This is a genomic window from Bradyrhizobium sp. Ce-3, from assembly GCF_022835695.1.
Classification (GTDB): Bacteria; Pseudomonadota; Alphaproteobacteria; order Rhizobiales; family Xanthobacteraceae; genus Bradyrhizobium.
This window is the reverse complement of sequence record NZ_BQUV01000001.1, coordinates 616,641-1,030,162: the sequence shown is the minus strand read 5'-3', so window position 1 is coordinate 1,030,162 and position 413,522 is coordinate 616,641. Positions and strand designations below refer to the sequence as shown.

The window sequence follows — 413,522 nt, the reverse complement described above, 5'->3', positions numbered from 1 at the left end:
AGCGCAAGCTCGCGCAGGACATCGCCTCGCAAGCTGAGCTGGTCGCAAGCGAACTGGGTGAACCTTCAGGTGAGGTGAGTACATTGGCTGGGCTCTCTCCCCCCTTGCGGGGGAGAGTTGGAGAGAGGGGTGGCCACGAGCACCGCCCGAGCGGCTTACCCCTCTCTCCAACTCTCCCCCGCAAGGGGGGAGGGAACCCGTCCGCTCATGCGTCCCTTACGAATGCGGCAAGCAATGTTCTCCCCAGCGTCGTGGTGGCAAAGGACCACAACGCGATCCTGCTGCATGCCATCGACGAGGCCGCGGTGCGCGCGGGGCTGTCGATCGGGCTGCCGCTCGCCAATGCGCGGGCGATCTGTCCGGAACTCACCGTCTACGACGCCGATCCCGCCGCCGATCTGAAGACGCTGAACGACATCGCCGACTGGTGCGACCGCTTCACGCCGCTGGTCGCGCTCGACGCGCCTGACGGCCTGTTCCTCGACATCACCGGCTGCGCGCATCTGTTCGGCGGCGAGCGCGCGCTGCTGCAGATCGTCACCCATGCGCTGAGCCGCCGCGGCTTTGCCGTCAGTGCCGCGATTGCCGGCACCTCGATCGCGGCGCGCACGCTGACGCGTTATGCCTCGGGGCAGGTCATCGCCGATGGCGCGGAGGCGCGGGCGGTCGGCCCGCTGCCGGTGTCGGCGCTCGGCGCCGATCCTGCCGTCACCACCGGTCTGCGCCGTGCCGGGTTGAAGACCATCGGCGATGTCGCCGCGCGCGCGCCGCATGAAATCTCGGCGCGGTTCGGCGCGGCTTTCACTACTTTGCTCGGCCATGCGCTCGGGCGGGGCGATGCCCCGATCAGCCCGCGCAAGCCGCTGCCGGATTACATCGTCGAGAAGCGTTTCCCCGAACCGGTCGCGACCGACACCGTGATCGCGCTGACGCTCTCGAGCCTCGCCAAAATGCTGGTCGCGGCGATGGACAAGCAGGGCAAGGGCGCCCGGCAATTGGAAGCGAGCTTCTTCCGCACCGACGGCAAGGTCGCGGCGATCATGGTCGAGACCGGGCGGCCGGTGACGCGGCCCGAGATGATCGACCGCCTGTTCCGCGAGCGGCTCGATGCGCTGAGCGACCCGCTCGATCCCGGCTTCGGCTTCGATCTCATTCGTCTCGCCGCCGGCCGTACCGAGATCGTGGTGCAGCAGCAGCGCGACCTCGACGCGTCGGTGCACGACAATGACGAGGTCTCGGCGCTGATCGACCGCATCGCTGCCCGCATCGGGGGAAAGCGCGTCGTCGTGCACCTGCCGCTGGAGAGCCACGTCCCCGAACGATCGGCGCTGGCGCTGCCGGCGCAGCATCATCTGGCCGCGGCGAGCGCGGCCGCCTGGCCGGAGCGCGTCGCCGGCGAGCCGCCGCTGCGACCCTTGCGGCTGTTCGAGCGGCCCGAGCCGATCAAGGTGCCGTTCGCGAGTGTGCCCGACGGCCCGCCGCACCAGTTCACCTGGCGGCGCGCCTTGCACGCGGTGGTGCGGGTCGAGGGCCCCGAGCGGATCGCGATGGAATGGTGGAAGCAGGATGGCGCGGCGCTGACGCGCGATTACTTCCGCGTCGAGGACGCCGAGGGCCAGCGCTTCTGGATCTTCCGCGACGGCCTCTACGAGAGCGAGCTGCGCGACGAAGAGGGCAGGCCGGTCCCGGCCAACTGGTATGTGCACGGGCTGTTCGCATGAAACCACCCGTAACGGATTATGCCGAGATCGGCATCACCAGCAATTTCTCCTTCCTGCGCGGCGGCTCCGATCCGCGCGCCTATGTGCATCAGGCGAGCGAACTCGGGATTCCCGTGATCGGGCTTGCCGATCACAACACGCTGGCCGGCGTGGTGCGCGCCTGGAAGGAGCTCGACAGCGAGAAGGTCGCCCATCCGCCCAAGCTTCTGATCGGCACCCGCATCGTCTTCAGCGACGGCACGCCCGACATCCTGGTCTATCCGCGCGATCGCGCCGCCTATGGCCGGCTGTGCCAGCTGCTCACCCGCGGCAAGCGTGGCGACGACAGAGCGTTTTCCAGCGGAGTGGACGCCGGTTCGCGTGAAGAAAACGCGTCACAACAAGGATTCGTGCGGATCGAGAAGGGCGAGTGCCATCTGAAGCTCGCCGATCTCCTCGACTTCGCCGAAGGCCAGCTCCTGGTGCTGGCGCTGCCGCATCGTTTCGAGGAGGCAGGCACGCTCGATCTGCTTGCAAGGCTGAAGGCCAGCGCCACCGACGGCGTCTGGCTTGCCGCCAGCCTGCTCTATCGCGGCGACGACAGGCGCCGCCTCGCGCGGCTGCATGGTCTCGCCATTGACGCCGGTGTGCCGCTGCTCGCCACCAACGAGGTGCTCTATCACCATCCCGCACGCCGCCCGCTGCAGGACGTGCTGACCTGCATCCGCGAAAAGACCACGATCGAGGCGGTCGGCCGCAGGCTCGAGGCCAATGCCGAACGGCACCTCAAGCCGGCGCACGAGATGGTGCGGTTATTTCGTGACCTGCCGGACGCGATCGCGGAGACCATGCGCTTCGCTACGCGCATCTCCTTCTCGCTCGACCAGCTCAAATACCAGTATCCCGACGAGCCGGTGCCGCCGGGCAAGACCGCGCAGCAGCATCTGGAGGATTTGACCTGGGCCGGCGTCGACAAATATTTCGGCGGCGAGATCGACGACAAGCTGCGCGCCACCCTGAACAAGGAGCTCGCGCTGATCGCCGAGCTGAAATACGCGCATTATTTCCTCACCGTGCACGACATCGTGCGCTATGCGCGCAGCCAGAACATCCTGTGCCAGGGGCGGGGCTCGGCGGCGAATTCGGCGGTGTGCTACGTGCTCGGCGTCACCTCGGTCGACCCGACCAAGGTCGACCTGCTGTTCGAGCGCTTCATCTCCAAGGAGCGGCTGGAGCCGCCCGACATCGACGTCGATTTCGAGCACTCGCGGCGCGAGGAGGTGATGCAATATGTCTACCGCCGCTACGGCCGCCACCGCGCCGCGATCATCGCCACCGTGATCCATTATCGCCCGCGCAGCGCGATCCGCGATGTCGGCAAGGCGCTCGGGCTGACCGAGGACGTCACCGCGGCGCTGGCCGACACCGTGTGGGGCAGCTGGGGCAAGGGCCTCAACGACATGCAGGTGCGGCAGGCCGGGCTCGATCCAAAAAATGCGATGATCAACCTCGCGGTCGAGCTCGCCACCGAGCTGATCGAGTTTCCGCGCCATCTCTCGCAGCATGTCGGCGGCTATGTGCTGACCCAGGACCGGCTCGACAGCTACGTGCCGATCGGCAACGCCGCGATGGACGACCGCACCTTCATCGAATGGGACAAGGACGACGTCGACGCGCTTCACATGATGAAGGTCGACGTGCTGGCGCTGGGCATGCTGACCTGCATCCGCAAATGTTTTGACCTGATCGATGACCACAAGGGCAAGCGCTGGGAACTCGCCTCGGTCCCGCAGGACGAAAAGGAAGTCTACGACATGCTGTGCCGGGGCGAGTCGCTCGGTGTGTTCCAGGTCGAGAGCCGGGCGCAGATGAACATGCTGCCGCGCTTGAAGCCGCGCACCTTCTACGATCTCGTCATCGAGGTCGCGATCGTGCGTCCCGGCCCGATCCAGGGCGACATGGTGCATCCTTATCTGCGCCGGCGGAACGGCCAGGAAAAGGTCAGTTATCCATCGCCGGCGCCGGACCAGGGCGACAAGGACGAGCTCTACAATGTCCTGCACAAGACGCTCGGCGTCCCGCTGTTCCAGGAGCAGGCGATGCGGATCGCGATCGAGGCGGCGCATTTCACCTCGGAGGAGGCCAACGGCCTGCGCCGCTCGATGGCGACCTTCCGCAATCTCGGCACCATCGGCAGCTACGAGGAGAAGCTGGTCGGCAACATGGTGGCGCGCGGCTATGATCCGGACTTCGCCCGCAGCTGCTTCGACCAGATCAAGGGCTTTGGCTCCTACGGCTTCCCGGAAAGCCATGCCGCGAGCTTCGCCCAGCTCGTCTACATCTCCTCATGGCTGAAGCACCATCATCCCGACGCGTTCTGCTGCGGCCTGCTCAACTCGCAGCCGATGGGCTTTTATGCCCCGGCGCAGATCGTCGGCGACGCCCGCAACAACGGCGTCACGGTGCGCGAGGTCGATGTCTCCTTCAGCTTCGCACAGAACACGCTGGAGGAGAAGGTCGGCGATCACTGCGCGGTGCGGCTCGGCTTCCGCCAGATCGACGGGTTTCACTGGCTGGATGAGGATGAGGAGCGGTTGAAATCTCTCCAGCAGACGCTGCGTCGTGCAGGTGAGTCAGGGAGGCACGAATGGATGGGCTCTCTCCCCCCTTGCGGGGGACAGTTGGAGAGAGGGGTAAGCCACGACCACCGCCCGTGCGGCTTACCCCTCTCCCTAACCCTCCCCCGCAAGGGGGGAGGGAACCCGCCCACCTCCCGCGTGGCCTTGGACGGAGATGAGCTCGACTGGGCCGACCGCATCGTCGCCGCGCGCAACCGAAAACCCTTCACCTCGCTGGAAGACTTCGCCCGCGACACCGCGCTGCCCAAGCGCGCGCTGATCCTGCTTGCCGACGCCGATGCGTTCCGCTCGCTCGGGCTCGACCGCCGCGCGGCGCTGTGGGCGGTGCGGCGGCTGCCCGACGACGTGCCGCTGCCGCTGTTTCTGGCTGCCACCGCGCGCGAGCAGCCGGATGAAGGCGCCAAGCCGCTGCCGGAGATGCCGCGGCCCGAGCAGGTGGTCGCCGACTATCAGACCATCCGCCTGTCGCTGAAGGGCCATCCGATGGAATTTTTGCGCGAGATGTTCACCAAAGAGCGCGTCGTCGCCTGCCACACCATCAACCAGAGCAACGACCGCCGCCGCGTCCGGTGCGCCGGTGTGGTGCTGGTGCGGCAGCGGCCGGGCAGCGCCAAGGGCGTCGTGTTCATGACGCTGGAGGACGAGACTGGCATCGCCAACATCGTGGTGTGGCCGAAGGTGATGGAGCAGTACCGCAAGGAGGTGATGGGCGCGCGGCTGATCCTGGTCGAGGGCTATATCCAGAGCAGCCCCGAAGGGGTGACGCATCTGGTGGCGCAGCGCATGACCGACCGCTCGCACGATCTGATCGGCCTCGCCAATGAATCCCTGTCCCGCAAGCATCCGGTGCCGACGGGCCCGGCATTGATCGAGCCGCTCAACGACGACCGGCGCGACCACGGCGACAACTCGCCGCAAAAAATCCGCCACCCCCGCAACGTCCGCATCCTGCCGCCGTCACGGGATTTTCATTAAAAGGCTTTCAAGCCGATTGAATAAAACCGCCATATCCCCAACGTCGTCCTGGCGAAAGCCAGGACCCATAACCACCGAGCTTTGTTGTTGCAGGGATTGTGGCCCTGGCGTCATGCCGCATTTGGCAGCTGGGGTAATGGGTCCTGGCTTTCGCCAGGACGACATCAAATGAGCTGTGAACGTTTCGCTTCTCTAAAAATTCACCCGGTTCGAGATCGCGCCGTCGACGACAAGGTTCGAGCCTGTCGTGAACGAGGAGATCGGGCTCGCCAGAAACACCGCGGCGCTCGCGATCTCCTGCGGGGTCGCCATACGGCCGGTCGGATTGCGGGCCAGTGCGTCCTGGTACATCTTGGGCGCGTTCTGCTCGACCATGTTCCAGACGCCGCCCTTGAAATACACCGTGCCCGGCGACACCACGTTGACGCGGACCTTCTTCGCCGCGTATTGCCGCGCCAGTCCCTTCGCCATGTGCACCAGCGCCGCCTTGATCGGGCCGTAGGAGCCGGCGCGATCCGCCTGCGCCGCCGAGATCGACGAGATGATGACGAAGGCGGCGTCGCCGGTTTTCTCGCCGCTCGCCTCGAGGAACGGCCGCGCCGCCTCGAAGGCGTTTACCGCGCCGAGCACGTCGAGCCGGAAATTCTGCTCCCATGATGCCGGATCGCCGCCCTGGGCCATCGCGCCGGCATTGGAGAACAGCATGTCGATGCTGCCCAGCTCCGCCGCGACATCGCCAATCCACGATTTCAGAGCATCGCCGTCGGTGATATCGACAGCCTTGCCGGTGACGCGCACCCCGGCGGCCTTCAGCTCGGTGACGCTGGCTGCAACTTGCTCGGCATTGCGGGCGCAGACCGCCACGCCTGCGCCTTCGCCGGCCAGCGTCGCCGCGATCGCCCGCCCGATGCCGCGCGTGCCGCCGAGCACGACGGCGCTTCGCCCCTTCAAACCCAGATCCATTCGCGTGTCCTCTGCTGATGCGCGCGGACTGTAGCCTCCGTCGCAACGTTGCGCGACCTTGATTATTCCATCGCGTCACGCGATTTTCACTATAGCCACGCGAATATCGCGGTGCACCCAATCCGATCCCGCCTTGTGCGCCATGGACCAGTTGCTATCGTCCCGCCGCCCGGGCGATCGATCCGGGGCCTGCAACGACAACCATTCGGGAGCATTCCATGCGTTATCTCACTGCGCTCATCGGCGCGGCCTGCGTCGCGCTCGTCACGGCCACCGGTGCCTTTGCCCAGGTGCCTTCCAATCCCGACAATCCCAACGACGTCGTCCCCGATGCCCTCGCGCCGCCGCCCTATGGCGAGCCGATCAACCTCGAGACCGCCAAGAAGGTCGCTGCTGCGGCGGTCGCCGAGACCCAGAAGCGCAACTGGAATGCATTCTGCATCGCGATCGTCAATCCGGCCGGCGAGCTCGTCTATTTCGAGAAGCAGGACAACTGCCAATACGCCTCGATCGGCGTCTCCCAGCACAAGGCGCGCACCACGACGCGCTATCGCCGGCCCACGCTGACCTTCGAGAACCTGATCGGCAAGGGCGCTTACTTCAACTACCTCACGACGCTCGACGACGTGATCGCCTCGCGCGGCGGCAATCTCCTGATCGTCGACGGCAAGATCGTCGGCGCCATCGGCGTCAGCGGCGGCACCGGCTCGCAGGACAATGTGATCTCGCTCGCCGGCCAGGCCGGGCTGAAGTGAGGAAGCTTCGGAATCGCAGGGCGGGTTAGCGACGCGTAACCCGCCATCTTCACGCGGCAACAAGTTGGTAGATCATGTCTTCGGGTATTTCACCCTGTGGCGCCTGCCGGACTATCGCACGGCAGGCGCCTTGCCAATTCCATAGGATTTGAACCAACCTCCTAAACCGGCCGAAAGGAGCGGCACGCTATCGTCATCAGCGGACCACGCCGGCGACGCAGAGGGCATTTGCCGCAGCATTTGGGCAGGCAACACGATATGCGCGGATCGGCAGTCGCAAAACCGCCGATGCCGAAGCCGCCTCTCATCGATCGGCTGTTCATGCGCTTCTCCAGAAACCGGACCATCGACGGTCTGTGGGTCGGAACCAGCGAAAGCAAGCCGCATCCTGCCCTGCATCGCGTGCTGGAGGCGCTCGCCCTGATCAAGTGGCACAACGCGCTGCATTATTCCCGCGTCATCAGCAGGCTCGACCGGGTCTGGGTGCATCTGATACCGAGCGCGCAGGCGCATTACGATCAGCCGCTGAATGCCTGCGTGCTCGATGAGCGCTATGTGCTCGATGAGACGATGACGACAGCCCGGATCGCGTCCACCATCGTCCATGAAGCGACCCATGCGAGGCTCGAGGGCCGCGGCATCCTTTACCACGAGAAGGATCGATATCGCATCGAGGCGGTCTGCCTGCGGCGCGAACTGAACTTCCTCGCAGCATTGCCGGACGCCGAGCCTCTTCGCGAGCAGGTTGCCCGCTCAATCGAGTGGTGCGCCAGCGATCGGGAGTATCTGTCCGACTCCAGGTTCGAGCAGCGTGAGGAACAGGGCCAGATTGAAACCATGCGCCACCTGAATGTCCCGAACTGGTTGATCAGATTTGCCTTGTGGGTGGTCCGGAAACGGCGGTCACGCCGCTCGGCAGCCGGTCATGGCAACGATCCAGAGCCAGCTGCGATGGCCTCGCGCGGCGGCGATCTCCTGATCGTCGACGGCAAGATCGTCGGCGCCATCGGCGTCAGCGGCTCGCAGGACAATGTGATCTCGCTCGCCGGCCAGACCGGGCTGAAGTGAAGTCACGCCGTGATGCGTCTGCCGGGCTTCCGCCCGGCGGAAGCTGCCTCCGATGCTGTCAGCCGATCTTTTGCAGATAAATGGGTACGACTATTCCAAGCATCGGATAGTTTCCGCTCATGGAATTTCCGGAGAGTGTCAGATCCAGGCTGACGCGTCCAAGAAAGCTGCTGTCGAAGTCCACGTGGACTTGATCATTTTGAAGCGTGGCGCGTCCTTGACCGGAGGTTCCGATCGCCGACGTCTCCTCGAAACGATAGCCTTGTGCGTCCTTGATGAAACGCCATGTGCCGTTTGATGTCCTCCAGACCCCCTCGAGCAGATCAGTGTTCGGTGTTGCTGGAGCCGGCGCCGGCGTTCCTGCAGCTGGTGCCGGCGTGGCCGTTCCAAAGGGAGGCACGAATGGTGGCGTGGGGAATGTCGGCTGGTTGATCTGCGTCCACTTGTCGAGAATGTATTGGCCAGTAGAAGGAGGCAAACCCGTAACATTAGGAGGAAGCTTGGTCATGGAATGTCCTCGTTGTGCGTGGATAGGTTGCTGCAAAGAACCGGCTAGCCGAACAATTCTCCCGGTACGTATGGTGACAACCCGAAGCGCAAGGCGCTGCCATGCGGCCAAGGTGTCTTCGAGCCTTCAGGCTAGTTCGCAATCTTGCCGAACTTGGTGAGCAGGGGATCGATGACTTTCACGACCAGCTCGGGGCTGGCCGCACCCTTGCCGGCTTCCCATGCTATCTGACCGTTCACGTCCTTCTTGATCGACAGCGTCGTCGTTGCGACCACCAGGGTTAGATTGATGATCAAGCCCAGCGTAACGATGGGATTGATACTGAGGGTGTCAGCGTTGCGAACTTCCTCCCATGCTTCCAGCAGGAAGGGTTCAAGCTTGGGATCTGCGGCGTATGCGAGCAACAGCGGCCTGATGACGGCGTCATCCTCGGCGGAAATCCGTCGTTCTGACGATCCGGCGGCAAGCTTGATCAACGGCTGCACTTCCGAGACCGCGTCGGCGTTGGCTCGGATCGCATCGTGGGGAATGCGAGAATAGACCAGCTCGAAAAGAGCTTCGGCAACTCTCACGACTTCGACCGGTTTCAAGCCGTCGACGATTGCCTTTGGGTTGTTTCCATCCATGATCCTGCTCCTCGCGTCTACCTGAAATCGCCCGTCAGGCTGAAGGCGGTCCATTTGTTGAGAGAATTCGCCGCACGGTCATCGCCCAACAGTTCGAGCATGGCCGCCCGGTGGGCAACAGCGCGCGGCTGCTTCTGCCGAATCCACTTGTCATAAAACATCGTAAAATATGCGGCCGCCGCAGCCGCACTCACATTCCAATGGGTGGATATGAGACTGGAAGCGCCCGCTTGTATGAACGCCCAATCAAGGCCAAGCGCGTCACCCGCAATACCTTTCTTTGCAAGGCCGCTGACGCAGGCCATAACCGAGACGTGGCTGCCTGAAAGGTCTACGCCCGTAGCGACGATCGATTCCGGCGTGAGTTTGCCGTCGTAAGGTCCTGCTTCCGCCCGCAGACGACCTGGCAGGCCGGCCTCATCTGAAAGGTAGAGACCAGAGTTCGCAAAGGGGTTCGCGCCATCCTGCGGAAAGTAGCCGTGAGTCGAGAAGTGAACCAGCCGATGTTGCAGGGACTCTCGATTGACGCTCTGCGGAGTTGCTTGGGTGCCTTGCAGCGCGTTCCCTTTCCGGCAGTTCAAATTGAGCCATCGAAGCGGCGCTTCGATGCTTTCCATAAACTGAGCGTCTTGTTGCTCATCATCCAAGGGAACGGCAATCGCAACGTAGGTGTCTGGCGGCGGAGCCTTCGGTTTGCTCAGCACCAGATCGAGATGGAAGGCGGAATGCACCCGTGACAACGAAAAAGTGTCAATGAGCATTCTCTGCTGGAACCGAAGATAATGCAGAGGAATGTTGTGAAGCTGGTCATCCGGTGAATAGCAGATATGGTCGCCTTTGCGCAGCACGGATGTCTCGAGAAGCTCGCCCAGCCACGCCACAAGCGGAGAAAACATGGCTTGAAGGTTCGCGGAGATGCCACCGTTGACCTGCGGCTTGTTCCAGCGCCTGGGGTCCACGATTTCCTGCGTGTCTCGCAATGCCTCGCTGGATATCTCGATAGGTTTGGGCATGCAGATGTTGCCTTGCCTCGTAACCAAGATTGCGTACACGCGCGTGTCGTCGACAAAATAAGTGAGGTAGTGGAAGTTATCACGAGATGTGAGTTTCGGCAGCGATGTCACGCAGCTGTAAGTGGTGGCGTCGCTCACCACTGTGCCGGCTTTCTGTGTTAGCCGATCCGCAATCGCACGTCCCTTTGAAGCTTCGATTGCTACGAGAAGGTCGGCCGGCCGATTGGCACGTTCAAGGTATTCGCACGTGGCGCCGAACAGATGCGGATGGGCAGCAAAAACGCCGCCGCGCTTGCGTGGATCTTTGATGCCGTCCCGCATGCTCTCCAAATTCATGCGCAAGTTGATCAGCACATCGGCAGCTTCCGATATGTGATCGAGGCGGCTATGGCAAAGGTAAAGCCCCCACAGCGCTTCGTTTTCAAGCCCCGCCTGCTTGTTCTCTCTTGCCCACGAGAGGCAAGAGGTCAGAATTTCGAGCGACTTTCTGATTTCTTCCTTCGATGGGCGTCCAATGAAGATGGTGGATGCCTTTTGAATGCGATGCCGAACCACAATGTCCGAACTCAGCTCGGCGGACGCAATTCGCGGTAACACTTTATCGATAGTTTCAACCAAGCCTTTGGGATCGCCTACCTGCGGCACATTATTGCTGGTGCCCCTCACGGTCACCACGTCAACCTTGATCGCTGCGATCTGCTCCCTTAGACGGCGAGCTCCCATGTGCTCGTTCAATGATGCGTCCCGGAGAATGAGTTCCGCCTCATCGACCCGTTTCAGATTGAGAAGAGCATTTGCTCGCCTGACTTTGAGGCTTGGCAGATTGTCGCGATCGTTCAGTTGCGTGTAGAGGTCGATGTATCGTGCCGTGGCACGGAGGACTTCATCCGACCGACCCAGCAACTCCAGAGCCGTGCAATGACTGTCCGCGAGGCCCGACAATGTCGACAAGACCAGTTCGCGGTTTCCAGTTTCCCATAGCTCGAGTGCGTATTCGTGCGTTGCTGCCGCAAGTGCGGCTCCGTACTCGGGAGAACGACCGGCGCAATATTCGTAGATTGTCGTCTGGATCGCCGCGATCACTCGGCTGGGATTTGTTGATTTTGCCGTGACTCTGATCTGGTCGAAAAAACGACTGCTGGTCAGGGTGGCCAACAATTCGTCCCGCGCTTCGACGGCATCGGATCTCAGGAGGAATCTCAATCTCTCGATGGTGGGGATCAGTGTCATCTACGTCACCAACAAGCAGGAACGACGGCGAGACAGAGTAAGAGAGGATCGGATTACGCGGCTGGATTCGGTTTCGATCGACTTGATTCAGAACGGCAGCAATACGTCCTGGTCTCAGCAGTAAGAACGGTCGGCGGCGGTCAGTGCGGCTCGTCGAGATTGCTTCGATCTGCAGGAGTGCGCTTCTGATGCACGTTCGCGGAGGTGCTGGCGGCTTCTTGCGCAGAATGCCACACGGCCAGCTGAGGTTGTGTGAAGCCATTCACTTTTTGATAAGTTTGGCGCTTTGGCTTTATCGTTGGCTTGTAAAGAATGTCCATTTTTAGCGATGCGTGCTGATGGAGCGCGTCGGCGGCGGTCCATCAGTCTTTTCAATCTGACTGGGCAAATCTCTGCGGCTGCAAGCCTTGCAGCGCGTCGGCGGCTCGGGCCGGCGAAGACAATCGGCCACTCGATCTCATGGCGCGAGCCGTTGATCCGGGCGCAATGTTATTCGGATTTTCGTAATTTATCTTGACATCCGACCCAACTCAGATGTTCAATGCGTCCATCTCACCCGATCGAGGGGCGCTTCGCGGTCGTCACGAACGCGGGTCGGGATGCGGTGGACGCGAATTGCGCAACTGACGAGTGCGCATGACGCGGACGGTGAAGTCGTGTGGTCCTGACGCCCTGGTGGCAGGTGTCTTTTCCGATTGCGCAGGTCGCGCGTTGCGAAGACGGTGACAAGCAAGCCCAGTCTCGCCGGGGAGAGCACGAAGTAAGCCGTAGCCCATCGCGCAGGGAAAGCCGGATTGCTCCGGTTACACCTGTGGTCCTACCCCCGTGCTTTCTACCTTTTGCACGGGGCCCATGGGTGCGATCGGCACCCGGCTTTCCCTGCGCCCTCTGTTCAAAGGAGGGCGGCAAAACGAAGCAAACCTCGGACGGATCACGCCGCGAGAATGCTGACACGTGGCTTACACGTGAATGCTGACACGAAGCTGACAAGCGCTTCAAATTCGGTGTCGTCCCGGGCAAGCGAAGCGCGACCCGGACCATAACCACAAATGTTCATTGTCTCGAGACGCTGGGGCCACAGCGTCGTGTAACGATGACCATCCGTGGTTATGGGTTCCTGCTTTCGCAGGGACGGCGGTTGAACGCGGGCTTGCATTCGCAGGTGGATGAATTCTTCAGCAGCTGCACACTATTCCACCGCGGCACCCACCGGCGGTCCGCCCGGCGGCCGATGCAGGAAGGTGATCGATGCATAAGCGCCGACCCAGGAGCCCGCTGCGGCGAAGGCGACATACACCCAGTTTTCGGTGTAACTGATCACCGCGTAGGATGAGAGCAGATACCAGATGCTGCTCCAGGTCGCCGCCGGCACGCGCTTGCGTGACACGACCGCCGAGGTGAACATGACATAGACCGCGTCGGTGGCCGCGGTTGCGACGAAGACGGCACCGGCCGTGATGGGATCGATGGCAGCCATTGCAACTCCTGTGTGGGTCGGGCAGAAGGCATGAACCGGAAAACTGTGAAGCGGTCTTCCGAGAAGATCATGCCCAAACCAGAGATGGGCGGAGCCAGACATGACGCATGAGATCGGGCACCGCCTTCTTGTCATCATGCTCGGGCATAGAATAATCGCAAACGGGAATGCGCATGCAGGGCATCCGTGAAATCCTCTCCGATGTCTGGACCGGCGCCGGTGGCGCACCGGCCGCGCTCGACGCGGTCACGCTGACCGGCAGCGAGCCGCAATTGCCGTCGTCGTTTCGGGTCGCGGCGGCTGCGCAGGTGCCGATCGCGGCAGCCGGCCTTGCCGCGGCCGAGATCTGGAAAGCCCGCAGCGGCGAAGCGCAGGGCGTCGCGGTCGACATCCGCCATGCCGTCGCCGAATGCCGCAGCGAACGTTATTTGCGGGTCGACGACAAGCCGCCGCCGCCGGCCTGGGACAAGATCGCCGGCGTCTATCGCGTCCGCGACAACCGCTTCGTCCGCCTCCACACCAATTTCCCGCATCATCGCGATGCGGTCTGCAAGGTGCTCGGCTGCAACGCCGAGCGGGACGAGGTCCAGGCCGCGCTGCTGCAATGGGACGGCGAGGCGTTCGAGACCGCGGCCTATGCCGCCGGCGGCGTCGTCGCCTTGATGCGCTCGCATGACGAGTGGTCGGCGACGCCGCATGCCGAAGCACTGGCAAAGCTGCCGCTGATCTCGATCGAGAAGATCGGCGAGGCGGCGCCAAAGCCGTGGCCCGCCGGGGACCGGCCGCTGGCCGGCATCCGCGTGCTCGATTTGTCGCGCGTGATCGCCGGTCCCGTCGCCGGCCGCACGCTGGCGGCGCATGGCGCCGACGTGCTGCTGATCTCCGGTCCCGACCTGCCGGCGATCCCCTGGCTCACCATCGACACCGGCCGCGGCAAGCTGACGAGCTTCGTGGAACTGCGGAGCGAGCAGGGACGGCGCGTGATGCGGGGGCTGGTGGCGCAGGCCGATATCCTCTCGCAGGGCTATCGTCCGCAGGCGATCGCACAGCTCGGTTTCTCGCCGGAGGACGCGGCGCGCATCAATCCCGGGATCGTCTATGTGACGCTCTCGGCCTATGGCCATGCCGGACCGTGGGCGGGGCGTCGCGGCTTCGACTCGCTGGTGCAGACCACGACCGGCTTCAACCATGCCGAGGGGCAGGCGGCCGGCACCGACGGGCCGAAGGAATTGCCGGCCCAGATGCTCGACCATGCCACCGGATATTTCATGGCGTTCGGCGCCATGATGGCCAAGGCCCGTCAGGCGCGCGAGGGCGGCAGCTGGCACGTCCGGGTATCGCTGGCGCAGACCGGGCGCTGGCTGTGGAATCTCGGCCGTATCGGAGGCGGCCTTGCCACCGAGGATCTCAAGGCGGACGCCGTGCAGCCCTTCATCGAGCAGTTGCCGTCCGGCTTTGGCATGCTGAGCTCGGTCCGGCATGCGGCTGTCCTGTCACGGACCCCGGCCCATTGGTCCCGCCCGGCCATGCCCCTTGGCAGCGATCCCCCGGAGTTTCCCGGATGAGACATTCAGCTGCCATTCAGGCTATCCGAACTTTAACGACACGCACCGCCGAAGTGCGATTTTTATGTTGTTTGAAATGCCAATTCGGCACTATTAGCGCACCGCTGGGGCTGTCCCGCCGGAAGCTGCAACGATCGACCCTGCGGACCGCATGCTGAGAGAGTTTACCAAGAGAATGCAGAGCTTTAGCCGCCCGCGCCTGGTCGTGGCCGCGGCGCTGCTGGCGGTCGCCTGCGCCGGCGCCTACGGCTACACGCGTTTCGGCTCCGAAAACCAGACATCTTCGGAAGTCTCGAGCCAGTCGCGCAAGGGCGGCACGCGCTACACCCCATCGCCGGCCGAGTGGGCCAGCCTGACCTTGCAGGCCGTCGCCGAGCACACCTTCCGCTCCGAGCTGGTGACCGAGGGCAAGATCGGAATCGATGAAGACCGCTCCACGCCGGTTTACTCGCCCTATACCGGGCGCGTCACCCGCCTGCTGGTGCGGCCGGGCGATGCCGTGGTGAAGGGCCAGCCACTGTTCGTGATCGAGGCGGCCGACACCGTGCAGGCGCAGAACGACTACGTCGCCGCGATGACCGGCCTCAACAAGGCGCAGTCGGCGCTCGACCTGGCGCAGATCCAGGAGAAGCGTGCCAAGGACCTGTCCGAAGGCAAGGCGATCCCGCTGAAGGATTATCAGACTGCGCAGGCCGCGCTGGTGCAGGCGCAGAACGATGCGCGCTCGGCGCAGACGCTGCTGGAAGCGGCGCAGAACAAGCTGCACATCCTCGGCTTCGGCGACGACGCCATCACGACCTTGCAGCAGAAGGGCCGCCTCAATCCGGAGACGACGGTGTATGCGCCGCTCGCCGGCACGGTGGTCCAGCGCAAGGCCGGTCCCGGCCAGTATGTCTCGACCGGTGCCAGCGACCCGGTCTATGTGATCGGCGATCTCTCGACGGTCTGGCTGATCGCCTTCGTGCGGGAATCCGATTCGGACAGTGTCGCGGTCGGACAGGAGCTCAGCTTCAGCGTGATGGCGCTGCCGGGCAAGGTGCTGAACGCCCGGGTCAACTATGTCGCCGCCGCAATCGACGCGACGTCGCGCCGGCTCCTGGTCCGCGCCACCATCGACAACGCCGACATGCGGCTGAAGCCGGAGATGTTCGCCAACGTGACGCTGTATTCGAAGGGCGATCATCCGGCGGTCGGCGTGCCGAAGCAGGCGCTGATCTACGAGGGCGATCAGGTTCGCCTCTGGGTCGCGCGGCCCGACGACAAGACGATCGAGCTGCGCCAGATCAAGCCCGGCCTCATCAATGGCGATCTCGTCGAGGTCGCCGGCAACCTCAAGCCTGGCGAGCAGATCGTGACGAAGGGAAGTCTCTTCATCGACCGCGCCGCGTCCGGCACCTAAGACGCATGATCCGGAAGAAGGGAAACCGGCGTTCCGGATCGACCATGCTCAAGAAAAATCCTCACCGTTGAAAGTGCCGATCTGAATGGATCGCCTCGTCGCCCTTGCCGTCAATCGCCGCTACTTGATGGTGGCCATGTTCGTCGCCGTCATCATCGGCGGCCTGCTTGCGTTCAGGCAGCTCAACATCGAGGCCTATCCCGATCCGACCCCGCCGATGGTCGACATCGTGACCCAGAGCCCGGGCCTGTCGGCCGAGGAGATCGAGCGCTACATCACGATCCCGATCGAGACCCAGGTCGCCGGCATCAAGAACCTCAAGACCATCCGCACCATCTCGCTGTACGGCCTCTCCGACGTCAAGCTGCAGTTCTCCTTCGACTACACCTATGACGAGGCGCTGCAGCAGGTGCTCAATCGCCTGTCGCAGCTCGCGCCGCTGCCCGGCAACGTGCAGCCCGGCATCTCGCCGACCAGCCCGATCGGCGAGATCTTCCGCTACCGGCTGAAGGGCCCGCCGAACTACAGCGTGCTCGACCTCAAGACGCTGCAGGACTGGGTGCTGCAACGCCGCTTCCGCGCGGTGCCCGGCGTGATCGACGTCACCGGCTGGGGCGGCAAGACCAAGACTTACGAGATCCAGGTCGACTTCAACAAGCTGGTCGCCAACGGCCTGACGCTGCCGCAGGTGCTGCAGGCGGTGTCCAACGCCAACATCAATGTCGGCGGCAACACCGTCAACATCGGCTCGCAATCGGCCGTGGTGCGCGGCGTCGGCCTGATCCGCTCGATCGACGATCTCGCCAACACCATGATCTCGCAGTCCGGCGGCAATCCGGTGCTGGTCAGGGACGTCGGCACCGTCACGATCGGCGAGAAGCCGCGGCTCGGTATCGCCGGCATCGACAACGACGACGACATCGTGCAGGGCATCGTGCTGATGCGCCGCGGCGAGCAGAGCTCGCCGACGATTGCCCGCGTCGAGCAACTGGTCAACCAGATCAACAATTCCTCGATCCTGCCGCCGGGCGTCAAGATCGAGCGCATCTACGACCGCAAGGACCTGATCGAGCTCACCACCCACACCGTGCTGCACAACATGGTGGTCGGCATCCTCTTGATCGTGCTGCTGCAGTGGATATTCCTCGGCGACCTCCGCAGCGCGCTGATCGTCGGCGCGACGATTCCGTTCGCGCTGTTCTTCGCCGTGATCATCCTGGTGCTGCGCGGCGAATCCGCCAATCTGCTGTCGGTCGGCGCGATCGATTTCGGCCTGATCGTCGACGCCACCGTGATCATGGTGGAGGCGATCTTCCGCCGGCTGTCGCAGACCACGGCGCTGTCGGAAGACGAGCGGAGCCACATCTCCGAGGATACGGTGATGGGGATGAAGAGCCATGCGATCCTGTCGGCGGCAGCCGACGTCTCGCGCTCGATCTTCTTCGCCGCGACCATCATCGTCGCCGCGTTCCTGCCGCTGTTCACGCTGGGTGGCGTCGAGGGCAACATCTTCGGGCCGATGGCGCGAACCTATGCCTATGCGCTGGCGGGCGGCCTGCTGGCGACGTTCACGATCACGCCCGCGTTGAGCGCGATCATCCTGCCGGCGCATATCCACGAGACCGAAACCTGGATCGTCAAGAAGCTCGACGCGATCTACCTGCCGGTGCTGAACTGGGCGATCGGCAACCGCAAGGTCGTGATGGCCGGTGCGGCCGGCCTCGTGGTCATGACCATCATCTTCGTGCGCTTCCTCGGCCTCGAATTCCTGCCCAAGCTGGAAGAGGGCAACCTGTGGATCCGCGCTACGCTGCCGCCGACGATCTCGCTGCAGGAAGGCAACGCCTACGTCAACGAGATGCGCAGGGTGATCCGCGCTCGACCCGAGGTGGTGGCGGTGGTGTCGCAGCACGGCCGTCCTGATGACGGCACCGACGCCGCCGGCTTCTTCAATGCCGAATTCTTCGCGCCGCTGAAGCCGGCCAGCGAATGGCCGGGCACACATGACAAGGACGAGCTCACCGCGCAATTGCTGGCGCAGTTGCAGGAGAAATTCCCCGGCGTCGAATTCAACTTCTCGCAATACCTGCAGGACAACGTGTCGGAGGCGGTGTCCGGCGTGAAGGGCGAGAACTCGATCAAGCTCTACGGCAACGATCTGCAGGCGCTGACCGACACCGCCAACAAGATCAAGTCGGTGCTGGCCACGGTGCAGGGCGTGACCGACCTCGCGGTGTTCACCTCGCTCGGCCAGCCGACCGTCCAGATCGACGTCGACCGGGCGCGGGCGGCGCGCTACGGCCTGTCGCCCGGCGACATCAACGCCACGATCAAGGTCGCGGTCGGCGGCGACACCGCGGGCGATCTCTATGAACCCGGCAGCGACCGGCACTTCCCGATCATCGTCCGCCTGGCGCCGGAATATCGCAAGAGCGCGGAAGCGATCCAGAATCTGCGGATCGGGGCCACCAATCCCAATGGCGGGGTCACGCAGATCCCGCTCTCCGAAGTGGCCTCGATCAAGCTGATCTCCGGTGCGGCCTACATCTATCGCGAGCAGCAGGAGCGCTATCTGCCGATCAAGTTCTCGGTGCGCGACCGCGACCTCGGCAGCGCGATCCTGGAGGCGCAGCAGAAGGTCAACGATCAGGTCCAATTGCCGCCCGGCTCGCATCTCGAATGGGTGGGGGAGTTCGGCAATCTGCAGGACGCCATCAAGCGGCTGTCGATCGTGGTGCCGATCAGCCTGGTGCTGATCGCGGTGCTGTTGTTCTTCAATTTCGGCTCGATGGTCGACACCATGCTGGCGATGAGCGTGATCCCGATGGCGATCTTCGGCGGCGTGCTCGGGCTCTTGATCTCGGGCATTCCGTTCAGCGTGTCGGCGGCGATCGGCTTCATCGCGCTGTTCGGCATCGCCGTGATGGACGGCATCATCATCCTGTCGCAGTTCAACCAGCTGATCGACGAAGGCTATGACCGGATGCGCGCGGTGATCCGCACCGGCGAGTTGCAGCTTCGACCGGTGCTGATGACCTGCGTGGTGGCCGGCGTCGGCCTGCTGCCGGCGGCGATATCGGAGGGCATCGGCTCGCAGGTGCAGAAGCCGCTCGCCATCGTCGTCGTCACCGGCATGATGCTGGCGCCGCTGGTGATCCTGGTCACGCTGCCGGTGCTGATCTCCTACTTCTCGCGCCGGCCGAAAGACAGCGTCAGGTGAAGCCGTAGAGCCGCGCCGGGTTGTCGACCAGGATGGTCTTGCGCACCGCGGCGTCCGGCGCCCAGACCGGGAGCTGGTTGAGGAGGCGGCCGTCGTCGATCTGGTACAGCGGCGTCACCTCGGTGACCTTCTTGCCCGCCGGTGTCACCGAATCCGGGTGCGGCCAGTCGGTGCCCCAGACGATGCGCTCGGCATTGGCCGCGATCAGCGCCTGGGCCAGCGGCGTGGCGTCGGCATAGTCGGGCGCGAGCTTGGAGGCGCGGTAGGCGCCGGAAATCTTGACATAGGCCTTGCCCGACTTGACCAGCGCGAGCAGGTCGTCGAACCCCGGCTGGCCGGTGCCGAGCGCAGCCTCGGCGCCGCCGAAATGGTCGAACACGACCGGCACCGGAGCTGCGGCGACCAGGTCCTTGATCGCGGAGATCATGGCGAGGCTGGTGAACAGCTGCACATGCCAGCCGCGCGCCTTCATCCGCTCGATCGCGGCCGAGAAGCGCTGCCGGCCGACATTGGGATCGTTGACGCCGCCGGTCGCGAGGTTGAGGCGGATGCCGCGGAAGCCGGCCTTCTGCATGGCGTCGAGATCGCTCTCGCTGGTCTTGTCGTCGATCACGGCGACGCCGCGCGCGGTCGGCCCGCGCGCCGTCATGCCGAACAGGGTCGACGAATTGTCGGGGCCGTAGACGCTCGGCGTCACGATCACCACGCGCTCGACATGCAACGCCTTGTGCAGCGCGCTCATCTCCTCCGGCGAGGCCGGCTCCGGCGTGTAGACGCGGCCGGCGAAGAACGGGAACTTGTCGGGGTCGCCATGGATGTGGGTGTGGCAGTCGCACGCACCGGCAGGCACGTCGAAGTTCACCGCGGTCGATGGTTGCGCTGCCTTGGAAAATGCGTTGCTGCTGGTCATGGTCACTCCCGCTGCGATGGAAGCCAGCATCATACTGCGTCGCGTCAGCATTGGACGTCTCCCTGCGTGCTCGGCTGTTATGCGCGCACTCCGCGCACCGGCATTGTTGATGGCCGGCGGGGCGGAGGTTATCGGCGGAGAGAGCGGGCGGAAAGAGGCCGTTCGCCGCGAACGGTTCCACGAAGCCTATTGTCCCGATGGCGTGCGCAGGCCGTGCCAGGCGTCGCGGACCTGATGGTAGTGCACCTCGGGCAGGTAGTCCGGCGTCTTCAGATTGAGCGTCTTGACATCGAGACGCCCGGTCGCGCTGAGCAGCGTGTAGGAGGCGATCACGCGGTCGCGCTGCGCGCCGATCAGCCGGGCCCGCGCCGTGATCAGATCCTGCTGCGCGTTGAGCACGTCGACCGTGGTGCGCTGGCCGCCGGCGGCTTCCTTCTGCACGCCGGCGAGCGCAACCTCCGCGGCCTTCACCTCGGACTCGGAGGCCGACACCGCGACCTTGGCGCCCTCATTGGCGACCCAGGCGCTGACCACGGCGGTCTTGGCCTGATTGCGGACCTGGTCGAGCACGAGCCGGCTCTGCGCCGTGACTTCCTTGGCCTGCCGGGTCTGCGAGGCCGCGGTGCCGCCGTCGTAGATCGGCTGCGTGACCTGGCCGATCACCGAGGCCTGGTCGGTCCCGAAGGTGCCGAGCGTCTGGTCGCTGTCGCGGCTGCGGCTGACGCTGCCTTGCAGGGTGACATTCGGCATCAGGCTGCTCTCGGCGACGCGGATCGAGGTCGAGGCGACGTCGACGTCGAAGCCTGCCGCGGTCACGGCAGGATGCTCGCGCAGCGAGAGCGCGATGGCATCTTCGCGGCTGCGCGGCAGCAGCCGGTCGATGGTGTCAGCCGGCCGCAATTGCGACGGCGGGTTGCCGACCACCTGCGCATAGGTGGCCTGGCTGACCGCATAGTTGACCTCGGCGGCGTTGAGATCGGCGAGGCCGCGGTTGAGGCGCGCCTCGGCCTGGGCCGTATCGGTCGGCGTCACGTCGCCGGCATTGAGACGGCGCTGCGTGATCGCCTGGGTCTCCTTCAGGAAGGCGACGTTGGAGCGCTGCGCCTCGACCAGGGTCTGGTTGGCCAGCACGTTGGTATAGGCGGTGACGGCGTCGAGCAGCACACCCTGGCCGACATTGCGCAGCGCCTCGCGGCCGGACTGCACCTGCAGCTCGGCGACGCGGACGCTGTTGGCGGTCTTGAAGCCGTTGAACAGGGTCTGGGTCACGGTGACCCCGATCTGCCACGGCTTCAGCGTCGCGGTCTGGATGACGTTGCCGGGCAGCTGGTCGCGCACCGCCTGCAAGCCGAGCGAGAGGCCGGCGATGATCTGGGGGCGGTAGCCGGCCAGCGCTTGCGGCACGTTCTCGTCGGTCGCGCGCTGGCGCGCCCGTTCGGCATTGAGCTGCGGATTGGTCTGGTACGCCTTGACCAGGGCTTCGGGCAGGCTCTCGGCGCGGGCGGCCGGACAGCTCAGCAGCGCGCATGCCAAGGCGCCAAGGCCGATGCCCGACAAAAGCACGCGCCTCGCTACGTCGCCAACCCTTGCGGCACGCTCAACCATGTGATCCCGCACACCAAAACCCCGGCAGTCTGCCTCCGCCGACGCCATCGACACATCTACCTGTTTACGGGGCGGCACCGCCACAGGCAAACCGCCCGGCGACATCTGCACATGATTTCAGTTCTTGTCTGTTGCCGGTTCGTCACAGGCGAACGCAACTGTCATATGAAGTATAGGTTAGAATCGCCGGCCCCCGATTCCGCGACGCCGGTTTTCCACTGGCTGCCCGGGTTCATTGCAGATGCCTAAGTTTTTCTCCGATCCCGAGGCGGTCGCGGAGCACATCATTCGTGACGTCGGAACCGAGCTGGTGGTCGGGCTGCCGCTCGGCCTCGGCAAGGCCAACCATATCGTCAACGCGCTGTATGCGCGCGCGGTCGCCGACCGCTCCATCAATCTGACGCTGTTCTCGGCGCTGACGCTGGAAAAGCCGAAGCCGAACAGCCTGCTCGAACAGCGCTTCATCGCTCCGGTGATCGATCGGCTGTTCGGCGGCTACCCGGATCTTGCCTATGCGGATGCGCTGCATCGCGGCGCGCTTCCCTCCAACATCAAGGTGATCGAGTTCTTCTTCCTCGCCGGGCAGTGGCTGCATCAGCCGTTCGCCCAGCAGCACTACATTTCCGCCAACTACACCCATGCAGCGTCCTATTTGCTGGCGCGCGGATTGAACGTGGTCCCCCAGCTCGTCGCCAAGCGCGTGGTCGACGGCGTGCCGCGCTACAGCCTGAGCTGCAACACCGACACGACGCTCGACGTGCTGCGCGCCCGTGCGCAGGGGCGGGCGTCGTTCAAGCTGATCGGCCAGGTCAATTCCGAGCTGCCGTTCATGCCCGGACCCGGCGATCTGCCGGCGGATGAATTCGACGCGGTGCTCGACAGCCCCGATACCGATTTCCCGCTGTTCGCGCCGCCGTCGGAGCCGATCAGCGACACCAAATATGCCATCGGATTGCATGCGGCGCGACTGGTGCGGGACGGCGGCACACTGCAGATCGGGATCGGACAGGTCGGCGATGCGCTGGCGCAGGGGCTCGTGGTGCGTCACCGCGACAATGCGCAATTCCACGGCATCATGCAGCGTCTTGCGCCCGGGACCGCACAACTCGCGGCGACCGAGACCGGGCCGTTCGAGAAGGGTCTCTACGGCGTCAGCGAGATGCTGTTCGAGGCGTTCCTCGGCTTGATCGATGCAGGCATCCTCAAGCGCGACGTTGGCGGCGTGATCCTGCACGGCGCGTTCTTCCTCGGGCCGCAATCCTTCTATCGGGCGCTGCGCGAGATGGCGGGCGAGCAGCTGGCGCGCATCCAGATGATGCCGGTGTCATTCACCAACGAGATCTTCGGCGACGAGGCGGGCAAGCGCCGCGCCCGCGTCGATGCGCGCTTCGTGAACAACGCGATGATGGCGACATTGCTCGGTGCTGCGATCTCCGACGGGCTCGAGAACGGCCAGGTCGTGAGCGGCGTCGGCGGCCAGTACAATTTCGTGGCGCAGGCCTTCGCGCTCGACGGCGCACGCTCGGTGCTGGCGCTGGAGGCGACCCGGCAGTCCGGCAAACAGGCGCAATCGAACATCCGCTGGTCCTACGGTCACGAGACCATTCCGCGGCATCTGCGCGATATCTTCGTCACCGAATATGGCGTCGCCGACACCAGGGGGAAATCCGATGCCGACGTGATCGCCGCGATGCTGCAGGTGTCGGACTCGCGCTTCCAGGGCGAGTTGATGCGGCAGGCCAAGGATGCCGGCAAGCTGCCGCGCAGCCATGAGATCCCGGCCGCTCATCGCGAGAACTTTCCCGAGCGTATCCGCGATGCCTTGAAGCCTGCACGCGAGGCCGGTCTGTTGCCGTCATTCCCGTTCGGCAGCGACTTCACCGACGTCGAGCAGCGGCTGATTCCGGCCCTGCAGATCCTGCAGCAGGCGCAGCGCACGCCGCTGCAACTCGCCGGCCTGCTGTGGCAGGGGATGCGGCATCCGCCCGATGCCGCCGACCGCGAATGCCTGGCACGGCTCGGCCTCGACAAGCCGGCACACTTCGCCGAGCGCGCCTATCGCGCGCTCGTGACCGCGGCATTGCAACGAAGCCGCGTGAATTAGCGGTTCTTGTTGACCGGCTTGCGCTTCTCGATGAAGGCGGCCATGCCCTCGGAGCGATCCTCGAGCGCGAAGGTCGAGTGGAACAGATTGCGCTCGACATTCATGCCTTCCGCGAGCGGCGTTTCGAAGGCGCGGTTGACGGCTTCCTTGGCCATCGAGGCGGCGGGACGTGACATCGAGGCGATCTTCTCAGCTGCGGCGAGCGCCTCTTCCAGCAGCTTGTCGGCCGGAACGATCCGCGACACGAGGCCGGAGCGCTCGGCCTCTGCCACATCCATCATCCGTCCGGTGAGGCAGAGGTCCATCGCCTTCGACTTGCCGATCGCGCGGGTGAGGCGCTGGGTGCCGCCGATGCCGGGAATGGTGCCAAGCGTGATTTCCGGCTGGCCGAACTTGGCGGTGTCCGCGGCGATGATGATGTCGCACATCATCGCGAGCTCGCAGCCGCCGCCGAGCGCATAACCCGCGACCGCCGCGATGGTCGGCTTGCGGCAGCGCGCGACGCGGTCGCCGCCGATCGCGGTGAAGTCGCTGTTGAACATGTCGATGAACCCCTTGGGCTGCATCTCCTTGATGTCGGCGCCGGCGGCAAACGCCTTCTCGCTGCCGGTGATCAGGATGCAGCCGATCTTGTCATCGGCCTCGAGATCGTCGACCGCCGCGGCGATCTCGCGGAACACGCCGAACGACAGCGCATTCAGCATTTTCGGCCGGTTCAGCGTGATGATGCCGACCGGTCCCTTGCTTTCGACGATGATGAATTCGAACGTAGCCATGACGCAAACCCCGTGCCTGATTTGCCGGGCAATGTGCCCGCTGGCGGGATGCGCTTCAAGTGGCTGAAGCGAGGCTTTGGGCCGCGGCACGGGCGCATCCCGTGCCGCGAGTGCCTCGGCTAGGCCATGAACATGCGTGCCGCGGAGGCCACCGTGAGCAGGGCGCCGAAGCCGATGAAGATCTTCCCGATCAGCGAGGTCTGGTCCAGGCTCGCGCTGTCGCTGCTCGCCAGCACCTGCGCCGGCTTGGGGGCAGCCACCGCGGCGGCCGGCGGCGGCGGCGGGGGCGTCTCCTGCTGGGCGGTTTGCGGTTGAACCGGTTGCGGCTGTTCCGCCGGCGGCTCCTGCTGCAAGGCCCGGTCGACGTCGTTGAGTTGGTCGGACGCGACCACGTTGGTATCCGACTGGTCGGCAGGCTTGTCGGCCGCTGCAATCAAGGCATTGGCTTTGATTGGCGTCGCTGCCGCATTGTCGTCGCCGGAGGTCAGTTCGGCATTGGCGTTGGCGACCGTGGCGGGCATGCCGGCCGACGTCACGCTGCCCGCATTGCCGGTGGCCTTCTTGGCCTCGGATGTGTCCGCTGTCTTGTCGGCCGTTCTGGAAGAGCGGTGACGCGCATGGCGCCGGCCATGCCGCGAGCTCTGTTGTGCGGACGACGTGTCGGTCGCCGCAGTGTCGGATTTTGTCGCTGTCGCGTCCGAACCGGCCGCACGCGCCGGCAACGGAGCTGCGAGACACACGGCAAGCCCTGTCGCAACCATCAAGGCCAAGCGCCCGCTGGCTTTGATCCTCATTCTGATGATCTCCCCATTATTGCCCGCCCAACCGCGAAAAGAGACCCGGCTGCGTGTCCACAACGGGGCAAAAAAAGGGAATCTTCGGGCTTGAAGGGGCGAAAGCTGGGCAATTTCGTCCGAGTGGGCGAGCGGCGGCAGCAGCCCCGATGCTTGTCGGACCGATCGGTGTTATGAGCCGTGACGTCTGGAAACCCGCCGGAGCGATTCTTTGAGCCTGATCCTTGGACGTCCTTGGGCGCGGTCTTGCCGGAGGAGGCCGATCACGAATTCGTGATCTCTTGGCTTGCCGCGTAACGAACTGAAAGATCGGCCGAATTGCAATTCAGGAGCCTGCGTGCGCGAACGTGAGGATGAATGGACCGACCTGATGCGGTCGGCCATTTCAGGCGATGACGCGGCATATCATCGCCTGCTCAGGGCCATCACGCCGGTACTCCGTGCCGCGGCGCGGCGTGGCTTGGCGCGCGCGGGACAACCGGTCGATCAGTCCGAGGACATCGTGCAGGACATCTTGTTGGCGGTGCATTTGAAGCGACAGACCTGGGACGCGAACGCGCCGTTCGCGCCGTGGCTGTTTGCGATCGCGCGCAACAAGCTGATCGACGCGCTGCGCCGTCGCGGCCGGCGCATCTTCGTCAACATCGACGATTTCGCCGAGACGCTGCCGGGCGAAACACCGGAGCAGACGGCATCGCCCGGCGAGGTGACCGCTCAGTTGCAGACGTTGCCGGCGCGGCAGCGCGACGTGCTGCAGTCGATCGCGGTCGACAGCGCCTCGATCAAGGATACCGCGGCGAAATTCTCGATGACCGAGGGTGCGGTGCGGGTCGCGCTGCATCGCGGGCTTGCGAGTCTCACCGCGAAATTACGGGACCGATGAGCATGGACACCGATCAACTCATTCGAACCCTGGCCGCCGACAATGCCTATCGTGCGCGTCCGATCGGACTCGCGCTGATGCTGGCACTGCTGGCCGCGGCACCGATCTCGCTCTTGATCTTCTTCGCCGAGCTCGGCGTGCGGCCCGACGTGATGACGGCGATGCATAATCCGTTCTTCGACCTGAAGTTCGCGGTGACGCTGGCGCTCGCCGCCTCGGCGATCGCGGTCAGCCTGCATCTGTCGCGGCCGGAGGCCTCGCTGCGCGGCTTCGGCTGGTGGCTGCTGATTCCCGCCGGCATCCTGGTCGCCGCCATCAGCGGCGAGATGATGATGCCGCAGCGGACGCCGATGATGACGCGCCTGATCGGCAAGAATTCGATGGCGTGCATGACCGCGATCCCCGCGATGTCGCTGCCGCTCTTGGTCGGCGCGCTGTACGGCCTGCGGCAGGGCGCCCCGGCGCGGCCGGCGGTTGCCGGCGCGATTGCAGGCCTGCTCTCGGCGGGGTTGGCGGCGACCGTCTATGCGTCGCACTGCACCGATGACTCGCCGCTGTTCGTCGCCACCTGGTACACGCTGGCGACCGCGATCGTCGCGAGCGTCGGCGCCATGATGGGAGCGCGCGCGCTACGGTACTGACTGCTTGCTTGTAGCCCGGATGCAGCGAAGCGAAATCCGGGGCAGTTCCAACCGCGGATACAGGTCCCCGGATTACGCTGCGCTTCATCCGGGCTACGCAGATCAAGCCGCGGGCGCGGACTGCTGCATGCGATGGAAGCGCAGCACCTGCTGCGCGGTCGAGGGCCGCAGCCGCTCATAGGTGTCCTTGCAGGCCTGCAGATCGGTCGGCTCGCCGCCCGAAATGTCGTCGCGCAGATTGATGATGGCTCGCACCGTCGACCATGACAGGCCCGAGACCTTGGCCAGGATCATCACGCCCTCGGCGCGGGTTTCGATCATCATGTTCTCGGCGACGCTGACCGAGACGTTGGCGAGCGCCGCAAGCGAGGCGTTGGTCTCGTCGAACTTGCCGGCCTCGGCGAAGGCCGCGAGCTGGAATTCGTCGAGCCGGCCGTCCTGGTAGAGCGATTTGACCAGCGCATGCGCAATCGCGGTGTCCGGCGTCACGGCCGCAGGCGCCGAGCGCGCGCGCCGGGTCGCTTCCTTCACCGCGATCGGAATCTCCTTGGCCTGTTGCGGATTGGCCGCCTCGAGCCGCTGCCTGACGGTGTCGGAGGCTTTCGCCACCAGCTTGAGATAGAGATGCCGCGGAATGTTCGGGCGCAGGCCGACGCAGGTCGACAGGTTCTCGTCGCCTTCGGCGCGGCTGACCAGGCGGGTGAAGCCGCGCTCGGTGAATTCCGCGCCGGGATTGTTGACCGCGCTCTGGATCACCTCGTCATTGCCGCGCAGCACCAGCACGTCGGTGACGGCGCCGCTCAGCGTCTTGCGGTTGGAGATCGCGAGCAGATGCGCCTGGCTCTTGCTGCGGGCCGTCTCGATCAGGGTGTCGTCGTCGAGCCGCGGCGACAGCGTCAGCACGGGGCCTGCGACCTCGATCAGGTCGTCGAATGCCAGCGTGCGGATGGTCTGCGGCGGCGCGGTCTCGATCGGGGCGAGGCGGTTGGCGAGCAGCGCCTTGGCCGAGGTCTCGATGTGCTCGAGCAGGCATTGGAATACGTCGTCGAACAGCACGATCTGCTGGTCCGAATAATTCACCGAACCATTGATGAAAAGGTCGGTGACGCGGCGCAGCGTCTCGACACGGCGTGCGACGGTGCCGTGGGCGAGGGTTGTCTGCAATTCGTCGAGCAGACTTTCGGGGGCGGTCGCGGGCTTCGAACTCATGACTCTATCCTGGAGCGGTGGCGACGGATTCTCCGGCGCCGAATCGGGAAATGAAATGATGCTAGGCGCTGGCGATGCGGTTGCGTCCCCTGGCCTTGGCTGCGTAAAGCGCGCCATCGGCGCGGGCGAGCAATGTGTCGGAATTTTCGCGCGGCTTGAGCGTCGTGACGCCCGCGGAGATCGTCACCCGCATGCCCGGCGAGAACGCGCTCCAGTCGAGGTCGGCGATGATGGCGCGCAGCCGCTCGAGCGCACGCATCGCCTGATCCTGCGACAGGTCGGGCAGCACCAGCAGGAATTCCTCTCCGCCGTAACGGCCGAAGCGATCGATGCTGCGCAGATTGGCGAACATGCCGATCGCGAAGGTGCGCAGCGCCTCGTCGCCGATCGGATGGCCGTAGACGTCGTTGATGCGCTTGAAATGGTCGAGGTCGATCAGCGCGACCGCGCAGGAGCTGCCGTTGCGGGCGCAGCGCGCGATCTCCTCCTCGAGCACGCGCATGATGTTGCGGCGATTGGAGGCGCCGGTCAGTTCGTCGAGCTCGGCGAGCTCCTCGATGCGCCGGTAGGCCTCCTTCAGCTTCAGTCCGCTCTGATACAGCGATTGCTGCATCGAGCTCGAGAAGATGCCGAGGCACATGCAGCGCCCGATCGTCAGCGCGAACACCAGCATGGTGGCGAGCCGGTCGAGCCTGGTTGCGGTCGGCATCCCGATCGCCTTGTCGGTGCCGAGGAACAAGGCGGCCAGGCCCAGCACCATGATGGTCCAGACAACAGCGGTCTGCCGCGCCGAGGTACGCAGCGCGCCGAAGCCGAACACCACGAACAGGTTGCACAGGAACAGCACGCCGACTTCGGGCGCGATGTAGGTGAACACCAAGAGGTTCACCATGTTGATGGCCGACTGCGGCGCGACCAGATAGTGGTCGCGGAAACGCTCGTGAAAGCCGCGCTCCGAGAGCAGCACATAGACGGCGACCAGCGAGAGGCCGGTCAGCGCATAACCCGCCGCCACCGAAACCGACGTGGTGCCGGCACGTGCGTAGATCAGCAGCACGACGGCATCGAGCACGAAGCAGGCGGCGATCATCGATTGAATCTGGCGGCGCTGTTTGGCCCGGCGCGCCAGCCGCTCGAGCGTCAGCCTGGGACGGCCGCTTTCCGATGCACCCGCGATCGGGCTGGGAAGTGACGACGCAGCGCTGCCCATGGTCTCGCCATTGCTGAAATCCGGCGAAAATCTAAGTGGGAAAGCCTTTAGGTTTGGTATCTTTCGGAACCGAATCTGATCCGGTGAAACCCGGTCATCATCCTTGTTTCGTAAGGGGAATCCGTTCGCCTGGCTGGGGCGGGAGCGATCCGGCCGCAGGTCTCTGCCGGGGCTCGGTTCGCGACGGCGCTGGCTTGCTGGCGAAGCCTTGATATGGTCACGCCGGATAGTGCGTGGCCGTGAAAGTGTTGAAGTAATATGATACCGTCTACCGAGTCGCCGACGATTTTTCCTCATTGGGATCGTCGACTGTGTCATAGATCACACATGCGGTCCGCACATTGCCGTAATGTGAAGAATCTTGCCTCTCGCGTCGAACCACGCACCACCCCCCTCAGACCAACCTTGCGAGACGGCCATTGAGCGCGACACAGGCGGCTTCAGACGAGGTTCTGATCGCTCGGATCGCTCAAGGCGACCGGCTCGCCATGCAGGTGCTATACGGACGGCATCATGTCAGGGTGTACCGCTTCGGGCTTCGGCTCGTGCGGGACGAACAGGTGGCGGAGGATCTCATCAGCGAGGTCTTCCTGGACGTGTGGCGTCAGGCGGGCAAATTCGAGGGACGATCCGCCGTTTCAACCTGGCTTCTGGCGATTACCCGGTTCAAGGCGTTGTCTTCGCTGCGGCGAAGGAAGGACGCCGAACTGGACGATGAGGCCGCGAACGCGATCGAGGACACGTCCGACGATCCGGAAACGGTGGTGCAGAAGAAGGACACCGGTGACACGCTGCGAAGGTGCCTGACGGGACTATCGGCGGAACACCGGGAAATTGTCGATCTTGTCTACTATCACGAGAAATCCGTGGAAGACGTCGCAGAGATTGTCGGGATTCCGGAGAATACCGTGAAGACGCGCCTTTTTTACGCGCGCAAGAAACTTGCCGAGTTGCTGAAGGCAGCCGGTGTCGAGCGAGGTTGGCCATGATGGCTGCGAGCAACAAGAAAGTGCTGGGTCAAGAGCCAGACGATATCGAGATGCTGCTGCCCTGGCATGCGGCCGGCACGCTGAACGCGCGTGACGCGCGCCGCGTCGAGGACGCGCTGGCGAGCGACCCGGAGCTGGCCCGGCAATATTCCGTGATCCGCGAGGAATATGCCGAGACCATCGGCCTCAATGAGAGCCTCGGTGCGCCCTCGGCGCGCGCCATGCAGAAGCTGTTTGCCGCGATCGATGCCGAGCCCGAGCGCAAGCCGTCGGCGGCCGCGCGGATGTCGGCCGGCTTCTCGGAGTTCTTTTCGAAATTGTCGCCGCGGACGCTGGCCTGGTCGTCGAGCCTCGGTGCGCTCGTGGTGCTATTGCAGGCCGGCGTGATCGGCGCGGTGCTGATGCGCAGCCCGACGGCTTCGTTCCAGACCGCCTCGCTTGACGCCGCCGAACAACGCAGCGCGCCCGCGGCGCCGAGCGCGGCCGTTGCGCCCAGCGCGCCGATTACCCGCGACCTCGGTGCCAGCGTGGCGGCCGCCCCGACGCGGCTCTTGGTGCGCTTCACGCCGGATGCCAGGATATCCGACATCACCGCGCTGCTGGACAATTACCAGGGCGCGATCATCGACGGGAAGGGCGGCATGTTCCGGCTGCAGTTCCGCGCAATGGACAAGGATGGCGTCGCCGCGCTGATTGCCCGTTTGCAGAAAGAAAAGATCGTCAGCCTCGCGGTCGAGACGCCGTAAACGGCGGCCGACGGTTCTGCGCCGAGTCGAGGTCACGATGACCGCTAAAGGCGCCATGTGCTCATCGCCGCGGTCGCGGACAAACCGCCGCACCCCTCGCAGCCGCTGGACCGCAATAACACTTCCGTGAGCCGCGCGGCGAATGATACCGCGCCGTCGATCGCATCGGACGATTTCGCCACAAATCCCCGTGCTGCACGGTGATTTTCGGCGCCGAACGCCTGCAATGATGCGACGGAACCGGGCGCCGCGAAGGTTAAAAAAATCGCCGGGGATTTGAACGTCCGCCTTCCTGTCACGACTTATGTGTGTGGGAGCGGTTTATCCCTCCCCGGCTATATCAGGCGCGAGCGCCCATCCACCCCAAGCGCCCATATGGCTTTGACCCGTCCGGTTGTCCCCCCGGACGGGTCTTTCATTTTGGGGATCACCTCGCAGATCACCTCACATGTCCAGCTGATCGATCGGGGCCGACCGCGCCGACGCTCCGCCGCGCGACGGCGGCACGCGGGCGGCGGCGACGGTTTGCAGTGGATCATTCGGCTGTGTGCTGCGCGGAAGCGAGCGTATCGCCAGCATGCAAGTCGATGACTTGGCGATGGTTCGTGCAGGAAACTCCGTAGTCGAGCGGACTTCTTTCATCGCCCGTTCGCGATTAAGAATTTAGTTAGACTTTATTTACCTTTTCCACAGAATATCAATGTCACGTCCAGTTGATTCGGTTCGGTTGCGTCTGCGTCCGTTTCTTTCCCTGCGGGCAAGTTGAATGACACATCGGACCGACGTGGCCAGAGGCCAGGAGATTGTTGCGCGCTGGTGCAACCTCGCCGAGCAAAGGCTGGAACACCTCAACGAGCTGTTCGAAACCGGGCGCTGGCGCCGCTATCACAGCGAGCAGGCCTTTCTCGAGAACATCAGGGAAGCCCGGGCCGCGGTCGACATCTGGCGCGAATTGCTGACGCGCGAGGCCGCGCTCGACAATTCGCCGATCGACCTGTCCTGGCTCGGCCGCGGCACCTCGAAATTGCCCCCGCGCGAGATCTCGCCGTTGCCGGAGCGGCGGTCGGAGGCCGCGACGCTGGCTGAGGCCGCGATGAGCGCGGTCGCGGCCGCGCTGGAGACGGCGACGGAAGTTCTGGAGCAGCCGCTCACCGTGGCCGACGCGCCGCCGCTGGAGATGCCCCCTCCGGCCGTGCGGCCGCCAGTGCTCGATCTCGACACCATCCAGCGGCGCTACCCGCTGCTGCGCAACGCGCTCTAGGCGGACGAGGGCGCTTTCGCGCGAAGCGGCCCTCGGCTCGCGCGAAAAAGAAAACGTCAGAGCAGCAGTTTGCTAGCGCCGCACCGCGTTCGCGCCGACCATCAGCTGGGCATATTGCTGGGTGCCACCCACCGACAGATCTGACGTAACAGCGCGGGCGTGGTCGAGCCCGACCACCGCGCCGCCCGGGGTTTCCGAGATCATGTTGTTGTTGATAAGCGCGGAGCCCGCGCCCGGCACCACCGAGACGCCGATGCCGACGGACGCCCGGCGGACCACATTGCCCGTGATCGCGACATCGCGCAGATATTTGCCCCAGCCGGCGACGATGCCGAAGGTCGGCGCGTTCTCGATCACGTTGCCGGTCACAGCGCTGTCGGCCTCGACATAGATGCCGATCCCGGCGCCGTCGTTCGGGTCGGTGCCTGCGGGGCGCTTCGGCAGCAAATTGCGGATGATGTTGCCTTGGACCGCCGCGATGCGGCCGCCCTCGTTGAAATTGCACACGGAGACGCCGATCGCGGCGCCGTCGACGGTGTTGTTGGCGATCACCGCGGCCTCGAACGAGAACTCCGAGTACAGCGCGACCTCGCGGACATTGCTGACGCTGTTGTCTGATATGTGGATGTTGGAAGCCGAATTGCCGCGCACCGCCGAGAAGTCGCAATTCCTGATGCGGTTGCCGCGCACGATTACGTTGCCGGCGCGGAACGCGTTGATCGCGTTGCCGTACTGTCCGGAGCCGCCGGGGCCGGCCTTGATGTCCTCGATGCGGTTGTCGGCGACGATCGAGCCGTCGTCGCCGATCGCAGTGCGCAGGATCTCGATGCCGTTGTCGTTGGTGCCCTTGATGGTGTTGCGCGCGACCATCAGGCCGAGCGCGTCGAACGACACTAGCGCGGTGCTCGCGATATCGGTGAAGATGTTGTTGCTGACGTCGCCCGACATCTGCTCGAACCAGATGCCGGCGCCGCCGCTGCCGATGAACTGGCAGTCGGTGATGCGGATGTCGCGGCCGGACAGGCAATGCACGAGGCCGCGCCGCGCCGGCAGCGGGACGTTGCCGCCATCGAAGGACAGGCCCATCAGGACGACACCGCCGGCGCCTTCGCTCTCGAGCAGCGATGCGCCGCCGTTGAACGAGAGCCGGCTCGCGCCGCGCACGCCGATCAGCTGGCTGCCGGGGGCGAGCCGCAACAGGCCGGTGCGATAGACGCCGGGCGGGAATGCCAGCGGCACCTGCGCGCGCGCGGCGTCATCGATCGCGCGCTGCAGATTGCGGGTTTGATCGTCGGGGCTTCCGGGGCGGACGCCATATTGCGTGACGTCGCGGCCGAGCGAGCCGGCCGATTGCGCGGCAGCGCGCGCAGCGTCCGGCGACATCGCAAGCGTGCCGGCCGCGCCGGCGACCGAGGCTCCGATCAGATGGCGGCGGTTGACGTCCATGGGCATGGCCCTCGCACATATTCGCGAGCGGTGACGTTCGCGGGTCGAGTGGTAGCGCGAAATGCGGCGCGGCATGGTGAACACGCCGACGCAGCCGCGCGATTGTTGGCGGTAGGGTTAACTCCGGGTGCTTTCTCACACGATTTGGTCAACCGGCATCACTTACGCGCGCGCGGCCTGTCGGGTGAGTTTCACCAGCTCCAGCAGCATGGCCTCGCCGGCATCGACCAGCGCGTCCAGCGTGATCGACGATTTGCCAGGCGCGGCCGTGCCGTCATGGGCTAGCGCCGGAACATGGACGAATTGTGCGAGACGCAACGCGTTGTCGCCGCTGACGGCCTCGATCGCGCGCCAGCTCAGATAGTTGCAGAGATAGCTGCCGGCGTCGCGCGAGGCCCGCGCATCGATGCCGGTGGCCAGCGCGGCGCGCAGCAGCTTTTCGCTGTGCGGTCCGAACAGCTTCGCATCGGCACCTGCGGCGATCGATCCCTTGCGCGCATGCTGGCGGCCGGCGTCGGGGAAGCGCGTCGTCACCGCGTTGCGGGCGCGGCTTTCGATCCGCAGATAGCCGGTGCGGCCGGCGAGGCCGAACATCAACAGCGCCTGCGGGCGATGGTGTGCGATCAGCTCCGGCAATTCGCGGTCGACGGCAGCATAAGTGACGTCGAAGATGTGGCTCGACAGCACGACGTCGTCGAAGGCCGGCCGGCGCAGCGCGGTCAGCCGCTTCACCAGCGGCATGGTCGGGTTGAACGGCGCACCCGGGAACGGACCGAAGCCGGTGAGCAGGATGCGCAGCCCGCCGTTCAATGCAGCATCTCCGCGATCTGCTCGGCGGCAACCGCCGGCGAAATGCGGCCCGCGGCGACCTCGGCCTCCATCTTCTTGACCCTGGCGCGGATCGCAGCGTCCGAACGCAGCCGCGCCATCATCCGGCTCTCCAGCATCGACCACATCCACTTCACCTGCTGCTCCCTGCGGCGGCCCGCGAACTCGCCCGAGGCGTTCATCGCGGTGCGATGGTCGAGGATCTTCTGCCAGAGCCGGTCGAGCCCGGCGCCGGTCAGCGCCGAATAGGTCTCGACCGGCGGATGCCAGTGCTCGGAGCGCGGCGCCAGGATGTGCAGCGCGCTGCGATAGTCGGCGGCGGCGAGGTTGGCGCGCTTGATATTGTCGCCGTCGGCCTTGTTGATCGCGATCATGTCGGCGAGCTCGACGAGGCCCTTCTTGATGCCCTGCAACTCGTCGCCGGCGCCAGGCAGCATCAAGGCCAGGAAGGAGTCGGTCATGTCGCAGACCGCGGTCTCGGACTGGCCGATGCCGACGGTCTCGACCAGCACCACGTCGAAGCCGGCGGCCTCGCACAGCAGCATCGCCTCGCGGGTCTTCGCCGCGACGCCGCCGAGCGTGCCCGAGGAGGGCGAGGGGCGGATGAAGGCCTGGTCGGAAACGGCGAGCCGTGCCATCCGCGTCTTGTCGCCGAGGATCGAGCCGCCGGTGCGCGCTGAGGACGGATCGACCGCCAGCACCGCGACCTTGTGGCCGCGTTCGATCAGGAACATGCCGAGCGCATCGATGGTGGTCGACTTGCCGACGCCGGGCGAGCCGGTGATGCCGACCCGCACCGCCTTGCCGGTGTCGGGGAGCAGCGCCTGCACCAGCTCGCGCGCCGCCGCCTGGTGATCGCCGCGGCGGCTCTCGACCAGCGTGATCGCCCGCGCCAGCGCGGCGCGGTGGCCGGCGCGGAGGTCACGGGCGAGGGCGCTGATGTCGGGAACGGCGGGCTTCGAGGCGTTCATGGTCTTGGTTTACAACGGCTGGCTATTGCAGGCGAGGGGAACGCGGATCGGCGCCGGCGCGGCCTGTTGATGACGTCTGGAGACCGATAGCCGGATGTGATGGCTGCCGTCGCAGGGCGCGCTGCCAAAATATCGAAAACAACCCCATGCACAGTAACCCGTAGCCCGGGTGAGCCGACGGGTCGCGCGAACGCGTGCCCGATGACAGGCTCCGCGATACCCGGGAAAACCGGTCCCGCATATCGCTTCGCTCATGCGGGCTACGAACTATTGCTGATCGTCCACGTCGCCCTTCGGCCGTGCGCCGGCGAAGATTTTCGCGCCTTCCGGCGTCAGATACGGCTTCAGCGTCTCCCACGGCACGAACGCGACATACTGGCCTTCGACGTAGGGGCCGACGGCGTAGGGCGGGTAGTGGAAGGTGAGGCCGGAGCTCCTGCCTGATGCAGTCGACGGCGCCAGCGTGACGGCGCCGATCTTGAGCAAGGTCGGCTTCAGGTCGTCATGCCAGTTCGCCGCGAGCGGCTCATCTCCGGCTCGCTTCTTCTTTTCGATCGTCAGCGCCGCGATGACGGCCTTGAGCATGGCCTTCATGGTCGGGCCGTTGTCCGCTGTTTCGGTGAAAAAAGGACGGATGCTGATGCGCTTCTTCTCCGCCGTGTCCCACAGGATGGTGTTGACGTCGGAGTTCGGATGCGCACCCAGAGTGTTCATGTAATCGTCGCGCAGTACGCTGACATAGCGGTCGTCGACGACGGAGCGTACCGAATATTTGCGCTCGAACGAATAGCCGCCGCGATCCTTGAACAGCTCAGGCTCCTGCTTGCGGTCGGAGGCCGCCTCTGCCGCGTTCTTGTCGATCCATTTCTTGCCTTCGGCAAGGCAATCGGCCGCCAGCGCGGGATCAGCCTTGATCTTGTCGTCGAGATAGACGCTGGCCTCGATGCTCGCATTCTTGATCGTGGCGTCGGGCTTTGGATCGGCTTTGGGATCGGTGGCGCGCGCCGGAAGGCAAAGGCAAGCCAGCAGGCCGGCAAGACCCATGATGCGGACAGGCGTCATCAAGCGAGCGGCGCGCATGGAAGCTCCTGACGGGAGAGGGGATGCGGCAGCGTTACTCCGCCGCCGCGCTATGGCCGAGCCGGGCGTTGAGCTTGTGGATCAGCTCCTCGGCGGCCTCCGAGATCACGGTGCCCGGCGGGAAGATCGCCTCGGCGCCGGCAGCATAGAGAGCATCGTAATCCTGCGGCGGCACCACGCCGCCGATGATGATCATGATGTCCTCGCGGCCGTGCTTCTTCAGTGCGGCCTTCAGTTCCGGCACCGCGGTGAGATGGGCCGCCGCGAGCGAGGAGACGCCGAGGATGTGGACGTCGTTCTCGACCGCTTGGCGAGCGGCTTCGTCGGCGGTTGCGAACAGCGGCCCGATGTCGACGTCGAAGCCGACGTCGGCGAAGGCGGATGCGATCACCTTCTGGCCGCGGTCATGGCCGTCCTGGCCGATCTTCGCCACCAGGATGCGCGGGCGGCGGCCCTCCGCTTCCTCGAAGGCGTCGATCAGCGCCTGCACCTTTTCGACCTTGTTGGACATGGCCGCTGCCTCTCGTTTGTAGACGCCGGTGATGGACTTGATCTCAGCGCGATGGCGGCCGAACACCTTTTCCATCGCGTCTGAAATCTCGCCGACGGTGGCTTTTGCACGCGCGGCATCGATGGCGAGCGCCAGCAGATTGCCGTTGCCTTCGCCCGCCGAGCGGGTCAGCGCGGCCAGCGCCGCATCGACGTCGGTCTGGTTGCGCTCCGTCTTGAGCCGCGCCAGCTTGTCGATCTGCAGCCGCCGCACGGTGGAGTTCTCCACCTTTAGCACGTCGATCGGCCGCTCGTTCTCCGGCTTGAACTTGTTGACGCCGATCACCGCCTGGCGGCCGGCATCGATCCGCGCCTGGGTCTTGGCGGAGGCTTCCTCGATCCTGAGCTTCGGCACGCCGGCCTCGATCGCCTTGGCCATGCCGCCGAGCGCCTCGACCTCCTGGATGTGGCCCCAGGCCTTTTTCGCGAGATCCTGGGTCAGCCGCTCGACATAATAGGAGCCGCCCCAGGGATCGATGATGCGGTTGGTGCCGCTCTCCTGCTGCAGGAACAGCTGCGTGTTGCGGGCGATCCGCGCCGAGAAATCGGTCGGCAGCGCCAAGGCCTCGTCGAGCGCATTGGTGTGCAGCGACTGGGTGTGGCCTTGCGTCGCCGCCATCGCCTCGATCGTGGTGCGCATCACGTTGTTGAACACGTCCTGCGCGGTCAGCGACCAGCCCGAGGTCTGGCAGTGCGTGCGCAGGCTGAGCGAGCGCGGATCCTTCGGGTTGAACTGCTTGAGCAGCTTGGCCCACAGCAGCCGCGCCGCGCGCATCTTGGCGACTTCCATGAAGAAGTTCATGCCGATCGCCCAGAAGAAGGACAGGCGAGGGGCGAAACGATCGACGTCGAGGCCCGCGGCCAAGCCCGCACGCAGATATTCAACGCCGTCGGCCAGCGTATAGGCGAGCTCGAGGTCCTGCGTCGCGCCGGCTTCCTGCATGTGGTAGCCGGAAATAGAAATGGAATTGTATTTCGGCATCCGCTGCGAGGTGTAGGCGAAGATGTCGGAGATGATCCGCATCGAGGGCGTCGGCGGATAGATGTAGGTGTTGCGCACCATGAACTCTTTCAGAATATCGTTCTGAATGGTGCCCGACAGTTTCTCCGGCGGCACGCCCTGTTCCTCGGCGGCCGCGACGAACAGCGCGAGGATCGGCAGCACCGCGCCGTTCATGGTCATCGACACGCTCATCTGGTCGAGCGGGATGCCGGCGAACAGCGTGCGCATGTCGTAGATGGAATCGATCGCGACACCGGCCATGCCGACGTCGCCGGAGACGCGCGGATGATCACTGTCATAGCCGCGGTGGGTGGCGAGGTCGAACGCGACCGACAGGCCCTTCTGTCCGGCGGCAAGGTTGCGACGGTAGAAGGCGTTGGAATCCTCTGCCGTGGAGAAGCCGGCATATTGCCGGATGGTCCAGGGCTGGTTGACATACATGGTCGGGTAGGGGCCGCGCAGATAGGGCGCGATGCCCGGCCAGGTCTCGAGGAAGTCGATGCCTTCGAGATCGGCCTCGCCATAGACGGACTTCACCGGGATGCCTTCGGGCGTCAACCACGGTTCGGCGCTCGCCGCCGGCATTGCCGTCGCAACGGGCTGGAAGGCGACATCGGCGAAATTGGGAATGCGGGTCATTCCTTGGCTTCCTTAGTCATGGTCCGGATGCTGATGGCTGACGATGGCCGCCATCTTGTCCGGTCCGTAATTCTGCATCGTGGTCTGGCTCGGCAAATTGGCGATGCCGACCACCCAGCCATGGCGCGACTCGGTTCCGAATTGCTGCGTCGGGATCACCCGGTCGGGCCGGTCGAAGGCGCCGGTCATGATCTCGATACGGGGGCCGTCGATCCGCCGGAAGCTGAGCGGCGTGCCGCAGGCGGCGCAGAAGTCGCGCTCGGCGATCGAGGAGGATTTGAACGCCGCCGGCTTGCCCCGGGTCCAGGCGAAATCCTCTTTGTTGATGTCGGCGAAAGAGGCGAACGGCGCCCCGGAGGCCTTTTGGCACATCCGGCAGTGACAGATGCTGACGCGGTTCGGCGCCGCCGACACTGCAAAGCGTACGGCGCCGCATTGGCAGCCGCCGGTCAGAACGGGTTTCGCTGGTGCCTCTGCCGTCATGCCTGCTCCATCCGCCGATAGGCGTCGCGCAATGTCGCCAGCCCGTCACCGCCGGCGAAGACGAACTCACCGATGCCGGCCGCCCGCAGCGCCGCTTCCTGGTCGCCGGGCCGCCCTGCCAGATAGATATGCCTTGCTCCGGCGCCGTGAAGGGCCTTGGCGGCCTCGGCGGCGCTGGCGGCATAGACCTTGTCCGAGGAACAGATGCAGGCCAGCGCGGCACCGGAGGCCCTGAATGCCGCAGCCAGCGCCGCCACGTCGGCAAAGCCCTCGCTGTCGATGGCCTCGATGCCGCCGGTCTCGAAGAAGCTTTTTGCGAAGGTGGCGCGGGCGGTGAAATCCGCCGGCGTGCCGAGATTGGCGAGGAAGATCTTTGGTCGCGCGCCGCGCGCGTTCAGTGCGGCATCCGACTTGTCGCGCAGCGCCTCGAACGGTTCGGCCAGCCGCATCGGCGCAAGGGGATCGAACCTGACCTTGGCATTGGCGTTGGAGGTCGGCGCGGATGGTTTCACATCCAGGACCGCGAGGTCAGCCTCATGCAGGTTCGGGAATTCGCTGGCGCCGGTCAGCACATCGCGGCGCTTCGCGACATTGGCTTCGCGCTGCGCCCGCGTCGTGGCGACCTTGTTTTGCAGCAGGCCCTGTTCGAGCGCGGCGAAGACGCCGCCGGCCTTCTCGATCTCCTGGAACAGCGTCCACGCCGCGTCGCAGAGCTGTGAGGTCAAAGTCTCGATGCCGCCGGCGCCGGCCGCGGGATCGGAGACCTTGGCAAGATTGGATTCATCGAGCAGCACGAGCTGCGTGTTGCGCGCCACGCGGCGGGCGAAATCGTCCGGCAGGCCGAGCGCCAGCGTGTGCGGCAGCACGGTGATCGCATTGGCGCCGCCGAGCCCGGCGGCAAAGGTCGCGATCGTCGCGCGCAGCATGTTCACGTTGGGATCGCGCTGGGTCAGCATCCGCCAGGCGGTCTGCGCATTGACGAAGATCGGCTTCGGCGTGAGGCCGCAGGCCTGCTCGACCCGCGCCCACAGCAGCCGGAGCGCGCGGAATTTCGCCATGGTCAGGAACTGGTCGGCATCGGCGCTGAGCCGGAACGACACGGCTGCGCGCGCCGCGTCGAGATCGAGCCCCGAGGCTTCCAGCATGCGCAGATAGGCGAGCGCGGTCGCGAGCGTGAAGGCGAGTTCCTGCACCTCGGACCCGCCGGCATCATGCACCGGCCGGCCATCGGCCAGCACGAACGGTCCCTTGAAGCCGCGCTTGATCAGGCCGTTGACGACCTGGCCGAACGACTTCTCGTAATTGGGCCAGGCGATCGCCGCGGCGCCGCGCACGGCCATGGTGCTGAGCGCCTGGTAGTTGAAATGCAGGTCGAGCTTGGCCGGGTCGAGCTTGCGCGCCTCGACCATGTCGGCAAACGTCTCGCCGGCGTTCTCGCGTCCGATCACCGGGTTGAGCGCGATCATGATGCCGGCGTCGAGATGGACGCCGCCGCAGGCCCGCGCCAGCGTCTTCTTGCTGGCATCGGAAAGACCGAAGCCGCGCGCGCCGGGACCGCCGGCGAACTCGAATTCGAGGCCGGTCGCACCGTTCTCGAGATCCTGCAAGGCCTGCGCATTGGCCGCTGCGGCATCCGGATGGTCGACCCGCTGCAGGATCTGCCAGGGAGTGGCGGCGGCGCGGCCGGCAAGCGGGCCTGAATTGGTGGCGCGGCGGTAGATCGGATCGATCCGTAGGCCGTCATAGGTCTTGCCGACCAGCTTCTCGAACGGGGCGCCCCTCAGCACGCCGTCGACCAGCTTGCGCCAGTCGTCATAGGTCGCCGGTGCGAAATCCGAAGCCAGAGCCAAATCGTCAGTCGAGGTCGTCATCCGCCCAAATCGTCCTTCATCGGGCTCGCGACGAGCCGCTTGATTTGGCCGGAAATTGCCACGGGCGGGCGGCCAAGCCAAACTTTTGTTTGCGGTCGTTCCGGCTTTAATCGAGGTCCGCAAGACGGAAAATACCGTCGGTCGAGACCCCTGCCAGCGCGTCGGCGACGCGCCGGCCGGCGATGACGCGGTCGGGAACGATCTCGGCCAGCGGCACCAGCACGAAGGCGCGCTCGAACCAACGCGGGTGCGGCAGCGTCAGTTCCGGCTTGTTGAGTGTGACGTCGTCATAGGCGATCAGGTCGAGGTCGAGGGTGCGCGGACCCCAGCGTTGCTCGTTCTTGCGGTCGCGGCCGAACTTGGCTTCGATCTTGTGCAGCGTGAACAGCAGCGCGTGCGGATCGAGGCTGGTGTCGATCTCGATGCAGGCATTGACGAAGCTGTCCTGCTGCGCCTCGCCCCAGGGCGGCGTCGAATAGTCCGACGAGCGCGCCAGCAGCGCGGCCTGCGTCATGCCGCAGATATTGGCGATCGCCTTGCGAAACGTGGTGCGGACGTCGCCGACATTGCCGCCAAGTGCGATCAGGACGTCAGCCATCGGCTTAACCGTGCGGCGGCGGATGCCGCGAGCGGGTCAGCACCACGCCGACATCCTCGAAGATCGCTGCGATCGGCGCGTGCGGCTTGTGCACGGTGACCTTGACCGCCCGGACGCGCGGGAAGCTCGTGAGGATGTCCTCGGCCACCGCGCCGGCGGCGCGCTCCAATAGCTTGTAATTGGTGTTCTTGAACGCCGATGTCGCGGTCGCCACCACGTTGGAATAGGACACCGTGTCGGAGAGGCGATCCGTGCGCGAGGATTCCGAGAGGTCGGTATAAAGCTCGAGGTCGATGACGAAGCGCTGCCCGACTTCGGTCTCATGTTCCATCACGCCATGGCGGGCATGGATGACGATCCCGGTGATGAAGATCGTGTCGGTCATTGCTGTCCCTCGATTGCCGCGGCCACAAGCAGCGCCTGAACGGTTTCGGCGACGTCATGCGCGCGGATGATGCGGGCGCCATTCTGTGCGGCGATCAGATGCGCGGCGAGCGAGCCGCCGATCCGCTGTTGCGGCTCCGAAGCCACGACCGTGCTGATGAAGCGCTTGCGCGAGGCGCCGACCAGCACCGGCAGACGGAACGCATTGAGCTCGGCGAGCCGCGCCAGCGCGATCATGCTCTGCTCCGGCGTCTTGCCGAAGCCGATGCCGGGATCGAGCACGATCCGGTCGGGTGAAATTCCGGCGCCGGCCGCGATTGCGAGCGAGCGGGTGAAGAAGGCGGCGATGTCCTGCATGATGTCGATCGCCGGATCGGCATGCTCGCGGTTGTGCATGATGATCACGGGCACGCCGCGCGCCGCAATCAGCGGCGCCATCCCGGCATCGCGCTGCAGGCCCCAGACGTCGTTGGCGATGGCAGTGCCCTGGTCGAGCGCCCAGGCCACGACCTCGGATTTCATGCTGTCGATCGAGACCGGCACGCCGAGCGCGACGACCTCGGCCAGCACCGGCTTGAGCCGCGCAATTTCGGCCTCGGCGGAGACCGGCTGCGAGCCATAGGGGCGGGTGGATTCCGCACCGATATCGATGATGTCGGCGCCCTCGGTGACCAGCCTGCGCGCCTGCGCCAGCGCCTGTTCGGGCGTGATGAACTGGCCGCCGTCGGAGAACGAGTCCGGCGTCACGTTCAGGATGCCCATCACCGCCGGACAAGGCCGCGACAGCAGTGCCGGCAGCGCCGCTGATCCGGCCGGGCCGGTCGCCGCCGATGCTATGGGCCTGGTTGCCATCATGCGGTGGCTTTGCGCTGACCGCCGCGGCAAGTCAAGATGTCGCAGCGATGCGTACCGCCGGCGGCCGCAGGTGCGGTTAAGGCAGGCTAATAGGTGATCTCAGTAGGTGATCTTGGGAGGCAGCTTGCGTGCCTCTTCGATCAACAGCTCGACCGACTTCTCCGAGGGCATCACCCGGACGAGCTTACGCCGCACATTGGCGTCCTTCATGCTCTGCGCCAGCCGCGACGGGTTGCGGTGCGCGAGCTCACGCACGGTGGTGACGCCGGCGGCGCGGACCAGGCCGACCTTGGCCTTGCCCATCCCGGGAATCCGCATGTAGTCGGAGATGTTGGCCCATTCGAGCAGTTGTTGTTCGCTGATCCCGGTCTTGGCGGCGAGCGCCTTGCGTCCCTTGACGGTGCGGGCGGCTTCAAGCAGCGCGTCGGTCGTGCGGATACCCTGCGATTTCAGTTTGTTGGCGCAATAGGCGGACAGGCCTTCGATCTCGGAGAGGGGGTATGTCATGATACTCGTATGCAGGTAGAAGGGAGCGCACGTGCAAGGGCGTTGCGAGGAGTGCTTCAGGCAAACTGGCTGAGGCCCGGTGTCCCCGAGATGATCTCGCCCATTTGATCCGCTCCGATTTTGTCGCGACCGAACCTGAAAAGTTCACGCGCAACGTTCTGAATCTCACTCATGCTCAGTCCGAGTGCCATCAGCCGGGTGCCGACAGCCATCAGCCCGCCGCCCATCAACCGCGATAGGCCACCGCTGTTGTTGGAGGAAGCGATTGCCGCTTCGGCGCCGGGGATTTGGTCGATCAGAGCCTGGACCTTGTCGGAAGGTCCCTCGTTACGGAGGAAACCCAGAACGATGCCGATGGTTTTTTCAGCGACAGCGCTATCGATGCCGGCCTTCGCGGCCAGCTGTCCAACCAATTCGTCCATCTTGCCCCGCCTCAACCGGACTTTGCCGGATCTTCCTTGAGGATTTATCTTGAGCGCCTGTGCCACGAAATTCAAGCGATCCGCGCATTTCAGTTCGTATTCTTTTTCGATCGCGACGTGACTGTGGCCTCGCTGCAAGAGTGAGCGGCGGATTCACACCATCTTGTCGCAATGCGCAATGCCTTTCGTCACTTTGCCGGGAATAAAATTCGAGGAACTGTCGGCGCGACAATATACGTCGGCATCCGCTGACGGTTTCAATCGGCCCGCAAGATGCAATATGATGGCATCGGTTCGATGTTCGAACCGGGTGCGATGATCGAAACGATCCAAATCTGCGCGATAGAGGCGAAGCGATGGCGACCTCCGACAACAAGTTGGCCGATACCGACGAGAAGATCTTTATCGGCAAGGGCGAGGAGACAGCCTGGCTGACGCTGGCGCTGGCCAACCGGCACGGCCTTGTCACCGGCGCGACCGGGACCGGCAAGACCGTCACGCTGCAAGTGATGGCGGAAGGATTTGCCCGCGCCGGCGTTCCGGTCTTCGCAGCAGACATCAAGGGCGATCTCTCCGGTATCTCCGAAGTCGGCGAGGCCAAGGATTTTATCCTGAAGCGCGCCCAGGAAATGGGCTTGACCTTCCAGCCCGACCAGTTCTCGACCGTGTTCTGGGATGTGTTCGGCGAGCAGGGCCATCCGGTGCGTGCCACCGTCACCGAAATGGGACCGCTGCTGCTGTCGCGGATGCTCGATCTGAACGACGTGCAGGAGGGCGTGCTCAACGTCGCCTTCCGCGTCGCCGACGAGAACGGCCTCACGCTGATCGACATGAAGGATCTGCGCGCTTTGCTGGATGCGATCGCGCCCGACGGCAGCAAGAAGGGCGCCGACGACGGTGAGGATCCGCTGGCGCCGATCCGCAAGGCCGCGCAGAGCTATGGCAACGTGTCCAAGGCGACCGTCGGAACGATCCAGCGCCAGCTCCTTGTGCTCGAGAACCAGGGCGGTGCGAAGTTCTTCGGCGAGCCGGCGCTGACGCTGAAGGATTTCATGCGGACCGACCGCGACGGCCGCGGCATGGTTAATATCCTGGTCGCCGACAAGCTGATGCAGAGCCCGCGGCTTTACGCCACGTTCCTGCTCTGGATGCTCTCGGAATTATTCGAGGAGCTGCCGGAGGCCGGCGACCTGCCGAAGCCGAAGCTGGTGTTCTTCTTCGACGAGGCGCATCTGTTGTTCACCGATGCGCCGAAGGCGCTGATGGACAAGATCGAGCAGGTGGTGCGGCTGATCCGCTCCAAGGGCGTCGGCGTCTATTTCGTCACCCAGAATCCGATCGACGTGCCGGACAAGGTGCTGGCGCAGCTCGGCAACCGCGTGCAGCACGCGCTGCGCGCCTTCACGCCGCGCGACCAGAAGGCGGTCGCCGCCGCCGCGCAGACCTTCCGGCCCAACCCGAAGCTCGATACCGCGCGGGTGATCATGGAGCTCGGCAAGGGCGAGGCGCTGGTGTCGTTCCTCGAAGGCGCCGGCACGCCGTCGATGGTCGAGCGTATCATGGTGCGGCCGCCGTCGGCGCGGATCGGGCCGATCACGCCGGAGGAGCGCAAGGCGATCATGGATGCGAGCCCGGTGAAGGGCAAATACGACACCGCGATCGATGCGGAATCCGCCTACGAGATCATCCAGAAGCGCCTGTCAGGGGCGGCGGCTCCGGCGGACGGTGCGGGCGGCGGCGAAGGCGGCGGCATCCTCGGCCACATCGGCGCCATTGCCGCCACGATCTTCGGCACCAACGTCAAGCGCGGCCGGCTGTCGACCGGGCAGGTGATCGCGCGCAACGTCACGCGCTCGGTGACCGACAAGGTGATCGGCGGCGTGGCCGCGGATCTCGGCAAGTCGGTCGCTGGTTCGATGGGCGGCTCGATCGGCCGCGCGCTGGTGCGCGGCGCGCTCGGCGGAATTCTGCGCAGGTAGCATCGCGACGGTCTCTTCGGAATGGGCGACCGGCTTTGCCTCAGGCGGCCGGCGCGCTACAACGTCGGCAATGTCCAAACAAAAGGATATGAGCGATGTCCAACGCCAAGCTGCAGCCCGTCCTCGACCGCATCGATGCCGATTTCGACAACAGCCTCGAGCGGCTGTTCACGCTGCTGCGGATCAAGTCGATCTCGGCCGATCCGGCCTTTGCCGATGACTGCAAGGCGGCTGCCGATCATCTCGCCAAGGATATCGCAACCCTCGGCTTCAAGACCGAGGTGCGGCCGACCGCCGGACATCCGGCCGTGGTCGGCAAGCTGAACGGCTCGACCGACGGGCGCCCGCATGTGCTGTTCTATGGCCACTACGATGTGCAGCCGGTCGATCCCCTGAATCTCTGGCACCGTCCGCCGTTCGAGCCTGTGGTGACCGACCATGCCGACGGGCGCAAGATCATCGTCGCGCGCGGCGCCGAGGACGACAAGGGGCAGTTGATGACCTTCGTCGAGGCGTGCCGCGCCTGGAAGAATGTGACGGGATCACTGCCGGTCGACATCACCATCGTCATCGAAGGCGAGGAGGAGATCGGCTCGAAGAATTTCGTGCCGTTCCTTGAGGCCAACAAGGCCGAGCTCAAGGCCGACTTCGCATTGGTCTGCGATACCGGCATGTGGGACCCCAACACGCCGGCGATCACCACCTCGCTGCGCGGCCTGGTCTACGACGAGGTCAAGATCAAGGCCGCCAATCGCGACCTGCATTCCGGCGTGTTCGGCGGCGGCGCGCAGAACCCGATCCGCGTGCTGACGCGGATCCTCGGCGGCCTGCATGACGAGAACGGCCATATCACCATCCCCGGCTTCTATGACGGCGTGAAGGATCTGCCGCCGGACATCCTGGCGCAGTGGAAGCAGCTCAATCTGACGCCGGACAGCTTCCTCAAGCCGATCGGCCTCTCGGTCCCCGCCGGCGAGAAGGATCGGCTCCTGATCGAGCAGATCTCCTCGCGGCCCACCTGCGACATCAACGGCATCGTCGGCGGTTACACCGGCGAGGGCTCCAAGACGGTGATCGCGGCCGAGGCGTCGGCGAAGGTCTCGTTCCGTCTGGTCGAGGGACAGGATCCTGAGAAGATCCGCCAGGCGTTCCGCGATTACGTCAAGGCGCGCCTGCCGGCGGACTGCAAGGCCGAATTCACCGATCATTCCTCTGCGCCGGCGATCGCGCTCGACTGGAACATGAAGCCGCTCGCGGCCGCCCGCCGCGCGCTGACCGACGAATGGGGCAAGGAGGCGCTGTTGATCGGCTCCGGCGCCTCGATCCCGATCGTCGCCGACTTCAAGAACACGCTCGGCCTCGATTCAGTGCTGGTCGGCTTCGGGCTCGACGACGACAACATCCATTCGCCGAACGAGAAGTACGATCTCAAGAGCTACCACAAGGGCATCCGCTCCTGGGCCCGGATTTTGGCGGCATTTGCCGAAGCCAAGTAGGCCGCAAGTCCATGTAGCCCGGATGCAGCGAAGCGAAATCCGGGATAGTTGGTCCGCGGATGCACTGCCCCGGATTGCGCTGCGCTCCATCCGGGCTACGGAAGAGGATGTCGAACGTGAAAACGCCGCCCGTAATTGGGCGGCGTTTTGATTCAGGTCGTGCAGAGGGTGTTGGCGACTAGCTTACCCGAAGATTGTGAAATTTCAATCGCGGTAGCCGGGATTGACCCGGTCGAGCTTGCGCAGCAGCGGCGGCCAGACCAGCTGGGTCGAGCGCAGTTCGGCGCGATCGGGGTTGGAGAGCAGCTCGGTGTTCTTGTCGATCGCGAGCTGGTCGACCGGATAGGCGATCGGTCCGAGCGCGCGGGTCGCCACCTGCATCGAGCAGGCGCGCTCCAGATGGTACATCCGCTCGAAGGCGGAGGCGACCGAGCGGCCGACCGTCAGCGTGCCGTGATTGCGCAGCAGCATGTGGTTCTTGCTGCCGAGATCGCGCTGCAGGCGCGGACGCTCGTCGTGATCGAGCGCGATGCCCTCATAGTCGTGATAGGCGAGGTCGTGGGTGACGAGCTGCGCGGTCTGGTTCAGCGGCAGCAGCCCGTCGGGGCCGCTCGACACCGCGGTGCCGTCGACCGTATGCAGATGGAGCACGCAGCCGGCGTCCTCGCGCACCTCGTGGATCGCCGAGTGGATGGTGAAGCCGGCCGGGTTGATGCTGTAGTCGCTCTTCGAGAGCTGGTTGCCGTCGAGGTCGACCTTGACCAGGCTCGACGCGGTGATCTCGTCGAACATCAGCCCGTAGGGGTTGATCAGGAAGTGATGCTCCGGGCCCGGCACGCGGGCGGAGATGTGGGTATCCACCAGGTCGTCCCAGCCATAGAGCGCGACCAGCCGGTAGCAGGCGGCGAGATTGATCCGCTGCTCCCATTCCGCCGCGCTCATATCCGACGGCACTTCCTTCAGGCGCGCTTCCGCTGGCGACATGGCCGATGCTCCATTGATGTTGTTGCTTGATCCAAGCGTAGCGCCGCCGCCCGAGCGCAGCAAGGCAGTAACGGCGTGTCAGTCATGTCGGCATGCGGCCCACGATCCGAACCGCGGTTCTCGGTGGGCAGCCGCGCGATGCGCTACGGCGCCGGGATCGCCAGCAGGCTCGAGATGCTGCGGCCGCGGATGTCGTAGACGCGGGCGAACACGACGTCGTCGCGCTTGATCTCGACCATCACGGGCGCGGCCAGGCCCTTGCAGTAGAACTCGCCGAGCGTCATCGCGAAATCGGCAGCATTGCTGTCCCAGCCGATCGTGAAGTCGGGCCCGAGCGCGACCTGCGCGGGGCGCTGCGGTCCGCACACCGCGACCTTCCACTTGCGGTGCTGCGGCGGCACTTCCTGCCGCTCCGCCAGCTGCTCGCGCAGCCCGTCGGAGGCCTGCTTCAGCGCCAGGCCCCAATAGTCCAGCATGAAGAAGTTGTCGGCCGTCCGCACCGTGCCGGCGATGTGGTTGAAGTGCGTATATTGATACGGATGCAGGCGGATCATTTCGCTGAGCGGCAGCAGCAGGCCGAATGCGAACACGGCGAGCGCCGCGGGCTGCCAGGCACGGCGGTTCTCGCCGAGCCAGTCCATGAAGCGGGCGAACGCGACGCCGGCCAGCACCGCCATCGGCGGGATCACGAAGATGAAGTGGCGGATGCCGTTGTAGAGCGCCGGCCGCTTCACCATTGCGATCACCAGCGGCAGCGTCGCCGCCAGCGTCAGCATCAGCATGATCGACTTGCGCTTCGCGGGCACATCGTTGCGCGACAGCGACGTGAGAGTGGCGATGACGGCCGCGGTCAGCAGCACCAGCAACACTTCGGGAAGCTGCAACGCGAACAGGGTCGGCAGATAGGACCACGGCATGTCCGGCACCGACACCAGCGCGCCGTCGAACATCTCCTTCCACGGTTTCTCGAAGAAGTGCGAGAAATAGGTCACCGCTTCCAGCGGATGGCCGGGCTCCATGATCGACCACGGCCAGATCAGGCCCATCACGAGATAGCCGAGCACAAGCCCGGGCAGCAGCACATAGACGACATGGGCAAAGCGGTGGGTCGCCTCGCGCGGGCCCTGCATGCGGAATTCGTCGATGAAGAGCGGGAGAAAGCCGATCACTGCGTAGATTAGAGCGAGCCCGCCGAGCACCCGGCAGCCGATCGACAGGCCGGCCCCGAGGCCCACGATCAGGATCGTGCGCGGCGAGGGTGCCGGATATTCCTCGATCAGGCGGACGAGGCCGAGGATCAGCACCACCATCGCCACGGCGAACGGCGCATCCTTCGGATTCATGAACATGTGGCCGTAGAAGGTCGGGCAGAGCGCCAGCAGCAGCAGCGCCGCCAGCCCCGCCAACGGACCGCCGACGCGGCGCGCCAGGCGCCACGTCACGGCAAGGCCGATCACGCCGACGATCGCGCCGAGCAGGCGGCGCGTCTCGAACAATTCGAGCGGAATGACCTTGTGCAGCAACGCCGCGGCCATATCGAAGCCGCCGCCGTACATATAGAGGTTGGCGAATGACAGCGCGCCGGTGTCCTTGAACCCGGACTCGTACATGCGCAGCAGCAGGTCGGCGTATTCAGCGTGGGTGTAATCGTCCCAGCCGAGACCGTAATCGCGGAACGTGAGGCCGGCGACCACGGCGACCACGCCGAGGACGAGGAAAGCGAGATCGTCGCAGGTCTTCTCCACCGAGCGCCGCGCAGGCGCCTCGAGGGCAGACGTCGTAATCGATGACATAGCTAGTGATACCGGCGTGCCTTTGGGCCCAGATTGGCGCTTTAGGGCCTCATTCCCCGGCATCCATAGCGCAGTTCCGTTTCCGAGTAATTGGTAATTGTGGCGTAATTTCCCAGATGCGTTGCAATAAATTGGCAGCAATTCGTCGTCAGTAAATCTACGGGAGCGGTGCCGCGACGCGGCCGTTGGGATCGCAGTCTGGAGCGGGCCGCGCCGGTTAAGCGGGATTTTAGGGAACTCTGCCTACAATTGGCGGTTGGCGGTGTGGGCAATATGACGGTATCGTGGCGTTGGTGGCCTGCGCCGGTTTTCGGTTGGGTCTCCCGGGGGTTAGTTCGATGAAGGTTGGTCTGTTGGTCGTCGGCGCGGGCCTGGTTGTGATCGGCCTGGCGGCGGTCGTCCTGGGAATCCCCTACAAGGAATTCAGCGTCGGCAGCACGTTGATCTCGACTGGCGTGACCGGTGTGTGCACGGGTGCGATCGTGCTGGCGCTCGCTGCCGTGCTGCGGGAACTGCAGGTCATCGCCGCGCGGCTTGAACCCGCTGCCGCGGGGGGGCGGTCGGAACTCCCGCCACTGCCTGCAACTTTCCCGCGCAATGGCCCCGACGATCCGGTTTTCCCGCCGCCGCGCGAGCCCAAGGTCGCCGCGCCCCCGCCGGTGCCGCCATCGGCCCCCGCGGCGGCGCCGCCCTGGCACGACGAAATCGCCGCGCGGAGCACGCCAGGCGAGGTGCCGCCGCCCGTGCCCGGCGCGGCGCCCGCGGACGGTGCGGCGCCGCCGAAGCGCCGCAACCTGTTGTTCTCCTCCTCGCGGAAGGAGCGCGAGCGGACGCAGACCACCGAGCCGCTGACGCCGGACCTGTTGTCGCCGGAACTGCGTCCGAAGCCGGCGGACGAAGCGGGGCCCGCAACATTCGACGATGCCTGGCCGAAGGCCGACCGGCCGCGGTCGGTCGACGTCGCGCCGCGGCGCACGCCCCGGCCATCCACCTTCGGCGAGACCCAGCCGTCGGCTGGGTCGCCGTCATCAGGCCATCCGCCGTCACCCCAGGAGCAGCCCCCGGTGACCGTGCTCAAATCTGGCGTCGTGGACGGCATGGCCTATTCGCTCTATTCGGATGGATCGATCGAGGCGCAGATGCCCGAAGGCATGATGCGGTTTGCCTCGATCGACGAGCTCCGCTCGCATCTGGAGCAGCGGCCTTAGGATCCGCGGCTCCGCGCAAATACTTGCGAGCGGCGGGCTCGAGCCCGGAAACATAGCCGTTCTTGTCAGGTTTGCTGCAATCCGCTCATATTCGCGAAGTAGTACGCGATTCCATTTATGTATTGCTGCACGTGGATACTGCCTGGTGGGCGCCGGGCGGTCGAGAGCACGGGGAAGATTTCATGTCCGATACGTCAGGCAAAACGCCGGTCGAACTGACCGCCAACATCGTTTCGGCCTATCTCAGCAACAATCCGACGCCGGCTTCGGACATTCCGAATTTGATCAGCCAGGTTCATGCGGCCCTGCTGCGGGTGTCGAGCGGGCGCAATGATACGCCGAGCGAGCCGGCCAAGCCTGCGGTGTCGATGAAGAAGTCGATCACGCCGGAATACCTGGTGTGTCTCGAGGACGGCAAGCGCTTCAAGTCGCTCAAGCGCCATCTGCGTACCCAGTACAACATGACGCCGGAGCAATACCGCGACAAATGGGGCTTGCCGGCCGACTATCCGATGGTGGCGCCGAACTATGCTGTGGCCCGGTCGCAGCTCGCCAAGAAGATGGGACTTGGCCAGCAGGCGCGGAAGCGGAAGTGACAGAGCATTTTCGAGCGAAGTGGATACCGGTTCGCGTGAAGAAAATGCGTCAATCTAAAATCTAGAGCCCGTTCCGATCAAATCGGAATGGGCTCTACGCGGCGGACGCCAGCGCCTCGCGTGCATCGTTGCGGATGCGATCGACCATCGAGCGCAGCCCGTTGGAGCGCTGCGGGGTCAGGTGGTCGCGGAAGCCGAATTCATCGAACAGCGCCAGCGCATCGGTGTCGAGGATCTGCTTCGGCGTGTGCCCGGAAAACAGCGTCAGCACGATCGCCACCAGGCCGCGCACGATGTGGGCGTCGCTGTCGCCGATATAGATCAGCCGCGGTTCGCCGTTGGCATCGCGCTCGAGCCGCTTCGACAGCCAGACCTGGCTGACGCAGCCCTGCACCTTGTTCTCGGCCGAATGCTCCGCCTCGGACAACGGCTCGAGCGTGCGGCCTAGCTCGATGACGTAGCGGTAACGGTCGTCCCACTCGTCGAGCAGCGCAAAATTGTCCCGGATTTCGTCGATCGTCGTCATTCGTGGCCCGCGTCCTGTCCTTGACGGCTTATATAGGAAGGCGGACCGCGAAAGCGATGAAAATGGAACCGGTTCCCGGTTGTTTTGACGCGTTTCAACGCGAACCGGGATCACTGCGCTCGAAAACGCCCTGGTTTCCCCTCAGGGCATCGGCGGCAGGCGGAATTCGATGGCCTGGTCGTCCGCGGTCAGCGTGTCGCGGGATGTGTCGGCTGGATCGCTATCCGTGCCGATCGAGCCGGTGTGGTCGGGCGGCTTCTTGTCGGTGATGATCTTATAGAGCTTGCGAGCCCCGTCGGTCGCGCGCTGGCCGATCGCGGTCGCGGCCTGGCCACCGACTTCACAGGCGGAGGGCTGGCGCTTGCAGAACTGGCCCATGTCGTTGATCGTCGCGGTCGCGGCCGACACCGCATCCGATGCGCTGACCTGCGGCGCCTTGTCCGCTTCAGGTGTCTTGTCTCTCGGCAGCAGCACGAGCACCAGCCCGAGCCAGAATGCCATACGCAGCAGGAAGAACATGGCGCGATCCCGGTCGTCTATCTTGTCTTGCTTCTTGCGCGGTCGATGCCGCTATTGCCCTCAGGGTTAGCATCGGTCGATAAATCGGAAGTATCTGCATTGAAGTAAATCCGCCGAAAAATCGCGGAAAATCCGCCTGAATTGATTCGCCGTAAATTTTCGATTGATGGCCGTGCTGGCGCCGGATGCGCGCGGCCGCGGCGCGTCCACCATTTCGAAACCATAGATCGCCGCACCCGGAAACCAGCCGTTCACCATCCCCGACAAATGAGTGGTGAACAGCTGCGACAAACCCTCGTCAATGCATGGTGTTTGGCAGCAGGCCGCCCCGCCTTAGCGTTCGCTTAAGTTCGCTCTGACACGTTGGCCTGCAATCACGAAGGAGGCGTTCCGGCGCGTCTGTGTTGACGATTGAGCCGAAGCGCGAGTGCTGTGAGTAGTTTTAACCTGATCCGCGATTGCCTGGATGCGCTGCTGCATCCGTCGGCGCAATATGATGCGCTGACGCGTGCGCGCCACCGTGCCTTCATGGCGCCGCGGCTGCTCGGCAGCCTGGCGGCGCTGGCTTCGTTCCCGGCCTTTCTGGCGATGCGCGGCGCGCCGACGGCGATCGAGGTCGCGGCGTTCGCCTGGCTGATCGCGCCGATCCTTTTGTCCTGGTTCCTGTCGCGCACCGGCCGCTACGAGGGCGCCCATGTGCTGTCGTCGCTGGCGCTCGCCGGTCTCGTGATGATGATCGCGGCCTCGACCGGCGGCATCGCATCGTTCGCCGCCGTTTGGCTCATCGTCATTCCGATCGAGGCGGCGCTGTCGGCGTCGCGGCGCGTGGTCGCCTTTGCGTTCGCGCTGGCGATGATCTGCGCGGCGTTGCTCAGCATGCTCGGCCATTATCATGTGCTGCCGACCGTCGATCCCGCGGTTGCATCGAACAGCACGCTGGTCGGCTTCGGCGTGGTGTCGGCGATCTTCTATGCGGCCGGACTCGCCTTCGGTGCGGAATCGCTGGCACGGACCAGCGTGGCGCTGCTCTATGTCGAGGAAGAGCGCTACCGCCTGCTCGCCCACAACATGAGCGACGTGCTGTCGCGGCACAGCCGCAACGGCGCCGTGCGCTTCATTTCGCCCGCGGCCGAAATCATGCTCGGCGTCCCGGCACCGCGGCTGTTGGGCCACGGCCTGTTCGACCGCGTTCATGTCGCCGATCGTCCGGCCTATCTCACCGCGCTGTCGGACGCCGCGCGCGGCGAGTCCCGCAGCGTCGAGTTCCGGGTGCGCCGCGACGGCGCGCGGGGCGAGGCTGCCGCCGAATTCATCTGGGCCGAGATGCGCTGCCGCGCGCTCGATCAGGCCTCGGCCGATGCGGAGGTCGTCGCCGTGATCCGCGACGTGACCGATCGCAAGGTGCAGGAGCAGGCGCTCGAACAGGCGCGCAATGCGGCCGAGCAGGCCGATGCGTCGAAGACGCGCTTCCTCGCCACCATGAGCCACGAGCTGCGCACGCCGCTGAACGCCATCATCGGCTTCTCCGAGATGATCGCGCAGGAAGACGTGCTTGGGCTCGACGCCGCGCGCCGCAAGGAATACGCCCAGCTCATCAACGACTCCGGCCAGCATCTGCTGTCGGTCGTCAACGGCATCCTCGACATGTCGAAGATGGAGTCAGGCAATTTCGAGATTTCGCCGGAGCCGTTCGCGCCCCGGCCGGCGCTGCTCAATTGCTGCAATCTGGTGGCGTTGAAGGCGCGCGAGAACGGCGTCGACCTCGTCACCCGGGTGCCCGACGACCTGCCGATCGTCAACGGCGATCCGCGCGCGTTCAAGCAGATCGTCCTCAATCTCGTCTCCAACGCCATCAAGTTCACCGAGCGCGGCGGCAAGGTGACCGTGTCGGCCGGCGTCGACGGATCGCGGCTGCTGCTGCGGGTCTCGGACACCGGTGTCGGCATCGCCGCCGACGACCTGAAGCGGATCGGCGATCCGTTCTTCCAGGCCGGCAAGACCTATCAGCGCCGCCACGAGGGCACCGGCCTTGGCCTTTCCATCGTCAAGGGGCTGGTCGGCCTGCACAACGGCGAAATGAACGTGGAGAGCAAGGTGGGCGAGGGCACCATCGTGTCGGTCGCGCTGCCGTTCGCGTTCACCCCGCCGGCTGCCGCCGAGCCGTCGAGCAATGTTTCGACCCTGAAGCCTGCGCTGCGATCTGGTCTGCAAGAACAAACCCATCAGGTGAAGAAGAGTGCCTAGACAGACTTTGGATGACGACGAAACGCCGCGCCGTCGTCGCGGTGCCAAGGCGGTGGCCATCGCCGCCGAGGAAGAGCGCGGCCTCGTCCTGCGCCTGCTGCTGCATAGTCCAAAGGACCTGATCGCTGGCGTGCTGGCGACATCTGCCATCGTTGCGATCCTGATCAACGCGCTGTTCCTGCAGGCTGGCCGTCATCCGTCGCCGATGTTCGGCGGTTCGGTGGTGACGATGCCGCCGCCGGCTCCGGTTGCCGCCGCCGCGAACCCGATGCCGCGCCCGCGTCCGGCCGAGGCGGCTGCCCGATCGGTCGAGCCCGCCGCCATCGAGCCGACCAGGTCGGTCGACGTGAAGCCGGTGGAGACCAAGCCGGCCGAGACCAGATCCGTCGAAGCCAAACCCGAACCGAAGCCGGTTGAAGCCAAGCCGGTCGATCCGATGGCCAATCTGGTGCTGAAATCGACCGCCGCGCCGCCGGCCGCGGCACCATCCCCGGCCGCCGCGCCGTCGAGCGTCATGCGTCCGCCGGCGCCGATCCCGACACAGCATCTGAGCCCGGCCGGCAAGCGCATCGCCGCGGTCCAGCGCACTCTGACCGAATATGGCTATGGCCAGCTCAAGCCGACCGGCACGATCGGCGCCGACACCCAGCACGCGATCGCGAAGTTCGAGCGTGCCCGCAAATTGCCGGTGACCGGGCAGATGTCCGATCGCCTGGTGCGCGAGCTCGGCACGATGATCGGTCATTCGATCGAGTAGCGCTCTGCGGCGAGATTGAATCCACCTCCGTGATGGCCGGGCATGTCCCGGCCATTCGCGTTTTCGCTGTGGCTTTGTTCAGGTCGTCTCGCCCAGAAGCACGTCCCTGACCTCGTCGGAGAACAGCTTCCTGCGGCCGGCAATCAGCACCCATTCCGGATCGTCACGATCCGGAATGGCGCGCGGCATGCCGTGATCGAGCAGCGCCTGCGCGCAGCCCACCCAATCGCCGCCATCGACCGGTTCGTTGCAGGACGCCCATGACAGGCCGCCGGAGGCGTTGTCGCCAAAGCCGTGCTGCTCGGTCCAGTCGGCACCGTGCTCGAGCAGGAAGCGCGTCAGCGCGGCATTGCCGCGGAACACCGCATGATTGAGCGCGGACGCATCCCAGTCGCCGCCGCGCACCGTGATCGGCCAGCCGAGCCTGACCATCAGCCGCACCGCGTCGTCGCCGCCGGCCGCGGCAAGCTCCGGCAGCAGCCGCAATTGCTGTGCTGAAAGCGTGCCCGGCAGGTCGGGCCGGCCGGCCTGGATCCGCCGCGCTTCGCTCTCGTCACCGCTCGCGCACGCCGCGACGAACCGCTCGTCGTCGGCGAGCGTCTCGTCGCCGGTCCGTTCGCGCAGCAGCTCGGCGACATCGGTCAAGCCGAATTGCAGAGCGTAGCGATAGGCGCTGAGGCCATCCGATGTCGTGACGTGCGGGTCCGCGCCGGCGTCGAGCAGTGTCGCGATGCATTTCCCGGATCGTCGCCGCCGGATCGCCCACATCAGCGGCGAGCCGCAATCCGTCAGCGGTGCGTTGCCGGCGGGTTCATTGGGATTTCCGCCATGCCGCAGCAACAATTCGAGCGCCGGCACGTTTTCGTCGTCGAGCACCTTGTACATCGCGTTGGTGCCGGCCATCCGCGCCCCATGTTCGAGCAAGATGCCCGTCGTCACGGAACCTTCGAGCGAGTGGTACAGCGATTCATTGTCGTTCGGACTGGCGCCTGCTTCGAGCAACAGTTTTGTCAGCTCGAGATCGTGATTGCGGCCGGCGGCGCCATAGAGCGCGGATAGCGGATTGCTGTCGTCAGGCGCATCGAGCGATCCGGGCGGCCAGCGGTTGCCGATATGCTGGTTGGGATCGGCGCCGGCCTGCAGCAGCAAGCGCGCGCAGCGATGCAGCCGCGCCTGAAATTCCGGAATCTGCAGCAGGCTGGAATGCGTGACTGCAACGAGTGGCGGCAGTTCCAACGGACCGCCGGGACGGTTGACCCACGCGGCATCACTGGCCGCGGTGCGCCGTATCGTTTCCTCATCGCCGATGGCGCAGGCGAGATAGGGATCGTCGGCCGCAAGACCGGGATCCTCCGCGAGCATCCGCACTGCAACGCGCGGATGGGCGCGGTCGGAGGTGCCGGCGACATCAGCGGCATAGACCAGCTGCAGCCATCGCCGCACGCGGTCTGCCTTGCTTTTGCCTGGCGGCAGTTGCGCTTCGACATAGCGGCGCAGCTCCGGCCACGAGGCGAAGCCGAGATCGCGCGCGATGCAGGACTGCGCATCGTGGAGCCGCAGATCAAGGGCGGCGATCTGTGCGTCGCTGCGCCCGGCCGCAGCCGGAAGCGCCTGCCGGAAACGCGCGTAGGCCTCCGGGGCCTGTCGCCGGTAAAGGCGAATCAGCTCCTTGGCCTGCTTCTTCAGATGTTCGAGATTCAATCGCGCGGGCGATCGGTCCATGGAAACCTCCGTGCATCAGAGGCCGATGGTCCACAAAACCGGCTGCACAAAGGCTTGGCTGGCCGCATTGTCGGTGCAAGTGGGTTCAACCCTTCCCGTGGACCCGGGCGCGGCTTGCACCGCAAATGCAAGGATATGGGCGGTGGCCTGATCGGTCAACCCGCCGCTGCGTGTCGACATCTGTGACAATTGGACGTGGCCGCGTCGCTGGCCTATAGGTCGGCGCATGCGATTGAAAACCAGCATATGGGTCGCGGCCTATCTGCGCCGCTGCCAGACCGAAGGCGTGTTCGGCGCAGTCCGCAAGAAGGGCGCGGAGGAGGCCGGCGCGGTGTTCGTGAAGGTGGCGCTGATGGACGGCAACGCGATGCTGTATGCGCCTGCGCCGCAGACCGTCTATGACGACAGCCGTCCGGCCGAGCGGCTGTTCATAGCGACCGCGCCGCAGCCGGTGTCCGAGCCGTCGGTCGATGAGCGGTTGACCAAGGAGCTCCGCTTCGATCCCGACGCCTGGATCGTCGAGACCGAGGATCGCGCCGGGCGGCACTTTCTCGATCTGGCGAAGAGCTAGGGCGCAACCTCGGCTGCTTGCGAAGCAAGCGCATTTGATGCCGCTTGCTGCATAGCCGCCGCGCAAATCCCGACATTGAACGACTTCGCGATTGGGCCAGGTCCGGACACGACCGTCGATCCCCGAGACCGCGCGGCGTGGCCAGGCGAAGCTGCGGTCGGTCGGAGTGGTGCGCCGATGCACAGCCGTTGTCGAGCATTGCGCAGTCCCGTTCGGCAGTCCGTGACCCCAGGTACGCTGCCAAGGGCCGAGCCGGTGCGCGCATCCGACGACGGCTTGCATCAATGCACTCTGGTCAACTGTCTCTCGCGCCCCGGAACATCCCATGTCCAGTCTTGACGTCCTGTTCAGATCCTACCGCCTGAACGCCCTCGACTTGCCGAACCGCGTCGTAATGGCTCCGATGACGCGGTCCAGGTCTCCGGGCGGCGTACCTACCGCCGAGGTCGCGGGCTATTATCGCCGCCGCGCGGAGAGCGGCGTCGGTCTCATCATCACGGAGGCGACAGGGGTCGGTCGCCCGGCCGCACTCAACGAGCCCGATATGCCTCGCTTCCACGGCGAGGCGGCGCTCGCCGGCTGGAAGAAAGTGGTGGACGAGGTTCACGCGGCAGGTGGGCGCATCGCGCCGCAGCTGGTTCACGTGGGGCATAAGCTCTCGAGCGCAGCACCGGACTGGACACCGCCGGCGCCCTATGAAAGTCCCTCGGGACTTTCAGTGATAGGCGAGCGCGTCAATCAGCCGATGAGCGAGGCCGACGTGGCCGACATCATCGACGCGTTCGCGAAGGCAGCGATGGATGCCGAGCGGCTCGGCTTCGACGGCATAGAGCTGATGGGGGCTCACGGCTATCTCATCAATCAGTTCTTCTACGACCATCTCAACTTGCGCGACGACGAATACGGTGGCTCGACGCTCGTCGAGCGTTCTCGCTTCGTGGTCGAGATCCTGAACGCAATCCGGTCGGTGGTGACCTCGGGCTTCCCGGTGATTCTCCGCCTTTCACAATGGAAGCCGAAGGACTTCAGTGCACGGCTGGCCGCGACGCCGAAGGCGCTGGAACAATGGCTTTCCGTCCTTGTCGACGCTGGAGCGGATGCCTTCCACCTTTCGCAGCCAAAGTTCTGGCAGCCCGCTTTCCCTGAGATCGATCGGGAGCTGAACCTTGCCGGCTGGGCGAAGAAGCTCACGGGGGTCACCGCGATAACCGTTGGCGCTGTCGGCCTGTCTGGCGACGTCTATGCATCCTTGGCGGGCGAGAGCGCCCAATCCACGCCGCTGGATGGACTGCTCAGCCGGCTGGAACGCGACGAGTTCGACCTGGTCGCGGTCGGACGCGCGTTGCTGCAGGATGCCGCCTGGCTTGAGAAGGTACGGCAAGGTCGCGAGATCGCCGAGTTCACGCCGGCCGCGTTCGCCACCCTGAGTTAATCGGCGGGCGGTTGGCAGGGCGCCACCGAGTCCACGCATGGCCCGAACAAAGCTAAGACGCGATGGTCGCGCCTTAGCTTCCGGACTTCTGGTTGCGAATGGCGGGCGCGCTACCGGGCTGCACAGTGGAGCGCGTCTGCGTCGACGTCGCGCGGACGCGGTGGCGCTCATCATCATAGAGCGACGAGCGATACTTGTTGCGGGCGACTGCCATGGTCGAACCGCGCCACGCCGCCAGCATCACCAGCGCCGATCGTTCGCTGAGGCGATCGTAGAGCCGCGACAGCCGGTAGACATAATTGACCGACGAGCCGGCTTCCGGATTGAGGAACATCAGGATGCGCTGGAACGCGGCACTCGACACGTCGAGTGCCCGCATCGCGCAGGCGAGCGGCTCGCCGCCGGAATCGTTGACGACGTCGGCTGCGATCCGCGACGGCAAGATCAGCGCCTCGCCGAGCTCGCGCGTGAAGTTGTCGACGTCCTCGGCATACGCCGCCATCTCCAGGATATGGATCGCGCGGGCGGCGCGGGCGGCCGGAATCCGCGCCGCGGCCTTCAGCGGCGTCTCCTGCAGATTGTGCAGGATCTGCGCGCGCTCCTTGGCGCTGGCGGCAAAGAACATGTCGGAGAGTTCGGCGGCATCGTTCGGCCGCATCGCCAGGCTCGCGGCCATCCGCAGCTCGGCTTCGGTCGGGATCTTGGCCGGCGGCGCGGACGCGGCGGGCGCAGCAACGGGCGCGGCCGCCGGCATCGGCTGGTCGGGGCCTGTGCGGTGCAGCCCGAGCTTGTCCATGATCCGCCCCGGGGTTGCCGGATAGATCGCAAGCCGCGCACTGACCGCGGCGCGGGTCGCATCGTCGACCTCGTCGATCAGGCGCGACGTCAGCTCGACGAACTGGCGCTCTTCGTCGGCGGAATGCGCGCTCGCCTGTACATAGAGGTCGGTCAGGACGCGCAGCAGCGTCGGGCGGATGTCGACACCCTCGCGGCGGGAGAGCGTCATCAGCCCATCGAAACCAGGAAATAACGGAGCTGCGCTCATCTCGGGCGTACGCGACTTGCCAATAAGACTCAGGTCGAAAACCTTGTGGCAGCGAGCCTACGCAGGCTGTTTTAAGAGGCAGTTAAGGAAAACAAGCCGTGAAGGCCAACGCTCGAATTTGCGCGTGTCCATTAAGGCACAGCGCCATATCCGTAACCGTCCGTATCGGCGGCTTAAGATGTCGTTAACCATGCGCGTTCTTAACTCGGCAGGCGCGGGGCAAATCATGTCCGTGCGGGGCCAGAGAGAACGGAACATGGGCACCATCGTTGAGTTTCCGGCGGATGCGGCTGCACGGCGGCCGAGCACGGTCGGTGCTGCCGGCGAAGGCATGGGGACCGTGCTGATCCTTCCCGTCGTCCGGATCGAACGGACGACAGAGGAGACCGGCGGTGGTCGTGGACCGGAGCAGGGCACTGCGCAGGGCCGCCGTCGCCGACGCCGCTCCTGATCGCGGACATCGTGCAATGCCGGAGCCTGTGCAGCGGACCGTCGCCCGGCGGTCACTCCCGGCGCTGATCCTGCTGCTGGCAGGCGCAGCGCTCGCGGGCTGTAGCGGCGGCGATTTCGGCCGTACCCGCGCCGATTTCCGCAACGACGACATGCATCGCTGGATGGGTGCCGAGGCAACCGGCAGCGTCGGCAAGAACGCCTCGCAATTCCAGCTCACCGAGCACGAACGTCAACTGCGTGATCTCGGCTATCAGTTCATCGAGCCGCCGCTGTCGCGTCCGGCGTGGAAGAGCGTGTTCGGCGACTACCAGCCGCTGCCCGCGCCGTGGCGGCAGAAGGTGGTGTTCGACCGCACAGCCTATGGCCGCAATCTGATCGACGAGCCGCACCGCTCGTTCGCCTCGCGCTATTCGCTGCTGATCGACGAGGTGCGCGACGACATCACCCGGTTCGAGCCGTTCTTCGCCACCGCGATCCAGGTGATCGAGCTCGACCGCAAGCGCAACGCCAGCCTGCACATGATCGCCGACGTCTCGCCGAAGGAGCGGGCCGACGCGGTGGCGCGGATGGAGGAGAACTCACTGATCGTGCAATGGGTGCAGCAGGCCCTGGAGCGGCGGATCGCGTCCTATCGCTGGGCGCTGGAGCGGCTGGTGATTCAGGCCCCCGACGGCATGGCCGCCGACGCCGAACGCCAGATCAACGAACTCGCCCGGCTCACCGCCAATGCGCCGTTCATTGCCGCGCCGGTTACGGGCCAGGCCGTGGTGTCGAAGGGCTAGGCCCGCTTCGTCTTCCTCGTTGTTGCCTTAGCGCGGCGGCTGCTCTGCTGCCGCGGCAGGCTCGCAATCAACGCCTTCAGGGCGTCGGAGGGCGGGTGAGCCGAAGGGTAGGCGAGGCCAACCTGGCGCGTCACGTCGACATCGATCGCACGCATCGCGACATCGGGATTGCCGCGCGCCACGCCTTCGGGGACGATCGCAACTCCGACGCCGGCCGCGACCAGCGCCATCGCCCACTCCTCGGATTCTGCGATCGCCACCGGCTTGCGCGGCGGTGAGGTGCGCTTGAAGAACTCCTGCTGTTCGCAATGGCAGCGATCGATCATCGGAACGCCGGCGAAGTCGGTGGTCCGCAGCGTCTCCTTCAGCGTGAGGGGATGCGACGGCGGCAGTGCCGCGACGTAGCGTTCGCTCCACAGCGGAATGAAGTGCTCGCCGGCACCGATCATGCTCTTGGCAACGATCCGCGCGTCGGCCTTCTCGTTGCCGCCGACCAGCCGAAGCGCGAGATCGGCATTGCCGGTCAGCGGCTTCAGCAGCGCGATGGTCCGCGCCTGATCCAGCGTCCGCAACAGGCCGAGCGTCAGCGCCTGCCTGGTCGCCGGCTTGCGAAACAGGTTTCGCGCCGCATCCGCCTCGTCGATGATCCTGCGGGCGATGCCGTGAAACTGCGCTGCGGATTGCGTCGGCGCCATGCCCTTCTTGTGCCGGATGAACAGCGTGGTGCCGAGCTCGGCCTCGAGATTGGTGATCGCCGCCGAGATCGACGGCTGCGAGATGAAGCAGCGCTTCGCCGCGGCGGTCAAATTGCCCTCGCGGTAGACCGCGGCGAAGTAGCGGAGTTCGCGGATATCCATAGGCATATCCTATCGTATCGATAGAGAGACAATATTTTACCTATGAATCGACGAGTGGCAAGCCTGCGCCTGGTACAGCGGAGGACTTGTCATGCGCATTCATCATCTCAACACCGGCACCATGTGCCCGATCGGCAAGCGGCTCGTGAACGGCAGCGGCAGCATCTTCCAGCGGGCGCGGATGGTCTGTCACTGCCTGCTGGTCGAGAGCAATGACGGCCTCGTGCTGGTCGACACCGGGATCGGGCTCGACGACATCGGCGACCCGCCGCGGCTCGGGCGCAAATGGGTGCGGCAGACGACGCCGCGGCTCGATCCCGCCGAGACGGCGGTCCGGCAGGTGAAAGCGCTCGGCTTTTCAGTTGACGATGTACGTCATGTGCTGCTGACGCATCTCGATCGCGATCATGCCGGTGGCGTGCCGGACTTTCCGAAGGCCAAGGTGCATGTCCATCGCAACGAGTACGATATGGCGGTGACGCATCAGGTCGCGCCGCCGGTGGGGCGCTACATCACGGCGCAGTGGCAGCACGGGCCGGACTGGGCGTTCTATGGCACTGATGGCGAGGACTGGTTCGGCTTCAAGGGCGTGCGCGCGCTCGGCGACCGCGAGCCGGATATTCTGATGATCCCGCTGCCGGGGCATACACTGGGCCATTGCGGGATCGCGGTGCGCGACAAGGACAAATGGCTGCTGCACGCCGGCGACGCCTATTTCCACCACGCGCAGATCGATGCGAGACCGCGGATCCCGCTGGTGCTCGGCCTGTTCCAGCGCCGGGCCGACATGGATCGCGCGAGGCGCATCCAGAACCAGGAACGGCTGCGGCAATTGAAGGCGGCGCATGGCGACAGCGTCACCATCGTCAACAGCCACGATCCCGTCGATTACGAGACCTGTCGTTGCGGCCGGCACGTGCTCGCCGCGAGCTGGAGCTAGCGCTTGCGTGCCGCAGGCGGTGGGGCGGGCACGGGGAGCGGCGGCGGGGCTTCCTGCTTGGCCGCGACCGGCTCGGCCTGCACCTTGCAGGAGGAGGCCGCGAGCGAGGCCTGCGCCTGCGGCATCAGGCCGGGCTCCGGCGCCAGCGCCTTGAGCAGGATCAGGCCGGTCGAGGTCGGCGAGTCGATGATCAGCCGGTCGGCGGCGGTGACTTCCTCGTCCTCGGGCAGCTCGTTGTGCTGCGCTTCCGTCATCAGGTCGAGCTCGATCACCTTCTTGCCGGCGGAGCGGTCGTTGATCGCGTAATAGGCGACCTCGTTGCGGGTGTAGAACGACACCGACGTATAGGCCTGGCTGACCGGCACGGTGAGCTTGAGCGGCCCGGTGGAGAGATCGTAGCGGCAGATCGCCACCGCGAAGGCCGGATCCATCAGCGGCATCGGCGAGTGCGTCGGGTCGGCAAGCGGCAGCTGCGTCACCTCGTTGAGCTTGGTCATCGGGGTCAGCCGCGAATAGGCGTCCTGCGAGGCGATGCGCGGCAGCGCCAGCACGCTGACGAGATGCACCACGCCGCCGAGCAGCACGCCTGCGAGAATGGTGAACAGCACGCGGATCATGGGCAGCCCGTCGTTGCGATCGAGGGCATCGGCGCGTCGCGCTGGGTGCGGGTCGCGACCCCGACCGGCGTGTCGTAGAGCCGCAGCATCAGCGCGTAGCGCTCGATGCCGCCGGTCGGCAGCCAGTTGCCGGCGCGCGAGCGCGAGGCGATGTGGATCTCGAACGTGCCGTCGGAGGCGCGCATGATCTCCTGGCTGGTGAAGCCGTAGCGCTGCAGCGAATTGGCGACGAGGTGACCCTTGCGGTCGAACAGCGTCAGCGTCCAGAACCGCGCCGCCGGCGTCACGCCCGAGACCACGATGTCGCAGCGGCCGTCGAGCGGCTTGTTCTTGTCGTCTGATGTCGCCGAGAACGCGATGCCGTCGCCGGTGCCGATCGGCAGTTCGCCGCTGCGCGCGATGGTGGCGCGCGAATAGGGGTCGACGTCGGAGGTGCCGTTCTTCGGCCGCGCCGTCCAGGCGCCGATCTTCAACGTGCCGAGATCGGTGCCGCGGGTTGCCGTCGCATATGTCAGGCCGAGGCCAACAGCCGTGGCGATCACGAGAGCCAGCAGGGTGGTGAGGAGGAGGCGCACGTCAGTTCTTGCGTGGCACTGTAGGCGTCGCGCCGTCCGGCCCGGCCGCGGCAACGTAGTTTTCGGGGAACGCCAGCGCGCTCGAGGACTCCGTCTTGCCGGTCTTCGAGGGCTCGTTCAGCGTGGTCTTGCCGGCGGTCTTGGCCGCGTCGTCGAGCAGCTTCTCGACCCGCACTAGGATGTCAGCGCCGCGCTTGGTCAGAACCGGCGGCGGACCGGGCTTGGTCTCCAGCACGCGCGGTGCGGCGCTCGCCTGGGCATTGGCCTGCGCAGGCTGCGGCGGCAGCTTCTGGCCCATGCCGACGCCGACGAGTTCCTTCACTTCGACGCCCTGATGCGCGGCGACCATGATGTCGTGCCAGGTCTGCGCCGGCAGCGAGCCGCCGGTCATGCGGTTGGTCGGCGAATAGTCGTCATTGCCGTACCAGACCGCGCAGGTGAAGTTGCCGGTGTAGCCGACGAACCAGGCGTCACGATAGGCATTGGTGGTGCCGGTCTTGCCCGCGGTCGGAATGCCGTCGAGCGCGGCGCGGCGCGCGGTGCCTTCGCTGACCACGTGGCTCATCATGCCCGCCATGTCGGCGGCGATGTTCGGCGGTATAGCCTGCCGTGGCTTCGGACCGTCGCGGTCCCAGCGCCAGACCAGATCGCCGGCGCCGGTGCGCACCTCGAGCACCGAATGCGGCGTCACCGCCTTGCCGCGGTTCGGGAAAGTCGCATACGCCACCGCGTGCTCGATCACCGTGACCTCGTCGGAGCCGATCGGCAGCGACGGCGTGTCGGGCAGCGGCGCCTTGAGGCCGAAGCGGCGTGCGACCTCGACGATCTTGGCGCGGCCGGCCTTCGGGCCTTCCTTGCCGCCGAGCATGATCGAGAGCTTGACCGGCACCACGTTGATCGAGCGGGTGATCGCCTGCGTCAGCGTGACCTGACCCGAATAGGAATGGCCATAGTTCTGCGGGCACCAATTGCCGATGCAGACCGGGCCGTCGACGATCTTCGAGTTCGGCGTGAAGCCGTTCAGCAGCGCCGTCGTGTAGACATAGGGCTTGAACGACGAGCCGGGCTGCCGATAGGCGTCGGTGGCGCGGTTGAACTGGCTCGCACCGTAGTCGCGGCCGCCGACCATGGCGCGGATGCCGCCGTCGAGATCGGACACCACGGTCGCAGCCTGCGTCGCGTGATAGTCGCGCCCGAACTGGCGGAGCTGGTTCTCGATGGCTTCCTCGGCCGCCTTCTGCACGTTCATGTCGATCGCGGTGCGGACCACGAAGACGCGCTCGGTGTAGGATTTCGGGAAGGTGTCGACCAGCTTGCGCATCTCGTCGAAGGCGTAGTCGAGATAGTAGTTCGGCGAATTCTCGTCGCGCCGGTCGACCGCGACCGCCGGATTGCGGCGGGCGCCGAACACCTGGCCCTCGGTCATGAAGCCGGCATCGACGAGGTTGTCGAGCACGACGTTGGCGCGGGCTCGCGCCGCCGGCAGGTTGATGTGCGGAGCATATTTGGTCGGCGCCTTGAACAGGCCGGCGAGCATCGCGGCTTCCGCGAGGTTCACGTCGCGCACCGATTTGTTGAAGTAGAAATGCGCCGCGCCGTCGACGCCGAAGGTGCCGCCGCCCATATAGGCGCGGTCGAGATAGAGCTTCAGGATCTCGTTCTTGGTGAGCCGCGTCTCCAGCCAGATCGCAAGGAAGGCTTCCTTCACCTTGCGCTCGATGGTGCGCTCGTTGTTCAGGAACAGGTTCTTGGCGAGCTGCTGGGTGATCGACGAACCGCCCTGGCGGACGCCGCCGGCCTGCGCGTTGGTGACCAGCGCGCGCGCGAGGCCCGGCACGTCGATGCCGAAATGGTCGTAGAAGCGGCGGTCCTCGGTCGCGAGCGTCGCCTTGATCAGATTGTCCGGAAAGTCTTCCAGCGGGATCGAGTCATTATGCTTGATGCCGCGGCTGCCGATCGGATTGCCGTAGCGGTCGAGGAACGTCACCGCGAGATCGGATTTCTTCAGCCAGTCCTCGTCGGCGGTCTCGCGGAAGGCGGGGATCGCGAGCGTCAGCATCAGGATCATGCCGCCGAGCCCAAGGGTCGCGGCTTCCGACAGCGGCTCGATGAACACCCAGCGCTTCCAGCGGCCGACATAGAAGCGGTCCATGAAGGTGGAATAGCGCTCGTAGAGCTCGCGCAGGCCCTTGCCCGACGAGAACAGCGTCGAGTCGATACGCGCATCGAGGTCCAGGAAGAAATTCCGGACCTTCTGTTTCCAATGCGACGGCATGATCTGAAAGGACCGGACCCTTGATCAGTTCGACAGCGCTGCTTGTGCCCAAAACGGGGACCGGGCAGCGTCTTGCTTCGATGTTGCGGCAATCCCAAGGCGCTTTTGCGTCGTTGGGGACTCGTTCCTCGTTCTATCCGAGCGGCTGCGATAAACCAATGGCGCTGCTCGTGAATTTAATGAAAGCCCTAACGCTGCCCACCGGCTTTTTCGACCCCGCAATATCACCCCCTTGCGGAGGGAGCGCCGGCGCCCCAAGAAGAGCGGCACCGCCATTGCAGGGATATGATGACCGCACCGCCCAAGCGCCCGTCGGACCAGGAGGGATTCTTCTGGAAAACCAAGACGTTGGAAGAGATGTCCAACGCCGAATGGGAAAGCCTGTGTGACGGCTGCGCACGCTGCTGCCTGGAGAAGCTCGAGGACGAGGACACCGGCCAGATCTATTTCACCCATATCTCCTGCAAGCTGCTCGATTCCGGCCTGTGCACCTGCAAGGACTATGCGAACCGCTCCGACCAGGTCCCGGATTGCGTCCGCCTGACGCCGGACAACGTCCGGACCCTGAACTGGCTGCCGCCGAGCTGCGGCTACCGGCTCGTGGCCGAAGGGCGGGATCTCTACTGGTGGCATCCGCTGATCTCCGGCGATCCCAACACGGTTCATGAAGCCGGCGTCTCGGTGCGCGGGCGGGTCGAGGGCACCGAGCTCGACGTCAACGACGCCGATCTCGAGGATCACATTGTGCGCTGGCCGGGTCTGCTGCCGAAACGGGCGCAATTGAAGAAGCGGCCCAAGGTCTCCAAAACATAACGTCGACGTCGCGCGTGCCGGCGCTTCTCCGATCACGTCATCGCGAGAACTCTGCTGCGGGATGCACCCATGCGCTGGGGTGGCTGCCTCAGCAACGAATTGCTGCATAAATTGGAAGGCAGAGAATGATTCCATCGCGGGACGCGCCCGCGCAGCAGCATTACGCCCCAAATGAACAAGTATGAACGGCAGAGCCGTGTTCCTGCCGAGCAATCCACATTGCCTGACGACATTGCCGAAGAGCTGTCTCACCTCCCGAGCGAGGTGATCGAACTCAGCGACGCGCCGCCGCTGGCGCCGCCGGCACCGCTCAATCCGGATGAAGTCCGCACCATCGTCATCAGCCTGATGCTGACGATGTTCCTGGCTGCGCTCGACCAGACCATCGTCGCGACCGCGCTGCCGACGATCGGACGCCAGTTTCACGACGTCACCAACCTGTCCTGGGTGATCACGGCCTATCTGCTGGCCTCTACTGCGGTGGCGCCGGTATTCGGCACGCTGAGCGACATCTATGGCCGCCGCGTCATGATCATCACCTCGCTCAGCTTGTTCGTGGTCGGCTCGGTGCTGTGCGCGATCGCGCCCAGCATGACGATGCTGATCATCGCCCGCGGCCTGCAGGGGCTCGGCGGCGGCGGCATCATGCCCGTGGTCCAGACCGTGATCTCCGACGTGGTGACCCCGCGCGAGCGCGGCCGCTACCAGGCCTACTTCTCCAGCGTCTGGATGGCCGGCGGCATTCTCGGCCCGGTGGTCGGCGGCGTGTTCGCCGAACATCTGCACTGGTCGATGATCTTTTGGATCAATTTGCCGCTCGCAGCCGCGGCGCTGGCGCTGCTGTTGCCGAAGATGGCCAAGATCCCGGTGTTCCACCGCAAGCGCAAGGTCGATTGGCTCGGCGGCGTCTTGCTGATGGCCTCGGCCGTCGTGCTGATGCTGGTGCTGACCTGGGGCGGCACCAAGCTTTCCTGGCTGTCGCCGACCATCACGGCGATGATCGGCGCCTCGATTGCGCTCGCCGGCGCCTTCGTCTGGCATGCGCGCCGCGCCGACGAGCCGTTCCTGCCGCTGTCGCTGCTCGGCGGCTCGGTGGTGCCGTTCGCAATGGGCGCGGGCGGCTGCGCGCTCGGCGCTATGGTCGGGCTCACCGTGCACCTGCCGCTGTATTACGAGGTGGTCTATCACCTCACCGCCAGCGAGGCCGGCCTTGCGCTGATCCCGCTTGCGGCGATCTCGACCTTCGGTGCGGCGATCGCCGGCCGGACCATGGCGAAGGCCAGGCACTACAAGCGCGTCGCGATCGTCGGCACCTCGGTGGCTGCGATCTGTGCCGTCGGCATGGCCGTGACGACGCTGCCGCTGTGGGGTCTGCTGACGCTCATGAGCGTGTTCGCGCTCGGGCTCGGCACCACCTTCCCGATCAGCGTGGTGTCGCTGCAGAATGCGGTGGCGCGCCCGCAGGTCGGCACCGTCACCGGCGCGATGAACTTCTTCCGCGCGATGATGGCGTCCTTCACGGTCGCCGCCTTCACCACCATTCTGCTGATGACGCTCGGGACCGACATCTCGCTCGCCGGCGAGCATCATGCCGCGACGGCAGGCTCCGTCAGCGCGATCCCGATGGCCGACATGATCACGGCGTTCCGCTACGTGTTCGGCGCCGCCGCCGTGCTGTTGACCACCGCCTCGATCTGCATGATCACGATGGAAGAACGCCCGCTCGCCGGCCCCGCGTCGCGGCCGCCGGCGGAAATGGCGGAGTAGGGCGGCCCCGGCGTCGTCCTGGCGAAAGCCAGGACCCATAACCACCGTATCCAGTGATAAACGGGATCGTGGCCCCAGCATCGCGCAACAATAGAGATTTGGGGTAATGGGTCCTGGCCTTCGCCAGGACGACGGCGAGGATAACGACCCACCGTCATTGCAGACTTCATCTCCGTGTCATCGCCCGGTCCATCTGCGCAATTGCGCACAGGCCGGGCGATGACAGTTGAGGATGGGATACACCTCGCATTCTCGCGACATGATCTGCCCGGGCCTTGCTCGTTACGTCACCGCCCAACTCAGTGGCACGCGCGCGTGAGCGGCACCGCCATCTCTCGTCATTCCGGGGCTCGCGCAGCGAGAGCCCGGAATCCATTTCGCCGCTTGTTTTGTGGGTTCGATGGATTCCGGGCTCAGCCCTTCGGGCTGCCCCGGAATGACGAACTCAGAGAATTGCGCCCCACGCTTTTATTCCCGCGCTGCCTCATCTTTGTTCAGCCGCAAAGCAAGGACCCACTACTTTAGTCGCCGTCCGTGCATGGCGATCTGCGCGCAGTTTCACTTGCTGCGCATTTTGTCGCAGCTATAGTCCGGCCCCAAGAGCTCGAAGCAGCCGAACAAACACAAAAGAGGAGAGAAACAGGGTGACAAGAACATCGCGACTGCCATTTCATGCGATGCAGCAATTCGCCGGAGCAGCCGCTTTGGGCCTTGTGGCGCTCGCGCCCGGTGGAGCGCTGGCGGCTGACACCCTCAAGATCGGCGTGATCGCCGAGGCGCAGGCGATTGCCGGCGCGTCGATCCCGCAGGCCGCGCAACTGGCCGCCGACGAGATCAACGCCAAGGGCGGCATCGACGGCCGCAAGATCGAAATCGTCAGTTACGACAATCACTCATCCTCGGCGGATTCGGTGCGCGCGTTCCAGCGCGCGGTCAACGAAGACAAGGTCAACGTCGTCATCTCGAGCTACATCAGCGAAGTCGTGCTGGCGCTCGAGCCCTGGGCCTCGCGCCTGAAGACGCCCTTCGTGACGCCCGGTGCGGCCTCCAACGAGATCAGCAAGAGCGTCCACGCCGATTACGAGAAGAACAAGTACACCTTCCACGGCTACCTGACCTCGGCGGCGCTGGCGCTGTCGGTCTGCGACGCCGCCAAGGAGCTGCTGGTCGATCAGAAGCACATGAAGACCGCGGTCATCATGAGCGAGGACGCAGCCTGGACCAAGCCGCTCGACGTCGGCTACGAGGAATGCCTGCCCAAAATCGGGCTCAAGGTCGTCGACCATATCCGCTTCTCGCCCGACACAACCGACTTCACGCCGATCTTCAACAAGGTCGAGGCCGCCAAGCCCGACGTGATCATCACCGGCATCTCCCATGTCGGCGTGCAGCCGACGGTGCAGTGGAAGAACCAGCAGGTGCCGATCCCGATGTTCGGCATTTCCTCGCAGGCGACCAACGAGACCTTCGGCAAGGACACCAACGATGCGGCGGAAGGCGTGCTGTATCAGGGCGTGTCGGGGCCGAACGTCGCGGTGACGCCGAAGTCGGTGCCGTTCGCGGAGGACTTCAAGAAGCGCTACGGCAATTACCCGTCCTATGCCGGCTACACCGCCTATGACGAGGTCTACTACATCGCCGATGCGGTGAAGCGCGCCGGCTCGGTCGAGGCCGACAAGATGGTCGATGCGCTGGAGAAGACCGATTGGGAAGGCACCATCGGACGGGTCCAGTTCTACGGCAAGGACGATCCGTTCACCCATTCGATCAAGTACGGCAAGGGCCTGATCACCGGACTGATGCTGCAGTGGCAGGGCGGCAAGCAGGTCGCGGTCTGGCCGAAGGAGGTCGCCAAGAGTGACCTCAGGTTCCCGAGCTTCATCAAGCTCACCACCAACTGACCGATGATCATGCTCCCGGGCCGGTCCCGGGAGCATCCGTATTCAGTTCCGCATCCTCCACAACAGGCAGCCTCGCTGCCGCGGCCGATTTGAGATGCTTGCCTTACAAATCCTGATCGATGGCTTCGCCATCAGTGCGCTTTATGCGCTCGGCGCCACTGGCTTCACCTTGATCTTCGGTGTCTCCGGCGTTCTCAACCTCTCCCACGGTGCCATCATGGTGGCCGCAGCGGTCGCCGCCTGGGCTGCGGCCAGCGTGCTCCACCTGGACATCTACTCCGGCGCGCTGTTCGGTGTCGGCGTGGCGCTGATCATGGCGTTCGCGACCTATTTCGCGGTCGTGAAGCCGATCCAGAACTCGCGGCGGATCCCCAACGAGGAGAAGGAAATTTTCGTCCTCACCGGCACCCTGCTGTGGGGCATCATGATCCAGGAACTGATCGCCTATTTCTTCACCAACAACGCCAAGACGGTGCTGCCGATCGTCGAGGGCGTCGTCGACATCTTCGGCAACCGCACCCCGCGCAACAACATCTTCACCGCGCTGGTGTGCTGCCTCGTGATCGGCCTGCTGTGGCTCCTGGTGAACCGCACCAGGACCGGCAAGGCAGTGCTGGCGGCCTCGATGAACCCGCGCGGCGTCACTTTGCTCGGGCTCGAACTCACCCAGATCTACATCGTGGTCTGGGGCATCTACGGCATCCTCGCCGGCATCGCCGGCGTGCTGCTCGGCATGTTCCTCGGCGTCAGCTCCTACAGCGTCGGACCGCTGACCGCGAGCGCGTTCTCGATCGTGGTGCTAGGCGGCCTCGGCAGCGTCTCGGGCTCGCTGATCGCGGCCTTCGTCGTCGGCTATCTCGAGACCATCACGGCCTACATGATCTCGCCGGCCTACCGCACCATCCCGGCGCTGCTGCTGCTGGTGTTCGTGATGTATATCCGGCCCCAGGGCCTCTTGGGGAGGCGCTGAGATGGCCAACTTCTTCACCTCACGGCTGTTCTTCATTTCGCTGGTCTGCGTCGTGGTTGCCGCGACGCTGCCGCTCTACGTCTCCGGCTACATCCTCGGCCTGCTCACCGTTGCGTTCTATTTCGGCGTGTTCGCAATGGCCTGGGATCTGCTGTTCGGCTTCGCCGGGGAGGTCAATTTCGGGCCGACCTTCCTGATCGGCACCGGCGCCTACACGGCGGGCATCCTCAACAACCAGTTCGGCTGGTCGGTTTATGTCTGCATCCTGCTCGGCGCGCTGGCCTCGGTGGTCGCGGGCTTCGTGCTGGCGCTGCCGGCGCTGCGGGTGAGGGGACCGTATTTCGGCCTCACCACGCTGGTCGCCGTGCTGATGCTGCAGAATTTCGTCGTGGTGTTCGCCGACCTCACCGGTGGCGAGATCGGGCTCACCATTCCCGACGTCATCACCATCAATGCCGGCGCCAATTACTGGATCGCGCTCGGCTTCATGACCATCAGCGCGGCCATCCTGTATGGGTTGTCGCAATCGCCGGTCGGCCTCGTGCTGCAGGCGAGCGGGCAGGACCCGGTGCAGGCCGGCGCGCTCGGCTTCAACATCGTCAAGCACAAGCTCGCGGCGTTCATCGTCAGCGCGTTCTTCTCGGGATTGTCGGGGGCGCTCCTGGTGTTCTACTTCGGCACCGCCTCGGTCGGCACCGTGGTCGACGTCGCGGTCGGCGTCAACGTGATCGTCTCCGCCGTGCTGGGCGGCCGCCGCACGGTGCTCGGCGCTGCATTAGGTGCGATCTTCCTGATCGTGGCCGGCGAATTCCTGCGCCCGACCGGCGAGCTTGCCACCTTCATCGTCTCGGCGGTGGCGCTGCTCGTCGTGCTGTTCTTCCCTGGCGGTTTCCTCGGAGCGGCCCTGTCACGCGAGGCGCGCTCTTAAATGGATCAGACTGTGACCACTGCAACGCTCACCGTCCGTGGACTGACCAAGAGATTCGGCGGCTTGACCGCGGTGAAGAATCTGTCGTTCGACCTGCATCCCGGCGAGATCCTCGGCCTGATCGGGCCGAACGGCTCGGGCAAGTCGACCGCGATGAAAAGCGTGATGGGCATCGAGCGCCCGACCGCGGGCGAAGTGCTGTTCGAGGGTGAGAATGTCGCCGGCCTGCCGGCGCACAAGATCGCCCGCAAGGGTTTTGGCATGGTGTTCCAGCACTCGCGGCCGCTGAACCGGCAGACCGTGCTGGAGAACATCATGGTCGCGCTGCTGCCCGACAGCCTGTTCATGCTGTTCCCCGACAAGGCGCTGACCGAGCGCGCCAAGTGGATCGCCGAGCGCGTCGGCCTCGGGGCGGTGATGGACCGCCGCCCGCCGACGCTGCCGTTCGCCGATCTGCGCCGGCTGGAGCTTGCCAAGGCCATCGCGCGTGATCCGAAGGTGGTGCTGGTCGACGAGCCCTTCGCCGGCCTCACCAGCGCCGAGGTCGGCACGTTCTCCGCATTGATCCGCAGCTTCCGCGACGAGGGCCGCGCGGTGATGCTGGTCGACCACAACGTCAAGAGCGTCGCCGCGCTGGTCGACCGTGTGCTCGCGATGTATCTCGGCGAGGAGATCACGACCGGCCGCGCCGAGGACGTGATGAAGAACGAGACCGTGCGGCGGGTCTATCTCGGCGGCGCGATCGAGACCCATGCACGGCCCGAGACCTCGTTCAAGGACAAGGTGCCGCTGCTGCAGGTCGAGAATGTCAGCGTGCATTACGGCAAGGCGCAGGCGCTGGAGAACGTCTCGATCCACGTCCATGAGGGCGAGTTCGTCTCCGTCGTCGGCCTCAACGGCGCCGGCAAGACCACGCTGTTCAACACCATCTCGGGCTTCCTGCCCTATAGCGGCGAGATCCTGCGCGGCGGCGAGAAGCTGCGCGGCACCGGACCTGCGAAGATCGCCCGCTCCGGCCTCGTGCAATGCCCGGAATCGCGCGAATTGTTCGGCGAGATGACGGTGCGGGAAAATCTCGATCTCGGCGGCCAGCATCTCGATGACGCGGCGCGGGCCAAGCAACTGGCCTGGCTGTTCGAGCTGTTCCCGATCCTGAAGGAGCGGCAGGGCCAGATGGCGCAGACGCTGTCCGGCGGCGAGCAGCAGATGCTGGCGATCGGCCGCGCGCTGATGATGCAGCCGCAGATCCTGATCCTGGACGAGCCGACGCTGGGCCTGGCGCCGGTCATCCTCGAACTGCTGTCGAAGGCGCTGGAGAAGCTGCGCCAGACCACCAAGATCACGGTGCTGCTCGGCGAGCAGAACGTGACGTTTGCGCTTCCGCATGCCGACCGCGTCTATGTGCTGGAACACGCGCGGATCGTCTGGGAGGGCGATCCGGGCCGCTTCGCCGCGGAGGCCGGCAAGGACTTTCTCTGACGTTCGAAATTCCAAAACAACAAAACAAAGCAAGGGAGATCATGATGACAGCCTATTCAACCGCCCGCGTCAGCCTGTTGGCCTCGGCGCTCGCGCTGTGCCTTGCGGCGCCGGCCTATGCGCAGTCGAGCGATCCGATCAAGATCGGCGTCATCGCCGAAGTGCAGTCGATCGCCGGCGCGGCGACGCCGGGCGGCGCCCAGATCGCCGCCGACGAGATCAACGCCAAGGGCGGCGTGATGGGCCGCAAGATCGAGATCGTCACCTACGACAACAAGAGCTCGTCGGCCGATTCCGTGCGCGCGTTCCAGCGCGCGGTCAGCGAGGACAAGGTCTCGGCCGTGATCGCGAGCTACATCAGCGAGGTCGTGCTGGCGCTGGAGCCGTGGGCGTCGCGGCTGAAGATGCCGCTGATCACGCCTGGCGCCGCCTCGAACGAGATCACCAAGGCCATTCACAACGACTATGAGAAGAACAAGTATACCTTCCACGGCTACCTGACTTCGGCAGCCCAGGCCCAGCTGGTGTGCGACGCGGCCAAGGAACTCCTGGTCGACCAGCTCAAGTTCAAGTCGGTCGCGATCATGAGCGAGGACGCGGCCTGGACCAAGCCGCTCGACATTGGCTACGAGGCCTGCCTGCCCAAGGCCGGGTTGAAGGTCGTCGAGCACATCCGCTTCTCGCCCGACACCACCGACTTCACGCCGATCTTCAACAAGATGGAAGCCGCCAAGCCCGACGTGATCGTCACCGGCATCTCCCATGTCGGCGTGCAGCCGACGGTGCAGTGGAAGAACCAGCAGGTGCCGATCCCGATGTTCGGGATCAGCGCGCAGGCGCTGAGCCCGTCATTCTGGGGCGACACCAACGGCGCTGCCGAGGGCGTGCCATCGCTTGCGGTGGCAACGCCCGACGTCGCGGTGACGCCGAAGACCAAGCCGTTCGCGGCGGCCTTCAAGGCCAAGTTCGGCACGCCGCCGGCCTATACCGGCTACACCGCCTATGACGAGGTCTACATCATCGCGGAAGCGATCCAGCGCGCCGGCTCGACCGATCCGGACAAGATGGTTGCCGAGCTCGAGAAGACCGACTTCGAGGGCACGATCGGCAAGATCCAGTTCTACGGCAAGAACGACGAGTTCACCCACGGCATCAAGTCCGGCCCCGGCGCCGTCACCGGCCTCGTCTTCCAGTGGCAGGGCGGCAAGCAGATCACGGTCTGGCCGAAGGCGATCGCCGAAGGGAAGCTGAAGTTTCCGAATTTCGTGAAGCTGTCGCAGTAAACGCGGCGTAGACAGCACCGTCATTGCGAGGAGCGAAGCGACGAAGCAATCCATCCATCCGAGTGAATGGAGGGATGGATTGCTTCGCTTCGCTCGCAATGACGCCGGAGAGGCTGTCGCTCCCGAGGACGCTACTGTTTGCGTGTCGGCGGCGCCGCCTGGATCGTCGGCGCAGCCGCGGCCAGCAGCGCGGCGCGGTCGCCGTCGCGCGGTGGATAGATGCGCTGCTGGTTGATGAGCTGCTTGGTGAGCTTCGCGGCCGCGCCCGTGGTGTGCACCTGGCGGTCCCAGCCAGTGGTGTAGAGCGCGCCCCAGGCGCCGAGATCGAGCACCGTCACATACCAGTCGATATTGAGCGGCAGCAGCTTTTCGCCGAACAGGTCGGCCACCACATTGTGGCCGGCGAAGCGGCCCATCGGCCGCGCGAACTGGCACGACATCACGGTCGGATGCTCGCCGTCGATCAAGCAGGCGGCAACGTCGCCGGCCGCGAACACATCGGCCACGCCCTCGACGCGCATGCAATGATCGACCGGCAGGCGGCCAAGCGCGTCACGCTGCACCGGCAGCATGGCGGCAAGCGGGCTGGCGTGCATGCCGCCGCACCACACCACGGTTTTGGTCGGAATGATCTCGCCGCTGTCCAGCGTGATGCTGTCGGCGCCGACGGCGCTGACCCTGACATTGAGCCGCGTCTCGACGCCGAGCGCGGCCAGCGCCTCGTTGATGACGGGACGGCCATGCGCGCCGAACGTCGCGCCGACCACCGGATTGGGATCGATCAGGACGATGCGATGATCGCCGGTGATGCCGGCACGGGCGAGCTTGGCCGGCATCTCGGCCGCGACCTCGATTCCAGTGAACCCGGCGCCGACCACCGCCACCGTTGAACGTGCCGGCGACGGCGGCTCTTTGCCCAGTGCCGCCAGATGCGCGTCGAGCTGCATCGCCGCCTGGTAGGTGTCGACGTCGAAGCCATGCGCGGCGAGGCCTGATATTGCGGGGCGGACCAGTTCGCTGCCGGTTGTCAGCACCAGCCGGTCATAGCTCAGTGTCTCCGCGCCTGCGCTCGTCCTGACCACGACTTCGCGCTTCGCAGGATCGATCGCCGTGACATCGGCCACCATGTGCCTGATGCCGACCGGATCGAGCAGGTCCTTGAGCGGCAGCGCGACGTCACCGAGATCGACCTCGTAATTGCGCACCCGGATGTTGTGATAGGCGTTGCGATCGACGACCAGAATCTCGGTGTCGGCCGCGCGCGCGCCGATCTCGTCGCGCTTGCGCGCCGCACCGAGCGCGGCCCACAGCCCGGCAAAGCCGGCCCCCAGCACCAGGATGCGCGCCATCTCTCCCTCCGATCTCGTGTCGGAGGGAGCTTGCCTGCGCAGGCGAGGTCAAATCAAGTGGGCGCGGGCGTGTGAGGTGCCTCACGTCCCCGGTCGCGACACCTCGGTCTCCTTGCTGGTGATGAACTCCAGCAGCACCGGCACGCCTTCCTTGGTCTTCTGGATGCCGCGCTTGATCGCGGGAATGATGTCCTCGGGCTTGGTCACCCGCTCGCCGTAGCCGCCGAAGGCGCGGGCCATCGCCGCGTAATCGCCGGAGATGTCGGTCGAGCGATACTTCTCGGTCGAGATCGGCATCACCTTCAATTCGATCGCCATCGAGAAATTGTTCAGCAGGATCGACATGATCGGGATCCGCTCGCGCACCGCGGTCTCGAAATCCATGCCGGTGAAGCCGATCGCGGCATCGCCCCAGACGTTGATGCAGAGCTTGTCGGGTTTTGCCAATTTGGCGCCCATCGCAAGGCCGAGACCGTAGCCGAGCTGCGTGGTCTTGCCCCAGCCGATATAGGACAGCGGCTCGACCGACTTCCAGAACGGCGACAGCTGGTCACGCGGGCTGCCGGCGTCATGGGTGATGATGGTGTTGTGGATGTCGACGGTGTGCTGCAGGTCCCACAGTACGCGGTAGGGACTGAGTGGCGCATCGTTGTGCGTCAGCTTCGGCATCCATTTGGCGAGCCATTCCTTGTGCGAGGCGGCGATCTCTTCCGCCACCGCGCCGGCATTGCGGTCCGCGGTCACGGTCTTGCCGATCTCCTCCAGCAGCGCGTCGAGCACCAGGCCAGCGTCGCCGACCAGGCCGATCCTGGCCTCGACATCCTTGTTGATGTGGTTCGGATCGAGCGTCGAATGGATGATGGTCTTGCCCTTCGGCATCGCGATGCCGAACGAGGTCTCGGTGAAGGAGCAGCCGATGCCGAAGATCACGTCGGCATCAGTGAGGAATTTCGGCACCGCGCGCGGCACGGCCAGACCGCCGGAGCCGAGCGACAGCGGATGCGTTTCCGGGAATGACGACTTGCCGCCGAGGCTGGTGGTGACGGGGATGGCGAGCCGCTCGGCGAGCCGCTTCAGCTGCGGCCAGGCCTTCGCATAGTGCACGCCCTGGCCGGCATAGATCACCGGACGTCTTGCATTCACGAGCAGGGCGGCAGCCTCTTTCACATGCACGGGGTCGGCGCCGTAGCGGGTGCGCAGCACCGGCGTGTAGTTCAGGGGCTCCGGCACCTCCTCGTTCCACATGTCGGCGGGGATCTCGACGATCACGGGGCCGCCGCGGCCGTTCTTCAATTTGGTGAAGGCGCGGCGGAAAATGTTGCAGACTTCCGCGGCGATGTTGATCGGCTCCGAGGATTTCGAGAACGCCTTCATCGCCTGGCTGGAATTGAAGTTCGGGTCGATGTTGGCGAGCCGGCGCGCATAGCCCATCGGCAGCACCAGGACGGGGACGGATTCGCCATAGCATTGCGCGACGCCGCCCATCGCGTTCTCGGCGCCGGGGCCGTGCTGCATGCAGAACGCGCCGATCTTCTCGCCCGAGGTGACGCGGGAGATCGCGTCCGCCATATGCACGCCGATGCGCTCCTGGCGCACCATCACGGGGCGGATGTCGGCCGCGGCGGCGTATTCGATCAGATGGTTGACCGGGTAGCCCGTGAGGATCTCGATCCCCTCGCGCTTCATGATTTCCGCGATCGCGGTGCCGAGCTTCATGACGGTCACTCCCTTTGGATGCGGCCGGTTCGTTCCGGCCTCGTTGTCGTCCTGTCCGATAAAGGAACAGGATTCCGCTGCGGGGGTAAAGCGCCGCCGGGGCCGGATCAGGTAGTCCTGATATGCGTTTGCGCCCAATCGCGGCCTGTGGCCTCGCGCGGCGAGGCCGGGGTGCAGGCAAAACTGGCAGCGAGTTTCTCTGCAACCTTTAAGCGATCGTTCATCCTGTCCATCAATGGGCCGTCAACCAATGTGGCCTAGTTTTGCTGGATTATTGCTACGGCGCGGGAGAAATAGCCGCGGGCGTCGGACAGGAGCTTTTCATGCGCGCGTTGCTTGCAAGATTTCTGCGCGACGAGGTCGGCGCGACGGCGATCGAATACGCCATCATTGCCGGCGGCATCAGCATCGTGATCGTCGCTGGCGTCAAGGGTATCGGCACCAGCGTGAGCGGGCAGTTCAGTGCCGTCGGTGCAGCATTCAAGTAAGCGCTACCGGACAGCGCTTCACGCGTTCCAATTCAGTCGCTTCCACCGTCACCGTTCAGCGCGCGCAGCATCGCGATGCGCGCGAACATCAGCCAGCCGCCACCGGTTTCCGCCGCGTTGATCAGATGCTCGACCGCGACCTGCCAGCGCGTCTCCTGCTGGGTGTCTTCCGATAGCTTCATGATGTAGTCGGCAGCCTGCTGCAGCGTCACCAGCGCGCCGCTGCGCTGCAACGCGATCGGTTCGTCAAACGGCGTCGACCAGGGCATCACGGCGTCTCACGCGCGCGGCAGCGGAATCACCGCGCCTCGCCGTCAGCCTGCCTTCTTGCGCGCGGCGGTGCCTTGCGCGCGCGTGGCCTTCTCGGCCTTCTTCGGCTCCGGCCTGGCGGCCTCCTTGGGTTCGCGCTTGCCGCTGCCCGAGATCGGCAGCAGCATCTCGCGCTGGCCCTCGACGCGCTTCTTCGGCTTCTTGCCCTTCGCCGCCTTTGCCTCGGCCTTGGCGGGAGCGGCCTGCTTCTCGTTGGCGAGGCTCTTCTTCAGCGCGTCCATCAGGTTGATGACGTTGCCGCTGGTCTTCGCCGCGGGCTTGGCGATCTTGATGCCGTTGCGCTTCTGGTTGATCAGGTCGATCAGCGCCTGCTCGTAGCGGTCCTCGAACTCCTCCGGGTCGAACTCGGCGGACTTCTGCTCGACGATGTGCCTGGCGAGATCGAGCATGTCCTTGGTGATCTTCACATCCTGGATGTCGTCGAAATATTCCTTCTCGCTGCGCACCTCATAGGGGTAGCGCAGCAGCGTGCCCATCAGCCCGTTGTCGAGCGGCTCGAGCGCGATGATGTGCTCGCGGTTGGTCAGCACCACGCGGCCGATCGCGACCTTGTCCAGACTGCGGATGGTCTCGCGGATCACCGCGAAGGCGTCGTGGCCGACCTTGCCGTCGGGAACGAGGTAATAGGGGCGGATCAGATAGCGGCTATCGATCTCGCTGCGCGGCACGAATTCGTCGATCTCGATGGTGCGGGTCGAATCCAGCGCGATGTCGTCGAGTTCTTCCTTGGTGACCTCGATGTAGGTATCGGTGTCGACCTTGTAGCCCTTCATGATGTCTTCGGTGGAGACTTCCTCACCGGTCTCCGCATCGACCTTGGCGTATTTGATCCGGTGGCCGGTCTTGCGGTTGATCTGGTTGAAGGAGACCTTTTCGGTATCCGACGTCGCCGGGTACAGGGCAACCGGGCAAGTCACGAGCGAAAGGCGCAAAAAGCCCTTCCAGTTGGCGCGGGGGGCCATAGGCAAAACTCCGATTACGCAACCGACGGAACGGTCAAGGATAACACCGGGAACCCCGGTTTGAAACAACACGGCCCGGTGAATCTCGTAATGGCGTTAACCGTGACCTGCACCTGCGCCCGTTTGACGCGGCGCATGGATGGCCGCCGGGCCGCCGTCGAAGCGCTCGGAACATCACTCCGGATCACGCGTTGGCCTTGCGAAGAGGAGCGGCTATCGCCGGAATTACAGCTACTTAAGCCAAGAGGTCGCCATGGCAACGGAACGACACGGTCAGATCATCGAAACCCCGACCGAGGCGCGCCAGGCCGAACCCGGACCGTCGGTCCTCGCGCTGCTTACGGCTTCGACAGGCCTTGCTGTCCTGATCCTCGGCATTGTCTGGTTCGCCTTCTTCCGCATCTAGTTGCAGTCGCTCTGCCGCACGCGAGGCCTTGATTGTTAAATTGAGATGCGGAACGGAGCGCGTGCCAGGGGCGTGCGGTTGATCACGTTCGCCGCCGACGGCAGCGGCGCGGCATGCGGACCGCTCCGTCGAGTTGCATGATCGCCCGGCGTCGGTTCAATATGATGATCATGCAAGCGAAGAATTCCGCCACGCCCGCGGAAGCCAAATCCTTGATCGTCCAAGTCCCTGATCGTCCAAGTCCCTGATCATCCAAGTCCCTGATCATGTCGCGTAGAGCGGTCCTTTGCGAGGAATTCTCTTGAGCCGGCGATTCTCTTGAGGCATGGCTCGCGGCTCACGAGATTTTGCAATGATGATCTGTGATGCGCGCGGCGGATTGCTGCCGTGACGCGTCACGAGATCATCGAAATTGACTGCTAGCTGATTTGAATCAGATGCGTCTTGAGCTTGAGATGTTGTATCGGCAAGAAGAAAAAAGCTCGTTGTTGGTACGCCTCAAGGAGAAAAGCGTATCAAGTGTCTTCGTCGGGCTGACGGTGCTGGCGATGGCGGGGTGGATTTATCTTCTCAGCTCGATGTTCCTGAAATTCATGCTGTGGTGGTTCTCCTGAGATTGCTCCGGCGAGGACAACTCCGGAGCATGATCCGGAAAAGTGCGAAGCGGTCCTCCGAAAGCATCACCCTCAAAACAATGAACTGAAGCGCGATGATGACGTCTCATCGCGCTCTGGTTGGCGCCTGACCATTGTCGCGCCGTTCGATTGCACAAAGATTCCAGCGGCTGAACAATCTTTCGGCGCGCGCAATCATGATGTCGTCACAACTCCGAATGTTAATAACATTGGGGCGAATGTGGATGACTGTGATGCTTTCTCCTGTTCTCATTCTCGCGGCGGCCTTCGTCGCAGGCTTCTTCTCGGGGTTCGCCGCGCGCTCGTGGCGGTCGCACAAGCGCCGGGCGCAGTACCGGATCTATGCGCCGTATGTGGCGCCGTCGGCCGCCAAATCGTCGCGGCGGAACCAGCCGGTCAGCGCGTTCGGCCACATGCGCCGCGCGTTCTAGCGGGCTAGCTCGACGGAGGTAGCGCGACGTTGTGGTGCGATGGGGTTGGCGGGCGACATGCAATTGGTCATCTTTTCTTCGTTGCGGCAGCCGGGCAGGGTCGCGTGCCGGCCGGGTTTAGCCGTTGGCCAGCGCATCGTGAGGGAACTTGCACAACATGAGTGAGCTCAGGGGGCATTCGCCAAGGCGGTATGTCGTCGACGTCAGCGGCCAGCGCGTGCTGGTCGGTCTCACGCTTGAAGAGACGTCCGAGTTCGAGGGGCTGGATTCCTCACTGCCGGCGCTCGCGGAGCGGGCGGACCAGGATCCGGGGCTTGTGCCGTCGGCCGGCGAGGGACGGTGGCTCGAACTCTACGACAAGCACGACAAGGCCTGGATCAAGTGGAAGGCCGACCTGAGGGCCCCACCTGAGCGCAATTCACCCTTTTTTAACTAAGACTGGGCGACTTTTGACCTATCCTGCCTGAATGGGCGCGAACCGGATATTGACCGATGTTTCAGCTGTTTTTGCGGGCTCGCGCGCATGACCTGATCAGGTCGCGGCGCGGCGAGGAGGGTTTCAAGGCCCGCTCGGCCGAGCGCGATGCCGAGACCGACCGTGCCCGGATCGGATCGATCATGGCCGCGATCGAGGCCGCGTTGCAGGCGGCCGAAAGCGAGCAGTCCGGCCTTGGACGCCGTGTCGATGACGTTCTGGCCCGTGCCGCGGTAACGCTTGGCAACGGTACGGACGAATATCTGGAACGCGAGGCGCTTGACAATTATCATCAGGACCTGTTTGACGCCGAAATCTCCAACGGTCAGCGCCGGCTGAAGGAACTCGCGACCGAGATCGCGCACTTCAAGTTCATGAAGGCCGCGGTGCTGAGCCGCTTTCCGGACTACAAGCCGGTCGCCAGCAACTGACGGCGCTGCGGCCGGAACGCGAAGGCCGCTGTAAGGGCGTCTGACGGCGTATTCGGCCTGGTCCGGCACAAGGCGAAAGGCACAGGCAAACCTGATGATCGCAGGCAATCTACTCGTCACGGGCTGTGCCGGCTTTATCGGCTTCCATCTGGCGGAGCACTTGCTGCGGTCGGGGCAGCCGGTCATCGGCATCGACAATCTGAACAGCTATTACGACCCGGCGCTCAAGCAAGCGCGGCTCGACCTGCTCAAGCAGCACCGCGGCTTCACTTTCCTGGAGCTCGACCTCGCCGACCGGGCCGGGATGAAGGCGCTGTTCGAGCGTTATCGCTTCGAGGTCGTGGTGCATCTCGCGGCCCAGGCCGGCGTGCGCTATTCGCTGCAGAACCCGCATGCCTATGTGGATTCCAATCTCGAAGGCTTCCTCAACATCCTCGAGGGCTGCCGGCATACCGCGTGCCGGCACCTGCTGTTTGCGTCCTCATCGTCGGTCTACGGCGCCAATACCAAGCTGCCGTTTTCGGTCCACGACAATGTCGATCATCCGGTCAGCCTGTATGCCGCGACCAAGAAGGCCAACGAGCTGATCGCCCATTCCTATAGCCACCTCTATCGCGTCCCGACGACCGGGCTGCGGTTTTTCACCGTGTATGGCACGTGGTACCGGCCGGACATGGCGCTCTATGCGTTCGCCGACGCCATTACCCAGCGAAAGCCGATCCAGCTGTTCAACAACGGCAACATGCGGCGCGACTTCACCTATGTCGACGACGTGGTCGAGGCGATCGCGCGGTTGATCGGCCGTCCCCCTGAGGGCGATGTCAACTGGTCGGGAGCGCATCCCGATCCAGGGTCGAGCAGGGCACCCTGGCGGGTCTACAATATCGGCAACTCCAGGCCGGAAGACTTGATGCATGTGGTGGCGCTGCTCGAGCAGGGTTTCGGCCGGCAGGCGGAAAAGCAGTTGTTGCCGATGCAACCAGGGGATGTCCTGGAGACGGCGGCCGATGTCTCCGACCTCGAGCGCGAAATCGGCTTCCGGCCGCAGACGCGGATCGAGGACGGCATTGCCAGGTTTGTCGCCTGGTATCGCGCCTATCACGACGTCGACAAGTCCTGAACCGCGCCGAGAATCGGCGTTGCGCGTCAGCGCCGTGTTTGAGCATGATCTCCGTGCACGCGCATCACGTTTGTCGCGAGGTGGAAAACCGCTTCGCGCTTTCCGGATCATGCTCTGGTGCGCTCCTTGAGAATCCGGGCTCGAGAAAAAGCTGGTCCGCCGTGGAACGGAGTGTGGCAATGAGAGTTATCTCTGGTTTTGCGCTTGCTTCAGCAGCGATCATCATCTCCGGCGCGCTCGCTCCGGCGCACGCGATCGACGTGCAGGTGGCGCGCGCCTGCGATGCTTTGGTCGCAAAGGCATTTCCACCGCTTCAGCCCGGCAATCCCGCTTCCGGCAGCGCGCGGGGCGGCGCGAGGGCCCAGCGGGACTACTTCAACAAGTGCGTCGCCAATGGTGGCAAGATGGACGACGACAACCCTCCCAAATCGAAATAGCGCGCGATCGCGGCGCGTCGTGAATTAGGGATGCTTATGGCGATTGGCAGTGCGAGCTGCCCTCCGTCGCGAAGATCTTGTGCAACAGCAGGCGCGATTCCGTGCACGAAGCGCGCGGGCGTGCGCTCCTTTTGCCGCGGCCGAAGCGCGTCAGTGCCGCTCACCCTGGAATTAGAATAGCATTGTCGCGCTCGCGCATCGTCGAGGCAAATCTTGCGCACGGCATGCGCAGAGCGTTGCAGCCTTCCCCTGCGTCGCCAAAGCCACTGAGCTGCTCGTAATGGTTCGAAACACTTTGCGATCGATGCCGATCGCGGCATGCTCCGCGAGAGCCCATGCCGCTCGGTTCAACCTGTCATGCGCAAAAAAAATCTGATGGTTCGAGAGCAGCAGATTTAGTGTGTGCACGCCACGCTTGGTGGAATATCTGGTTTGAGGCGGAGCGCCTCTTCAAGGCGCGAGCCTTCGACGCGGCGAGATTGTGGTGGCGCACCGGCGCGCCTCCGGTTTCCGACGGCGATTGCTGCGGACAACGATCATCAAGCGATTTCATGCTCTTGGTGGAGCCCTACGGTTCGCGCGGGCTGTGCTGTTTCGCCGCGCGTCGCAGCACTGCCGCCGCCAATCACCGCGACGACACAATACGGCCATCGATTAAATCTTTCGCGATCAGGTTGTGGAACCCAATTGGAAAATTTTCATCCGGGGCGTGTTGGTCGCAAACCTGCCCCATTGACCGCCTTCCATGTGTGCGATCCAATTCTGTCATCGAAACTTCAATCACATCGCTCATACCCTTAACCGCAGAGCGAGGGCGCGCCATGAAGCAGCACAAAATTCAACACTTGCATCAGCCGATCGAAGAGGCGTTGCTCGCGACCAATCAATCGCTGCGCAACGAGGTCGTTGCGCTGATGCTCGACATCGCTGAGCTGCGTGAAATTCACGAGCGTCCGATTGCGTCTCGTTCGTTCGGCGTATCCCGTGAGCAGACCAGTCCGCGCGCCGCGTTGCGCCGGGTTCATCGCTGACATCAGTCCGCGAATTCCTCACCGAGCAATTGCCACCAGATCCGCGCCGGCCCGGCGAGGGCAGTGGCTTGTCCACGGTTGCAGATAGCTCAATCTAAAATTGAGAGGCGGATCGGCCCGAGCCATTGCGAGCTCGCGCCGCGGCGAGCCCAATTGCTTCGGGACAAGTTGTTTTGGGGATATGCAGCTCCGCATGCTGCCCGGCGGTTTCCTCGACAGGCCTTGCGTCTGAGAACAGGGTGAGGGCGGTCAGTGCTCTTGCGGCACGGATTTGTGTGCGCCGACATCGGACAGACGCTCCCGCAGGATCCAGGTCTGCAGGACCAACTCGACGGCGGTGTGCCGGAGTTCGAAATTTTCTGCGATGAGGCGTTCCAGGGCGTCGCTCGCCTCACTGGACGCGGATTGGTTGCCCTCGAAGACCTTGAGACGCGCCATAGTGTCGATCCTCGCAAAAATGTCGATCAGAGACGGGCTCTGACAAGCTTCAGCACAGAATAGTTCGCGGGTGGTCGGGCGGACGTGGTGCCGCCGGATGGCCTCGGGTGGGAAAGTGCTTAATTGATAATTCGTGGATCGAGCTATGAGTGTTAGGTTTCGTGAAAATAATCCTCAAATATGTTGAAACCCTCATGACACCTAACGCCTTAGTAACTACTGCTGGGCGTGCGCTGCCGCAAGCCGCCGGACGCTGGGCGCGCGGGTTTAATTTGTTATAATTTTGTGAAACTCTCACTTGACGGGTGGCGCCGATATCACAGAGAGGCATGGTGCACTCACAATCTGTCGAGGGACCGATTGGATATTTCTCATTTGTGAATGCAAACGGTGCGCCAGTTATCCCGATCAAATTCTCATACGCAGAAAGTCGTATAACTTTTTCTGCCGGGGGCATTCCAGGGAGGGAATATTGTCCATTTATTTCGGTAAGCACCTTGCAGCTTCGGCGTTTCTTCGCAGAATGTGGTGCTGCCGACGGCAAGTTCGAGGCTCCCGAAAGACCCCCGGGAAATCCTCAATTTGAATTTCCTGTTGCATTTACATAGCTTATAGGCCATGCGATGATTGCTAATCTAGGGGGCAACGAGATGACCAATGAGGCGTCATTCTACTGAGGAGATCACTTCCAAGGTCAAGCAGGCCGAGGAACTCATGTCGCGGGGGCAATCACAAGCCCAAGCGTGCAAGGTGCTGGGCGTTAGCGTGATGACATTTCATCGCTGGCGCAAGCAGGAGGCCGCGCGCGGCCACCAGGCGAATGGCACGGTTACCGAGTTCGCCGCTCACACCGAAGATCGAGATGGGATCCCCCCTGTCCGCAACCGTATTGACGAATTGCGGCTGGAAAATGAACGGCTGCGTCGGATCGTGACCGACCTGCTGCTCGAGAAAATGAAGATTGAGGAAAAGCTTGCGCTCAGATCCGGCGGCGGGAACGGTTTGCCCCGCCGTGGTGAAGTCCAGAGCTGAGCGAAGGCTGATCCGTTAATGAATACGTGACGGCCTGGGAGCCAGCAGCAGCTGGTCGCTCAGATGCGCTTTTTCCGATCTTGCGCGCAGCTCCTCGAGGATTGGACGCAGTCTGGCCTCTGCGAGGTCCAGACCTTTGGCAATGTCCTGATTCGGCATTTCGGCCGGAAAGCGGGCCGCTCGCAGCTTTGTTTCGACTGCCTTGATGAGCACCTCGACGTCGTCGCGATGTTGGCCTGCGACGAGTTCGGCGCCCATCAGGCGGATCAAGTGAAGGAGGGCCACCAGCGCGGCCTCGGTTTCGCCAGCGGATGTAGTTTTGGAAGTCATGGATGCTCTCTGTCCGATATTGCCGGCAGGCCTTGCGAGCTCACGACCTGCCTGATAATACACATATGAATTGTTAACACGAATGTTAATTCCCGATGACCGACCTTTCGGACGCTCGATTAGCGAAGGTACCGGTTAACTTCGGCGCCTTCTCGCTCGCTTTTGCCTCTCTCGAAGCGTTTGCTGTCGCCTTCGAGATGATCATCGTCGTGCTGTCCAGTATCATTGGCGGCGCGGCCTATCACCTGTTTTACTACCACACGGTTTATAGCAACAGCTTTGACGGTTTTCTAGGGATCGGGGTCCTCGCCGCCATCCTTCACATGTTCGTGGCGAAGTCGCAGGGCCTTTACAATCCGCAGGTGCTGGCCGGTCTCGACCGGCGCTGGAGCAGCCTGCTCGGCGGGTGGCTGCTGGTCGTCCTGCTGATGACACTGATCATCTTCCTCCTGAAGGTCGGTTCCGGCGTTTCGCGCGGATCGGTGCTGTCATTCGGTCTGATCGGCGGCGTCGGGCTGGTGGCCGGACGGATGCTGTTGCAGGCGCCGCTGCAGCGCGCGATCGATCGCGGCATGCTGGCGACGCGCCGCGCCGTCGTGGTCGGGATGGCGGACGAATTGTCCCGGGTGCGGCAATCGAGCCTGCTGCGCGATTTCGGCCTCAGCGAGGTGCGACGGATCCAGCTTTCCGGATTGTCTGACGACAAGGGCGATCGGGCGGCCGTCGCGCTCGCGATTCATGCGGCGCGCGAGTGCGGCGCCGACGAAATCGTCCTTGCGATGCCCTGGCAGCAGGAGCCGCGCATCCAGTTCGTGTGCGATCAGCTGCGGGCGTCGCCGTTGCCGGTGCGGCTGCTGCCGGATCGGACCGCGGAACGGTTCCTGGCGCTGCGGATGGTGGCGACCGGGCCGATCCCGACGCTGGAAATGCAGCGCTCGCCGCTGACCTCGCTGGAGCGTGCCGGCAAACGCCTGTTCGACATCGTGGCATCGAGCGGCCTGCTGGTGTTGTTCGCGCCGCTTCTGGTCGGCACCGCGATTGCGATCAAGCTCGACTCCAGGGGGCCGATCCTGTTCCGGCAGCGCCGCAACGGGTTCGACGGCAAGCAGTTCTATATCCTCAAATTCCGCTCGATGCATGTGCTCGAGGACGGCGATGTCATTACCCAGGCGCGCCAGAACGATCCGCGGCTGACCGGGATCGGCGCAACATTGCGCCGTCGCAGCATCGACGAGCTGCCGCAGCTCGTGAACGTGCTGCGCGGCGACATGTCGCTGGTCGGGCCGCGGCCACACGCGCTGGCGCATGACGACAAATATTCGAAGCTGATCGCGAGCTACGCGCAGCGCCAGCACGTCAAACCTGGTATCACCGGCCTCGCACAGGTGCAGGGGTTGCGCGGCGCGACGCCGGCGATCGAGGACATGCAGCTGCGCGTCGCGCACGACCTCATCTACATCAAGAGCTGGAGCTTCATGCTCGACCTGCGCATCCTGCTGCGCACGGTCGGTGCCGTGCTGCGGCACAAGGGCATCTGACGGGCGACGGCCGCCGGCGCGGAGGCGCGCGCTATTCCGGAATGCTCTGGCCGGCGTCCTTGAATTCCGCCTCGATGATGCGCCGGTTCGCGTCGGTCGCCACGCGATAGGCTTGGCCGAGCGCACCCTTCAGCTCCGGCGCACGGGTGAGGATCAGGCGGATCTGCCGCTGCAGCAGATCGACCAGCTCCACATCGCGCGTGGTGTCGACCTGCGCCAGCAGCATCAGGCGCGGCGCGATCAGGTCGCTGCGGTTGAAGCCGGTGTAGTAGGACATCTTCAGCGCCTTCGACGCGGTCGGGTTCAGCCAGTCGAACCGCCCGGTCGCCGAGGCGAGGCCGAACCAGGCGCCGGCGTCCATCGGCGAGAGCCGCAGCGCGCGCGTGAACGCGGCTTCGGCCGCTTCGGGCGAGGTCTGCAACTCGCTCCAGCCGTCGGCGAGCCACAATTCGCTCCTGACCACGCCGACATCGGCGGCGAGCCAGGGCTTGCCGCGCAAGGCATCGGCGGCCAGCCACCAGGCCGACAAGGCCAATGTCACCGCGCCGATCGCGGCCACGGCCGGCACGAAGGCCGGCGACAGCTGCCGCGCGTAGCGGTCGATGGCGTCAGTCATCGTATTAGCCATGGCGCGCGGCCCGGTTGCCGGTCATCAGCAGGGTTCGCCGCGCGCCCTCCAGCTTGACGCAGGTCAGCCGGCCGGTCGCATAGGCGCCGGTGTCGACATTGATGCGGTTGCGCAGCAGCTCGGCCTGATGCACCGGGGTGTGGCCGTGGACCACGACCTTGCCGAAATCATCTTCCGAGATCAGGAAGTCGTCGCGGATCCAGAGCAGGTCGTCCTTGCGCTGTTGCTTGAGCGCGATGCCGGGCCTGACGCCGGCATGCACAAAGAAATACCGGCCGTAGGAATAGGTGATCGGCAGCGAGCGCAGGAAGGCGAGATGGGCCGGCGGCATCTCGCGCACCAATGCCAGCGCCAGCGCGCGCCGTTCCGCGGCGTCGGGATTGGGCGAGGGCGTCAGTCCATAGGACATCAGCGTTTGCAGGCCGCCGAACTGCCGCCATTGCGCGAGCATGTCGGGATTGACGAGAAATTCCAGCAGGCAGGCTTCGTGATTGCCGAGCAGGCAGACCGTGCTGCGGGTTCGGCGACGTTGCTCGAGGATCGCGATCACATCGCGCGAATCCGGCCCGCGATCGATGTAGTCGCCGAGGAACACCTGGATCGGCCGCGCCGGCCGGAACTTGCGGATATCGGCATCGATGCGGGCGCAGATCTCGTGCAGCAGGTCGGCGTGTCCGTGGATATCGCCGACCGCGTAGATGCAGGTCTCGTCGGCCTCGCCATGTTCGAGGTCGCCGGTCTGGCCGACAATGCGCCGGAGCAGGCTGCGCATCTGTGGCCTAGCCCGCCCGCAACCGTGAACGGCTGATCCGCTGGGCCAGTCCTGTTCCGATCACGGCTCCCAACACGATCACTCCGGGCAGCGCCGGCAATTCCGGCAAGGTGAAGACGGCGAGCAGCAGCGTCAGCAACACGGCTGCGGCCGCCGCGGGATAGGACCAGTCGCGGCCGCGATTGCGCGCGCCGACCGTGAACGCGGCGATGCCCACGATCGTAACCGCGACTAGAGTCCAGAACATGGCGGAACCGAACTGCGCGATCAAGGCGGCGGCACTGGTTGCCACCACGGGCCGCGTGGTGGCGCCTTGCCAGTCCATATAGGTCGCTGCCAGCGTTGCCGTGGTGCCGGCACCGCTGCCGAGCGCGGGCAAATCGGCAAGCAGATTGTGGGTCGATTGCACGAGATCGGCCGGCGCGTCGACGAAGGCGATGGCCAGCGCGACGTCGGGATGACGGTTGGCGACCGCCGTCGCCAGTGCGATCAGCGCGATCGCGGCCGCCGCGGCGGCGCTGCTCCAGCGGTGCAGATGCAGCTTTCGCGCGGCGAAGGTCATCACGACAAGTGCGACGCCCGCAGCGATTGCGATCGCCGCGCCGCGACGTCCGTACCAGCAGGCGCTGACGGCGCAGAATAGCGCGCCGGCCGCGAGCAGCCCGCGCAGTCGCGCCAGTTGGGCCGCCGTGCGGCCGTCGGCATGCCCGCCGCCGTCGAGCGCGCGCGCCAGACTGAGCGGCACGCCGACGAGGACGACGACCAGAAATCCGTTTGCGGTCTCATCGCGCGCGGCGCCAAGCCAGGCTTTGACCGGAGCGCTTGATAGCAGCAGGATCACGGCCGCGGCCGCGGTGGTTGCTGCGATGCTGCGGGCCACCATGTCGGCGCGGCGGGCATCGATCGCGATCGCGGCGGCGGTGATCACCACCGATAGCAGCGACAGCCAGAGCAGCAGTGTGCCGAGGCTCGCACCGGTGTCGATCGTGATGCTGCCGCTGAGCGGCGCGCCCAGCGTTTCGCCGGCGAATTTCCACACCGGGTTCGCCCAGAACGAGAGCGGAAGCATCTGCAGGATGATCCAGAGCGCCGGCACCAGCGCCGCCGCAAGCGCGGGGCCGGCAACCGACCTCAGGAACGACAGTTCACCCGGGCGGAGCGCCGTCAGGCTTGCCAGCAGCCCAAGCGAGGCGGCGGCGCCGACGAGACCGGTCGCGAGCGATGCGTCGATGAGACCCACCGGAATCGACGCCCCGATCAGGATGCAGATGAAGGCCGTGACGTTCCACACGAGAGGGGCAAATCCTGAGACGGGATTCCTGCGGAAGATAACAACGCAAGCCAGCGGGATGCCCCGCGTTCGCCGCGAGGTCAACGGAAATCGGGCGCGCCGAATGCGGCAGCGTTGTGCCGCGCCGCAGTTTCGGTTCTGATCAAATCAGAATCGAAGCTCTGGATTCTTGTCTTGACGGGTTTTCTTGACGCGAGCCGGTGTCCACTTCGCTCGACAACGCGCTAGTGCGGGCGGCGCATGGCGATCAGTGGCGTCTGGCTGCGCGACCGGAGCAGCGGCGCAAAGGCGCTCGCGAGATAGCCGCCTTGCAGCGATCCGATCGCGGTGATCATCAGCAGCGCGGTTTCCGGCCATGAAAGGCGCATGCCGCCGATCACGGCGAGCAGCGCGAGTTCTGCAAGCATCACCGGCACCAGCACCAGGCAGTGCTGGCGCAGCCCGAGCACGGCGCCGCCGATCAAATTACCGAGGAAAACAAATAACATAACCAAACCCTGTGCCCGCATGCTAGCGGGTCGGGTCCTAAGCCGGGGTTAATCCGATCGTCCAAAACCGCCCGGCTGCTGCCGGGCGATGGTCGAACGGGCCAGTGGTTTTGTTAGCGGCTTAACATTCAGAACGGGCGCAGATCGCCATAACTATAGGCCGCCCAATAGTCGCGGCCGCCATACGGCCCGTAGGCGCCGTAGAGCGGGGCGCAGGAGTAGCGGTCCGGACAGCCGTGCCAGCAGACCCGTTTCCACTGGCAGACGTCGCCATGACAATATTGCAGCCGCTGGCAGTTGCCGCCGACCCGCTCGACGGTGCGCGGGGCTTTGTAGACTCCCAGTTCGGCGGCAAAAACGCCTGAGCCGCCAAGCGGGAAGGCGGCCGTTCCCAGGGCAATTCCCAAGGCAAGTCTTAAGGCAATCGTTAGGGACTTCATGTGGGCCATCGACCCCTCAATCGGTTAACGCAAACTATCTCATTCACAGATAATCGGAACATCACATAAAATCAAAGCCGGAGTGATGCCGCGCGGGGGCCTTGGCTCACGGCGCTGCGCCGGTGTCGCCGAATTGCCTCACCTTGCTAACATTCCTTATCAATTGCATTGCAATATATCGCGGAACCTTGTGATTGTGATAGTCGGCGTGTTACGGCACGACCGGAGTATTTGAATGTCGCGTGCGAATTTCATTCGAGTAATGTTATTGCTTGCGGCCGCCTGTTGGGTCAGCGGTTGCCATTACATGCCGACCAATGGTCCGACGAGCTCCGATGTCGTCGCCGGGCAGCGTGATCCGGAAAGCCTGCCCTATGCGCTGGTCAAGATCACGCCGCAGGTCGAGAACGTGCTGGCGTCGTTCGCGCCGCAACTCGCCGGCGGCATCCAGGGGCCGCCGCCGAAGGACATCCATTTCGGCATCGGCGACGTCGTCAGCGTCACGATCTTCGAGGCTGCAGCCGGCGGCCTGTTCATTCCGGTCGAGGCCGGCGTGCGTCCCGGCAATTACATCACGCTGCCGAACCAGAACGTCGATACCGACGGCAACATCTCGGTGCCCTATGCCGGCGCGATCCGCGCCAAGAACCGCACGCCGACCGAGGTGCAGCGCTCGATCGTCGATGCGTTGAAGAACCGCGCGATCGAGCCGCAGGCGGTGGTCGCCCTGATCGAGCAGCGCACCTCGCTGATCTCCGTGCTCGGCGAGGTCAATACGCCGAACCGCTTCCCGGCCAATGCCGCGGGCGAGCGCGTGCTCGACTCGATCACGCGCGCCGGCGGCCCGAAGGGGCAGGGCTTCGATACCTGGGTGATGCTGGAGCGTGACGGCAAGCGCACCACGGTGCCGTTCGGCCAGCTGGTCTATGAGCCCAAGAGCAACATCTACGCGCATCCGGGCGACACCATCTATGTCTACCGCGAGCCGCAGACCTTCGTCGCCTTCGGCGCCTCGGGCGCGCAGGGCCAGTTCAATTTCGAGGCCTGGCGCATCTCGCTCGCCGAGGCCGTCGCCAAGGCCGGCGGACTGAACGACTCCTCGGCCGATCCGGCTTCGGTGTTCGTCTATCGCGGTGAACTGCCGGAAGTCGCCGCCAAGCTCGGCGTCGACGTCAGCAAATATTCAGGGCCGATCATCCCGGTCGTCTACAACATCAATTTCCGCGATCCGGCGGGCTATTTCCTGGCCACGCGTTTCCAGTTGCGCAACAAGGACGTGCTCTATGCATCGAACGCAGCCTCCGTCGAGGACGCCAAGCTGATGCAGCAGATCCGCCTCGTGACCGCGACAGCGAACGATCCGATCGTGGCCGCCTACAACGCAACCTTACTTCGTAATTCGATCAAGCTTGCGCCCTGATACTCGGGCGTGAGCCGGCACGGCCGGCTTCATGACACGTTTGCGATCAGCTTCCGGCTCGACCGAGGCGACGGCTTTGCCGTTGCCCGTGCGCTGGTCGTCGTGGCTGTTCTGCGCCGTCGTCGCGCTGGCGCCGCTGCCGCTCGGCTCGGTCGGCGTCGTCGCGCCGGCGATCTGGTCGATCCTGCTCGGCGTCGCGCTGCTCGGTGTGCTGCCGATGCCGTTGCGCGGCAACCAGCTTGCGATCCTCGCGGTGACCGCGCTGTTGACGGCGCTTGCCATGCTGGTGCTGCACGAGCAATCGGCGGTGCGGCCCTGGCTCGGCGTGGCGCCGAATGGGCTGTGGGCGGAGGCCGGAAAATTGCTGCGCGCCGAGCTTCCGCCGGTGGTGACGATCGCAGCCAACCAGCCGTTCTATTCCGCAGGCGTCGGGATCGTCTGCCTGCTCAGCTTTGCGATCGGCGTCGTGCTCGGCGCCAACCGCATGTTGGCGCGCGGCTTGTTGCGGGCCGTCGCCGCGGCCGGTCTCGTCTATGCGATCACCGGCATCGTCACCTTCGCGATCGATCCCGCCCGGATCTATCTGCTGCACGAGAAGCAGGCGCATCTGGAGTGGTTGACCTCACCCTTCGTCAATCGCAACACGGCGGGCATCTATTATGGCTGCTGTGCGCTGATCTGGCTGTTGTTCGGCTGCGAATTGGTCGAGCGGCGTTGGCCGTCGCGGCGTCCCAGCCTGCTGCGCCTGCTGGCGCGGCTCGATAGGCCGGCGCGGCGCCGGCTCGCCGGGTACGCGTTCGGCTGGCTCACCTGCCTGCTGGCGATGTTTCTGACCGGGTCGCGCGGCGGGGTCGCGATCTCGCTGCTGGCTGCGGTCGTCGCGGCCGCGGTCTTCTTTCGCAAGCGGATGCCGCGCCGCTACGGCCTGATCGTCGCGCTCGGCGTCGGCAGCCTGGTCGCGCTGGCGTTGCTGCAACTTCTCGGCGGTGGCGTCGGCGCGCGCTTCAGCATGATGGGCCTGTCGGATGAGGGACGGTTCTCGACCTTTCGCGCGACGTTGCGGATGATCTGGGACCACCCCTGGCTCGGCGATGGCTTCGGCAGCTTCGAATGGGTCTATCCGGCGTATCGTACCGACGACATCTCGCTACGCGGGACCTGGAACCGGGCCCACAACAGCTGGCTCGAACTGGCGTCCGACGGTGGAATGTTAATGGCCGGCGCCGTCATGATCGCGCTGCTCGCAGCATTCGGCGTGCTCGCGCATGGCGTGCGGACCCGCCGCCGCGACGTGATCGTGCCGCTCGCGGCGCTCTGCGCGTCGGCCGCCGGCGCACTCCATTCGATGATCGATTTCTCGCTCCAGATCACCGGCTATGCCGTTGTTATCGCGGCCCTGCTCGGGGCGGGCCTGTCACAATCCTTCCGTTCAGCCCGGGGCCGCGGCGGCGCGCCCGGCGACAGTGACACCGGTGTTACGATCGGGGCGGCCGATTAACGTTGATTTCGCGCGTCGGGCGGGGCCATGCCCGGTCGAGGGTATTTAATTGGCGCGATAACTCTGACTATGCTAACCAACTGTTAGTATTCGTTAGGGAGATAGCTGTGTTCACATTTGAGCGATCCGGCGGTTTTTCCGCTCCGCGCCTCGCGGTATTGGCGATCCTGGCGGTCGTGGCGCCCGGCGGTGCTGCATTCGCCCAGACCCCCGGCGGGCTGATCCAGCTCCCGCAGGCGGTCGCCAGTTTCAAGGCCAATCCGGAGCAGTTGCTGACCCAGTTTCCGAACGCCGGCGTGGAGTTGACCTCGCGGGCACGCGACTTCGCCCTCAACGATCCGACCTCGCTCGATCCCTTGATTGCGCTGCTTGCCAAGGCAAGCAAGGACCAGAAGACTGCGATCGCCGCCGGTCTCGCCCAGGCCGCGCGCATCGTGGTGCGCAGCAACCAGCCCTATGCGACGCGGATCCAGCAGGCGATCGCCGACACCAAGGACCTCGACACCGTGATGGCGTTTGCCGCGGCGTCCGGCGACAGCGGCACGGCTGCGACCGGTGCCGGCGGCGCGGGCAGCGCCGGTGCATCCGGTGGCCAGACCGGTGCGCTCGGCGCCAACGGCGCGGGGGGCGGCACGCTCGAGGCCATTAACGGCAACAGCGTGAACACCGGGATCTTCAGCTTCACCTCGTCGGTGTCGAGCTCAGGCAACAACACGACCGGCACGACGACCGGCGCCACCACCACGCTGATTTCAACAGTTACTCCCTGAGCTGGCGTCCGATCGCGAATGGAGAACTCTCTGCAGCAACGCGCTTTGGTGTCGGCGGCGGGACGCTTCCCGGGATCATTGGAGGGCGCAAGGGCAGGATGCATCCTGCCGGCGCGGCGATAGGACGAGATGCTTCAGCGCAACCAGATTTCGCCGCCTGTCGACCTAAGAAATCGTCCGGCTGAACTGCCGTCGCTGGCGGAAACCTTCGACGCCTTCGTCACCTATCTGCTCCGGCAGTACTGGGTCATCCTCGGGACCGCCGGGCTCTGCCTGTTCGGCGGCATCTGCTACCTGATGACGGCGGCGCCGAGCTATACCGCGCTCGCCACGATGATCATCGACACGCGCAAATTCCAGGCCTTCCAGCAGCAATCGTCGGCGAACGAGCTTCCGGTCGATTCCTCTGCGGTCGAGAGCCAGGTCGAGATCCTGAAATCGGAGAACGTGGCGCTCGCGGTGATCCGCGACCTCAAGCTCAACGAGGATCCGGAGTTCATCGGCTCCAGGGCCGGTGCGGCAGGAGCCGTGCTCGATTTCGTGTCCGGCCTGCTCACCGGCAGCGCGCCGCCCACCGAGTTCGACCGAACCCGGCGCGCGGTCCGCGTTTTCCAGAAACAGCTCGACGTCCGCCGCCGCGGCATGACCTATGTGATCGAGGTCAGCTTCCGCTCGCTCGATCCGGAGCGCGCGGCGCGGATCGCCAACGCCGTCGCCGACGCCTATATCGTCGACCAGCTCGATTCCAAATATCAGGCGACGCGCCGCGCCAGCGTCTGGCTGCAGGACCGCATCCAGGAGCTGCGCACCCAGGCCTCCAATGCCGAGCGCGCGGTGCTCGACTACAAGAAGACCAACAATATCGTCACCTCGAGCGGCAAGTTGCTCAACGAGCAGCAGCTCGGCGAGCTCAACACCCAGCTGGTCCATGTCAAGTCGCAGGTCACCGACGCCAAGGCCAAGCTCGACCGCATCGAGGCGGTGGTGAAGAGCGGTGTCCCGGATGCGACGGTTGCCGATACCCTGAACAACCAGGTCATCACCAAGCTGCGCTCGCAATATCTCGAGCTTGCCAACCGCGAAGCCGACTGGTCGTCCCGCTATGGCTACAATCATCTGGCCGCGGTCAATCTGCGCAACCAGATGCGCGAGATCCAGTCGTCGATCATCGACGAGCTGAAGCGGCTGGCCGAAAGCTACAAGAGCGACTACGCGATCGCCCAGCAGCGCCAGAACGAGATCGAGCGCGCGGTGAACGACTCGGTGTCGCAGTCGCAGTCCACCAACCAGGCGCAGGTCACGCTGCGCGAGCTCGAGAGCTCGGCCCAGACCTATCGCTCGCTCTACGACAATTTCCTGCAGCGCTACATGGAGAATGTGCAGCAGCAGTCGTTCCCGGTCAGCGAGGCGCGGGTGATCACCCGTGCCTCGCGTCCGCTCAGCAAGAGCCACCCGCAGACCCTGGTCGTGCTGGCGCTCTCGGCACTCGGCGGCCTGATTGCCGGGCTCGGGCTCGGTGTGCTGCGCGACCTCTACGACCGGGTGTTCCGCACCGCTGAAATGGTCGAGACCATCCTCGACGCCGACTGCGTCGCCATTGTGCCCCGGGTCTCGCCGGGCCAGCTCAAGGCGCCGGCGGTCGGCCGCCCCCCTCTGCCGGTCGGTCCGCGCACGATCCAGCGCGGCGACGAGCCGGTGCTGTGGGCGGCGATCGACGCGCCATTCTCGCGGTTCTCGGAAGCGATCCGCTCGATCAAGGTCAATGCGGACCTCAATGTCACCAAGCCGTCGAAGATCCTTGGCCTGACCTCGGCGCTGCCCAACGAAGGCAAGTCGACGCTGGCCTTCGTGTTCGCGCAGCTGGTCGCCCAGAGCGGGGCGCGCGTGCTGCTGGTCGACTGCGACCTGCGCAATCCGTCGCTTAGCCGCAAGGTCGCGGCGAATGCCGAGCGCGGCATTCTCGACGTGCTGTCGAACAACGCGACATTGCAGGAGACGCTGTGGCGCGATCCCGAGACCGGCCTTGCCTTCCTGCCGGGCGCCACGCGGTCGCGCATCGCGCATTCGCACGAGGTGCTGGCGTCTGACCAGATGAAGGATTTCATCGACGGAGCGCGCAGCCAGTATGACTACGTGATCGTCGATTTCCCGCCGCTCACGCCGGTGGTCGATGTCCGCATCACCGCGCATTTCGTCGATTCGTTCGTCTTCATCGTGGAATGGGGCAAGACCCAGGTGCAGGTGGTCGAGCGTGCGCTGCGCAGCGCGCGGGCGGTCAACGAGAACCTGCTCGGCGTCGTGCTCAACAAGGCCGATATCGCCGCGATGAGCCGCTATAGCGGCTACGGCGGCAAGAACTACTATTACAACTCGCATTATGGGCGATATGGCTACACCGAGTGAAACGCGCGGTGAGATGCCCCGGCGCGCGGCCGCATGGCTTGCGCGCGGCTTCCTGGCCGCGCTCGCGTGCTCGTCGGTCGCCTGGGGCGCGACCAGCTTGCCGGTCTTCGTCGCCGAGACGCGACTCGATGGCGCGAGGGACCTGATCCTCCGCAACGTACCGGTCAGCGATGCCGAGCTCGATGACCTCGGTCCGCTATTGTCGCGCACCGCGGCGGAAACGGACTGCATGCCGGCCATCGATCGCAGCGTGGCGGTGATCCGGCTGCGGCTCGCCGAGAACGCGCTCGCGTCCGGCGATCGGGTGGACGACCGGATGGGCGAGCTCGACACGGCCGTCCGCAAATCGCTCGGCTGCGCGCCGGCAGATCCTTATCTCTGGCTGGTGCTGTTCTGGCTGCGCAACACAAGGCAGGGCTTGAGCGACGCCAATTTCGACCTGCTGCGGATGTCGTACCGGCTCGGACCCAACGAGGGCTGGATCGTCGTCAAGCGCAGCGCGATGGCGCTCGCGATGCTCGACGCCCTGCCGCCCGATTTGTCGGACGCCGTCGTTGCCGAGTTCGGGCGTCTCGTGAAGACCGAGCTCTATACCGAGGCGATCGATCTCCTGAAGGGACCGGGCTGGGCGCACCGGGACCGGTTGCTGGCGGGCCTTGCTTCCGTCCCGCAACGGAACGTCGATATCCTGACCCGCACGATGGCCGACATCGGATACGATCTCGATCGCCGCTCGCCGGCGGAACGGCGCAATTTGCAGCTCAAATCGGACGACCGCCTTGTTGCCCCAATGCTGCCGGAGGCGAGGGCTAGGCCATGACGATGGAATTTAGCGTCGGACGACACAACGCGCATTATGAGGGCGTCTATTCAGCGCAGGAGCGCGACTGGCGTCGGGTCTGTGCGGTCGACAAGGCGAATCATATCGCGGGCCTGCTCGGCGCCTGCGCCGCCAAAATCGGCAGCGTGCTCGAGGTCGGTTGCGGCACCGGCGCGGTGCTGGCGCGGCTGTCGGCGATCGGTGTCGGCCGCGATTTCACCGGCATCGACGTCATCGATCCTGCGACCAATCTGGAGATCGACGGCGCCGCCCAGGCACCGTTCCGCTGGTCGAGTTATGATGGTGCGACGATCCCGTTCGCCGATGGAGCGTTCGATCTCGTCTATGCCAGCCACGTGCTGGAACACGTGCCCGAACCGCGTGCATTGCTTCACGAGCTCGCCCGCGTCTCGCGAGACTTCATCTATGTCGAGGTGCCCTGCGAATTGCACGCGCGGACCAGTCGCGGGGCGCTGCAATCGACGCTCGACATCGGCCATATCAATTTCTACACGCCCGATACGTTTCGGCTGCTGCTGGAGACCGTGGGGCTCAAGGTCAAGGACTTCGGCACCTGGGACCACAGCCTGCCGGTGCATGCTTTTCATTCGTCGCGGATGAAGGGACTCGCGAAGAGCATCGTGCGGAAGTCGCTGTTGTCGGTCGGCCCAGGGTTCGCGACCCGGCTTGCGACGTATCATTGCGGGGCGATCTGCCGGCACGACGCGGCGCCGCCACGGGATCGCTGAGCCATGGCGCCGCGCGTGGTCGTCTTCAACAACATGATCACACCCTACACCAACCGGCTCTACAACGAGCTGGTTGATCGTGGGCTGGATCTCGCCGTGCTGTCCTGTATCGCGCAGGAGGCCGATCGGTTCTGGGCCGGTTCGTTCACGCCGCGCTACACCACGCGCACGGTGCCGGGTTTATCGATCCCGCTGTCGCGCTCGCGTCACACCCATCTCAATATCGGGATCGGACGCGCCCTGAACGCGCTCGCGCCCGATTTACTGTTCGTCAACGGTCTTTATCCGTCGATGCTGGCGGGTGCGGCCTGGGCCCGCGCCAACGGCAAGGCGCTTGCGCTGACCATCGACGGCTGGCGCGAGACGATGCCTGATACCGCCTATCACCGTCTGGCACGGCCCTGGCTGTTGCGCCAGTGCGAGGCGGTGGTGTGCTGCAGCGACAAGGGCAGGGCGTATTTCCGCGATCAGGGGGTTCGCGACGCCGATCTGTTCGTGGTGCCGCTGGTGCCGGCATGGGATCCGCCGGCGACCGTGCCCGATTTTCACGACCGCCCGTTTCACCTGCTCTGGTGCGCGCGCATCAACGACGACGCCAAGAATGCGATCTTCTTCGAAAATGTCGCGATTGCGCTCGGCCGGATCCTGCCCGGGCTGAAGGTCCGTGTGGTCGGGTCCGGCGCCGCCGAAGCGCGCATGCTGGCGCGGTTCGCCAGCGCCGGCATCGATGTCCGTCACGACAGCTATGTGCCGTGGCAGGCGATATCGGAGATCTACCTGCAATCACGGCTGCTGCTGCTGCCCTCGTTGCTGGAGCCGTGGGGACTGGTCTGCAACGAGGCCTTGCAGTGCGGAGTTCCCTGCCTGGTCTCGCCCCATGTCGGGGCGAGCGGCGAATTGGTGCGCGACCAAGATAACGGCTACGTTTGCGCGCTCGATGAGCAAACTTGGGTCGACGCAGCGCGCGGCCTGCTCGAACATCCCGCGCGCTGGGAGGCGATGTCGCTGCGTGCCCGGCAGAGCGTGCCAAGCGACGCGCTTGCGGACGCCGCTGCCCGCTTCACGACCGCGGTCGATCATCTCGCGCGGGCACCAGCCCGGCAGGAAGCCGTGCCATGATCGGCCGATGGTGGTTCCGAACCGACGTCTTCCTGCACGCCTATCTGGTGATGGTGCTCGGCTGCATCTACTTCCTGTTCAATTTCGTCGAGGGCATCTCGTTCGCAGAGCGGGCCGGGGAGTCCACCCTGTTCCGCGGCGCGTGGTTGCTGCTGTATATCCTGCTGATGCTGCACATCGCGGTCGATCGGAAACGGTTCGGCCTCTTGATGCTGCAATCGCATCTCTATCTGACGTTCATTGCCTTCGCGCTGGTGTCGCTGGCGCTGAGCGCCGACCCGGCGGGCTCGTCGGTCAAGTTCGCGATGTATGTGTTGACCACGATGTTCTCGGCGTGGGTGGTGATCAGCTGCCCGGTCGATCGTCTCGTCGACACTTTGTTCCGGATCGGAATCGTGGTCTTGATCGTCCACGTCGTGCTGTTTCCGGTGATCGGCTCGCAATGGGATTACGACCCGCTGCACCGGCCGACGGTGCTCGGGACCCAGGCCTATGCCGGCGTGTTCGGCCACAAGAATCTCGCGGGCGCCTTCTTCGGCCTGATGGTGCTGATCTGCTTCGTGCGGATGCTGGCGGGGCCGCGCAAGCAATTCGGCTGGTCGCTGTTGCTGATGGGCTGCCATCTGTTCGCGCTCGCCGCGGCCGGCGCCGCAGGACCGCTGGTCAGCATGTTGACCGCGCTGGCCGTCACCTTCGGGCTGTTGCTGGTGGTGCTCGGGCACAGGGGGGCCGCCGCGATCTACTGGCTTTGCCTCGCTTTCTTTGCGCTTGTCGTGTTCGCCCTGCCGAGCGACGAGCTGTATGGGCTGGTCGGCCGCAGCGGAAACCTGACCGGCCGCTCCTTCCTGTGGTCGGTCTGGCCCTACTTCTTCTGGCAGCATCCCTGGCTCGGCTACGGCTTCTCCGGGTTCTTCAACGAGCTGCCGAACTCGCCCGTCAACGAGCTGACCAGCATGGCGCCGTGGAACACCGAGTTCGGCTCGTTCGAGAATTCCTATCTCGATGCCTTCCTCCAGTTCGGCATGCTTGGCGGCGTGCTCTATCTGCTGCTGCTGGCACGCGCGTTGTGGAACACCATCGTCTTCACGTTCGAGCGGCGAGGGCTGTACTGGCTGGCGCCGTTTGCGATGCTGCTGTTCGTTCTGATCGCGTCGGCCAACGATTCGAGCCAGCTGCTGCACAATTATTTCGGCTGCGTCTTGGTGTTCTGGTGCTATTTCGGCCCGGAGGCCAGGCTGCAGATGGCGCCGCGGCGGGCGTTCACCAGACTGCGCGTGAGTGAGGCGTGAGTGCGTTGACCGACAGGTTGGACCGCGTGGCGGCCCAAACGGGGCTCGCCGGTGCCGTCAGCGGCTTGCTCCGCCGGCTGCGCCGCGCCGGGGGCAATGTCGCACTCGGCCTGATCGATCAGGCGCTGCTCAGCGGCTCGGCCTTCGTGCTGACGATCGTGCTCGCCAATGTGCTCGATATCAGTTCGTTCGGCCGCTTCAGCGTCGCCTGGTCGTTCTCGATCCTGATCGAGGCGGTGTTTCTGCGCGGCCTGTTCGACGACGGCTTGCCGGCAGCCGCACATCGCATCCCGAAGTCGCGGTGGCCGCAACTGCGGCTCGGCCTCTATCTGTCGTCGCTGCTGGTCTCCGCAGCACTTGGCCTGCTGCTGGTGATCGCGGGCCTCGTAATCGCTGCGGCCGGCGTGGCCACCGGCGGGCTCGTGATCGCAACCGGGCTCGCGATCCCGGCGGTGCGGTTGCAAAGCATGTTCCGCCGCATCTGCTATCTCGACGGGCGGCTGCCGCGCGCGGTGGCCTCGTCGCTGGCCTACTGCGTGGCGCTGGTCGCCTCCGCCGGGTTGATGATCGCCCTCAAGCTGGCCGGCGCCGCCGCGGCGATGGCGTGCATCGCGATCTCGGCGGCGCTCGCCGCGAGCCTGCTGCTGCTCCACACACGCGAGTTGGCCTGGCCCCAGGCGAGAATCTTCCGCGGCTCACTGCGGCGGCTGTTCAGGAACGGCCGCTGGTTCGTTGCAACCTCGCTCACCTACTGGATCGGCAGCATCGGGCTGATCCCGGTGTGCGGCTTGCTGATCGGGCTGGAGGCGAGCGCGTCGCTGCGGATCCTGCTCCTGGTGTTCGCACCGCTCAGCCAGTTCTGCGCGACGATGTTCTCGGTCCGCCTGCCGGAGATCGCGGCCGAATTGCGGGCCGGCCGGCGCGCCGCGGTTACCGCCGCCGCGCGCGAAAATGCCCTGCTGCTCGGCGCGATCGCGGCGGCCTATGGCGCGCTGGTGGTGCTGCTCGGCCAGCGCGTTCTTGCGCTGGTGATTCACGGACAGAGTTACGAGATCGGCACCGGCAGCCTCGCCTTGATGGGCGCTGCGATGGGGCTCGACGCCGTGTGGCTCGGCCTCGCGCTGCCACTATTTGCGACCGGCAAGCCGCAGCGCTTCATGCTGAGCCGGATCGCCGGCCTGGTCGCGCTGTGCTGTGTGCTGCCGTTCGCGGCAGAGGCCTGGCAGGTGATGGGTGCGGTTGCGGCGATGGTGGCCTCCAGCGCCGCGTCGGTGATCACAGTCGTGCTGACCAATTCGGAGCGGGAGCGAGCATGACCGACGACGCACCCGGCCGCGCGCTGCAGCGCCTGCATATCGGCGCCTTCAATTGCGGCATCGAGGGCTGGATCAATACCGACATCACGATGCATCTGTGGATCGCGCGCCTGCCGTTCGCGGCGAAAGCGCTGCATCTTGCCGGCCTGTTGAGCGATGCCCGCTATGCCGAGCACCGTCAGGGCAGGTTCGCCGGGCTCCGTCACATGGATTTGACCAAGCCGTTGCCGTTCGCCGATGCCAGCCTCTCGGCGGTGTTCAGTGCGCATGTCTTCGAGCATCTGTTTCCCGACGAGGTCGAGCGGCTGGCGCGCGAGATCGCCCGCGTGCTGGCGCCCGGCGGGGTGTGCCGGATCGTCGTGCCCGACATGGAGCGGATCGTCGCGCTGTATGATCCGGCGGCGCCGCAGGCCTTCCTCAGGGGCGTGTTCGAGATCGAGCGCCGCAAGGAGGCCGCGTTCGCGCATCACTGGGGCTTCACCCGCGCCTCGCTCGCCGCGCTGTTCCGCGACGCGGGGTGCTCGGAAACCCATACGAGGGCCTATCGCGAGGGTATCTGTCCCGACATCGACCGGCTCGACAACCGGCCGGACGAGTCGATCTTCTTCGAAGCGATCAAGTAGCAGGAGACTGATAGTGCTGGGCGCCATTCAGGCCCGATTTTCCAGTGCAGCGCGCCAGCGGCGCGGCGAGTTCCTCGTCCGCACCGTGAACCTGCCGCTCGATGCGAAGATCCTCGATCTCGGCGGCGGAACCGGGCGGCACATTCGCGCAATCCTGCCGCGCCATACCGACATCACGGTCTGCGACATCTCGGCCGACGATTTGAGGGCCGCGCGCGAGCGCTTCGGCTTCAAGACGGTACTGCTGCAGGAGACCGAGCGCCTGCCGTTCGACGACCAGGCGTTCGACTTCTGCTTTTGCTCGTCGGTGATCGAGCACGTCACCGGGCCGAAGCAGGACGTCGTGACGATCGAGAGCGACGCAACGTTCCTGAACATCGCGCGCGAGCACCAGAACCGCTTCGCCGGCGAGATCTCGCGGGTCGCAAAGTCGTTCTACGTGCAGACGCCGTACCGCTACTTTCCGATCGAGAGCCATACCTGGCTGCCCGGATTCATCGTGCTGCTGCCGCGGCGGCTCCAGATCGCGCTGATCGAGAGATTCAACCGCTTCTGGTTCAAGCGAACCGCGCCCGACTGGCACCTGTTCGATTGGCGCGAGATGACGGAGACGTTTCCGGACGCAAAGATCTATCGCGAACGTTATCTCGGCATGACCAAGTCGCTGATGGCGATCAAGGCCTGACGCCGGCATTCGCCTGCCTCGTTAATCGTCGCGCCGCGCGAGGATATTGATCAGCGTGCCGACGTCCGGCCGGCGGTCGAGCGCCGGCGGCAGCGGGGAGCCGGCAAAGCTGCTGCCCAGCATCGTGAAGCCATGCCGTTGCAGCAGGTCCTGCATCGCAGCCGGCGAGGCGTCGAATTTCGAGAAGGCGAGGTAGCGGAACAGCGGCCGCGCCGACACGCGCGAGGAGGCTGTGTGCGCGAGCTTGTAGCCCTGGCGCAGCAGCGAGCCGCGGTTCGGGATCGAGACCAGCAGCAGCCCGCCTGGCCTCAGCACGCGATGGATCTGGGCGAGGCACTGCGCCACGTCCGGGACATATTCCAGCACGCTGGCGCAGAGCACGCCGTCGAACGATCGATCGGCAAATGGCAGGTTTGCGATCGTCGGAATCTGCTGGAATCTGAGCCGTTCGGCCGGTGTGCCATCGGCGAGGCGGCCGCGCGCCGCCGCAATCATCTCCGACGAGGCGTCGACGCCGGTGACGTCGCAGCCGCGCGCGGCGAGCAGGCGGGACAGCGTTCCGGTGCCGCAACCGGCATCCAGCCAGCGCTGTCCCTTGAGGTCCGCATTGCCGAGCAGGCCGAACATCGCGGCGGTGCGCGCCTTGAAGGTGCGGCTCTGATGCAGCGTCTCCCATCCCGACGAAATCTCGTCGTGAAAGCGGATTTCGGGTCGGTCGCGGGTCTGGCCGATGCTGGCCATGGTCATCCCTACCAGTGGAAGCCGCTCACTCTCGCGCTGACTTCATCGGGCAATCCGATATCAGACAGTTCGAGCACGATTTGGTCGGGGCGGCTTGCCTTCAGTGCCGCAACGAAGCGCGGATCGGCCGTTGTCAGCACGATGATGTCGGCCCACTCGATGGTCGCCGCCACGTCGTCATGCAGCAGGCCGACCAGCTCCGGGTTGCGCATCATGAAGTCCCGGTTGGCGCCGATCAGTTGCGACAGCTGCACGTTGGGATCGTAGATCCGGATCTCGCGCTGCTCGCCACGCAGGCTTTTGACCAGCTCGACGAACGGGCTGTCGCGGACATCGTCGGTGCCGGCCTTGAAGCTGATGCCGAGGAAGGCGATGCGGCGGCCGTCATGCGACAGGATCCAGTCGGCGCCGCGCGACATGATCATGTCGTTGCTCGGCAGGATGCTTTCGAGCACCGGCGTCGACAGCCCGCGGCTGTGCGCCAGATGCTTCAGCGCCTTGACGTCCTTGGGCAGGCAGGAGCCGCCGAAGGCAAAGCCCGGCCGCAGGTAAGCCGGAGAGATGTTGAGCCTTGTGTCCTGCAGGAAGATGTTCATGACGTCGCGGCCGTCGATGCCGAGCGTCTTCGCGATCGTGCCGATTTCGTTGGCAAAGCTGACCTTCAGCGCGTGCCAGCTGTTGTCGACATATTTGGCGAGTTCCGCGGTCTCGACCGGCGGCGTGATCTTGGCGCCCGGCAGGTCCCTGTAGAGCGCCATCACGCGGTCGGCGGTTTCCTGGTTGAAGGCGCCAACCACGGTCTTCGACGGTGCGTTGAAATCCGCGATCGCTGAGCCTTCGCGCAGGAACTCCGGATTGAAGGCGAGGTCGAAATCGCGCCCGATCCTGTTGCCGGAGGCTTCCTCGATCAGCGGCCCGACGGTGCCGCGGGTGGTGCCAGGCAGCACGGTGGAGCGGATCGTCACCGTGTGCGGCGCGTTCTTGGCGCGCAATCCGCGGCCGATCTCGATCGCGACCTGACGGATCGCGGTGAGGTCGAGATTGCCGTTACCGGATGACGGCGTGCCAACACAGACCATCGAGATGTCGCTGTTGACGATCGCCTCGGTGGCATCGGTGGTCGCGGTCAATTGTCCGGTTGCAACCGCGCGCGCCACCTTGTCCGAGATGCCGGGCTCGATCACCGGCGAACGGCCTTCGCGGATCAGGTCGACCTTCGCGACGCTCTTGTCGACGCCGATGATCTGGTGCCCGAGTTCGGTGAAGCAGGCCGCGCAGACCGTTCCGACATAACCGAGGCCGAAAATGCTGACGTTCATGCTTCGACCTTCAATGACCTGGGGACGTGCGCGTGGCCGTGGCCGCATCGCGTTTGACGTGAGTGAGGCGGCGGGGCGTTCAACGCGATGCCCGCCCGGCAGCTGCATTGGCGTTGACGCCGGACGCTTGCGAAGTGGGCCGCTCCGCCGTCGCGCTCGCGCGCGGTGCGCGGCTCTGCCAGGGAGCTTTCCTGGCGAACAGCGCCTCGTAAGCGGCGAGCAGCTTCGGTTCCTCATGCGTCCAGGACAATGCGCGCTCGACGCGGTTGCGGCCGAACACGCCCATCGTCTGACGCAGCGCCGGATCGTCGATCAACGTGATGATCTTGCTGGCGAAATCCTGCGGATCATTCTTTGCCGCATAGAGCGAGGCGTCGAGCGCCGAGCGACGCCCTTCGCGGACGTCGAACTGAACGATCGGCCGTCCGAGCGCCATGTATTCCATGATCTTGTTCATGGTGGAGATGTCGTTCATCGGCGTGACGCGATCCGGATTGACGCAGACATCGACGGTCGAGAGCATCGTGAACAGCGCGTCGTCGGCGATGGCGCCGGTGAAGTTCACGTAATCGGAGAGCTGCAGCTCCGCGCAAAGCTTCACGACGGCATTCCACTCCGGCCCGGAGCCGGCGATGTTGAACTGGATGTCGGTGCGGCCGAGATCGTGCACGATGTGGCCGATCGACTGCAGCAGGAGATCGATGCCTTCGGACTGGCCGATCACGCCGACATAGCCGACGCTGTAGCGCCGGCCATTTCGCCAGGCCGGATCGGCCGGACGGGAGCGCACGCGATCGAGATTGGGGCCGGAGCGCACCACGAAGACGCGATCGGCCGGCATGCCGCCGCGCGTGATCGCGACGTCGCGATAGGATTCGTTGGTCGCGATCGAGATGCTCGCCGTCTTGAAGGTGAGATACTCGACCAGCCGCAGCAGCTGCCAGAAGATGTCGCGGCGGCCGAATTTCGCCTCGTAGAGCTCGGGATTGACGTCGTGATGATCGAACACGAAGCGCTTGCCGCCGAGCCTGAACAGCAGGCCGATCAGGAAGATCAAATCGGGCGGATTGCAGCCATGGATCACGTCGAAGCCGTGCTTCCACGCGACCTTGATCGCAAGCCAGGTTTCCCACAGCAGCGCGACCGGATATTCGATGAGATAGGCGGCGATCCCGCGTGCTTCCACCGGCATCGGATGGCGATAGATGTGAATGCCCTCGAGGCATTCGTAAGGCTCGTCATGACCGCGGCCCTTCGGGCAGATCACCGAAACCTCGTAGCCCGCCTTGCGCAGCGACGTTGCTTCGCACCACACCCTGCGATCGAAAGGAACCGGAAGGTTCTCGACGATGATCAGGATCCGCCGCGGTGATGGTTCAGTTCTCGACATCTGCAATGATCTATACCATTGACCTAACAACATCACAATCCGACTAACATCGGCATTAACATGCACGGCTTTCACAATGCAATCCCGGCACCGATGTGACGGCGACGAGACGAGGACATGGCAGGCAAAGTGAGGGATTGGGGTCAAAGGGCGTTGATTGCGCTTGTTTTGAGCGCGCTGCTGCCGCTGGCTCACAGATGGCCGCTGTCGTGGGCTGGTTCGACGTCAAACGATGCGCTCGTTACGAGCCGCGTGAATGCGGTGATCCCGCCGACGCTGTTCGGCATGACGATCAACGCGATCGGACAGTCGCAACCTTGGCCAGAGCTCAAATTCGACGGCGTCCGGCTGTGGGGCGCGATCTACTGGGCGCAGATCAATCCGGCGCCGGGCGTCTATAATTGGGCGCGCTTCGATGCCATTCTTGCGGCGGCGGAGCGCGAGCACGTCGAGATCGTGCTCAATCTCGCTTACACGCCGAGATGGGCCGCGTCGGTCAAGGATGCACCGCCGGCGTTCACGCCCGGTGCGAGCTCGCCGCCGGCCGATTTGGCGACATGGGATCAATGGGTGCGCGCGGCCGTGACGCGCGCCGCCGGCCGCATCAAATACTGGGAAATCTGGAACGAACCCGAGGATCCCAAATATTACTCGGGCGATATCGCGACCATGGTCCAGATGCAGAAGCGGGCCTACGAGATCATCAAGGCCAGCGATCCCGCGCTGACGGTGCTGACGCCGCCGTCCAATGGCACGCCGGACGGCTATCGCTGGCAACAGGCCTTCATGGCGCAAGGCGGCGGACAATATGCCGATGTGTTCGCCTTCCACGGTTACACCAGCGAGCCCGAAGCGGTGCTCGGCATCATTGCGCGCTTCAAGCGGATCCTCGCCGCGCACGATCTGTCGGCGAGGCCGATCTGGGACACCGAGGCCGGCTGGTCGTCCTACGAGGACAACCCGGATGGGTGTCTGGCCCGCGCCTACATCCTGAAATGGATCAGCGGTGTCGACCGGTTCTATTGGTACGAGTTTGCCGGCGGCGGCAGCGACTTCGGCAAACTCTGGGATCCGGCGCGCGGGCTGCTTCCGAGCGGAATTGCCTATCGCACGGTGCAATCATGGCTGGTCGGCGCAAGCGTGGTCGCTGCGGGGAAGACGTCGCCGACGAGCTGGCGCGTCGAGCTTCGCATGCCGGATGGCCGCGACGGGCTGATCCTCTGGACCACCAAGGACCGCTCGTTCGCCCGGGTCGATCCGCATTTCAGCCGTTACCAGGGCCTCGACGGCGGCGAAGGCGTCATCGCCAATGGTGAGGTCGAGATCTCGCCCAAACCGGTCCTGTTGCTGCAATGATAACGATGTTAAATCGTCGGCGATGAGCTAACTTTGATGATGTTCTTGCCTTCATTATGGGCGGCAAGCGCGATACAAGGTGCTGTTAACGTGAGGCGTTTGACCGACTGTGAAGCAGATCGCGCAGAACTATAAGAGCGGCGAGCTCAAGCTGATCGATGTGCCGGCGCCGCGCTGTCGCCCCGGCGGGGTCCTGGTGCGCACCGCGTTCTCGGCGGTGTCGACCGGCACCGAGATGATGAAGTTCACCGAAGGCCGCCTGTCGCTGCTCGGCAAGGCGCGTGCGCGCCCCGACCAGGTCGCCAAGGTGGTGCGTTCGGTCCGTCAGCAAGGCTTGCTTGCGACCTATCAGAAGGTGATGAACCGTCTCGATTCCTACACACCGCTCGGTTACTCGCTGTCCGGCACCGTCGTGGAAGTCGGCGAGGGCGTCGGCGGCTTCTCGATCGGACAGCGGGTCTGCTGCGGCGGCAATCAATATGCAACCCACGCTGAATATAATTGGGTGCCGGTGAACCTCTGCGTGCCGTTGCCGGACGGTGCTGCGCTCGACCAGGCCGCCTTCACCACCATCGCCTCGATCGCGCTGCAGGCGCTGCGCCAGTCGGAAATCCGTTTCGGCGAGACTGCCTGCGTAATCGGCCTCGGCCTGATCGGCCAGATCATGGTGCGGCTGCTGCGCAGCGCCGGCGTCGTGGTCACGGGGCTCGACAGGCTGGAGGCGCGCTGTCGTCAGGCCGAGTCTGCGGGTGCCGCGCTCTGTGCGGTCGCATCGGATGACGCCGCGGCCGAATTTCGTGCCCGGATCGATCAACTGACCGCGGGCAACGGTGTCGACTGTGTGTTCATCACGGCGGGCAGCGACGATCCCGATCTCGCCTCGCGTGCGGCCGCGTTGCTGCGCGATCGCGGCCGCATCGTCGACATCGGCAAGTGCACGTTGAACCTGCCGTGGAACGAATTCTACGACAAGGAGCTCGACGTTCGGTTCTCGCGCTCCTATGGCCCCGGCCGCTACGACCCGCTCTACGAGGAGGGCGGCATCGATTATCCGATCGGCCATGTGCGCTGGACCGAGAGGCGCAACATGGAAGCCATCGTCGCGCTGCTGGCCGACGGACGGCTGGATTTTTCGTCGCTGATCTCCGAAACCGTGCCGCTGGAGCAGGCGACGTCGGCGTTCGAGCGCATGAGCCGGGGCGAAGTCGGCCTCGGCATGGTGTTCACCTATCCGGACGCCGCTCCCCGCGCGATGCAGATGACCTATCGTCCGGCGGTTGCCCTGCGCAGCGGCAGGGTGCGGCTCGGCGTCATCGGCGCCGGCAATTATGCCTCCAGCATGTTGTTGCCGCAGCTTGCAAATCACGCGCGCGTCGATCTCGTTGAGGTCGTCACCAATACCGGCCTGAGCGGTGCGACCGCGGTGCGCAAGTTCGGCTTCGCCCGCGCCTCGACCGATGCGGCCTCGGTGCTCGCAGCCGACGACATCGATGCCGTGCTGATCGCGACGCGCCATGCTTCCCATGCCGACCTCGCCGCGCAAGCGCTGCGCGCCGGCAAAGCCGTGTTCGTCGAAAAGCCGCTGGCGATCGACACAGGCTCGCTGGATCAATTGGAGCAGACCATCCGCGAGACCGGCAACAACAGGCTGATGGTCGGCTTCAACCGCCGCTTTTCGCCGCTGCTGCAGGGCATGCGCGCGGCATTCGCGCCGGCGGGGCCGCAGACCCTGCAATATCGCGTCATCGCAGGCCCGCTGGAGAAATCATCCTGGTATCTGCAGGCGGAGAGCGAAGGCAGCCGCTTCGTCGGCGAAGGCGGCCATTTCATCGACGTGTTGTCCTGGTGGCTCGGCGCCGAGCCAGTGCGGATCTCCGCGAGCGCCGCGGGCAAGGATGTCGACAATCTCGTCGCCACCTTCGACTTCGCCGATGGTTCGGTCGCGAGCCTCAGCTATCTCACCGGCGGCGATCCGCGGGTGCCGAAGGAAGCGCTCGAAATATCGGCGGGCACCGGCTTTGCCGCCTTCGACAATTTCTCGGGCTTCGAGGTCTGGCACGCCGGACAGCGGACGGCGAAGACCGCGCGGCTCGACAAGGGGCAGCGGCCGATGCTGGATGCTTTCATCGCGGCGGTGGCATCGGGCGCCGCGATGCCGATCGCGCTCGACTCGCTGCTTGCGACCACCCGCGCGACGCTCGCGGTCCAGGAGAGTGCGGCCGCCGGGATGCCGGTCGATCTGACGCTCGTCACCGCAGAGCAGGGCGTCGCGCGCGCCGCGACTGCGTTGAGATGAATCCGGCCTGGTATCTGCGCAGGCTGCGGCGCATGGAGCCGTCCGAGCTTGCCGGACGGGTGAACGACCAGCTGCTGCGCCTGCTCTGGCGCATCACGCCGCCCGATATCGCACGACACGCTGCGGCCGGCCTCGCTCCAGGCCCGCGTCAGCCGCGCCTGAAGCCGCTGCGTTCGCCGGCCGACGCGCCTCGACAAGCCGCCGAGCGGGTGATCCGGAGCGCGGATCAGATCCTTGCCGGGCATTGGCGGATCTTTGCCGGAGATCATGGCGCCCTGGGCGAGCGGCCGGACTGGTTCGTCGATATCAGGAGCGGCAAGCGGGCGCCCGCCGATATCTACGCGTTTGCGGTGCCGTATCGCGACGAGGCCGCGGTCGGAAACATCAAATACATCTGGGAGCCGTCGCGTCACCACCATCTCACGGTGCTCGCGGCCGCGTACTACCTGACTTCGGACGAGCGCTACGCGAGGCGCGTGGCCGAGCACCTCACAAGCTGGTGGCGCGAAAATCCATTTCCGCGCGGCCCGCACTGGATCAGCGGCATTGAGCTCGGCGTCCGGCTGATTTCCTGGACCTGGATACGCCAGCTGATGCAGAACTGGCCCGGCGCGGCCGCGCTGTTCGAGGACAACGAGCTGTTCCTGACCCAGCTCTATGCGCATCAATACTGGCTGTCGCAGTTTCCGAGCCGTGGTTCGTCGGCCAACAACCACATCATCGCGGAGGCGGCCGGGCAGTTCGTCGCGGCCTGTGCGTTTCCCTTTTTCCGCGACAGCGCGCAATGGCGCCAGCAATCCGCCGGCACGCTCGCGCACGAAGCCGTTGCGCAGACGCTGGCCTGCGGCAGCAACGCCGAGCTCGCAACCGATTATCACGGCTTCGTCCTCGAGCTCCTGCTCGCGGCCGCGGTGCAGGGCGAGGCATCGGGGCATCCGCTTGACGATGCGGTCTGGACCACGATGTGCCGCATGAACGACGTCATTGCCGCGATGCTGGATGATCGCGCCCATCCGCCGCGGCAGGGCGATGGCGACGACGGCATCGGCCTGCTGCTCGACGATCACGCCGGCAATCGCTGGCTCGGGCTGCTCGCTACCGGCGCGCGGCTGTTCGGCGATTTGCCATGGTGGCCCACATTGCCGGAGCCGGATCTGCGTACGTTCGTTCTGACCGACGGCATCAAGGCGCGTGCGATTGCCGCGCGTCCGCAGCGGCGTCCGCATCTGCTTGACGAGGCCGGGCAGACCTTTCTCGTCGATGCCGGCAAGGCGGTGTGGTGCCGCTGCGATCATGGCCCGCACGGCTTCGGCCGCATTGCGGCGCATGCCCATGCGGATGCATTGTCGCTCGAATGCAGGATCGGCGGCGTCGATATCCTGGCTGACCCCGGCACCTATTGCTACCACGGCGATCCGCGATGGCGCGCCTATTTCCGTTCCACGCTGGCGCACAACACGCTCTGCCTGTTCGGGCGCGACCAGTCGACCTCGGGCGGGCCTTTCCTCTGGACGCGGCATGCGCCGAGCCGGCTGATCGCAGCGAGCGGTCTGGACGATCGTGAGGCGGACGCGAACTGGGTCGCGGAGCACGCGGGATATCAGGATGAAGCCGGTCTCGTGCATCGCCGCGCGGTGCAATTGCAACGCCAGGCGGCGCGGCTCGTCGTCACCGATATTGTGCTTGGAGGTGAAGGACTCGCGGCGCCGGCGCGCCTCAGCTGGCATCTCGGTCCCGATGTCGAATGCAAGCTCGAAGGGCACACCGCGCAGCTCGCATGGCCGGGCGGCCGCGGCGAGCTCGATCTGCCGGACGCGCTCGACTGGATGTCGTACCGCGGTGACGAGACCATGCCGGCCGGCTGGTATTCGCCGTCGTTCGATCTCAAGCTGCCGGCAACGACGCTGATCGGCTCCGGCACGCTCGCCGCCGGCCAAAGTCTGGTGACGGAGCTGCGCTGGTTCTCGGACCCGGCGCGCCGGTCATGAGGATTCTGGTCGCGCACAACCGCTATCAGGGACGCGGCGGCGAGGACGTCGTGTTCGAAGCCGAGGTCGACCTGCTGCGCGGCGCGGGACACTGCGTGGAAACTCTCACGGTCAGCAACGAGGCGATCAATTCGTTCGCCGCGCGGATCGCGACCACGCTGTCGATCGCCGACAATGCGGAGGGCAGGCGGGTCATGGCGGATGCGATCGACCGCTTTCGTCCCGATGTCGTGCACGTCCACAATTTCTTCCCGCTGCTGTCGCCCGCGGTGTTCGATCTGTGCCGCCAGAAGCGCGTGCCCGCGGTGGCGACGCTGCACAATTATCGCACCATCTGCACCGGCGGCATGCTGCTGCGCGACGGCCGCATCTGCCACCAGTGCCTGGACCGCGGCCATCTCTGGGGCGTCGTGCACCGCTGCTACCGCGGATCGCTTCCGGGCTCGATGGCCTCGGCCTACATGATCGCGCAGCACCAGCGCCGCGGCACCTGGACCCGTCCCGGTTTGCGCCTGATCGCGCTGACGCAATTTGCCAAGACCCTGTTCGCGCAGGCCGGCTTCGACGCAGGCCGGATCGACGTGAAGCCGAACTTCATGACCGATCCGGGGGCGCCCGATCCGGCGACGCCACGTGCCGGGCTGCTTTACGTCGGCCGGCTGAGCCGCGAGAAGGGCGTCGGCGTGCTGCTCGAGGCGGTTGCCGGGACCGGCATGCCGTTGCGGATCGCGGGCGAGGGGCCGGAGCGCGCCGCGCTCGAGGCCCGGGCGCCCGGCAATGTGACCTTCCTTGGCGCGCTCTCGCGCGCGGAGGTGCTGCGGGAAATGGCGAATGCCCGGGCGCTGGTCGTGCCGTCGCTCTGGTACGAGGGATTTCCGATGGTCGTGGTCGAAGCCTTCGCGCAGGCCACCCCGGTGATCGCGTCCCAGATCGGCGGACTTGCCGAGGTGGTGACCGCCGGCAAGACCGGGGCGCTGGTAGCACCGGGCGATGCGGCCGCGCTGCGAGACCGGATCGCCGAGGTTCTGGGGGCCGCAGACCTCGCCGCAGCGTGGGGACGGGCCGCACGGGCCGCTTATCTCGAACGCTATGCGCCGGATGAGAACCTCCGGCTGCTCGAGGCGGTCTACGCGCGGGCGGCTGGCGGATGATCACCGCGGAGCGACGCTTGCCTGTGATCGCGTTCCGTCCCGCGCTGCCGCAGCCTCGCCACTAACAAATCGCGGCAAATCTGATGTTAATTTGTTATATCGTCATCCGATCCGGCGCCAGGCCAGGCCGGCCGGGGGGCGGCCGGATTGACCTGATTCTGCGTTTGATTCCCCATTTTCGCGCGCCTGGGCCCCGTCCTCTGCAACCAGAACCTGTCATAACACCGGCCGGGCTGCCGGCCGGTTGCGAAGTTTGACGCTTTTTTGGAAAAGCGCCCTGACGGCACAGAAATATTTTCTCAGATCAGAAAATCGCGTCGAAGCGCGCGCAACCGCTGCGAAATTCGGCGCTCTGACGCGATCGGGGGACCCGGCGAAACCCCGTATAATCACTACCGTTTTTTGCGCCGCGGCTAACATTTGTGAATTGCCTGCGCTGAATGTTAGCCGGTATCCAAAATCCCGCTAAGTCTCACATAAATCACGTGGAACCAGACGTTAATGGCACATTGCTGATTGACACTTCGGCATTGCGCTCTTAACAATGGACTTAACAAGTTCGTAACGTGTGTCCACATTTGAGCTGCGTCGCAACAAACCAGTTGTGAATCAACAGTTTACGTGTGGGCGAGCGGCTTGAATCCTCGTATCCCAAGCAGGGGCTACATCGATGGCGACTTACAATCTAGACCAAACCGACCTCAAACACGCGATCAACGGAACGATCGATCACGCGACCCAGCAACAGATTCTTGACTATCTGATCAACGCAGGGGTCGGATACACTAGCCCGGATGACGGAACGGAGATTCCGGTGCAGGTGGGTGCCGGCATTTCCAACCCGGATCCGTCTGCCAATGTTCTCATCGAAACCAACGCCAATAACACTGTTAACACTGACGCCAACCTGAAGGCGATCATCGAAGCCACCAACAGCGACGTGACGCTGTCGGTCAACGGCAGCACCCCGGTGCTGGTCGCGACCGGCTCCGGCAACGATCAGGTCTTCATCAACAACACCGGTGATACGACGGTTCTCGCCGGCGCCGGCAATGACACGATCTTCGGTGGCGCGGGTCACGACTCGCTCAGCGGCGGTGCCGGCAACGACGTGCTGATCGACAACGCTTCCGGTCACAGCACGCTGGACGGCGGCACTGGCAACGATCTGCTGGTCGGCACTGGCGCCGACACGCTGCTCGGCGGCTCCGGCGACGACACGCTCTACGGCGGTACCTCGTCCGACCTGGTCGGCGGTAGCGGCAACGACGTGCTGGTTGGCGGTACGGGCAACAATCTGCTCAGCGGCGGCACCGGCAACGACGCGCTCTATTCGAACTCGGATGCGTCGCACGGCTCGGTCCTGAACGGTGGTGCCGGCAACGACTCGCTGTATGGCGGTGCGGGCGCCGATACGCTGAATGGCGGCAACGGCAACGACCTGCTGGTTGGCGGCACCGGCACTGTTGCGGAGTATGGCGGCAACGGCAACGACATCCTCTACTCGGGCAGCGATGCGTCGCACGCCACCGCGCTCTATGGCGGCAACGGCAACGACTCGCTCTACGGCGGCGCCGGCAACGACACGCTGTATGGCGGCTCTGGCAGCGACACGCTGGTCGCCGGCTCGGGCACGCAGACGCTGATCGGCGGCAACGGCAACGACTCGTTCGTCGGCTCTGCGACCGGTACGGCTTCGATGGTCGGCGGCAATGGTCAGGACTATTTCTACCTGAACAACGCCAACAGCAGCGACACCATCGACGGCGGCGCCGGCAACAAGGATTCGCTGACCTTCCTCGATCATGCCTCGACCGATGTGACGGGCATCAGCGCAGGCAAGGACGGTTCCCTGGACGTCAACTTCAGCAATGGCCAGGTGACGCAGATCAGCAACATCGAATACCTGATCTTCAACGATGGTCACTCGACCAAGCTGTAAGGCCCCAGGTCTGCACTAAGCTAGGTCTGCACTGAGCCAGGCCTGCACTAGACAAGGTCCGCACTAAGCGAAGGCGCCGCCTCAACCAGGTTGAGGCGGCGCTTTTTTACGATTACAGGTGGTGTTCTTGAATGCTGTCTGATAGTCTCGCAGCGTTGCAACCTGCTCCAATTGTGAATCATCGAGATCATTTGAATATTTGCTTGGCGATGATGTAGCGCATCGAAGCAGGGGCTCGATCGATGGTGACGCAAAGCCTGAACCAGACGCAGCTCATGGCTGCGCTCAGCGCCACGATCGATCAGGCAACCCGGCAACAGATTCTCGACTATCTGATCAGCGCGGGGATCGGCTACACCAGCCCGGACGACGGCGCGACAATCCCGGTCGAGGTGGGCGCCGCGATCAGCAGCCCGGATCCGGCCGCCAATGTTCTGATCGAGATCAACGCCAATAATACTGTTCACGTCGGCGCCAACCTGAAGGCGATCATCGAAGCCACCAACAGCGACGTGACGCTGAGCGTGATCGGCAGCGGCCCGGTGCTGGTCGCGACCGGCGCCGGAAACGACTATGTCTCGTTCGTCAGCAGCACGGGTACGGATTTCATCGGTGATACGACGGTTTTTGCCGGCGTTGGCAACGACACCGTGTTCGGTGGTGGCTCTTCCGAACTATGTGGCGGTAGCGGCGACGACGTGCTGGTGTCGGGCAGCACGTATGACAGCAAACGCAGCACGCTTGACGGCGGCACCGGAAACGACACCCTGATTGCTGGTTGGGGCGACGATAGTCTGTATGGCGGCGACGGTGACGACTGGTTGAGCGCGGGGCCGGGTTATAACCACGAGGTTCTCGACGGCGGCCCGGGGAATGACACCCTCGTCGGAGGCCAATACTTCCTCGGCGTCGGCGGTTTCGGCGAAGAGCTCTACGGCGGCGCCGGCGATGACGTGCTCTACGCGGGTGTGCAACTGCTTCCAGGCTTGATGATGCTGCTGTCGGGCGGCGACGGCAACGACACGCTGTATGGCGCTGCGAGTGCCGCTGCCAACACAATGGATGGCGGCGACGGCAACGACGTGCTGGTTGGCAGCTCCGGCACTGTTGCGGAGTACGGTGGCAGCGGGAACGACATTCTCTATTCAGGCTCGCGTGACGTGTTGGAGGTCGTGCTCGACGGCGGTGCGGGCGACGACACGCTGGTTGGTGGTGTCTTTGCTGGTACCGAAACGCTGTATGGCGACGCCGGCAACGACCTGCTGGTTGGCGGCGACGAGACCGTTGCCGAGTACGGCGGCAGCGACAACGACGTGCTCTACTCGGGCAGCGGTACGGGGCACGGCTCGATCCTCTCTGGCGATGACGGCAACGACTCGCTCTATGGCGGCGCCGGCAACGACACGCTGTATGGCGGCGCCGGCAACGATCTGCTGGTTGGCGGCGCTGGTAGCGATACATTGGACGGCGGCGCCGGCGACGACGTGCTCTACTCCGGCAGCGATGCGTTTCACGGGACCATGCTTGATGGCGGTGACGGCAACGACGTGCTCTATGGCTCGTCGCTCTCCGGCGGCCCCGGCCACTACAGCGACACGCTGATTGGCGGCACCGGCAACGACACGCTGATTGGCGGCACGGGGACCTATTCCGAGCAGGGCGGCAGCGGCGACGACGTGCTCTACGCGGGCAGCGATGCGTTGAGCGCGACCGTGCTTTCTGGCGATGACGGCAACGACGTGCTCTATGGCAGCGCCCGCAACGACTCGCTGTATGGCGGCGCCGGCAACGATACGCTGATCGCCGGTTCGGGCCACCAGTGGCTGGTCGCCGACGGCAATGACGGGACGACGTTCGTCGGCTCCGCCAAGGGTACGGCCACGATGGTTGGCGGCTCCGGTCAGGATTACTTCTACCTGTCCGATGCCATCAGCCGTGACAAGATCGACGGCCGTGGCGGCGACAAGGACTCGCTGACCTTCCTGGATCACGCCCTGGCCGACCTGACCGGCATCACCCCGGGCAAGGACAACGGCTCTCTGGACATCAACTTCAGCAATGGCCAGGTGACCCAGATCAGCAACATCGAATACCTGATCTTCAACGATGGTCAGTCGATCAGGCTGTAAGACCCCAAACCCGAACCAAGATCTCAGGTCTGCACTCAGAGGCGACATCGATGGTGACGCAAAACCTGAACCAGACGCAGCTCGAGGCGGCGCTCAGCTCCGCGTTCGATCACGCAACCCGGCAACAGATTCTCGACTATCTCATCGGCGCGGGGATCGGCTACACCAGCCCGGATGACGGCGCGACGATCCCGGTCGAGGTGGGTGCCGGGATCAGCAACCCGGATCCGAACGCCAATGTCCTGATCGAAACCAACGCCAACAATACCATCAAGCTTGATCCCAAGCTGAAGGCGATCATCGAGGCTACCAACAGCGATGTGACGCTGACCGTGAATGGTGCAGCCCCGGTGCTGATCGCGACCGGCGCCGGCAACGACGAAATCACCTTCAACAACAACCGCGGGACGATGGTTCTTGCCGGCGCCGGCAACGACACGGTGTACGGTGGCGGCGTGGGTCACGAAACGATGGACGGCGGCGCCGGCAACGACTGGCTTTGGGGCGGGACCACAGCGCAACTGTTTGGCGGCAGCGGCGACGACACGCTGCTGTCCGGCGGACCGGTGTTCGATACGAGCGTTTCCAGTGCGCTTTACGGCGGTAGCGGCAACGACGAGCTGCTCGGCGGCTGGGGCAATGATAGCCTGTATGGTGGAGACGGCGACGACTGGTTGAGCGCGGGTTTCGGCAACCAGATTCTCGACGGTGGCGCGGGCAATGACACGCTGGTGGCCGGCACATACAGCGATCAGATCTACGGCGGCGCCGGCGACGATTTGCTCTACGCGAATCTGTTTGCGTGGTACGCCTCGTTCCTGTCGGGCGGTGACGGCAACGACACGCTGGAGGGGGGTGCCAGTGGCGAAGCCGACACGCTGGATGGCGGCGCCGGTGACGACCTGATGCAGGGCGGCATCCGCACTGCTGCGGAGTACGGTGGCAGCGGCAACGACGTTCTCAAGTCAGGCGCCGGTTTTTCGTTCGGGACGTTACTCGATGGCGGCGCAGGCGACGACACGCTGGTTGCCGGTGCAGGGTATAATCCTGCCGATATCGGGGCCGACACGCTGGATGGCGGTACCGGCAACGACCTGCTGATCGGCGCGCCCGGGACCGTTGCGGAGTATGGCGGCAGCGGCAACGATGCGATCTACTCGCACTCGGATGCATCGCACGCCACGATCCTGGACGGCGGCACGGGCAACGACTCGCTGTACGGCAGTGCGGGTGCCGACACGATGGATGGTGGTGCCGGCAACGACCTTTTGGTCGGCGGTAGCGGGACAGTTGCGGAACACGGTGGCGGCGGCAACGACGCGCTCTACTCGTACTCGGATGCGTCGCACGCGACGATCCTTGACGGCGGCGCGGGCAACGACTCGCTGTATGGCGGGGCGGGTGCCGACACGCTGGACGGCGGCGCCGGCAACGACCTGCTGGTCGGCGGCACCGGGACTGTTGCCGAGTACGGCGGCAGCGGCAACGACATCCTCTACTCCGGCAGCGATGCGTCGCACGCGACCGCGCTTGACGGCGGGGACGGCAATGATTCGCTCTACGGCGGTGCGGGCAGCGACACGCTCTATGGCGGCTCCGGCAGCGACACGCTGGTCGCCGGTTCGGGCACGCAGACGCTGATCGGCGGCAACGGCACTGACTCGTTCGTCGGCTCCGCCACCGGAACGGCCTCGATGGTCGGCGGCTCCGGTCAGGACTACTTCTACCTGTCCAACGCCACCAGCCGCGACACCGTCGACGGCGGCGCGGGCAGCAAGGACTCCCTGACCTTCCTGGATCATGCCTCGACCGACGTGACCGACATCGCCGCGGGCAAGGACGGTTCTTTCGACGTCAATTTCAGCAACGGCCAGGTGACTGAGATCAGCAACATCGAATACCTGATCTTCAACGATGGTCACTCGACCAGATTGTAACGATCCCAGATCCCCACCAGGGAAGGCACCTCACCAGGCCGAGGCACCACCCAATCAGGGTTGAGGCGGTGCTTTTCATTGCATCCGGCCACGCTGACCGGAACCGCGTCGGCCGATCCGCCCCGGACGTGCCGACCTCCATCACAAGTTCCGCTTCAGACTTGTCAGCCGACGGATGTTAGAGGTTAGATCGTCACATTCGGACCACGTAGCTTTTGTAAAGCGTGGTGCTCGATTAACACAATGGGAACTGTGGCCGATCGCTTTCCGCGGCCGCAGCGCCTTTGATCAGGACGACGATCGCTGAAGAATTCAGCCGCTTAATGCGCGAACCCGCGGAGCTCTCGAATTGGCCAAGAAGAAAATGCTGAATGCCGGCGCTGGATCGACGGTGACGAAGCGCATCCAGCCGCTGATGACATCGCACGAATGGGAAGAGATTCGGCTCGATGTCGACGGCGGCGTGAGCCCGGACGTGGTCGGATCGATCACCGATCTCTCGCGCCTGTTCCCGCTGGCCTCGTTCGACGCGATCTGGTGCTCCCATGTCATGGAGCATCTCTTTGCCCATGAGGTTCACCCCACATTCGTTCAGTTCCGCGAGGTGCTCAGGCCGGACGGCTTCGCGCTGGTCATGTCGCCCGACCTCGAGGCGGTCGCCCAGCACATGCTGATTCACGGCCTCGGTGCCGTCGCCTATGTCTCGCCGGCCGGCCCGATCCGGCCATTGGACATGATCTACGGGCATTCCGGCGCGATCGAGCAGGGGCGCCACCACATGGCGCACAAGACCGGCTTTTCGAGCGAGCGGATGGGAAACCTGCTGCTCAGCGCCGGTTTCCCGACCGTCTCGGTCCGCAGCGAGAACTTCGAGGTCTGCGCACTGGCGCTGATGCCGGAGGCCAGGGAGGAGCGGATCCGGCCGCAACTGGAGGCCTGCGGCTTCGACTTCCGCGAGACGGTGACCGCCGACGCGTGACTGTCGATGTTAAACAATGTTATAAAGTTCCGTGTTAAATCGTCGGCGGACATGTTCGGAACCGGCTTCTCGGCTTGACGTCGCACATATCTTTTGGGGCGACGCACTGAAAATGCTGCGTTAGCGAACTAACAGTGATAAGTTATATGTCGCCAGAGACCGGATCTTGCGCAGTCGAAATTTCGAGGCATCCATGACCAAACACCTCTCGCTCGTCGGCGCACCTTCGGTGGAGGCGCTGCCACCCTCGGGTCTCGCCTGCCTCGTCATCGTGGCCCGGCAGCATGGTCTGCATCTGACCACCTCCCAGCTCATCCACGACAATCTCCTGGGCGACCAGGAGGTCACGCTGCCCGAGCTTTTGAAGTGCGCGAACTCCTCGGGCATGACGGCAAAGGTCGTCACGCTGGACTGGAAGGGGCTGAGCCATCTCAAGCGGGCGCTGCCGGCGATCGTTCGCCTGCGCGACGGCAGCCATATGGTGTTGCTGCGCCTCGAGGGCGACGAAAACAGCTCCCGGGTGGTCCTGCAGGATCCGAACGCCAGCGAGGATGCGCTCCTCATCATCGATCAGCCGCGCTTTGAGGACATCTGGTCGGGCGACGTCGTCATGGCCAAGCGCGACTACGAGATTTCCGACGAGACCCAGCCGTTCAGCTTCGGCTTCGTCACTGCCTTGCTGTTCCGCGAACGGCGCATCCTGCGCGACGTCGCGATCGCGGCGCTGATCCTGGGCTTCATGGGCCTGGCGCCGATCATGTTCTGGCGGCTGCTCTCGGACAAGGTCATTTTCTACAAGGCCTACAACACGTTCTACGTGCTGTGCATCGCCATGTTCGTGGTCATCATGTTCGAGGCGGCGTTCACCTTCCTGCGGCAATACCTGGTCCAGCGCCTCACGGCACGGCTTGACGTCAAATTGTCGACCTACGTGTTCGAGAAGGTGCTCAATCTGCCGATCGACTACTTCGAACAGAACGCCGTCGGCCTGATTTCGCGGGACATCCGCGAGGTGTTCCGAATTCGCGGCTTCCTGACCGGGCAGTTGTTCGGAACCGTTCTCGATTCGACGACGCTGTTCTTCTTCCTGCCGGTCATGTTCTTCTTCAGTCCGATCATGACGCTGATGGTCCTTGCCTTTGCCGGCGTGATCGTGACCTGGCTGATCCTGATGCTGCCGACCTACCGGAAGAAGTCCTCGGCCACCCTGGCGGCCGAAGGCGCCCAGGGCGCGTTCCTGATCCAGAGTCTGAACGGCATGAGGACGATCAAGTCGCTGGCGCTCGACACGCGGCAGCGCCACATGTGGGACGTGCTCGTGGCGCGCGTCGCCAAGGCGCGTCTTGCCGAAGGCCTGACCGGAACCGCGATCCAGACGGTGGTGCGTCCGCTGGAACGGCTTGCGGTGAGCGCGCCCTACGCGTTCGGCGTCTACCTCGCGGTGTCGAGCGGCGATCCGGTCTATGTCGGCGCGCTGTTTGCCTTCCTGATGCTGTCGCAGCGCGTGGCCGGACCGCTGATGCAGATGGCCCAGCTCATCAACCAGTATGACGAGGCGCGCACCGCGGTGACGATCGTCGGCAGGCTGGTCAATCAGCCGCCCGAGGAGGGGCGTTCCGGCCATGGCGTCAGGGTCCCGCTGAAGGGCCATATCGAATTCTCCGGCGTCACCTTCAAGTACAAGGGCGCGGTGACGCCGGCGCTGAACAATATCTCCTTCGAGATTCCGCTCGGCACGACGCTCGGCGTGATGGGCAAGAGCGGCTCGGGCAAGACCACGATCACGCGGCTGCTGCAGCGCCTGCACTCCGACTACGGCGGGTTGATCAAGGTCGACGGTATCGATGTTCGCGAATACGATGTCGACCATCTCCGCCGCAGCGTCGGCGTGGTGCTGCAGGAGAACTTCCTGTTCAGCGGCACGATCCGCGAGAATATTACCGCGGCAAAGCCCGATGCGACCTTCGACGACGTGGTCCGGGCGGCCCGGCTGGCCGGCGCCGAGGAATTCATCGACAAGCTGCCGCGCGGCTACGAGACCTATATCTACGAGGGATCCACCAATCTCTCCGGCGGTCAGCGGCAGCGTCTCGCGATCGCGCGGGCGCTGATCGTCAATCCGCCGATCCTGATCTTGGACGAGGCGACCAGTGCGCTCGACGCCGAGAGCGAGACCATCGTGAACGCGAACATTTCGCGGATCGCGCATGGTCGCACGCTGATCATCATCTCGCACCGCCTGTCGTCGCTGACCAAGGCCGATGCGATTCTCGTGCTCAACCGCGGCGTGGTCAACGATATCGGTCGCCACGACGAGCTGCTGGAACGGAACGACATCTACAGCTCGCTCTGGTACCAGCAGAATACGCACCTTGTGCCGGCCGGCCGCACCGAGAAGAACTTCAGGAGTCCGACCCTTGTCTCCTAATCAAGCTTCGCTCGCGACCGTTCGCCAGTTCCAGTCCGAAACCGATGCCATCCGCGAGGCGGCCGAGCCGTTGCTGGCCCGCGCGACGCTGTTCGTGCTGGCGGCATTCATGGTCTGTGTCGTGGCGATCATGTGCCTCACGCGCGTCGATCGCGTCATCACGAGCGTCGGCGGCAGGATCGTTCCCGTCGACCAGATCAACGTGCTGCAGGCGCTGGATGCCTCGATCATCAAGACGATCGATGTTCGGGAAGGCCAGCAGGTCGAGACCGGGCAGCTGCTCGCGACCCTCGACTCGACCTTCACCGCGGCCGATGTCACGCAGTACAAGCTGCAGATTGCGAGCCTTGAGGCGCAGGTCGCCCGCGACGAGGCCGAATTGTCCGGAAAGCCGTTGTCGTTCGGCCAATCCAACGATCAGGACGCGAGCAGGTACAACGCCCTGCAAAAGGCGCTCTACGACCAGCGCGTCGCGCAGTACCACGCGCAGGTGAACAGTTACGATTCCAAGATCAGTCAGACCGAGGCGACGATCCAGAAGTCGAAGAAGGACGACGAGCGCTACAGTCAGCGTGCCGAGATCGCCGGCAAGATCGAGGACATGCGCTCGACGCTCGCCGAAAGCGGCAGCGGATCCAAGCTGAACCTGTATCTGTCGCAGGATAACCGCCTGGAGCTGCTGCGTCAGATCGACAACACGCACAACACCCTGCTGGAAGCGCAACATCAGCTGGAGTCGCTGAAGGCGGATCGCAACGCCTTCACCGAGCAGTGGAACGCGCAGCTGAGCCAGGATCTGGTCACGACGCGCAACAGCCTGGATACGGCCCGCTCACAGTATGACAAGGCGATCAAGCATCAGGATCTCGTCCGCTGGACGGCTGCCGAGCCATCGGTCGTCCTGACCCTTGCCAAGCTCTCGGTCGGATCGGTGTTGAAGCCGGGCGATCCCTTCATCACGCTGATGCCGCTCAAGACGCGGCTCGAGGCCGAGATCCAGATCCTGTCGCGCGACGTCGGCTTCGTTCGGCCGAACGATCCGTGCACGATGAAGGTCGACGCCTTCAACGCGGCCGAGCACGGCACCGCGCAGGGCAAGATCCGCTGGATCAGCGAAGGCGCCTTCACCACCGACGATGATGGAAAGCCCGTTGACGCCTATTACAAGGCGCGCTGTTCGGTCGACCAGACCAACTTCAAGGATGTTCCGAACAACTTCCGCCTGATTCCCGGCATGACGCTGCAGGGCGACGTCAATGTCGGCACCCGATCGGTGGCGATGTATCTGCTCGGCGGCATGCTGCGCAGTGCAAAAGAAGCAATGCGTGAGCCATGACGGTATCGGCGCGTTCCCTTCTCGACTTGCTCCGACCCGGCTCGTCCCGTTCAGACTCGACGCAGTTTGAACGGGGACTGGAGGCATACGAGAACCGGCAATATCTCGAGGCGTTGCGGTTCTGGCGGCTCGCGTCGCACGCGGGCAATCCGGAGGCGGATTACCGCATCGGGCTGCTCTATGCGCGGAACGAGGGCGTCATCGGCAACATTCCGGATGCGGTCGCGTGGTATGAGCGCGCCGCCCTGAAGGGACATACCGACGCGCAATTCCAGATCGGCCTGATCTACCTCAACGGAGTCCAGGCCACGGTCGGACCGAACAGACCCGAGATGTGGCGGCAATCCACCGCGGCGCGGCTCGGCGACAAGGCGACCAATCTCCACGACCTGGTGTTCCCGAACGGAATCGGGGTGCCCAAGGATCTCGACGCCGCCTTCCTCTGGCTGTCGGTGGCGGCGGAAGCCGGCAAGGCGGAGGCGCAGGCGATCCTCGGCGACATGTACGCCAACGGAATGGGCTGCACGAAGGATCATGCCGCAGCCCTGCGCTGGTACCAGGCCGCGGCGGAGCAGAACGCGGCCTCCGGAGAATTCGCGCTCGGTGACGTGCATTATCAGGGACGCGGCGTTCCCGTCGATTTCGCGCAGGCCGCGATCTGGTATCAAAAGGCCGCGCAGCAGGGTCATGTACGCGCACAGGTTGCGCTTGCCTTCATGTGCCTCAAGGCCACCGGGCTTCCCGAGAATGTCGAGGAGGCGGCGCGGCTGTTCCAGAGTGCCGCCGCGCATGACGATACGATCGCGCTCTACAACATTGCGCTGTTGCGGCTCGCCGGCAAAGGCGTAGTCAAGGATCTCGACAAGGCCGAGACCGCGTTGCGCAAGGCGGCGCGGAAAGACTACTTGCCGGCGGTTCTGGCGCTGGCCGAGTTCTATGCGCTCGGCACCGCCGCCGAACCCGATCTGCGCGAGGCGGCGTATTGGTACGAGAAGGCGGCCGAGCGCGGCGACGCGCAGGCGCAGTTCTTCACCGGACGCTTCTATGCGACCGGCACCGGCGTTCCGCCCAGCATCCGCCAGGCCGCGAAATGGTTCGAACGCGCAGCCGCGAGCGGCCATGCCACGGCGGCGCATAACATCGCGGTGTTCTATCTCAACGGCAACGGCGTGACGCGCGATGTCGCGACCGCGATCAAGTGGTTCGAGCGGGCGTCGGAGGGCGGCATCAGCGCCGCGGGCGTGCAACTCGGCCGGCTCTATTCGGCGGGCAACGGCGTGCCGCGCGATCGGGCGCGTGCGGCGGAATGGCTCAGCAAGGCGGCGAACGGCGGCGACGCCGATGCGAAGACGGCCTATGCCCTGTTTCTGATCCAGGATGAGCCGTCCGAAGCGCGGCTCGCGCAGGCGCGCACGCTGCTCACCGACGCCGCTGAAGGTGGTCATTCCGCCGCGGCGTTTCAGCTCGGCGGGCTGCATATGGGAAGGTCCGGCGGCGCGGTCGATCTTCCGGCCGCAGCGCAATGGTTCAAGCGTGCGGCCAATGCCGGCCATGCCGAGGCCCAGCACTCCTTGGCGTTGCTGTACTCCGATCCGAAGAGCAGCCTCAAGGATCCGCAGGCCGCCGCCGGCTGGATCGTCAAGGCCGCCGATGGCGGCAACGCCGCGGCGCAGTTCAATCTCGCCGTTATGTATTGCACCGGGCAGGGCGTCGAGCAGGACCTTGCGCAAGGCGTGACATGGTACGAGGCCGCGGCACGCCAGGGCCATACCACCGCGCAATACAACCTCGCCGTGATGCTGGGGCGGGGGCAGGGCCGCGAGGCCGATCCGGCGAAAGCCGCCGAGTGGTTCGAGGCGGCTGCGAAGCAGGGCATGGTCGAAGCCCAGCTCGCGATCGGCGACGCGCTGCGCGCCGGCAACGGCGTCGCGCAGGATCGCGATCAGGCACTGCACTGGTATCGGCAAGCGGCGCAGAAGAACAACGAAGGCGCGCTGCGTCGTCTGCAAGCGATGGGCGAGAGCATCGGCTGATTGTCGAATGCGGACATCTCGTCGCGTGAACAGCAGAGATAGTGAACGGCTTGGTTTTTGAGCGCGAAGGCACGGAAGCGGGCACGCCCGCGTGACAATCTAGGCAGGACTAACAATGGCTTTCATATCGACGACAGAGAGATTGCGCTAATGTTGTGTTCACGGAATAAATGCTCATTGTACCTCTGGTTGTGTGAAGATGATCGATAAGAACCATGAGGTCACGATCTGGAACGTGTCAGGCAATGTGATCTCGGGATCGGACTTCCGTGTGACCGGGAAAGAAACTGGAGCCGGCGTTAAACGTTGGCAGGAGATTGAGTGGCAATGAACAAGATGGTCGAACGGAGCGTCAGGGATACGAAGGATATGTTGCCCGTTGCCAGTCCGGTTCAGCAGGAAGACCATCCGCAGAGCCTGTTCCTGGATCCCGATGTAAGCGATCTCCAGTCGGGATCGCGGCTGCGTGGTGCGATACTCGAGTATTCCGGGCGCGGGATTTCCGGCTGGATCGTCGATGCGCAGTCGCCGGCTGCGACCGTTTCGATCGCGCTCTTTGTCGCCTCCCACTGTGTCGAAGAGGGACGGACCGGCCGCACGATGCCGGCCCGCGTCGGTCCGCGCAGCGTGATCGGACGTCCCGGATTTCGTATCGACCTGTCCACGCCGGGAGTGCGCCGCCGTCTGGCGCGCGCGCTGAGAAACGCGCTTGTGGATCCCAAGCACGCGCAGGTCTATCTCCGCATCAGCCTGAGCGACGGCGAATACTACGAGATCCCGCTGTTCGAGAACTTTACGCCGAACGAGGTGGTCGTTGCGCTGGGCTTCTCGGCTGAAGATTACGATGACCTGCTGTTTCCCGCCAACGACAGGATCGTCGGCGGACTGGTGGACGCTTCCCCCAAGGAGGTGCGCTACATCTGCTTCTACCTGCCGCAATTCCATTCATTTGAAGAAAATGACAGGTGGTGGGGACCGGGGTTCACCGAGTGGACCAACGTCGCGCGGATGCGCGCCCAGTTTCCGGCCCATGAATCGCCATGGTTGCCGGCCGATCTGGGGTTCTATGACGTCCGGCTGCCGGAAACGCGCCGTCAGCAGGGCGAGCTCGCCCGCAAATACGGCATCGATGGATTCTGCTACTACGTCTATTGGTTCCAGGGGCGAAGGCTGCTGGAGAAGCCGCTGCAGCTGCTGCTCGAGGACGGCGAGCCGAATCTGCCGTTCTGCGTTTGCTGGGCGAACGAGAACTGGTCCCGCCGCTGGGACGGCTCGGATGCCGAGCTTCTGCTCGGACAAAATCACTCGCTGGAGGACGATGTCCGCTTCATCGACGACATGGCCGACCTGCTGCTCGATGAACGCTACATCACCGTCGACGGCCGAAAGGTCATCGTCATCTACCGGCCGTCATTGTTGCCGGACAAGCAGCGCCTGTTCGAGATCTGGCGCGAGCGCGCCCGCGAGCTCGGGATCGGCGAGCTTCTCATTTGCAATGCGATGACGTTCGGAGAGTTCGATCCGCGCGACGTCAATTGCGACGCGGCCATCGAGTTTCCGCCGCACACGGTCTCGACCCGGGAGGTGCCGCCGACCGAAGTCGATGCGCCGCCGACCTTCGCCGGAAAGGTCTACGACTATGTCGACGCCATGCGATCGTCGATCGGCAAGACCTACGATTTCCCGTTCTTCCCCGCGGTGATGCCGCGTTGGGATAACACGCCCCGCAAGGGGCCGCGCGGCCACATCTTTACCAGGTCCAGTCCGGAGGCGTTCGAGGTCTGGCTTCGCGATGCGACCTTGCGCGCCAAGGGCAACAGCTTTTCCGAGTCATTGGTGTTCATCAATTCCTGGAACGAGTGGGCGGAGGGGGCTCATCTCGAGCCGGATTCGCGCTATGGGCGCGCATTTCTCGAAGTCGTGCGCAGGGTCGCTTCGGCCGAGCCGATCTCGGCGCAGATTCGCAACAGCCCGGATCTCCTGGATTGCCTCAGCAGGCAGGAGCTCGAATGGGCGGTGAAGGAGGCCTCGACCCATGTCGAGGTGCTCGCGAACCTGCACCGGTCGGGCCTCACCCATTCGGGCGTGCAGCGCCTGAGAAGCGGCGCGCCGGTCGAGGCGGCGGGCGCGTCCGACAACCCGGCAGGCTCGTTGCTGGTCATCGAGAACATCAATTCGCAGACCGGCGAACGTGTGATCGTCGATCCGCGCTACGAGATCCTGGTGCGGGGCTGGATCTGCGCGAGCAGCGCGTTCGAGGCCAGCAGGCAAAGGACCGGCTTCCTGGTGCTGTCGGCGCTTGCTCCGGAGGGCGCGATCAACAGCGGGTACTGCCTGATCGTTGATTGGCACGAGCGCGTGGACGTCAAGGAATACATGAAGGCTGAGAGCAAGGAGTGCTATTTCGGCTTCCAGCTGTCGTTCTCGATCAGGGATTTGCCGGATGGTGAATATCAGCTCGCGGTGCTGGAGGTCGGCGACGGAGCCAGCGCGCTGGTGCGGTCCCGCCATTCGATCATCGTGAGACGTTGAGGTCGCCGATGCTCGCAAGTGTCGTCATCGCGTGCTACAAGCATGAGCAGTATCTCGAGGAGTGCCTCGAGACTGTCTATCAACAGACTTTTGCCGACATCGAGCTCGTCATCGTGGACGATCATTCGCCGGACAAGAGTTTCGAAATCGCGCAGCGCGTGATCAAGAAGAAGTCGTTCGGGAAACGCTTTGTTTCCTGCAAGCTGCTCAAGAACCCGCAAAACCTCGGTGCCCACTACACCTGGAACAGGGCGTTGTCGCTGACCAAGGGCGACATGATCTTCCTGTTGAACTCGGACGATGCCTTCTCAAGGGATCGCGTCCGGCTGTTCGCGGACAAGCATGGCGATGAGCGGCTGTTCTTCGGCTTCTCGGCGGTCGAGCCGATCGACGAGCATGGCAAGTCGATCAGCAACTACCAGTTTCCGACCCGGCTGCGCTATGCGATCGATCGGGCCCGGATCGCGGGGGCGCCGCTGTCATGGACATTCCTGGATTCGCAGATTGCGGCGTCGACCGGAAACTTCGTCTTCAGCCGTGAACTGCTGCGCCAGGTGGGGTGGCTTGCCGATCTCAAATACTGCCACGACTGGGATTTCGCGCTGCGCGCCGTGACCAAGGTCGAGCCGACCTATCTCGACGCCGACCGCTATCTGTACCGGCTTCACTCGACCAACAGTTTCCGAAGTCTGAGCAAGGTGGCGGAGAGCGAGACGAAGGCCTGCATGGTGTCGTATTGCCTGAACGCAATCACGTCGCGGCCGCAAAACAAGACCTGTCTCAGCCCGTCGAATTTCGGTGACTCATTCTATGACTTCGTGAAGCTGCACCCGAACTTCAATTATTGGGTCAAGCAGATCTACGCACCCTATCATACCGAACACCGGACGGTGGAATCGAACGATCGGACCAGGCCGATCCGTTGGCGCTGATCGCCTGGCTCGAGCCGGCGGCTCCGTTCCGAACCTATCGGAACGGAGCGCGAGGCGAACTAGCAGAGGTTTTTCGACGCCGCCCGTGCGGTCGCCTTGAGAACTTCGCGCAGCGCTTCCAGCCGATCGGTCTGGCAGGGCAGGGTCGGGACCAGCCAGCCGCCCTCATCGTTTTCGTTCCAGGCATAGATCAGCACCGCGGGCGCTCGGCGATCGGGTGCCTGGCTGTTCACCCAGCTGATCGATTGCGTGAGATGGCTCGAGAGCTCCTTCTTCGTCGGCGCCGTGTAGAAATTGGCGATGCCGTCGCCCGGACGCTGCGACGTTTCCCAGGGCACGGGATGTTCGATGCGCGGACGCCGGTCCCATCCCGTCATCACCGTGGGCACGACGGGCACCTGGCTGCCGGCCAGAGTGTTCCAGCCTTTTTCGGCATACTTGGCGAGGTCCGCAAAGCTTCCGCGGCCGTTACCGGTCGTGATCGCATATGATCCGACCGCGTCGGCGCCCAGATTTGTCGCCTCCTGGCTCAGGAATTTCGTGTCTCCTGCCAGCACGATATAGGGCTCGCCGTGACCGGCGGCGTTGGCATCGGATCTGAACTTGCTCAGTTGCGCGCGCAGGCCCTGCACGCCGCCCCAGCTTCTCTGCACGTCCGCGCCCTTGATGAAGCCAAGGAAGTAGAGCGGCCGATCGCCCTCGACCCTCAGATAGTTCTTGTCCGCCATCAGACCGATGTGCTCCTGGGGCAATGCAGACAGCTTGGCTGCCGATCCCCATCGACCGAGCTCGGTGAACATGCAGTACTTTAGTTCGGCTGCCTTCGGACGGGTTCGGAACGCGTACAGGGCTCTCGACATCGGATGGTTGGCGCCGTAGCCGGCAAAGGCCCAGTAATCCAGTCCGGCGAAGACCGCCTGTTCGATCTCCTTGTCCATCTCGGTGTCGATCGAGCTCGAGAAATCAAGCGCGTTGGGATCGCGGTTCATTTGCGCCCCGAAGAAGGGGGCCCGCCAACGATATTTCTGCGGACCGAGCGACTGCTTCATGGCTTCGGTGGGCTGCGAGCCGGGCGAGTACCATGCGTCCCATCGAATGGCTCCGACGAGCGGCCTGGAAGGTGCTGCGGCCGCAGCGGGATGGCCGGAACCGAGGAAGCTGAGCGCGCCGGGCAAGAGGCTTGCGGATAACGAGGTCAAAAACATCCGTCGCGTCAGCGCGAACGGCTGACGGGCTGCTTCGTTCCTGTGGTTCATTGGCGGTCTCCGATCGTTGCCGTCCGGTGCGGCGGTTTCATGCAAATGGCGCCGAGCCCTCGTCTCTATTGTATTGATTTTCCTCGAAATAACCTTACAACAGTTAAAATGTGAGCGCTGCCCGTTATAGCCTTATTCTTGTAGGATAAGTGCGCTAATAGGGAATTCGTGGTGCGAACCAATGGTAATTGCTTGTTGATCTCGTGGGGAGCGGCTCAGGTTGGACATGGAAATTCCAGCATTGTCTAGTTTCAGCTCAGGCGTGAATCTCGATACGCTTCCAGCAAGTGAGATCGAGACAAGGCTTAGAGATTTCTTTTCCGGGCGGATCGCAAATCCGAAACCCGACGATCTCATCCAGTCAGTCGAGCAGTTGGAGCAGCAATTCGGCGACTACAAGGAATTCCAGTTTGCAAAGGCGGCAGCGCTTGTGCAGGCATGTGATTTCGCCGGAGCGCGTGCAATTCTTCTCGGCCTCGTCAAGCACATGCCATCCGACTCGCGGGTGCTGCATCGCCTTGCAATCGCGGATCTCAACATGGGGTCCGCCCAGGAGGCGCAGGACGTCTATCTTTCCGCGCTTGCCGCGGCGCCGAAAAGCGAAAACCTGCGGCGCGAGTTCGCCGGCCTCCTGCGCGTGATGGAGGCGAAGAAGCTTTATGCCGGCGTTGATCGCAAGAAGCACGGCCTGGCCGTCGTGTGCGCCATCAAGAACGAGGGCGACGATCTCTTGGAATGGCTGCACTTTCACCGGCTGGTGGGTGTCGACCACTTCTACCTCTACGACAACGGCAGCACCGACAATACGCGCGCCGTCATCGAGTCGTTCCCGTGGCCCGAAATGATCACCTATCATTTCGTGGCGGGGGAATTCGGCCAGATGCGGGCCTTCTCGCACGCGATCGACAGCTATCGCAATTGCGCGGAATGGTGCGCCTTCATCGATGCCGACGAGTACCTGTTTCCGACCAAGGCCGGCAACATCAGGGATGTCCTGGCGGAGGTCGGGCCGGCGCCGGCGGTCGCGGTGCATTGGCTGAACTTCGGGTCGAATGGTCACGACGCGCGGCCGGCCGGCCTGTGCATCGAGTCCTTCACGCGCCGCGCGCCCGACGACTTCCCGGATCATTTCATCATGAAGTCGATCGTGCGGCCCGACACCATCGTGTCCTATTTGCATCCGCATCAATCGCTGGTGTTGGGGTGCTACGTCGCGGAAGACGGCACGCCGGTGTTCCCGATCGGCGGGCGCTGTACCGCTCCCAAGCGGGACAAGCTCGTGATCAATCACTACTACACCAAGTCACGCCAGCAATTGCTGAAGAAGCGTGAGCGCGGCCGGCCGTTGGCCGACGGCGATCCGGAAAAGATCCGCGCCATGGAGTTCTTCACGCTGCGGGACCGCAACGACGTGGAAGACGCGACGATCCAAAGGTTTCTTCCGGAGCTGAAGAAACTGGTTCAGGTCTGATCTGTGGAATAGCGATATCTTCGCTGGAGGAGGGCGCGCCGGTTGTCGCGCCCGGCCAGCGGTGGATGGCCCTGGAAGCGATTTGAGAGCGCAGCGACGGGCTGCGCTGCAATTCCAAAGCGCAGCGACGAGCTGCGCAGCGATCAGCTACAACGGCTCCAGCCGGTACTTCTCGAGCAGACCCTGTGCGGCGGCGCGATTGATCTCTGCCGGCCGCTGGAAGACCGACATGTTGTTGGCACGCGCGATTTCCCGCGCCACCGTCCGCACTGAATGGTAGTGCGGACGATTCTCGAAGTCGTGGATTGCGATGAAGGCGCCGGGTGCGGCGTGAAGCACGCACTGCACGAAGCAGGCTACCCGAAAGCGGCCGTCGACGAAGTACAGATCCGCGGTCTTGCTTTCCGGCCGCTCCCAGATGCGTTCGTGATAGGCGGGCCAGGAGCTCTCTTTCTCCTTCTCCACCGGATAGCCCCACTCGCGCAGCTTGCCGATGTCGACATGCAGCAGCTGCGGCTGGGTGCTCGCGCCACGCGTGGCGTCGCCGACATTGGCGAGCCATTCCGCGGAGGAATCGATCGATATGACCCACTCCTTCCGGGTCTGACAGGCGAGCCAGGTGCTGCCTCCCGACCCGAATTCCAGATAGCGCCTCGAGAGATCCACGAAGCTTTTGAACAGTGTCAGTTCCTGACCGTCCATTGCGATTTTCATGGCGGGCTCCCGTGGTTTCTCGATTTGCTGTGTGGCGGGTGGCTGCCAATCCACCGTCGGAAGGCGGTCGCGGCTGGTCAGGCCGCGATGAGATCCGGTTGGATCGTCATCGCGTTCGTCGGCTTCCTGTTGGCCATCCACGCCCGTGATTTGGAGAGATCGGCGGACTACTGGTTCAGCCCGACGCGCTCCACCTTGTAGCCGCGCTCCAGGATCGCGCGCCACCAGGGTTGCTCGTCGACATACCAGCGCACCGTCTTGGCGATGCCGGTCTCGAAATTCTCCTCGGCGCGCCAGCCGAGCTCGGTCTCGAGCTTGGTGGCGTCGATCGCGTAGCGGCGATCGTGGCCGGGCCGGTCGGCGACGAAGTTGATCAGCTGGCGCCGCGGGCCTGCCGCAGCCGGCGCGATCTCGTCGAGCAGGTCGCAGATGCTGTGCACGACGTGGAGGTTGGTGCGCTCGTTGCGGCCGCCGACATTGTAGGTCTCGCCGATCTTGCCGCGCTCCAGCACCAGGGTCAGCGCCTTGGCATGGTCCTCGACGAACAGCCAGTCGCGGATGTTCTGGCCGTCGCCATAGACCGGCAGCGGCTCGCCGGCGAGCCCCTTGATGATCATGTGCGGGATCAGCTTCTCCGGGAAGTGATAGGGGCCGTAATTGTTGGAGCAGTTGGTCACCAGGGTCGGCAGCTCGTAGGTCTCGCGCCAGGCGCGCACCAGATGATCCGACGACGCCTTGCTGGCCGAATAGGGCGAGTTCGGCGCATAGGCCGTGGTCTCGGTGAACAGGCCTTCATCGCCGAGCGAGCCGAACACCTCGTCGGTCGAGATGTGCAGGAAGCGGAACTGGTCGCGCTTCTCGGGCGAGAGCGTGCGCCAGTGCCGCAGCGTCTCCTGCAGGATGGTGAAGGTGCCGACGATGTTGGTCTGGATGAATTCGCCGGGACCGTCGATCGAGCGGTCGACATGGCTCTCCGCGGCAAGGTTCATCACCGCATCGGGCTGGTATTTCTCGAACAGCCGCCGCAGCACCTGCGCCTCGCAGATGCAGGCCTTTTCGAACGTGTAGTTCAGGCTCTCGGTCGAGCCGGGCAGCGAGGCCAGGTTCGCCGCATAGGTCAGCTTGTCGATGTTGACGACGCGGGCGTGGGTGTCCCGCAGCAGGTGACGGACCACGGCGGAGCCGATGAAGCCGGCGCCGCCGGTGACGAAGATCGTCGATCCCTTAAACCGCATGCTTGAGTACCTCCGCCGTGCGCGGCTGGCCCTGGAACGAGCGGTAGACCGACAGCAGATACTCGCCGTAGCTGCTCTTGGCGGTCTTCTGCGCCACCTTCGCGAAGGCTTCGAGCGAGATATAGCCCTGGCGCAGCGCGATTTCCTCGGGGCAGGCGATGCGCAGGCCTTGGCGCTGCTCCAGGATCTGGACGAAGTGGCTGGCCTCGACCAGCGACGAGTGCGTGCCGGTGTCGAGCCAGGCAAAGCCGCGGCCGAGCACCTCGACATAGAGGTCGCCGCGCTCGAGATAGGCCTTGTTGACGTCGGTGATCTCGATCTCGCCGCGCGGCGACGGCCTGATGCCGGCCGCGATCTCGACCACGTCATTGTCGTAGAAATAGAGGCCGGTGACGGCGACGTTGGACTTCGGCCGCTTCGGCTTCTCCTCGATCGACAGCGCCCGGCCGGTGCCGTCCAGCTCCACCACACCATATTGCTCCGGCGCGTTGACGACGTAGCCGAACACGGTGGCGCCCTTCTTGCGGACCGAGGCGGACGACAGCATGCTCGGCAGGCCGTGGCCGTAGAAAATGTTATCACCTAACACAAGGGCGACGGAGTCATCGCCGATGAAGTCGCGTCCGACGATGAAGGCGTCGGCGAGACCGCGCGGGGTCTCCTGCGTGGCGTAGGAGAACCTGATGCCGATCTCGTGGCCGTCGCCGAGCAGGCGCTGGAACAGCGGCTTGTCCTGCGGCGTGGAGATGATCAGGATATCGCGGATTCCGCCGAGCATCAGCGTCGACAGCGGATAATAGATCATCGGCTTGTCGAAGACGGGCAGCAGCTGCTTGGAGACGACAGTGGTCACGGGATAGAGACGCGAGCCGGTGCCACCGGCAAGGATAATGCCTTTCATGGTCCCTCACAATTTGACTATCAGAACATAACATATAGCGTGCGCTGCACAAGTTTGTTATGAGAGGGAAATTAACATTTCGGGCGCCTCAAACTGGAACAAATGTTAGATGAACGTCATCAAGACCGAGCTCCCTGAAGTCCTGATCGTCGAGCCGAAGCTGTTCGGCGACCAGCGCGGCTTCTTCCTCGAGACCTACCAGTCGCCCCGTTATGTCGAGCACGGCATCGCGCGCCCGTTCGTGCAGGACAACATGTCCCGCTCGGCCTATGGCGTGCTGCGCGGGCTGCATCTGCAGAACCCGCTCACCCAGGGCAAGCTCGTGACCGTGCTGCGCGGCAAGGTGCTGGACGTCGCCGTCGACGTGCGCGTCGGCAGCCCGAATTTCGGCAAGCATGTCGCGGTCGAATTGAGCGAGGACAATCGCCGGCAATTGTGGGTGCCGCGCGGCTTCGCCCACGGCTTCGTGGTGCTCTCCGAGACCGCCGACTTCTTCTACAAATGCGACGACTTCTACAGCCCCAAGGACGAGCTCTCGATCCGGTGGAATGATCCTGCGATCGGGATCAAATGGGGGGTCGATAAGCCGCAGCTGTCGGGCAAGGACGCGGACGCGCCGCTGCTCGCCGACGCCCGCAATCTTCCGACCTATGGACAAATCTGATGCGGATCCTGTTAACGGGTACACGCGGCCAGGTCGGCAGTGCGCTGAAGCCGCTGCTGGAAAGCCACGGCACCATCATCGCGCCGCCCACGGCGGAGTTCGATCTGTCGAAGCCGGAACTGCTGACGGGCCAGCTCGAAAGCCTGAAGCCCGATCTGATCATCAATCCGGCGGCCTATACCGCGGTCGATCGCGCCGAGGACGAGCGCGAGCTGGCGTTCCTGGTCAACGCGAAGGGACCGGAAGCGATCGCCAAATGGGCGGCTGCGAACCGCGTGCCGCTGGTGCATTTCTCCACCGACTACGTCTTCAATGGCTCGGGCGACCGGCTGTGGCGCGAGGACAGCCCGACCGAACCGTTGTCGGCCTACGGCGCCAGCAAGCTTGCCGGTGATCTTGCGATCCAGGCGGCGGGCGGGGCGCATCTGATCGTGCGCACCTCATGGGTCTATGCGGCCAAGGGCACCAATTTCCTGCGCACCATCGCGCGGCTCGCCGGCGAGCGGAAGGAGCTGCGCATCGTCGCCGATCAGATCGGTGCGCCGACCACGGCGCAGGCGATCGCCAGCGCGGTCGCGGGCATCGTTCTGCCCAACCTCACCACGCTGCACGACCAGCTCGCGCGCAGGGGCGGGGTCGTCAATCTCGTCTGTGCCGGCGAAACCAGCTGGCACGGCTTCGCCACGGCGATTGTCGGCGGGCTGCGCTCGCGTGGCGTCACGCTGGCGGTCGAGAACATCGTTCCGATCGCCACCGCCGATTTCCCGACCAAGGCGGTGCGTCCCGGCAATTCGCGGCTCGATCTGTCGCGGCTGAAGGCGCAGTTCGGTGTTGCGATGCCGACCTGGCAGGAAGCGCTGGCGCACGAGCTGGATGCGTACGTCCAGCTCGGCACGCCGGCGGCCGCCTAGAGCAAGAGATGTTCGCGTAAAGACAACGCCTCAAAAAATGAGAGCCTCGTTTCGATTTGATCGGAACGAGGCTCCAGGATCGGGCGGAAGATCGAGCTGAACGGCGGCTGTCGTCGCCGGTCAGGTGCGGCCGCTCAACGCGGCCGGCCGATGCTCTCGTAGGTGAAGCCGTGCGCGGCCATCTCGTCCGGACGGTAGATGTTGCGCAGATCGACGACGACAGGATGCTTCATCTCCTGCTTGATGCGCTTGAGGTCGAGCGCGCGGAACTGGCGCCACTCGGTCACGATGACCAGCGCATCCGCCTGGCGCGCGCATTCATAGGCGTCCTTGCAGTACTCGATCTCGGGCAATTCCTTGCGGGCCTGCTCCATGCCGATGGGATCGTAGGCCCGAACCTTGGCGCCGAAGTCGCTCAGGCCGTTGATCAGCGGGATCGAGGGCGCCTCGCGCATGTCGTCGGTATCGGGCTTGAAGGTCAGGCCGAGCACGCCGATCGTCTTGCCGCGCAGCTCGCCGCCGAGCACGTTGGCGACCTTGCGCGCCATCGCCCGCTTGCGGTTGTCGTTCGCGGTCAACGTCGCCTCGACGATCTTCAGCTGCACGTCGTGATCGAGCGCGGTCTTGAACAGCGCACGGGTATCCTTCGGGAAGCACGAGCCGCCATAGCCCGCGCCGGCATGCAGGAACTTGGTGCCGATCCGGTTGTCGAGCCCGATGCCGCGCGCAACTTCCTGCACGTTGGCCCCGACCTTCTCGGAGAGATCGGCGATCTCGTTGATGAAGGTGATCTTGGTGGCGAGGAAGGCATTTGCGGCGTATTTGATCAATTCCGCCGTGCGTCGCGCAGTATAGAGGATCGGCGCCTGGTTCAGATAGAGCGGGCGATAGACTTCGCCCATCACCCGCTTGGCGCGGTCGTCCTCGGTGCCGACGACGATGCGGTCGGGATGGCGGAAATCCTGGATCGCGGCGCCTTCGCGCAGGAATTCAGGGTTCGAGGCCACGGCGAAATCGGCGTCCGGACTGGTCTCGCGGATCAGGCGTTCGACCTCGTCGCCGGTGCCGACCGGCACGGTCGACTTCGTCACCACCACGGTGAATTTCTTGATCGCCGCGCCGATCTCCTTGGCGGCTGCATAGACGTAGCTCAGGTCGGCATGGCCGTCGCCGCGCCGCGAGGGAGTTCCCACCGCGATGAACACCGCGTCGGCATCCGCGACGGCCGGCGCGAGCTCGGTCGTGAAGGTCAGGCGTCCGGCGGCGGCGTTGGTCTCGACGAGCTTATCGAGGTCAGTTTCGTAGATCGGGATCTTGCCGCGCTTCAGGGCTTCGATCTTGCCGGCGTCCTTGTCGACGCAAACGACCTGATGGCCGAAGTCGGCAAAACACGCTCCGGACACGAGACCTACATATCCCGTTCCAACCATTGCAATCTTCATGAATCCGCTCGTCGATCAGTGTGGAGAGGAGGCGTTAGCACTAGCACAATTGGTGCCGATAACGCCAAGTTTTATAACGTATGGTTTGTGTTGGAGGTCGGCGGCTTTTTGTGCAAACGGTGATTGCCTCAGTGCAGGTGAGTGCTCGCTAGTCACCTCGGGCGCACCATGGACACATTCTCAACTTGAAATCGACTGACAATCGAACCGCCGTTCGAGGGGTGGACATGAGCACGATGACGATGGGCAAGCAGCGGTCCCCGGAAGCTGAATACGCGTCGCTACAAACGCAATTCTCCAGATACGATCGCACCACGTTTTCTGGATTTGTTTACGACCGCGCCGATCTCGGTCGCCGCTACACCGTCGAACTGCTGGTCGACGGCGAGCCATACATGTCATCATTGTGTGACGAGTTTGTAACAGAGCTCGCCGACGCCGGGATCGGCGACGGTCGATTTGGCTTTACCTTCAACGTGCAGGACGAGGTCGGCTCGAACGCCACAATCGTCGAGGCGCGGCTGGCCAATATCGGAAGCCCGGTCGGTGCTCCGATTCGCTGCGATGTCGCAGCAGCGCAGGCGCGGTGGCACCGCATCGGCGATATCGAATGGGTCGGGGGCTTGCGCTTCGAGGGCTGGCTTTCCAAGGACATCGACGAAGACATCGAAATCCTGATCGCGCAACGGCCGGTGATGACCGTGCGGCCGACCGGATGGACCAATGTCGCGCGCGGTGCCGAGTTCGGCGTCGGCCGCCGGATCGATTTTCATCTGCCCGAGCATTTTGCCGACGGCCGGATGCGCGGACTTTCCGCGCGCACGATTTCGGGACGCTACCTGGTCTCGGAGCCGATCGCGTTCGTCGCTTTCGATCGCGGACTGGAGCAGACGCTCGCCGATCTCGGGCGCTGGGACAGCGAGCGGCTTCGCGGACAGCTGTTCGACAGGGTGCTGCCGGCCACGATGCCATTGCACGCCTATCGCAGCTGGAAGGAGCGTTTCCCGCCGACCCCGGAGTCGGAGCATGCCGACATTGCATCGGAAGCCGCGGTCGTCCTGATCGGCGATGCAAGGGTGGACGAAAGCATCGAAAGCCTCGAAGCCCAATCGCACGCGGCCTGGTCGGCGGTGTGCCTGCCGGCGCGCGGGTTCAGCCAGTTCGAACCGCAAGCGGCGCGCGAGTTTGTCGACGGCGATGCCGCCAATAGCGCGTTCTTCGTTTTCTGCCTGAGCGGGACGATCCTCGCCGAAGACGCGTTGCGGCGCTTCGCCGATGTCTTCGCATCGGAGGCCGGCTGCGATCTCGTCTATGGCGACGTCGAGGTCTCGGCAGGCGGCGGCGCCGTCTGGCCGCTGGCGTTCTCGGCATTCGATCTCGAACGCGCGCTCGAGCAGGGTTATGGGGCGTATTGTTTTGCGGTGCGCCGGGAACGTGCCCTGCAGGCTTTGCGGTCGGCGACGTCGCTCTACGACATCTTCCTGTCCTGTGCGGACCCTGATCGAACCTATCACCTTCCGGGATCGGTTGCGGCATTGCCGCGGATCGATGCCTCGGCCGCAACCGCCGAACTGGCCGCGGCGAGCAAGGCCTGGTTTGCCAGAGCCGGTGCCGAGGCGAGTGTCGAGCCGCGAAAGGCAGGGCTTCTTCCGGCCGTGCAGGTCAAGCGCACCGTCGACTGGAACGAGCGCACCACCATCATCATCCCGACCAGAAATCGCGCCGAGCTGCTCAAGCGATGCATCGAGACGGTCACGCCGGCCGCGAACGAGACCAATGCCCGGATCCTCGTCGTCGACAACAATTCGACCGAGCCCGAAGCGCTGAACTATCTGGAGAGCCTGTCCGCGGAGGAAATCGACGTCATCTCGGTCGAGGGTCCTTTCAACTTCGCATTCATCAACAATGCCGCCGTCGATTGCGTCGACACCGACAACATCTGCTTTCTCAACAACGACGTCGCGGCGCTCGACGACAGCTGGCTGGCTGAAATGCTGTGGCGGCTCGCCGCTCCCGATGTCGGCGCCGTCGGCGCCAAGCTGCTGTGGCCGAGCAGCGTCGTGCAGCATGGCGGGGTGGTGCTGGGGGCGAATTTCTCGGCTGCGCACGCCTTCAACGACCGGATGGACGGCGATCCCGGCTACGGCGATCTGCTCCAGGTCGCGCACGAATGTTCGGCGGTCACGGCCGCGTGCCTCTTGATGCGCAAGTGCGACTTCCTGGCCGTCGGCCGCATGGACGAAATCCGCTTTCCGATCAGTTTCAACGATATCGACCTGTGCCTGAAGCTGCGCCAGCTCGGCAAGCGCATCGTCTTCACGCCGGACGCGAAACTCGTTCATCTGGAGTCGGCAAGCCGGGGCCGCGATTCCGAGCCGGATCGCAAGGCGCGCTTCAAGCGCGAGCTGTCGATGCTGCGGGCGAAATGGGGAGAGGTGCTGCTCGACGATCCCTATTACAGCCCGCTGTTGGGCCTGGACTCGACGCCGTTCTCCTCGCTGGCATGGCCGCCGCGCTCATGGAAGCCGCGCGCCAACCTGCCGCCGGTGCCGACCGCTCCGCCGATCGGGATGTAGCACTGCATCATCGGCCACCCAGCCAAGGATCGCTGCGATCATTGCATCGGCATCAAGGCCCGGCTGAAGCCTCAGGTCGCTGGTGCGGCTGCGTGCCGGTGCTGTCGGGCTCCACTGCGTCGCAGCGACCGGCAGGCCGGTTGCCAGCAGCGCGTCCACCAGCGGATGCCCAAACGCCGGTTCGCCGATGTCGAGAACCAGCTTGGTGAGGCCGTGCGCTTCGATCAGCGTGGCCATGTCGTCGGCGGCGATGTCGCCGCTGATCATGACGTTCGGCCGCTGCATCAGCTTGAGATCGTCGAGCGTGGTGCCGAGCACGACGATCTCGAGGCCGTCGTCGGCGTCGGCCATCTGATCGCTCAGCGCCCTGATGAAACGAAATTCCGCCGCGCCGGCGTGCAGGGCAAGCAGGCCGAGGCGCGGCGGGCCGTTCTCGGCGCGATGCAGCGCGCGTGGTGCGGGTGGATCGCCCAGCCTGGTCACCTGCAGGCCGAGAGCCGCTTCCGAAAACGCGGCGCCGTCTTCGCCGATCGCGGTCACGCGTGCCGCCCCGGCGATCAGGCTGATCCAGTCCGGATCAGCGCCCGATCCGGCCGAAGCGCGCGCCGCAAGCGCGGTGTCGGTGATCAGCAGGTCGTAGGCGAAACGCTGCGTGAGCTGCGCCAGACATGCGCCGGGGATGCGGTTCGGCTCCGTAATCTCGAGTGATCGAATTCCGAGATCGGCGAGCAGCGTCACGAGAGCCTCGCGCCCCTCCGGCGTCGCAACGTCGAGCGCGATCGACTGCGGAGCTGCGCCGTCCGGATCGAAGATGGCAGCCTGCTGGCGTTGTCCCTCCGCGCGGATCTGCACGACGAGGCCGCGCTGACCGTCCGCTGCGAGCTGCCCGCAGCGCCGGATGGCAATCTCCCGGCCGATCGAGGAGCCGCAGAGGATGATGTGCGGGCCGGCCGCGCGCGGCTCGCTGGCGAGCAGCCTGAGCTCGAGCGCCGCACGGCAATCCCGCAGCGGATCGGCCAGCAGGAACGCGGCGCACTCCGTCGCATAGCGCCGGTAGCGATGCTCGAGAACGCGGAGATTGCGCAGCACCAGCGAGCGCTTCTCGCCGAGAAACGAGCGCGAGCCCTCGTGTCCGACAAACACCGAGGGGATGCAGACGTTGCGGAAGCCGGCCTCGGCGGCGCGCAGGCAGAAATCGACATCCTCGAGATAGCCGCGATAGAAATCGTCGGAAAGCTCCCGCACGGCGTCGAGACATTCGCGGGTGATGTAGAGGCAGAACCCGATGCCGTTGGGGATGTCGATGGCGATCCCGGCATTGGCGCTGCCCGCAAGTTCGTCCAGCAACTCCAGTTCGCCGGGCGAGGGCAGGGGATTGGAGCGGTTCGGCACCGGGAAGCTGGTGTATTCGCCGTTGTTCGACAGCGGCGTCGCCGTGCCCACGCGCGGCGTCGATTGCACGGCGCTGCGCAGGCGTTGCAGCGCGTGCTTCGGTACGATCGTGTCGGAATTCAGCAGCACGATGTCGCCGGCCTCGGTCTCGCCGAGTGCCCGGTTGACCGCGCCGACAAAGCCGAGATTGTGTTCGTTGGTCAGGAGCCGGATGCGCGCCGCCGCCGCGAGCTCGCCGAGCAGGCGCTTGATGTCGCGCTCGGGCGACGCATCGTCCACGACGATGATGGTCGCGCCCGGGGTGCAGGTGACGGCGGTCAATGCGCTCTCGATGCAGTCGCGCGTTGCGGCCAGATCCCGATAGACCGGGATGATGATGGTGAGCGGGAGCGTTCCGCCGTCGTGCGTGCGCGCCGGGCGCCGTGGCGTGTTGCGGTGATCCGGAACGCGGTTGGCCGGGAGCTGAATGCTGGCGATGACCCGGTCCGTCTGCGTGATCTCGAGGCGCTGCGAGGTCGCAGACGCCGGCCGGATCAGGCGGAAGCTCGCGGCGCGCCGCCCATCCAGCGCGAATCTGTGCCGGGGATCGGATGGAAGCTGGATGGTGCTGGATTGATCGGCCTGCGCCAGTGACAGGTACGGGTCATCGGTCCCTCGCCACGTCACCCAGCCCTTCACCTCTTCGTCGAGGAAGTCGATGCGGGCGCAACAGTCCTGGCCGCTCTGTTCGAGCAGCAGCAATGCGCTTTTGACCGAATCCGCATCGTCGTCGCGTCGCGCGACGCTTCGTGCCGCTTCAATCTGCCGGAAGCCGTCGCCCCACGCCATCATCCGTCGTGCCGCGACCAGATCGTCCGGTTCGAGTTCGATCGCCCTGGCCACGCTGGCGACGGCTGCATCGCTGAGATCGAGATGAAACAGGGCTTCTGCGCGCAGCAGGTGGGCGCGCGCGCCCGGATGCGGCAGGATCCGGCAGCGGCGATCGGCGAGCGCGAACGCGCGCCGGAAATCCCGCGCCTCGAGCGCCGCGACCGCGGCCCGCTCGAGATCGACATGGTGCAGCGTCTTGGACGTAAAGGCGATCCTGCGCGCGTCGGCGGTCAAATGTCGCCCTTGTCTGCCTGGCCGTCAGCCCGCCGTCTTGACGGCGCTCTGCCGGCTCCGGAACACGCGCACCCGGCCCTCGAGGCGCGGTCCGTCCAGGCGCGGCGCGGGGTTGACGGGTACGGGTTCAGCGCGCCGCGGCTGCTGGGGCGCCAGCGGCGCTGCCTGCACCCGCCGTTCTTCGAGATTGAGCTTGAGGCCGACCAGCGGTTCCCGGCCTGAAGGGCCGGACACCACGATCCGGTTCCCGGTGACCCGCAGCGCGGGTGCGCCCAGGAAGATGGTCTCGGCCGAGATCGCATAACGGTCGGCGCTGGGGCCCGACGCTTCCAGCGAGAACCCGGTGATGGCCAGCGCGCGGCCACGGGTTCCGGTAAAGGTTCCAAGCGGAACGAACTGGTTGTCGCCGCGCTGCGGCCTGGCGAACTTGACCGCATATTGCAGGTTCAGATCGTGCGGCTTGTTCGGCCATTCCAGCGAAATGCCCTCGATCCGGGCCGGAGCGGACGGTCCGGCGATCCAGGTATTCGGGCCGACGGTCACATCACCCAAGCCGGCGACATGGGCCAGCAATTTGAGGTCGCTGTGCTCGCGCGGGCCGGCAGCGGGCTCGTATGTAGCGGGCTCGTACGTGTCGAACGGGTCGCTTGCCGGCTGGCTGATGGGCTGTCCCTGGGTCAGCGGCTCGAACTTGATATTGGCGGCGGTCGACCCGCCGGCGCGCCCCGCCGTGACCTCGACGATCACGCGGCTGGGCCGGGCGACCGACACCACCAGCGCGCTCTCGGGCGCGAACAGGGTTCCATTGACCGCATCGGGTCCGCTAATGATATTACAATTGTTAACACTGGCGCGATCCGCGTATACGCGCACCATCGGAGGTGACGTCTTATCGTCCGCGCCATTGTACCGAACCAGGAAAAGACCCCGTGCCAGATCAATGGTTTTCTGCTGAATCTGTTCGTTCATCGTCGCCTGCGAGCTTAACGGAATGGATTGATATGCCTCCCACACTGTGCCCCAAAAATCGGTGTGATAGAAGGGGGCTTAATGTTAATCCGGTAAGATAGTTTGACCCGTACCAGTCGATGACACGCCGCCGGTGATGATGCAGACCCTGACCCCAATCGAAGATCGCGCGGCCGGGGGGCGCGTTCGCCCGCCAATGAACGTCCTCTTCGTCCACAACAACTTTCCGGCCCAGTACCGCCACATCGCGCGCGCGCTGGCCGAGCAGCCCGGCAACAAGGTCGTTGCCGTCGGCTCATCGACCGCGAGCACCATCCCGGATATCCGGCTGCTCAAATATTCGACGACCAAGTCGGATTCCGCGGTGGTCCATCCGTTCGCCCGCCGCTTCGATGTCGAGGCGCGCCGCGCCGAAGAGGTGCTGTATGCGCTGTCGTCGCTGTCGGGGCAGGGCTTCGTGCCCGACCTGATCTTCGCGCATCCCGGCTGGGGCGAGACGCTGCCGTTGCGCACGATGTTTCCGAAGGCGCGGATCATCCTGTACTGCGAATTCTACTACGGCGCCGAAGGCCGGGACGTCGGCTTCGATCCCGAGTTTCCGATGACGGGGCTCGATGGCAACGTCGCGCTCCATCTGAAGAATGCGACCACGCTGCTGGCGCTCACCGAATGCGACTCCGGCGTCTCGCCGACGCCGTGGCAGCGGTCGACCTTTCCCCGCGAGTTCCAGAGCAAGATCGAGGTGATCCACGAGGGCATCGACACCGACGAGGTGAAGCCCAATCCGGTCGCGCGGTTTCAGCTTCCGAACGGCGCGACGCTGTCGGCCGACGACGAAGTGATCACCTACGTCTCGCGCAATCTGGAGCCGGTGCGCGGATTCCATATCTTCATGCGCGCGCTGCCGAAGATCATGGCGGCGCGGCCGAATGCGCAGGTCGTGATCGTCGGCGGCAGCGGGACATCCTATGGCGCCAATCCGCCCAAGGGCTCGAGCTGGCAGTCGATGTTCCTCGACGAGATCAGGTCGGACATCGACCTGCGCCGCGTGCATTTCCTCGGCCGGATTCCCCGGGAACCGTATCTCGAACTGCTGCAGATCTCCTCGGTGCACGTCTATCTGACCTATCCCTTCGTGCTGTCGTGGTCGCTGCTGGAGGCGATGAGCGCGGGATGCGCGGTGGTGGCGTCCGACACCGCCCCGCTGCGTGACATCATCTCTGATGGCAACGGCCTGCTGGTGCCGTTTTTTGATATTGATGCGCTGTCGGATCAGGTAATCTCGGTGCTGTCACGGCCCAAGGCCTTCAAGAAGATGCGAATGAAGGCGCGAAGCTTCGTGCGGGACAATTACGATGCAAAGCGGGTCTGTCTGCCACGGATGCTGACGCTCGTTGATGAAGGTGTCCTCCTGCGCACGCACGGGGGATAACGCCAGGAGCTTGCGATGCCGCTTGTCATCTCGGTTGCCCAGCGCAAAGGCGGGGTCGGAAAGACGACGCTTGCGGTCCTGCTGGCCGCAGAGCTGGACCGGCGCACGGGCGTGGTGGGACTGGTCGACGCCGACTCGCAGGCGTCCGCCTGTCATTGGGCCGAGCCCGGCAATCTGTCGTTCCCGGTCTACCAGCTTGATCCGGAAACCCGCCCCGTTGCCGAATGGGCCAAGCTGATGCGCCAGATTCCGCATCAGATCATCGTGGTGGATTCCGCGCCGAACGATCGGGTGCTGGGCGCGGTGCTCGCGGTCGCCAATATCGTGCTGATGCCGTGCACGCCGTCCGGCCTCGACATCGAGGCGACCGCGCGAACGCTCGACATCGTGCGGGAGGTGCGTGCCTCGCGGCGGACGGCGCTGCGCGCCATGATCGTGCCGAACCGTGTCGATCAGCGCACGCTCGAAGGCCAGCAGCTGATCGAGGAGCTCGATACGCTCGATGAGGAGATCGGGCCGATGATCGGAAGCCGCTCGGCCTATGTTCGCGCCGTCGCATTGGGGCAATCGGTGGCCGATTTCGCCAGCGGCACGCCCGCCGATATCGAGATCAAGACGCTCGCCGATCTCGTCATGCGCTGGTGCGGGATCGCGCCCCGGCAGCGCGTGATCAGCTAGTTAACAAAGCGCGCCGGCGGCTTCACGCCGGGCTAACCATGTCCGCATCGGAATAACGCGGTTCCGCATCGCCACACCGCCTGCATCTGACGGCGGCGTCGGCCGGAACCGCGGGAAAAGGCCTCCAAAAACCCGATAACGCTGCAATCGATTGGCCTGCCCGCGCGTTATCATTCGGCGGATGAGAGGCTTGCCGGCGCAGCAGCCCGGTTGGTTAACGGACTGCTCGCGCGGCTCGCGGCATTTGAGACAAATGCGGCCGCGCGGTTGAGCCTAAGCGCAAGACATTTCCCGTACATGCTTCCCGTCACGGTGGGGAGTGAAGAATGTACAACGTCAGGAAAGTGATGGCCTTGCTGCTGGCCATCGTCGCGCTCGGGAGCAGCGCGCAGGACACCCAGGCTGGAATGATCGGCTTCCCGCTGCCGCTGCGCGGCGTGATCGAGAAGATCCGCTTCAGCGAGCCGACCTTGGCGCCGATGGCCTACACCATGTTCTGCATGCGCTATGCCGACGAATGCAAGCCGAAAGCCCGCGCCCGCATCGTGTTCCGCGGCGGCGCCACGCGCCTCACCAAGCAGCGCATCGCCGACCTGATCGAGGTCAATGCCGCGGTCAATCGCCGCATCGTGCCCCAGCGCAACGAACGCGGCCTCGCCGGCGAGGAATGGCTGATCAATCCGGCGCGCGGCGACTGCAACGACTATGCGGTCAGCAAGCGCCATGAACTGCTGGCGCGCGGCTGGCCGATGCGCAATTTGCTGTTGAGCGAGGTGGTGACCTCGTGGGGCGAGCATCATCTCGTGCTGGTGGTCCGCGCCGAGGGCGGCGATGTCGTGCTCGACAATCTGAACGCGCAGATCCGCGGCTGGTCGCAGGCGCGCTATCGCTGGGTCCGGATGCAGACCCCGGCGAACCCCGATCACTGGGCCGCGGTTGCTCAGGTCGGCGCCTGAAATACAAGTAGGTCTTTCGAACGTGGCGCGGCGAGACATTTCGCCGCGCCATTTTCGTTTGATGCATGCGGCGGCGGCCATCCGGAACGATCGCCGGCTTGACCAGTTGACTCCGATTACCTCCATCGAGGCACTAACATGAAGCTGGCCGGCTTTGTCACAACAGCGGCGCTGCTCGTCGCCGCAGCCGCCCCCGTGCTTGCCCAGGGCACCGGGCAGACCGCGCAGGGCGGCACGCGCTATTCGATCGATGGACCGGGCGGCGGTGTCCCGACATCGCGGCCGCAGGCGACCCGGCCGGTGCCGCCGGCAACGCCGGTCTACCCCTATGGGAGAGCGTCGCGCCACGCGCCGCCGGTCGGGCAACAGACCAACGTGCCGCTGGGGTCGCGTTAACCGTCACGCCGGCGGCAAATCCGTTCGGTCTTAACGCTAATCGCATCGCCGTTTTGCTGCGCCGGACGGAATGTCGTACCCATGCGTTCACTGCGCCTGTTGGGGCGCAGGATTGGTCCGCGCAGGGACGACATTTTCCATGGCGAGCAGGGGTTCGATTCTGATCACGGGCGGCGCGGGATATATCGGATCCCATTGCGCCAAGGCTGTCGCCGAGGCCGGGTTTGTCCCGGTCGTCTATGACAATCTGTCGACCGGCCACCGCAACTTCGTGCAATGGGGACCGCTCGTGACCGGCGACGTCGCCGATCACGATCGGATCACCGCCACCATCCGCGAGCACGATGCGCTCGCCGTGACGCATTTCGCCGCGTTCAGCGCGGTCGGCGAGTCCGTCGCGGATCCGCAGAAATACTTCACCAACAACGTTGCCGGCACGCTCGGCCTGCTGCGCGGCATGCGGGCGGCGGGCTGCGACCGCCTGGTGTTCTCCTCGACCGGTGCCGTCTATGGCAATGCCGGGCGCGATCCGATTCCCGAGAGCGCCGCCGGGCCGACCGTCAATCCCTACGGCCGCTCCAAATTCATGATCGAGCAGATGCTGGCCGACTATCGTGACGCCTATCGGTTCAATTCGGTCTGCCTGCGCTACTTCAATGCCTGCGGCGCCGATGCCTCGACCACCATCGGCGAGCTCCGCGACCCCGAGACGCATCTGATTCCGCGCGCGCTGATGGCGCTGCTCGGGCACGTGCCGGATTTCGCGATCTTCGGCGAAGACTACGACACGCCTGACGGCACCGCGGTGCGCGACTACATCCATGTCGACGATCTCGCCAGCGCCCACATCGCGGCGCTCGAGCTGCTGTTGAAGGGCGACGCCGGCGGCGTGTTCAACCTCGGCACCGGCACCGGCTATTCGGTGCGCGAGGTGCTCGACGCGATCCGCGCCGAGACCGGTGAAGCCGTGCCGAGCGTGGTGCGCGAGCGCCGCGCCGGCGATCCGCCGATCCTGGTCGCCGATCCCTCGAAGTCCGAAAGCGGGCTCGGCTTCAAGGCCAGCCGGTCCGACCTCGGCTACATCATCCGCTCGGCCTGGGCGTGGCACCAGAAGGCGCATCCGCGCCGGCGCTGACCAAGCCGCTATAGCCTCAATCCAGCGTGATGTAGTGCTGCTCCGCGAGGCGAGCGAGGAACGGCATGTCGACAAAGCTCGTCACCAGGAAGACGGCGACCAGCGCCAGCACGATCAGCATCAGGCCGCGCTCGCCATAGAGCTTCTCGGGCTTCTGCGCCGACGATCCGGGTGACGTCGACATCGAGAAATAGCTGGTGAACAGCATCACCACCAGCGGCATCGCGAGGATGTACTCGATGCGGTACTTCACCAGGAAGACCGAGAGGAAGAACACCGAGAACAGCGAGTAGCTGAGGCAGGAGGCGGTCAGCGACACCTCGGTATAGTGCGCGAAGCTCGCGCGGTAGCGCGCCAGCAGTTCCCTGCCGTGGGATGCTGCGATCTCGCGATATTCGGACAGCCGCTTGGCGGCCATCAGGAACGCGCCGCCGAACCAGTAGCACAGGATCACCGAGCCCGGCGGCAGCGAGGTCGGGTCGATCATCGCCCAGCCGATCAACAGCCGCAGCGGATTGTTGACGGACTCCGAGATGACGTCGAAATAGGCCTTGTCCTTGCTGCGCAGCGGCGGAACGTTGTAGACGATGCCCTGCAAGGCAAAGATGCTTGTTGCGAAGAGCATCAACCGGCTGCTCGCCGCCGCGCAGGCGAGGCCGAGCGCGACCAGCAGCAGCCATTCCATCCCGATGATCTTGCCGTCCATGACGCTCTGCACCGCCGAGCGCTGCGACTTGGTCGGATGATGCCGGTCGAAGTCGCGGTCGAACCATTCATTGATCACGTAGTTGGCCGAGGCGATGCAGATCGCGGCCACGAGGCCAAGCACGATCTCGGCCACAACATGATCGCCGCGCGCGCCGCGCAGCAACCAGGCCAGGATGATGCCGGGAACGATGAAGATGTGCTTGGTGCTGTGATCCAGCCGCAGGATCGCGAGGTACTGCCGAATGCCCGCGGCAGGCGCCTTGCTGGCTTCGAGCTTGCTGTCGATCAGCGCCATTGCGCGGTTCCTTGTCCTGTTGTCCCCGGTCGCCTAGTTGAGCAGGTAGACGTCGAAGCTCTCGTCGGTTTTCGCTGGGCCGAAGCGGCGGATCATCGTGGTGGCGTCGCGGAAATCGCGGATCTCTGCGGCTGAGGCGCGGAACGTTCGCCAGTCCTTGCCCTCGTCATAGACATGGTCGGGTGTGATCGCATCGAGCCGATAGGCCAGCAGGATGATGACGGGCGCACCACGGCCGTCGCGGAGCTCGCGGGCCAGGCGCAGCGTCTCGCCGAGATCGCTGTCCATCCGGCCCTTGCGCGAGAAGATCACGACGCTGCCGAATTTGCGGTCGCGCGCGAGATAGAGCGGGTTCGTGACGTAGTAGGGCAATGCCTCGACCAGATATTCCGGCTCGCTGAGGATCACCGCGTTGGCGAGATCGGGGCGCGAGGCGATCAGGCGGCCGAGATCGGCGCTGCGGCTTGCGACCACGCCGCTCGCCGCGTTGCGCAGATCGTTGAGGCCTGCGGCGGTCTGGATCGCGAGCACCAGCAGCAGCGCCACCCGTCCGATCGCCGGCAACAATCCGTCGAGCCACGTTCGCGAGGCCGGCGCCGCGGCGACCTTGCTCCAGCCGATCCAGTAGAGCGTGATCAGGAAACACAGCCAGACCGCGGCGTGGCGATAGGCGCCGTTGGCCGCGACGGCGAAGAACAGCGACGTCAGCAACAGGGATGCGATGGCGGCGAGGAAGGCGGGGCGGCGCGGCAGCAGGGCGAGCGTCGCGGCGAACAATAGCACCGAGCCTGCGATCCCCGGCAGCAGATTGGCAAACAGCGCGCCCAGCGACGTCGCGCCGGGGTTGACCAGCGACAGCAGTGCAGCGGCGAGCGGGGAGGCGTGCGACCAGTCCCGCGCCGCCGCATCGTTGTAGGTCGGCAGCATCGTCACCGCGCAGATCGCGACGCCAATCGCCGCGATGATCGTGTTGATCGCGAAATTGGTCAGTGGCGGCGACCACCGCCAGCCGTGAACCTCGAGCAGGTCGAGCAGCCAGAACAGCAGGAAGCCTCCGGCCATGATCGCGCCGACGACATTGGTGTTGGCGAGCAGGAACAACAGCGCGCCGAGCAGGATGCCGCGGTCGCGGCGTGCCGGATAGCAGGCGGCGATCGCGAACAGCAACAGCGCCGAGATGCCGTAATTCCTGGCCATCACGGCATATTCGAACAGCAGCGCATGGCCGGTGATCAGCAGCACCACCAGCGGCCGCGGAAACGGCGATCGGACAATCAGCAGCGCGACCGTGCCGAGCCCGACCGCGAAGGCAACGCCAGGCAGCACCTCGACCCGGCCGAACACCGCATGTGCGCCGCGCAGCAGCAGGTACCACAGCGCAGGATGGCCCTCGCCATGCAGTCCGCGCAGCATGGCAATCACATCGTCGCCGTTCAGGGCGATGGTGAGCGCGCGGACCTCGTCGCGCCACATCACATGTCGGGCGATCTGGAAGCTGACCAGCGCGATCCATCCCGCAAGCAGCAGCAGGTCCGGCCAGGCACGGCGGTCCCGCTTCGGCGCGAACAACCAATTGTCCAGGGCTTGCAACGAACGGGTCAATGAATCCTGCTGCTGCTCGGTTCGATACGGTCGGACCGCGGCGTCATCTGCGGGCCTTTGTCATTTGTGTTAACAGTAAAGACCACCTACAATGTTGTAACATTATGGGCAAACCAGACTAACATTTATGACGTCGACGCCGGCCCAGAGGACGGTCAGGGACATCAGCCCTGCGCACCCGGAAATGGAGTTCGCGCTGGTGCTGGCGCGGACCATCGATTCCGTGAGCGCCGACCCGGAGCAGCTGCGCAGTGCGGTCTACGAGCTGGCGCGGCAGAAGCTGCAGCAGCTCGCGCACGAGGATCCGACCGAAAAGCAGCGCCTGATGCGGGCGCTGGAAGTGGCGATCGAGGGCGTCGAAGCCCACACCAGGGATCATCCGGTCGAGAGATTTGCGGTGCCGCCGGCGCGGGCGCTGCCGGCATTCCTCGAGGCGGCGGGCGCGGCGCGGCGGATCGAGCGGCTGCCCCCGATCGATGCCGAGGAGGCATTCGTCACGACGCTCGATCGCCCCGTGCTGCCGCGTGGTCCGCGATGGTCGTCGTCGGTGCCGCTGCGTTACGTGGCGATGCTGGCGCTGTTTGGACTGATCGCGGCGGTCGTCCTGCTGCAGCAGCGCGGTGTGTCATTGGCCGCGGCGCGCGCGATGATTGCGGGCGGGCCTGCACCGGCGCCGGCTCAAACCCAAAGGCCTGCGGTCGTCGCAGCCGTGCCCGCGCCGGCCATTGCCGCCGTTGCGCCGGCACCGAGACGGCCATTGCCGACCGCCTATGGCGTTTACGCCGAGAGCGGCGGCAAGCTCTACGAGCTGCAACTGATCCAGGGCCGCGCACCGGATCCGCGCGTGGCGATTTCGGCTGCGATCACCAGGCCGAGCGAGACCGCACTGCCTGACGGGCATCTCCGCTTCATCGTGTTCCGCCGCGAGGGCGCAAGCGGCGCCTCCGATCCGATCGACGTGCGGTTGATCGCGCATGTCGGCCAGCAGACCACGTTCGATGCCACCGGCAAGCCGGTGCTCTCGCACGGCGACGACACCTGGGTGATCCGCAACATCTCGATTCCGTTCCGCGCCGCGCCGCTCAGCGAGGATCCGCAGATGTTCGAGGTGCAGCCGCGCGACGACGCGCCGTTGTCGCCGGGCCGCTATGCGTTGATCCTGAAGGCGCAGGCCTACGATTTCACGATCGAGGGCCCGGTCACCGACAAGCGGCATTGCCTGCAGCGGCTGGCGGCCGCGAATGGCGTGTTCTACTCGGAATGCGAGAAGCCGTGAGCAGCATCACCGTCCGGTTCGGCGCCGTGCTGGCGCTGTTGCTGTCGTCGAGCGCCGCCATCGCAGCGCCCGATGCCGAGACGGCAAAGCGATGCCTGCGCGCGGCCTATATGGTCTATCCGTACAAGCGCCCGGGTGCCGCGCCGATGAATGGCGACCGGCTGCATTTCTTCCAGCAATGCGTGGCGCAAGAGGGCTCGAAGTCTGCGGAAGCCCCGAAGCGCGATTGAGCCGGAGAAGACGGGATCGCGCCGCTCGCTCAGCTCGCGGATTGTTCCGCCCGCGACCGCAGCCGGCCGAACTGGCTGCGCAGCACCAGCAGCATGAGGTGACCCGCGCCGACACCGGCGAGCCCTCCCGCGACCTTGACGACCGCGTCGATCAGCCGGCCGTGACGGTCCGGCGTCAGCAATTGCATCGCCTCGAGTGTGAATGCGCTGAAGACGACAAACAGCACGATCAGTGCGGTGCGCCGCGGATAGCCCAGCACGAACGCCAGCGCCATCACGGCGAATGCCGCGAAATGCTCGGCCTGCGGATGGAATAGCGAGGGGCGGTCCTGGATCGGGGACAGCGTCACGAAGGCGATGAAGGCAAGCGCAAGCCAGCCGGCAATCACTCCGAACTTCCGTATCTTTGAAACGAGCAACTAAGTCTTCCCGGTCCTGTGCCGCAGACGCCCCCGGTGCTTGAGTTAGCGCATCGCGCACATCAGCGATAATTAAATGCCCGCCGAAGGTTAACCTGCCGTCGGCCGGGCAATCGGTTGGCGTGCTGCCGGTGCCTTGGTCCGACGGACCGCGGGCCTTCGGGCGCAATTGCAAGCCGATAGGACAATGAGTCTGTCATTTCTATAACCTCAATGGGAGGCATAAGGGGAACGGATATGTACAGTCGCAATGGCGGGCCCTTGTTGAATGATGCGCCAGTGCCTATAAGTTCCTTGCACCCACAGGAGCGAAACATGGGATTGCGGGACATCACTGGCGACCTCGAACAACGCCTCGCAATGATCGGAGAGCAGCGAAAGGCTGAGCGCACCCATTATGAGAGTGAACGCAAGGCCTTGGAGGCGACGCACGAGGCCAAAATGGCTGAACTGAGGCTTGAATGGGACGGGATCAACCGCGCTCTGCAACTTGAACTGCGGCGACTGGGGCGCACTGCTGATTCGGCGCCAGCGGCGTCGGCACCTGCACCGGCGATGTCGTTGGACGATTTTTTCGTGGCGACAGTGGAAAAGCTCGGCGCTGCCAGCAAGAACAACCTTCGCGATGAGGCCGCCCACGCTGGCTACTTCCCTCAAGGCGAAGGAGGCCGCGCCACCCATGCCACCCTCATGAATATCGTGCGATCCGGTCGCATCCGGCAGGTCGACTCCGACGTATATGCGCCCGCCTTGAAGGCACACGAATTCCAACTGAACGGGGGCACGTCTGGATGAACACAGCCTCGTCGGGGGCGTGCGGTCGCGCCCCTGAGTGAGAAAGACCCCGCAGCGCGTCCTACCGCGCTACGGGGTCCTAGACCGCGCAAACCGTCCCCGACAAGGAGGAGGTCTAACTGTTGCGGCCCTCAAGTCGAAAGACTCGCACCTTTTGGGCTTTCCTTCAAGTCGGGGGCATCCGCCCCACACGCAGAAGGTTAAGCCAATGGCAAATCGGAAGCGGCACTGGGTTCGCGGCTACGTTCGGGTCCGTCATCGGCGCCCCGAACATGTCCGCGGGCACATCCGCCCCAAGAACTAAGACCCTGTTTTGGTCCCAGGCCTAAGCTTTGGGGTCTTGGCAATCGTTACAGCGCGGGAGCTTGTCTCCCGCGTTTTGCTTGATTGCCACGCAGTGATCTCCATTGGCCAACGATGTAATTACTATTCGCTACTCCTCAAGCGCCCCGCCGGAGGGCGAACGGGTTGTTCTGAATGGGCGTGCACTCGAGGCTCTGGAATAAGCGCACCTTGGAGATTTCCGACGCCAGCGCGTTTGGCCGACTCCGCAATGGTCAAATCCAGCCGGCCCGGCTGCCTTGCAGTGTTCCGGTAACATGGCTCAGCATTTCCTAGTTTCTGAGGTATCTGGATACTAACGCTGAAGCTCGATTCCCTTGACGCGCATCTCTCAGCGGGAACCTGCGGCGCTTGCGCGGGTTCCCGGGATGGTGCACCTGACGAAAAAATTAGCTTTGCCTTGCGGATCCATTCATAGGCCGTTCACGGCCGGCAGCCTCATTTGATGCCGGATATCGCAATGCTCACTCTCGGAGGCCAAAGTGCGTCTGCTCGTCGTTGAGGATGATCCGGATCTGAACCGCCAGCTCACCACCGCGCTGACGGACGCCGGCTATGTGGTCGATCGCGCGTTCGACGGCGAGGAAGGGCATTTCCTGGGCGATAGCGAGCCCTACGACGCCGTCGTGCTGGATATCGGCCTGCCGAAGATGGACGGTATCTCGGTGCTGGAGGCCTGGCGGCGGAACAAGCGGGTGATGCCGGTGCTGATCCTCACCGCGCGCGACCGCTGGAGCGACAAGGTTCAGGGCTTCGATGCCGGCGCCGACGATTATGTCGCAAAACCGTTCCATCTCGAGGAGGTGCTGGCGCGGATCCGCGCGCTGCTGCGCCGCGCAACCGGGCATGCCCAGGTCGAGCTGGTGTGCGGGCCGGTGGCGCTCAACACCCGCACCAAGCGGGTCACCGTCAACGGCAACCCGATCAAGCTGACCTCGCACGAGTACAATCTGCTCGATTATCTGATGCATCACACCGGCCGGGTGGTCTCGCGCACCGAACTGGTCGAACATCTCTACGATCAGGACTTCGACCGCGACTCCAACACCATCGAGGTGTTCGTCGGCCGCATCCGCAAGAAGCTGGAAGTCGATATCATCCAGACGGTTCGCGGCCTCGGCTACATGCTGTCGCCGCCGACCTAATTACAGTTGCGTTTCATTCGGTGTCATCGTCCGCGAAGGCGGACGATCCAGGATTCCAGAGACGCCGATGTTTTATCGAGGGGCCGCGGCGTACTGGATTCCCCGCATTCGCGGGGAATGACGATTGTATCGCTGGAACGTCTTCACATGAAGAATGCGTGGTCAGACAAAAAGTGCGGCCAAACAACAGGATGAGAGCATGTCCTATTCAATCGGATCATGCTCTTGAAGCGCTTGATCGGCGTCCACGGGCATTGGCATGATCCGCGCCGGGAGAACTGGATTCGCCAATGTTTGGATCCCTGACGTCTGTTGCGGCTGACACGCTCTTTGAGCCCGTGCTCTGATGGGCGGCAGCTCGCTTGCAACCCGCCTGTTCGTCTCGGCGACCGCCTGGGTGGTGGTGATCCTGGCGATAACCGGCGTCATCCTGTCGTCGGTCTATCGCGACGCCACCGAGCGCGCCTTCGACCGCAGGCTCAATCTCTATCTGCGCACCCTGATCGCCGAGGTGGCGACGCCGGACGAGCCGGCGGACCGCCAGTTCCAGTCGCTCGGCGAGCCGCTGTTCGACCTGCCGCTGTCGGGCTGGTACTGGCAGATCACCCGCACCGACACCGAGAAGGGCGAGACCCGGGCCTCGCGCTCGCTGTGGGACAAGAAGCTGCCCAAGCTCGAGGAGCACGGCGCCGAGCTGACCGCTGCCGGCGTCCGCCTCGGCTATGTCGATGGACCCGAGGGCCAGAGCCTGCGCGTGGTGGAGCGGCCGGTCGATCTCGGCGCCGACGGCAAGTTCCTGGTCAGCGTCGCCGGCGACGCCACCGAGATCTTCGACGAGACCCGCAGCTTCGATTACTACCTCGGCGGCACCTTCGCGGCGCTGGGCATCGTGCTGCTGCTGACCACGATCTTCCAGGTCCGCTATGGCCTGGCGCCGCTCAAGCGCATTTCCGACTCGATTGCCGATATCCGCTCCGGCCGGGCCGAGCGGCTGGAGGGCCGGTTCCCGGTCGAGATCGCGCCGCTGGCGCGCGAGACCAACGCGCTGATCGATGCCAACCGGGAGATCGTCGAGCGCTCGCGCACCCATGTCGGCAACCTCGCCCACGCGATCAAGACGCCGCTGTCGGTGATCGTGAACGAGGCGGGCGCGCACGCCGCCGATCCCTTCGCCAGCAAGGTGCTGGAGCAGGCCGATCTGATGCGGGACCAGGTCGCCCATCACCTGGAGCGGGCGCGGATCGCCGCCCGTGCCACCATCGTCAGCACCATCACCGACGTCGCACCCGCGATCGAGGCGCTGCGCCGGACCATGGAGAAGATCCATCGCGACCGCGACCTCTCGATCGAGGCGAAGGCCGATCCGGCGGCGCGGTTTCGCGGCGAGCGGCAGGACCTCGAGGAGATGGTCGGCAATCTCGTCGACAACGCCTGCAAATGGGCGTCCTCGCAGGTGTTCATCGAGGTCAGCGTGGTCCCGCCGGAGGCGTCGGGCGCGGGTCCCCGGCTGCGCATCGTGGTCGATGACGACGGACGCGGCCTGTCCGAGGCCGAGCGCGCCCAGGTGTCGCGGCGCGGCCAGCGGCTCGACGAATCCAAGCCCGGCTCGGGGCTCGGCCTGTCGATCGTGACCGATCTCGCCGGCCTCTATGGCGGCAAGCTCGCCCTGAACGACGCGCCGATCGGCGGCTTGCGGGCCGAACTCATGCTGCCGGCGGTGTAGGGCATGGGCATGATGGAATTCGGTTGAACGGCGGTCGCAAGGCCTGTCCGTATGTGACCCCGCGTGAAACGCCATCTGTTCTTGCCCATGATCTAGATCAAAGGATCTAGATCCAATCCCGGGGTTCTCCGTGGGAGCCGGAGTTGCAGAAGTCGTATCGTGCGGCTTGTTCCCCGTGCAATCATGCCCCCAATCTCGGGAGACTGCCCATGAAGGACATGCAGGCACATTTGGAGAAGCTTCGTGTCGAGGCGGAAGAGTGCGAGCTAATCAGCAAGCTGGCGACCAATAAGGCCAAGAAAGAACTGTTCGCCAAGTTGGCCGCACATCACCGAACGCTAGCCGATGAAGTCGAGCGGACCATGAAAGAAGCTCGATAGGAACTTTGCGTTTCCGTGCCGATTTACAGCCCTGTTCCCGTAAGGAACTCAGGGAGGAAAACGGTCACATGGGCCAAATTAGACGTCGGGTCAGGCACACCAATTCACTTGAAGCGCGCCTTGTTGAGAGAGCCAGAGAGCTACGCCAACAGGCCGCGGCGCTCGCCCCAGGTACCGAGAGAGAAGCGCTCCTGAAGCTGGCCCGGCAAGCTGAGGCTGGCGCCAGCATGACCGAATGGCTGCGTGCTGGGGCGCTTCAATCATCCACGACGTAGAAGCTCTTTGCCGACGTCATCGGAGCGGGCGGGGCGCGGTGAATAGTGGACGCGACGCAGAAGCGCTCTACGCGCCTCACCAACGGCTTTTCAAAGCAGCTGGATCACCACGCCGCTGCTGTGAGCGCATGCGGGGCTCACTGCAATCTCCGCCGCGTAGCGAGGGCCGCAGATAAAATAGGGGCCGCCTGCGTAAGCGACCCCCTGCCGGATAATCAAAAAAAATGATCTTTATGAAATAGCCCGGTGTGGGACACTAAACCTCTTTGCCCCCAAAGCAGATTCCGTAGAAGCACGGTGACAAGAAAACGGCCCCAGCGCGTTGGAACGAACGCTGAGGCCGCTCACCGCGCCGTGTTGTGAGGATTGCAGATTATGACAGGTCCGTCTCCCCGGTGTTTCACCGTCTGTCCTGGTTTGTCGGAGCGCGTGTCCGTATCAGGACAGCACCCGGCTTGGTGGAGTTCCAGTCAACTGTATAGGAACGCCTCCAGGGAGGCCCTGGTTGTCGACATATCACCGACAACTATACCGGGCGCCGGTGGCTGAGAGTTTCTATGCGCTCCCGCCTCTGACAGACGGGGGACCAACGATGATCCGCTATTTCTTCGACATCCGAGACGATGGATATTTTTACCCCGATGAAGAAGGACTGGAATTGACCAACCTGCGAGACGCCAAGGTGGAAGCGGCACATACAATGGCCGACATCGCACGAGACGCAGGCCGCTCTGGCGACGATCACGACGTGACAGTCGAAGTTCGAACCAATCAGGGGCTGCTGTTTCAAGCTGCCTTCGTGTTCCACGGAACGAAACAGTAAGGCCACCTCAGTCGACGGCCTCTTTCATTCCTTCGTGGTCTGCTGCGTGCATGAGGCGCTGTGGACCGCGCCAGCCGTCGCGCTTGGTGCTGCTGAGCGGCTTTGGACTATCGATGATTTGCTGGACGCCGTGCCGCTAGTTGCAACGGCAAATGCCGAACCTTTCTTCTTCGCGCCAAAGAAACGGCCCCAGCGCCCGGGGGAGCGCTGAGGCCGTGTCCAGGTGCTGTCCGTCTTGAGCACCGGGACCACGCGACAACGGAACGTCACCGGGGCTGTTCCTAACCGTGAAAAAGAGGCGGCCCCAGCGAGGGGGCACAAGCCGGGGCCGAGTTCGCATACGTCATCCGACGCACCCGGCGGGGACGCCGGACATAAAGCAACCGCCAGCCGACACGCCTCGTTCCTGTGGTGCGCAAGGAAACGGCCCCAGCAGCCTTGGAGGCAATGCCGGAGCCGTTCTTTATTCCCGTTGCCGCGCCGAACCGCCGCCTTTTGGGGCGCGACGCCGTCAATATTACTAAACGCCTTCTTAACGCGCCGGCCGCTATCATCGCGGGCGGACGGGCTGCGGCGTTTGCCGGGCACCAAGTTTTCGCGACCGGGCATGAGCCAGAAATCGACCGAGCGGCTGAGGGATTATCTCGCGCAGCTTCCGCCGCAATCGCAGGCGCTGCTGATGCGCGAGCTGGAGCGCGCCGTCGAACGTGGCCAGGACATCGCGGTCGCCAATCTGGTGCTGGAGCAGCTGCGCAAGATCGTGCGCGGCGCCGAGCAGGACGAGGCGATCCCGCCGCGCAGCGACGACCCGGCGCGGCTGCTGTTCCGGCCGCTCGAGCCGTTCCTTGCCGAGACCAATTTCCCGACCCGGCCGGGCCAGCTCCGGCGCGCCTCGCTGCTGCCGATCTGGCAGTGGCTGGCCCGCGAGGGCGCGCCCGAGGCGGCCCGCGAATTCGAGGCGGCGCTGGCGGTGGCCTCGGAGAGCGGCCCGATGGAGGTCGCCGCGCGAAAATTCCAGCTGGCGGCTGCGGAAGCCATTCTCAAGATCGCGGGGCCGAGCCAGGACGACCGGCAGCGCGCGCTGGCGCGCGTCGGCCCGCCGAGCGTGGTCGAGGATTTGCTGCCGATCGGCCTCGTGCTGCAGGCCCGCGAGGCGCTGGAGACCCTGGGCAGCCGGCTGCCGAGCCAGATCCGCGTGTTCGCCGATTCCCAGATCGCCTCGGCGATGGAGGCGCTGAAGCTGCCGTCGCTGCAGACGCCGCAACTGCTGCCGTTCGCGCTGTCATTGATCACGCAGCGGCTCGCCGCGCCATGGCAGATCATCCGCCTCGCGATCAAGATGGCGGCCTCCGACGACGAGCTGCGGGTTGCGGCAACGCCGTACGGCATCGCCGTCACCGTCGCGCTGCATGATCTGTCATTCGTCGCCGCCTGCCTGCGCACCGACATCAAGCGCGGGCATTTCGACTATGTCGGCGAACAGCTCAAGACCCTGCATGACGGCGTCCGCGGCCTGCGCACCGAGCTCGATCTGCGCAACGATTCGACCTGGGGCCGCCAGCTGACGTCGGTGCGGGCCGATACCTCCAACGCGCTGCAATCGGAGATCGACAGCGTGCCGGGCCGGGTCCGCCGCATCCTGCGTCAGCGCGCCGACAAGGACATCACGGCCGGCGCCAAGATCGATGCGTCCGAGGTCGAGGACGCCGCCGCCCTGATCGATTTCGTCGCGGTGTGCCGCACCTATGCCAGCGAGCTCGCCATCAACGAGGTGACGCTGCGCACCTTCTCCGACCTGCAACATTACGTCGAGCAGTCGACCGAGGGGCTGGTGCAATCATTGCGCGGTGGCGACGCCCGGGTCCGCGCCTTCCGCCAGCAGCAGGTCAAGGCCGCGATCCGCTTCTGCGAGGTGCTGTTCGGCCACGACTACGCCTCGCTGATGAACCGGGCGGCGGAGAATGCGGTCACCGGCGAGCGGAAGTCGTCGCGGGCGGGGTAGCGATACTAGGAAAAGTGGGGAAGCTTTGACGCGGCGCGGCACAGGCGGTCGCGCGGTCGTATCACGTCGTTAGGCCCCTGATGCGTACCAAAGGTGATAAGGTCGGCCGGAATTATGAGTTACGATCCATGTACCCGCGCTGGATGGAAATTGCTGGTTACTGCTCTCTCGCCGTTATCGGGATATTGACATTTCTTATCGCGATTTGGGTCGAAGGATTCTATCTCGCTATTGGCGACGTCGGCGGGTGGTTGTTAATCGGGTTCATCTGGACTCGGGTCGCGGCTTCACGACGGACTTGAATGCCCTGTCGGCCGCCTCCCGCGTCTTGTCCGCGCCAGAGAGCTCGCACCTCTTTTGGTGGAGACTAGGGTCTTCGGGATTACGGTGACAGTGCATTCAATTGCAAAGTCGCGCCCTTATCGGTCAAACAATTAAATGCACCGTAGTTCGCAAGCATGTTCGACGGCAAACCGACGACGCCGCCAAGGCCGGCCGACACGCATTCGCGCAATTTCGGAATAATGGAAGTGTGGCACTGAGTTGCCCGACGTGTCAACCGTCAATCGAGCGCCGGAGGCCGCCGGCTACTGTGCATGGGGTTGTTTTCGATATTTTGGTCGCAGACGCCTTCGCCCGGAGACGCCGTTGCAATACCGCCGGACCGGCACCGAAAGCCGCCTGATTTCGACCTTCGGTCGATCCAGCAATTGTCAATTGCCGGGCTCGCCACCGGTAGTGTAAAGCGATTCTAAGGCGGCTTGCCGGAAGCCGCCGTTCCATCCGGGAACCGCTTGATGACGCTGTGGTTTGTGTTCGCGCTGATGACGGTCGCGGCGATCTTTGCCGTGCTATGGCCGCTCAGCCGCCGCGGACGGGCGGACTCAGGCGGCAGCGAGGTCGTGGTCTACCGCGACCAGCTCGCCGAAATCGACCGCGACATGGCCTCGGGGATCATCGGCGCCGCCGAGGCCGATGCGGCGCGGATCGAGATCAGCCGCCGCCTGCTGGCCGCCGCCGACCAGAGCGGACGTGACGCCCCGGTGACAGGCAGCCTCACGCTGCGGCGTGCCGCCGCGATCGTGGCCCTGGTCGGGGTGCCGGTGATCGCTTCGGGCTTCTATCTCGCGCTCGGCTCGCCGCGGCTCGGCGACTTCCCGCTCGTCGAGCGCAGCCGGGTGGCCGATGCCAACCAGCCGCTCGCCAACCTGGTCGCACAGGTCGAGGCCCATCTGGAGAAGAACCCGACCGACGGCCGCGGCTGGACGGTGCTGGCGCCGGTGCTGTCGCGGCTCGGCCGCTACGATGATGCGGTGCGCGCCTATCGCAATGCGATCACCTATGCCGGCGAAACTGCCGATCGCCGCGCCGATCTCGGCGAGGCCTTGCTGGGGAGTGCCGGCGGCGTCGTCACCGCCGACGCAAAGACTGAGTTCGAGCGCGCGGTCGCGCTGAACGGCGACGACGCCAAGGCCAACTACTTCCTCGGCCTCGCCGCCGAGCAGGACGGCCGCAAGGCCGATGCCGCGGCGCTCTGGCAGAAGATGCTGGCGAAGGGGCCGTCGGACGCGCCGTGGCGGCCGCTGGTGCAGGCCGCGCTGGTTCGGGTCGGCGGCACCGTGCCCGCCGGCGTGAGTGCGCCGGCGCTGCCGGATGGTGCAATGGCCGCGGCCAAGGACATGAGCGAGGCCGACCGCGGCACCATGATCCAGGGTATGGTCGACCGGCTGGCGACGCGGCTGAAGACCAATGGCGACGACGTCGACGGCTGGCTGCGGCTGGTCCGCGCCTATCTCGTGATGGGCGAGCGCGACAAGGCGATCAGCGCGCAGGCGGATGCCCGTCAGGCGGTCGCCAACAATGCGGACCGGTTGCGTCAGCTCAATGAGGGGCTGAAGAATCTCGGGCTGGATGGATAAACCATGACCAGGAAGCAACGGCGTTTGACACTGATCGGCTGCGCGCTCGTCGTGCTCGCGATCGCCGCGGGCCTGGTGCTCAATGCGCTGCGCGATTCCATCGTGTTCTTCTCGACGCCCTCGATGGTCGCCGAAAAGCATCTCGGCGCGGGCAAGCGTTTCCGGCTCGGCGGGCTGGTCGAACAGGGCTCGCTGAAGCGCGGCGACAATCTCGCGGTGACCTTCACGGTTGGCGACGGCGGCGCCACGCTGCCGGTCGCCTACAAGGGCATCCTGCCGGACCTGTTCCGCGAAGGGCAGGGCGTGGTCGCCGAAGGCGCGCTCGACGCTGACGGCGTGTTCCGCGCCGACACCGTGCTCGCTAAGCATGACGAGACCTACATGCCGAAGGACGTCGCCGATGCCCTGAAGAAGCAGGGCCATTGGAAGGACGATTACGGCAAGCCGAACAACATGCCGAGCGCCTCCGCGGCGCCGACCCAGGGAGCCATGCGGTGATCGCCGAAAGCGGACATTATGCCCTGGTGCTGGCGCTCGCCCTTGCGCTGATCCAGTCGATCGTGCCGATCGTCGGCGCGCGCTGGCGCGATGCGGCGCTGATGAACGTCGCGCGCTCGACCGCGCTCGCACAATTGCTGTTCGTTGGCGCGTCGTTCGCGGCGCTGGTGACCTTGCACGTCACCTCGGATTTCTCGGTCGCCAATGTCTACGAGAATTCGCATTCGCTGAAGCCGCTGCTCTACAAGATCACCGGCGTGTGGGGCAATCATGAAGGCTCGATGCTGCTGTGGGTGTCGATCCTGGCGCTGTTCGGCGGCCTCGTCGCCGCCTTCGGCAACAATCTGCCGCTGTCGCTGCGCGCGCATGTGCTCGCGGTGCAGGCCTGGGTCGCCAGCGCCTTCTATCTGTTCATCCTGATCACCTCGAATCCGTTCCTGCGCCTTGCCAATCCGCCGCTCGAGGGCCGCGACCTCAATCCGGTGCTGCAGGACATCGGCCTCGCGGTGCATCCGCCGATGCTCTATCTCGGCTATGTCGGGTTCTCGATCTCGTTTTCGTTCGCCGTCGCCGCATTGCTCGAAGGCAAGATCGACGCCGCCTGGGCACGCTGGGTGCGGCCATGGACGCTGATGGCGTGGATATTCCTGACGCTCGGCATCGCGATGGGCTCCTACTGGGCCTATTACGAGCTCGGCTGGGGCGGCTGGTGGTTCTGGGATCCGGTCGAGAACGCCTCGCTGATGCCGTGGCTTGCCGGCACTGCGCTCTTGCATTCGGCGCTGGTGATGGAGAAGCGCAACGCGCTGAAGGTCTGGACCGTGCTGCTGTCGATCCTGACCTTCTCGCTGTCACTGCTCGGCACCTTCCTGGTGCGCTCCGGCGTCTTGACCTCGGTTCACGCCTTCGCGACCGATCCGACCCGCGGCGTGTTCATCCTGCTGATCCTGTTCGTGTTCATCGGCGGCAGCCTGTCGCTCTATGCCTGGCGCGCGCCGGCGCTGAAGCAGGGCGGGCTGTTCGCGCCGATCTCGCGCGAAGGCGCGCTGGTGCTGAACAATCTCTTGCTCACCACCGCCTGCGCGACGGTGTTCATCGGCACGCTGTATCCGCTGGCGCTCGAGGTCTTGACCGGCGAGAAGATCTCGGTCGGCGCTCCCTTCTTCAATTTCACCTTTGCGCCGCTGTTCGTGCCGCTGTTGCTCGCAGTGCCGTTCGGGCCGCTGCTGGCTTGGAAGCGCGGCGACCTGCTCGGCGCGGCGCAGCGGCTGATGGTCGCCGGTATCGCAGCGCTGGTTGCGATCGCGGTGGTGTTGGCATGGACCTATGGCGGCGCGACCCTGGCGCCGCTCGCGATCGGGCTTGCGGCCTTCGTCATCATGGGCGCGCTGTGCGACCTCGCCGAGCGTATCGCGCTGTTCCGGATTCCGCTGTCGCTGTCGCTGCGCCGTGCGCGCGGCCTGCCGCGGGCGACCTGGGGCACTGCCTTCGCGCATGCCGGCCTCGGCGTCGCATTGATCGGGATCGTCTGCGAGACCACCTGGAACAGCGAATATATCGGCTCGATGAAGCCGGACGACGTCGCCAAGGTCGCCGGCTACGAATTGCGGCTCGACGGCCTGAACCCGCGGCAGGGGCCGAATTTCCGCGAGATGGTCGCGCAATTCACCGTGACCCGTGATGGCGACAAGGTCAGCGTGATGACGCCGTCGAAGCGCAACTTCACCACCCGCGGCGCCTCGACCACCGAGGCCGCGCTGCTGACCCGCGGCGCCAGCCAGCTCTATATCTCGCTCGGCGATACCTCGGCCGACGGCGCCATCGCGGTGCGCATCTATCACAAGCCGCTGGTGCTGATGATCTGGTGGGGGCCGGTGCTGATGGCGTTCGGCGGCATGCTGTCGCTGTCCGACCGCCGCTTGCGGGTCGGTGCGCCGAAACCCGCCAAATCGGCGGCGCGCGCCTTGCAGGCGGCCGAGTGATGCGGTCGCGCGCCCTCGCAGCCGCCGTGCTTGCGGCCAGCCTGATGCTCGGCGCGATGCCGGCGCGGGCCGTGCTGCCCGACGAGATCATGACGGATTCGGCCATGGAGGCGCGGGCGCGCGAGCTCTCCAAGGAGCTGCGCTGCATGGTCTGCCAGAACCAGTCGATCGACGATTCGGAAGCGCCATTGGCGCGCGACCTCCGCCTCCTGGTGCGTGAACGCATCTCCGCTGGCGACAGCGACCGCCAGGTGATCGATTTCCTGGTCGCCCGCTACGGCGAATTCGTGCTGCTGAAGCCGCGCCTCAACGAGCATACGCTGGTGCTGTGGCTGACCCCGCCGCTGGCGCTGCTGCTGGGTGGTTTCGCGCTCTGGCGGCTCGGCCGGCGCAAGACAAATCTGGCCGCCGCCGGGGGCGATTCCGGCCCCGGATTGACGTCCGACGAGCGGGCGCGCCTGGAACGGCTGCTGGCGGCGGAATCCGCGCCCGACAAGCCGCTTTAGTTCCTTTCTAAGCCCTTTATTCCCCTGCGCTATTCTGCCGCAGCGTCGGTCGGCTCGATTACCAAAGTTTAATTCCGCAGCCAGCGCGCTGTAAGGCTGATGACCCCATGTTCAGGCGCATCAGGTGCTTGCCCCGGCACCGAATGATTCTGGCCCTGGAGATTTCAGCCAATGACCGAACGTCCCGACCTCTCGACCCTCCCGTCCTACAAGGCGCCGAAGCGCTCGCTGTTCTCTGCCCGCAAACTCGCGCTGATGGCGTCGGTCGTGGCCGGCCTCGGTGCCGCCACCTATGGCTTGAGCCCCACGCATAACCCCGCCGACCTGTTCACGACGCCCGCGCACGCGCAGGTCAACAACGAGGTCAAGAAGGTTCAGCAGCCGGTCGGGTTTGCCGACATCGTCGAGCGCGTGAAGCCGTCGGTGATCTCGGTCAAGGTCAACATTCGCGAGAAGGTCGCCAAGGACGACAGCGGCAATAACGAGGATTCGCCGTTCCAGCCGGGTTCGCCGATGGAGCGCTTCTTCCGCCGCTTTGGCGGTCCGGATGGCTTGCCCCCGGGTCTGCGCGGCGGACCGCGTGGCGGTGGCGTGGTGACGGGCCAGGGCTCGGGCTTCTTCATCTCGGCTGACGGCTTTGCCGTGACCAACAATCACGTCGTCGACGGCGCCGACAAGGTCGAAGTCACGACCGACGACGGCAAGACCTATTCCGCCAAGGTGATCGGCACCGATCCGCGCACCGACCTCGCGCTGATCAAGGTCGAGGGCGGCTCCAACTTCCAGTTCGCCAAGCTGTCCGACACCAAGCCGCGGATCGGCGACTGGGTGCTGGCGGTCGGCAATCCGTTCGGCCTCGGCGGCACCGTGACCGCGGGCATCGTCTCGGCCTCCGGCCGCGATATCGGCAACGGCCCGTATGACGATTTCATCCAGATCGATGCGCCCGTGAACAAGGGCAATTCGGGCGGCCCGGCGTTCGACGTCTCCGGTGAGGTGATGGGCGTCAACACCGCGATCTACTCGCCGTCCGGCGGCAGCGTCGGCATCGCGTTCTCGATCCCGGCCCAGACCGTCAAGAGCGTGGTTGCCCAGCTCAAGGATAAGGGCTCGGTCAGCCGCGGCTGGATCGGCGTTCAGATCCAGCCGGTGACCTCCGACATCGCCGACAGCCTCGGCATGAAGAAGGCCGAGGGCGCGCTGGTTGCCGAACCGCAGGCCAACGGCCCCGCGGCCAAGGCCGGCATCGAGTCCGGTGATGTCATCACCGCCGTCAATGGCGAGCCGGTGAAGGATGCGCGCGAACTCGCCCGCACCATCGGCGGCCTCGCGCCCGGCAACGCCGTGAAGCTGAACGTGCTGCACAAGGGGCAGGACAAGACCGTCAACCTGACGCTCGGCCAGTTGCCGAACAGCCTGGAAGCCAAGGCTGACACCGACAACAACAGCGACAAGGGCAATTCGTCCCGTGGCACCGACGTGCCGAAGCTGGGCCTCACCGTGGCGCCTGCCAACAGCGTGGCCGGCGCCGGCAAGGAAGGTGTGGTCGTGACCGAAGTCGATCCCAAGAGTGCTGCCGCCGAGCGGGGCTTCAAGGAAGGCGACGTGATCCTCGAGGTCGCCGGCAAGTCGGTCGGCACCGCCGGTGAGGTGCGTGATGCGATCACCGCGGCGCGCAATGACAGCAAGAACAGCGTTCTCATGCGCGTGAAGAGCGGCGGTTCGTCGCGCTTTGTGGCAGTGCCGCTGGCCAAGGGATAACTATCTATGAGTTGGAAAGCGTCGCCGGCATCAGTCGCCCCCGCCGACGGCGCTTTCCGGGGGGCGGGCCCCTTGCTCGCTCCCTATGTTGCCTTTCGATGGAATATGCCCCCCTCCGTCGGAAGGTCTCAGGGCGGTGGAGTCCCCCAGCTTCACCGCCCACTTTTCTCAAACAATTCGGAATATTCGCGGTCGTCTTGCATGTGCAGGCCGGCCGCGTCATGCTGACAGAGGGCCCATTCCCGTGACCGCAACCGCTCCGCAAATGCGCATCCTGATCATCGAAGACGACCGCGAGTCAGCCGACTATCTGGTCAAGGCGTTCCGTGAAGTCGGCTATATCGCCGATCTCGCCTCCGACGGTGAGGAGGGCCTGTCGATGGCGGAGACCGGCGACTACGACGTGCTGGTGGTGGATCGCATGCTGCCGAAGCGGGACGGCCTGTCGCTGATCGGCATGCTGCGCGACAAGGGCAACCGGACGCCGGTGCTGATCCTCTCGGCGCTCGGCCAGGTCGACGACCGCATCAAGGGCCTGCGCGCCGGCGGCGACGACTATCTGCCGAAACCCTATTCGTTCGCCGAGCTGCTGGCGCGCGTCGAGGTGCTGTCGCGGCGCAACGTCGGGCCGGCCGAGGAGACCACCTACAAGGTCGGCGACCTCGAGCTTGATCGGCTGTCGCATCGCGTCGCCCGCGGCAAGGATGAGCTGACCTTGCAGCCGCGCGAGTTCCGCCTGCTCGAATATCTGATGAAGCATGCAGGCCAGGTGGTGACGCGCACCATGCTGCTGGAGAACGTCTGGGACTATCATTTCGATCCGCAGACCAACGTGATCGACGTCCACATCTCGCGGCTGCGCTCCAAGATCGACAAGGGTTTTGAGCGGCCGCTGCTGCATACCATCCGCGGCGCGGGGTATATGATCCGTGACGGCATTCGGTAAACTGATCCGGACCACGGCGTTTCGGCTGACGCTGGTCTATCTGTTCCTGTTCGCGCTGTTTGCCGCCTCGTTGCTGGCTTACTTCGCCTGGAACACGCGGCGGCTGATCACCGAGCAGATCACCACGACCGTCAACGTCGAGATCAACGAGATCACCGCGATCTATAACCGCCGCGGCCTGCACGGCCTGCTGACCACGATGGGCAATCGTGCGCTGCGGCCGGGCGCCAACCTCTATCTCCTGACGGCGCCGAACGGGCAGGCGCTGGCCGGCAATGTCGGCTCGCTGGCGCCTGGGGTGATGAGCGTCCAGGGCTGGAGCGAGACCGCCTATCGCCGGTTCGACGATCAGGACAAGACCGACCACCGCGCGCTGGTCCGGGTCACCGAGATGGACAACGGTTTCCGCCTGCTGGTCGGGCGCGACCTCGAGGAGCGGCGGCGGCTGTTCGGCATCGTCGCCAAGGCGGCGCAATGGTCGATCCTCGTCGTCGTCGTGCTCGGCATCGGCGGCGGCATCTTCGTCGCGCGCCGCGTGCTGCGCCGGATCGACGCCATGACCGGCACCACCAAGCGCATCATGGCCGGCGATCTGTCCGGCCGGCTGCCGGTCGGCCGCAGCGGCGACGAGCTCGACCGTCTCGCGGAAAATCTCAACGCCATGCTGGAGCGGATCGAGGCGCTGATGACGGGGCTGAAGGAGGTCTCCGACAACATCGCCCACGACCTCAAGACCCCGCTGACGCGGCTGCGCAACCGCGCCGAGGAGGCCTTGGCGCGCTCCGGCAGCGAGGCCGACTACCGCGCGGCGCTGGAGCGGACCATCGAAGAGTCCGACGGCTTGATCCGCACCTTCAACGCGCTGTTGATGATCGCGCGTGCCGAGTCGGGCCAGGCGCGCGGCAACATGGACGATTTCGACGGCGCCGACGTCGCCAATGGCATCCACGAACTGTACGAGCCGCTGGCCGAGGACGACGGCATGACGCTGCAGGTCAAGACCGCGCCGGCGCCTGTTCACGGCAACCGCGAATTGATCAGCCAGGCGGTCGCCAACCTGGTCGAGAATGCCATCAAATATGGCAAGCCCGATGCGGCCGTGGAGCCGCTGAGGGCCGATGCGCGCGAGATCCTGATCGAGGCGCGGCGCGAGGGCGATCAGGTGCTGCTCAGCGTCACCGACCATGGTCCTGGTATCCCCGAGGGCGACCGCAAGCACGCGGTGGAACGCTTCGTCCGGCTCGAGGCGAGCCGCACCTTACCCGGTTCCGGTCTCGGCCTCAGCCTGGCCTCGGCGGTCGCCACGCTCCATGGCGGCGAACTCAGGCTCGGCGACGCCCATCCGGGGTTGGTGGCGACCTTGGTGCTGCCGGCGCGGGCCGGCGGCAGTGACAGGCTTGCGGCTCAAACGCAGGATGTGCCACAGAAGGCGGCATGAATGCCGCCGCGCCGGGAAACGCGGATCGACACCATCTGGCCGCGCGGTTCGCGGACGGACCGCGTGTCGCCGCTTCCATATCCGCCGATCAGCGCCTGACCGACTGGTTCGCCGAGCTCGAGCCGGCGCAATCGGCGACGCTCAATGCGTTGCTGGAGCATCCATACGCACGGGACATCCTGCGCGGCATCGCCGAGTTCTCGCCCTATCTGTTCGAGCTCGCGCGCGCCGACACTGCGCGGCTGATCCGGATCCTGTCATGCGACCCGGAACAGCATCTGGCCGGCCTGATCGAGACGACCTCGCGCGACGTGCTGGCCGCCGGCAGCGAGGCCGACGTGATGGTTCTGCTTCGCCGCATGAAGGCGGAGGCCGCGCTGATGATCGCGCTGTGCGACATCGGCGGTGTCTGGCCGGTGATGCGGGTGACCGCGGCACTGACCGACATCGCCGTGACCTCGGTGCAATCAGCGCTGCGCTTTCTGTTGCGGCAGGAAATCGCGCGCGGCCGGATGACCGCCGCCGACCCCGAACATCCCGAGATCGGCTCAGGCCTGATCGTGCTGGCGATGGGCAAGATGGGCGCGGGCGAGCTGAACTATTCCAGCGACATCGACCTGATCGTGTTCTTCGATCGCACGGCGACCTCGCTCGCCGAGGACATCGAGCCGCAGCCGTTCTTCGTCCGCGTCACCCAGGCGATGGCGCGGATGCTGCAGCAGCGCTCGGGCGACGGCTATGTGTTCCGGGTCGATCTCCGGCTGCGGCCGGACCCGGCCTCGACCCAGGTCGCGATCTCCACCGACGCGGCCTTGCATTATTACGAGCGCGAGGGACGCACCTGGGAGCGCGCCGCGATGATCAAGGCGCGGCCCTGCGCCGGCGATCCCAGGGCCGGCGAGGCGCTGATCGGCGAGCTCGCGCCGTTCGTCTGGCGCAAGCATCTGGACTTCGCCGCGCTTGCCGACGTCCACGACATGAAGCGGCAGATGCAGACCTACCGCGGCCAGAGCGAGATCTCGGTCGAGGGCCACAACGTCAAGGTCGGCCGCGGCGGCATCCGCGAGATCGAGTTCTTCGCCCAGACCCAGCAGCTGATCGCCGGCGGCCGCCATCCGGAATTGCGGGTGCGGCCGACGCTGGAGGCGCTCAACGTGCTTGCCGACAGCAACTGGATCACCTTTGAGGCGCGCGACGAGCTGACCACGGCCTACGAATTCCTGCGCCGGGTCGAGCACCGGCTGCAGATGATCGCCGACGAGCAGACCCATTCGCTGCCCGAAGCGCCCGAGGACGTCGAGCGCTTCGCGCATTTCTTCGGCTATGAGAATCGCGAGGCCTTCGCCAGGGATCTGCTCGGCCAGCTCAAGATCGTGCAGAACCATTACGGCAAGCTGTTCGAGGGCGACGATCCGACCGGCAGCGCGAAGCAGCCGGACGTCGACTACGGCGCCGGGCCCGAGGACGGCCGCCTGATCGAGCATCTCGCCAGCCTCGGCTTCAAGAAGCCGGTGATGGTCGCCGGCACCGTGCAGCAGTGGATCGAAGGCGATTATCGCGCGCTGCGCGTCGAGGCGACGCGGGCGGCGTTCCTCGAATTCATTCCCGGCCTGATCGACGGCCTCGCCGATGCCGAGGAGCCTGACGATGCGGTGGCGGCGTTCGACCGTTTCCTCGGCGCGCTGCAGCGGGGCGGGCGGCTGATCTCGCTGCTCAGCCAGAACCGCGATTTCGTCGCGCTGGTGGCGCTGATCCTCGGCGCCGCGCCGCGGCTCGGCGACATGCTGGCGCGGCAGCCGCAGATCATGGACGGCCTGGTCGACCCGCGCTTTTTCGGCGCCATGCCGGACAAGAAGGAGCTGTCGGAGCGGCTCGCCACCACGCTGCAGGATGCGTCGTCCTATGAGGACTTCCTCGATCGTCTGCGGCTGTTCGGCCAGGAGAGCCTGTTCCTGATCGGCACGCGGATCCTGTCCGGCACGGTGTCGGCGCAGCACGCCAGCACGGCGTTTGCCGATGTTGCCGAGGGCATCGTGCACACCGTGCACGGCCTCGTCACCGACCAGTTCGCCGCGCAATATGGCCGCATCAAGGGGCAGGAGACTGCGATCGTCGCGATGGGCCGGCTCGGCAGCCGCGAGATGACGGCGTCCTCCGACCTCGATCTGATCACGCTCTACGACTTCGACAGCGAGGCGCCGGATTCCGACGGCGAGCGCTCGCTGCACGGCGCGCAGTATTTCGCCCGCTTCACCCAGCGCCTGATCAGCGCCTTCACGACCCGGACCAATTACGGCGTGCTCTACGAGGTTGACATGCGGCTGCGTCCGTCCGGCCGTGCCGGTCCGGTCGCCTCGCGGATCGATTCATTTGCCGACTATCAGGAGCGCGAAGCCTGGACCTGGGAGCACATGGCGCTGACGCGCGCCCGCGTGATCTCGTCGTCGCCGGAGTTCCGCGCGAAGATCGAGGCGATCATCCGCAGCGTGCTGACCCGGCCGCGCGATGCGGCGTCGACCGCGGCCGACGTCGCCGACATGCGGCGCGCGATCGCGCTGGAGAAGGGCGAGGACGACGTTTGGGACCTCAAGCTCGCCGCCGGCGGGCTCGTCGACATCGATTTCATCGCGCAATATCTCCAGCTCGCGCACGCGTCAGTGAAGCCGGAGATCCTCAGCGTCTCCACGCTGCAGGTGCTCGACAATGCCGCCAAGCTCGGCCTGCTCGGCCAGTCCGAGGCCGAGATCCTGCGCTCGGCGGCGCGGCTCTATCACGATCTGACGCAGATCCTGCGGCTCTGCGTCACCGGCAAGTTCAATCCGGAGACCGCGGGCGAAGATCTGCTGCGCGTGATGGCGCGGGCCGGCGATACGCCGGACTTCTCCGCCCTCGAAGCCCGCCTGCGTGAGATCCAGAGCGAAGTGCGGCGGGTGTTCAACGCGATCGTGGGGTAGGGGAGTTGCGATGTTGGATCCGTCATCCCCGCGCAACGGCTTTGCCGCTGTCGCTGGAGGAGCGCGCAGCGCGTCTCGAAGGATGCACGGCCACCATCCGGGCCGTCGACCCTTCGAGACGCGCTATGCGCTCCTCAGGGTGACGGTGAGGGAGCTGGCCGGTCTGGCCGATAGCGGAATTCAACTCACCACTGATACCGCACGACGCCCTTGCCGGCGTAGGAACTGGTGACGTTGGAAAACTCGCCGTCGAAAGTCGCCGCCGCCGACCAGCCGTTCATCCACTTCATCTCGATTGATGCGGTGGTCAGTGCCGAGTCGGACGCCTGCGCTGCGCCGTTGACGACGAAGCTCGCACCCGGCAGCGCCTGGAAGGTTGCGGCGATCGCGCGATCCGGATTGTAATCGTGCGCCCAGGCCAGGCGGCCGCGCAGCGTCAGAATGCCGTTCGGCACGACGAAGGATTTGTCGGTGCGGATGCCGAGTTCGCTGCGGGTGTCCGTGACATCCTTGGCGCCATAGGTCAGCGCGAAATTGCTGGAGCCTGCGAGCGCGCTTTCGGCATAGGCCGGCAGATCGAAGGTCGTGACCTGCGCGGCCGCATAGGGCGTGAACCCCATCCACGGCGTGGCAAAGCGATAGCCGCTTTCGAGCCGTCCCGAGAACGCATTGGCGTTGAACCTTGCCTGCAATTGGTCGACGCCGGCCACCGTCACCGTGCGATTGGTGGTGATGTCCTGCCAGCCGTAGGCCAATGCGGCCGAGATGTAGGCCGGCCCGATTGCATGCCGGATGAACGCGCCGGCCTGGAACAGATCGGAGCGGCCGGAGCCGCTGTTGTCGACGCTGAAATTGGTGCCGCCGCCGGCGAGCGCAAAGCCTGCGACCGTCGTGGGCGAGATCCAGTAATCGGCGCCAACCGCCGTGCCGTAGACGCTGCTGGTGGTGTTGTTGGAGCCGAGCGCCGCATTGCCGTCGGTATGCTGCGAGCCGCCGAAGCCGGCCGCCCACACATTCCAGCGCTGCTCGAAGGGCGCGGCCGGAGGCGCCTTGGTGAACATGGCGTAGGCGTCGCGCGCGGCGCCGGTCGCCTGTGTGGAGGCATAGCCCGTCGGTGCGCTGCCGCCCGCCATTCCGGCATCGCCGCGACCGGCGGTGAACGGGTCGGTCATCACGCCCATGAACTGGTTCATGGCATCGAAGGTGGTCTGCTGCGTAGCGGTCGCCAGCTCGCCCGAGGCTTGCGTCAATCCTGCCGGCGTCAACATGCCGAAGGCGATCGGGATGGAGCCGTTGGCGTTGAAGAAATTGACGACGGCGGCGGCGACGTTGCGCTGGTTGGTGTTGATGCCGTTGTTGGTCGGCCCCGAAGGCGTCAGGTTCAGCGCGAGATTGAGGTAGGCGTGGGTTGCGTCGTAGCTGAGCGTCGAGGTGAAGCCCGCCGGCAGATTGGTGTTGGCCAGCGTGTTGAACGTGCCGCTGACCCCGCCGGTCGCGTTCAGGATGGTGTACTGCTTGGAGACGTAGCTGCCGGACGAGAACAGCGCCAGCACCGAGGCGCCGCCGAGCGTCGCGGTGCCCGACACATTGGCGAATGATGCGGTCGTCGGGTTGAGCCCGACCAGATAGAATGCACCCGACGCGAGGGCGAGGCTGCCGTTCACCGTTGCCGATGTGCCCGGCGTGCCGTTGCCCGGCGCGAAAGTGCCGCCATTCGTGATGTTCAGCGGCCCGGTCGAACCGGTGCCGAGCAGCGTGCCGCCCGAGACCGTGGTGGTGCCGCCGATCGTGCCGGTATTGTTGAAAGTGCCGGCGGTGTTGGTGAGGCCGCCGCTCAACGTGCCGGCGTTGCTGCCGGTGCCGCTGTTGGTGACGAGCCCGGACACTGTCGCACCCGCGCTGTTGATGAACGCGCCCGACGTGATGATGGTGCCGGTCCAGATCGAATTATTGGTGATGGTCCCGGTATTGCTGGCGACGTTGGCTATATAGGTGCCATTGTTGGTGACGGTGCCGGCGTTGGTGAGATCGTCGGTGATCGTGCCGCTGTTGGTGATCGTGCCGCCCGCGTTGTTGGTGACCGATCCGAAGGTGGCCGAACCACCGGCATCGACCTTGAAGTTGGCCGAGTTCGTCAGCGATGCGCTGTGCGTGATCGAACCGCCGCTGCCGATCTCCAGCGTGCCGGCATTGATGGTGGTGGCGCCGGTGAAGCTGTTGACGCCATTCAGCGTCAAGGTGGCGGCGCCGTCCTTGATCAGTCCACCCGTCCCGGAAATCACACCGCCAAGTGTCACGGCTTGCCCGCCGAGCAAATCCAGCGAGGCGCTCCCATTCAGCACGATATTGTTGGCGAGGTTGGTCAGGGGCACGACGCCATCCAGCGTCGCATTGCCGTTGACGGTCAGCGCACCTGTGCCGAGCGCGGTACTGGAGCCGAGCAGCAGACCGCCTGCATTCAGCACAACACCGCCGCTGAAGGTGTTGTTGCCGCTCAAGGTCTGCGTGCCGGAGCCGTTCTTGATCAGGCCGCCGGGTCCGGAGATCGAGCCGTCGAAGACGTGATCGCCGATACCGCCGAGCGTCAATGTATTGGTGCCGAGCGCGACCGTGGTGCCTGCGATGCCGCTCAACGAACCGATGGTCTGGCTGCTGCCTGCGGAGATATCGAAGCCGGCGCCGACGCCGGCAAGGTTCACCGCGCTGCTTGCCGCGAGGCTGCCACCCTCGCCCAAGGCAACTTTGCCGGCGTTGATCGTGAGGCCGCCGGAGAAGGTGTCGGCGCCCGTCAGGGTCAAGGTGGCGGCTCCATCCTTGATCAATCCACCCGTTCCCGAAATCACGCCGCCCAGTGTGACGGCTTGCCCGCCGAGCAAGGTCAGCGACGCGTTCAGGTTGATATTGTTAGCGAGGGTCACGGCGGCGGTGCCGTCCAACGTCGCATTGCCGTTCACGCTCAGCGCGCCTGTGCCGAGCGCAGTGTTGTTGCCGAGCAGCAGGCCGCCTGCATTGAGCGCAACACCGCCGGAGAAGTTGTTGGCGCCATTCAAGGTCAAGGTAGCGGCGCCATCCTTGACCAATCCTCCCGTCCCCGAGATCACACCGCCCAATGTAACGGCTTGTCCGCCGAGCAAGGTCAGCGCAGCGCCCAGGTTGATGTTGTTGCCGAGGCTCACTGACGTGGTGCCATCCAGCGACGTATTGCCGTTCACGTGCAGCACGCCCGTGCCGAGCGCAGTGTTGTTGCCGACCAGCAGGCCGCCGGCATTCAGGGCAACACCGCCGCCGAAACTGCTGGCGCCGCCCAGGGTCTGGATTCCCGAGCCGTTCTTGACCAGACCGCCGGTCCCGCTGATCGAGCCGGCGAAACTGGAATTGCTGTTGCCGCCCAGCGTCAACGTATTGGCGCCAAGGTTCACCGTGCTGCCTGCCACGCCGCTCAGCGAACCGATGGTCTGATTACTCCCTGCGGAGATATCGAAGCCGGCGCCGCTGCCGGCGAGGTTCACCGCGTTGCCTGCCCCGATCGCGCCGCCCGCGCCCAAGGCGAACGTGCCGGCGTTGATCGTGACGCCGCCGGTGAAGGCGTTGGCGCCGGTCAGGGTCTGCGTGCCGGTACCGTTCTTGACTAGGCCGCCGGTTCCGCTGATCGTGCCGCCGAAAATCGTGTTGCCGGCGCCGCCCAAGGTCAGCGTATTGGCGCCAAGCTGCACCGAGGTGCCTGCTCCGCCGGCCAACGTGCCGATGCGCTGATTGCCCGACGCGGCGGAGATATCCAGATCTGCGCCGGGGCCGGTGAGGTTCACCGCGCCGGTCGCCGCGAGGCTGCCGCCCGCGCCCAGGGCAACGGTGCCGGCGTTGATCGTGAGGCCGCCCGTGAAGGTGTTGGCGCCAGTCAGGATCTGCGTGCCGGCACCGTTCTTGACCAGGCCGCCGGTTCCGCCGATCGTGCCGCCGAAAGTCGTAATGGTGGCGCCGCCCAGCGTCAGCGTATTGGCGCCAAGCGCAACACTGCTGCCTGCCACGCCGCTCAACGAACCGATGGTCTGATTGCCTCCTGTGGAGATATCGAATCCGGCGCCCGCGGCGGTGAGGGCCACCGCGCCGGTCGCCGCGAGGCTGCCGCCCGCGCCCAAGGCAACGATGCCGGCGCTGACAGTGAGGCCGCCGGTGAAGCTGTTGACACCCGTCAGCGTCAGCGTGCCGGTGCCGCTGTTGATGACGCTGCCATTGCCGGTGATGGCATTGCTCAGCGTCTGGGCCGTCGTTTGATTGAAATTGATACTGCCGCCGCCATTGTTGCCGATATTGCCGCTGAGCGTGCCGCCGTTGAGCGTCAGCGTGTTGGAGCCACCCGAGAAGGTAATCGCGTTGGCCTGCGCGCCGCCGGGCGCAGAGCCGCCCGTCACCGTGGTATTGGCGTTCAGGACGATGCTGACCCCGGTTCCGAGCGCCTCGATGCCCGCGCCACCCTTGCCGTTCGCGCCGAAGGTGCCAGGGGAGCCGCCGCCGTTCCCGCCCGTCCCGCCGGTCACACTGGTCGCGTTCGGACCGCCGCCGAGGATGATGGACGTGCCGTTGCCTTGAATCGATATGCCGGCGGCGCCATCGCCGCCATTGCCGCCGGCGCCACTACCAGCGCCACCAGAGGCGCCCGCGCCGCCCGTACCGCCATTGCCGCCTTGAATGGTATTGGCGCCGGTCTGGCCCGTGATGGTGACGTTTATGGCGCCGCTTTGGAGGACGACGCCGGAGCCGCCGGCACCACCGCCACCGCCGCCGCCACCATCAGGAGCACCATCACCGCCCCCACCGCCGAAGCCGCCGGTGGCGTTCAATCCGCTTTGGCTCCCGTTGGCCGGTATCACCTGGCCGATCGAACCGCCGCCACCGCCGCCGCCACCGCTGAAGGGGCCTGTCGCGCTGCCACCGTTGCCGCCGTTGGCGGCGCCGGCGGCGCCGCCGCCACCGCCAGAGCTATCGCCGCCGCCGGCACCGCCCGCAGCCCCCGCACCACCGCCGCCACCGCCGGCACCGCTATTCCCGGGGTTGGTCCCCTGGGTGCCGTTGCCGCCCGGCGTTCCAAAGACACCGCCGGTTCCGCCGGCCTCGCCGGTGCTGCTGACCCCGCCTGTTCCACCCGCCGATTGCGCCAAAGCGGGGACCGAACCGGCCAGCAGCGCCAGCATCGAAGCCGACGCCAGGAGCAGGCGAAGCCTGCCGCTACCGGTGTGCCCCGGTGTGGCTGAAGCAGGTGAACCTCGGTGATGGAGCGCACGATCGCGCGCGCGAAGCGATGATGATGTGAAGCCGACCGTGCGAACGACACGCATTCCGAGTCCCCAAATTTCCGGCGCAAAAATCTGGTGAACTCGAAATATTGCAGTTCATTTCAAATACGGGCATGTCGGCGGCGTCGATTCCGCCGATCGCCGACAGAATGAGTCCGGCTGCTAAAGCAGCGAGCCGACTATTTCCCAAAGCTCCCCGGAATGGAATTGATCCAGGTTTTTACAATCGTGAATAATCCAGGACGTGGCCAATAGATCACACGTTGCCGATGGCCACATCGGTCCGGCGCGTCAAACTATTGTCACGTCGGCGCGTGCCGAATTTGCGTCGCTTGAGGACGTGCCTCGCTCGCTAAGCCTGCTGCTTCAGCTTCTGCAGGGCGTCGAGCACGTCAGCATCGAGGCCGGCGCCGCCGGCGTCGAGATGGGCGAAGATCTGCTTGCGCATCCGCGGATCCCAGAACTTCCAGATGTGCTCCGAAATGCCCTGCACGGCGCGGTCGTGGCCCTGGCTGTGGAAGAATTTTCCGATCTGGTTCGCCATATAGACCAGTTTGTCAGGCGACGACGACATAAGCGGACTCCTTGCCGGGCACCGCGCCTGTGACGCGTTCCGGATGCGTAAAGATTTCAAATCCATCGGCGCGCGCGATCGCGGCGAGCGTAATGCCGGCGGCATCCGCCATCCGCACCGCAAGCGCGGTCGGCGCCGACACCGCAGCAATCAGCGGCGCGCCGATCGCGGCGGTCTTCTGCACCATCTCGACCGAGACGCGGCTGGTCAGCAGCACCATGCCTTCGCTCGCGACCACCCTGTCGCGGGCGAGCGCGCCGGCGAGCTTGTCCAGCGCGTTGTGACGGCCGACGTCCTCGCGCAGCGCGACGATGCCGCGCGTGGCGGTCCAGAACGCTGCGGCGTGCACGGCGCGGGTCTGGTGGTTGATTTCCTGCAGCGGCGCCACCGCCGCCACCGCGGCCATGATCTCGCGCGGGGGGAACACGCGGCCCGCGTGCACCACCGCTGCCGGCCGCACCGCCTCGCTGATCGAATCGAGCCCGCACAGGCCGCAGCCGGTCGGGCCGGCGATGTTGCGCCGCCGTTCGGCGATCCGCTCCGCCCTGTCGGGCTTGAGCCACATCCGCAGCTCGATGCCGTCATCGAGCTCGACGATGTCCAGCGTCTCGATCTCGTCGGCCGATTGCACGATGCCTTCGCTCAGGCTGAAGCCGACCGCGAAGTCGCCGAGATCCTCGGGCGAGCCCATCATCACGGCGTAGGTGCCGCCATTATAGGTCAGCGCCAGCGGCGTCTCCTCCGGGATCAGGCGCGCGCCGTCGCTGAAGACGCCATCGCGCCAGACCTTCCGGATAGCCTTATGGACCGGCTCGCGCATCGTTACTCCGCGGCTTCCACCACCGGCGCGATGCGGCGCGAATGGCGGGCCTGTTCGTCATAGGCCTTCTGCCAGTCGGACGGACCGTTCGACGGCGAGATCTGTACGGCCGTCACCTTATACTCCGGACAGTTGGTCGCCCAGTCCGAGAAATCGGTGGTGATGACGTTGGCCTGGGTGTCCGGGTGGTGGAACGTGGTGTAGACCACGCCCGGCGCCACGCGGTCGGTGATCTCGGCGCGCAGCGTCGTCTCGCCGGCGCGGCTCTTGAGCCGCACCCAGTCGCCGTCGCGTACGCCGCGCAGCTCGGCGTCGTGCGGATGGATCTCGAGCCGGTCCTCGGCGTGCCAGACCACGTTCTCGGTGCGGCGGGTCTGCGCACCGACATTGTACTGGCTGAGGATGCGGCCGGTGGTGAGCAGCAGCGGGTAGCGCGGACCGGTGCGCTCGTCGGTCGCGACATATTCGGTGATGATGAACTTGCCCTTGCCGCGCACGAAGCCGCCGATATGCATGATCGGGGTGCCCTCGGGCGCCTTCTCGTTGCAGGGCCACTGCACCGAGCCGAGCTCTTCCAGCCTGGCGTAGGAGACGCCGGTGAAGGTCGGCGTCAGCGCTGCGATTTCGTCCATGATCTCGGACGGATGGCTGTAGTTCATCTCGAAGCCCATCGCCTTGGCGAGCAGGATCGTCACTTCCCAGTCGGCATAGCCGTTGCGCGGCGTCATCACCTTGCGGACGCGCTGGATGCGGCGCTCGGCATTGGTGAAGGTGCCGTCCTTTTCCAGGAAGGTCGAGCCGGGCAGGAAGACGTGGGCGTAGTTTGCGGTCTCGTTCAGGAAGAGATCGTGGACGATCACGCATTCCATCGCCGACAGCGCCGCCACCACATGCTTGGTGTTCGGATCGGATTGCAGGATGTCCTCACCCTGCACGTAGAGCCCCATGAAGGTGCCTTCGATCGCGGCATCGAACATGTTGGGGATGCGCAGGCCCGGTTCCTTGTTGAGCTTGACGTTCCACATCGCCTCGAACTGCTCGCGCACGGCGTCGCCCGAGATATGGCGATAGCCGGGCAGCTCGTGCGGGAACGAGCCCATGTCGCAGGAGCCCTGCACGTTGTTCTGGCCGCGCAGCGGGTTCACGCCGACGCCGGGCCGGCCGATATTGCCGGTGACCATCGCGAGATTGGCGATCGCGATCACCGTGGTCGAGCCCTGGCTGTGCTCGGTGACGCCGAGCCCGTAATAGATCGCGCCGTTGCCGCCGGTTGCGTAGATCCGCGCCGCCTCGCGCAGATCCTTCGGATCGACGCCGGTCATGATCGCGGTCGCTTCGGGGCTGTATTGCTCCTGGGCGACGAAGGCCGCCCATTCCTCGAACTCGCTCCAGTCGCAGCGCTCGCGCACGAAGCTCTCGTTGACGAGCCCTTCGGTGACGATGACATGCGCCAGCGCCGTGACCACCGCGACGTTGGTGCCGGGCATCAGCGGCAGATGCAGCGCCTTGACGTGCGGCGATTCCACCATCTCGGTGCGGCGCGGATCGAGCACGATCAGCCTGGCGCCCTGGCGCAGCCGCTTCTTCAGCCGCGAGGCGAACACCGGGTGAGCGGAGGCCGGGTTGGCGCCGATGATCATCACGACGTCGGTGTCTTCCACCGAGTCGAAATCCTGCGTGCCGGCCGAGGTGCCGAAGGTCTGCGACAGGCCGTAGCCGGTCGGCGAATGGCAGACGCGCGCGCAGGTATCGACGTTGTTGTTGCCGAAGCCGCCGCGGATCAGCTTCTGCACCAGATAGGTCTCTTCGTTGGTGCAGCGTGACGAGGTGATGCCGCCGACCGCGTCGCGGCCGTATTTCTGCTGGATGCCCTTGAACTTCGCGGCGGCGAAGTTGAACGCCTCGTCCCACGACACTTCCTGCCAGGGATCCTCGATCCGTTCACGGATCATCGGCTTCAGGATACGCTCCTTGTGGGTGGTGTAGCCCCAGGCGAAGCGGCCCTTGACGCAGGAATGGCCGCGATTGGCCTTGCCGTCCTTCCACGGCACCATGCGAACCACTTCCTCGCCGCGCATCTCGGCCTTGAAGGCGCAGCCGACGCCGCAATAGGCGCAGGTGGTGACCACCGAGTGTTCGGGCTGGCCGATCTCGATCACCGACTTCTCGGTCAGCGTCGCGGTCGGGCAGGCCTGCACGCAGGCGCCGCAGGACACGCATTCGGAGCCGAGGAAGCTCTCGTTCATGCCGGGCGAGACGCGGCTGTCGAAGCCGCGGCCGGAGATGGTCAGCGCGAAAGTGCCTTGCACTTCCTCGCAGGCGCGGACGCAGCGCGAGCAGACGATGCACTTCGAGGGATCGTAGGTGAAGTACGGATTGGATTCGTCCTTCGGCATCCAGTTATCGTTTTCGCAGCCGTGCGCCGTATTGTTAGGAGTCTTGGCGAAGACGTGGTTCTCGCCCTCATAGCCGTAGCGCACGTCGCGCAGGCCGACCGCGCCCGCCATGTCCTGCAATTCGCAGTCGCCGTTTGCCGCACAGGTCAGGCAGTCCAGCGGATGATCGGAGATGTAGAGCTCCATCACGCCCTTGCGCAGCTTCTTCAGCCGCTCGCTCTGGGTGTGCACGACGAGGCCGGGCATGACAGGCGTGGTGCAGGAGGCGGGCGTGCCGGCGCGGCCATCGATCTCGACGAGGCAGAGCCGGCAGGAGCCGAAGGCGTCCACCATGTCGGTCGCGCACAGTTTCGGGATCTGGGTGCCGGCCTCCATCGCCGCGCGCATGATCGAGGTGCCCTCGGGCACTGTGATCTGATTGCCGTCGATGGTCAGCGTGACCATCGTCTCGGACTTGGACTTGGGCGTGCCGAAATCGGTTTCCTGGATCAGCGACATCGTGATTTCCTTGCTATTCCGCGGCCTGCAGCCGGGCCGGTGCGGGACCGAAATCTTCCCGGAAGTGTTTCAGTGCGCTCATCACGGGGTAGGGCGTGAAGCCGCCGAGCGCGCACAGCGAGCCGAATTTCATGGTGTTGCAGAGGTCTTCGATCACGGCGAGGTTTTCCGCGACGCGCTCGCCGTTGATGATCTTGTTGATGGTCTCCACGCCGCGGGTCGAGCCGATCCGGCACGGCGTGCACTTGCCGCAGGATTCGACCGCGCAGAACTCCATCGCGAAGCGCGCCTGCTTGACCATGTCGACGGTGTCGTCGAACACCACGATGCCGCCATGGCCGATCAGGCCGTCGCGCGCGGCGAACGCCTCGTAGTCGAACGGCGTGTCGAACAGCGCGCGGGGGAAATACGCCCCGAGCGGGCCGCCGACCTGCACCGCGCGCACCTCGCGTCCGGTGAAGGTGCCGCCGCCGATCTCGTCGACGAGCTCGCCGAGCGTGACGCCGAATGCGGTCTCGAACAGCCCGCCATGTCTGATGTTGCCGGCAAGCTGGATCGGCATCGTGCCGCGCGAGCGTCCCATGCCGAAATCGGCATAGGCCTTGGCGCCGTTGTCGAGGATGAAGGGGATTGCCGCGAACGACAGTACGTTGTTGATCACGCTGGGGCGGCCGAACAGGCCTTTGTGCGCCGGCAGTGGCGGCTTGGCCCGCACGATGCCGCGGCGTCCCTCGAGACTCTCCAGCAGCGAGGTCTCTTCGCCGCAGACATAGGCGCCGGCGCCGACCCGTACCTCGATGTCGAATTCATGCGTAGAGCCGCCGATCCGCTTGCCGAGGAAGCCGGCGCGCCGGGCCGCCACGATCGCCGCGTTCATCGCCTCGACCGCATGCGGATATTCCGAGCGGATGTAGATGTAGCCCTTGGTGGCGCCGACCGTGATGCCCGCGATCGTCATGCCCTCGATCACGACGAAGGGGTCGCCTTCCATGATCATGCGGTCGGCGAAGGTGCCGCTGTCGCCTTCGTCGGCGTTGCAGACGATGTATTTGCGGTCGGCGCTGGCCTGCGCCACGGTCTTCCACTTGATGCCGGTCGGGAAGCCGGCGCCGCCGCGGCCGCGCAGGCCCGACGTGGTGACGTCGGCAAGTACCTGGTCGGAGCTCAGCGTCAGCGCGCGCTCCAGGCCTCGGTAGCCGCCATGGGCGCGGTAGTCGTCGACCGAGCGCGGATCGACCACGCCGCAGCGGACGAAGGTCAGCCGGGTCTGGCGCTTCAGCCAGGGAATCTCGTCTGTGACACCAAGCCGCAGCGCGTGCTCGCCGTTGCCGGCCATCGCATCGAGCAGTGACGGGACGTCGGCCGGCGTCACCGGGCCGAAAGCGATACGGCCTTGCCCGGTCGAAAGCTCGACCATCGGCTCCAGCCAGCACAGCCCGCGCGAGCCATTCCTGACGATCTCGATCGCCGCGCCACGCGCCGCCGCAGCCTGCGCGAAGGCGAGGGCGACATCGTCGGCGCCGACGGCGACGGCCGCGGCATCGCGGGGGACGTAGATTCGCATCGTCATCGCTGTGCCTCCGCAACCAGCGCATCGATCCGCGCCTCGTCGAGCCGGCCGACTACGCGGCCATCCAGCATCGCCGAGGGTGCGGTGGCGCACAGCCCGAGGCAGTAGATCGGCTCCAGCGTGACGCGCTCGTCTGCCGTGGTATTCCCCAGCGCAACGCCGAGCTTGGCCTCGGCGCGCGCCGCCAGCCGATCGCCGCCGGCGGCCTGGCAGGCCTCGGCGCGGCACAGCTTGAGGACGTGGCGTCCGGCCGGTTGCTTGCGGAAGTCATGATAGAAGGTGAACACCCCGTGCACCTCGGCGCGCGACAGATTGAGCGCCTCCGCCACCATCGGGATCGCGGGCTCCGGCACGTAGCCGAAGGCTTCCTGCAGCGCGTGCAGGATCACCAGCGTGGCGCCTTCAAGCCCGGCATGCTCGGCGATGATTTCAGCGCCGCGCGCCGTGTCCCAAGGTTCGTATCCCACCGTCATCCGCGCTTCTCACGATCCATTTTTTGCTTCGCACATCAGAGTTGGAATCGTTCGAAACATCAATAAAGCTGTCTCATGCGGCGATTGCGAAACGCGATTAATAGCGTTGCCAAATCGATCGATCCGGGATTGCAATAATGGTCTGGAATCACGCACTTCCGGGGCGCTTTGGATTTCGGGATCGCACCCTGATCGTGCTACCTATGGACGTATCGGGCTGCCGCTTGGGGGGCCGTTTTCGGAAGGGGTTTGAACCTTGATCGACAAGCTGGAACTTCTGCTGGCGCTGGCCAAGGAACGGCATTTCGGCCGTGCTGCGGAGGCCTGCGGGGTCACCCAGCCGACCATGTCGACCAGTCTCAAGCAGCTCGAGGAAATCCTCGGTGTCATGCTGGTGCAGCGCGGATCCCGCTTCCAGGGTTTCACGCCGGAGGGCGAACGGACGCTGGACTGGGCGCGGCGCATCGTCGGCGACGCGCGGGCGATGAAGCAGGAGATCAACAGCCTCAAGGACAAGCTGTCGGGCGAGATCCGGATCGCCGCGATCCCGACCGCGCTCGGCATGGTGGCCTCGCTCACCACGCCGTTCCGCGCGCGTCATCCCGATGTGCGCTTCCGCATCCAGTCGTGCACGTCGGCCGACGTGCTCGGCCTCCTGGAAAATCTCGAGGTCGATGCCGGGCTGACCTATATCGAGAACGAGCCGATCGGCAAGGTCCGCACCATCCCGCTCTACAATGAGAGCTACCGGCTGCTGACGGCGCCGGATGCGATGTTCGGCGACCGCAAGCAGGTGACGTGGAAGGAAGTCGGCACCGTGCCGCTCTGCCTGCTCACGCCCGACATGCAGAACCGCCGCATCATCGACCGCGCGCTGACCTCGGTCGGCGCCGAGGCGACACCGACGCTGACGTCGAACTCGCTGCTCGTGCTCTACACCCATGTGAAGACCGGACGCTGGGCCAGCGTGATGCCGGCCAAGCTCGCCGAGACGCTCGGCCTTGCCGATGCCGTGCGCAGCATTCCGATCGTCGATCCGGTGGTCGACTACAGCATCGGCCTCGTGATCCCGCAGCGCGATCCGATGACGCCGCTGATCGCAGCCCTGGTGCAGGTCGCGCGCGAGGTCGCGCCGAAGCTGGAGAGCGCGTAAGCGCGGCAATCGAGGCGCTTCTACGACGGTTCCCCTCCGGACGATCGCGGCGCCTCGGCGCGCGGCGAGGCAATCGTCCTGCGCTTCTCGCAATCGTGGAACTCAGCGGCGGCTGAGCGGTTTCATTGCGGCGTCCCGGTCAGCAAGCAGGAGCCGATTTGAATCGTCGCCAGTTACTCCACGGATCGGCCATGTTGCCGGCACTGATGCTCTTGCCGCAGCGGGAGGCCGCCGCGGCAGGGAACACGGCTGATGCACCCTTCAACCCCTCGATGGTGAGGGAGCTTGCCCGCAACCTCGCAGCCAAGTCGTTCGAGGCGCCGGACGAGAAGTTGCCGAATGGCCTGACCGACCTGACCTACGATCAGTACCGCTCGATCCGCTTCGCGTCGGAGCGCGCGCTGTGGCGCGGCGCGAAGCTGCCGTTCGAGGCGCAGTTCTTCCACCGCGGCTTCGCCTACAAGAACAAGGTCCAGATCTTCGAGGTCGCCGAGGGCAAGGTCAGCGAAGTCAAATACGGCAAGGACATGTTCTCGTTCGGCGAGACCGTGCCGGCGTTCACCGAGACCGATCTCGGCTTCGCCGGATTCCGCATCCACGCGCCGATCAACAAGCCGGACTATCACGACGAGGTCTGTGTCTTCCTCGGCGCGAGCTATTTCCGCGCCGTCGCCAAGGACGAGACCTACGGCCTGTCGGCGCGCGGCCTGTCGATCGATACCGGTGAGGCGAAAGGCGAGGAGTTTCCGTTCTTCAAGGCGTTCTGGCTCGAACGTCCGGTGCCCAACGCCACCTCGCTGGTGATTCATGCCTTGCTCGACAGCAAGAGCTGTGCGGCGAGCTACCGCTTCACGATCAGACCGGGGAAGACCACGGTGTTCGATGTCGAGGCATCGCTCTATCCGCGCGCCGATCTCGAGCACGCGGGTCTGGCGCCGATGACCAGCATGTTCTTCTTCGGGCCCAACGATCGCAACGAGGTCGATGACTTCCGGCCGTCGGTGCACGATTCCGACGGGCTCGCGATCTACAACGGCAAGGGCGAGAGCCTGTGGCGTCCGCTGAGCAATCCGCGCGACCTCCAGATCAGCACGTTCCAGGACATCAATCCGCACGGCTTCGGGCTGATGCAGCGGGAGAAGAATTTCTTCGCCTATCAGGACATCGAATCGAGCTTCGAGAAGCGTCCGAGCCTGTGGGTCGAGCCGATCGGCGACTGGGGTGAGGGCGCGGTGATCCTGATCGAGATTCCGACCAAGGAAGAGATCCACGACAACATCGCCGCGTTCTGGCGGCCGAAGGTGCCGCTCAAGGCCAAGAGCGAGACCAATCTCACCTATCGGCTGCATTGGGGACCTGACGCGCCGAAGCCGCATTCGCTCGCGCGCTTTACGCGCACCGGCATCGGCGCGCATGGCGAGAACGGCAAGCTGTTCGTGCTCGACCTGTTCGGCGACAATCTGAAGGGGATCGATCCCGGTAACATCAAGGGCGTGGTGACGGCCGAGAAGGCCGAGATCACCAACATCGTCACGCAGCCGAACCCCAATACCGGCGGATGGCGGCTCAGCTTCCAGTGCGCCGTCAAGAAGGACCCGATCGAGCTGCGCGCCCATCTGGCGCAGGACGACAAGCCGCTCTCGGAGATCTGGGTCTATCGATGGGCGCCATAGTCACGTCGCCTCGTCCCGACGTCGCGGCAGCGGCCGAAGGCTTCCTGCCGCGGGAGAGTCCGCTGGCCATGGCGGCGGCCGATCTCGGCCAGCCGCCGCGCGCGGTGCGCACGCCGGTGTCGGTTGGAGCCGGCATGTTGATGCGCCGCGCGTTCGTGCTGCTGCTGACGGTCGCGCTGACCGGCGCCGGCGCCTACGAGATGTACATGGTGGTGCAGGTCGGCGGCGTGACGATCATGGAAGGCATGGTGCTGGTGCTGTTCGTGGCGCTGCTCGCCTGGATCGCGTTCTCATTCGCCTCGGCGCTCGCCGGCTTCTTCGTCCTGCTTCGGCGCAAGGGCAACGCGCTGCCGATCCGCGACGATGGTCCGCTGCCGCAGCTTGCGAGCCGGACCGCGGTGCTGCTCCCGACCTATAACGAGAATCCACATCAACTGATGGCGCGCCTGCGCGCCATCCATGAGTCGATCGAAGCGACCGGGCAGGGCGGAAGCTTCGACTGGTTCGTGCTGAGCGACACCCGCGATCCCGACATCTGGATCGCGGAGGAGCAGGCGTTTCTCGCGCTCAGCGATGCCTGCGGCGGGCGGCTCTACTACCGGCATCGCGCCGACAACACCGCGCGGAAGTCCGGCAATGTCGGTGAATGGGTCACGCGGTTTGGCGGCGCCTACCAGTTCATGATCGTGCTCGACGCCGACAGCCTGATGTCGGGCGACACCATGGTGCGGATGGTGCATGCCATGGAGAGCAATCCGCAGGCGGCGCTGCTGCAGACGCTGCCGGTCATCGTCAACGCGCGCAGCCTGTTCAGCCGGCTGCAGCAATTTGCCGGCCGGCTGTACGGTCCGATGGTCGCCGCCGGCGTCGCGTGGTGGCACGGCTCCGAGGGCAATTACTGGGGCCACAATGCCATCATCAGGATCCAGGCATTCGCGGAGCAGGCCGGGCTGCCCGAGCTCACCGGCCGCAAGCCGTTCGGCGGACATATCTTGAGCCACGATTTCGTCGAGGCGGCGCTGATGCGGCGCGCCGGCTGGGGCATCTACATGGCGCCGGTGCTCGGCGGCAGTTTTGAGGAGGTGCCGCCGTCGCTGCTGGATTTTGCCGCGCGCGACCGGCGCTGGTGCCAGGGCAATCTGCAGCATCTCGCGGTGCTGACCACGCGCCGCCTGCACTGGATTTCGCGGCTGCATTTCATGACCGGGATCGGCTCTTACATCACCGCGCCGCTCTGGCTGTCGTTCCTGCTGCTCGGAATCCTGATCTCGTTGCAGGCGCGCTTCATTCGCCCCGAATATTTTCCGAAGGGTTTTTCGCTGTTCCCGAACTGGCCGGCGCAGGATCCCGTGCTCGCCGCCTGGGTGTTTGGCCTCACCATGGCGCTGCTGATCGTGCCGAAGCTGCTCGGCTTCATCCTGTTGCTGACGCGCTCGGACACGCGCCGGCAATTCGGCGGCGGATTCCGAACGTTCACAGGTGTCATCGCCGAGCTGCTGATCTCTGCGATGATCGCGCCGGTCATGATGGTGTTCCAGTCGATCGCCGTGGTCGAGATCCTGCTCGGCCGCGATGCCGGCTGGCAGACGCAGCGGCGCGACGACGGCGCGGTCGAGCGGCGCGAGCTCTATCGGAAGTACGGCGTCCCGACTGCCTGCGGCGTCGCGATGGCGATCAGCGCCTGGGCGGTGTCGTTGCCGCTGCTGCTGTGGATGTCGCCGGTGATATCAGGCCTGCTGTTCGCGATCCCGATCGGCGCCTGGACGGCGAGGCCCGCGATGCGCGCGCTGTTCGTGACGCCGGAGGAGAGCGGGCCGCCGAGCGTGCTGGTCCGCGCCAACGAACTGGCGGCGGCACCGGCTCGCGCGTCGGCGCCCGCGCTGGCGACGCTGCGGCAGGATTCCGGCTTGCTGCACCGTCATCTGTCGTCGCTTCCGCCGGCGCGGCGCGGCGGCCCGGGCGAGATCGATCTTCACCTCGCGGTGGCCCGCGCGCGGATCGAGGCCAGCGACAGTTTCGACGAGGCCGCCCGCCATCTCACGCCGCGCGAGACGCTGGCCGTTCTCGGCGATCCCGCGCTGCTGGAAGGGCTACTCGCGAAGTAGCGTGGGGCTCAGGCCGCTTCCGGCAGCCTGGTCTGCAGCGAGCGCGGATCGCGGGGCAGGGTGATGCGGACGACGGTGCCGACGCCGAGCTTGGAGCGCAGCTTCATCGAGCCGCCATGCAGATTGGTGAGCGAGCGCGCGATCGCAAGGCCAAGGCCCGAGCCCTGGTAGCTCTTGGTGAGCTGACTCTCGACCTGCTCGAACGGCTTGCCGAGCCGCCGCAGCGAGTCCGGCGCGATGCCGATGCCGCTGTCGGCGATCAAGAGCACGATCGAGTCATCGAGCATCTGGCCGCGCACCAGCACGCGGCCGTGATCCGGCGTGAACTTCACGGCGTTGGACAGCAGGTTGACGATGATCTGCTTGACCGCGCGGCGGTCGGCGACGACCGAGATCGTGCTTTCGATATCCGATTCCAGCGACAGCCCCTTGTGCTCGGCGCGGCCGGAGACCACCCGCAGGGATTCGCCCAGGATGCCGGACAGGTCGAGCGGCTCCATGTCGAACTTCATGCGGCCGGCCTCGATCTTCGACATGTCGAGAATGTCGTTGATGACCTCGAGCAGGTATTTCCCCGAGGTCAGGATGTCGTGGCAGTACTCCTCGTACTTGTCCGAGCCGAGCGTGCCGAACAGGCCGGAGCCCATGATCTCGGAGAAGCCGATGATGGCGTTGAGCGGCGTGCGCAGCTCGTGGCTCATATTGGCGAGGAATTTCGACTTCGCGGCGTTGGCGTCCTCGGCGCGGGTCTTCTCCTGCGAGTATTTTTCGGCGAGGTCGGCGAGCTCGACCGCCTGCCGCTCCAGCTCGGATTGCGAGCGCTGCAGGTCGATCACCGAGGCGCGCAGGCGCAGATCGTTGTCGACCAGCTTCTGCTCGTGCGCCTTGATGCGGGTGATGTCGGTGCCGACCGAGACGTAGCCGCCGTCCTTGGTGCGGCGCTCGCTGATGTGCAGCCAGCTGCCGTCGTCGAGCTGGGCCTCGAAGGTCCGCGCGCCCGGCGCCGGCACGCCGCTCTCATGCAGGCGGGTGCGCACTTCGGGCATGCTGCCGACCTCGATCACGGTCTCGTAGGAGGTGCCGGGGGCGACGGCGCTGTCGGGCAGCTTGTGCAGCCGCTGGAAGTGCGAGTTGCAGAGCACCAGGCGGTCATCGGCATCCCAGAGCACGAAGGCCTCCGGAATGGTCTCGATCGCGTCACGCAGCCGGAGATCGGCTTCCACCGACTTCTCGGCGAGGCTCTTCTGCTCGGTGACGTCGATGGCGATGCCGATCAGATGCAGGCCGCTGTCGGCCGCGGCGTGGCTGAGCTCGCAGCGCACGCGCAGCCAGATCCAATGGCCGCCGACATGGCGCATGCGGAAGCTCTGGTCGATGTGATCGATCTTGCCCGAGATCAGCTGTTCGGCGATGTCGAACAGGTTGATGTCGTCGGAATTCACCAGCGCGTTGACTTCGCCGAAGGTGAGCAGGTCGTTGCGGCTATCGAGGCCGAGCAGGGTGAACATCGATTGCGACCAGAAGATCCTGCCGCGCGACAGGTCCCAGTCCCACAATCCGCAGCGGCCGCGATTGAGCGCGGTGTCGATCCGGCCGCGCACGGCGTCGTTGATCAAGTCGCCCTCGCGGGCGCGGGTCGATTGCCAGTGGAACGCGAAGCCGAGGATCAGGACGACGAAGCTCGTCGTCGCCGACAGCGTCACCGAGAGCGCGGCGTCCGATCCCCAGATCGGCTCGTTCATCTCCTGGATGACGACGACCTGGCCGGGCAGCGACTTGACCAGCTGCGAGATCGCCAGCGCGCCGGTGCCGTTCGGCAGCGTCATGTCGCTGACCGTGCCCTGCTGGCCCGGCGCGATCAGGAGCTGGGCGGTGGAGACGATGTCGAGGATGCGGTCGTTCTCGCCGGCGCCATCGATCGGCACGCGCGCCAGCACGCGGTGATCGGCGCTGGTGATGATGATGTGGCGGCCGTAGGCTGCGCCCCAGGACGGGATCAGGTCCGGCAGCAGCTCCTGCATCCGCTCGATATTGCCGAGCCGGTCGCGCCGCACCGAGGTCAGGCGATCGAGACGCTCGGCCAGGATGTCGGAGAGCGCGGCGAGGTCACGCTTCATCGCGCCGCGCTTCTGCCGGTTCTGGTCGATCACCTGGACGAAGGCGCCGAGGCAGATCGTGATGAGGAAGGCGATGATCAGAGTAGGCACAGCGCGGCGCAGTGCAGGCTCGGCCGTCAAGAGCCTGTGATAGGCCGGTTTCGCGATCGACTGCGCCAATCCCTTGATCGAATCGGATTGGACGCACGCGTTCGCTGCATGCGCGCGCGCCATGCCTTAGACCCCCGCTCTAAGCTGATTTTTAACCGGATCGGATGCTCCCCACGATGCATCCGAATCATGATCATTTGAATCCAGATTTCCGGGACTGTCGAGAGTCAACGATTCGTTAATGCGAAATAATTCTTGTCAAAAACAGAATCGGGATGCGCAAACCGAGTCCGAAAGGAGAACGGCTCCGTAGAATTACGCGCGCGCCGGCTCTGCGTGACTGATCACACGCTTCACGGTGGGGAACGCGCGGCGCATCTTGCGTTCGATCTCGTCGACGCTTTCGTGCACCTTGATCACACTCATCGAAGGCGCGGCGCGGCAATGGAAGTTGACGATCTCGCCGGCGTCGGTGTTGCGCACCCGCACATTATGAATGTCGTGGATCGCGCCGCCATCGGCGAAGCCGGTCAGCGCGGTCTTGATGGCCTCGACGCGGCCGGGCGCGGCGTCGGTTCCCCACGGCAGCTCCGGCTCGAGCGGCTCGATATGGGTGTCGACCTCGACGTCTTCGCCAAAATCCTCGCGGATCGCGCGCTCGAGCTCGTGGGCGATGTCGTGCGCGGCGTCCAGCGCCATGTCGCTGTCGAGTTCGAGGTCGATGCTGACGATCAGCTTGCCGCCGATGTCGTGCACGGTGACGTGGTGGATGGCGAGGCCGGAATTGCGCGCGATCACCATGATGCGCTCGCGCACGCTCTCATTGTCGCGCGCCACCGGAACCGCGGTGAAGGTGAGGTCGGCGTCGCCGAAGGTCTTGGTCATCGCGGCCTGCGCCCGGCGCTTGATGTCCTCGACCCGGTCGATCGGATAGGTCCGGGGCACGGCGACGATGGCGTCGATGAAATGCGTGGCGCCGACCATGCGGACCCGCAGGCGATCGACCTCGACCACGCCAGGCACGGCCTTGATGGCCGCGGTGGCCTTTTCCAGCGCGCCTTCCGGCGCGCGGTCGAGCAGGGTCTCGACCGTCTCGCGCGCCATCCGCAGGCCGAGCAGGGCGATCATCACGGCAACCGCGATAGCGGCGGCCGCATCGCCCCACCAGAAGCCGAAGCCCGCCAGTACCAGGCCGACGATGACGGCACTCGAGCCCATCACGTCGGAAGCGAAATGCAGCGCGTCGGCGGCCAGCGCCTGGCTCTTGGTGTCGCGCGCGGCGCGATGCAGCGCGCGGGCGCGCCACAAATTGACGCCGATGTCGACGATCAGGACGATGAAGGGGACGGCCGAGATCGACGGCGGCGGCGCGCCCTCGCGCAGATGGCTGTAGGCCTGCACCAGGATGCCGCCGGCGAGCACATAGAGCAGGGCGATGATGAAGAGCGCCGACACGCTCTCGAACTTGCCGTGGCCGTAATGATGCTCGGCGTCGGCCGGCTGGTCCGACACCCGCACCACCGCCCAGGTGATGATGGTGGCGACCAGGTCGATCGTCGAGTGCAGTGCCTCCGAGATCAGCGCCAGCGAACCGATGGCGACGCCGACGACGAATTTTGCCAGCGCCATGCTGCCACTGGCAAGAATCGAGATCGCGGCGACGGATGTCTTGGTGTTGGGTGCGCTGGTGCTGGAAGAGCTCATGGGCGGCGGTGTAGCAGGCCATCCGTGAACATCAAGTGTCGTTCTTCACGCGCAATCGCCACTCACTTGCAATTGCATCATCGTATCAAGGTCACGCCGTCGTCCTGGCGAAAGCCAGGACCCATCACCACAGGGTTGTGTTGTAGAGGTGAGCTGTGGCCACTGCGTCGCGTCACCACCCGAATTCGGGGTAATGGGTCCTGGCTTTCGCCAGGACGACGCTGGATATGAGGTGTATCCAACGCAACGACGTCCGATCCACGTGTCATTCCGGGCGCGCCTCTTGGCGCGAGCCCGGAATCCATCGCGCCGCGAGACAAGTGGCGGAATGGATTCCGGGCTCTCGCTACGCGGGCCCCCCGGTGCGCAATTGCGCACCGGGGAATGACGAAGGGAGACCTGAAACGACACTTGCGATATATGAACCAATTGGTCTATATATCGGCGATGATCCGCCAGACCACCATGCGGTCGCCCCGTGGCCGCCCGCGAAGTTTCGATGTGGACACCGCTGTCGAACGCGCGATGAATGTGTTCTGGTCGCGCGGCTATCACGCCACGGCGCTGCCGGATCTGCTGCGCGCGACAAAACTCTCGCGCGGCAGCCTCTACGCCGCTTTCGGCGACAAGCACTCACTGTTCCTGCGCGCGCTCGATCGCTACATTGCCGATGCGCTGACGCGGATGGATGATGAACTCGACCCCCGCAGGGATCCGCTCGACGGCCTGCGGGCCTACCTTGCCGGTTACGTTGAGCGCACGTGCGGTGCCAACGGCCGGCGCGGCTGCCTGTTGGTGGCGACGGCGATGGAACTGGCCGGCCAGGATGCCGAGGTTGGCCGTCGCTTCACGAGCTTCTTCAAGATCATGGAGGCCAGGGTGGCCGACGCACTCTCTCGTGCGGAGACCGCAGGCAGATTGGCCGATGGCGTCGAGCCTTCGAGTGCCGCCCGAATTCTGATCTGTTTCCTTTGGGGGCTGCGCGTGGTCGCCAAAACGGCGCCGGCGCGCACCACGTCGCAAGCCACCGCTGACGCGCTGCTCGATCGCTTCGTCAAATAAGCAACTGTTGGAATGACCCTTGACGTCCTCCGGACGTCCGCGCGATCGGCGCGCCGATATATGGACCGATCGGTCTTGAAAGGAAAGATGCCATGTCTGCGATCCAGATCGTCTGCGCGGTGGCCGTTCCCTTGCTCTGGGGTTATCAGTTCGTGGTCATCAAGATCGGCGTCACCGAGTTTCCGCCGTTGTTCTTCCTCGGACTGCGCTTCCTGGCCATCGCGCTGCTGCTTGTTCCGTTCGTCAAAAGGCCGACACGCCAACAGCTCGGTCCTGTCGCGGCTATTTCGGTCTTCCTCGGTGGGCTGAACTTCGGGCTGTTCTATGTCGGCCTTGGGCTCGGCTCGGGAAGCCTGTCGGCCGTCGCCTATCAACTCGCCCCACCGTTCACCGTGCTGCTGGCCTGGCCGCTGCTCGCGGAACGGCCGTCGCTCGTCACGTCCGCCGGCGTGGTGCTGGCGTTCGTCGGCGTGGTCGTGCTGGCAGCGGGGCCGGGGCTGTCCGCGAACGCGCTTCCGCTGCTGCTCGTGGTTGCCGCCGCCTTCGCATTCGCGGTGTCCACCGTGCTGACGAAACGCTATGGCCCTTTCGATCCGCTGATGTTGATGGGATGGTCGTCGCTGCTCACCGTGCCGCAGGTGATGTTGATGTCGCTGCTGCTGGAATATGGACAGTTCGCGAGCCTTGGCACGGCGGATCAACGTGGCTGGCTGGCGCTCGCCTACACCATCTTCATCGGCGGCATTGTCGGGTTCGGCCTGTGGTTCTGGCTGATCGCGCGCTGCTCGATGGCCCGCGTCGCTCCGTTCGGGTTGCTGCTTCCGGTGTTCGCGTTCATCTCGAGCGTGATGTTCCTCGGCGACCAGGTGACGCCGAAGCTGATTGTCGGCGGGCTGCTCGCGATTTCCGGCGTCGCCATCACGCAGGTGAGGCCGAGCGCGTAAGGCGGATCGGTGTGTAGGATGGGTAGAGCGCAGCGAAACCCATCGTCAGGTGACGCCCGATGCCATTTCCGCGCTGTCGAGCAGGTTCCATCCAGTCATGCTGCTGACGCAATCTCTGTCTTAGTCGGCGAGAACTAAAACACTGTGTGGGACCACGTGGTTCCCACAATGGTTCCATCGCCGGAATTGGCAGGAATCCGCAAGGGAATGGCACGAGCGAACGCCTCCGCGTTGCCTCGACCATGTCGCGCGGAATCGGAACCGAACGATCGAGAAAAATCAGTCAAGGAGTTATGATGCTGTTCGGCTTGAGCGCCGCAACTTGCGGCGCCCTGGTTGCGCTTGCCGTGTCTGGCACCGCCGCTCGAAGTGAAAGCAATTCGGTTCATTCAAGTGCCGTCGTCAATGCCGCCTGTGGCGATGCGATCGTAGGCGCAGCCTCCATGTACGATCCGTTCAAGCCCGGCAAGGAGGAGGGCGGTCCCAGCACAGCCTCCGGCGAGCGCTATGATCGCTCGGTCTGGGCGGCTGCCATCAAGACGAATTTGCGTCAGAAGTTCGGTGGGGTCCAATTCGGCGCGAGGCCGAAATATGCCCTCGTCGAGGCTGTGGGCAAGAAGGTCATCGTCAAGATCAACGACGTGGGGCCGCTACGGCCTGGCCGCATCATTGACCTCAATGAGCGGACGATGCGCTATTTCGATCCAAGCCTGGAGCGCGGAGTCATTAGTGACGTAAAGGTCAGCCCGCTTGCGGGGGACTATTGGGTTCCCGGACCGGCCGGCTGAACGCTCGGATGCGCTTTCGTCATTGCGAGGAGCGAAGCGACGAAGCAATCCATATCTCGGTACGCGGTGGCATGGATTGCTCGCTTCGCTCGCAATGACGATGTCAATCGACGGAGTTCGCACCTACAGCGTCACCACGATCTTGCCGAGGTGCTTGTTGGCTTCCATGTGCTCGAACGCCTTGCCGATGTCGGCGAACTTGTAGACCTGGTCGATCGGCAGCTGCAGCTTGCGCGCCTCGACCGCGGGCCAGATGTCCTTGCGCACCTCGTCGAAGATCGCGCGGATCTCCTCGATCGTGCGGGTGCGGAAGGTGACGCCGATATACTGGATGCGGCGCGCGGCGTGCAGGTCGAAATTGAAGTCGCCATGGGTGCCGCCGAGCCGGCCGACATTGACGATGCGGCCCTTGACCTTGGTCGCCTTCAGGTTCTGGTTGGCGACCGGTCCTGAGATCTGATCGACGATCAGATCGACGCCTTCGCCGCCGGTTGCCTGCAACACCTGATCGACCCAGCCGGGATCCTTCGAATCCACCGCGAGATCGGCGCCGAATTCCGTCAAGCGGCCGCGGCGCATCGGATCGGTCGATGAACCGACGACGAGCTTGGCGCCCTTCAGCTTTGCAATTTGCATCGCCATCAGGCCGACGCCGGAGCTCGCGCCCTGGATCAGCACGGTCTGGCCCGACTGCAAGGCGCCATTGGTGACGACGGCATTGTGCATGGTGGCGAGCGCGACGGGCAGGGTGGCGGCCTCGTCGAAGTTCATGTTCGATGGCGCGCGGAACAGCCGGCCGTGATCGGCGAGCGTGTACTCGGCGAACGCCGCGCCGCCGGAGCCCATGATCTTGTCGCCGACCTTGACGCCCTTGGCGTCGGGGCCGAGCTCGGCGACCTCGCCCGCCCATTCCATGCCGAGCACGGTGCCGACGCCGCCGGCCGCGCCGTGGGCGTGGCCCTTGGTCATGCCGAGATCGGCGCGGTTCAGCCCGCAGGCATGCACCTTGACCAGCACCTGGGTGCCCTTCGGCACGGGTTTTGCGACGTCGGTGATTTCAGGGCCGTTGGCTCCGTAGACATACGCTTTCATGGGCTTGTTCTCGTTGCTGTCGTCGAATGCGAGATGACTCTGAATTCCGTCATCCCGAGGTGGCCGCTTGTTCGGCGGCCCTCGAAGGATGAACGGCCCGACTGGTGGCCGTCGACCCTTCGAGACGCGCTACGCGCTCCTCAGGGTGGCGGATAACACTCGTGCTCCGCTCGGGCTTACTCCGCCGCCTGGCGCTTGGCGCCGGACATCATCGCCTCCAGCCGCTCGCGGATGATCGCTTCGGCCTCGTGGACGATGCGCGACACCAGCTCGGCGCAGGACGGGATGTCGTGGATCAGGCCCTGCACCTGGCCGGCCGACCAGATGCCCTCGTCGGCATCGCCGGTCGCATAGACCATCTTGCCGCGGGCGCCGGCGACCAGTTCGCGGACGTCCTCGAACTTGGCGCCTTCCTTCTCCATCTGCACGACCTTGGTCGAGATCGCATTCTTGGCGACGCGCGAGGTGTTGCGCATGGTGCGGAAGATCAGCTCGGTCTCGCGCTCGTCATTGGCGACGATGCGCTCCTTCACCAGCTGATGGATCGGGCTCTCCTTGGTGCACATGAAGCGCGTGCCCATGTTGATGCCTTCGGCGCCGAGCGCGAGCGCTGCGACCAGGCCGCGGGCATCGCCGAAGCCGCCGGAGGCGATCATCGGGATCTTCACCTTGTCGGCAGCGGCGGGGATGAGGATCAGGCCGGGGGTGTCGTCCTCGCCGGGATGTCCGGCGCATTCAAAGCCGTCGATCGAGATCGCGTCGGCGCCCATCCGCTCGGCGGACAGCGCGTGGCGCACGCTGGTGCATTTGTGCAGCACCTTGATGCCGTGCTTCTTGAACTCGTCGACATGCTCCTGCGGCTTGTTGCCGGCGGTCTCGACGATCTTGATGCCGCTCTCGATGATGACCTGGCGATACTCGGCGTAGGGCGGCGGCTTGATCGCGGGCAGGATGGTGAGATTGACGCCGAACGGCTTGTCGGTGAGCTCGCGGCAGCGCGCGATCTCCTTGCGCAGATCGTCCGGCGTCGGCTGGGTCAGCGCGGTGATCATGCCGAGCGCGCCGGCATTGGCGACGGCGGCCACCAGCTCGGCGCGCCCGACCCATTGCATGCCGCCTTGCACGATCGGGTGGTCGACGCCGAACATTTCGGTGAAGCGTGTCTTGATCATTCTGCCCTCGTTTCCATCGGAATTTTCCGCGACGCGGACGGCCGCGCACGGTGCTGTTTTTGGATGTCGAAGGAAGGATGCAGTCCTGTCCGGCAAATGTCTACCGGCGACCTGCGGCGCGCCCATGCGGAAATGGCGGGGCCGGCGTTCAGGCGAGGGCGGGGCAGAAGTCTTTCACTTGTTCAGGCGCTGCCGATCGAACACGCAGCGCCTGGCTGAGAACACAACAACCGAGATGCTTGTTACGCCGGCACGGCGTCCTTCTTCGAAGCGGCGGTTTCCTCGTCGAACGCGGCCGCGATGTCGCGCATGCTGACGACGCCGATCAGGCTGTAATTGTCGATCACCGGCACGTGGCGAATGTGGTGCTTGGTCATGAGATGACGGATGTGCTCGAGCGTGTCGCTCGAGGTGCACGACACCAGCTGCTGCACCGAGACCAACTGCGAGACCTTCATGCCGGCGCCGGCCGCACCGTGCTCGGCGATCGCGCGCACCACGTCGCGCTCGGTGAACATGCCGACGGCGGTGTTGCCTTCGGTGCGAACGACATCCTTGACCACGAGCGCGCTGATATTGCTGGCGCGCATCAATTGCGCGGCGATCGCCACCGTCTCGTTCATGCGAACCGTGGCAACGCGAGGGGTCTTCTTGCGCAGGATATCTCCGACTTGCATGGCAACCTCCTTGGTTTATCGTTGACAGGATTCTGGTATACAAAATGCCAATTGTCAACGCGGCGCTACAGGAATCTACCACCCTGGAACAGCTTAAATAGGCAGGTTTGCTGACGTTTCGGACGATTGTGAGTCGCTGCGAGGGTCCAAGCCGGCGGACGACCTCTGGCATCTTGGCATCTGGTATCCCTGTTTCCCCAAAAGAAAAGGCGCACCGAAGTGCGCCTCCATCAGTCTCCGGGGAGGGATCGGGACCATGCGGTCCTGATCGGGTGGTCGTTGCAAGGCCGTCTTGTCAGGCCGTCTGTTAAGCCGTCTTGTCACGCCGTCTTGGCGTTCGCCGCGGTCTCGGCTTCGGCGGCAGCCTCGTTGCCGTTGATGAAGGCGCGGCGCATCGGCTTGATCACGAAGAGCGCCATCAGCGCCGCGGTGGCGTTGAGCGCGACCGCGATCACGAACACCGCCTGCCAGCCATAGCTGGCGGCAACGATGCTCGCGGCCGGCACCAGCAGCGCGGCGGTGCCCTTCGCGGTGTAGAGCATGCCGTTATTGGTGGTCGCGAACTTCGAGCCGAAGGTGTCGCCGCAGGTCGCCGGGAACAGCGAGTAGATTTCGCCGAACACGCCGAAATAGACCGCGGTCGCCAGCACGAACACCAGCGGGTTGTGGCCCCAGGTCGAGAGCGTGAGCAGCATCAGCGCGCCGGTGCCGAACGCGATGAACATGGTGTGCTCGCGGCCGATATTGTCGGAGACCCAGCCGAAGAACGGCCGACCGAAACCGTCGAAGATGCGGTCGAGCGAGATCGCAAAGGTCAGCGCGGCCATCTGGAAGCCGGCGAGCGAGACCGGCGTCGTCGCGATCTTGTAGTCGTGCGCGATCGGCGCGATCTGCGCCGCGGCCATCAGGCCGCCGGATGCGACCATCACGAACACCAGATACATCACCCAGAAGATCGGGCTGCGCAGCACCTGCGGCGGCGTGAAGTCGATCTTGGTCTGCGGCAGGTTGAGCTGCTTCTTCTTCGGCGGGATCGTGACTGAAGGCTTCTGGATGAAGAAGGCGAGCAGGAACACGATCACGCCTTGCCCGACGCCGAAATCGAAGAACGCAGTCTGGTAGCCGCTCGAGGCGATCATGTTGGCGATCGGCACCACGGTCAGCGCCGCGCCGGCGCCGAAGCCGGCCGCGGTCGCGCCGGCGGCAAGGCCGCGGCGATCGGGAAACCATTTCAGTGCATTGCCGACGCAGGTGCCGTACACCGAGCCGGCGCCGATCCCGCCGACCACCGCCGCGGCGTAGAGCAGGGTGAGTGAGTTAGCGTAGGAGTTCAGCACCCAGGACAGTGCGATCATGACGCCGCCGAACATGATGACGATCCGCGGGCCGTATTTGTCGACGAACCAGGCTTCGACCGGTACCAGCCAGGTCTCGGTCACCACGAAGATCGTGAAGGCGAACTGGATCGATGCGCGGCCCCAGTGATGCGCGCCGTCGATCGGATCGACAAACAGTGTCCAGCCATATTGCAGGTTCGCGATCATCGCCATGCACACGATGCCCATGACGAGCTGCAGCCAGCGGAAGCCGCTGGTCGAAGGTTGTGCTTGTGTTGCGGCCGTATTGCTGGAAACCATCAACTCCTCCCGAGAGCGCGCCTGGTCTTGTTGTGACCCAGTGTCGCAATTCTTGTGGCGTATCGTCGCAAGCGCGTCGCGGAGGTTGGTATACTATATTCCAGAAAGCAAGCCCATCTTTCTGCTGCGATGCAGCAAAACTGGCATACTTTGGGCTGATCCGCCTTCGCGTCGACGCCGCAAAAATGCAAAGCGCCCGGCGTTGGCCGGGCGCTTTCGTCAACCGAAGAGTGGCGTTGCTTAAGCCATCGCCGTCGATTTCTCAACCACGATTTTCCGCCACGGTTTGAGCACGGCGATCGCGAGCAGCGAGGCAAGGATGTTGGCGCCGGCCGCGATGATGAACACGTTGTCCCAATTGCCCGACGACTGCTGCATGTAGTTGGCGATCGGCACCAGCAGCGCCGCGGTGCCCTTCGCGGTGTAGAGCAGGCCGGCATTGGTCGTTGCGAATTTGGAGCCGAACGTGTCGGTGCAGGTCGAGGGGAACAGCGAGTAGATCTCGCCCCAGGCAAAGAACACGAAGCCCGAGAGCAGCACGAACCACACCGGATCGTGGCCCCACAAATAGAGCATCCAGATGCCGAAGCCTTCCATGCCGAAGGCGATGAACATGGTGTTCTCGCGGCCGATCATGTCGGAGATCCAGCCGAAGAACGGACGCGTCAGACCGTTGAGCACGCGGTCGATGGTGGCGGCGAAGGTCACCGCCGTCATCGTCACCGCCATCAGCGTGACCGGCACGCTGTCGACCTTCCAGTCGACCGCGATCGGCTTCAGGTTCGCCGTCACCATCAGGCCGCCGGCGCCGACGATCACGAACATGAAGTACATCAGCCAGAAGATCGGCTGGCGCAGCACTTCGGTTGGCTGGTAGTTGCGTCGGGTCTGGATGATGTTGGCATTCGCCACGACGGCCGGGACCTGACCGGCCTTCGGCGCGAGCAGGAAGAAGGCGAGCAGCACGATGATGATGCCCTGGCCGAGACCGAAATAGAGGAAGGTGGTCTGGAAGCCGGAGTCCTTGATCATGGCCTGGATCGGCGCCACCGTCAGCGCGGAGCCCGCGCCGAAACCGGCGGCGGTGATACCCGCGGCAAGTCCGCGCTTGTCGGGAAACCATTTCAGCGCATTGCCGACGCACGTGCCGTAGACGCCGCCGGCGCCGATGCCGGCGATGATCATGCCGAGATAGTAGCCGTTGAGCGAGGTGGCCTGCGCGTTGATCGCCCACCCGATCGCGCACAGGATGCCGCCGATCAGCACGACGAGGCGCGGACCGTATTTGTCGACGAACCAGCCCTCGACCGGCACCAGCCAGGTCTCGAACAGCACGAAGAGCGTGAAGGCCCACTGGATCGACGCGCGATCCCATCCGAATTTCTTCTGGATGTCGGGGACGAAGAACGTCCACCCGTATTGATAGTTTGCGATCATCACCATCGCGGCGACGCCGATCGCAAGTTGCGTCCAGCGATAGGTGTCGCTGACACGCGCGGCCGCAGGGGCCGCAGTTGCCTGAACCATGTCCGACATTGATCCTCCCAGTGCGCCCCTTGTCGTTGCTTATGAGCGCGCGATGGCCATCTTGGTATCCGATATGCCAAGGTTCAAGCTGTCGCAGTCACAGCGTGCGGATATGCCGCACAGGACTCAGGCGTGCATTGCAGAAGACTAATTCAGCGCGCAAAGAAATGGCCCCGAAAATCGGGGCCATTGGTCGAAGGTTCAATGTGAGGTCGCATCGCGTGCCGAAGCGGCTCCGGCGCGGAGCGAGCCGAATCCTCGCGGCTTAAAGGCCGAAGCGCGGCAGGTCGCCGTTGCGGTTGGAGATCTCCGCGCTCTTCATCAGCAGGCGGTCGATCGAGGCCAGCAGGCGGCTGATCAGGGTGGCGGAGGGCGCGTGCCCGAACGTGGTGGTCTTGGACATTGGTGTCCCCTTTCATTGGAGGCCAGCAATGGGCCGCCTCATCATCTGAGACCAAACTATGTATACCAGATGCCAGAAACAACGACTTTGTTTGCATAGCAGCATTCACGGCTGTGCAATGCAGCAAAACCGGCTGACTGGCATCCAAGGCTCGGGCGGCAAAGCTCTTGAACCCGGGCTGCGACGAGCCGTGACGCTCCGGTGGATTGCCGGCGTTTGCCAGGGGTGGAAATCCCGCGCTCAGCCTGTCGGAGTCGGCCGGGTGGGCAGGTCATGACCGTCATAAAGAAGGCCGCCCAAATGAGGCGGCCTCGAGTAAGCGGGTTTGCTTTTCTTCTTGGCCGATGAAGGGTCGGGGCCAAATCCCTTCACCGCATTCGCTTCACCGGGTCCAGTCTTCGCCTGCGCACAGCGTTCCCATGCAGCCGCGCACGTTCAGCGTGCCCGACGAGACCAGCGTCACCGAGCTCTCATAGGTCTTGCCGTCGTCGGCGTTGTAGATCCGGCCGGCCCATTTGTTCGGGCCCGCGGGCTGCATGTTGATGAACAGCGACATGCCCATCACTGTCCGGGTGCGCTGCGCGGGATCGGCATTCTTGTCGTCGAGCTGCGGCTTGCCGGTGGCCTTGTCCATCGGATCCTTCAGCCAGACGACGCGGCCGCAGAGCGCGCTGCCGCAGCGGTGGATCTTGATCCTGGCGTCGCCGGATTGGGTCAGCCAGACGCCGGCCGGATCGCTGGCCTTGTCGGTGGCTTTGGCGGCATCGGCGGCGCTGCCGAGCAGCGGGATGTGGAACGCGGCCACGATCAGGCGGCGGGTGAGGTGAGCGTGGATCAATTGCTTCAAGGCCTTGTGCAGGCCGTCATGGTCTGGGAATACCGTCATCATCCACCTTATTCATGAAATTTTTCATGATAAGCATGAAATAAATCACGTTTAAGGTTGAGTCAACAACATTGCCGGAGCATGATGCTTTCCGGCCGTAACGGCTTTTTGGGCAAAGATTTTTCGGATGGGTGCGATGAGGAAATTGGTTCGCGAGCAGCGCCAGCTTTGGTTTCGCCGGCTCGATCGGGCGTTCTGGGTGATCTGGGCCGCGCTGCCGGTGGTGCTGTGGCTGGCCTATTACCGCACCACGACTGCCCCGGACACGATTGCGGAAAGTCTGGGCGGCGAGCAGGCGAAATGCGCCAGTATCGTTGCGAACCCGCTCACCATGTCGACCATGGGCCAGCTGCTGTTCTGGTCGCTGTTCGCACTTGGGGTATCGTTTTACGCCGTGCTGATCGGCATGCTTCATCGCATGGTGAACCGATTCGCGAACGGCCGGATCTTCGTGTCCGAGACGCTGCAGGGTGTCTGGTGGATGGGGATCTTCCTGGTGGTCTGGCCGTTCGTCGACACGATCACGACCAACGCGGTGATCTATGTCCTGTACCGGATCGGCGACATCAAGTTCCTGCTGCTGAACTACAACCTCGATGTCGGCACCATCGCAGGCGGCGTATTCCTGATGGCACTGAAATTCGTGCTCGAGCACGCCATCCTGCTGCAGTCCGAAAACGATCTGACGATCTGAGGGTGATGCTTGTGCCCATCCTGGTGAACCTCGATGTCATGCTCGCCAAGCGCAAGCGCCGCCTTGGAGACCTCGCGGACGCGATCGGCATCTCGATCCAGAACCTGTCGATCCTGAAGACCGGCAAGGCCAAGGCGATGCGCTTCTCGACGCTGTCGGCAATCTGCCGCGAGCTGGACTGCCGGCCGGGGGATATTCTGGAATATGTGCCGGGGGAGGAGGGCGAGGCCGACGGAGGCTGAACGGGCGATCCATCGGAAGGCACGGCCAGGCCGTATCCGCTCAGCTTACAGCCGCGCCTGGCCGGATCAGCGCACGCATCAGCTCCTCGACGAGCGCCGTCGCCTTGGGCCATCGCAAGGTCGGCTTGTTGATCTGGAGCGAGATCACGCCGTGAGTGGCGGCCCAGAGCAGCAGCGACAGCCGTTCCGCATCTTCCGCCTCGCGGCCGGGCGTCGCGGCGAGGATGTCCTTGATCAGCGCCACCACGCGGATCTGAATCGCGCGCCCGAACGTTGCGGCCTTCGGATCGCTGAGGCCCGAAATCACGCGGCCTTCATACAGCATCTTGTAGTGGCCAGGCCGTTCCAGCCCGAACCGAACCGTCGCGAATGCGCCGGCACGCAGCCGCGCCCATGGATCGCTGCCGGCGGCGTCCTCCGCTTTGGTGCGCAGCTCGACCAGTTCATCGAACAGCCGTTGCAGCACCGCGAGCAGCAGCGCGTCGCGATCGGCGAAGTGCGGATAGACCGACGGCGCGGCAATGCCCGCCTGCTTGGCGACCGCGCGCAGCGACACGCCTTCGCACGAGCCGGCCTTTTCGATCAGGGCGATGGCGGCCGTGAGGATGTCCTCGCGCAATTGGCCGCCTTCACCTCTCGCATTGCGTTGACGCGGCTTCATCCCGATCCCTTGACCCTGGTCCCTTGATCCTGGTCCCGGCTGATGCCCGTAACCTTACATGCGTTCGGCTTGACCTGTAAACTTAACGACCGTAAGCTAACGTATGTAATGTTATGAGATCGGAGATCAGATGACGACCACCATATCCCCAGGCGGCGCCTTCACGCCGGCCGGCACCACCTTGAAGCTCAATCGCATGGGTTTTGGCGCAATGCAGTTGACCGGGCCGATGGCGTGGGGGCCGCCCAGCGACCATGCCGCCGCACTGGCCGTGCTGCGGGAGGCGGTCCGCTGCGGCGTCAACCACATCGACACCAGCGACTACTACGGCCCGCACATCGCCAATCGGATCATCGCCGAGGCGCTGCATCCGTATCCGGCCGGCCTCACCATCGTGACCAAGGTCGGCGCGCGCCGGGGACCGGACAAATCCTGGCCCCAGGCGATCTCCCGGCAGGAGCTGATCGATGCCGTCAACGACAATCTGCGCAATCTCCGTCGCGACGTGCTCGACGTCGTCAATCTGCGCCTCGGCGGCCCGTTCGGCCCCGACGACCGTTCGGTGGAAGCGCCGCTCTCGGTGCTCGCCGAGTTGCAGCAGCAGGGTTTGATCCGCCATATCGGGCTGAGCAACGTTTCCCGCGCGCAGTTCGAGGAGGGCAGCAGGATCGCCGCCATCGTCTGCGTGCAGAACCACTACAATCTGGCGCATCGCGGCGACGACGCCCTGATCGACGACCTCGCAGCCAGGCGAATTGCCTATGTGCCGTTTTTCCCGCTGGGCGGCTTCCGTCCGCTCAACGCGCCGATCCTGGACCGCGTCGCGCAGAGCCTCGGGGCAACGACCCGCCAGGTCGCGCTGGCATGGCTGCTGCAGCGCGCGCCGAACATCCTGGTGATCGCCGGCACCTCGTCGGTCGCGCATCTCCAGCAGAATTTTGCTGCCGGCGCCCTGCAGTTGCCGCCCGAGGCGATCGCGCAGCTCGACGGTATCGCAGCCGCCAGCCGGCAGGAGCAACGTTGACCATGAGCGACAGGACCTCCGCGCCCGAGCAGCTGGCGCACCACGCCATCGGCGCGCTGCTCGATGATATCAAGACCGCCTGGGCCGCCAGCGACGCGGACCGAATGGCGCAGGCCTTCGCCGAGGACGCGATTTTCGTCCCGTTCAACGGCGCACGCCTCGTCGGCCGCGCGGCGATCGCCGAGTTTCACGCGCGGCCCTTCGCGACGGCGCTGCAGGGATCGCGCCTGCTGGTCGATCTCGTCGACATCCGCCTGCTGGCGGAGACGCTCTATCTCGTCGCGACCAGCGGCGGACCGGCGCTGCGGGGCGAGAGCACCGCGCCTCAGGCCACGCAGAGCTACATTGTCCGGGACCTCGGCGACCGATGGACCATCCTGTTCTTTCAGAACACGCCGGTGCGCGCGCTTCCCGGCGCCAGCGGCTGATCTCGGGGTACCCCAAAATGAAAGACCGCCGAAAACCGGCGGCCTTTGCATTTTGCTTTGTCGGAAGGCCGGCTTACTCGGCCGCCTGCTTGCGCGGCGGATCGAGCGCGCCGGAATCGTGGATCTCGGCGACCTGGTGGTCAGAGAAGCCGAGCACCTCGCGCAGGATCTCGTCGGTGTGCTCGCCGAGCAGCGGCGAGCGGGCGACCTCGCTCGGCGAATCCGACAGCTTGATCGGGTTGCCGACCGAGATGTACTTGCCGCGGGTCGGGTGATCGACCTCGACCACGGTGCCGGTCGCGCGCAGCGACTGGTCTTCCGCGATCTCCTTCATCGACAGGATCGGACCGCAGGGGATGTCGTCCTTGTTGAGGATCTCCATCGCCTCGAATTTTGTCTTCGTCATCGTCCACTGTTCGATGCGAGCAAAAATCTCGTTGAGGCGCGGCAGGCGGGCCGGCGGCTTGGCGTAGTTCGGATCGGTCTTCCAGGTCGGCTCGCCGATCACGTCGCAGATCTTCTCCCAGACCGGAGCCTGGGTGATGAAGTAGATGTAGGCGTTCGGGTCGGTCTCCCAGCCCTTGCACTTCAGGATGCGGCCGGGCTGGCCGCCGCCGGAATCGTTGCCGGCGCGCGGCACGGCATCGCCGAACGGAATGCCTTCACCGAACTGGCTGTATTCCTTCAGCGGGCCATGGGCGAGGCGCTGCTGGTCGCGCAGCTTGACGCGGGCGAGGTTGAGCACGCCGTCCTGCATCGCCGCGGTGACGCGCTGGCCCTTGCCGGAATGGGTGCGGTGATAGAGCGCGGTGACGATGCCGAGCGCGAGATGCAAGCCGGTGCCGCTGTCGCCGATCTGCGCGCCGGTGACCAGCGGCAGGCCGTCGCGGAAGCCGGTGGTCGAGGCGGCGCCGCCGGTGCACTGCGCGACGTTCTCGTAGACCTTGCAATCCTCATACGGGCCGGGGCCGAAACCCTTGATCGAGGCGACGATCATCTTCGGGTTGATGGCCTGGATCTTCTCCCAGGGGAAGCCCATGCGGTCGAGCACGCCGGGGCCGAAATTCTCGACCAGCACGTCGCACTGCTTGATCAGCGCGGTCAGCACTTCCTTGCCCTTGGGGTTCTTGGTGTCGAGCGTGATCGAGCGCTTGTTGTGATTCAGCATGGTGAAATACAGGCTGTCCACGTTCGGGATGTCCTGCAGCTGGCCGCGCGTGATGTCGCCGACGCCGGGGCGCTCGACCTTGATCACGTCGGCGCCGAACCAGGCCAGCAATTGCGTGCAGGTCGGACCCGACTGGACGTGGGTGAAATCGAGAATGCGAACGCCCTTCAGCGCCTTGGTCATATCTTTTGCTCCGTACTCTGTCTGTCTGCCCCTGCACCCGCAGGGAGTGATTGGGTTGAGGGGGACTTACTTCTTCTTCTGCAGAACGCTCTGCGGATTGAGGTTGCCGATGCGGCCGCTCTCCGAGCCCGCCGCCGGATCGATCACCGCGTTGATCAGGGTCGGCTTGCCGGAATCCAGCGCCGCGTTGACCGCGCGCTTCAGCTCGTCCGGCGAGGTGGCGTTGACGCCGACGCCGCCGAAGGCTTCCATCATCTTGTCGTAGCGCGAGCCCTTGACGAACACGGTGGTCGCCGGATCTTCGCCCGCGACGTTGACGTCGGTGCCGCGATAGATGCCGTCATTGTTGAAGATCACGACGCAGATCGGCAGCCTGTAGCGGCAGATGGTCTCGACCTCCATGCCCGAGAAGCCGAACGCGCTGTCGCCTTCGACCGCGAGCACGGGCAGGCCGGTCTCGACCGCGGCCGCGATCGAATAGCCCATGCCGATGCCCATCACGCCCCAGGTGCCGACGTCGAGCCGCTTGCGCGGCTTGTGCATGTCGACGACGCCGCGGGCGAGGTCGAGCGTGTTGGCGCCTTCGTTGACGAAGATGGTGTCCGGGCGTTCCGCGATGATCGTGCGCAGCGCGCCGAGCGCACCGTGATAGTCCATCGGTGAGGCGTTGCTCATCAGCTTCGGCGCCATCTTGGCGACGTTGTCGTCCCGCTTCTTGGCGACGGTCGCAAGCCAGTCGCTCGGCGCGGCCGACCAGTTGGCGCCCATCGCGTCGAGGAATGCCGAGACGCAGGAGCCGATGTCACCGACCACGGGGGCGACGATCTCGACGTTGGAATCCATTTCCTTCGGCTCGATGTCGACCTGGATGAACTTCTTCGGAGCTTCGCCCCAGGTCTTGCCCTTGCCGTGCGAGAGCAGCCAGTTGAGCCGGGCGCCGATCAGCATCACGACGTCGGCTTCCTTCAGCACGGTCGAGCGCGCGGCACCGGCGCATTGCGGATGCAGGTCGGGCAACAGGCCCTTGGCCATGCTCATCGGCAGGAACGGCACGCCGCTCTTCTCGACGAAGGTCTTGATCGCCTCGTCGGCCTGTGCGTAGGCCGCGCCCTTGCCGAGGATGATCAGCGGGCGCTTTGCGTTCTTCAGCACGTCGAGCGCGCGCTTGACCGAAGACGGCGAGGGGATCTGCTCGGGCGCGGCGTCGATCACCTTGACCAGCGACTTCGCCCCGGCGTCGGCGTTCATCACCTGCGAGAACAGCTTTGCGGGCAGGTCGAGATAGACGCCGCCCGGGCGGCCCGACACCGCGGCGCGGATCGCGCGGGCGAGGCCGATGCCGATGTCCTGGGCGTGCAGCACGCGGAACGCCGCCTTGCACAGCGGCTTGGCGATCGCGAGCTGGTCCATCTCCTCATAGTCGCCCTGCTGCAGGTCGACGATCTCGCGCTCGGACGAGCCCGAGACCAGGATCATCGGGAAGCAGTTGGTGGTGGCATGCGCCAGCGCGGTGAGGCCGTTGAGGAAGCCGGGCGCCGACACCGTCAGGCAGACGCCGGGCTTCTTGGTGAGGAAGCCGGCGATCGAGGCCGCGTAACCGGCGTTCTGCTCGTGGCGGAACGAGAGCACGCGAATGCCCGCCGCCTGGGCCATGCGGCCCAGGTCCGTGATCGGGATACCCGGCACACCATAGACGGTGTCGATGCCGTTGAGCTTGAGCGCGTCGATGACGAGATGGAAGCCATCCGTCAGCTCTTGCTCGGTGCCCGGTGCCTCGGACTTGGTGGCGGTATTCAGCATCGGCATCGTCTCCCTTGGTCGTTCTTGTTCGGACGATCTGATTGTCGTCTGAAGCGGGGTGTGAACTCTAAAGCTTAGGTGAACAGTTCCTGGCCGTGCGCCTCGACATAGGCGGCTAGTCCAAGCGTGTGGTCGCGGGCGCGCTTCTCGGCGAGCTCGGTGTCGCGCGCTTCCAGTGCCTCGATGATCCCGAGATGCTCGGGCAGCGAGGTCGCGGTGCGGTCCTTGCGGCCGATCGTGAGCTGGCGATAGCCGCGCACGTGCAGCAGCAGGTCGTTGGTGAGGTCGACCAGCACAGGCGATTCCGACAGCGAGATCAGCGCCTGATGGAAGGCGATGTTGGCCTTGGAATATTCCTCGACGTGATCCTGCGGCAGGCGGTCGTCGCTGAAGTCCTTGAAGAAGTCGCGCAGCGCCGAGATGTCCTTTTTGCGCGCGGTGGTCGTGATCAGGCGCGCCGCCATGCTCTCCAGCGCCGCCCAGGCGCGGATCATGTCGACGATCTCCGCCTTGGTGCGGCGGACCACGACGATGCCGCGGCGCGGCACGGTCTTCACGAAGCCGTCCTGCTCGAGCATCGCGATCGCTTCGCGGATCGGCGTGCGACTGACGCCGAGACGCTCGGACAATGCGCGCTCGTCGAGCATCACCGGCTCCGGCGTCGCGTAGATGTCCATCTTCAGGATCGCTTCCTTCAAGGCCTCATAGGCCTTGTTCTTGAAGCTCGTCTCCGGGGCGATCCGGACGATGGCGATATCTGTGTCAGCCATGTTGGGCGACGCCTTGGTCTGTTTCGGTTCTGGCACGACTCGTCTCCTCCTCTTGGAGACGTCTTCTTAGCAGAAGAAATTACCTTAGATTTTTGGCATGCCAAATACCAGAATGTCAAGACGTGCATATTTTTCGGCATTTTTGGGTGGTGACGGACCTTGACAATTACGTTTTTGGCATACCAAATGCCACGAAATTGTCCCAGGAGGAAGCCGATGTCAAATTCTAAGGATGCGGTCCGCAAAGTTCTCGATGCGGTCAAGGCCGACAAGCGCACGAGCCTCACCGCGCCCGAGGGCAAGGTGGTGTGCGACGCCTACGGCATTCCGGTGCCGAAAGAGGGCGTCGCCAAGTCGGCGGCGGAGGCCGCCCGGATCGCCTCGGACATGGGCTTCCCGGTCGTGATGAAGATTGTCTCGCCCGACATCCTCCACAAGACCGAGGCAGGTGGCGTGATCGTCGGCGTCAAGAGCGCCGCGGACGCCGAGAAGAGCTACGAGACCATTCTCGCCAACGCCAGGAAGTACAAGGCCGATGCCAAGATCGAGGGCATCCAGGTCCAGCAGATGCTGGGCGGCGGCACCGAGGTGATCGTCGGTTCGATCACCGACGGCTCGTTCGGCAAGCTGGTCGCCTTCGGCCTCGGCGGCGTGCTGGTGGAAATCCTCAAGGACATCACCTTCCGCCTCGCGCCCGCGACCAAGGACGACGCGCTGTCGATGCTCGACGGCATCCAGGCGCATGAGATGCTGAAGGGCGTGCGCGGCGGCGAGCCGGTCAATCGCGAGGCGCTGGCGGACGTCATCGTCAAGGTGTCGCAGCTGGTCAGCGACTTCCCCGAGATCGTCGAGCTCGACCTCAATCCGGTGTTCGCGACAGCCAAGAACGCGATCGCCGCCGACGTCCGCATCGTCGTCGACTTCGACTACAAGCCGCGCCCGGCGCCGCGTCCGACCGAAGAGATCGTCGCCGCGATGAGCCGCATCATGCAGCCGAAGGGCGTTGCCGTGATCGGTGCCTCCGCCGAGGACGGCAAGATCGGCAACTCGGTGATGAAGAACCTGATCAACGGCGGCTACAAGGGCGAGATCTACCCGATCCACCCGAAGGCCGCGGAGATCCTCGGCTACAAGGCCTACAAGAGCGTCAAGGACGTGCCCGGCGTGATCGACACGGCGGTGTTCGCGATCCCGGCGAAATTCGTTGCCGGCGCGCTCGTCGAATGCGGCGAGAAGAAAATCCCCGGCGCGGTGCTGATTCCCTCGGGCTTTGCCGAAGCCGGCGCGCCCGAGTTGCAGGCCGAGATCGTCGAGGTCGGCAAGAAGTACAACATCCGCCTGATGGGGCCGAACATCTACGGGTTCTACTACACCCCGGCCAATCTCTGCGCCACGTTCTGCACCGCCTACGACGTCAAGGGCCACGCGGCGCTGTCGTCGCAGTCGGGCGGCATCGGCATGGCGATCATCGGCTTCTCGCGCTCGGCCAAGATGGGCGTCTCGGCGATCGTCGGTCTCGGCAACAAGTCGGACATCGACGAGGACGATCTGCTCGCCTTCTTCGAGCAGGACCCCAACACCAACCTGATCGCGCAGCACTGCGAGGACTTGAAAGACGGCCGTGCCTTTGCGGAAGCCGCCAAGCGCGTCTCCAAGAAGAAGCCGGTGGTCGTGCTCAAGGCCGGCCGCACCTCGGCCGGCGCCAAGGCGGCGTCGTCGCACACCGGCGCGCTCGCCGGCAACGACAAGATCTACGAGGACGTGTTCAAGCAGTCCGGCGTGATCCGCGCGCGCTCGCTCCGGCAACTCTTGGAATTCGCCCGCGGCGTGCCGGTGCTGCCGACGCCGAAGGGCGAGAACGTGCTGATCATCACCGGCGCCGGCGGCTCCGGCGTGCTGCTCTCGGACTCCGTGGTCGACAACGGCCTGTCGCTGATGCAGATGCCGCCGGATCTCGATGCTGCCTTCCGCAAGTTCATCCCGCCGTTCGGCGCGGCCGGAAATCCTGTGGATATCACCGGCGGCGAGCCGCCGATCACATACGTCAACACCGTGAAGCTCGGTCTGTCGGATGAGCGCATCCATGCGCTGATCCTCGGCTACTGGCACACCATCGTGACGCCGCCGATGGTGTTCGCGCGCAACATGGTCGAGGTGAAGAAGGAGATGGAGGCCAAGGGCTTCGTGAAGCCGATCGTCGCCTCGCTCGCCGGCGACGTCGAGGTCGAGGAAGCCGCCGAATATCTCTACCAGAACGGCATTCCGGCCTATGCCTATTCGACCGAACTGCCGGTCGAGGTGCTGGGCGCCAAGTACAAGTGGGCCCGGGGCGCCGGCCTGCTCTGATCATCTGATCTGTCGAAGACCAGCCGCCTCGGACATCGTCCGGGGCGGCTTTTTATTTGGGTCGCCGCATGAGCCTTGCCACCGACATGGCCGGGCAGGGGGCATCAGCCCGATCGTTCGATACCAGCCCCGGCTTTCCTGCTTCACCTCACGCGGGTTCCGCGCACCCTCCCATTTTTCTCGACCGCGTCCCTGCCCACCAACGCAGCTTGCCATTCGCGCCTGATGTGCTACTGATATGTCAGATGGACGTGCGATGGAGGATCCGCGATGGAGTTGGCTGCAACAGGGATGACCGACCGCCAGCGCAAGTATCGCGCGACCTACCGCGAGCGCGTCGTCGGCTGGTACAATGGCTGGCTGCACGTCGTGCTGATCTACACGATCGGCTTCACGGCGCTGTACGTCTATCTGGCCAATGTCCACGACGTGAGATGGTGGGAATACCTCACCATCCCGGCGGTCTTCCTGATTGCCAACTTCTTCGAATGGGCGGTGCATCGCTTCGTCATGCACCGGCCCTCGAACGTGCCGCTGCTGCGCGCGATCTACAGCCGCCACACGCTGATGCACCATCAGTTCTTCACCGAGGAGGAGATGCGCTTTGCCGATCATCACGACTGGCGCGTCACCTTCTTCCCGCCCTATGCGCTGGTGGTGTTCACGCTGATGTCGATCCCGCCGGCGATCGTCGCCGGTCTCGTGGTCTCGCCCAATACCGGCTGGCTTTTGATCACCACGACCACGTCGATGTACCTGATCTACGAATTCATGCATTTCTGTTGCCACGTCGAGGAAAACGCCTTCGTGCGCAACATGCCGTTCGTCAACACCATCCGCCGGCACCATACCGCTCATCACAACCAGTCGATCATGATGGAGCGCAACATGAACCTGACCTTCCCGGTGATGGACTACGTGTTCGGCACCTCCGACCTCAATCGCGGCCTGCTTGGACACATCTTCAACGGCTACAGCACGCGCTACGTGAAGACCGACATGCGGCGCACGGCGCGGACGCCGCGGGTCGTCGTCAAGGAGCAACCGGTGCCGCATGCCGCAGCTTGAACCCAATCTCGCCGGCCTTGCCTGGTTCGGCCTGCTGTGGAGCGTGTGCTGCATCGGCTTCCTGCAACTGGCCGGGATGTATCCGCTGCGCGGACGCGCTGTTTGGCCGGTGACGATGGCGACGGCAATATGGGTGGTGTTGCTCGCGGGCACGCTGGCGTTCGCCCTGGCCGAGCTGCGCTGGACCACGGTGGTCGTCGTGGGCGGCGTGCTGTTCCTGTTCCTGCCCGCCCTGTTCCAGGCGCTGCCGGAATGGTGGCGCGACGGGCGCGCGGGATTGCGGCTGTCCTGTTGCGCCATGATCGCGGCGCTGGCGCTGCTGGTTGGGATTGCCGCGCCGTCGTTCCACATGTGGACCTGAGGGGAGGTCTCGATGCCAAGCCACATCAAGCTCATGCTGTCGCTGGCGTGCCTCGCCACGGCGGCGTGCGGATATGTCTTCATGGTCTATCTCGGACAGCAGGGACCGAGCTACGCGGTCGCCTTCCTCGGCGTGTTCGCCACGGTCGCGATGTGGATCTTCCCCGAGGTCGTCAAGAAGGACCTCAAGATGCGTCCGCCGGGATCCTGACAAGGCACCTGATATGATGCTGCAGCACAGGGAGGATTCGATGGCGAGCTATACCGGGGACCGCACCATCGACGGCATTTCCGTGCTGGTCGATGGCGAGCCGCTGTCACCGCATTACGACCAACTTCGTCTCACCGAGCACGGCTTTGAATGGAGCTACGAGGGGCCCGAGCCGGCACAGCTGGCGTTCGCACTGCTCTATCATCATCTGCACGATGCCGATGCCGCGAAGGTGCTGCATGAGAGCTTCATGCGGCGCGTCGTCGCCAATTTCGACAATGAATGGGAGCTCACCTCGGCCGATCTCGACGATGCGGTCGCGGCGCTGCGGTCGGGACGCACGGTGTAACCCCACGCATATTTCTCCGGCAGAGAATCTTTTGAGATGACCCTGACCTGTCGCGCGGCGGTGCTGCATCGAAGCGGAACGCCGCTCTCCATCGAGCGTGTCTCGCTTGCACCGCCGACGCCGACCGACGTCGTCGTGAAGCTGCGTGCCGCGGGGCTCTGCCACACCGATCTGGAGGTGATCGACGGATCGCTGCGCTACCCCTTGCCGATGATCCTCGGGCACGAGGCGGCCGGCGTGGTCGAGGAGGCCGGCAGCGCTGTGCACGACATCAGCGCCGGCGATCACGTCATCCTGTCCTGGAATCCGCATTGCGGGCACTGCTTTCACTGCGACCGCGCACAACCCATCCTGTGCGAGACCTACCTCGCCAGGGGCGCGGAAGGCGTGCATTTCGACGGCGCATCGAAGGCGCAGCTTATGGACGGCGGCAGCCTGGCCCATCTGATGTTCCTCGGCGCGTTTTCGGAATACCTGGTGCTGCCGGCGCAGCAGGCGATCGTCGTGCCGAAGGACATCCCGTTCGATCGGGCCTGCCTGATCGGCTGTGGCGTCATGACCGGGGTTGGCGCCGCGCTGAACATAGCTTCCATCGGCCACGGCGATACCGTGATGGTCACCGGCTGCGGCGCAGTCGGGCTGGCAGCGGTGCAGGGCGCCCGGCTTGCCGGTGCGGGCGCTGTTATCGCGGTCGACCTCGACGATGCAAAGCTTGCGCTGGCAGAGCAACTCGGTGCCACGCACACGGTCAATGCGGCACGCGAGGACCCGGTTCAGTTCGCCAAGGAGGCGACGCGCGGGCGCGGCGCCGACGTCATCCTCGAGGCGGCGGGCCATCCCAAGGCATTCCGGCAGACCGCGGAGGCGGTGCGGCCGGGCGGCGAGGTGATCTGGCTCGGGAAGATCGACGTCACGCAAGACGTGAGTTTCCGCTGGGGCGCGTTGATGGGCGAGAAGCGGTTTCGCCGCTCGAGCTACGGCGGCGCGCGGCCACGGCGCGACTTTCCCTGGCTGGCGCAGGCCTATCTCGACGGCCGGCTCAAGCTCGACGAGCTGATCACCGGCCGCTGCAGCCTCGACGGTATCAATGACGGCTTCGAGGCATTGCGGCGCGGACGCTCGATCCGCACGGTCGTCGAGCTTTGAAGGGTTAGAGCGTCGAACGCGCAAAGCTTTCGATGTAGTCGATCAAGCTGTCAGAGGCCGCGCCTGCCGCGTCGACGCGGCGCTCGGCGACGGCTTCGGCGACGTCGGCATGCAGCCGTGCCGCGAGCGGCAGATCGGCCGCTTCCTTGTAATGCTGGTACCAGAACCGGCGCGACAGGCCGTGCATCAGGCCCATGGCGCGGGAAGCGAACTCGTTGCGCGAGGCCGCCGAGATCAGCGTGTTGAACTGGTGATCCAGCCGCATGAACAGCAGGTCGTCGGACTTTTCCGCGGCGCGCCGCATGCCGGCCGCGATCTCGGTGAACTGCGCGCGCTGCTCGCTGGTGGCGCGCTCGGCGGCACCGCGTGCCATCAGCCGTTCCAGCTCGCGCCGCACTTCGAGCAGGCGGAGTTGGGCCCGCAGGTCGATCTCCGAGACCAGCACGCCGCGACGGGCCAGGATGTTGACGAGGCCATCGCGCGACAGCCGCTGCAGCGCCTCGCGGATCGGGGTCCGGCCGATGTCGAGCCGCTTGGCGAGCACGAGCTCGGAGAGCGCGGTGCCGGGCGGCAGTTGCAGCGTCACGATCAGCTCTTCCAGCTCGGCATAGGCGCGATCGGTGAGGGTGACGTCGCCTTGCGGGAGCAGAGCCTGCGCGCGCGGCTTGCCGGCAGCGGTCGACGATTGCCGCGCCGGCCGGCGGTTTCCTGCTGCACGGGCGCGCATTGTGCTGGATCGTTTGCTCGAATCGGCCATCGGGCTCTTGCGTGCTGCTGTACAGCAGATATCTCACACGCCGCGATGGCACTGACAAGGCCGCTCGATCGGCGCTACACCGAATCCGGTCGCATGCAGCGAACACCGCGCATCATCAGTGCGAGATGCTCTCCAGCGTCCGGCCGCGGGTTTCCTCGCCGAGCAACAGCACCGCCAGCGCCGCCACCACGAACGCGCCGGCGCCCAGCGCGAACACGCCGCTCTGTCCCGCCGCGGGCAGGATGACGCCGATCACATAGGGCCCGATCAGTGAACCGATTCGGCCGACCGCGGAGGCAAAACCGGTTCCGGTGGCGCGGACATGGGTCGGGTACAGTTCAGGCGTATAGGCATAGAGCGCCGACCACATGCCGAACAGGAAGAACTGCATGCAGAGGCCGGCGATGATGAGCTGGGTCTGGTCCGCCGCCGAGCCATAGAAGTGGCAGGCGATCGCGCCGCACAGCAGGTTCATCACCAGCGTCGCCTTGCGGCCCCAGGATTCGACGAGCCATGCCGAGACCAGGAAGCCGGGGATGCCCGCGAGCGAGATCAGGATGGTGTAGAACACCGATTTGGTGATCGGGAATCCCTTGGCCTGCAACAGCGCGCCGAGCCACGTGGTCAGGCCGTAGAAGCCGAGCAGCGCGAAGAACCACAAGGTCCACAACATCGTGGTCCGCTTGGCGTAGATGCCCGAAAACAGCGTCCGCAGGCCGGTCACTTCCGACGCGGGAGCGGCGGCCTGGCGCACGACCGGCGGCAGCTCCTTGCCGCCCATGCGATCGCGGACCCTGCTCTCGATGTCGCGCACGGTCGCTTCGGCCCGCGCGGAATAGCCGTGGGAGGCAAGCCAGCGCGGCGATTCCGGCACATACCGCCGCACGATAAGCACGAACACGGCCGGGATCGCCTGCAGGATGAAGACCCAGCGCCAGTCGGCGACCTGCAGCACGAAGTAGGTCAAGAGGCCCGATGCGATGAAGCCGAGCGGCCAGAACCCTTCGAGGAACGCGATGTAGCGGCCGCGATTCTTGGCCGGCATGATCTCCGAGACCATCGACTGCGCGACCGGAAACTCCATTCCCATGCCGAAGCCGAGCAGCAGGCGCGATGCGCCGAGCGCGGTCGCCGTCGTCGAGAGGCCGCAGCAAAGGCTGCCCAAGCCCCAGAAGATCATGCTGACCTGGAAGACGCGGGCGCGGCCGAAACGGTCGGCCAGCAGGCCGGCCGACGCAGCGCCCACGAACATGCCGAGGAAGCTCATGCTGGACAGCAACCCGGCTTCCGCCGTCGACAGGCCGAAGGTCTGGCGGATCGAGCCGAGCACGAAGGTCAGCGCGGCGAGATCCATGCTGTCGAAGAACCATGCAGTTGCGATGATTCCGAAAATCCAGCGCTGATAGGAGGTCAGCGGCAGGCGCTCGAGCCGTGCCGCGATGTCGGCGACCTGCTGCGCTTGCGCGGTCCGCGCGACGGCGGCCGGCGCCCGGCTTGCGGCCGATGCGGTGACGTCGGAAATGGTCATTGCTGTCCTCCCCAGGTGGACGTTACCGGGCTCTTGGCGGCCCGTTCCATAAAATGTCACACGGATAGCAGTGATATGTCAATTGGTGATCAGTGGCGTGAGCCTGGCTGCGGCGCCGGATGAGGCCGCGGACAAAGCGGCGCGTGGGGCGGTCCCGGCGTGATCCGGTCGACGCACCTTGCCGCTCCAGGCATCCCGCGAAGCGGCATCAAGAGCCGGTTAACGGCATCGGAGAAATCGGGGGCTAACGGATAATCCGGCTTTAATGGGGAGCCGACTAAACGTCTCGTGGTTGCAACGTGCCGGATGCCCGATGGTATCCGATATTGCGTCGGGCGGAGGCGTTTTCCCCATATGTCAGTTCAGGCCGATTTGGATTTTGCGAGCGACGATCGTGCGAGGGCGCAGATCGGCGCGGCGGTGAGCTTTTTGCTCCGGGACGTGAGCGGCGTCGCGCGCGAGCACGCTGCCGAAGCCATCATCGAGATGGTGCGCAATATCGCAAGCCGGGTGCCGACGATCGAAACGGCATCGATCCAGCCGCTGATGAGCGGCGTCACCTATCGGGATTTCGTGATCGATGCCTACCGGCGCGATGTCGATCGCTGGCGTGCGACCATCCGCCGGTCCAACGGCAAGAAGATCCGGATCGCGTCGCCGCCGTCGGTGCGCGACGAGGCGACCACGACGGCGGATGCGATCACCGCCGAGAAGGCCATCGAATTCGCCAGGCGGGCGATCGATATGGGCGAGGTGCTCTGACCACACTGGCGCAGGCCTGCCATCGCCGCGAAAGTGCGGGCGATGCCGCAGAGCCTATGCTTGGGACGCGCGATGTGCTCCGATACGCCGGCTGCGCCGGTTCCGGTGCCCAGCGGAATCCTGATCCATCGTGTCCCAGCCGAGAAATGCCATGCCTTCCGAACTCCGTTCGCCGCGTCTCGCCGTCCTGATCGACGCCGACAATGCATCCGCAAAGATCGCCGATGGGCTGTTCGAGGAGATCGCCAAGATCGGCGAGGCCAGCGTGCGCCGGATCTACGGCGACTTCTCCACTCCGAGGTCCAAGGGCTGGGCCGACATCCTGTCGAAGCACGCCATCATCCCGCAGCAGCAATTTGCCTACACGACCGGGAAGAATGCATCCGACATCACCCTGGTGATCGACGCGATGGACCTGCTGCACAGCGGCCGGTTCGATGGCTTCTGCCTGGTGTCGTCGGACAGCGATTTCACCCGGCTTGCCGCCCGCATCCGCGAGCACGGCATCGACGTGTTCGGGTTCGGTGAGCAGAAGACGCCGGAGAGCTTTCGGCAGGCCTGCCGCAGGTTCGTCTATACCGAGAATTTGCGCGGCGGCGTGCCGAGCAGTCAGGATGCGGCCGTGCGTCCCCAGCCGTTGCAGCCGCCGGAGGCCGCCACGCCCATCATCAAGAAGGTGATCAGCCAGATGGCCAGCGAGGACGGCTGGGTGACGCTTGGCGAGGTCGGACGGCAGCTCGCCAATCTCGCGTCGGATTTCGATCAGAGAACTTACGGCTTCCGCACCCTGGGCGAGCTGGTGCGCAGGACCAACGCGTTCGAGATCGAGTCCAAGGGCGGGACGATGCGAATCCGCATCAAGCAGGCGGCTGCACCACCGCCGGGGCCGCGAGCCCCAAGACGGCGAGCCGCGCGCAAGCCGCCGCCGCAATGAGCGGCGCGCGGCGCAGGCCTGCTCCGAACTGTCCCTGAAGCCTGAACCCGGAATGAATGCCGCTTCGAATCCCGTCCGGAGCGGCGTTTTCATTTGCATGGGAACTGAAGCGAGTTGCGGCGGAACTTGGATTTGCGCGCAAGTTGCCGCGGCGGAACTGGAACGTCTCATTCACTGCGATGTTGACGGGGCGTCTGACAACTCGGAGGAGGACAACCATGAATAGGCGTTTTGCTGTTTCCCTTGTCGCCGCTGCGTCGCTGCTCGCGTCCGGTTCGGCCTTCGCGCAGTCGACGACTGCAGCGGGCGCTGCGAACGGTGCGCGGACCGGCGGCGAGATCGCAGGCCCGGTCGGCGAGATCGTCGGCGGCACGGTGGGTGCCGCGGTCGGCGCCGGCCTCGAAATTCCGAATGCGGTGATCACGGCGATCCCGCGCGACGAGCCGTCGGTCGTGGTGCGCGAGCGCGTCGTGGTCGGCGAGCCGCTGCCCGACACCGTCGTGCTGCGTCCGGTGCCGCGCTACACTGAATATCGCTATGCGGTCGTCAACGATCGCCGCGTGATCGTGGACGCGCGCTCGCACCGGATCGTCAGGATCATCGATTGATCGCGCCGATATTCTCACTGTGAGCATCCTCGCGGGCTGGTCGCCCGCGAGGATTTTCGCATGGCACAGGCCCGCTTTTTTCATGAGGCGGCCGGTTGGCCTGACGGCCCGATCCCCTAGACTGGCGGCAATCGGCGGATGCAGCCGGCGTCCGCCTCAGTCAAGAGCAGGGTGGAAACATGGGTCGGAAGATCGCGATCGTCGGCGCGGGTGCGGTCGGCGGCTATGCCGGTGCGCATATGGTGCAGGCGGGTGAGGACGTCACCTTCATCGATCCCTGGCCCGCGCATGTCGCGCACATGCGCGAGCACGGCCTGCGCGTCACCCATGCGATGGACGTTGCGGAATTCTCGGTGCCGGTGCGTGCGCTTGATATCACCGACGCGCAGCGGCTGGCCAAGGAGAAGCCGGTCGACATCGCCTTCGTCTGCATGAAGTCCTACGACACCGCCTGGGCCACGATGCTGATCCGGCAATATCTCGCGGCGGACGGTTATGTCGTGTCGCTGCAGAACTGCATGAACGAGGAGACCATCGCCGGCATCGTCGGCTGGGGCAAGACGCTCGGCTGCATCGCCAGCAGCATCACCGTCAACCTGCCGGAGCCCGGCCACATCCACCGCGGCGCCGGCAAGGGCGGAGCCAATCACACCGTGTTTCGTGCCGGCGAGGTGCACGGCCGCATCACCGCGCGGGCGGAGGAGGTGTGCCGGCTGGTCGGCTTCTCCGACAGCGCCAAGGTGACGGCCAATCTCTGGGGCGAGCGCTGGTCCAAGCTCGTCGCCAACGTGATGGGCAACGGGCTATCGGCCTGCACCGGTCTGCCGGGCGGCGAGGTGCTGCAAAGCGAGCCGCTGCGCCGCTTCTCGACCCGGCTCGGCAGTGAGGCGATCCGCGTTGGCCAGGCGCAGGGCTATCAGCTGGAAGAGATCCTGCATCTGCCGCCCGAGACGATCGCGCGCGCTGGCGAAGGCGACGAGGCCGCGACGCGCGCCTGCGACGAGCAGCGCTTCAAGGACGCCAAGCGCACCTCATCGGCGCAGCGCCCCTCGATGGGTCAGGACATGCAGAAGGGCAGGCGGACCGAGATCGAATTCCTCAACGGTCTCGTGGTGCGCGAGGGCGAGAAGCTCGGCATCGCCTGCAACGCCAACGCCGCGCTGACCGACATCGTCAAGCGCGTCGAACGCGGTGAGCTCAAGCCGGATCCGCAGCACATCACCGAGCTGCGGTTGAATTGAGCGGGCAGTTTCTCCCATTGCTTGGAATTAGTAAAATCAGATAGATAGTAGTGCTAGTTTAGAACATATAGTGAACATTTAGGATTGATTCACCATCCGATGTCAGGATATTTTTCACATAGGAGAGGCGCATGGCCGAGACCACAATCGAGTGGACTGATGCGACTTGGAATCCGGTCGCCGGATGCACGATCCTTTCACCGGGATGTACTAACTGCTACGCGATGCGAATGGCCGCTCGCCTCGAGGCTATGGGTGTCCAAAAGTACCGTGGTCTCACTCGAAAGACCGGCGGCCGGGCTAAGTGGACCGGTAAGCTGTACTTGGACCGGAAGTCTCTCGAAGTGCCGAGGGCTTGGCGAAAGCCGCGCCAAATCTTCGTCAACTCTATGTCGGACCTGTTCCACGCGGATGTCCCCGCAGCCTTCATAGCTGACGTTTGGTCGACAATGCAGGAGACGCCGCATCACACCTACCAAATCTTGACCAAACGGCCAGACCGGATGGCGGAATTGACTAAAGCGCTGCCGGTGCTGCGCAATGTTTGGCTCGGTACCAGTGTTGAAAGCGTCGACTATCTCGATCGCATTGTTGATCTGCGCCGCGTGCGTGCAGCAGTGAGGTTCATCTCGTTTGAACCGTTGATAGGCTCGGTTGCGGGTGCCGATCTTAGTGGCATTCACTGGGCAATCGTCGGCGGCGAGAGTGGGCCGGGTGCACGTCCAATGAAACCTGCATGGGTCGACGAGATCGAGGCCGCCTGTCGTAAGTACGGCACCGCCTTCTTCTTCAAGCAATGGGGAGGGAGAAATAAGAAGGCAGCAGGGCGCGAGTTGAATGGCACAACTTACGATGAAATGCCCGTCCTAGAGGAAGCTACGCTGTCCTGAACTGTTAGAGGCGGTCTTCCAGAATTTGTGCGCCAGATCGTGCTTGGCGACGAGAGTTAACCAGTATAGATGCTGACCACCTTCTCCCGTTATTAGTTGCATATCTGCCGAAGTAGAAATCCCGAGTTCGGCGACTTTTCGGCGCCAATATTCGAACACCTCGCGACGGATCGCGGGGTGGCGTTGATTTAGGTTGACAGCGGACCTCCAGCCCGGAGCGAAACTGTCAAAGGCTGACTGTTGAGCCTTGATGTTCATTCCAGTGTTACGCTGCAGATCCATCTTGCTGATGTGGACAAGCATATCAATGTATCGAAGGCCGGCGAACGCAGCCATCACTTCGAACTCGAAGGCGCCCAGATTGTAGGGATCAACGAACACGAAGTTGAGTCCACTCACGCTAAGCAAAGAGCGAGCTTCGCGAGCTGCTTGGACAGCAGTCCCGCCTAATTCAACGACGGGTGCCCCAGCTCTTTTCAAGCGTTCGACGGCGAGTGATCTTCGGTGCTCATCCGCGTCGCCAACGTAAATAGTGCTGAATGGTGCTCTGGATGCCAGGCTCGCCTTCCACGCGGCTACGCAACTACCATCAATGTATTCGTTCGTTCGCCTTACCTTGGACCGACCGGGGCCACAGAAAAGCTCGACGTAGGCCGCGCCACCTTTTCCTGGGCCTAACCATTTCTTACGGACTGCGCGCGAAATCTCGATGTAGCGACAAAGGGAAGCAATTTTGTCTTTCGCCCATCGCCCGACTTCCTCTACTTGGAAGCCGTCGTCTCCTTCGACGAGTTCACCCATGGTGCCAGCCGCCGTGACCGCCGTCAGCGAAGATCGGTATCCGACGCTGCGCCTTGCGTTCGGACTTTAATCAAAGCCGCCTCGGTGATGCCGCACAAAATGGTCGCAGCGAATGCCGCGTTGAACAATTTGATCATTGAAAGCTCCCAGCAATGCAATCAGATAATCGCAACTAGAGCGCGAGTGCAAGTATACTTTAGCGAGTTCAACAGTAAGGCGATTGCGTTGGCTCTGATCGCTGCATCGACCCTACAGCAACTGCCTGACCCCCATCCCATGCATAAACCGCTCGCGGATCTGCACGGGATCGCGCCTTGTCGTGCCGGTGCCGGGCTTGTCGTCGATGCGGACGCCGATCAGGGTCGGGCCTGCGGTCTGTTTCGACTGTTCGATCAGCCGCTCGAAATCGTCCTCGTCGGCGGCCCAGGAGCTGTTGACGATGCCGCTGGCGAGCGCGATCGCGACGAGGTCGGTATGGCCGGCCGCCGGGGTCGGCTGCGCGCCGGTGATCTGGTAGATGCCGTTGTCCATCACCACCATGGTGAGGTTCTTGGGCGCCAGCGTCGCGATGGTCGAGAGGCAACCGAGCTGCATCAGCAGCGAGCCGTCACCTTCGAGCGCGAACACGCGGCGTTGCGGCTGCGCCAGTGCGACGCCGAGTGCGATCGGAAACGCCAGTCCCATGCTGCCCAGCATGTAGAAATTCTGCGGACGATGGCCGGCGGCCCAGAGATCGAAATTGGTATTGCCGATGCCGCCGATCACGGCCTCGTCCTTCAGCCCGGCGACGAGGCGCTGGGTGAGCTCGAAGCGGTTCATCACCTTGGTGTTGCGCGCGTGGGTGCTGGTCATGGCTGATCTCACTTGTCGAAGGTCTTGCCGCCGGTCAACAGCGGCGACAGGATCAGCGCCACCGGCGCCTGGGTGGTGACGGCCTGCTTGATCGAGCGGTCGGCGATGAATTCGAGCTCGTCGAGTCTCGTGATGGTGTGATGTTCCACGGCAAGCGAATCCAGCACCGGGCGCATGGTTCGGCAGACCAGCGCCTGGCCGTAATTGAACTCGCCGAGCGTGCCGCGCTCGGAGACGAACATGATCAGCGGGATCTGGTAGGGCACCGCGAGCGAGGCCAGCACGTTGGCGAGCGTGGCGAAGCCAGAGGTCTGCATCAGCACGGCGCCGCGCGTGCCCGCCATCCAGGCGCCGGAGATGATGCCGACGGCCTCTTCCTCGCGCGCGGTCGGAAATGTCGTGAAATAGGGATCGGCGTGCAGGTCCTTGATCAGCGTGGTCAGCACCCGGTCGGGCACATAGGGCACCAGCTTGATCTCGTTCCGCTTCAGCGTCTGCAGCACGATGCCGTGCCAGGTGGTCGCCGATTTTTGCGACGAGGCTTGTTCCGCGGCCGCCATCCTGCCCTCCCTTGTCACGCGACGCTGATGATCGCTTGCGATCCGAAACTTGACGTGGTGCCTGTGATTGTCAACATGCCCCGGCCGCAACGCGATCTGCGCAATTCGGTCATCGCGGTGCCGAACCGGCGTGCGATACAGGCTGTAACGATCAAGGGACGGAACGGGACAGGAGGCGTCGATGGCCGGATGGGTCTGGCGGACCGCCATCGCGGCAGCGGCCATGGTGATGGCCGGCCTTGCGTCGGCGCAGCCGTACCCGGCAAAGGCCGTTCATATTCTCGTCCCATATCCGCCGGGCGGCGGCGTCGACGTGTTGACGCGGACGCTCGCCGAAGCCGTGTCGAAGACCTGGACGCAATCGATCGTGGTCGAGAACCGGCCCGGCGCCGGCGGGGTGATCGCCTCGCAGGCGATCGCGAGCTCCGCGCCTGACGGCTACAATCTGATCATGGTGGCGAGCGGCCACGCCACCAATCCGTTCCTTTATCCAAAACTGCCCTACGACACGTTCAAGGATTTCTCGCCGATCTCGCTGCTCGCGTCATCGCCGAACGTGCTGCTGGTGCGTGCGGACTCGCCGTTCAAGTCGGTCGGCGACGTGATCGCGGCGGCGAAGGCGAAGCCGGGCAGTCTGTCGTTCGCCCATGCCGGCAACGGCACCTCGACCCATCTGGCCGGCGAGTTGCTCAACAATCTCGCCAAGATCGAGATCAGTGCGATCCCCTACAAGGGCGGCGCGCCGGCGATCAACGATCTGCTCGGCGGACAGATTCCGATGTCGTTCAACAACGGGCCGGAATCAGTCGGCCAGCTGCAGGCCGGCACGGTGCGCGCGCTGGCGGTGACGACGGCATCGCGCGCGCCGTTCCTGCCCGACGTGCCCAGCATGTCGGAGACCGTGCCGGGCTACGACACCGAGGTGTGGTGGGGTCTGCTCGGACCGGGCAACATGCCGGCGGAGCTCGTTGCGAAGATCTCGCATGAGTTCGTCGCCGCCGTGAACACCGATGCCGTCAAGGAGCGTCTCGGCAAGCTCGGCGCGATCCCGATCGGCTTTTCGCCGGACAAGTTCGCGGCCAAGATCAAGGCCGACTACGACAAATGGGGGCCGATCATCAAGGCCGCCGGCATGAAGGCGGAGTAGGAAGATGGCTGCATCCGAGATTCCCGCCTGCCTGCCGCCGCGTCCGGTGACGCCGCCGCGGGACAGGCTGCCGCCAAAGGCGTGCGATACACATGCCCATGTGTTCGGCCCGGCGGATCACTTTCCCTATGCCGGAGATCGCAGCTACACGCCGCCCGACGCGCCGCTCGCGGCCTATCTCGGCATGCTCGATGCGCTCGGTTTCACCCGTGGCGTGCTGGTGCAGGGCAGCGCGCATGGCCGCGACAATTCGGCGATGCTCGACGCTCTGCAGCGTGAGCCGGCACGGCTCCGCGGCGTCGCGGTAGCCGATGCCGGTGTCGCGGCGGGCACGCTGCGGCAGTGGCATGTGCTCGGCGTCCGCGGCTTGCGCTTCAATCATTTCTTCCGCGGCGGTCAGCTGCACTATCGCGGCGGCATTCCGCTGGGCGTCGCCGAGACGCATGCCCCCGTGATGGCCGAGCTCGGCTGGCATCTGCAGCTCTGGATCGATGTGAAGGATCTGCCCGACACGATCCCGGCGCTGAAGGCGCTGGGCCTGCCGGTCGTGGTCGATCACATGGGCCGCACCGACGCTACCGCCGGCATCAATACCGCCGGCTTTCAGAGCCTGCTGCGTGCGGTGGACGAAGGCTGGTGCTGGGCCAAGCTGTCAGGCGCGCATCGGCTGAGCCAGCGCGCGCCCGACTATCCGGATGCACGGCCGTTCCACGAGGCGCTGGTCTCGGCCAATCCTGAGAGGCTGGTGTGGGGTGGCGACTGGCCGCATCCGCGGGTCGAAGGCGAGATGCCCGACGCCGGCCATCTGCTGACGCTGTTCCAGGAGTGGACGCCGGACGCCGCGACCCGCCACCGCATCCTCGTCGACAATCCCGCAAAACTCTATGGCTTCCCAAACTGAAAGCTGTCCGCAGATATGACCGTCAACAACAAGCGCGTGTTCTACGTCAAATACCTCGCCCACGAGATCTACGTCGACATCCTGAAGAAGCGGCCGGATGTCCGGCTCGACCGTCTGGAGAACGAGACGCCGGAAGCGCAGTTCGCGCCGGTTCTCGCCGACGCGCATGCCTATCAGATCGGCGCGGCGCGCGATGAGCTGGCACCGCATTTCCATGCCCATGCCGAGCTGTTGAAGCGGGCGCCGAACCTTCTGATCGTGTCGTCGAACGGCGCCGGCTTCGATCCCGTCGACGTCGATGCCTGCACCAAGGCGGGCGTGCTGGTCGTCAACCAGTCCGGCGGCAACGCCAACTCGGTCGCCGAGCACGCGCTCGGCATGATGCTGACGCTGTCCAAGCGCATCATCCAGTCCGACCGCCGGCTGCGGCGCGAGGCCAACGTCAACCGCAACGACCTGATCGGCAACGAGCTGAACGAGAAGACCGTTGGCATCGTCGGTCTCGGCAATGTCGGCCGCCGCATCGCCGAGCTGTGCCGTGGCCTGCTGCACATGAAGGTGATCGCCTACGATCCGTATCTCAGCGCGGATGAGATGGCGAAGCGGGGCGGGGAGAAGGTCGAGCTCGACGATCTCCTGCGCCGCGCTGATTTCGTCTCGATCTCTTGTCCGCTGGACAACAACAGCCGCGGCATGATCGGCGCACGCGAATTCGCGCTGATGCAGCCGCACGCCTATTTCGTCACCACCGCGCGCGGTTTCATCCATGACGAGAAGGCATTGGAAGAGGCATTGCGCGACAAACGCATCGCAGGTGCCGGCCTCGACGTCTGGGCCAAGGAACCGCCGCCGCCGGATCATCCGCTCTTGCAATTCGACAATGTGCTGGCAAGCCCGCACACCGCCGGCGTCACCCGCGAGGCGCGCATCAACATGGGCAAGATCGCCGCGGAACAAATCCTCGACGCGCTCGACGGCAAGCGGCCGCCGCGCATCATCAATCCCGAGGTCTGGCCGGTGTATGCGACGCGGTTCGAGAAGGCGTTCGGGTTCATGCCGGGATAACGGACGATGGTGCCGTCGCTTCCCGTCAGGTGAGCACATCGGCCAGGCTCCCTCTCCCGCATCCGCCTTCGCCAAGAGGCTTCGGCGGACAAGAGGGGAGAGGGAACCCGTCCACGGTTGCGTCCCTCACGCTCGATGATGTCGGGGAGAATCTCGTTCGTCTCAGCATAGTGATGGTTCCGTTAAACCCGGTGCCGGTCATACAGTTCGATGCAACTGGAACACATGAAGTGTGCTCGGCACGCGCTGCAACTTACTAAACCTCAAGCTGTGGTTTATTCGCAACGCGCGAAAAGCAAACAGCAAGAACAGGCGCAGTTCCATTGCCTGACGACGCAGTTCCGTTGCTAGACGAGCAGGACTCCTGCACGCTGCGCGCGTGGCGCTTCGCGGTCGCGGTGACTCCTGGTCAACGGCGCGGCGCAGGCCTCCGACTCCGCGCTGACCACAGCATCGATCGACGTGAAATGGCGCAACGGCTGGTCGGCGGCGGCCACCTTCGAAGGCGAGTTCTCCGACGTCACCTCGTCCTACGCCGGCAAAGGGGGGCGTTCGCTACGCGTGGTGAGTTTGCACTTGCGCGCGACAGGCTCTGACGTGGGCCTTGAGCGCGCCGCGTAATCCCGAACGCATCGCGTTCGCAAAGAAGGAAGTGGAGCGCATCCATGATCCGCTGGACACAGAGAACCGCACAGTGCGGGGCCGTGCGGTCGGCCCGTGGACTGATGATGGCTGTTCTGCTCGTGATGTGCTGGGCCGCAGGCTTCGGGCGTGAAGGCGTCGGGATTTCGTCGGCTTCGGCGCAGGTAAGCTGGGTCAATCCGGGAACCGGCGATTGGACCACTCCCACCAATTGGAGCACCGGCGTCGTCCCGACGGCGGGCCCCGCCGATATCAGCAATGGCGGCATGGCTCAGATCAGCGGTGTTGCCGTAAATGTGAATGGGCCAGGCCTTCTGACTGTCGCACAGGGGAACAACAGCACCGGCTCGCTGATGATCCAGAGCGGCGGGAGCCTGAGCTTTGGCGGCAACGGCGGGATCTTTATCGCACTCGGCTCGGGTTCGACCGGGACCGTCACTGTTGCCGGGCCGGGTTCGCAACTGATCGCCGGCCCGACAGCCATCAGCTCCGGCACAGGCCGCGGCACACTCAACGTATCGGCCGGCGGCAGCGCGAGCTTTTTTCTGCTCGCCATCGGGGCCAGCACTGGTGCGGCCGGGGCGGTCAATGTCGACGGGACCGGGTCCTCCGTGACGGCCACTACATTCCAGATCGGGAGCGGGTTCTTCAGCCGCGGCACCCTGACCCTCAGCAATGGCGGATTGGCCGTCTCCAGCAACACCGTTCAGCTCGGACTCCAAGGGAGCACGGGCACGATTAATATCGGAGCCGCTCCCGGTAGCGCGGCCGTGCTGCCAGGGTCCGTGACCGCACCTGCGGTCAATCTCGGCACCAGCACAAGCGTGATCAACTTCAACCATACCGCAACGAACTACAGCTTTGCGCCTGACATCACCGGAGCCGGCAGCGTCGCCGTCTACAGCGGCACCACCGCCCTGACTGGGACGAACGCCTACACCGGTCCGACCACTGTGAACGGCGGCACGCTCGCGGTAAACGGCTCGATCGCATCTTCGACCACGGTGAATGCCGGCGGCACGCTGGGCGGCAACGGCACGGTCGGCGACACCACCATCAACGCTGGCGGTACGCTGGCGCCGGGCAATTCGATCGGACTGCTGACGGTGCAGGGCAACCTCGTTTTTGCGGCGGCGGCAAGCTACCTGGTGGAGGTCTCGCCTGCCAATGCTGACCGCACCAATGTGACGGGGACCGCGACCCTTGGCGGCGCGACCGTGAATGCGAGCTTTGCGGCGGGCGCCTATGTCGCCAGGCAGTACACCATCGTGAACGCCGTCGGCGGCGTGAACGGCACGTTCAACGGACCGGTCAACACCAACCTGCCGGGCGGATTCAAGTCGAGCCTGAGCTACGACGCCAACAATGCCTTTCTGAATCTCGCGCTGGATTTCACGCCGCCGCCGTCAGGCCCCAACTTCGGCAGCGGCCTTAACGTCAACCAGCAGAACGTCGCCAACACGCTGGTCAACTATTTCAACACGACGGGCGGCATCCCGCTGGTCTATGGCACGTTGACGCCTGCGGGCCTGACGCAGGCCTCGGGCGAACTGGCGACCGCTTCGCAGCAGACCACCTTCGACGCCATGAACCTGTTCATGGGGCTGCTGACCGATCCCTTCACGAACCGCAACTGTGACGCAGGCTCGGAGCCGGGCGCTCGGCGCGATCCGGAGCAGCGCAATGCCAGCGGCTGCGCAGCCACAAGCAAGACGGGCGCGTATGCCATGTTCACCAAGGCGCCGCCGCTCGCGCCGGTGCCGTTCGTGCCGCGCTGGAGCGTGTGGGCGGCGGGCTATGGCGGCTCGCAATCGACCAGTGGCAACGCCGTGGTCGGATCGAACGACACCACCAGCAGCGTGTACGGCACCGCTGTCGGCGCCGACTATCTGCTCGCACCGAACACCATCGCGGGCTTCGCACTGGCCGGCGGCGGCACCAACTTCTCCATCGTCAACAGCGGCAGCGGCCGGTCCGACCTGTTCCAGGCCGGCGCTTACATCCGCCACACCGAAGGTGCGGCCTATGTCACCGCCGCGCTCGCCTATGGCTGGCAGGACATCACCACCAACCGCACCGTCACGGTCGCCGGCCTCGACCAGCTCCGCGCTGAGTTCAATGCCAACACCTATTCGGGTCGCCTCGAAGGCGGCTATCGCATCATTGCGCCATGGACCGGAGGTATCGGCATCACGCCCTATGCAGCGGGCCAGTTCACGACCTTCGATCTGCCGGGCTATGCCGAGCAGGCTGTCGTCGGCTCCAGCGCATTTGCGCTGGCCTATGCTGCGAAGAGCGTCACCGATGTCAGGAGCGAGCTCGGCGTTCGCACCGACAAGTCCTTCCTCGTGCAGGACGGCGTGCTCACGTTACGCACCCGATTTGCCTGGGCGCATGATTACGATCCGGACCGGTCGATCGCCGCGACCTTCCAGGCGTTGCCCGGTGCGGGCTTCGTGGTCAACGGCGCGGCGCAGGCCTCCGATTCGGTGCTGACCACGGCGTCGATCGACATGAAATGGCGCAACGGCTGGTCGGCCGCGGCCACCTTCGAAGGCGAGTTCTCCGACGTCACCTCGTCTTACGCCGGCAAGGGTGTGGTGCGGTACACTTGGTGAGCGCCGGTATCCGCGGCTGCGGCGTCTCAGAGGGGCGGAGAATATCTCCTTCGCCGTGACCTCACATGAAGCAATAAACCCACTGTCAAACTGCGGCCGGGCAACGCGTCCGTTGTTATTTTCCCTGAGATATCGACGGCTTAGCTCGATATCGCCATTTTCCCTGTGTGCCCGACATTCCGGGCGCGGAAGGAAGATGTGTCATGCGACAGGTCCAGTCATTGCTTCGCAACGCGCCGGCGAAAATCGGCCGCCGCATCGCACAGATCGTTGCGATCGCCGCCGCCAGCCTGCCGCAGGCCGGGGCGTAGTTTTCCACCGCTGCGAAGCGCCGCACCGGCGCGCGCCGAATTAACTCAACCCCATTTCGCATTAGTGCTAAAGCGGTACTCCCGGCTCTTCCGGTGCAGCAGGGAGGGTTCCATGTCACGTTTCGTCGTTCATTTCATGAAGGACGTGCTCGGCGGCAATGGCCGCGAGCGCGAGGTCTGCCAGGGCGCGCTCGAGATCGACGCCGTGAGTGAGGGCCAGGCCACCGAGATGGCCAAGGTCAAATTCTGCCAGGAACAATCGCTGTGCGACTGGTCTCTGCATGCCGACCGCATCCGGATCGAGGCGGCTGACCTGCAAATGAGCTGACGCTGGGTCGAGAGCAGCGGCATGCGCTCCCCTTCCGCTTGCGGGGAGGGCAATCGCATATGCGTCTTTGTCTTTGCCGAGCTTGCAGGCGGCTCTCTCCATTCGTCGTCCTGGCGAAAGCCAGGACCCATAACCACCGCACTTGATTGTGAAGGGGATCGCGGCCCCGGCATCGCGCAACAATGACCATTCGGGGGAATGGGTCCTGGCTTTCGTCAGGACGACGGCGAGGATGGTTCTCGTTTCAACCAGTCAAACGGCTTGCCCGGTGTCATCACCCGCATGCCCATGCGCGGGTGATCACACCTGTGAGCGGCGTGCGCACGATTTCGGAATAATGGAAAAATACCGCTGAGTTGCCCGACGTGTCAAGTTGCCCTGTCGAACGTCCGGCAGCCGGCTACTGTGCATGGGGTTGTTTTCGATATTTTGGCAGTGCGCCCCTGCGACGGCCTCCCCCGCAAGCGGGAGAGGTGCAGCTGGTCTGCCGCGAGACGGAGCCCGGACGCGGCCAGGATCGTCGTTTATCACTCCGGCAGGATGCGCACCGCACCCTTTGCCGCGCTGCTTGCGAACGCCGCATAGGCCTTCAGCGCGGTCGAGACGGCGCGCTTGCGCGGCGCCGCCGGCTTCCAGGCCGCGGTGCCCCTGGCATCCATCGCCGCACGGCGGCGCTTGAGCTCGGCATCGTCGACCTTGAGGTTGACTGTGCGGTTCGGGATGTCGAACTCGATGACATCGCCTTCCTCGACCAGACCGATCAGGCCGCCTTCGGCGGCTTCCGGCGAGACGTGGCCGATCGACAGGCCCGACGATCCGCCGGAGAAGCGGCCGTCGGTGATCAGCGCGCAGGCCTTGCCGAGGCCCTTCGACTTCAGATAGCTGGTCGGGTAGAGCATCTCCTGCATGCCCGGGCCGCCGCGCGGACCTTCATAGCGGATCAGCACGACATCGCCGGCCTTCACCTTGTTGGTGAGGATGGCGTCGACCGACGCGTCCTGGCTCTCGAAGATGCGGGCGGGACCGGAGAACTTCAGAATGCTCTGATCGACGCCGGCGGTCTTCACGATGCAGCCGTCCTCGGCAAGGTTGCCGAACAGCACGGCGAGGCCACCGTCCTTGGAATAGGCGTGCTCGGCGTTGCGGATGACGCCCTTTTCGCGGTCGAGATCGACCTCGTCGAAGCGGCGGTCCTGGCTGAAGGCCTCCTGGGTCGGCACGTTGCCCGGCGCGGCACAGTAGAAGTTGCGAACCTTGTCGCTGGTGGTGCGCACCACATCCCAGCGGTTCAATGCGTCGGTGAGCGTCTCAGCATGCACCATCGGTCCGTCGGTCGTGAGCAGCTTGGCGCGATCGAGCTCGCCCAGGATCGCCATGATGCCGCCGGCGTGATGTACATCCTCCATGTGGACGTCAGGCACGGAGGGCGCCACCTTGCATAGCACCGGCACCTTGCGCGACAGCCGGTCGATGTCGGCCATCGTGAACGGAACCTCGCCCTCGCGCGCGGCGGCGAGCAGATGCAGCACGGTGTTGGTCGAGCCGCCCATCGCGATGTCGAGCGTCATCGCGTTCTCGAACGACTTGAAGTTCGCGATGTTGCGCGGCAGCACCTTGACGTCGTCCTGCTCATAGTAGCGGCGGGCGAGATCGACGATCAGATGGCCGGCCTCGACGAACAGGCTCTTGCGGTCGGCGTGCGTCGCCAGCACCGAGCCGTTGCCGGGCAGCGCGAGGCCAAGCGCCTCGGTCAGGCAGTTCATCGAGTTCGCGGTGAACATGCCGGAGCAGGACCCGCAGGTCGGGCAGGCCGAGCGCTCGATCACCTCGACCTCTTCGTCGGAGACGTTGGAGTCGGCGGCCGCGACCATCGCGTCGATCAGGTCGACCGCGCGCTTCTTGCCCTTGAGCAAAATCTTGCCTGACTCCATCGGGCCGCCCGAGACGAACACGGTCGGGATGTTGAGGCGCAGCGTCGCCATCAGCATGCCGGGGGTGATCTTGTCGCAGTTGGAGATGCAGACCATCGCGTCGGCGCAATGCGCATTGACCATGTATTCGACGCTGTCGGCGATCAGCTCGCGCGAGGGCAGGCTGTACAGCATGCCGTCATGGCCCATCGCGATGCCGTCGTCGACCGCGATGGTGTTGAATTCCTTGGCGACGCCGCCGGCCTTCTCGATCTCGCGCGCGACCAGCTGGCCGAGATTCTGCAAATGGACGTGGCCGGGCACGAACTGGGTGAAGGAGTTGACCACCGCGATGATCGGCTTGCCGAAATCCTCGTTCTTCATGCCGGTGGCGCGCCAGAGGCCGCGAGCACCCGCCATGTTGCGGCCGTGGGTGGTGGTGCGGGAGCGATAGGCGGGCATCGTAAATCCTTCTCAAATCCTTGGGCTAAGGACATTTTTTAGGGGAGATTGGAGGTCCTTATGCCTGCCCGGGCACGCGGATTCAAGCGCGGAACCGCATGGCAGAACCCCGCAATCCGGGTCATCCCGGCCAGCCTGCTTGATCTCGGTCGGCGGGGTGCATTAGGTGGACGCGCCGGGAAGCCGGACCAAAGACAACGAACAAGAAACAAAGGGAGAGACACGCATGGCAAGGCTGCCCCTGATTGATCCGGAGACGACCAGCGGCGAGATCCGCGCCTCATTCGACCGCATGCCGGTCAAGCTCAACATCTTCCGCATGATGGCCCATGCCGAGGCCAACATGATCCCGGCGATGCGGCTCGCCAATTCGATCCTGCACAAGCAGAAGCTCTCCGCGGTCAACCGCGAGCTCTTGATCCTGCAGGCCGCGCAGCTCGAGGGCGGCGCCTATGAGTGGCGCCAGCATGTGCCGATCGCGCTCGGCGTCGGCGTCACGCAGGCGCAGATCGATGCCGTCGAGTGCGGCAAGTACGATGATGCCGCGCTCGACGCCGCCGAGCGCGCGCTGCTGGGCTTCGGCCGCGAGGTGGTCGAGAAGGTGCGCGTCAGTGACGCGGTCTTCGCTGCGATGCGCGGGCATTTCAGCGATCAGGAGATCGTCGAGGCGATCGTCGCGCTCGGCTTCTACATGATGATGGCGCGGCTGACCGAGGCGACCGAGACCGATCTCGATCCAGCCGCCGGCATGGCCGTGTTCGAAGGCGGCAAGAAGCGGGGTTGACGAGATGTCGGAGCCTTCGCAAGACCCCAAACCGGAGCGCTATGTCCGTCCGCTGAGCGCGGAATCCTCGGGCACGGCGCCAGGCAGGGGACGTCTCAACGGCCGCCGCATCCTGGTGGTCGGCGGCGGCCAGCGTGTGTTCGACGCCGCGACCGATCCGATCGGCAATGGCCGCGCCATGAGCCTGCTGTTCGCGCGCGAGGGCGCGCATGTCGCGGTCGCCGACCTCAACCCTGCCTCCGCGGAGGACACGGTTGCGCGCATCGCTGCCGACGGCGGCCGTGGTTTCGCGATCGCCGCCGACGTCACCAGGGAAGCCGACGTCATCAGGATGATTGATGAAGCTCATCACGCAATGGGTGGGCTCGACGGCATGGTGCTGAACATCGGCACCTTCGGCAAGACCGGGCTCGACAATGTCAGCGCGGAGGAATGGAACAGGATCTACGACGTCAATGTCCGCGGCCCGATGCTGTGCTGCCGCGCCGCGTTGCCGAAATTCGACGACGGCGGCTCGATCGTGTTCATCTCCTCGATCGCGGCGCTGAAGGCGGGATCGCAGATGGCGGTCTATGATTCCTCCAAGGCCGCGCTCGGCGGCTTGATGCGCAACATCGCGCACACCGGCGCGCGGCGCGGCATCCGCGCCAATCTGGTCTATCCCGGGCTGGTCGATACCCCGAACGGCCGCGAGGCCGGCGCCGGACGGCCGTCGCGCGGCAAGGGCCACGTTCCGTTCGGCCGCCAGGCGACGGCGTGGGAGATCGCCTATGCCGTGCTGTTCTTCATGTCGGATGAGAGCGTCTACGTCACCGCGCAGACGCTCGCGGTCGACAGCGGTCTGAGCGGCATGTGATCGGCGTGGAGCGCCGCTATTCCGCCGCGATGCTGGTCGGGATCGGGATTGTCACCTTGGGGCCGGTCTTTGCCGCCCGCCGGTTCTTCTTGCTGAAGCGGCTGCCCGCCAGCGACGCCGCGGCGGCGCGCAGCTGCTCGCGCAGCCATTGATTGGTGGTGTCGCCCTCGGCGGTGGCATGCCAGTAGAGGTAATTGACGTGCGGGCTGATCGGGAACGGGCAGGGGAAGCACTGCAACAGCCCGGGGTCCTCGAGAATGGAGGCCGCACTCTCCGACGCCGTCAGCAGCATGTTGCTGCGGCTCACGACGTGGCAGGCGGTCGCGAAATTCTGGCAGGTCAGGCGCACCGTGCGCGTCAGCCCGAGGCGCTGCAGCTGGAAATCCTCGAACGACACGCCGCTGCGCCGCGACGTCACGCAGACATGCTCCATGCGCAGGTAAGCCTTCTTGTCGAGCCGCGCGCCGAGCTCGGGATGGCCGCGGCGGGCGAACACCGCGATATGCTCGGTCAGGATCTGCTCGCGCCGCACCTCCGCCGAGAGCGGCAGCAGCGTATCGATGGCGACATCCAGCGTGCCGGCGGCAAGCTCGCGTTCGAGATTGTTGCGCTCGCTGCGCACGGTTGCGATCTCGACCAGCGGCGCCACCGCGCTGATGCGGTTGATCAGCGCGCTCAGCATCGGCGCCTCGAGATTGTTGCGCAGGCCGATCACGAACCGTTTCGGCGTCTTGGCAGGATCGAACCGGTTGGTGTGGGTCAGCGTCGTCTCGAGGCCGTTGAGCGCCTGGCGCACGGTGGTGATGATCTGGCGCGCCAGCGGCGTCGGCGTCATCACGTGATGGCGGCGCACGAACAGCGGATCGTTGAACATCGCGCGCAGCCGGCTCAGCGCATGGCTGACCGCGGGCTGGGTCAGATTGAGGCGGAAGCAGGCCCGGCTGACGCCGCCTTCCGTGTAAATCGCGTCGAACACGACGAACAGGTTCAGATCGATATCGCGTACATGCATGGAAATAATCAATCCGTATCCGTCGAATGCATTTGACGAATATGAGTTGGCACTCTTAAAGTCTCAAGCAAAATAATACCTGGAGGAAACGATGAGCGTGCAATCGCCATCGCGCGGCGTTGCTGTCCCTGCGGCATCATCTCGCTCGGGCGCAATGTTTGCAAAGCCGAGCCAGGAGCAGATCGTGCTCCTGATCACGATCGCGCTTTTGGTCGTATTCGGGCTGACCCTGAACGGCTTTGCCACCGTATCCAACCTCCTGAATCTGTTGCGCAGTATTTCCATCCTCGGCGTGCTCGGCCTCGGCATGGGGCTGATCGTGATCAGCCGCGGCATCGACCTCTCCGAGGTCGCGATCATGGCGGGTTCCTGGGCGATCGCGCTGATCTACATGCAGAACGGCATGCCCGTTTTCACGGCAGTGCTGCTGGCGCTGGCCATCGCGGTGCTGATCGGCGTAGTCAACGGCGTCATGGTCGCCTTCGTCGAGGCGCCGGCGCTGTTCGTGACGCTCGCCGCCGGCTTCGTGATCTATGGCCTTGCGTTCTGGATCGCGCCGGCCTGGGTGGTCTATGCGCCGAAGGACGCGCCGGGCCTGATGTATCTCGGCGCCGGACGGCTGTTCGGCGTCCCGGTTCCGATCCTGGTGTTCGCGGTCTGCGCGATCGCGATGCATCTGTTCCTGTCGCGCACCTCGATCGGCCGCTTCATCTATGCGCAGGGCGACAATCCGGAGGCCGCGCGGCTAACCGGCATTCCGCTGCGTCCGCTGATCGTGCTGGAGCACGTATTGGTTGCGCTGCTCGCCTGGATTGCAGGCCTGGTCTGGGTCGGCACCACCGGCAGCATGCAGATGGCGATCACCCAGGGCACCATGATCTTCGACGTCGTGCTGGTCGTCGTGATCGGCGGCATCAGCCTGATCGGCGGCCGCGGCAGCGTGTTCAGCGTCGTGGTCGGCTGCGTTCTGATCGGCACGCTGCTCAACGCCTTCACCATCATGGACGTCAACAGCGAGGTGCAGAACATCATCAAGGGCGTGGTGCTGCTGGCCGCCATCGTGCTCGACAACTGGCTGCATCCCCGCGACGAGGAGACCGCGCGGCAAGGGGACTGAAACAAGACGACTGAGCGCGCCGCGCCAATCAAAAAGAAATCCAATCAATCAAAAGAAATTTCTTGTGGAGGAGACGATGAAGACGACCAAGTTCTGGACGATCCTGCTCGCCGGCGTGACGCTCGCCGGGATGCCGTTCGCGGCATCGGCGCAGGAGGAAGGCACCAAGGCCGGGCGCGAGCTGCGCGCCGCCTACGACAAGTCACTGCAGGGCAAGACCATCGCCTACCTGCCGATCGCGCTCGGCGTGCCGCTGTCCGACGAATGGGGCCGCGTGGTGCAGGAAGAGGCCGAGTGGCGCGGCATGAAATATGTCGTGCGCGATCCCAATAACAATCCGTCCGCCATGCAGCAGGCGCTGACCGCGCTGGTCGACCAGAAGCCCGACGTCCTGATCGTGCAGAATCCGAGCGTGACCCTGCTGATGAAGGACCTCAAGCGCGCTGAGAGCCAGGGCACGCATGTGATCCAGGTCAACATGGCCTCGAACTACAAGTCGGGCGCCTTTGTCGGCGTGGACTGGCGCGAGATCGGCAGGATGCTCGCCAACGAGACCGTCAAGGCTTGCGGCACCGGCTCCGGCAAGTCCGGCAAGGTGCAGATCGTGCAGGGCGAACTGACCGCGGCCGCCAGCGTCGACCAGGTCGGCGCCATCATGGATGTGCTGAACAAGGATCCGAATATCAAGGTGGTGTCGAACCAGGCGGCGAACTGGGACGCCAACACCGCGCTCAATATCACCGCGACCGTGATCCAGCAGCATCCCGACCTCTGCGCCTCGATCGGATTCTGGGGCATCATGGAGTCGGGCGCCGCACAGGCGATCCGCAATGCCGGCAAGATCGACGACGTGAAGGTGTTCGCCTCGGGCGAGGGCTCGCAACTCGATTGCGACCAGGTCACCTCCGGCAACTTCGACAAATTCCTGAGCTACAAGGCGACCGAGCAGGGTCACGACCTGATGTTCGCGGCAGAGACGCTGCTGATGTCCGGCGACAAGCCCGGGGCGAAAAACCTGTCTTATTACACGCGACCGATCTGGCTCGATAAGTCGAACGCCTCCGGCGCCAACTGTTTCGCGCTACCGAAGAAGAACTAACAAGGCGCGGGGCAGCCGGCGCGGGGGGCATTCCCGCGCCGGCTGTATCAAGGATCAGAATCCGGAACTCTGAAAACCGGATCGAGGGAGTGCTTTGGCGATGTCGATGGCTGTCGATTCCTTTGCTGCATCGGTGCGGCGGTTCTCACCCCGGCTGCTGCTCTCGGAGCTGTTGCTGAAACAGTGGTTCGAGCCGGTCGTGCCCTTCACCGTGATGATCGGGCTGTGGGCCTATTTCGCGCTCACCATTCCCGACTATGCCTCGGTGCAGAACTCGGTGTCGCTGCTGCGGCTGTTCGCCGAATTCGGCTTCGTCGCGCTGGCGATGGGCTTCTGCCTCGTCACCGGCGGCATCGACCTGTCGGTCGGCGCGATCTTTGCGCTGTGCAACTTCGCCGCGCTGTATTTCCTGCTGGTGCGCGAATGGCCGGTCGGCCTTGCCGTGCCGGCGACGCTGCTGGTCGGGGCGCTGCTCGGCAGCATCAACGGCTTTCTGATCGGCTTCCTGAAGACGCGGCCGTTCCTGACTACGCTGGTGACGCTGATCATCCTGCGCGCCTCGGTCAATCTGCTCAACACCAGCTACGCGCAGGTGTTCGCCACCAATTCGGTCGAGAGCGACGCCTGGGATTTCATCGGCGGCGGCAGCGTGCTCGGGATCCCCGTCAATGCCGCGACGCTGTTCGTGGTGCTTTTGATCTGCCACATCTTCCTGTCGCGCTCGCGCTATGGCTGGCACCTCACCGCGATCGGCGCCAGCCGCAAGGCGGCGCGCCATGCCGGCATCCGCGTCCGCTTGATGCTGTTCATGACCTATGTGCTGTCGGGCACGCTGTGCGCGGCGAGCGGCATCTTCTATGCGGCACGTCAGGCCTCCACGGATTCCACCACCGGCGTGGGTTGGGAATTCCAGGCGCTGACCGCGGTGGTGCTCGGCGGTGTGTCGCTGGCCGGCGGCAAGGGCACGGTGTGGCGGGCGATGATCGGCGCGCTGATCATCTTCCTCCTGATCAACGGTCTCGTGCGGATGGGCATCCCGGGCTACGTCACCTCGGCGGTGACGGGCATGATCCTGCTCGCCGCCGTCGGCATCGACGTCAAATGGTCGAAGAACCGCGGCAAGGCGATCCAGAAGATCTACGTCAATCCGGCCTTCGTGCCGCTCGCCTCGGCGCCGGCGGTGCAGCCCGGCGCGGCCTCGCCCTACGCGCAGAACGACCGGCTGATCAAGGCGCAGGCGATCGGCGTTGACCAGGTCGAGGGCCCCGAGGACGTCATCCTCGATCGCCAGGGCCGGCTCTACGGCTCGACCCGCGACGGCAATGTGATCCGTTTCTCCGGACCTGACTTCAAAACCCGGGAGGTGTTCGCCCATATCGGTGGCCGGCCGCTCGGCATGCAGTTCGATCGCGACGAGAACCTGATCGTCGCGGTCGCCGGCATGGGCGTCTACGGCGTCGCGCCCGATGGCCGCATCTTCAAGGTCACCGACGAGACCAACCGTACCTGGTACAAGCTGAACGACGACAGCCGCCTGCGCATGGCCGACGACCTCGACATCGCGCCGGACGGCAAGATCTATTTCAGCGACTGCACCACGCGCTACGAGATGACCACCAACACCCTCGACATCCTCGAGGGCCGGCCGAACGGCCGCGTGGTCTGCTACGACCCGGCGACCAAGACCACGCGGACGGTGATCAACCACTTCTATTTCCCGAACGGGATCTGTGTCTCACATGACGGCAAGTCGATCCTGATTGCGTCGACCTCGCTGTGCAAGGTGTTCCGGCACTGGATCGACGGGCCGAGCAAGGGCAAGACCGAAGTGCTGATGGACGAGTTGCCGGGCAATCCCGACAACATCAACCGCGCCTCCGACGGCACCTACTGGCTGGCGCTGGTCGGCATCCGCACGCCGACCTTCGACCTTGCCGCGCGAAAACCCGGTTTCCGGCTACGCATGGTCAAGCAGGTGCCGACCGACGAGTGGCTGGCGCCGGCGCTCAACCATGGCTGCGTGCTGAAGTTCAACGAGAACGGCGAGGCGCTGGAATCCTGGTGGGACCCGACCGGCATCTCGCATTCGACCCTGACCTCGATGCGCGAGCACCAGGGCTATCTCTATCTCGGCGGGCTCGAGAACAACCGGATCGGGCGCATCAAGCTCGACGGCGTCGACGACAGCTGGACCGGCTACGACGCGTACTGGGGCTCCAAGAGCAGGGTGACGACGTAATGGGCTTCTTCGATCATCTGCTGCGCGACATCCGCAGCGTCATCGACCGCGACGGCGGCCAGAACGCGATCCCGCCGCTCGACGGCGCGCTGAGCCCGAACGACCGGCTCGATACAGCCGTGCCGATCGGCGAGCCGCTTCCCGGCGTCGACGATGTCATCGCCGCCGGCGACGGCGCGGTGTTCGTTTCCGCCGGCCGCCAGGTGCTGAGGCTCAGCGCTGCGGATTTCTCGACCCGCACGGTCGTCGCCGAGTTCGAGGACGATGCCGGCGGGCTCGCATTGCATCCGGACGGCCGCCTTCTGGTCTGCGTCGCGGGCCGGGGGCTTGCCGCGATCGATCCCGCAAAGCCCGCGCCGCGCTGGCTGGAGTCCGCCGGCGGCAGCGCGCTCACCGGGCTATTGTCGGTCACGGCGGCGCCCGATGGCCGCATCTATGCCGTGGAAGGCAGCGCCGGCCGCCGGCCGGGCGAGTGGCGGCACGATTTGATGGAGAAGCGCGCCTCCGGCCGCTTGATCGGCTGCGGTGGCGGCCTCGACAATCCGCAGGTGCTGTTGCGCGATCTGCCATATCCTTATGGCGTGATGGTTTCTGCTGACGGCAACAGCCTGTGGCTCACCGAAAGCTGGGCGCATCGCCTCAGCCGGTTTGCGCTCACCGGCAATGAGCTTGGTCCGCGCGAGACCATCGCCGCCAACATGGCGGGCTATCCGGCGCGGCTGCATCCGGACGGCCATGGCGGGCTGCTGCTCGCCATGTTCGCGCGCCGCACGCATCTGATCGAGTTCGTGCTCAAGGAAGACGACTTCCGCGAGGAGATGATGGCGACGATGCCGCCCGATTACTGGGTGGCGCCGGCGCTCACCGGCGGCAGCGATTGCCTGGAGCCGATGCAGATCGGCAGCGTCAAGGCACTCGGCATCCAGAAGCCATGGGCGCCGCCGCGCTCCTATGGCCTGCTGGTGCATCTCGATGCCGAGGGTGAGGCCAGCGACAGCCTGCACAGCCGCGCCGGCGGCCGCTTTCACGGCATCACCGCCGCCTGCGCTGTGCCATCGGGCATCGTGATCGCGGCGCGTGGCGCCGGACGGCTGCTGCGCTACACGGGAGAGCTGCGATGAACGACGGCGTGACGCAGGCAGCGGCCGCAACCCAGACCGCAAGCCGCGAACCGGTGCTGCGGATCAGCAACGGCTCGAAGATCTATGGCGGCGTCCACGCCATCGAGGGGGTCAATTTCGATCTCTATCCCGGTGAGGTGCATGCGCTGGTCGGCGAGAACGGCGCCGGCAAGTCGACGCTGTGCAAGGCGATCGCGGGTGCGATCAATCTCACCTCCGGCGACTATCTGCTCGACGGCAAGCCCGCCAATTTCGAGCAGCCGCGCGATGCGCTCGATGCCGGGATCTGCATGGTCTATCAGGAGACCAGCCTGGTGCCGACCATGACCGCGGCGCAGAACATCGAGCTCGGCAACGAGAAGCTCTTGACGCGGTTCCGCACCCTGAACATCCAGGCGCAGCAGCTGCTGCAGTCGCTGAACTTCCACGTCGATCCGGCTACGCCGGTGGCGCTGCTCGGCACCGCCAAGAAGCAAATGGTGGAGATCGCGCGCGCGATCTACAACAAGGCGCGCATCATCATCTTCGACGAGCCGACCGCGTCGCTGACGCCGGAGGAGATCGTCCACTTCTTCCATCTGGTGCGCGATTTGCGCGCCCGCGGCGTCTCGATCATCTACATCTCGCATGCGCTGGAGGAATCGCTGCAGATTGCCGACCGCATCACCGTGCTGCGCGACGGCAAGCTGGTGATCACGGCGCCCGCCAAGCAGCTCACGCGCGATGCGCTGGTGCAGCACATGGTCGGGCGCGAGGTGGCGCAGGCGGTCTATGGCGGCAAAGCGAAAACCCATCAGCGCCGCGAGAAGGTGCTGACGGTCGAAAACGTCACCATGGGCATGCAGGTCAAGAACATGTCGTTCTCGGTCTATGCCGGCGAGGTGGTCGGCATCGCCGGCCTGATCGGCTCCGGCCGCACCGAGATTGCCAAGATCGTCTACGGCGCGCTGAAGCGAAACCTGGTCAACGGCGGCACCATCCGGCTGCGCGGCAAGCCGATCCGCTATCGCGTGCCGCGGCAGGCGATCAATGACGGCATCGCCTACATCACCGAGGACCGCAAGGCCAACGGCTTCTTCGAGACCATGGTGGTCGACGACAACGTCTATATCGGCAGCCTCGCCACGCGGAAGGGCTGGAGCTTGCTGCTGTCGCGCGCGAAGCGCAGCAAGCTCGCCAGTTACTGGGTCGACCGGCTCAAGATCAGCGCCCTGCAACGCAAGGCGCGGATCGTCGAGCTGTCCGGCGGCAACCAGCAGAAGGTGGTGCTGGCCAAGACCCTGGTGCAGGAGCCGTCGATCATCTTCTTCGACGAGCCGACCCGCGGTGTCGACGTCGGCACCATCCCGCATATCCATGGCGAGATCCGCCGTCTCGCCGACGAGGGCAAGGCGGTGGTGGTGATCTCATCCTATCTGCCGGAGATCCTCGCCGTCTCCGATCGCATACTGGTCGCCCGCACCGGCCGCATCGTCGCCGAGTTCGATGCGGCGGATGCCACCCAGGACAAGATCCTGTACGCCGCGGTGCATTGAGGTCGCGCGGCGCGACGTCTTTCGCTGTCATTCCGGGGCTCGCGAAGCGAGAGCCCGGAATCCATTCTGCCGGCATGATGCGGCTTGATGGATTCCGGGCTCGACGCTCCGCGTCACCCCGGAATGACGAGTTGATGGGAGCGTGCCAGCCGCCTCACATTCGGTGTCGTCCCTGCGAAAGCAGGGACCCATAGCCACCAACTGCTGTTGGGTTACAGCGCTGGGGCCGCAGCTTATTTCAACAATAGGGGTCTGGGGTTATGGGGTCCCTGCTTTCGCAGGGACGACAGCTGTGGGCGCGGTCCCATTCGGCTCTTGCAATTATTTTAAGTATAAAATATTATCTCCTCATCGGCATCGATGGGAACACCGCTCCGTATCCAGCTCGCCGAAGCCAACGGGAGAACGCCATGCGCATCGTTTGCATTGGAGGCGGGCCGGCCGGGCTTTATTTCGGCATCCTGATGAAGATGCTGGATCCCGCGCACGTGATCTCCGTGGTCGAACGCAACCGGCCCTACGACACCTTCGGATTCGGCGTGGTGTTCTCGGATGCGACCATGGACAACATGCGCAAATGGGATCCGGTCACCGCAGACACGATCGAGCAGGCGTTCAACCACTGGGACGACATCGAGGTCCTGATCAAGGGCCGCCGCATGCGCACCACCGGCCACGGCTTCGTCGGCATCGGCCGCAAGCGGCTGCTCAATATCCTGCAGGCCCGGGCCGAGGAGCTCGGCGTCGAATTGATCTTCGAGCGCGAGGTGAATTCCGACCTGGAGTTTCCCGACGCCGACCTGATCGTGGCGTGCGACGGCGTCAACTCGAAGATCCGCGCCAAGTATGCCGAGGCCTTCCAGCCCGACATGCTGATGCGGCCGAACCGTTATATCTGGCTCGGCACCAACAGGCCGTTCGACGCTTTCACCTTCGACTTCCGGAAGACCGAGCACGGCTGGTTCCAGGCGCACATCTACAAGTTCGAGGAGGGCGCGGCGACCTTCATCGTCGAGACCACCGAGGAGGCGTATCTCGCCCACGGCCTCGACAAAATGGAGCAGGACGACTCCATCGCGTTCTGCGAGAATGTGTTCGCCGAGATCCTCGAAGGGCATCATCTGGTCTCCAACGCGCGGCATCTGCGCGGCTCGGCCTGGCTGTCGTTCCCACGGCTGATCTGCGGCAAGTGGACCGCGTTCAACGGTAACAGCCATGTCGTGCTGATGGGCGATGCCGCCCACACCGCGCATTTCGCGATCGGCTCGGGCACCAAGCTCGCGCTGGAAGACGCGATCGAGCTGACCAACCAGTTCAAGATCCACGGCGCGACCAGGGACAGCATTCCCGCCGTGCTGAAGGCTTACGAGGATCTGCGGCGGGTCGATGTGGCGCGGATCCAGAACGCCGCGCGCAACGCGATGGAATGGTTCGAGGTGGTCGGCTCGCGCTATGCCGACACGCTGGAGCCGGAGCAGTTCATGTATTCGCTGCTGACCCGCTCGCAGCGCATCAGCCACGAGAACTTGAGGCTGCGCGACAAGACCTGGCTCGAAGGCTATGAGCGCTGGTTCGCGGAGCGCAATGGCGTGCCCGCCACCAACGACCGGGTCACGCCGCCCATGCTGACGCCGTTCCACATCCGCGGCCTGTCGCTGCACAACCGGATCATCGTCTCGCCGATGGCGATGTATTCGGCGGAGGAGGGCGTTCCGAACGATTTCCATCTGGTGCATTTCGGCTCCCGCGCGCTCGGCGGCGCCGGTCTGCTGTTCACCGAGATGACTTGCGTCTCGCCGGAGGCGCGTATCACGCCGGGCTGCTGCGGCTTGTGGAACGACGCGCAGGCGGTGGCCTACAAGCGCATCGTCGACTTCGTGCACCAGAATTCGCAAGCCAGGATCGGCATCCAGCTCGGCCATGCCGGCCGCAAGGGCTCGACGCGCGTCGCCTGGGAAGGCATGGACGCACCGCTGCCCGAACAGAACTGGCCGCTGGTGTCGGCCTCGGCGGTGCCCTATCTGTCTGACGGCCAGATTCCGGAGCCGATGAGCCGCGCCGAGATGGATGAGGTGCGCGAGCAGTTCGTTGCCGCGGCCAGGCGCGCCGTCGGTGCCGGCTTCGATATTCTGGAGCTGCACTGCGCCCACGGCTATCTCCTGTCGAGCTTCCTCTCGCCGCTGACCAACCACCGCACCGACGACTACGGCGGATCGATCGAGAACCGCGCGCGTTATCCGCTAGAGGTGTTCCGCGCCATCCGCGCGGTGTGGCCGGAGGACAAGCCGATGTCGGTGCGCCTGTCCTGTCACGACTGGGCCGAGGGCGGCAACACGCCCGAGGACGCGCTCGCCTTCGCAAAGCTGTTCAAGGCAGCCGGCGCCGATTTGATCGATTGCTCCTCGGGCCAGGTCTGGGCCGACGATCACCCGATCTATGGCCGCCTGTATCAGACGCCCTTCGCCGACAAGATCCGCAATGAGGTCGGCATCGCCACCATTGCGGTCGGCGCGATCTCGGAGGCGGATCACGCCAACTCGATCATCGCCGCCGGCCGCGCCGATCTCTGCGCCATCGCGCGGCCGCATCTGGCCGATCCGGCCTGGACACTGCATGAGGCCGCCAAGATCGGCGTCAAGCAGATCGCCTGGCCGAAGCAGTATCTGTCGGGCAAGCCGCAATACGAAGCCAATCTCGAACGCGCCGCCGCCGGAGTGAAGGCATGACACGGTTCTGGCCCAACGCCCACGCATTGGTGACCGGTGCCGGTTCCGGCATCGGCGCCGCAACCGCGATCGCACTGGCGAAGGCCGGCGTGCGCGTCAGCATCGCCGGGCGCCGGATCGACGCGCTGAAGGCGACTGCGGCGTCGCTCGGCAAACAGGCGGGGACCGTTGTGTCGATCGACGTGACCGATGAGGCCGCGGTGACCAAAGGCGTTGCGCAGATCGAGGCAGAAGCAGGCCCGATCGACATCCTCGTCAACAATGCCGGCAAGGCCGGAAGCGCGCCGTTCGACAAGACGAATGCGGCGCTGTGGTCCGACATGCTGGCGAGCAATCTCTCCAGCGTGTTCCTGGTCACGCACGCCGTGTTGCCGGGCATGGCGCAGCGCAGCCGTGGCCGGGTGATCAACGTCGCCTCGACCGCCGGCCTCACCGGTTACGCCTATGTCTCGGCCTATGTCGCGGCCAAGCACGGCGTCATCGGCCTGACGCGCTCGCTGGCGCTGGAATATGCGCGGCGCGGCGTCACCGTGAATGCGGTCTGTCCGGGCTATACCGACACGCCGCTGGTGGCCGATGCCGCCGCCAATATCGTCGCCAAGACCGGACGCAGCGAGCAGGAGGCGCGCGCCACGCTTGCCAAGGTCAATCCGATGCAGCGGCTGGTGACGCCGGAGGAGGTCGCCGACAGCATCCTCTGGCTGGCCTCCGAAGGCGCATCGTCAATCAACGGACAAGCCGTCGCGATCGCCGGCGGTGAGGTCTTTACCGGGTGAAGGAAGAAATCATGTCCGAGATGAAAGCCAAGCTCCGTCCGTTCAGGGATTATCCCGCCAAGCACTTCCGCTGGCAGACCGATGCGAGCGGCCGCGTCGCCACCATCACGCTGAACCGGCCGGACAAGAAGAACCCGCTGACCTTCGAGTCCTACGAGGAGCTGCGCGATCTCTTCACCAACCTCAAATACGCCTCCGATGTCCGCGCCATCGTGCTGACCGGTGCCGAGGGCAATTTCTGCTCCGGTGGCGACGTGTTCGAGATCATCGAGCCCTTGACGCGGATGGCGATGCCGGACCTGCTCGCCTTCACCCGGATGACCGGCGAGGTGGTGCGCGCGATGCGCAAATGCCCGCAGATCATCGTCGCTGCGATTGACGGCATCTGCGCCGGGGCCGGTGCGATGCTGGCGCTGGCCTCCGATTTGCGACTGGCGACGCCGCAGGCCAAGACCGCGTTCCTGTTCACCCGCGTCGGCCTCGCCGGCGCTGACATGGGTGCGTGCGGATTGCTGCCGCGCGTGATCGGGCAGGGCCACGCCGCCGATCTGCTCTACACCGGACGGGCGATGAGTGCCGACGAAGGCTTTGCGTGGGGCTTCCACAACCGCCTGGTGCCGCCGGCGGAGCTCGCCGCTGCCGCGCATGACATGGCGCGCTCGCTTGCGGACGGACCATGGTTCGCGCATGGCGTGACCAAGACGATGTTCAACCAGGAATGGGCGATGGGCGTCGACGAGATGATCGAATCCGAAGCGCAGGCGCAGGCGATCTGCATGGTGACCGGCGATTTCCGCCGCGCCTTCGAGGCCTTCGCCGCCAAGCAGAAACCCGCCTTCGAGGGCAATTGAGATGATCGAGATCCTGCAACCGGATGGATGGGCGAAGCCGATCGGCTACGCCAACGGCATGGCCGCGCGCGGCAAACAGCTCTTCATCGCCGGCCAGATCGGCTGGAACGGGCAATGCGTGTTCGAGACCGACGATCTCGTGGCGCAGATCGGCCAGACCCTGCGCAACATCGTCGCGGTTGCCGCCGCCGGCGGGGCCGGGCCCGAGCACATCGTGTCGATGACCTGGTACCTGCTCGACCGCAAGGAATATTCCGCGCGGCTGAAGGAGATCGGCGTCGTCTACCGCGACGTCATCGGCCGGCGCTTTCCGGCGATGACTGCGATCCAGGTTGCGGGCCTGATCGAGGATCGCGCCAAGGTGGAAATCCAGGCCTTCGCGGTGGTGCCGGATTGATCGGGAATGAGCCGTTGCCAATCCCGTCATCTTGAGGTGCGAGCGCAACGAGCCTCGAAGGATGCACGGCCCGGCTGGTGGCCGTCGACCCTTCGAGACGCGCGTTCCGCGCTCCTCCAGCGACAAAGGCGGAGCCTTTGCGCGGGGGTGACGGGGCTAGATTGGGGTACGCTGAAGCAATGTTAAGCCTAAGCCAAAGCAGCGGGGCCCGACCGGAGTTTGACGCGACAAACCCGCTTGCGGCCGGACAACCGGGCATGCGACCCTAGGCGAAAGCGTAAAAACGTCCTGTTGTGAGTGGAGTAAGGGACGATGAAGGCGATTATCGTCGGAGGCGGCATCGGAGGCCTCACCACCGCGCTGATGCTGCGCTCGCGCGGCATCAGTTGCGAGCTGTACGAGCAATCGGAGACGATCCGCGAGCTCGGCGTCGGCATCAACACATTGCCGCATGCGATCCGCGAACTGGCGGGGCTTGGCTTGCTCGACAAGCTCGACGAGGTCGCGATCCGTACCCATGAGCTGTTCTATCTGACGCGGCATGGCCAGCAGGTCTGGCACGAGAAGCGCGGGCTCGATGCCGGCCACGACGTGCCGCAATTCTCCGTTCATCGCGGCCGCCTGCAAAGCGTGATCCATCAGGCCGTGATCGAGCGTCTCGGTGCGGATGCGATCCGCACCGGCTGCCGGCTCGGCTCCTTCACGCAGGACGAGGGCGGCGTGTCGGCCTATTTCTTCGATCGCAGCGGGGCCCATGTGCACACCGCGCGCGGCGACATCCTGATCGGCGCCGACGGCATCCACTCCAAAGTACGCGAGGCGCTGTTTCCGGATGAGGGCGGCCCGTGCTGGAACGGATTGATGCTGTGGCGCGGCGCGACCGATTGGCCGGCTTTCCTGACCGGACGTTCGATGATCATCGCCGGCGGGCTGAACGCCAAGGCCGTGATCTATCCGATCGCGCCAGGCTCGAGCCCGGCGAGCCGCCTCACCAATTGGGCCGTGCTGGTGCGGATCGGCGACGGCACCTCACCACCGCCGCGCCGCGAGGGCTGGTCCAATCTCGGCCGGCGCGACGAGATGATGCCCTACGTCACTGGTTTCACGATCCCGCAGGTCGACTTCGCCGGCCTGATCAACGCGACGCCGGAATTTTGGGAGTATCCGTGCTGCGACCGCGATCCGCTGCCGCATTGGTCGAGCGGCCGCGTCACATTGCTCGGCGATGCCGCGCATCCGATGTATCCGGTCGGCTCGAACGGCGCATCGCAAGCCATTCTCGATGCGCGCTGCCTTGCCGACATGCTGGCGCGAGCCGAGCATCCGCGTCAGGCGCTGGCGGCCTACGAGCGGCAGCGGCTGCCGATGACCGCCGACATCGTCGCCTCCAACCGCCGCGGCGGACCGGAAGGCGTGATCGACGCCGTCGAGCAACTCGCGCCGCAGGGCTTTACCGACGTCGACACCATCCTCAATTACGAAGCGCGCGAGGCGATCGTGCGCGGCTATGCCGCGAAGGCCGGCTTCGCCGCGCGCGTGGTGGCGCGGCAGTAGCGGGCAACGTCCGATCCGTCGACCCGTCACCCCCGCGCAAAGGCTTCGCCTTTGTCGCTGGAGGAGCGCGCATTTGCGCGCGTCTCGAAGGGTCGAGGGCCACGAGCCGGGCCGTGCATCCTTCGAGACGCCGCTTCGCGGCTCCTCAGGATGACGGAGAGAAGCCGGCGCGTAACTTACGCCGGAGGCGGCGGCAGGAAGTGGATGTTGTGCTCGGCGGCGAGCCGCACCACGTCCTCCGGGTTCTGCTCCTTCATGTTGTGGATCGCCCAGAACAGGTCGTAGAGCCGGCGGGTCGGCGACACCCAGAACAACGTCTTGGCCGGCTGCTGCGACTTGTTGAAGATGCCGTGCGGCTTGCCCGCCGGCAGGCGCACAAGATCGCCTGGCGTGGCTGACTCATCGGCCCCGTCGAGCATGAAGTCGAGCTTGCCCTCGAGGATGTAGAGATACTCGTCCTGGTCGGGATGGATGTGCGGCGGCACGAAGGTGCCCGGCGGGAAGGTGGCGTGCCAGGAGAACGAATGCTCGGAACGGCTCTTCGGCACGTAGGTCTGGCCGAGGATGCTCCAGGAAATGCCCTGGATGCCCTCATTGGCGCGGGTGATGCCGGCGATCTCGTCTTTCATCGTCATGTTTCCTCATCTTCATTTGACGCGTTTTCTTCACGCGAACCGGTGTCCACTTCGCTTGAAAACGCCATGAATGCTTACTTGGCCGCGCAGTCCTTGGCGTAGCGGTCGCCATAGTTCGAAAATACCTTTTCGACGATCTCGGTCTGGAATTTGCCGTCGGGCCGCTTCGCGACCTTGGTGAGGTAGAAATCCTGGATCGGATAGCCGTTGTTGTTGAACTTGAAGTTACCGCGCAGCGAGGTGAAGTCGGCCTTCTTCAGCGCCGCCGCGACCGCGTCCTTGTTGGAGAGATCACCCTTCACCGCCCTGACCGCGCTGTCGATCAGAAGCGCCGCGTCATAGGCCTGCATGGCGTAGGTGCCGGGCACGCCATTGTAGGCCGCCTCATAGGCCGCGACGAACTTCTTGCTCTGGGGATTGTCCAGGTTGGGCGCCCAATTGGCGCCGCCGAACATGCCGACCGCGGCGTCCTGCTGTGCGGGCAGGGTGGATTCGTCGACGGTGAAGGCGGACAGCACCGGCACGGTGGCGCCGGCCTGCTTGTACTGCTTCACCAGGTTCACGCCCATGCCGCCCGGCATGAAGGTGAACAGCGCGTCCGGCTTCTGCGCAGCGATCTTGGAGAGCTCGGGCTGGAAATCCAGCGTGTTCAGCGGCGTGTAGGATTCCTCTGATATTTCGCCCTTGTAGTCGAGCTTGAAGCCGGCGACGGAGTCGCGGCCGGCCTGATAGTTCGGCACCAGCAGGTAGACGCGCTTGTAGCCGCGGTCCTGCGCCACCTTGCCGAGGATCTCGTGCACCTGATCGTTCTGGTACGACGTCACATAGAAGAACGGGTTGCACTCCTTGCCGGCGTAGCTGGAGGGGCCGGCATTCGGGCTGATCAGGAAGGTCTTGCTCTCTGTGACCGGGCGGTGGATCGCGAGCAGGATGTTGGAGAAGATCGGGCCGACCACGAAATCGACCTTGTCGCGCTCGAGCAGGCCACGCACCTTGACCACGGCGGCGTCGGGCTTCAACTCGTCGTCGGCGTTGACGATCTCGACATCGCGGCCGGCCATCTTGCCGCCGAGGTCCTTGATCGCGAGCGCAAAGCCGTCGCGGACCTGCTGGCCAAGCGCAGCGGCCGGGCCCGAGGTCGTCACCAGCACGCCGATCTTGATCTTGTCTTGCGCATTCGCCGGAGTGACCGCGATACCCAGCAGCGCCGCCAATCCCGCAAGTTTCGTCAACTGCTTCATATCTCTCCCCCAACCTTGCTCTTGTGCTCAGGCTTCAGCCCGTTTGGCCTCAGCTTAGTCTGACGCGTGCAACCGCTGCAAGCGATGTGGCATCGCGTCAGGCGATCGTCGCGCACCATGCAGGCGCGGCACATGCAAGCGCCGCGCCAATTGCTTGAAGTTTAAAGAAATTGCAGTTTAACCCGGCGTATCGGGTCGGATTCGCAATTGTCCTTGCGGCGCGCCGCGAATTGTTTGAAGCTCAAAGTAATTGGTCCGACCGGAACCCGCCGCGGAGGCACGATCGCCGCATGAACCTCGATTCCGAAACCAAAGCCGTCGAACTGCCCGACGATCACGGCACCGAGCTCCGGCTGTGGCTGCGCCTCTTGACCTGCACCACCCTGATCGAAGGCGAGGTACGCAGCCAATTGCGTGAGAAGTTCGACGTCACGCTGCCGCGCTTCGACTTGATGGCTCAGCTCGACAAGGTGTCCGACGGCATGACGCTGTCGGACCTGTCGAAGCGGATGATGGTGTCGAATGGCAACGTCACCGGGCTGGTCGAGCGCCTGGTGGAGTCGGGCCATCTCGACCGTCGCACCTCGGAGACCGACCGCCGCGTGCAGTTCATCCGGCTGACCAAGCTCGGCCGCGCCGAATTCCGCAAGATGGCGGCCGAGCACGAGAAATGGATCGCCGATATCTTCGGCGACCTCTCGCCGAAGGATATCCGCGAACTGATGCGGCTGCTCGCCAAGGCCAAGGGCTCGGCGCAGCGCTCCGCCAAGGCGAGGACAGCTTAGGCCGTGAGCGAGATCGATTACGAGGTCGAATACAACAACCGCGCGCGGGTGCCGGAAAACCCGGCGCTGATGGCCGGCTGGGCGCGGGACTCCGCGGCCTATCGCGAGCAGCATCCGCCGCGGCGGCTGAGCTATGGTCCCGGCAGCCGCAACGTCATCGATCTGTTCGAGGGCGACCGCGGCGGGCCGCTCGTGGTCTTCATCCACGGCGGTTATTGGCAGGCGCTGGATGGTTCGTCGTCGAGCCATTGCGCGCGCGGGCTCAATGGACACGGTATCAGCGTCGCGGTGCCGAGCTACGATCTCTGCCCTCATGTCTCGATCAGCGACATCATCAGCGAGATGCGAGCGGCGTGCCGCGAGCTGGCAAAGCTGGGCCGGCCGCTGGTCGTGTCGGGACACTCCGCCGGCGGACATCTTGCCGCATGCATGCTCGCGACCGATTGGCCGGTCTATGATGCGGCGCTGCCGAACAATCTGGTCAGGGCTGCTTACGCGATCTCCGGCCTGTTCGAGCTCGAACCGCTGGTCGGCACCTCCATCAACAAGGCGCTTGGCCTCGATCGCGACGCAGCAAGGGCGGCGAGCCCGCTGCTCTGGAAAGCGCCCGCTGGCGCGACGCTCGATGCGGTGGTTGGCGGCGCCGAGAGCGCCGAATATCACCGGCAGAGCCGGACCATCGCCGATGTCTGGGGCAGCGCGGGCGTGGCGACGCGGTTCGGCACGGTGCCCGATGCCAATCATTTCACCGCGATCGCACCGCTCGCCGATCCGGAGTCGGCCATGGTCGCCCGGTTGAAGCAGCTCACACAGATCTGAGATTCCAGGGTCCGCAGCCATTCTCCACCCTTGCACCAAATTATTTTAAGTATAAAATGATTGGCGACTGGAACGCTGCCGGGCGTCCTTGTTCTTCTCGACGTTGGTCTTTTCGAAATTGGTCTTTTCGAAATTGGTCTTGGCCTTTCTGGATGGAAAGCGAGGGGCAATCGAATGTCAGGTGAATTTCTCGAGCTCGGCCCCTCTGGGCATATTGACGATTTCGCGCGGCGCAACCTGCCGCCGTCAGCGCAGTGGCCGCAGCTGCTGCTCGACCAGCCGGAGTTTCAATATCCGGATTATCTCAACGCCGCGGTCGAATTGACCGATCGCATCGTCGAGCGGGGGATGGGAGATCGGATCGCGCTGATCGGCAACGGTCGCCAGCGCACCTACAAGGAATTGACCGACTGGTCGAACCGTCTCGCGCATGCGCTGGTGGAGAATTACGGCGTCAAGCCCGGCAATCGCGTCCTGATCCGCTCCGGCAACAATCCGGCGCTGGTCGCGGCCTGGCTCGCGGCGACCAAGGCTGGCGCCGTCGTCGTCAACACGATGCCGATGCTGCGCGCCGGCGAACTGGCCAAGATCGTCGACAAGGCCGAGATTGCGCTGGCGCTGACCGACAGCCGCATCGCGGACGAACTGGTGGCCTGCGCCAAGACCAGCAAATTCCTCAAGCAGGTCGTCAATTTCGACGGCACGCAAAACCACGACGCCGAGCTCGACCGGATCGCGCTGAACAAGCCGGTCAAGTTCGATGCGGTGAAGACCGGCCGTGACGACGTCGCGCTGCTCGGCTTCACGTCGGGAACCACGGGCGAACCCAAGGCGACGATGCATTTCCATCGCGATCTCCTGATCGTCGCGGACGGCTACGCCAGGGAGGTGCTCAAGGTGACGCCGGACGACGTGTTCGTCGGCTCGCCGCCGCTCGCGTTCACGTTCGGCCTCGGGGGACTGGCGATCTTTCCGCTGCGCTTCGGCGCCACCGCGACGCTGCTCGAGAACGCGGCGCCGAGCGAGATGATCCGGATCATCGAGACCTACAAGGCGACGATCTGCTTCACCGCGCCGACCGCCTATCGCGCGATGATGGCGGCAATGGACAAGGGTGCCGATCTGTCGTCGCTGCGTCTCGCGGTCTCGGCCGGCGAGACGCTGCCGGCGCCGGTGTTCGAGAGCTGGACCAAAAAGACCGGCAAGCCGATCCTCGACGGCATCGGCAGCACGGAGCTGCTGCATATCTTCATCACCAACCGCGCCGGCAGCGCCGTCGCCGGCACCACCGGTACGCCCGTCTCGGGCTATCACGCCAAGATCGTCGACGAAGACATGAACGAGCTGCCGGCAGGCCAGGTCGGCAAGCTGGCGGTTCGCGGTCCGACCGGCTGCCGCTATCTCGCCGACGCCAGGCAGACCAAATATGTTCGCGATGGCTGGAACATCACCGGCGATGCCTTCGTCAGCGACGAGAACGGCCGGCTGTCGTTCGTGGCGCGCGCCGACGACATGATCATCTCGGCGGGCTACAACATCGCCGGTCCCGAAGTCGAGGCCGCGCTACTCGGGCATCCCGATGTCGCGGAGTGTGCGGTGATCGGCGCGCCCGATGAGGAGCGGGGACAGATCGTCTCCGCGTTCATCGTCCTGAAACAGGGCGCGCGCAGCGACGATGTCGAGGTCAAGCTGTTGCAGGATCACGTCAAGGCGACGATCGCGCCGTACAAATATCCTCGCGCGATCGCCTTTGTCGAGGCGTTGCCGAAGACCCAGACCGGAAAGATCCAGCGCTTCAAGCTGCGCGAGGCGAGCTAGGGGCAGGGCGGCAGCCGTGGCCGCCGCCCCCGCGTTCAATGCGCGCCGGCGCCGCCTGCCGCGCTCTTCGGCTTGCCGGTCAGAACGATCGCGATCGCGGCGAGCACCAGTACGACGCCGATCACCGCGAAGGCGTCACTAAAGCCGAGCACCAATGCCTGACGCTTCACGATGTTGCCGATCGCCACGATCGCCTGGCTGTGTGCGGTGGCGGGGTCCGAGATGCCGTGGCTGAGGAAGTAGTTGGTGACCTCGGCGATCCGGGTGCGTACCTCGTCGCGGCCGAGATGAACGGACTGGCCGATGATGTTGGAGTGGAACTGCTCGCGCTTGGTGACGATGGTCGAGAGCAGCGCGGTGCCGATCGCGCCGCCGAGATTGCGCATCATGTTGGAGATACCGGAGGCCGCCGGCGCATCCTGCGGCGCGACGCTGCCGAGGCTGATGGCGGACAGCGGCGCCAGCGTGATCGCCTGGCCGACAGCGCGAACGATGTTCGGATAGAAGAACTGGTCGCCGGAATAGTCGAGCGACATCTGGATGTTCATGAAGGACGAGACAGCGAACAGCGCCATGCCGGTGAACGCGATCAGGCGGGCATCGAAACGCTGCATCAGCTTCGGCACCAGCGGGATCAGGATCAGCTGCGGCAGACCGGTCCAGGCCAGCACCTGGCCGATCTGCTCGGCATTGTAGCGCTGCACCTGGCCGAGATAGGCGGGCAGCAGATAGACCGAGCCGAACAGGGCGAAGCCGACGAACACCGCCGAGATCGTGCCGAAGCCGAAGCTGCGCTGGGTCAGGAGCCGCAGCCGGAGCAGCGGCTTCTCGACGACAAGCTCGATCCAGATGAACAGGGTCAGGCTGACGGCTGCGATCACCGCGAGCTTGACGATGAAGGGCGAGCCGAACCAGTCGTCCTTGTTGCCTTCCTCCAGCACCGCCTGCAGCGACGACAGGCCGATCGCCATCGTGGCGATGCCGAGCCAATCACCCTCGCGCAGCAGATGGAGCTGCATCGGCTGGCGTTCCAGCGTGAAATAGAGGGTGGCGACCATGACAGCGGTCGGAATCACGTTGACGAAGAAGATGGTCTGCCAGCCGTAATTCTCGGTGAGGTAGCCGCCGATGGTCGGGCCGATCGCCGGCGCGAAGGTCACGGCAAGCGCGAACATCGCCAGCCCGATCGGCTGTTGCACCTTCGGCAGCTTGGTGAACACCAGTGTGAAGGCCATCGGGATCAGCACGCCGCCAAAGAAGCCCTGCAGGCCGCGCATCGCGATCATCGAGGGCAGATCGTGGGTGAAGGCACAGGCGACCGAGAAGGCAGCGAACAGCGTGGCGAAGGTGATGATGATCTTGCGGAACGAGAACACCCGGCTGAGGTAGTCGGTGAGCGGGATCACCACGATCTCGCCGATCAGATAGGACGTCGAGATCCAGGAGCCGTTGTCGACGCCGGTTCCGATGCCGCCCTCGATGTTGAGCAGCGAAGCATTGGTGATCTGGATGTTGAGGATCGCCATGAAGGCGCCGATCATGGCCGCCAGGATCGAGATCCAGACGGTCACACTGGCGCGATTGGGATCCACGGTGGCGGCGGGGGAAGCCGCGGCGGGGGAGGAGAGCGCGAGATCGGACATGACATCACCTATTTGAATGAGGCGACAGCAAGCTTGGGAGAGGTGCTGGAGCGCGGCGTTTCACCGGCAGGATGCGACAGCGTCGCGATGGAGGGGATCACCGACATGCCCGGCCGCAGGTCGACATTGGTTGCGTCGAGCACGATCTTGACCGGGATGCGCTGCACCACCTTGGTGAAGTTGCCGGTGGCGTTATCAGGCGGCAGCAGCGCGAATTCCTGGCCGCTCGCCGGCGCGAGGCTGTCGACATGGCCGCGTACGAGCTGACCGGGGAACATGTCGACCTCGATCTCGACCGGCTGGCCCTTGCGGACATTGGTGAGCTGCGTCTCCTTGAAGTTCGCGATCACATAGGCGCCGGTGGCCGGCACCAGCGACATCAACTGCGTGCCGGCCTGGACGTACTGGCCGGTGCGCAGCGTGCGGTTGCCGACAACGCCGTCGATTGGCGCGGTGATGGTGGTGTAGCTGAGATTGAGCTCGGCCTGGTGTTGCAGGGCAGTGGCCCGTCCCAACGCCGCAATCGCCTGGGCGATCTCGGCCTTGAGCAGTTCCACCTGGCGCTCGGCGGAGGCGAGGTTTGCGGTGTCGCGAACGATAGCGGCCTGCGCGCTGGCGTAGCGCGACTGCGCCTGCTGCGCGTTCTGCACGCTGCCAAAGCCGGTGCCGGCGAGGTCGGTGTAACGCTTGTTCTCCTGCTCGGCAAAAGTCTGCGTCGCAGTATCTACCGCAAGCGTCGCGCGCGCCGCCTCGATCACCGAGTGCTGCACATCGAGCTGGGCACGTTTGCTGGTGATCGCGGCTTCGGCGGCAGTGACGTCGGCCTTGGCCTGATCCAGCGCGACCTTGAAATCGCGCTCGTCGATCCGCGCCAGGATCTGGCCGGCGCGCACCTGCTCATTGTCGCCGACCAGCACCGCGCTGAGATAGCCCGAAACCTTCGGCGCAATGGTGGTGTTGTCGGCCTTGACGTAGGCGTCGTCGGTCGAGACCTGGAAGCGGCCGACCGTCCAGTAGTCCCAGCCGTACCAGGCCCCGCCCGCGAGGACGGCGAGGGCCGCGCCGGTCAGCAGCAGGCGGCGCAGCTTGCCCTTGGTGGCGGCCGGCTTGGCCGTTTCCGGGGTGGCGATCAATTGCTTGGCGGTCTCGGCCGGAACCTGGCTTTCGGCCTTGAAAGACGTTTCATGCTGGCTCATGGCAGATGCTCCTGATCCGTTTATCCGTTTATCCCTCTGGAAAAGCTTGCCAATTCCGGCTCGTCTCCGGGGATTAATTAGGAAACTTGATGTTTTCCAAAATAGAGCCCATATTGGGACCGTCAATAGAATGACAGTCATCATCTAAAAGCATGGCTCGCGGATGAACCGGAACGACAGAGACCAGACAGGGCAAAGCCCGCAGGCGCCGGAGCGGCGCGGCCGCGGACGGCCGCAGCTGCGTTCCGACGACGAGACGCGCGCGCTGATCTATGAGGCGGCGCGGCGTGAGTTCTCGGAGCGCGGCTTTGCGGCGGCCAGCATCGCCGATGTGGCCTGCCGCGCCGGCGTTTCCACCAAGACGCTCTATCGTCTGATCCCGACCAAGCTGGCACTGTTCGAAGGCATGGTGACCGACCGGGTCGAACGGTTCGTGTCGATCGTGAATCTCGGCGCCTGCGATGGCCGCAATGTCGCGGCCGCGCTGGAGGCTGCGCTGCTGACCTGCGCCGAACTGATTCTCGATCCCGAAGTCATTGCGCTGCAACGGATCATCCTGGCCGAGAGCGACAAATTCCCCGACATTGCCGAGACGTTCTACGAGAAGGCCATGCAGCGCTCGATCGCCGCGCTGACCAATTGGCTGGGCGTCCAGCAGCGGCGAGGGCGTATCGTGCTCGACGACACCGAAGTCGCAGCAGGCATGCTGCTCGGCATGCTCGTGTTCAAGCCGCAACGCGACGTCATGTTCGGGCACAAGCCCGCGCCACTGCACAGCGAGATGGAAGCGCGCGCCAGGGCCTGCGCGGCGCTGTTCCTGTCCGGATGCGCCGTGCCGGCCGGCCAGGCCGGCAACCAGAGTGGAGACGCGTGATGCCGGAGCCGGCCGCGACCTATAGCGTCGAAGCGCAGATCTCGCGCGACGATGCGGCCAAATGCCAGGATGTGCTGACGCACTGGATGGCGGCGCTCAATCGCCATGACGCGTCTGCGATGGACGAACTGATGCACTTCCCGCATGTCCGAATCGCCGGCGGCGCGGTCACGGTCTATCCGCAGAGCGGCAACAATCCGATGGACCTGTTCGAGCGGCTGCGCAAGCAGGACGGCTGGCATCACAGCGCCTGGAACGAAACGAAGCTCGTGCAGTCCTCGCCGGCGAAGGCGCACTATGCCGTCCGCTACACGCGCTACCGCGAGGACGGCTCGGTCATCGGGGTCTACGATTCGCTTTATGTGCTGAGCCTGCTCGGCGGCGCCTGGAAGATCCAGAGCCGCTCGAGCTTCGGTCCCTGAGCAAGGCGCGCTAGAAGCGCGTTACTTGGCGGCGGCCGTCATGGGAGGCTGGGTCAGCACCTGCCGGATCATCCGCGCGAGATCGGCCTTGCGGTAGGGCTTTGGCAGCAGTGTCACATCGGGGTCGAGACGGCCGTGATGGATGATCGCGTCCTCGGTATAGCCCGACGTGAAGAGCACGCGCACCGACGGCAGCTTGGCGATCACGGCATCGGCCACCTGCCGGCCATTCATGCCGCCGGACATGATGACGTCGGTGAACAGCACGTCGCAGACGAAACCCTTCTCGACCGCAGCCAAGGCTTCGGGTCCGTTGGCGGTGACCATGGTGTGGTAGCCAAGCTGCTCGAGCTGCGCGCTGACGTAATTGCGGACCAGCGGATCGTCCTCGACGACCAGGATGGATTCATGGCCGCCGCGCAGGTCGACCGGAGGCGGCGGCTCGACCTCGACCATGTCGCCCATGCTGCGCGGCAGATAGAGCTTGATCGAGGTGCCGTGGCCCTCTTCGGAATAGATCTTGAGATGCCCGTCGGACTGTTTGATGAAGCCGTACACCATGCTGAGCCCGAGGCCGGTGCCCTTGCCGGTGTCCTTGGTGGTGAAGAACGGCTCGAACACCTTGTCGCGGATCGCCGCCGGGATGCCGCCGCCGGTGTCGCTGACCGCGACCATCACATATTCACCCGCCCGCACATCGAGGTTGGCGGCGGCATAGACCTCGTCGAGGATGACGTTGCTGGTCTCCAGCATCAGCTTGCCGCCGTCGGGCATCGCATCGCGGGCATTGAGGGCGAGATTGAGCAGCGCGGTCGACATGTGGTTGGGGTCGATGAAGGCCGGCCACGCGTCGGCTTCGAGCGCGGTATCGATCTCGATCTGCTCGCCGAGCGAAGGGCGCAGCAGCCGCGCGGTGTCCTGCACCAGCGTGTTGAGGTTGGCTTCACGCGGTTGTAGCGGCTGCTGCCGCGAGAACGCCAGCAGATGCTTGGTCACTTCGGCACCGCGGAACGCGGCGTCGCTGATCATTTTCGTCACCGACGACAGTGCGGCGTCGTGCTCGACGGCCTCGGCGAGGATGTCGATCAGGCCGGTGATGACGGTCAGGATATTGTTGAAGTCGTGGGCGATGCCGCCGGTGAGGTGCCCGACGGCCTCCATCTTCTGCACCTGGCGCAGCTTCTGCTCGGCTTCGAGCTGCTCGCGGGCCGCTTCGACCTCGCGGGCGCGCATGAATATCTCGGCTTCCATCTGCTCGGTGCGCTCGCGCAGCCGGTCGGTCAGCTCGTCCTGCTCGGCGCCGCGCTGCTTCAGCTGAATGAAGCTGGTGACGTCCTCGACCCGATGGATGATGTAGGTGAACTGTCCGCTCGGCCCGAACACCGGCGTATTGCGCGGGCTCCAGTAGCGCTCCTCGAAGCCGCCGCCCTCCGACTCCGGCTTGCGGATGTCGTATTTCTGCACCGTCATGGTGTCGGGGCGGCGGAACTGGACCACGCGCTCGAGCGAGGCGCGCAGGTTCCGCACCCCGTCGGCGGCCGGATCGTCCGGATTGTCGGGAAACACCTCGAACAGCCCGCGTCCAAGGATCGCGGCGCGCTCGGTCTTGGTGGCACGCAGATAGGCGTCGCTCACTGCCACGATGCGGAAGTCGGGCTGGGTCAGCACCAGATAGAGGCCGGGCGCCGCCTCGAATAACGCCTTGAAGTCAGGCATCGGCGGGGACGGGTTTTGCAGTGCATCCTCCCTCGAAGGGATACGGTCCGCAAGCTGACCGCGATCAAGATGTGGCATGCGTTTGTCGGAACTGCAATGCTTAACATACGGTAGCCGCTTGATTTTTCGCGTCGCGGCGATGTGCCGCTAGTGCGGATTCGGCAGATAGCGCCAGCCTTCCTTGCCGAGGAAGTCCAGCATCGCCTGCGCCGGCGGCAGCAGGATCTTGTCGATCCGCCGGATCGCGTGCCACTGCCGGACGATCGGCAGGCCCTTCACCTTGAGCACCACCAGACGGCCGTCCTCGAGCTCATGGAACACGGTGTGCTGGGAGATGAAGGCGATGCCGAGTCCGGCCATCACCGCCTGCTTGATGGTCTCGTTGCTGTCCATCGCCATGCCGAGCTTCGGCTCCAGTCCGACCCGCTCGAAATATTGCTGCATCAGCATCCGCGTGCCTGATCCCTGCTCGCGGGTAATGAAGGTTTCATTGGCGAGCTCCGACGGCGAGACGTGACGCCGCCGTGCCAGCCGATGGTCGGGCGCGGCGATGATGAAGTGCGGATGCCGGCCGAGCGGCTTCATCTCGACCTCGACATCGGCCGGCGGCCGGCCCATCACCGCGATGTCGAGATCGTAGCCGCGCAGCGCATCGCGGATTTCCTCGCGGTTGCCGATCCGCAGCGTGACTTCGATCTTGGGAAACCGGCGCGAGAACGCCGCGATCGCAAACGGCACGAAGTATTTCGCGGTCGAGACCGCGCCCATCGCGACGCGGCCGCCGCTGCGGCCGGCGATCATGTCGAGCGATTGCTCGCAATCCTTCAGCGCAGCCTCGATCCGCTCGACCAGCGTCAGCACATGGGCGCCGGCATCGGTCAGCGCCATGCCGTCGCCGGTGCGCTGGATCAGCGGCAATCCCGCCAGCGCCTGCAGGTTGCGGAGCTGCAGCGTCACCGCCGGCTGCGTCAGGTTCAAGCGGTTGGCCGCCGAGGTGATCGAGCCGGCCTCGTGCAAGGTCGACAGCGCGCGCAGCTGGCGGATGGTGAGATCCCGCGAGAAGGTGCCGGCCATGACAAGCTCCATAAGAAATACTTTGCCCAGACCAAAGATAATAAAATTTCCCTAATTGGGCAATTCGCGCGTTGATACGGCCAGGGCGACTCCCTGAGGTCGCCTCTCGAAGCCTCGGGACAGTGGGCGCGATCATAGGGAGAGGCCGGTGGAGATTCGTCCTGCATTGCATGCCCATCTGGAGTGGCCGACGCAGCACAACCCGCTGCGCGCCGCGACGGTCGTGGTGATTGAAGCCCTTGCCGGTGCCGCGATCGAGCTGTCGCGCATCATCGCCGCCGGGCCGCTCGCCGGCATCGGCGGCGAGAGCGGCGGGGTCAATCCCGACGGCGATCGCCAGAAGACCATCGACATCGTCGCCGATACCCTGATGCGCGACGCACTGCGCACCGCGCCGGTTGCGGCAGTGTTGTCGGAGGAGGTCGAGCTGCCGGAGACGCTGAATGGCGATGCGCCGCTCTGCGTCGCGATCGATCCGCTCGACGGATCCGCCAATCTCGAGAACAACATCTCGATCGGCACGATCTTCTCGATCCGGCCGAAGGGCAACGACATCCTCTCGACCTTCTTCGAGCCCGGCACCGCGCAATGTGCCGCCGGCTGCTTCATCTACGGTCCGCAGACCGTGCTGGTGCTGGCGCTCGACCAGTGCGTCGACTGCTTCACGCTGGACCCGCGAACCGGTGAGTTCGTCCTGACCGCGCGCGAGTTGCGGGTGCCGCAGGACGCGTCCGAATTCGCCATCAACGCCTCGAACCGGCGGCACTGGAGCGGCCCGGTGCGCAACTACATCGATGAATGCCTTGCCGGGGTGAACGGCGAGCGCGGGCAGGACTTCAACATGCGCTGGATCGGCTCGCTGGTGGCGGAGGCCTACCGCATCCTGATGCGCGGCGGCGTGTTCCTGTATCCGGCGGATGCGCGCCAGGGTTACCGCGAAGGCCGGCTGCGCCTGCTGTATGAGGCGCATCCGATCGCGCTGATCATGGAGTGGGCGGGCGGTGCCGCGTCCAGCGGCCGGTCGCGCATCCTCGAACTCTCGGCACGCACGCCGCATCAGCGCGTGCCGCTGATCATGGGATCGGCGCGCGCCGTGCGCGACGTCGATGCGATCCACCTGACCGTCGAGCCGTTGTTCGAGAGCAGCGATGCCCCGCTGTTCGCGCGGCGCGGCCTGTTCCGCTGAAGGGGGAACGCATGTCTCGTCGACATCCCATCATCTCGATCACCGGCTCCTCCGGCGCCGGCACCACCTCGGTGAAGAAGACGTTCGAGAACATCTTCCGCCGCGAGAACGTGGTTGCAGCCTATATCGAGGGCGACGCCTTCCACCGCTACGACCGCGCCGACATGCGCAGCCTGATGGCGGAGCGAGCGGAGCGCGGCAACAAGCACTTCAGCCATTTCAGCCCCGAGACCAATCTGTTCGAGGAGCTGGAGAAGCTGTTCAGCGACTATGCCGAGACCGGCACCGGAACGACGCGGCACTACGTGCACGACGAGGAGGAGGCGCGGCTCTACGGCGCCAAGCCCGGCACCTTCACCGCCTGGGAGGCGCTGCCGGAGAGTTCCGACCTGTTGTTCTACGAGGGCCTGCACGGCGCCGTCGTCACCGACAAGGTGAACGTCGCGCAGCACGCCGACCTCAAGATCGGCGTCGTGCCGGTCATCAACCTCGAATGGATCCAGAAGCTGCATCGCGATCGCAGCCACCGCGGCTACTCCACCGAGGCGGTGACCGACACCATCCTGCGCCGCATGCCGGATTACGTGAATTACATCTGCCCGCAATTCACCGAGACCGACATCAACTTCCAGCGCGTGCCGACGGTCGACACCTCGAACCCGTTCATCGCGCGCTGGATCCCGACCCCCGATGAATCAATGGTCGTGATCCGGCTGAAGAACCCGCGCGGCATCGATTTTCCCTATCTGCTCTCGATGATCCCGAACAGCTTCATGTCGCGCGCCAACTCGATCGTGGTGCACGGCGCCAAGCTCGACCTCGCGATGCAGCTGATCCTGACCCCGCTGATCCTGCAACTGATCGAACGAAAGAGGCGAACGATATGACCGCACTTGCGTCCGTTGCCAGCCGCCCCGAAATCGGCCACGACGAGATGGCCAAAGCCATCCGCTTTCTCGCCGTCGACGCGGTGGAGCAGGCGAAGTCCGGCCATCCCGGCATGCCGATGGGCATGGCCGATGTCGCGACCGTGCTGTTCACCGACTTCCTGAAGTTCGACCCGGCCGATCCGGCCTGGCCCGACCGCGACCGCTTCGTGCTGTCGGCCGGTCACGGCTCGATGCTGCTCTATGCGCTGCTTTATCTCACCGGCTATGAGAGCATGACGCTCGATCAGCTCAAGGCGTTCCGGCAGTGGGGATCGAAGACCCCGGGCCATCCGGAATACGGGCATACGCCTGGAGTCGAGACCACGACCGGACCGCTCGGGCAGGGGATTGCGACCGCGGTCGGCATGGCGCTCGCCGAACGCTTGATGAACGCCCGCTTCGGCGATGACCTCGTCGACCACTACACCTATGTGATCGCCGGCGATGGCTGCCTGATGGAAGGCCTCAGCCACGAGGCGATCTCGCTCGCCGGCCATCTGCGGCTGAACCGGCTGATCGTGCTGTTCGACGACAACCAGATCTCGATCGACGGCGCCACCTCGCTGTCCTGTTCGGACGACCAGCCGGCGCGGTTTGCGGCCAGCGGCTGGAATGTGTGCCGCATCGACGGCCACGATCCGCAGGCAATCACAGCTGCGATCCGGCAGGCGCGGTCGAGCGATCGCCCGTCGCTGATCGCGTGCCGGACGGTGATCGGGTTCGGTGCGCCGAACCGGCAGGGCAGCGAGAAGGTGCATGGCGCGCCGCTCGGCGCCGACGAGGTAGCGAAAACCCGCAGCGCACTGCGCTGGCCATATCCGGCCTTCGAAATTCCCGATGCGGTGCTCGCTGAGTGGCGCGAGCTCGGCGGTCGCGGCCGTGACGCGCGGCGTGCCTGGATCGAGCGCTCGCGCGCCGCTTGCAAGAGCGACAAGGCGGGGCGGTCTCCGTTCCACGACGCGTTGAACCGGAAATTGCCCTGTGCCTATGCCGAGGCGATGGCGAAGCTGGTGGAGCGGTTTGCGAGCGAGCGGCCGCAGCTCGCGACGCGGCAGGCCTCGCAGCAGGTCATCGACGTGATCGCGGAGGCTTTGCCGAACCTGCTCGGCGGCTCGGCCGACCTCACGCATTCCAACCTCACGCTGGCGAAGTCGCAGGTGTCGGTGCGGCCGGAGACGCTCGACGGCAGCTACATCCATTATGGCATCCGCGAGCACGGCATGGCGGCGGCGATGAACGGTATCGCGCTGCATGGCGGGTTCATTCCCTATGGCGGCACCTTCCTCAGCTTCGCCGATTACAGCCGGCCGGCGATCCGGCTCGCGGCACTGATGGGGATCCGCGTTATCCATGTGATGACCCATGACTCGATCGGGCTCGGCGAGGACGGGCCGACGCATCAGCCGGTCGAGCATCTGGCCGCGCTGCGGGCGATCCCGAACGTGCTGGTGTTCCGCCCGGCCGACGCGGTCGAGACGGCGGAGGCGTGGGACTGCGCGCTGAAGGCGGAGAATTCGCCGTCGATCCTCTGCCTGTCGCGGCAAGCGCTGCCGACGGTTCGCGACGGCAGCAAGGACAACCAGGTCACGCTCGGCGCCTACGTTCTGGTCGAGCCGGCCTTCGCGCGCGACGTCACCCTGATTGCAACGGGTTCGGAGGTGGCGATCGCGCTCGAAGCCGCAAGGCTGCTGGCGGAAGACGGGGTACAGGCCGCGGTCGTCTCGGCCCCGTGCTTCGACCTGTTCCGCCAGCAGCCGAGCGACTACCGCGCCAAGGTGCTGGGCAGTGTCCCGCGCGTCGGCGTCGAGGCCGCGGTCGAGGGCGACTGGGCGCGCTGGCTCGGCGACGACGGTGCCTTCGTCGGCATGACCGGCTTTGGCGCCTCGGCGCCGGCCGACGTGCTGTACCGCGAATTCGGCATCACGCCCGTGGCGGTCGCCGCGGCGGCAAAACAGCTCATGCAACGAGCGAATTGAAAGGAGGACGCCACCATGGCGCGGATCACCCTGAGGCAATTGCTGGACCACGCCGCCGAACGCGGCTACGGCGTGCCGGCGTTCAACATCAACAACATGGAACAGGGCCTCGCCATCATGGAGGCGGCGGCCGCCTGCGACGCGCCTGTCATCATCCAGGCCTCGCGCGGCGCGCGGTCCTATGCCAACGACATCATGCTGGCGAAGATGATCGACGCGCTGGAGGAGATGTATCCGCAGATCCCGCTCTGCCTGCATCTTGATCACGGCAACGAGGAAGCGACCTGCGCGACCGCGATCCGCTACGGCTTCACCTCGGTCATGATGGACGGCTCGCTCAAGGCCGACGCCAAGACCGCGGCCGACTATGACTACAATGTCGATATCACCCGCCGGGTGGTGGATATGGCGCACTGGGTCGGCGCGTCGGTCGAAGGCGAGCTCGGCGTGCTCGGCTCGCTGGAGCATGGCGGCGGCGAGCAGGAGGACGGCCACGGCGTCGAAGGCACGGTGAGCCACGATCAGCTGCTCACCGATCCCGACCAGGCGGTCGATTTCGTCCGCGCCACCAAGGTCGACGCGCTCGCGATCGCGATGGGCACCTCGCACGGCGCCTACAAGTTCACCCGCCGCCCCGACGGCGAGATCCTGGCGATGCGTGTGGTCGAAGAGATCCACGCGCGGCTGCCGAACACGCACCTGGTGATGCACGGCTCGTCCTCGGTGCCGCAGCCGCTGCAGGACATGTTCAACCAGTTCGGCGGCGAGATGCCGCAGACCTGGGGCGTGCCGGTCGAGGAGATCGTGCGCGGCATCAAGCACGGCGTGCGCAAGGTCAATATCGACACCGATTGCCGCCTCGCGATGGCCGCCGCCTTCCGCAAGGTCGCCACGCAGTCGAAGAGCGAGTTCGATCCGCGCAAATTCCTCAAGCCGGCGATGGATGCGCTGCGCGAACTCTGCCGTGACCGCTTCGAGCAATTCGGCACGGCCGGCAATGCCGCCAGGATCAAGGTGGTGGCACTGCCTGAAATGGCCCGCCGCTATCGCGTCGGCGCGCTCGATCCGCAGATTGGAAAGATCACCCAGGCCGCCTGAGCAAATGGCGACGAACCACAGGAGATTTCGATGAATATTCAGCAATCGATCACGGTGCGCGGCAAGGATCGCTACAAGTCCGGCGTGATGGAATACAAGCGGATGGGCTATTGGGAGCCGAACTACGAGCCCAAGGACACCGACGTCATCGCGCTGTTCCGCGTCACGCCGCAGGACGGCGTCGATCCGACCGAGGCTTGTGCTGCGGTGGCCGGTGAATCCTCGACCGCGACCTGGACCGTGGTGTGGACCGACCGGCTGACCGCCGCGGAGAAATACCGGGCGAAGTGCTATCGCGTCGATCCGGTGCCGAACTCGCCCGGCAGCTATTTCGCCTATATCGCCTACGACCTCGATTTGTTCGAGCCGGGTTCGATCTCGAACCTGACGGCCTCGATCATCGGCAATGTGTTCGGCTTCAAGCCGCTGAAGGCGCTGCGGCTCGAGGACATGCGGCTTCCGGTCGCCTATGTGAAGACCTTCCAGGGGCCGGCGACCGGTATCGTCGTGGAACGCGAGCGGCTCGACAAGTTCGGCCGTCCGTTGCTCGGCGCCACCGTGAAGCCGAAGCTCGGCCTGTCCGGCCGCAACTACGGCCGCGTCGTCTACGAGGCGCTGAAAGGCGGACTCGACTTCTGCAAGGACGACGAGAATATCAACTCGCAGCCCTTCATGCATTGGCGCGACCGCTTCCTGTATTGCATGGAAGGCGTCAATCGCGCGCAGGCGGCTACCGGAGAGGTCAAAGGCACCTATCTCAACGTGACCGCGGGCACCATGGAAGACATGTACGAGCGCGCCGAGTTCGCCAAGCAGCTCGGCTCCGTCATCATCATGATCGACCTCGTGATCGGCTACACGGCGATCCAGTCGATGGCGAAATGGGCGCGCCGCAACGACATGATCCTGCATCTGCATCGTGCCGGCCACTCGACCTACACGCGCCAGCGTTTGCACGGCGTCTCGTTTCGCGTTATCGCCAAATGGATGCGGCTCGCCGGTGTCGATCACATCCATGCCGGCACCGTCGTCGGGAAGCTTGAAGGAGACCCGGCGACGACGCGCGGCTACTACGACATCTGCCGCGAGGACTTCAACCCGATGACGCTCGAGCATGGCGTGTTCTTCGATCAGCCTTGGGCAAGCCTCAACAAGATGATGCCGGTCGCTTCGGGCGGCATCCACGCCGGCCAGATGCACCAATTGCTCGATCATCTCGGCGAGGACGTCGTGCTGCAGTTCGGCGGCGGGACCATCGGCCATCCGAAGGGTATCCAGGCTGGCGCCACCGCCAACCGCGTTGCGCTCGAAGCCATGATTCTCGCCCGCAACGAGGGCCGCGACTACGTCCACGAAGGTCCGGAGATCCTCGCCAAGGCCGCCCAGACCTGCACGCCGCTGCGCGACGCGCTCGAGGTCTGGAAGGACGTGAGCTTCAACTACGAGTCGACTGACTCGCCGGACTTTGCCCCGACCGCGACCCCGGCAACGTGACGCAGCGAAAGGAGAATCGACATGAGAGTGACCCAAGGCTGCTTTTCTTTCCTGCCCGATCTCACCGATGAGCAGATCGCAGCGCAGGTGCAATACTGCCTCGACAAGGGCTGGGCGGTGAACATCGAGTTCACCGACGACCCGCATCCCCGCAATACTTATTGGGACATGTGGGGCCTGCCGATGTTCGACCTGCGCGACGCTGCCGGCATCATGAAGGAGCTCGCCGATTGCCGCCGTGTCTATGGAGACCGCTACATCCGCATGAGCGGGTTCGATTCTTCCCATGGCTGGGAGTCCGTGCGCATCTCTTTCATCGTCAACCGGCCAAAGAACGAGCCCGGCTTCCGCCTCGAGCGGCAAGAGGTCGGCGGCCGGAGCGTTAGCTATACGACCAGGGCTTACGCGCTGGATCGCCCCGAGGGCGAGCGCTACGCCGATCAGTGACCGCGTCCGGCTTGTAAGCCAGGCGGGTTGCTCCCTCGACCGTCTGGTCCGGATGCACTTCTCCGTCGTCGCCGCAGCGGCGACGGAGCTTTTCTGAAAGCGAGAGGATGATGACGCAACCACAAGAACAGATCCGCGAGACCCCGCCCGAGACCATCGATCTCCGGCATGAATTCGCCGACCTCGGCATTGGCGACGTGCTCGACCAGCTCGATTCCGAGTTGATCGGCCTCAAGCCGGTGAAGACCCGCATCCGCGAGATCGCCTCGCTGCTGCTGGTCGAACGCATCAGGCAGAAGATGGCGCTGGCGACCACGTTCCCGACCCTGCACATGTCGTTCACCGGCAATCCCGGCACCGGCAAGACCACGGTCGCACTGCGGATGGCCGGCATCCTGCACAAGCTCGGCTTCGTGCGCCGCGGCCACGTCATCAGCGTCACTCGCGACGATCTGGTCGGGCAATATATCGGCCACACCGCGCCCAAGACGAAAGAAATCTTGAAGAAGGCGATGGGCGGCGTGCTGTTCATCGACGAGGCCTATTACCTCTATCGCCCCGAAAACGAGCGCGACTACGGCCAGGAGGCGATCGAGATCCTGCTGCAGATCATGGAGCAGCAGCGCGAGGATCTGGTGGTGATCCTGGCCGGCTATGGCGACCGCATGGAGAAATTCTTCCAGAGCAATCCGGGATTCCGCTCCCGCATCGCCCATCACATCGACTTCCCGGACTATTCGGACGGCGAGCTGCTCTGGATCGCCGAGCTGATGCTGCAGCAGCAGAATTATCGTTTCTCCCCGGAAGCCCGTGAGGCCTTCACACGGTACATCGGCATCCGCAAGGAACAACCGCTGTTCTCCAATGCACGCTCGATCCGCAACGCACTGGATCGTATCCGGCTGCGCCAGGCCAACCGGATCGTGGCGAAGCTCGACCGCACGCTCACGGCCGACGACGTGATGTCGATCGAGGCCGGCGACGTGCTTGCCAGCCGCGTGTTCACCAAGGGGATCGGCCTGGCCGGCGAGGGATGATGAACCAGGCGCTCGCCATGATACGGACTGCCGGGATGCGGGCCGTCATTGCCAGCGCGCGCGCCCTGATCTTCGACGTCGACGGCACGCTCGCCGAAACCGAGGAGGTGCATCGCCGCGCCTTCAATGAAGCGTTTGCCGCAACCGGCCTCGATTGGTTCTGGGATCAGGTCACCTATGGGCGGCTGCTCCGGGTTGCCGGAGGCAAGGAGCGCATTCGTGCCTTCGACCAGCGCAATGCGGTTCCCTCGCTGACATTTGCCGACATCGCCGACCTGCACAGGATCAAGACCGCGCGGTACGCCGCATTGATTGCCGCAGGCGGCTGCCCGTTGCGGCCGGGTGTCAGAACGATGCTCTCGCATGCGCACGAGCGCGGCCAGCGCCTGGCGATCGCCACGACGACGTCGCATGGCAATATCGATGCGCTGCTGTCGGTTGCCTTGGGGCGTGACTGGGGCGATCTGTTCGAGGCTGTTGTCGCCGGGGACGACGTGCCGCGGAAGAAGCCGGCTCCGGACGTCTATGCCGAGGTCCTGGCGCGGCTCGGGCTCGGGCCGGCGGATTGCATCGCGGTCGAGGATTCCGGCAACGGCCTCGCTGCCGCCGCACAGGCCGGCATCCCGGTGGTCATCACCCGCAGCACCTATTTCAGTGACGACGATTTTGCCGAGGCGCTGCTTGTTGTCGACGATCTCTCCGACATCGACGCCTGAAGGCTGCCGCCGCCGACCAGCCACTCCAATCAATTTATTCGGATCGTGAAATAAATGGTGCTTGCATCCACAGCATAGTACGGGCAAAATCTCACAAAGGTTGCCAGAAGCAGTGCCTCATACCTCACCGACTGTGAGACCTGCCAACAATTCGGGGAGGCCGCGCCTCATGATCCTCCGCTCTCCGATTAATTTATTCGGATAGCTAAATAAATGGCTAGTCGGTACCCGCATCCATATAGTAGAGGCAACATCCACCAGAGGTTGCCAGAAGCAACAAGTGCCGCACCACCAGAGATTCTGGCGGACGCTGGCGCTCGACAACAATTCCGGGAGACAGACACCTGATGATCATCCACGTCATTCCTGCGCCTCGTTCGTCTCGCGACATGACTCGCGGACGAGCCCGGCATTGCGGGATCGATATGGCTGATCGTGCGGGGTGAGCATTGGCGTTGATGACGGGTCAATCGATAGTGCGCAATTTCGGTTCGGGACCGCCCCGGCGCCGATCCGACATCGCCGTAGATCTGCGGCCAGCCCACGCATGATAGCCGTCGATTGACGCTGTCCACGGCAACGATACCCAACTCAAAAAACCAAGGGAGCGAAGCATGTTCAAATTGAAGACCACCTTGTTCGCGCTTGCGCTGGCCGGCCTTGCCGCGACGGTGTCCGATCGCGACGCGATGGCCCAGGCTAAGCCAACCGTCGGGATCGCGATGCCGACCAAATCCTCGGCGCGCTGGATCGACGACGGCAACAACATCGTCAAGGTGCTGAAGGAACGCGGCTACGGCACTGACCTGCAATATGCCGACGACGACATTCCGAACCAGCTCTCTCAGGTCGAGAACATGGTGACCAAGGGCGCCAAGGTCCTGGTCATCGCGGCAATCGACGGCACGACGCTGTCCGATGCGCTGAAGCAGGCCAAGGCGCAGGGCATCACGGTGATCGCCTATGACCGCCTGATCCGCGACACACCGAACGTCGATTACTATGCGACCTTCGACAATTTCCAGGTCGGCGTGCTGCAGGCGAGCTCGATCGTGAATGCGCTCGGGCTGAAGGATGGCAAGGGTCCCTTCAACATCGAGCTGTTCGGCGGTTCGCCCGACGATAACAACGCCTATTTCTTTTACGACGGCGCGATGTCGGTGCTGAAGCCCTATATCGACAGCGGCAAACTCGTGGTCGCCAGCGGCCAGATGGGCATGGGCAAGGTCGCGACCTTGCGCTGGGACGGCGCCACCGCGCAGGCCCGGATGGACAATCTGCTCAGCGCCTTCTACGGCAAGAAGCGCGTCGATGCGGTGCTGTCGCCCTATGACGGCCTGTCGATCGGCATCATCTCTTCGCTGAAGGGTGTCGGCTACGGCAGCAAGGACCAGCCGATGCCATATATCAGCGGCCAGGACGCCGAGGTGCCCTCGATCAAGGCGATGCTGCGCGGCGAGCAATACTCGACCATCTTCAAGGACACCCGCGATCTCGCCAAGGTCACGGCCGACATGGTCGATGCCGTGCTGAGCAAGAAGGAGGTCAATGTCAACGACACCAAGACCTACAACAACGGGGTCAAGGTGGTTCCGTCCTATCTGCTCAAGCCGGTCGTGGTGGACAAGACAAATTGGGAGAAAGTCCTGATTGACAGCGGCTACTATAAGCGCTCGCAATTCGACTAGGGCGGGCGAGCGGGCCTGACAGCGCCGAGGATGCGTGACGTTGCGAGACCTGATCCGATGACGGCGATGCTTGAGATGCGCAACGTCAGCAAGAGCTTTGCCGGCGTGCAGGCGTTGCGCGACGTCAGCTTCACGGTGGAGGCCGGCCAGATCCATGCGCTGGTCGGCGAGAACGGTGCAGGCAAATCGACCCTGATGAAGGTGCTGAGCGGGGTCTACCCCGCCGGCAGCTATGAAGGGTCGATCCTGTTCGACGGCGAGGAACGCCGGTTCCGCGATATCAACGATTCCGAGGCGCTGGGGATCATCATCATCCACCAGGAGCTGGCGCTGATCCCGCTGATGTCGATCGCCGAGAACATCTTTCTGTCGCGCGCGCCGTCGCGGTTCGGGGTGGTCGACCGTGACGCGGTGTACCGGCGGACGGCGGAACTGCTGGCACAGGTCGGCCTGCGGGAATCGCCGGACACCCTGGTCACCGATCTCGGCGTCGGCAAGCAGCAGCTGGTCGAGATCGCCAAGGCGCTATCGAAGAAGGTACGGCTGCTGATCCTGGACGAGCCGACCGCGAGCCTCAACGAGTCCGACAGCGCCGCGTTGCTGGAGCGGCTGCTGGCCTTCCGCGAGCAGGGCATCGCCTCGATCCTGATCTCGCACAAGCTGAACGAGGTCGCGCGGGTCGCCGACCGCATCACGGTGCTGCGCGACGGCCGCACTGTCGACGGCATCGATTGCCGGACCGAGCAGGTCGACGAGGACCGGATCATCCGCAGCATGGTCAACCGCGATCTCGCGCATCGCTTCCCGGAGCGGAATGTTGCGATCGGCGATCCCGTGATGACGGTGCAGAACTGGTCGGTGTATCATCCGCTGCACACCACCCGGCAGGTGATCAAGAACGTCGATTTCGGGGTGCGCCGTGGCGAGGTGGTTGGCATTGCCGGCCTGATGGGCGCCGGCCGCACCGAGTTCGCCATGAGCCTGTTCGGCAGGGCCTGGGGCTATAACATCACGGGCAGGATCAGCCTTGACGGGCGCGAGGCGCACCTCGCCAGCGTGCCGGCTGCGATCCACGCCGGCCTCGCCTATGTCACCGAGGATCGCAAGCAGCTCGGATTGATCCTCGCCGACGACGTCCGCAAGAACGTGACGCTGGCGAGCCTTCGCCAGGTGGCTGACCGCGGCGTGATCGACGACGTCGTCGAACTGAAGGCCGCCAGCGACTACCGCAACCGGATGCGGATCCGCTGTTCCGATGTCTATCAGGAGGCCGGGCAGCTCTCGGGCGGCAACCAGCAGAAGGTGGTGCTGTCGAAATGGCTGATGACCGATCCGCAGGTGCTGCTGCTCGACGAGCCGACCCGGGGCATCGACGTCGGGGCAAAGTACGAGATTTACTGTATCATCAACGAGCTCGCGGAGGCCGGCAAGGGCGTCGTGGTGATCTCGTCGGAGATGCCGGAATTGCTCGGCATCTGCGACCGGATCTGCGTGATGAATGACGGCGCCTTCGTCGGCGAGTTCGCCAGGGGCGACGTGACGCAGGAGAAGATCATGCGCGCCATCATGCGCAATGTCAGGATGTCCGGAAGCGGCGCCCCTGCCGGTGAGGCTGAGGCAAGGGCGGGAGGTGGAGCACAATGACCGACAAGACGGTGTCACTTCCCGAGGCCCCCAAGCATTCCGGCTTCATCAAGAACAACCTGCGCAACTACGGCATGCTGCTGTCGCTGCTCGTGATCATGCTGTTCTTCGAGATCGTGACCGACGGCACGCTGCTGCAGCCGGTCAATCTCACCAATCTGGTGCTGCAGAACAGCTACATCGTGATCATGGCGCTCGGCATGCTGCTCGTGATCGTCACCGGGCATATCGACCTGTCGGTCGGCTCGGTCGCGGGTTTCGTCGGCGCGGTCGCTGCGGTGCTGATGGTGACCTATCACGTCGACTACCCGATCGCCTTCATCATCTGCCTCTTGATCGGTGCCGCGATCGGCGCGGCGCAGGGCTATTGGGTCGCCTATTTCAAGATTCCGTCCTTCATCGTGACACTGGCGGGCATGCTGGTGTTCAAGGGCCTTGCGCTCGCGGTGCTGCAGGGCCGCTCGGTCGGGCCGTTTCCGCCGACCTTCCAGAAGCTGTCGTCCGGCTTCATCCCCGAGCTGTTTCCGAGCGCCGGCACGCTCTATCCGACCTCACTCCTGATCGGCGTCGTGCTGGCGTTCGCGCTGGTGCTGGCGAGCGCCAAGAGCCGGGCACGCGAGCAGTCGCACGGCATCGAGGTCGAGCCCTACGCGTTCTTTGTGGCCAAGAGCGTCGCGCTGGCGGGCGCGGTGCTCTACTTCACCTATCTGATCGCCTCGCATCGCGGCCTGCCGAATGTGCTCGTCATCATGACGGTGCTGATCGCGCTCTACGGCTTCGTCACGCGGCGGACCGTGGTCGGCCGGCAGATCTATGCGGTCGGCGGCAACGCCAAGGCCGCGAAGCTCTCGGGCGTCAAGACCGAACGGCTGACCTTCTTCACCTTCGTCAACATGGGCGTGCTGGCGGCGCTCGCCGGGCTGGTGTTCGCGGCGCGGCTCAACACCGCGACTCCGAAGGCCGGCCTCGGCTTCGAGCTCGACGTGATCGCCGCCTGCTTCATCGGCGGCGCGTCGGCCTATGGCGGCGTCGGCCGGGTCGGCGGCGCGGTGGTCGGTGCCATGATCATGGGCGTGATGAACAACGGCATGTCGATCCTCGGTATCGGCATTGACTATCAGCAAGTGATCAAGGGCCTGGTGCTGCTCGGCGCCGTCTGCATCGACGTCTACAACCAGCGCCGGTGATCAGGCTCAGAACCGGTAGGTCAGGCTGCTCAGCACCGTGCGGCCGATGCCGTAGAAGCAGTCGCCGCGGGCGAGGCAGGTCGTGACATGACGCCGGTCGGCGAGGTTGGTGGCGTTGACCTGGAACCGCCAGGGACCGCTCTCGTAGCGGATCATAGCGTCGAACAGCGTGTAGTCGGGGGTGCGGATGATATCGGCCCCGTCCCATGACTGGCCGACATAGCGCACGCCGCCGCCGACGGTCACGCCGGGCAGGCCGAGCACGGTGAGGCGATACTTCGCCCACAGCGAGGCCTGGTGCTCCGGCACGGTCTCGACATGCTTGCCGGCCCTGTCGCCGCTCTCGACGCGGGCATCGACATAGGCGTAGGCACCGATCAGATCGAGCTCGGGCGTGACGCGCGTCAGCACTTCCAGCTCGGCGCCGCGGATCCGCACCTTGCCGGTCTGGATCGACAGCAGCGGATTGTCCGGATCGTTCGCCAGCCGGTTGCGCTCGATGGTGTCGTAGATCGCGCCGTTGATCGCGGTGCCGGGCGTCGGATTGTACTTGAAGCCGAGCTCGACCATCTCGCCACGCTGTGGCGCGCAGATGCCGCTGCTGCACACGCTGCTGCCGAAGATCGGAGTGAACGACTGCGCGTAGGTGACGTAGGGCGTGAGGCCGAACGGCAGCTCATACATCAGTCCGGCGCGGCCGGTGGTGGCCTGGATGTGCTGGACCGGCGAGCCCAGCGCGTCGTTGGTGACATAGTCATGGCGGACGCCGAGGACCGCAAGCCAGCGTCCGAGCCGGATCTGATCCTGCGCATAGAGGCCGAGCTGGCTCTGGCGCAGGTCCGGCTCGGCGGTCAGCGTTGGCGCAATGGCGCCGTTGTAGACCGGCGCATAAAGATCGAACGGCCTGTCGTCGTAGCCTTCGCCGGACGAGGCACGCTCTTTCTGGCCGCGATAATCGACGCCGAACAGGGCCTTGTGGGTCAACGGACCGGTGGCGAATTTCAGTTCGGCATTGCTGTCGGACGTGAAATTGTCCTTCACGGTGTCGCGGCCATAGGTGATGCGCGCCACCGTGCGTCGCTCCGCGTCAAGGAACGGGTTGGCCGGATCGGAATACACGTCCGGATACATCGTGCGGTAGACGCCCTCGATATGGCTGTAGCGCATGTTCTGCCGGATCGTCAGGGCGTCGTTGAAGCGGTGCTCGAACAGGCTCGAGACGGCGCCGATCTCGGTCTGGTAGCGGTCCCAGCCGGGCTGGCTGATGAAGCGCTGTACCGGAATGAGGCCGTTCGGGCCGGGATACAGCGTGCCCTCATGCGGCAGGAACGCCGTCGAGGAGCCCGTGCTGTCCTTCTGGTAGGTGCCGAGCACGGTCCAGCTCGTGTTGTTGGTTGGCCGCCAGGTCAGCGACGGTGCGAGAGCGATGCGGTCGTCCTTGACGTAGTCGGTCTGCGCGTTGCGGTCGCGCAGCACGCCGACGAAGCGGTACAGCCATTCGCCGTCTGTGGTCAGCTTGCCGGTCGAATCGAGTTGCAGCTGCTTGCGATCGAAGCTGCCATATTGCACGCCGATCTCGTTTGCGGCCTCCGCCTGCGGCCGCTTCGAGACCAGATTCACCAGCCCCGCCGTCGAGGTGTCGCCGTAGAGCACCGACGACGGCCCGCGCAGCACCTCGATGCGTGAGAGAGTGAAGGGATCAGGCCGCCATTCATTGAAGGTGAACGTGTTATTCACCCTGGTGCCGTCGAGATAGATGTTGGGGTCCTGGCCGCGGACCCGCGGGAAGTCGCCGCGCGAATCCGGGCCGTAGGCATCGGCGAATACGCCGGGCACGTAGCGCAACGTCTCCTGCACGGTGGTCGCGGCCTGATCGGTGACGCGATCGGCGGTGACCACGGTGATCGATTGCGGCGTTTCGCGCAGCGGCGTGTCGGTCTTGGTGCCGGTGCCGCTCTGTGTGGCGAGATAGCCGCGCACCGGTCCCGTCGCGGTCTCGGCGCGCCCGGACGAACCCGAAGCCGCCGCGGCGGCGTTCGATCGTGCGCTGGCGCGCTGCGCTGCGCGCCTTGCCGTGGCGGCCTCGGCCTGCCGCTTGCGCGCCGGACGCGAACGCGCGGTCTGTCGCTGCGCCTGCTCGACCACGATGGCCGGCAGCTCCTGCGGCGCCGGCTGCGCCTCCACCGGCGTGATCGTCATCATCGTCGCCAGCATCGGCAGCACGGCGGCGAACGGATTGGCGGTTCTTGGAATTGTTGTTGTCATTGACGGCCCCATGTCTTGCGAAGGGACCACTAACAAGCGTGACCTGTGCATTGAAGCGCGCGAGGCGCCGGAACGGCCAGTCAACCACCGCTTTGGAATTAGTATTTGTCTAGCCAAAATGTCGCAGCGGCTGTCGGGCAGGGAGTTCGCGTGCGCCGCGGATCGCCGTTCGCGCCGATGATTTGTCAACATGCGGTTGCGGAATCCGTTGTATGATTCGGATCCAACGCAGGAGAACGCCGCGTGAAACTGTCTCATGCCGATGCGCTGACCATCGGAAATATCCTCGCTGAAGTCGGCCGCACCGAGATCATGCCGCGGTTCCGCCGCGTGCGGGAGATCGAGGTTCGCACCAAGACATCGGCGTTCGACGTCGTCACCGAGGCCGATGAGCTTGCCGAGCAGGCAATATCGGCGGCACTGCTCCGGGCGTTTCCGAATGCCGCCGTGATCGGCGAGGAGGGTACCGCGCGCGATCCGGCCACACTAGATCAGGTCGGAACCGCGGACCTTGCCTTCATCATCGATCCGATCGACGGCACGCAGAACTTCACCTCCAGCCTGCCGCTGTTCGGCTCCATGGTGGCAGCGACGATGCGCGGCGAGATCGTGTTCGGCGCGATCCATGATCCCGTCAGCAACGACACCGCGTTCGCGCTGCGCGGCGAAGGCGCGTGGCTGGAGATGCCGGACGGCAGGCGGCATGATTTGAAGGTGGCCGCGGCCGTGCCGGTCAAGCAGATGGACGCGGTGGTCGGCGTCAACTTTTTGCCGGAGCCGCTGCGCGCGATCGTCGCCGGCAATCTGTCCAAGCTCGGCGCCAGCGCCTGGCTGCGATGCGCCGCGCATGAATATCGCATGGCGGCATCCGGACATTGCCACCTGCTGTTCTACAACAAGTTGATGCCGTGGGATCATGCCGCGGGCTGGCTGTTGCATCGCGAGGCCGGCGGCTACAGCGCGCATTTCGACGGATCGCCCTACAAGCCGGTCAATCTGACCGGCGGCTTACTCTGCGCGCCCGATGAGGCGAGCTGGCATGCGGCCCGGCAGGCGATCCTGACGCCGGCCGGGTAGAGGCGGACATGCGCGAGTTTTGATTCAGCTGTCAAACAGCCTGTTCGGTGTCGTCACCCGCGCATGCGGGTGATCCAGTATTCCAGAGACCGCGGTGCTTGAATCGAGAGGCCGCGGCGTACTGGATCACCCGGTCGAGGCCCGGCGATGACAGCGCGGGTACCACACACACCATCGTCGTTCCGGCGTCGCGCAACAACGGCTATTTGTGGCTATGGGTCCCTGCTTTCGCAGGGACGACATCGAGTTTGTTGCACGGTCTGTGAGACATACTCGCGCGCTCGCGACACGAATTGCCTCGGCTTTGCGTCTCGTCTCACGTCTCATTGAACAGTGGGCACAGCAGAGCAGCCCTATTCGCTGCCGACCTCGCCGGTGATGATGTTGCCGAACAACTTCCAGCTCTCGCCCTCGAACCGCATCAGCTGCGACTGCTCGATCGGGCGGAAGTCGTTCGGGCCGGTGTTGATCCGGATTCCCGGCAGGATCATCTTCGGCGCGAAGTCCTTCAGGCTGGCGGCCTGCTTCATGACGTTGTCGCGCGTGAGATCGTCGCCGCATTGCTTGAGCGCCTGGGCCAGCGTTTGCGCGGCGGCGTAGCCATAGACGTGGTTGCCGTTGGTCTTGTCGCCGTCGGGCATGTACTTGTCCATGAAGCTGCGCCATTCCCTGGTCTCGGCATCGTCGTTCCAGATCGTGTCGGTCGGGTCCTTCAGGTACGCGACCGAGATGATGCCCTGCGAATGCTCGATGCCGGCGGCGCGCATCACGGAGGCGACCGACGTCGCGGTCGAGGTCAGGAAGAAGGTCGGCTTCCAGCCGAGCTCGGCGATCTTCTTGATGGTCTGCGCCGCGCCCTTTGGTGCCGCCCAGGTGAACAGGATGTCGGCGCCAGAGGCGCGCAGCGCCACGATCTGCGAATCCAGCGTCGGATCGGTCAGCTCGTAGGATTTGTCGGCGACGATCATGCTGCTGGCCTTGTCGCCGAGGCCGTCGCGCAGCCCCTTGAGCGCATCCTTGCCGGCATCGTCGTTCTGCCAGAGCACCGCGATCTTGCCGTTCGGCAATTTGTCCAGGATGTACTTGGCGTAGATCCGGCCTTCGCTCTGGTAGTTCGGCTGCCAGCCCATCGTCCAAGGAAAGCCTTGTGGATCGCCGAACCGCGTCGCGCCCGATGCGATGAAGAGGTGAGGGACCTTCTTGCCGTTGAGATATTTCTGGATCGCGACATTGGGCGCGGTGCCGAGCGGCTGGAACACCAGCAGCACCTCGTCGCCCTCGACCAGCTTGCGCGCCTGCTCGACCGATTTCGGCGGCGAGAAGCCGTCGTCATAGCTGATGAAGTTGATCTTGCGCCCGTTGATGCCGCCCTGGTCGTTGATCATCCTGAAATAGGCCGCCTCGGTGCGGCCGATTGCGCCATAAGCCGACGCCGGGCCGCTATAGGGCATGATGTTGCCGATCTTGATCTCGGTATCCGAGACCCCCGGGCCGTAGTTCTTCTGCGCGAGCGCCGGCGACAGCGCGCCGATTGTTGTTGCGGCGATCGCCACACACGCGCGAAGGCAAAAACCGTTCAACATCCCTCACTCACTCCCTGATCCGCTGCTCGCCTTGTGACGCGCGTTGACGCCCGGCGACAATCATTGTATCCGCTTCCGTCTGGAAACGTTTCCAGACTAGCGCGCGTTGCCGCCGATGGCAATATTCCCGCGGCCGGAGAGATGTGACAAATGAGCAGACTGGAGCAGGCGAGCCCGGACCATGGCGCGAGGCCGCCGCTGGTCGCCGAATGCGATGCCGTCGTGGTCGGGGCCGGCTTCGGCGGGCTCTATGCGATCTATCGGTTGCGCGAGCTCGGGCTCAAGGTGATCGGTATCGAAGCCGCATCCGACGCCGGCGGCACCTGGTACTGGAATCGCTATCCCGGCGCGCGCTGCGACATACCGAGCCTGCTTTATTCCTACACCTGGTCGGAGGAGCTGCGGCAGGAATGGCGCTGGAGCGAGAAATATGCCGCGCAGGCGGAGATACTGCGCTATGCGCAGCACGTCGCCGACCGCTTCGAGCTGCGCTCGCTGATCCGGTTCGACACCCGCGTGACGGATGCCGACTGGGACGAGGCGAGCGAGAGCTGGACCGTGCGCACCGATCGCGGCGATTGCATCGTCGCATCCATTTGCGTGATGGCGACCGGCAACCTCTCGGTCCCCAACAAGCCGAAGCTGCCGGGCCTCGAACGCTTCCGCGGAGCGGTCTATCACACCGGGCAGTGGCCGCATCAGGAGGTCGACTTTTCCGGCTTGCGTGTCGCCGTGATCGGCACCGGCTCCTCGGGCGTGCAGACGATCCCGATGGTCGCAAAGGCTGCCAGCCGCCTGACCGTGTTCCAGCGCACGCCGAACTACTCGGTGCCGGCTCGCAATGCGCCGCTGTCCGATACGGACGTCGCAGCCGCCGAGCCCATGATCGCGAAGTACCGCGAGAGCCTCGAGACGCCGGAGTTCGGACGGGTTCCGGCGAATGCGTTCGACGCGCCGGTGCCGGCGCGCGAGGTGCAGTGGGCGCGCTACGAACAGCTTTGGGAGCAGGGCGGCGGCGGCATCTTGACCGCGTTCCCGAACATCCTGACCGATGAAGCCGTCAACGACGTCGCTTGCGACTTCGTGCGCGACAAGATCCGCGGTATCGTGCACGACGCGACCACGGCGGAGGCGCTGTCACCGAAGGACTATCCGCTCGGCGTCAAGCGCATCTGCATCGATACCGGTTATTTCGCGACCTACAATCTGCCGCATGTCGAACTGGTCGATTTGCGCGCGGAGCCGCTGACGACGGTCACCGTGACCGGCGTCGAGACCGCGACGCGGTCGTTCGCGCTCGACGCGCTGGTGCTGGCGACAGGCTATGACGCGATGACCGGGGCGCTGGCCGCGATGGAAATCCGCGGGCGCGACGGCGAGACCCTGAAGCAGGCCTGGGCCGATGGTCCACGCGCCTATCTCGGGTTGATGGTGTCGGGATTCCCGAATCTGTTTGTCGTGACCGGGCCGGGCAGCCCGTCCGTCATCGGCAATGTGATCCATGCCTGCGAGAACCATGTCGAATGGATCACGGCCTGTCTCGGCAGCATGCGCGCCAAAGGACAGAGGCGGATCGAGCCGGAGCGCGACGCCGAGCGTGCCTGGATGGCTCATGTCGCGGACGCCGCCAGCCGCACGCTCTATCCGAAAGCCAATTCCTGGTACCAGGGCGCCAACATCGCCGGCAAGCCGCGGGTGTTCATGCCCTATGTCGGCCAGGGTTACCGGCACCGGATCGCGCAGATCGCGCAGCGCGGTTACGAGGGCTTTGAGCTGCGCTGAAGGCGCCGTCTCTCTCCGTCGCTGCGAGCGAAGCGATCCATCGTTGCGCACGCTCGGCGGCGGTGGATTGCTTCGCTTTGCTCGCAATGACGTGGATGGAGCGATCCGATCCGACTGGAACCGTTTCCAGCCAACTACTTCCGTCCTCGCGCCGGTGTAGGCGGAGCAGCGCAGGAATGGCGCAGGATGAGGCGTGTCGGCAGGAATACCGGCTCGCTGCTACCCGGCTTGTCGCTGTCGCGGATCCGCTCCAGCAACAGCCGCGCGGCGGCGCGGCCGACCTCGTTCATGTCCCAGCTCAGCGCCGAGATCGCGGGCGTCGCGTGGCGGGCGAGATCGGTGTCGCCGCTGCACACGATCGATACGTCCTGCGGGTAGCGCAGGCCGTTGCTGGTGATTGCCTCCAGCACCTCGGCCAGCATGCTGGTGCCGAGCGAGATGATCGCGGTCGGCGGTTTGGGTGACTGCAGCAGCTGGCACACCGAGCTGAAGGCGGTGTTGGTGCCCTGCATGTGCGGGCGAATCAGGGTGGGGTCGACCGCGATCTTCGCCTCCTGATGCGCCTGCCGGTAACCCGCGAGCCGTTCCGAGCTCGGCAGCACCGCGGCGCTGCCGGTCAGCAGCGCGATCCGGCGATGGCCGAGGCCGATCAGATAGCGCGTCGCCTCCAGCGCGCCGCCGCGATGATCGACCCGAACCATGACGCTATCCGGCACCTCGCGGTCGACGGTGACGCAGGGCAGGTCGAGCGTCGCGAGCCCCTTCATGAAATCCTTGTGCGAATTGTCGCCGGCGAACAGCAGCAAACCGTCCATCTGGCGCCGCCGCACCGCCGACAGGAACGCCGCCTCGCGCGCCTCTTCATGCTTGGTCGCTGCCAGCATCAGGAGGAAGCCGGCACGCTGGAATTCCTCCTCCGCCGCGCTCACCATGCCGGTGTAGTGCGGATTAGAGAAATCGGCCACCATGCAGCCGATCGTGTTGGAGGCCCGCGAGCGCAGCGCCTGCGCCGCCTGGTCGGGCTCGAAGCCGAGACGCTTCACCGCGCGCATGATGCGGGCATGCAGTTCCGCGCTGGTATAGACGCCGCCATTGAGCGTGCGGCTGACGCTTGAGACGGACACGCCGGCCTCGGCCGCGACGTCACGAATCGTCGGTCGTGTCCGTCGCGCTTTGGTCATCGGTGTTCGGCCCTGTCGGTTCGGCATTGCCGTCGTCCGTTGCGCCAATCGCGGCGCGCGCCTGACGGCATCGGCGAACCTAATCAGGCTCCGCCGCGAATCTCAAATGATTCTTGTAAGGCTTGTGATTTGAGCCTTGTGATCCTTGGGCTATCGCCGTGAGGCGCTCAGGAACAGCGGCCGGAAGATATCCAGAAACCCGGTCGCGGCCGGTGTCAGCGGGCGGTTCTTCAACCGCAGGATCCCGATCTTGCGAACCAGCGGCGGCGACACCAGCCGTTTGACGATCACGCCGCGCGGGGCGCGCGGCGGCAACGCCGAGGCCGGCACGATCGAGATGCCGACATTGGCGCCGACGAAGTCGTAGAGCGTGCCGAACTGCTCGACGATGGTGCTGTGCTTGAGCACGATGCCGCTCGCGGTCGCGACGCTGTCGATCTGCTGCCGCAGGCCCGAGCCGGTCGGAAGCGAGACGAAGGCCTCGTTGCGCAATTCGCGCAGGCTCAGCGTGCTCTTGTCGCGCAAGGCATGGCGCGACGGCAGGATCGCGAAGCAGGACTCCTGCACCACGTCGTCGCTGACGACCTCCTGGCCGAGGGCGGTGACGTTGCCGACGCCGAAATCGGCAAAGCCGCTGCGGACGTCTTCATAGACCTGGCTGCCGAGGCCCTCGCGCAGGTGAATTTCGACGCCGGGATGCGCCTTCCGATATTTCAGCACGGCCTCCGGCACCACATGGTGGGTGAGTGACAACAGGCAGGAGATGATCAGGCGTCCCTTGATCTGTTCGCCCAGCGCACGGGCGTTGTCGACCTGGGCGCCGAGATCGGCCAGCAAACGCTGTGTCGACGCCGTGAATTCGCGGCCCGGCGCGGTCAGGATGACGTTGCGCGTCGATCTAAGGAACAGCGAGACGCCGAGCTGGCGTTCGAGCTGAAGCACCAGGCGGCTCACCGCCGACTGCGTCATGCCGAGGTCGGCGGCGGCCGCGGTGAAGCTGCCATACACTGCGACCGAGTTGGCGGCGCGAAGATGTTTGAGGCTGACCTCGAACCCGCGTGGGCGTCGCTGGCGCATCATTCATTCCATTCCTGCATCAATAATCCGGATCGGAAAATATTTGACCTATATGCCCGCGGCGTCAACGATGAAGACAACGACAGCGCAGCAAGCGGGAAGGAAATTGCGGATGACGGCGAGCCCGACGATGACAAGGCATGGCGCGCTGCACGGGGTCCGCGTTCTCGATCTCACGAGGTTTTATTCAGGTCCGTTCGCGACCTTGATGCTGGCGGGCTTCGGCGCGGAGGTCATTCGCATCGATACTCCGGAGCAGGGCGATCCCACCATGACCGGGCCGCCATTCCTCGGCAAGGACGGCGTCTCGCTCGACCGCAAGCACGACAGCGATCTCGGCCTCGCCTATCTGAAGCGCTGCCGCGACAAGAAATCGATCACGCTGAACATGCGGACGGCGGAGGGCATGGAGCTGTTCCATGCGCTGCTGAGCAAGTCGGACATCCTGGTGGAAAATCTGCGCCCCGGCGCGGCCGAGCGGCTCGGGATCGACTACGAGACGAACCGCCAGGTCAACCCCGCGATCGTGCATTGCGCGCTGACCGGCTACGGCTCGACCGGCGCCGACCGGCGTCTGAAGGCCTACGACTTGATGATCCAGGCCGCCTCAGGCCTGATGTCGATCACCGGTGCGCCGGATGCCGGTCCCAGCAAGGCCGGCACCGCGCTTGCCGATGGCATCACCGGCGCCTTTGCTGTCTCCGGCATCCTCGCCGCGTTGACCGAGCAGCGCATCTCGGGACAAGGCCAGTTCGTCGACGTCGCGATGGCCGACTGCCTGCTGTCGCTGGTGCTCGACGAGCCGCTGGATTGCTACCCGCAGATGGGGATGGCGCCACGGCAGGGCAATCGCATCATGCGGTTCTCGCCCTTCAACACCTATGCCACGCGCGACGGAGCGATCGCGCTCGGCGCCGCCACCAACGAGGACTGGCTGGCGCTGCTGGGGGTGATGGACCGGTTGGATCTCGCCGCGGACGCGAAGTTCATGAACACCGGCTGGCGCGTCGCCAACAACGCGATCATCGACGCCATCGTCAGCGAGTGGACGCTGGGCCGCACCACCGCGGAGGCGATCGAGGCGCTCAACCGCGGCGACGTCGCCGCGAGCCCGATCCGCGACATCGACGACATCCTTGCCTGGGAGCATCTCGGCGCACGCGACATGCTGCAGCCGCTTGTGCATCCGACCGAGCCGCTGGAGCAGCGCGTCATCGGTGCCGGGTTCCCGATCAAGATGGGACGGACGCCCAAGGGATACGCGGCGCCCGCGCCGACGCTCGGTCAGAACAATCAGGAAATCTATGGCGGCCTGCTCGGCCTCTCGGGGCCGCGGATCGACGATTTGAAGTCAAGGCGGATCATCTGAAGCAAAGAGGCCGGCACATGCATGCCGTCCCAAGCGGGAGCGTCGAGGACAGTCATGGCGAAGAAACGAACAATCACGGGTGCGGCGATCGCGTTGCTCGTCGGCGGCGTGATGCTGACGCCGCTTCAGGCGGAGGATGTGCGGCCGGTCAGGATCGGCGTGCTCACCGACATGTCCGGGATGTACCGCGACATCATGGGGCCGGGCTCGGTGCTTGCCGCGAAGATGGCGGTCGAGGATTTCGGCGGCAAGGTGCTGGACCGCCCCGTCGAGGTGGTGTCGGGCGATCATCAGGCGAAGCCCGACGTGGGCGCTGCGATCGCCCGCAACTGGTTCGACAATGGCGGTGCCGACGTCATTGTCGACGTCGCGCAATCCGCCGTGGCGCTCGCGGTTCAGGAATTGGCGCGGGCGCGCAACAAGATCGTGATCCACGGCGTCACCGGCAGTCCGGCAATCACGCAGCAGGCCTGCGCGCCGACCGCCTTTTCCTGGTCGCTCAACGCCTACGCCATTTCCGCGCCGTTGCCGAGGCCGCTGATCGAGCGCGGGCTCGACAGCTTCTTCTTCCTGTCGGCCGACTACTCCTTCGGCAAGGCGATGGAGGATGCCGCGGCGGGGGCGATCAAGGCGGCCGGGGGCAAGGTGCTGGGCTCGGTGCGTTTCCCACAGAACAATCCCGACTTCAGCTCGTTCCTGCTGCAGGCGGTGGCGTCGAAGGCCAAGGTCGTCTGGCTGATCTCGGCGGCCGAGGACACCACCAACGCATTGAAGCAGGCCAAGGAGTTCGGCATTGCCGAAGGCGGTCAGCACATCGTGGTGCCGCTGACCTACATCACCAACGTGCACGCCCTCGGGATCGCGAATGTGCAGGGTCTGACCTTTGCGACCCCGTTCTATTGGGACCGCACCGACAAGACCCGCGCCTGGTCGGAGCGCTTCTTCAAACAGCACCATGCGATGCCGACCATGGACCAGGCCGCGGTCTATTCCGGAACGCTGCACTATCTGCAGGCCGTCGCGGCCGCCAGGAGCCTGGATGGTCTCAAGGTTGCCGACGAGATCCGGAAGTTGCCGGTCAACGACATGTATGTCGAGAACGGCTCGGTGCGCGCCGACGGCTGGCTGATGCATCCGTTCTACATGGCGAGCATCAAGGCCCCCGGCGAGGTCAGGAAGCCCTGGGACTACTACACCATCGAGAAGGTCATTCCGGCATCCGAGGCAGCGCAGCCGCTGTCCGAAAGCCTGTGCCCGCTCGTCGCTCAATCGCAATGACATCGACAAAGGAGAGACCATGTCCCGTGAAGTTCTCAAGATGTATTCGGATTACAAGAGCCCCTACGCCTGGCTGGCATTCGATCCGGTGTTCGAGCTGGAGAAGAAGTTCGACATCAAGGTGCAATGGCGCCCGTTCCAGCTCCGGATCAAGGGCTCCGGCCAGCGCAGCGTCTATTCGGAATACAAGGTCAAGTATTCCTACATGGATGCGCGACGGAGCGCGAACGAGCGCGGCGACAAGAAGATCATCCGCGGCCCGCTGAAGATCTTCGACACCGCGCCGGCGCTGATCGGGGGGCTGTTCGCTGAGAAGCAGGGACGGCTGATCGAATACAGCCGCCTGGTCTACGAGCTGTTCTTCCGCCGCGAGCTCGCGGTCGACGAGGTCGACGCCGTCGAGCGCTTCATCTCGTCGCTCGGGATGTCCGGCGCCGACTTCCGCGCCTATTTCGAGGGCGACGGCCGCCGCGAATATGAGGAGGCGCAGCAAGAGAGCCAGGGCGATCACATCTTCGGCGTGCCGATCTGCGTGTTCCGCGGCGAGCAATTCTGGGGCAACGACCGGGTGCCGATGCTCGAGCGGCGGCTGCAGGAGGCCGGCCTCTCGCTGTCGCGCGAAAAGCAACTGGCCTGAACGGGATCGCGGAGGCTCCGATGATCGACCTTCATTTCGCGCCGACGCCGAACGGCTGGAAGATCTCGATCATGCTCGAGGAATGCGGGCTGCCGTACACCGTCGTGCCGGTCAACATCACGCGCGGCGACCAGTTCGAGCCCGAATTCCGCAAGCTCAATCCCAACGGGCGGATCCCTGTCATCGTCGACAGCGACCCGCCCGCCGGAGGCAGGCCGCTCACGATCTTCGAGTCGGGAGCGATCCTGCTTTACCTCGCGGAAAAGACCGGCAGGTTCCTGCCGCGCGATCTGCACGGCCGGTATTGCGTGCAGCAATGGCTGATGTGGCAGATGAGCGCGCTCGGACCGATGCTGGGCCAGAATGGGCACTTCGCGCTCTATGCGCCCGACAAGATTCCTTATGCGATCGAGCGCTACGGCAACGAGGCGCGCCGTCTTTACGGCGTGCTCAACGATCGGCTGGGCGAGAGCAGCCATGTCGCCGGCGACAACTATTCGATCGCCGACATCGCCTGCTTCCCCTGGGTGATGACCCACAAGGCGCAAGGCGTCACACTCGACGATTTCCCGCATGTCAGGCGCTGGTTCGCCGAGCTGCGCGGGCGGCCGCCGCTCCAGAAGGGGCTCGCGGTCGGCCGGCGCGCGGTGCGCAAGACCCTCGACGCGCAGGCGCGCAGCACTCTGTTTGGAACGAAGCCGGCGGGCGGAGACGCACCCGCCGGAGCTTTTCAATCACAACAACTGGATCATTGAGATGACCCTGCCTCCGAAAATGCTGACCGGCTATCGCGTGCTCGATATCACCCAGTTCGTCGCCGGCCCGACCTGCACGCGCCTGCTGGCCGAGGCCGGCGCCGACGTGATCAAGATCGAGCTCGCGCCGTTCGGCGACCGATCGCGTTTCCAGGGCCTGAAGCCGCGCGATCCCGCCTACAAGAACACCTCGCAGAGCACTTACTTCTTCCAGCAGAACCATTCGAAGCGCAGCCTTGCCCTCGACTTCAAGCATGAGAGGAGCCGCCAGATCCTGACCAGGCTTGCGGCCAAGGCCGACGTCCTGGTTGAGAATTTCACGCCGGGCGTGATGGCGCGCGCCGGACTTGGCTACGAGACGCTCAAGGCAATCAATCCGCGGCTGATCATGTGCTCGATCTCGTTCGCTGGACAGAGCGGGCCGCTGAGCGACAAGCCCGGCTTCGACTATATCGCGCAGGCCTTCGCCGGCATCACCGGCGTGATCGGCGATCCCGATGGGAAGCCGGCGCAGGTGCCGGTCGCGATCGGAGATGCCTCGACCGGTGTTGCCGCGGCGATGGCCATCGGCTTTGCGCTGCTTCACCGTGAACGTACAGGAGAAGGGCAGTTCATCGAGTCGACGCTGCTCGACACTTATTTCCATATGCATGAGGCCAACGTGCCGAAGGTGTCGCTACGCGGCGATACCTTCGTGCCGCAGCGGGAAGGCTCGCTGCATCCGAATGGCGGGCCGGTCGGAGTGTTCGATTGCGGCCGCGGAGAGTTTCTCGTGATCTGCGCACTGGCGCATCAATGGCCGCAGATGGTCCGCGCGCTGGGGCGGCCGGAGCTCGAGAAGGACCCACGGTTCGAATCCGCGCGCGGGCGTGCGGACAACAGGGTGCTGGTGGGGGAGATGGTCGAAGCCTGGCTCAAGACTTTTCCGTCGCGCGAGGCGGCGATTGCCGCGCTGGAGCAGGAACGGATTCCCTGCGCGCCGGTGCTGACCCTGAATGATGCGATGGCCCAGCCGCACTTGATCGAGCGCGGCACGGTCCGCCATGTCAGCGATCCCCGGATCGGAGAGTTTGCGATCCCGGGCGCTCCGATGCGGTTCTCGGAATGGCCGCAGCGCGCCGACCTCCGGGCGGACCTGCTCGGCGAGCATAATGAAGCGATTCTCGGCGAGCTCGGCCTGTCCGAACAGGAGATCGACCAGCTCTATGCGGAGAAGGTTTTGGTGCAGGACAGGGAGTTGCGGGCCAGAAAGCCGCTCAGGCAGGCGAGCTGAGCGGCCGCGTTCCCAGTGGCGCTATGCCGATGCGGGCCGATCGAAATAGGCGAACGCGGCGCTCGTCAGGCTGCCGAGCAGCGACCAGAACACCAGGCTGGTCAGCGTGACGGCGACCACGAACTGGTGCGACAATGACGACGGCACATTGGTTTCGACATGCTCGAGCTCGGGCGCGCCGATCAGATGCGGCAGCATGATCAGGACCACGCCGGCGATGGCGGCCGGTGCCGAACGCCGGAAAACGATCAGGCCGAGGCCGGCCGATGTCGCCAGCACCGTCGTCGTCCACCAGACCTGGCGCGAGAGCAGCGGAGCGGCGGGGACCCCCGGCAGTTCAGGCGGCAGCCCGAGGCCGGGCGCGATGGTAAAGATGGCGAAGCCCGCGAGGCCCCACATCAAGCCTTCGTGCCAGGAGATCGGCTCACCGGTCGCGCCGCTACGGACGGCGAGGAAGCCGCAGAGCAGCAGCCCAAAGCCGATCGCGGTGAGGATGTTTGCGCCCGCGGTATAGACATTGCGCTCCAGCCCGTCGCGCGGCTCCCACGCCTCGGCGCCATGATCATGATCGGCATGATCGTGCACCAGGGTCACCCGCGGTGGCGCGGCAGCCTCGTGCTTGTGCTCGGCCGCTTTCTCATAGACCTCGGCCTTGAGGATCAGCGGAACGGTGCCGAATTGCTGGACCGCCGTGACGATCAGGCCAACGATGAAGCCGGCAATGACCGACGAAAAGACGATCGAGCGAAACGTGCTCATGCCGAGGGTGTCAGTGACAGGGGAAAGCGTTGGAATGGCGCACGTCGTGCGCGGCGTTGTGGATCACGTCGATGTGGGAGAAACCGACGACGCCAACGATGAACAGGCCGAGCGTCATCGCCATCAGGGACTGGGCAAGCCGTCCGACCTGTCGGGTGGCAACCGGCAGATGCGTCACTTGGGTTTGAGCGACCTGAGGTGCGGCCTGGGATTGGCTCATCATCGTTCTCCACGTTCGATTTGGTCGGCTTCTAGCAGCTTTCGGCCGATGTCGCGACTGGTAAGATGCAGATTTGTTCCAAGGGGGATGCGCGTGCGCAGGATCTTGGCGTGGGCCGCGGCCCTGAACGCGTCTTCAAACCGCGCGAAATAGCCGATGCAGGCCTCCGGCACCGGCTCCGCGCCGAGCAGCGTCCGAAACGCGCCCCGATGCACCGCGCAGATGGCGCCGTGCTCCGGGACCGGAAAGACCAGCGAGGCGATGTCGTCGCGCCAGTGGGCGGCGTGGTTCGCGCCGCCGCCGGTCGGAGGTTGGTCAGCGTCGGATGGTGAACTCACCGGGACCTCGCCGCGATTCCCACTTGGCCTGCTCGAGCTCCGGACGGTCGCATTCCGCCTGGGGGTAACCGATGCAGAGGTAGCCGACAAATTTCCAGGCCGCCGGTATCTCCAGAATCTCGTGAACGCGCTCTGGATTGAGGATCGACACCCAGCCGAGCCCGATGCCTTCCGCCCGCGCGGCCAGCCACATCGAGCAGATCGCGGCCACCACCGAATATTCCGTTGTCTCCGGCATCGTCGCGCGGCCGAGGCCGGAGCCGATCTGGTCGCTCTTCTCGGCGAACACCGCGAGATGGCCGGGCGCTTCTTCGAGACCGGATAGCTTCAATGTCGCATATTTTGCGGCGCGCTCGGCGGAGTAGGATCGCAGGGCGTCGGCATTGCAGTTTTTGAAGTCCTCGATCACGGCGCGGCGCCGGGCCGCATCGTCGACAATGACGAACCGCCAGGGCTGGCTCAGGCCGACCGAAGGTGACAGGCAGGCAATCTCGATCAGCCGCTCGATCGTGCCATCCGGCAGCGGATCGGTCCGGAAGCGCCGCACGTCGCGCCGCCACACGAACAGCTCGTGCAGTTGGCGGCGAAACGCGTCGTCGAATGAGATCATCGCAGGGCCTGTGACAGGATCGGTCTCGGACGTCATTTGAGCTTCATCGGCAGGCCGGCAACGACGAACTCGACCTCGCTGGCCGCAGCAGCGATGGTCTGGTTCATGATGCCAGCGGCGTCGCGAAAAGTCCGCGCCAGCGCATTGTCGGGCACGATGCCGAGGCCAACCTCGTTGGTGACCATGATGACCGGGCTGTGCTGGCGCGCCAGCGTATCGGCCAGCCGCGTGACCTCCTGCGACCAGTCGCGCTCGGCATGCAGCAGGTTGGACAGCCACAGCGTCAGGCAATCGACCAGCCTTGCGCCGCCGCCGTCGGTCTCGGCCAGTGCCGCGACGAGATCGAGCGGTACCTCGCGTTCGATCCAGTCGTTGCCGCGGCGCGCGCGATGCTTCGCGATGCGCTCATCCATTTCCGCATCGAGCGCCTCGGCGGTTGCAACATAGACCGGCTGACCTGGAAAACTGCGCGCGCGCAATTCGGCGCGGCGGCTCTTTCCGGACCGGGCCCCGCCGGTGATCAGAATGACGGTCATATGGTCTCCCGTTGCGAACCGGTATCCGCTTCGCCTCGAAAACGCTCTAACCACCAATCGCGGTAAAAGACAAAGCCGAAATCCGCCCCGGAGGGCTTGCACTCGGCCGACGTCTTGCGCATCAGGAGGATCGCAGCGAGGAGAGGGTTGAGTGGGTTTTGCGGGTGCGATGGCGGTGGCGATGGCTGTGGACGCCTTGATCGGCTGGCCGCCCGCGCTGTTTACCCGCATCGGCCATCCCGTGACCTGGATCGGCCGGCTGATCCATCTCGTCGATACCGCCTGGAACCGGGCCTCCGATCCGCCGGCGTTGCGGCGCTTGGCCGGTGCAGCGGCTGCCGTCCTGGTGATCGCACTGGCGACGGCGCTCGGTTGGGCCGTGCAGTCTTTGCTCCCATCCGGATGGGTTCGCGTCGTCCTTGTCGGCGCGCTGGCGTGGCCGCTGGTGGCGCTGCGTTCGCTGCACGATCATGTCGCGGCGGTGGCGCATCCGCTCGTCTCCGGCGACCTCGCGGCCGCGCGTGCGGCGGTCGCGCAGATCGTCGGACGCGATCCGGCAACGCTCGACGATGCCGGCATCGCGCGCGCAACCATCGAGAGCCTTGCCGAGAATGCCTCCGACGGCATCGTGGCGCCGGTGTTCTGGGGCGCGCTGTTCGGCCTGCCGGGAATCCTCGGCTACAAGGCGATCAACACGCTGGACTCGATGATCGGACATCGCACCGAGCGGCACGAGGCGTTTGGCTGGGCCGCCGCCCGGATCGACGATCTCGCCAACCTCATTCCGGCGCGGCTGACCGGCCTGCTGTTCGTGCTGCTTGCCCCGCATCGCTCGCAGGCGTGGTCATGCATGCTGCGCGATGCGCATCGGCATCGCTCGCCGAATGCCGGCTGGCCGGAGGCGGCGATGGCCGGCGCGCTCGGCGTGCGGCTCAGCGGGCCCCGCATCTATCACGGTGACATCGCGGATGAGCCCTGGCTGAATGAGGCGGCGCGTGATCCGGCTGCCGCTGACATCCTCACCGGGCTGAAACTCTATCGTTACGCCATGATGCTGTTGGCCGCGGCGTTCGTCGCCCTGGCGCTGGCGTGAAGGAGCGGTGCATGCGCGAGCACGGCGGAAATCTCGATATTGCCCAGCAGCGCTTCGGCGGCGCCGCGGAAGACTGGATCGACCTGTCGACCGGCATCAATCGGGTACCTTATCCCGTGGTCGATGTCGAGCCGCGGCAATGGAGCGCGCTGCCGTCGCGATCCGATATTGAATCCCTCGACAGCGCCGCGCGGCAGGCTTACGGCACCGAAGCGCCGATCGTGGCGATCGGCGGCGCGCAGGCCGCCATTCAACTGCTGCCGCATCTGGCATCTCGCGGCCGGGCGCGCATTCTTGCGCCGACCTACAATGAATATGCCGCGGTGTTCTCGGCGGCCGGGTGGGACGTCGCCGAGGTGTCCGAGCTCGCAGCGCTGGCGGGAGCGGACATTGCCGTCGTCGTCAATCCGAACAATCCCGACGGCCGATGCCATGATCGGGACGAGCTGCTCGCGCTGCTGCCGCGCGTCGGCCGGCTCGTGATCGACGAGAGTTTTGCGGACGCAGTACCCGGCATCTCGCTTGCATCGGAAGCGGGACGCGCCGGACTGTTGATCCTGCGCTCATTCGGCAAATTCTACGGGCTTGCCGGCGTGCGGCTCGGTTTCGCGCTCGGCAGCGCGCCGGATATCGCCGCGCTCGCGGCGATGGCTGGTCCTTGGCCGGTCTCGGGCGCGGCGATTGCGATCGGGCGACGCGCGTTGCTCGATCACGACTGGGCGAAGGCAACGGCCAAACGGTTGGCCGACGACTGCATCCGGCTCGATGCGGAGGCGCGATCGCAGGGCTGGACCCTGCTCGGCGGCACGCCGCTGTTCCGGCTCTACCAGACCGGCGACGCGCTGGCTGCGCAGGAGAGGCTTGCGCGTGGGCTGATCTGGTCGCGGGTCTTCCGCCAGGAGCCGGGATGGCTGCGCCTCGGTCTGCCCGGCAGCGAGACCGAATGGTCGCGCCTTTCCGCCGTGCTGTCTTCGGTCTAGCGGCGAACTCGGCGTCACCTCGCGCACCGTGTGGTCACTTGCGGGGAGCCATCTTGCCAAAATATCGAAAACAACCCCATGCACAGTAGCCGGCAGTGGCCGGCGTTCGACCAGGCGACTTGGGGCAACTCACGGATATTCTTTCAATATTCTGAAATCAGGCAATTGTGCGCTGGTCCCAGAGCTTCGCTCGTCTCGACCCCCGTGACGAACGGGTAGAGGGAGCACAGCGCCGTTGCTGTTCGAGCTGATCTCATTGAGCCTTAACGCGCCAGCGCGAGCAGGCCTTCGACGTCGAGATGGGTCTCGATGTGCCCGGCCAGCACGTCGAGTGCGCTCTCGACCCTGGCGCCGTAGGGCTGGTCCGCGGCAGGGATATCGAGCTGCGCGAGGAAGGCCTTGCGGAACTCGTCTGATGTGAACAGGCCGTGCAGATAGCTGCCGTGAACGCGGCCATCGCCGGACATGGCGCCTTCCGGCGAGCCGTCAATCCTTGAGAAGGGCCGCGCGCGATCCGGGCCGTCGGTGCGCCCGATGTGGATCTCGTAGGCGCTGATCGGTTGATTGGTCGCGGCATGCATCGCGTTGACGCGGGTCAGCGTCTTCTGTTCGGTCATGGTGGTCGTGACATCGAGCAGCCCAAGCCCGCGCGTTTCCCCGGCAGGGCCTTCGATCCCATCAGGGTCGGCGACACCATGCCCAAGCATCTGGTATCCGCCGCACAGGCCAAGCACGTGGCCGCCGCGGCGATAATGCGCCAGGAGATCGATGTCCCAGCCTTGCGCGCGCAGGAAGGCGAGGTCGCCGCGGGTCGATTTCGAGCCGGGCAGGATGACCAGCCGTGCATCACCCGGGATGGCTTCGCCCGGGTGCACCATCACGAGATCGACGCCGGGTTCGAGCTTCAGCGGATCGAGATCGTCGAAATTGGCGATCCGCGACAGCGCCAGAAACGCGATCTTGCACTGGCCGGGCTTGCGCGCCTCGCCGAGCCCGAGCGCGTCTTCGGCGGGGAGTTCGCCGGCGCGCGTGAACCAGGGCAGCACGCCAAAGCCGCGCCAGGCGGTGCGGGCCTCGATCAGGCGGTAGCCGTCGTCGAACAGCGAGGGATCGCCGCGGAATTTGTTGATGACAAAACCCTGGATCATCGCGGCATCATCAGGGTCGATCACCGTCTTGATGCCGACGAGCTGTGCGATCACACCACCGCGGTCGATGTCTCCGACCAGCACCACGGGCACGTCAGCTTTGCGTGCAAAGCCCATATTGGCGATATCGGACTTGCGCAGATTGACCTCGGCGGGGCTGCCGGCGCCTTCGACCAGCACCAGATCGGCGCGCGCCTTCAGGCGGCCAAAACTCTCCAGCACCGCACCCATCAGCGACGGTTTCATGGCGGCATATTCGCGCGCGCGGGCGGTCGCGATCCGCTTGCCGTGCACGATGACCTGGGCGCCGACGTCGGTCTCCGGCTTCAGCAGCACCGGGTTCATGTCGGTGTGCGGCTCGACGCCGGCGGCGAGCGCCTGCAGGGCCTGCGCGCGTCCGATCTCGCCGCCGTCGACGGTGACCGCGGCGTTGTTCGACATGTTCTGCGGCTTGAACGGCAGCACGCGCAGGCCGCGCCGCCGAGCGGCACGCGCGAGGCCCGCGACGATGAGCGATTTGCCCACGTCGGAGCCGGCCCCCTGGATCATCAATGCGCGCGCCATGGCGATGTCTGTCAGAACTCGACGCCCGGCTGGGCCTTGATGCCGGAACGGAACGGGTGCTTCACCAGCGTCATCTCGGTGACGAGATCGGCAATCTCGATCAGCTCGTCCTTGGCGTTGCGCCCGGTGAGCACGACATGCATCATCGGCGGCTTCGAATTGGTCAGGAAGTCGACGACGTCGGCGATCGCGAGATAGTCGTAACGCAGCGCGATGTTGATCTCGTCGAGCACGACCATGCGCAGGCTCGGGTCTGCGATCAGCTGCTTGGCCTTTTCCCAGCCGGCCTGCGCCGCCGCGATGTCGCGGGCGCGGTCCTGCGTTTCCCAGGTAAAACCTTCGCCCATCGCGTGGAATTGGCAGAGATCGCCAAAATGCCCGGTCAGCAGGCGGCGCTCGCCGGTATCCCAGGCGCCCTTGATGAATTGCACCACGGCACAGGGAAAGCCGTGCGCCACACAGCGCATGACCATGCCGAAGGCGGAGGAGGATTTTCCTTTGCCGGCGCCGGTATGAACGATGATCAGGCCTTTTTCACCGCTCTTGGTCGCCATGATCTTGTCGCGGGCGACCTTCTTCTTCGCCATCTTGTCGGCATGGCGCGCATCCAGCGAAGAATCGGTGCCGACGGCGCCGCCGTCTGCGTCGTTTCCATCAGAAATCATCACGTTCCTTCGGCTTGACAAGTGCGAGGCTAGGACGAATGGTGCCCCCGCGTTGGTTCCTGTCCTACGACAGGCGAAGAGGGAATGCGATAGGGCTCGGACCGCAAGGTTTGCCCAAAGCGCAGCCGCCCCCGCGACCGTGACCGGAGAGATGTCCAAGCCACTGATTCCCTGATGGAGTCGGGAAGGTGGGCATCAAGGGAGAAATCCTGCTCCGCAAGCCGGGAGACCTGCCAACGCAGTGTGTTTGAGACCGGCGGACGGGGTGTTCCGCGACGGGGAACGAGCCTGTTCACGTCAGGTTCGTGTGCCTCATCGCTTCCCGCAGTCAATCCAGGAAGGGCGATGAGCGTTACACTTCATGTCTGTGTCACCTGCCGCGCCGGCCAGACCCTGGCCGAAGGTGAGCTCGCGCCCGGTGCGCGCCTGCATGCCGCACTCGTCGAGGCGGGCGTGCCCGACGACGTCAATCTGGTTCCCGTCGAATGCCTGTCGGCTTGCAGCCAGGGCTGCTCGGTCGCGCTCAGCGCGCCGGGGCGATGGTCCTATGTCTACGGCCGCCTGTCCGAAGCGAATGCCAAGGATGTGATCGCAGGCGCCGCCGCCTACGCCGCGGCATCTGACGGCATCGTGCCGTGGCGCAGCCGTCCTGAAATCTTCCGCAAGCAATCGCTTGCCCGTATTCCACCTCTTCCCGTCGTGCCGGAGGCCGCTGAATGACCACGCTCGCCAAGGTTCCGGTCACCGTCGTGACCGGCTTTCTCGGATCCGGCAAGACGACGCTGATCCAGCATCTGATCAAGAATGCCAACGGCAAGAAGCTCGCGGTGCTGGTCAACGAATTCGGCAGCGAAGGCGTCGACGGCGAGATCCTGAAGTCGTGCGCGGACGCCAATTGCCCGACCGAGAACATCGTCGAGCTCGCCAATGGCTGCATCTGCTGCACCGTCGCCGACGATTTCATCCCGGCGATGGAGCAATTGCTTGCACGCCCCGTGCGGCCCGATCACATCGTGATCGAGACATCCGGCCTCGCTTTGCCGAAGCCGCTGCTCAAGGCGTTCGACTGGCCGGAGATCCGCTCAAGGATCACGGTCGACGGCGTGATCGCGCTGGCTGACGCCGAGGCGGTTGCCGCCGGCCGCTTCGCGCCTGATGTGGCCGCGGTGGATGCGCAGCGCGCGGCCGATGACAATCTCGACCACGAGACGCCGCTGTCGGAAGTGTTCGAGGACCAGATCGCCTGTGCCGACATCGTGCTGCTGACCAAGGCCGATCTCGCCGGCGCGGAGGGGATCAAGGCGGCGAAAGAGGTGATCGCAGCGGAGATGCCGCGCGAGGTGCCGATGCTGCCCATCGTCGACGGCGCCATTGATGCCCGCGTGATCCTCGGCCTCGAGGCGGCAGCGGAGGATGATCTCGCATCGCGGCCCTCGCACCATGACGGCGAGGACGAACACGAGCACAACGATTTCAATTCGGTGGTGATCGATCTTCCGGAGGTCAGCGATGTCGATGCGCTGATCGCCTCGATCAAGGGACTGGCACGCGAGCAGAACGTGCTGCGCGCCAAGGGCTACATCGCGGTCGAGGGCAAGCCGATGCGGCTATTGGTGCAATCGGTCGGCGAACGGGTGCGGCATCAGTTCGACATGCCCTGGGGTGCGCGGCCGAGGCAATCAAAGCTCGTCGTGATCGGCGAACACGGCGATATCGATGTATCAGCCATCAGGACGCGACTAGGTATCTGATGCACGTCGTCTTCCGCGAGAGCCGCGGCCTTGAGGAGACCGCGACGCCAAGGGACCTCGGCCAGGATCCGGCCGATCTCGTGGTGTTGTCGTTTTCCGACAGCGATCTTGCGGCGTTTGCAGCCGGCTGGCGCCGCGGCCGCGCCGCGCTGCCGTCGCTGCGGCTTGCCAATCTCGCGGAGCTGCGCCATCCGCTGTCGGTCGATACCTATATCGAGCGGACATTGTCGCATGCGCGCGGCATCCTGGTGCGGCTGATCGGCGGTGAGCCCTATTGGTCATACGGGCTCGCTGCGGTGCATCGGCTGGCAAAGGAGCGCGGCATCGCTCTGGTCGTGCTGCCGGCGGACGGCCGCGACGATTTGCGGCTCGATGAATTCTCGACCTTGCCGGTGTCGACGCTGCGCCGTCTGAAGGTGCTGTGCGACAAGGGCGGGCCTGTCGCGGCGCAGGCCGTGATCGCGCAATTGGCGCTGGCGTCCGGACTCTATGCCGGACCTGTCGTCGGCGAGATCGACTTGCCCGAGATCGGCGTCTACGATTCCCGTCGCGGTGCCGTCGCGGCGCTGCCGCCTTCGGATGGCCGGCCGCGCGCGCTCGTGACCTTCTATCGTTCCTATCTGGCGGCCGGCGACACCGCGCCGGTCGATGCCTTGATCGATGCATTGCGCGCCAAAGGGTTTGATGCTCACGGCGTGTTCGTTACCTCGCTGAAGGCGGCGGGCGTCGCCGATTGGCTGCGCGACCAGTTCGCGCAATGCCCCCCGGCTGTGATCGTCAATGCGACCGCATTCTCCGCAGCCGGCGACGACGGCACCACGCCGTTCGATGCCGCCTCATGTCCGGTGTTTCAGGTCGCTTTGTCCACGGCGCGGCGCGAGGATTGGATCTCGTCGCTGCGCGGCCTGTCGCCCGGCGACCTCGCGATGCATGTGGTCTTGCCGGAGGTCGATGGCCGCCTGTTTACGGGCGTGGTGAGCTTCAAATCAGCGGGCGAGCGCGATCCCGATCTGCAGTTCGCGCATCTGGCGCACCGGCCGGATGCCGAGCGCGTTGCAGCGATTGCCGCGCGCGTGGCTGCCTGGCATCGGCTTGCCGGCAAGCCGGCAGAGGACAAGCAGCTTGTGCTCGTGCTCTCGAACTATCCGGGCCGCCCGCATCAGATCGCACATGCCGTGGGCCTCGATGCACTTGCCTCGGTCGAGGTGTTGCTGGCCGATCTCGCAGCTCGAGGATTTGCGCTCGAGCCGGTAGAGGCGCTTGGCGCTGTGCTCTTGCGTCAGAAACTGGCCTGGAGCGCCGGCGAATATCGTGCGGCGCTTGCGGGCCTTCCGCAGCAGCTCCAGGACGATCTTGCGGGTGCATGGGGCGCGCCGGAGGATGATCCCGAATGCCGCGACGGCGCGTTTCATTTCGCGGCCATCAAATGCGGCAAATCGATCATCGCCGTTCAGCCGGAGCGCGGCGAGATCGGTCAGCGCGATGCCGACTATCACGATCTGTCGCGCACGCCGCGCCATGCCTATGTCGCGTTCTATCTGTGGCTCAGGCAGCAGGGCATCGATGCCGTGGTCCACATCGGTGCGCATGGCACGCTGGAATGGCTGCCCGGCAAGTCGGTTGCGCTGTCATCGGCGTGCTGGCCGGAAGCGCTGATCGGCGATCTGCCTGTCGTCTATCCCTTCATCGTCAACGATCCCGGCGAGGCCGCGCAGGCCAAACGCCGGATCGGGGCCGTGACGATCGGCCATCTGCCGCCGCCGCTGGCGCCGGCGGCGCTGCCGGAAGGCTTGCGCGGTCTCGAACGCTTGCTTGACGAATATTCCACCGCCGACGGTCTCGATCCGGCACGGCGGCAACGCCTGATTGCGGCGATCCGCGAAGAAGCCCGCATCGCCGGACTGGAAGACGATCTCGATCTTGCCGCATCGGTCTCCGCGGCCGAGGCCATTCCGCAAATCGATCGCTTCGTCTGCGATCTGAAGGAAAGCCAGTTCGGTGACGGCCTGCATGTGTTCGGGCAGGGCGCGTGCGGCGAAGCGGAGCGGGCGGCGCTCCGTGATGCGCTCGCCGGCCGGCGTGTTGCGCCGGGGCCGTCGGGCTCGCCTTATCGCGGGCGCAGCGACGTGCTGCCGACTGGACGGAACTTGTTTGCGGTCGATCCGCGCGCGGTGCCGACGCCGTCGGCGCACGCGCAGGGCGTCAAGCTCGCCGAAGAGCTGTTGCGCCGTCATTTGCAGGACCACGGCGACTGGCCGAAAGGCCTCGTCGTCGATCTCTGGGGCTCCTCGACGATGCGCACCGCCGGCGAGGACTTTGCGATGGCGCTGTATCTCGCCGGCATCGCGCCGCGCTGGGACCACGGGTCGGGCCGGGTGACCGGCTACGACATCATCGCGCCTGCGGAGCTCGGCCGTCCCCGCATCGACGTGACGCTGCGCGTCTCGGGGCTGTTCCGCGACGTCTTTTCGGGACTTGCGCAGTTGTTCGAAGCGGCCAGCGAGGCGTTGTCCGAACGCAGCGATGAGGGCGACGAGAATCCCTATCGGCAGCGCATCGCGCGCGTGTTCGGTCCGCGCCCCGGACATTATGGCGCCGGCATCGCGGCTGTTCCTGACGTTTTCACTGAGGAGGCGCGTGAGGCCGCCGGCGAAGCCTGGCTGTCGGCATCGTCCTGGGCCGTGGCGTCAGACGGCGAGATGCGGCCCGATCGCGCCGGCATCGAGGCCAGGCTCGCTGCGGCCGACAGTTTTGTTCATACCCAGGACCTGCCGGAGACCGACCTGCTGCTGGCGGCGGACTATGCCGCGCATGAGGCCGGCATTGCGGCGGCGGCCCGGCGGCTTGGCGCAAAAGCCCCGTCGCTCTATCACCTCGATGCGACGCGGCCGGATCAGCCGCATGCCCGCTCGCTGACCGAGGAAATCTCGCGGGTGGTGCGGGCGCGCGCCGCCAACCCTGCCTGGATCGCCGGCATGATGCGCCACGGCTTCCGTGGCGCTGCCGAGATTTCGGCGACACTGGAGCATATGGCGGCGTTCGCGCATCTCGCCGGCGCGGTGCCGCCGCATCTGTTCGACCTCTATTACGACGCGACGCTCGGCAGCGACGAGGTGCGCGCGTTCATGGCGCGCGAGAATCCGGCGGCGCTGGCTGCGATCGAAACCTGCTTCACCCGGTTGCATGACGCATCGCTCTGGCAGACGCGGCGCAACTCGATTGCGGCCGCGCTGCAGGTGGCCTCATGAGCGCGGTCGCGATCAAGGGCTGGTGTCCCGGCGCACTGCGGCCGATGCAGTCGGGCGATGGTCTCGTGGTGCGCATCCGGCCGCGCGGCGGGCGGCTGGACGCGGCACAGGCGGCGGGCATCGCGCAGCTGGCCGATCGATATGGCAACGGCCTGATCGATCTCACCAGCCGCGCCAATCTCCAGATTCGCGGCGTCAGGGATGAAGGCCATCCACCGTTGATCGAGGGGCTGGCCGAACTCGAATTGCTGGATGCGGGCGCGGACATCGAGGCGCAGCGCAACATTCTGGTGACGCCGTTCTGGACCGCCGATGACGATACGCGCGCGCTCGCCGCCGAGCTTGAGCGAGCGCTTGCCGCTGCGGTGCTCGATCTTCCCACCAAGTTCGGCTTTGCGATCGATGATGGCAACGCGCGGGTGTTGGCCGGCGCGTCGGCGGATATCAGGATCGAGCGTGCGCGCAACGGAAAACTGCTGGTGCGTGCCGATGGCGCGCGATCGGGGCTTTCCGTCGCGTGGAGCGAGGCCGTGCAGGTCGCGCTGGCGCTGGCCGAATGGTTCGTCGCCTCCGGCGGCGCGAAGGGCGAGAAGCGGCGGATGGCGGCTCACCTTGCCGGCGGTGCGAGCTTGCCGCCGTCGCTTCGCGGCGATTCCGAGCCCGTGGCCCGATCTGCGGATCCCGTGCCCGGCCTGTATCCGACGGGTGCGATGGTTGGTGTGGCCTTCGGACAACTGACGCTGCAGACACTCAGTCATCTCGCCGGCTGTACGCAGGCTCTCCGCATGACGCCGTGGCGGATGGTGCTGGCGGAGGGGATGCCTGAGATGCCTCGTGGGGCGGACCTCGTCACTGATCCCAATGATCCGGCGCTCCGCGTACACGCTTGCAGCGGCGCTCCACGCTGTCGCGAGGCGTATGCCGATACACGCGCACTGGCGTCGGCGCTGGCAGCGTTTGTCCCGGCGGATGCCCGGCTTCACGTCTCCGGCTGCGCCAAGGGCTGTGCCCATTCCGGCTCTGCCGATATCACGCTCGTTGCGTCGAGCGATGGGTTTGACTTCATCCGACGCGGCACGACCCGGGATGCGCCCGAGATGCGTGGATTGATGAGCGCTGACCTCGTCGCCAATCCCTCCGTGCTGACGGGAGGCCGTTGATGCCGCACGTCTATGAGACCGATGGTGCGGCGATCTATCGGCAGTCCTTTGCGACGATTCGGTCGGAGGCCGATCTTGCACGCTTCACGTCCGACGAGGAGCCGGTGGTGGTGCGCATGATCCATGCGGCGGGCATGGTGGGCCTGGAAGCGCATGTCCGCTTCACGCCAGGCATGGCCGCGCGCGCACGGGCCGCATTGCAGGAGGGCGCGCCGATCCTCTGCGACGCGCGCATGGTATCCGAAGGAATTACGCGTGCCCGGCTGCCGGCCGGCAATGCCGTGATCTGCACGCTCGGCGATCCGGCGGTGCCCGGGCTCGCGCAATCGATGCGCAACACGCGCTCGGCCGCCGCGCTCGAACTGTGGCGGCCGCATTTGGCTGGTGCCATCGCCGCGATCGGCAACGCGCCGACGGCGCTGTTCCATCTGCTCAACATGCTGGAGGACGCCGATTGCCCGCGGCCGGCGGCGATCATCGGCTGTCCGGTCGGCTTCGTCGGTGCCGCCGAGTCCAAGGCGGCGTTGATGGCGGCGCCGCCGGTGCCGGCGCTGACCGTCGAGGGACGTCTCGGTGGCTCGGCGATCACGGTCGCCGCGGTCAACGCGCTGGCGAGCCGGAGCGAATAGCGATGGGACGCATCATCTGCTGTGGCCTCGGCCCTGGCGATCCCGACCTGATGAGCGTGCGCGCCGACCGCACGGTGCGGGCCGCCAAGCACGTCGCCTATTTTCGCAAGAAGGGGCAGCTCGGGCAGGCGCGCCGCATCGTCGAAGGATTGCTGGCCGCCGACGTCAGCGAATATCCGATGGAATATCCGGTCACCACGGAGATTGCTTTCGACAGCCCGGACTACGTGCGGCTGCTCGCGGGCTTCTATGACGAATGGGCCGAGCGTCTGGCGCGGCTTGCGCGCGCGATCGACGTCGTGGTGCTGTGCGAGGGCGATCCCTATTTCTACGGCTCGTTCATGCATCTGCATGCGCGCCTGCAGGGACGTGTCGAGATCGAGGTGATCGCCGGCATTCCCGGCATGGTCGGTTGCTGGAATGCGGTCGGCCAGCCGATCGCGCTTGCCGACGACGTCACCACCGTTCTGATGGGCACGCTGCCGGAAGCTGAACTCGCGCAACGGATGCGCAGCTCCGACGCGCTGGTCGTGATGAAGACCGGGCGCAATCTGGCGAAGATTCGCCGGGCACTCGCGGCTGCGGGCCGTCTCGATGACGCGTGGCTGGTCGAGCGTGGCACCATGCCGGATCAGCGGATCGCTCGCCTCGCGGATCTCGGCGAGGCCGACGCTCCGTATTTCGCGATCGTGCTGGTGCACGGGCAAGGGCGGCGCAGGGAGGCGGCGCCATGAGCGGCACGCTGACCATCGCGGGACTTGGGCCGGGCGACGAGGCGCTGATCACGCCGGAAGTCTCCGCTGCGCTCGCGGCGGCAACCGACATCGTCGGCTATGCGCCCTATGTGGCGCACGTGCCGCCGCGCGATGGGCTCACGCTGCATCCTTCGGACAATCGCGTGGAATTGCAGCGCGCTGCCGAGGCGCTGCGGCTTGCGGCCGAAGGTCGGCACGTCGTGGTAGTGTCGTCGGGCGATCCGGGCGTGTTTGCGATGGCCTCCGCCGTGTTCGAGGCGCTGGAGGACGTGCCGCAATGGCATGACCTCTCCGTTCGCGTGCTGCCCGGCGTGACGGCGATGCTGGCGGCGGCGGCGAGTGCCGGCGCGCCGCTCGGTCATGATTTCTGCGCGATCAACCTCTCCGACAATCTCAAGCCATGGCCGCTGATCGAGAAGCGCCTGCGGCTCGCGGCCGAAGCCGATTTCGCCATCGCGATGTACAATCCGCGCTCAGCGAGCCGGCCGGAAGGCTTTGGTCGCGTGCTCGAGATCTTGCGCGAGGCGGGCTGTGGCGAGCGCATCGTGATATTCGCGCGCGCCGTCAGTGCGCCCGAGCAGCGGATCGAGACGATCGAACTGCGCGACGCGCGACCCGAGATGGCCGACATGCGGACGCTGGTGATCGTCTGCAATTCGGCGACGCGGCGGGTCGGCCGCTGGGTCTATGCGCCGAGGCAGGTGCGATGACCGAGCCATTCCATCACGTCGCTCACGCGTTCCACCCGAGGTCTGTCGGGCAGATGTGGCCGCGTGATCATGATGACGGGAAGGCCAAGGGCGCGGGCGGCGTCGATCTTGGCGCGCGCGCCACCTCCGCCGGAATTGCGGGCGACGATCCATTCGATGGCGCGCGCGCGCATCATTGCGAGCTCGCCTTCGAGCGTGAAGGGTCCGCGCGAGACGATGATTTCGGCATCGGGCCATGGCAGCGCTTGCTCGGGCGGGTCGACGAACCGCAACGTGTAGGCATGCTGCGGCCGGGTGCCGAAGGGCGCGAGATGCTGGCGGCCGATCGCGAGGAACACGTTGGCGCTGGTCTCCGGCAATGCCGTGACCGCCGAGACGACATCCGCGACCTCGATCCAGCGATCGCCGGGTGTTTTCTCCCATGGCGCGCGTTCGAGCGCGAGCAGCGGCGTCGCGGTTTGCGCACAGGCCGCGATGGCGTTGCGGCTCATCTCGGCCGCGAAGGGATGCGTCGCATCGATCAGATGCGTGATGGCTTCGCGGCGCAGATAATCGGCAAGGCCGTTCACGCCGCCGAACCCGCCGATCCGCGTCGGCAGCGGTTGTTCGGCAGGCGTGGCGGTGCGTCCACCATAGGAATAGACCGCGTCGATGCCCGCGCGCGCGATTGCCGCGGCAAGCGAATTGGCGTCGGCCGTTCCGCCCAGGATCAGGGCGCGCATCATGGGTAATCCCTGGTTGACCATCATCGGCCTCGGCGAAGATGGCCTTGCCGGGCTCTCCGACGCAAGCCGAAAGGCGCTTGGTGAAGCGGAAGCCGTTTTCGGCGGCGAACGGCACCTCGCGCTGGCCGGCATCACCGATCGCGGCCGTGCCTGGCCGGTGCCATTCGATGCGGACATCGTGCTTCAATGCCGCGGTCGTCCGACCGTGGTGCTCGCCTCGGGCGATCCGTTCTGGCATGGCGCCGGCGGAAGCCTTGTCGGGAAGCTTGAGGCCGGCGAGTGGGTCGCGCATTCCGCGCCATCGACGTTCTCGCTGGTGGCGGCACGGCTGGGCTGGCGGCTCGAGCACGTCATCTGCCTCGGCCTGCATGCCGCCCCGTTCGAACGGCTGTTGCCGCATCTTTCGCGCGATGCCCGGATCATCTGCCTGCTGCGCGACGGCAAGGCGGCGTCCGATCTTGCGCGCTGGCTCACGGACCGTGGCTGGGGGGCGTCGGCGATGTGGACGCTGTCCGCACTTGGCGGGCCGCGCGAATTCGTCACGCAGCACCGCGCTGATGATCATGCCGGCGAGTCCGACGACAGCCTCGTCACGGTTGCGCTGGAGGCGAGAGGCGGGCACGGGATCGCGCGCAGCTCGGGTCTTCCCGACACGCTCTTCGCGCATGACGGGCAGTTGACAAAGCGGCCGGTGCGCGCGCTGGCGCTGTCGGCGCTTGCGCCGCGGCCCGGCGAGAGATTGTGGGATGTCGGCGCAGGCTCGGGTTCGATCTCGATCGAATGGGCGCTCTGCGGCGGGACGGCGATTGCGGTCGAGGCCCGCGGCGAACGCGTCGCCAACATCCGGAGCAATGCGGCGAGCTTCGGCTTGGAACACCGGATCGCGGTCATCGAGGGCGCTGCGCCCGCTGCGTTATCGGATCTTGCGGCGCCCGATGCGGTGTTCATCGGCGGCGGCCTCGATGCTGATATGTTCGACGCGATCTGGTCGCGCATAGCACCGGGAACCCGGCTGGTCGCGCACGCCGTCACGCTGGAGACCGAGGCGCTGCTGTCCGATCTGCATCAGCGCCGCGGTGGCGAACTGATGCGCGTGGAGATCGCGCACGGCGAGTCGCTGGGCCGGTATCGCTCCTGGAAAGCGGCGCGGCCGATCGTGCAATGGAGCGTGGTCCGATGAAGGTCGCGGGCCTCGGGTTCAGGAGCAACGCTTCTGTCGCGTCATTGCGCGACGCGCTCGACGCGGCCGGCGGGCCCAACGGCCTTGCGGCGGTTGCGACGGTGAGCGACAAGGCGGACGCGCTGGCATTGCAGGCGCTGGCAAGGGAATTGGGGTTGCCGATCCGGGGCATTTCCGCTGCAAGGCTGGCCGAGATGCAAACCGCGACACAATCCGAGTTCATCAAGGCCAGATTCGGGACGGGCTCGGTCGCCGAAGCCGCCGCAGTCGCAGCCGCCGGGCGCGGCGCGCGCCTGATTTCGGTCAGGGCGACGTCCCAGGATCGGATGGCCACTGCGGCGATCGCGGAAGGAGACGGCGAATGACGGTGCATTTCATCGGCGCAGGACCAGGCGCGGCCGATCTCCTGACCCTGCGCGGGCGCGATCTGATCGCCTCGTGCCCGGTCTGTCTCTATGCGGGATCGCTGGTGCCCGCGGGCGTGCTGGCGCATTGCCCGAAGGACGCGCGGATCGTGAATACGGCGCCGCTGTCGCTCGACGAGATCATCGCCGAGATCGCTGCGGCGCATGCCGAGGGCAAGGACGTCGCGCGGCTGCATTCGGGCGATCTATCGATCTGGTCGGCGATGGGGGAACAGCTGCGCCGGCTGCGCGCGTTGCAGATTCCATATTCGGTGACACCGGGCGTGCCGGCGTTTTCGGCGGCCGCGGCGGCGCTCGAGGCCGAGCTGACGTTGCCCGGCCTTGCGCAATCGGTGGTGCTGACGCGCACGCCGGGCCGCGCGAGCGCGATGCCTGATGGCGAGACGCTCGCGGCGTTTGCCGCGACCGGCGCGGTGCTCGCGATCCATCTTTCGATCCATCTGCTCGACAAGGTCATCGCCGAGCTGACGCCGCATTATGGGGCGGATTGTCCGGTGGCGATCGTCTGGCGCGCGAGCTGGCCGGATCAGCGCATCGTGCGCGCCACGCTTGCGACGCTCGACGCTGCGATCGGACCTGAGCTCGAGCGCACCGCGCTGATCCTGGTCGGCAAGACGCTCGGTGCCGGCGAATTCGCCGAAAGCCGCCTCTATGCGGCCGACTATGATCGCCGCTACCGTCCGGTGGGAGCGGAGCCGCGCTTTCCGGGATCATCGCCGGGATCATCGCAATGACCGCGGGGCTGGTGATCTCAGCGCCGGCATCCGGCGTCGGCAAGACGACGCTGACGCTGGCGTTGGCACGCGCCTATCGCAATCGCGGGCTCAAAGTGCAATGCCTGAAGAGCGGGCCGGACTACATCGATCCTGCCTTTCACGCAGTCGCAACGGGACGCGCATCCGTCAACGTCGATAGCTGGGCGATGGCATCAGATGCGATCGCGCATCTGGCGAGCCGTGGCGCGGACGCCGATCTGGTGCTGGCCGAAGGCTCGATGGGCTTGTTCGACGGCGTCGCCGCGCGCGGCGTCTCCGGCACCGGCGCCACCGCCGATCTTGCCGAGATGATGGGATGGCCGGTGCTGCTGGTGATCGATCCCTCCGGCCAGGCCCAGACCGCGGCGGCGGTCGCGGCGGGACTGCGCGATTTCCGGGCCGGCGTGCGACTTGCGGGCGTCGTGCTCAACCGCGTCGCCAGTCCGCGCCACGAAGCATTGGTGCGCGACGCCATGGCGGGCGCGGGTATCGCGGTGCTGGGTGCGCTGCCGCGCCATGCCGAGATCGCTTTGCCGAAACGGCATCTCGGCCTGGTGCAGGCCGAAGAGCAGGCCCAAATCGACGGTCTGATCAATGAGGCCGCGCGCTTCGTTGCCGAGCATGTCGATCTCGACGCCGTGCGGCAATCTGCACGCGCCTGGTCGCCGCAATCAGCCGTGCGCGCCCTCGACATCAGGCCGCCCGGCCAGCGCATCGCGCTCGCGCGCGATGCTGCATTCTCGTTCGTCTATCCGCACATGCTGGAAGCCTGGCGCGCGGCCGGCGCCGAGATCATGACGTTCTCGCCGCTCGCGGATGAGGGGCCCATCGCGGACGCCGATGTGTGCTGGCTGCCCGGCGGCTATCCGGAACTGCACGCCGGCCGGCTTGCCGCGAACAGGCGCTTCCTCGGCGGGTTGCGCACCTTCGCCGAGGCGAAGCCGGTGCATGGCGAGTGCGGCGGCTACATGGTGCTGGGGACAGCGCTGACCGATGCCGACGGTGTGCGCCATGCGATGGCGGGATTGCTCGGCCTCGAAACCAGCTATGCCAAGCGCCGCATGCATCTGGGCTATCGGCTCGCCGAGCTTGCCGCTGCGATGCCCGGGCACGGCCCCGGCGCGCGCCTGCGCGGCCACGAGTTTCACTATTCGACCATCATCGCCCAGCCGGACACGCCGCTCGCGGTGGTGCGCGATGCAACCGGCGCGATCGTCGCGGAGACCGGATCGCGGCGCGGCAATGCGACGGGTACATTCTTCCATCTGATTGCGGAGGATCGGTGAGCGGAATAGTCTCCTTCGTCTCGGCCGGCCCCGGCGATCCCGAGCTCCTGACCATGAAGGGCGCCGCGCGGCTGCGTGACGCCGACGTGGTGCTGTACGATGATCTTGCCTCCGGCGCGATCCTCGATCTGGCGCGCCCCGGCGCCAATCTTGTCGCGGTCGGCAAGCGCGCCGGCCGCCTCTCGGCGCGGCAGCATCATGTCAGCCGGCTGCTGGTCGATTATGCGGCAACCGGCGTGCGGGTGGTGCGCCTGAAATCCGGCGATGCCGGCATTTTTGGTCGGCTCGAAGAGGAGATCGAAGCGCTGCGCGCGGCCGGCATCGGCTACGAGATCATTCCCGGCGTGACCTCGGCGTCGGTCGCCGCGGCGCAGGCCGGCATTCCGCTGACGCGGCGGCTGACCTCGCGCCGGGTCCAGTTCGTCACCGGCGCCGACGTCACCGGCGAACTGCCCGCGGATCTGAATTGGGCGGCGCTGGCCGATCCCGAAGCGACCACCGTCGTCTATATGGGGCGCCGCACGTTTCCGGCCCTGGCCGCAGGGCTGATCGCGCATGGCCTCGCCCCCGACACGCCTGCATTGCTGGCGGAGTCGCTCGGCCATATCGACGAGCGGCTCGTTCGCACCACGATCGCAGAGCTCGCCGAACGGCTCACCGATGCCGGCGCGGCCACGGCGGCTGCGGTCATCCTGTTCGGTGCGCTGGCGCCGGAGCAAGGTTGACGCGGCCATGAAGCTTTCCCTGATCGGTATCGGTTGTGGTGATCCGCGGCAGCTCACGCTTGCGGCGATCGCCGCCATCAATGCCGCCGATTTGATCCTGATCCCGCGCAAGGGCACCGCGAAGTCGGACCTCGCCGAACTGCGCCGGACGATCTGCGCGCAAGCGCTGAGCCAAGACCGCACGCGCATCGCCGAGTTCGACCTGCCGGTGCGTGACGCCGGCGAGGAGGACTATCGCAAGGGCGTGGACGATTGGCATGATGCGATCGCCGCGACCTGGTCGCGAGAAATCGCGCGCCATCTCGGCGGGGAGGGGCGCGTCGCGCTGCTGATTTGGGGCGATCCCTCGCTCTACGATTCGAGCCTGCGGATCGCGCAACGGCTTGATCCGCAGCCATCGATCGAGGTGATCCCGGGCATCACGTCGATCCAGGCGCTGTGCGCGGCGCATGCGCTGCCGCTCAACGAGATCGGTGAGCCGTTCCTGGTCACGACAGGCCGGCGACTGCGCGAGGGCGGCTGGCCTTCCGGCGTGGATACCGTTGTCGTGATGCTCGACGGCGGCGCCGCCTTCCAGACGCTGGATCCTGCCGGGATTCAAATCTGGTGGGGCGCTTATCTCGGCATGCCCGATCAGATCATCATGGCGGGGGAGCTGGCCGAGGTCGGGCCCCGCATCGTCGCCGCGCGCCGCGATGCGCGCGAGCGGCACGGCTGGATCATGGACAGCTATGTCCTCAAGCGGTGATCGTGATCCAGCGATCGGCGATCCGCGCGGCAGGGGCTATCCGGTTTTCAAGCCGCGAATTGAAGGCTGGATGGTCAGGCGGTAGGCGACGAGCTTGTCACCACCGAACTGCTCGAGCGTCGTCTCGCAGACCGGGCAGCGATACTCGCCCTTGCTACCTGAGCCGGACGTCAACTCAAGGCGCCGGAACCCGGCCCCGCAGCGTGGGCACGTGACGTCGTCCTTCTTCATCAACTCACCCCAGAACAACACCGGCGTCACTTCTTAGCGCATCCCGTGCGGCGGAACCATGTTCATGGGCGGAGGGCTCTGGAGCATTCATGCATGGCAACGCCGCGCGACGTGACGCCGGAAGGCGCTGGGCTTGCTTGCACCGCAATATTGGCCGCCTTGTTCGTCTCCGATCGACGCGCGATCGCCGGCGAATATGAGGTTCGCCGGCGATCCGTCGCCTGCCGCGGATGCCATTTATTGCCTGATCAGGCGAACCACGTCCTGCCTCAGCAAGTAGAGCGAGACGGCAAGCAGGACGACGTCCTTCATCAGGAAAGGCACGTTGCCGGTCATTGCAGGGAAGCCGCCGGCGGCGACGTCCCAACCATCAGGCATGAACGGGATGATGGTGACTGTTGCGATGAAGGTACCGGTCGAGCCGAGGGCGCCGAGAACACCGAGCCGCTTGTCCCAGAACCCTGCCAGCAGCAGCGAGCCGAACGTCCACTCTGACGCGCCGAGGAAATAGCTGGCGCCGGCATGGCCGAAGGCGGGATAGAGCCACCAGATCAGTGGCCCGTTGCTGATGAACGGGACCAGCCGTTCGAATTCGTACGCAAACCATTTCTGGTAGCCGAAGAACAGGAACATGATCACCATCGCGGCCCGGACGACGTGGTAGTCGAGATCTTCCGCGAGCAGGCCGGACCGGTAGAGTGCGCGGACAAGTGGATTGTGAGCAGTGTTGCTAAGCGTCGTCATGGTCGTGATCCCTTGTGGGACATCGCGCCGTCGCTTCACGCGACTGCGGGGAAGTCGATGTCGGTGTCGTTGATGCGGTTGAAGACGTTGGTGAAGACGATGGTCGCGAACGCCAGGCTGATCTCGACCAGTTGCGCGTCGCTGTAGCCGGCGGCCTTGATCGCGGCGAAATCCTCGTCGCCGACGGTGCCGCTCGATTGCGCGAGCTTGCGAACGAAGCCGATCAGCGTGTCCTGCCTGGCATCGCCGGTGGGCGCGCCATCGCGGATCTGCCTCAAAGCGTCGGCCTTCACGCCGGCCAGCTTGGCGAGATGGGAGTGCGCGGCCACGCAATAGTCGCAGCCGCCGGCGGCGCTGATCACGAGCTTGATGATCTCCCGATCGCGCTTGGACAGGCTGCCACCGGCGAGCACGGCATCGGCGGCGAGCATCGACTTGAGCGCGGCCGGACCGTGCGCGGCGATCGCCGCATAGGCATTCGGGACACTGCCGGCGGCCTTCTTGATCTGCGCGTAGATCTGGCCTGACGGGCCGGTGTCGGCTTCGAGATTGGGGACTGAGAGACGTGACATGGTGGCACTCCTTGCTTGGGGTGATGAACGAGTACGGAGTGACAATAGGATCAGGGTGTGAGACACTGAATGTCTGTCTAGCTCGTAAATATGCTCATTCGTCTCAATTCGGTCGCTTTGGGGATTGCCATGGATTGGCTCAGCCGGCTGTTCGAGATGATGCCGGTGCGCGGGCGGCTCGATATTCGGTGCAGCTACAGCGTGCCCTGGCGCATCGACCAGGGACCGGGCGCGACCAACGAGATCCCCTATCATGCAGTGCTGGCCGGCTCGGCGATCCTGGACGATCCCGCGGGCGGGCGGCCGCTCTTGCTGAAGACCGGCGACATTCTTCTGCTGCCCGCCAACCCGCGACACGTGATGCATGACGGCAGCGGAGCGGCACCGCTGCCGGCGCGCAACCGGGCGGCGCAGAATTTCACGATCAGCGAGAACCTGGGTTCAGACGAGCGGCTGGACCTGCTGTGCGGACACTTCGCGATTGCACCTCCGCACGACCGTTTGTTGCGCAGCTATCTTCCGCCGCGTCTTGTCGTGAATGCCGGCGCGCGCACGGGAAAGGGGACGGCTGCTCAGCTCGCCGGGCTCGTGTCCCTGATGCGAAGCGAAACGGCCGACGATCATTTGGGCGGCCACGCCATGCTCAATGCACTGTCGACGGCAATGTTTGCGCTCGTGCTGCGGCTTGCAAGCGAGACCGATGCAACGTCACGGGGACTTCTCGCCCTGGTCGGTGATCCCCGGCTCGCGCCGGCGGTGGCCGCCATGTTCAACGCACCCGCGCGCGCGTGGTCGCTGCCGGAATTGGCGCGCCTCTGCAACATGTCGCGCGCCACGCTGGCGCGGCAGTTTCAGGACAAGCTCGGGCGCTCGGCCAGCGATCTGCTTACCGATATCAGGATGACGCTCGCGGCGAACGAGCTGAAGCGATCATCGCTGTCGACCGCTGCCGTCGCGGAGATGGTCGGATATCAATCGGAGGCCGCCTTTCAGCGCGCCTTCAAGAGCCACATCGGCGTGACGCCGGCGCAGTGGCGGAAGGCGCAGCGCTCCGGGGAGAATGTGTTGGCCGGGCCTAGTGCACCGGTCGATCCGCCGCGCGCCATGCAAGCTTGATCCAGCACGGACGAACGGCCGATGGTTCACTCGCCACCGGCCGCTGTGCGCGCTGTCATGCCTTCACGGTCGTCGCCTGCTGAAGCACCGGAATCATGTCTTCGGGCTCCGGGCGGCGGGTGTAGTCGGGGTTGACCTCGGAGTAGAGGATCACGCCGTCCTGTCCGACGACGTAGCGGGCCGGCATCGGCAGCGTCCAGCCCGGATCGTCGTTGAACGTCGGCAGATCGTTCTTCAGCTGCTTGTAGAGCTCGACCAGATAGTCAGGCAGACGGAAGCGCAGCCCGAACGCGTCGCCGACCTGACCCTTCACGTCGGACAGGATCGGAAAGGAGAGCTTGTTCTGGCGCACCGACTTGCGGCTGTTCGGCGCGGTCTGCGGCGAGATCGCGACCAGCGAGGCGCCGTGTTTGTCGAATTCCGGCTTGGCGGCCTCGAGCGCCTGCAGCTCCATGTTGCAATACGGGCACCAGACGCCGCGATAGAAGCTGAGCACCAGCGGGCCGCGCTTGAGCAGATCGGCCGAGTTGACGCTGTTGCCCTCGGGATCGCGGAGCGAGAAGGCGGGAGCAACATCGCCCGCCTTCTTGGCGTGCTGGGCGGCACCGGACGCGATCAGCTCCGCGGTGGCGCGGTGCATGATATCGATCACGGTTCGCGGAACGTTGTAGGGCGGCTTTCCGGCTTCGAAATCGGCCTTGAAAGCGTCGAGCTTGGCTTGCAGCGACATGACGGTTCTCCTTGGGCTTCCGTGTGAAGGACGGCCAGGCCGTCCGGTTCGTTGAATTCACACCCAGGAAGCTAAAGGAGACGGCAGCGCCGGGTAGCGCTGGCGTCGGACTAGCGCTTATTCCTGTTTGGAATGAGCATGAGCGGCTTCAACGCCGGATGAGGCGTCACGCATTGAAGTTGCGCTCGAAGAAGTCGGCGAATGCGCGGGCCTTGGCGGTCGCGGCCCGTCCGGTCGGCAGCACCGCCCATAGATCGAGCGTGGGGAGGCTCCATTCCGGCAAGACTGCGCGCACAGCGCCCGATTTGAGCTCGGGCGTGAACATCCATTCCGACGCGATCGCGAGCCCGGCATCGGCGAGCACCGCGGCGCGGACGCCTTCGGCCGCCGTCACCCGCAACCGGCTCCGCACCGTGACGGCGAGTTCGGTGCTCTCGCGTTGAAACGACCAGACGCCGCCCTCGCGAAGATAGACGACGGCCTGGTGCCGGCTCAATTCACCCGGCGTGGCCGGCGTGCCGGCGCGGTCGAAATAGGCCGGCGTGCCCAGCACGAGGCGCTTGCATCTTGCGACACGGCGTGCGGTCAGCGTCGAATCCGCCATCTTGCCCATCCGCAGCGCGACGTCGATGCCTTCCTGGACGAGATCGATCTGGCGGTCGTCGAGCACGACTTCGAGCTCCAGCTCCGGGTGCTGCGCGAGAAATTTCGGCAGCATCGGAATGAGATGAAGCCGGGCGAAGGTGACGGCTGCGCAGACCCGCAAGCGTCCCTTGAGGCCGGCGCCGGCGCCGCGCGCCGCGATCTCGGCCTCGGCAGCCTCTTCAAGCGCGCGTCTGGCGCGCTCGAGATAGCCGAGCCCCGCTTCGGTCGGGGTGAGCCCGTGGGTCGAGCGGATGAGCAGCTTGACCCCGAGAAATTCCTCGAGCTGCGCCACCGATTTCGAGACCGCCGGCTGGCCGACCCGGAGCTGCCGCGCCGCACCGGAGAACGAGCCGGTCTCGACCACCCGCACGAACGTCTCCATCGCCGCCAGACGATCCATGGCTATTCTCCGCAGGAATGAGCGATCTCGCCCATCCTGTCACGGTCCGGGGCGATTGGCCATTTCCGCGTTGGCGGAGGGAAAGGCTAGGACTTGCGATGCCTGGCGTTGACCGCGATCGCGGCGGCGGCGGTGCGGTTCTCGACGCCAAGCTTGGCGTAGATCTGCTCGAGGTGCTTGTCGACGGTGCGCGGGCTGAGGCCCAGGATCTGCGCGATGTCGCGGTTGGTCTTGCCCTTGGACAGCCAGGACAGCACCTCGCCCTCGCGGGTGGTCAGGCCTAGCTCGCTGGAGAACTCGGCCGGCATGTCGCCGCTGGTGTCCTTGGCGAGCCGCAGCAGGAATTCGTTGGGGCCGAGCTTGCCCATATATTGCAGCCGGAGCTGCTCGTTGCCCGGGAATGACGCCACGGTCGCGGTTTTCGGTCCCGGCTTGCCCTTCTGCGCCTGTTCGAGCCATTGCGGCATCGGATCGGGCAGAACGAAATTGTCGGCGGCGTCGGCGAGCGTGTCCGACAGCAGCCGCTGCGCCTGCGGCGTCGCCCACAGCAGCGCGCCTGCACTGTTGACCGCAAGCAGATAGCGGCCGGAGACGTCGAGCGCGGCGCGAGCGCTCTGCGTCATCCGCGCGTTGGCGAGATGGACCCGGATGCGCGCCAGCATCTCCTCGACCACGATCGGCTTCGTCACGTAGTCGACGCCGCCGGCCTCCAGCCCGCGCACGATGTGCTCGGTTTCGGCCAGCCCCGTCATGAAGATGATCGGCACGCCGTCGAGCCCGGCGTCGCGCTTCAGCCGCTTGCAGGTCTCAAAACCGTCCATGCCGGGCATCACCGCGTCGAGCAGCACGATGTCGGGGGTGATCTGGTCGACGATGCGCATCGCGGAGGCGCCGTCGAGCGCGACCATCACGGTCATGCCGGCGCCGTCGAGCGCGTCGGTCAGGAGGCGCAACGTCTCCGGCGAGTCGTCGACGACGAGCGCGACGTCGCGCTTTCTCTGTTCAATGGTCATAGCTGTGCAATGTCTTCAACGTCGCCATATATTGATCGAGATCGAACCGGTCGATCAGCGTGCGCATCTGGCCGACGAAATCGGCATGTTCGGGACATTCGTTGCCGATCTCGTCGAGCTTGAGCTGGATCGCCCTGATATAGCCAAGCTGGCCGAGGCTGATCAGCTCTTCGACATATTTCACCGGCGGGCGCGAGCCGCTGTCGGGCTTCCATTGCGGCAGCGGCGCCGGCTCGGCTTCATACTGCCACTCGATCTTGAGCAGCTGGCGAATGGTCTCGAGCAGCCGCGGGATGTCGATCGGCTTCATCAGATAGCCGTCGTGGAACGGTTGCGCCAGCGGCGCGCCGTGAGCTTCCAATGCGCTCGCGGAGATCATCAGGATGCGCGCCTGGTGATGGCCTTCGGAGCGCAAGGTCTCGGCCACCGTCCAGCCGTCCATGCCGGCCATCGAGATATCGAGCAGGAACATGTCGGGACGGCAATGCTGTGCAAGCGCAAGGCAACCCTGTCCGTCCGGTGCACTGAGCAGGATGAAGCCGAGCGGCGCCAGGATCTCGCGCAGCAGATCGCGGTGGGTCGGGTCGTCGTCGGTGATCAGGATGGTCTTGCGCGGGCCGTGATAGCCGTAGACGGGAGCGTCGACCGGCGCGTCGCGGCGCGGGTTTGTTACCTCGGAGAGCAGGAGTTTCACGCGGAACGTGCTGCCGGTGCCGACCGTGCTCAGCACCTTGATGTCGCCGCCCATCACTCCGGCGAGCAGGCGGCTGATGGTGAGGCCGAGCCCGGTGCCGGTCTGCGGCTGGGTGACGCCGAGCGCGCCGCGCTCGAATGGGGCGAAGATCCGTTCGAGGTCGTCGGGCTGGATGCCGGGGCCGGTATCGATCACCTCGAACTCGGCGACCGGGCTGCGGTAATGCACCACGAACTGCACCTGGCCGGTCTGGGTGAACTTGATCGCGTTCGAGAGCAGGTTGATCAGGATCTGGCGCAGCCGCTTCTCGTCGGCATAGACCACGACCGGCAGCACGGCCGGCCGGCGGAACACGAAGTCGATGCCTTTTGCGGCGGCTTGCAGGCGGAACATGCCGACCAGTTGCTCGAGGAAGTCGTTCAGCCGCACCTCGTCGCGCGACAGATAGAGCCGGCCGGCTTCGATCTTGGAGATATCGAGGATGCCGTCGATCAGACCCGAGAGATGATCGGCACTGCGGCGGACCACGCGGACCTGCTCGCGCGGCCGCACGTGCAGGCTGTCGTCCTGCTCCAATAGCTGCGCGTAGCCGGAGATCGCGTTGAGCGGCGAGCGGAGCTCGTGGCTGAGGCCGACGACATAGCGGCTCTTGGCGAGGTTGGCGGACTCGGCGACTTCCTTGGCGCGCTGCAGTTCGGCATCGGTGCGCTTGTGGGCGTCGATCTCCTGGATCAGCAGCGTGGTCTGGCGGCGGGTTTCGTCTTCGGCGGCGCGGCGGCTCTGCTGCGCCAGCACGAACAGCCAGGCGACGACGCCGATGATGAGCGTGAGCGCAAAGAACACCTTCCAGAGCACGTCGGCCAAGAGCTCGTTGGCATGCACGGCCGCCGTGGTCTGCAGATAGATCAGGCCGAGCACCAGCGCGACCAGACCGGCCGAGACCGCGAACACGCCGAGGTAATGGCCGAGCTGCGAGTTGATACGGGCGTAGATCGGCTGCGGCATCACCTTGCCCAACGCATCCGCGACCTGCGCGCCGATCCGCCCGTGCGGCTTGCAGAGGTCGTGACAGCGGGCGTCGAGCGAGCAGCACAAGGAGCAGATCGGCCCGGCATAGGCCGGGCAGGCGGCCATGTCCTCGGGCTCGAACGCATGCTCGCAGATACAGCACTGGATCGATTCAATGTTCTGCCAGCTCCGCTTCGGCTTGCGGGCGATGTAGTACTTGCCATCGGTTGCCCAGGCAATCAGGGGAGCGGTGATGAAGGCGACGGCGAGCGCGACGAAGGCGGACAGCGCCTTCGCGGTGGGGCCAAACAGGCCGTAGAACGCGCTGATCGACACCACGGTCGCGATCGTCATCGCGCCGACGCCGACCGGATTGATATCGCAGAGATGGGCGCGCTTGAACTCGATGTGCTGCGGCCGCAGACCGAGCGGCTTGTTGATGACGAGATCGGCGACCAGCGCGCCGACCCAGGCGATCGCGACGTTGGAATAGAGCGCCAGCGTCTGCTCCAGCGCCTTGTAGACGCCGATCTCCATCAGCAGCAGCGCGACGACGACGTTGAACACCAGCCACACCACGCGGCCGGGATGCGAGTGGGTGAGGCGGGAGAAGAAGTTCGACCAGGCGATCGAGCCGGCATAGGCGTTGGTGACGTTGATCTTGACCTGCGACAGGATCACGAACGTCCCGGTCAGCGCCATCGCCAGATCCGGCTGCGACAGCACGTAACGGAAGGCTTCGAGATACATGTTGGCCGGCTCGGCCGCGTGTTCGGCCGAGACGCCGTGGCTGAGCGCGAAGAAGGCCAGGAACGAACCGGCCAAGAGCTTCATCGCGCCGAGCACGATCCAGCCCGGGCCGGCCGAGAGCAGCGCGATCCACCAGGCCTTGCGCGAGGTGCGGCGGTCGCGCGGCAGGAAGCGCAGGAAGTCGACCTGCTCGCCGATCTGCGCCACCAGCGCGAACACGACGGAGGCCGCCGTGCCGAACAGCAGCAGATCGAGATTCCCTGAGGGATCGCCGTGCTCGCCGGCGAACTTGCGCCACTCGGTGAACGAATGCGGATTGGCCCAGGCGATCGCCGCGAACGGCATGATGTGCAGGATCACCCACAGCGGCTGGGTCCAGAGCTGGAAGCGGCTGATCAGCGTGATGCCGTAGACGACGAGCGGAATGATCACCACCGCGCTGATCAGATAGCCGATCGGCCGCGGGATGCCGAAGCACATGTCGAGCGCGCTGGCCAGGATCACGGCCTCGATCGCGAAGAAGATGAAGGTGAAGGAGGCGTAGATCAGCGAGGTGATGGTCGAGCCGATATAGCCGAAGCCGGCGCCGCGGGTCAGCAGGTCGATGTCGATGCCGCTTTTCGCGGCATGGTAGGCGATCGGCAGGCCGCACAGGAAGATGATGACGCTGACCACCAGGATCGCGGCCGAGGCGTTGATCGCGCCGTAGTTCAGCGTGATGGTGCCCCCGATCGCCTCCAGCGCCAGGAACGAGATCGCGCCGAGGGCGGTGTTGGCGACGCGGGCGGCAGACCAGCGCCGCGCGCTCTTGGCGGTGAAGCGCAGCGCGTAGTCTTCCAGCGTCTGGTTGGCGACCCATTGATTGTATTGGCGCCTGACGCGGTCTATCCGCTGCCGCCCTGCCACTCGCTCTTACTCCTGGTCCACGATGCGCTGATCGCGGGCAAATCCCGTACCAAAAACCTACGTCGCTATTTTGCGGTGCAGTATACGCGATCTCACGTATCAGTGCGCTGCACAAAAGTGAGCAATCCTCGCCTGATCAATAAGCGTTCTCGAACCGATGGGGTGCTCATGTCAGACGAAACCAAACCAGGCCTGAAGTCTCCGCTGCGGCGCAAGCTCTTGATGGGAATGGCCGCTTTGCCGGCCGTTTCGATGCTGGGGCGTCCCGCCTTTGCCGACGTTCCCGCAACCTCTGCGGTCAACACCACGGGTCTTGCAGTCACCGATAGCGAAGTCACGGTCGGCATCCTGCATTCGGTGACCGGCACCATGGCGATCTCCGAGACCGGGTCGGTCGAGGCCGAGAAGCTCGCGATCGAGCAGATCAACGCCGCCGGCGGCGTGCTCGGCCGCAAGATCAAGTTCATCCAGGAGGACGGCGCGAGCGACTGGCCGACCTTCGCGGAGAAGGCCAAGAAGCTGCTGGTCAACGACAAATGCGCCGCCGTGATGGGCTGCTGGACCTCGGCCTCGCGCAAGGCGGTGCTGCCGGTGTTCGAGCAGTACAACGGCATGCTGTACTACCCGACCTTCTATGAAGGCCTCGAGCAGTCCAAGAACGTGATCTACACCGGCCAGGAGGCGACCCAGCAGATCATCGCCGGCCTCGACTGGGTCAACAAGACCAAGGGCGCCAAGAGCTTCTATCTGCTCGGCTCGGACTACATCTGGCCGCGCACCTCGAACAAGATCGCGCGCAAGCACATCGAAGGCCATCTGCAAGGCTGCAAGGTGGTCGGCGAGGAATACTTCCCGCTCGGCTCGACCCAGTTCAACTCGGTCATCAACAAGATCAAGCTGACCAAGCCCGACGTGATCTACGCGATCATCGTCGGCGGCTCCAACGTCGCGTTCTACAAGCAGCTCAAGGCGGCCGGCATCGACCTGTCGAAGCAGACGCTGCTGACGATCTCGGTGACCGAGGACGAGATCGACGGCATCGGCGGCGAGAACATCGCGGGCGCCTATGCCTGCATGAAGTATTTCCAGTCGCTCGACAACGCCAACAACAAGGCGTTCGTGCCCGCGTTCAAGAAGATGTGGGGCGAGAAGACCGTGATCGGCGACGTCACCCAGGCTGCCTACCTCGGCCCGTGGCTGTGGAAATTGACGGTGGAGAAGGCGGGCTCCTTCGACATCGACAAGATCGCGGCGGCATCTCCCGGCGTCGAGTTCAAGGGCGCGCCGGAAGGTTACGTCCGGATCCACGAGAACCATCATCTCTGGTCGAAGACCCGCGTCGGACGCGCCAAGGCCGACGGCCAGTATGAGCTGATCTACGAGACCGCCGATCTCGTCGAGCCGGATCCGTTCCCCAAGGGCTACCAGTGAAGCCGCGCGCCTAAGGCGCAAGACCGCGACCTCAACGCATCGCGGCGTGGACGTCACCGCCCACGCCGCCGATCGGGCGCCGCTGCGTCGCGGCGCATGCCCCTGGACTGGAGGACGATAGATGTTCGGCGACTATTCGATCAGCGATCTCGGCGCCATCCTTGCGATGCAGGGATTTGCCGGGCTCATCCTGTTCTCCGTCTATGTGCTGATGGCGCTCGGGCTTGCCATCATCTTCGGCCAGATGGGCGTCATCAACATGGCCCATGGCGAGTTCATGATCCTGGGCGCCTACGTCACCTGGATGACGTCGAACGCCGTGCAGCACGTCGCGCCCTGGCTGTTCCCCGGTTACTTCTTCATTGCGATGATCCTGGCGTTCATCGCCTCCGGCGCGCTCGGCATGCTGGTCGAATGGGCGCTGATCCGCCATCTCTACAAGCGCCCGCTCGATACGCTGCTGGCGACCTGGGGCCTCAGCCTGATCCTGCAACAGGCCTATCGCTCGATCTTCGGCGCGCGCGAGGTCGGTGTCGAACTGCCGGAATGGATGATGGGCTCCTGGCAGGCGACCGACTCGATCCAGATCCCGATCAACGGCATGTTCGTGATGGCGCTGACCATCCTGATCACGATCGTCGTGTTCTACATCCTGTTCTGGTCGAGCTGGGGCAAGCAGGTGCGCGCGGTGGTGCAGAACCGCGTGATGGCCGGCGCCGTCGGCATCAACACCGAGAAGGTCGACCGCTACACCTTCGGTCTCGGCTGCGGCATCGCCGGGATCGCAGGCTCCGCCTTCACCATGATCGGCTCGACCGGACCGACCGCCGGCCAGCTCTACATCGTCGACACCTTCCTGGTCGTGGTGTTCGGCGGCGCCGCCTCGCTGTTCGGCACCATCGCCTCCGCCTTCTCGATCTCGCAGACCCAGTCGACGCTGGAGTTCTTCCTGTCGGGATCGATGGCCAAGGTGATCACGCTCTTGACCATCGTCGCGATCCTGATGGTGCGTCCGCAGGGGCTGTTCGCGCTCAAGGTCCGCAAATAAGAACAAGCAGGCAGGTCATGATCATCAACTCGCGCTTTTTCAATCGCTCCGAACTGCTCGGCTTCCTTGCGCTCGCGGTGCTGCTGCTTCTGATCCTGCCGCTGTCGCTCGATATCTTCCGCCTCAACCTGGTCGCAAAATACCTGACCTACGCCTTCGTCGGCATCGGCCTCGTGTTGTGCTGGGGCTATGGCGGCATCCTGAGCCTGGGGCAGGGCGTGTTCTTCGGCCTCGGCGGCTACTGCATGGCGATGTACCTCAAGCTCGAGGCGTCGTCGGTTGCCAACACCAAGATCCAGTCGACGCCGGGCATCCCGGATTTCATGGACTGGAACCAGCTCACGCAAATTCCGCTGTTCTGGAAGCCGTTTCACAGTTTTCCGGTCACGGTGCTGGCGATCCTGCTGGTTCCCGCCTTCTTCGCGCTGATCATTGGTGCCGCGATGTTCAAGCGCCGGGTCGGCGGCGTGTACTTTGCGATCATCACGCAGGCGATCGCCGCGATCCTCACTATCCTGATCGTGGGCCAGCAGGGTTACACCGGCGGCATCAACGGCATCACGGATCTGCGCACGCTGCACGGCTGGGACATCCGCACCGATCACGCCAAGTTCATTCTGTATTTCGTCGAGGTTGTGCTGCTGTTCGGTTGCATCGTTGCCGCGCAGTTCATCCGCCTGACAAAACTCGGGCGCATCCTGGTGGCGATGCGGGAGCAGGAGGACCGCGTGCGCTTCTCCGGTTACAGCGTCGCCAACTTCAAGATCTTCGCGTTCTGCGCCGCGGCGGTGTTCGCCGCGATCGGCGGCGCCATGTTCACGCTGGAAGTCGGCTTCATGTCGCCGTCCTTCGTCGGCATCGTGCCGTCGATCGAGATGGTGATCTACACCGCGGTCGGCGGCCGGATGTCGATCTTCGGCGCCGTGTGGGGCGCGCTGCTGGTGAATTTTGCCAAGACCAGCCTCTCGGAATCCTTCCCGCAGCTCTGGCTGTTCGGTCTCGGCGCGCTGTTCATCGCGGTCGTGCTGGCGTTCCCGAACGGGCTCTCCGGGATCTGGGCGGACCGTGTCCAGCCCCGCATCGATCGGCTGTTGGCATCACGCAAATCGAAATCGGCGCCCGGCCTGGTCGCCGACGGCGCACCGGCCGAGTGAGGAGGGACCATCATGCTCGTCGGCCATCAGCCCAAGGAATTCCTGCTCGCGGTCTCCGGTCTCACCGTGTCCTTTGACGGCTTCAAGGCCGTCAACGATCTCTCCTTCTATGTCGAGGAGAACGAGATCCGCGTCATCATCGGCCCGAACGGCGCCGGCAAGACCACGGTGCTCGACCTGATCTGTGGCAAGACCAGGGCCACATCCGGCTCGATCCAGTTCCGCGGCCAGGAGCTGACCAGATTGCGCGAGAACGAGATCGTGCAGGCCGGGGTGGGGCGCAAGTTCCAGACGCCGTCGGTGTTCGAGGATCTCACCGTGTTCGAGAACCTCGAGATTTCTTTCCCGCGCGGCCGCACCGTGTTCGGCTCGCTGGCCTTCCAGCGCGACGACACCGTCAAGCAGCGGGTCGAGGAGGTCGCCGAGATGATCTTCCTGAAGGACAAGCTGAACACCTATGCCGACCAGCTCAGCCATGGCCAGAAGCAGTGGCTCGAGATCGGCATGCTGCTGATCCAGGACCCGGACCTTTTGATGCTCGACGAGCCGGTCGCCGGCATGAGCGTGTCCGAGCGCGCCAAGACCGCCGAGCTGCTCAACCGCATCATCAAGGACCGCTCGGTGCTGGTGATCGAGCACGACATGAAGTTCGTCGAGGACATCGCCCACAAGGTCACCGTGCTGCACCAGGGCCAGATCCTGTCCGAGGGGACGATGGAGCACGTCAAGAACGATCCGAAAGTGATCGAAGTCTATCTGGGTCATTAAGGAGCGCGACGATGCTGGCAATCAATGATCTTCACGTCGCCTATGGCCAGAGCGAGGTGCTGCACGGCCTCAACGTCTCGGTCGCGCCCAACGAGATCGTCGCGATCATGGGCCGCAACGGCATGGGCAAGACCACGCTGATGAAGTCGTTGATGGGCATCCTGCCGGCCAAAAGCGGCAAGGTGACCATGGACGGCGCCGAGCTCGGCGCGATGAAGAGCTACGAGCGGGTGGCCAAGGGGCTCGCCTACGTGCCGCAGGGCCGCATGATCTTCTCCACCATGACGGTGCAGGAGAACATCGAGACCGGGCTCGTGGTGTCAGGCGGCTCCGAGGTGCCCGGCGACATCTATGAGCTGTTTCCGGTGCTGCTCGAAATGAAGGGCCGCCGCGGCGGCAACCTCTCGGGCGGGCAACAGCAACAATTGGCGATCGCCCGCGCGCTGGCAACCAAGCCGAAGGTGCTGCTGCTGGACGAACCGACCGAGGGCATCCAGCCGTCGATCATCAAGGACATGGCGCGCACCCTGAAGCGGATCCGCGACGAGCGCGGGCTGTCGATCGTGGTCTCCGAACAGGTGCTGAGCTTCGCGCTCGATATCGCCGACCGCGTGCTCGTGATCGAGAACGGCGAGATCGTCCGCGACGATCCGCGCGCCAGCGTCGATGCCGCGCAGATCTCGAAATATCTGTCTGTGTAACCACCACCAGTCAACGAAGGGGAGCAATGCGATGCCAGATACATTGATCAAGGTCGATCTCAGCAAGTCGGCCTATGAGAACGACAAGATCCACAACCGCTGGCATCCCGAGGTTCCGATCGTCGAGTGGGTCAGCCCCGGCGACGACTTCATCATCGAGACCGTGGACTGGACCGGCGGCTTCATCAAGAACAACGATTCCGCTGACGACGTGCGCGACATCGATCTGTCGATCGTGCACTTCCTGTCCGGCCCGATCGGCGTCAAGGGCGCCGAGCCCGGCGATCTCCTCGTCGTCGACCTGCTTGACGTCGGTCCGTTGAAGGAGAGCCTGTGGGGCTTCAACGGCTTCTTCTCCAAGCAGAACGGCGGCGGCTTCCTCACCGACCATTTCCCGCTGGCACAGAAGTCGATCTGGGACATCAAGGGTCTCTACACCTCGTCGCGCCACGTCCCGGGCGTGAACTTCGCCGGCCTGATCCATCCCGGCCTGATCGGCTGTCTGCCCGATGCCAAGATGCTGGCGGCCTGGAACAAGCGCGAGGCCGAGCTGATCGCAACCAACCCGACCCGCGTGCCGGGCCTCGCCAATCCGCCGTTCGCGCCGACCGCGCATGCCGGCCAGGCCAAGGGTGACACCAAGGCCAAGATCGGCCTCGAGGGCGCCCGTACCGTGCCGCCGCGCGAGCACGGCGGCAATTGCGACATCAAGGATCTGTCCCGCGGCTCCAAGATCTACTTCCCGGTCTATGTGCCGGGCGGCGGGCTCTCGATGGGCGATTTGCATTTCAGCCAGGGCGACGGCGAGATCACCTTCTGCGGCGCCATCGAGATGGCCGGCTGGCTGCACATCAAGGTCGATATCATCAAGGACGGCGTCTCGAAATACGGCATCAAGAATCCGGTGTTCAAGCCGTCGCCGATCACGCCGAACTACAAGGACTACCTGATCTTCGAGGGCATCTCGGTCGACGAGGCCGGCAAGCAGCACTATCTCGACGTCCACATCGCCTATCGCCAGGCCTGCCTGAACGCGATCGAATATCTGAAGAAGTTCGGCTACTCCGGCGCCCAGGCCTATTCGATCCTCGGCACCGCACCGTGCCAGGGCCACATCTCCGGCGTGGTCGACGTGCCCAACGCCTGCGCCACGCTGTGGCTGCCGACGGAGATCTTCGACTTCGACGTCATGCCGTCGTCGGCAGGGCCGATCAAGCATATCAAGGGCGACGTGCAGATGCCGATCTCGCCGGACAAGTGATCCTTTCAGTGATCCCTGCGCGAAGGGTGCGGGACGGCTTTCGTATTGGCCGCCCCGCATCCATCGCCGGACTTCACACGACTGCGCAAGGATTAAGGTAATGCCGATCTACGAATATCTCTGCAGCGATTGCGGTCCCTTCACCGACATGCGGCCGATGGCCGAATGCGACCTGCCGCAGGACTGCCCGCAATGCGAGGCTACGGCGCCGCGTGTGATCCTGACCGCGCCGGCGTTCTTCTGCATGCCCTCGGACAAGCGCAAGGCCCACGCCACCAACGAGCAGAGCCGGCACGCGCCGAAGACGCTCGATCAATACAAGGCCGCGCACGGCCCGGGCTGCGGCTGCTGCTCTTCCTCGGGAAAGAAGAAGCCGGCGCGACTGATGACCAAGACCAGGAGCGGCGCCAAGGGCTTTCCGACTGCGCGGCCCTGGATGATCAGCCACTGACAAGGTGGCTGAGTATCAGGCCTGTTCGGCGACCTTGAGGGCCTCGGTGCGGATCTCCTCGACCAGCCGCTCCTTCAGGGCGACGAATTCCGGCGTGGTCTTGATCTTGTAGGAGCGCGGATGCGGTAGATCGACCGCGATCTCCGCCTTGATGCGGCCGGGACGGGCGCTCATCACGATGACGCGGCTGCCGAGGAAGATCGCTTCCTCGATATCGTGGGTGACGAACAGCACCGTCTTCTGGTCGCGCTCCCAGATCCCGAGCAGCATCTCCTGCATCAAGGCCCGGGTCTGGTTGTCGAGCGCACCGAACGGCTCGTCGAGCAGCAGGATTTTTGGATCATTGGCAAGCGCGCGGGCGATCGCGGTGCGCTGCTGCATGCCGCCCGACAGCTGCTTCGGCCAGTGATTTTCGAAGCCGGATAGTCCGACCCGGCGGATGAAGGCGTCGGCGATGTCATGGCGTTCCGCCTGCGACGCGCCGCGCTCGCGCAGGCCGAAGGCGATGTTCTCGCGCACGGTCAGCCAGGGAAACAAAGTATAGGACTGAAACACCATGCCGCGGTCGGCGCCGGGGCCGGTGACCTCGCGCCCGTCGAGCGTGACGCGCCCGCTGGTCGGCCGGTCGAGCCCGGCGACGATCCGCAGCAGGGTGGACTTTCCGCAGCCGGAGGGGCCGAGGATGGTGACGAAGTCGTTGTCGCCGACATCGAGCGTGGTCGGTTCGAGTGCGCGGGTCGGCGCGCGGCCGGCGCGGGCGGGGAAGGTTCGGGAGACCTGATCGATCCTGAGCGCGGTCATGCGAGCTTCCACGGGAACAGCCAGGCGTTGAACGCCTTGAACAGGAAATCGGAGATCAGGCCGATCAGCCCGATCACGATGATGCCGAAGATGATCTGACCGGTGTTGAGCAGTGCCTGGCTGTCGGTGATCATGTGCCCGATGCCGGACGATGAGCCGATCAGCTCGGCCACGATCACATAGGTCCAGGCCCAGCCGAGCACCAGCCTCAGGATCTCGGCGATCTCGGGGGCCGCGGAAGGCAGCAGCACGCGGCGGATGATGCCGCTGTCGCGGGCGCCGAGCGTGTAGGCGGCTTCCACCAGATCGCGCCGCGTGGCGCCGACGGTGACGGCCACCATCAGGATGATCTGGAACACCGCGCCGATGAAGATCACCAGCAGCTTCTGCAACTCACCGATGCCGGCCCACAGGATCAGCAGCGGGATGAACGCGGAAGCCGGCAGATAGCGCGCAAAGGACACGAAGGGTTCGAGGAAGGCCTCGATTGGCTTATACGCGCCCATCAGCACGCCGATCGGCACCGCGATCACGCCGGCGAGCGCAAAGCCGCCGATGACGCGCCAGATCGTCATGCCGATATCGAACAGGAAGCCTTGCTTGGCGAGCAGCTCATAGCCCTCCTGCACCATGGTCAGCGGGTTGGCGAGGAAGGTCTTCGACACATGGCCGCCGAACGTCGCCCAGGACCAGAGGGCGACGAACAGCACGAAGAAGGCGAGGCCATAGGCCACGCGCTGCTTCGATGTGGTGGGCTCGAGGGGACGCATCAATTGATCCGGGCGTATCTCATGCGCCGGTCCCGCCCGGCATGTCGCGAGGCGGGACCGGGCTAAGTGGTCGTTGCGTTACTTGATGAAGCTTGCGTCGTAGATGTCCTCGACCTTCGGCGCGGCCTTGATGATGCCGACCTCGAGCAGGAGCTCCGCGGCGTCCTTGTTGAAGGTGAGGAAGTCGCCGGCGAAGAATTTCTGGTTGGCGGCCTTGTCCTGCCAGCGCAGGTACTTCGCCGAGTTGCCGAACTGTTCGCCGGACTGCTTCACGTCCGCGCCCATGATCTCATAGGCCTTGGACTGGTCCTTGGCGATCATGTCGAGCGCCTCGAAATAGCTGTCGGCCAGTGCCTGCGCCGCCTTCGGATTGTCGGTCAGGAATTTCGGGGTGCAGCCGAAGGTGTCCATCACGATCGGATAGTCGAGCGTGGTGGCGATGATCTTGCCCTTGTCGGGCGCGGCGCGCACCGTCGACAGATAGGGTTCGTAGGTCATCGCGGCATCGTTCTGGCCGGAGACGAAAGCCTGCGCCGCAGCGGCCGGCTCCAGGTTGACCACGGTGACGTCCTTCACCGTGAGGCCGTTCTTCTTCAGCATCCAGGCCAGCGCGAAATAGGGCGAGGTGCCGGGCGCCGATGCCGCGACGGTCTTGCCCCTCAGATCCTTGATCGCGGCGACGTCGTTGCGCACGGCCATGCCGTCGGCGCCATAGCTCTTGTCGAGCTGGAAGATCTGCTTGGTCGCGACGCCATTGGCGTTCCAGGAGATCCAGGTCTCGACCGTGGTCGCCGCGCACTGGATGTCGCCCGAGGCGATCGCGAGATGGCGGTCCTTCTGCGGGATCTTCTTCAATGTCACGTCGAGACCGTTCTTCTTGAAGATGCCGGCCTCCTTGGCGAGCGTCAGCGGCGCGAATCCGGTCCAGCCGGAGATGCCGACGCCGACCTTGACGTCGTCAGCGAATGCGGCGCTGGACGCGAGCAACACCGCGATGGCAGGCAATAGCTTGAAGGAACCCATGATTGTCGACCCCTTGAACGATGGATTGAACCCAGTTGATGTCGTCACGTCAGTCGCGGCGGATTGCCGCATGAAGCCTCTCGGCGGATGGCGGCTCATGATGCATTGCATGAAATATGCCGCGCAAGCCGTTCTCAGCCTCCCTTGAAGCGAGCCACCAGGCGGTGGGTGTCGCCTGGATAATGCAGCCGCACCGCGGTCACCGTGCGCGCGCTGCGCCAGGTATAGCGGTCGATCACGAGGCAAGGCGCACCGACCGCGATGTCGAGGGCCTTGGCCGTATGCTCGTCCGCGACCACGGCGCTGATCGTATGTTCGGCCTCGGTCCACGGCACATGATGCAGCAGCCATGATCCCGGCGGCTCGCGCGCAAAGTCCGCCGTTGCGGCTTCCGGAACCGTGGAGAGATCGATCAGCCTGTCCTCGACGGCGAATGGCACGTCGTCGGCGCTGTGCCGGCAGGCGATCGCGATCACCTTGCCGGCCGTGCTCACGCCGAGCCGGGCACGATCGGCCGCGGTCGCGGCGCGACGCCGGCAATCGATCAGCTGATAGCCATAGCTGCGGCCGAGCGCAGTGATCTCAGCACGGATGTCGGCGATCTTGAGCACCGCCGACATGTGCTGCGGCCGGCGCACGAATGTGCCGGCCCGCCGCCGCCGCTCGATCAGATCGGCTTGCGCAAGCTCGGACAGCGCCTTGTTCACCGTCATGCGCGAGCAACGATAGCGCGCCATCAACTGATGTTCGAACGGAATACGGTGGCCCGGCGGCCATTCGCCGGTCAGGATCCGGGTCTCGATATCGAGCCGGATCCGTTTATAGAGAGTCGGCTTTTCGGCCGCGCCCGGCTTGGCTCGATCGGAGGCGACGTTCATGCGACGAGCCTCCGGACGCTCGCATTGAATCGCTCGCGCGCCTTGCCGCGCAGCCGGTGTCGTCCGCCGGTGACAACCTTGTCGCCGCCGGCCCAGACGCAATCGATCGCGTCGCTTGCGGTCGCAAACAGCCAGCCGTCGAGAACGGCATCGCCCGACCGTCCCGCCAGCGACGGATGCGCGATGTCGAGGCTGACAATGTCAGCGCGCGCGCCTGGCATGAGCCCGACGTCGGGCTGCGCCAGGGCCTGCGCGCCGCCCGTGAGCGCGTGGTCGAACAGGGCACGGCCGATGGATGCGCCAGGACGTCCCGAGAGCACGTTGCGCTCGCGATGTTTCAGCCGCTGGCCGTATTCGAGCTGACGCAACTCGTCGGCGACGCCGACCAGCACATTGGAATCGGTCCCGATGCCGAACCGGCCGCCCGCGGCAAGGAATTCGCGCGCCGCAAAGATGCCATCGCCCAGGCTCGCTTCGGTGACCGGGCAGAGGCCGGCAACGGCGCCGCTGCCGGCGAGCGCGGCGACTTCCCGATCCGTCATGTGGGTTGCGTGAATGAGGCACCAGCGTCGATCAACCGGCACATGGTCGAGCAGCCATTCCACCGGCCGCTGTCCCGACCAGGCCAGGCAATCCTCCACCTCGCGCAGCTGTTCGGCGGCGTGGATGTGGATCGGGTCTGCGGCGGCCAGCGGAATGATTGCCGCGAGCTCGTCCGGCGCCACGGCGCGCAGGCTGTGCGGGGCGATGCCGATAGTGGCGCCGGGAAGTGTTCGGATCGCCTCGCGCGAGGCAGCCATCAGCGCGGCGAACTGGTCGACCGAGCAGATGAAGCGACGCTGACCGGCATGTGGTGCTGCACCGCCGAACGTGCCGTGGGCATAAAAGCTCGGCAGCAGCGTAAGCCCGATGCCGGAGGCCTCGGTCGCTTCCACAATGCGCACGGCCATCTCGGCGGGGTTGGCGTAGGGGGAACCGTCGCGGTCATGGTGCAGATAGTGAAATTCGCCGACCCGGGTAAAGCCCCGCTCGAGCATCTCGACATAGAGCAGGGTGGCAACAGCAGCGACGTCGTCCGGCGTCATGGTCAGCGCGAAGCGATACATCGTCTCGCGCCAGGTCCAGAACGTATCGGTGGTGTCGCCGCGCAGTTCGGCAAGGCCGGACATGCCGCGCTGGAAAGCGTGACTGTGCAGGCTCGCCAGTCCCGGTACCGCCAATCGATGACATTCGTCGCCGGAGGCGGGCGCCGCACCTGCCGTCACCGCGGCGATCGCACCGTCGGCGACCACGATTTGCACGTCATTGGCCCAGCCCGAAGGCAGCAGCGCGCATGCGAAATGCAGTCGTGTCATTTTTCCACGCCGGCTGGACAGAACCTCGACACGATTATATGTCTAGACATATAAGTCAAGCATCCCAGCTCGAGGGGACGATCGCATGGCACAGCGTTTCGACCGCATCTGGCACAACGCCCGGCTCGCCACGATGCGCGGCGATCGCGCCGATCTCGGCGAGGTTGAGCAGGGCCTGATCGCGGCGCGCGACGGCCGCATCGCCTATGCAGGCGCGCAGTCGGACTTTCCTGTGGATGCGGACGCGGCCGAACGGATCGATTGCGGCGACCGCTGGATCACGCCCGGCCTGGTCGATTGCCACACCCATCTCGTCTATGGCGGCAACCGCGCGCATGAATTCGAGCTTCGTCTCAAGGGCGCGAGCTACGAGGAGATCGCGCGCGCGGGCGGCGGCATCGTCTCGACTGTTGCCGCCACGCGCAGGGCGACCGAGGCCGAGCTCGTTGCCGGCGCGCTGCCGCGGCTCGATGCGCTGATCGGCGAAGGCGCGACCACAGTCGAGATCAAGTCCGGCTATGGCCTCGATGCCGAGACCGAGATGCGGCAGCTGGCGGCGGCACGCAGCCTCGGCCGCCTGCGCCAGGTTGCGATCCGCACGTCGTTTCTCGGTGCGCATGCGCTGCCGCCGGAAGCCGATGGCGACAAGGACCGCTACATCGATCTGGTTTGCAGCGAGATGCTGCCGGCGGTGGCCAAGGCCGGCCTTGCCGATGCCGTCGACGGCTTCATGGAGGGCATTGCGTTTTCAGCCGAGCAGACGGCGCTAGTGTTCGAGGCAGCGCGTGCGCTCGGATTGCCCGTCAAGCTGCACGCGGACCAACTGTCGAATCTCGGCGGTGCCGCGCTCGCCGCAAAGTTCTCCGCACTCTCGGCCGATCATCTGGAGCACACCGATGAAGCGGGTGCTATCGCGATGGCGAAGAGCGGGACGGTCGCCGTCCTGTTGCCCGGCGCGTTCTACTTCATTCGCGAAACCCAGAAGCCGCCTGTCGAGCTGTTCCGCAAGCACAGCGTGAACATGGCGCTGGCGACCGACTGCAATCCCGGCAGCTCGCCGCTGACCTCGCTGCTGCTTGCGATGAACATGGGTGCGACGCTGTTCCGGATGACGGTCGCCGAATGCCTCACGGGCGTGACGCGGGAAGGCGCGCGCGCGCTCGGCATGCTCGCCGAGACCGGCACGTTGGAGGCCGGCAAATATTGCGATCTGGCGATCTGGGGCATCGAGCGGCCGGCCGAACTGGTCTACCGCATCGGCTTCAATCCGCTGCATCGGCGGGTGTGGAGGGGGCAATGAGCGATCCGGTCGGACCGATCGTCGTGAAGCCCGGAACCGTCGGCCTCGACGTGTTGGCGCGCGTGCTGGACGGCGCGTCGATCACACTCGATCCATCGTTCTGGCCGCGCGTCGAGGCGGCCGCGGCAATCGTGGCGAAGGCCGCGCGGATCGACGTCCCCGTCTACGGCATCAATACCGGCTTCGGAAAGCTGGCATCGACGCGGATCGCTCCCGACCAGACCGCGCTGCTTCAGCGCAATCTGATCCTGTCGCATTGCTGCGGCGTAGGCCCGGCGACATCAGAGCCGATCGTGCGCCTGATGATGGCGTTGAAGGTGATCTCGCTCGGCCGCGGCGCGTCCGGCGTGCGGCGTGATGTGATCGAGCAGTTGCAGGGCATGCTGGCGCGCGGCGTCACTCCGCTGGTGCCGCAGCAGGGCTCGGTCGGCGCCTCCGGCGATCTGGCGCCGCTTGCGCATATGACGGCGGTGATGATCGGGGAGGGGCAGGCGTTTCTTGACGGCAAGATGGTGCCGGGCAGCGAGGCGCTTGCCGCTGCCGGTCTTGCGCCGTTGACGCTCGGTCCCAAGGAGGGGCTCGCGCTGATCAATGGCACGCAGTTTTCGACGGCCTATGCGATTTCCGGCCTGCTGCGCGCGCATCGCCTGGCCTGCACTGCGCTGGTGACCGGTGCGCTGTCGGTCGACGCGGCGATGGCCTCCACGGTGCCGTTTCGTCCCGAGATACAAGCGTTGCGCGGCCATGAGGGGCAGATCGCCGCGGCGGCGGCCTTGATCGCGCTGCTCGACGGTAGCGACATCAGGCAATCGCATCTCGAAGGCGACGAGCGCGTGCAGGATCCGTATTGCCTGCGCTGCCAACCGCAGGTCGCGGGCGCCGTGCTCGACCTGCTGGCGCAAGCCGCCCGTGCGTTGACCATTGAAGCCAATGCGGTGACGGACAATCCGTTGGTGTTGGTCGATACGGGCGAGATCGTCTCAGGCGGCAATTTTCACGCCGAGCCGGTGGCGTTTGCCGCCGATCAGATCGCGCTGGCGCTCGCGGAGATCGGCGCCACCAGCGAGCGCCGGATCGCGACCCTCGTCGATCCCGCCCTGAACTTCGGCTTGCCTCCATTCCTGACGCCGGAGCCCGGCATCAATTCCGGGTTCATGATCGCCGAGGTGACGGCGGCGGCGCTCTATGCCGAGAACAAGCAGCGCGCGATGCCGTGCTCGATCGACTCCACGCCGACCAGCGCCAATCAGGAAGACCACGTCTCGATGGCCGCGCACGCCGCGCGCCGGCTGTCCGACATGGCCGACAATCTCGCCGCCATCCTCGGCATCGAGCTGCTGGTCGCGGCACAGGGCATCACGCTGCGCGCCCCGCATGCGACCAGCGCGCCGCTCGCCGCGGTCATTGCCGCGCTGCGCGAGCACGTTCCGGCGCTCGCCGCCGACCGCTACATGGCCGGCGATCTCGCGCAGGCCGCGTCGCTGGTCGAAGCCGACGCGTTGCCCGCGGCTGTGCTCGCGGTCCTTCCGACCGATCCGTTTCCAAGACTTGCTTAGCCGACAGGGACATCCGTCATGAACAGCCGACTGGATAATGAACGCATCATCCGCGCCCCCCGCGGCACCGACATCAGCGCGAAGAGCTGGCTGACCGAAGCGCCGCTGCGCATGCTGATGAACAATCTGGATCCTGACGTCGCCGAGCGCCCGAGCGAGCTCGTGGTCTATGGCGGCATCGGCCGTGCGGCGCGCGACTGGGAGAGCTTCGACCGGATCGCCGCGTCCTTGCGCAAGCTCGAGGGTGACCAGACGCTGCTGGTGCAGTCCGGCAAGCCGGTCGGGATTTTCCGCACCCATGCCGATGCGCCGCGCGTCCTGATCGCGAATTCGAACCTGGTGCCGCATTGGGCCACGCTCGATCACTTCAACGAGCTCGACCGCCAGGGCCTGATGATGTTCGGCCAGATGACCGCGGGGTCGTGGATCTATATCGGCAGCCAGGGCATCGTGCAGGGGACGTATGAAACATTTGTCGAGGTCGGCCGCCGGCACTATGGCGGCAGTCTCGCCGGCAAGTGGATCCTGACGGCGGGCCTCGGCGGCATGGGCGGCGCCCAGCCGCTGGCCGCGACCATGGCCGGCGCCTCGATGCTTGCAGTCGAATGCCAGCCGAGCCGCATCGAGATGCGGCTGCGCACGGGCTACCTCGATCGCCAGGCTGCGACGCTCGACGAAGCACTCGCCATCATTGCCGACACGGCCAAGACGCAGAGGCCGGTGTCGGTCGGCCTGCTCGGCAATGCGGCCGAGATCTTTCCCGAGCTGGTGCGACGCGGCGTGCGGCCGGACATCGTCACCGACCAGACCAGCGCACATGACCCGATCAACGGCTATTTGCCCAAGGGATGGACGCTCGCCGAGTGGGAAGCGCGGCGCGCCGCCGATCCGAAGGCGGTCGAGACCGCGGCCAAGACCTCGATGGTCGATCACGTCCAAGCGATGCTGGATTTTCACGCGCAGGGCATCCCGACGCTCGACTACGGCAACAACATCCGCCAGATGGCCAAGGACATGGGCCTGAAGCAGGCGTTCGATTTTCCGGGTTTCGTGCCGGCCTATATCCGTCCGCTGTTTTGCCGCGGCGTGGGTCCGTTCCGCTGGGCGGCGCTGTCGGGCGATCCCGAGGACATCTTCAAGACCGACGCCAAGGTCAAGGAGCTGATGCCGAACGACGGCCACCTGCACAACTGGCTCGACATGGCGAAGGCGCGCATCAAGTTTCAGGGGCTGCCGGCGCGGATCTGCTGGGTCGGCCTCGGCGATCGCCATCGGCTCGGCCTTGCCTTCAACGAGATGGTGGCGCGCGGCGAGCTCAAGGCGCCGATCGTGATCGGCCGCGATCATCTCGACAGCGGCTCGGTGGCGAGCCCGAACCGCGAAACCGAGGCGATGCGCGACGGCTCCGACGCGGTGTCCGACTGGCCGTTGCTCAACGCGCTGCTCAACTGTGCGAGCGGCGCCACCTGGGTGTCGCTGCATCATGGCGGCGGCGTCGGCATCGGCTATTCGCAGCACGCTGGCATGGTGATCGTGGCGGACGGCACGCCGGAGGCGGCGCGCCGGCTCGAGCGCGTGCTGTGGAACGATCCCGCGACAGGGGTCATGCGCCATGCCGACGCCGGCTACGAGACGGCGATCGACTGCGCGCGCGCCAATGGCCTCGATCTGCCGAGCCTGCGCTGACGCCGGTCCGTGCGATTGAGACTCGCAAGTTAGCGATCAATATGTTTGCGGCTCTCAACCTTCCGGTTGATATACGCACGGCGGCCGGCCGGACATGTCTTGCGACGGGAAACCGGCGGTGCATCTACCGGAGATAGGTGGTCCGTGGAGCGCCGCATCTGTGATCCGTCGCTGATGACACATTAATCTGCCTGGTTTCGCGTCAACGTCGCTGACAGGATGAGCGGCCGGGGTCCTTGTCTCGCGGCGGACGGCATGCAATCTTGCGCCGCCGGCAAAGCAGTTCGAGAGCAACAAGAACAATAATCCCTCTCGTCCCTCCAACTCTGTCGAGGGCCTGATCATGTCGAACCTTACCCAGACGACATCCGCTCCGTGGCGGATAGGAGTGCTGTTCTCGCGTACCGGCTTCATGTCGGTGATCGAGGAGACCCAGTATCAGGGCACGCAACTCGCGATCGAGGAAGTGAATGAAGCCGGCGGCATTTGTGGCCGCGAGCTGGTTCCCGTCGCCTACGACCCCGGTTCGGATTCGGCGGCCTATGGCCATTACGCCAAGCGGCTGATGGTCGAGGATCAGGTCAGCACGATCTTCGGCTGCTACACCTCGTCGAGCCGCAAGGCGGTGCTGCCGGTGGTCGAACGGCTGAACGGACTGCTGTGGTACCCGACGCTCTACGAAGGGTTCGAGGCGTCGCCGAACGTCATCTACACCGGCTCCTCGCCGAACCAGAACAGCCTTGCGCTATGCCGTTATCTGATGGATACGTTCGGAACACGGTTCTATTTCGTGGGATCGGATTACATCTTTCCGCGCGAATCCAACCGGGTGATGCGCGAACTGCTGAAGTCCAATGGCGGCTCGGTCGTCGGCGAGCGCTACGTCAATGTCTTCGCGCGATGGCAGGACTTCGTGCCGATCATCCAGGACATCAAGCGGGTCCGGCCCGACGTGATCTTCTCGACCGTGGTCGGCGAGGGCACGGTCTTCCTCTATCAGGCCTACGCCAATGTCGGGCTCGATCCCAAGCAGGTGCCGATCGCCAGCCTGACCACGACGGAAGCCGAAATCGCCGCCATGGGCTTCGATGTCGGCGAAGGGCACGTGACGGCGGCATCGTATTTCCAGGGCGTCGAGGGCAGCGCCAACAACGCCTTCGTGCAGCGCTTCAAGAAGCGGTTCGGCGCCGACATCTCGACCAACATGTGCGCCGAGGCATCCTATTTCCAGCTGCATCTGTTCGCCAAGGCTCTCGAGCAGGTCAATTCGCTCGACACCGAAGTGCTGCGCTCGATGGTGTTCGGCACCAGCTTTGATGCGCCGCAAGGAGCGGTGACAGTCAACCCGATGTCGGGGCATACTGATCTGTGGACCCGGATCGGGCGTGCCAACCGCCAGGGGCAGTTCGATGTCGTCAGCCAGTCGAAGGAGCCGGTGCATGCGGATCCGTTCCTGATCGGATATGGTCGTGCAACGCAAACGGGAAGCGTCCAATGAACGAGATGTCGCGTAAGCCGCAGCTGAGCCGAGACGTCGGCGGACGCAAGACCATGGTGCAGGAACTTGCCGATCTGTCGGCCGTCGTGGTCGCGCCGGTCGACGATCAGGTCGGCATGTTGCTGCGGGAATTGCAGCGGTTCAGGATGCGGGTGCGTCAGGTCTGGCCGATGCCGGAGAGCGTGCCGGCCGATGCCGACGTGGTGTATTGCGAATATTCTCCTGACCTGGCGCGGCGCCTGCCATGGATTCCCGGCGACGCGCGTTCGGCGCTGGTCGTGATCCTGCCGGCGACGGAGACCGTGCACGCCGACGCGCTGTGTCATGCGACGCCGAACGCCGTTCTGCCAAGGCCGTTCACGCAGAATGCGGTGTTGTCGAGCCTCGTGCTGGCGCGCAGCCAGTTCAGTTACGAGCGGCGCCTGCGCAGCAAGATCGAGAAGCTCGACGACAATCTGCGCTCGATGCGCACGGTGGAACGCGCCAAAGCCATTCTGATGGCGACGCGGCAGATGCCGGAAACCGAAGCCTATGGCTTCATCAGACGACAGGCGATGGATCGTCGCGTGTCGGCAAGTGCAGTCGCCGCGGCGATTGTTGACTCGTTCGAACTGCTTGGCTACGATCATCAACAGTAAGCCCCAATAGCGGGGCCGGCGGCGACAGCGCCGCCTTCGACACAACCGGCAACAAAGCCCTCCCAATGCTCGCGTCAGCGCGCATCGGGAGGGCTTTTTGTTTTTTCAGTCCTGAAGGGAGCTTAGGGATGAGCATTTCACGGCGGACTTTGCTGAGGAATACCGCGGCGCTTGGCGCGTTTGCCGGCGCCGGACTGCCGCACATCTGGATCAAGAATGCCGACCTCGCTTACGCCGCCGGCGGCGAGATCAAGGTCGGCGTGTTGTTCTCGCTGACCGGAACGACCGCGATCATCGAGGAATCGCTCAACAAGGCGACGCTGCTCGCGATCGAGGAGATCAACGCCGCCGGCGGCATCAAGGGCAGCAAGATCGTGCCGATCGTCGAGGATCCCGCCTCCGACCCCGCGACGTTCTCGGAGAAGGCACGCAAGCTCGTCGTCGGCGACAAATGCGTCAGCGTGTTCGGTTCCTACACCTCGGCGAGCCGCAAGGCGGTGCTTCCGGTGTTCGAGCGGCAGAACAATCTCTATTGGTATCCGACGCTCTATGAAGGCCGCGAGTGTTCGAAGAACGTCATCTACACCGGCGCGGTGCCGAACCAGCAGCAGGACGAGTTCGTGCCCTGGCTGGTCAAGAAATTCGGCAAGAAGTTCTATCTGATCGGCTCCAACTACATCTATCCGAAGGAAGAGAACAACTACTGCAAGAAGCTGCTCGAGAAGCTCGGCGGCGAAGTCGTGGCGGAAGAATATGTGCCGCTCGGCCATTCCGAATTCTCGTCCGTCATCAACAAGATCCGCTCGACGCAGCCCAACGTGATCTTCTCCACCGTGGTCGGCGATTCCGTGGTCGCGCTGCATCGTCAGTACAAGGCGGCCGGCCTCGATCCCGAGAAGATGCCGATGGCGAGTCTGACGACCTCCGAGAACGAGGTCGCGGCGATGGGCGGCGAGGCCGCCGCCGGTCACTTCACTTCGGCGCCGTACTTCATGGTGCACAAGTCGCCTGAGAACGAGAAATTCGTCGAGGCCTACAAGAAGCGCTGGGGCGCCGACAAGGTGACGCATTTCGTCTCGGAGGCCTGCTACTTCCAGACCTATCTGTTCAAGCAGGCGGTCGAGAAGCTCGCGACCAGCGACCTGACGCCGCCGAACATCCGCGATGCGGTCAAGGGCGAGGCAATGATCGCGCCGCAGGGCAAGGTCCAGATCGAGCCGGAGAACCTGCACACCTGGCTATGGCCCAAGATCGCCCAGGCGAAGTCGAACGGCCAGTTCGAGATTCTGGTCGAGGCCAAGGAATGGCTGAAGCCGGTGCCTTACGCGGCCTATCCCGGGCAGTCCTGCACCGAGAAGGGCCTGGTCGAGAAGAGCTGACGACGGGGCCGACCGAGGCCGTCGGCGTGCGGCGCCGGCGGCCAGCTTCCGCAACGAATGCAGCTTCTCACATCACCAACGACCATTGAAGAGCGGATCCCGACGTGGACCAATTCATCGAACAAATCGTCACCGGCCTCAGCATCGGATCGATCCTGCTGCTGGTGGCGCTGGGCCTGTCGATCATCTACGGCTCGATGGGCATCATCAATCTCGCGCATGGCGAGTTCGTGATGCTCGGCGCTTACGCGGCCTGGGTGTTCCACACCTATCTCGGGCTCGGCCTGCTGGCGAGCCTGGTGCCGATCTTCCTGGTGGTTGCCGCGTTCGGCTGGGTCATCGAACGCTACGTCCTGAGCCTGCTCAACAACCGGCCGCTCGACACGATTCTCGCGACCTGGGGCGTCGGCATCATGCTGCAGCAGGCGGTGCGGCTGATGGTCGGCAGCGAGTTGCGCTACGTCCAGCTGCCGCCGGCGCTGTCCAACAGCATGGACGTGTTCGGCATCCCGGTGTCGTCGTATCGGGTGTTCCTGTTCGTGGTGTCGATCGCGCTGTTCGGGGCGACCTGGCTGCTGATGAACCGCACCACGGTCGGGATGAAGCTGCGCGCCATCATCCAGGATCGCTCGGTGGCCGCCTCGTTCGGCATCAACGCCAAGCGGGTCTACGCGCTGACCTTCGCCTATGGCGCGGGCCTCGCCGGACTTGCCGGCGCGCTGGTGTCGCCGCTCAAGAGCGTGTCGCCCGACATGGGCACCGGCTACGTGGTCGACGCCTTCATGGTGGTCGTGCTCGGCGGTGTGCAGAGCCTCGCCGGCACCGTGGCCAGCGCCTTCATCCTCGGCGAACTCTCCGGCGGCATCGCCTTCCTGCAGAACGACACGGTGGCCAAGGCGATCGTGCTGCTCGCCATCGTCGTCCTCATCCGTTTCCGCCCCGAAGGGCTTTTCACCGCACGCGTGCGGGCCTGAGATAGATCGCTCATTGATGCCGCCGAATGTTCCCAGCTCCAGCGGATTGCAGCGCCTGATCGCGCAGCTTGCACCGTTGCTGATCGTCTGTGCCGTGGTGTTCGCGCTTCCGGTGCTGCTCAACAATGACTTCCTGCTCAACAAGGTCGCGCGCTATCTGGTGCTCGGCATCCTCACGATATCGCTCGGGCTGTCCTGGGGATTCGGCGGCATCCTGAACCTTGGCCAGGCGATGAGCTTCGGGCTCGGCTCCTACGCCATGGCGATGGCGCTGAAGCTCAAGACCGTGCCGGTCCATACCGGCGCAAGCGGACTGCCGGACTTCATGGTCTGGAACAACGTCGCCCATCTGCCGTGGTTCTGGGAGCCGTTCCGCTCGCTGTCCTTTGCCATCGCGGCGGGCCTGATCGTCCCGGCGCTGGTCGCGGCCGCGCTCGGCTGGTTCATGTTCCGCGGCCGTGTCACCGGCGTCTATGTCTCGATCATCACGCTCGCCACCATGGTGGTGATCAATCTCGTGATCATCGACCAGCAGAGCTACACCGGCGGCTTCAACGGCATCACCGATCTCGCCCAGCTCGAGATCTTCGGCGTCGCGTTCGATGCCTATGGCCGCGCGACCTACTATCTCGTTGCCGGCTGTGTGCTGCTCAGCCTGCTGGTCGCTTTCGCCTTCACCAAATCCAAGGCCGGCCTGATCGTGCAGGCGATCCGCGACCATGAGAGCCGGGTGCGCTACTTCGGCTACGACGTCGCGCTCTACCAGATCTTCGTGTTCGCGCTGTCGGCCGCGATCGCGGGCCTTGCCGGCATGCTCTACACGGTGGTGATGGAATTTGCCTCGCCGACCTTCCTCGGCGTGCAGCTCTCGCTTTCAGTCGTGGTGTGGTGCGCGGTCGGCGGCCGGCAGAGCCTGGTCGGCGCGTTCCTCGGCGCCGTGCTGGTCGCGGGCATGCAGGGCGCGCTGTCGGAATCCGCGGCGTTCCTGGAAACCTGGACGCTGGTGATGGGCGCGCTGTTCGTGCTCGTCGTGCTGTTCCTGCCGAAGGGGCTCGCCGGCCTCGCGCAGGCCGCCTTGCGCTGGATCGTACAGCGGCGGCAAGCCCCTGGCCGCGGCGTCGCCCAGGGGGTCGGCCAGACGGAGGGCAGCACATGAGCTCGCATCTCGATCTCCGCGACGTCTCGGTGAGCTTCAATGGTTTCAAAGCGCTCAATTCGCTCAACATGAGCGTGCGCAAGGGCGAGCTGCGTTGCCTGATCGGGCCGAACGGCGCCGGCAAGACCACCGCGCTCGACATCATCTGCGGCAAGGTCAAACCGAGCGCCGGCACGGTCAGCTTCGACGGCACCGCGCTGCAGGACCTCGAGGAATACGAGATCGCCCGCGCCGGTGTCGGCCGCAAGTTCCAGGTGCCGAGCGTGTTCCGCGAACTGTCGGTCTCCGAGAATCTCGACGTGGCGCGGGCCCGTCGTACCTCGGTGCTCGGGAATCTGCGCTGGAATATCGGCAATTCCGGTCGCGAGGATGTCGAACGCCTTGCCGAACTGGTCGGGCTCACCGAGCAGCTCGATCGTCCCGCCGCCTATCTGTCGCATGGCCAGACCCAGTGGCTGGAGATCGGCATGCTGGTCGCGCAGGACGCCGAGCTGATCCTGATGGACGAACCAACTGCGGGCATGACCGCGCAGGAAACCCGCAAGACCGCCGAGCTGTTCGCGCGGCTGAAGGGCAGGCACACGCTGATCGTGGTCGAGCATGACATGGGTTTCGTCAAGGCGATCGGCGACGTCATTTCGGTGATGCATATGGGCCAGATGCTGGCCGAAGGCACCGCGGCGGAAGTCGAGGCGCACCCCGAGGTGCGCCGCGCCTATCTCGGATCGGGAGGCATCAGCCATGCTTGAGCTGACCGACGTCGACGCCTTCTACGGCAACAGCCGTGCCCTGCAGGGCATCAACCTGATGGTCGGCAATGGCGAGTTCCTCTCGGTGCTCGGACGCAACGGCGTCGGCAAGACGACGCTGATGCGCAGCATCCTTGGGCTGATGGATCGCTGCACCGGCCGTCTGTCGCTCGACGGCGCCGACATCTCACCATTGCGGACCTATCAGCGCGCCAAGGCCGGCATCGCCTATGTGCCGCAGGGCCGCGGCATCCTGCCGAAGTTCACCGTGCGCGAGAATCTGACGCTCGGGACCTTCGCCGCGAAATCGGCCAACGGCATCGAGGAGTGGGTGCTCGAGCTGTTTCCGGTACTCAGGGATTTCCTCAACCGCTACGGCGGCAATCTCTCGGGCGGCCAGCAGCAGCAGCTTGCGATCGCGCGGGCGCTGCTGGCTCAGCCGAAGGTCATCCTGCTGGACGAGCCGACCGAGGGCATCCAGCCGAACATCGTCGAGCAGATCGAGGACGTGATCGTCAGGCTCAATCGCGAGCGCGGCATCACGGTCGTGCTGGTCGAACAGAATGTCGCGTTCGCGCGGCGTGCGTCTCACCGCTTCGCGCTGCTCGAAAAGGGACGCGTCGTCGCCAAGGGCGCGATCGGTGAGCTCACCGATGATCTCATCCAGCTGCACATGGCCGTGTAGCGGGAATTTTCAAGAAAGGGAGTCGAGACATGTTGCATGGAGACATATCGAGCAGCAAGGACACGGTCGGCGTCGCCGTGGTCAACTACAAGATGCCGCGCCTGCACACCAAGGCCGAGGTGCTGGATAACGCGCGCAACATCGCCAAGATGGTCGAGGGCATGAAGCTCGGCCTGCCGGGCATGGATCTCGTGATCTTCCCGGAATACTCGACCCACGGCATCATGTACGACTCCAAGGAGATGTACGAGACGGCGTCGACGGTGCCGGGCGAGGAAACCCGCATCTTTGCCGACGCCTGCCGCAAGGCCAAGGTCTGGGGCGTGTTCTCGCTGACCGGCGAGCGCCATGAGGAGCATCCCAACAAGGCGCCGTACAACACCCTGATCCTGATGAACGACAAGGGCGAGATCGTCCAGAAGTATCGCAAGATCATGCCGTGGGTGCCGATCGAGGGCTGGTACCCCGGCGACTGCACCTATGTCTCGGACGGACCGAAGGGGCTGAAGATCAGCCTGATCATCTGCGACGACGGCAACTATCCGGAGATCTGGCGTGACTGCGCCATGCGCGGCGCCGAGCTGATCGTCCGCTGTCAAGGCTATATGTACCCGGCCAAGGAGCAGCAGATCCAGATCTCGAAGTCGATGGCCTGGGCCAACAACTGCTACGTCGCGGTCGCCAACGCTTCCGGCTTCGACGGCGTCTATTCCTACTTCGGCCACTCCGCGCTGATCGGCTTCGACGGCCGGACGCTCGGCGAGTGCGGCACCGAGGAGAACGGCATCCAATACGCCCAGCTCTCGGTGTCGCTGATCCGCGACGCCCGCCGCAACATGCAGTCGCAGAACCATCTCTTCAAGCTGATGCATCGCGGCTACACCGGCCTGATCAACTCCGGCGACGGCGATCGCGGCCACGCGGTCTGCCCGTACACCTTCTACAAGAACTGGATCACGGACCCCGAAGGTACGCGGGAGATGGTTGAAGCCATGACCCGTCCGACTGTCGGGACCGACGAATGTCCGATCGAGGGCATTCCGAACCAGAAGGTCGCACATCGTTGATTGGAGAAGTCGGGCAGTGCCGGCGCGATCAGTCGCGCCGGTGCGGTTCTGAATCTGTTGCAAGGGGAAACGGGGGTTACCATGAGCAGCCAAGCGAATAGCGGACTGGTCCATCAGACCGAAGGACAGATCGACGACCTTCTCGGTCACGAATTCGAGCACGAGCCGGTGCCGATGAGTGCCCGGCGCAGCGCCTTCTCGGTCACCATGGTGTGGCTGGGCTTTCCGATGATCATCACCGGCGCGATGACCGGATCGCTGCTGGTGCTCGGCATGGGCTTCAAGAATGCGCTGATTGCCATGATCATTGGCAATCTGATCATGTTCGCCTATGTCGGCGCGCTCGGCCTGATCGGCACCAGACGCGGCATGAATTTCGCGCTGATCGCGAGCATCGTGTTCGGAAAGAAGGGCTATGTGTTGGCATCAGGCCTGCTGTCGACCCTGCTGCTGGGCTGGTACGCGGTGCAGACCGGCATCACCGGCGCATTGATCTCATCGACCTATGGCCTGAACTATGTGGCGATGACCATCGTCGCGGGCGTGCTCTATATCGGGATCACCTTCGTCGGCGTGAAGGGATTGCACTATATCGGGCTCGCGTCGGTGCCGCTGTTTGTCGTGCTCGGCCTCTGGGTCGCGGCCGATGCCGCCTCGACCACGACGTCGGCGGCGATCTTCGGCTATGCCGGCAACAATGGCGTAGCCAGCATGTCGATGGGGGTAGGGCTCACCGTGGTGCTCGCGCTGTTCATCGACGCCGGCACGGTGACGGCGGACTTCAACCGCTGGGCGCCGAGCTCGCGGGCGTCGCTGTTCGCCACTTTCAGTGCGTTTCCGTTCGCCAATCTGGTGGCGATGCTGGTCGGCGGCGTGATGACGGCTGCGCTCGCGGTGCCGAACGCCAATCCGTTCGGCGTCGACAACATGTTCGGCTACATGAACGGCAAGCAGCTCACCTGGCTCAGTATTCTCGCCTTCATCTTCCTCTACGCCAATCTCGGCTCGGTCTGCTCGCATTGTCTTTACAATGCCGCCACCGGCTGGTCGCGCATTCTCGGCACCAATATGCGGCTGATGGCCGTGATTCTCGGTGCCATCGGGATCGTGGTCGCCGCTGGGAACGTCTGGGCGTTCTTCATCCAGTGGCTGTCGCTGCTCGGCATCCTCGTGCCGCCGATCGGCGCGATCATTCTGGTCGATCAGTATCTGCTGCGTGGCGGGACGCGGGCGGACGTGGACTGGCGGGCGAAGCCGTTCATCGCCTGGGGCATCGGGTCGCTGTGCGCCTTTGCGGTTGAAAATCTGATGCCGGGGCTGTCCACTGCGATCTCGGCCGCGCTGGTCGCCGGTATCGTGTACGGGGCGATCGCGCGGGAGGAGTCTCCGACCGAAAAGCTGGCGCGTCCCGCCTGAGCGACGATCTCGATCAAGCAAGAAGGGTACCTCAATGAGCGTCGACTATCAGATCTATGATCTCGGCAATCTGACCTTGCAGCGCGGCGCGACCCTCCGCGACTGCAAGCTCGCCTACAAGACGTTTGGCCAACTCAACGCGGCCAAGGACAATGTCATCGTCTACCCGACCTGGTATTCCGGCCAGCACTACGACAATGAATGGCTGATCGGCCCGGGCATGGCGCTCGATCCGGCAAAGTACTTCATCATCATCCCGAACATGCTGGGCAACGGCTTGTCGTCGTCGCCGAGCAACACGCCGGAGCCGTATAACGGGCCGCGCTTTCCCCAGGTGACCGCCTATGACAATGTGCGGGCCCAGCACCGGCTGGTGACCGAGCAATTCGGCATCAAGCACATCCGCCTGGTGGTCGGCTGGTCGATGGGCGCGTTGCAGACGTTCCATTGGGGGGCGCTCTATCCCGACATGATGGATCTGCTGGCGCCGTTCTGCGGTTCGGCCAAATGCTCGCGCCACAATTATGTGTTCCTCGAGGGCGTCAAGGCCGCGCTCACCGCGGACGCGGCCTGGAAGGAGGGCTGGTACACCGACAAGCCGGCCCGCGGCCTGCGCGCCGCGGCGCGCGTCTATGCCGGCTGGGGGTTCTCGCAGGCCTTCTATCGCGAGCAGCTCGACATCAAGACGATGGGCTATTCGTCGTTGGAGGATTTCCTGGTGGCGTTCTGGGAGGGCTTCTTCCTGCCGAAGGATCCGAACAATTTGCTCACCATGCTGTGGACCTGGCAGAACGGCGACATCAGCGCCAACGAGATCTACAACGGCGACTTCAAGGCCGCGCTGAAGGCGATCAAAGCCAAGGCCTATGTCATGCCGGGGCAGACCGATCTCTACTTCCCGCCCGAGGACAGCGAGAACGAGGTGGCGAACATGCCGAACGCCAAGTTCGTGCCGGTGCCATCGATCTGGGGCCACTTCGCAGGCGGGCCGGGAACCAATCCGGTCGATGTCGCCTTCATCGATGGCAAGCTGAAGGAATTGCTCGCGTCGTGATCTCGAATGCTTGCGAACGGCGGCCTGCGCGATCATGGGAGGCGTGAGCTTGTCCAATCCCGCCCTGCTGCTCGACCAGTACCGCATCCGCGAGGAGCCGTACTACCGGCCCCTCAAGGATGAGGTCGAACTGTTCGGCGCAGCCTATGCCAGCCGCATGCCGGTGATGCTGAAAGGCCCCACCGGCTGCGGCAAGACCCGCTTCATCGAATACATGGCCTGGCGGCTCGGACGTCCGCTGATCACGGTCGCCTGTCACGAGGACATGACGGCGGCGGACCTGGTGGGGCGCTGGCTGCTCGATGCTGAGGGCACGGTGTGGAGTGACGGGCCGCTGACGACGGCGGTGCGTCTCGGCGCGATCTGTTACCTCGACGAGATCGTCGAGGCGCGCCAGGACACGACGGTGGTGATCCATCCCCTGACCGACGATCGCCGGGTGCTGCCGCTGGAAAAGCGTGGCGAACTGATCCACGCCCATTCCGACTTCCAGCTCGTGATCTCCTACAATCCGGGCTACCAGAGCGCGATCAAGGACCTCAAGGAATCCACCAAGCAGCGCTTCGCGGCGCTGGACTTCGGTTACCCCGACCGGTCGGCGGAAACCGAGGTGGTGTCGCGCGAGGCCGGCATCGAGCCCAACCTCGCCGATCTCCTGGTGAAGATCGCGCAGCACAGCCGCAACCTGAAGGGCCAGGGGCTCGACGAAGGCGCGTCGACCCGGATGCTGGTCAATGCCGGCCGCTTGATCGGATGCGGCATCAGCCTCGAGAAGGCCTGCGAGACCACGATCGTGGTTCCCTTGACCGACGATGCGGACACCAGGAACACGTTGCGCGACGTGATCTCGGCCTGTGCGTGAACGGAAGGCTGGAGGTGGCAGTCGCGCAAATCAGTTCGCTCGATGGCTTCCGATCCGCCCGACGGCTTGCGGCACTGTTGCGCGGCCATGATGAGATAGGTTCGGCCGTGCAGGTGACGCGGGCCGCATTGCAACGGATCGCTCCGTTCGATCATCTCGCGGCCTGGGACGAGGCGGTGCACGACCTGTTCGCGGCCAACCTCGGTCATGCCGTGGTTTTGGGCTTTCTGCAGTTGTCGGAGCAATGGCCGGCGCAGCGATCGACCGACGATCTGATCGCGATCGGACGCACCGCCAGCAATATCGGCCGCAACGGCGGAAGCCGCGTCGCCCATACGTTGCTGGCCGAAATGCCCAAGTTATTGCCGCGGCTCGCGGGGGCTGGCGAACTCACCGCCGTCCTTGCTGCGCTCAGCCACCTCGCAGAGACGGGGCCGGAATCCGTCGGTCTTGCGATCGGCCGCTTGGGGCAGTTGCTGGCGAATGCCGGGGGCGAGGACTTTGCCGCCTGGGTGTCCGCCGGCCTGCGCGCAAGCGGCGGCCGCGCGGCGCGACGGCGTGCGTATTTCGCGCTCGACGATCCGCTGTCGGCGCGGCTGTTCGCCGTCGGCCGGACCGGCGATGATTTTGCGCGGCTGGAGAAGCGCCTCGCTGCGACCACGATTGCCCTGTGGAACAGAAAGCCGCGCTTCCGCAAGCTTGCCATCGCGCCAACGCCGGTGCCGCGGCGCGCCTCGCTCGCCGCCGGCCTGATCGGGCTTCCGGAGACCTTTGCTGGCTTCGAAGGCGAGGCAGCGGACGCCATCTATCTCGCGGCGGCTGCGCATGCGGGCGCGCATCTGGCACATTCCACCCACCGCTTGCCGGTTGGGCGCCTCAAGGCGCTGCAGATCGCGCTGGTCTCGCTGGTCGAAGATGCCAGGGTCGAGGCGCTGGCGCTCGGTGAGATGCCCGGCCTGCGCCGGCTCTGGCTGCCGTTTCACAGCACGGCGCCGTCGGGGCAGGCGACCGCCGCGGGGCTGATGATGCGATTGGCGCGGGCGCTGATCGACCCCGACTATCAGGATCCGGATGCGTGGGTGACCAAGGGGCGGACGCTGTTTGCCGATGCCGCCGGCCGCTGGACCGATCCGGCCATCAGCCGCGAGATCGGCGGACTGCTCGGCAACGACATCGGGCAGATGCGGCTGCAGTTTAATGCCAAGAGCTATGTCGTCGAGCCCGCGTACCGCGACGACAATCTGGCGCTGTGGGATTTTGGCGACCAGCCGGACAGTCCGACCGAGACGATCGAGCTTGCAGTCGATTCGGTGCGGATCGAACGCCGCGACGACCCCGATGGGCAGTCCGCCGACGACAACGCCAAGCCGGACGAGACGCTGCGCGCGAAAGCCAGTGCGGTCACGCTGCTGGACGGATTTCCGGTGGCGACCTATCCGGAGTGGGACTATGCCGCGCGCACCGAGCGGGCGGACTGGACCACGATCCTGGAGGCCGATGCTGCCGTTTCCGCGCAGCCCTTCGATCCCTCGACGGATGCCGAGGCGATGCGCTGGATCACCGAGTTGACCCGCGACGCCTCGATCGGCCGCCGTGTCAGACACAAGGGCCAGCGTGATGGCGACGCGCTCGATATCGACGCGACGATCGCGCTGACGATCGAGCGGCGTGCCGGCAGCATCAGCGAGCCCAGGGTCTACCAGCGCGATGCGCCGGGCCCGCGCGACCTCGCCATTCTCCTGCTGTTGGACCTGTCGCAATCGACCGCCGACCGGGATCGCCGTGGCCGGACGGTTCTCGATGTCGAGCGCAAGGCGGCGGCGATCATGGCCGCCGCGGTCGACGCCGCCAATGACGCGATCGCCGTGCACGGCTTCAGCTCCGACGGCCGCGAGCGGGTGCGCTATCTGCGTATCAAGGGCTTTGAGGAGCCGATGGACGCCGTCGTTCGTTCGCGCCTCGCTGGCCTTGGCAGCAGCCATTCCACCCGGCTCGGCGCGGCGTTGCGCCATGCCGGAGGCTATCTCGCGGAACGGCGTGCGTTCCGCAAGGTGCTGCTGGTCCTGACCGACGGCGAGCCGTCCGACGTCGATGTGCCCGATCCGCACTATCTCGTCGAGGACGCGCGCCGCGCCGCGCAGCAGTTGCGGCGGCGCGGCACCGATATTTTCGCCTTCGGCGTCGGTGAGCACAGATTTCCCCAGCTCGATCGGATTTTCGGCGAGCGCTATGCGCTCCGCGTGCCGCGCATCGAGGTGCTGCCGCAACGGGTGATGCAGCTCTATGCGGAACTGAAGAAGTAGCGGGGCTGTCGATCCGGAGCGCGCTCAGGTCCCGCTGGCCTACGTACCGCTGTCACACTTCGGCGCTAACGTTGCAGATTGGACACAGTGGCCCGCCCGGGAAACAATCGACGCGGATACGATGAGTATTGGATATTTTTCGAGGGGCCTGGCAGGGCGCCCCTCTGACGTTCCTCGTCGATTCTGCGTTCTGATCTGTCTTTGCGTGCTGGGCGCCGGCACCGAATTCGCGTCGGGACAAGAGAGCCCGATCGCTTCTGCACCGCGCATCAGTTTCGATATTCCGTCGCAGCCGCTGACATCCGCGCTGGAAAGCTACGGCGCCACGTCGAAGCGCGAGGTGCTTTACGATGCGCGGCTTGCGACCGGGCGGACCTCGGGCGAGGTGAGGGGCGTGTTCGCGCCGTCTGAAGCCTTGCAGGTCCTGCTTGACGGCACCGGCCTTGTCGGCCGTCTGACATCGGAGAGTGCAGTGGTAATTGTTCCCGTATCTCCGGCCGCCGGGCAGCCGGCGACGGCCGAGGTCGATGCGCGAAAGGGCGATCCGGTCATTCGCGCCCGTTACTACGCCGTGGTGCAGGAGCGCGTTCGCGACGCCTTCTGCAGGGAGACCGCGCTGCGGCCGGGCCGTTATCGCATCGCCGTGCAGTTCTGGATCGCTCCAACCGGATCGATCCAGCAGACCAGGCTTTTGAGCAAGACCGGCGATGCCCGCATCGACAGCGCGATCGAGACCACACTACACGGATTGCGAATGAAAGAGGTGCCTCCGCCGGGCATCTCGCAACCCCTGACGATGGTTGTCGCGCCGCGGCCTTCGGACCAGACCCAGGACTGCGCCGGCATCGACGCAATCCGGTCCAGCGGCGGAGCGAACTGAGCGTGCTGCGATGAGCGACGCAACCCGGACCATGCTGCGCAGCTTCCTGGCTGCCCGCTACGACGATCTCAAAGTGCGGCTCAGCCGTCGTCTGGGATCGGCAGAGCTCGCCAGCGATGCGTTGCAGGATACCTATGTGCGTCTCGGGCGGGCCGAGGTGGCGGAGGCGGTACAGAGCCCGGCCGCATATCTGTTCCGCATGGCCTTCAATGTCGCAATCGACCGGCAGCGGGCCGAGAAGCGCCGCCTGGCGAACAATGAGATTCAGGATCTGCTTCATATCGTGGACGACGCGCCAGGGCCTGGTCAGATCGCGGAGGCCCGCTTCGAGCTCGAGGCCCTGGAGAAGGCGATCGCCGAACTGACGCCGCGCAGACGGGTCATCCTGTTGGCGGCGCGCCTTCAGGGCATGCCGCAGCGGGAAATCGCCAACCGGCTCGGGGTCTCGTTGCGTCTGGTCGAGAAGGAGCTCCGCCTCGCCCAGGAGCATTGCGCGCTGAAGCTGGGAAAATAGTTGTGCGGTTCTTGGCTATGGCGAACGTCAAATGGACAGGCGGAGGCGGCAAATCGACGATGGAACTCGGCGCGATGGAGCGGGAGGCACATGCCTGGGTGAGGCGCTTGACGTCCGGAGACGCGACGGTCGCGGATGCCGATGCATTCCAGGCGTGGCGCCAGCAGAGCGCAGCCCATGCGATCGCCTTTGCGAAGGCCTGCAAGCTTTGGGACACGGTTGGCAACGCCGGTCAAAACCTCCGCTACGACCCGGCATCGCTTGGCGTTTTGCTTGATGGTGAAGCAAAGCGCGTGATGACCCGCAGGCTGGTTCTTCGCGGCGGGCTTGCGACCGCCGCCGTGGCTGCCGGGGCGGTGGCGCTGCGTCCTCCGCTCGAGCTTTGGCCGTCATGGTCCGAGCTTGCGGCGGACTATCGGACCGGGACGGGGGAGCAGCGCAAGGTTGCCTTGGGCGACAGCGTCTCGATCAACCTGGACACACGAACCAGTATCGCCCTGCGGCCGGACCATGGCGACAACAGCCGGATCGAGTTGATCTCGGGACAGGCATCGATCGCGACGACCGCGCAGGTCTCGAGACCCGTGACGGTGATCGCGTCCAGTGGTCAAACGGTTGCAACGCAAGCCTCGTTTGACGTGCGCTACCTCGGAGCCGAGGTGCGCGTCACCTGTCTCGGCGGCGAGGTCCGCGTCGAGCATCAGGGAAATGCCCGTACCGTTCGTGAGCGGCAGCAGATCGCCTATGACGCGAGACGCATGAGCGATATCGTCGCGATCGATCCGGCCGTCGAAGCGGCCTGGCAGGAAGGCTTGCTCATCTTCCGTTACACGCCCCTGCCCAAGGTGGTGGAAGAGGTGAACAGGTACCGATCGGGCCGGATCTTCGTCGTCAATGCCGCGCTGAACGCCCATCTGATCAATGGCCGCTTCCACATCGACCGGATCGACGAGGTGCTCCAGCAGCTCGAGCAAGCCTTCGGCGTGAAGGCGAAAACACTTCCCGGCGGCATCGTGCTGCTGAGCTGAGGAGGCGGCGAGCGGGCTTTCGAAAAAAGTTCGAGTCCGGCGTGCGGGTCGACCCAATGGGGATCGTCACAGCCGCGAGGGTCTCGGTGCCGGCGCCGGGACGAATATCCGGCTCTACGCTGCCCGCGCAAGAAGGCGATTCCATGGTTCCCCGCTTCTCCAGGTCCCTATCACGCGCAACCATTCGCGCTGCGTTGTTTGGCAGTGTCAGCGTCGCGGCGCTGGTTGCCAGTGCGCCGGTGGTCGCGCGCCCGTTTGGATCGGCCTGGACGGCGTCACCCTCGGCCGCAGCGATGGCAGCGTCGCAATCGGCCGCGCAGGACGCGGCGGCAGCCGCCAGGCAGGGCCAGGATGCAATGGCGCGGGCGACCCGCGCCATCCAGGCGATGCAGGCCTTGCAGAGCGCTGCGCGTAGCTCCGCGCAGGCCTCACAGCGTTCGGTGACGCTGCCGCAGGTCGTCGTCCCGAACGGTCTTGCGCCCGGCGGCTTGCAGGTGGCGCCGGGATGGCAGGGTGCGAATGCGCCGACGCAGGCGGTCGATGCCGCCGGCCAGACCCAGGTCGGCATCGCGCAGACCCGGGCGCAGGCGATCCTCAACTGGAATTCCTTCAACGTCGGCGCGCGCACCACGCTGACCTTCGACCAGCAGAGCAACGCCAACTGGGTGGCGCTCAACCGCGTGGTCGGCAGCACGGCGCCGAGCCAGATCCTCGGCAACATCAAAGCCGACGGCTCGGTCTATGTGATCAACCAGAGCGGCATCATCTTCGGTGGCGCCAGCCAGGTGAATGTCGGCTCGCTGATCGCCTCGACCGCCGCCATCACCGATACCCAGTTCCTCCGTAACGGCATCTACTCGCAGCAGGCGGGTGGCCAGTACGTGCCGAGCTTCACCGATGCGCGCGGGGCCGTGAAGGTCGAGCCCGGTGCGCTGATTGCGACCAACGCGCCGTCCTCGGTGACGCAGGGCGGCGGCTTCGTCCTGCTGATGGGAACCGAGGTCAGCAATGCCGGCTCGATCACCGCGCCGCGCGGCCAGGTGCAACTCGCCGCCGGCAACGACTTTCTGCTGCGGCCGGGTTACAGCACCGACGCCAACCAGGCCTCGACCACGCGCGGCAACGAAATCTCGCCGATCGTTCGCGATGCGATCGCGGCGGTCGGCAATTCCGGCCTGATCTTCGCCCAGCAAGGCGACATCACGCTTGCGGGCCGCAGCATCAGCCAGGACGGCGTGCTGGTCGCCACGACCTCGGTCAATACCCGAGGCACGATCCATCTCCTCAATGCCGCGTCGGATACGGCGGGCAGCATCACACTGTCCGGCGGCAGTCTGACGACGATCCTGCCCGAGCTCGACAGCAGCGAGACCGCGCTCGACAGCCAACGCAGCCAGTTGGTCGCCGATTCCAGCGCCTTTGCCCACGTGCCGGTCGCCAACGCCCAGTTCGACAACCTTTCGCGGCTCTCCGATCGGCTCGATCAGGGGCGCATCGAGGTCGTCAGCGGCGGCAACGTCGTCTTCAAGGACGGCTCGGTCACGCAGGCGCAGGGCGGGCAAGTCTCGGTCAGCGCCGGCCGCCGCGTCTTTGCCGAGAGCGGATCGATCATCGACGTCTCGGGTGTGCGCGGCGTGCTGCTGCCGATGTCGGCCAACAATCTGCTGATCAACGTGCAGGGCAATGAGCTGCGCGACTCGCCGGCCAATCGTGATCAGGACAATCTGAAGAACGCGGATGTCTGGATCGACGCGCGCGACCTGGTGTTGGTGCCGGCGGGGACCGGAGGCTATGCCACCGACCGCTATTACACGCCCGGCGGGCTGCTCGAGGTCTCCGGCTATCTCGCCAACACCGCCCACCGGATCGGCGAATGGGCCGCGGTCGGCGGCACCGTCACGCTGTCGGCGCAGGAAGTCGTCGCGCAAGCCGGCGCGGTGTTCGACGTCTCCGGCGGCTCAGTCAGCTATCAGGGCGGCTATATCCGGACCTCCAATCTGCTCGGGGCCGACGGCCGTCTCTACAGTGTCGGGCAGGCGCGCGCCGACATGCAGTTCTACGGCCTTGGCGTCGGTTTCATTCGCGAGCACAAGCTCGGCGGCAAGGTTGCGCCGAACCTGACCGAAGTCTGGACCAGCCCGTTCGGCAAGGGCCGGGTGACGACCCGCTGGGAGGACGGCTACACCATCGGCCGCGACGCCGGCTCGCTCATCCTGTCGACGCCGACGTCGGTCTTCGAGGCTGACATCGTCGCCGATGTCGTCACCGGCTCGCGCCAGACGACGGCGCGGCCGGACGGCATCGCCGACGGCTACAAGCTGTCGCAGAATGTCGCGCCGCTGCAGGGCAAGCTGGCGCTCGGCGGCTATTCGGGGCTTGGTCTCACCGATGCATCCGCGGCGCGGGTCGTGTTCGGCCGAACCCCGGAGATCACCGCTGGGCTGAACGTCGCGTCGATCCTGCCCGACGATCGCGTTGGGACTGCATTGTTCAATTCCGACGCGCTCAATGCCGCGAGGCTTGGCGGTCTCAACGTTGCGAGCAGCAAGGACATCCTGGTCGAGGCGCCGCTCGAGCTTGCTCCTGGTGCGCAGGTGGCCCTTGCGGCGCCGCATGTCGAACTCGGCGCCAATGTCACGGCGCATGGTGGCAGCGTGATGCTGACCAACCTCATGCATGCCGTGCTCGGCCAGGGCCAGAACGAGCAATGGTGGGCGCTGCGCGACGCCGACGGAAAGTCGCAGGTGACGGTCGGCGAGAACGTCACCGTCGATCTCGGCGGATTGTGGAGCAACGCGCTGACCGGAGCCGACGTATCCGGTCAGGCGCATGTCGATGGCGGCAACTTCACCGTTTCGACGACCGGCGGCGTCACGCTCGCGAGCGGGTCGCTGATCGATGCGTCCTCGGGTGGCGCCATCCTGGTGACCGGCAAGACGAAAGGCGGCAAGGGCGGCAATGTCAGCCTCGTGGCCAATGACTATTCGCATCTGGCCTGGACGCAGTTCTTCACCAACCCGCTCATCCTCGACGGCACGATCCGCGCCTATGGCTTCACCGGCGGCGGAACACTGACGCTCAACGCGGGCCAAGAGATCGCGATCGGCAGGGCCGCGGCCGATGCGCTGGTGCTCGATCCGGCGCTCTTCCAGTCCGGCTTCACCGCCTACAACATCAGCAGCAACACCGGCATCGCGATCGGCGAGGGCACGCGCGTGGACGCCGCGGTGCCGGTCTATCGCTTCACGCAAGGCAGCTTCTCCGCGCCCAGCGGGAGCCTCGTTGCCGATGCCGCCGAGCTGTGGACGCCACCGCGCTTTGCCGTCAATTCGTTCACCCATAGCACCACGCAGCGCGCTGGCGCCGATGTGACGTTCTGGAGTCTGCATGATTTCACGCTGGCCAAGGGCGCGTCGATCAACGTCGATCCCGGGCGTTCGGTCTCGATCTTCGCCAACCGCCAGACGGTGATCGACGGTGCGATCACGGCACCGGCCGGCAATATCCTGATCACGAGCCTGCAGGATGCGCCCGGCGACACCCGCTACAATCTGGGCTACGGCGAGTTCGGCCTGACGCGTTCGTTCTGGATCGGCGATGACGCGGTGCTGGATGTCTCGGCACGCGACGCCGTCGGGCGTGACGATCGCGGGGTCTCCTATTCTGCCGTGCCGGACGGCGGTACGATCCGGATCGGCGGCACCGGCGCGCTGGACCCCAAATATCCCGTCGTCAGCGATGCCTTCGTGATCGTTCGCCCGGGTGCGCTGATCGACGCGTCGGGCACCTCGGCGGTGGTCGATGTCCAAAGCGGCAACAGCTATGTCCCGACGCTTGCAGCGAGCGATGGCGGGACGATCTCGCTCTATTCCAGCTTCGGCATGGCGCTCGACGGCACCTTGCGCGCGGCATCAGGCGGCAGCGGCGCGTCCGGCGGCGCGCTGAACCTGACCATGTCATGGCGCGGCTACATCGTCGGCCAGCCCGACTCCAGCTCGCCCTATGCCAGCAGCGAACTACCTCCGGAATTCCAGAGGTCGCGCGATATCACGCTCGTGCAGGACGCTACGGGCAGTGGCCTGAGCGCCAGTCTGTCGCCCGGCCAGGCCGATCCGGCGCTGCAATTCGGGCGGACGGTGATTGGTGTCAACCAGGTCGAGAAGGGTGGCTTCGGCTCGCTCGCGCTCTACACGCGCGATCTTCTCGTGTTTGACGGCAATGTGGATCTCAGCCTGTCGCGTAGCCTTCGGCTGTCGAGCGGCGTCATCGCATCGGCGCCGGAGACGCCAAACAGCACGATCCGTCTGTCGGCGCCCTATGTCCGGCTTGATGGCGTCTACAACAGCGAAGATGCACAGACCGCGGTCGGCTATTCGCCCGGGATCAACAATCTTCGCGTCCGGAATCCGGCGGCGGGCGGCAGTTTCACGGTCGCAGGCGACCTGATCGATGTGTACGGGCCGGTCCAGTTCGGAGCCACCGGCGATCAGGGCAGCGGCGCCGTGGATCTTGGATCCGGTCGTCCGATCAGCCTTCCATTCGACGCTCGTGGCTTTCATCAGGTCGCGCTGCAGAGCAGCGGCGACATCCGGTTCGGCACCGGCGGGCTCGATGTCGAGAATCTGGCGCTGACTGCGGACCAGATCTATCCGCTGAGCGGCGCGGTCGCCGTCATCAAGGTTGGGCTGCGTCCGAGCGGGACTTTTGCCGCCTATGATCCCGATGCGGATCTCATCATTCGTCGCAACGACGACGCAACGCCGGCGGTTCCTGCTTCCGTGTTCGGCGATCTGGTTTTAATTGCAGCCAATATCGATCAGGGCGGCGTCGTGCGTGCGCCGCTGGGGCGCATCTGGTTCAATAATTATACTGGTATCGTTGTCAACAACGCGCCGTCCAACGCGCGCGTCACCTTCCGCAGCGGCAGCATCACCTCCGCGAGCGCGGCTGGCCTTGTTATTCCTTTTGGCGGGACCGCGGACGGCATCGCCTATCAGGGCGCGGACGGGACGCTGCGCAATCTGGCGGCCGCGTCCTATGACGATCACGCGAGCAACGTCTTGATCGCAGCCGGCATCTCGATCAACGCCGCATCAGTCATTGGTGAGGCCGGAGCCGTGCTCGATCTCACAGGCGGCGGCACACTCACCGGCGCGGGCTTCATCTCCGGCCGTGGCGGCTCGGTCGATGTGCTGAAGACGGCGCTCGTCAATGCCAATCCGGTCAACAGCTACAGCGCTGCCGGCAACAAGGTCTATGCGATCGTACCGGGTTCTGCCGTCGACTATGCGCCGGTGATCGCAACCAATGGCGCCGGCGATCCCGTGATCGGCCAGCAGATCACGCTGCCCTCCGGCGTGCCGGGAGTGCCGCCGGGCACCTACACGCTGCTGCCGTCAAGCTACGCGCTGGTGCCAGGCGGCTATCGCGTCGAGCTCGGCGCGACCGGAACGACGGTGGCGCCTCCCACGACTGCCGGCAATGGCTCCGTCGTTGCATCAGGCTTTCTCGGCATCGCCAATACCGGAATCAAGGATACGCTGCCGACGCGCGTCATCCTGACCGCCGGCCAGACCGCGCGGCTTTATTCGCAATACAACGAGACCAGCTATGCCGATTTCGAGCGCGCGCAGGCGGCCACGTTCGGCGGCTTCCGGCCCCGTTTGCCGGAGGACGGCAAGGTGCTTCAAATCAGTCTTCTGCCGCCGGTCGACGGCGGCAGCTCGCTGTCCTTTGCTGGCACCGCATTGTTCGATGGCGCCAAAGGCGGCATGGACGGCACGCTGATCATCAAGCCGTCGGTCTCCCCGTTGGGCGCTGCCGTGCTCGACATCGCAGCGCCAGGGGCTATGCCGATCGCCGGGCACACGACGGTTTCGAGCGACGACATCAATGCCTTCAAGGCACCGACGCTCATGCTGGGCGGCACGAGTACTTTCTTTTCGGAAGGTCCCGGAGACGGCGCCAAGATCTATTTCAGCGGGGTCTCAACCGAAGCCGTCAACCTGCTCGATGGCGCTACCATCCGCGCGGGCCAGGTGTTCCTGGTCGGCAAGGCCGTCAACGTGGCGGGCGGCGCGACCATCGATACGCGTGGGCTGAACACCAACGCCGTGGATTCGACGCTCGGTTATGTCTATTCCAACATCGCGCCCTATTCGACGGCCACGCCCGACGGCAGTCCGGCCGTGCTCGCGGTCGCCAATGGCTGGTTTCAGTTCCTGAACGCGGTTGGACCGGGCAAGATCGACATCGCGAGCGGTGGCTCGCTGCTCACCGACGGCAGCATCGTGCTGGCCGGGCCGGGCGGCCTCACCATGGGCGACGTCAATTTCGCCGCGCGCTATCTCAATGTGACGCAGGAGCAGGTCAATGTCGGCACCGAGGCCGCGCTTGCTGCAGCGCGGGCCGCAGGCCAGTTGCCGTCCGGATGGAACCTGACTCAGACGGTGCTCGACAAGCTGCTCCGGCCGTCGACCAGCGCAGGGAGCCCGGCGCTCGAACAACTCGTCATCACGGCGAGTGGCTCGTTCAATCTGATCGGCAACGTCGACCTGGATGCCACGCGCCAGGGCAGCTCCTCCACCGATCCTCTCAAATTCGTTCTCAACACGCCTGCCGTCTATGGCCTTGGCTCGAGCAGCGAGACCGCGAGCATCACCGCCGATACGCTGATCTTGAACGGTATCCGCAGCGGCAGCGGCTCCACGTCGAGCCCCTATGGCAGTCAGGCGCCTGCCGCCGTGCTGCCCGGCGGGCCCGGCACGGGGTCGGGGCATCTCGCCATCACCGCCAATGAGATCCTGTTCGGCTACGATGCTGCGCAGAGCAGGCCGACCGATGGTGCAACGCTGAACCGTGTGATCCTCGGCTTCTCGGACGTCACGTTGACGGCGGCGAAACGCGTCACCGCGAACAGCGATGGCACGCTGAAGGTCGGACTGAGTCAGGACGGCAGCGGCGCTTTGCAGGGTGGCGCGCTCATCATCGTGACCCCGCTAATCACGGCAAGCGATGGGGCCAGGCTCGACGTCAGCGCGGGCGCGGCCCTGCGGCTGGTCACGCCGGCCGGGAGCGCTCCCGCCGATACGCGTGGCGTGACAGACCTTGGCGGCACACTCTCTTTCACCGGCGACAGCGTGTTGGTCGACACCGCGTTCGTGCTGCCGTCCGGCAAGCTGACGCTGAATGCGACGCATGATGTCGTGCTCGGCGCAAATGCGATGATCGACCTGTCGGGCCGCGGCATCGCCTTCTTCGACGTCACCAAGTTCAGCTGGGGCGGCGATCTCATCCTGAGTTCCTCGAACGGCAATATCGTTCAGAGCACTGGTTCGGTGATCGATGTCTCCGCCGCGAACAACGCGGCGGGCTCGATCTCGGCCAAGGCGATCGACGCTGCGCACGGCCAGGTCGCGTTCGACGGCACGCTCAAGGGATCTTCGACGGGTGATTACGACAGCGGCCAGTTCACGGTCGCGGCGCAGAATTTCGGCGATTTCGCTGCGCTGAATGCCAGGCTCAACGATGCAGGTTTCTTCAGCGCCCGCAGCTTCGATCTCCGGCAGGGCAGCCTTGTCGTCGGGGACGGCATCAAGGCGCGCACTGTGACGATTTCGGTCGACCAGGGCAGCCTTACGGTCGACGGCAGGATCGACGCGAGCGGGGCGAAGCCCGGCACCGTGCGCCTGTCGGCGCGTGACGATCTCACGCTCACGGCGAATGCCGTGCTCGATGTCCATGGCAATGTGCTGCAGACCGACAGCTACGGCGCGCCGATCGAGGCCAACAACACCGCGCATGTCGAGCTTACCACCACGCACGGTACCATGACGCTGGCCGCGGGCGCGACCATCGACATGACATCGCCGGACGGTGTGGCCCGCGGCAAGCTCGAGCTCAACGCGCCGCGCCGCGGCGGCACCGGCGGGGACGGCGCGGGCGCCAACGATATCGCGATCGATGCGCGCGGCTCGCTCGACATCCGCGGCGCGAGCAGTATCGCGTTGAACGGCTTCCGCACCTACGACCTGCCGGGCGGCAGCATCATCGATCAGGCCTATCTCGACGGCCTGCACGGCGACAGCACGGCGTTCATCAACGCGGCGCTGCAGAACAGCGATTTGCAGCATCGTCTTGCCGGTCTCGCCGCCTACGGCTCGGCCTTCCACTTGCGGCCGGGTGTTGCGATCACGTCGAGCGGTGATCTCTCGACCAAGGGCGATCTGGATTTCTCCGGCTATCGCTACGGGCCGAATGCTAATCCGGCCGTGCTGGGATCGGGCGAGCCGGGCGCGCTCGTCGTCCGGGCCGCCAACGACCTCAAGATCAACGGCAGCATCAACGACGGCTTTGCGCCGCCGCCGGCGTCACCCGATGCCGTGACCGTGCTCGTCTCCGGCACCTTGTCGGACGCCTACACGGTCAAAACGGGCGGTGTGGTCCTCGGTGCCGGCTCGACGATTTCGAGCAATGGCACCATCAACATGGAGCTCAACCTCGTCGGCGGAAGTGTCGAGCGAAGCCCGGACGCCGCTAATCCGCTTCCCGTCGCGATCAAATTGGCGGAGGACTTCACGGTGAGGGGACCCCCCACGCCAGCAAGGAAGGTGAATGGCGGGCGTATCATCACGCCCGACCAGATCTACAACCCGGGTGATACTATTCCCGTTGGAACGGTGTTTCCGGCCGGCACTGTGTTCGAAAAGGGTCTCTATTTCACCGGAAGGGTCTTCATCAATGCATTGATCAGTCTGGTGCTTGAGCCGGTTACGCTGCCGGCGGGGACCAGCCTTACGCTTTTTGGAGGTTACACGTTCACGGCCGATACGCCGCTTCCCAAGGGCACGGTGCTGCCGGCCGGCATGACGAACGTCAATCTGCTCGGACCGGGCGATCGCCAGATCTGGGCGACTTCGCCGATGCTCGATCCGGGAACGCAATCCTGGTCGATGCGGCTCGTTGGCGGCGCCGATCTCGCCAGCGCCGACAGCCGCGCACTGCAGACGGTCGATACGCTCGCCGGTTCGGGCAACGTGGTGTTGAACGATCCATACAGCGTCACGATCAACAAGCCGTCCACGCCGGGCGTCAGTGTCGTGCGTACCGGTACGGGCAATCTCGAAATTCTCGCCGGCGGCAACTACGATCAGCAGTCGCCGTTCGGCGTCTATACCGCAGGCACCGCGATCAGGGCGACCGGGACCGCGGAGAATGATCCTTACAATGTCGACCGGGGCACTCTGGCCGACGGCACGGTGCTCGGATCGGCCAATGCCGGCTACGAAGCGACGCTCGGCGCGCAGCGAATGTATTACCCCGAACATGGCGGCGATTTCCTGCTGGTGGCGCAGGGCGACATCAGCGGCACGCTGACGAAGGGAGCGACCCAGATCGGATCCTGGCTGTGGCGCCAGGGTGGTTCGGAGATCGGTCAGCGGACCGCCTGGGGCATCAACTTCGGCAGCTATACGCTCGATCAGGTCCGTGACCCGAGCATGTTGTCTTTGGGACTATCGGCGTTCTCCGGCCTCGGCGCGCTCGGCGGCGGCAACGTCACGTTGCAGGCCGGCGGCACGATCGGCGACGCGGGCCGGGGTCTGGTCATAGCCGTCGGCGGCAGCGGTCGCGTGATGGCCGATGGCTCCCTGGTGCAGACCGGCGGCGGCACAATGTCGGTGACGGCCGGCGCTGTCGGCACCGGCGGCAATCAGTTCGTCAATCTGCGCGGGGCGATGGATGTCGCGACAGGAGATTTCGGCAGCCTCGTCGCAACCAACGACCGCAACGCCAGTGGGGTGGATCCGCGGCCGATCAATCCGTTGACCTCCTATTCGATGATCCAGCTCGCCGGCGGAGATTTCGCTCCGGGCGACAGCGTGATCAACATTCGCGCCCGCGGCGACCTGGCCGTGGGAACCATCCTCGATCCGGGCCGTGTCGGCCTCACCAACCTGACGGCCGCCGACAACGGCAGCGCGAGCGGCGGGGGCGCGAGCTGGTTCACGCTGTGGACGGGGACGACCGCCGTCAACGAGTTCGCCGCGGGCGGTTCGCTCGTGCCGGGAGCCGCTTCCGCGTATTTCCGGTTCCTGCCTTCGACCATGCGCGCGGTCGCCGCCAACGGCAGCATCTACAATCCGGGCGACGGGACATTGCTGCCGTCAGAGGACGGCGTGCTCGAGGTGCTGGCGCAAGGATCGATCTTTGGCGACACGATCTTGATGGGTCCGTCAATGGCGCCGCCATCGACGCTCGCCACGCCGTTCCGGCCCGGCTGGGCAATCCTGAACGGTCCAATCGGACTGACTGTCGCGGCTTCCAATTATTGGGGCGGCACCGCCGTGAGCGATAGCCCCAGCGGACAGCCTGTCTACGGCTACGACACGGGTGGGTATCCCTTCGCCTTTGATGCAAACACGGTCAAGGACAGGACTGTATCGTACGACGGCAATCTGTCGCGGATCTATGCGGTGAACGGCGATATCACCGGAATCACCTATGGGCAGATTACGACGGTGCGCCAGACGATCGGCGGCGTCGCCGTCAGCAATGCCTATTATCAGGCGGGAGGGCCGCTGCGGATGCTTGCGGGTGGTGACATCGTCAACACCAAGGGCTTCATCCTGCACAACGATCCCAACGATGTGTCGACCATTGCGGCTGGCGGCAGCGTCATCTACGCCGGCTGGCCCGGGGTCGACTTCAACGCGAACCGGGGCTGGGCGATCGCCGGGCCGGGCACGTTCGAAATCACGGCCGCAAAGAACATCTACCAGGGATCGACCGCGACGGTCGAAAGCATCGGCGCGCTGGTCGCCGGCGACAGCCGGCCGGGCGCAAGTGTCGTCATGCAGGCCGGCGTCGGCGCAGGTGAAGTCGGTGTCGGGCAGGTCGACTGGACCGGCTTTGCCCGGCTCTATCTTGATCCGGACAATCTCGCCGCCGCCGGACCGCTCGCCGACCAGCACGGCAAGGTGGCGAAGACCTACGGGGATGAGCTCTATGATTGGCTGACGGAGCGCTTCGGCTATCGCGGGGCGAAGGCTGATGCGCTCGGCTACTTCCTCGCGCTGCCGGGCGAGCAGCAGCGCATCTTCCTGCGGCAGGTCTACTATGCCGAGCTGACCGCGGGCGGGCGCGAATACAACGAGGTCGGCGGCCCGCGCGCCGGCTCCTATCTGCGCGGGCGCGAGGCGATCGCGGCGCTGTTCCCGAACAAGTCCGCCTATCGCGGCGACATCACGATCTTCACCGCGGCGTCCGGCACGCCCGGCGCGGCGAACTACGCGATCACGAGCGGCTTCGTTCACACCGATTTCGGCGGCGACATCCAGTTCCTGACGCCGGGCGGCGGCGTCACGATCGGGACCGAGGGACTGCTGCCGGGCGCCGATGCGGGCCTGATCACGCAGGGCGCGGGCAACATCCAGATCTATTCGCAGAACAGCGTGCTGATGGGTCTGTCGCGCATCATGACGACGTTCGGCGGCAATATCGTGATCTGGTCGGCGGAGGGCGACATCAACGCCGGCCGCGGCGCCAAGACCACCGTGATCTACACGCCGCCGAAGCGCGCCTACGACAACTACGGCGACATCACGATATCGCCCGTGACGCCCTCCAGCGGCGCCGGCATCGCGACGCTGCAGCCGATTCCGGAGGTTGCGCGCGGCACGGTCGACCTGATCGCGCCGCTCGGCACCGTCGATGCCGGCGAGGCGGGTATCCGCGCGTCGAGCTTCGTCAACATCGCCGCGCTGCATATCGTCAACGCCGCCAACATCCAGGCGCAGGGGGGCGTGATCGGCGTGCCGCAAATCCAGGCGCCGAACATGGGCGCGCTGAGCGAGGCCTCGAACACGGCGGGCGCCGCCGCCAAGCAGGCCGCCGTGCCGCCGCCGAACACCAACGAGCAGCCCTCCGTCATCATCGTCGAAGTGCTCGGCTATGGCGGCGGCGACGGTGGCGACGAACCAAAACGCCGAGGCAACGACAAGCAGAGCCAGTACGACCCGAACAGCGCCTTTCAGCTGATCGGCGACGGCCAATTGACTGCGGAGCAGATGAAGAAGCTGACGCCGGAGGAGCGGCGTCAGGTGGTCAACTAAGCGCCCGTTGCGCAGGCAGCGAGCCCTTGGCCGTGATCTCGGCCGAGAGTTCCTCGATGGTCTTGCGCTGTTCCATGGCAGCCCGCCGGATCAGCGCAAAGGCGGCCGGCTCGGCCAGCGCATGCGTGTGCATGACCTGAAGCACCGCGGCGAGCACGACGCGGCGCGATCGGAGACGCTGTTCGAGCTTCACCACCTGCTGTTTGAGCTCGCTGGTTCGTTCGCTGCGTTCGAAGGCCAGCACGAGCGCGGCATAGATGCCGGCCGAGCGCAGCGGCTTGACCAGGAACGAGGCCGGATCGAGCTCGAGCACCAGCTTCAGGCGGCTCGGCGTCTCGGTGCCGAGCAGGGCGATCACCGGGCTTCGTCCGAGCACGGCGCGCTGCACAGGCGAGGTGAGCGGCAGGAAGTCGTCGTCGATCAGTGTCACGTCCGGCCGGCAGTCGATCTTGGCGCCGGGCTCCCATGCGACGATGTCGATCCCGAGACGCTCGAACTGGCGCCTGACGATGGTGGCGTCACGCTCGTCCTTGATGGCGACCAGCGCCTTGCGTCCGCGCAGAGAAAATGAAGACGGCTTGCTCATTTCACAACCCGCAAATGCGGCGCATTCGGCAACGTTCCATCCCGTGCCGGGCTGGCGGCGATGTCGAGCTGCGTCAGATAAGGATCCGGTCGAACCGGCGCTTCAGCTTCCCAGAAGATGTCGAACTGTCCTTCGGCATTGGAGACGGCGAGCCGCGGCGTCAGGACGCAGTGGTTGTTGCTGCCGTCGATCCAGACCGGACCTTGCGGCGAATTGTAGCGGTGGCCGGCCGCCGCGCGCCGCACCTCGCCGATATCGGACGTGCCGGCGCGCTGCAGCGCGCGGGCCAGCAGATAGACCGCGACATAGGCCGATTGCCCGTCCACGGACGGGCTGCTGTGCTCGCCGTGACGTGCCTTCCAGCGCGCGACGAAGGCCCGGTTCTCGGGCAGCTGAATGCTTTCGAAATAGGCCGACGAGGTGATGCATCCGGCCGATGCGGGGCCTGCGATCTTGAGCTCGGGTTCGCACAGGCTGCAGCTCAGCATCGGGATGTCGAGCCCCGCCGCGCTGGTCGCTGCGTGAAAGGCGCGGATGAAGTCGTAGCTCGAACTGCCGACCAGCGTGTTGAACACGACCGGCGGTCGGCGCCGCACGATCTCGTCGACGATGTGCCCGACCGCGCTCTCACCGAGCTCGAGCAGGCGCTCGGCGAGAATCTTCCCCCGCGCCGCCGTCACCAACTCGCGGGTGACGCGGTTGGTTTCCCAGGTCCAGACATAGTTGGAGCCGACGCAGAAGATCTCGCGCGACAGATTGTCGAGCACGTAACGCACCAGCGGCAGCACGTTGTGATTGGGCGAGGCGCCGACATAAATGACGTTGTCGGAGCATTCGAACCCCTCGTAGCGCGCCGGATACCACAGCAGGCGGTCGGTGCGCTCGACGATCGGCAGCACCTGCTTGCGCGAGGCCGAGGTGTAGCAGCCGATGATGTGCTCGACCCCGACATTGCGAATGAGGTCGTCGCAGACCGTATGATACTCGGAAATGATTCCGCGGGGATCGCGGACATGCGCTGATATCGCGAAGTCGAACTCGTCCTGCTCGTTGATTTCGTCGACCGCCATCATGGCGCTCTTGAGGATCTCGCGCCCCATGGCCTGATAAGGCCCGTGCTGCGAGCAGATGATGCCAACGGGAATGGACGGCTTTGTCATCGACGACTTTCAGTGCAACGCGCGAAGGAAATCATCATCGCAGAGGTCGGTGCAAGAGGTCATGCCGATTTGCTGCGCATGCACCTTGCGAAATTTGTGCAGCCAGCCTCGTTGACAACGCGCTGCACACCTCCTTAGAATTTTCTCCTACAGGGCTTCCTGTCGAACCTTGCGTGCGTCGATTTGGCCGATGACGTCCCGATCGCCGCGCAGAGTGCTCTGTTCGACCCCGGACCCTAGCGACAGTTCATAGCCGCGGCATTTGGGCCATTCGTCACCTTCGTTTGGAGGGGCGGGTGGCTTTTTGCTTTTGCCGCCAGACAAATTGGCGACACGTCCGTGTCGCCAAGCCGGAGGCGCATGCGCGGTGATGGGCAGTGCCTGCGCTTGCGTCGTGCCAAGTGCGGGGATGAGAAACGATGCCGACGACGGAACTTCACTATCTCGGACTGATCGAGATCGGGCAGCAAATCCAGTCCAGGAAACTCTCGCCGGTCGAGGTGACCAGGACGATGCTCGGACGGATTGAGCAGCTCGACGGCAAGCTCAAGAGCTACGCCTATGTGAAGGGTGATGCGGCGCTCGCCGAAGCCGCGGCAGCCGAGAAGGAGATCGCCTCCGGCAAGATCAAGGGTCCGCTGCACGGCGTGCCGATCGCCGTCAAGGATCTGTGCTGGGCCAAGGGTGCGCCGGCCGCGCACGGCATGACCATTCATCGCGAGTTCCGTCCTGATGAGGACGCCACCGTGGTCGCTCGGCTGAAGGATGCCGGCGCGATCATTCTCGGCAAGCTGCAGCAGACCGAGGGCGCCTATGCCGATCATCACCCGAAGATCGATCCGCCGAAGAATCCATGGAATGCCGATCTGTGGTCGGGGGCGTCATCGAGCGGTTCGGGCGTCGCGACCGCCGCGGGGCTGTGCTTCGGATCGCTTGGAACCGATACCGGCGGCTCGATCCGGTTTCCCTCGGCGGCCAACGGCATCACCGGGCTGAAACCGACCTGGGGCCGCGTCAGCCGTTACGGCGCGTTCGAACTCGCGGCGACGCTGGACCATATCGGGCCGATGGCGCGCAGCGCGGCCGATTGCGGCGCAATCCTCGCCGTGATCGCGGGCCAGGATCCCAAGGACACCACGTCCGTGCCGCTGGCGGTGCCGGACTATCTTGCGGGCCTGACTGGAGATTTGCGCGGCCTGACGATCGGGGTCGATCGGCGCTGGACCAGCGAGGGCACCGACGAGGCTGCCGGCAAGGTGCTCAGCGAAGGCCTGCGGGTTGCCGCCGACCTCGGCGCGAAGATCAAGGACATCACGTTCCCCGATCCGAAGGCGGTGATCGAGGACTGGTTCCCGCTGTGCGGCATCGAGGTGGCGGTTGCGCACGAGGCGACCTATCCCGCGCGCAAGGACGAGTACGGCCCGGCGCTCGCCGGCCTGCTCGATCTCGGCCGGGCGCAATCCGGCATGGACTATCAGAAGATCGTGTTGCGGCGCGAAGCGTTTCGTGGCGCCGTGCGGCTGCTGTTCGAGACGGTCGATCTGATCGCGGTTCCAGCGCAGGCGTTCGCCGCGCCGACCTTGGCCAGGATGGCCGCACTCGGTGAGGACCCGTCGCTGATCACCGGGCTACTGCGCTTTACCTGTCCGTTCGACATGACCGGCAGCCCGACCGTGACGCTTCCCGGCGGCTTCGCCCCGAACGGCGGTCCGGTCGCCTTCCAGTTCGTCGGCCGGCATTTCGACGAAGCAAGCCTGGTTCGCGCGGGCGATGCCTTCCAGCGCGTCACCGACTGGCACAAGCGCCATCCCGCGATCTGAGTAGGAGCCGTTCGCATGTCCGAAGATTGGTTGAAGAGTTCCATCATGGCCCGGCGGGCCGTTGCCAAGGGCGCGACCGGCACGACCCATAGTCTGACGATCGAGCAGCAGGGCGGCTTCCATTACGTCTATGGGCCCTATGCCAAGCCGACGCTCTCGATCGACCCGGGCGGGGTGGTCGTGGTCGAGACCGAAGATGCGTTCGGCGGCGTGCTGACAAGCGAAAGCGACAGCCCGACCGCGAAGCTGAACTTTCCTTTCCTGAACCCGCAGTGCGGGCCGATCGCGGTCAAGGGCGCCAAGAAGGGCGATTGCCTCGCGGTCCATATCCGCGATGTCGAGACTCGCGGCGCGCAGCCGGCCGGCACCACCTGCATCATCCCGGAATTCGGCGGCCTGGTCGGGACCGCATCGACGGCACTGCTCAATCCGCCGCTGCCGGAGCGCGTCAAGAAGCTGCATGTCGACCGCAACGGCGTGCGCTGGAACGACAAGATCACGCTGCCCTACGAGCCGTTCATCGGCACCATCGGCGTGTCGCCCGAGATCGAAGCGATCTCCTCGCTGCAGCCCGACTATCACGGCGGCAACATGGACCTGCCGGATGTCGCCCCCGGCGCGATCATCTATTTTCCGGTGCACACCGAAGGCGGGCTGCTCTATGTCGGGGACTGCCACGCCACGCAGGGTGATGGCGAACTTTCCGGCGTCGCGCTGGAGCAACGCGCGACCGTGACGCTGCAGATCGACCTGATCAAGAACTGGAGCTTCGCCTGGCCGCGACTCGAGACCCGCGACTTCATCATGACGATCGGCAGTGCCCGCCCGCTCGAAGACGCGGCGCGGATCGCCTATCGCGAGCTGGTGCGGTGGATGAGCGCCGATTACGGCTTCGACGAGATCGACGCCTACATGCTGCTCAGCCAGGCCGGCCGCATGCGGCTCGGCAACATGGTCGATCCCAAATACACGATGGGGGCGTCGATCCTGAAGAATTACCTCAAGGCGTGACTGCAAAACATCCTTCAACGACAGAGGACATCGCGATGTATTCGGGGCGACTAGTCGGAATGGCTTTGCTAGGTGCAATGCTCGGGACCGCAGCAATTGGCGCTGCTCAGGCGGCGGAGCCGCCGCTGAAGGTCGGCCTGCTGGAGGACGTCTCCGGCGACCTCGCCTTCATGGGCATGCCCAAGCTGCACGGCTCGCAGCTCGCGGTCGAGGAGATCAACAAGAGCGGCGGCATTCTCGGACGGCAGATCGAGCTGATCCACCTCGACCCGCAGGGTGACAATGCCCGTTACCAGGAGTTCGGCCGGCGGCTGCTCAACCGCGACAAGGTCGATGTACTGATCGGCGGCATTACTTCCGCCTCGCGCGAGGCATTGCGCCCGATCGTCGATCGCACCACCACGCCGTATTTCTATACGAACCAGTATGAGGGCGGCGTCTGCGACGCCAGCATGATCAGCATGGGCGCGGTGCCGGAACAGCAGTTCTCGACCCTGATCCCCTGGATGGTCCAGAAATTCGGCAAGAAGGTTTACGTCATCGCCGCCGACTACAATTTCGGCCAGATCTCCGCGGAGTGGAACCGCAAGATCATGAAGGACCTCGGCGGCGAGGTCGTTGGCGAGGAGTTCATCCCGCTCGGCGTGTCGCAGTTCGCGCAGACGATCCAGAATATCCAGAAGGCGAAGCCGGACTGGCTGCTGACGATCAATGTCGGCGCCGCGCAGGACTCGTTCTTCGAGCAGGCGGCCGCGGCCAACCTCAATCTGCCGATGGGGTCCTCGATCAAGATCATGCTTGGTTTCGAGCACAAGCGGTTCAAGCCGCCGGCGCTCAACAACATGCATGCGACCGCGAACTGGTTCGAGGAGATCGATACGCCCGAAGCCAACGACTTCAAGAAGCGCTGGCACGCCAAGTTCCCGGACGAGCTCTACATCAACGACATGGGCTATAATGCCTATAACGCGCTCTACATGTACAAGGCGTTGGTCGAAAAGGCGAAGTCGACCAAGCTCGAGGACATGCGCAAGGTGATCGCGACCGGCGATGCCTGCATCGATGCCCCCGAGGGCAAGGTCTGCATCGATCCGAAGAGCCAGCACACCTCGCACCGCATGCGCCTGATCTCGGTCGGGCCCAAGCATGAGGTGACCGTTGAGAAGGACTACGGCACGATCCAGCCCTACTGGCTCGGCGAGATCGGCTGCGACCTCACCAAGAAGAACGACAAGGATCAGTACACCCCGAGTCATCTTCCCAGCAAATCGTGATGTGCGCGGGCACGATTCTTGCTCGTGTTTTGTATCTCGAACTTGAAGCGAACCGGCGCCGCAATGATGCGGCGCCGTGATCACGGAGAGCGGAATGTCGGCTGAACTCTTCTCGGTATTCTATCAGTTCGCCGACGTCTTCGCGTTCCTGATCCTGTCCGCGGCCGGCCTTGCCATCGTGTTCGGCATGATGGGCGTCATCAACATGGCGCATGGCGAATTCATCATGTGCGGGGCCTACGTGACCGTGGGTCTTGTGAATCTCGGCGTGCCGCTGCCGATCGCCCAGATTCTCGCGGCGCTGACCGCGGGGATCATCGGTATGATCGTCGAGTACCTCGTCGTGCGGCGCTTCTACAAGCGTCCGCTCGATTCACTGCTTGCCACCTGGGGTCTCAGCCTGATCGTGACGCAGTCGATGCTGCTGATCGTCGGCTCCGCGGTGCGCGGCATCGGTACGCCGGAAGGCAGCTTTGCGATCGGCGGATACACGTTCTCTACCTACCGCCTCGTGCTGTTCGGTTGCGCGGTCGCGGTGCTGGCCGGGCTCTACATCATCTTCATGAAGACGCGCTTCGGCGTGATCGCGCGGGCGACGATGCAGAACGCGGCCATGGCGAAGGCGCTGGGCGCGCGCACCGGGCGGATCTATTCCATCAGCTTCGGGATCGGCACGGCGCTTGCGGGACTCTGCGGCGCGCTCTACGCGCCGACCATGACGTTGATCCCGACCATGGGCGCGACCTTCGTGGTCGAGAGCTTCGTCACCGTGGTGATCGGCGGCGCCAATGTGCTGCTCGGAACTGCGCCGGCCGCGGTGTTCCTGGCGATGATCAGGATGGCACTGAATGCGAGCTACGGGCAGATCATCGGCCAGATCGGCATGCTGTTTGCAGTCATTCTGATCATACGTGTGCTGCCTGAAGGACTATCCAGCGTATTGGTTCGTCGTGGGCGCTAGGCGGGAATTTCTGATGTTCAAGCTGCTCGACGGTCCACAGACGCTCGGACGCGGAAAGATTTTCTGGTCCTGCTTCCTTGCCGTGCTGGCATGCGCGCTGATCTATCCGATATTTGCCGATTCCTATGACGTCGGCAATTTCGCCTACTTCCTGATCTGGATCTTCATGGCGCTCGGGCTCTGCCTGATGTGGGGCTATGGCGGCATGCTGTCGTTCGGCCAGACCTTCTTCTTCGGCATCGCCGGTTACGGCTATGGCGTGCTGGCCATCAATATGGGCGGCGGAACGGCGACCATCGCGGCACTGGTGCTCTCGGTCGTCATCGCGATGATCGCAGCGGGAGTCCTCGGCTACTTCATGATCTGGGGTGGCATCAGCGGAATCTTCTTCGGAATCGTGACTCTGTCGGCGACGCTGGTGCTGGCCTTCTTCCTGGGACAGACCGCCGGACCGGAATGGCATATCGGCCCGGCGCGGCTGAACGGCTTCAACGGCATGAAGGGGATGGACCCGCTCACCGTCGGCAGCTTCGATATCGAGGGCTCGGCGCTCTATTACGTCATGATTGCGCTGATCGTGATCGTCTACATCGCGCTGCGGATGCTGGTGAACTCGAGCGTCGGCAATGTGATCGTGGCGACGCGGGAAAACCCGCAACGCGCCGAGATGCTCGGCTACGACGTCCGCAAGTATCAGCTGTTGACCTTTGTGATCGGCAGCGGCCTCGCAGGCCTCTCTGGCGCGCTCTACACGTCCTGGGGGCAGTTCATCACGCCGTCCAGCATCGGGCTTCCGGCGGCGGCGATGCCGATCGTGTGGGTCGCGTTTTCGGGACGCAACGACCTGACTGCGACCCTGGTCGGATCGTTCCTGCTGCTGTTCGGCTTCCAGACCATCACGGTGTACAGCCAGCAGGCCGCGCTGGTGCTGATGGGCGTGCTCTTGCTGGCCACCGTGATGCTGGCGCCGCAGGGCTTTGTGCTCGGCATCGGTAAGCTCGCCGTCGACTGGTGGACCCGGCGCCGTCGGCGCGACGAAACTCCCGCGCTGGCCGATGCCGGCCGTCTGCAATCGGATGAGACCTGAGCCATGGCGCTGGTTGATGTAAAAGGTGTCTCGAAGCGCTTCGGCGGATTGACCGCCGTCTCCGATGTCGACCTGACGGTCAACGCCGGTGAGGTCCATTGCCTGATCGGGCCCAATGGGGCCGGCAAGAGCACGCTGTTCAAGCTGATCGTCGGCCTCTATCCGCCGACTACCGGCAGCATCTTCTTCGACTCCATCGATATCACCGCCGAGCGGCCCTACGCACGGGTGCAGCGCGGCATGAGCATCAAGATGCAGGCGCCAAGCGTGTTCAAGGAACTGCCGGTACGGCAGAACGTCCAGGTCGCGCTGCAGGAGCGTCTGTCGGGCGCGGAATGCCGCATTGAAGAGGAGCGGCTGCTGGCGCTGCTCAATCTGGCCGATGACGGCGGCAAGCTCGCCGGTGCGCTGTCGCACGGCCAGCAGCAATGGCTGGAGATCGGCATGGCGCTGGCCTTGCAGCCGCAACTATTGCTGCTGGACGAGCCGACCGCGGGCATGTCGCCGGAAGAGACCTACAAGACCGGCGAGCTGATCAAGTCGTTCAACGCCGAGGGCATGACGGTCTTGGTCGTCGAGCACGACATGGCGTTCGTCCGTCAGGTCGCCCAGCGCGTCACCGTTCTGCATCTTGGCAAGATCTTCGCGCGCGGCAATCTGGAAGCCATCCTTGAAGACGAGAAGGTCGCCGAAATCTATCTGGGCAAGACCCATGCCCACTGATCGCATTCTGGATGTGTCGGGACTCTGGGCAGGTTACGGCGCGACGCCGATCCTGCAGGGCGTCAGCATGCAGGTCGCGCGCGGCGAGATCGTCGGCGTGATCGGCCGCAACGGCGTCGGCAAGTCGACCCTGATGCGCTGCCTGATCGGCCTGCTGCAAGGCTGGCGCGGCACCATCACCTTCATGGATCAGGATGTCACGCAGCTCGAGGCCGATGCGCGGGCGCGCGCCGGCTTCGGCTACATCCCGCAGGGCCGCGACGTGTTTCCGCAGATGAGCGTCGAGGAGAATTTGCAGGTCGGCGAGCTGATCGGCGGGCCGGAGGGAAAGAAGCTGCCGCAACTCGTCTACGAGTATTTCCCGCGCCTGAGGGAGCGGCGGCGGCAGATCGCCGGCACCATGTCGGGCGGCGAGCAGCAGCAGCTTGCGATCGGCCGGGCGCTGATCGGCAACCCGGCGCTGATGATCCTCGATGAGCCGTCCGAAGGCATCCAGCCGTCGATCGTGCAGCACATTTGCGAGGCGCTGAAATCGTTCCGCACCGAACTTGGTACGACGATCGTGTTCGTCGAGCAGAACCTCGACACCATCCTGGAGATCGCGCAGCGCTGCTACATCATGGAGAAGGGCAAGATCACCCGGTCGCTGGCCGGCGAGGAGGTCAATGCCGACAACGTCCGCGCGCAGCTGTTGCTTTGACCGGCCCGCCGCGCCGCGAGGAATTGCGTTCGACAATCGATAATAAACGGAGGGAATCAAGATGGATCTGGGACTCAAGGGAGCGAAAGTTCTCGTCACCGGCAGCACCAAGGGGATCGGCAGGGCGATCGCCGACACCTTCGCGGCCGAGGGCGCCAATGTCGGCATCTGCGCGCGCAACCAGGCCGATGTCGACGCTGCGGTCACCGCGATCAAGGCCAAGGGCGTCGCGGCGTTCGGCAGCGCGGTCGACGTCTCGAACGGGCCGGCGCTGAAGGCCTGGGTCGCCGACATGGCTGGAAAGCTCGGCGGCATCGATGTCGTGGTCGCCAATGTCAGCGCGCTCTCGATCGGGCAGGACGAGGAGAGCTGGGAGAAGGAATTCTCCACCGACATGATGGGCACCGTGCGCCTCGTCAACGCGGCGATGCCCTATCTCGAGAAGAGCGCAGCGGCGGCAATCGTGACCATCTCCAGCGTGTCGGGGCGCGAGGTCGATTTCGCCAGCGGTCCCTACGGGACGTTCAAGGCCGCGATCATCCATTACACGCAGGGCCTCGCCTACCAGCTTGCGGCCAAAGGCATCCGCGCCAATTCGGTGTCGCCGGGCAACACCTATTTCGAAGGCGGCGTCTGGAACATGATCAAGGACGGCAATCCCGAACTGTACAAGACCGCGCTGGCGCTCAACCCGACCGGCCGCATGGGCACGCCGCAGGAGATGGCCAATGCCGCCGTGTTCCTTGCCAGCAAGGCGGCGAGCTTCATCACGGGGACCAACCTCGTCGTCGACGGCGCGTTGACGCGCGGCGTCCAGTTCTAGCCGGGGCCGCAGCGACATGTCAGCCGATCCATTGCACTACAAGTCGATCGCCGAGATCTCCGGGCTGATTCGCCGCGGCGAGGCGAAGTCCTCGGAGATCACGGAGGCGATCCTGGGTAGGATCGCCAAACTGGACGGACAGTTTCATGGCTATGCGCACGTCCTTGCCGAGCGCGCCATGGCGCAGGCGAAGCAGCACGACGCCGAGATCGCCAAGGGCATCTGGCGTGGCCCGCTGCATGGCGTTCCGATCGGGCTGAAGGATCTCTGCTACACGACGTTCGCGCCGACCGCGGGCGGCACCACGATCCACGCCAAATTCGTGCCGTCCTTCAACGCCACGATCGTGGATCGGCTCGAAGTCGCCGGCGCGGTGACGCTCGGCAAGCTCAAGATGACGGAAGGTGCCTATACCAGCCACCATCCGTCCGTTCAGGCGCCGCTCAATCCGTGGAATGTGGATTATTGGGTCGGCTCGTCGTCGAGCGGATCGGGTGTCGCGACCTCGGCAGGCCTCTGCTACGGCTCGATCGGCAGCGACACCGGCGGCTCGATCAGGTTTCCGTCGGCGACCTGCGGCTTGACCGGCATCAAGCCGACCTGGGGCCGCGTCAGCCGGCACGGCGTCTTTCCATTGGCGGACTCGCTCGATCATGTCGGGCCGATGTGCCGCAGCGCCGTCGATGCCGGGGCGATGCTCGGCGTCATCGCGGGCGCCGATGTCAACGACCCGACCGCGCTGCGGGCGCCGGTGCCGAACTATCTGGCCGGGGCAGGCGATGGCATCCGTGGCTTAAGGATCGGCGTCGATCGCCGGTACACCCAGGAGGGAATCGATCGGCAGGTCGTGACTGCCTTGGTGCAGGCCGAGCGCACGCTGGCCGATCTCGGCGCCGAGATCCGCGAGATGCATTTCCCGTCCTATCAGAAGCTCGTCAGCCAGTGGATTGCGATGTGCTCGGTGGAGACGGCGGAGGCGCACCTGGACACCTACCCGTCGCGCAAGTCGGAATATGGACCGGACCTCGCGCAGCTGATCGAGCAGGGCAGGGCGACCAGCGGCGTCGATATCGCCGCGATCCATCACGAGCGCCTGAAGTTCAGCGGCAGCCTCGCCGCGATGTTCGAGGATATCGATCTATTGCTGATCCCGACCATGCCGGTGCCGATCCCGACGCTGACGAAGATGAGTGAGTATGGCGCCGACCCCGGCGTCCTCCTGAGCATTCTGCGCTTCACGGCGGTATTCGACTTCTCGGGCAGTCCGACCATCACGCTGCCGATGGGCATGGCCTCGGATCAGATGCCGCTCAGCATGCAGCTGGTCGGGCCGCATCTCGCCGAGGACGTGCTGGTCCGTGCCGGCGCCGCGTTCCAGTCGGTAACCGACTGGCACACGCGGCGGCCGCCGATCGAATAGCGCATGATCCGGAAAAGTGCGAAGCGGTTTTCTTAAAAGATCATGCTTGGACAACAAGCCAAAGCGCGATGACGATTCAACCGAATTTCATCGCGCTTTAGCGCATCTTCAGCCGGTCTTGTCGATGTTCCAGAACAGCGGCACCGGTGCGCGGACGATGTCTTTCAGCGCCTTTCGCGTCGCGGCCGGCTGGTTGTACTGCCCGGTCGGGACGTGGGTGACCACCTCATAGGCGCGCGCTTGGATATTGTCGGCCAGCGCCTTCTGGTCCGGCGGCGCCGCGGCGCGCGCAAAGCCGTCGCGCAGCCGCTCGAGCTCGGCATCCTCGACCCAGCCGAAGAAGCCGCCGTTCTTGCCCTTGCCGTTGACGCAGGCATTGCCGATCGGGTTGACGAGGTCGGCACTGGCCCAGGTCGAGTGGTAGAGCGACCAGCCGCCCTCGGCCGGCATCGACTGCTTGGCACGTCGCGCCACCACCGAGCCCCAGTCCATCGCGAGCAAATTGACGTTCATGCCGATGCCGCGCAGCGCTTCGGCGGTGACGGTGCCGAGCGCAGTGATGATCGGGGCGTCGGTCGCGTGCAGGATCGTGATCGGCTCGCCCTTGTAGCCACCCTGCTTGAGCAGCTCCTTGGCTTTCGCGGTGTCCGCGTTGGTCGACCAGCCGACACTGCTTTCGAACGGCGTGCCGGCGATGAAGATCGCGGGCGTGATCTTGTAATAGTCGGGGTTGCCGATCTGGGTGTCGAGCCAGTCCTTCTGGTTGACGGCATGCAGCACCGCCTGGCGGATCTCGGGCCGGTCGAACGGCGGCACCAGCCAGTTCATCCGGCACATGCCGGAGAAACCGAGCGTGTTGTAGTCGGTCAGCTCGACATTCGACGCGCGCGCGAGCAACGGATGATGATCGTGCGGCGGCACTTCGAAATAGTCGATCTCGTCATTCAGCAGCGCGTTGGTCGCGATCTGGAAGTCGGGCACGCTGATCCATTCGTAGCGGCCGATCTTCACGACCTTGCCGCCGCCGGTGCCGTCGGACGGTTCGTCGCGCGACACGTAGTCCGGATTCCTCTCGTAGGCGGCCTTGACGCCGGGCTGGAATTCCGAGGTCACGAAACGAAACGGCCCGGAGCCGACATGATCGGTGATGGCCTGGTCGGCGGGCGTCGCGGCAATCCGCGCCGGCACGATGAAGGGCACGTTGGCGGTCGGCTTGCCGAGCGCCGCCAGCACGAAGCCGCACGGCTCCCTCAGCACCATGCGGAAGGTCCGTTCGTCGACCGCCTTCAACTCGGCGACGAATTCGAACAGTTTCTGGCCCATCGTGTCGCGCCTGGCCCAGCGCTGCAGCGAGGGGATTACGTCGGCCGACGTCACCCCGCTGCCGTCGTGGAATTTGAGGCCGGGCCGCAGGCGGAAAGTGTAGGTCAGGCTGTCGGCGGAGGCCTCCCAGGCCTCGACCATCTGCGGCTTGATCTCGAATTTCGAGTTGGTCGAGAACAGCGTGTCGTAGATCATGTAGCCGTGGTTGCGCGCGGTCCAAGCCGTCGTCATGATCGGGTCGGTGGCGCGCAGCGGCGCGTGCATCACCGCGGTGATCGTCTTCGTGCTGGCCCGCGCAATCCGCGGCATCGCGACGCCGAGGCTCGCGCCTGCGCCGAGTTGCAGCAGACGGCGGCGGTTGATCGATGATTGCATGATGTTCCCCGTCAGGCCTTGCCGGCAAGTCTGGCCGCGATCGCGCGATAGCCGCGCATCCACATGTGGTCGAGATCGAGGTCCATCGGCAGCGGCTGCGAGGAGACGCGCGCGATCACGGTCTCATTGGCCGGATCGATGTAGACCCACTGGCCGTGAATGCCGACCGCGGCAAACGGCGCTTCGTGGCGGTCGAGCGTGTACCACTTGTTCCGGTAATTGCCGTTCGGAAACACTTTGGTCAGGTCGCCGCGCGACCAGGCCTCGGCGTTGCCGTTCTGCCTGATGTCGTCGACCCACCAGGTGGGCACGACCTGCCGTCCGTTGCTGATGCCGTGGTTGCGCATCATCTCGCCGAACCGGGCAAGATCGCGCAGTGTCGCGCAGATGCCGCCGGCAACGCGCGCCGCGCCGCGCGAATCGACGGTGATGTAGGCGTCGTGCTCGGCGCCCATCGGCTGCCACAGATAGTGCGAGAGGATCTTTGCGTAGGACGTGCGGCAGGCGCGCTCATAGACCCAGCCGAGCACGTCGGTGTTGGTCGAGACATAGTGGAAGGTCTCGCCATGCGGCGCGCCGTTTGGCCGCAGCGTGCGCAGATAGTCGCGCAGATTGCTCGGCGGAATGGCTGGATCCGGCAGTTCCCAGCCGGTCGAACGCCGGTAGTTCATGACGTCGCCGTCGCGCGCCATGTAGTCCTCGTCGAAGCGAATGCCGACGCTCATGTCGAGCAGATGCCGCACCGTGCAGCTGCCGCCATAGACCGATCCTTCCATCTCCGGGATGTAGCGTGTCACCGGCGCGTCGGGATCGAGCTTGCCATGATCGGCCAGGATGCCGCCGAGCGTTCCGGCGACCGACTTGCTGACGGAGAAGATCAGGTGCGGCGTATCCGGCGTCAGGCCGTGGGCATACCACTCGAACGCGATCTGTCCGCGATGCGACACCACGATGCCGTCGGTGTGGCTGGCGCGCAGGGCCGCGCCGACACCCACCGTCTCGCCGCGCGGGTCGGCGAAGCTGACGTCGTCGAGGTGGCGCGGCGCAAAGCACAGCGGCGCCGGCGTCGAGGCCCGTGCGATGTTCGCGGTGGGCAACAATTCGCGGACGTTGCGGAACGCCCACTCGCTGAAGGGATGCTGACGCCAGTTGGCGAGCGTGACCTGATCGTCGGCCGCCGATGGGAAGGCGGCCATGATGCGACGTGAATTCATTCTTGATCCAGCAATGATGTCGGAAGACCTGTGAAAAGTTCCGCATGCGCCGCGTTGCTCGCAATCAACCGGATGGTGGAGGGGGCCACCGGGTTACTTCGGCGTAACCGTTTCCGGATGTGCGCTTGGCCCGCAATTTGCTTGACTATGCCCTGCGGCTGCCCCAGCGTGACGACCATGCGACGCGCAGACGTTCGCCATTCGGGAAACACATCGGGAGGTAGGTCATGATCGCGCTTTTGGGCCGACCGGATCCGGCGACCACGCAGGCCATTCAATTCGCGCGCGGGATTCTAGAGGGCTCGGCGACGGCGTTCTACGAGGTCGACGGCAATCTGACCCTCAACCGTTTTGTGCTGAGCAGCAACGTGCCGCCAAGTTTCCACGACCAGTATCTCGCCGGCATGAACCGGCTCGATCCGTTGCATCCGCGCTCCGCGAGCAACCGGCCGATTGCCCGGCTGAGCGTGGCGCTCAATCAATGCGCGACCCAGGAGGCCGCGACCTACCGCGCCTTCGCCGGCCAATGCGGCGTCGCCGACATGATCGAGTTCTTCTTCCGACGCAACGACCGAATCGTCGCCGGAATGAGCGTGCTCTGGGCGCCCGGCTGCGCGATCCCCGACGGCAGCATGCACATTGCCGAGAAGATCCACGACTATCTCGAGTTCAACCTGACCAGCCGCCTGTCGTCGAATGCCGACGAACCGGCGCGCTACGGGCTGACCTCGCGCGAGATGGAAGTGGTCGAGCTATTGTGCTGCGGCCGCACCAACCGCGAGATCGGCGAGTGCCTGAATATCGGCCTGGCAACCGTGAAGACGCACCTGATCCATATCTTCGAGAAGCTCGGCGTCGAGACCCGCTCCGCCGTCGTGGCACTGATGTCGCGGCCGCATTAGGGCCCGGCTCTTTCCTGCCGTCGTCCCGGCGAAGGCTGCGACCCATACTCCGCGGCGGATGTCGTCGGTGGGACTCGTCGTCCAGCGTCGCGCAACAATTGCTTTCGGTGGCAATGGGTCGCGGCCTTCGCCGGGACGACACCGAGTTTGCTGCACGGCCTGTGGGTCAAGCATCCGCGCTCTCGCGACGTGACCCATCCGAGCCTTGCTGTCCGTTTCCCTCTCCTCGCGTCCGCCCGATCCACCGTTAGGTGGATTGCCGCTTACCGCGCCGCCGACCGAGAATCCCGCACAGACCGGTGTCGTATCCGACAATGTTGGCGAGCGGCTGCCGCTCACGAACATCAGAGGATCCGACATGCGTGATTTCATGGCCATCGGCCGCTCGGTGGCGGTTGCCGAGCGCGGCATGGCCGCAACCTCGCATCCGCAGGCGACGCTTGCCGCGGTCGAGATGCTGAAGGCCGGCGGCAATGCCGTCGATGCCGCGGTGGCGGCGGTCGCGGTGCAGGGCGTGGTCGAGCCGCAGATGACCGGGATCGGCGGTGACTGCTTTGCGCTGGTTTCGCCGAAGGGCGGCGAGCCGATCGCGCTGAACGGCTCGGGCCGCACACCGGCCGGCACCGACGTGGAGAAGTTTGCAGGAAGCGGCGCGCGCGACATTCCGCCGACCGCGCCCGAGGCGGTGACCGTACCCGGCGCGATCGACGCGTGGTGCAGACTGGTCGCCGATCATGGCAGCAAGGCGCTGGAGGAGATCTTTCGGCCGGCGATCGCGGCCGCCGAGCTGGGCTTTTGCGTGACGCCGCGCGTCGCGGAGGACTGGCGCCGCTTCCGGGCCCGGATCGAGATCGACGGCAATGCGGCGGCGCAGTTCCTTCCCGGCGGCAAGGCACCTGAGGTCGGCGACATCCGCACGCAGCCCGCGCTGGGGCGGACCCTGCGCCGGATCGCGCAGCATGGGCGCGACGCGTTCTACGCGGGCGAGGCCGCCGACGAGATGGTGCGCATCTTGCGTGGGCTCGGCGGCGCCCACGGCATCGAGGATTTTGCAGTCCAGACCTCGGATTACGTGCAACCGATCTCGGCGCGCTACCACGATCACGACGTGGTCGAATGTCCGCCGAACGGGCAGGGCCTGGCCGCGCTGATGATCCTGCGCACGCTCGCCGGCTTCGATGTCGCGGATCTCGCGCAGGCCGATCGCATCCATCTGCTGGCCGAAGCGACCAAGGCCGCTTACCGCGCACGCGACGCCTTCTTCTGCGATCCGTCGACCGGCAAGGTCGATCCGGCCGCATTCCTTGCCGAAGATTACATCGGGCGGATCCGCGGCAAGATCGACATGAACCGCGCGTCCGCGCCTGCGGCGTGGAAGGATATTGAGCACCGCGACACCGTCTATGTCACGGTGGTCGACCGCGACCTCAATGCCGTCTCGCTGATCAACTCGCTGTTCTATCCGTTCGGCAGCGGCATCTATGCGCCGAAGTCGGGCGTCCTCTTGCATAACCGCGGCTGGAGCTTTCGCGCCAGGCCCGGACACCCCAATTCGCTCGGGCCGCGCAAGCGCCCGATGCACACCATCATTCCTGGCCTGCTGCGCAAGGACGGCAAGACCGTGATGTCGTTCGGGGTGATGGGCGGGCACTACCAGGCTGCCGGCCATGCCAATCTGCTGTCGAATATCTTCGACCTGAAGTTGGATATCCAGGCCGCGGCCGAGGCGCCGCGCTCCTTCGCGTTCGACGGCGCGCTGTCGCTGGAGACGACGATATCACCTGGCATCCGCGACGAGCTGCGCGCCCGCGGCCACGATGCACGGTTCTCGGAGGAGCCGATCGGCGGCTGCCAGGCGATCCGCATCGACCACGCGCGCGGCGTGCTGTTCGGCGCCTCCGACCATCGCAAGGACGGTCTGGCGCTGGGATTCTAAGGGATCCGCCGCCCGCATTGCAGCAGGCGGCGGAGCATCCACCGGACGGTGGATTGTTCCAGATGCCGACATGTCGAACGTTTGGCAGATCATGCCGGCGCCATGCGCGGTTTCGCTGCTGTGCACCGCGAAAGGCTGACCGCTGCAGGCTTTCCCAATCGAGAAGTTGATCCGTATGACCAGGACATTCGCCGACACGGTCTTCCGCAACGGCCGGATCTACACGTCGAACCGCAACCAGCCCTGGGCGACATGCGTGGCCGTGAGGGCCGGCCGGTTCATCGCGGTAGGCGAGGAGCGCGACGTCGCGCCGCTGGCCGGCGAGGGGACCGCGACCGTTGATCTCGGCGGACGGATGGCGATGCCTGGGATCATCGACATCCACAATCACATCATGATGGGTGGGCAAGCCGATCTCTACGAGCTGCGCTTCTCCAACGCCGACAGCATTCCAAGGATCGCCGAGACCCTGCACAAGGCGGCGTCGGCGGCGGCGCCGGGCGCCTGGATCGTCGGCGGGCAGTTCGGCAACAATCTGCTGAACGAGATGAACACCGTGGAGTCCTGTGCGCTGCTGGATGCAGCCTGCCTCGGGCATCCGGTCGTGCTGCGCGACGACACCTATCACAATCGGTGGGCGAGCTCGGCGGCGTTGCGGCTCGCCGGCGTGCAGGCCAACACTCCCGATCCGACCGATGGCGAGATCGGCCGCGACCTCAAGACCGGGACGCTGACCGGGATCATGATCGAGGCCGCCTCGGGCCTGGTCGAACGCGCGCTGGCGGCCTCCGGTCACTACACGGCCGAGATGGACCGCGCGGCGGTGGCGCGCTCGATCTCGGTGCTCAATGCCTACGGCGTCACCGCCTTCATCGACGCCGCCAGCATGCAGCCGATCATGGCGGCGCTGAAGGGGCTCGACGACCGCGGCGAGCTCACGGCTTGGGCGGTGTGCGCCATGCCTGTGGTCGAGCCGGGCTTCATGTTCGGCAAGGCGGGCGAAGAGCTGTTTGCGCTGCGCGAGGAGTACCGCGGCGCCCATGTGAAGCCGGACTACGTGAAAGTGTTCCTCGACGGCGTGCCGGGCGCCAAGACCGCGGCGTTCCATGAGCCTTACGTGGCCGATCCCGTGCGCGGCTGCTGCTTCCGCGGCGCCACCATGCTGACCGTGCCCGACCTGATCCGCTGGCTCGGGCGCTGCGAGAAGCTCGGGCTTGCCGCCAAGATTCATTGCGCCGGCGATGCCGCGGTGACGCAGGCGCTCGACGCCATCGACGTCGTGCGCAGCTTCAACGGGCCGACCCATCTGGTGCATCAGATCGCGCATGCGAGCTACATCGCGCCCGACGACATCAAGCGCTTCGCCGAGCTCGGCGTCGCCGCCGATCTGTCGCCGATCATCTGGTATCCGACCGTCTTCCTCGAGGCGCACAAGGCCGCGATGGGCGAGGAGCGCGCGCAGCGGTTCTGGCCGAACAAGGATTTGAAGGAGGCCGGCGCGCTGATGGCCGGCGGCTCGGACTGGCCGGTGATTCCGATCCCCGATCCCTGGCAGGGCATCGAAGGCATGGTGACAAGGCAAAATCCCACCGGAGATTTTCCCGGCAAGTCGCTGTGGGCCGAGCAGGCGCTCGACCTCGCCACCGTGATCGACATCTACACCGTCGATGCCGCGCGCGCGGCCGGGCTCGGCCAGTCGATCGGCTCGATCGAGGTCGGCAAGTCGGCCGATTTGATCGTGCTCGACCAGATGATCTTCGACATCCCTCCGGACCAATTGGCCGACACGCGGGTCGAGATGACCTTCTTCGAGGGCCGCAAGGTCTACCAGCGGGGCGCATGATGGCGATGGCGGATCAGATCCCGGTCACGGTGCTGACCGGCTTCCTCGGCAGCGGCAAAACCACGGTGCTGAACCATCTGCTGCGCCGGCCGCAGCTCAACGGCGTCGTTGCCATCATCAATGAGTTCGGCGAGGTGGCGCTGGATCATCTGCTGGTCGAGAGCAGCGAGGATCGTCTCGCGCTGCTCGACAATGGCTGCATCTGCTGCTCGGTGCGTGAAGATCTGATCGAGACGCTGGCGGACCTGGCGTCACGTCGGGCTGCCGGCACCATCCCGCCGTTCCACCGCGTGCTGGTGGAGACCACCGGGCTCGCCGATCCGGTGCCGGTGCTGCACACGCTGATGACCGCGCCCGATGTGGTCGGCCGTTACCGGATCGACGGCGTGGTTGCGACCGTCGATGCGGTCAATGGAGCGCACACGCTCGAGACGCACGGCGAGGCCGTCAGGCAGATCGCGGTCGCCGACCGGCTGCTCGTCACCAAAACCGACCTTGCCGCCGAGGAGGCGCTGGCGCGGTTCGACGCGCGGCTCGCAGCGATCAACCCGGTCGCGACGCGGGCTCACGTGCGGAACGGGATGGTCGATCCGGCCAAGGTTCTCGATGCCGGGCTGTTCGACCCCGCAGCCCGTTCCGCCGATGTCGTGCGCTGGTTCGATCTGGCAGCGCAGGCGGCGAACGCGCCGCATCATCACGCCGAGCACGATTGCGACGGCGCAGATTGCGGTCATCACAGCCATCATGCGCACGACGCCGGCGTATCCTCCTACAGCCTGATCATCGACGAGCCGATCCAGCGCGAGGCATTTGCGCGCTGGCTCGACTATGTCGCTGCGCTCAAGGGCGAGGACCTGCTGCGCTTCAAGGCCATCGTGCACGTCGCCGAGCAGCCGGATGCGCCCATGGTGGTGCATGGCGTGCAGCACGTGTTCCATCCGCCGATCACGCTTGCCGGCTGGCCGTCGGCGGACCGGCACTCGCGGATGGTCTTCATCGTGCGCGGCATTCCGCGCCAGATCATCGAAAACACCTTGTGCAAATTTGCCGCGGTGAGCCGTGAGGCGATCCAGCGATCGGCGGCGTGAACCCGCGGTCGAGCATTTTCATCATTGGTTGTGGAGGGAGAGGGACATGACTGAGACAAAGAACGACAAGCTGGCTGGCGCGTTCAACCGGCGCACACTGCTGAAGGCGGCCGGCGCCACCGGCCTCGCATCGGCGATGAACCTGCCGCTGGCCAACGTCGCCCGCGCCGCCGGCAACACCATCAAGATCGGCTGGGTCGGCTGCCTCTCGGGTGTCCGGGCGCCGTTTGCCGAGCCCGACACCTGGATCCACGAACGCATCAAGGCGCGGCTGAAGGACGGCCTGAAGATCGGTGGCAAGACCTGGCAGGTCGAGTTTGTCTTCAAGGACAATCAATCCGACCCGAACCGCTCGTCCGTGGTCGCGAGCGAACTGGTGCTGCGGGAAAAATGCGACCTGATCCTGATCGAGGACGGCGACGCACAGGCCCCGGTGCAGGAACTCGCCGATGCCCGCGGCATTCCGTCGATTTCGACGATGGTGCCGTGGCAGGGCTGGATGTTCCCGCGCAAGTCGACACCCGACAAGGGCTTCCCCTACAGCTACCACTTCTTCTGGGGCGCCGATGACGTCGTGAAGAATTTCCTGGGCATGTGGCAGTCGGTCGAGACCAAGAAGAAGGTCGGCACGCTCTATATCGACAATCCCGCCGGCCAGGCGTTCTCCGACCCGAAGGTCGGTCTGCCCGGCGGCATCACGGCGGCGGGCTATCAGGAATTCTCCGCCGGCAAATTCCAGATCGCGACCGACGACTTCACCAATCAGGTGTCGTCGTTCAAGAACAACGGCGTCGATATCGTGTCCGGCTTCACCTACGGCAATCACTGGGTGACGCTGTGGAACCAGGCGGCGCAGGCCGGGTTCAAGCCGCAGATCTGCACGGTGGCGGCGGCCTTCCTGTTCCCGAGCGCGGTGAACGCGCTCGGTGATCGCGGCGACGGCATGTCGACCGAGGTGTGGTGGACGCCGGCCTATCCGTTCAAGTCGTCGCTGACCGGGCAGAGTGCTGCCGAACTCGCCGCGGAATGGGAGAAGACGACGGGCAAGCAATGGACCCAGCCGATCGGTTACGCGCATGCGCTCTGGGAGGTTGCTATCGCTGCACTGCAGAACAGCGACCCGAAGGACAAGAACTCGTTGCGCGACGCGATCGCGGGCCTCGACATGGAGACGGTGGTCGGACCGGTGAAGTTCAAGGGGACACCGATCAAGAACGTCGCGGTGACCTCGCTGTCGGGCGGGCAGTGGCGCAAGACCAAGGGCGGCAAGTCGAAATACGAGCTCCTGATCGTGCACAACGGCACCGCGCCGTTCATCCCGAAGCAGGCCGATCTCCAGCTGCTCTCCAAGCTGGCCTGAGATGGCACCGCTTCTGCGCGTCAGCGGCCTCTCGAAGCGGTTCGGCGAGATCGTGGTCGCCGACGCCGTCAGCTTCGAGCTGGCGCGCGGCGAATGCCTCGGCGTGATCGGCCCGAACGGCGCCGGCAAGAGCTCGCTCTTGAACCTGATCGTCGGCCTGCTGACGGCCGACGGCGGGTCGATCAGGCTCGACGACGCTGAGATATCAGGGCTGCCGCCGCACCGCCGGGCGCGGATGGGGCTCGGGCGGGCATTCCAGATCCCGCAGCCGTTTCCGCATCTGTCGGTCTACGAGAACGCGCTGGTCGCGGCGTCCTATGGCGCGGGCCTCACCGGCGAGGCGGCATCGGACTGGACCATGCAGGTCTTGCAGCGTACCGGGCTCGACGGCAAGGCTGACAAGCTCGCCGGTGCGTTGCCGTTGATCGACCGCAAGCGGCTGGAATTCGCCAAGGCGCTGGCCTCGAAACCCAAGCTGATCCTGCTCGACGAGATCGCGGCCGGGCTGACCGAGCCCGAGGTCGAGCGCCTGGTTGCCATCATCCAGGGCGTGAAGGCCGACCACGCCATGATCTGGATCGAGCACATTCCACACGCCTTGCGCGCGGTGTCGGACCGCATCCTGGTGCTCGATTTCGGCCGCAAGGTGCTGGAAGGACCGCCGGCGGACGTCATGGACAGCGCCGTGGTGCGCGAGATCTACATGGGATTGAAGGCCGATGGCGTTGCTTGATGTGAGCGGCCTGCAGATCTTCTACGGCGATCTCCAGGCCGTGTTCGACATGAACTTCACCGTCGCGGACGGCGAGGCGGTGGCGCTGGTCGGCGCCAACGGCGCCGGCAAGTCGACGTTCCTCAAGGCGCTGGTCGGGCTCAATGAGGAGCGCAAAGGGGCGGTGCGGTTCGACGGCATCGACATCTCGCAGATGCCGGCCGAACAGGTATCGCGGCTCGGCCTGATCATGGTGCCCGAGGGGCGCCTGCTGTTCGATTCGCTGACGATCGAGGAGAACCTGCTGATGGGGAGCGTCAACCGGCGCAAGGGCAGCTGGACCCTGCGGCGGGTGTTCGACCTGTTCCCGATCCTCGAGGAGCGGCGGCGGATGTTTCCCGGCCAGCTCTCCGGCGGCCAGCAGCAGATGGCGGCGATCGGCCGCGCGCTGATGTCGAACCCGCGGCTCTTGCTGTGCGACGAGATCTCGCTCGGGCTCGCGCCTGTGGTGGTCGAGCAGATCTACCGTTCGTTTGCCGATATCCGCCGTGAGGGTACCGCCGTCGTGCTGGTCGAGCAGGACGTCAAGCGCGCGCTCGCGACCTCTGAACGAATCTATTGCCTGTTGAAGGGGCGAGTGTCGCTGACCGGCCCGGCGCAGGGGTTGCAGCCGGAGCAGCTGACACACGCCTATTTCGGTAACTAGCCAGGATTAGCAACGAACATGATCTGGGTTGAGACATTGATCAACGGAGCCCTGCTGGGCGGGCTTTACGCGCTGCTCGGCATCGGGCTCGCTCTGGTGTTCGGCGTGATGCGCGTCGTCAACATCGCGCACGGCGAATTCATGGTGCTGAGCGCGTTCTGCGCCGTGCTGCTGTCCAACCTGTTTCCGCAGGTATCGCCGCTGTTGATGCTGATCCCGGTGATCGCGCTGTCCTTTGGAGTGGGCTGGCTGTACCAGGCGCTGATCGTCAACCGGGTGGTGACGTCGCCCGATCCGCTGTCGCCATTGCTGCTGACCTTCGGCGTCTCGGTGATCCTGCGCAACGTCATGGTCGAAATCTTCGGCGCCGACGTCCGCAGCCTCCAGGTCGGCGAACTGTCACGTGCCAGCCTGGAGATCGCCGGCCTCAACATCGGCATCATGCCGTTGCTGACACTGGTGCTCGCCGCACTGCTGTTCATGGCCTTGCAGCTTGTGCTGCGCCATACCGAGTTCGGCCGGATCGTGCGCGCCACCGCCGACCGCCGCGACATCGTCCAGCTGTCCGGGGTCAAGCCCGACCGGGTCTATAACTACGTGATGGGCCTGTCGCTGGCGCTCGGCGCGATCGGCGGCGTGCTGCTCGCGGTGCGGTCGAGCTTCACGCCGTTCTCGGGCGCCGAACGGCTGCTGATCGCCTTCGAGGTGGTGGTGCTCGGCGGGCTCGGCTCGTTCTGGGGCGCGCTGCTCGGCGGCATCGCGCTCGGCATGGCGCAATTGATCGGGCTGAAGATCGATCCGAATGCAGGGTTGCTCTACGCGCATCTCTTGTTCTTCATCATGCTGCTGATCCGCCCGTCGGGTCTCGTGTCGAGCCGGGTGTGACGCCGATGCCGACACGGACCATTCTCCTGGCCAGCGCCGCCATTCTGATCGCGGTCATCGCCGGCGCGCCCTTTGTGCTGAACGAGGGTTTCCTGCGGCTCGCGACCGAATGCCTGTTGCTGCTGACAATGGCGCAGATGTGGAACCTGCTGGCGGGCTATGCCGGGCTGGTGTCGCTCGGCCATCAGGTCTTCATCGCCTTCGGCGCCTATGCGCTATTTCTGACCTCCGGCTGGCTCGAGGTCACGCCGATCTGGGTGCTGCCGGTGGCGCCGCTGGTGGCAGCGGCTGTCGCGGCGATCATCGCCTTTCCGTTGTTCCGGCTGCGCGACGCCTATTTCTCGATCGCGATGTGGGTGTTCGCCGAGATCATCGGCGCCTTCACGATGAAATCGCAGGAGGTCGGCGGTACCTCGGGCATGCCGCTCGCCACCAGCAAGCTGATCGATTTCGACTGGTTCGAGCCGACCATGTTCTGGCTCGCCGGCGGCCTGACGCTGGTCACCATCGCGGCACTGTACAGGATGATGACCTCGAGCTTTGGGCTCGGGCTGATGAGCGTGCGCGACAATGATCTCGCCGCGATGAGCGTCGGCGTCGACGTCCGGCGCAATCGCTTCATCGCCTTCGTGCTGTCGGCTGCGGGCTGCGGGCTTGCCGGTGCGCTCAGCTTCATGGGCAATTTGTTCATCGCGCCGCTGGCGGCGTTCGACGTCAACTGGTCGGTCTACATGATGTTCATCGTGATCATCGGCGGTATCGGGACGCTGGAAGGCCCGATCCTCGGCGTCGTCATCTTCTTCGGCCTGCGCGAATTGATGACCGGGCCGCTCGGCCTGTCCGGCGGCTGGTATCTGGTCGGGCTCGGCATCATCGCCGTCGTGGTGATGATCGTGGCGCCGCGCGGGATCTGGCCGGCCCTGCGCGATCGCCTCGGCGTGCGGCTGCTCGACGTCCACCGTGCCGCGCCTCGGCCAGCTGCGGCGATCGTCCTGCCGGCAACGTCGGAACGGGTTACCGGATGACGCAGGCCTTCACGCCGTCACCATTGCTTGTATTCTGACCGTTCCGGCTTTGAGTGGAGGGCGTGATGGCTCTGGTATTTCGGCATGGCGGATGGGCATTGGCTGGCCTGGTCGCGGCGACACTGGCAGTGCCGCCGGCGCAGGCCGAGCGCAGGATGTGGCCGCAGGCGGCCGCGATGCACCCGATGGACGGTCTGACGACGGACGAGATCCGTTCGGTCTCCGATATTCTCCGTGGCGCCGGCAAGCTCGACGATGCGGCGCGGGTCGTCTCGATGACGGTCGACGAGGATCCCAAGGACGAGGTGCGGGCGTGGAGGCCCGGACAACCGTTCACGCGACGGGCGAACGCGACGCTCTTGAGCGGCGGGCACCTCTATGAGGCGCATATCGATCTCGCCGCGCGCAGTCTCGTCGGCTGGGACGAGATCAGGGATCACGAGGCCGCGCTGACCATCGACGAACTGATGTCGGCCGGCGATCTGCCGAAGCAGGACCCGCGCTGGATTGCGGCGATGGCCAAGCGCGGCATCACCGATTTCAAGAACGTGCTGTGCCTGCCGCTGACGGTCGGTCCGGTGACCGATCCTGCGATGAAAGGGCGCCGCCTGCTGAACGTGCCCTGCGTCGACACCACGGGCGCCGCCAACAATCTCTGGGGCAAGCCGATCGAGAACCTGTTCGCCCAGGTCGATCTCAAGAGCAAGACGGTGCTGTCGGTGACCGATCTCGGCGTGGTGCCGCCGCCGCCGCAGACCCCTTCGCACGCCTACGCCGATTCCGGACAATACCGCAAGCCGCCGAAGCCGATTGAAATCACCGCACCGGAAGGCAGCAACGTCAAGGTGGAGGGCGGCCAGGTGCGCTGGGACAATTGGTCGTTCCACGTCCGGCTCGAACCGCGCGTCGGCGCGGTGCTGTCGCTGATCCGCTACGACGACCATGGCACGTTGCGCGATATCGCCTATCAGATATCGGCGAGCGAGATGTTCGTGCCCTATATGGACCCTTCGCCGACCTGGTCGTTTCGCGCCTATATGGATATCGGCGAATACGGCTTCGGCGTGCTGTCCAGCGAATTGCAGCGTGGCGTGGATTGTCCCGAAGGCGCGCATTATCTCGATCTGACGATCTCCGATACCAAGGGAAATCCAGTCGTCTCCAAGGGCGCGGTCTGCATCTTCGAGCGCCCGACCGGCGATCCGATCTGGCGCCACAGCGAACTGCTCAACAACACCGCCGAGGTGCGGCCGAACAATGAGCTGGTGGTGCGGATGGCGCCGGTGGTCGGCAATTACGACTATCTGGTCGACTACGTGTTCGACCGGGCCGGCGACATCGATGTGCGGCTCGGCGCCTACGGCATCGACGCCACCAAGGGCGTCGCGAGCAAGACCCTGAGCGACCCGACGGCGGCGCAGGACACGGCTTATGGAACGCTGGTCGACGAACGGCTGCTTGCGGTCAATCACGATCACTACATGACGTTCCGGATCGACATGGATGTCGACGGCACAGGCAACCGGCTGGTCGAGGACCGCTTCAATGTCCGCCGGCTGGAGCAGGGCCAGCGCAAGAGCCTCTGGCAGGTCGAGACAAAGCCGGTCGCCACCGAAGGGCCGATCACGACGCCGTTGAATGCGGCGCAGTTCAGGGTCGAGAGTAACGGCAAGACTAATAAGCAGGGCTACCGCACCAGCTATCAGGTGATGCCTGGACACTCAGACGTCTCGCTGCTCGCCACGGACGATCCGATCCAGCTGCGTGCCGGCTTCAGCGCCTACACGCTGTGGAGCTCGGCCTACGCCAGGGACGAGAGATATGCCGCCGGCATGTATCCGAATGGAAACGCCGAGGTCGATGGCTTGCCGAAATGGACCGCGGCGAAGCGGCCGATCGAGGATCGCGACCTCGTGCTGTGGTACACGGTCGGCTTCCGCCACGTGCCGCGCGCCGAGGACTGGCCGGTCATGCCCGGCCTGTGGCATGGCTTCCGGCTGCGCCCGTTCAACTTCTTCGATCGCAATCCCGCGCTCGACGTGCCGCCGATGGTGAACGCCAGGGACACCAAATGAGGACCGGCGCACATCGCGTTGGGGCAGTTGCCGGTGCGCTGATGGCCTTGCTGGCGACAGCGCCGGCCGCGCTCTGCGCTGCGGCCGAAAGCCGCGCGGACGATGCGTCCTTGCTCTATCTGAGCAGCAGTGACTGGGAGCGCCAGTCCGCGCCGCGTAAGGTCGCGCTCGCGGCCGACTTCATGCGGATCTTCTGCACGGTCCAGACCATGTCGGCGGCATCACTGGCCGATTGCCTCGACCGCGACCAGGCCGATGGCGCGGTGTTCGAGCGCGCCATGGCCTGCGTGAGTGCGCTGTCAGGCAGCCGCTGAGAGCCCGGCGTCGATCCCTTCGGCAATCGCCTTCACGTCCAGTGAGGTGAGGATCAGCGGCGGCGACAGGATCAGATTGTTGCCGGAGACGCGCAGCATCACGCCGGCCTCGTAGGCGGCATCCGCGACCTTCGCCATCGTCTTCTTGTCCGCGGGCTTCTTGCTGTCGCGGTCGGCGACCAGCTCGAGTGCGGCCATCAGGCCCTTGCCCCTGACGTCGCCGACCAGCGGATGCTTCGCCATGAGCGCGGCCAACGCCTGCGCGAGGTCCTTGCCGCGCGCGGCGGCATTCTCATCGAGCTTGAGGCGGCGGGTCTCGGCGAGCGCGGCAAGGCCCGCGGCGCAGCCGACCGGATGGCCCGAATAGGTGTAGCCATGGCCGATCGAGCCGAACGTGGTGGTGTCAGCCTCGAAGGCTTCGGCGACCTGCTCGCCGATCAGCGTCGCGCCGAGCGGGAAATAGCCCGAGGTGATCGCTTTCGCTATCGTCATCATGTCGGGCTTCACGCCCCACAGCCGCGAGCCCGACCAGGCGCCGGTGCGTCCGAAGCCGGTGACGACCTCGTCCGCGATCATCAGGATGCCGTGCCGATCGCAGATCTCGCGCACGAGCTTCATGAAGCTGTCCGGCGGCACGATCACGCCACCGGCACCTAGCACCGGCTCCATGATGAAGGCGGCGATGGTGTCGGCGCCCTGGAACGCGATCTCTTCCTCCATCGCCGCCGCGCAGAGCTGCGCGAGCTTTGCGGGATCGGTTTCGTTGAAGGGGTTGCGATAGGTCGACGGCGCCGGGATGTGGAACACGCCCGGCAGCATCGGCTCATAGTTGCGGCGGAAATTGGCGTTGCCGTTGACGGAGGCGCCGCCGAAATGGGTGCCGTGATAGCCCTTCTTCAGCGCCAGGAACTTGGTACGGTCCGCCTGGCCCTTGATCTTCCAGTATTGCCGCGCCAGCCGCAGCGCGGTCTCGACCGAATCCGATCCGCCCGAGGTGAAGAAGGCGCGCACCATGCCCTCCGGCTTGAACCATTCGGTGAGCTCATAGGCGAGCTCGATCGAGGGACCGTTCGAGGTGCCGCGGAAACCTGAATAATACGGCAGGGCTCTGAGCTGGTCTGATATCGCCTGCTTGATCGGATCGCAGCTGTAGCCGAGGTTGACGTTCCACAGCCCGCCGACCGCATCGATCACGGTCTTGCCGTCGATGTCGGTGACGTGGACGCCTTCGCCCTTCATCACGATCCGCGGCGGCTGCGCCCGCATCTCGGCGGGATGCGCCATTGGGTGCCAGATCGGCTTGGCGTTGTTCTCAACCAGGAAGTTTCTGTCGCGCATGATCGCTCTCCGGCTGGAGCCTTTACGTTCCAATGAAATCGGAACGGAACTCCGGATTCTAGTTTTAACGCGTTTTCTTCACGCGAACCGGTACCCACTTCGCTCGAAAACGCTTTAGTCGAATTGCAGCCCGAAATGCCGCAGCGCCTCGCCGTAGGACGCGGCCGGGCTGCGCACGTCGAACAGCACGGTGCGCATGTTGCACGCGGCGGCGCCTGCGATGTTGCGGCGCTGGTCGTCGACGAAGACGCAATCCTCTGCCTCCAATGCCAGTTCGTCCAGCACGCTTTGATAGGCGCGAGGATCAGGTTTCAGGATCCCGGTATGGGTGGCGTCGACGATGGTCTCGAAGCGCTTCAGGATGGCAAGGCGGGTGCGGAAATCTTCGCCGTAGAATAGGTCGAGCTCGTTCGAGAGGACCGCAAGCCGGAACCCGGCATCGGCGGCGAGGGTGATCGCGCGGACGGCCTCGGGACGGATCACGGTGTCGGGGTCGGCGCCGCGCGCGCGTTTCACGAAGGTCTCCATGTCGTGCCAGTCCTCGCCGACCATGCGCCCGACCTCGCGGCTGCGGGTCAGCCAGTAGTCGCGTTCGGAAATCTCGCCGCGTTGCATCGACGTCCACAGCGGATCGCTGTCGGGCGCGAACGGCCCGAGCCATTTCAGCGTACAAGGTGCGAGCCCAAGCGCGCGCTCGGTCAAGTCATGGGTCTCGAACAGCGTCTTCGAGATCACGCCGCCGAAGTCGAGCACCAGTGCCTTGGCGCGCGGCCGTGTCATGCGGCAGCCGTCGTGCGGCCGGGGCGAACGATGCCGGCCGCGACCCAGCGGTCGAAGATGCCGAGCACCGTCTCATTGAATGCCGCGCTGTTGATATGATCCTTGATCTCGTGCAGCTCGACCGGTGGCTGGATCGCCGACCGCATCGCGTCGACGAAGGCGGCGAGGGCATCGGGATCGTGCAGGGCTTCGCCTTCGCGGTCCCATTGCTGGATGCCGCCGGCAGGCAGCACGAAAGCCACCGGTGCGCTGGCGCCGGCCAGCTTCTCCGCAATCGCACGCGCGATGCGGCGGCGATCGTCGGAGCCTGATGTGGCTGACGCGAGCAATCGGTTGTGGGCGTGGAACGGCCGATCCGACAGTTCCTTCGGAACCCCGAGCCAGGCCGGGAAGTCGACCATGTCGATCGCGCCCGGGGCGACGATCTGCGGAATACCCGCTCTGCCGGCATTCTCCAGCCGGTCGGCGCCGGAATTGACCACCGAGCCGGTGAGCTGATTGGCGACCTCCTGCAAGGAGAGATCGAGCACCGCGGCAAAGCCGCCTTGCGCCGCGATCGATTCCATCGCACGGCCGCCCATGCCGGTGGTGTGGAACACAACGACCTCGTAGCCGCGCCGCTCGAGCTGCGGCTTCAGCTCCACCATGTAGCGCAGGCAGCTCTTGCCGAGCGAGGTGATCGCAACGACCGGCCGGTCCTGGCTCGGCCTGATGGCGCTCCTCGCCGCGCCGACGATCGCGCCGCAGGCTTGCGACAGCACGGCGGTGCAGGTGCCGTTGAGGCCGTACAGGCCGCCGGCCCACAGGATCATCATCAGATCGGCGGCGACGCGCTCGGGCGGGATCAGGTGTGAAAACGCGACGGTCGAGACGATCAGTTTCGGCAGGCCGAGCGGCAGCGCCTGCGCGACGTCGAGCGCAAGGTCGGTTCCCATGGTGCCGCCGATCGCGATCACGCCGTCGATGGCATCGCGCGCCGCAAGCTCGCGCGCCAGATTTGCGGCGCCGATTGCCATCAGCGACATCGCGGAATTCTCGTCGCCGCTCGATGCAATCGCTTCGATCGTGGTGTACGCGGCGGCCGCCACCGCGTGCTTGTCGTGCGCCACCTGGTATGGTGGCTCGCCGAGCACGCTGATGTCCATCATGATGGTGCTACCGCCGGCGCGCGCGATGCACGCGCTCATGAACAGCAGTTCGTCGGCCTTGGTGTCTCCAGTGCCAATCAGAAGAATGCGGGGCTGCGTGATTTCAGGCATGACCTTCGGCTCGCCGGCAGGCGTAAGGGATGGTGACAACCGGTTTGCGTAGCGCAGGCGGAGCGCTCGGCCATCGTGCGGATCACGCTATGGGCGTGCTGGCCGCGGTGACATCCACCTATCGGTTGATTGCTGCCAAGGCCTTGATTTGGCGAGGATTGCGTCATGCTGGCATTCCCGCTCGGGAGCCACTTTGTCACCGTCATCAAGATCTCGCATGCAGCAAGCCCAGATCGATCTGTACCGCTCGGCCGCAGTTCCGGCCCAGCAGCTCTTCATCGGCGGCCGGCTGGCACAAGCCGTCAGCGAGGCGCGGCTCGATGTCGAGTCGCCGATCGACGGCACGCTGTTGACCACCATCGCCGACGGTGATGCTGCCGATATCGACCTCGCGGTGAAACAGGCGCGGCAGGCCTTCGAGCGGGGCAGCTGGTCGCGCGCGGCGCCGGCGCAGCGCAAGAAGGTGCTGCTGCGGTTCGCCGACCTGATCGAGCAGCGCGCGCTCGAGATCGCGGTGCTCGGCGTCCGCGACAACGGCACCGAGATCGGCATGGCCTACAAGGCCGAACCGCTGTCGGCGGCCGCTACCATCCGCTACTACGCCGAGGCGATCGACAAGGTGTATGGCGAGATTGCGCCGACCTCGGCTGACGTGCTCGGGCTGGTGCATCGCGAGCCGCTCGGCGTCGTCGGCGTGATCGTGCCGTGGAATTTTCCGCTGATGATCGGGGCGTGGAAGATCGGTCCGGCGCTTGCCGCCGGGAACTCGGTCGTGGTCAAGCCGCCGGAGCTGGCGTCGCTGACGTTGCTGCGGCTGGCCGAGCTTGCGACCGAGGCAGGCCTTCCGGACGGCGTGCTCAACGTCGTCACCGGCCGCGGCGCATCGGCCGGCGAGGCGCTTGCGCTGCATATGGACGTCGATGTGCTGGCCTTCACCGGCTCGGGTGCGGTTGGCCGGCGGCTGCTGGAAGGCTCGGCGCGGTCGAACCTGAAGCGCGTGCATCTCGAGCTGGGCGGCAAGTCGCCCAACATCGTGTTCGCCAATGTGCCCGACATCAAACATGCGGCCAAGGTCTCGGCCAACGGCATCTTCCGGAATTCGGGCCAGGTCTGCGTGGCCGGCTCGCGGCTGTTGGTGCAGTCGAAGGTCTACGATCGCTTCATGGCCGAGCTGCTTGAGGCCACCGCCAGGCTCCGTGTCGGCGATCCCCTCGACCTGACCTCGGATATCGGCGCCATATCGAGCAAGGCGCAGCTGCGCAAGAACCTGGATGCCGTTGCCCGCGCCGAAGCGCAGGGCGCGACGCGGCTGGTCGGCGGCGAGCAGATCCGGGTCGAGAGCGGCGGCAACTTCATGGCGCCGGCGATCCTCGCCGAGGTGACGCCAGAGATGGAAGTCTGGCGCGAGGAGGTGTTCGGCCCGGTGCTGTCGGTCAAGCGGTTCGACGGCGAGGACGATGCCGTCACGCTTGCCAACGCGACGCCCTATGGACTTGCGTCCGCAGTGTGGACCGGAAGCCTCTCGACGGCGCATCGCATGGTGCGCGCCATCAGGGCCGGGGTCGTGCACGTCAACGCCTATGGCGGCGCCGACATCACGGTGCCGCTCGGCGGCTTCAAGCAATCCGGTTTCGGACGCGACAAGTCGCTGCACGCGCTCGACGCCTATACCGACCTCAAGACCGCCTGGATCGCGCTATGACGACTGCAACCGCCCAACGCTCCGGCATTCTGAACCGATTGCTCGACGCCGAGCAGGAACGCTTCCAGGTATTGCACCCCCGCTCGGCGGCGGCCTGGCAGGAGGGCCGGCAGCACTATCTCTATGGCGGCCCGTCGCACTGGATGCGGCGCTGGGCCGGCGGCTTCCCGGTTTATGTCGAGGAGGCTCAGGGCGCGCATATCAGGGATATCGACGGCCGCGACTACATCGATTTCTGCCTCGGCGACACCGGCGGCATGTGCGGTCACGCGCCCGAAGCGGTGACGGAGGCCGCGCTGGCGCAGCTTAAGCGTGGCGCGACCATGATGCTGCCGACCGAAGACAGCCTCTGGGTCGGCGCTGAGCTATCGCGCCGCTTCGGTCCGAAATACTGGACGCTGACGACGTCGGCGACCGACGCCAACCGCGCCGCGATCCGGATCTCGCGCATGATCACCGGCCGCCGCAAGGTGCTGGTGTTCTCCGGCTGTTACCATGGCGGCGTCGAGGAGGCGCATGTCGAGATCCGCGACGGTCGCGTCGGCCTGCGCAACATGATCCATCCCAACGGCATCGATCATGACGCGGTGAGCCGGGTGGTCGAGTTCAACGATGTCGCGACGCTCGAGGCGGCGCTGGTGCAGGGCGACGTCGCATGCGTGCTGACAGAGCCGCTGATGACCAATTTCGGCATGATCCCGGTCGATCCGGGTTTTCACCAAGCGCTCCGCGAACTGACCCGCCGCACCGGCACGGTGCTCATCATCGACGAGACGCATACGCTGTCGTGCGGACCGGGCGGTTACACCGAGAGCCACGGGCTTGAGCCCGACATCTTCGTTGCCGGCAAGGCGATCGCGGGCGGTATTCCCACCGGCCTGTTCGGCCTCAGCGAGGAGATCGCCGAACGGCTCTGGAAGCTCGTGCCTCACGTCAATCCGCGACAGCGGCAGTCCGCGCATCTCGGCTTCGGCGGCACGCTGGCCGGCAATGCGCTGACGGTCGCGACCATGCGCGCCGTGCTGGAGAAGGTTCTGACCTCTGCCAATTACGAGCGGATGATCGGAACGGCGACCTGGCTTGCGCAGGAGGCCCGCCGGCTGATCGCGGCGGCCGGTCTGCCCTGGCACGTCACCCAGATCGGCGCGCGCGCCGAGATCATGTTCATGCCACACCCGCCGCGGAGCGGCGCCGACGTCATCGCGGGACGGCAACCCGATCTCGAGACCTTGCTGCATGCGTTCTACATGAACGAGGGCATCCTGGTGACCCCATTCCACACCATGCTGCTGATGTGTCCGGCGACCTCGGCGCGCGACGTCGACAGGCACACCGCGGTGTTCGCGCTGTTCATCGATCTGCTGCGCGGCGCGGGAGTAGTCTGATGCAACCGCGTCCGTTCAATCTCGACGGCAGGGTTGCCATCGTCACCGGCGGGGGCAGGGGGATCGGTGCCGCCATCGTGACGCGCCTCGCGCAAGCCGGCGCGACCGTGGTGATTGCCAACCGGACGCTCGACTTGGCCGAGGCGCTGGCGCGCGAACTGGCAGCCGATGGCCGGACGGCGCACTGCGTTCCGTTCGACAGGCTGGACCGTAGCAGCTTGCGTGCAATGGTCGACGGTGTCGCCGTTCAACATGGCCGACTCGATATCGTCGTGCACAATGCCGGCGGATGTCCGTGGGCGTCGCTCGAAGAGCTCGATGAAGCCAGGCTCGACGACACGCTGGCGCTGAATCTCAATGCCAGCATCTGGCTTGCGCAAGCCGCGATTCCGCACATGCGTGCCGCCAGCTTCGGGCGCATCCTCGTGACATCGTCGGTGTCGGCGCGCGTCGCGATGGGCGGCGGCGCGCATTACTCGGCGGCGAAGGCCGGCGTCAACGCGTTCATCCGCGGCGCCGCATTCGAGCTGGCGCGCGACGGCATCACGGTCAATGGCGTCGAGGCCGGCTTCATCGAGAAGCCGGGTCGCGGCACCATGAGCGCGCCGGAGAACAAGGCCAAGCTCGAACGCTTCATTCCGATGGGGCACATGGGGAGCGCCGACGACATCGCCTGCGCGATGCTCTATCTCGCTTCGACCGAGGCCAAATACGTCACCGGGCAGACCATCGTCGTCGACGGCGGCTCGACCTTGCCGGAGACTGGATTTGCCGTCGAACGGCAGTGGGGAGCCTAGCATGATCGTTTCGGAAAACCGGTTTCCACTTTTCCGGATCATGCCCTGATGCCGCGGCTGGACGGCAAGACGGCGCTGGTGACCGGCGCTGCCACCGGGATCGGCCGGGCCACGGCGGCGTTGCTCGCATTGAGCGGCGCGCGCGTCGTGCTGTTCGGCCTCGGTGACGCCGAGCTTCACGCCGCAGCGGCGGCGTGCGGCGGTCAGGCGGTCCATGGCGATGTCACCCGTCCGGACGACATCGCCAAGGCCGTCACCGCCTGCGGCGCGTGGCTCGACATCGTCGTCAACGCCGCCGGCCTGATCGTGCCGGATCAGCCCGCCAGCATCTCCGACGAGGTCTGGGCCAGGACGCTCGATGTCAATCTCACGGGGACCATGCGGGTCTGCCGCGCGGCGCTGCCGCTGCTGCGGCAGCGCGGCGGCGCGATCGTCAACGTCGCCTCCGTTGCCGCCTTCAATGCCAGCCCGGACAGCGCAAGTTACGCCGCCAGCAAGGCGGCCGTGGTCGCCTATACGCGCTCGCTGGCCTATGCGCACGGTGCTGACGGGATTCGCGCCAACGCCGTCGCGCCCGGCTGGGTGCGGACGCCGATGAGCGCCTATGAAATGCAATTGCTCGCGGACCAGAATGGCACCACGCCCGACACCGAGTTTCGCAGCGTCGAACGACGGATCGCCTTGGGACGGATGGCCGAACCCGCCGAGATCGCGGCGTGCTGCCTATTCCTGGCCTCCGACGAGGCGTCGTTCGTGACGGGGGCTGTGCTGGTTGCCGATGGCGGCGGCCGTTCGCCGACGCAGAATCGCGCCGTCTAGAATGGTCGCTGCCCACGCGGTGCGGGCGGACGGCACCTTGATAAGGGCCGGCGGATTTGGCACTCTTGCGCCATCACGTCATTCGATCGAGGGGCGTTATGAGCAAGTCATTTTCCGTGATCATTGCCGCGGCCGCTTCAATCGTCGTTCTGTCGTCAACGGCAGCACGATGCGGCGACTATCCGTTTGGCGATCCGCCATACCGGTTGGATTACGTGCAGGAGCCTCAGATAGAGTCCGGCTGCTGGAAATGGAATTGGCAGCTGTACCAGTGGCAGGACCACTGCCCGGTCTACGTCTATCCGAAGGCCTATATGTTCTCGCGCTCGTCGCGCGTCGTGCTCCGCACCAAGGGGTGATGAGCAACTTCGCGGCTTGAAGTGCGCTGCGTCACTCCAATCGGAGCGCTCGCAGCGCACGCGTACCTTAGGAGTGCGCGATGGTGCAGGCGACCTGCTGGTGCTTGCCGAAGTTGAGCAGCGCGTTTTCCCGGAATCCATCGAGCCAGACGCCGCGGCCGGCATAGCGATAGCCGACGCCCATTGGAACGTGCCGCACGTGGATGCCGCCATGGCCGGTGAGCAGCGAGGCCGTGACCACTTCGCCCTCGACCGACACGGCGCGCGGGCACAGCGGATAGTGATGGCCATTCTCGCAGGTGAAGACGATCTCGGTGCAGGTGCCGACCGGTGCCTTGGTGATCAAGCCGAGATCCGCGGCCGCCGCCGGAGCGGAATTGCCCGACAGCGTTGCGCCCAAAGCCAGAATGCCCGCGACCATGTAGCCAATTCGAATACGCATCAGTGCCCCCTCGTCCAGCGATAGGCTAAGTAATTGAGAAGAAATATCTCACGCTAAATGAGCAAAAAAAGCCTCCAACGTCAAACCTGCGACGGAGGTCGGCACAGGGTTCGGGCGCTGGGTGTTGCAGGTTTGCTGCAGTGGAACGGAATTGAGCGGAAGACTGTCCGGCTGCGACAACGTGCCTTTACTGGCCACAATTGGCCTGCAAGTGGTGGGAGGTAATTGAGTCGTTTTCAAAGAGACTGCTTCAGCGCCTGACCGGATCGCATCCCGAACGGAGATTGCGCGAACATCGGGGGTGGGAATGAACTTCCGTGGTGCAATCGCCGGTTCGCTACTGACCATCACGATGGTCTCGACGTTGGCGCTGACGGCTCAGGCGCAGACGCCATCTCCTCAATCGCCGAACGGCCGGACCGCGGCTCAAACCGCGCAGGGCGATCAATCGTTCTCTGGTCCGAGCTTCCGCAAGGGCTTGTGGCGCTTCATCCGAACGCTCGACGTCGTCAAGACCGCGAACAAGAATTTCAAGTACCGGGTGATGAATGCCGAGACGACGCGCTGCGTCGACCCGACATTCGCGATGAAGGCGACCTTCTCGCCCGATCCGGTCGGAGGCTGCGTCTCGGACAAGCCGGAAAAAATCGGCAATCAGTACACTTTCGGGCACCGCTGCGATTACATGGGCACGGTCAGTACCGTGATCACCGTGCGCAGCGACGAGGCCTATACCGAGCTGAACGAGGTCAGCACCGGCGAGCATCCGCGGACTGACATGGTCGTCGCAACGAGGATCGGCGATTGCGACGATGGCGCGGCGGCCAGTCCTGAAAGGTCGGCGGCGGCGCGCTTTCAGCACTAGCTGAAATCGGAGGGACCTGGGCCCGGGATCGGCGTGCCGAGGCCGTGCCTTGGCGGCCGCTGCTTCGCCTTTTGGTTCGCCTTGGTTCGCCTTGGGGCGTCTTCGACCGTTGAGAGTCGCAACCAAAAGGCCGAGTTTTTACCTGACCTTAACGCGAAGTGTTCTGAAATGACGTCAGGTGGGCGCGCTTCAAGCGAAGTCACGCGAAGCGCATCGTGCGGCCGATAGGGATTCAAGACATGGTATCGCGTGAGGACTTCGGGCAGTCGAAGCTCTGCGCCTGCGTGCTTGGCGCCGCGATCGCGCTTTCCGTGTCCTTGCTTGCGTCGCAGCGCGCCGCGGCGGAGGAGAGCTTCAGCGGGCCGACCTTCCGGAAGGGCATGTGGCGTTTCGTGCGGACGCTGGAGTTGGTGTCGCCCTCGAACGGGCGGCAGAAGCTGCTTGAGCGCGAGATGACGCGCTGCGTCGACCCGACCCAGGCGATGAAGGCGACATTCTCATCGCCTTCGATCGGAAACTGCCATTCTTCACGGCCGGAGAAGATCAGCAACAGATACGTCTTCTCCAACCGGTGCGACTATATGGGGCCGGTCAGCACCGTCATTACGGTGCTGAGCGACGAGGCCTATACCGAGGTCAACGAAGTCCACGGCCAGGCGCCGAGAATGGATCGGGTGGTCGCCCGCCGCATCAGCGATTGCCATGAGGACAGGGCTGCGCTCGGCCAGCCGGCTGCCGCGCCGACGGAGGTCTCGCGTGACGTGGACCAGGAAACCGCCGACGGCGAGCCGCTCTGAGGCGGCGTTCGGCCCTGCGCGCCGTCAGATCTTCTGCGCGCCGCCGGGCCCGCTGACCTTGACCGTGATCTTCTGAATTTCGGTGCGGCCGCCCTGGTACTTGACCTCGATGGTCAGGGCGTCGTCGCCGAGAAATTCGGGCGGTGCCTTGTAGAAAGCGACATAGGCCGGCACCTCGAGCGCGAGGCACGCCTTGTAATTGGTTGCCTTGGCCTTCGCAGATTTCACCACGACCTTGCCGGCGGCCGGCGCGGTGACCAGCCTTATGGTCGGCAAGGGTCCCGACGTGCAGTCGGGTAACACATTGAGATAAATGCCGATTTGAGTGTCGCGGTTGGCCAGGGCGCGAACCTGGCGTTCGACCGTGGTCTGCTGCGGGACCGGCGTTGGCGTTGGTGCCTGTGCGGATGCCGCGGCGATCGAGCTCAAGAACAAGGCCGCGGCGTATCCCTGACGAATCACCCGCATCGAGCACTCCAAATCATCGGCAATATGAAATTGGACCGGGCGGCCAGACCGCCGCATGGCCAAGCCAATCCGGCTAAGCCGTTGTTCTTGCAGCTGCGACCTGTTCGATCTTTACCACACTCGCAGCGAAAGCATTGATTAACCAAATACATTTCTTGACCGTGGGGAGGGTTAACAATAGCCTAAAACTAAATTTTTCTACAATTTTTCCTCTAAACGCATTTTTGCGGAGTCGATAATGCAGGGAACGTTTCAGGTCGCGCAGGCGACCGGTACCGGAAATTCCACCAACTCGGCCCCCGTACGAATTTACAAGCTGACCAAGCCGCTGACCGATCAGGCGGTGGTCGTCAATCTTGGATACGACCAGAAGGTGAAGGTCGACTTTTCGTCGATCGCCAATGAAAAGATCACGCTGGTTCATATCGGCGAAAAGCTGATCATCCTGTTCGACAACCAGTCGACCGTCACGGTTGAGCCGTTCTTCGACTCCCGCGCGGATGGGCAGAGCAACATCACGATCGAGATGGCGCCCGGCCGCGACGTCTCGGTCCAGGAATTCGCAAGCCTGTTCCCGATCAGCACCGATGGCTCGGTGTTGCCCGCGGCCGACAATGGCGGCAACTCGAACGGCAATGCGCAGGCGAGCGGTGCGAATTTCAGTCCGTTTGCGGTGGATGATCTCGGTCCCGTCGGCTCCAACGCTTTGGCCGGACAAGAAGAGCTGCCGGGTTTCCAGATCCAGCTGCCGACCGGCTTCGTGCTGACGCAAGATGTTCCGAAGCCCACGATCTCACTGGGCGCCGCTCCGGATCTGGCGGTGGACGAGAGCTTCCTGACCGTAGCGACCAACGGCATCGCGGGTTCGGGACTCGGACCCGCAGGTTCGACCGTGGCGACGGGGCTGATCCCGTTCTCGATCAATGCGGCCGGAGGCGAGAAGTCGCTGACCTTCGCGTTGTCGATCAGCGCGCCAGGCGTTGATACCGGTCTGATCGACTCGCAGACCGGCAATCACGTGTTCCTGTTCGTGGAGAACGGGCAAATCGTCGGCCGGGAAGGCGGCCAGAACGGCCTCGCTGACTTCACGATCTCCGTGGACGCGACCGGCCACATCACGCTCACCGATCTGCGTTCGATGCATGAGGGCACCGGCGAGGCGGGCGGCGACATCAACGAAGGCGTGCACCTGCCTGCCGGAATGGTGACGCTGACGGCGACGGTGACTGACAACAGCAACCAGACCGGTACCGCGACCGCCGATGTCGGACCGCATCTGACGTTCCTCGACGACGGCCCCGCGATCTCGCTGAGCGGGACGACGAGCTCGCTGAACAGCTTCGAGGCGTATCTCTCGGCCGCGACCAATGCCGGCATCAACGGCTCGACCCCGGATGCGTCGCCGGCGCAGGGTCATGCGCTGGACAAGGAAAACTTCGCCGGCGCATTCACCGTCGTGACCGGCGCCGACGGCGCAACCACGGCTTATGCGCTGAGCATCGCGGGCAACGGCACCGCGACCAATCTGATCGACAGCGCCTCGGGCCTCGGCGTCGTGCTCGACCAGACCGGCAACACGATCTCCGGCTATGTGACCGGCCATGAGGGCCAGGCGGCCTGGCTGGTGTTCACACTGACGGTCAATACCGCTACCGGCGACGTGACGCTGACGCAGGACCGCGCGGTGCACGAGAATACCGCGTCGAGCCCGGACACCCATGAGGGCATCAGCCTGACCGGTGGCCTGGTGACGCTGACTGCGACCGTCACCGACAATGACGGTGACAGCGCCAGCCAGAACCTCGACCTCAGCACGCATGTCACGTTCCACGACGATGGTCCCTCGATCTCGCTGAGCGGGACGGTCGGTTCGCTGAACACCTTTGAGGCGTATCTGTCGGCCGCAACCAACGCGGGCATCAACGGCTCCACGCCGGATGCCGTGCCGACGCAGGGCCACACGCTCGATACCGAGAGCTTTGCCGGTGCGTTCACGGTGGTGAGCGGTGCTGACGGTCAGCAGTCGTTGAGCTATGCGCTGAGCATCGCAGCCAATGGCACCGCGACCAATCTGATCGACAGTGCCTCTGGTCTCGGCGTCGTGCTCGACCAGAGCGGCAACACGATCTCCGGTTATGTGACCGGCCATGAGAACCAGGCAGCGTGGCTGGTGTTCACGCTGACGGTCGACCCGGCAACGGGCAATGTGACCTTGACGCAGGATCGCGCGGTGCACGAGCTCACCGCCTCCAGCCCGGACACCGGCGAAGGCATCAGCCTGACCGGCGGCCTGGTGACGCTGACGGCAACGGTGACCGACAAGGATGGTGACAGCGCCAGCCAGAACCTCGACCTCAGCAGCCATGTGACGTTCCATGACGACGGCCCGTCGATCACGCTGACCGGCAAATTTGGCTCGCTCAACACCTACGAGGCCTACCTTTCGGCCGCGACCAACGCGGGCGTCGACGGCTCGACGCCGGACGCCGTGCCGACCCAGGGCCATACGCTGGATACCGAGAGCTTTGCCGGCGCGTTCACGGTCGTGACCGGTGCCGACAATGCGACGACCGCCTATGCGCTCAGCATCGCAGCCAATGGCACCGCAACCAATCTGATCGACAGCGCCTCCGGCCTCGGCGTCGTGCTCGACCAGAGCGGCAACACCATCTCCGGCTACGTGACCGGCCATGAGAATGACGCGGCGTGGCTGGTGTTCACGCTGACGGTCAACACCGCGACCGGCGATGTGACTCTGACGCAAGATCGCGCGGTGCACGAGCTCACCCCCTCGAGCCCGGACACCGGCGAGGGCATCAGCCTGACCGGCGGCCTGGTGACGCTGACCGCAACCGTCACCGACAAGGACGGCGACAGTGCCGCCCAGAACCTCGACCTCAGCTCGCATGTCACGTTCCACGACGACGGTCCGTCGATCTCGCTGAGCGGGAACGTCAACTCGCTGAACACCTACGAGGCCTATCTGTCGGCCGCGACCAATGCGGGGGTCGACGGCTCGACGCCGGATGCCGTGCCGACGCAAGGCCATGCGCTCGACACCGAGAGCTTTGCCGGTGCGTTCACGGTCGTGACCGGTGCCGACAATGCAACGACAGCCTACACGCTGAGCATCGCAGCCAATGGCACCGCAACCAATCTGATCGACAGCGCCTCCGGCCTCGGCGTCGTGCTCGACCAGAGCGGCAACACCATCTCCGGCTACGTGACCGGCCATGAGAATGACGCGGCGTGGCTGGTGTTCACGCTGACGGTCAACACCGCGACCGGCGATGTGACTCTGACGCAAGATCGCGCGGTGCACGAGCTCACCCCCTCGAGCCCGGACACCGGCGAGGGCATCAGCCTGACCGGCGGCCTGGTGACGCTGACCGCAACCGTGACCGACAAGGACGGCGACAGTGCCGCCCAGAATCTCGATCTCAGCACGCATGTCACCTTCCACGATGATGGCCCCTCGATCACGCTGAGCGGGAACGTCAACTCGCTGAACACCTATGAAGCCTACCTCTCGGCCGCGACCAATGCGGGCGTCGACGGCTCCACGCCGGATGCCGTGCCGACCCAGGGTCACACGCTCGACACCGAGAGCTTCGCCGGTGCGTTCACGGTCGTGACCGGTGCCGACAATGCAACGACCGCCTATGCGCTGAGCATCGCGGCCAATGGCACCGCGACCAATTTGATCGACAGCGCCTCCGGTCTCGGTGTCGTGCTCGACCAGAGCGGCAACACGGTCTCCGGTTATGTCACCGGCCATGAGAATGACGCGGCGTGGCTGGTGTTCACGCTGACCGTTGACCCGGCAACGGGCAATGTGACCCTGACGCAGGATCGCGCAGTCCACGAGCTTACCGCCTCCAGCCCGGATACCGGTGAGGGCATCAGCCTGACCGGCGGCCTGGTGACGCTGACGGCGACGGTGACCGACAAGGACGGCGACAGCGCCGCCCAGAACCTCGACCTCAGCACGCACGTCACCTTCCATGACGACGGTCCGTCGATCTCGCTGAGCGGGAACGTCAACTCGCTGAACACCTACGAGGCCTATCTCTCGGCCGCGACCAATGCGGGCGTCGACGGCTCCACGCCGGATGCCGTGCCGACCCAGGGTCACACGCTCGATACCGAGAGCTTCGCCGGTGCGTTCACGGTCGTGACCGGTGCCGACAATGCAACGACGGCATATGCGCTGAGCATCGCAGCCAACGGCACCGCGACCAATCTGATCGACAGCGCCTCCGGTCTCGGCGTCGTGCTCGACCAGAGCGGCAACACGGTGTCCGGCCATGTGACCGGCCATGAGAATGACGCGGCGTGGCTGGTGTTCACGCTGACCGTCGACCCGGCGACGGGCAATGTGACCCTGACGCAGGATCGCGCAGTCCACGAGCTTACCGCCTCCAGCCCGGATACCGGTGAGGGCATCAGCCTGACCGGCGGCCTGGTGACGCTGACGGCGACGGTGACCGACAAGGACGGCGACAGCGCCAGCCAGAACCTCGACCTCAGCACGCACGTCACGTTCCATGACGACGGCCCCTCGATCGCGTTGAGCGGACGGGTTGGTTCGCTGAACACGTATGAGGCGTACCTCTCGGCCGCGACCAATGCGGGTGTCGACGGCTCGACGCCGGACGCGGTGCCGACCCAGGGGCATGCGCTCGATACCGAAAGCTTTGCCGGCGCGTTCACGGTTGTGACCGGTGCGGACAATGCGACGACCGCCTATGCGCTCAGCATCGCAGCCAATGGCACCGCCACCAACCTGATCGACAGTGCCTCCGGTCTCGGCGTCGTGCTCGACCAGAGCGGCAACACGGTCTCCGGCTATGTGACCGGCCATGAGAATGATGCGGCCTGGCTGGTGTTCACGCTGACGGTCAATACCGCGACCGGCGATGTGACTCTGACGCAAGACCGCGCAGTGCACGAGCTCACCCCCTCGAGCCCGGACACCGGTGAAGGCATCAGCCTGACCGGCGGCCTGGTGACGCTGACGGCAACGGTGACCGACAAGGACGGCGACAGTGCCGCCCAGAATCTCGATCTCAGCACGCACGTTACGTTCCACGACGACGGTCCGTCGATCTCGCTCAGCGGGAACGTCAACTCGCTGAACACCTACGAGGCTTATCTGTCGGCCGCGACCAATGCGGGCATCAACGGCTCGACGCCGGATCTGGTGCCGACCCAGGGTCACACGCTCGACACCGAGAGCTTTGCCGGCGCGTTCACCGTCGTGACCGGTGCCGACAACGCGACGACCGCCTATGCGCTCAGCATCGCAGCCAATGGCACCGCGACCAATTTGATCGACAGCGCCTCCGGTCTCGGCGTGGTGCTGGACCAGACCGGCAACACCATCTCCGGCTATGTGACTGGTCATGAGAATCAGGCCGCATGGCTGGTGTTCACGCTGACGGTCAACACTGCGACCGGCGATGTGACGTTGACGCAGGACCGTGCGGTGCATGAGAACACCGCGTCGAGCCCGGACACCGGTGAGGGCATCAGCCTGACCGGCGGTCTGGTGACGCTGACCGCAACCGTGACCGACAAGGACGGCGACAGTGCTGCCCAGAACCTCGATCTCAGCAGCCACGTGACGTTCCATGATGATGGTCCGTCGATTGGGCTGAGCGGGAACGTCAACTCGCTGAACACCTATGAGGCGTACCTTTCAGCCGCGACCAATGCCGGCATCAACGGCTCCACGCCGGATGCCGTGCCGACGCAAGGCCACACGCTCGATACCGAGAGCTTTGCCGGTGCGTTCACCGTTGTGACCGGTGCCGACAATGCGACCACAGCCTATGCGCTGAGCATCGCGGCCAATGGCACCGCGACCAACCTGATCGACAGCGCCTCCGGTCTCGGTGTCGTGCTCGACCAGAGCGGCAACACCATCTCCGGTTATGTGACCAGCCATGAGAACCAGGCCGCGTGGCTGGTGTTCACGCTGACGGTCGACCCGGCGACGGGCAGTGTCACGCTGACGCAAGACCGCGCGGTACATGAGCTCACCGCCTCCAGCCCGGACACCGGCGAGGGCATCAGCCTGACCGGCGGCCTGGTGACGCTGACCGCGACGGTGACGGACAAGGACGGCGACAGCGCCGCCCAGAACCTCGACCTCAGCTCGCATGTCACGTTCCATGACGACGGCCCCTCGATCTCGCTGAGCGGACGAGTTGGCTCGCTGAACACCTACGAGGCGTATCTGTCGGCCTCGACCAATGCCGGCATCAACGGCTCGACGCCGGATGCGGTGCCGACGCAGGGCCACACGCTCGATACCGAGAGCTTTGCCGGCGCGTTCACCGTGGTGACTGGCGCAGACAATGCGACCACGGCCTATGCGCTGAGCATCGCGGCCAATGGCACCGCGACCAACCTGATCGACAGTGCGTCCGGTCTCGGCGTGGTGCTCGACCAGACCGGCAACACGGTCTCCGGTTATGTCACCGGCCATGAGAATGACGCGGCCTGGCTGGTGTTCACGCTGACGGTCGACCCGGCGACGGGCAATGTGACCTTGACGCAGGACCGTGCGGTGCACGAGCTCACCGCCTCCAGCCCGGACACCGGCGAAGGCATCAGCCTGACCGGCGGTCTGGTGACATTGACGGCGACCGTGACCGACAAGGATGGCGACAGTGCCGCCCAGAACCTCGACCTCAGCTCGCATGTCACGTTCCACGACGACGGTCCGTCGATCACGCTGAGCGGACGAGTTGGCTCGCTGAACACCTACGAGGCCTATTTGTCGGCTTCGACCAATGCCGGCATCAACGGCTCGACGCCGGATGCGGTGCCGACGCAGGGCCATGCGCTCGATACCGAGGGCTTTGCCGGCGCGTTCACGGTCGTGACCGGTGCGGACAATGCGACGACCGCCTATGCGCTGAGCATCGCGGCCAACGGCACTGCGACCAATCTGATCGACAGTGCCTCCGGTCTCGGCGTGGTGCTCGACCAGACCGGCAACACGGTCTCCGGCTATGTCACCGGCCATGAGAACCAGGCCGCGTGGCTGGTGTTCACGCTGACGGTCGACCCGGCAACGGGCAATGTGACGCTGACGCAGGACCGTGCGGTGCACGAGCTCACCGCGTCGAGCCCGGACACCGGCGAGGGCATCAGCCTGACCGGCGGTCTGGTGACGCTGACGGCAACCGTCACCGACAAGGACGGCGACAGCGCTGCCCAGAACCTCGACCTCAGCAGCCACGTCACCTTCCACGACGACGGTCCGTCGATCTCGCTCAGCGGGAACGTCAACTCGCTGAACACCTACGAGGCGTATCTGTCGGCCTCGACCAATGCCGGCATCAACGGCTCCACGCCGGATCTGGTGCCGACCCAGGGGCATGCGCTCGATACCGAAAGCTTTGCCGGCGCGTTCACCGTCGTAACCGGTGCCGACAATGCGACGACGGCCTATGCGCTCAGCATCGCGGCCAATGGCACCGCGACCAATCTGATCGACAGTGCCTCCGGTCTTGGCGTCGTGCTCGACCAGAGCGGCAACACCATCTCCGGCTATGTGACCGGTCATGAGAACCAGGCCGCGTGGCTGGTGTTTACGCTGACGGTCAACACGGCAACGGGCAGTGTGACGCTGACGCAGGACCGCGCGGTGCATGAGAACACCGCCTCCAGCCCGGACACCGGTGAGGGCATCAGCCTGACCGGCGGTCTGGTGACGCTGACGGCGACCGTCACCGACAAGGACGGCGACAGCGCCGCCCAGAACCTCGACCTCAGCAGCCACGTCACCTTCCACGACGACGGTCCGTCGATCTCGCTCAGCGGGAACGTCAACTCGCTGAACACCTACGAGGCGTATC

The 413,522-nt window shown here is 65.1% G+C and carries 345 protein-coding genes, 1 pseudogene and 1 riboswitch; of the genes and pseudogenes, 223 read left to right on the top strand and 123 right to left on the bottom strand.

The annotated features are described in order from the left end of the window. The first annotated feature begins 251 nt into the window (after positions 1-251). A complete protein-coding gene (locus tag BRSPCE3_RS04710; RefSeq protein WP_244064518.1) occupies positions 252-1,721 on the top strand; it encodes a DNA polymerase Y family protein in 1,470 nt (489 codons plus the stop codon). After that, complete coding sequence (locus BRSPCE3_RS04705) at positions 1,718-5,314, top strand: error-prone DNA polymerase (RefSeq protein WP_244064516.1); 3,597 nt, start codon at positions 1,718-1,720, stop codon at positions 5,312-5,314. Before BRSPCE3_RS04710 ends, BRSPCE3_RS04705 begins: the two co-directional genes overlap by 4 nt. Before the next feature lie 192 nt (positions 5,315-5,506). On the opposite strand, the gene BRSPCE3_RS04700 is transcribed toward BRSPCE3_RS04705, so the two are convergent. Then, entirely contained in the window at positions 5,507-6,277 is a 771-nt protein-coding gene (locus tag BRSPCE3_RS04700; RefSeq protein WP_244064515.1) for an SDR family NAD(P)-dependent oxidoreductase, read from the bottom strand. Positions 6,278-6,495: 218 nt separating this feature from the next. Here BRSPCE3_RS04700 and BRSPCE3_RS04695 point away from each other — a divergent pair, with 218 nt between their 5' ends. Both BRSPCE3_RS04695 and BRSPCE3_RS04690 read left to right on the top strand, forming a co-directional pair. Continuing rightward, complete coding sequence (locus BRSPCE3_RS04695; protein ID WP_244064514.1) at positions 6,496-7,032, top strand: heme-binding protein; 537 nt, start codon at positions 6,496-6,498, stop codon at positions 7,030-7,032. Positions 7,033-7,290: 258 nt separating this feature from the next. After that, positions 7,291-8,100 carry a heme-binding protein gene (locus BRSPCE3_RS04690; RefSeq protein WP_244064513.1) on the top strand — a complete coding sequence of 270 codons (810 nt, stop codon included), beginning with the start codon at positions 7,291-7,293 and terminating at the stop codon, positions 8,098-8,100. A gap of 58 nt (positions 8,101-8,158) precedes the next feature. On the opposite strand, the gene BRSPCE3_RS04685 is transcribed toward BRSPCE3_RS04690, so the two are convergent. The 4 genes from BRSPCE3_RS04685 to BRSPCE3_RS04670 form a co-directional block, all read right to left on the bottom strand. Continuing rightward, positions 8,159-8,608, bottom strand: a complete 450-nt coding sequence (locus tag BRSPCE3_RS04685; RefSeq protein WP_244064512.1) for a hypothetical protein — start codon at positions 8,606-8,608, stop codon at positions 8,159-8,161. Between the two features lie 131 nt (positions 8,609-8,739). Beyond that, on the bottom strand, positions 8,740-9,234 hold the full coding sequence (locus BRSPCE3_RS04680; protein WP_244064511.1) for a hypothetical protein: 495 nt from the start codon (positions 9,232-9,234) through the stop codon (positions 8,740-8,742). Between the two features lie 17 nt (positions 9,235-9,251). Continuing rightward, positions 9,252-11,477 carry a CHAT domain-containing protein gene (locus BRSPCE3_RS04675; protein WP_244064510.1) on the bottom strand — a complete coding sequence of 742 codons (2,226 nt, stop codon included), beginning with the start codon at positions 11,475-11,477 and terminating at the stop codon, positions 9,252-9,254. Positions 11,478-12,666: 1,189 nt separating this feature from the next. Beyond that, positions 12,667-12,954: a hypothetical protein gene (locus BRSPCE3_RS04670; protein WP_244064509.1), complete on the bottom strand. Its 288-nt coding sequence runs from the start codon at positions 12,952-12,954 to the stop codon at positions 12,667-12,669. Positions 12,955-13,127: 173 nt separating this feature from the next. Between BRSPCE3_RS04670 and BRSPCE3_RS04665 the strand changes: the two genes are divergently transcribed. The 3 genes from BRSPCE3_RS04665 (at position 13,128) to BRSPCE3_RS04655 (ending at position 19,138) form a co-directional block, all read left to right on the top strand. Next, positions 13,128-14,519, top strand: coding sequence for a CoA transferase (locus tag BRSPCE3_RS04665; RefSeq protein WP_244064508.1), 1,392 nt, complete (start codon positions 13,128-13,130; stop codon positions 14,517-14,519). A 151-nt stretch (positions 14,520-14,670) separates the two neighbouring features. Then, positions 14,671-15,918: an efflux RND transporter periplasmic adaptor subunit gene (locus tag BRSPCE3_RS04660; protein WP_244064506.1), complete on the top strand. Its 1,248-nt coding sequence runs from the start codon at positions 14,671-14,673 to the stop codon at positions 15,916-15,918. 85 nt (positions 15,919-16,003) lie between these two features. After that, positions 16,004-19,138 (top strand): efflux RND transporter permease subunit, encoded by a 3,135-nt coding sequence (locus BRSPCE3_RS04655; protein ID WP_244064505.1) that lies wholly within the window; start codon positions 16,004-16,006, stop codon positions 19,136-19,138. Here the strand turns inward: BRSPCE3_RS04655 and BRSPCE3_RS04650 are convergent. Both BRSPCE3_RS04650 and BRSPCE3_RS04645 read right to left on the bottom strand, forming a co-directional pair. Continuing rightward, positions 19,131-20,099 carry an amidohydrolase family protein gene (locus BRSPCE3_RS04650; RefSeq protein WP_244064504.1) on the bottom strand — a complete coding sequence of 323 codons (969 nt, stop codon included), beginning with the start codon at positions 20,097-20,099 and terminating at the stop codon, positions 19,131-19,133. The two genes, BRSPCE3_RS04655 and BRSPCE3_RS04650, sit on opposite strands and share 8 nt — an antisense overlap. A 135-nt stretch (positions 20,100-20,234) precedes the next feature. After that, positions 20,235-21,653 carry a TolC family outer membrane protein gene (locus tag BRSPCE3_RS04645; RefSeq protein WP_244064503.1) on the bottom strand — a complete coding sequence of 473 codons (1,419 nt, stop codon included), beginning with the start codon at positions 21,651-21,653 and terminating at the stop codon, positions 20,235-20,237. A gap of 241 nt (positions 21,654-21,894) precedes the next feature. Here BRSPCE3_RS04645 and BRSPCE3_RS04640 point away from each other — a divergent pair, with 241 nt between their 5' ends. Then, entirely contained in the window at positions 21,895-23,757 is a 1,863-nt protein-coding gene (locus BRSPCE3_RS04640) for an acetyl-CoA hydrolase/transferase C-terminal domain-containing protein (RefSeq protein WP_244064502.1), read from the top strand. On the opposite strand, the gene BRSPCE3_RS04635 is transcribed toward BRSPCE3_RS04640, so the two are convergent. Beyond that, positions 23,754-24,533 (bottom strand): enoyl-CoA hydratase, encoded by a 780-nt coding sequence (locus BRSPCE3_RS04635; protein WP_244064501.1) that lies wholly within the window; start codon positions 24,531-24,533, stop codon positions 23,754-23,756. The two genes, BRSPCE3_RS04640 and BRSPCE3_RS04635, sit on opposite strands and share 4 nt — an antisense overlap. A gap of 119 nt (positions 24,534-24,652) precedes the next feature. Further along, the gene (locus BRSPCE3_RS04630) at positions 24,653-25,255 is read right to left on the bottom strand and encodes a hypothetical protein (protein WP_244064500.1); all 603 of its coding nucleotides are present in this window, start codon (positions 25,253-25,255) and stop codon (positions 24,653-24,655) included. Positions 25,256-25,664: 409 nt separating this feature from the next. Between BRSPCE3_RS04630 and BRSPCE3_RS04625 the strand changes: the two genes are divergently transcribed. Beyond that, positions 25,665-26,210 (top strand): sigma-70 family RNA polymerase sigma factor, encoded by a 546-nt coding sequence (locus BRSPCE3_RS04625; RefSeq protein WP_244064499.1) that lies wholly within the window; start codon positions 25,665-25,667, stop codon positions 26,208-26,210. A gap of 2 nt (positions 26,211-26,212) precedes the next feature. After that, positions 26,213-26,851, top strand: coding sequence for an NrsF family protein (locus BRSPCE3_RS04620; protein ID WP_244064498.1), 639 nt, complete (start codon positions 26,213-26,215; stop codon positions 26,849-26,851). Between the two features lie 102 nt (positions 26,852-26,953). Here BRSPCE3_RS04620 and BRSPCE3_RS04615 read toward each other — a convergent pair whose 3' ends face one another. Together BRSPCE3_RS04615 and BRSPCE3_RS04610 are read right to left on the bottom strand one after the other, a co-directional pair. Next, a complete protein-coding gene (locus tag BRSPCE3_RS04615) occupies positions 26,954-28,060 on the bottom strand; it encodes a DUF2336 domain-containing protein (protein WP_244064497.1) in 1,107 nt (368 codons plus the stop codon). Between the two features lie 61 nt (positions 28,061-28,121). Beyond that, positions 28,122-29,270 carry a GGDEF domain-containing protein gene (locus BRSPCE3_RS04610; RefSeq protein WP_244064496.1) on the bottom strand — a complete coding sequence of 383 codons (1,149 nt, stop codon included), beginning with the start codon at positions 29,268-29,270 and terminating at the stop codon, positions 28,122-28,124. A gap of 419 nt (positions 29,271-29,689) precedes the next feature. Between BRSPCE3_RS04610 and BRSPCE3_RS04605 the strand changes: the two genes are divergently transcribed. The 3 genes from BRSPCE3_RS04605 to BRSPCE3_RS04595 all read left to right on the top strand — a co-directional run bounded on the left by BRSPCE3_RS04605 (position 29,690) and on the right by BRSPCE3_RS04595 (position 32,266). Next, on the top strand, positions 29,690-30,259 hold the full coding sequence (locus BRSPCE3_RS04605) for a sigma-70 family RNA polymerase sigma factor (RefSeq protein WP_244064495.1): 570 nt from the start codon (positions 29,690-29,692) through the stop codon (positions 30,257-30,259). Then, a complete protein-coding gene (locus BRSPCE3_RS04600; protein WP_244064959.1) occupies positions 30,259-31,005 on the top strand; it encodes a hypothetical protein in 747 nt (248 codons plus the stop codon). Before BRSPCE3_RS04605 ends, BRSPCE3_RS04600 begins: the two co-directional genes overlap by 1 nt. A gap of 766 nt (positions 31,006-31,771) precedes the next feature. Next, the gene (locus tag BRSPCE3_RS04595; RefSeq protein ID WP_244064494.1) at positions 31,772-32,266 is read left to right on the top strand and encodes a TIGR03809 family protein; all 495 of its coding nucleotides are present in this window, start codon (positions 31,772-31,774) and stop codon (positions 32,264-32,266) included. Between the two features lie 72 nt (positions 32,267-32,338). Here the strand turns inward: BRSPCE3_RS04595 and BRSPCE3_RS04590 are convergent, their stop codons facing one another. From BRSPCE3_RS04590 to BRSPCE3_RS04535, 12 genes are all read right to left on the bottom strand, one after another. Further along, positions 32,339-33,712: a TIGR03808 family TAT-translocated repetitive protein gene (locus BRSPCE3_RS04590; protein ID WP_244064958.1), complete on the bottom strand. Its 1,374-nt coding sequence runs from the start codon at positions 33,710-33,712 to the stop codon at positions 32,339-32,341. 162 nt (positions 33,713-33,874) lie between these two features. Beyond that, positions 33,875-34,522: a pyroglutamyl-peptidase I gene (locus BRSPCE3_RS04585; RefSeq protein ID WP_244064493.1), complete on the bottom strand. Its 648-nt coding sequence runs from the start codon at positions 34,520-34,522 to the stop codon at positions 33,875-33,877. After that, a complete protein-coding gene (gene meaB / locus BRSPCE3_RS04580; protein WP_244064492.1) occupies positions 34,519-35,511 on the bottom strand; it encodes a methylmalonyl Co-A mutase-associated GTPase MeaB in 993 nt (330 codons plus the stop codon). The genes BRSPCE3_RS04585 and meaB overlap by 4 nt, the downstream gene beginning before the upstream one ends. A gap of 267 nt (positions 35,512-35,778) precedes the next feature. Continuing rightward, complete coding sequence (locus BRSPCE3_RS04575; RefSeq protein ID WP_375709858.1) at positions 35,779-36,591, bottom strand: DUF3298 and DUF4163 domain-containing protein; 813 nt, start codon at positions 36,589-36,591, stop codon at positions 35,779-35,781. Between the two features lie 34 nt (positions 36,592-36,625). Then, positions 36,626-38,782 carry a methylmalonyl-CoA mutase gene (gene scpA / locus BRSPCE3_RS04570; RefSeq protein ID WP_244064491.1) on the bottom strand — a complete coding sequence of 719 codons (2,157 nt, stop codon included), beginning with the start codon at positions 38,780-38,782 and terminating at the stop codon, positions 36,626-36,628. A gap of 12 nt (positions 38,783-38,794) precedes the next feature. Next, positions 38,795-39,265: a GFA family protein gene (locus BRSPCE3_RS04565; RefSeq protein ID WP_244064490.1), complete on the bottom strand. Its 471-nt coding sequence runs from the start codon at positions 39,263-39,265 to the stop codon at positions 38,795-38,797. Continuing rightward, positions 39,262-41,136, bottom strand: a complete 1,875-nt coding sequence (locus BRSPCE3_RS04560) for a methylmalonyl-CoA mutase family protein (protein WP_244064489.1) — start codon at positions 41,134-41,136, stop codon at positions 39,262-39,264. Before BRSPCE3_RS04560 ends, BRSPCE3_RS04565 begins: the two co-directional genes overlap by 4 nt. A 106-nt stretch (positions 41,137-41,242) precedes the next feature. Beyond that, positions 41,243-41,734, bottom strand: coding sequence for a 2-amino-4-hydroxy-6-hydroxymethyldihydropteridine diphosphokinase (gene folK, locus BRSPCE3_RS04555; RefSeq protein ID WP_244064488.1), 492 nt, complete (start codon positions 41,732-41,734; stop codon positions 41,243-41,245). 4 nt (positions 41,735-41,738) lie between these two features. Further along, the gene (gene folB / locus BRSPCE3_RS04550) at positions 41,739-42,119 is read right to left on the bottom strand and encodes a dihydroneopterin aldolase (RefSeq protein ID WP_244064486.1); all 381 of its coding nucleotides are present in this window, start codon (positions 42,117-42,119) and stop codon (positions 41,739-41,741) included. Next, positions 42,116-42,973, bottom strand: a complete 858-nt coding sequence (gene folP, locus BRSPCE3_RS04545; RefSeq protein WP_375709857.1) for a dihydropteroate synthase — start codon at positions 42,971-42,973, stop codon at positions 42,116-42,118. Before folP ends, folB begins: the two co-directional genes overlap by 4 nt. A 99-nt stretch (positions 42,974-43,072) precedes the next feature. Next, entirely contained in the window at positions 43,073-43,480 is a 408-nt protein-coding gene (locus BRSPCE3_RS04540) for a DUF4332 domain-containing protein (RefSeq protein WP_244064485.1), read from the bottom strand. Positions 43,481-43,536: 56 nt separating this feature from the next. Next, positions 43,537-43,902 (bottom strand): DUF2267 domain-containing protein, encoded by a 366-nt coding sequence (locus BRSPCE3_RS04535; RefSeq protein ID WP_244064483.1) that lies wholly within the window; start codon positions 43,900-43,902, stop codon positions 43,537-43,539. Between the two features lie 356 nt (positions 43,903-44,258). Between BRSPCE3_RS04535 and BRSPCE3_RS04530 the strand changes: the two genes are divergently transcribed. Then, a complete protein-coding gene (locus BRSPCE3_RS04530) occupies positions 44,259-45,881 on the top strand; it encodes a helicase HerA-like domain-containing protein (protein ID WP_244064482.1) in 1,623 nt (540 codons plus the stop codon). A gap of 95 nt (positions 45,882-45,976) precedes the next feature. Then, the gene (locus tag BRSPCE3_RS04525; RefSeq protein ID WP_244064480.1) at positions 45,977-47,377 is read left to right on the top strand and encodes a M20/M25/M40 family metallo-hydrolase; all 1,401 of its coding nucleotides are present in this window, start codon (positions 45,977-45,979) and stop codon (positions 47,375-47,377) included. 204 nt (positions 47,378-47,581) lie between these two features. On the opposite strand, the gene BRSPCE3_RS04520 is transcribed toward BRSPCE3_RS04525, so the two are convergent. Both BRSPCE3_RS04520 and BRSPCE3_RS04515 read right to left on the bottom strand, forming a co-directional pair. Next, positions 47,582-48,361, bottom strand: coding sequence for a class II aldolase/adducin family protein (locus tag BRSPCE3_RS04520; RefSeq protein ID WP_244064479.1), 780 nt, complete (start codon positions 48,359-48,361; stop codon positions 47,582-47,584). 143 nt (positions 48,362-48,504) lie between these two features. Then, on the bottom strand, positions 48,505-50,154 hold the full coding sequence (locus tag BRSPCE3_RS04515) for a glycosyltransferase family 39 protein (protein ID WP_244064478.1): 1,650 nt from the start codon (positions 50,152-50,154) through the stop codon (positions 48,505-48,507). 338 nt (positions 50,155-50,492) lie between these two features. On the opposite strand from BRSPCE3_RS04515, the gene BRSPCE3_RS04510 reads away from it, so the two are divergent. Continuing rightward, positions 50,493-51,362, top strand: coding sequence for a DUF308 domain-containing protein (locus tag BRSPCE3_RS04510; RefSeq protein WP_244064476.1), 870 nt, complete (start codon positions 50,493-50,495; stop codon positions 51,360-51,362). Positions 51,363-51,544: 182 nt separating this feature from the next. Then, positions 51,545-51,958, top strand: coding sequence for a MucR family transcriptional regulator (locus BRSPCE3_RS04505; RefSeq protein ID WP_244064475.1), 414 nt, complete (start codon positions 51,545-51,547; stop codon positions 51,956-51,958). A gap of 94 nt (positions 51,959-52,052) precedes the next feature. Here the strand turns inward: BRSPCE3_RS04505 and BRSPCE3_RS04500 are convergent, their stop codons facing one another. The 3 genes from BRSPCE3_RS04500 to BRSPCE3_RS04490 all read right to left on the bottom strand — a co-directional run bounded on the left by BRSPCE3_RS04500 (position 52,053) and on the right by BRSPCE3_RS04490 (position 53,294). Then, positions 52,053-52,484, bottom strand: coding sequence for a SufE family protein (locus tag BRSPCE3_RS04500; protein WP_244064474.1), 432 nt, complete (start codon positions 52,482-52,484; stop codon positions 52,053-52,055). A 141-nt stretch (positions 52,485-52,625) separates the two neighbouring features. Then, positions 52,626-53,003, bottom strand: coding sequence for a DUF5330 domain-containing protein (locus tag BRSPCE3_RS04495; protein ID WP_244064473.1), 378 nt, complete (start codon positions 53,001-53,003; stop codon positions 52,626-52,628). 66 nt (positions 53,004-53,069) lie between these two features. Then, entirely contained in the window at positions 53,070-53,294 is a 225-nt protein-coding gene (locus BRSPCE3_RS04490) for a hypothetical protein (RefSeq protein WP_244064472.1), read from the bottom strand. Between the two features lie 141 nt (positions 53,295-53,435). On the opposite strand from BRSPCE3_RS04490, the gene BRSPCE3_RS04485 reads away from it, so the two are divergent. Together BRSPCE3_RS04485 and BRSPCE3_RS04480 are read left to right on the top strand one after the other, a co-directional pair. Beyond that, positions 53,436-55,247 (top strand): ATP-binding protein, encoded by a 1,812-nt coding sequence (locus BRSPCE3_RS04485; protein WP_244064471.1) that lies wholly within the window; start codon positions 53,436-53,438, stop codon positions 55,245-55,247. After that, positions 55,240-56,004, top strand: coding sequence for a peptidoglycan-binding domain-containing protein (locus BRSPCE3_RS04480; RefSeq protein WP_244064470.1), 765 nt, complete (start codon positions 55,240-55,242; stop codon positions 56,002-56,004). Before BRSPCE3_RS04485 ends, BRSPCE3_RS04480 begins: the two co-directional genes overlap by 8 nt. 78 nt (positions 56,005-56,082) lie before the next feature. On the opposite strand, the gene BRSPCE3_RS04475 is transcribed toward BRSPCE3_RS04480, so the two are convergent. Continuing rightward, positions 56,083-57,726, bottom strand: a complete 1,644-nt coding sequence (locus tag BRSPCE3_RS04475) for an ankyrin repeat domain-containing protein (RefSeq protein ID WP_244064469.1) — start codon at positions 57,724-57,726, stop codon at positions 56,083-56,085. 226 nt (positions 57,727-57,952) lie between these two features. Here BRSPCE3_RS04475 and BRSPCE3_RS04470 point away from each other — a divergent pair, with 226 nt between their 5' ends. After that, positions 57,953-58,297 (top strand): DUF1491 family protein, encoded by a 345-nt coding sequence (locus BRSPCE3_RS04470; RefSeq protein ID WP_244064468.1) that lies wholly within the window; start codon positions 57,953-57,955, stop codon positions 58,295-58,297. Positions 58,298-58,622: 325 nt separating this feature from the next. After that, positions 58,623-59,729 carry an NADH:flavin oxidoreductase gene (locus tag BRSPCE3_RS04465; RefSeq protein WP_244064467.1) on the top strand — a complete coding sequence of 369 codons (1,107 nt, stop codon included), beginning with the start codon at positions 58,623-58,625 and terminating at the stop codon, positions 59,727-59,729. Positions 59,730-59,802: 73 nt separating this feature from the next. On the opposite strand, the gene BRSPCE3_RS04460 is transcribed toward BRSPCE3_RS04465, so the two are convergent. Next, positions 59,803-60,735, bottom strand: a complete 933-nt coding sequence (locus BRSPCE3_RS04460) for a DUF2336 domain-containing protein (protein WP_244064466.1) — start codon at positions 60,733-60,735, stop codon at positions 59,803-59,805. Positions 60,736-61,030: 295 nt separating this feature from the next. On the opposite strand from BRSPCE3_RS04460, the gene BRSPCE3_RS04455 reads away from it, so the two are divergent. Next, positions 61,031-61,225: a hypothetical protein gene (locus tag BRSPCE3_RS04455; RefSeq protein WP_050403343.1), complete on the top strand. Its 195-nt coding sequence runs from the start codon at positions 61,031-61,033 to the stop codon at positions 61,223-61,225. A gap of 16 nt (positions 61,226-61,241) precedes the next feature. Then, positions 61,242-62,009, top strand: a complete 768-nt coding sequence (locus BRSPCE3_RS04450) for a hypothetical protein (RefSeq protein WP_244064465.1) — start codon at positions 61,242-61,244, stop codon at positions 62,007-62,009. Here the strand turns inward: BRSPCE3_RS04450 and BRSPCE3_RS04445 are convergent. Further along, complete coding sequence (locus BRSPCE3_RS04445) at positions 62,006-62,866, bottom strand: LysR family transcriptional regulator (RefSeq protein ID WP_244064464.1); 861 nt, start codon at positions 62,864-62,866, stop codon at positions 62,006-62,008. The two genes, BRSPCE3_RS04450 and BRSPCE3_RS04445, sit on opposite strands and share 4 nt — an antisense overlap. 91 nt (positions 62,867-62,957) lie before the next feature. On the opposite strand from BRSPCE3_RS04445, the gene BRSPCE3_RS04440 reads away from it, so the two are divergent. Beyond that, positions 62,958-63,806 carry an MBL fold metallo-hydrolase gene (locus BRSPCE3_RS04440; RefSeq protein WP_244064463.1) on the top strand — a complete coding sequence of 283 codons (849 nt, stop codon included), beginning with the start codon at positions 62,958-62,960 and terminating at the stop codon, positions 63,804-63,806. Here the strand turns inward: BRSPCE3_RS04440 and BRSPCE3_RS04435 are convergent. The 3 genes from BRSPCE3_RS04435 to BRSPCE3_RS04425 are packed head-to-tail and all read right to left on the bottom strand — an operon-like array spanning position 63,803 to position 67,273. Continuing rightward, positions 63,803-64,423, bottom strand: coding sequence for a DUF1254 domain-containing protein (locus BRSPCE3_RS04435; RefSeq protein WP_244064462.1), 621 nt, complete (start codon positions 64,421-64,423; stop codon positions 63,803-63,805). The genes BRSPCE3_RS04440 and BRSPCE3_RS04435 overlap by 4 nt on opposite strands. Beyond that, complete coding sequence (locus BRSPCE3_RS04430; RefSeq protein WP_029082050.1) at positions 64,420-64,998, bottom strand: DUF1214 domain-containing protein; 579 nt, start codon at positions 64,996-64,998, stop codon at positions 64,420-64,422. Before BRSPCE3_RS04430 ends, BRSPCE3_RS04435 begins: the two co-directional genes overlap by 4 nt. A gap of 1 nt (position 64,999) precedes the next feature. Next, positions 65,000-67,273, bottom strand: coding sequence for a transglycosylase domain-containing protein (locus tag BRSPCE3_RS04425; RefSeq protein ID WP_244064461.1), 2,274 nt, complete (start codon positions 67,271-67,273; stop codon positions 65,000-65,002). 288 nt (positions 67,274-67,561) lie between these two features. Between BRSPCE3_RS04425 and BRSPCE3_RS04420 the strand changes: the two genes are divergently transcribed. The 7 genes from BRSPCE3_RS04420 (at position 67,562) to BRSPCE3_RS04390 (ending at position 76,414) form a co-directional block, all read left to right on the top strand. Further along, positions 67,562-68,086 carry a YcgN family cysteine cluster protein gene (locus tag BRSPCE3_RS04420; RefSeq protein ID WP_244064460.1) on the top strand — a complete coding sequence of 175 codons (525 nt, stop codon included), beginning with the start codon at positions 67,562-67,564 and terminating at the stop codon, positions 68,084-68,086. Between the two features lie 171 nt (positions 68,087-68,257). Next, positions 68,258-69,853 carry an MDR family MFS transporter gene (locus BRSPCE3_RS04415; protein WP_244064459.1) on the top strand — a complete coding sequence of 532 codons (1,596 nt, stop codon included), beginning with the start codon at positions 68,258-68,260 and terminating at the stop codon, positions 69,851-69,853. Positions 69,854-70,530: 677 nt separating this feature from the next. Next, entirely contained in the window at positions 70,531-71,754 is a 1,224-nt protein-coding gene (locus tag BRSPCE3_RS04410) for an ABC transporter substrate-binding protein (protein WP_244064955.1), read from the top strand. A 94-nt stretch (positions 71,755-71,848) separates the two neighbouring features. Continuing rightward, the gene (locus tag BRSPCE3_RS04405) at positions 71,849-72,724 is read left to right on the top strand and encodes a branched-chain amino acid ABC transporter permease (protein ID WP_092125194.1); all 876 of its coding nucleotides are present in this window, start codon (positions 71,849-71,851) and stop codon (positions 72,722-72,724) included. Position 72,725: 1 nt separating this feature from the next. Continuing rightward, the gene (locus BRSPCE3_RS04400) at positions 72,726-73,652 is read left to right on the top strand and encodes a branched-chain amino acid ABC transporter permease (protein ID WP_050424319.1); all 927 of its coding nucleotides are present in this window, start codon (positions 72,726-72,728) and stop codon (positions 73,650-73,652) included. Then, positions 73,653-75,131, top strand: a complete 1,479-nt coding sequence (locus tag BRSPCE3_RS04395) for an ATP-binding cassette domain-containing protein (RefSeq protein WP_244064458.1) — start codon at positions 73,653-73,655, stop codon at positions 75,129-75,131. A gap of 41 nt (positions 75,132-75,172) precedes the next feature. Next, on the top strand, positions 75,173-76,414 hold the full coding sequence (locus tag BRSPCE3_RS04390; protein ID WP_244064457.1) for an ABC transporter substrate-binding protein: 1,242 nt from the start codon (positions 75,173-75,175) through the stop codon (positions 76,412-76,414). A gap of 131 nt (positions 76,415-76,545) precedes the next feature. On the opposite strand, the gene BRSPCE3_RS04385 is transcribed toward BRSPCE3_RS04390, so the two are convergent. Then, positions 76,546-77,763 (bottom strand): NAD(P)/FAD-dependent oxidoreductase, encoded by a 1,218-nt coding sequence (locus tag BRSPCE3_RS04385; protein WP_244064455.1) that lies wholly within the window; start codon positions 77,761-77,763, stop codon positions 76,546-76,548. Positions 77,764-77,844: 81 nt separating this feature from the next. Further along, a complete protein-coding gene (locus tag BRSPCE3_RS04380; RefSeq protein WP_244064453.1) occupies positions 77,845-79,479 on the bottom strand; it encodes a thiamine pyrophosphate-requiring protein in 1,635 nt (544 codons plus the stop codon). Positions 79,480-79,802: 323 nt separating this feature from the next. Between BRSPCE3_RS04380 and BRSPCE3_RS04375 the strand changes: the two genes are divergently transcribed. Beyond that, entirely contained in the window at positions 79,803-79,967 is a 165-nt protein-coding gene (locus BRSPCE3_RS04375; RefSeq protein WP_244064452.1) for a Flp family type IVb pilin, read from the top strand. Positions 79,968-79,999: 32 nt separating this feature from the next. On the opposite strand, the gene BRSPCE3_RS04370 is transcribed toward BRSPCE3_RS04375, so the two are convergent. Next, the gene (locus tag BRSPCE3_RS04370) at positions 80,000-80,236 is read right to left on the bottom strand and encodes a hypothetical protein (RefSeq protein WP_244064451.1); all 237 of its coding nucleotides are present in this window, start codon (positions 80,234-80,236) and stop codon (positions 80,000-80,002) included. Positions 80,237-80,281: 45 nt separating this feature from the next. Next, entirely contained in the window at positions 80,282-81,259 is a 978-nt protein-coding gene (locus tag BRSPCE3_RS04365; protein WP_244064450.1) for a Ku protein, read from the bottom strand. Between the two features lie 253 nt (positions 81,260-81,512). Between BRSPCE3_RS04365 and BRSPCE3_RS04360 the strand changes: the two genes are divergently transcribed. The 8 genes from BRSPCE3_RS04360 (at position 81,513) to BRSPCE3_RS04325 (ending at position 86,225) form a co-directional block, all read left to right on the top strand. After that, positions 81,513-81,665 (top strand): hypothetical protein, encoded by a 153-nt coding sequence (locus tag BRSPCE3_RS04360; RefSeq protein ID WP_244064449.1) that lies wholly within the window; start codon positions 81,513-81,515, stop codon positions 81,663-81,665. A gap of 437 nt (positions 81,666-82,102) precedes the next feature. Then, positions 82,103-82,279, top strand: a complete 177-nt coding sequence (locus BRSPCE3_RS04355; protein ID WP_244064448.1) for a hypothetical protein — start codon at positions 82,103-82,105, stop codon at positions 82,277-82,279. 254 nt (positions 82,280-82,533) lie between these two features. Then, positions 82,534-82,731, top strand: a complete 198-nt coding sequence (locus BRSPCE3_RS04350; protein ID WP_244064447.1) for a hypothetical protein — start codon at positions 82,534-82,536, stop codon at positions 82,729-82,731. Positions 82,732-82,888: 157 nt separating this feature from the next. After that, positions 82,889-83,167: a hypothetical protein gene (locus BRSPCE3_RS04345; RefSeq protein WP_244064446.1), complete on the top strand. Its 279-nt coding sequence runs from the start codon at positions 82,889-82,891 to the stop codon at positions 83,165-83,167. 56 nt (positions 83,168-83,223) lie between these two features. Continuing rightward, positions 83,224-83,637, top strand: a complete 414-nt coding sequence (locus tag BRSPCE3_RS04340; protein WP_244064445.1) for a hypothetical protein — start codon at positions 83,224-83,226, stop codon at positions 83,635-83,637. A gap of 94 nt (positions 83,638-83,731) precedes the next feature. Continuing rightward, positions 83,732-84,757 carry an NAD-dependent epimerase gene (locus BRSPCE3_RS04335; protein ID WP_244064444.1) on the top strand — a complete coding sequence of 342 codons (1,026 nt, stop codon included), beginning with the start codon at positions 83,732-83,734 and terminating at the stop codon, positions 84,755-84,757. A 44-nt stretch (positions 84,758-84,801) separates the two neighbouring features. Continuing rightward, the gene (locus BRSPCE3_RS04330) at positions 84,802-85,194 is read left to right on the top strand and encodes a hypothetical protein (protein WP_244064443.1); all 393 of its coding nucleotides are present in this window, start codon (positions 84,802-84,804) and stop codon (positions 85,192-85,194) included. An 821-nt stretch (positions 85,195-86,015) separates the two neighbouring features. Beyond that, positions 86,016-86,225, top strand: a complete 210-nt coding sequence (locus BRSPCE3_RS04325; protein WP_244064442.1) for a hypothetical protein — start codon at positions 86,016-86,018, stop codon at positions 86,223-86,225. A 249-nt stretch (positions 86,226-86,474) separates the two neighbouring features. Here the strand turns inward: BRSPCE3_RS04325 and BRSPCE3_RS04320 are convergent, their stop codons facing one another. After that, positions 86,475-86,663, bottom strand: coding sequence for a hypothetical protein (locus BRSPCE3_RS04320; protein ID WP_244064441.1), 189 nt, complete (start codon positions 86,661-86,663; stop codon positions 86,475-86,477). A gap of 657 nt (positions 86,664-87,320) precedes the next feature. Here BRSPCE3_RS04320 and BRSPCE3_RS04315 point away from each other — a divergent pair. Continuing rightward, on the top strand, positions 87,321-87,695 hold the full coding sequence (locus tag BRSPCE3_RS04315) for a helix-turn-helix domain-containing protein (protein ID WP_244064440.1): 375 nt from the start codon (positions 87,321-87,323) through the stop codon (positions 87,693-87,695). 15 nt (positions 87,696-87,710) lie between these two features. Here BRSPCE3_RS04315 and BRSPCE3_RS04310 read toward each other — a convergent pair whose 3' ends face one another. Beyond that, positions 87,711-88,025: a hypothetical protein gene (locus tag BRSPCE3_RS04310; protein ID WP_244064439.1), complete on the bottom strand. Its 315-nt coding sequence runs from the start codon at positions 88,023-88,025 to the stop codon at positions 87,711-87,713. A 95-nt stretch (positions 88,026-88,120) separates the two neighbouring features. On the opposite strand from BRSPCE3_RS04310, the gene BRSPCE3_RS04305 reads away from it, so the two are divergent. Further along, the gene (locus BRSPCE3_RS04305) at positions 88,121-89,563 is read left to right on the top strand and encodes an undecaprenyl-phosphate glucose phosphotransferase (protein WP_244064437.1); all 1,443 of its coding nucleotides are present in this window, start codon (positions 88,121-88,123) and stop codon (positions 89,561-89,563) included. Positions 89,564-89,594: 31 nt separating this feature from the next. Here BRSPCE3_RS04305 and BRSPCE3_RS04300 read toward each other — a convergent pair whose 3' ends face one another. From BRSPCE3_RS04300 to BRSPCE3_RS04280, 5 genes are all read right to left on the bottom strand, one after another. Then, positions 89,595-90,179, bottom strand: coding sequence for a hypothetical protein (locus BRSPCE3_RS04300; RefSeq protein ID WP_244064436.1), 585 nt, complete (start codon positions 90,177-90,179; stop codon positions 89,595-89,597). Positions 90,180-90,183: 4 nt separating this feature from the next. Then, positions 90,184-90,963, bottom strand: a complete 780-nt coding sequence (locus tag BRSPCE3_RS04295; protein WP_244064434.1) for a metallophosphoesterase family protein — start codon at positions 90,961-90,963, stop codon at positions 90,184-90,186. Between the two features lie 7 nt (positions 90,964-90,970). Further along, positions 90,971-92,254 carry a hypothetical protein gene (locus tag BRSPCE3_RS04290; RefSeq protein ID WP_244064432.1) on the bottom strand — a complete coding sequence of 428 codons (1,284 nt, stop codon included), beginning with the start codon at positions 92,252-92,254 and terminating at the stop codon, positions 90,971-90,973. Positions 92,255-92,478: 224 nt separating this feature from the next. Further along, positions 92,479-92,763 (bottom strand): hypothetical protein, encoded by a 285-nt coding sequence (locus BRSPCE3_RS04285; RefSeq protein ID WP_244064429.1) that lies wholly within the window; start codon positions 92,761-92,763, stop codon positions 92,479-92,481. A 107-nt stretch (positions 92,764-92,870) separates the two neighbouring features. Then, a complete protein-coding gene (locus BRSPCE3_RS04280) occupies positions 92,871-93,149 on the bottom strand; it encodes a hypothetical protein (protein ID WP_244064427.1) in 279 nt (92 codons plus the stop codon). Between the two features lie 340 nt (positions 93,150-93,489). Between BRSPCE3_RS04280 and BRSPCE3_RS04275 the strand changes: the two genes are divergently transcribed. The 11 genes from BRSPCE3_RS04275 to BRSPCE3_RS04225 all read left to right on the top strand — a co-directional run bounded on the left by BRSPCE3_RS04275 (position 93,490) and on the right by BRSPCE3_RS04225 (position 105,874). Beyond that, on the top strand, positions 93,490-94,602 hold the full coding sequence (locus BRSPCE3_RS04275) for a polysaccharide biosynthesis/export family protein (RefSeq protein ID WP_244064425.1): 1,113 nt from the start codon (positions 93,490-93,492) through the stop codon (positions 94,600-94,602). Positions 94,603-94,633: 31 nt separating this feature from the next. Continuing rightward, complete coding sequence (locus tag BRSPCE3_RS04270) at positions 94,634-96,100, top strand: O-antigen ligase (protein ID WP_244064424.1); 1,467 nt, start codon at positions 94,634-94,636, stop codon at positions 96,098-96,100. 107 nt (positions 96,101-96,207) lie between these two features. Then, positions 96,208-96,870 (top strand): hypothetical protein, encoded by a 663-nt coding sequence (locus BRSPCE3_RS04265; RefSeq protein WP_244064422.1) that lies wholly within the window; start codon positions 96,208-96,210, stop codon positions 96,868-96,870. A 129-nt stretch (positions 96,871-96,999) separates the two neighbouring features. Then, a complete protein-coding gene (locus BRSPCE3_RS04260; RefSeq protein ID WP_244064420.1) occupies positions 97,000-99,273 on the top strand; it encodes a polysaccharide biosynthesis tyrosine autokinase in 2,274 nt (757 codons plus the stop codon). Between the two features lie 13 nt (positions 99,274-99,286). Beyond that, complete coding sequence (locus tag BRSPCE3_RS04255; protein WP_244064418.1) at positions 99,287-100,093, top strand: hypothetical protein; 807 nt, start codon at positions 99,287-99,289, stop codon at positions 100,091-100,093. Further along, positions 100,090-100,842 (top strand): bifunctional 2-polyprenyl-6-hydroxyphenol methylase/3-demethylubiquinol 3-O-methyltransferase UbiG, encoded by a 753-nt coding sequence (locus tag BRSPCE3_RS04250; protein WP_244064416.1) that lies wholly within the window; start codon positions 100,090-100,092, stop codon positions 100,840-100,842. The genes BRSPCE3_RS04255 and BRSPCE3_RS04250 overlap by 4 nt, the downstream gene beginning before the upstream one ends. Positions 100,843-100,845: 3 nt before the next feature. Further along, a complete protein-coding gene (locus BRSPCE3_RS04245; protein WP_244064414.1) occupies positions 100,846-101,961 on the top strand; it encodes a glycosyltransferase family 4 protein in 1,116 nt (371 codons plus the stop codon). Next, positions 101,958-103,250 (top strand): O-antigen ligase family protein, encoded by a 1,293-nt coding sequence (locus BRSPCE3_RS04240; protein WP_244064413.1) that lies wholly within the window; start codon positions 101,958-101,960, stop codon positions 103,248-103,250. Before BRSPCE3_RS04245 ends, BRSPCE3_RS04240 begins: the two co-directional genes overlap by 4 nt. A gap of 26 nt (positions 103,251-103,276) precedes the next feature. Further along, positions 103,277-104,566: a polysaccharide transporter gene (locus BRSPCE3_RS04235; protein ID WP_244064411.1), complete on the top strand. Its 1,290-nt coding sequence runs from the start codon at positions 103,277-103,279 to the stop codon at positions 104,564-104,566. Continuing rightward, complete coding sequence (locus tag BRSPCE3_RS04230; RefSeq protein WP_244064409.1) at positions 104,563-105,189, top strand: class I SAM-dependent methyltransferase; 627 nt, start codon at positions 104,563-104,565, stop codon at positions 105,187-105,189. The genes BRSPCE3_RS04235 and BRSPCE3_RS04230 overlap by 4 nt, the downstream gene beginning before the upstream one ends. A 13-nt stretch (positions 105,190-105,202) precedes the next feature. Beyond that, positions 105,203-105,874, top strand: coding sequence for a class I SAM-dependent methyltransferase (locus BRSPCE3_RS04225; RefSeq protein WP_244064407.1), 672 nt, complete (start codon positions 105,203-105,205; stop codon positions 105,872-105,874). Between the two features lie 21 nt (positions 105,875-105,895). Here BRSPCE3_RS04225 and BRSPCE3_RS04220 read toward each other — a convergent pair whose 3' ends face one another. From BRSPCE3_RS04220 to BRSPCE3_RS04210, 3 genes are all read right to left on the bottom strand, one after another. Further along, positions 105,896-106,615: a bifunctional 2-polyprenyl-6-hydroxyphenol methylase/3-demethylubiquinol 3-O-methyltransferase UbiG gene (locus BRSPCE3_RS04220; RefSeq protein WP_244064405.1), complete on the bottom strand. Its 720-nt coding sequence runs from the start codon at positions 106,613-106,615 to the stop codon at positions 105,896-105,898. Positions 106,616-106,623: 8 nt separating this feature from the next. Further along, positions 106,624-107,934 (bottom strand): nucleotide sugar dehydrogenase, encoded by a 1,311-nt coding sequence (locus BRSPCE3_RS04215; protein WP_244064403.1) that lies wholly within the window; start codon positions 107,932-107,934, stop codon positions 106,624-106,626. A gap of 79 nt (positions 107,935-108,013) precedes the next feature. Continuing rightward, positions 108,014-109,324: a glycosyltransferase family 4 protein gene (locus BRSPCE3_RS04210; protein WP_244064401.1), complete on the bottom strand. Its 1,311-nt coding sequence runs from the start codon at positions 109,322-109,324 to the stop codon at positions 108,014-108,016. Between the two features lie 252 nt (positions 109,325-109,576). On the opposite strand from BRSPCE3_RS04210, the gene BRSPCE3_RS04205 reads away from it, so the two are divergent. The 13 genes from BRSPCE3_RS04205 to BRSPCE3_RS04145 all read left to right on the top strand — a co-directional run bounded on the left by BRSPCE3_RS04205 (position 109,577) and on the right by BRSPCE3_RS04145 (position 132,363). Beyond that, positions 109,577-110,680: a glycosyl hydrolase gene (locus BRSPCE3_RS04205; RefSeq protein WP_244064399.1), complete on the top strand. Its 1,104-nt coding sequence runs from the start codon at positions 109,577-109,579 to the stop codon at positions 110,678-110,680. A gap of 109 nt (positions 110,681-110,789) precedes the next feature. Continuing rightward, positions 110,790-112,976 carry a bi-domain-containing oxidoreductase gene (locus tag BRSPCE3_RS04200; protein ID WP_244064397.1) on the top strand — a complete coding sequence of 729 codons (2,187 nt, stop codon included), beginning with the start codon at positions 110,790-110,792 and terminating at the stop codon, positions 112,974-112,976. Further along, positions 112,973-114,964 carry an alginate lyase family protein gene (locus tag BRSPCE3_RS04195; protein WP_244064396.1) on the top strand — a complete coding sequence of 664 codons (1,992 nt, stop codon included), beginning with the start codon at positions 112,973-112,975 and terminating at the stop codon, positions 114,962-114,964. Before BRSPCE3_RS04200 ends, BRSPCE3_RS04195 begins: the two co-directional genes overlap by 4 nt. Beyond that, positions 114,961-116,115 carry a glycosyltransferase gene (locus BRSPCE3_RS04190; RefSeq protein WP_244064395.1) on the top strand — a complete coding sequence of 385 codons (1,155 nt, stop codon included), beginning with the start codon at positions 114,961-114,963 and terminating at the stop codon, positions 116,113-116,115. The genes BRSPCE3_RS04195 and BRSPCE3_RS04190 overlap by 4 nt, the downstream gene beginning before the upstream one ends. A gap of 814 nt (positions 116,116-116,929) precedes the next feature. Next, positions 116,930-118,057 carry a calcium-binding protein gene (locus tag BRSPCE3_RS04185; protein ID WP_244064394.1) on the top strand — a complete coding sequence of 376 codons (1,128 nt, stop codon included), beginning with the start codon at positions 116,930-116,932 and terminating at the stop codon, positions 118,055-118,057. A gap of 242 nt (positions 118,058-118,299) precedes the next feature. Beyond that, on the top strand, positions 118,300-120,186 hold the full coding sequence (locus BRSPCE3_RS04180; RefSeq protein ID WP_244064393.1) for a calcium-binding protein: 1,887 nt from the start codon (positions 118,300-118,302) through the stop codon (positions 120,184-120,186). Positions 120,187-120,236: 50 nt separating this feature from the next. Then, positions 120,237-122,123 carry a calcium-binding protein gene (locus BRSPCE3_RS04175; protein ID WP_244064392.1) on the top strand — a complete coding sequence of 629 codons (1,887 nt, stop codon included), beginning with the start codon at positions 120,237-120,239 and terminating at the stop codon, positions 122,121-122,123. A 364-nt stretch (positions 122,124-122,487) separates the two neighbouring features. Further along, positions 122,488-123,102 carry a class I SAM-dependent methyltransferase gene (locus tag BRSPCE3_RS04170; RefSeq protein WP_244064954.1) on the top strand — a complete coding sequence of 205 codons (615 nt, stop codon included), beginning with the start codon at positions 122,488-122,490 and terminating at the stop codon, positions 123,100-123,102. 193 nt (positions 123,103-123,295) lie between these two features. Then, on the top strand, positions 123,296-125,530 hold the full coding sequence (locus BRSPCE3_RS04165; RefSeq protein WP_244064391.1) for a peptidase domain-containing ABC transporter: 2,235 nt from the start codon (positions 123,296-123,298) through the stop codon (positions 125,528-125,530). After that, positions 125,520-126,866 carry an HlyD family type I secretion periplasmic adaptor subunit gene (locus BRSPCE3_RS04160; RefSeq protein WP_244064389.1) on the top strand — a complete coding sequence of 449 codons (1,347 nt, stop codon included), beginning with the start codon at positions 125,520-125,522 and terminating at the stop codon, positions 126,864-126,866. Before BRSPCE3_RS04165 ends, BRSPCE3_RS04160 begins: the two co-directional genes overlap by 11 nt. After that, a complete protein-coding gene (locus BRSPCE3_RS04155; RefSeq protein WP_244064388.1) occupies positions 126,863-128,899 on the top strand; it encodes an SEL1-like repeat protein in 2,037 nt (678 codons plus the stop codon). Before BRSPCE3_RS04160 ends, BRSPCE3_RS04155 begins: the two co-directional genes overlap by 4 nt. Before the next feature lie 327 nt (positions 128,900-129,226). Beyond that, positions 129,227-131,431 (top strand): glycoside hydrolase family 99-like domain-containing protein, encoded by a 2,205-nt coding sequence (locus BRSPCE3_RS04150; RefSeq protein ID WP_244064387.1) that lies wholly within the window; start codon positions 129,227-129,229, stop codon positions 131,429-131,431. An 8-nt stretch (positions 131,432-131,439) separates the two neighbouring features. Beyond that, entirely contained in the window at positions 131,440-132,363 is a 924-nt protein-coding gene (locus BRSPCE3_RS04145; RefSeq protein ID WP_244064386.1) for a glycosyltransferase family 2 protein, read from the top strand. Positions 132,364-132,422: 59 nt separating this feature from the next. Here BRSPCE3_RS04145 and BRSPCE3_RS04140 read toward each other — a convergent pair whose 3' ends face one another. Beyond that, the gene (locus BRSPCE3_RS04140) at positions 132,423-133,664 is read right to left on the bottom strand and encodes a hypothetical protein (RefSeq protein ID WP_244064385.1); all 1,242 of its coding nucleotides are present in this window, start codon (positions 133,662-133,664) and stop codon (positions 132,423-132,425) included. Positions 133,665-133,845: 181 nt separating this feature from the next. On the opposite strand from BRSPCE3_RS04140, the gene BRSPCE3_RS04135 reads away from it, so the two are divergent. Next, positions 133,846-135,090 (top strand): glycosyltransferase family 92 protein, encoded by a 1,245-nt coding sequence (locus BRSPCE3_RS04135; RefSeq protein ID WP_244064953.1) that lies wholly within the window; start codon positions 133,846-133,848, stop codon positions 135,088-135,090. Between the two features lie 147 nt (positions 135,091-135,237). On the opposite strand, the gene BRSPCE3_RS04130 is transcribed toward BRSPCE3_RS04135, so the two are convergent. From BRSPCE3_RS04130 to rfbA, 3 genes are read right to left on the bottom strand one after another with little or no spacing between them, the layout of a single operon-like run. Then, complete coding sequence (locus tag BRSPCE3_RS04130) at positions 135,238-135,945, bottom strand: hypothetical protein (protein ID WP_244064384.1); 708 nt, start codon at positions 135,943-135,945, stop codon at positions 135,238-135,240. A 26-nt stretch (positions 135,946-135,971) separates the two neighbouring features. Further along, complete coding sequence (gene rfbB, locus BRSPCE3_RS04125) at positions 135,972-137,039, bottom strand: dTDP-glucose 4,6-dehydratase (RefSeq protein WP_244064383.1); 1,068 nt, start codon at positions 137,037-137,039, stop codon at positions 135,972-135,974. Continuing rightward, positions 137,029-137,940 (bottom strand): glucose-1-phosphate thymidylyltransferase RfbA, encoded by a 912-nt coding sequence (gene rfbA, locus BRSPCE3_RS04120; protein ID WP_244064382.1) that lies wholly within the window; start codon positions 137,938-137,940, stop codon positions 137,029-137,031. Before rfbA ends, rfbB begins: the two co-directional genes overlap by 11 nt. A gap of 109 nt (positions 137,941-138,049) precedes the next feature. On the opposite strand from rfbA, the gene rfbC reads away from it, so the two are divergent. Both rfbC and rfbD read left to right on the top strand, forming a co-directional pair. Next, positions 138,050-138,604, top strand: a complete 555-nt coding sequence (rfbC, locus tag BRSPCE3_RS04115) for a dTDP-4-dehydrorhamnose 3,5-epimerase (protein WP_244064381.1) — start codon at positions 138,050-138,052, stop codon at positions 138,602-138,604. After that, positions 138,604-139,515 (top strand): dTDP-4-dehydrorhamnose reductase, encoded by a 912-nt coding sequence (gene rfbD, locus BRSPCE3_RS04110; protein WP_244064380.1) that lies wholly within the window; start codon positions 138,604-138,606, stop codon positions 139,513-139,515. Before rfbC ends, rfbD begins: the two co-directional genes overlap by 1 nt. Positions 139,516-139,649: 134 nt before the next feature. Here the strand turns inward: rfbD and BRSPCE3_RS04105 are convergent, their stop codons facing one another. Beyond that, positions 139,650-140,957 carry a UDP-glucose/GDP-mannose dehydrogenase family protein gene (locus BRSPCE3_RS04105; RefSeq protein ID WP_244064378.1) on the bottom strand — a complete coding sequence of 436 codons (1,308 nt, stop codon included), beginning with the start codon at positions 140,955-140,957 and terminating at the stop codon, positions 139,650-139,652. Positions 140,958-141,184: 227 nt separating this feature from the next. Here BRSPCE3_RS04105 and BRSPCE3_RS04100 point away from each other — a divergent pair, with 227 nt between their 5' ends. Further along, entirely contained in the window at positions 141,185-143,533 is a 2,349-nt protein-coding gene (locus BRSPCE3_RS04100) for a glycosyltransferase family 2 protein (protein WP_244064377.1), read from the top strand. On the opposite strand, the gene BRSPCE3_RS04095 is transcribed toward BRSPCE3_RS04100, so the two are convergent. Together BRSPCE3_RS04095 and BRSPCE3_RS04090 are read right to left on the bottom strand one after the other, a co-directional pair. Continuing rightward, a complete protein-coding gene (locus tag BRSPCE3_RS04095) occupies positions 143,474-146,029 on the bottom strand; it encodes a glycosyltransferase family 2 protein (protein WP_244064376.1) in 2,556 nt (851 codons plus the stop codon). The genes BRSPCE3_RS04100 and BRSPCE3_RS04095 overlap by 60 nt on opposite strands. A 24-nt stretch (positions 146,030-146,053) precedes the next feature. Next, positions 146,054-146,998: a hypothetical protein gene (locus tag BRSPCE3_RS04090; protein WP_244064375.1), complete on the bottom strand. Its 945-nt coding sequence runs from the start codon at positions 146,996-146,998 to the stop codon at positions 146,054-146,056. Between the two features lie 196 nt (positions 146,999-147,194). Between BRSPCE3_RS04090 and BRSPCE3_RS04085 the strand changes: the two genes are divergently transcribed. The 5 genes from BRSPCE3_RS04085 (at position 147,195) to galE (ending at position 151,595) form a co-directional block, all read left to right on the top strand. After that, positions 147,195-148,430 (top strand): glycosyltransferase family 4 protein, encoded by a 1,236-nt coding sequence (locus tag BRSPCE3_RS04085; RefSeq protein WP_244064374.1) that lies wholly within the window; start codon positions 147,195-147,197, stop codon positions 148,428-148,430. A 15-nt stretch (positions 148,431-148,445) separates the two neighbouring features. Then, on the top strand, positions 148,446-149,108 hold the full coding sequence (locus BRSPCE3_RS04080; protein ID WP_244064372.1) for a ParA family protein: 663 nt from the start codon (positions 148,446-148,448) through the stop codon (positions 149,106-149,108). A 326-nt stretch (positions 149,109-149,434) separates the two neighbouring features. Next, on the top strand, positions 149,435-150,064 hold the full coding sequence (locus BRSPCE3_RS04075) for a transglutaminase-like cysteine peptidase (protein WP_244064371.1): 630 nt from the start codon (positions 149,435-149,437) through the stop codon (positions 150,062-150,064). A gap of 138 nt (positions 150,065-150,202) precedes the next feature. Further along, complete coding sequence (locus BRSPCE3_RS04070; protein ID WP_244064370.1) at positions 150,203-150,460, top strand: hypothetical protein; 258 nt, start codon at positions 150,203-150,205, stop codon at positions 150,458-150,460. A gap of 139 nt (positions 150,461-150,599) precedes the next feature. Beyond that, positions 150,600-151,595: a UDP-glucose 4-epimerase GalE gene (gene galE, locus BRSPCE3_RS04065; protein WP_244064369.1), complete on the top strand. Its 996-nt coding sequence runs from the start codon at positions 150,600-150,602 to the stop codon at positions 151,593-151,595. A gap of 16 nt (positions 151,596-151,611) precedes the next feature. Here the strand turns inward: galE and BRSPCE3_RS04060 are convergent, their stop codons facing one another. Both BRSPCE3_RS04060 and BRSPCE3_RS04055 read right to left on the bottom strand, forming a co-directional pair. Then, positions 151,612-152,598 (bottom strand): UbiA family prenyltransferase, encoded by a 987-nt coding sequence (locus BRSPCE3_RS04060; RefSeq protein ID WP_244064368.1) that lies wholly within the window; start codon positions 152,596-152,598, stop codon positions 151,612-151,614. Between the two features lie 33 nt (positions 152,599-152,631). Further along, complete coding sequence (locus BRSPCE3_RS04055) at positions 152,632-154,167, bottom strand: hypothetical protein (RefSeq protein WP_244064367.1); 1,536 nt, start codon at positions 154,165-154,167, stop codon at positions 152,632-152,634. A gap of 160 nt (positions 154,168-154,327) precedes the next feature. Between BRSPCE3_RS04055 and BRSPCE3_RS04050 the strand changes: the two genes are divergently transcribed. Both BRSPCE3_RS04050 and BRSPCE3_RS04045 read left to right on the top strand, forming a co-directional pair. Next, the gene (locus BRSPCE3_RS04050) at positions 154,328-155,476 is read left to right on the top strand and encodes a hypothetical protein (RefSeq protein WP_244064366.1); all 1,149 of its coding nucleotides are present in this window, start codon (positions 154,328-154,330) and stop codon (positions 155,474-155,476) included. Beyond that, entirely contained in the window at positions 155,473-155,706 is a 234-nt protein-coding gene (locus BRSPCE3_RS04045) for a hypothetical protein (RefSeq protein WP_244064365.1), read from the top strand. Before BRSPCE3_RS04050 ends, BRSPCE3_RS04045 begins: the two co-directional genes overlap by 4 nt. A 29-nt stretch (positions 155,707-155,735) precedes the next feature. Here BRSPCE3_RS04045 and BRSPCE3_RS04040 read toward each other — a convergent pair whose 3' ends face one another. After that, positions 155,736-156,095, bottom strand: a complete 360-nt coding sequence (locus tag BRSPCE3_RS04040; protein WP_244064364.1) for a VanZ family protein — start codon at positions 156,093-156,095, stop codon at positions 155,736-155,738. Positions 156,096-156,440: 345 nt separating this feature from the next. Here BRSPCE3_RS04040 and BRSPCE3_RS04035 point away from each other — a divergent pair, with 345 nt between their 5' ends. The 14 genes from BRSPCE3_RS04035 (at position 156,441) to BRSPCE3_RS03965 (ending at position 175,614) form a co-directional block, all read left to right on the top strand. After that, positions 156,441-156,920: a hypothetical protein gene (locus tag BRSPCE3_RS04035; protein WP_244064363.1), complete on the top strand. Its 480-nt coding sequence runs from the start codon at positions 156,441-156,443 to the stop codon at positions 156,918-156,920. A gap of 824 nt (positions 156,921-157,744) precedes the next feature. Next, complete coding sequence (locus tag BRSPCE3_RS04030) at positions 157,745-158,407, top strand: response regulator transcription factor (protein ID WP_163154879.1); 663 nt, start codon at positions 157,745-157,747, stop codon at positions 158,405-158,407. A 346-nt stretch (positions 158,408-158,753) separates the two neighbouring features. Beyond that, positions 158,754-160,130, top strand: a complete 1,377-nt coding sequence (locus BRSPCE3_RS04025; RefSeq protein WP_244064362.1) for a sensor histidine kinase — start codon at positions 158,754-158,756, stop codon at positions 160,128-160,130. Between the two features lie 209 nt (positions 160,131-160,339). Beyond that, a complete protein-coding gene (locus tag BRSPCE3_RS04020) occupies positions 160,340-160,510 on the top strand; it encodes a hypothetical protein (protein ID WP_229167062.1) in 171 nt (56 codons plus the stop codon). Between the two features lie 867 nt (positions 160,511-161,377). Continuing rightward, positions 161,378-161,608: a DUF6894 family protein gene (locus BRSPCE3_RS04010; RefSeq protein ID WP_244064361.1), complete on the top strand. Its 231-nt coding sequence runs from the start codon at positions 161,378-161,380 to the stop codon at positions 161,606-161,608. 607 nt (positions 161,609-162,215) lie between these two features. Continuing rightward, complete coding sequence (locus tag BRSPCE3_RS04005; protein WP_244064360.1) at positions 162,216-163,610, top strand: hypothetical protein; 1,395 nt, start codon at positions 162,216-162,218, stop codon at positions 163,608-163,610. Positions 163,611-164,407: 797 nt separating this feature from the next. Further along, positions 164,408-165,529, top strand: coding sequence for a c-type cytochrome biogenesis protein CcmI (ccmI, locus tag BRSPCE3_RS04000; protein ID WP_244064359.1), 1,122 nt, complete (start codon positions 164,408-164,410; stop codon positions 165,527-165,529). A 3-nt stretch (positions 165,530-165,532) separates the two neighbouring features. Then, complete coding sequence (gene ccmE, locus BRSPCE3_RS03995; protein ID WP_244064358.1) at positions 165,533-166,027, top strand: cytochrome c maturation protein CcmE; 495 nt, start codon at positions 165,533-165,535, stop codon at positions 166,025-166,027. Continuing rightward, positions 166,024-168,009: a heme lyase CcmF/NrfE family subunit gene (locus BRSPCE3_RS03990; RefSeq protein ID WP_244064357.1), complete on the top strand. Its 1,986-nt coding sequence runs from the start codon at positions 166,024-166,026 to the stop codon at positions 168,007-168,009. The genes ccmE and BRSPCE3_RS03990 overlap by 4 nt, the downstream gene beginning before the upstream one ends. Next, positions 168,009-168,515: a cytochrome c-type biogenesis protein gene (locus BRSPCE3_RS03985; RefSeq protein ID WP_244064356.1), complete on the top strand. Its 507-nt coding sequence runs from the start codon at positions 168,009-168,011 to the stop codon at positions 168,513-168,515. The genes BRSPCE3_RS03990 and BRSPCE3_RS03985 overlap by 1 nt, the downstream gene beginning before the upstream one ends. A 171-nt stretch (positions 168,516-168,686) precedes the next feature. After that, entirely contained in the window at positions 168,687-170,276 is a 1,590-nt protein-coding gene (locus tag BRSPCE3_RS03980; protein WP_244064355.1) for a Do family serine endopeptidase, read from the top strand. A gap of 265 nt (positions 170,277-170,541) precedes the next feature. Then, positions 170,542-171,222, top strand: a complete 681-nt coding sequence (locus BRSPCE3_RS03975) for a response regulator transcription factor (RefSeq protein ID WP_244064951.1) — start codon at positions 170,542-170,544, stop codon at positions 171,220-171,222. Then, entirely contained in the window at positions 171,206-172,660 is a 1,455-nt protein-coding gene (locus BRSPCE3_RS03970; protein WP_244064354.1) for a HAMP domain-containing sensor histidine kinase, read from the top strand. The genes BRSPCE3_RS03975 and BRSPCE3_RS03970 overlap by 17 nt, the downstream gene beginning before the upstream one ends. Then, positions 172,657-175,614 carry a bifunctional [glutamine synthetase] adenylyltransferase/[glutamine synthetase]-adenylyl-L-tyrosine phosphorylase gene (locus BRSPCE3_RS03965; protein ID WP_244064353.1) on the top strand — a complete coding sequence of 986 codons (2,958 nt, stop codon included), beginning with the start codon at positions 172,657-172,659 and terminating at the stop codon, positions 175,612-175,614. Before BRSPCE3_RS03970 ends, BRSPCE3_RS03965 begins: the two co-directional genes overlap by 4 nt. Positions 175,615-175,799: 185 nt before the next feature. Here BRSPCE3_RS03965 and BRSPCE3_RS03960 read toward each other — a convergent pair whose 3' ends face one another. The 6 genes from BRSPCE3_RS03960 to BRSPCE3_RS03935 form a co-directional block, all read right to left on the bottom strand. Next, positions 175,800-180,803 carry an autotransporter domain-containing protein gene (locus tag BRSPCE3_RS03960; RefSeq protein ID WP_244064352.1) on the bottom strand — a complete coding sequence of 1,668 codons (5,004 nt, stop codon included), beginning with the start codon at positions 180,801-180,803 and terminating at the stop codon, positions 175,800-175,802. Positions 180,804-181,257: 454 nt separating this feature from the next. Then, positions 181,258-181,479, bottom strand: coding sequence for a formate dehydrogenase subunit delta (locus tag BRSPCE3_RS03955; RefSeq protein ID WP_244064351.1), 222 nt, complete (start codon positions 181,477-181,479; stop codon positions 181,258-181,260). Next, positions 181,463-182,299, bottom strand: coding sequence for a formate dehydrogenase accessory sulfurtransferase FdhD (gene fdhD / locus BRSPCE3_RS03950; RefSeq protein WP_244064350.1), 837 nt, complete (start codon positions 182,297-182,299; stop codon positions 181,463-181,465). The genes BRSPCE3_RS03955 and fdhD overlap by 17 nt, the downstream gene beginning before the upstream one ends. A gap of 2 nt (positions 182,300-182,301) precedes the next feature. Beyond that, positions 182,302-185,193: a formate dehydrogenase subunit alpha gene (gene fdhF, locus BRSPCE3_RS03945; RefSeq protein ID WP_244064349.1), complete on the bottom strand. Its 2,892-nt coding sequence runs from the start codon at positions 185,191-185,193 to the stop codon at positions 182,302-182,304. A gap of 13 nt (positions 185,194-185,206) precedes the next feature. After that, positions 185,207-186,763 carry an NADH-ubiquinone oxidoreductase-F iron-sulfur binding region domain-containing protein gene (locus BRSPCE3_RS03940; protein ID WP_244064348.1) on the bottom strand — a complete coding sequence of 519 codons (1,557 nt, stop codon included), beginning with the start codon at positions 186,761-186,763 and terminating at the stop codon, positions 185,207-185,209. Continuing rightward, entirely contained in the window at positions 186,760-187,236 is a 477-nt protein-coding gene (locus BRSPCE3_RS03935; RefSeq protein WP_244064347.1) for a formate dehydrogenase subunit gamma, read from the bottom strand. The genes BRSPCE3_RS03940 and BRSPCE3_RS03935 overlap by 4 nt, the downstream gene beginning before the upstream one ends. Positions 187,237-187,492: 256 nt before the next feature. Here BRSPCE3_RS03935 and BRSPCE3_RS03930 point away from each other — a divergent pair, with 256 nt between their 5' ends. The 3 genes from BRSPCE3_RS03930 (at position 187,493) to mdoH (ending at position 192,167) form a co-directional block, all read left to right on the top strand. Continuing rightward, positions 187,493-188,389: a LysR family transcriptional regulator gene (locus BRSPCE3_RS03930; protein WP_021082045.1), complete on the top strand. Its 897-nt coding sequence runs from the start codon at positions 187,493-187,495 to the stop codon at positions 188,387-188,389. A gap of 191 nt (positions 188,390-188,580) precedes the next feature. Continuing rightward, positions 188,581-190,062, top strand: a complete 1,482-nt coding sequence (locus tag BRSPCE3_RS03925; RefSeq protein ID WP_375709856.1) for a glucan biosynthesis protein G — start codon at positions 188,581-188,583, stop codon at positions 190,060-190,062. Further along, positions 190,050-192,167 carry a glucans biosynthesis glucosyltransferase MdoH gene (gene mdoH, locus BRSPCE3_RS03920; RefSeq protein ID WP_244064346.1) on the top strand — a complete coding sequence of 706 codons (2,118 nt, stop codon included), beginning with the start codon at positions 190,050-190,052 and terminating at the stop codon, positions 192,165-192,167. The genes BRSPCE3_RS03925 and mdoH overlap by 13 nt, the downstream gene beginning before the upstream one ends. An 8-nt stretch (positions 192,168-192,175) precedes the next feature. On the opposite strand, the gene BRSPCE3_RS03915 is transcribed toward mdoH, so the two are convergent. Together BRSPCE3_RS03915 and BRSPCE3_RS03910 are read right to left on the bottom strand one after the other, a co-directional pair. Continuing rightward, on the bottom strand, positions 192,176-194,497 hold the full coding sequence (locus BRSPCE3_RS03915; RefSeq protein ID WP_244064345.1) for a PAS domain-containing sensor histidine kinase: 2,322 nt from the start codon (positions 194,495-194,497) through the stop codon (positions 192,176-192,178). A gap of 192 nt (positions 194,498-194,689) precedes the next feature. After that, a complete protein-coding gene (locus BRSPCE3_RS03910; RefSeq protein WP_244064344.1) occupies positions 194,690-196,078 on the bottom strand; it encodes a cation-efflux pump in 1,389 nt (462 codons plus the stop codon). 465 nt (positions 196,079-196,543) lie between these two features. Here BRSPCE3_RS03910 and BRSPCE3_RS03905 point away from each other — a divergent pair, with 465 nt between their 5' ends. The 3 genes from BRSPCE3_RS03905 (at position 196,544) to BRSPCE3_RS03895 (ending at position 198,872) form a co-directional block, all read left to right on the top strand. After that, a complete protein-coding gene (locus tag BRSPCE3_RS03905; RefSeq protein WP_244064949.1) occupies positions 196,544-197,140 on the top strand; it encodes a TetR/AcrR family transcriptional regulator in 597 nt (198 codons plus the stop codon). Positions 197,141-197,232: 92 nt separating this feature from the next. Further along, entirely contained in the window at positions 197,233-198,084 is an 852-nt protein-coding gene (locus BRSPCE3_RS03900; RefSeq protein ID WP_244064343.1) for a DMT family transporter, read from the top strand. Between the two features lie 293 nt (positions 198,085-198,377). Beyond that, complete coding sequence (locus BRSPCE3_RS03895) at positions 198,378-198,872, top strand: septal ring lytic transglycosylase RlpA family protein (protein ID WP_309296290.1); 495 nt, start codon at positions 198,378-198,380, stop codon at positions 198,870-198,872. A gap of 123 nt (positions 198,873-198,995) precedes the next feature. Here the strand turns inward: BRSPCE3_RS03895 and BRSPCE3_RS03890 are convergent, their stop codons facing one another. From BRSPCE3_RS03890 to BRSPCE3_RS03860, 7 genes are all read right to left on the bottom strand, one after another. Next, positions 198,996-199,964 carry a zinc-binding dehydrogenase gene (locus BRSPCE3_RS03890; RefSeq protein WP_244064341.1) on the bottom strand — a complete coding sequence of 323 codons (969 nt, stop codon included), beginning with the start codon at positions 199,962-199,964 and terminating at the stop codon, positions 198,996-198,998. 176 nt (positions 199,965-200,140) lie between these two features. Next, positions 200,141-201,136, bottom strand: a complete 996-nt coding sequence (locus BRSPCE3_RS03885) for a nitronate monooxygenase family protein (protein ID WP_244064340.1) — start codon at positions 201,134-201,136, stop codon at positions 200,141-200,143. Between the two features lie 242 nt (positions 201,137-201,378). Further along, positions 201,379-201,813: a CBS domain-containing protein gene (locus BRSPCE3_RS03880; protein ID WP_021082056.1), complete on the bottom strand. Its 435-nt coding sequence runs from the start codon at positions 201,811-201,813 to the stop codon at positions 201,379-201,381. Between the two features lie 320 nt (positions 201,814-202,133). Next, positions 202,134-203,450 carry an oxalate/formate MFS antiporter gene (gene oxlT, locus BRSPCE3_RS03875; protein WP_244064339.1) on the bottom strand — a complete coding sequence of 439 codons (1,317 nt, stop codon included), beginning with the start codon at positions 203,448-203,450 and terminating at the stop codon, positions 202,134-202,136. A gap of 240 nt (positions 203,451-203,690) precedes the next feature. After that, positions 203,691-204,986 carry an oxalate/formate MFS antiporter gene (gene oxlT, locus BRSPCE3_RS03870; RefSeq protein WP_244064338.1) on the bottom strand — a complete coding sequence of 432 codons (1,296 nt, stop codon included), beginning with the start codon at positions 204,984-204,986 and terminating at the stop codon, positions 203,691-203,693. Between the two features lie 256 nt (positions 204,987-205,242). After that, positions 205,243-205,380 carry a hypothetical protein gene (locus BRSPCE3_RS03865; protein WP_244064337.1) on the bottom strand — a complete coding sequence of 46 codons (138 nt, stop codon included), beginning with the start codon at positions 205,378-205,380 and terminating at the stop codon, positions 205,243-205,245. A gap of 382 nt (positions 205,381-205,762) precedes the next feature. Continuing rightward, entirely contained in the window at positions 205,763-206,269 is a 507-nt protein-coding gene (locus BRSPCE3_RS03860) for a DUF2147 domain-containing protein (RefSeq protein WP_244064336.1), read from the bottom strand. Positions 206,270-206,402: 133 nt separating this feature from the next. Between BRSPCE3_RS03860 and BRSPCE3_RS03855 the strand changes: the two genes are divergently transcribed. Next, the gene (locus BRSPCE3_RS03855) at positions 206,403-206,960 is read left to right on the top strand and encodes a DUF2975 domain-containing protein (RefSeq protein ID WP_244064335.1); all 558 of its coding nucleotides are present in this window, start codon (positions 206,403-206,405) and stop codon (positions 206,958-206,960) included. Between the two features lie 5 nt (positions 206,961-206,965). Beyond that, positions 206,966-207,202, top strand: a complete 237-nt coding sequence (locus tag BRSPCE3_RS03850; RefSeq protein ID WP_375709855.1) for a helix-turn-helix domain-containing protein — start codon at positions 206,966-206,968, stop codon at positions 207,200-207,202. Positions 207,203-207,242: 40 nt separating this feature from the next. On the opposite strand, the gene BRSPCE3_RS03845 is transcribed toward BRSPCE3_RS03850, so the two are convergent. Continuing rightward, a complete protein-coding gene (locus tag BRSPCE3_RS03845; protein WP_244064334.1) occupies positions 207,243-207,863 on the bottom strand; it encodes a TetR/AcrR family transcriptional regulator in 621 nt (206 codons plus the stop codon). A gap of 130 nt (positions 207,864-207,993) precedes the next feature. Between BRSPCE3_RS03845 and BRSPCE3_RS03840 the strand changes: the two genes are divergently transcribed. Further along, positions 207,994-208,887, top strand: a complete 894-nt coding sequence (locus BRSPCE3_RS03840; protein WP_244064333.1) for an oxidoreductase — start codon at positions 207,994-207,996, stop codon at positions 208,885-208,887. Between the two features lie 2 nt (positions 208,888-208,889). Then, positions 208,890-209,315 carry an SgcJ/EcaC family oxidoreductase gene (locus BRSPCE3_RS03835; protein ID WP_244064332.1) on the top strand — a complete coding sequence of 142 codons (426 nt, stop codon included), beginning with the start codon at positions 208,890-208,892 and terminating at the stop codon, positions 209,313-209,315. A 73-nt stretch (positions 209,316-209,388) separates the two neighbouring features. Here BRSPCE3_RS03835 and frc read toward each other — a convergent pair whose 3' ends face one another. From frc to BRSPCE3_RS03820, 3 genes are all read right to left on the bottom strand, one after another. Further along, on the bottom strand, positions 209,389-210,666 hold the full coding sequence (frc, locus tag BRSPCE3_RS03830; protein ID WP_092125280.1) for a formyl-CoA transferase: 1,278 nt from the start codon (positions 210,664-210,666) through the stop codon (positions 209,389-209,391). Between the two features lie 66 nt (positions 210,667-210,732). Further along, positions 210,733-212,466, bottom strand: a complete 1,734-nt coding sequence (gene oxc, locus BRSPCE3_RS03825) for an oxalyl-CoA decarboxylase (protein ID WP_244064331.1) — start codon at positions 212,464-212,466, stop codon at positions 210,733-210,735. A gap of 74 nt (positions 212,467-212,540) precedes the next feature. Continuing rightward, positions 212,541-213,236: a GntR family transcriptional regulator gene (locus BRSPCE3_RS03820; protein ID WP_050387017.1), complete on the bottom strand. Its 696-nt coding sequence runs from the start codon at positions 213,234-213,236 to the stop codon at positions 212,541-212,543. Between the two features lie 216 nt (positions 213,237-213,452). Between BRSPCE3_RS03820 and BRSPCE3_RS03815 the strand changes: the two genes are divergently transcribed. The 6 genes from BRSPCE3_RS03815 to BRSPCE3_RS03790 all read left to right on the top strand — a co-directional run bounded on the left by BRSPCE3_RS03815 (position 213,453) and on the right by BRSPCE3_RS03790 (position 218,716). Then, entirely contained in the window at positions 213,453-215,582 is a 2,130-nt protein-coding gene (locus BRSPCE3_RS03815) for an acetate--CoA ligase family protein (RefSeq protein WP_244064330.1), read from the top strand. A 270-nt stretch (positions 215,583-215,852) separates the two neighbouring features. Further along, on the top strand, positions 215,853-216,650 hold the full coding sequence (locus tag BRSPCE3_RS03810) for a sterol desaturase family protein (protein ID WP_244064329.1): 798 nt from the start codon (positions 215,853-215,855) through the stop codon (positions 216,648-216,650). Then, positions 216,637-217,011 carry a hypothetical protein gene (locus BRSPCE3_RS03805; protein ID WP_244064328.1) on the top strand — a complete coding sequence of 125 codons (375 nt, stop codon included), beginning with the start codon at positions 216,637-216,639 and terminating at the stop codon, positions 217,009-217,011. Before BRSPCE3_RS03810 ends, BRSPCE3_RS03805 begins: the two co-directional genes overlap by 14 nt. 12 nt (positions 217,012-217,023) lie before the next feature. Then, positions 217,024-217,221 carry a hypothetical protein gene (locus BRSPCE3_RS03800; RefSeq protein WP_244064327.1) on the top strand — a complete coding sequence of 66 codons (198 nt, stop codon included), beginning with the start codon at positions 217,024-217,026 and terminating at the stop codon, positions 217,219-217,221. A 40-nt stretch (positions 217,222-217,261) separates the two neighbouring features. Continuing rightward, positions 217,262-217,570, top strand: coding sequence for a DUF6166 domain-containing protein (locus BRSPCE3_RS03795; RefSeq protein WP_244064326.1), 309 nt, complete (start codon positions 217,262-217,264; stop codon positions 217,568-217,570). A 36-nt stretch (positions 217,571-217,606) separates the two neighbouring features. After that, complete coding sequence (locus BRSPCE3_RS03790) at positions 217,607-218,716, top strand: Zn-dependent alcohol dehydrogenase (protein WP_244064325.1); 1,110 nt, start codon at positions 217,607-217,609, stop codon at positions 218,714-218,716. A 4-nt stretch (positions 218,717-218,720) separates the two neighbouring features. Here the strand turns inward: BRSPCE3_RS03790 and BRSPCE3_RS03785 are convergent, their stop codons facing one another. Both BRSPCE3_RS03785 and BRSPCE3_RS03780 read right to left on the bottom strand, forming a co-directional pair. Then, positions 218,721-219,443, bottom strand: a complete 723-nt coding sequence (locus tag BRSPCE3_RS03785; RefSeq protein ID WP_244064324.1) for a GntR family transcriptional regulator — start codon at positions 219,441-219,443, stop codon at positions 218,721-218,723. A gap of 145 nt (positions 219,444-219,588) precedes the next feature. After that, complete coding sequence (locus tag BRSPCE3_RS03780) at positions 219,589-221,001, bottom strand: MFS transporter (protein ID WP_244064323.1); 1,413 nt, start codon at positions 220,999-221,001, stop codon at positions 219,589-219,591. 354 nt (positions 221,002-221,355) lie between these two features. Here BRSPCE3_RS03780 and BRSPCE3_RS03775 point away from each other — a divergent pair, with 354 nt between their 5' ends. The 5 genes from BRSPCE3_RS03775 to BRSPCE3_RS03755 all read left to right on the top strand — a co-directional run bounded on the left by BRSPCE3_RS03775 (position 221,356) and on the right by BRSPCE3_RS03755 (position 225,436). Further along, entirely contained in the window at positions 221,356-221,763 is a 408-nt protein-coding gene (locus BRSPCE3_RS03775) for a hypothetical protein (RefSeq protein ID WP_244064322.1), read from the top strand. A gap of 151 nt (positions 221,764-221,914) precedes the next feature. After that, complete coding sequence (locus BRSPCE3_RS03770) at positions 221,915-222,697, top strand: NYN domain-containing protein (protein ID WP_244064321.1); 783 nt, start codon at positions 221,915-221,917, stop codon at positions 222,695-222,697. 218 nt (positions 222,698-222,915) lie between these two features. Continuing rightward, positions 222,916-223,305, top strand: coding sequence for a DUF1236 domain-containing protein (locus tag BRSPCE3_RS03765; protein WP_244064320.1), 390 nt, complete (start codon positions 222,916-222,918; stop codon positions 223,303-223,305). Positions 223,306-223,484: 179 nt separating this feature from the next. After that, positions 223,485-224,546 carry a ketopantoate reductase family protein gene (locus BRSPCE3_RS03760; protein WP_244064319.1) on the top strand — a complete coding sequence of 354 codons (1,062 nt, stop codon included), beginning with the start codon at positions 223,485-223,487 and terminating at the stop codon, positions 224,544-224,546. 131 nt (positions 224,547-224,677) lie between these two features. Next, positions 224,678-225,436 (top strand): DUF5131 family protein, encoded by a 759-nt coding sequence (locus BRSPCE3_RS03755; RefSeq protein ID WP_244064318.1) that lies wholly within the window; start codon positions 224,678-224,680, stop codon positions 225,434-225,436. Here BRSPCE3_RS03755 and BRSPCE3_RS03750 read toward each other — a convergent pair. The 3 genes from BRSPCE3_RS03750 to BRSPCE3_RS03740 form a co-directional block, all read right to left on the bottom strand. Further along, positions 225,413-226,237, bottom strand: coding sequence for a three-Cys-motif partner protein TcmP (locus BRSPCE3_RS03750; RefSeq protein ID WP_244064317.1), 825 nt, complete (start codon positions 226,235-226,237; stop codon positions 225,413-225,415). The two genes, BRSPCE3_RS03755 and BRSPCE3_RS03750, sit on opposite strands and share 24 nt — an antisense overlap. 249 nt (positions 226,238-226,486) lie before the next feature. Beyond that, complete coding sequence (locus BRSPCE3_RS03745; RefSeq protein WP_244064316.1) at positions 226,487-227,089, bottom strand: thiamine pyrophosphate-dependent enzyme; 603 nt, start codon at positions 227,087-227,089, stop codon at positions 226,487-226,489. Positions 227,090-227,097: 8 nt separating this feature from the next. Then, a complete protein-coding gene (locus BRSPCE3_RS03740; RefSeq protein WP_244064315.1) occupies positions 227,098-227,649 on the bottom strand; it encodes a thiamine pyrophosphate-binding protein in 552 nt (183 codons plus the stop codon). 181 nt (positions 227,650-227,830) lie between these two features. Here BRSPCE3_RS03740 and BRSPCE3_RS03735 point away from each other — a divergent pair, with 181 nt between their 5' ends. The 6 genes and pseudogenes from BRSPCE3_RS03735 (at position 227,831) to BRSPCE3_RS03715 (ending at position 234,661) form a co-directional block, all read left to right on the top strand. Then, positions 227,831-228,796: a tripartite tricarboxylate transporter substrate binding protein gene (locus BRSPCE3_RS03735; protein WP_244064314.1), complete on the top strand. Its 966-nt coding sequence runs from the start codon at positions 227,831-227,833 to the stop codon at positions 228,794-228,796. A gap of 4 nt (positions 228,797-228,800) precedes the next feature. Continuing rightward, the gene (locus tag BRSPCE3_RS03730) at positions 228,801-229,697 is read left to right on the top strand and encodes an amidohydrolase (protein ID WP_244064313.1); all 897 of its coding nucleotides are present in this window, start codon (positions 228,801-228,803) and stop codon (positions 229,695-229,697) included. A 15-nt stretch (positions 229,698-229,712) separates the two neighbouring features. Further along, positions 229,713-230,762 (top strand): hydroxyacid dehydrogenase, encoded by a 1,050-nt coding sequence (locus BRSPCE3_RS03725; protein ID WP_244064312.1) that lies wholly within the window; start codon positions 229,713-229,715, stop codon positions 230,760-230,762. A 405-nt stretch (positions 230,763-231,167) separates the two neighbouring features. Continuing rightward, positions 231,168-231,330, top strand: a pseudogene (locus BRSPCE3_RS36130) (autotransporter outer membrane beta-barrel domain-containing protein); the annotation flags it as partial. Between the two features lie 160 nt (positions 231,331-231,490). Continuing rightward, positions 231,491-234,022, top strand: coding sequence for an autotransporter domain-containing protein (locus BRSPCE3_RS03720; RefSeq protein WP_244064311.1), 2,532 nt, complete (start codon positions 231,491-231,493; stop codon positions 234,020-234,022). Positions 234,023-234,445: 423 nt separating this feature from the next. Next, positions 234,446-234,661 (top strand): hypothetical protein, encoded by a 216-nt coding sequence (locus tag BRSPCE3_RS03715; RefSeq protein WP_244064310.1) that lies wholly within the window; start codon positions 234,446-234,448, stop codon positions 234,659-234,661. A 527-nt stretch (positions 234,662-235,188) separates the two neighbouring features. Here the strand turns inward: BRSPCE3_RS03715 and ilvD are convergent. Next, positions 235,189-237,033: a dihydroxy-acid dehydratase gene (gene ilvD, locus BRSPCE3_RS03710; protein WP_244064309.1), complete on the bottom strand. Its 1,845-nt coding sequence runs from the start codon at positions 237,031-237,033 to the stop codon at positions 235,189-235,191. Between the two features lie 226 nt (positions 237,034-237,259). Between ilvD and BRSPCE3_RS03705 the strand changes: the two genes are divergently transcribed. Next, positions 237,260-237,817, top strand: a complete 558-nt coding sequence (locus BRSPCE3_RS03705) for a carboxymuconolactone decarboxylase family protein (protein ID WP_244064308.1) — start codon at positions 237,260-237,262, stop codon at positions 237,815-237,817. Positions 237,818-237,821: 4 nt separating this feature from the next. Continuing rightward, positions 237,822-238,673 carry an SDR family NAD(P)-dependent oxidoreductase gene (locus tag BRSPCE3_RS03700; RefSeq protein ID WP_244064307.1) on the top strand — a complete coding sequence of 284 codons (852 nt, stop codon included), beginning with the start codon at positions 237,822-237,824 and terminating at the stop codon, positions 238,671-238,673. A 16-nt stretch (positions 238,674-238,689) separates the two neighbouring features. Here the strand turns inward: BRSPCE3_RS03700 and BRSPCE3_RS03695 are convergent, their stop codons facing one another. Further along, the gene (locus tag BRSPCE3_RS03695) at positions 238,690-239,685 is read right to left on the bottom strand and encodes a LysR family transcriptional regulator (protein ID WP_244064306.1); all 996 of its coding nucleotides are present in this window, start codon (positions 239,683-239,685) and stop codon (positions 238,690-238,692) included. 184 nt (positions 239,686-239,869) lie between these two features. Between BRSPCE3_RS03695 and BRSPCE3_RS03690 the strand changes: the two genes are divergently transcribed. From BRSPCE3_RS03690 to BRSPCE3_RS03645, 10 genes are all read left to right on the top strand, one after another. After that, the gene (locus tag BRSPCE3_RS03690) at positions 239,870-240,802 is read left to right on the top strand and encodes an ABC transporter permease (RefSeq protein WP_244064305.1); all 933 of its coding nucleotides are present in this window, start codon (positions 239,870-239,872) and stop codon (positions 240,800-240,802) included. A 76-nt stretch (positions 240,803-240,878) separates the two neighbouring features. Then, positions 240,879-241,901: a sugar ABC transporter substrate-binding protein gene (locus BRSPCE3_RS03685; protein WP_244064304.1), complete on the top strand. Its 1,023-nt coding sequence runs from the start codon at positions 240,879-240,881 to the stop codon at positions 241,899-241,901. Between the two features lie 106 nt (positions 241,902-242,007). After that, positions 242,008-244,140: an SMP-30/gluconolactonase/LRE family protein gene (locus BRSPCE3_RS03680; RefSeq protein WP_309296288.1), complete on the top strand. Its 2,133-nt coding sequence runs from the start codon at positions 242,008-242,010 to the stop codon at positions 244,138-244,140. Further along, complete coding sequence (locus BRSPCE3_RS03675) at positions 244,140-245,261, top strand: SMP-30/gluconolactonase/LRE family protein (protein WP_244064302.1); 1,122 nt, start codon at positions 244,140-244,142, stop codon at positions 245,259-245,261. Before BRSPCE3_RS03680 ends, BRSPCE3_RS03675 begins: the two co-directional genes overlap by 1 nt. Then, the gene (locus BRSPCE3_RS03670; protein WP_244064301.1) at positions 245,258-246,796 is read left to right on the top strand and encodes a sugar ABC transporter ATP-binding protein; all 1,539 of its coding nucleotides are present in this window, start codon (positions 245,258-245,260) and stop codon (positions 246,794-246,796) included. Before BRSPCE3_RS03675 ends, BRSPCE3_RS03670 begins: the two co-directional genes overlap by 4 nt. 410 nt (positions 246,797-247,206) lie before the next feature. Beyond that, positions 247,207-249,522 carry a bifunctional salicylyl-CoA 5-hydroxylase/oxidoreductase gene (locus BRSPCE3_RS03665; RefSeq protein WP_244064300.1) on the top strand — a complete coding sequence of 772 codons (2,316 nt, stop codon included), beginning with the start codon at positions 247,207-247,209 and terminating at the stop codon, positions 249,520-249,522. Beyond that, the gene (locus BRSPCE3_RS03660) at positions 249,519-250,298 is read left to right on the top strand and encodes an SDR family NAD(P)-dependent oxidoreductase (RefSeq protein WP_244064299.1); all 780 of its coding nucleotides are present in this window, start codon (positions 249,519-249,521) and stop codon (positions 250,296-250,298) included. Before BRSPCE3_RS03665 ends, BRSPCE3_RS03660 begins: the two co-directional genes overlap by 4 nt. Positions 250,299-250,309: 11 nt before the next feature. Further along, a complete protein-coding gene (locus tag BRSPCE3_RS03655) occupies positions 250,310-251,149 on the top strand; it encodes an enoyl-CoA hydratase family protein (protein ID WP_244064298.1) in 840 nt (279 codons plus the stop codon). A gap of 1 nt (position 251,150) precedes the next feature. Then, positions 251,151-251,546: a RidA family protein gene (locus BRSPCE3_RS03650; RefSeq protein ID WP_244064297.1), complete on the top strand. Its 396-nt coding sequence runs from the start codon at positions 251,151-251,153 to the stop codon at positions 251,544-251,546. A gap of 312 nt (positions 251,547-251,858) precedes the next feature. After that, complete coding sequence (locus tag BRSPCE3_RS03645; RefSeq protein WP_244064296.1) at positions 251,859-253,100, top strand: flavin-dependent oxidoreductase; 1,242 nt, start codon at positions 251,859-251,861, stop codon at positions 253,098-253,100. Between the two features lie 176 nt (positions 253,101-253,276). Here BRSPCE3_RS03645 and BRSPCE3_RS03640 read toward each other — a convergent pair whose 3' ends face one another. Further along, on the bottom strand, positions 253,277-253,729 hold the full coding sequence (locus BRSPCE3_RS03640) for a cupin domain-containing protein (protein ID WP_244064947.1): 453 nt from the start codon (positions 253,727-253,729) through the stop codon (positions 253,277-253,279). 80 nt (positions 253,730-253,809) lie between these two features. Next, entirely contained in the window at positions 253,810-254,976 is a 1,167-nt protein-coding gene (locus BRSPCE3_RS03635) for an ABC transporter substrate-binding protein (RefSeq protein ID WP_244064295.1), read from the bottom strand. A 290-nt stretch (positions 254,977-255,266) separates the two neighbouring features. Between BRSPCE3_RS03635 and BRSPCE3_RS03630 the strand changes: the two genes are divergently transcribed. The 3 genes from BRSPCE3_RS03630 (at position 255,267) to BRSPCE3_RS03620 (ending at position 258,398) form a co-directional block, all read left to right on the top strand. Next, the gene (locus BRSPCE3_RS03630; protein ID WP_097670770.1) at positions 255,267-255,761 is read left to right on the top strand and encodes a MarR family winged helix-turn-helix transcriptional regulator; all 495 of its coding nucleotides are present in this window, start codon (positions 255,267-255,269) and stop codon (positions 255,759-255,761) included. 3 nt (positions 255,762-255,764) lie between these two features. After that, positions 255,765-256,580, top strand: coding sequence for an alpha/beta hydrolase (locus tag BRSPCE3_RS03625; RefSeq protein ID WP_244064294.1), 816 nt, complete (start codon positions 255,765-255,767; stop codon positions 256,578-256,580). 174 nt (positions 256,581-256,754) lie between these two features. Continuing rightward, positions 256,755-258,398 (top strand): benzoate-CoA ligase family protein, encoded by a 1,644-nt coding sequence (locus BRSPCE3_RS03620; protein ID WP_244064293.1) that lies wholly within the window; start codon positions 256,755-256,757, stop codon positions 258,396-258,398. A gap of 35 nt (positions 258,399-258,433) precedes the next feature. Here the strand turns inward: BRSPCE3_RS03620 and BRSPCE3_RS03615 are convergent, their stop codons facing one another. Together BRSPCE3_RS03615 and BRSPCE3_RS03610 are read right to left on the bottom strand one after the other, a co-directional pair. Beyond that, a complete protein-coding gene (locus tag BRSPCE3_RS03615) occupies positions 258,434-260,041 on the bottom strand; it encodes a DHA2 family efflux MFS transporter permease subunit (protein ID WP_375709854.1) in 1,608 nt (535 codons plus the stop codon). 8 nt (positions 260,042-260,049) lie between these two features. Further along, positions 260,050-261,237 (bottom strand): HlyD family secretion protein, encoded by a 1,188-nt coding sequence (locus tag BRSPCE3_RS03610; protein ID WP_244064292.1) that lies wholly within the window; start codon positions 261,235-261,237, stop codon positions 260,050-260,052. 163 nt (positions 261,238-261,400) lie between these two features. Between BRSPCE3_RS03610 and BRSPCE3_RS03605 the strand changes: the two genes are divergently transcribed. Together BRSPCE3_RS03605 and BRSPCE3_RS03600 are read left to right on the top strand one after the other, a co-directional pair. Next, the gene (locus BRSPCE3_RS03605; protein WP_244064291.1) at positions 261,401-262,111 is read left to right on the top strand and encodes a TetR/AcrR family transcriptional regulator; all 711 of its coding nucleotides are present in this window, start codon (positions 261,401-261,403) and stop codon (positions 262,109-262,111) included. Further along, positions 262,111-262,533, top strand: coding sequence for a hypothetical protein (locus tag BRSPCE3_RS03600; RefSeq protein ID WP_244064290.1), 423 nt, complete (start codon positions 262,111-262,113; stop codon positions 262,531-262,533). Before BRSPCE3_RS03605 ends, BRSPCE3_RS03600 begins: the two co-directional genes overlap by 1 nt. 21 nt (positions 262,534-262,554) lie before the next feature. Here the strand turns inward: BRSPCE3_RS03600 and BRSPCE3_RS03595 are convergent, their stop codons facing one another. Then, positions 262,555-264,249 (bottom strand): ATP-binding protein, encoded by a 1,695-nt coding sequence (locus BRSPCE3_RS03595; protein WP_244064289.1) that lies wholly within the window; start codon positions 264,247-264,249, stop codon positions 262,555-262,557. A gap of 147 nt (positions 264,250-264,396) precedes the next feature. Then, complete coding sequence (locus tag BRSPCE3_RS03590) at positions 264,397-265,323, bottom strand: LysR family transcriptional regulator (protein WP_244064288.1); 927 nt, start codon at positions 265,321-265,323, stop codon at positions 264,397-264,399. 166 nt (positions 265,324-265,489) lie between these two features. Between BRSPCE3_RS03590 and BRSPCE3_RS03585 the strand changes: the two genes are divergently transcribed. The 11 genes from BRSPCE3_RS03585 (at position 265,490) to mmsB (ending at position 278,725) form a co-directional block, all read left to right on the top strand. Further along, on the top strand, positions 265,490-266,509 hold the full coding sequence (locus tag BRSPCE3_RS03585) for a class 1 fructose-bisphosphatase (protein ID WP_244064945.1): 1,020 nt from the start codon (positions 265,490-265,492) through the stop codon (positions 266,507-266,509). Positions 266,510-266,520: 11 nt separating this feature from the next. After that, a complete protein-coding gene (locus BRSPCE3_RS03580) occupies positions 266,521-267,396 on the top strand; it encodes a phosphoribulokinase (protein ID WP_244064287.1) in 876 nt (291 codons plus the stop codon). Beyond that, positions 267,393-269,414, top strand: coding sequence for a transketolase (gene tkt, locus BRSPCE3_RS03575; protein ID WP_244064286.1), 2,022 nt, complete (start codon positions 267,393-267,395; stop codon positions 269,412-269,414). The genes BRSPCE3_RS03580 and tkt overlap by 4 nt, the downstream gene beginning before the upstream one ends. Before the next feature lie 15 nt (positions 269,415-269,429). Further along, positions 269,430-270,512 carry a class II fructose-bisphosphate aldolase gene (gene fba, locus BRSPCE3_RS03570; RefSeq protein WP_244064285.1) on the top strand — a complete coding sequence of 361 codons (1,083 nt, stop codon included), beginning with the start codon at positions 269,430-269,432 and terminating at the stop codon, positions 270,510-270,512. Between the two features lie 30 nt (positions 270,513-270,542). Then, positions 270,543-272,006 (top strand): form I ribulose bisphosphate carboxylase large subunit, encoded by a 1,464-nt coding sequence (locus BRSPCE3_RS03565; protein ID WP_244064284.1) that lies wholly within the window; start codon positions 270,543-270,545, stop codon positions 272,004-272,006. A gap of 21 nt (positions 272,007-272,027) precedes the next feature. After that, on the top strand, positions 272,028-272,453 hold the full coding sequence (locus BRSPCE3_RS03560; RefSeq protein ID WP_244064283.1) for a ribulose bisphosphate carboxylase small subunit: 426 nt from the start codon (positions 272,028-272,030) through the stop codon (positions 272,451-272,453). 110 nt (positions 272,454-272,563) lie between these two features. Next, positions 272,564-273,490: a CbbX protein gene (gene cbbX / locus BRSPCE3_RS03555; protein ID WP_244064282.1), complete on the top strand. Its 927-nt coding sequence runs from the start codon at positions 272,564-272,566 to the stop codon at positions 273,488-273,490. A gap of 35 nt (positions 273,491-273,525) precedes the next feature. Continuing rightward, complete coding sequence (locus BRSPCE3_RS03550; protein WP_375709853.1) at positions 273,526-274,206, top strand: HAD family hydrolase; 681 nt, start codon at positions 273,526-273,528, stop codon at positions 274,204-274,206. Positions 274,207-274,820: 614 nt separating this feature from the next. Then, on the top strand, positions 274,821-275,894 hold the full coding sequence (chvE, locus tag BRSPCE3_RS03545; protein ID WP_244064280.1) for a multiple monosaccharide ABC transporter substrate-binding protein: 1,074 nt from the start codon (positions 274,821-274,823) through the stop codon (positions 275,892-275,894). Between the two features lie 57 nt (positions 275,895-275,951). Continuing rightward, complete coding sequence (gene mmsA, locus BRSPCE3_RS03540) at positions 275,952-277,538, top strand: multiple monosaccharide ABC transporter ATP-binding protein (protein WP_244064279.1); 1,587 nt, start codon at positions 275,952-275,954, stop codon at positions 277,536-277,538. Next, entirely contained in the window at positions 277,535-278,725 is a 1,191-nt protein-coding gene (gene mmsB / locus BRSPCE3_RS03535; RefSeq protein ID WP_244064278.1) for a multiple monosaccharide ABC transporter permease, read from the top strand. Before mmsA ends, mmsB begins: the two co-directional genes overlap by 4 nt. Before the next feature lie 6 nt (positions 278,726-278,731). Here the strand turns inward: mmsB and BRSPCE3_RS03530 are convergent, their stop codons facing one another. Next, positions 278,732-280,990 (bottom strand): TonB-dependent siderophore receptor, encoded by a 2,259-nt coding sequence (locus BRSPCE3_RS03530; RefSeq protein WP_244064277.1) that lies wholly within the window; start codon positions 280,988-280,990, stop codon positions 278,732-278,734. 243 nt (positions 280,991-281,233) lie between these two features. Between BRSPCE3_RS03530 and BRSPCE3_RS03525 the strand changes: the two genes are divergently transcribed. After that, entirely contained in the window at positions 281,234-282,067 is an 834-nt protein-coding gene (locus tag BRSPCE3_RS03525; RefSeq protein ID WP_244064276.1) for an inositol monophosphatase, read from the top strand. A 353-nt stretch (positions 282,068-282,420) separates the two neighbouring features. On the opposite strand, the gene BRSPCE3_RS03520 is transcribed toward BRSPCE3_RS03525, so the two are convergent. After that, complete coding sequence (locus BRSPCE3_RS03520; RefSeq protein ID WP_244064275.1) at positions 282,421-283,650, bottom strand: ABC transporter substrate-binding protein; 1,230 nt, start codon at positions 283,648-283,650, stop codon at positions 282,421-282,423. Between the two features lie 150 nt (positions 283,651-283,800). On the opposite strand from BRSPCE3_RS03520, the gene BRSPCE3_RS03515 reads away from it, so the two are divergent. Continuing rightward, positions 283,801-285,432: an NAD(P)/FAD-dependent oxidoreductase gene (locus BRSPCE3_RS03515; protein WP_244064274.1), complete on the top strand. Its 1,632-nt coding sequence runs from the start codon at positions 283,801-283,803 to the stop codon at positions 285,430-285,432. A gap of 134 nt (positions 285,433-285,566) precedes the next feature. Here BRSPCE3_RS03515 and BRSPCE3_RS03510 read toward each other — a convergent pair whose 3' ends face one another. Both BRSPCE3_RS03510 and BRSPCE3_RS03505 read right to left on the bottom strand, forming a co-directional pair. Continuing rightward, positions 285,567-286,613: a LacI family DNA-binding transcriptional regulator gene (locus BRSPCE3_RS03510; RefSeq protein WP_283843075.1), complete on the bottom strand. Its 1,047-nt coding sequence runs from the start codon at positions 286,611-286,613 to the stop codon at positions 285,567-285,569. Between the two features lie 150 nt (positions 286,614-286,763). Next, entirely contained in the window at positions 286,764-287,690 is a 927-nt protein-coding gene (locus BRSPCE3_RS03505; protein ID WP_244064272.1) for a LysR family transcriptional regulator, read from the bottom strand. 130 nt (positions 287,691-287,820) lie between these two features. On the opposite strand from BRSPCE3_RS03505, the gene BRSPCE3_RS03500 reads away from it, so the two are divergent. Genes BRSPCE3_RS03500 through BRSPCE3_RS03480 form a run of 5 tightly spaced genes read left to right on the top strand, consistent with a single transcriptional unit; the run spans position 287,821 to position 293,002 of the window. Beyond that, positions 287,821-289,059: a CaiB/BaiF CoA-transferase family protein gene (locus BRSPCE3_RS03500; RefSeq protein WP_244064271.1), complete on the top strand. Its 1,239-nt coding sequence runs from the start codon at positions 287,821-287,823 to the stop codon at positions 289,057-289,059. A 54-nt stretch (positions 289,060-289,113) separates the two neighbouring features. After that, positions 289,114-290,337: an ABC transporter substrate-binding protein gene (locus tag BRSPCE3_RS03495; protein WP_244064270.1), complete on the top strand. Its 1,224-nt coding sequence runs from the start codon at positions 289,114-289,116 to the stop codon at positions 290,335-290,337. A gap of 19 nt (positions 290,338-290,356) precedes the next feature. Beyond that, entirely contained in the window at positions 290,357-290,974 is a 618-nt protein-coding gene (locus BRSPCE3_RS03490) for a DsbA family protein (RefSeq protein WP_244064269.1), read from the top strand. A gap of 20 nt (positions 290,975-290,994) precedes the next feature. Then, positions 290,995-291,729: a glutathione S-transferase N-terminal domain-containing protein gene (locus BRSPCE3_RS03485; protein ID WP_244064268.1), complete on the top strand. Its 735-nt coding sequence runs from the start codon at positions 290,995-290,997 to the stop codon at positions 291,727-291,729. 1 nt (position 291,730) lies between these two features. Beyond that, on the top strand, positions 291,731-293,002 hold the full coding sequence (locus BRSPCE3_RS03480) for a CaiB/BaiF CoA-transferase family protein (RefSeq protein WP_244064267.1): 1,272 nt from the start codon (positions 291,731-291,733) through the stop codon (positions 293,000-293,002). A gap of 21 nt (positions 293,003-293,023) precedes the next feature. Here the strand turns inward: BRSPCE3_RS03480 and BRSPCE3_RS03475 are convergent, their stop codons facing one another. The 5 genes from BRSPCE3_RS03475 to cobU are packed head-to-tail and all read right to left on the bottom strand — an operon-like array spanning position 293,024 to position 295,465. Next, complete coding sequence (locus tag BRSPCE3_RS03475) at positions 293,024-293,761, bottom strand: CbtA family protein (RefSeq protein ID WP_244064266.1); 738 nt, start codon at positions 293,759-293,761, stop codon at positions 293,024-293,026. 10 nt (positions 293,762-293,771) lie between these two features. Then, positions 293,772-293,981 carry a CbtB-domain containing protein gene (locus tag BRSPCE3_RS03470; protein ID WP_244064265.1) on the bottom strand — a complete coding sequence of 70 codons (210 nt, stop codon included), beginning with the start codon at positions 293,979-293,981 and terminating at the stop codon, positions 293,772-293,774. Beyond that, positions 293,981-294,319, bottom strand: coding sequence for a hypothetical protein (locus BRSPCE3_RS03465; protein ID WP_244064264.1), 339 nt, complete (start codon positions 294,317-294,319; stop codon positions 293,981-293,983). The genes BRSPCE3_RS03470 and BRSPCE3_RS03465 overlap by 1 nt, the downstream gene beginning before the upstream one ends. After that, positions 294,297-294,929 (bottom strand): 5,6-dimethylbenzimidazole synthase, encoded by a 633-nt coding sequence (gene bluB / locus BRSPCE3_RS03460; RefSeq protein ID WP_244064944.1) that lies wholly within the window; start codon positions 294,927-294,929, stop codon positions 294,297-294,299. Before bluB ends, BRSPCE3_RS03465 begins: the two co-directional genes overlap by 23 nt. Positions 294,930-294,961: 32 nt before the next feature. Then, on the bottom strand, positions 294,962-295,465 hold the full coding sequence (gene cobU / locus BRSPCE3_RS03455) for a bifunctional adenosylcobinamide kinase/adenosylcobinamide-phosphate guanylyltransferase (protein ID WP_244064263.1): 504 nt from the start codon (positions 295,463-295,465) through the stop codon (positions 294,962-294,964). Between the two features lie 169 nt (positions 295,466-295,634). Between cobU and cbiB the strand changes: the two genes are divergently transcribed. Then, positions 295,635-296,558, top strand: coding sequence for an adenosylcobinamide-phosphate synthase CbiB (gene cbiB, locus BRSPCE3_RS03450; RefSeq protein ID WP_375709866.1), 924 nt, complete (start codon positions 295,635-295,637; stop codon positions 296,556-296,558). 11 nt (positions 296,559-296,569) lie between these two features. Then, positions 296,570-297,538 (top strand): threonine-phosphate decarboxylase CobD, encoded by a 969-nt coding sequence (gene cobD, locus BRSPCE3_RS03445; protein WP_244064261.1) that lies wholly within the window; start codon positions 296,570-296,572, stop codon positions 297,536-297,538. A gap of 263 nt (positions 297,539-297,801) precedes the next feature. Here the strand turns inward: cobD and BRSPCE3_RS03440 are convergent, their stop codons facing one another. Beyond that, on the bottom strand, positions 297,802-299,250 hold the full coding sequence (locus tag BRSPCE3_RS03440; RefSeq protein WP_244064260.1) for a cobyric acid synthase: 1,449 nt from the start codon (positions 299,248-299,250) through the stop codon (positions 297,802-297,804). A gap of 11 nt (positions 299,251-299,261) precedes the next feature. Then, positions 299,262-299,915 (bottom strand): cob(I)yrinic acid a,c-diamide adenosyltransferase, encoded by a 654-nt coding sequence (gene cobO / locus BRSPCE3_RS03435; protein ID WP_244064259.1) that lies wholly within the window; start codon positions 299,913-299,915, stop codon positions 299,262-299,264. Positions 299,916-299,951: 36 nt separating this feature from the next. After that, positions 299,952-300,168, top strand: a riboswitch (cobalamin riboswitch). 92 nt (positions 300,169-300,260) lie between these two features. On the opposite strand from cobO, the gene BRSPCE3_RS03430 reads away from it, so the two are divergent. From BRSPCE3_RS03430 to cobJ, 7 genes are read left to right on the top strand one after another with little or no spacing between them, the layout of a single operon-like run. Further along, positions 300,261-300,635, top strand: a complete 375-nt coding sequence (locus BRSPCE3_RS03430) for a DUF1636 domain-containing protein (protein WP_244064258.1) — start codon at positions 300,261-300,263, stop codon at positions 300,633-300,635. Next, positions 300,632-301,666 carry a cobalamin biosynthesis protein CobW gene (cobW, locus tag BRSPCE3_RS03425; protein WP_244064257.1) on the top strand — a complete coding sequence of 345 codons (1,035 nt, stop codon included), beginning with the start codon at positions 300,632-300,634 and terminating at the stop codon, positions 301,664-301,666. The genes BRSPCE3_RS03430 and cobW overlap by 4 nt, the downstream gene beginning before the upstream one ends. Then, a complete protein-coding gene (gene cobN, locus BRSPCE3_RS03420) occupies positions 301,666-304,914 on the top strand; it encodes a cobaltochelatase subunit CobN (protein WP_244064256.1) in 3,249 nt (1,082 codons plus the stop codon). Before cobW ends, cobN begins: the two co-directional genes overlap by 1 nt. Further along, entirely contained in the window at positions 304,911-306,074 is a 1,164-nt protein-coding gene (cobG, locus tag BRSPCE3_RS03415; RefSeq protein WP_244064255.1) for a precorrin-3B synthase, read from the top strand. Before cobN ends, cobG begins: the two co-directional genes overlap by 4 nt. Next, a complete protein-coding gene (locus BRSPCE3_RS03410) occupies positions 306,074-306,703 on the top strand; it encodes a precorrin-8X methylmutase (RefSeq protein WP_244064254.1) in 630 nt (209 codons plus the stop codon). Before cobG ends, BRSPCE3_RS03410 begins: the two co-directional genes overlap by 1 nt. 2 nt (positions 306,704-306,705) lie before the next feature. Further along, a complete protein-coding gene (locus BRSPCE3_RS03405) occupies positions 306,706-307,437 on the top strand; it encodes a precorrin-2 C(20)-methyltransferase (RefSeq protein WP_244064253.1) in 732 nt (243 codons plus the stop codon). Beyond that, positions 307,434-308,168 (top strand): precorrin-3B C(17)-methyltransferase, encoded by a 735-nt coding sequence (gene cobJ / locus BRSPCE3_RS03400; protein WP_244064252.1) that lies wholly within the window; start codon positions 307,434-307,436, stop codon positions 308,166-308,168. The genes BRSPCE3_RS03405 and cobJ overlap by 4 nt, the downstream gene beginning before the upstream one ends. On the opposite strand, the gene BRSPCE3_RS03395 is transcribed toward cobJ, so the two are convergent. Continuing rightward, on the bottom strand, positions 308,144-308,893 hold the full coding sequence (locus BRSPCE3_RS03395; RefSeq protein WP_244064251.1) for a cobalt-precorrin-6A reductase: 750 nt from the start codon (positions 308,891-308,893) through the stop codon (positions 308,144-308,146). The two genes, cobJ and BRSPCE3_RS03395, sit on opposite strands and share 25 nt — an antisense overlap. Here BRSPCE3_RS03395 and cbiE point away from each other — a divergent pair. The 6 genes from cbiE to cobF are packed head-to-tail and all read left to right on the top strand — an operon-like array spanning position 308,892 to position 314,012. After that, positions 308,892-310,073, top strand: coding sequence for a precorrin-6y C5,15-methyltransferase (decarboxylating) subunit CbiE (cbiE, locus tag BRSPCE3_RS03390; protein ID WP_244064250.1), 1,182 nt, complete (start codon positions 308,892-308,894; stop codon positions 310,071-310,073). The two genes, BRSPCE3_RS03395 and cbiE, sit on opposite strands and share 2 nt — an antisense overlap. After that, positions 310,070-310,438 (top strand): cobalamin biosynthesis protein, encoded by a 369-nt coding sequence (locus tag BRSPCE3_RS03385; RefSeq protein ID WP_244064249.1) that lies wholly within the window; start codon positions 310,070-310,072, stop codon positions 310,436-310,438. The genes cbiE and BRSPCE3_RS03385 overlap by 4 nt, the downstream gene beginning before the upstream one ends. Next, entirely contained in the window at positions 310,435-311,232 is a 798-nt protein-coding gene (cobM, locus tag BRSPCE3_RS03380) for a precorrin-4 C(11)-methyltransferase (protein ID WP_244064248.1), read from the top strand. Before BRSPCE3_RS03385 ends, cobM begins: the two co-directional genes overlap by 4 nt. Beyond that, the gene (locus BRSPCE3_RS03375) at positions 311,229-312,539 is read left to right on the top strand and encodes a cobyrinate a,c-diamide synthase (RefSeq protein WP_244064247.1); all 1,311 of its coding nucleotides are present in this window, start codon (positions 311,229-311,231) and stop codon (positions 312,537-312,539) included. The genes cobM and BRSPCE3_RS03375 overlap by 4 nt, the downstream gene beginning before the upstream one ends. Beyond that, a complete protein-coding gene (gene cobA / locus BRSPCE3_RS03370) occupies positions 312,536-313,264 on the top strand; it encodes a uroporphyrinogen-III C-methyltransferase (protein ID WP_244064246.1) in 729 nt (242 codons plus the stop codon). Before BRSPCE3_RS03375 ends, cobA begins: the two co-directional genes overlap by 4 nt. Positions 313,265-313,271: 7 nt before the next feature. Next, positions 313,272-314,012 (top strand): precorrin-6A synthase (deacetylating), encoded by a 741-nt coding sequence (gene cobF / locus BRSPCE3_RS03365; protein WP_244064943.1) that lies wholly within the window; start codon positions 313,272-313,274, stop codon positions 314,010-314,012. 36 nt (positions 314,013-314,048) lie between these two features. On the opposite strand, the gene BRSPCE3_RS03360 is transcribed toward cobF, so the two are convergent. From BRSPCE3_RS03360 to BRSPCE3_RS03350, 3 genes are all read right to left on the bottom strand, one after another. Next, positions 314,049-314,243, bottom strand: coding sequence for a hypothetical protein (locus BRSPCE3_RS03360; protein ID WP_244064245.1), 195 nt, complete (start codon positions 314,241-314,243; stop codon positions 314,049-314,051). A gap of 237 nt (positions 314,244-314,480) precedes the next feature. Continuing rightward, a complete protein-coding gene (locus BRSPCE3_RS03355; protein ID WP_244064244.1) occupies positions 314,481-314,987 on the bottom strand; it encodes a YkgB family protein in 507 nt (168 codons plus the stop codon). A 35-nt stretch (positions 314,988-315,022) separates the two neighbouring features. Continuing rightward, on the bottom strand, positions 315,023-315,559 hold the full coding sequence (locus tag BRSPCE3_RS03350; RefSeq protein WP_244064243.1) for a carboxymuconolactone decarboxylase family protein: 537 nt from the start codon (positions 315,557-315,559) through the stop codon (positions 315,023-315,025). Between the two features lie 129 nt (positions 315,560-315,688). On the opposite strand from BRSPCE3_RS03350, the gene BRSPCE3_RS03345 reads away from it, so the two are divergent. Further along, entirely contained in the window at positions 315,689-316,675 is a 987-nt protein-coding gene (locus BRSPCE3_RS03345; protein WP_244064242.1) for an AraC family transcriptional regulator, read from the top strand. A 55-nt stretch (positions 316,676-316,730) separates the two neighbouring features. Here the strand turns inward: BRSPCE3_RS03345 and BRSPCE3_RS03340 are convergent, their stop codons facing one another. The 4 genes from BRSPCE3_RS03340 to BRSPCE3_RS03325 all read right to left on the bottom strand — a co-directional run bounded on the left by BRSPCE3_RS03340 (position 316,731) and on the right by BRSPCE3_RS03325 (position 322,821). Further along, positions 316,731-317,405, bottom strand: coding sequence for a peroxiredoxin-like family protein (locus BRSPCE3_RS03340; protein WP_244064241.1), 675 nt, complete (start codon positions 317,403-317,405; stop codon positions 316,731-316,733). Between the two features lie 166 nt (positions 317,406-317,571). Beyond that, the gene (locus BRSPCE3_RS03335) at positions 317,572-318,450 is read right to left on the bottom strand and encodes a LysR family transcriptional regulator (RefSeq protein ID WP_244064240.1); all 879 of its coding nucleotides are present in this window, start codon (positions 318,448-318,450) and stop codon (positions 317,572-317,574) included. 86 nt (positions 318,451-318,536) lie between these two features. Then, positions 318,537-319,463: a response regulator gene (locus BRSPCE3_RS03330; protein WP_244064239.1), complete on the bottom strand. Its 927-nt coding sequence runs from the start codon at positions 319,461-319,463 to the stop codon at positions 318,537-318,539. After that, a complete protein-coding gene (locus BRSPCE3_RS03325; RefSeq protein ID WP_244064238.1) occupies positions 319,453-322,821 on the bottom strand; it encodes an ATP-binding protein in 3,369 nt (1,122 codons plus the stop codon). The genes BRSPCE3_RS03330 and BRSPCE3_RS03325 overlap by 11 nt, the downstream gene beginning before the upstream one ends. Positions 322,822-322,989: 168 nt before the next feature. Here BRSPCE3_RS03325 and urtA point away from each other — a divergent pair, with 168 nt between their 5' ends. From urtA to BRSPCE3_RS03290, 7 genes are all read left to right on the top strand, one after another. Further along, positions 322,990-324,252 carry an urea ABC transporter substrate-binding protein gene (gene urtA, locus BRSPCE3_RS03320; RefSeq protein ID WP_244064237.1) on the top strand — a complete coding sequence of 421 codons (1,263 nt, stop codon included), beginning with the start codon at positions 322,990-322,992 and terminating at the stop codon, positions 324,250-324,252. Positions 324,253-324,373: 121 nt separating this feature from the next. Then, positions 324,374-325,300: an urea ABC transporter permease subunit UrtB gene (gene urtB / locus BRSPCE3_RS03315; protein ID WP_244064236.1), complete on the top strand. Its 927-nt coding sequence runs from the start codon at positions 324,374-324,376 to the stop codon at positions 325,298-325,300. 17 nt (positions 325,301-325,317) lie between these two features. Next, positions 325,318-326,454: an urea ABC transporter permease subunit UrtC gene (gene urtC, locus BRSPCE3_RS03310; RefSeq protein ID WP_244064235.1), complete on the top strand. Its 1,137-nt coding sequence runs from the start codon at positions 325,318-325,320 to the stop codon at positions 326,452-326,454. A gap of 12 nt (positions 326,455-326,466) precedes the next feature. After that, positions 326,467-327,222 carry an urea ABC transporter ATP-binding protein UrtD gene (gene urtD / locus BRSPCE3_RS03305; RefSeq protein WP_244064234.1) on the top strand — a complete coding sequence of 252 codons (756 nt, stop codon included), beginning with the start codon at positions 326,467-326,469 and terminating at the stop codon, positions 327,220-327,222. Positions 327,223-327,233: 11 nt separating this feature from the next. Next, on the top strand, positions 327,234-327,923 hold the full coding sequence (gene urtE, locus BRSPCE3_RS03300; RefSeq protein WP_244064233.1) for an urea ABC transporter ATP-binding subunit UrtE: 690 nt from the start codon (positions 327,234-327,236) through the stop codon (positions 327,921-327,923). A 31-nt stretch (positions 327,924-327,954) separates the two neighbouring features. Then, entirely contained in the window at positions 327,955-329,184 is a 1,230-nt protein-coding gene (fmdA, locus tag BRSPCE3_RS03295) for a formamidase (RefSeq protein WP_212023055.1), read from the top strand. A 100-nt stretch (positions 329,185-329,284) separates the two neighbouring features. Further along, positions 329,285-329,635, top strand: coding sequence for a zinc ribbon domain-containing protein (locus BRSPCE3_RS03290; protein WP_244064232.1), 351 nt, complete (start codon positions 329,285-329,287; stop codon positions 329,633-329,635). 15 nt (positions 329,636-329,650) lie between these two features. Here the strand turns inward: BRSPCE3_RS03290 and BRSPCE3_RS03285 are convergent, their stop codons facing one another. From BRSPCE3_RS03285 to BRSPCE3_RS03265, 5 genes are all read right to left on the bottom strand, one after another. Beyond that, positions 329,651-330,436, bottom strand: coding sequence for an ABC transporter ATP-binding protein (locus BRSPCE3_RS03285; protein WP_244064231.1), 786 nt, complete (start codon positions 330,434-330,436; stop codon positions 329,651-329,653). Next, the gene (locus tag BRSPCE3_RS03280) at positions 330,433-331,206 is read right to left on the bottom strand and encodes an ABC transporter permease (protein ID WP_244064230.1); all 774 of its coding nucleotides are present in this window, start codon (positions 331,204-331,206) and stop codon (positions 330,433-330,435) included. The genes BRSPCE3_RS03285 and BRSPCE3_RS03280 overlap by 4 nt, the downstream gene beginning before the upstream one ends. Before the next feature lie 78 nt (positions 331,207-331,284). Further along, entirely contained in the window at positions 331,285-332,229 is a 945-nt protein-coding gene (locus tag BRSPCE3_RS03275) for an ABC transporter substrate-binding protein (protein ID WP_244064229.1), read from the bottom strand. A 134-nt stretch (positions 332,230-332,363) separates the two neighbouring features. Further along, a complete protein-coding gene (gene hutC, locus BRSPCE3_RS03270; RefSeq protein WP_244064228.1) occupies positions 332,364-333,107 on the bottom strand; it encodes a histidine utilization repressor in 744 nt (247 codons plus the stop codon). Then, on the bottom strand, positions 333,104-334,462 hold the full coding sequence (locus tag BRSPCE3_RS03265; protein ID WP_244064227.1) for a formimidoylglutamate deiminase: 1,359 nt from the start codon (positions 334,460-334,462) through the stop codon (positions 333,104-333,106). The genes hutC and BRSPCE3_RS03265 overlap by 4 nt, the downstream gene beginning before the upstream one ends. An 85-nt stretch (positions 334,463-334,547) precedes the next feature. Here BRSPCE3_RS03265 and hutI point away from each other — a divergent pair, with 85 nt between their 5' ends. From hutI to BRSPCE3_RS03170, 19 genes are all read left to right on the top strand, one after another. Beyond that, the gene (hutI, locus tag BRSPCE3_RS03260; protein ID WP_244064226.1) at positions 334,548-335,762 is read left to right on the top strand and encodes an imidazolonepropionase; all 1,215 of its coding nucleotides are present in this window, start codon (positions 334,548-334,550) and stop codon (positions 335,760-335,762) included. Then, entirely contained in the window at positions 335,759-337,318 is a 1,560-nt protein-coding gene (gene hutH, locus BRSPCE3_RS03255; protein WP_244064225.1) for a histidine ammonia-lyase, read from the top strand. Before hutI ends, hutH begins: the two co-directional genes overlap by 4 nt. A gap of 18 nt (positions 337,319-337,336) precedes the next feature. Further along, on the top strand, positions 337,337-339,004 hold the full coding sequence (gene hutU / locus BRSPCE3_RS03250; RefSeq protein WP_244064224.1) for a urocanate hydratase: 1,668 nt from the start codon (positions 337,337-337,339) through the stop codon (positions 339,002-339,004). 343 nt (positions 339,005-339,347) lie between these two features. Next, entirely contained in the window at positions 339,348-340,502 is a 1,155-nt protein-coding gene (locus BRSPCE3_RS03245; protein WP_244064223.1) for a transporter substrate-binding domain-containing protein, read from the top strand. Beyond that, on the top strand, positions 340,499-341,140 hold the full coding sequence (locus BRSPCE3_RS03240; protein ID WP_244064222.1) for an ANTAR domain-containing response regulator: 642 nt from the start codon (positions 340,499-340,501) through the stop codon (positions 341,138-341,140). Before BRSPCE3_RS03245 ends, BRSPCE3_RS03240 begins: the two co-directional genes overlap by 4 nt. Positions 341,141-341,268: 128 nt before the next feature. Then, a complete protein-coding gene (locus tag BRSPCE3_RS03235) occupies positions 341,269-342,519 on the top strand; it encodes a transporter substrate-binding domain-containing protein (protein ID WP_244064221.1) in 1,251 nt (416 codons plus the stop codon). Between the two features lie 104 nt (positions 342,520-342,623). After that, positions 342,624-343,493: an urea ABC transporter permease subunit UrtB gene (gene urtB, locus BRSPCE3_RS03230; protein WP_244064220.1), complete on the top strand. Its 870-nt coding sequence runs from the start codon at positions 342,624-342,626 to the stop codon at positions 343,491-343,493. Between the two features lie 16 nt (positions 343,494-343,509). After that, entirely contained in the window at positions 343,510-344,649 is a 1,140-nt protein-coding gene (gene urtC / locus BRSPCE3_RS03225) for an urea ABC transporter permease subunit UrtC (protein WP_244064219.1), read from the top strand. Continuing rightward, a complete protein-coding gene (urtD, locus tag BRSPCE3_RS03220; RefSeq protein ID WP_244064218.1) occupies positions 344,646-345,398 on the top strand; it encodes an urea ABC transporter ATP-binding protein UrtD in 753 nt (250 codons plus the stop codon). The genes urtC (BRSPCE3_RS03225) and urtD (BRSPCE3_RS03220) overlap by 4 nt, the downstream gene beginning before the upstream one ends. Next, on the top strand, positions 345,391-346,083 hold the full coding sequence (urtE, locus tag BRSPCE3_RS03215; RefSeq protein WP_244064217.1) for an urea ABC transporter ATP-binding subunit UrtE: 693 nt from the start codon (positions 345,391-345,393) through the stop codon (positions 346,081-346,083). The genes urtD (BRSPCE3_RS03220) and urtE (BRSPCE3_RS03215) overlap by 8 nt, the downstream gene beginning before the upstream one ends. Positions 346,084-346,112: 29 nt before the next feature. Continuing rightward, a complete protein-coding gene (locus tag BRSPCE3_RS03210; protein ID WP_244064216.1) occupies positions 346,113-347,150 on the top strand; it encodes an aliphatic amidase in 1,038 nt (345 codons plus the stop codon). Between the two features lie 81 nt (positions 347,151-347,231). Then, the gene (locus BRSPCE3_RS03205) at positions 347,232-348,566 is read left to right on the top strand and encodes a cytosine permease (RefSeq protein WP_244064215.1); all 1,335 of its coding nucleotides are present in this window, start codon (positions 347,232-347,234) and stop codon (positions 348,564-348,566) included. A gap of 34 nt (positions 348,567-348,600) precedes the next feature. Next, entirely contained in the window at positions 348,601-349,620 is a 1,020-nt protein-coding gene (locus BRSPCE3_RS03200) for an alpha/beta fold hydrolase (protein WP_244064214.1), read from the top strand. Between the two features lie 49 nt (positions 349,621-349,669). Beyond that, complete coding sequence (locus BRSPCE3_RS03195) at positions 349,670-350,482, top strand: CbbQ/NirQ/NorQ/GpvN family protein (RefSeq protein WP_283843073.1); 813 nt, start codon at positions 349,670-349,672, stop codon at positions 350,480-350,482. 14 nt (positions 350,483-350,496) lie between these two features. Next, the gene (locus tag BRSPCE3_RS03190; protein WP_244064213.1) at positions 350,497-352,785 is read left to right on the top strand and encodes a nitric oxide reductase activation protein NorD; all 2,289 of its coding nucleotides are present in this window, start codon (positions 350,497-350,499) and stop codon (positions 352,783-352,785) included. A gap of 205 nt (positions 352,786-352,990) precedes the next feature. Continuing rightward, positions 352,991-353,665, top strand: coding sequence for a TonB C-terminal domain-containing protein (locus BRSPCE3_RS03185; RefSeq protein ID WP_244064212.1), 675 nt, complete (start codon positions 352,991-352,993; stop codon positions 353,663-353,665). A 10-nt stretch (positions 353,666-353,675) separates the two neighbouring features. Then, a complete protein-coding gene (locus BRSPCE3_RS03180) occupies positions 353,676-354,179 on the top strand; it encodes an RNA polymerase sigma factor (protein ID WP_244064211.1) in 504 nt (167 codons plus the stop codon). A gap of 17 nt (positions 354,180-354,196) precedes the next feature. After that, positions 354,197-355,207 (top strand): FecR domain-containing protein, encoded by a 1,011-nt coding sequence (locus BRSPCE3_RS03175; protein WP_244064210.1) that lies wholly within the window; start codon positions 354,197-354,199, stop codon positions 355,205-355,207. Between the two features lie 293 nt (positions 355,208-355,500). Continuing rightward, positions 355,501-367,317 (top strand): filamentous haemagglutinin family protein, encoded by an 11,817-nt coding sequence (locus BRSPCE3_RS03170; protein ID WP_244064209.1) that lies wholly within the window; start codon positions 355,501-355,503, stop codon positions 367,315-367,317. On the opposite strand, the gene BRSPCE3_RS03165 is transcribed toward BRSPCE3_RS03170, so the two are convergent. Both BRSPCE3_RS03165 and BRSPCE3_RS03160 read right to left on the bottom strand, forming a co-directional pair. Further along, positions 367,310-367,903: an ANTAR domain-containing response regulator gene (locus BRSPCE3_RS03165; protein ID WP_244064208.1), complete on the bottom strand. Its 594-nt coding sequence runs from the start codon at positions 367,901-367,903 to the stop codon at positions 367,310-367,312. The two genes, BRSPCE3_RS03170 and BRSPCE3_RS03165, sit on opposite strands and share 8 nt — an antisense overlap. Continuing rightward, positions 367,900-369,063: a transporter substrate-binding domain-containing protein gene (locus BRSPCE3_RS03160; RefSeq protein ID WP_244064207.1), complete on the bottom strand. Its 1,164-nt coding sequence runs from the start codon at positions 369,061-369,063 to the stop codon at positions 367,900-367,902. The genes BRSPCE3_RS03165 and BRSPCE3_RS03160 overlap by 4 nt, the downstream gene beginning before the upstream one ends. A 419-nt stretch (positions 369,064-369,482) precedes the next feature. On the opposite strand from BRSPCE3_RS03160, the gene BRSPCE3_RS03155 reads away from it, so the two are divergent. The 9 genes from BRSPCE3_RS03155 to BRSPCE3_RS03115 all read left to right on the top strand — a co-directional run bounded on the left by BRSPCE3_RS03155 (position 369,483) and on the right by BRSPCE3_RS03115 (position 378,882). Continuing rightward, positions 369,483-370,883, top strand: coding sequence for an amidase (locus BRSPCE3_RS03155; protein WP_244064206.1), 1,401 nt, complete (start codon positions 369,483-369,485; stop codon positions 370,881-370,883). Positions 370,884-370,898: 15 nt separating this feature from the next. Then, on the top strand, positions 370,899-371,894 hold the full coding sequence (locus tag BRSPCE3_RS03150; protein ID WP_244064205.1) for an acetamidase/formamidase family protein: 996 nt from the start codon (positions 370,899-370,901) through the stop codon (positions 371,892-371,894). Positions 371,895-371,971: 77 nt separating this feature from the next. Next, positions 371,972-373,168, top strand: coding sequence for an urea ABC transporter substrate-binding protein (locus BRSPCE3_RS03145; protein ID WP_244064204.1), 1,197 nt, complete (start codon positions 371,972-371,974; stop codon positions 373,166-373,168). Positions 373,169-373,262: 94 nt separating this feature from the next. Continuing rightward, positions 373,263-374,129, top strand: coding sequence for a branched-chain amino acid ABC transporter permease (locus tag BRSPCE3_RS03140; RefSeq protein WP_018270848.1), 867 nt, complete (start codon positions 373,263-373,265; stop codon positions 374,127-374,129). Between the two features lie 13 nt (positions 374,130-374,142). Further along, positions 374,143-375,216, top strand: coding sequence for a branched-chain amino acid ABC transporter permease (locus BRSPCE3_RS03135; protein ID WP_244064203.1), 1,074 nt, complete (start codon positions 374,143-374,145; stop codon positions 375,214-375,216). 3 nt (positions 375,217-375,219) lie between these two features. After that, complete coding sequence (locus tag BRSPCE3_RS03130; protein WP_244064202.1) at positions 375,220-375,939, top strand: ABC transporter ATP-binding protein; 720 nt, start codon at positions 375,220-375,222, stop codon at positions 375,937-375,939. Then, complete coding sequence (locus BRSPCE3_RS03125; RefSeq protein WP_244064201.1) at positions 375,929-376,639, top strand: ABC transporter ATP-binding protein; 711 nt, start codon at positions 375,929-375,931, stop codon at positions 376,637-376,639. The genes BRSPCE3_RS03130 and BRSPCE3_RS03125 overlap by 11 nt, the downstream gene beginning before the upstream one ends. Positions 376,640-376,700: 61 nt before the next feature. Next, the gene (locus BRSPCE3_RS03120) at positions 376,701-377,462 is read left to right on the top strand and encodes an SDR family NAD(P)-dependent oxidoreductase (protein ID WP_244064200.1); all 762 of its coding nucleotides are present in this window, start codon (positions 376,701-376,703) and stop codon (positions 377,460-377,462) included. A 16-nt stretch (positions 377,463-377,478) separates the two neighbouring features. Then, positions 377,479-378,882, top strand: a complete 1,404-nt coding sequence (locus BRSPCE3_RS03115; RefSeq protein WP_244064199.1) for an amidase — start codon at positions 377,479-377,481, stop codon at positions 378,880-378,882. 108 nt (positions 378,883-378,990) lie between these two features. Here BRSPCE3_RS03115 and BRSPCE3_RS03110 read toward each other — a convergent pair whose 3' ends face one another. Both BRSPCE3_RS03110 and BRSPCE3_RS03105 read right to left on the bottom strand, forming a co-directional pair. Then, a complete protein-coding gene (locus BRSPCE3_RS03110; RefSeq protein WP_244064198.1) occupies positions 378,991-380,580 on the bottom strand; it encodes an ABC transporter substrate-binding protein in 1,590 nt (529 codons plus the stop codon). An 11-nt stretch (positions 380,581-380,591) separates the two neighbouring features. After that, on the bottom strand, positions 380,592-381,794 hold the full coding sequence (locus tag BRSPCE3_RS03105) for a serine hydrolase (protein WP_244064197.1): 1,203 nt from the start codon (positions 381,792-381,794) through the stop codon (positions 380,592-380,594). A 227-nt stretch (positions 381,795-382,021) separates the two neighbouring features. On the opposite strand from BRSPCE3_RS03105, the gene BRSPCE3_RS03100 reads away from it, so the two are divergent. From BRSPCE3_RS03100 to BRSPCE3_RS03050, 11 genes are all read left to right on the top strand, one after another. Then, positions 382,022-382,696 (top strand): LuxR C-terminal-related transcriptional regulator, encoded by a 675-nt coding sequence (locus BRSPCE3_RS03100; protein WP_244064196.1) that lies wholly within the window; start codon positions 382,022-382,024, stop codon positions 382,694-382,696. A 358-nt stretch (positions 382,697-383,054) separates the two neighbouring features. Then, on the top strand, positions 383,055-384,632 hold the full coding sequence (locus tag BRSPCE3_RS03095) for a gamma-glutamyltransferase family protein (RefSeq protein WP_244064195.1): 1,578 nt from the start codon (positions 383,055-383,057) through the stop codon (positions 384,630-384,632). Between the two features lie 175 nt (positions 384,633-384,807). Next, complete coding sequence (locus BRSPCE3_RS03090) at positions 384,808-386,475, top strand: amidohydrolase (RefSeq protein WP_244064194.1); 1,668 nt, start codon at positions 384,808-384,810, stop codon at positions 386,473-386,475. Between the two features lie 5 nt (positions 386,476-386,480). Continuing rightward, a complete protein-coding gene (locus BRSPCE3_RS03085; protein ID WP_244064193.1) occupies positions 386,481-387,563 on the top strand; it encodes a GTP-binding protein in 1,083 nt (360 codons plus the stop codon). Between the two features lie 46 nt (positions 387,564-387,609). Continuing rightward, on the top strand, positions 387,610-388,923 hold the full coding sequence (locus BRSPCE3_RS03080; RefSeq protein WP_244064192.1) for an ABC transporter substrate-binding protein: 1,314 nt from the start codon (positions 387,610-387,612) through the stop codon (positions 388,921-388,923). Between the two features lies 1 nt (position 388,924). Next, positions 388,925-389,656, top strand: coding sequence for an ABC transporter ATP-binding protein (locus BRSPCE3_RS03075; protein WP_244064191.1), 732 nt, complete (start codon positions 388,925-388,927; stop codon positions 389,654-389,656). Further along, entirely contained in the window at positions 389,643-390,341 is a 699-nt protein-coding gene (locus BRSPCE3_RS03070) for an ABC transporter ATP-binding protein (protein ID WP_244064190.1), read from the top strand. Before BRSPCE3_RS03075 ends, BRSPCE3_RS03070 begins: the two co-directional genes overlap by 14 nt. An 18-nt stretch (positions 390,342-390,359) precedes the next feature. Beyond that, positions 390,360-391,226 (top strand): branched-chain amino acid ABC transporter permease, encoded by an 867-nt coding sequence (locus tag BRSPCE3_RS03065; protein ID WP_244064189.1) that lies wholly within the window; start codon positions 390,360-390,362, stop codon positions 391,224-391,226. Between the two features lie 5 nt (positions 391,227-391,231). Further along, entirely contained in the window at positions 391,232-392,251 is a 1,020-nt protein-coding gene (locus tag BRSPCE3_RS03060; RefSeq protein WP_244064188.1) for a branched-chain amino acid ABC transporter permease, read from the top strand. Between the two features lie 65 nt (positions 392,252-392,316). Further along, positions 392,317-394,326 (top strand): tyramine oxidase, encoded by a 2,010-nt coding sequence (locus tag BRSPCE3_RS03055; protein ID WP_244064187.1) that lies wholly within the window; start codon positions 392,317-392,319, stop codon positions 394,324-394,326. Then, complete coding sequence (locus tag BRSPCE3_RS03050; RefSeq protein WP_244064186.1) at positions 394,323-394,640, top strand: hypothetical protein; 318 nt, start codon at positions 394,323-394,325, stop codon at positions 394,638-394,640. The genes BRSPCE3_RS03055 and BRSPCE3_RS03050 overlap by 4 nt, the downstream gene beginning before the upstream one ends. On the opposite strand, the gene BRSPCE3_RS03045 is transcribed toward BRSPCE3_RS03050, so the two are convergent. From BRSPCE3_RS03045 to BRSPCE3_RS03035, 3 genes are all read right to left on the bottom strand, one after another. After that, on the bottom strand, positions 394,626-395,978 hold the full coding sequence (locus BRSPCE3_RS03045) for an aminotransferase class III-fold pyridoxal phosphate-dependent enzyme (RefSeq protein ID WP_244064185.1): 1,353 nt from the start codon (positions 395,976-395,978) through the stop codon (positions 394,626-394,628). The two genes, BRSPCE3_RS03050 and BRSPCE3_RS03045, sit on opposite strands and share 15 nt — an antisense overlap. Before the next feature lie 114 nt (positions 395,979-396,092). Then, positions 396,093-396,758 (bottom strand): HAD family hydrolase, encoded by a 666-nt coding sequence (locus BRSPCE3_RS03040; RefSeq protein ID WP_244064184.1) that lies wholly within the window; start codon positions 396,756-396,758, stop codon positions 396,093-396,095. Continuing rightward, on the bottom strand, positions 396,755-398,017 hold the full coding sequence (locus BRSPCE3_RS03035; RefSeq protein WP_244064183.1) for a Tm-1-like ATP-binding domain-containing protein: 1,263 nt from the start codon (positions 398,015-398,017) through the stop codon (positions 396,755-396,757). Before BRSPCE3_RS03035 ends, BRSPCE3_RS03040 begins: the two co-directional genes overlap by 4 nt. Before the next feature lie 217 nt (positions 398,018-398,234). On the opposite strand from BRSPCE3_RS03035, the gene BRSPCE3_RS03030 reads away from it, so the two are divergent. From BRSPCE3_RS03030 to BRSPCE3_RS03010, 5 genes are all read left to right on the top strand, one after another. Beyond that, on the top strand, positions 398,235-399,719 hold the full coding sequence (locus BRSPCE3_RS03030) for an aldehyde dehydrogenase (RefSeq protein ID WP_244064182.1): 1,485 nt from the start codon (positions 398,235-398,237) through the stop codon (positions 399,717-399,719). Further along, entirely contained in the window at positions 399,716-401,104 is a 1,389-nt protein-coding gene (locus BRSPCE3_RS03025; protein ID WP_244064181.1) for a transaminase, read from the top strand. The genes BRSPCE3_RS03030 and BRSPCE3_RS03025 overlap by 4 nt, the downstream gene beginning before the upstream one ends. Then, a complete protein-coding gene (locus BRSPCE3_RS03020) occupies positions 401,104-401,901 on the top strand; it encodes an SDR family oxidoreductase (RefSeq protein WP_244064180.1) in 798 nt (265 codons plus the stop codon). The genes BRSPCE3_RS03025 and BRSPCE3_RS03020 overlap by 1 nt, the downstream gene beginning before the upstream one ends. Positions 401,902-401,949: 48 nt before the next feature. Further along, positions 401,950-402,720: an SDR family NAD(P)-dependent oxidoreductase gene (locus tag BRSPCE3_RS03015; protein WP_244064179.1), complete on the top strand. Its 771-nt coding sequence runs from the start codon at positions 401,950-401,952 to the stop codon at positions 402,718-402,720. 98 nt (positions 402,721-402,818) lie between these two features. Next, entirely contained in the window at positions 402,819-403,079 is a 261-nt protein-coding gene (locus BRSPCE3_RS03010; RefSeq protein WP_244064178.1) for a hypothetical protein, read from the top strand. Positions 403,080-403,146: 67 nt separating this feature from the next. Here BRSPCE3_RS03010 and BRSPCE3_RS03005 read toward each other — a convergent pair whose 3' ends face one another. Then, complete coding sequence (locus tag BRSPCE3_RS03005; protein WP_244064177.1) at positions 403,147-403,521, bottom strand: hypothetical protein; 375 nt, start codon at positions 403,519-403,521, stop codon at positions 403,147-403,149. Between the two features lie 307 nt (positions 403,522-403,828). Here BRSPCE3_RS03005 and BRSPCE3_RS03000 point away from each other — a divergent pair, with 307 nt between their 5' ends. Further along, on the top strand, positions 403,829-404,386 hold the full coding sequence (locus tag BRSPCE3_RS03000) for a hypothetical protein (protein ID WP_244064176.1): 558 nt from the start codon (positions 403,829-403,831) through the stop codon (positions 404,384-404,386). Between the two features lie 239 nt (positions 404,387-404,625). Then, the gene (locus tag BRSPCE3_RS02995; RefSeq protein WP_244064175.1) at positions 404,626-405,183 is read left to right on the top strand and encodes a hypothetical protein; all 558 of its coding nucleotides are present in this window, start codon (positions 404,626-404,628) and stop codon (positions 405,181-405,183) included. A 24-nt stretch (positions 405,184-405,207) separates the two neighbouring features. On the opposite strand, the gene BRSPCE3_RS02990 is transcribed toward BRSPCE3_RS02995, so the two are convergent. Continuing rightward, a complete protein-coding gene (locus BRSPCE3_RS02990; RefSeq protein WP_244064174.1) occupies positions 405,208-405,651 on the bottom strand; it encodes a hypothetical protein in 444 nt (147 codons plus the stop codon). Between the two features lie 238 nt (positions 405,652-405,889). Between BRSPCE3_RS02990 and BRSPCE3_RS02985 the strand changes: the two genes are divergently transcribed. After that, a partial coding sequence (locus BRSPCE3_RS02985; protein WP_244064173.1) for a DUF5801 repeats-in-toxin domain-containing protein occupies positions 405,890-413,522 on the top strand: 7,633 nt, incomplete at its 3' end.

Bases quoted from the DNA above. Each gene is read 5' to 3' on its own strand.
- BRSPCE3_RS04705 (WP_244064516.1), top strand. From the start codon at position 1,718: ATGAAACCACCCGTAACGGATTATGCCGAGATCGGCATCACCAGCAAT.
- BRSPCE3_RS04700 (WP_244064515.1), bottom strand. From the start codon at position 6,277: ATGGATCTGGGTTTGAAGGGGCGAAGCGCCGTCGTGCTCGGCGGCACG.
- BRSPCE3_RS04695 (WP_244064514.1), top strand. From the start codon at position 6,496: ATGCGTTATCTCACTGCGCTCATCGGCGCGGCCTGCGTCGCGCTCGTC.
- BRSPCE3_RS04690 (WP_244064513.1), top strand. From the start codon at position 7,291: ATGCGCGGATCGGCAGTCGCAAAACCGCCGATGCCGAAGCCGCCTCTC.
- BRSPCE3_RS04685 (WP_244064512.1), bottom strand. From the start codon at position 8,608: ATGACCAAGCTTCCTCCTAATGTTACGGGTTTGCCTCCTTCTACTGGC.
- BRSPCE3_RS04680 (WP_244064511.1), bottom strand. From the start codon at position 9,234: ATGGATGGAAACAACCCAAAGGCAATCGTCGACGGCTTGAAACCGGTC.
- BRSPCE3_RS04675 (WP_244064510.1), bottom strand. From the start codon at position 11,477: ATGACACTGATCCCCACCATCGAGAGATTGAGATTCCTCCTGAGATCC.
- BRSPCE3_RS04670 (WP_244064509.1), bottom strand. From the start codon at position 12,954: ATGGCTGCCATCGATCCCATCACGGCCGGTGCCGTCTTCGTCGCAACC.
- BRSPCE3_RS04665 (WP_244064508.1), top strand. From the start codon at position 13,128: ATGCAGGGCATCCGTGAAATCCTCTCCGATGTCTGGACCGGCGCCGGT.
- BRSPCE3_RS04660 (WP_244064506.1), top strand. From the start codon at position 14,671: ATGCTGAGAGAGTTTACCAAGAGAATGCAGAGCTTTAGCCGCCCGCGC.
- BRSPCE3_RS04655 (WP_244064505.1), top strand. From the start codon at position 16,004: ATGGATCGCCTCGTCGCCCTTGCCGTCAATCGCCGCTACTTGATGGTG.
- BRSPCE3_RS04650 (WP_244064504.1), bottom strand. From the start codon at position 20,099: ATGCTGACGCGACGCAGTATGATGCTGGCTTCCATCGCAGCGGGAGTG.
- BRSPCE3_RS04645 (WP_244064503.1), bottom strand. From the start codon at position 21,653: ATGGTTGAGCGTGCCGCAAGGGTTGGCGACGTAGCGAGGCGCGTGCTT.
- BRSPCE3_RS04640 (WP_244064502.1), top strand. From the start codon at position 21,895: ATGCCTAAGTTTTTCTCCGATCCCGAGGCGGTCGCGGAGCACATCATT.
- BRSPCE3_RS04635 (WP_244064501.1), bottom strand. From the start codon at position 24,533: ATGGCTACGTTCGAATTCATCATCGTCGAAAGCAAGGGACCGGTCGGC.
- BRSPCE3_RS04620 (WP_244064498.1), top strand. From the start codon at position 26,213: ATGGACACCGATCAACTCATTCGAACCCTGGCCGCCGACAATGCCTAT.
- BRSPCE3_RS04615 (WP_244064497.1), bottom strand. From the start codon at position 28,060: ATGAGTTCGAAGCCCGCGACCGCCCCCGAAAGTCTGCTCGACGAATTG.
- BRSPCE3_RS04610 (WP_244064496.1), bottom strand. From the start codon at position 29,270: ATGGGCAGCGCTGCGTCGTCACTTCCCAGCCCGATCGCGGGTGCATCG.
- BRSPCE3_RS04600 (WP_244064959.1), top strand. From the start codon at position 30,259: ATGGCTGCGAGCAACAAGAAAGTGCTGGGTCAAGAGCCAGACGATATC.
- BRSPCE3_RS04595 (WP_244064494.1), top strand. From the start codon at position 31,772: ATGACACATCGGACCGACGTGGCCAGAGGCCAGGAGATTGTTGCGCGC.
- BRSPCE3_RS04590 (WP_244064958.1), bottom strand. From the start codon at position 33,712: ATGGACGTCAACCGCCGCCATCTGATCGGAGCCTCGGTCGCCGGCGCG.
- meaB (WP_244064492.1), bottom strand. From the start codon at position 35,511: ATGAACGCCTCGAAGCCCGCCGTTCCCGACATCAGCGCCCTCGCCCGT.
- BRSPCE3_RS04575 (WP_375709858.1), bottom strand. From the start codon at position 36,591: ATGCGCGCCGCTCGCTTGATGACGCCTGTCCGCATCATGGGTCTTGCC.
- scpA (WP_244064491.1), bottom strand. From the start codon at position 38,782: ATGACCCGCATTCCCAATTTCGCCGATGTCGCCTTCCAGCCCGTTGCG.
- BRSPCE3_RS04565 (WP_244064490.1), bottom strand. From the start codon at position 39,265: ATGACGGCAGAGGCACCAGCGAAACCCGTTCTGACCGGCGGCTGCCAA.
- BRSPCE3_RS04560 (WP_244064489.1), bottom strand. From the start codon at position 41,136: ATGACGACCTCGACTGACGATTTGGCTCTGGCTTCGGATTTCGCACCG.
- folK (WP_244064488.1), bottom strand. From the start codon at position 41,734: ATGGCTGACGTCCTGATCGCACTTGGCGGCAATGTCGGCGACGTCCGC.
- folB (WP_244064486.1), bottom strand. From the start codon at position 42,119: ATGACCGACACGATCTTCATCACCGGGATCGTCATCCATGCCCGCCAT.
- folP (WP_375709857.1), bottom strand. From the start codon at position 42,973: ATGATGGCAACCAGGCCCATAGCATCGGCGGCGACCGGCCCGGCCGGA.
- BRSPCE3_RS04540 (WP_244064485.1), bottom strand. From the start codon at position 43,480: ATGACATACCCCCTCTCCGAGATCGAAGGCCTGTCCGCCTATTGCGCC.
- BRSPCE3_RS04535 (WP_244064483.1), bottom strand. From the start codon at position 43,902: ATGGACGAATTGGTTGGACAGCTGGCCGCGAAGGCCGGCATCGATAGC.
- BRSPCE3_RS04530 (WP_244064482.1), top strand. From the start codon at position 44,259: ATGGCGACCTCCGACAACAAGTTGGCCGATACCGACGAGAAGATCTTT.
- BRSPCE3_RS04525 (WP_244064480.1), top strand. From the start codon at position 45,977: ATGTCCAACGCCAAGCTGCAGCCCGTCCTCGACCGCATCGATGCCGAT.
- BRSPCE3_RS04520 (WP_244064479.1), bottom strand. From the start codon at position 48,361: ATGTCGCCAGCGGAAGCGCGCCTGAAGGAAGTGCCGTCGGATATGAGC.
- BRSPCE3_RS04515 (WP_244064478.1), bottom strand. From the start codon at position 50,154: ATGTCATCGATTACGACGTCTGCCCTCGAGGCGCCTGCGCGGCGCTCG.
- BRSPCE3_RS04510 (WP_244064476.1), top strand. From the start codon at position 50,493: ATGAAGGTTGGTCTGTTGGTCGTCGGCGCGGGCCTGGTTGTGATCGGC.
- BRSPCE3_RS04505 (WP_244064475.1), top strand. From the start codon at position 51,545: ATGTCCGATACGTCAGGCAAAACGCCGGTCGAACTGACCGCCAACATC.
- BRSPCE3_RS04500 (WP_244064474.1), bottom strand. From the start codon at position 52,484: ATGACGACGATCGACGAAATCCGGGACAATTTTGCGCTGCTCGACGAG.
- BRSPCE3_RS04495 (WP_244064473.1), bottom strand. From the start codon at position 53,003: ATGTTCTTCCTGCTGCGTATGGCATTCTGGCTCGGGCTGGTGCTCGTG.
- BRSPCE3_RS04475 (WP_244064469.1), bottom strand. From the start codon at position 57,726: ATGGACCGATCGCCCGCGCGATTGAATCTCGAACATCTGAAGAAGCAG.
- BRSPCE3_RS04470 (WP_244064468.1), top strand. From the start codon at position 57,953: ATGCGATTGAAAACCAGCATATGGGTCGCGGCCTATCTGCGCCGCTGC.
- BRSPCE3_RS04465 (WP_244064467.1), top strand. From the start codon at position 58,623: ATGTCCAGTCTTGACGTCCTGTTCAGATCCTACCGCCTGAACGCCCTC.
- BRSPCE3_RS04460 (WP_244064466.1), bottom strand. From the start codon at position 60,735: ATGACGCTCTCCCGCCGCGAGGGTGTCGACATCCGCCCGACGCTGCTG.
- BRSPCE3_RS04455 (WP_050403343.1), top strand. From the start codon at position 61,031: ATGGGCACCATCGTTGAGTTTCCGGCGGATGCGGCTGCACGGCGGCCG.
- BRSPCE3_RS04450 (WP_244064465.1), top strand. From the start codon at position 61,242: ATGCCGGAGCCTGTGCAGCGGACCGTCGCCCGGCGGTCACTCCCGGCG.
- BRSPCE3_RS04445 (WP_244064464.1), bottom strand. From the start codon at position 62,866: ATGGATATCCGCGAACTCCGCTACTTCGCCGCGGTCTACCGCGAGGGC.
- BRSPCE3_RS04440 (WP_244064463.1), top strand. From the start codon at position 62,958: ATGCGCATTCATCATCTCAACACCGGCACCATGTGCCCGATCGGCAAG.
- BRSPCE3_RS04435 (WP_244064462.1), bottom strand. From the start codon at position 64,423: ATGATCCGCGTGCTGTTCACCATTCTCGCAGGCGTGCTGCTCGGCGGC.
- BRSPCE3_RS04425 (WP_244064461.1), bottom strand. From the start codon at position 67,273: ATGCCGTCGCATTGGAAACAGAAGGTCCGGAATTTCTTCCTGGACCTC.
- BRSPCE3_RS04420 (WP_244064460.1), top strand. From the start codon at position 67,562: ATGACCGCACCGCCCAAGCGCCCGTCGGACCAGGAGGGATTCTTCTGG.
- BRSPCE3_RS04415 (WP_244064459.1), top strand. From the start codon at position 68,258: ATGAACAAGTATGAACGGCAGAGCCGTGTTCCTGCCGAGCAATCCACA.
- BRSPCE3_RS04410 (WP_244064955.1), top strand. From the start codon at position 70,531: ATGCAGCAATTCGCCGGAGCAGCCGCTTTGGGCCTTGTGGCGCTCGCG.
- BRSPCE3_RS04405 (WP_092125194.1), top strand. From the start codon at position 71,849: ATGCTTGCCTTACAAATCCTGATCGATGGCTTCGCCATCAGTGCGCTT.
- BRSPCE3_RS04400 (WP_050424319.1), top strand. From the start codon at position 72,726: ATGGCCAACTTCTTCACCTCACGGCTGTTCTTCATTTCGCTGGTCTGC.
- BRSPCE3_RS04395 (WP_244064458.1), top strand. From the start codon at position 73,653: ATGGATCAGACTGTGACCACTGCAACGCTCACCGTCCGTGGACTGACC.
- BRSPCE3_RS04390 (WP_244064457.1), top strand. From the start codon at position 75,173: ATGATGACAGCCTATTCAACCGCCCGCGTCAGCCTGTTGGCCTCGGCG.
- BRSPCE3_RS04385 (WP_244064455.1), bottom strand. From the start codon at position 77,763: ATGGCGCGCATCCTGGTGCTGGGGGCCGGCTTTGCCGGGCTGTGGGCC.
- BRSPCE3_RS04380 (WP_244064453.1), bottom strand. From the start codon at position 79,479: ATGAAGCTCGGCACCGCGATCGCGGAAATCATGAAGCGCGAGGGGATC.
- BRSPCE3_RS04375 (WP_244064452.1), top strand. From the start codon at position 79,803: ATGCGCGCGTTGCTTGCAAGATTTCTGCGCGACGAGGTCGGCGCGACG.
- BRSPCE3_RS04370 (WP_244064451.1), bottom strand. From the start codon at position 80,236: ATGCCCTGGTCGACGCCGTTTGACGAACCGATCGCGTTGCAGCGCAGC.
- BRSPCE3_RS04365 (WP_244064450.1), bottom strand. From the start codon at position 81,259: ATGGCCCCCCGCGCCAACTGGAAGGGCTTTTTGCGCCTTTCGCTCGTG.
- BRSPCE3_RS04360 (WP_244064449.1), top strand. From the start codon at position 81,513: ATGGCAACGGAACGACACGGTCAGATCATCGAAACCCCGACCGAGGCG.
- BRSPCE3_RS04355 (WP_244064448.1), top strand. From the start codon at position 82,103: ATGCGTCTTGAGCTTGAGATGTTGTATCGGCAAGAAGAAAAAAGCTCG.
- BRSPCE3_RS04350 (WP_244064447.1), top strand. From the start codon at position 82,534: ATGCTTTCTCCTGTTCTCATTCTCGCGGCGGCCTTCGTCGCAGGCTTC.
- BRSPCE3_RS04345 (WP_244064446.1), top strand. From the start codon at position 82,889: ATGAGTGAGCTCAGGGGGCATTCGCCAAGGCGGTATGTCGTCGACGTC.
- BRSPCE3_RS04340 (WP_244064445.1), top strand. From the start codon at position 83,224: ATGTTTCAGCTGTTTTTGCGGGCTCGCGCGCATGACCTGATCAGGTCG.
- BRSPCE3_RS04335 (WP_244064444.1), top strand. From the start codon at position 83,732: ATGATCGCAGGCAATCTACTCGTCACGGGCTGTGCCGGCTTTATCGGC.
- BRSPCE3_RS04330 (WP_244064443.1), top strand. From the start codon at position 84,802: ATGATCTCCGTGCACGCGCATCACGTTTGTCGCGAGGTGGAAAACCGC.
- BRSPCE3_RS04325 (WP_244064442.1), top strand. From the start codon at position 86,016: ATGAAGCAGCACAAAATTCAACACTTGCATCAGCCGATCGAAGAGGCG.
- BRSPCE3_RS04320 (WP_244064441.1), bottom strand. From the start codon at position 86,663: ATGGCGCGTCTCAAGGTCTTCGAGGGCAACCAATCCGCGTCCAGTGAG.
- BRSPCE3_RS04315 (WP_244064440.1), top strand. From the start codon at position 87,321: ATGAGGCGTCATTCTACTGAGGAGATCACTTCCAAGGTCAAGCAGGCC.
- BRSPCE3_RS04310 (WP_244064439.1), bottom strand. From the start codon at position 88,025: ATGACTTCCAAAACTACATCCGCTGGCGAAACCGAGGCCGCGCTGGTG.
- BRSPCE3_RS04305 (WP_244064437.1), top strand. From the start codon at position 88,121: ATGACCGACCTTTCGGACGCTCGATTAGCGAAGGTACCGGTTAACTTC.
- BRSPCE3_RS04300 (WP_244064436.1), bottom strand. From the start codon at position 90,179: ATGACTGACGCCATCGACCGCTACGCGCGGCAGCTGTCGCCGGCCTTC.
- BRSPCE3_RS04295 (WP_244064434.1), bottom strand. From the start codon at position 90,963: ATGCGCAGCCTGCTCCGGCGCATTGTCGGCCAGACCGGCGACCTCGAA.
- BRSPCE3_RS04285 (WP_244064429.1), bottom strand. From the start codon at position 92,763: ATGCGGGCACAGGGTTTGGTTATGTTATTTGTTTTCCTCGGTAATTTG.
- BRSPCE3_RS04275 (WP_244064425.1), top strand. From the start codon at position 93,490: ATGCCGACCAATGGTCCGACGAGCTCCGATGTCGTCGCCGGGCAGCGT.
- BRSPCE3_RS04270 (WP_244064424.1), top strand. From the start codon at position 94,634: ATGACACGTTTGCGATCAGCTTCCGGCTCGACCGAGGCGACGGCTTTG.
- BRSPCE3_RS04260 (WP_244064420.1), top strand. From the start codon at position 97,000: ATGCTTCAGCGCAACCAGATTTCGCCGCCTGTCGACCTAAGAAATCGT.
- BRSPCE3_RS04255 (WP_244064418.1), top strand. From the start codon at position 99,287: ATGCCCCGGCGCGCGGCCGCATGGCTTGCGCGCGGCTTCCTGGCCGCG.
- BRSPCE3_RS04250 (WP_244064416.1), top strand. From the start codon at position 100,090: ATGACGATGGAATTTAGCGTCGGACGACACAACGCGCATTATGAGGGC.
- BRSPCE3_RS04245 (WP_244064414.1), top strand. From the start codon at position 100,846: ATGGCGCCGCGCGTGGTCGTCTTCAACAACATGATCACACCCTACACC.
- BRSPCE3_RS04240 (WP_244064413.1), top strand. From the start codon at position 101,958: ATGATCGGCCGATGGTGGTTCCGAACCGACGTCTTCCTGCACGCCTAT.
- BRSPCE3_RS04230 (WP_244064409.1), top strand. From the start codon at position 104,563: ATGACCGACGACGCACCCGGCCGCGCGCTGCAGCGCCTGCATATCGGC.
- BRSPCE3_RS04220 (WP_244064405.1), bottom strand. From the start codon at position 106,615: ATGGCCAGCATCGGCCAGACCCGCGACCGACCCGAAATCCGCTTTCAC.
- BRSPCE3_RS04215 (WP_244064403.1), bottom strand. From the start codon at position 107,934: ATGAACGTCAGCATTTTCGGCCTCGGTTATGTCGGAACGGTCTGCGCG.
- BRSPCE3_RS04210 (WP_244064401.1), bottom strand. From the start codon at position 109,324: ATGTCGAGAACTGAACCATCACCGCGGCGGATCCTGATCATCGTCGAG.
- BRSPCE3_RS04195 (WP_244064396.1), top strand. From the start codon at position 112,973: ATGAATCCGGCCTGGTATCTGCGCAGGCTGCGGCGCATGGAGCCGTCC.
- BRSPCE3_RS04190 (WP_244064395.1), top strand. From the start codon at position 114,961: ATGAGGATTCTGGTCGCGCACAACCGCTATCAGGGACGCGGCGGCGAG.
- BRSPCE3_RS04180 (WP_244064393.1), top strand. From the start codon at position 118,300: ATGGTGACGCAAAGCCTGAACCAGACGCAGCTCATGGCTGCGCTCAGC.
- BRSPCE3_RS04175 (WP_244064392.1), top strand. From the start codon at position 120,237: ATGGTGACGCAAAACCTGAACCAGACGCAGCTCGAGGCGGCGCTCAGC.
- BRSPCE3_RS04170 (WP_244064954.1), top strand. From the start codon at position 122,488: ATGCTGAATGCCGGCGCTGGATCGACGGTGACGAAGCGCATCCAGCCG.
- BRSPCE3_RS04165 (WP_244064391.1), top strand. From the start codon at position 123,296: ATGACCAAACACCTCTCGCTCGTCGGCGCACCTTCGGTGGAGGCGCTG.
- BRSPCE3_RS04155 (WP_244064388.1), top strand. From the start codon at position 126,863: ATGACGGTATCGGCGCGTTCCCTTCTCGACTTGCTCCGACCCGGCTCG.
- BRSPCE3_RS04150 (WP_244064387.1), top strand. From the start codon at position 129,227: ATGAACAAGATGGTCGAACGGAGCGTCAGGGATACGAAGGATATGTTG.
- BRSPCE3_RS04145 (WP_244064386.1), top strand. From the start codon at position 131,440: ATGCTCGCAAGTGTCGTCATCGCGTGCTACAAGCATGAGCAGTATCTC.
- BRSPCE3_RS04135 (WP_244064953.1), top strand. From the start codon at position 133,846: ATGGAAATTCCAGCATTGTCTAGTTTCAGCTCAGGCGTGAATCTCGAT.
- rfbB (WP_244064383.1), bottom strand. From the start codon at position 137,039: ATGCGGTTTAAGGGATCGACGATCTTCGTCACCGGCGGCGCCGGCTTC.
- rfbA (WP_244064382.1), bottom strand. From the start codon at position 137,940: ATGAAAGGCATTATCCTTGCCGGTGGCACCGGCTCGCGTCTCTATCCC.
- rfbC (WP_244064381.1), top strand. From the start codon at position 138,050: ATGAACGTCATCAAGACCGAGCTCCCTGAAGTCCTGATCGTCGAGCCG.
- rfbD (WP_244064380.1), top strand. From the start codon at position 138,604: ATGCGGATCCTGTTAACGGGTACACGCGGCCAGGTCGGCAGTGCGCTG.
- BRSPCE3_RS04105 (WP_244064378.1), bottom strand. From the start codon at position 140,957: ATGAAGATTGCAATGGTTGGAACGGGATATGTAGGTCTCGTGTCCGGA.
- BRSPCE3_RS04100 (WP_244064377.1), top strand. From the start codon at position 141,185: ATGAGCACGATGACGATGGGCAAGCAGCGGTCCCCGGAAGCTGAATAC.
- BRSPCE3_RS04090 (WP_244064375.1), bottom strand. From the start codon at position 146,998: ATGAACGAACAGATTCAGCAGAAAACCATTGATCTGGCACGGGGTCTT.
- BRSPCE3_RS04085 (WP_244064374.1), top strand. From the start codon at position 147,195: ATGAACGTCCTCTTCGTCCACAACAACTTTCCGGCCCAGTACCGCCAC.
- BRSPCE3_RS04080 (WP_244064372.1), top strand. From the start codon at position 148,446: ATGCCGCTTGTCATCTCGGTTGCCCAGCGCAAAGGCGGGGTCGGAAAG.
- BRSPCE3_RS04075 (WP_244064371.1), top strand. From the start codon at position 149,435: ATGTACAACGTCAGGAAAGTGATGGCCTTGCTGCTGGCCATCGTCGCG.
- BRSPCE3_RS04070 (WP_244064370.1), top strand. From the start codon at position 150,203: ATGAAGCTGGCCGGCTTTGTCACAACAGCGGCGCTGCTCGTCGCCGCA.
- galE (WP_244064369.1), top strand. From the start codon at position 150,600: ATGGCGAGCAGGGGTTCGATTCTGATCACGGGCGGCGCGGGATATATC.
- BRSPCE3_RS04060 (WP_244064368.1), bottom strand. From the start codon at position 152,598: ATGGCGCTGATCGACAGCAAGCTCGAAGCCAGCAAGGCGCCTGCCGCG.
- BRSPCE3_RS04050 (WP_244064366.1), top strand. From the start codon at position 154,328: ATGACGTCGACGCCGGCCCAGAGGACGGTCAGGGACATCAGCCCTGCG.
- BRSPCE3_RS04035 (WP_244064363.1), top strand. From the start codon at position 156,441: ATGGGATTGCGGGACATCACTGGCGACCTCGAACAACGCCTCGCAATG.
- BRSPCE3_RS04025 (WP_244064362.1), top strand. From the start codon at position 158,754: ATGGGCGGCAGCTCGCTTGCAACCCGCCTGTTCGTCTCGGCGACCGCC.
- BRSPCE3_RS04020 (WP_229167062.1), top strand. From the start codon at position 160,340: ATGAAGGACATGCAGGCACATTTGGAGAAGCTTCGTGTCGAGGCGGAA.
- BRSPCE3_RS04010 (WP_244064361.1), top strand. From the start codon at position 161,378: ATGATCCGCTATTTCTTCGACATCCGAGACGATGGATATTTTTACCCC.
- BRSPCE3_RS04005 (WP_244064360.1), top strand. From the start codon at position 162,216: ATGAGCCAGAAATCGACCGAGCGGCTGAGGGATTATCTCGCGCAGCTT.
- ccmI (WP_244064359.1), top strand. From the start codon at position 164,408: ATGACGCTGTGGTTTGTGTTCGCGCTGATGACGGTCGCGGCGATCTTT.
- ccmE (WP_244064358.1), top strand. From the start codon at position 165,533: ATGACCAGGAAGCAACGGCGTTTGACACTGATCGGCTGCGCGCTCGTC.
- BRSPCE3_RS03985 (WP_244064356.1), top strand. From the start codon at position 168,009: ATGCGGTCGCGCGCCCTCGCAGCCGCCGTGCTTGCGGCCAGCCTGATG.
- BRSPCE3_RS03980 (WP_244064355.1), top strand. From the start codon at position 168,687: ATGACCGAACGTCCCGACCTCTCGACCCTCCCGTCCTACAAGGCGCCG.
- BRSPCE3_RS03975 (WP_244064951.1), top strand. From the start codon at position 170,542: ATGCGCATCCTGATCATCGAAGACGACCGCGAGTCAGCCGACTATCTG.
- BRSPCE3_RS03965 (WP_244064353.1), top strand. From the start codon at position 172,657: ATGAATGCCGCCGCGCCGGGAAACGCGGATCGACACCATCTGGCCGCG.
- BRSPCE3_RS03960 (WP_244064352.1), bottom strand. From the start codon at position 180,803: ATGCTGGCGCTGCTGGCCGGTTCGGTCCCCGCTTTGGCGCAATCGGCG.
- BRSPCE3_RS03955 (WP_244064351.1), bottom strand. From the start codon at position 181,479: ATGTCGTCGTCGCCTGACAAACTGGTCTATATGGCGAACCAGATCGGA.
- fdhD (WP_244064350.1), bottom strand. From the start codon at position 182,299: ATGCGCGAGCCGGTCCATAAGGCTATCCGGAAGGTCTGGCGCGATGGC.
- fdhF (WP_244064349.1), bottom strand. From the start codon at position 185,193: ATGTCGCTGATCCAGGAAACCGATTTCGGCACGCCCAAGTCCAAGTCC.
- BRSPCE3_RS03940 (WP_244064348.1), bottom strand. From the start codon at position 186,763: ATGACGATGCGAATCTACGTCCCCCGCGATGCCGCGGCCGTCGCCGTC.
- BRSPCE3_RS03935 (WP_244064347.1), bottom strand. From the start codon at position 187,236: ATGACGGTGGGATACGAACCTTGGGACACGGCGCGCGGCGCTGAAATC.
- BRSPCE3_RS03925 (WP_375709856.1), top strand. From the start codon at position 188,581: ATGTTGCCGGCACTGATGCTCTTGCCGCAGCGGGAGGCCGCCGCGGCA.
- mdoH (WP_244064346.1), top strand. From the start codon at position 190,050: ATGGGCGCCATAGTCACGTCGCCTCGTCCCGACGTCGCGGCAGCGGCC.
- BRSPCE3_RS03915 (WP_244064345.1), bottom strand. From the start codon at position 194,497: ATGGCGCGCGCGCATGCAGCGAACGCGTGCGTCCAATCCGATTCGATC.
- BRSPCE3_RS03910 (WP_244064344.1), bottom strand. From the start codon at position 196,078: ATGAGCTCTTCCAGCACCAGCGCACCCAACACCAAGACATCCGTCGCC.
- BRSPCE3_RS03905 (WP_244064949.1), top strand. From the start codon at position 196,544: ATGCGGTCGCCCCGTGGCCGCCCGCGAAGTTTCGATGTGGACACCGCT.
- BRSPCE3_RS03900 (WP_244064343.1), top strand. From the start codon at position 197,233: ATGTCTGCGATCCAGATCGTCTGCGCGGTGGCCGTTCCCTTGCTCTGG.
- BRSPCE3_RS03895 (WP_309296290.1), top strand. From the start codon at position 198,378: ATGATGCTGTTCGGCTTGAGCGCCGCAACTTGCGGCGCCCTGGTTGCG.
- BRSPCE3_RS03890 (WP_244064341.1), bottom strand. From the start codon at position 199,964: ATGAAAGCGTATGTCTACGGAGCCAACGGCCCTGAAATCACCGACGTC.
- BRSPCE3_RS03885 (WP_244064340.1), bottom strand. From the start codon at position 201,136: ATGATCAAGACACGCTTCACCGAAATGTTCGGCGTCGACCACCCGATC.
- BRSPCE3_RS03880 (WP_021082056.1), bottom strand. From the start codon at position 201,813: ATGCAAGTCGGAGATATCCTGCGCAAGAAGACCCCTCGCGTTGCCACG.
- oxlT (WP_244064339.1), bottom strand. From the start codon at position 203,450: ATGGTTTCCAGCAATACGGCCGCAACACAAGCACAACCTTCGACCAGC.
- oxlT (WP_244064338.1), bottom strand. From the start codon at position 204,986: ATGTCGGACATGGTTCAGGCAACTGCGGCCCCTGCGGCCGCGCGTGTC.
- BRSPCE3_RS03865 (WP_244064337.1), bottom strand. From the start codon at position 205,380: ATGTCCAAGACCACCACGTTCGGGCACGCGCCCTCCGCCACCCTGATC.
- BRSPCE3_RS03860 (WP_244064336.1), bottom strand. From the start codon at position 206,269: ATGATGACGGTATTCCCAGACCATGACGGCCTGCACAAGGCCTTGAAG.
- BRSPCE3_RS03855 (WP_244064335.1), top strand. From the start codon at position 206,403: ATGAGGAAATTGGTTCGCGAGCAGCGCCAGCTTTGGTTTCGCCGGCTC.
- BRSPCE3_RS03850 (WP_375709855.1), top strand. From the start codon at position 206,966: ATGCTTGTGCCCATCCTGGTGAACCTCGATGTCATGCTCGCCAAGCGC.
- BRSPCE3_RS03845 (WP_244064334.1), bottom strand. From the start codon at position 207,863: ATGAAGCCGCGTCAACGCAATGCGAGAGGTGAAGGCGGCCAATTGCGC.
- BRSPCE3_RS03840 (WP_244064333.1), top strand. From the start codon at position 207,994: ATGACGACCACCATATCCCCAGGCGGCGCCTTCACGCCGGCCGGCACC.
- BRSPCE3_RS03835 (WP_244064332.1), top strand. From the start codon at position 208,890: ATGAGCGACAGGACCTCCGCGCCCGAGCAGCTGGCGCACCACGCCATC.
- frc (WP_092125280.1), bottom strand. From the start codon at position 210,666: ATGACCAAGGCGCTGAAGGGCGTTCGCATTCTCGATTTCACCCACGTC.
- oxc (WP_244064331.1), bottom strand. From the start codon at position 212,466: ATGCTGAATACCGCCACCAAGTCCGAGGCACCGGGCACCGAGCAAGAG.
- BRSPCE3_RS03820 (WP_050387017.1), bottom strand. From the start codon at position 213,236: ATGGCTGACACAGATATCGCCATCGTCCGGATCGCCCCGGAGACGAGC.
- BRSPCE3_RS03815 (WP_244064330.1), top strand. From the start codon at position 213,453: ATGTCAAATTCTAAGGATGCGGTCCGCAAAGTTCTCGATGCGGTCAAG.
- BRSPCE3_RS03810 (WP_244064329.1), top strand. From the start codon at position 215,853: ATGGAGTTGGCTGCAACAGGGATGACCGACCGCCAGCGCAAGTATCGC.
- BRSPCE3_RS03805 (WP_244064328.1), top strand. From the start codon at position 216,637: ATGCCGCAGCTTGAACCCAATCTCGCCGGCCTTGCCTGGTTCGGCCTG.
- BRSPCE3_RS03800 (WP_244064327.1), top strand. From the start codon at position 217,024: ATGCCAAGCCACATCAAGCTCATGCTGTCGCTGGCGTGCCTCGCCACG.
- BRSPCE3_RS03795 (WP_244064326.1), top strand. From the start codon at position 217,262: ATGGCGAGCTATACCGGGGACCGCACCATCGACGGCATTTCCGTGCTG.
- BRSPCE3_RS03790 (WP_244064325.1), top strand. From the start codon at position 217,607: ATGACCCTGACCTGTCGCGCGGCGGTGCTGCATCGAAGCGGAACGCCG.
- BRSPCE3_RS03785 (WP_244064324.1), bottom strand. From the start codon at position 219,443: ATGCGCGCCCGTGCAGCAGGAAACCGCCGGCCGGCGCGGCAATCGTCG.
- BRSPCE3_RS03780 (WP_244064323.1), bottom strand. From the start codon at position 221,001: ATGACCATTTCCGACGTCACCGCATCGGCCGCAAGCCGGGCGCCGGCC.
- BRSPCE3_RS03775 (WP_244064322.1), top strand. From the start codon at position 221,356: ATGTCAGTTCAGGCCGATTTGGATTTTGCGAGCGACGATCGTGCGAGG.
- BRSPCE3_RS03770 (WP_244064321.1), top strand. From the start codon at position 221,915: ATGCCTTCCGAACTCCGTTCGCCGCGTCTCGCCGTCCTGATCGACGCC.
- BRSPCE3_RS03765 (WP_244064320.1), top strand. From the start codon at position 222,916: ATGAATAGGCGTTTTGCTGTTTCCCTTGTCGCCGCTGCGTCGCTGCTC.
- BRSPCE3_RS03760 (WP_244064319.1), top strand. From the start codon at position 223,485: ATGGGTCGGAAGATCGCGATCGTCGGCGCGGGTGCGGTCGGCGGCTAT.
- BRSPCE3_RS03755 (WP_244064318.1), top strand. From the start codon at position 224,678: ATGGCCGAGACCACAATCGAGTGGACTGATGCGACTTGGAATCCGGTC.
- BRSPCE3_RS03750 (WP_244064317.1), bottom strand. From the start codon at position 226,237: ATGGGTGAACTCGTCGAAGGAGACGACGGCTTCCAAGTAGAGGAAGTC.
- BRSPCE3_RS03745 (WP_244064316.1), bottom strand. From the start codon at position 227,089: ATGACCAGCACCCACGCGCGCAACACCAAGGTGATGAACCGCTTCGAG.
- BRSPCE3_RS03740 (WP_244064315.1), bottom strand. From the start codon at position 227,649: ATGGCGGCCGCGGAACAAGCCTCGTCGCAAAAATCGGCGACCACCTGG.
- BRSPCE3_RS03735 (WP_244064314.1), top strand. From the start codon at position 227,831: ATGGCCGGATGGGTCTGGCGGACCGCCATCGCGGCAGCGGCCATGGTG.
- BRSPCE3_RS03730 (WP_244064313.1), top strand. From the start codon at position 228,801: ATGGCTGCATCCGAGATTCCCGCCTGCCTGCCGCCGCGTCCGGTGACG.
- BRSPCE3_RS03725 (WP_244064312.1), top strand. From the start codon at position 229,713: ATGACCGTCAACAACAAGCGCGTGTTCTACGTCAAATACCTCGCCCAC.
- BRSPCE3_RS03720 (WP_244064311.1), top strand. From the start codon at position 231,491: ATGGCTGTTCTGCTCGTGATGTGCTGGGCCGCAGGCTTCGGGCGTGAA.
- BRSPCE3_RS03715 (WP_244064310.1), top strand. From the start codon at position 234,446: ATGTCACGTTTCGTCGTTCATTTCATGAAGGACGTGCTCGGCGGCAAT.
- ilvD (WP_244064309.1), bottom strand. From the start codon at position 237,033: ATGCCCGCCTATCGCTCCCGCACCACCACCCACGGCCGCAACATGGCG.
- BRSPCE3_RS03705 (WP_244064308.1), top strand. From the start codon at position 237,260: ATGGCAAGGCTGCCCCTGATTGATCCGGAGACGACCAGCGGCGAGATC.
- BRSPCE3_RS03700 (WP_244064307.1), top strand. From the start codon at position 237,822: ATGTCGGAGCCTTCGCAAGACCCCAAACCGGAGCGCTATGTCCGTCCG.
- BRSPCE3_RS03695 (WP_244064306.1), bottom strand. From the start codon at position 239,685: ATGCATGTACGCGATATCGATCTGAACCTGTTCGTCGTGTTCGACGCG.
- BRSPCE3_RS03685 (WP_244064304.1), top strand. From the start codon at position 240,879: ATGAAGACGACCAAGTTCTGGACGATCCTGCTCGCCGGCGTGACGCTC.
- BRSPCE3_RS03680 (WP_309296288.1), top strand. From the start codon at position 242,008: ATGGCTGTCGATTCCTTTGCTGCATCGGTGCGGCGGTTCTCACCCCGG.
- BRSPCE3_RS03675 (WP_244064302.1), top strand. From the start codon at position 244,140: ATGGGCTTCTTCGATCATCTGCTGCGCGACATCCGCAGCGTCATCGAC.
- BRSPCE3_RS03670 (WP_244064301.1), top strand. From the start codon at position 245,258: ATGAACGACGGCGTGACGCAGGCAGCGGCCGCAACCCAGACCGCAAGC.
- BRSPCE3_RS03665 (WP_244064300.1), top strand. From the start codon at position 247,207: ATGCGCATCGTTTGCATTGGAGGCGGGCCGGCCGGGCTTTATTTCGGC.
- BRSPCE3_RS03660 (WP_244064299.1), top strand. From the start codon at position 249,519: ATGACACGGTTCTGGCCCAACGCCCACGCATTGGTGACCGGTGCCGGT.
- BRSPCE3_RS03655 (WP_244064298.1), top strand. From the start codon at position 250,310: ATGTCCGAGATGAAAGCCAAGCTCCGTCCGTTCAGGGATTATCCCGCC.
- BRSPCE3_RS03650 (WP_244064297.1), top strand. From the start codon at position 251,151: ATGATCGAGATCCTGCAACCGGATGGATGGGCGAAGCCGATCGGCTAC.
- BRSPCE3_RS03645 (WP_244064296.1), top strand. From the start codon at position 251,859: ATGAAGGCGATTATCGTCGGAGGCGGCATCGGAGGCCTCACCACCGCG.
- BRSPCE3_RS03640 (WP_244064947.1), bottom strand. From the start codon at position 253,729: ATGAAAGACGAGATCGCCGGCATCACCCGCGCCAATGAGGGCATCCAG.
- BRSPCE3_RS03635 (WP_244064295.1), bottom strand. From the start codon at position 254,976: ATGAAGCAGTTGACGAAACTTGCGGGATTGGCGGCGCTGCTGGGTATC.
- BRSPCE3_RS03630 (WP_097670770.1), top strand. From the start codon at position 255,267: ATGAACCTCGATTCCGAAACCAAAGCCGTCGAACTGCCCGACGATCAC.
- BRSPCE3_RS03620 (WP_244064293.1), top strand. From the start codon at position 256,755: ATGTCAGGTGAATTTCTCGAGCTCGGCCCCTCTGGGCATATTGACGAT.
- BRSPCE3_RS03615 (WP_375709854.1), bottom strand. From the start codon at position 260,041: ATGTCCGATCTCGCGCTCTCCTCCCCCGCCGCGGCTTCCCCCGCCGCC.
- BRSPCE3_RS03610 (WP_244064292.1), bottom strand. From the start codon at position 261,237: ATGAGCCAGCATGAAACGTCTTTCAAGGCCGAAAGCCAGGTTCCGGCC.
- BRSPCE3_RS03605 (WP_244064291.1), top strand. From the start codon at position 261,401: ATGAACCGGAACGACAGAGACCAGACAGGGCAAAGCCCGCAGGCGCCG.
- BRSPCE3_RS03600 (WP_244064290.1), top strand. From the start codon at position 262,111: ATGCCGGAGCCGGCCGCGACCTATAGCGTCGAAGCGCAGATCTCGCGC.
- BRSPCE3_RS03595 (WP_244064289.1), bottom strand. From the start codon at position 264,249: ATGCCTGACTTCAAGGCGTTATTCGAGGCGGCGCCCGGCCTCTATCTG.
- BRSPCE3_RS03590 (WP_244064288.1), bottom strand. From the start codon at position 265,323: ATGGCCGGCACCTTCTCGCGGGATCTCACCATCCGCCAGCTGCGCGCG.
- BRSPCE3_RS03580 (WP_244064287.1), top strand. From the start codon at position 266,521: ATGTCTCGTCGACATCCCATCATCTCGATCACCGGCTCCTCCGGCGCC.
- tkt (WP_244064286.1), top strand. From the start codon at position 267,393: ATGACCGCACTTGCGTCCGTTGCCAGCCGCCCCGAAATCGGCCACGAC.
- fba (WP_244064285.1), top strand. From the start codon at position 269,430: ATGGCGCGGATCACCCTGAGGCAATTGCTGGACCACGCCGCCGAACGC.
- BRSPCE3_RS03565 (WP_244064284.1), top strand. From the start codon at position 270,543: ATGAATATTCAGCAATCGATCACGGTGCGCGGCAAGGATCGCTACAAG.
- BRSPCE3_RS03560 (WP_244064283.1), top strand. From the start codon at position 272,028: ATGAGAGTGACCCAAGGCTGCTTTTCTTTCCTGCCCGATCTCACCGAT.
- cbbX (WP_244064282.1), top strand. From the start codon at position 272,564: ATGACGCAACCACAAGAACAGATCCGCGAGACCCCGCCCGAGACCATC.
- BRSPCE3_RS03550 (WP_375709853.1), top strand. From the start codon at position 273,526: ATGCGGGCCGTCATTGCCAGCGCGCGCGCCCTGATCTTCGACGTCGAC.
- chvE (WP_244064280.1), top strand. From the start codon at position 274,821: ATGTTCAAATTGAAGACCACCTTGTTCGCGCTTGCGCTGGCCGGCCTT.
- mmsA (WP_244064279.1), top strand. From the start codon at position 275,952: ATGACGGCGATGCTTGAGATGCGCAACGTCAGCAAGAGCTTTGCCGGC.
- mmsB (WP_244064278.1), top strand. From the start codon at position 277,535: ATGACCGACAAGACGGTGTCACTTCCCGAGGCCCCCAAGCATTCCGGC.
- BRSPCE3_RS03530 (WP_244064277.1), bottom strand. From the start codon at position 280,990: ATGACAACAACAATTCCAAGAACCGCCAATCCGTTCGCCGCCGTGCTG.
- BRSPCE3_RS03520 (WP_244064275.1), bottom strand. From the start codon at position 283,650: ATGTTGAACGGTTTTTGCCTTCGCGCGTGTGTGGCGATCGCCGCAACA.
- BRSPCE3_RS03515 (WP_244064274.1), top strand. From the start codon at position 283,801: ATGAGCAGACTGGAGCAGGCGAGCCCGGACCATGGCGCGAGGCCGCCG.
- BRSPCE3_RS03510 (WP_283843075.1), bottom strand. From the start codon at position 286,613: ATGACCAAAGCGCGACGGACACGACCGACGATTCGTGACGTCGCGGCC.
- BRSPCE3_RS03505 (WP_244064272.1), bottom strand. From the start codon at position 287,690: ATGCGCCAGCGACGCCCACGCGGGTTCGAGGTCAGCCTCAAACATCTT.
- BRSPCE3_RS03500 (WP_244064271.1), top strand. From the start codon at position 287,821: ATGACAAGGCATGGCGCGCTGCACGGGGTCCGCGTTCTCGATCTCACG.
- BRSPCE3_RS03495 (WP_244064270.1), top strand. From the start codon at position 289,114: ATGGCGAAGAAACGAACAATCACGGGTGCGGCGATCGCGTTGCTCGTC.
- BRSPCE3_RS03490 (WP_244064269.1), top strand. From the start codon at position 290,357: ATGTCCCGTGAAGTTCTCAAGATGTATTCGGATTACAAGAGCCCCTAC.
- BRSPCE3_RS03485 (WP_244064268.1), top strand. From the start codon at position 290,995: ATGATCGACCTTCATTTCGCGCCGACGCCGAACGGCTGGAAGATCTCG.
- BRSPCE3_RS03480 (WP_244064267.1), top strand. From the start codon at position 291,731: ATGACCCTGCCTCCGAAAATGCTGACCGGCTATCGCGTGCTCGATATC.
- BRSPCE3_RS03475 (WP_244064266.1), bottom strand. From the start codon at position 293,761: ATGAGCACGTTTCGCTCGATCGTCTTTTCGTCGGTCATTGCCGGCTTC.
- BRSPCE3_RS03470 (WP_244064265.1), bottom strand. From the start codon at position 293,981: ATGAGCCAATCCCAGGCCGCACCTCAGGTCGCTCAAACCCAAGTGACG.
- bluB (WP_244064944.1), bottom strand. From the start codon at position 294,929: ATGATCTCATTCGACGACGCGTTTCGCCGCCAACTGCACGAGCTGTTC.
- cobU (WP_244064263.1), bottom strand. From the start codon at position 295,465: ATGACCGTCATTCTGATCACCGGCGGGGCCCGGTCCGGAAAGAGCCGC.
- cbiB (WP_375709866.1), top strand. From the start codon at position 295,635: ATGGCGGTGGCGATGGCTGTGGACGCCTTGATCGGCTGGCCGCCCGCG.
- cobD (WP_244064261.1), top strand. From the start codon at position 296,570: ATGCGCGAGCACGGCGGAAATCTCGATATTGCCCAGCAGCGCTTCGGC.
- BRSPCE3_RS03440 (WP_244064260.1), bottom strand. From the start codon at position 299,250: ATGGCGCGCGCATTGATGATCCAGGGGGCCGGCTCCGACGTGGGCAAA.
- cobO (WP_244064259.1), bottom strand. From the start codon at position 299,915: ATGATTTCTGATGGAAACGACGCAGACGGCGGCGCCGTCGGCACCGAT.
- BRSPCE3_RS03430 (WP_244064258.1), top strand. From the start codon at position 300,261: ATGAGCGTTACACTTCATGTCTGTGTCACCTGCCGCGCCGGCCAGACC.
- cobW (WP_244064257.1), top strand. From the start codon at position 300,632: ATGACCACGCTCGCCAAGGTTCCGGTCACCGTCGTGACCGGCTTTCTC.
- cobN (WP_244064256.1), top strand. From the start codon at position 301,666: ATGCACGTCGTCTTCCGCGAGAGCCGCGGCCTTGAGGAGACCGCGACG.
- cobG (WP_244064255.1), top strand. From the start codon at position 304,911: ATGAGCGCGGTCGCGATCAAGGGCTGGTGTCCCGGCGCACTGCGGCCG.
- BRSPCE3_RS03410 (WP_244064254.1), top strand. From the start codon at position 306,074: ATGCCGCACGTCTATGAGACCGATGGTGCGGCGATCTATCGGCAGTCC.
- BRSPCE3_RS03405 (WP_244064253.1), top strand. From the start codon at position 306,706: ATGGGACGCATCATCTGCTGTGGCCTCGGCCCTGGCGATCCCGACCTG.
- cobJ (WP_244064252.1), top strand. From the start codon at position 307,434: ATGAGCGGCACGCTGACCATCGCGGGACTTGGGCCGGGCGACGAGGCG.
- cbiE (WP_244064250.1), top strand. From the start codon at position 308,892: ATGGGTAATCCCTGGTTGACCATCATCGGCCTCGGCGAAGATGGCCTT.
- BRSPCE3_RS03395 (WP_244064251.1), bottom strand. From the start codon at position 308,893: ATGATGCGCGCCCTGATCCTGGGCGGAACGGCCGACGCCAATTCGCTT.
- BRSPCE3_RS03385 (WP_244064249.1), top strand. From the start codon at position 310,070: ATGAAGGTCGCGGGCCTCGGGTTCAGGAGCAACGCTTCTGTCGCGTCA.
- cobM (WP_244064248.1), top strand. From the start codon at position 310,435: ATGACGGTGCATTTCATCGGCGCAGGACCAGGCGCGGCCGATCTCCTG.
- BRSPCE3_RS03375 (WP_244064247.1), top strand. From the start codon at position 311,229: ATGACCGCGGGGCTGGTGATCTCAGCGCCGGCATCCGGCGTCGGCAAG.
- cobF (WP_244064943.1), top strand. From the start codon at position 313,272: ATGAAGCTTTCCCTGATCGGTATCGGTTGTGGTGATCCGCGGCAGCTC.
- BRSPCE3_RS03360 (WP_244064245.1), bottom strand. From the start codon at position 314,243: ATGAAGAAGGACGACGTCACGTGCCCACGCTGCGGGGCCGGGTTCCGG.
- BRSPCE3_RS03355 (WP_244064244.1), bottom strand. From the start codon at position 314,987: ATGACGACGCTTAGCAACACTGCTCACAATCCACTTGTCCGCGCACTC.
- BRSPCE3_RS03350 (WP_244064243.1), bottom strand. From the start codon at position 315,559: ATGTCACGTCTCTCAGTCCCCAATCTCGAAGCCGACACCGGCCCGTCA.
- BRSPCE3_RS03345 (WP_244064242.1), top strand. From the start codon at position 315,689: ATGGATTGGCTCAGCCGGCTGTTCGAGATGATGCCGGTGCGCGGGCGG.
- BRSPCE3_RS03340 (WP_244064241.1), bottom strand. From the start codon at position 317,405: ATGTCGCTGCAAGCCAAGCTCGACGCTTTCAAGGCCGATTTCGAAGCC.
- BRSPCE3_RS03335 (WP_244064240.1), bottom strand. From the start codon at position 318,450: ATGGATCGTCTGGCGGCGATGGAGACGTTCGTGCGGGTGGTCGAGACC.
- BRSPCE3_RS03330 (WP_244064239.1), bottom strand. From the start codon at position 319,463: ATGACCATTGAACAGAGAAAGCGCGACGTCGCGCTCGTCGTCGACGAC.
- urtA (WP_244064237.1), top strand. From the start codon at position 322,990: ATGTCAGACGAAACCAAACCAGGCCTGAAGTCTCCGCTGCGGCGCAAG.
- urtB (WP_244064236.1), top strand. From the start codon at position 324,374: ATGTTCGGCGACTATTCGATCAGCGATCTCGGCGCCATCCTTGCGATG.
- urtC (WP_244064235.1), top strand. From the start codon at position 325,318: ATGATCATCAACTCGCGCTTTTTCAATCGCTCCGAACTGCTCGGCTTC.
- urtD (WP_244064234.1), top strand. From the start codon at position 326,467: ATGCTCGTCGGCCATCAGCCCAAGGAATTCCTGCTCGCGGTCTCCGGT.
- urtE (WP_244064233.1), top strand. From the start codon at position 327,234: ATGCTGGCAATCAATGATCTTCACGTCGCCTATGGCCAGAGCGAGGTG.
- fmdA (WP_212023055.1), top strand. From the start codon at position 327,955: ATGCCAGATACATTGATCAAGGTCGATCTCAGCAAGTCGGCCTATGAG.
- BRSPCE3_RS03290 (WP_244064232.1), top strand. From the start codon at position 329,285: ATGCCGATCTACGAATATCTCTGCAGCGATTGCGGTCCCTTCACCGAC.
- BRSPCE3_RS03285 (WP_244064231.1), bottom strand. From the start codon at position 330,436: ATGACCGCGCTCAGGATCGATCAGGTCTCCCGAACCTTCCCCGCCCGC.
- BRSPCE3_RS03280 (WP_244064230.1), bottom strand. From the start codon at position 331,206: ATGCGTCCCCTCGAGCCCACCACATCGAAGCAGCGCGTGGCCTATGGC.
- BRSPCE3_RS03275 (WP_244064229.1), bottom strand. From the start codon at position 332,229: ATGGGTTCCTTCAAGCTATTGCCTGCCATCGCGGTGTTGCTCGCGTCC.
- hutC (WP_244064228.1), bottom strand. From the start codon at position 333,107: ATGAACGTCGCCTCCGATCGAGCCAAGCCGGGCGCGGCCGAAAAGCCG.
- BRSPCE3_RS03265 (WP_244064227.1), bottom strand. From the start codon at position 334,462: ATGACACGACTGCATTTCGCATGCGCGCTGCTGCCTTCGGGCTGGGCC.
- hutI (WP_244064226.1), top strand. From the start codon at position 334,548: ATGGCACAGCGTTTCGACCGCATCTGGCACAACGCCCGGCTCGCCACG.
- hutH (WP_244064225.1), top strand. From the start codon at position 335,759: ATGAGCGATCCGGTCGGACCGATCGTCGTGAAGCCCGGAACCGTCGGC.
- hutU (WP_244064224.1), top strand. From the start codon at position 337,337: ATGAACAGCCGACTGGATAATGAACGCATCATCCGCGCCCCCCGCGGC.
- BRSPCE3_RS03245 (WP_244064223.1), top strand. From the start codon at position 339,348: ATGTCGAACCTTACCCAGACGACATCCGCTCCGTGGCGGATAGGAGTG.
- BRSPCE3_RS03240 (WP_244064222.1), top strand. From the start codon at position 340,499: ATGAACGAGATGTCGCGTAAGCCGCAGCTGAGCCGAGACGTCGGCGGA.
- BRSPCE3_RS03235 (WP_244064221.1), top strand. From the start codon at position 341,269: ATGAGCATTTCACGGCGGACTTTGCTGAGGAATACCGCGGCGCTTGGC.
- urtC (WP_244064219.1), top strand. From the start codon at position 343,510: ATGCCGCCGAATGTTCCCAGCTCCAGCGGATTGCAGCGCCTGATCGCG.
- urtD (WP_244064218.1), top strand. From the start codon at position 344,646: ATGAGCTCGCATCTCGATCTCCGCGACGTCTCGGTGAGCTTCAATGGT.
- urtE (WP_244064217.1), top strand. From the start codon at position 345,391: ATGCTTGAGCTGACCGACGTCGACGCCTTCTACGGCAACAGCCGTGCC.
- BRSPCE3_RS03210 (WP_244064216.1), top strand. From the start codon at position 346,113: ATGTTGCATGGAGACATATCGAGCAGCAAGGACACGGTCGGCGTCGCC.
- BRSPCE3_RS03205 (WP_244064215.1), top strand. From the start codon at position 347,232: ATGAGCAGCCAAGCGAATAGCGGACTGGTCCATCAGACCGAAGGACAG.
- BRSPCE3_RS03200 (WP_244064214.1), top strand. From the start codon at position 348,601: ATGAGCGTCGACTATCAGATCTATGATCTCGGCAATCTGACCTTGCAG.
- BRSPCE3_RS03180 (WP_244064211.1), top strand. From the start codon at position 353,676: ATGAGCGACGCAACCCGGACCATGCTGCGCAGCTTCCTGGCTGCCCGC.
- BRSPCE3_RS03175 (WP_244064210.1), top strand. From the start codon at position 354,197: ATGGCGAACGTCAAATGGACAGGCGGAGGCGGCAAATCGACGATGGAA.
- BRSPCE3_RS03170 (WP_244064209.1), top strand. From the start codon at position 355,501: ATGGCAGCGTCGCAATCGGCCGCGCAGGACGCGGCGGCAGCCGCCAGG.
- BRSPCE3_RS03165 (WP_244064208.1), bottom strand. From the start codon at position 367,903: ATGAGCAAGCCGTCTTCATTTTCTCTGCGCGGACGCAAGGCGCTGGTC.
- BRSPCE3_RS03160 (WP_244064207.1), bottom strand. From the start codon at position 369,063: ATGACAAAGCCGTCCATTCCCGTTGGCATCATCTGCTCGCAGCACGGG.
- BRSPCE3_RS03155 (WP_244064206.1), top strand. From the start codon at position 369,483: ATGCCGACGACGGAACTTCACTATCTCGGACTGATCGAGATCGGGCAG.
- BRSPCE3_RS03150 (WP_244064205.1), top strand. From the start codon at position 370,899: ATGTCCGAAGATTGGTTGAAGAGTTCCATCATGGCCCGGCGGGCCGTT.
- BRSPCE3_RS03145 (WP_244064204.1), top strand. From the start codon at position 371,972: ATGCTCGGGACCGCAGCAATTGGCGCTGCTCAGGCGGCGGAGCCGCCG.
- BRSPCE3_RS03140 (WP_018270848.1), top strand. From the start codon at position 373,263: ATGTCGGCTGAACTCTTCTCGGTATTCTATCAGTTCGCCGACGTCTTC.
- BRSPCE3_RS03135 (WP_244064203.1), top strand. From the start codon at position 374,143: ATGTTCAAGCTGCTCGACGGTCCACAGACGCTCGGACGCGGAAAGATT.
- BRSPCE3_RS03130 (WP_244064202.1), top strand. From the start codon at position 375,220: ATGGCGCTGGTTGATGTAAAAGGTGTCTCGAAGCGCTTCGGCGGATTG.
- BRSPCE3_RS03125 (WP_244064201.1), top strand. From the start codon at position 375,929: ATGCCCACTGATCGCATTCTGGATGTGTCGGGACTCTGGGCAGGTTAC.
- BRSPCE3_RS03120 (WP_244064200.1), top strand. From the start codon at position 376,701: ATGGATCTGGGACTCAAGGGAGCGAAAGTTCTCGTCACCGGCAGCACC.
- BRSPCE3_RS03115 (WP_244064199.1), top strand. From the start codon at position 377,479: ATGTCAGCCGATCCATTGCACTACAAGTCGATCGCCGAGATCTCCGGG.
- BRSPCE3_RS03110 (WP_244064198.1), bottom strand. From the start codon at position 380,580: ATGCAATCATCGATCAACCGCCGCCGTCTGCTGCAACTCGGCGCAGGC.
- BRSPCE3_RS03105 (WP_244064197.1), bottom strand. From the start codon at position 381,794: ATGAATTCACGTCGCATCATGGCCGCCTTCCCATCGGCGGCCGACGAT.
- BRSPCE3_RS03100 (WP_244064196.1), top strand. From the start codon at position 382,022: ATGATCGCGCTTTTGGGCCGACCGGATCCGGCGACCACGCAGGCCATT.
- BRSPCE3_RS03095 (WP_244064195.1), top strand. From the start codon at position 383,055: ATGCGTGATTTCATGGCCATCGGCCGCTCGGTGGCGGTTGCCGAGCGC.
- BRSPCE3_RS03090 (WP_244064194.1), top strand. From the start codon at position 384,808: ATGACCAGGACATTCGCCGACACGGTCTTCCGCAACGGCCGGATCTAC.
- BRSPCE3_RS03085 (WP_244064193.1), top strand. From the start codon at position 386,481: ATGGCGGATCAGATCCCGGTCACGGTGCTGACCGGCTTCCTCGGCAGC.
- BRSPCE3_RS03080 (WP_244064192.1), top strand. From the start codon at position 387,610: ATGACTGAGACAAAGAACGACAAGCTGGCTGGCGCGTTCAACCGGCGC.
- BRSPCE3_RS03075 (WP_244064191.1), top strand. From the start codon at position 388,925: ATGGCACCGCTTCTGCGCGTCAGCGGCCTCTCGAAGCGGTTCGGCGAG.
- BRSPCE3_RS03070 (WP_244064190.1), top strand. From the start codon at position 389,643: ATGGCGTTGCTTGATGTGAGCGGCCTGCAGATCTTCTACGGCGATCTC.
- BRSPCE3_RS03065 (WP_244064189.1), top strand. From the start codon at position 390,360: ATGATCTGGGTTGAGACATTGATCAACGGAGCCCTGCTGGGCGGGCTT.
- BRSPCE3_RS03060 (WP_244064188.1), top strand. From the start codon at position 391,232: ATGCCGACACGGACCATTCTCCTGGCCAGCGCCGCCATTCTGATCGCG.
- BRSPCE3_RS03055 (WP_244064187.1), top strand. From the start codon at position 392,317: ATGGCTCTGGTATTTCGGCATGGCGGATGGGCATTGGCTGGCCTGGTC.
- BRSPCE3_RS03050 (WP_244064186.1), top strand. From the start codon at position 394,323: ATGAGGACCGGCGCACATCGCGTTGGGGCAGTTGCCGGTGCGCTGATG.
- BRSPCE3_RS03045 (WP_244064185.1), bottom strand. From the start codon at position 395,978: ATGCGCGACAGAAACTTCCTGGTTGAGAACAACGCCAAGCCGATCTGG.
- BRSPCE3_RS03040 (WP_244064184.1), bottom strand. From the start codon at position 396,758: ATGACACGGCCGCGCGCCAAGGCACTGGTGCTCGACTTCGGCGGCGTG.
- BRSPCE3_RS03035 (WP_244064183.1), bottom strand. From the start codon at position 398,017: ATGCCTGAAATCACGCAGCCCCGCATTCTTCTGATTGGCACTGGAGAC.
- BRSPCE3_RS03030 (WP_244064182.1), top strand. From the start codon at position 398,235: ATGCAGCAAGCCCAGATCGATCTGTACCGCTCGGCCGCAGTTCCGGCC.
- BRSPCE3_RS03025 (WP_244064181.1), top strand. From the start codon at position 399,716: ATGACGACTGCAACCGCCCAACGCTCCGGCATTCTGAACCGATTGCTC.
- BRSPCE3_RS03020 (WP_244064180.1), top strand. From the start codon at position 401,104: ATGCAACCGCGTCCGTTCAATCTCGACGGCAGGGTTGCCATCGTCACC.
- BRSPCE3_RS03015 (WP_244064179.1), top strand. From the start codon at position 401,950: ATGCCGCGGCTGGACGGCAAGACGGCGCTGGTGACCGGCGCTGCCACC.
- BRSPCE3_RS03010 (WP_244064178.1), top strand. From the start codon at position 402,819: ATGAGCAAGTCATTTTCCGTGATCATTGCCGCGGCCGCTTCAATCGTC.
- BRSPCE3_RS03005 (WP_244064177.1), bottom strand. From the start codon at position 403,521: ATGCGTATTCGAATTGGCTACATGGTCGCGGGCATTCTGGCTTTGGGC.
- BRSPCE3_RS03000 (WP_244064176.1), top strand. From the start codon at position 403,829: ATGAACTTCCGTGGTGCAATCGCCGGTTCGCTACTGACCATCACGATG.
- BRSPCE3_RS02995 (WP_244064175.1), top strand. From the start codon at position 404,626: ATGGTATCGCGTGAGGACTTCGGGCAGTCGAAGCTCTGCGCCTGCGTG.
- BRSPCE3_RS02990 (WP_244064174.1), bottom strand. From the start codon at position 405,651: ATGCGGGTGATTCGTCAGGGATACGCCGCGGCCTTGTTCTTGAGCTCG.